This is a genomic window from Nocardia terpenica, from assembly GCF_013186535.1.
In the GTDB taxonomy this organism is placed as follows: Bacteria; Actinomycetota; Actinomycetes; order Mycobacteriales; family Mycobacteriaceae; genus Nocardia; species Nocardia terpenica.
Genome location: NZ_JABMCZ010000005.1, coordinates 458082 through 919454, shown reverse-complemented (window position 1 = coordinate 919454; position 461373 = coordinate 458082). Strand labels below are relative to the sequence as shown.

At 69.1% G+C, this 461373-nt stretch carries 378 protein-coding genes and 8 pseudogenes (2 of these 386 running past the window's edge); 215 read left to right on the top strand and 171 right to left on the bottom strand.

All coding sequences use genetic code 11. The features are described from left to right. The 4 genes from HPY32_RS39915 to HPY32_RS39900 all read left to right on the top strand — a co-directional run. Positions 1-1260: the final stretch of a Pls/PosA family non-ribosomal peptide synthetase gene (locus HPY32_RS39915; RefSeq protein WP_231951617.1), read on the top strand. It extends 2676 nt beyond the left edge of the window; the window shows 1260 of its 3936 coding nt (coding positions 2677-3936); its start codon lies beyond the left edge, outside the window; it ends in the stop codon at positions 1258-1260. Between the two features lie 229 nt (positions 1261-1489). Beyond that, the gene (locus tag HPY32_RS39910; protein ID WP_067587539.1) at positions 1490-2290 is read left to right on the top strand and encodes an ABC transporter ATP-binding protein; all 801 of its coding nucleotides are present in this window, start codon (positions 1490-1492) and stop codon (positions 2288-2290) included. Then, positions 2287-3141, top strand: coding sequence for an ABC transporter permease (locus HPY32_RS39905; protein WP_067587542.1), 855 nt, complete (start codon positions 2287-2289; stop codon positions 3139-3141). The genes HPY32_RS39910 and HPY32_RS39905 overlap by 4 nt, the downstream gene beginning before the upstream one ends. Before the next feature lie 46 nt (positions 3142-3187). Further along, positions 3188-4186 carry an ABC transporter substrate-binding protein gene (locus HPY32_RS39900; RefSeq protein ID WP_067587544.1) on the top strand — a complete coding sequence of 333 codons (999 nt, stop codon included), beginning with the start codon at positions 3188-3190 and terminating at the stop codon, positions 4184-4186. 9 nt (positions 4187-4195) lie between these two features. On the opposite strand, the gene HPY32_RS39895 is transcribed toward HPY32_RS39900, so the two are convergent. The 3 genes from HPY32_RS39895 to HPY32_RS39885 all read right to left on the bottom strand — a co-directional run bounded on the left by HPY32_RS39895 (position 4196) and on the right by HPY32_RS39885 (position 7224). Continuing rightward, a complete protein-coding gene (locus tag HPY32_RS39895) occupies positions 4196-6109 on the bottom strand; it encodes a beta-galactosidase (protein WP_197696484.1) in 1914 nt (637 codons plus the stop codon). A 66-nt stretch (positions 6110-6175) separates the two neighbouring features. Further along, entirely contained in the window at positions 6176-6637 is a 462-nt protein-coding gene (locus HPY32_RS39890; protein WP_067587547.1) for a VOC family protein, read from the bottom strand. Continuing rightward, positions 6634-7224, bottom strand: a complete 591-nt coding sequence (locus HPY32_RS39885) for a DinB family protein (protein WP_067587550.1) — start codon at positions 7222-7224, stop codon at positions 6634-6636. Before HPY32_RS39885 ends, HPY32_RS39890 begins: the two co-directional genes overlap by 4 nt. 68 nt (positions 7225-7292) lie before the next feature. Here HPY32_RS39885 and HPY32_RS39880 point away from each other — a divergent pair, with 68 nt between their 5' ends. Then, positions 7293-8246, top strand: a complete 954-nt coding sequence (locus tag HPY32_RS39880; RefSeq protein WP_067587553.1) for a helix-turn-helix transcriptional regulator — start codon at positions 7293-7295, stop codon at positions 8244-8246. Between the two features lie 10 nt (positions 8247-8256). On the opposite strand, the gene HPY32_RS39875 is transcribed toward HPY32_RS39880, so the two are convergent. The 3 genes from HPY32_RS39875 to secY all read right to left on the bottom strand — a co-directional run bounded on the left by HPY32_RS39875 (position 8257) and on the right by secY (position 12311). After that, positions 8257-10092 carry an acyl-CoA dehydrogenase gene (locus tag HPY32_RS39875; RefSeq protein WP_067587556.1) on the bottom strand — a complete coding sequence of 612 codons (1836 nt, stop codon included), beginning with the start codon at positions 10090-10092 and terminating at the stop codon, positions 8257-8259. An 84-nt stretch (positions 10093-10176) separates the two neighbouring features. Continuing rightward, a complete protein-coding gene (locus tag HPY32_RS39870; protein WP_231951618.1) occupies positions 10177-10977 on the bottom strand; it encodes a LuxR C-terminal-related transcriptional regulator in 801 nt (266 codons plus the stop codon). 2 nt (positions 10978-10979) lie between these two features. After that, entirely contained in the window at positions 10980-12311 is a 1332-nt protein-coding gene (gene secY, locus HPY32_RS39865; protein ID WP_067587559.1) for a preprotein translocase subunit SecY, read from the bottom strand. Positions 12312-12476: 165 nt separating this feature from the next. Here secY and HPY32_RS39860 point away from each other — a divergent pair, with 165 nt between their 5' ends. The 5 genes from HPY32_RS39860 to HPY32_RS39840 all read left to right on the top strand — a co-directional run bounded on the left by HPY32_RS39860 (position 12477) and on the right by HPY32_RS39840 (position 16545). After that, a complete protein-coding gene (locus HPY32_RS39860) occupies positions 12477-13163 on the top strand; it encodes a response regulator transcription factor (RefSeq protein ID WP_067587562.1) in 687 nt (228 codons plus the stop codon). Positions 13164-13333: 170 nt separating this feature from the next. Further along, positions 13334-14200, top strand: coding sequence for an isocitrate lyase/PEP mutase family protein (locus tag HPY32_RS39855; RefSeq protein ID WP_171983276.1), 867 nt, complete (start codon positions 13334-13336; stop codon positions 14198-14200). A 69-nt stretch (positions 14201-14269) separates the two neighbouring features. Then, positions 14270-14692 carry a nuclear transport factor 2 family protein gene (locus HPY32_RS39850; RefSeq protein ID WP_067587568.1) on the top strand — a complete coding sequence of 141 codons (423 nt, stop codon included), beginning with the start codon at positions 14270-14272 and terminating at the stop codon, positions 14690-14692. 13 nt (positions 14693-14705) lie between these two features. Further along, positions 14706-15158 (top strand): hypothetical protein, encoded by a 453-nt coding sequence (locus HPY32_RS39845; RefSeq protein ID WP_067587577.1) that lies wholly within the window; start codon positions 14706-14708, stop codon positions 15156-15158. Between the two features lie 58 nt (positions 15159-15216). Then, positions 15217-16545 (top strand): sensor histidine kinase, encoded by a 1329-nt coding sequence (locus HPY32_RS39840; protein ID WP_067587580.1) that lies wholly within the window; start codon positions 15217-15219, stop codon positions 16543-16545. Positions 16546-16564: 19 nt separating this feature from the next. On the opposite strand, the gene HPY32_RS39835 is transcribed toward HPY32_RS39840, so the two are convergent. Genes HPY32_RS39835 through hpnC form a run of 9 tightly spaced genes read right to left on the bottom strand, consistent with a single transcriptional unit; the run spans position 16565 to position 27816 of the window. After that, positions 16565-17995, bottom strand: a complete 1431-nt coding sequence (locus tag HPY32_RS39835; RefSeq protein ID WP_067587583.1) for an aspartate aminotransferase family protein — start codon at positions 17993-17995, stop codon at positions 16565-16567. Further along, positions 17992-19794: a 1-deoxy-D-xylulose-5-phosphate synthase gene (locus tag HPY32_RS39830; RefSeq protein WP_067587586.1), complete on the bottom strand. Its 1803-nt coding sequence runs from the start codon at positions 19792-19794 to the stop codon at positions 17992-17994. Before HPY32_RS39830 ends, HPY32_RS39835 begins: the two co-directional genes overlap by 4 nt. Before the next feature lie 14 nt (positions 19795-19808). Continuing rightward, positions 19809-20810, bottom strand: coding sequence for an adenosyl-hopene transferase HpnH (gene hpnH / locus HPY32_RS39825; RefSeq protein ID WP_067587589.1), 1002 nt, complete (start codon positions 20808-20810; stop codon positions 19809-19811). Then, positions 20811-21659 (bottom strand): phosphorylase family protein, encoded by an 849-nt coding sequence (locus tag HPY32_RS39820; RefSeq protein ID WP_156674423.1) that lies wholly within the window; start codon positions 21657-21659, stop codon positions 20811-20813. It abuts the gene before it with no gap. Continuing rightward, positions 21656-23572, bottom strand: coding sequence for a squalene--hopene cyclase (shc, locus tag HPY32_RS39815; RefSeq protein WP_067587595.1), 1917 nt, complete (start codon positions 23570-23572; stop codon positions 21656-21658). Before shc ends, HPY32_RS39820 begins: the two co-directional genes overlap by 4 nt. Positions 23573-23574: 2 nt before the next feature. Further along, positions 23575-24591 (bottom strand): polyprenyl synthetase family protein, encoded by a 1017-nt coding sequence (locus HPY32_RS39810; RefSeq protein WP_067587598.1) that lies wholly within the window; start codon positions 24589-24591, stop codon positions 23575-23577. After that, entirely contained in the window at positions 24588-25979 is a 1392-nt protein-coding gene (gene hpnE / locus HPY32_RS39805; RefSeq protein ID WP_216676720.1) for a hydroxysqualene dehydroxylase HpnE, read from the bottom strand. Before hpnE ends, HPY32_RS39810 begins: the two co-directional genes overlap by 4 nt. Further along, on the bottom strand, positions 25976-26971 hold the full coding sequence (hpnD, locus tag HPY32_RS39800; RefSeq protein WP_067587600.1) for a presqualene diphosphate synthase HpnD: 996 nt from the start codon (positions 26969-26971) through the stop codon (positions 25976-25978). The genes hpnE and hpnD overlap by 4 nt, the downstream gene beginning before the upstream one ends. Then, positions 26968-27816 carry a squalene synthase HpnC gene (hpnC, locus tag HPY32_RS39795; RefSeq protein WP_067587602.1) on the bottom strand — a complete coding sequence of 283 codons (849 nt, stop codon included), beginning with the start codon at positions 27814-27816 and terminating at the stop codon, positions 26968-26970. Before hpnC ends, hpnD begins: the two co-directional genes overlap by 4 nt. A gap of 104 nt (positions 27817-27920) precedes the next feature. On the opposite strand from hpnC, the gene HPY32_RS39790 reads away from it, so the two are divergent. Next, positions 27921-29177 (top strand): PucR family transcriptional regulator, encoded by a 1257-nt coding sequence (locus HPY32_RS39790; RefSeq protein WP_082871329.1) that lies wholly within the window; start codon positions 27921-27923, stop codon positions 29175-29177. On the opposite strand, the gene HPY32_RS39785 is transcribed toward HPY32_RS39790, so the two are convergent. Further along, entirely contained in the window at positions 29174-33625 is a 4452-nt protein-coding gene (locus HPY32_RS39785) for a cation-translocating P-type ATPase (RefSeq protein WP_082871330.1), read from the bottom strand. The two genes, HPY32_RS39790 and HPY32_RS39785, sit on opposite strands and share 4 nt — an antisense overlap. 199 nt (positions 33626-33824) lie before the next feature. On the opposite strand from HPY32_RS39785, the gene HPY32_RS39780 reads away from it, so the two are divergent. Beyond that, a complete protein-coding gene (locus HPY32_RS39780; protein WP_067587607.1) occupies positions 33825-34679 on the top strand; it encodes an LLM class flavin-dependent oxidoreductase in 855 nt (284 codons plus the stop codon). 20 nt (positions 34680-34699) lie between these two features. Beyond that, entirely contained in the window at positions 34700-36001 is a 1302-nt protein-coding gene (locus HPY32_RS39775; RefSeq protein ID WP_067587610.1) for a hypothetical protein, read from the top strand. Positions 36002-36051: 50 nt separating this feature from the next. Here the strand turns inward: HPY32_RS39775 and HPY32_RS45360 are convergent, their stop codons facing one another. Beyond that, a complete protein-coding gene (locus HPY32_RS45360) occupies positions 36052-36543 on the bottom strand; it encodes a hypothetical protein (protein WP_156674425.1) in 492 nt (163 codons plus the stop codon). A gap of 1482 nt (positions 36544-38025) precedes the next feature. Here HPY32_RS45360 and HPY32_RS39765 point away from each other — a divergent pair. From HPY32_RS39765 to HPY32_RS39755, 3 genes are read left to right on the top strand one after another with little or no spacing between them, the layout of a single operon-like run. Then, the gene (locus HPY32_RS39765; RefSeq protein ID WP_067595739.1) at positions 38026-39714 is read left to right on the top strand and encodes a fatty acyl-AMP ligase; all 1689 of its coding nucleotides are present in this window, start codon (positions 38026-38028) and stop codon (positions 39712-39714) included. Beyond that, positions 39711-41042 carry a MupA/Atu3671 family FMN-dependent luciferase-like monooxygenase gene (locus HPY32_RS39760; protein ID WP_082871333.1) on the top strand — a complete coding sequence of 444 codons (1332 nt, stop codon included), beginning with the start codon at positions 39711-39713 and terminating at the stop codon, positions 41040-41042. The genes HPY32_RS39765 and HPY32_RS39760 overlap by 4 nt, the downstream gene beginning before the upstream one ends. Positions 41043-41063: 21 nt before the next feature. Continuing rightward, positions 41064-71219 carry a non-ribosomal peptide synthetase gene (locus tag HPY32_RS39755; protein ID WP_067587617.1) on the top strand — a complete coding sequence of 10052 codons (30156 nt, stop codon included), beginning with the start codon at positions 41064-41066 and terminating at the stop codon, positions 71217-71219. On the opposite strand, the gene HPY32_RS39750 is transcribed toward HPY32_RS39755, so the two are convergent. The 5 genes from HPY32_RS39750 to HPY32_RS39730 all read right to left on the bottom strand — a co-directional run bounded on the left by HPY32_RS39750 (position 71188) and on the right by HPY32_RS39730 (position 76290). Further along, complete coding sequence (locus HPY32_RS39750; protein WP_156674426.1) at positions 71188-72423, bottom strand: RNA polymerase sigma factor; 1236 nt, start codon at positions 72421-72423, stop codon at positions 71188-71190. The genes HPY32_RS39755 and HPY32_RS39750 overlap by 32 nt on opposite strands. Beyond that, on the bottom strand, positions 72420-72812 hold the full coding sequence (locus HPY32_RS39745; RefSeq protein WP_067587619.1) for a YciI family protein: 393 nt from the start codon (positions 72810-72812) through the stop codon (positions 72420-72422). Before HPY32_RS39745 ends, HPY32_RS39750 begins: the two co-directional genes overlap by 4 nt. Positions 72813-72886: 74 nt before the next feature. Next, positions 72887-73687: an SAM-dependent methyltransferase gene (locus tag HPY32_RS39740; protein ID WP_231951619.1), complete on the bottom strand. Its 801-nt coding sequence runs from the start codon at positions 73685-73687 to the stop codon at positions 72887-72889. A gap of 766 nt (positions 73688-74453) precedes the next feature. After that, complete coding sequence (locus HPY32_RS39735) at positions 74454-75014, bottom strand: MerR family transcriptional regulator (RefSeq protein WP_231951620.1); 561 nt, start codon at positions 75012-75014, stop codon at positions 74454-74456. Positions 75015-75159: 145 nt separating this feature from the next. Further along, positions 75160-76290, bottom strand: a complete 1131-nt coding sequence (locus HPY32_RS39730) for a DmpA family aminopeptidase (RefSeq protein ID WP_067587632.1) — start codon at positions 76288-76290, stop codon at positions 75160-75162. A 143-nt stretch (positions 76291-76433) separates the two neighbouring features. Here HPY32_RS39730 and HPY32_RS39725 point away from each other — a divergent pair, with 143 nt between their 5' ends. Further along, on the top strand, positions 76434-77846 hold the full coding sequence (locus HPY32_RS39725) for an amidase (protein WP_067587635.1): 1413 nt from the start codon (positions 76434-76436) through the stop codon (positions 77844-77846). Between the two features lie 39 nt (positions 77847-77885). On the opposite strand, the gene HPY32_RS39720 is transcribed toward HPY32_RS39725, so the two are convergent. Beyond that, a complete protein-coding gene (locus HPY32_RS39720; protein ID WP_197696485.1) occupies positions 77886-78644 on the bottom strand; it encodes an aminoglycoside 3'-phosphotransferase in 759 nt (252 codons plus the stop codon). 209 nt (positions 78645-78853) lie between these two features. Between HPY32_RS39720 and HPY32_RS39715 the strand changes: the two genes are divergently transcribed. After that, on the top strand, positions 78854-79636 hold the full coding sequence (locus HPY32_RS39715; RefSeq protein WP_067587643.1) for a DUF899 family protein: 783 nt from the start codon (positions 78854-78856) through the stop codon (positions 79634-79636). A gap of 104 nt (positions 79637-79740) precedes the next feature. Further along, a complete protein-coding gene (locus tag HPY32_RS39710) occupies positions 79741-81411 on the top strand; it encodes a DUF885 domain-containing protein (protein ID WP_067587646.1) in 1671 nt (556 codons plus the stop codon). Positions 81412-81450: 39 nt separating this feature from the next. On the opposite strand, the gene HPY32_RS39705 is transcribed toward HPY32_RS39710, so the two are convergent. The 4 genes from HPY32_RS39705 to HPY32_RS39690 all read right to left on the bottom strand — a co-directional run bounded on the left by HPY32_RS39705 (position 81451) and on the right by HPY32_RS39690 (position 84275). Next, a complete protein-coding gene (locus tag HPY32_RS39705; RefSeq protein WP_082871334.1) occupies positions 81451-81708 on the bottom strand; it encodes a hypothetical protein in 258 nt (85 codons plus the stop codon). 146 nt (positions 81709-81854) lie between these two features. Further along, positions 81855-82109, bottom strand: a complete 255-nt coding sequence (locus HPY32_RS39700; RefSeq protein WP_156674427.1) for a hypothetical protein — start codon at positions 82107-82109, stop codon at positions 81855-81857. 265 nt (positions 82110-82374) lie between these two features. Next, positions 82375-82857 (bottom strand): helix-turn-helix domain-containing protein, encoded by a 483-nt coding sequence (locus HPY32_RS39695; protein WP_067587654.1) that lies wholly within the window; start codon positions 82855-82857, stop codon positions 82375-82377. A 197-nt stretch (positions 82858-83054) separates the two neighbouring features. Next, complete coding sequence (locus HPY32_RS39690; protein ID WP_067587657.1) at positions 83055-84275, bottom strand: helix-turn-helix domain-containing protein; 1221 nt, start codon at positions 84273-84275, stop codon at positions 83055-83057. A 327-nt stretch (positions 84276-84602) separates the two neighbouring features. On the opposite strand from HPY32_RS39690, the gene HPY32_RS39685 reads away from it, so the two are divergent. From HPY32_RS39685 to HPY32_RS39680, 3 genes and pseudogenes are all read left to right on the top strand, one after another. Further along, positions 84603-85652 carry a polyprenyl synthetase family protein gene (locus HPY32_RS39685; protein ID WP_067595746.1) on the top strand — a complete coding sequence of 350 codons (1050 nt, stop codon included), beginning with the start codon at positions 84603-84605 and terminating at the stop codon, positions 85650-85652. Positions 85653-85737: 85 nt separating this feature from the next. Continuing rightward, a pseudogene (locus HPY32_RS46695) lies at positions 85738-86064 on the top strand (ATP-binding protein); the annotation flags it as partial. Between the two features lie 39 nt (positions 86065-86103). Next, positions 86104-87066, top strand: a complete 963-nt coding sequence (locus tag HPY32_RS39680; RefSeq protein WP_231951622.1) for a helix-turn-helix domain-containing protein — start codon at positions 86104-86106, stop codon at positions 87064-87066. Between the two features lie 43 nt (positions 87067-87109). On the opposite strand, the gene HPY32_RS39675 is transcribed toward HPY32_RS39680, so the two are convergent. From HPY32_RS39675 to HPY32_RS39665, 3 genes are all read right to left on the bottom strand, one after another. Continuing rightward, a complete protein-coding gene (locus tag HPY32_RS39675; RefSeq protein ID WP_067587664.1) occupies positions 87110-87505 on the bottom strand; it encodes a EutQ-related cupin domain-containing protein in 396 nt (131 codons plus the stop codon). Between the two features lie 41 nt (positions 87506-87546). After that, complete coding sequence (locus HPY32_RS39670; protein WP_082871336.1) at positions 87547-88755, bottom strand: acyl-CoA dehydrogenase family protein; 1209 nt, start codon at positions 88753-88755, stop codon at positions 87547-87549. A 127-nt stretch (positions 88756-88882) separates the two neighbouring features. After that, on the bottom strand, positions 88883-91603 hold the full coding sequence (locus tag HPY32_RS39665; protein WP_067587666.1) for an ATP-binding protein: 2721 nt from the start codon (positions 91601-91603) through the stop codon (positions 88883-88885). A 64-nt stretch (positions 91604-91667) separates the two neighbouring features. On the opposite strand from HPY32_RS39665, the gene HPY32_RS39660 reads away from it, so the two are divergent. From HPY32_RS39660 to HPY32_RS39630, 9 genes and pseudogenes are all read left to right on the top strand, one after another. Continuing rightward, complete coding sequence (locus tag HPY32_RS39660; RefSeq protein WP_067587668.1) at positions 91668-93209, top strand: MFS transporter; 1542 nt, start codon at positions 91668-91670, stop codon at positions 93207-93209. A gap of 137 nt (positions 93210-93346) precedes the next feature. After that, positions 93347-96379, top strand: a pseudogene (locus HPY32_RS46690) (non-ribosomal peptide synthetase); the annotation flags it as partial. 115 nt (positions 96380-96494) lie between these two features. Further along, positions 96495-100538, top strand: coding sequence for a non-ribosomal peptide synthetase (locus HPY32_RS44185; protein ID WP_197696486.1), 4044 nt, complete (start codon positions 96495-96497; stop codon positions 100536-100538). Positions 100539-100540: 2 nt separating this feature from the next. After that, entirely contained in the window at positions 100541-101707 is a 1167-nt protein-coding gene (locus HPY32_RS39650) for an FAD-dependent oxidoreductase (RefSeq protein ID WP_067587672.1), read from the top strand. After that, positions 101704-102570, top strand: a complete 867-nt coding sequence (locus HPY32_RS39645) for an SDR family oxidoreductase (protein ID WP_067587675.1) — start codon at positions 101704-101706, stop codon at positions 102568-102570. Before HPY32_RS39650 ends, HPY32_RS39645 begins: the two co-directional genes overlap by 4 nt. Next, complete coding sequence (locus HPY32_RS44180) at positions 102560-103960, top strand: phthiocerol/phthiodiolone dimycocerosyl transferase family protein (protein ID WP_067587678.1); 1401 nt, start codon at positions 102560-102562, stop codon at positions 103958-103960. Before HPY32_RS39645 ends, HPY32_RS44180 begins: the two co-directional genes overlap by 11 nt. Beyond that, a complete protein-coding gene (locus tag HPY32_RS39640; RefSeq protein ID WP_067587681.1) occupies positions 103957-105369 on the top strand; it encodes an amidase in 1413 nt (470 codons plus the stop codon). Before HPY32_RS44180 ends, HPY32_RS39640 begins: the two co-directional genes overlap by 4 nt. A 5-nt stretch (positions 105370-105374) precedes the next feature. Then, on the top strand, positions 105375-106598 hold the full coding sequence (locus HPY32_RS39635; RefSeq protein WP_067587683.1) for an MFS transporter: 1224 nt from the start codon (positions 105375-105377) through the stop codon (positions 106596-106598). Positions 106599-106645: 47 nt separating this feature from the next. Continuing rightward, positions 106646-107086 (top strand): MarR family winged helix-turn-helix transcriptional regulator, encoded by a 441-nt coding sequence (locus HPY32_RS39630; protein WP_067587687.1) that lies wholly within the window; start codon positions 106646-106648, stop codon positions 107084-107086. Here HPY32_RS39630 and HPY32_RS39625 read toward each other — a convergent pair. The 5 genes from HPY32_RS39625 to HPY32_RS39605 all read right to left on the bottom strand — a co-directional run bounded on the left by HPY32_RS39625 (position 107074) and on the right by HPY32_RS39605 (position 112220). Beyond that, on the bottom strand, positions 107074-107760 hold the full coding sequence (locus HPY32_RS39625; RefSeq protein WP_067595749.1) for a class I SAM-dependent methyltransferase: 687 nt from the start codon (positions 107758-107760) through the stop codon (positions 107074-107076). The two genes, HPY32_RS39630 and HPY32_RS39625, sit on opposite strands and share 13 nt — an antisense overlap. 101 nt (positions 107761-107861) lie before the next feature. Continuing rightward, positions 107862-110024, bottom strand: a complete 2163-nt coding sequence (locus HPY32_RS39620) for a hypothetical protein (RefSeq protein ID WP_156674429.1) — start codon at positions 110022-110024, stop codon at positions 107862-107864. Next, complete coding sequence (locus HPY32_RS39615; protein ID WP_156674430.1) at positions 110021-110248, bottom strand: hypothetical protein; 228 nt, start codon at positions 110246-110248, stop codon at positions 110021-110023. The genes HPY32_RS39620 and HPY32_RS39615 overlap by 4 nt, the downstream gene beginning before the upstream one ends. 552 nt (positions 110249-110800) lie before the next feature. Next, the gene (locus HPY32_RS39610; RefSeq protein WP_156674431.1) at positions 110801-111145 is read right to left on the bottom strand and encodes a hypothetical protein; all 345 of its coding nucleotides are present in this window, start codon (positions 111143-111145) and stop codon (positions 110801-110803) included. Between the two features lie 61 nt (positions 111146-111206). After that, the gene (locus HPY32_RS39605; protein ID WP_171983275.1) at positions 111207-112220 is read right to left on the bottom strand and encodes an alpha/beta hydrolase; all 1014 of its coding nucleotides are present in this window, start codon (positions 112218-112220) and stop codon (positions 111207-111209) included. 199 nt (positions 112221-112419) lie between these two features. Here HPY32_RS39605 and HPY32_RS39600 point away from each other — a divergent pair, with 199 nt between their 5' ends. The 6 genes from HPY32_RS39600 to HPY32_RS39575 all read left to right on the top strand — a co-directional run bounded on the left by HPY32_RS39600 (position 112420) and on the right by HPY32_RS39575 (position 116892). Further along, on the top strand, positions 112420-113427 hold the full coding sequence (locus tag HPY32_RS39600) for a methyltransferase (RefSeq protein ID WP_067587699.1): 1008 nt from the start codon (positions 112420-112422) through the stop codon (positions 113425-113427). A gap of 308 nt (positions 113428-113735) precedes the next feature. Then, positions 113736-114668, top strand: a complete 933-nt coding sequence (locus tag HPY32_RS39595; RefSeq protein WP_231951625.1) for a chitinase — start codon at positions 113736-113738, stop codon at positions 114666-114668. A 68-nt stretch (positions 114669-114736) separates the two neighbouring features. After that, positions 114737-115186, top strand: coding sequence for a hypothetical protein (locus tag HPY32_RS39590; RefSeq protein WP_067587705.1), 450 nt, complete (start codon positions 114737-114739; stop codon positions 115184-115186). Further along, on the top strand, positions 115174-115491 hold the full coding sequence (locus HPY32_RS39585) for a transcriptional regulator (protein ID WP_067587708.1): 318 nt from the start codon (positions 115174-115176) through the stop codon (positions 115489-115491). The genes HPY32_RS39590 and HPY32_RS39585 overlap by 13 nt, the downstream gene beginning before the upstream one ends. A 59-nt stretch (positions 115492-115550) precedes the next feature. Continuing rightward, positions 115551-116486 carry an alpha/beta fold hydrolase gene (locus tag HPY32_RS39580; protein WP_171983274.1) on the top strand — a complete coding sequence of 312 codons (936 nt, stop codon included), beginning with the start codon at positions 115551-115553 and terminating at the stop codon, positions 116484-116486. 67 nt (positions 116487-116553) lie between these two features. Then, complete coding sequence (locus tag HPY32_RS39575; protein ID WP_067587711.1) at positions 116554-116892, top strand: DUF1801 domain-containing protein; 339 nt, start codon at positions 116554-116556, stop codon at positions 116890-116892. A gap of 15 nt (positions 116893-116907) precedes the next feature. Here the strand turns inward: HPY32_RS39575 and HPY32_RS39570 are convergent, their stop codons facing one another. After that, a complete protein-coding gene (locus HPY32_RS39570; RefSeq protein ID WP_156674432.1) occupies positions 116908-117078 on the bottom strand; it encodes a hypothetical protein in 171 nt (56 codons plus the stop codon). A gap of 145 nt (positions 117079-117223) precedes the next feature. On the opposite strand from HPY32_RS39570, the gene HPY32_RS39565 reads away from it, so the two are divergent. From HPY32_RS39565 to HPY32_RS39550, 4 genes are read left to right on the top strand one after another with little or no spacing between them, the layout of a single operon-like run. Then, entirely contained in the window at positions 117224-117676 is a 453-nt protein-coding gene (locus tag HPY32_RS39565; RefSeq protein ID WP_228785807.1) for a hypothetical protein, read from the top strand. Further along, positions 117654-118172, top strand: coding sequence for a DUF6879 family protein (locus tag HPY32_RS39560; protein ID WP_231951626.1), 519 nt, complete (start codon positions 117654-117656; stop codon positions 118170-118172). The genes HPY32_RS39565 and HPY32_RS39560 overlap by 23 nt, the downstream gene beginning before the upstream one ends. Next, positions 118172-119008 carry a helix-turn-helix domain-containing protein gene (locus HPY32_RS39555; protein ID WP_082871341.1) on the top strand — a complete coding sequence of 279 codons (837 nt, stop codon included), beginning with the start codon at positions 118172-118174 and terminating at the stop codon, positions 119006-119008. Before HPY32_RS39560 ends, HPY32_RS39555 begins: the two co-directional genes overlap by 1 nt. A gap of 47 nt (positions 119009-119055) precedes the next feature. Beyond that, positions 119056-119586 (top strand): DUF6879 family protein, encoded by a 531-nt coding sequence (locus HPY32_RS39550; RefSeq protein ID WP_197696488.1) that lies wholly within the window; start codon positions 119056-119058, stop codon positions 119584-119586. Between the two features lie 66 nt (positions 119587-119652). Here the strand turns inward: HPY32_RS39550 and HPY32_RS39545 are convergent, their stop codons facing one another. The 4 genes and pseudogenes from HPY32_RS39545 to HPY32_RS39535 form a co-directional block, all read right to left on the bottom strand. Then, entirely contained in the window at positions 119653-120264 is a 612-nt protein-coding gene (locus HPY32_RS39545; RefSeq protein WP_067587721.1) for a GNAT family N-acetyltransferase, read from the bottom strand. Between the two features lie 9 nt (positions 120265-120273). Next, positions 120274-122721 (bottom strand): WD40 repeat domain-containing protein, encoded by a 2448-nt coding sequence (locus HPY32_RS39540; RefSeq protein ID WP_231951627.1) that lies wholly within the window; start codon positions 122719-122721, stop codon positions 120274-120276. A 51-nt stretch (positions 122722-122772) separates the two neighbouring features. Then, positions 122773-123003 (bottom strand): annotated as a pseudogene (locus HPY32_RS46685) (TIR domain-containing protein); the annotation flags it as partial. A gap of 143 nt (positions 123004-123146) precedes the next feature. After that, entirely contained in the window at positions 123147-123899 is a 753-nt protein-coding gene (locus HPY32_RS39535) for a copper homeostasis protein CutC (protein WP_067587727.1), read from the bottom strand. Positions 123900-124079: 180 nt separating this feature from the next. Between HPY32_RS39535 and HPY32_RS39530 the strand changes: the two genes are divergently transcribed. From HPY32_RS39530 to HPY32_RS45945, 6 genes and pseudogenes are all read left to right on the top strand, one after another. Further along, complete coding sequence (locus HPY32_RS39530) at positions 124080-125153, top strand: ABC transporter substrate-binding protein (RefSeq protein ID WP_067587730.1); 1074 nt, start codon at positions 124080-124082, stop codon at positions 125151-125153. Between the two features lie 14 nt (positions 125154-125167). Beyond that, entirely contained in the window at positions 125168-126688 is a 1521-nt protein-coding gene (locus HPY32_RS39525) for a sugar ABC transporter ATP-binding protein (protein WP_067587733.1), read from the top strand. Beyond that, a complete protein-coding gene (locus HPY32_RS39520) occupies positions 126681-127637 on the top strand; it encodes an ABC transporter permease (RefSeq protein ID WP_067587736.1) in 957 nt (318 codons plus the stop codon). Before HPY32_RS39525 ends, HPY32_RS39520 begins: the two co-directional genes overlap by 8 nt. Next, entirely contained in the window at positions 127634-128572 is a 939-nt protein-coding gene (locus HPY32_RS39515; RefSeq protein WP_067587739.1) for an ABC transporter permease, read from the top strand. Before HPY32_RS39520 ends, HPY32_RS39515 begins: the two co-directional genes overlap by 4 nt. Before the next feature lie 30 nt (positions 128573-128602). Then, a pseudogene (locus HPY32_RS45950) lies at positions 128603-129133 on the top strand (NAD(P)-dependent oxidoreductase); the annotation flags it as partial. Positions 129134-129154: 21 nt separating this feature from the next. Then, positions 129155-129577, top strand: coding sequence for an NAD-binding protein (locus HPY32_RS45945; RefSeq protein WP_309247585.1), 423 nt, complete (start codon positions 129155-129157; stop codon positions 129575-129577). On the opposite strand, the gene HPY32_RS39505 is transcribed toward HPY32_RS45945, so the two are convergent. The 7 genes from HPY32_RS39505 to HPY32_RS39475 all read right to left on the bottom strand — a co-directional run bounded on the left by HPY32_RS39505 (position 129578) and on the right by HPY32_RS39475 (position 137178). Then, positions 129578-130651: an ABC transporter ATP-binding protein gene (locus HPY32_RS39505; RefSeq protein ID WP_067587745.1), complete on the bottom strand. Its 1074-nt coding sequence runs from the start codon at positions 130649-130651 to the stop codon at positions 129578-129580. Then, positions 130651-131472, bottom strand: a complete 822-nt coding sequence (locus tag HPY32_RS39500) for a carbohydrate ABC transporter permease (protein ID WP_067587748.1) — start codon at positions 131470-131472, stop codon at positions 130651-130653. The genes HPY32_RS39505 and HPY32_RS39500 overlap by 1 nt, the downstream gene beginning before the upstream one ends. Next, positions 131469-132383, bottom strand: coding sequence for a carbohydrate ABC transporter permease (locus HPY32_RS39495; RefSeq protein WP_216676719.1), 915 nt, complete (start codon positions 132381-132383; stop codon positions 131469-131471). Before HPY32_RS39495 ends, HPY32_RS39500 begins: the two co-directional genes overlap by 4 nt. Next, a complete protein-coding gene (locus HPY32_RS39490; protein WP_171983273.1) occupies positions 132370-133785 on the bottom strand; it encodes an ABC transporter substrate-binding protein in 1416 nt (471 codons plus the stop codon). Before HPY32_RS39490 ends, HPY32_RS39495 begins: the two co-directional genes overlap by 14 nt. Before the next feature lie 148 nt (positions 133786-133933). Further along, a complete protein-coding gene (locus HPY32_RS39485; protein ID WP_067587752.1) occupies positions 133934-135433 on the bottom strand; it encodes a type IV secretory system conjugative DNA transfer family protein in 1500 nt (499 codons plus the stop codon). An 80-nt stretch (positions 135434-135513) separates the two neighbouring features. Then, complete coding sequence (locus HPY32_RS39480) at positions 135514-135846, bottom strand: histone-like nucleoid-structuring protein Lsr2 (protein WP_067587754.1); 333 nt, start codon at positions 135844-135846, stop codon at positions 135514-135516. Positions 135847-135912: 66 nt separating this feature from the next. Beyond that, positions 135913-137178: a hypothetical protein gene (locus HPY32_RS39475; RefSeq protein ID WP_067587756.1), complete on the bottom strand. Its 1266-nt coding sequence runs from the start codon at positions 137176-137178 to the stop codon at positions 135913-135915. Between the two features lie 692 nt (positions 137179-137870). Here HPY32_RS39475 and HPY32_RS39470 point away from each other — a divergent pair. The 5 genes from HPY32_RS39470 to HPY32_RS39450 all read left to right on the top strand — a co-directional run bounded on the left by HPY32_RS39470 (position 137871) and on the right by HPY32_RS39450 (position 145434). Then, positions 137871-139034 (top strand): pyridoxal-phosphate-dependent aminotransferase family protein, encoded by a 1164-nt coding sequence (locus HPY32_RS39470; RefSeq protein WP_067587758.1) that lies wholly within the window; start codon positions 137871-137873, stop codon positions 139032-139034. Beyond that, on the top strand, positions 139031-141937 hold the full coding sequence (locus tag HPY32_RS39465) for an FAD-binding and (Fe-S)-binding domain-containing protein (RefSeq protein ID WP_067595755.1): 2907 nt from the start codon (positions 139031-139033) through the stop codon (positions 141935-141937). The genes HPY32_RS39470 and HPY32_RS39465 overlap by 4 nt, the downstream gene beginning before the upstream one ends. 2 nt (positions 141938-141939) lie before the next feature. Then, positions 141940-143460, top strand: a complete 1521-nt coding sequence (locus HPY32_RS39460) for an L-lactate permease (RefSeq protein WP_067587761.1) — start codon at positions 141940-141942, stop codon at positions 143458-143460. 63 nt (positions 143461-143523) lie between these two features. After that, positions 143524-144096, top strand: a complete 573-nt coding sequence (locus tag HPY32_RS39455) for a DEAD/DEAH box helicase family protein (protein ID WP_067587764.1) — start codon at positions 143524-143526, stop codon at positions 144094-144096. A gap of 222 nt (positions 144097-144318) precedes the next feature. Beyond that, a complete protein-coding gene (locus HPY32_RS39450) occupies positions 144319-145434 on the top strand; it encodes an NsdA family TPR-like regulatory protein (RefSeq protein ID WP_156674433.1) in 1116 nt (371 codons plus the stop codon). An 11-nt stretch (positions 145435-145445) separates the two neighbouring features. Here HPY32_RS39450 and HPY32_RS39445 read toward each other — a convergent pair whose 3' ends face one another. Genes HPY32_RS39445 through HPY32_RS39435 form a run of 3 tightly spaced genes read right to left on the bottom strand, consistent with a single transcriptional unit; the run spans position 145446 to position 149000 of the window. Beyond that, positions 145446-146807 (bottom strand): sensor histidine kinase, encoded by a 1362-nt coding sequence (locus tag HPY32_RS39445; protein ID WP_067587770.1) that lies wholly within the window; start codon positions 146805-146807, stop codon positions 145446-145448. Then, positions 146804-147490, bottom strand: coding sequence for a response regulator transcription factor (locus tag HPY32_RS39440; protein WP_269456508.1), 687 nt, complete (start codon positions 147488-147490; stop codon positions 146804-146806). Before HPY32_RS39440 ends, HPY32_RS39445 begins: the two co-directional genes overlap by 4 nt. A gap of 34 nt (positions 147491-147524) precedes the next feature. Continuing rightward, positions 147525-149000, bottom strand: coding sequence for an alpha/beta fold hydrolase (locus HPY32_RS39435; RefSeq protein ID WP_067587776.1), 1476 nt, complete (start codon positions 148998-149000; stop codon positions 147525-147527). Positions 149001-149351: 351 nt separating this feature from the next. Between HPY32_RS39435 and HPY32_RS39430 the strand changes: the two genes are divergently transcribed. Continuing rightward, a complete protein-coding gene (locus HPY32_RS39430) occupies positions 149352-154829 on the top strand; it encodes an ATP-binding protein (RefSeq protein WP_067587778.1) in 5478 nt (1825 codons plus the stop codon). A 347-nt stretch (positions 154830-155176) separates the two neighbouring features. Here the strand turns inward: HPY32_RS39430 and HPY32_RS39425 are convergent, their stop codons facing one another. Genes HPY32_RS39425 through HPY32_RS39400 form a run of 6 tightly spaced genes read right to left on the bottom strand, consistent with a single transcriptional unit; the run spans position 155177 to position 161949 of the window. After that, complete coding sequence (locus tag HPY32_RS39425) at positions 155177-156220, bottom strand: N-acetylglucosamine kinase (RefSeq protein WP_231951628.1); 1044 nt, start codon at positions 156218-156220, stop codon at positions 155177-155179. Beyond that, positions 156217-157503 (bottom strand): 6-phospho-beta-glucosidase, encoded by a 1287-nt coding sequence (locus HPY32_RS39420; protein ID WP_067587781.1) that lies wholly within the window; start codon positions 157501-157503, stop codon positions 156217-156219. Before HPY32_RS39420 ends, HPY32_RS39425 begins: the two co-directional genes overlap by 4 nt. Next, positions 157503-158393, bottom strand: a complete 891-nt coding sequence (locus HPY32_RS39415) for a carbohydrate ABC transporter permease (RefSeq protein ID WP_197696490.1) — start codon at positions 158391-158393, stop codon at positions 157503-157505. Before HPY32_RS39415 ends, HPY32_RS39420 begins: the two co-directional genes overlap by 1 nt. Positions 158394-158396: 3 nt before the next feature. Continuing rightward, positions 158397-159353: a carbohydrate ABC transporter permease gene (locus HPY32_RS39410; protein WP_067587784.1), complete on the bottom strand. Its 957-nt coding sequence runs from the start codon at positions 159351-159353 to the stop codon at positions 158397-158399. A gap of 8 nt (positions 159354-159361) precedes the next feature. Beyond that, positions 159362-160705, bottom strand: a complete 1344-nt coding sequence (locus HPY32_RS39405; protein ID WP_067587787.1) for an extracellular solute-binding protein — start codon at positions 160703-160705, stop codon at positions 159362-159364. A gap of 59 nt (positions 160706-160764) precedes the next feature. Then, a complete protein-coding gene (locus HPY32_RS39400) occupies positions 160765-161949 on the bottom strand; it encodes an ROK family transcriptional regulator (RefSeq protein WP_067587790.1) in 1185 nt (394 codons plus the stop codon). 223 nt (positions 161950-162172) lie between these two features. Here HPY32_RS39400 and HPY32_RS39395 point away from each other — a divergent pair, with 223 nt between their 5' ends. Further along, positions 162173-162610: a GNAT family N-acetyltransferase gene (locus tag HPY32_RS39395; protein WP_067587793.1), complete on the top strand. Its 438-nt coding sequence runs from the start codon at positions 162173-162175 to the stop codon at positions 162608-162610. Here HPY32_RS39395 and HPY32_RS39390 read toward each other — a convergent pair. After that, positions 162607-162915 (bottom strand): IclR family transcriptional regulator domain-containing protein, encoded by a 309-nt coding sequence (locus tag HPY32_RS39390; protein WP_082871342.1) that lies wholly within the window; start codon positions 162913-162915, stop codon positions 162607-162609. The two genes, HPY32_RS39395 and HPY32_RS39390, sit on opposite strands and share 4 nt — an antisense overlap. On the opposite strand from HPY32_RS39390, the gene HPY32_RS46880 reads away from it, so the two are divergent. Next, entirely contained in the window at positions 162836-163372 is a 537-nt protein-coding gene (locus HPY32_RS46880; protein WP_082871343.1) for an iron-containing alcohol dehydrogenase, read from the top strand. The two genes, HPY32_RS39390 and HPY32_RS46880, sit on opposite strands and share 80 nt — an antisense overlap. A gap of 185 nt (positions 163373-163557) precedes the next feature. Here HPY32_RS46880 and HPY32_RS39375 read toward each other — a convergent pair whose 3' ends face one another. Continuing rightward, the gene (locus tag HPY32_RS39375) at positions 163558-164400 is read right to left on the bottom strand and encodes a helix-turn-helix transcriptional regulator (protein WP_067587798.1); all 843 of its coding nucleotides are present in this window, start codon (positions 164398-164400) and stop codon (positions 163558-163560) included. A 1225-nt stretch (positions 164401-165625) separates the two neighbouring features. On the opposite strand from HPY32_RS39375, the gene HPY32_RS39370 reads away from it, so the two are divergent. From HPY32_RS39370 to HPY32_RS39355, 4 genes are all read left to right on the top strand, one after another. After that, entirely contained in the window at positions 165626-166699 is a 1074-nt protein-coding gene (locus HPY32_RS39370) for a carbonic anhydrase (RefSeq protein ID WP_309247573.1), read from the top strand. A gap of 281 nt (positions 166700-166980) precedes the next feature. Next, positions 166981-169197, top strand: a complete 2217-nt coding sequence (locus HPY32_RS39365; protein WP_067587800.1) for a SulP family inorganic anion transporter — start codon at positions 166981-166983, stop codon at positions 169195-169197. A gap of 436 nt (positions 169198-169633) precedes the next feature. Further along, positions 169634-170527: a class A beta-lactamase gene (gene bla / locus HPY32_RS39360; RefSeq protein WP_171983332.1), complete on the top strand. Its 894-nt coding sequence runs from the start codon at positions 169634-169636 to the stop codon at positions 170525-170527. 276 nt (positions 170528-170803) lie between these two features. Continuing rightward, positions 170804-171250 carry a nitroreductase family deazaflavin-dependent oxidoreductase gene (locus HPY32_RS39355; protein ID WP_231951629.1) on the top strand — a complete coding sequence of 149 codons (447 nt, stop codon included), beginning with the start codon at positions 170804-170806 and terminating at the stop codon, positions 171248-171250. Positions 171251-171880: 630 nt separating this feature from the next. Here the strand turns inward: HPY32_RS39355 and HPY32_RS39350 are convergent. Further along, on the bottom strand, positions 171881-172210 hold the full coding sequence (locus HPY32_RS39350; RefSeq protein ID WP_067587805.1) for a MerR family transcriptional regulator: 330 nt from the start codon (positions 172208-172210) through the stop codon (positions 171881-171883). 132 nt (positions 172211-172342) lie between these two features. Between HPY32_RS39350 and HPY32_RS39345 the strand changes: the two genes are divergently transcribed. Next, positions 172343-172780 (top strand): Hsp20/alpha crystallin family protein, encoded by a 438-nt coding sequence (locus HPY32_RS39345; protein WP_082871345.1) that lies wholly within the window; start codon positions 172343-172345, stop codon positions 172778-172780. 679 nt (positions 172781-173459) lie between these two features. Here HPY32_RS39345 and HPY32_RS39340 read toward each other — a convergent pair. Continuing rightward, a complete protein-coding gene (locus HPY32_RS39340) occupies positions 173460-174035 on the bottom strand; it encodes a class I SAM-dependent methyltransferase (protein WP_231951630.1) in 576 nt (191 codons plus the stop codon). A 333-nt stretch (positions 174036-174368) separates the two neighbouring features. After that, a complete protein-coding gene (locus HPY32_RS39335) occupies positions 174369-175325 on the bottom strand; it encodes an Lrp/AsnC family transcriptional regulator (protein ID WP_067595770.1) in 957 nt (318 codons plus the stop codon). An 83-nt stretch (positions 175326-175408) separates the two neighbouring features. Between HPY32_RS39335 and HPY32_RS39330 the strand changes: the two genes are divergently transcribed. Next, positions 175409-176053: a class I SAM-dependent methyltransferase gene (locus HPY32_RS39330; RefSeq protein ID WP_067587811.1), complete on the top strand. Its 645-nt coding sequence runs from the start codon at positions 175409-175411 to the stop codon at positions 176051-176053. 59 nt (positions 176054-176112) lie between these two features. On the opposite strand, the gene HPY32_RS39325 is transcribed toward HPY32_RS39330, so the two are convergent. The 3 genes from HPY32_RS39325 to HPY32_RS39315 are packed head-to-tail and all read right to left on the bottom strand — an operon-like array spanning position 176113 to position 180058. Then, on the bottom strand, positions 176113-176754 hold the full coding sequence (locus HPY32_RS39325) for a DJ-1/PfpI family protein (protein WP_067587814.1): 642 nt from the start codon (positions 176752-176754) through the stop codon (positions 176113-176115). Between the two features lie 20 nt (positions 176755-176774). Continuing rightward, complete coding sequence (locus HPY32_RS39320) at positions 176775-178568, bottom strand: pyridoxal-dependent decarboxylase (RefSeq protein WP_067587817.1); 1794 nt, start codon at positions 178566-178568, stop codon at positions 176775-176777. Next, complete coding sequence (locus HPY32_RS39315) at positions 178565-180058, bottom strand: M20/M25/M40 family metallo-hydrolase (RefSeq protein ID WP_082871346.1); 1494 nt, start codon at positions 180056-180058, stop codon at positions 178565-178567. The genes HPY32_RS39320 and HPY32_RS39315 overlap by 4 nt, the downstream gene beginning before the upstream one ends. A 524-nt stretch (positions 180059-180582) precedes the next feature. On the opposite strand from HPY32_RS39315, the gene pip reads away from it, so the two are divergent. Beyond that, positions 180583-181569 (top strand): prolyl aminopeptidase, encoded by a 987-nt coding sequence (gene pip / locus HPY32_RS39310; RefSeq protein ID WP_197696491.1) that lies wholly within the window; start codon positions 180583-180585, stop codon positions 181567-181569. Positions 181570-181751: 182 nt separating this feature from the next. Further along, positions 181752-182957: an FAD-dependent monooxygenase gene (locus tag HPY32_RS39305; protein WP_067587826.1), complete on the top strand. Its 1206-nt coding sequence runs from the start codon at positions 181752-181754 to the stop codon at positions 182955-182957. 111 nt (positions 182958-183068) lie between these two features. Here the strand turns inward: HPY32_RS39305 and HPY32_RS39300 are convergent, their stop codons facing one another. Then, entirely contained in the window at positions 183069-183641 is a 573-nt protein-coding gene (locus HPY32_RS39300) for a dihydrofolate reductase family protein (RefSeq protein WP_067587829.1), read from the bottom strand. A 433-nt stretch (positions 183642-184074) separates the two neighbouring features. Beyond that, on the bottom strand, positions 184075-184467 hold the full coding sequence (locus HPY32_RS39295; protein WP_067595775.1) for a nuclear transport factor 2 family protein: 393 nt from the start codon (positions 184465-184467) through the stop codon (positions 184075-184077). A gap of 330 nt (positions 184468-184797) precedes the next feature. On the opposite strand from HPY32_RS39295, the gene HPY32_RS39290 reads away from it, so the two are divergent. The 4 genes from HPY32_RS39290 to HPY32_RS39275 all read left to right on the top strand — a co-directional run bounded on the left by HPY32_RS39290 (position 184798) and on the right by HPY32_RS39275 (position 188300). Next, a complete protein-coding gene (locus HPY32_RS39290) occupies positions 184798-185589 on the top strand; it encodes a helix-turn-helix domain-containing protein (protein ID WP_082871829.1) in 792 nt (263 codons plus the stop codon). A gap of 216 nt (positions 185590-185805) precedes the next feature. Continuing rightward, the gene (locus tag HPY32_RS39285) at positions 185806-186597 is read left to right on the top strand and encodes an SDR family NAD(P)-dependent oxidoreductase (RefSeq protein ID WP_067587837.1); all 792 of its coding nucleotides are present in this window, start codon (positions 185806-185808) and stop codon (positions 186595-186597) included. 212 nt (positions 186598-186809) lie between these two features. Beyond that, on the top strand, positions 186810-188111 hold the full coding sequence (locus HPY32_RS46375) for an inositol monophosphatase family protein (protein WP_156674434.1): 1302 nt from the start codon (positions 186810-186812) through the stop codon (positions 188109-188111). A 21-nt stretch (positions 188112-188132) separates the two neighbouring features. Next, entirely contained in the window at positions 188133-188300 is a 168-nt protein-coding gene (locus tag HPY32_RS39275; protein WP_156674435.1) for a hypothetical protein, read from the top strand. Here the strand turns inward: HPY32_RS39275 and HPY32_RS39270 are convergent. Beyond that, positions 188281-188769: an FBP domain-containing protein gene (locus HPY32_RS39270; RefSeq protein WP_067587840.1), complete on the bottom strand. Its 489-nt coding sequence runs from the start codon at positions 188767-188769 to the stop codon at positions 188281-188283. The genes HPY32_RS39275 and HPY32_RS39270 overlap by 20 nt on opposite strands. Positions 188770-188984: 215 nt before the next feature. Here HPY32_RS39270 and HPY32_RS39265 point away from each other — a divergent pair, with 215 nt between their 5' ends. Continuing rightward, positions 188985-189200, top strand: a complete 216-nt coding sequence (locus HPY32_RS39265; protein WP_067587842.1) for a hypothetical protein — start codon at positions 188985-188987, stop codon at positions 189198-189200. 81 nt (positions 189201-189281) lie between these two features. On the opposite strand, the gene HPY32_RS39260 is transcribed toward HPY32_RS39265, so the two are convergent. Then, complete coding sequence (locus HPY32_RS39260) at positions 189282-189965, bottom strand: TetR/AcrR family transcriptional regulator (RefSeq protein ID WP_067587845.1); 684 nt, start codon at positions 189963-189965, stop codon at positions 189282-189284. A 140-nt stretch (positions 189966-190105) separates the two neighbouring features. Between HPY32_RS39260 and HPY32_RS39255 the strand changes: the two genes are divergently transcribed. After that, positions 190106-190636, top strand: coding sequence for a CcdC protein domain-containing protein (locus tag HPY32_RS39255; protein ID WP_067587848.1), 531 nt, complete (start codon positions 190106-190108; stop codon positions 190634-190636). A 38-nt stretch (positions 190637-190674) separates the two neighbouring features. On the opposite strand, the gene HPY32_RS39250 is transcribed toward HPY32_RS39255, so the two are convergent. After that, a complete protein-coding gene (locus tag HPY32_RS39250) occupies positions 190675-192240 on the bottom strand; it encodes an FAD-dependent monooxygenase (protein ID WP_067587851.1) in 1566 nt (521 codons plus the stop codon). 67 nt (positions 192241-192307) lie between these two features. On the opposite strand from HPY32_RS39250, the gene HPY32_RS39245 reads away from it, so the two are divergent. The 4 genes from HPY32_RS39245 (at position 192308) to HPY32_RS39230 (ending at position 196200) form a co-directional block, all read left to right on the top strand. Next, positions 192308-193021: a TetR/AcrR family transcriptional regulator gene (locus HPY32_RS39245; RefSeq protein ID WP_067587854.1), complete on the top strand. Its 714-nt coding sequence runs from the start codon at positions 192308-192310 to the stop codon at positions 193019-193021. 49 nt (positions 193022-193070) lie between these two features. Beyond that, positions 193071-194633: an adenylate/guanylate cyclase domain-containing protein gene (locus HPY32_RS39240; protein ID WP_067587857.1), complete on the top strand. Its 1563-nt coding sequence runs from the start codon at positions 193071-193073 to the stop codon at positions 194631-194633. Between the two features lie 98 nt (positions 194634-194731). After that, a complete protein-coding gene (locus tag HPY32_RS39235) occupies positions 194732-195595 on the top strand; it encodes an oxygenase MpaB family protein (protein ID WP_067587860.1) in 864 nt (287 codons plus the stop codon). 20 nt (positions 195596-195615) lie between these two features. Beyond that, complete coding sequence (locus HPY32_RS39230) at positions 195616-196200, top strand: TetR/AcrR family transcriptional regulator (protein WP_067587862.1); 585 nt, start codon at positions 195616-195618, stop codon at positions 196198-196200. 243 nt (positions 196201-196443) lie between these two features. Here HPY32_RS39230 and HPY32_RS39225 read toward each other — a convergent pair whose 3' ends face one another. Further along, positions 196444-197694 (bottom strand): MFS transporter, encoded by a 1251-nt coding sequence (locus tag HPY32_RS39225; protein WP_067587864.1) that lies wholly within the window; start codon positions 197692-197694, stop codon positions 196444-196446. Continuing rightward, on the bottom strand, positions 197685-198185 hold the full coding sequence (locus HPY32_RS39220) for a MarR family winged helix-turn-helix transcriptional regulator (protein ID WP_067587867.1): 501 nt from the start codon (positions 198183-198185) through the stop codon (positions 197685-197687). Before HPY32_RS39220 ends, HPY32_RS39225 begins: the two co-directional genes overlap by 10 nt. 397 nt (positions 198186-198582) lie before the next feature. On the opposite strand from HPY32_RS39220, the gene HPY32_RS39215 reads away from it, so the two are divergent. Beyond that, positions 198583-199314 (top strand): CPBP family glutamic-type intramembrane protease, encoded by a 732-nt coding sequence (locus HPY32_RS39215; RefSeq protein WP_156674436.1) that lies wholly within the window; start codon positions 198583-198585, stop codon positions 199312-199314. Between the two features lie 530 nt (positions 199315-199844). Here the strand turns inward: HPY32_RS39215 and HPY32_RS39210 are convergent. Next, a complete protein-coding gene (locus HPY32_RS39210) occupies positions 199845-200357 on the bottom strand; it encodes a nitroreductase/quinone reductase family protein (RefSeq protein WP_082871348.1) in 513 nt (170 codons plus the stop codon). Between the two features lie 510 nt (positions 200358-200867). Between HPY32_RS39210 and HPY32_RS39205 the strand changes: the two genes are divergently transcribed. Then, positions 200868-201284 carry a hypothetical protein gene (locus HPY32_RS39205; RefSeq protein ID WP_156674437.1) on the top strand — a complete coding sequence of 139 codons (417 nt, stop codon included), beginning with the start codon at positions 200868-200870 and terminating at the stop codon, positions 201282-201284. 18 nt (positions 201285-201302) lie between these two features. Here HPY32_RS39205 and HPY32_RS39200 read toward each other — a convergent pair whose 3' ends face one another. After that, on the bottom strand, positions 201303-202028 hold the full coding sequence (locus tag HPY32_RS39200) for a nucleotidyltransferase domain-containing protein (RefSeq protein ID WP_067587875.1): 726 nt from the start codon (positions 202026-202028) through the stop codon (positions 201303-201305). 206 nt (positions 202029-202234) lie between these two features. Here HPY32_RS39200 and HPY32_RS39195 point away from each other — a divergent pair, with 206 nt between their 5' ends. Beyond that, positions 202235-202882, top strand: coding sequence for a hypothetical protein (locus tag HPY32_RS39195; RefSeq protein WP_067587877.1), 648 nt, complete (start codon positions 202235-202237; stop codon positions 202880-202882). 83 nt (positions 202883-202965) lie between these two features. Here HPY32_RS39195 and HPY32_RS39190 read toward each other — a convergent pair whose 3' ends face one another. Further along, entirely contained in the window at positions 202966-203631 is a 666-nt protein-coding gene (locus HPY32_RS39190) for an FAD-dependent oxidoreductase (RefSeq protein ID WP_156674438.1), read from the bottom strand. Positions 203632-203694: 63 nt separating this feature from the next. Then, on the bottom strand, positions 203695-204051 hold the full coding sequence (locus HPY32_RS39185) for a hypothetical protein (protein WP_067587883.1): 357 nt from the start codon (positions 204049-204051) through the stop codon (positions 203695-203697). Between the two features lie 933 nt (positions 204052-204984). Here HPY32_RS39185 and HPY32_RS39180 point away from each other — a divergent pair. The 3 genes and pseudogenes from HPY32_RS39180 to HPY32_RS46675 all read left to right on the top strand — a co-directional run. Beyond that, positions 204985-205683, top strand: a complete 699-nt coding sequence (locus tag HPY32_RS39180) for a nucleoside/nucleotide kinase family protein (RefSeq protein ID WP_067587885.1) — start codon at positions 204985-204987, stop codon at positions 205681-205683. A 231-nt stretch (positions 205684-205914) separates the two neighbouring features. Continuing rightward, positions 205915-206607: a class I SAM-dependent methyltransferase gene (locus HPY32_RS39175; RefSeq protein WP_197696492.1), complete on the top strand. Its 693-nt coding sequence runs from the start codon at positions 205915-205917 to the stop codon at positions 206605-206607. A 196-nt stretch (positions 206608-206803) separates the two neighbouring features. Next, a pseudogene (locus tag HPY32_RS46675) lies at positions 206804-206920 on the top strand (hypothetical protein); the annotation flags it as partial. 157 nt (positions 206921-207077) lie between these two features. On the opposite strand, the gene HPY32_RS39165 reads toward HPY32_RS46675, so the two are convergent. Together HPY32_RS39165 and HPY32_RS39160 are read right to left on the bottom strand one after the other, a co-directional pair. Beyond that, positions 207078-207950, bottom strand: a complete 873-nt coding sequence (locus tag HPY32_RS39165) for a GNAT family N-acetyltransferase (RefSeq protein ID WP_067587892.1) — start codon at positions 207948-207950, stop codon at positions 207078-207080. Between the two features lie 225 nt (positions 207951-208175). Next, on the bottom strand, positions 208176-208649 hold the full coding sequence (locus HPY32_RS39160) for an ATP-binding protein (protein WP_231951633.1): 474 nt from the start codon (positions 208647-208649) through the stop codon (positions 208176-208178). Positions 208650-208768: 119 nt separating this feature from the next. Here HPY32_RS39160 and HPY32_RS39155 point away from each other — a divergent pair, with 119 nt between their 5' ends. After that, on the top strand, positions 208769-209530 hold the full coding sequence (locus HPY32_RS39155) for a metallophosphoesterase family protein (RefSeq protein WP_067587896.1): 762 nt from the start codon (positions 208769-208771) through the stop codon (positions 209528-209530). Positions 209531-209633: 103 nt separating this feature from the next. Here the strand turns inward: HPY32_RS39155 and HPY32_RS46875 are convergent. Next, positions 209634-210200: pseudogene (locus HPY32_RS46875) on the bottom strand (transposase family protein); the annotation flags it as partial. Positions 210201-210248: 48 nt separating this feature from the next. On the opposite strand from HPY32_RS46875, the gene HPY32_RS39150 reads away from it, so the two are divergent. Both HPY32_RS39150 and HPY32_RS39145 read left to right on the top strand, forming a co-directional pair. Next, positions 210249-210935, top strand: a complete 687-nt coding sequence (locus HPY32_RS39150) for a hypothetical protein (protein ID WP_156674440.1) — start codon at positions 210249-210251, stop codon at positions 210933-210935. 270 nt (positions 210936-211205) lie between these two features. Further along, positions 211206-211682, top strand: a complete 477-nt coding sequence (locus HPY32_RS39145; protein ID WP_067587902.1) for a GNAT family N-acetyltransferase — start codon at positions 211206-211208, stop codon at positions 211680-211682. Positions 211683-211842: 160 nt separating this feature from the next. Here the strand turns inward: HPY32_RS39145 and HPY32_RS39140 are convergent, their stop codons facing one another. Both HPY32_RS39140 and HPY32_RS39135 read right to left on the bottom strand, forming a co-directional pair. Continuing rightward, positions 211843-212019 (bottom strand): VOC family protein, encoded by a 177-nt coding sequence (locus tag HPY32_RS39140; protein ID WP_156674441.1) that lies wholly within the window; start codon positions 212017-212019, stop codon positions 211843-211845. A 90-nt stretch (positions 212020-212109) separates the two neighbouring features. Continuing rightward, the gene (locus HPY32_RS39135) at positions 212110-212370 is read right to left on the bottom strand and encodes a hypothetical protein (RefSeq protein WP_156674442.1); all 261 of its coding nucleotides are present in this window, start codon (positions 212368-212370) and stop codon (positions 212110-212112) included. Between the two features lie 420 nt (positions 212371-212790). Between HPY32_RS39135 and HPY32_RS39130 the strand changes: the two genes are divergently transcribed. From HPY32_RS39130 to HPY32_RS39120, 3 genes are all read left to right on the top strand, one after another. After that, positions 212791-213693, top strand: a complete 903-nt coding sequence (locus tag HPY32_RS39130; RefSeq protein WP_067587908.1) for a helix-turn-helix domain-containing protein — start codon at positions 212791-212793, stop codon at positions 213691-213693. Beyond that, the gene (locus HPY32_RS39125) at positions 213690-213899 is read left to right on the top strand and encodes a DUF397 domain-containing protein (protein WP_082871354.1); all 210 of its coding nucleotides are present in this window, start codon (positions 213690-213692) and stop codon (positions 213897-213899) included. The genes HPY32_RS39130 and HPY32_RS39125 overlap by 4 nt, the downstream gene beginning before the upstream one ends. An 86-nt stretch (positions 213900-213985) precedes the next feature. Next, positions 213986-215224 (top strand): glycosyltransferase, encoded by a 1239-nt coding sequence (locus tag HPY32_RS39120; RefSeq protein ID WP_067595782.1) that lies wholly within the window; start codon positions 213986-213988, stop codon positions 215222-215224. Positions 215225-215500: 276 nt separating this feature from the next. Here HPY32_RS39120 and HPY32_RS39115 read toward each other — a convergent pair whose 3' ends face one another. Then, the gene (locus HPY32_RS39115) at positions 215501-216793 is read right to left on the bottom strand and encodes an MFS transporter (protein WP_197696493.1); all 1293 of its coding nucleotides are present in this window, start codon (positions 216791-216793) and stop codon (positions 215501-215503) included. A gap of 113 nt (positions 216794-216906) precedes the next feature. On the opposite strand from HPY32_RS39115, the gene HPY32_RS39110 reads away from it, so the two are divergent. The 3 genes from HPY32_RS39110 to xylB are packed head-to-tail and all read left to right on the top strand — an operon-like array spanning position 216907 to position 220136. Continuing rightward, a complete protein-coding gene (locus tag HPY32_RS39110) occupies positions 216907-217704 on the top strand; it encodes a DeoR/GlpR family DNA-binding transcription regulator (RefSeq protein ID WP_067587911.1) in 798 nt (265 codons plus the stop codon). Between the two features lie 16 nt (positions 217705-217720). After that, positions 217721-218719 (top strand): zinc-dependent alcohol dehydrogenase family protein, encoded by a 999-nt coding sequence (locus HPY32_RS39105; RefSeq protein ID WP_067587914.1) that lies wholly within the window; start codon positions 217721-217723, stop codon positions 218717-218719. Between the two features lie 22 nt (positions 218720-218741). Beyond that, on the top strand, positions 218742-220136 hold the full coding sequence (xylB, locus tag HPY32_RS39100; RefSeq protein ID WP_309247572.1) for a xylulokinase: 1395 nt from the start codon (positions 218742-218744) through the stop codon (positions 220134-220136). A 423-nt stretch (positions 220137-220559) separates the two neighbouring features. Here the strand turns inward: xylB and HPY32_RS39095 are convergent, their stop codons facing one another. Then, entirely contained in the window at positions 220560-221810 is a 1251-nt protein-coding gene (locus HPY32_RS39095) for a helix-turn-helix domain-containing protein (RefSeq protein WP_507236521.1), read from the bottom strand. Positions 221811-221923: 113 nt separating this feature from the next. Here HPY32_RS39095 and HPY32_RS39090 point away from each other — a divergent pair, with 113 nt between their 5' ends. From HPY32_RS39090 to HPY32_RS39040, 11 genes are all read left to right on the top strand, one after another. After that, entirely contained in the window at positions 221924-222160 is a 237-nt protein-coding gene (locus HPY32_RS39090; RefSeq protein WP_231951634.1) for a hypothetical protein, read from the top strand. Positions 222161-222802: 642 nt separating this feature from the next. Continuing rightward, positions 222803-223735 carry a hypothetical protein gene (locus HPY32_RS39085; RefSeq protein WP_156674443.1) on the top strand — a complete coding sequence of 311 codons (933 nt, stop codon included), beginning with the start codon at positions 222803-222805 and terminating at the stop codon, positions 223733-223735. Positions 223736-223889: 154 nt separating this feature from the next. Then, positions 223890-227708: an nSTAND1 domain-containing NTPase gene (locus HPY32_RS46370; RefSeq protein ID WP_156674444.1), complete on the top strand. Its 3819-nt coding sequence runs from the start codon at positions 223890-223892 to the stop codon at positions 227706-227708. A gap of 131 nt (positions 227709-227839) precedes the next feature. Then, entirely contained in the window at positions 227840-228502 is a 663-nt protein-coding gene (locus HPY32_RS39075; protein ID WP_231951635.1) for a (2Fe-2S)-binding protein, read from the top strand. A gap of 109 nt (positions 228503-228611) precedes the next feature. Next, a complete protein-coding gene (thrS, locus tag HPY32_RS39070; RefSeq protein WP_067587931.1) occupies positions 228612-230669 on the top strand; it encodes a threonine--tRNA ligase in 2058 nt (685 codons plus the stop codon). Continuing rightward, positions 230666-231268, top strand: a complete 603-nt coding sequence (locus HPY32_RS39065) for an ATP adenylyltransferase (RefSeq protein WP_067587934.1) — start codon at positions 230666-230668, stop codon at positions 231266-231268. The genes thrS and HPY32_RS39065 overlap by 4 nt, the downstream gene beginning before the upstream one ends. Positions 231269-231270: 2 nt before the next feature. Then, positions 231271-231942 carry a phosphatidylinositol phosphate synthase gene (gene pgsA, locus HPY32_RS39060; protein ID WP_067587937.1) on the top strand — a complete coding sequence of 224 codons (672 nt, stop codon included), beginning with the start codon at positions 231271-231273 and terminating at the stop codon, positions 231940-231942. A gap of 9 nt (positions 231943-231951) precedes the next feature. Next, on the top strand, positions 231952-232944 hold the full coding sequence (locus HPY32_RS39055; protein ID WP_067587940.1) for a phosphatidylinositol mannoside acyltransferase: 993 nt from the start codon (positions 231952-231954) through the stop codon (positions 232942-232944). Further along, positions 232941-234065: a glycosyltransferase family 4 protein gene (locus HPY32_RS39050; RefSeq protein ID WP_067587944.1), complete on the top strand. Its 1125-nt coding sequence runs from the start codon at positions 232941-232943 to the stop codon at positions 234063-234065. The genes HPY32_RS39055 and HPY32_RS39050 overlap by 4 nt, the downstream gene beginning before the upstream one ends. Continuing rightward, on the top strand, positions 234065-235108 hold the full coding sequence (locus HPY32_RS39045; protein ID WP_067595787.1) for an NUDIX hydrolase: 1044 nt from the start codon (positions 234065-234067) through the stop codon (positions 235106-235108). The genes HPY32_RS39050 and HPY32_RS39045 overlap by 1 nt, the downstream gene beginning before the upstream one ends. Positions 235109-235133: 25 nt before the next feature. After that, positions 235134-235739: a hypothetical protein gene (locus HPY32_RS39040; protein ID WP_067587947.1), complete on the top strand. Its 606-nt coding sequence runs from the start codon at positions 235134-235136 to the stop codon at positions 235737-235739. Between the two features lie 32 nt (positions 235740-235771). Here HPY32_RS39040 and HPY32_RS39035 read toward each other — a convergent pair whose 3' ends face one another. Continuing rightward, complete coding sequence (locus HPY32_RS39035; RefSeq protein WP_067595789.1) at positions 235772-236233, bottom strand: hypothetical protein; 462 nt, start codon at positions 236231-236233, stop codon at positions 235772-235774. 114 nt (positions 236234-236347) lie between these two features. Between HPY32_RS39035 and HPY32_RS39030 the strand changes: the two genes are divergently transcribed. Beyond that, the gene (locus tag HPY32_RS39030; protein WP_171983270.1) at positions 236348-237298 is read left to right on the top strand and encodes a helix-turn-helix domain-containing protein; all 951 of its coding nucleotides are present in this window, start codon (positions 236348-236350) and stop codon (positions 237296-237298) included. Here the strand turns inward: HPY32_RS39030 and HPY32_RS45935 are convergent, their stop codons facing one another. After that, on the bottom strand, positions 237299-238429 hold the full coding sequence (locus HPY32_RS45935) for a helix-turn-helix domain-containing protein (protein ID WP_082871356.1): 1131 nt from the start codon (positions 238427-238429) through the stop codon (positions 237299-237301). 191 nt (positions 238430-238620) lie between these two features. On the opposite strand from HPY32_RS45935, the gene HPY32_RS39020 reads away from it, so the two are divergent. From HPY32_RS39020 to HPY32_RS39010, 3 genes are read left to right on the top strand one after another with little or no spacing between them, the layout of a single operon-like run. Then, on the top strand, positions 238621-240027 hold the full coding sequence (locus tag HPY32_RS39020; protein ID WP_067587953.1) for an amidase: 1407 nt from the start codon (positions 238621-238623) through the stop codon (positions 240025-240027). Next, positions 240024-241286: an alpha/beta hydrolase gene (locus HPY32_RS39015; protein WP_082871357.1), complete on the top strand. Its 1263-nt coding sequence runs from the start codon at positions 240024-240026 to the stop codon at positions 241284-241286. The genes HPY32_RS39020 and HPY32_RS39015 overlap by 4 nt, the downstream gene beginning before the upstream one ends. Beyond that, positions 241283-242071 carry a class II aldolase/adducin family protein gene (locus tag HPY32_RS39010; protein ID WP_156674446.1) on the top strand — a complete coding sequence of 263 codons (789 nt, stop codon included), beginning with the start codon at positions 241283-241285 and terminating at the stop codon, positions 242069-242071. Before HPY32_RS39015 ends, HPY32_RS39010 begins: the two co-directional genes overlap by 4 nt. Before the next feature lie 11 nt (positions 242072-242082). On the opposite strand, the gene HPY32_RS39005 is transcribed toward HPY32_RS39010, so the two are convergent. Together HPY32_RS39005 and pdxS are read right to left on the bottom strand one after the other, a co-directional pair. Then, a complete protein-coding gene (locus tag HPY32_RS39005) occupies positions 242083-242604 on the bottom strand; it encodes a hypothetical protein (RefSeq protein ID WP_067587959.1) in 522 nt (173 codons plus the stop codon). A 69-nt stretch (positions 242605-242673) separates the two neighbouring features. Continuing rightward, entirely contained in the window at positions 242674-243576 is a 903-nt protein-coding gene (gene pdxS, locus HPY32_RS39000; RefSeq protein ID WP_067595794.1) for a pyridoxal 5'-phosphate synthase lyase subunit PdxS, read from the bottom strand. 617 nt (positions 243577-244193) lie between these two features. On the opposite strand from pdxS, the gene HPY32_RS38995 reads away from it, so the two are divergent. Next, on the top strand, positions 244194-244622 hold the full coding sequence (locus tag HPY32_RS38995) for an OsmC family protein (protein WP_067587963.1): 429 nt from the start codon (positions 244194-244196) through the stop codon (positions 244620-244622). On the opposite strand, the gene HPY32_RS38990 is transcribed toward HPY32_RS38995, so the two are convergent. Next, on the bottom strand, positions 244619-245620 hold the full coding sequence (locus HPY32_RS38990; protein WP_067595796.1) for a Gfo/Idh/MocA family protein: 1002 nt from the start codon (positions 245618-245620) through the stop codon (positions 244619-244621). The two genes, HPY32_RS38995 and HPY32_RS38990, sit on opposite strands and share 4 nt — an antisense overlap. A 29-nt stretch (positions 245621-245649) precedes the next feature. On the opposite strand from HPY32_RS38990, the gene HPY32_RS38985 reads away from it, so the two are divergent. Both HPY32_RS38985 and HPY32_RS38980 read left to right on the top strand, forming a co-directional pair. Continuing rightward, positions 245650-246543 carry an alpha/beta fold hydrolase gene (locus HPY32_RS38985; RefSeq protein WP_082871358.1) on the top strand — a complete coding sequence of 298 codons (894 nt, stop codon included), beginning with the start codon at positions 245650-245652 and terminating at the stop codon, positions 246541-246543. Between the two features lie 138 nt (positions 246544-246681). Further along, on the top strand, positions 246682-247629 hold the full coding sequence (locus tag HPY32_RS38980) for a hypothetical protein (RefSeq protein ID WP_197696495.1): 948 nt from the start codon (positions 246682-246684) through the stop codon (positions 247627-247629). A gap of 6 nt (positions 247630-247635) precedes the next feature. Here the strand turns inward: HPY32_RS38980 and HPY32_RS38975 are convergent, their stop codons facing one another. Next, positions 247636-248172, bottom strand: coding sequence for a GNAT family N-acetyltransferase (locus HPY32_RS38975; protein WP_231951636.1), 537 nt, complete (start codon positions 248170-248172; stop codon positions 247636-247638). A 173-nt stretch (positions 248173-248345) separates the two neighbouring features. On the opposite strand from HPY32_RS38975, the gene HPY32_RS38970 reads away from it, so the two are divergent. The 3 genes from HPY32_RS38970 (at position 248346) to HPY32_RS38960 (ending at position 251488) form a co-directional block, all read left to right on the top strand. Next, positions 248346-249029 carry a pyridoxamine 5'-phosphate oxidase family protein gene (locus HPY32_RS38970; protein WP_067587966.1) on the top strand — a complete coding sequence of 228 codons (684 nt, stop codon included), beginning with the start codon at positions 248346-248348 and terminating at the stop codon, positions 249027-249029. Between the two features lie 182 nt (positions 249030-249211). Then, positions 249212-250492: an aspartate--tRNA(Asn) ligase gene (gene aspS / locus HPY32_RS38965; RefSeq protein ID WP_067587969.1), complete on the top strand. Its 1281-nt coding sequence runs from the start codon at positions 249212-249214 to the stop codon at positions 250490-250492. Positions 250493-250540: 48 nt separating this feature from the next. After that, the gene (locus HPY32_RS38960; protein WP_171983269.1) at positions 250541-251488 is read left to right on the top strand and encodes a LysR family transcriptional regulator; all 948 of its coding nucleotides are present in this window, start codon (positions 250541-250543) and stop codon (positions 251486-251488) included. A 3-nt stretch (positions 251489-251491) separates the two neighbouring features. On the opposite strand, the gene HPY32_RS38955 is transcribed toward HPY32_RS38960, so the two are convergent. Next, positions 251492-252109 (bottom strand): TetR/AcrR family transcriptional regulator, encoded by a 618-nt coding sequence (locus HPY32_RS38955; protein ID WP_067587972.1) that lies wholly within the window; start codon positions 252107-252109, stop codon positions 251492-251494. Positions 252110-252207: 98 nt separating this feature from the next. On the opposite strand from HPY32_RS38955, the gene HPY32_RS38950 reads away from it, so the two are divergent. Then, entirely contained in the window at positions 252208-253197 is a 990-nt protein-coding gene (locus HPY32_RS38950) for a hypothetical protein (protein ID WP_197696496.1), read from the top strand. On the opposite strand, the gene HPY32_RS38945 is transcribed toward HPY32_RS38950, so the two are convergent. Next, positions 253194-253796 carry a nucleoside/nucleotide kinase family protein gene (locus HPY32_RS38945; RefSeq protein WP_067587978.1) on the bottom strand — a complete coding sequence of 201 codons (603 nt, stop codon included), beginning with the start codon at positions 253794-253796 and terminating at the stop codon, positions 253194-253196. The genes HPY32_RS38950 and HPY32_RS38945 overlap by 4 nt on opposite strands. A 50-nt stretch (positions 253797-253846) precedes the next feature. Here HPY32_RS38945 and HPY32_RS38940 point away from each other — a divergent pair, with 50 nt between their 5' ends. Then, a complete protein-coding gene (locus tag HPY32_RS38940) occupies positions 253847-254671 on the top strand; it encodes an acyl-CoA thioesterase (protein WP_067587981.1) in 825 nt (274 codons plus the stop codon). A 91-nt stretch (positions 254672-254762) separates the two neighbouring features. Beyond that, entirely contained in the window at positions 254763-255326 is a 564-nt protein-coding gene (locus HPY32_RS38935; RefSeq protein WP_067587984.1) for a phosphatase PAP2 family protein, read from the top strand. Positions 255327-255579: 253 nt separating this feature from the next. Here the strand turns inward: HPY32_RS38935 and HPY32_RS38930 are convergent, their stop codons facing one another. Further along, on the bottom strand, positions 255580-257007 hold the full coding sequence (locus HPY32_RS38930; RefSeq protein WP_067587986.1) for an alkaline phosphatase family protein: 1428 nt from the start codon (positions 257005-257007) through the stop codon (positions 255580-255582). 252 nt (positions 257008-257259) lie between these two features. Next, positions 257260-258945, bottom strand: coding sequence for an APC family permease (locus HPY32_RS38925; RefSeq protein WP_156674836.1), 1686 nt, complete (start codon positions 258943-258945; stop codon positions 257260-257262). A 245-nt stretch (positions 258946-259190) separates the two neighbouring features. On the opposite strand from HPY32_RS38925, the gene pdxT reads away from it, so the two are divergent. Both pdxT and HPY32_RS38915 read left to right on the top strand, forming a co-directional pair. Beyond that, positions 259191-259808: a pyridoxal 5'-phosphate synthase glutaminase subunit PdxT gene (pdxT, locus tag HPY32_RS38920; RefSeq protein WP_067587988.1), complete on the top strand. Its 618-nt coding sequence runs from the start codon at positions 259191-259193 to the stop codon at positions 259806-259808. Between the two features lie 76 nt (positions 259809-259884). Continuing rightward, positions 259885-260637, top strand: a complete 753-nt coding sequence (locus tag HPY32_RS38915) for a YebC/PmpR family DNA-binding transcriptional regulator (RefSeq protein WP_067587990.1) — start codon at positions 259885-259887, stop codon at positions 260635-260637. A 195-nt stretch (positions 260638-260832) separates the two neighbouring features. Here the strand turns inward: HPY32_RS38915 and HPY32_RS38910 are convergent, their stop codons facing one another. After that, positions 260833-261360 carry a hypothetical protein gene (locus tag HPY32_RS38910; RefSeq protein WP_156674448.1) on the bottom strand — a complete coding sequence of 176 codons (528 nt, stop codon included), beginning with the start codon at positions 261358-261360 and terminating at the stop codon, positions 260833-260835. Positions 261361-261648: 288 nt separating this feature from the next. Beyond that, positions 261649-262005: an MDR/zinc-dependent alcohol dehydrogenase-like family protein gene (locus HPY32_RS46670; RefSeq protein WP_067587996.1), complete on the bottom strand. Its 357-nt coding sequence runs from the start codon at positions 262003-262005 to the stop codon at positions 261649-261651. Between HPY32_RS46670 and HPY32_RS45330 the strand changes: the two are divergent. Further along, positions 262006-262253: pseudogene (locus HPY32_RS45330) on the top strand (helix-turn-helix domain-containing protein); the annotation flags it as partial. A gap of 32 nt (positions 262254-262285) precedes the next feature. On the opposite strand, the gene HPY32_RS45325 reads toward HPY32_RS45330, so the two are convergent. Next, entirely contained in the window at positions 262286-262930 is a 645-nt protein-coding gene (locus HPY32_RS45325; RefSeq protein WP_231951637.1) for a hypothetical protein, read from the bottom strand. A 57-nt stretch (positions 262931-262987) separates the two neighbouring features. On the opposite strand from HPY32_RS45325, the gene HPY32_RS38895 reads away from it, so the two are divergent. Then, positions 262988-263665 carry a DUF6461 domain-containing protein gene (locus HPY32_RS38895; RefSeq protein WP_171983268.1) on the top strand — a complete coding sequence of 226 codons (678 nt, stop codon included), beginning with the start codon at positions 262988-262990 and terminating at the stop codon, positions 263663-263665. Between the two features lie 372 nt (positions 263666-264037). Here the strand turns inward: HPY32_RS38895 and HPY32_RS38890 are convergent, their stop codons facing one another. The 3 genes from HPY32_RS38890 to HPY32_RS38880 all read right to left on the bottom strand — a co-directional run bounded on the left by HPY32_RS38890 (position 264038) and on the right by HPY32_RS38880 (position 269964). Further along, entirely contained in the window at positions 264038-265423 is a 1386-nt protein-coding gene (locus HPY32_RS38890; RefSeq protein WP_082871362.1) for a serine hydrolase domain-containing protein, read from the bottom strand. Further along, a complete protein-coding gene (locus HPY32_RS38885; protein ID WP_156674449.1) occupies positions 265420-267309 on the bottom strand; it encodes a hypothetical protein in 1890 nt (629 codons plus the stop codon). Before HPY32_RS38885 ends, HPY32_RS38890 begins: the two co-directional genes overlap by 4 nt. A gap of 252 nt (positions 267310-267561) precedes the next feature. Further along, positions 267562-269964, bottom strand: a complete 2403-nt coding sequence (locus HPY32_RS38880; RefSeq protein ID WP_082871363.1) for a CoA transferase — start codon at positions 269962-269964, stop codon at positions 267562-267564. Between the two features lie 87 nt (positions 269965-270051). Here HPY32_RS38880 and HPY32_RS38875 point away from each other — a divergent pair, with 87 nt between their 5' ends. After that, positions 270052-271395 (top strand): DUF2254 domain-containing protein, encoded by a 1344-nt coding sequence (locus HPY32_RS38875; protein ID WP_171983267.1) that lies wholly within the window; start codon positions 270052-270054, stop codon positions 271393-271395. Here the strand turns inward: HPY32_RS38875 and HPY32_RS38870 are convergent. From HPY32_RS38870 to HPY32_RS38840, 7 genes are all read right to left on the bottom strand, one after another. Next, entirely contained in the window at positions 271386-272849 is a 1464-nt protein-coding gene (locus tag HPY32_RS38870; RefSeq protein ID WP_082871365.1) for an alpha/beta hydrolase, read from the bottom strand. The genes HPY32_RS38875 and HPY32_RS38870 overlap by 10 nt on opposite strands. A gap of 97 nt (positions 272850-272946) precedes the next feature. Continuing rightward, positions 272947-274260 (bottom strand): DUF2254 domain-containing protein, encoded by a 1314-nt coding sequence (locus HPY32_RS38865; RefSeq protein WP_067588014.1) that lies wholly within the window; start codon positions 274258-274260, stop codon positions 272947-272949. Positions 274261-274315: 55 nt separating this feature from the next. Then, positions 274316-275428 (bottom strand): ABC transporter ATP-binding protein, encoded by a 1113-nt coding sequence (locus tag HPY32_RS38860; RefSeq protein ID WP_067588017.1) that lies wholly within the window; start codon positions 275426-275428, stop codon positions 274316-274318. A gap of 9 nt (positions 275429-275437) precedes the next feature. After that, entirely contained in the window at positions 275438-276310 is an 873-nt protein-coding gene (locus HPY32_RS38855; protein WP_067588020.1) for a carbohydrate ABC transporter permease, read from the bottom strand. Beyond that, a complete protein-coding gene (locus HPY32_RS38850) occupies positions 276310-277269 on the bottom strand; it encodes a carbohydrate ABC transporter permease (RefSeq protein ID WP_373686724.1) in 960 nt (319 codons plus the stop codon). The genes HPY32_RS38855 and HPY32_RS38850 overlap by 1 nt, the downstream gene beginning before the upstream one ends. 8 nt (positions 277270-277277) lie before the next feature. Beyond that, positions 277278-278639: an ABC transporter substrate-binding protein gene (locus tag HPY32_RS38845; protein WP_067588023.1), complete on the bottom strand. Its 1362-nt coding sequence runs from the start codon at positions 278637-278639 to the stop codon at positions 277278-277280. A 5-nt stretch (positions 278640-278644) separates the two neighbouring features. Beyond that, on the bottom strand, positions 278645-279622 hold the full coding sequence (locus tag HPY32_RS38840; protein WP_067588026.1) for a sugar-binding transcriptional regulator: 978 nt from the start codon (positions 279620-279622) through the stop codon (positions 278645-278647). 73 nt (positions 279623-279695) lie between these two features. Between HPY32_RS38840 and HPY32_RS38835 the strand changes: the two genes are divergently transcribed. The 5 genes from HPY32_RS38835 to ruvB all read left to right on the top strand — a co-directional run bounded on the left by HPY32_RS38835 (position 279696) and on the right by ruvB (position 284085). After that, entirely contained in the window at positions 279696-281162 is a 1467-nt protein-coding gene (locus tag HPY32_RS38835) for a mannitol dehydrogenase family protein (protein ID WP_067588029.1), read from the top strand. 63 nt (positions 281163-281225) lie between these two features. After that, the gene (locus HPY32_RS38830) at positions 281226-281687 is read left to right on the top strand and encodes an acyl-CoA thioesterase (protein ID WP_067588032.1); all 462 of its coding nucleotides are present in this window, start codon (positions 281226-281228) and stop codon (positions 281685-281687) included. 120 nt (positions 281688-281807) lie between these two features. Beyond that, positions 281808-282377, top strand: a complete 570-nt coding sequence (gene ruvC, locus HPY32_RS38825; protein ID WP_067595804.1) for a crossover junction endodeoxyribonuclease RuvC — start codon at positions 281808-281810, stop codon at positions 282375-282377. Continuing rightward, positions 282374-282979 (top strand): Holliday junction branch migration protein RuvA, encoded by a 606-nt coding sequence (gene ruvA / locus HPY32_RS38820; protein WP_067588035.1) that lies wholly within the window; start codon positions 282374-282376, stop codon positions 282977-282979. The genes ruvC and ruvA overlap by 4 nt, the downstream gene beginning before the upstream one ends. A 14-nt stretch (positions 282980-282993) precedes the next feature. Next, positions 282994-284085, top strand: coding sequence for a Holliday junction branch migration DNA helicase RuvB (ruvB, locus tag HPY32_RS38815; protein WP_067588038.1), 1092 nt, complete (start codon positions 282994-282996; stop codon positions 284083-284085). Here ruvB and HPY32_RS38810 read toward each other — a convergent pair whose 3' ends face one another. The 3 genes from HPY32_RS38810 to HPY32_RS38800 form a co-directional block, all read right to left on the bottom strand. Further along, the gene (locus HPY32_RS38810) at positions 284086-284748 is read right to left on the bottom strand and encodes a VC0807 family protein (RefSeq protein ID WP_156674450.1); all 663 of its coding nucleotides are present in this window, start codon (positions 284746-284748) and stop codon (positions 284086-284088) included. Between the two features lie 126 nt (positions 284749-284874). Further along, positions 284875-285441 carry a DivIVA domain-containing protein gene (locus HPY32_RS46365; protein WP_067588044.1) on the bottom strand — a complete coding sequence of 189 codons (567 nt, stop codon included), beginning with the start codon at positions 285439-285441 and terminating at the stop codon, positions 284875-284877. A gap of 71 nt (positions 285442-285512) precedes the next feature. Then, the gene (locus HPY32_RS38800; protein WP_373686723.1) at positions 285513-286145 is read right to left on the bottom strand and encodes a TetR/AcrR family transcriptional regulator; all 633 of its coding nucleotides are present in this window, start codon (positions 286143-286145) and stop codon (positions 285513-285515) included. Between the two features lie 70 nt (positions 286146-286215). Here HPY32_RS38800 and HPY32_RS38795 point away from each other — a divergent pair, with 70 nt between their 5' ends. The 7 genes from HPY32_RS38795 to HPY32_RS38765 all read left to right on the top strand — a co-directional run bounded on the left by HPY32_RS38795 (position 286216) and on the right by HPY32_RS38765 (position 294293). Beyond that, positions 286216-287709: a flavin-containing monooxygenase gene (locus tag HPY32_RS38795; RefSeq protein WP_067588047.1), complete on the top strand. Its 1494-nt coding sequence runs from the start codon at positions 286216-286218 to the stop codon at positions 287707-287709. A gap of 174 nt (positions 287710-287883) precedes the next feature. Beyond that, positions 287884-288252 (top strand): preprotein translocase subunit YajC, encoded by a 369-nt coding sequence (gene yajC, locus HPY32_RS38790; RefSeq protein ID WP_067588052.1) that lies wholly within the window; start codon positions 287884-287886, stop codon positions 288250-288252. A gap of 92 nt (positions 288253-288344) precedes the next feature. Then, the gene (secD, locus tag HPY32_RS38785; protein ID WP_067588054.1) at positions 288345-290156 is read left to right on the top strand and encodes a protein translocase subunit SecD; all 1812 of its coding nucleotides are present in this window, start codon (positions 288345-288347) and stop codon (positions 290154-290156) included. After that, entirely contained in the window at positions 290156-291346 is a 1191-nt protein-coding gene (gene secF / locus HPY32_RS38780) for a protein translocase subunit SecF (RefSeq protein ID WP_067588057.1), read from the top strand. The genes secD and secF overlap by 1 nt, the downstream gene beginning before the upstream one ends. Positions 291347-291396: 50 nt before the next feature. After that, positions 291397-293073 (top strand): ABC transporter substrate-binding protein, encoded by a 1677-nt coding sequence (locus HPY32_RS38775; RefSeq protein WP_082871368.1) that lies wholly within the window; start codon positions 291397-291399, stop codon positions 293071-293073. 34 nt (positions 293074-293107) lie between these two features. Next, on the top strand, positions 293108-293680 hold the full coding sequence (locus HPY32_RS38770) for an adenine phosphoribosyltransferase (RefSeq protein ID WP_373686712.1): 573 nt from the start codon (positions 293108-293110) through the stop codon (positions 293678-293680). Positions 293681-293879: 199 nt separating this feature from the next. Further along, complete coding sequence (locus HPY32_RS38765; protein WP_067588065.1) at positions 293880-294293, top strand: hypothetical protein; 414 nt, start codon at positions 293880-293882, stop codon at positions 294291-294293. Here the strand turns inward: HPY32_RS38765 and HPY32_RS38760 are convergent, their stop codons facing one another. Both HPY32_RS38760 and HPY32_RS38755 read right to left on the bottom strand, forming a co-directional pair. Next, on the bottom strand, positions 294294-294593 hold the full coding sequence (locus HPY32_RS38760) for a hypothetical protein (protein ID WP_067588067.1): 300 nt from the start codon (positions 294591-294593) through the stop codon (positions 294294-294296). It abuts the gene before it with no gap. Positions 294594-294833: 240 nt separating this feature from the next. Continuing rightward, positions 294834-296078: an integrase catalytic domain-containing protein gene (locus HPY32_RS38755; protein ID WP_171983266.1), complete on the bottom strand. Its 1245-nt coding sequence runs from the start codon at positions 296076-296078 to the stop codon at positions 294834-294836. A gap of 261 nt (positions 296079-296339) precedes the next feature. Here HPY32_RS38755 and HPY32_RS38750 point away from each other — a divergent pair, with 261 nt between their 5' ends. Beyond that, a complete protein-coding gene (locus HPY32_RS38750) occupies positions 296340-297935 on the top strand; it encodes an ABC-F family ATP-binding cassette domain-containing protein (protein WP_067588069.1) in 1596 nt (531 codons plus the stop codon). A gap of 27 nt (positions 297936-297962) precedes the next feature. Here the strand turns inward: HPY32_RS38750 and HPY32_RS38745 are convergent, their stop codons facing one another. From HPY32_RS38745 to HPY32_RS38670, 16 genes are all read right to left on the bottom strand, one after another. Then, complete coding sequence (locus HPY32_RS38745) at positions 297963-298967, bottom strand: saccharopine dehydrogenase NADP-binding domain-containing protein (protein WP_171983265.1); 1005 nt, start codon at positions 298965-298967, stop codon at positions 297963-297965. A 58-nt stretch (positions 298968-299025) separates the two neighbouring features. Continuing rightward, positions 299026-300213: an acyl-CoA dehydrogenase family protein gene (locus HPY32_RS38740; RefSeq protein ID WP_067588074.1), complete on the bottom strand. Its 1188-nt coding sequence runs from the start codon at positions 300211-300213 to the stop codon at positions 299026-299028. Then, the gene (locus HPY32_RS44175; protein WP_197696497.1) at positions 300210-301025 is read right to left on the bottom strand and encodes a flavin reductase family protein; all 816 of its coding nucleotides are present in this window, start codon (positions 301023-301025) and stop codon (positions 300210-300212) included. The genes HPY32_RS38740 and HPY32_RS44175 overlap by 4 nt, the downstream gene beginning before the upstream one ends. Position 301026: 1 nt before the next feature. Next, a complete protein-coding gene (locus tag HPY32_RS38730; protein WP_067588076.1) occupies positions 301027-302373 on the bottom strand; it encodes an FAD-binding oxidoreductase in 1347 nt (448 codons plus the stop codon). Then, positions 302370-302693: an avidin-fold protein gene (locus HPY32_RS38725; protein WP_067588077.1), complete on the bottom strand. Its 324-nt coding sequence runs from the start codon at positions 302691-302693 to the stop codon at positions 302370-302372. The genes HPY32_RS38730 and HPY32_RS38725 overlap by 4 nt, the downstream gene beginning before the upstream one ends. Next, positions 302690-303985 (bottom strand): ATP-grasp domain-containing protein, encoded by a 1296-nt coding sequence (locus HPY32_RS38720; RefSeq protein ID WP_067588079.1) that lies wholly within the window; start codon positions 303983-303985, stop codon positions 302690-302692. The genes HPY32_RS38725 and HPY32_RS38720 overlap by 4 nt, the downstream gene beginning before the upstream one ends. Positions 303986-304002: 17 nt before the next feature. Then, positions 304003-305040: an NAD(P)/FAD-dependent oxidoreductase gene (locus HPY32_RS38715; protein ID WP_067588080.1), complete on the bottom strand. Its 1038-nt coding sequence runs from the start codon at positions 305038-305040 to the stop codon at positions 304003-304005. Between the two features lies 1 nt (position 305041). Further along, a complete protein-coding gene (locus HPY32_RS38710) occupies positions 305042-306565 on the bottom strand; it encodes a class I tRNA ligase family protein (RefSeq protein ID WP_067588082.1) in 1524 nt (507 codons plus the stop codon). Further along, positions 306562-306963, bottom strand: a complete 402-nt coding sequence (locus HPY32_RS38705; protein ID WP_067588084.1) for a cupin domain-containing protein — start codon at positions 306961-306963, stop codon at positions 306562-306564. The genes HPY32_RS38710 and HPY32_RS38705 overlap by 4 nt, the downstream gene beginning before the upstream one ends. Next, positions 306960-308249, bottom strand: coding sequence for a lysine N(6)-hydroxylase/L-ornithine N(5)-oxygenase family protein (locus tag HPY32_RS38700; protein ID WP_067588086.1), 1290 nt, complete (start codon positions 308247-308249; stop codon positions 306960-306962). The genes HPY32_RS38705 and HPY32_RS38700 overlap by 4 nt, the downstream gene beginning before the upstream one ends. Before the next feature lie 186 nt (positions 308250-308435). Next, positions 308436-310085: a peptide ABC transporter substrate-binding protein gene (locus tag HPY32_RS38695; RefSeq protein WP_197696498.1), complete on the bottom strand. Its 1650-nt coding sequence runs from the start codon at positions 310083-310085 to the stop codon at positions 308436-308438. Between the two features lie 126 nt (positions 310086-310211). Beyond that, positions 310212-310790, bottom strand: a complete 579-nt coding sequence (locus tag HPY32_RS38690; protein WP_156674452.1) for a hypothetical protein — start codon at positions 310788-310790, stop codon at positions 310212-310214. Positions 310791-310968: 178 nt separating this feature from the next. After that, entirely contained in the window at positions 310969-312597 is a 1629-nt protein-coding gene (locus HPY32_RS38685; protein ID WP_197696499.1) for a peptide ABC transporter substrate-binding protein, read from the bottom strand. Next, a complete protein-coding gene (locus HPY32_RS38680) occupies positions 312594-313820 on the bottom strand; it encodes an MFS transporter (protein WP_067588090.1) in 1227 nt (408 codons plus the stop codon). Before HPY32_RS38680 ends, HPY32_RS38685 begins: the two co-directional genes overlap by 4 nt. A gap of 19 nt (positions 313821-313839) precedes the next feature. Next, the gene (locus tag HPY32_RS38675) at positions 313840-314670 is read right to left on the bottom strand and encodes an isocitrate lyase/PEP mutase family protein (RefSeq protein ID WP_067588092.1); all 831 of its coding nucleotides are present in this window, start codon (positions 314668-314670) and stop codon (positions 313840-313842) included. 170 nt (positions 314671-314840) lie between these two features. Continuing rightward, on the bottom strand, positions 314841-316103 hold the full coding sequence (locus HPY32_RS38670; protein WP_171983264.1) for an NB-ARC domain-containing protein: 1263 nt from the start codon (positions 316101-316103) through the stop codon (positions 314841-314843). Positions 316104-316973: 870 nt separating this feature from the next. On the opposite strand from HPY32_RS38670, the gene HPY32_RS38665 reads away from it, so the two are divergent. After that, complete coding sequence (locus HPY32_RS38665; RefSeq protein ID WP_228785899.1) at positions 316974-319265, top strand: RelA/SpoT family protein; 2292 nt, start codon at positions 316974-316976, stop codon at positions 319263-319265. Here HPY32_RS38665 and HPY32_RS38660 read toward each other — a convergent pair. Beyond that, complete coding sequence (locus HPY32_RS38660) at positions 319241-320119, bottom strand: DMT family transporter (RefSeq protein ID WP_067588098.1); 879 nt, start codon at positions 320117-320119, stop codon at positions 319241-319243. The two genes, HPY32_RS38665 and HPY32_RS38660, sit on opposite strands and share 25 nt — an antisense overlap. An 871-nt stretch (positions 320120-320990) precedes the next feature. On the opposite strand from HPY32_RS38660, the gene HPY32_RS38655 reads away from it, so the two are divergent. From HPY32_RS38655 to HPY32_RS38620, 8 genes are all read left to right on the top strand, one after another. Then, positions 320991-321923, top strand: coding sequence for a DUF8176 domain-containing protein (locus tag HPY32_RS38655; RefSeq protein ID WP_067588100.1), 933 nt, complete (start codon positions 320991-320993; stop codon positions 321921-321923). A gap of 15 nt (positions 321924-321938) precedes the next feature. Next, complete coding sequence (locus tag HPY32_RS38650) at positions 321939-322796, top strand: hypothetical protein (protein ID WP_067588102.1); 858 nt, start codon at positions 321939-321941, stop codon at positions 322794-322796. 98 nt (positions 322797-322894) lie between these two features. Further along, entirely contained in the window at positions 322895-323443 is a 549-nt protein-coding gene (locus HPY32_RS38645) for a hypothetical protein (protein ID WP_428846767.1), read from the top strand. Continuing rightward, the gene (locus HPY32_RS38640; protein WP_067588106.1) at positions 323440-323733 is read left to right on the top strand and encodes a hypothetical protein; all 294 of its coding nucleotides are present in this window, start codon (positions 323440-323442) and stop codon (positions 323731-323733) included. Before HPY32_RS38645 ends, HPY32_RS38640 begins: the two co-directional genes overlap by 4 nt. 30 nt (positions 323734-323763) lie before the next feature. After that, entirely contained in the window at positions 323764-323991 is a 228-nt protein-coding gene (locus HPY32_RS38635; protein WP_067588108.1) for a hypothetical protein, read from the top strand. A 428-nt stretch (positions 323992-324419) separates the two neighbouring features. Next, positions 324420-325256: a DUF8175 domain-containg protein gene (locus tag HPY32_RS38630; protein WP_067588110.1), complete on the top strand. Its 837-nt coding sequence runs from the start codon at positions 324420-324422 to the stop codon at positions 325254-325256. 113 nt (positions 325257-325369) lie between these two features. Continuing rightward, positions 325370-326875, top strand: a complete 1506-nt coding sequence (locus tag HPY32_RS38625; protein ID WP_067595810.1) for a hypothetical protein — start codon at positions 325370-325372, stop codon at positions 326873-326875. Continuing rightward, positions 326872-328362, top strand: coding sequence for an SCO6880 family protein (locus tag HPY32_RS38620; protein ID WP_067588112.1), 1491 nt, complete (start codon positions 326872-326874; stop codon positions 328360-328362). Before HPY32_RS38625 ends, HPY32_RS38620 begins: the two co-directional genes overlap by 4 nt. A 501-nt stretch (positions 328363-328863) precedes the next feature. Here HPY32_RS38620 and HPY32_RS38615 read toward each other — a convergent pair. Then, on the bottom strand, positions 328864-329619 hold the full coding sequence (locus tag HPY32_RS38615; RefSeq protein WP_171983263.1) for a hypothetical protein: 756 nt from the start codon (positions 329617-329619) through the stop codon (positions 328864-328866). Between the two features lie 834 nt (positions 329620-330453). On the opposite strand from HPY32_RS38615, the gene HPY32_RS38610 reads away from it, so the two are divergent. From HPY32_RS38610 to HPY32_RS38585, 6 genes are all read left to right on the top strand, one after another. Continuing rightward, entirely contained in the window at positions 330454-332469 is a 2016-nt protein-coding gene (locus HPY32_RS38610; RefSeq protein WP_231951638.1) for a putative type IV secretion/conjugal transfer ATPase, read from the top strand. Next, positions 332469-332774, top strand: a complete 306-nt coding sequence (locus HPY32_RS38605) for a transposase (RefSeq protein WP_216676801.1) — start codon at positions 332469-332471, stop codon at positions 332772-332774. Before HPY32_RS38610 ends, HPY32_RS38605 begins: the two co-directional genes overlap by 1 nt. A 67-nt stretch (positions 332775-332841) precedes the next feature. Next, the gene (locus HPY32_RS38600) at positions 332842-334533 is read left to right on the top strand and encodes a M23 family metallopeptidase (protein ID WP_067588120.1); all 1692 of its coding nucleotides are present in this window, start codon (positions 332842-332844) and stop codon (positions 334531-334533) included. Between the two features lie 77 nt (positions 334534-334610). Beyond that, positions 334611-335165: a hypothetical protein gene (locus HPY32_RS38595; protein WP_231951639.1), complete on the top strand. Its 555-nt coding sequence runs from the start codon at positions 334611-334613 to the stop codon at positions 335163-335165. 39 nt (positions 335166-335204) lie between these two features. Next, on the top strand, positions 335205-337028 hold the full coding sequence (locus tag HPY32_RS38590) for a type IV secretory system conjugative DNA transfer family protein (RefSeq protein WP_067588122.1): 1824 nt from the start codon (positions 335205-335207) through the stop codon (positions 337026-337028). Next, on the top strand, positions 337025-337426 hold the full coding sequence (locus HPY32_RS38585) for a DUF4913 domain-containing protein (protein WP_231951640.1): 402 nt from the start codon (positions 337025-337027) through the stop codon (positions 337424-337426). The genes HPY32_RS38590 and HPY32_RS38585 overlap by 4 nt, the downstream gene beginning before the upstream one ends. Positions 337427-337938: 512 nt before the next feature. Here the strand turns inward: HPY32_RS38585 and HPY32_RS38580 are convergent. After that, on the bottom strand, positions 337939-338433 hold the full coding sequence (locus tag HPY32_RS38580) for a hypothetical protein (protein WP_228785828.1): 495 nt from the start codon (positions 338431-338433) through the stop codon (positions 337939-337941). Between the two features lie 459 nt (positions 338434-338892). Further along, positions 338893-339759, bottom strand: coding sequence for a peptidylprolyl isomerase (locus HPY32_RS38575; RefSeq protein ID WP_067588126.1), 867 nt, complete (start codon positions 339757-339759; stop codon positions 338893-338895). 163 nt (positions 339760-339922) lie between these two features. Between HPY32_RS38575 and hisS the strand changes: the two genes are divergently transcribed. The 3 genes from hisS to HPY32_RS38560 all read left to right on the top strand — a co-directional run bounded on the left by hisS (position 339923) and on the right by HPY32_RS38560 (position 343065). Continuing rightward, positions 339923-341200 carry a histidine--tRNA ligase gene (gene hisS, locus HPY32_RS38570; RefSeq protein ID WP_067595814.1) on the top strand — a complete coding sequence of 426 codons (1278 nt, stop codon included), beginning with the start codon at positions 339923-339925 and terminating at the stop codon, positions 341198-341200. Positions 341201-341296: 96 nt separating this feature from the next. After that, positions 341297-341941, top strand: a complete 645-nt coding sequence (locus tag HPY32_RS38565) for a hypothetical protein (RefSeq protein ID WP_082871372.1) — start codon at positions 341297-341299, stop codon at positions 341939-341941. Positions 341942-342057: 116 nt separating this feature from the next. Next, positions 342058-343065 carry a malate dehydrogenase gene (locus HPY32_RS38560; RefSeq protein ID WP_067588128.1) on the top strand — a complete coding sequence of 336 codons (1008 nt, stop codon included), beginning with the start codon at positions 342058-342060 and terminating at the stop codon, positions 343063-343065. A gap of 10 nt (positions 343066-343075) precedes the next feature. Here the strand turns inward: HPY32_RS38560 and HPY32_RS38555 are convergent, their stop codons facing one another. Then, the gene (locus HPY32_RS38555; RefSeq protein WP_067588130.1) at positions 343076-343945 is read right to left on the bottom strand and encodes a TIGR03619 family F420-dependent LLM class oxidoreductase; all 870 of its coding nucleotides are present in this window, start codon (positions 343943-343945) and stop codon (positions 343076-343078) included. 84 nt (positions 343946-344029) lie between these two features. Between HPY32_RS38555 and HPY32_RS38550 the strand changes: the two genes are divergently transcribed. After that, complete coding sequence (locus tag HPY32_RS38550; protein ID WP_067588132.1) at positions 344030-344779, top strand: SDR family oxidoreductase; 750 nt, start codon at positions 344030-344032, stop codon at positions 344777-344779. A gap of 12 nt (positions 344780-344791) precedes the next feature. Here HPY32_RS38550 and HPY32_RS38545 read toward each other — a convergent pair whose 3' ends face one another. Beyond that, positions 344792-346429 (bottom strand): hypothetical protein, encoded by a 1638-nt coding sequence (locus HPY32_RS38545; RefSeq protein ID WP_067588134.1) that lies wholly within the window; start codon positions 346427-346429, stop codon positions 344792-344794. Positions 346430-346432: 3 nt separating this feature from the next. Beyond that, positions 346433-346756, bottom strand: a complete 324-nt coding sequence (locus tag HPY32_RS38540; protein WP_067588136.1) for a type VII secretion target — start codon at positions 346754-346756, stop codon at positions 346433-346435. Between the two features lie 202 nt (positions 346757-346958). Between HPY32_RS38540 and HPY32_RS38535 the strand changes: the two genes are divergently transcribed. The 4 genes from HPY32_RS38535 to HPY32_RS38520 all read left to right on the top strand — a co-directional run bounded on the left by HPY32_RS38535 (position 346959) and on the right by HPY32_RS38520 (position 352211). Next, entirely contained in the window at positions 346959-347951 is a 993-nt protein-coding gene (locus tag HPY32_RS38535) for an NAD-dependent epimerase/dehydratase family protein (protein ID WP_067588137.1), read from the top strand. A 31-nt stretch (positions 347952-347982) separates the two neighbouring features. Next, complete coding sequence (locus tag HPY32_RS38530; RefSeq protein ID WP_067588139.1) at positions 347983-349023, top strand: Rv2578c family radical SAM protein; 1041 nt, start codon at positions 347983-347985, stop codon at positions 349021-349023. A 174-nt stretch (positions 349024-349197) separates the two neighbouring features. Then, positions 349198-351135: a 2-oxoacid:acceptor oxidoreductase subunit alpha gene (locus HPY32_RS38525; RefSeq protein ID WP_067588141.1), complete on the top strand. Its 1938-nt coding sequence runs from the start codon at positions 349198-349200 to the stop codon at positions 351133-351135. Further along, entirely contained in the window at positions 351132-352211 is a 1080-nt protein-coding gene (locus tag HPY32_RS38520) for a 2-oxoacid:ferredoxin oxidoreductase subunit beta (protein ID WP_067588143.1), read from the top strand. Before HPY32_RS38525 ends, HPY32_RS38520 begins: the two co-directional genes overlap by 4 nt. 9 nt (positions 352212-352220) lie before the next feature. On the opposite strand, the gene HPY32_RS38515 is transcribed toward HPY32_RS38520, so the two are convergent. The 3 genes from HPY32_RS38515 to ypfJ form a co-directional block, all read right to left on the bottom strand. Then, complete coding sequence (locus HPY32_RS38515; protein ID WP_156674454.1) at positions 352221-352544, bottom strand: hypothetical protein; 324 nt, start codon at positions 352542-352544, stop codon at positions 352221-352223. A 40-nt stretch (positions 352545-352584) separates the two neighbouring features. Beyond that, positions 352585-353022: a hypothetical protein gene (locus HPY32_RS44170; RefSeq protein WP_067588147.1), complete on the bottom strand. Its 438-nt coding sequence runs from the start codon at positions 353020-353022 to the stop codon at positions 352585-352587. A 349-nt stretch (positions 353023-353371) separates the two neighbouring features. Continuing rightward, positions 353372-354280 (bottom strand): KPN_02809 family neutral zinc metallopeptidase, encoded by a 909-nt coding sequence (ypfJ, locus tag HPY32_RS38505; RefSeq protein WP_067588149.1) that lies wholly within the window; start codon positions 354278-354280, stop codon positions 353372-353374. Positions 354281-354483: 203 nt separating this feature from the next. Between ypfJ and aspS (HPY32_RS38500) the strand changes: the two genes are divergently transcribed. After that, positions 354484-356274 (top strand): aspartate--tRNA ligase, encoded by a 1791-nt coding sequence (gene aspS, locus HPY32_RS38500; protein ID WP_067588150.1) that lies wholly within the window; start codon positions 354484-354486, stop codon positions 356272-356274. A 67-nt stretch (positions 356275-356341) separates the two neighbouring features. On the opposite strand, the gene HPY32_RS38495 is transcribed toward aspS (HPY32_RS38500), so the two are convergent. Beyond that, positions 356342-357607 (bottom strand): DUF2189 domain-containing protein, encoded by a 1266-nt coding sequence (locus tag HPY32_RS38495; RefSeq protein WP_067588152.1) that lies wholly within the window; start codon positions 357605-357607, stop codon positions 356342-356344. Positions 357608-357857: 250 nt separating this feature from the next. Between HPY32_RS38495 and HPY32_RS38490 the strand changes: the two genes are divergently transcribed. From HPY32_RS38490 to HPY32_RS38460, 7 genes are all read left to right on the top strand, one after another. Continuing rightward, a complete protein-coding gene (locus tag HPY32_RS38490; RefSeq protein ID WP_067588154.1) occupies positions 357858-359027 on the top strand; it encodes a phosphotransferase family protein in 1170 nt (389 codons plus the stop codon). 37 nt (positions 359028-359064) lie between these two features. Next, positions 359065-360417 (top strand): replication-associated recombination protein A, encoded by a 1353-nt coding sequence (locus HPY32_RS38485; RefSeq protein ID WP_067588156.1) that lies wholly within the window; start codon positions 359065-359067, stop codon positions 360415-360417. Between the two features lie 72 nt (positions 360418-360489). Beyond that, a complete protein-coding gene (alaS, locus tag HPY32_RS38480; RefSeq protein ID WP_067595816.1) occupies positions 360490-363156 on the top strand; it encodes an alanine--tRNA ligase in 2667 nt (888 codons plus the stop codon). After that, entirely contained in the window at positions 363156-363710 is a 555-nt protein-coding gene (gene ruvX, locus HPY32_RS38475; protein ID WP_067588158.1) for a Holliday junction resolvase RuvX, read from the top strand. Before alaS ends, ruvX begins: the two co-directional genes overlap by 1 nt. Next, positions 363707-365245: an endolytic transglycosylase MltG gene (gene mltG / locus HPY32_RS38470; protein WP_067588160.1), complete on the top strand. Its 1539-nt coding sequence runs from the start codon at positions 363707-363709 to the stop codon at positions 365243-365245. The genes ruvX and mltG overlap by 4 nt, the downstream gene beginning before the upstream one ends. Next, the gene (locus HPY32_RS38465; RefSeq protein ID WP_067588162.1) at positions 365223-366068 is read left to right on the top strand and encodes a shikimate dehydrogenase; all 846 of its coding nucleotides are present in this window, start codon (positions 365223-365225) and stop codon (positions 366066-366068) included. The genes mltG and HPY32_RS38465 overlap by 23 nt, the downstream gene beginning before the upstream one ends. Positions 366069-366282: 214 nt before the next feature. Continuing rightward, the gene (locus tag HPY32_RS38460) at positions 366283-366756 is read left to right on the top strand and encodes a B-4DMT family transporter (protein ID WP_067588164.1); all 474 of its coding nucleotides are present in this window, start codon (positions 366283-366285) and stop codon (positions 366754-366756) included. A gap of 645 nt (positions 366757-367401) precedes the next feature. On the opposite strand, the gene aroB is transcribed toward HPY32_RS38460, so the two are convergent. The 4 genes and pseudogenes from aroB to HPY32_RS38440 form a co-directional block, all read right to left on the bottom strand. Further along, positions 367402-368520 carry a 3-dehydroquinate synthase gene (gene aroB / locus HPY32_RS38455; RefSeq protein ID WP_067595817.1) on the bottom strand — a complete coding sequence of 373 codons (1119 nt, stop codon included), beginning with the start codon at positions 368518-368520 and terminating at the stop codon, positions 367402-367404. Between the two features lie 752 nt (positions 368521-369272). Continuing rightward, a pseudogene (locus tag HPY32_RS45310) lies at positions 369273-369794 on the bottom strand (shikimate kinase); the annotation flags it as partial. After that, the gene (gene aroC, locus HPY32_RS38445) at positions 369791-371005 is read right to left on the bottom strand and encodes a chorismate synthase (RefSeq protein WP_067588166.1); all 1215 of its coding nucleotides are present in this window, start codon (positions 371003-371005) and stop codon (positions 369791-369793) included. The gene aroC and the pseudogene HPY32_RS45310, both read right to left, overlap by 4 nt. Before the next feature lie 99 nt (positions 371006-371104). Next, entirely contained in the window at positions 371105-371719 is a 615-nt protein-coding gene (locus tag HPY32_RS38440) for a prepilin peptidase (protein ID WP_228785833.1), read from the bottom strand. On the opposite strand from HPY32_RS38440, the gene HPY32_RS38435 reads away from it, so the two are divergent. The 3 genes from HPY32_RS38435 to nusB are packed head-to-tail and all read left to right on the top strand — an operon-like array spanning position 371718 to position 373960. After that, the gene (locus HPY32_RS38435; RefSeq protein ID WP_067595819.1) at positions 371718-372839 is read left to right on the top strand and encodes a M24 family metallopeptidase; all 1122 of its coding nucleotides are present in this window, start codon (positions 371718-371720) and stop codon (positions 372837-372839) included. The genes HPY32_RS38440 and HPY32_RS38435 overlap by 2 nt on opposite strands. 34 nt (positions 372840-372873) lie before the next feature. Then, positions 372874-373437, top strand: coding sequence for an elongation factor P (gene efp / locus HPY32_RS38430; RefSeq protein WP_067588168.1), 564 nt, complete (start codon positions 372874-372876; stop codon positions 373435-373437). 10 nt (positions 373438-373447) lie between these two features. Next, complete coding sequence (gene nusB / locus HPY32_RS38425) at positions 373448-373960, top strand: transcription antitermination factor NusB (protein ID WP_067595820.1); 513 nt, start codon at positions 373448-373450, stop codon at positions 373958-373960. A 52-nt stretch (positions 373961-374012) separates the two neighbouring features. Here the strand turns inward: nusB and HPY32_RS38420 are convergent, their stop codons facing one another. Together HPY32_RS38420 and HPY32_RS38415 are read right to left on the bottom strand one after the other, a co-directional pair. Then, the gene (locus tag HPY32_RS38420; protein ID WP_067588169.1) at positions 374013-375257 is read right to left on the bottom strand and encodes an ArsB/NhaD family transporter; all 1245 of its coding nucleotides are present in this window, start codon (positions 375255-375257) and stop codon (positions 374013-374015) included. A gap of 110 nt (positions 375258-375367) precedes the next feature. Further along, a complete protein-coding gene (locus HPY32_RS38415) occupies positions 375368-376498 on the bottom strand; it encodes a serpin family protein (RefSeq protein WP_067588171.1) in 1131 nt (376 codons plus the stop codon). Positions 376499-376749: 251 nt separating this feature from the next. Between HPY32_RS38415 and HPY32_RS38410 the strand changes: the two genes are divergently transcribed. Together HPY32_RS38410 and HPY32_RS38405 are read left to right on the top strand one after the other, a co-directional pair. Next, a complete protein-coding gene (locus HPY32_RS38410; RefSeq protein ID WP_067588173.1) occupies positions 376750-377307 on the top strand; it encodes a DUF4334 domain-containing protein in 558 nt (185 codons plus the stop codon). Between the two features lie 78 nt (positions 377308-377385). Beyond that, the gene (locus HPY32_RS38405) at positions 377386-378615 is read left to right on the top strand and encodes an FAD-dependent oxidoreductase (protein WP_067588175.1); all 1230 of its coding nucleotides are present in this window, start codon (positions 377386-377388) and stop codon (positions 378613-378615) included. Here HPY32_RS38405 and HPY32_RS38400 read toward each other — a convergent pair. The 5 genes from HPY32_RS38400 to HPY32_RS38380 form a co-directional block, all read right to left on the bottom strand. Continuing rightward, the gene (locus HPY32_RS38400; protein WP_067595821.1) at positions 378612-379430 is read right to left on the bottom strand and encodes a CPBP family intramembrane glutamic endopeptidase; all 819 of its coding nucleotides are present in this window, start codon (positions 379428-379430) and stop codon (positions 378612-378614) included. The genes HPY32_RS38405 and HPY32_RS38400 overlap by 4 nt on opposite strands. Before the next feature lie 496 nt (positions 379431-379926). Further along, entirely contained in the window at positions 379927-380556 is a 630-nt protein-coding gene (locus HPY32_RS38395) for an alpha-ketoglutarate-dependent dioxygenase AlkB (protein ID WP_067588177.1), read from the bottom strand. 32 nt (positions 380557-380588) lie between these two features. Further along, complete coding sequence (locus tag HPY32_RS38390; RefSeq protein WP_067588178.1) at positions 380589-381992, bottom strand: MFS transporter; 1404 nt, start codon at positions 381990-381992, stop codon at positions 380589-380591. Further along, positions 381989-382429, bottom strand: a complete 441-nt coding sequence (locus HPY32_RS38385; protein ID WP_067588180.1) for a MarR family winged helix-turn-helix transcriptional regulator — start codon at positions 382427-382429, stop codon at positions 381989-381991. Before HPY32_RS38385 ends, HPY32_RS38390 begins: the two co-directional genes overlap by 4 nt. Before the next feature lie 187 nt (positions 382430-382616). Then, positions 382617-383444, bottom strand: coding sequence for an alpha/beta fold hydrolase (locus HPY32_RS38380; protein WP_067595822.1), 828 nt, complete (start codon positions 383442-383444; stop codon positions 382617-382619). A gap of 396 nt (positions 383445-383840) precedes the next feature. Between HPY32_RS38380 and pyrR the strand changes: the two genes are divergently transcribed. From pyrR to HPY32_RS38310, 14 genes are all read left to right on the top strand, one after another. Next, on the top strand, positions 383841-384476 hold the full coding sequence (gene pyrR / locus HPY32_RS38375; protein ID WP_067588182.1) for a bifunctional pyr operon transcriptional regulator/uracil phosphoribosyltransferase PyrR: 636 nt from the start codon (positions 383841-383843) through the stop codon (positions 384474-384476). Next, positions 384473-385438, top strand: coding sequence for an aspartate carbamoyltransferase catalytic subunit (locus HPY32_RS38370; protein WP_067588184.1), 966 nt, complete (start codon positions 384473-384475; stop codon positions 385436-385438). Before pyrR ends, HPY32_RS38370 begins: the two co-directional genes overlap by 4 nt. Then, positions 385435-386736 (top strand): dihydroorotase, encoded by a 1302-nt coding sequence (locus tag HPY32_RS38365; RefSeq protein WP_067588186.1) that lies wholly within the window; start codon positions 385435-385437, stop codon positions 386734-386736. The genes HPY32_RS38370 and HPY32_RS38365 overlap by 4 nt, the downstream gene beginning before the upstream one ends. Next, the gene (locus HPY32_RS38360) at positions 386736-387236 is read left to right on the top strand and encodes a PH-like domain-containing protein (protein WP_067588188.1); all 501 of its coding nucleotides are present in this window, start codon (positions 386736-386738) and stop codon (positions 387234-387236) included. Before HPY32_RS38365 ends, HPY32_RS38360 begins: the two co-directional genes overlap by 1 nt. Then, positions 387233-388351, top strand: a complete 1119-nt coding sequence (carA, locus tag HPY32_RS38355) for a glutamine-hydrolyzing carbamoyl-phosphate synthase small subunit (RefSeq protein ID WP_067588190.1) — start codon at positions 387233-387235, stop codon at positions 388349-388351. Before HPY32_RS38360 ends, carA begins: the two co-directional genes overlap by 4 nt. Continuing rightward, complete coding sequence (gene carB / locus HPY32_RS38350) at positions 388351-391680, top strand: carbamoyl-phosphate synthase large subunit (protein ID WP_067588193.1); 3330 nt, start codon at positions 388351-388353, stop codon at positions 391678-391680. The genes carA and carB overlap by 1 nt, the downstream gene beginning before the upstream one ends. 67 nt (positions 391681-391747) lie before the next feature. Continuing rightward, positions 391748-391966: a hypothetical protein gene (locus tag HPY32_RS38345; protein ID WP_067588195.1), complete on the top strand. Its 219-nt coding sequence runs from the start codon at positions 391748-391750 to the stop codon at positions 391964-391966. An 11-nt stretch (positions 391967-391977) separates the two neighbouring features. Then, complete coding sequence (gene pyrF / locus HPY32_RS38340; protein WP_067588197.1) at positions 391978-392805, top strand: orotidine-5'-phosphate decarboxylase; 828 nt, start codon at positions 391978-391980, stop codon at positions 392803-392805. A 562-nt stretch (positions 392806-393367) separates the two neighbouring features. Further along, entirely contained in the window at positions 393368-393688 is a 321-nt protein-coding gene (mihF, locus tag HPY32_RS38335; protein ID WP_030513994.1) for an integration host factor, actinobacterial type, read from the top strand. Positions 393689-393695: 7 nt separating this feature from the next. After that, on the top strand, positions 393696-394277 hold the full coding sequence (gene gmk / locus HPY32_RS38330) for a guanylate kinase (protein ID WP_067588199.1): 582 nt from the start codon (positions 393696-393698) through the stop codon (positions 394275-394277). 61 nt (positions 394278-394338) lie between these two features. Further along, positions 394339-394617 (top strand): DNA-directed RNA polymerase subunit omega, encoded by a 279-nt coding sequence (gene rpoZ, locus HPY32_RS38325; RefSeq protein WP_067588201.1) that lies wholly within the window; start codon positions 394339-394341, stop codon positions 394615-394617. A gap of 61 nt (positions 394618-394678) precedes the next feature. Then, positions 394679-395896: a bifunctional phosphopantothenoylcysteine decarboxylase/phosphopantothenate--cysteine ligase CoaBC gene (coaBC, locus tag HPY32_RS38320; RefSeq protein WP_067588203.1), complete on the top strand. Its 1218-nt coding sequence runs from the start codon at positions 394679-394681 to the stop codon at positions 395894-395896. Positions 395897-396115: 219 nt separating this feature from the next. Continuing rightward, positions 396116-397357, top strand: a complete 1242-nt coding sequence (gene metK / locus HPY32_RS38315; RefSeq protein ID WP_067588205.1) for a methionine adenosyltransferase — start codon at positions 396116-396118, stop codon at positions 397355-397357. 30 nt (positions 397358-397387) lie between these two features. Then, the gene (locus HPY32_RS38310; protein ID WP_156674456.1) at positions 397388-399577 is read left to right on the top strand and encodes a primosomal protein N'; all 2190 of its coding nucleotides are present in this window, start codon (positions 397388-397390) and stop codon (positions 399575-399577) included. Between the two features lie 3 nt (positions 399578-399580). Here the strand turns inward: HPY32_RS38310 and HPY32_RS38305 are convergent, their stop codons facing one another. Further along, complete coding sequence (locus HPY32_RS38305; protein ID WP_067588206.1) at positions 399581-400228, bottom strand: TetR/AcrR family transcriptional regulator; 648 nt, start codon at positions 400226-400228, stop codon at positions 399581-399583. Positions 400229-400340: 112 nt separating this feature from the next. On the opposite strand from HPY32_RS38305, the gene HPY32_RS38300 reads away from it, so the two are divergent. The 7 genes from HPY32_RS38300 (at position 400341) to HPY32_RS38270 (ending at position 407792) form a co-directional block, all read left to right on the top strand. Then, a complete protein-coding gene (locus HPY32_RS38300) occupies positions 400341-401777 on the top strand; it encodes a carotenoid oxygenase family protein (RefSeq protein WP_067588208.1) in 1437 nt (478 codons plus the stop codon). Positions 401778-401889: 112 nt separating this feature from the next. Then, the gene (locus HPY32_RS38295) at positions 401890-402540 is read left to right on the top strand and encodes a PadR family transcriptional regulator (RefSeq protein ID WP_082871376.1); all 651 of its coding nucleotides are present in this window, start codon (positions 401890-401892) and stop codon (positions 402538-402540) included. Positions 402541-402651: 111 nt separating this feature from the next. Beyond that, complete coding sequence (locus HPY32_RS38290) at positions 402652-403614, top strand: esterase/lipase family protein (RefSeq protein WP_171983260.1); 963 nt, start codon at positions 402652-402654, stop codon at positions 403612-403614. A 63-nt stretch (positions 403615-403677) separates the two neighbouring features. Continuing rightward, positions 403678-404241 carry a peptide deformylase gene (def, locus tag HPY32_RS38285; RefSeq protein WP_067588214.1) on the top strand — a complete coding sequence of 188 codons (564 nt, stop codon included), beginning with the start codon at positions 403678-403680 and terminating at the stop codon, positions 404239-404241. Then, positions 404241-405164: a methionyl-tRNA formyltransferase gene (fmt, locus tag HPY32_RS38280; protein WP_067588216.1), complete on the top strand. Its 924-nt coding sequence runs from the start codon at positions 404241-404243 to the stop codon at positions 405162-405164. Before def ends, fmt begins: the two co-directional genes overlap by 1 nt. A gap of 350 nt (positions 405165-405514) precedes the next feature. Further along, positions 405515-406975, top strand: coding sequence for an RsmB/NOP family class I SAM-dependent RNA methyltransferase (locus HPY32_RS38275; protein WP_067588218.1), 1461 nt, complete (start codon positions 405515-405517; stop codon positions 406973-406975). Between the two features lie 601 nt (positions 406976-407576). Next, positions 407577-407792, top strand: coding sequence for a heavy-metal-associated domain-containing protein (locus HPY32_RS38270; RefSeq protein ID WP_067588220.1), 216 nt, complete (start codon positions 407577-407579; stop codon positions 407790-407792). Here the strand turns inward: HPY32_RS38270 and HPY32_RS38265 are convergent. Beyond that, on the bottom strand, positions 407789-408487 hold the full coding sequence (locus HPY32_RS38265) for an FCD domain-containing protein (protein ID WP_067588222.1): 699 nt from the start codon (positions 408485-408487) through the stop codon (positions 407789-407791). The two genes, HPY32_RS38270 and HPY32_RS38265, sit on opposite strands and share 4 nt — an antisense overlap. 129 nt (positions 408488-408616) lie before the next feature. On the opposite strand from HPY32_RS38265, the gene HPY32_RS38260 reads away from it, so the two are divergent. Genes HPY32_RS38260 through HPY32_RS38250 form a run of 3 tightly spaced genes read left to right on the top strand, consistent with a single transcriptional unit; the run spans position 408617 to position 412283 of the window. Then, positions 408617-409732: a mandelate racemase/muconate lactonizing enzyme family protein gene (locus HPY32_RS38260; RefSeq protein WP_067588224.1), complete on the top strand. Its 1116-nt coding sequence runs from the start codon at positions 408617-408619 to the stop codon at positions 409730-409732. Between the two features lie 18 nt (positions 409733-409750). Further along, positions 409751-411100: a cation:dicarboxylate symporter family transporter gene (locus tag HPY32_RS38255; RefSeq protein WP_082871379.1), complete on the top strand. Its 1350-nt coding sequence runs from the start codon at positions 409751-409753 to the stop codon at positions 411098-411100. A gap of 10 nt (positions 411101-411110) precedes the next feature. Further along, complete coding sequence (locus tag HPY32_RS38250; RefSeq protein ID WP_067588225.1) at positions 411111-412283, top strand: mandelate racemase/muconate lactonizing enzyme family protein; 1173 nt, start codon at positions 411111-411113, stop codon at positions 412281-412283. A 16-nt stretch (positions 412284-412299) separates the two neighbouring features. Here the strand turns inward: HPY32_RS38250 and HPY32_RS38245 are convergent, their stop codons facing one another. Genes HPY32_RS38245 through HPY32_RS38235 form a run of 3 tightly spaced genes read right to left on the bottom strand, consistent with a single transcriptional unit; the run spans position 412300 to position 415746 of the window. Next, entirely contained in the window at positions 412300-414390 is a 2091-nt protein-coding gene (locus tag HPY32_RS38245; RefSeq protein ID WP_082871380.1) for an NAD(+) synthase, read from the bottom strand. A gap of 22 nt (positions 414391-414412) precedes the next feature. Next, on the bottom strand, positions 414413-415324 hold the full coding sequence (locus HPY32_RS38240; RefSeq protein ID WP_067588227.1) for an RNA polymerase sigma factor SigF: 912 nt from the start codon (positions 415322-415324) through the stop codon (positions 414413-414415). Next, the gene (locus tag HPY32_RS38235) at positions 415324-415746 is read right to left on the bottom strand and encodes an ATP-binding protein (RefSeq protein ID WP_067595825.1); all 423 of its coding nucleotides are present in this window, start codon (positions 415744-415746) and stop codon (positions 415324-415326) included. Before HPY32_RS38235 ends, HPY32_RS38240 begins: the two co-directional genes overlap by 1 nt. Before the next feature lie 130 nt (positions 415747-415876). On the opposite strand from HPY32_RS38235, the gene rpe reads away from it, so the two are divergent. Further along, positions 415877-416539 (top strand): ribulose-phosphate 3-epimerase, encoded by a 663-nt coding sequence (gene rpe / locus HPY32_RS38230; RefSeq protein WP_067588229.1) that lies wholly within the window; start codon positions 415877-415879, stop codon positions 416537-416539. Positions 416540-416555: 16 nt separating this feature from the next. Here the strand turns inward: rpe and HPY32_RS38225 are convergent, their stop codons facing one another. After that, on the bottom strand, positions 416556-417026 hold the full coding sequence (locus tag HPY32_RS38225; protein WP_067588231.1) for a hypothetical protein: 471 nt from the start codon (positions 417024-417026) through the stop codon (positions 416556-416558). 497 nt (positions 417027-417523) lie between these two features. On the opposite strand from HPY32_RS38225, the gene HPY32_RS38220 reads away from it, so the two are divergent. From HPY32_RS38220 to HPY32_RS38200, 5 genes are all read left to right on the top strand, one after another. Next, positions 417524-418144 carry a riboflavin synthase gene (locus tag HPY32_RS38220; protein WP_067588233.1) on the top strand — a complete coding sequence of 207 codons (621 nt, stop codon included), beginning with the start codon at positions 417524-417526 and terminating at the stop codon, positions 418142-418144. A 102-nt stretch (positions 418145-418246) separates the two neighbouring features. Continuing rightward, positions 418247-419497, top strand: coding sequence for a bifunctional 3,4-dihydroxy-2-butanone-4-phosphate synthase/GTP cyclohydrolase II (locus HPY32_RS38215; protein WP_067588235.1), 1251 nt, complete (start codon positions 418247-418249; stop codon positions 419495-419497). Positions 419498-419524: 27 nt separating this feature from the next. Further along, a complete protein-coding gene (gene ribH / locus HPY32_RS38210) occupies positions 419525-420004 on the top strand; it encodes a 6,7-dimethyl-8-ribityllumazine synthase (RefSeq protein ID WP_067588236.1) in 480 nt (159 codons plus the stop codon). 147 nt (positions 420005-420151) lie between these two features. Then, positions 420152-420637 carry a PH domain-containing protein gene (locus HPY32_RS38205; RefSeq protein ID WP_067588238.1) on the top strand — a complete coding sequence of 162 codons (486 nt, stop codon included), beginning with the start codon at positions 420152-420154 and terminating at the stop codon, positions 420635-420637. Positions 420638-420879: 242 nt separating this feature from the next. After that, positions 420880-421398, top strand: a complete 519-nt coding sequence (locus tag HPY32_RS38200) for a DUF4333 domain-containing protein (protein WP_082871381.1) — start codon at positions 420880-420882, stop codon at positions 421396-421398. Positions 421399-421404: 6 nt separating this feature from the next. On the opposite strand, the gene ggt is transcribed toward HPY32_RS38200, so the two are convergent. Continuing rightward, on the bottom strand, positions 421405-423345 hold the full coding sequence (gene ggt, locus HPY32_RS38195; protein ID WP_067588242.1) for a gamma-glutamyltransferase: 1941 nt from the start codon (positions 423343-423345) through the stop codon (positions 421405-421407). 251 nt (positions 423346-423596) lie between these two features. On the opposite strand from ggt, the gene HPY32_RS38190 reads away from it, so the two are divergent. Continuing rightward, a complete protein-coding gene (locus HPY32_RS38190) occupies positions 423597-425063 on the top strand; it encodes an amino acid permease (protein WP_067588246.1) in 1467 nt (488 codons plus the stop codon). Here the strand turns inward: HPY32_RS38190 and HPY32_RS38185 are convergent, their stop codons facing one another. Continuing rightward, the gene (locus HPY32_RS38185) at positions 425064-425864 is read right to left on the bottom strand and encodes an ABC transporter ATP-binding protein (RefSeq protein ID WP_067588248.1); all 801 of its coding nucleotides are present in this window, start codon (positions 425862-425864) and stop codon (positions 425064-425066) included. It lies immediately after the preceding gene. Between the two features lie 76 nt (positions 425865-425940). Here HPY32_RS38185 and HPY32_RS38180 point away from each other — a divergent pair, with 76 nt between their 5' ends. Further along, complete coding sequence (locus HPY32_RS38180; protein ID WP_067588249.1) at positions 425941-426627, top strand: HAD family hydrolase; 687 nt, start codon at positions 425941-425943, stop codon at positions 426625-426627. A gap of 1 nt (position 426628) precedes the next feature. On the opposite strand, the gene HPY32_RS38175 is transcribed toward HPY32_RS38180, so the two are convergent. Together HPY32_RS38175 and HPY32_RS38170 are read right to left on the bottom strand one after the other, a co-directional pair. Continuing rightward, entirely contained in the window at positions 426629-427336 is a 708-nt protein-coding gene (locus tag HPY32_RS38175) for a haloacid dehalogenase type II (RefSeq protein WP_067588251.1), read from the bottom strand. A gap of 14 nt (positions 427337-427350) precedes the next feature. After that, positions 427351-429021: an FAD-binding dehydrogenase gene (locus HPY32_RS38170; protein ID WP_067588252.1), complete on the bottom strand. Its 1671-nt coding sequence runs from the start codon at positions 429019-429021 to the stop codon at positions 427351-427353. A 378-nt stretch (positions 429022-429399) separates the two neighbouring features. Between HPY32_RS38170 and HPY32_RS38165 the strand changes: the two genes are divergently transcribed. From HPY32_RS38165 to HPY32_RS38155, 3 genes are read left to right on the top strand one after another with little or no spacing between them, the layout of a single operon-like run. After that, positions 429400-430617, top strand: coding sequence for a winged helix-turn-helix domain-containing protein (locus HPY32_RS38165; RefSeq protein ID WP_067588254.1), 1218 nt, complete (start codon positions 429400-429402; stop codon positions 430615-430617). A 56-nt stretch (positions 430618-430673) separates the two neighbouring features. Beyond that, positions 430674-432167 carry an FAD-dependent monooxygenase gene (locus HPY32_RS38160; RefSeq protein ID WP_067588256.1) on the top strand — a complete coding sequence of 498 codons (1494 nt, stop codon included), beginning with the start codon at positions 430674-430676 and terminating at the stop codon, positions 432165-432167. A 35-nt stretch (positions 432168-432202) separates the two neighbouring features. Beyond that, positions 432203-434143, top strand: a complete 1941-nt coding sequence (locus tag HPY32_RS38155) for a CocE/NonD family hydrolase (RefSeq protein ID WP_156674457.1) — start codon at positions 432203-432205, stop codon at positions 434141-434143. 6 nt (positions 434144-434149) lie between these two features. Here the strand turns inward: HPY32_RS38155 and HPY32_RS38150 are convergent, their stop codons facing one another. Both HPY32_RS38150 and HPY32_RS38145 read right to left on the bottom strand, forming a co-directional pair. Further along, positions 434150-435700, bottom strand: a complete 1551-nt coding sequence (locus HPY32_RS38150) for an APC family permease (protein WP_231951641.1) — start codon at positions 435698-435700, stop codon at positions 434150-434152. Positions 435701-435788: 88 nt separating this feature from the next. Beyond that, positions 435789-436811: a bile acid:sodium symporter family protein gene (locus tag HPY32_RS38145; protein ID WP_067588259.1), complete on the bottom strand. Its 1023-nt coding sequence runs from the start codon at positions 436809-436811 to the stop codon at positions 435789-435791. A gap of 77 nt (positions 436812-436888) precedes the next feature. Here HPY32_RS38145 and HPY32_RS38140 point away from each other — a divergent pair, with 77 nt between their 5' ends. The 9 genes from HPY32_RS38140 (at position 436889) to tpiA (ending at position 446819) form a co-directional block, all read left to right on the top strand. Beyond that, entirely contained in the window at positions 436889-437761 is an 873-nt protein-coding gene (locus HPY32_RS38140) for a LysR substrate-binding domain-containing protein (protein ID WP_156674459.1), read from the top strand. A gap of 10 nt (positions 437762-437771) precedes the next feature. Beyond that, positions 437772-439781 carry an excinuclease ABC subunit UvrC gene (gene uvrC, locus HPY32_RS38135; RefSeq protein WP_067588261.1) on the top strand — a complete coding sequence of 670 codons (2010 nt, stop codon included), beginning with the start codon at positions 437772-437774 and terminating at the stop codon, positions 439779-439781. A gap of 170 nt (positions 439782-439951) precedes the next feature. After that, positions 439952-440944, top strand: a complete 993-nt coding sequence (rapZ, locus tag HPY32_RS38130) for an RNase adapter RapZ (protein WP_082871382.1) — start codon at positions 439952-439954, stop codon at positions 440942-440944. Next, positions 440941-441987 (top strand): gluconeogenesis factor YvcK family protein, encoded by a 1047-nt coding sequence (locus tag HPY32_RS38125; RefSeq protein WP_067588262.1) that lies wholly within the window; start codon positions 440941-440943, stop codon positions 441985-441987. Before rapZ ends, HPY32_RS38125 begins: the two co-directional genes overlap by 4 nt. Beyond that, positions 441978-442961 carry a DNA-binding protein WhiA gene (gene whiA, locus HPY32_RS38120; RefSeq protein ID WP_067588264.1) on the top strand — a complete coding sequence of 328 codons (984 nt, stop codon included), beginning with the start codon at positions 441978-441980 and terminating at the stop codon, positions 442959-442961. The genes HPY32_RS38125 and whiA overlap by 10 nt, the downstream gene beginning before the upstream one ends. A gap of 196 nt (positions 442962-443157) precedes the next feature. Further along, entirely contained in the window at positions 443158-443619 is a 462-nt protein-coding gene (locus tag HPY32_RS38115; RefSeq protein WP_156674460.1) for a hypothetical protein, read from the top strand. Between the two features lie 175 nt (positions 443620-443794). Then, positions 443795-444814 carry a type I glyceraldehyde-3-phosphate dehydrogenase gene (gap, locus tag HPY32_RS38110; protein WP_067588268.1) on the top strand — a complete coding sequence of 340 codons (1020 nt, stop codon included), beginning with the start codon at positions 443795-443797 and terminating at the stop codon, positions 444812-444814. A gap of 4 nt (positions 444815-444818) precedes the next feature. Then, positions 444819-446030, top strand: coding sequence for a phosphoglycerate kinase (locus HPY32_RS45305; RefSeq protein WP_067588270.1), 1212 nt, complete (start codon positions 444819-444821; stop codon positions 446028-446030). Positions 446031-446033: 3 nt separating this feature from the next. Next, positions 446034-446819, top strand: a complete 786-nt coding sequence (tpiA, locus tag HPY32_RS45300) for a triose-phosphate isomerase (RefSeq protein ID WP_067588271.1) — start codon at positions 446034-446036, stop codon at positions 446817-446819. A 66-nt stretch (positions 446820-446885) separates the two neighbouring features. On the opposite strand, the gene HPY32_RS38095 is transcribed toward tpiA, so the two are convergent. After that, the gene (locus tag HPY32_RS38095) at positions 446886-447698 is read right to left on the bottom strand and encodes an SAM-dependent methyltransferase (protein WP_067588272.1); all 813 of its coding nucleotides are present in this window, start codon (positions 447696-447698) and stop codon (positions 446886-446888) included. Between the two features lie 165 nt (positions 447699-447863). Here HPY32_RS38095 and HPY32_RS38090 point away from each other — a divergent pair, with 165 nt between their 5' ends. Beyond that, positions 447864-449009: a cytochrome P450 gene (locus HPY32_RS38090; protein ID WP_231951642.1), complete on the top strand. Its 1146-nt coding sequence runs from the start codon at positions 447864-447866 to the stop codon at positions 449007-449009. Between the two features lie 88 nt (positions 449010-449097). On the opposite strand, the gene HPY32_RS38085 is transcribed toward HPY32_RS38090, so the two are convergent. Both HPY32_RS38085 and HPY32_RS38080 read right to left on the bottom strand, forming a co-directional pair. Continuing rightward, complete coding sequence (locus HPY32_RS38085) at positions 449098-451296, bottom strand: thiamine pyrophosphate-dependent enzyme (protein ID WP_373686710.1); 2199 nt, start codon at positions 451294-451296, stop codon at positions 449098-449100. A 41-nt stretch (positions 451297-451337) separates the two neighbouring features. Further along, positions 451338-452120 carry an META domain-containing protein gene (locus HPY32_RS38080; protein WP_067588275.1) on the bottom strand — a complete coding sequence of 261 codons (783 nt, stop codon included), beginning with the start codon at positions 452118-452120 and terminating at the stop codon, positions 451338-451340. A 113-nt stretch (positions 452121-452233) separates the two neighbouring features. On the opposite strand from HPY32_RS38080, the gene secG reads away from it, so the two are divergent. Beyond that, the gene (gene secG, locus HPY32_RS38075) at positions 452234-452467 is read left to right on the top strand and encodes a preprotein translocase subunit SecG (protein ID WP_067588276.1); all 234 of its coding nucleotides are present in this window, start codon (positions 452234-452236) and stop codon (positions 452465-452467) included. A 14-nt stretch (positions 452468-452481) separates the two neighbouring features. Then, positions 452482-453309, top strand: coding sequence for a LysR family transcriptional regulator (locus HPY32_RS38070; RefSeq protein ID WP_231951643.1), 828 nt, complete (start codon positions 452482-452484; stop codon positions 453307-453309). 4 nt (positions 453310-453313) lie between these two features. Here HPY32_RS38070 and HPY32_RS38065 read toward each other — a convergent pair whose 3' ends face one another. Further along, positions 453314-453910 (bottom strand): ArsR/SmtB family transcription factor, encoded by a 597-nt coding sequence (locus tag HPY32_RS38065; RefSeq protein ID WP_171983259.1) that lies wholly within the window; start codon positions 453908-453910, stop codon positions 453314-453316. Positions 453911-453984: 74 nt separating this feature from the next. Here HPY32_RS38065 and HPY32_RS38060 point away from each other — a divergent pair, with 74 nt between their 5' ends. Further along, the gene (locus HPY32_RS38060) at positions 453985-454359 is read left to right on the top strand and encodes a hypothetical protein (RefSeq protein ID WP_067588282.1); all 375 of its coding nucleotides are present in this window, start codon (positions 453985-453987) and stop codon (positions 454357-454359) included. Between the two features lie 28 nt (positions 454360-454387). On the opposite strand, the gene HPY32_RS38055 is transcribed toward HPY32_RS38060, so the two are convergent. Next, positions 454388-455239 (bottom strand): SDR family NAD(P)-dependent oxidoreductase, encoded by an 852-nt coding sequence (locus HPY32_RS38055; protein ID WP_067588284.1) that lies wholly within the window; start codon positions 455237-455239, stop codon positions 454388-454390. A 54-nt stretch (positions 455240-455293) separates the two neighbouring features. Between HPY32_RS38055 and HPY32_RS38050 the strand changes: the two genes are divergently transcribed. Then, positions 455294-456253: an alpha/beta fold hydrolase gene (locus HPY32_RS38050; RefSeq protein WP_156674461.1), complete on the top strand. Its 960-nt coding sequence runs from the start codon at positions 455294-455296 to the stop codon at positions 456251-456253. Here the strand turns inward: HPY32_RS38050 and HPY32_RS38045 are convergent. From HPY32_RS38045 to tal, 6 genes are all read right to left on the bottom strand, one after another. Next, complete coding sequence (locus HPY32_RS38045) at positions 456250-456795, bottom strand: nitroreductase family protein (RefSeq protein WP_067588286.1); 546 nt, start codon at positions 456793-456795, stop codon at positions 456250-456252. The two genes, HPY32_RS38050 and HPY32_RS38045, sit on opposite strands and share 4 nt — an antisense overlap. A gap of 68 nt (positions 456796-456863) precedes the next feature. Next, positions 456864-457214: a hypothetical protein gene (locus HPY32_RS38040; protein ID WP_067588288.1), complete on the bottom strand. Its 351-nt coding sequence runs from the start codon at positions 457212-457214 to the stop codon at positions 456864-456866. Between the two features lie 41 nt (positions 457215-457255). Beyond that, entirely contained in the window at positions 457256-457990 is a 735-nt protein-coding gene (gene pgl / locus HPY32_RS38035) for a 6-phosphogluconolactonase (protein WP_067588291.1), read from the bottom strand. Then, positions 457983-458891 (bottom strand): glucose-6-phosphate dehydrogenase assembly protein OpcA, encoded by a 909-nt coding sequence (gene opcA / locus HPY32_RS38030; protein ID WP_195115438.1) that lies wholly within the window; start codon positions 458889-458891, stop codon positions 457983-457985. The genes pgl and opcA overlap by 8 nt, the downstream gene beginning before the upstream one ends. Then, positions 458888-460450 (bottom strand): glucose-6-phosphate dehydrogenase, encoded by a 1563-nt coding sequence (gene zwf, locus HPY32_RS38025; protein ID WP_067588294.1) that lies wholly within the window; start codon positions 460448-460450, stop codon positions 458888-458890. Before zwf ends, opcA begins: the two co-directional genes overlap by 4 nt. Positions 460451-460455: 5 nt before the next feature. Next, a protein-coding gene (gene tal / locus HPY32_RS38020; protein ID WP_067588295.1) for a transaldolase crosses the window boundary here: on the bottom strand, positions 460456-461373 show its 3' portion. Its footprint extends 213 nt past the window's final position; the window shows 918 of its 1131 coding nt (coding positions 214-1131); the start codon falls outside the window, past its right edge; it ends in the stop codon at positions 460456-460458.

The window sequence follows — 461373 nt, the reverse complement described above, 5'->3', positions numbered from 1 at the left end:
ACGCTGGCGTCCGGCCCGGTGTACGTGGCGACGGTCTGCGTGCTGGTGGCGGCCGGGAAACGGCTGGTGCTGCCGCGGCTGCCGAGCGGAATCCATCCCGCCCGCTCCGGTCTCGGCATCCGGAAGTTCGTGGCGGACAAGCTGTTCGACTACAGCCTGGGGTTCACCCACACCCTGTACGCCACCCTCTACACGGTGCCGTGGCTGCGGCTGCTCGGGGCGCGCATCGGCCGCGGCTCGGAGGTGTCGACCGCGGCCCACATCGATCCGGATCTGCTCGACCTCGCCGAGGGCACCTTCGTCGCCGATATGGCCAGCATCGGCGCGGCCACCTTCGGGCGCGGGTGGATCTCGTTGGCGCCCACCACGGTTGGGCGTAGGTCGTTCATCGGGAACGCCGCGGTCGTGTCCGCCGGGGCGTCGGTCGGCGCGGGCGCGCTGGTCGGGGTCGGGACATTGCCGCCGCACACCGGAGTTCCCGACGGCACCGCCTGGCTCGGCTCCCCGGCCATCGAACTGCCGACGCGGCAGGACTCCGGCGACTACCCGGAATCCACGACGTATCGGCCCCCGGCGCGGGTGGTGCGGCAGCGGCTGCTGATCGAATTCTTCCGCGCCACCCTGCCCGCCACCGTGCTCGCCGCAGGGGCGTATCTGTATGTGCGAGTGCTGTCGGTGCTGGCGCACGATCACGACATGCTCCGGACGGTGCTGCTGTCACCGCTGGTCGCCGGGGCCGTCGCGGTCGCGATCGTCGGGGTGTGCGCGGTGCTCAAACGTGTTGTCGTGGGCCGGTATCGGCCGCGGGTGGAACCGCTGTGGGATCTGTTCGTGCGCAGGACCGAATTCGTCACCGGTGTCTACGAGGCCGCGGCGGTGCCCGCGTGCCTGGGACTGGTGGCCGGAACCCCGTTCCTGCCGATGATGTTGCGCTGGTTCGGCACCGATATCGGGCGGCGGACCTGGATCGGCACCACCTTCATCACCGAATTCGATCTGGTCGTCATCGGCGACGACGCCGCGGTCGGGCCCGAAGCCTCGCTGCAGACCCATCTGTTCGAGGACCGCGTGATGAAGATGTCCACCGTCACCATCCGGCCCGGAGCCACCGTCGGCACCCGCGCCATCGTGCTCTACGACTCCGTCGTCGGCGACGGCGTGGTCCTCGACCCGCTGTCCCTGCTGATGAAGGGCGAACACCTCACCGCCGACACCCGCTGGGGCGGAATCCCCGCTCAGCCACGGCAACTCGTGTCGTAACGCCCCACCGATGAGATGACGACGGTCCGGCCGTGGCGGCTGCGGCGAATTCGCTGTGCCGCCACACCGGACCGTCGATCGGTTGTTGGCGGGGCATGACAGGTGATTGAAATCGGAATCTGTTGGAACTATTGCGCGGTGCATCATTTGCTGTATGGTGGCCACGTCCCATCGGCTGGCCGATTTGTCGCGGTCGATGTAATGCAGGGTCCACGGGATTGGACGGTTGATGCGGAGTACCGACGCGGCCTCGGGAATGAGGACGGCCTTTGCTGCGCGGGATGTCTCGAAGCTGTTCTTCGGCGCGGAGGGGCCGCTGTGGGCATTGCGGGAGATGTCGCTGACCGTGGCGGCGGGTACGTTCACCGCCGTGGTGGGGCCGTCGGGGTGCGGTAAGTCGACGCTGCTGCGGATGCTCGGCGGCCTGGAGGAGCCGAGTTCGGGGGCGGTGGCCGGGCCCGATGACGAGGGTGGTGTACCGGCTGTCGCGTTCGTGTTCCAGGACTCCGGCGTGCTGCCGTGGCTGTCCGTGCTCGACAATGTGTTGTTCGGGCTTCCGGTGTCTCGCCGTCGGAACGACCGTGTGGCGACGGCGCGGGAATGGATCGGGCGCACGGGGCTTTCCGGGTTCGAGAAGGCTTATCCCGCTCAGCTGTCGGGTGGAATGCGGCAGCGGGTGGGAATTGCGCGTGCCTTTGCCACCGGTTCGCCGTGCCTGCTGATGGACGAACCGTTGGGGGCGCTGGACGCGCAGACTCGGCTGCTGATGCAGGAGGAGTTGCTGGCCCTGTGCGAAACGGAACGTAAAACCATTGTGCTGGTGACACATTCGCTGGATGAAGCGCTGTTGCTCGGGGACCGGGTGGTGCTGATGTCGGCGCGGCCGGGGCGGGTGCGCGCCGAGGTCGAGGTGCCGTTCGGTCGGCCCCGCAGCCCGGATGTGCAGCACGCCAAGGAGTTCGCCGAACTGCGCGCCGATCTGTGGGATCTGCTGCGCGGCGAGGTCGAGGCGATGCGGGCCGACCGATGAACCAGGCCGTGGACCACGCCCCGCAGGCTCGGGCCGTCGTGCTCGCCGAGATACGCCGTCGCCGCTGGCTTCGCCGTCGAGACATCGCCTTGGCCGTGCTGACTCCGGTACTGGCGCTGGCGATCTGGCAGTGGGCGGCGCAGGCGAATGCGATCGACGCCCGGGTCTTTCCGCCACCGAGCCGCACCCTCGCCCGAGCGGTCGACATGATCGCCTCCGGTGAGCTCCCGCACGACTCGGCCGCGACCCTGATCCGGCTGCTCGGCGGCTACCTTCCGGCCGCCGTCGCCGGAACAATGGTCGGATTGGCCATGGGGGCCTGGCGTCCGCTGGGCGCCGCGCTCGCCCCGTTCTTCACCGCGCTGTACGCATTGCCGAAGATCGCCGTATTGCCGTTGCTGCTCTTGATATTCGGGCTGGGTGATACGCCGAGGATTCTGGCCGTGGCGATCACGGTCTTCTTCGTCACCCAGATCAATGCGCAGGCGGCGATGCGGCAGCTCGACCCCGGCGCGCTGGAGCTGGCCAGGGCCTACCGGGTGCGCGGCTGGCGCCGGTTGCGGCTGGTCGTCGGGCCCGCGTGCCTTCCGCAGATCTTCACCGGGCTTCGGGTGGCCGTCGGGCTCGGTGTGGTGGTCGCGATCGCCGTCGAATTCGTGGCCTCCGACGAGGGAATCGGCTATCTGATCTGGAACTCCTGGCAGCTGTTCCAACCGGAACGCATGTACGTCGGACTGCTGGCCGCCGCGCTTCTGGGTGCGGGGCTGACCGCCATCGTCTCGCTGTGCGGGTGGCTCGCCATGCCGTGGCGGCGACAGGCCCCGGCCAAAAGCATGCCGGGAACAGTGTGAGAGCCATGCCGGGATCAATATGAGAGCGGAGAACATCACTGTGAGAATGCATTCTCGGCGCCGTGCCCTCGGCATTGTCGCCGTGTCCATGGTCGGCGCGGCTCTGGCCCTCACCGGGTGTGGGGGTCGCGGCGCCAGCGCGGAGAACGGCACGGTGACCGTCGCCCATGTGCCGTCGACCCTGTTCGCGCCGCTGTATGTGGCGCGGGCGAAGGGCTACTTCGATGCCGAGGGCATCGCCGTCGATCTGCAGAAGGTGAAGTCCGGTCAGGATGCGGTCGGGCCCGCCGCGAACGGCAAACTGGATGTCGTCGTGGCGGGATTCTCGGCGGGGATGTTCAGCGCCGTCGCCAGCGGTCTGGACCTGAAGGTCGTCGGCTCGATGGGCATCGCCCCGGGCGATCCGAACGCGTCCCCGACCGCCCTGGAGGTGTCGGCCGCCTCGACCGGCACGCTCGCCGATCTGCGCGGGAAGAGGGTGGCCGTCGCGGGCGGCCCGGGTTCGGCGGGCGGCTTCCAGCTCGCGACGGTCCTGCAACCGGCCGGACTCTCGCTCGGCGACGTCCAGGTGGTGAACCTCGGCATCCCGGATATGCAGCCCGCGCTGGCCAACGGCAGCGTCGACGCCGCGCTCGTCGCCGCGCCGTTCACCACGAAGATGGAAAAGGCCGGTGTGGCACGGCCGTTGGCGGTCCCGCCGAAGGGCGCCTCGGCCACCGGCGTGATCTACGGCGGCTCCTTCGCCCGCGGCGCGGCGGCCCAGCGTTTCTTCGACGCACTGGTCCGCGCCTCCCGCGACCTCCAGGGCGAGGGAGCGAAATCCGAAGAGGTCCTGAAGATTCTGGCCGATGCGACCGGGCAGGACATCGCCGTCCTTCGCGAGGTCCCGTCCTACACCTGGTTACCCGATCTCGCCCCGCTGCCCGACCAGCTCGACAAGCAGCAGCGGGTGTACCGGGACGCGGGGCTGATGACCGATGCCGCGCCGCTGAAGACGGAGTCCTTCGTGGACACCGCGTTTGCCCGGAAGGCGGCGGGAAAGTGATGCCGCGCGTCAGGTGAGCGTCGGTACACAGGTTATCGGTGCGGGTCGGGTTCGGTGTAGGTCGAACACGAGGATTCGGTTGTCGCCCCGGCGAAGACAGGGGGCGGGGCAGTACAGGCGTTGCTGGGGGCCGATTTCCCAGTATCTGCCCAGGTTGTGATCGTTGACGTAGACGAAACCCTTTGTCCAGCCGGACATGTCGAGGTAGGTGTCGGCGGGGGTGGTCAGGCTGATCGTTGCCTCGAAGAAGATTCCCGGCCGGTTCGGGTCGGAGATTGTCGGGGCGAGCGATGCCACGAAGGCGTCATCCATCGGCAGGAGGAAGACCTGCCACCCCGTCAGATCCCCGGTCAGGGGACCGGCGTCGCGGAGTGCGACCGTCTCCAGGATGCCCTTTCGGTCGACGAGGGCTTGGCCGAAGTTGGTGCGGCCCATGCCTTCCACCAGGATGTCCAGCACCGGCGAGGGGCCGAGGCCGCCGGGGTCCGGAAGTCCGAGCGGGGCATTGTTATTGGTGACGTTCAAGGTCGTGGAGACCTGGTCGGGGATCAGGGGCCGGGAGAGGCCGCCCGCGTAGGCGCCGTTCAGGAATACCGTGGCGTAGTCGTGGACCCAGTGGATGTCCAGTCGGCCGCCCGTGTAACCGGGCAACGGTCGGCGGTAGAGGGCGAAACCGAAGTTCTGGCCGTACATTTCGAACGGCCGCGGGTTGACGGTCCGGTCGGGTGGCAGCGCGGCGGGGAGGTTGTCCCAGACCGAGGCGAACGGGGCCGGGGTGAATGTCCGGCCGTCGAGTGTCGGTAGGGGAGCGGGGATGTCGGGGAGCGGTGCGGGGAGATGACCGGCGAGCAGGTCGCGGTAGGTGTGATAGCGCGGGGTGGCGACGCCCTGTTCGGTAATGGGGGCACAGTAGTCGTAGCTGGTGATGTCGGGCTGATAGTGGCCGGACAGGTCGTCGGCATTGGCTCCGGCCCAGAAGCCGAAGCTGGTGCCGCCGTGGATCATATAGATATTGAACGACAGGCCCTGCTCCATGAAGGCCCGCAGGCGGTCGGAGATGTCGGAGCCGCCGCCCTGGAAGGTGGGGTCGCCCCAGTGCGTCAGCCAGCCGGGATACACCTCGCCCGCCATCGCGGGAACGTCCGCAAACGCCTTGCGCGCCTGCGCGATCGACGACGCGGAGCCGTCGCTGAGCGCGATCGCGCCGCCGGGCACATTGGAGTGGTTGGCCCGCACCTGGTCCAGACCGTCCTCGGTATAGAACGGGCCGGAGACGCCGCCGTCGATCCACAGCTGCCGCAGCCGCGCCGGGTAGCCGGAATCAGTGCCGTAGGAGCCGTACTCGTTCTCGATCTGGATCATCAGGATCGGGCCGCCGTTCTCGACCAGCAGCGGCTTCACGCGGGGGATCAGTTGCTCGACATAGCCACGCACGGCGGACATGTAGTGCGCGTCGGCGCCCGTTCGCAGCCTGATGTCGGGGTTGCCCAGCAGATAGGACGGGATGCCCCCGAGATCCCACTCCCCGCACACGTACGGGCCCGGCCGCAGCAGCACCCACATGTCCTCCGCCTGGCACAGCCGCACGAAGGCCGCGAAATCGCGTCGGCCGGTGGTGAAGTCGAAGACGCCCGGCCGTTCCTCGACGTAGTTCCACATGACATACAGCGAGATCGTGTTCATCCCCATGGCCTTCGCCATCCGAATCCGATGCCGCCAGTACGGCACCGGAATCCGCGCCGGATGCATCTCGCCGCTACGAATCTGGAAGGGCTGTCCGTCGAGCAGGAAAGCGCTTCCGTCGGAAGCGAATCCGAACGAATGCCCCGCCGCCCGCGCGGGCGCCACCGACGCGGTCCCGGTGACGGCCATCGCGGCAAGGGGACTCAGGGCGCTGATCGCCAGAAACCGGCGTCGATCCACGACTTCTCCCATCGTGCAAGCCATCTCGATACGTCCATCGTGACGGCCCGCGCGAGCGAGCGGGGGTCAATCGAGGCAGAACTCGTTGCCCTCCGGGTCGGTCATCACGATGAAACCGGCGCTCATCGGGGGAGCGGGTTCGGTTCGGCGCACGCGTGTCGCGCCCAGGGCGACCAGGCGGGCACACTCGGTTTCCAGGGCCGCCATGCGCTGCTCGCCCTGGAGGCCGGGGGCCGCGCGGATGTCGAGATGGACCCGGTTCTTGGCGGCCTTGTGCTCCGGAACCTGCTGGAAGAACAGGCGCGGGCCGTGGCCGTCCGGGTCTTCGATGGCGGATTTCGTATTGCGCTCGTGCTCGGGAACGCCGATGCGGGCTAGGAAGTCGTCCCAGGCGGCGAGCGGGTCGGCGTCGGCGGGGAGGTCGACTCCGGGTGGGCCGGGGTGGATGTAGCCGAGGGCGTCGCGCCAGAAGGTCGACAGCGCCCGCGGGTCGTGGGCGTCGAAGGTGATCTGGACGTGGCGGCTCATCGGGTCGCGGCTCCGTTCGTGGCGGTTTCGGTGTACAGGTAGAGGTCGCGCAGCAGGCAGACCTCGGACAGATGGTGGATCAGTTCGCGGTGAATGTGCAAAACCAGGTCGGCCATCGGCGATTCGGGGTAGGGCTCCTTCTCGCCGACCGGGACCCGCAGCCCGGCCTCGCCGAGGCCGCGCACCCCGGTCACCCAGGCGTCGAGCTGGGTCTCGAGCTGTTCCAGAGCGGTGGCCGCGTCTCCGGCGTACTCCCAGGTGTCGTACGACGCCGCCGGTCCGCCGAAGTGCGACGCGGTGCGGGCGGCGAGCACGCCGACGATGACGTGACCGAGCCGCCAGGCGATCGTGCTGAACGGCGCGGGGACCGGCGTGGGGTACGCGTAGTCGATGGTGAAGTCCCCGGCACCGGCCTGTATGGGTGCGGTCGAGGTGCCGCGCGGCCGCACGCTCCACGCCTCGGGCACCGGCGACCAGAAGTACTCGTCGTCGGTGAGGCCCGCGAGCCGGGCCCTGATCTGATGGTTCCAGTGGAACTCCCACTGGTCGAGCAGTGACCGATTCCAGTCCAGTCCGTTCGTGTCCATGCGATCACCCTGGCACCCCTAGCGGACAGAATCGGTCCGCTATTGTCGGACGGGGAGGCGGTGCGGGCATGGACGAGCGGGATACCACCGAGCGGGTACTGACCCTGCTCGGGCTGTTGCAGCAGCGACAGGTGTGGACCGGACCCGAACTCGCCGACCGGCTCGGGGTCACCCCGCGCACGGTGCGGCGCGATATCGATCGGCTGCGCACGCTCGGCTATCAGGTACACGCCGCCCAGGGGGTCGGCGGCGGCTATCGGCTCGGCCCCGGGCCGGATCTGCCGCCGCTGCTGCTCGACGACGAGGAGGCCATCGCCACCGCGGTCGCGCTGCTGGTCGGCGCGGGCGACGCGGCCACCGGGGCCGCCGCGCTGCGCGCGCTGACCAAGCTCGACCGGGTGCTGCCCACCCGGTTGCGGCACGAGGTGCGGGCGCTGTCGGATGCGGTGGAGTCCTTTGCCGGGGGCCGGGCGCCGGTCGATTCGGAGGCGCTCATGACGCTGGCGCGGGCCTGCCGCGACGAGGTCGAGGCCGGATTCGACTATCCGTCCGCGGCCGGGCCCCGGCGGCGGCGGGTCGAGCCCTATCGCCTGGTCGCCTCCGAAAAGCGTTGGTACCTCCTGGCTTTCGACCTCGATCGGGACGACTGGCGTACCTTCCGCGTCGACCGGATGACCGAGGTGTCGGCGCGGACCTGGCGCTTCCGCCCGCGCGCCGCGCCCGATGCGGTGACCTACGTGCAGGAGGGTGTCACGAGCCGCGTCTACTCGCGGCAGGCGCGCTTCCTCGTGCATGCGGCCGCGGATCGGGTGCGCGCGCAGATTCCGGCGTCGGCGGCGGTGGTGCGGCCGCGCGGCGGCGAACTGTGCGAAATATCCAGCGGCGCGGACAATCTCGATGCCGTGCTCATGCACGTCCTGCTGCTGGGGCATCGGTTCGAGGTCTTGGAGCCGCCCGAGCTCGCGAGACGCTGTCACGTCCTGGGGCGGCAATTGCTGGCGGCCGGTGAACGATCGCAGTGATCGGTAGAGGTCAGAATGCGGCTTCGTCGAGATTCATGAGGGTGGCATCGAGTCCGGACAGTGCCGCGCGATCGGCGCTCAGGCGGGGGAGGACGGTCCTGGCGAAGAACGACGCGGCCGCGATCTTGCCTCGGTAGAAGGCGCGATCCTGGTCGTCGGGAGCGGAATCCAGTGCGGTGCGGGCGATATCGGCGGCGACGAGCAGGCGCCAGCCGATGAGCAGATCGCCGACGGACAGCAGCAGCGGGACCGCGGCCAAGCCGATCCTGTACAGCTCGGTGGGGCGTTGCTCGGCGGCGGCCAGGTGCCCGGTCAGGGTGCCCACCATGGCCTGCACATCGTCCAGAGCCGTTGCGAGAAGGGACTTCTCGAACGCGAGTCGGCCGCCGTCGGTGGGGGCGGCGATGAACGCGCCGATCTGCCGGATGAGGTGTCCCAGCGCCACACCGCGATCGCGGGCGATCTTGCGAAAGAAGAAGTCCTGGGCCTGGATGGCGGTGGTGCCCTCGTACAGCGAATCGATCTTCGAATCGCGGATGTACTGCTCGATCGGATAGTCCTGGAGAAAGCCCGAGCCGCCGAAACATTGGAGAGATTCGGTCAAATACTGGTAGGCGCGCTCGGAGCCGACGCCCTTCACCACCGGCAGCAGCAGATCGTTCACCCGAGCCGCCAGCTCGGCGTCCGCGCCGGAAACCCGCTGGGCGGCAACGGCATCCTGATGGGCAGCCGTGTAGAGGTACACCGCGCGCAGGCCCTCGGCGTAGGACTTCTGCAGCATCAGCGAACGGCGCACGTCGGGATGGTGGGCGATGGTCACCTTGGGCGCGGTCTTGTCGGCCATGCGCGTCAGGTCGCTGCCCTGCACGCGGGTCCTGGCGTAGTCGAGTGCGTTGAGGTATCCGCTCGACAGGGTCGAGATCGCCTTGGTGCCCACCATCATTCGCGCGTGCTCGATGACCAGGAACATCTGCGCGATGCCGTCGTGCACCTCGCCGACCAGATAACCCACGGCCGGGGTGCCGTGCGCCCCGAAGGTCAGCTCGCAGGTGGCCGACGCCTTCAGCCCCATCTTGTGCTCGACCCCCGTGACGAAAACGCCGTTGCGCTCGCCGATGTCGCCGGTGACGGTGTCGAAGCGGAACTTGGGCACCAGGAACAGGCTCAGCCCCTTGGTGCCCGCCGCCGCGCCCTCCGGCCGGGCGAGCACCTGGTGGACGATGTTCTCGAACAGATCGTCGGACTCGCCGGAGGTGATGAACCGCTTCACCCCCTCGATGTGCCAGGAACCGTCCTGCTGCGCAACGGCCTTCGTGCGTCCCGCGCCGACGTCGGAGCCCGCGTCGGGTTCGGTGAGCGCCATGGTCGTGCCCCAGTTGCGCTGCATCGCCAGCCGTGCCCAGCGCCGCTGCTCCGCGGTGCCGAGGCCGTCGACGACGTCGGCCATGATCGGACCGGTCAGGTACAGGTAGGCGGCGGGCTGCGCGCCGAGCACGAATTCGCTGATCGCCCAGGCCACCATGCGCGGCGCGGGCACCCCGCCGATGGCCTCGGACTTGCCCACCCGCCACCACTCGCCGTCGCGCCAGGCGCGCACCGATCGCTTGACCGACTCCGGCAGCCGCACCGAATGCGTCACCGGATCGAACACCGGCGGATGCCGGTCGCCGTCGGCGAACGACTCCGCCACCGGCCCCTCGGCCAGCGCCGCCGCCTCGGCCAGCATCGACCGCACGGTCGGTTCGTCGAGATCGCCGAACGCGCCGGAGTCCAGGATCGCGGCCAGCCCGAGCACCTCGACCAGGGTGAACTCGAGGTCGCGCACATTGCTCTTGTAGTGGCCCACCGGAACTCGCTTTCTCACGGGCCCGGCCAGTGTCGCACCCGACGCGGCGACCGGTCCAGGTACGCACTCGAGCGGTGCGCCGGGTTATCGGGGGACGATGCGACGGGTGTGGGCGTACACCGCGGCGTGCACGCGGTCGCGGACACCGAGTTTGGCGAGCACGTTGGAGACGTGCGTCTTCACCGTCTGCTCGCCGACGCCGAGGGTGCGGGCGATCTCCGGATTGGTGTACGCCTTGGCGATCAGGAGCAGGACCTGATGTTCGCGGGCGGTGAGCGTCTCGACTTCCGGTGCGGTGGGGAACGGTTCGGTTCCGCCGGTCAGCCGGGTGATCAGGCGGCGGGTTCGGCGCGGGTCGATGAGGGCGGTGTCGCGGGTGGCCGTCCGGACGGCCGCGACCAGGTCCCGGGCCGGTAGCGATTTGGTGAGGAACCCGCTCGCGCCCAGACGTAGTGCGCGGTAGAGGTTCTCGTCGGTCCCGGCGGTGGTGAGGGTGAGGATGCGGGTCGTATCGCCCAGCGCCGCAACCCGTTCGACGGTCGCGTCGTCGAGGCCGGGCATATCGAGGTCCACAATGGCGACATCGGGTCGCAGCCGGTGCATCTCCCGGACGGCCGCGGCGCCGTCGCCGACCTCCGCGACGCACCGAAGGTCGGGCTGGGCGCCGATCACCGCGCGCAGCCCCGAGCGGAACACGATGTGATCGCCCGCGAGCAGCACGGAGATCGCCGCCTGCCGCGCGGCGGCGGGCTCCGCGGTGTCGCCGCGGGCGGGGAGCTGCGTGTCGGCGGCGGCGGAGCCCATCGACAGCATCACGGCGGCGATCGCGAGCACCAGCGACGACACCACCCGAAGCAGCGGGCGCGGCGATGGAGTCGTGGTCATGGTCACCGATCGTATGGGGTCCGGCGCAGGAATCCCGAGTAGTTTCTGTGCAGCAGTTGGCTTTCGAGCTGTTTCAGCGTGTCCAGGCCGACGCTCACCACGATCAGCACCGAGGTACCGCCGAAGGCGAGGCTCTGCGACGCGCCCGTGCCGCCGACGGGCAGCAGGTTCGGCAGCACGGCGACGACGCCGAGATACACGGCCCCCGGCAAGGTGATCCGGCTGAGCACAAAGGCCAGGTGGTCCGAGGTCGCCGTGCCGGGCCGATAGCCGGGCAGGAACCCGCCGAACTTCTTCATCTCCTCCGCGCGCTCGTCCGGAGCGAAGGTGATCGCGACATAGAAGTACGTGAAGAACACGATCAGCACGAAATAGACCGCGACATGAACCGGATTGCCCGGATTGACCAGATATGTCTGGAGTATCTCCTGCCACCGGGACGGAGCGCTCGACCCCGGGACCGACTTCGCGATCAGACCGGGCACCGACAGCAGCGAGGAGGCGAAGATGACCGGCACGACACCGGCCTGATTGACCTTCAGCGGCAGATACGTCGACGCGCCGCCGTACATCCGGCGGCCCACCACGCGCCTGGCGTACTGCACCGGAATCCGGCGCTGGCCCTGCTCGACGAACACCACGCCCACGATCACCAGCACCACCGCGACGCAGACCGCCGCGAAGACCACCCCGCCCTCGGCATCCAGAATCGCCTTGCCCTGACCCGGGATTCGCGCCGCGATACCCGCGAAGATCAACAGCGACATGCCGTTGCCGATCCCGCGCTCGCTGATCAACTCCCCGAACCACATGACCAGCGCCGCACCGGCGGTCAGCACCAGCACGGCGACGATCATCCCGAACGGCGAACGATCGGCCAGCACCTCCCGGTGGCATCCGCGCGGCAACAGGCCCCGCCCGGCCAGCGCCACCACCGTCGACGCCTGCAACACCGCCAGCGCGACCGACAGATACCGGGTGTACTGGGTGATCCGGGCCTGCCCGGGCTCGCCCTCCTTGCGCAGCCGCTCGAACCGCGGGATCACCACCGTCAGCAACTGGGTGATGATGCTCGCGGTGATGTACGGCGCGACACCGATCGCGAACACCGACAATTGCAGCAGCGCCCCGCCGGAGAGCATGCCGATGAGCTGGTAGATCCCGGCCGAATCGCCCCCGGCGGCGGTGTCGAGACAGGCACGCAGCGCGGCGTGGTCGACCCCGGGCGCGGGGACCGCCGCCCCGAGCCGCGACAGCGCGAGCACACCCAGCGTCAGGAGAATCTTCCGCCGTAGGTCGGGGGTCCGCAGGGCCACTACGAGGGCGGAGAGCACGCATCCTCCTGATGAACAATGCTGGGAGACAGGCGAATCACGCCTCGACGCTACGGAGTGTCCACGGCGGCACACGTCGGTCGCGAGTCGGATTTCGATCTCCCCCGATGGAGGGAAACCCGCTGTTCGGATGGCATAAGCCCGGCCCTCGCCTACTATTTGGGAGTGGAGTCGACGCAATTGCTGGTCGTCGAGGACGATCCGGACATAGGTGTCGAACTGCGCGACGCGCTGGTCGGTCACGGGTATGTCGTGGAGTGGGTGCAGACGGCCGCGGAGGCCGAGGCGGCGGTGGCACGGTGTCGGCCCGACCTGATCCTGCTCGATCTCGGCCTGCCCGACCGCGACGGCGTGGAACTGTGCCGCAGGCTGCGCACCGAGCTGGTCACCAGCGTGATCGTCGTACTCACCGCCCGCACGCAGGAATTCGAGATCGTGGTCGCCCTCGACGCGGGCGCCGACGACTACCTGACCAAGCCGATCCGGCTCACCGAACTGTTCGCCCGCCTGCGCGCGCACCTGCGGCGCCGCTCGGCCGTCGCCAATCCCGAACCGCTCGAGGCGGGCGATCTGCGCGTCGACCCGTACGCCCGGCGCGCCTGGGTCGGCGACGGCGAGCTGGCCCTGCGACCCAAGGAATTCGACCTGCTGTATCTTCTGGTCGAGCACATCGGCGAGGTGGTCACCCGCGACACCCTCATGACGATGATCTGGGACCAGCACTGGCACGGCTCGACCAAGACGCTGGATGTGCACGTCTCCGCATTGCGCCGCAAGCTCGCCGAACACGGCGAGGATCCGTATCGCATATCGACCGTGCGCAGCCGCGGATACCGGCTCGAACGCGGCTGAATTCACGAAACCCGGCCCCGCGCCGAAGGGTAAGCGCGAGTTTTGCCTTGGGCTAGCCTTCCGATAACCATCCAGCTCTTAGCCTTGAAGTGGGACGTCACACAACGAGGTGGGACCTCCCGATCGCCGAATCATCGGCAGCAGGTGGAAGAATGCCAAGGAGCTGCACAATGGGCTATGGAAACGCGCTTCGTACCGATATCAACCACGACAATATCACTCCCCTCATCGGTATCTACGACATGTACTCGGCGTCGCTGGCCGCGGAACACTACGACGGAATGTTCGTGTCGGGCTTCGGCTTTGCCGCCTCCTACTACGGGCTGCCCGATATCGGCTTCATCGCCTGGCCGGACATCGTCGGCTTCGTGCAGCGGCTGCGGCTGGCATTCCCGAAGCAGCATCTGCTGGTCGACATCGACGACGGCTATGTCGACCCCGAGGTGGCCTGCCATGTGGTGACGCACCTGGAGGCCATCGGCGCCTCCGGTGTCATTCTCGAGGATCAGAAGCGGCCGCGGCGCTGCGGGCACGTATCCGGTAAGCAGATCCTGCCGCTGGACGAGTATCTGGAGAAGCTGAACCTGGTGTTGCAGAGCCGCTCGGATCTGGTGGTCGTGGCGCGCACCGATGCCACCGAGGAGTCGGAGATCCTCTACCGCGCCGCCGCCCTGGCCGACACCGACGCGGATGTGCTGCTGGTGGACGGGGTGCGCAGCGTCGAGTGGATTCGCAAAGTGCGCGGCGTCATCGGGGACAAGCCGCTGCTGTTCAACCAGATCGCGGGCGGCCTGTCGCCGCGGCTGTCGCTGCCGGAACTGCAGGACCTCGGCGTGAATGTGGCGATCTACTCCACGCCGTGCCTGTTCGCGGCGCACACCGCCATCACCGACGCGCTGATCAACCTGCGCGTCAACGACGGCCGGCTGCCCGAGCACAGCGCCGACAGCGTCGGTGTGGCCAGTTCACTGGCCCTGGTGGAGCGCAACCTCGCCCGGCACCACGTGCCGGACCGGCTCACGGCGTCGCGGATCTGACCCACCCGCTCCCCGGCCCGGCCCGGCCCCGCGCCGGGCCGGGTCGGTGGCGCCGATACGGAGGTTTTCATGAATACCCCACTCGAAAGCCCGTTCACCGCAACCCTGGACATCAAGGATCTGCTCGAGGATTACTTCGATGTGCTCTATTTTCACGATCTGACGCTGTTCGATCACGTATTCCACCCCGCCGCCGTGGTGTACACCGTGCAGGACGGTGTGGTCGCGATGCGGTCGGCGGACGAATATCGGCAGGTATTGCAGAGCCGCCGGTCGCCGTCCTCGGTGCGGGCCGACCGCGACGACGTGATCCTGTCGATCGAATTGCTGTCGCCCGAATCGGCCACGGCGAGAACGCGGGTGTGTTTGTTCGGCGTTTTCGTCGAGGAGTATCTGACCGTGCTGCTGACCGGCGGTCGGTGGACCGTCATGACCAAGTTGTACCATCCGTGCCGCGGCGTGTACGACCCCAAATTCGCGGCCACCGGATAGCGATCGGAGTCCCATGTCTCACGATGCCCTCGCCCGCACGATCGATGACGACACTTTCGCTTCCCGCCTCAATCGCCTGTTCGACACCGCAGGTTTGCCGGGAATTCAACTGCGCACCAAGGAGGTCGGCCGCGCATTGCGCGCGAACGGCCTGCCCATCTCGGATCTATATCTGTTACAGTTACGCACCGGCACTCGCACCGATCCGTCGCCCGCGACAGTGTCGGCATTGGCTCGGTACTTCGGCGTCGCTCCGGAGTACTTCCCGGCAATCGAGCCGGACCCCATCACCGACAGCAAGAATATCGATCGACATACCGTCACACTGCTGGGATGTGCGGAACTACAGCGGCTGCTGCTCGCGGCCTGCGATTTGTCGGGTGCCGCACAGGAATTGCTCGCCGCGATGGCCGCGGACCTGCACAACTTCGAGTACGCGCGCACTGCCGAGGTAGCTCCGGTGTGATCGCACGGCGGATTCCGCCGCCCGATCGCGTGCGGTCGAAGGAGTGGAGGAGACGCACATGGCTGAGGTCACGACATCGGCTGTGCCGCAGGGCCGCTCGCTTCGGGCCCGGATTCAGACCGCCATCGTCGCGGTCACTGTGCTGTCGGTGGCGCTGTTCGTCGGTCCGCTGGCCACCTCCATCCAGCGCGTGCATCGCACCAACGCGGTCACCGAGTTGCAGCGCGACGCCTTCCGGGTCGCCTCGGTCGTGCCCGATACCGTGGGGTCGGATGTGACCGTCGGGTATCTGCTGCCGGATCTGCCGGAGGATCGCACGGTCGGCATCTACAGCACCGACGGCCAGCTGCTGCGGGAGCGGGGTCCGATGATGTCCACGGTGGCCGCCGCCGCGGCCGACGGCCGCACCCACGCCCGGGAGGAGGGTGCGGATCTGGCGGTCTCGGCTCCGGTGCCGTCGGAACGTTCGGTGGCGGCCACGGTGCGGGTGTCCATCCCCTACGACCAGGTGCTGGGCAATACCCGGCGGGCGTGGATGCTCATGGCGCTGCTGGGGGTGGCCGCGATCGGCCTGGCCGTGCTGCTGGCGCGGTACGAGGGGCGGCGGATCGCCGAACCGCTGGAGCGGCTGACCGAGTCGGCGCGGGCGCTCGGGGACGGTGATTTCACCATTCACCCCGAGAGTTCCCGCATCATCGAGGCCGACGCCCTCGGGCGGACGCTCGAGGGCGCGGCCGGGCGGCTGAAGCGGTTGCTGGACCGCGAGCGCGCCTTCAGCACGCAGGTCTCCCATCAACTGCGCACCCCGCTCACCGCGCTGCTGCTCGGCCTGGAGTCGGCGCTGATGCGCACCGACGCCGATATGCGCAAGGCCGCCTCGGTCGCGCTGCGCCGCGGCGAACGCCTGGAGTCGACCATCGAGGACCTGTTGCGCCTGGCCCGCGAAACCGACAGTGCCACAAGGCCACCGCTGGCGGTCGCCGACCTGCTCGAGACCGTCGTCTACCACTGGCAGCCCGCCTTCGCCGAACACGGCCGCTTCCTGCGCATCGTGTGCGCCCCCGACCTCCCCCGCGTCGATGCCTCGGCCACCGCGATCCAGCACGTGGTGGAGGTCCTCATCGAAAACGCACTGGTCCACGGTGACGGCCCCACCACCGTCCACGCCCACACCGTCGCGGGCAACCTCCTCATCGAGGTCTCCGACCAGGGCCCCGGCGTCGCCGACCCCGACCGCGCCTTCGCCGCCCGCTCCCCCGACACCAACACCACCCACGGCATCGGCCTGTCCCTGGCCCGAGCCCTCGCCGAAAGCGAAGGCTGCCGCCTCATGCTCCGCCAGGCCGCACCCCCGATCTTCACCCTGCAACTGCCGCCGCGGCGTTGAGCCCGCGCCCGCCGGTGAGTTACGCGCCTGTTCCGACCCCGCCCCGCGCCCGAACCGCCTGTTTGATAAGGATTCGCCCGAAATCGGACATCAGGCCGGTTCCTCGGTGGGCGTCGTCGAGGACGTCGGTGAAGGCCGTTACGAAGCGGTCCGCGTCGCGTTCGGTGATGATCAGCGGTGGGATCAGTTTGATCACCTCCAGGTTGTCGCCCGAGACCTGGGTGAGGATGCGGTGGCGGTGGAGGAGGGCGACGACGACCATTTGGGCGAACAGGCCGACGCGGGCGGCTTGCAGTGCGGCCCAACCGGTTCGGAGTTTGAGGGAGTGCGGGCGGCCGAATTCGATGCCGATCATGAGGCCCCGGCCGCGGACGTCGGACAGCATGTCGTAGCGGGGGATGAGCGCGGACAGGCGTTCTCGCAGCGAGTCGCCGACGGCGCGGGCGTTGGCGACCACGTTTTCCTCGCGCAGCACCCGCAGGGTGGCCAGGGCCGCGGTCATGGCCTGGGCATTGGATCCGAAGCTGGCCGAGTGCACCAGCACCCGGTCCATGGACGAGTACACCTTGGCGAAGATCCAGTCCTTGCCGAGGGTGGCGCCGATCGGGATGTACCCGCCCGACAGCGCTTTGGCGGCACACACCAGATCCGGTTCCACCTCCGGTTCGTGCTGATAGGCGAAGAAGGCGCCGGTGCGGCCGATACCGGTCTGCACCTCGTCGACGATCAGCAGCGCCTTGTGCTTGTGCAGCAACCGTTGTGCGGCGGCCAGATAACCGGGTGGGGTGCCGTGCACCGTCTTGCCCTGAATGGGTTCGACGATCAGCGCGGCCACATCACCCCGGCGCAACTCGCGCTCCAGCGCCTCCAGATCGCCCAGCGGCACGGCGGTATCGGGGAGCAGCGGACCGAATCCGGACCGAAAGCTGTTCTCGCCGTTGACCGACAGCGAGCCGATCGTCAGCCCGTGGAAGGCGTGCTCGCAGTACAGAATTCGCTGCCTGCCCGTGGCGTGGCGGGCGAATTTGAGGGCGGTTTCGACGGCTTCGGTGCCGCTGTTACCGAAGAAGACCCGATCCAGATGCGGGGTGTGCGACAGCAATTGCTCGGCGGCCAGGCCGGGCAGCGGCTGGCAGTCGAACCGAACCAGGTCGGCCAGCTCGAGATCCAGCACATCGTGCAGCGCCCGCCGGACCACCGGATGATGCCGACCGAGCGCGAAGATGCCGAATCCGGCGAGCATATCCAGATATTCGCCGCCCTCGGCGTCGTACAGGTACGGCCCGCTCGCCCGCTCGTACACCCGGTCGAACCCGATGGTGTGCAGCATCCGATGCAACTGCGGATTGAGGTGGCGCTCGTGCAGCGTGTACCGTTCGTCGCCGCGCTGCTTCACCAGCGCGGCGACATCGAAATCGGCAGTGTCGTACGGTGATTCGGCAGAGGTCATGATGCGGGTAGTTCCGATTCCTCGACGAGATCGCCGGGGTCGAGGGACCGCGCGGCGGCGGGCAGCCGATCCAGGCAGGCGGCGGCGATGCCGTCGCCGGTGAGGCCGTGATCGGACAGGATGTGGTCGCGGGAGGCGTGCGGGATGAACGCGGTCGGCAGGCCGAGCGCGTGGACCCGAGCGGGCGTGCCGGTGCGGGCCGCGGCCGTGATCAGGTGGGCGCCGATGCCGTTGTCGGCGATACCGTCCTCGGCGCTGACGGCGAGCCGATGCCGCGCGGCGAGCGCGAGCAGCGCCGGTGCCAGGGGCCACACCCAGCGGGGATCCACCACCGTCACGCCGATACCGCGCTCGGTGAGCAGGTCCGCGGCCGCCAGGCACGGCGCCGCCATCGGGCCGACGGCGACCAGCAGCACATCCAGCGGAAGATGGCGACTGCGGTGCAGAATATCCATGCCGTCCATCCGCGCCAGGGCCGGAATGTCGCGTCCCGCCGTGCTTTTCGGGTAGCGCAGGAGGGTGGGCCCGGCATGGGCGACGGATTCGCGCAGCAGTTCGCGCAACCGGTCCGGGTCGCGGGGGCAGGCGATCCGCAGCTGGGGCACGCATGTCGACAGCGCCAGATCCCACATGCCGTGGTGGCTGGGCCCGTCCGGCCCGGTGATGCCCGCGCGATCCAGGACCAGCGTCACCGGAAGCTCGTGCAGGGCGATATCGAACAGCAGTTGATCGACGGCACGATTCAGGAACGTCGAATACACCGCGACGACCGGATGCATGCCCGCGGACGCGAGCCCCGCGGCGGAGGCGAGCGCGTGCTGTTCGGCGATCCCCGAATCGAACACCCGGTGCGGGGCCTGCCGCGACAGCGTGCCGAGCCCGGTCGGCAGCCGCATCGCCGCGGTCAGCGCGACCACCTCCGCACGCTCGCGGGCCAGCTCGGCGAGTTCGCGCTCGAAGACGTCGGTCCAGGTGGGCGCGGGCGGTTTCCGGGGCCGCCCGGTGGCGGGATCGATGACCCCGCACGCGTGCATGCGGTCGGCCTCGTCGGCCTCCGCGGGCGGATAACCCCGGCCCTTGGCGGTGACCGCGTGCACCAGCACCGGCCGCCGCAGCCCCGCGGCATCGCGCAGCGCGGCGCAGGCGGCCGGGATGTCGTGCCCGTCGACCGGGCCGACATAGGTGAAACCCAGTGTCTCGAACAGGTTCTCGCCGACCCGGTCGCGGCGGCGCAACCGGTCCAGATGGGTGGCGAGCGCCCCGGCGGTGGGATCGTAGGAGCGCCCGTTGTCGTTGAGCACCACCACGATCGGCCGCCGCGCGGCGCCGATATTGTTCAGCCCCTCCCACGCCACACCGCCGGTCAGGGCGCCGTCGCCGATCACGGCGACCACCGACCGATCGTGCTCGCCGCGCAGCTCGAACGCCTTCGCCACCCCGTCGGCCCAGGCGAGGCCGACCGAGGCGTGCGAGTTCTCCACCCGATCGTGCGGTGACTCCGCGCGACTCGGATATCCGGACACCCCACCGGCCTGGCGCAGCGTGCCGAATGTCGCTGCGCGCCCGGTGATCAGCTTGTGCGGATAGGTCTGATGCCCGGTGTCGAACACCACCGCGTCGTGCGGCGAACGGAACACGCGATGGATGGCGATGGTCAACTCGACCATTCCCAGCGCCGCTCCGAGATGCCCACCCGTCGCGGTGACGGTGTCGATCAGTTGTGCGCGCAGCCGCGCCGCCAGCGCGGGCAGCCGGTCGTCGGGCAGGGCGGCCAGTTCCTCGGGGCCGGAGATCGTCATCGCCTCGCCTCTCGCTAGGTGACCGCGGCCCGAATGGTTTCCCGCAGGGAGGACATCGTGGCGACCACGGCCGTCGGTTCGTACCCGCAGTGGGCCATGCAGTTGGCGCAGCGCGGATCGTTGCCGCGGCCGAACGCATCCCAGTCGGTGTCCTCGATGAGTTCCCGATACGTCGCCGCGTACCCGTCGGCGAGCAGATAGCACGGGCGCTGCCAGCCTTTCAGCGAGTAGGACGGGATCGCCCATGCCGTGCAACGGAAGTCGATCTTGCCCTCGAGGAAGTCCAGATACAGCGGAGAGTGGTTGAGCCGCCAGCGTTTCCGGCGGCCGTCGGCGAACGCCTTGGCGAACAGCTCGCGGGTCTGCTCCACACCCAGCCAGTGATCCTGGTCGGGCGCCTTCTCGTAGGCGTAGCCGGGCGAGATCTGCATGTGGTCGACCTCGAGCTCGTCGTTGAGGAAGTCGAGCACGCCGATCACGTCCTGCGGCGAATCCACGTCGAAGAAGGTGGTATTCGTCATCACCCGGAACCCGGCGGCCTTGGCCGCGCGAATGGCCGCCACCGCGGTGTCGAAGACGCCGTCCTTGCAGACCGAGGCGTCGTGCCGCTCGCGCAGCCCGTCGATGTGCACCATCCACGCGAAATTGCGGTGCGGGGCGAACTTGTGCATGTGCTTGGGCAGCAGCACGGCGTTCGTGCACAGGAACACGATCTTGTTGCGCCGCAACAGCTGTCGCACGATCTCGTCGATCTGCGGGTGCATCAGGGGCTCACCGCCCGCGATGGACACCATGGGCGCGCCGCACTCCTCGATCGCGGCGACCGCCTGCGCCACCGGCATGCGCTGGCGCAGCACGGTGTGCGGGTGCTGAATCTTGCCGCAGCCCGCGCATTTCAGGTTGCAGGCGAACAGCGGCTCCAATTCGACGATGATGGGGAACTTCTGCCGTCGCAGGAGCTTCTGTCTGGCGAGATAGGCTCCCAGACGCAGGGATTGACGGAACGGCATGGCCATTCAACTCACCTCCCGGGGCAAGTCGCGAAGCTGTACCGGGCCCAGCCCGGACAGCGCTGTCAACAGGTTGTTCATCAGATCGCCCGGCGCCGAGATGTCGGCGACGACACCGATGCGCCGGACCCCGCGCAGCCAGCGCAACTCGACCGCGCCGACGTCGTCGACCACGTGCACGCACACACCCTCGGCCGCACGGTTTTCGGCCGATCGCCGCACGTCGGGGGAGTCCGGCGCGCCGAGCACCAGCACGAGATCGGCATTATCTGCCACCTCCGGTCCGCCGAGGGTCACCTCATGATCCCCCGCGGCGGCGGACCACTGGTCCAGAACGGGCGCCGCGGCCCGCAGCGCCCGCAGCGCGAGCACGCCGCGCCACGGCGTTCCCGGGCGCAGCAGCGGTGCGTCGGGAGTGTCGACGATGGCCCGCAGCGCCACGGCCCGACCGTCGGCGGCGTCGGCCAGGAACGCCGACTCGGTGTCCACGGCGACAGCGCCGGTGTCGGCCAGGCGGGTTCGGGCCGGACCGTCGACCACGCGCTCGGCGGAGTAGATCGGGCCCAGCGTCGCCCGGAGCCCGCGCCGACGCAGCGCGGCGTGCAGCAGGGGAGCGGCCGGGCTCGGCACTACCGTTGCGGCACTGCGAATCTCGTCGGCCACGACCAGATCGCCGGGGCGCAGCGCGCGGTCCAGGGCACCGGCCACCCCCGCGATCGCGATCGGGCCCCCGGCGGGCCAGGACGGTCGCCGCGTCGGCCCGCGCCCGGTGCGCACCACCGGTGCCGATACCGTGCCCCGCAGCGCGGCGCGCTCGGAACGCAAAGGGGTGCAGACGATTCCGGGTCCGGTCATGGGGTCGGCCGCTGTCGCGCGCGGGTGTATCGGCCCAGCGCCCAGATCGGGAAGACCAGCCGGTACAGGTGGTAGTTGATGTAGAAGTCGCCCGGGAAGCCGGTGCCGGTGTAGTGGTCCTCGTCCCAGGTGCCGTCGGGGCGCTGGGTGTCGATCAGCCAGGCGACGCCGCGGTCGACGGCGGGGGAGTCCGGGTCGGCGGCCAGCAGCGCCAGCAGCGCCCACGCGGTCTGCGACGCGGTGGAAGTGCCGCGGCCGATCCACGCCGGATCGCGATAGGACCGCAGATCCTCACCCCAGCCGCCGTCGGGATTCTGATGTTCCGCCAGCCAGGCGAGGGCGGCCCGGATCGGTGTCGACCGCGGATTCATGCCGGTGGCGACGAGTGCGGGCACCGCCGCGCCGGTGCCGTAGACGTAGTTCGCGCCCCACCGCCCGAACCAGGAGCCGTCGGACTCCTGATGGTCGAGCAGCCAGCGGACCCCGCGGCGGCAGGCGGGCTCGGCGCCGCGGCCCAGCGCCGCCATCATCTCCACCACGTGCGCGGTCACATCGGCCGAGGGCGGGTCGGTGACCGCGCCGAAATCGCAGAACGGCAGCTTCATCGGCAGCGTCGAGGTGTTGTCGGCGTCGAAGGCGCCCCAGCCGCCGTCGCGGGACTGCATGCCGACCGTCCACTCCGCGGCACGGTCCACGGCGGCCGCCAGCCGCGCCGGGTCCGGATGCGACACCCGGTGCAGCGCCAGGACGATCTCGGCGGTGTCGTCGGTGTCCGGGTAGACGTCGTTGGCGAATTCGAAGGCCCAGCCGCCGGATTCGAGCCGTGGCCGCCGCACCTGCCAGTCGCCGCCGCCGGTGATCTGTTCGCCCAGCAGCCAATCGGTGGCGCGCAGCACCGCCGGGTCGTCGCCCGGCACCCCGGCGTCCAGCAGCGCGGCCACCGCCAGACCGGTGTCCCACACCGGTGACTGGCACGCCTCCAGGCGGCGCACCTCGCCGTCGGGGGTGTGCTCGCGGACGGTGAAGCCGTCCAGCCCCTCGATTCCCGCGCGGATCGCCGGATGGTCCAGCGGATAACCCAGAAGGTGCAGTGCCAGCAGCGAATACACCCACGGCGGCTGGATGCCGCCCCAGCCGCCGTCGGCCTCCTGGCGCGCCAGGATCCATTCCGCCGCGCGCCGCATCGCCAGAGTGCGCACCGGCGCAACCGGATAGCGGGCGTAGCCGTGCAGCACCGAATCCAGACGCTGGAACAGCCCGGCGAGACCGAGGATGGACTGCCGCTTCGGTCGCGGTGCGCCGCTGCGCAATTCGTTGATCCCGAACGGCAGCGGCCGGGACGGCCGCAGGGTGGAAACCACGGTCAAGGGCACGACCGTCTGGCGGGCCCAGCAGCCCCAGTCGTAGATGTTGAGCGGAAACCACGACGGCAGGAAGACGAGTTCCGGTGGCAGGTTGGGGAGTTCGTCCCAGGACCACAAACCGAACAGCGCCAACCATATTCGGGTGAACACGCGGCTGTTCTCGACACCGCCGCTGGCGCGCACGAACTCGGCGGCGGCCCGCAGGTGCGGCGCGTCGGCGGCGTCTCCGGCCAGCCGCAGCGCCACCCACGCCTCGACGGTGGTGGACAGGTCGCCGGGCCCGTCGTGGAAGGTCGCCCACGTGCCGTCGGGCCGCTGCTGGGATCGGATCCAGCGGGCCGCCGGTTCGGTCACCGCCGGGGTCGAGATGCCCAGGAACTCGCGCAGCAGCAGATCCTCGGCGTCCATGGTGACATTGGTGGCGAGTTCGCCCTTCCACCACCCCGTTTCGTGTTGCAGCGCGCGCAGGTGGCCGACCGCCGCCCCCAGGGCGTCGGTGGCCGCCGCGGCCGTGCTCTGGGTGGTGAGGTCCGGGTCTGTCGCGGTCATGCTCAAGCACTCCGTTCGATGATGAAATTCGCCAGATCGGCCAGCTCCCGGTGCGGTTCGGCGCACAGCGGGACGCTGTCGAGCGCGCGTTCGGCCGCGTGCACCCGCCGCCGCGCCTCGGCCCGCGCCCACTGCCGCCCGCCGCCGGACTCGATGAGGTCGGCGGCGGCCTGTAATTCGTCGTCGGTCGGTTCGCCGGGACCGGTCAGCAGGCGGGCCAGCTCCCGCCCGGTATCCCCACCGGCCCGCACGGTCCAGGTGACCGGCAGCGTCTTCTTGCGCGAGCGCAGATCGGAGAAGACCGGCTTGCCCGTCACCTCCGGGCGGCCCCAGATGCCGAGCAGATCGTCGACCAGCTGGAAGGCGAGCCCGATATTGCGGCCGTAGCAGCCCAGCGCCGTCACCGTGGCGGGCGGCGCGGCGGCCAGCACGCCGCCGACGACCACGCTGGCCGCCAGCAGCGCGGCGGTCTTGTTCTCCGCCATCCGCACGCATTCGTCCAGGCCGACATCGTCGCGGTGCTCGAAACCGACATCGGCGGACTGCCCGTAGATCAGGTCCCGGGTGGCGGCGCCGACCACCCGGGCCGCCGAAACCGCATGGGGGGAACCGGAATCCAGTAGCACCTCGTGGGCGAGGGAAAGCATGGCGTCGCCCGCCAGGATCGCGATCGCGTCGCCCCACACCGCCCACACCGTCGGCCGGTGCCGGCGGGTGGCGTCGCGGTCCATCAGGTCGTCGTGCACCAGCGAGAAGTTGTGCACCAGTTCGACCGCGACCGCGCCCGGCACCGCGCACGCCTCGTCGCCACCGGCCGCGGCCGCGGCGAGCAGCGCCAGCCGGGAGCGAATGGACTTGCCCCCGTTGGCCGAGACGGGATTGCCGTGCTCGTCGCACCAGCCGAGGTGATAGGCGACCACCGGGCGGATGGTGTCGTCGAGCTGGGTCACCGCCCGATGTAGCGCGGAACGCACCGCGTTGTGGCCGGAATCGACTCCCGAAAGGGCAGTGACCGTCATCGGAACACCTCCGAGATGGGTGTGCTGGAGTTGTCGGAAATAGCCGGGACATCCGAAACCAGGTGGGCCGCCGCGGATTCGCCGCTGCGCACCGCGCCCTCCATGGTCGCGGGCCAGCCGGTGTCGGTCCAGGCGCCCGCGAGATACAGACCGGGCAGCGCGGTCCGGGGGCCGGGACGCAGGCGGGCCGTCCCCGGGGCCGGGCGGAACGTGGCGTGGCGTTCGCGGGTGACGAAGAACTCGCGCACCCGGGCCGCGCGGGCGGCGGGCAGCAGGCGGTGCAGCGCGGGCAGGAACCGTTCCCGCAGTTCGGCGGTCGGGCGATCGATGAACTCGTCGGCGGCCGACACCGAGATCGCCAGGTATTGCCCGTCGTCCAGGCCCGACGCGGGCGTGCGGTCGAACACCCACTGCGCGGCGGTGCCGACGCCCGCGCGGAACGGCTCGGGCAGCACCGGCCGGTCGTAGACCACGTGCACATTGACGATCGGTGAGTGCCCCAGCGCGGCAGCCCAATCCGGCGGCAGGTCGACCGCGCCCGCCGGGAGCAGCGCGGCCGCCGCCTCGTGCGGGACGGCCAGCACCACGGCGTCCACCTCGGTCGCTATGCCGTCGGCGACCACCGTCCACCCGGTCGGCGTCCGCTCCAGCGCGGTGACCTTGGCGCCCGTGCGCACGGTGGCGCCCGCCGCCGTCAGCGCCGACCGGGCGGCGTCGCCGTGCAACCGGCGCAGCGGAATTCGCGACCAGCCGATGTCGGCGGCATCGGCCCGGGTGAGCAGGCCGATCTGAAAGACCGTGGCGGCCAACGCGAGCGACGCGTCGTCGGCGTGGGCGTTGAGGGTCGCGATGCCGACCAGATCCCACAGGCTGTCGATGGTGGCCCGCCGCTGCCCGTGCGCGCGCAGCCAGTCGCCGAAACTCACGGTGTCGGTGCGCGGGTCGGTGACATCGACCGCGCGCAGGGCCAGCGCGGCCCGCACGAAGCGCGCCCGGTCCGCGGCGGACAGCCACGGATAGCGCAGCAGGGCCCAGCCCAGATGCAGGGGAGCGGGCAGCGGCAGTCGGCGCAGCCGCCCCGCCGTGTCCGCGTCGTGCACCGGAATGTCCAGCCGCCGTTGCAGATGCACGTCGTTCTCGACGCCGAGCCGGGCCAGCAGCGCCCGATATCGGGTGCAGCAGCGCAGGAAGACGTGCTGGCCGTTGTCCACCCACAGCCCGTCGCGGCTGAACGAGTAGGTCAATCCGCCCAGCCACGACCGCGATTCGAAGAGCGTGACCGGACAGCGCGCGTCCGCGCAGCCGAGGGCGGCGGTGATACCGGCGAGTCCGCCACCGATCACCGCTACCCGAGGCCCGAGGGCGGGCGTGCCCGTGCCCGCAATCACGGCTTGCGCCCCCGTGTCGAGCGGGACCGGCCCGCGGACGGTTTCAGCAGCAGGGCGGCGCTGGCGAGCGCCGCCACCGAGCGCCGCACGCCCGCCGGGAGTCTGCGCAGCGCCGCCGGGTCGGCCACCGCCGCCGAACTCCGCAGCAGCGCACCGGAAGCCACGCCGGTCTTGGCCCACCCGGACAGCGACAGCCGCCGGTCGTACACGGCCACCGGATTCGCCAGGATGCGCGCGTTCAGCTGCCGATAGATGCCCGCCATCGCCGCGCAGCACGCGGCGCTGCGGGAGTCCAGCTCCGGAATGAGCCGCAGCCCCAGGCAATACCAGTTCTCGGCCCGCTCGGCGGCATGGCGGATCAGCGCGGCCAGCCGCCCGTCCGGATCGTGCAGCGCCCCACCGGCATCCAGCTTCAGCTCGACCCCGAACCGTTCCAGCTCGGCGCGCGGCAGATACACCCGGCCGTTCATCAGGTCCTCCCGGATGTCGCGCAGAATATTGGTCTGCTGCAACGCGATTCCGAGCTGGTCGGCGAACAGCGGGGCCCGCGGGTCGGTGCCGGCGCCGAACACCGACAGGCACAGCCGCCCGACCGTGCCCGCGACACACCGGCAGTAGCTGGTGAGTTCGGCGAAATCCTGGTATTCGACGCCGTCGAGATCCATCTGCACGCCGTCGATCAGCTCGTCGAACGCCGAGATCGGCACCGGATAGCGGCGCGCGGCGTCGGCCAGCGCCGTGCGGACCGGGTCGTCGGCGGTATCGGGGTCGTGCAGTGACTTGCGCACCGCCGCAAGCGCTTCGGTCTTGGCGCCCGGCGCCAGGTCGCCGTCGCCGATATCGTCGATCCGCCGGGCCATCGCGTACAGCGCGCACAGCGCCGCCCGCTTGTCGGGGGGCAGCAGCCGGATGCCGTAGTAGAAGTTCTTCGCCGCGGTACGCGTGATCTCCTCGCAGGCGACGTAGGCGTCGCGCACGGTGGTGTTGTTCATCGAGTTGTCACCCTCCTGTGGTGGGCGAGCAGGGACACCATCGACCGGACGAGATCGGCCCGGCGCGGCGCGGTCGGCTCGTGCCACACATCGCCGCCCGCGGCCCGCAGCGCCCGGACCGTCGCGTAGCCACCCGCCACATATCCGGCGACGGCGACCCTCGCCCAGCCGGTCAGCCGCCCCACCAGCTCCGATCCCTCGTCCAGCAGCGCCGCGGACCGATCCACCTGCCGCAGCACCGCGGCCCGGCTGCCGTGACCGGTTCCGGACACCAGATCGGCTGCGGTGACACCGAATTCGGCGAGATCGTCCTGCGGCAGATAGACGCGCCCGGCGGCGAGATCCTCGGCGACGTCCTGACAGTGCTCGAGCACCTGCAATGCCGAACACACCCGATCCGACAGGGCCTCGTTGCGCGGGGTGGACTGATCGAACACCTCGAGCACGAGGCGTCCGATCGGGTCGGCGGACAGTCGGCAGTAGCCCAGCAGATCCTCGAACGTCGCGTAGCGGCGCACGCGCTGATCCATCAGGTTGGCCTCGATCAGCCGCCGGAACGGCTCCTGCGCCAGATCGCAGTCGGCGACCGTCGAGGTCAACGCCCGCAGTACCGGATGCCGCGGCTCGTCTCCTGCCCAGACCCGCGCCAGATCGGCGCGGAACTCGAGCAGCCGCGCCGTGCGATCGCCCGGCGCGCGGTCGCCGATGTCATCGATCGTGCGCACCACCGCATACACTGCGTGCAGGTGGCGGCGGGGTTCGCGCGGCAGCCATCGCAGCGCTACCGGGAAGTTCTCACCGTGTTCTCGGGCCCGCAACTCACGGGTCCCGACTGGGGCGCCCATCTCTCGATGATGACCGGGAACCCGGGGTCAAATCTTCAACCGGTCGAGTGATTTTGAACGTCCGTTTTTATCACGAGGTGATAATGGGGACCGGAGGAATTCGGATGAACGACTCTCAGGTTGCATCCCCGGAGACAAGGGCGGCCCTCGAGTGCCTCGCGCGGGAACTCGAGGCCACGATGCCGAATCTGCTCGACGAGGTGCGCGATCTCCTCGCCCACGAGTGGCAGGACTTCGCCCAGTTCCTCGACGAGCACCACCCCGAGGTCGACGAGGCGGCCGTGCTGTTCGTGCACCGGCTGCTCGATATGGCCGAGCGCCGTCCCGCGTGCGGCCGCGAACATCGGCAGACCCGGCTGGTGTTCGAACAGATCGGGCGGCAACAGTTCGAGGACGGCGGCGAGCTGTCGGATCTGCTCAGCGCCTATCAGGTCGGTGCGCGCGCCGCGTGGCGGCACGTGGCCGAGAGCGCGCTGCGGATCGGGCTCGGCCCGCACCTGCTGGCCGCGCTGGCCGAGGCGGTGTTCGCCTTCGTCGACGAGTTCTCCACCGCCTCGGCGCACGGCTATGTGTTGGAGCAGGCGTCCTCCAGCGCGGCGCGGGCGCATCGCCGCGAGGAACTGGCCGAGCTGCTGCTGTCGGGCCGCTCCGACAAGGTCGGCCTGGACTCGGCGGCCGAACGCGCGGGCTGGCCGCTACCGGCCACCGCGGCCGTGGTGCTGGCCGATCCCGCCGACACCGCGGCGAGCGCGGCGGTCGAGGGGCTGGACATGAACACCCTGCCCATCCGCCTGCCCAATCTGACCGGTGTCATCGTGCCGGGCCTGGTCACCGGGGAGCGCGGCCGCCGCCTCACCGCCGCCCTGGACGGCCACGCCGTGGTGATCGGAAAATCGCTGACGCTGGATCTGCTACCCGCCGGACTCCACATCGCCCGCACCGCACTGGATCTGCGTCGGGCCGGGGTCCTCGTCGACAGCCCCGTCCACGTCGGCGAGCACCTGGACACCGTGATCGCCAACCGCGACCAGCGCCTGCTCTCCCTGCTGCGCGACGACGTTCTGCAACCGCTGCAATCGATTCCGCCGGGCACGCGGGACCGGCTCGTCGAGACCCTGCGCTGCTGGCTGTGGAATATGGGGGATCGACAGGCGATGGCCCACGAGTTGCACATCCACCCGCAGACCGTCCGCTACCGCCTGGGTCGCCTCCAGGAACTGTTCGGTGGCCGCCTCGACGAGCCCCACGAGCGCGCCCGCCTGTTCCTGGTGCTGGCCTGGAGCATGCCCCACGCCCGGCCGAAAACGCCGCTGGCGCAACGAACGAACGGCCACAACGGTACCGACCTGTATCGGCGCTAGCCGTCGCCTCGGATGCTGTACAGCGCACCGACTCCGGTCGCCAGCGCCGACGATGTTCCGGCGATGGTCCACCCCACCGGGCCGAGCGGGCGGCAGCCGAAGTAGGTGCACACGCCCGGCGTCATGACCACGGCGGCGAGGACCGCGCCGCTGGCCGCGGTCGTCACCCACACCAGCGGGCTGCGGTATCCGGCCAGCAGGGTCTGGCCCAGCTGGGTGCCGATCAGCGCGACCAGTCCGATGGTGGCGGCGCGCCGTGTGGTTCCGGTGTAGCGGCCGATCGTCCAGGCGGTGGTCGCACCGATCGTGGTGACCGTCGCGCGGACCGCGATCGCCCGGAACAGGTCCGCGCCGAGATCGGCGGGTGGCCGGGCGGCGAGTTCGGTGGCCAGCTCCGCCACCCGGCGATCGTGATCGTCGGCGCCGGTGGCGCCGGACCGATCGTCGGGCGACAGCGCGACCGCCATCGCCGGGAACATGTCGGTGAGCATATTGACCAGCAGGAATTGCCGGGTTCCCAGCGGCGCCCGGCCCGACAGCGCGGTGCCGAGGACGGTGAAGGCGACCTCCCCCGCATTGCCGCCGACCAGCACGCCGACCGCGTCGGTGATGCGCTGCCACATGCCGCGGCCCTCGGTCAGCGCCGCCAGCAGCGCGATCGGATCCGGATCGGTGAGGACCAGATCGGCGGCATTGCGGGCGGCGGTGGATCCGCGTGCGGCGATGCCGATTCCGATGTCCGCGGTGCGGATGGCCGCGGCGTCGTTGCCGCCGTCACCGGCCATGGCCACCACCCGGCCCGCCCGCTGCAAGGCGGTGACTATCCGCACCTTCTGGCGCGGGCCGACGCGGGCGAAAACCCTGCTGCGGGCGATGAGTTCGGTCTGCGCGGTATCGTCGAGGCCGTCGAGATCGCTTCCGGTGGTGACCGTTTCGGCATCGATACCGAGCTGCCGGGCGACGGCGGCGGCGGTCACCGGATGGTCGCCGGTGATGATGCGGACGTCGATATTGTTGTGGCGCAGGGCATTCACCAAGGGAGCGGCCTGCGGCCGCGGGGTATCGGCGAGACCGATGAAGCCCACCAGCGTCAGGTGCTCCACGGCGTCCTCGATGTCCTCCGGTGGTTGCCGCAGCTCCCGCCGGGCCACCACCAGCACCCGCAAACCCTGGTCGGCGAGGTCGTGGACCACCCGTTCGGCGCGGTCGCGGTCGTTGTCGGACATCGGGATACCGGACTCGTCGGCGCGCTGGCGCCGGGTGCAGCGGGCCAGCACCACCTCCGGCGCGCCCTTGACCACCAGGCGCAGCCGGCGCGGCACCCGGCCGAGCGCGGCGGCGTATCCGCGGTCGGATTCGAACGGGATCTCCTCGACGGTCGACCATCGCTCGTCGTCGGGCAGCGTGCTGTGGGCCGCGTCGAGCACGGCGCGGTCGGTGGCGTGCACGACCGGCCCGTCGGGGTCGGGGCAGGCTCGGGCCGCCTCCCGCAGCAGATGCCGGGCGTGCGGATCGTCGTCGTGCGGCGACCACTGCCGGGTGAGGTCGGCCAGGGCGGTCAATTGCAGGCGGCCCCGGGTCAGGGTGCCCGTCTTGTCGAAGCAGATGGTGTCGACCCGGCCCAGGGCCTCGACGGTGCGGCTGGAGCGGACCAGCACGCCGCGGCGCGACAGCCGGCGCGCGGCGGCGAGCTGGGCGACCGTGGCGACGAGCGGAAGCCCTTCGGGCACAGCCGCTGTCGCCACCGCCACGCCGCCCGCGATCGCGTCGCGCAGGCGCCGGCTGCGCAGCCAGGACAGGGCGGTGACGGCCGACCCGCCCGCCACCGTCAACGGCAGCGCCCGCTCGGTCAGATGCCGCAGCTGCGCCTGCACGCCCCCGAGCGACGGCGGGACGGCGGATGCCGCGGCGCGCTGGATCTCGGTCTCGCCGCCGACCGCGACCACGACCGCCAGGGCGCACCCGTTGACGACGGTGCTGCCCTCGAAAACCATGCAGTGCCGGTCGCCCAGGTCGGCCCCCGGCGCGGGGGCCGGATGCTTGTCGACGGTCACCGACTCGCCGGTGAGGGCCGACTCGTCCATCTCCAGATCCTCGACATGCAGCAGCCGGGCGTCGACGGGCACGACATCACCGGCGCGCAGCACGATCAGGTCGCCGACGCGAAGCCGATCGGCGGGCACGCGTTCCTCGTCATCCTCCTCGATGACGCCCGCCCGCGCCGCCCGATCGACGCGACGGCCGGTGATCACCTCGGCGCGCAACAGCCGTCCCAGTGCCGTTTCCGCGCGTTGCCGCTGTAGCGCCGAGGCCGTGGCGTTCACGGTCATGACCGAGCCGACGAGGATGGCGTCGGTGGGTGATCCGAGGATGGCCGAGGCGGCGGCCCCGACGGCCAGCACCGGGGTGAGCGGATCGGTCAACTCCTGCCGCAGTTGCGCGGCGAAGTGGGCGGTCGGCGCGAGCGTGTGCGCGAGCCGGTCGAGCACGGTGCCGGGGCGATGGTCCGGGGGAGGGGCGGGTGGACCCGGGTCCGGTAGCAGTGCCAGCACATCCTCGGATTCCATGGCATGCCAGGGCAACAGCGGAGTCCGGGTGGTTTCGAGTTCGGTGCGCCCGGCCTGCCACGCCGACGCCGCGCCGGAGAACAGCCCGGCGAATTGCGCCGCGGTGACCGGCCATCGGCCGCGCCGCCGCGGCGCCGTGACGAACAGCAGACCGCCCAGCGCGCACGCCGACAGGGCCAGCACCCGGCCGCGTTCGCTGGCCCGGCGGGCGGGTTCGATCATGGCGAGCAGGCGGTGCACCTGGTCGAGATCGCGGCAGAGCGCGTCGGCGCTCCACGGGATGTGCCGGGTGCTCGGCCCGATCAGCCCGATCCCGGCATCGGCGGCGGCGAGCGCCCGGTGCGCGCGCGTGGACAGCATCGCCACGGTGTGGCCCTCGCGCTGTAGGCCTCGCACCAGGTGCCGCACCGAGCGGCCGCTCTGCACGAATTCGTCGGCGAGCGACCGCAATTGGGTGCTGTTGTCCCTGCCGAGCAGCACCACCCGCAGCCCGGCCCGCCGGGCCGCGGTCAGCACCGCCGGTGTGCGCGAATCGAGTTCGTGCCCGACCAGCACCCGGCCGACGACCTGTCCGGATACGCTCACCTTCCGCCACGACGGGGCCCGCTGCTGCTTCCCCGGCGCGGGATGCAACCTGATCTGCGCCGAATCATCGCTGTCTGCACCGGGATTCGAGGCATACCAGGACAGGGCGTGCTGCCCCGCGCTCCAGACCCGGGCCACCGGCCAGCCGCCCTCGACGGTGTCGGCATCCAGCACCAGTCGGCGCTCGCCCAGCAGGGTTTCCTCGTCGGCCACGAGGACGTCGAGCCGGTCCAGGCGGCGCCATACCGACGGATCCAGCGTCACCACACCGGCATTCGACAACTGGATGGCCGCGACCGCGGCGTAGCACTCCCGGCTGGTCCGTGCCGCCTTCGGCGCGCCGAGCGCCAATGCGGAGGCGGCGTCGTCGAATCCGCGCCCGATCACCGCCGTGATCATGCCCGCCAGCGCGCCCGTGGTCGCCTCGTCGGCGCTGCGTTCGACCGGACCGGGCGGCAGCTCCAGCGGACGCGCCTCGACGGGCAGCGGCTCGACGATCTGCCGGTCGCGCCGGTGCACGAGCTCGGCCTCCCAGCGCCGCCAGCCCAGATGCCGCGCACCGGCCTCGGCCAGGATCAGCGTGCGCAGCGCCGCGTCGGCGAGCAGGCTGCCGACATCCTCGCCCGCGGTCTGCCCGATCGCGTTGGCCGCGGTCAACAGCAGGTCGGTGCGCGGCCGCCCGATCCGGGCCTCCAGCAGGTCCCGCACCCGCGGCTGGGTATCGGCCAATGCCGCTGCGGCAGCGACGAATTCCAGCGGGCCGCGCTGCTTGGGCACCATCGCGCCCGCGGCGGCCAGCATCGCACCGGCCACGTCCGCGGTCAGCGAAATCGCCGCGGACAGCACCGGTTCCAGGTCCGCCGGATGCGTCGCGGCCGGATCCCAGTCGAGCTCGTCGACGCCGATGTCGCGCTCGGCCTCCTCGACGGCGGTGATCGCGCATTCGGAATCGGCGCCCTCGTCCAGGGCGACCGTCACGTGACCGGTCACCGCGTTGATCTGCCAGTCGCGCACCCCGTCGCACCGCCCCAGCTGCTGCTGCACGGCCATGGCCACATCGGTGCCGCGCGCGGACGCCAGCCCGTGCACCTCGATCAGCGTATGTTCCCCCACGGTGGCGACCCGGCGCTCGCGGTGCAACTGCGGATCGGCCAGGGCGCCCAGCTCCCGCCGCAACTGCTCGACGGTCACCGAGGCCGCGTCCCACCGGGACCGGGCCGACCGGACCCCGGCCTCGGCGGCCCGCACCGGCAGCGCGGCCGAATCGACGACCAGCGATACCGCTGCATCGGCCATCAGCCCTGCCCCGGAACGCACCACCCGCGATGCCGCTCCGACCATCTCCCCGAGCACCTGTCACCTCCATGCGCCGTCGTCCCCCGTCTGAGGGCGCACTACCCGCCGACGCGGGGTTCAACCGGATCTTCGGCGGCTCGGTGCCCATACACTTTGACCTGTTGACGATTTCGCCCTGCGATCCGAGGAGATCAACACAATGAGAATTGGTATCGGACTGCCGAATCAGGTTCGCGACGTGCGCTCGTCGGTCATCCCGGCGTGGGCGGAACGGGCCGAGAAGGCGGGGTTCGTCAGCCTGGGCACCGTCGGCCGCCACGCGTATCCGGGTGTCGCGGACACCGTGGCCCTCGCCGCGGCCGCCGCCGTGACCAGCAGGGCCGAACTGATCACCGGCGTGCTGCTCGGCCCCACGTGGCCCGCCCCGCTGCTGGCCAAGGAGCTCGCCGGTATCGACGGCGTCTCCGGTGGCCGGTTGACCGTCGGGCTGGGTGTCGGCGGGCGCGAGGACGACTTCGTCGCCGACGGGTACGGCCCGCGCGGCCGGGGCGCGCGATTCGATCGCGACCTCGAGGTGTATCGCTCGGTCTGGCAGGGCGAACCGGTCGGCGGCGGCCCGAATGCGGCTGTGCCGCAAGGCACTCGGCAGATTCCCATGCTGTTCGGTGGCTTCGCACCGGCCGCGCTGGACCGCATGGCGCGCTGGGGCGAGGGCTACGTGGGCGGCTCCATGCCCGCGCAGTTCGTGAGCCCGACCTACGACGCGGCGCGGGACGCATGGCAGCGGGCGGGCCGCGACGGCGAACCGCGACTGGTCGCCCTGGTCTACTTCGCCCTCGCCGACGGCGACGCGGGCAAGCGGAACGTCCACGACTACTACACCGCCACCGGTGAGGAGATGGCCACCCAGATCTCCGCCGCGGTGTGCGACTCGCCCGCGAAGCTCGAGGAGGCCCGGTCGTCGTTCGCCGACATCGGCGCCACCGACATCGTCTTCAACCCCGCCACCGACGACATCGACGACATCGCTCGCCTCGCCGACGTCGTCCTCTGACCGACCCGAAGGGAGAGCGCATGCTACCACCGGTCTCACTGTCGGAGGCGGAACGCGCCGCGGTGCGCGAGCTCGCGCGATTCCCCTTGCTGGACGCGGTTTTCGGGCGGCGGTCGCGCCGATTCCCGCTGGGCGGTCGGATTCCGGGCGGGCCGCTGGCATACACCAGCCGGCACGAGGCGCAGCCGCTCAGCGATGTCGAGCGTGCGCTGGTGCTGAATATCGTTGCGGGAGTGACGGGTTGGCATCACGCGATCAGCCATCATCCGGGGTACGCGCCCGCGCTGCCCAACTACAGCGGATCGGCGGCGGGGCGGACGTTTCCCTCCGCCGCCGGTTTCCACACCGCCGAATTCTTCTTCACCGATGACTCGGGCACCTATTTCCTGCCGACCCGCGACGCGACCCCGGACACCGCGGGCGTGGCGCACGAGCCGGAAACCGTGGAGGCCGAGCTCAATACGCTGCTGCGCCGGGTGCGGAAGCTGAGCGACGAGCGGATTCACATTCCGCGGCGCGAGCCCTACCTCGAGGGCCACAACACCTGGATCGCCAACCATCCCGGCTCGCTGCTGGTGATCCCGGTCGCCGACATCGCCCAGCACACCCTGCTGAACCTGATGTTCTTCGCCCAGAACGGCTATGTCGTCTACGACGACATCAACGACCGCCCGATTCCCGGCATCGAGCGCTATCGGGACCTGGCCCGCGTCGACGATCCGCTTCCGCTGTCGTTCCTCGACCAGTACTCGCTGACCGAGGCCACCGCCGAGCTCATGACCGCCGCCTACAACGGCCATCTGCTGCTGGGCGCAATGGGTTTGGGCGGCTGGACCTTCGACGGCATCGACCGCCTCACCGTCCTCGGCGCCTCCGGCGACCCCGAGGTCGGGGGCCTCGGCTTCCGCTACGACACCGATCCGCGCTGGGCGCTGCCGAATCCCACCGGGCTACCCGGCGTTTTCGAGGCATTCTGCCGCCCGCACCACGCCTCGATGGCCGACGCCGTCGCCGCCCTGACCGACCGAAAATTCGGCCTCGGCGGCCCCTTCCACCCCGCGACCCCCGGCCCCTGGGCGGATTCGCCCGCGGTCCGTTCCGCCGCGGCCCCGCACACCCCGCGCTTCCAGGAACTACTGACCCTCCAGGCAACCTACATCGACGACACGTTCGGCAAGTTCCCCGCCACCGTCCCGACCGTCTGGATCATGAACTACCTCCAGGCCCAGCACCTCGATCTGGACTACTACGACACGGTATTGACCACCGCGGCCTACCTCCCGACCCACCGCGACCACCACGACACCTGGCATCGCCACTGACCCTCGCGAATCCGGTTGGGCCGGACCGCCTTCGGCCCGGCCCGTGGGCATCAGCCGCCGATGGTCGTGGTCGTGAATGTCGGCGCGGGGCTTGGATAGCAGGAGATCGGAACATCCAGCGGGCCCAGCGGCCCCTGCACGTTGGACGTGAGGGTCATACCCGGGTCGCTGTAGCTCGTTCCGGCATAGGTGGTGGTGATCGAGCCCGAGGTCCCGGCGGTCGTGTTGATCGTCTCCGCGGGCAGCGTGAACGTGGAACCACCCGCGATCGGCCCGGGAACACTCATGGTGACAACGCCTCCCGAGGTGTCGACGGTCCCGGCCACGGTCCCACCCGACAGGCTGGCCGAGGTGACGGTGGCATTGGTCGGATCCGGCGTGACCACCTTCAAGTCGTGAATATTGTTGACGGTGAACCCGTTCGAGCTCCCCGGCACCGATTCCTGAGCCGGCGTCAGAGTGATCGCCACGGCCGAACCACTCGCGGCCGAGCCAGGCGCATCCCCGGCTACCTGCACGGTCATCGTCGACGTCTGCGACACGCCGAAAACAGTCCCCTGACACTGCCAGTCGACCGTGGTCGTCCCCTGCGGAACCGCACCGGCCGGCCCGGCCGGACACCACGACGCCGCCAACACCACCGGTGCAACGGCAGCGACCCGAACAAGCAGGGATGGAACAGATTTCATGATCTTCTCCAGAACTTCACTGCGGGCGGCCCCGGCTTCGGGGAAACCGCACCACCTCCCATCGAGGACGGAACTGTAACTCGTTACAACTTTGATTCGTGACTGTTTACGAAGTTTTCGGTCCGTCGCCGCCTATCGGGCGATTGGTTTCCTTGTGCTGAAAAATGCTGCCACGCAGATAATTTCGTCGAATTGTGACTCGAGGCACGCTGATGTCAGTGGGTCAATACAAACTTCTGATCGAGAAAAACCAATCCAGGTGAACAAGTATAATTGGAACACGTTACGATTGGCGAATCGTTCTGTTCGGACCCGCCCGCTACCGTAGCGCCAACCCGGCAAGCGTCGCTGCGAAGATTTCGTCACGGTTTCCGGTTTCCTCCGGACCTCCGAGCTGCCGGTAACGGTCGAGGCTGGGCGGATGCTCCTGTCGAAGATCGGTACCTCGATATGAAGCCGGGTGCGGACGCCTCGGGTGTGGTGGTCGGCGGCGTGGATTGTCTGCCTATCGGGAATTGAATTGGACGGGTGCGTACCCGCGGCTCGGTTCCGATAATTGAACGGGAAATCATCGGGCCGTTGTCTGTCCCCCGCCAACGGTTATTGTTACCGCGTGTCGCGGTCACGGATCGGGGAAAGTCGATGCCCGCGCGGCCCGGAGGAGCCGGGCGTCCGCAACCGGGTAGCGGTGCGGCACAAGGATACACGCGCCCGACGGCTGCGGGTAGGGGTGCGACGATGACAGTGTCATTGAATCTTTAAGTACGTAATTGCGACCGCTTGGTTCGATGGACCGTTTGGTTTAATACCACCGTCGGTACCCGGGTGCGGGGCGACACGCCGGGAAGTAGCCCAAACGTCGGTCGGATTGGATTACTCTGTACCAAGACCCATCGTCTGTGTCTGCTGTATCCGATAGCATTCGTGAATTGAGACTGAGCGGTTGATTTTAACTTTTTCGGGGTCTCGGGCTCGGCCGAGGACCCGTTAGGCCGATAACAAAGGTGCTTGTTGACAGCATGATCTGGCGTGCTTCAAGCTGAAGGGGACGAGTCGTAGGACGTGTCATCTAGGGTGCCCGATGGCCGCGCGGTGTGCGCATTGACCTCGGGTTGATGCCGCATAGGCATAGGGATATCGGGCGACCGAGACACTTTGGAAGTATGGTGTCGAACGCCTATCGGTCGACCGGTTTTTGTGCGACGATGTTTTCGAACGAAGTAAGCCCGCCACGTGCTACCGGGGATGCGGTAGGCGGCGGTGTGAGCTGAAAAAATACTTTCGGAGACCGAACGTCGTTGTTCTCGTGCACTGTAGCTGATTAGAGGAATGCCGATGAACCGCGAAAAACAAGACCCGCCAACTCTGATTGATATCTTATTGCAACGTGCCGCCGAACAACCCGGAAGGGTCGGTTATACATTTCTGGATGCCCGTGGCGGCCGAGCGGACGAGGATTATGCGCTCCTGCTGAGCCGGGTCTTCGCATTGGCGACCCGGGTGCAGGAAGTCAGCGCGCCGGGCGATCGAATCCTGCTGCTGTGCCCGCCGGGCCTGGACATGATTCACGCATTGTTTGCCTGCCTGCTGATCCGGCGCATCGCCGTGCCGCTGTACGTGCCGACATCGCGGCGGCACTCCGATACGGTCGCGGCCATCGCTCGCGATAGCGGCGCCATTGCCGTCATCGCACCGAAGTCGGTCGCCGCGGTGGCCCGCGATCTGCTGGGCTGGACCGGCGCGCAGGTGATCGACAGCGCGCCGCCCGCCCTCGACGCCACCCGGCACGTGCTGGAAATGCCGCCCGAACCGGACGACATCGCGTACCTGCAATACACCTCGGGCTCCACCGGCAGCCCGAAGGGAGTCGTGGTGCGCCACCGCAATCTCGCGCACAATATCGAGTGCCATCGGCTCGCCTTCGGGCAGACCGCGGACAGTTCGGCCGTGTACTGGCTGCCGCCGTCCCACGATATGGGCCTCATCCTGGGGATTCTCACCCCGCTGTTCGTCGGGTATCCCGTGACGCTCATGGCTCCGCTGACCTTCCTGCGCAATCCGCTGCTCTGGTTGCGCGCGATCTCGGAGAACCCGCACACCACCGCGGGCGGCCCGAACCTGGCGTACGGAATCTGCGCCGAGCGGGTGTCCCGGGCGGAGGCCGCGCGGCTGGACCTGGCCCGGTGGGACATCGCCGTCGTCGGCGCCGAACCGGTCAATCCGACTGTGCTGCGGGGCTTCTCGGAGCGGTTCGCGGTCAGCGGATTCCGTCCGCAGAGCATCTTCCCGGCCTACGGGCTGGCCGAGGCCACCCTGTACGTGAGCGGGGGACCGCCGGGCTCGGGCATGCGCACGCGGTCGTTCTCGACCGAGGCGCTCGAGCAGGGGACGGTCACCCAGACGCCCGACGGCCGGGAACTGGTCGATCTGGGCCCGGTCCTGGCCGGGGACGTGGCCGTGGTCGATCCCGGGACGTGCCGGCGGTCGGATCCCGGGCGGGTGGGGGAAATCTGGCTGCGCGGCGAGAGCGTCACCTCGGGCTATTGGGACAAACCCGAGGAGAGCGCGCGCACATTCGGCGCCCGGATCGCGGGCGAGGACGGGGCGGCCTACCTGCGCACCGGCGATCTCGGATTCGTCGTCGACGGGAATCTGTTCATTTGCGGGCGCAGCAAAGAGGTCATGATCATCAATGGGCGGAACCTGTTTCCGCAGGACATCGAGTGGAGCATCGAGTCCAATCATCCGGGGCTGCGGCGCGGTGGCTGCGCCGCATTCTCGACCGAGATCGAGGGCGAAGAACGCCTGATCGTGGTCCAGGAACTCGACGGCGGCACGCCCGACGATCCGGTCGCCGGACTCGAGGATTCGATCCGATCGGCGGTCAGCCGGGAACACGCCGTTTCGCTGTATCGGGTGATATTCGTCGACAAGGGGCAGGTGCCGAAGACGACGAGCGGCAAGATTCGCCGCTCGCATCTGCGCCACGTCTATGCGCATCAGTTGGAAACGAGGTCGATATGAGCGAGCCCCCGGGTGATACGGGAACCACCGCATTCTTTCTGGAATGGGTGCGGCAGCGTCTGGGCCGTGACTCGGTCGACCCCCGGACGCCGCTCACCGCCCTCGGCCTGGATTCGGTGAAGGCCGCCGAATTGTTGACGATGCTGGAGGATCGTTTCGGAACGGAAATATCGGTCGAAGATATCTATGCCGATATGTCCGTCGCGGATCTGGCGGAGCAGGTTCTCATACAATGGCATTCGGAAACCGATATCGCGGATTCCGCCGCCGCCGGGTCCGCCGGCGGCGACGGTGGCCTGGAATTCGGTTTGTTCTTCTTCGCCAGCGACGCCCAGCAATACAGTGCGCAGCGCTACCGGCTGCTGCTCGACAGCGCCCGCTTCGCCGACGAGCACGGCTTCACCGCGATCTGGGTGCCGGAGCGGCACTTCCACAAGTTCGGCGGACTGTACCCGAACCCCGCCGTCCTGGGGGCGGCCCTGGCAACGACCACGCAACGGGTTCGCATCCGGGCGGGCAGTGTGGTTCTGCCGCTGCACAATCCGGTTCGGGTCGCGGAGGACTGGTCGGTTGTCGACAACCTGTCGCACGGCCGGGTCGACGTCGCGTTCGCGACGGGCTGGAATCCCGACGACTTCGTGCTGGCGGCGGACGGCTACCGCACGCGGGTGGAGGTCACCCGGTCGGGTATGGACAGCGTGCAGCAACTGTGGCGCGGCGAGTCGATCTCGCTGCCGAACGGCGTGGGCGACACCCGGTCGGTGCGCATCTTCCCCCCGCCGATCCAGCCGCAGCTGCCCACCTGGGTGACCTGTAGCGGGAGCGTGGAGCGTTTCGAGATGGCGGGCGAGCTCGGCGCGAATGTGTTGACCGCCTTGCTGTTCCAGAGCGTCGACGAACTGGGGGAGAAGATCGCCGCCTACCGCAAGGCGCGCGCCCGGCACGGCCACGACGCCGACGGCGGCACGGTCACGGTCATGCTGCACACCTTCGTGGGGGACCAGGACGCCATGGTGCGTCAGACGGTCCGCGGACCGTTCCGCAGCTACCTCGAGGATTCGGTGGACCTGTGGCGGCGGGGCCTGGCGGCCCTGGACAGCCTGGACGACCGGGCGCGAAACAAGGTGCTGGACTTCGCCTTCGAGCGCTACTACCGCACGAGCGGGCTGTTCGGCACCCCCGATTCGGCGCTGTCGATGGTCGGGAATCTGCGCGCGGCCGGGGCCGACGAGATCGCCTGCCTCATCGACTTCGGGGTGGCCGAGTCGACCGTGCTGTCCGGGCTGGAGTCGCTGGCCGTTCTCAAAGACAAAGCACTGTCTCTCTAACCGTCGGATTCAGGAGGCGGGATGCCCGACCGTCCGCATACCTTTCCACTGACCGCCGCGCAGCGTGCGATTGCGTTGATGCAGCAGCTGGCCGGTGCCACGCCCATGTCGAACGCGCTGTATGTCGACCTGGCCGGGGACATCGACACGGGGCTGCTGATCGAGTCGTACCGGCGCGCGCTCGACGAGTTCGAGATCGGGCGCATGCGGGTGTTCGAGGCGAACGGGCAGTCGCGGCAGGCGCTGGACGCGACCTCGAACGATCCGGTGCGCTGGCTGGACTTCCGCGCCGAGCCCGATCCCGTTGCGGCGGCGCGGGATTGGATGCGCGCCGATTACCGCCGACCGATCGACGTGCGGCACGATCCGCTGGTGTCGGGCGTGCTGGCGTGTGTCGGCGAGCGGCGCTGGTTCTGGTATCTGCGCGCCCACCACATCGCGCTGGACGGTATCGCCGCGATGAACATCCTGGCCCGCAGCGCGGACCTCTACGCCGCCGCGGCCGACGGGAGAGAGCCCGGGGGGCAACGGATTCGGGGGCTGGGCGAGATCGTCGCCGCGGACGAACAGTACCGCGCGTCGGAGCGCTTCGACTCCGACCGCGCGTTCTGGGCGAAGTACCTGGCCGAGCTGCCCGAGCCGGTTATCCTGGCCGACCGGACCGCACTGGCCGACGAGCATCCCCGCTCGGTCAGCGGCGTGCTGTCGGCCGAGAGCAACGGTGCGCTGCGCGCCGTGGCCGACGCGCGGTCGATCGGCCCCGCGGTGCTGATCCTCGCCGCGTTCGGCCTGTTCCTGGGGCGGATGACCGGCTCCGACGAGGTCGTGCTGAGTCTGCCGGTGTCCGCGCGGGTGACGGCGTCCATGCGCCGCTCCGGCGGAATGGTGGCCAATATCGTGCCGCTGCGGATCACCCTGACACCCGACGGCACGATCGGCTCGCTGATCGAGGCGATCCAGGGCGAGCTGGCCGATGTCCTTCGCCGCCAGCGCTATCGGCACGAGGATATGCTCGCGGACTCGGAATCGGTTGCCCGCCATCCGCATCAGGCCTTCGGGCCGATGGTGGATCTGATGATCCTCGATACCAAGCTGACGCTCGGCGCCGTCACGGGGCGGCTGGAGGTGCTGAGCCCGGGGCTGATCTCGGACCTGTCGGTGAACGTCTATCCGGCCGTCGGCGTCGACAGCACCCGCGTCGATTTCTTCGCCAACCCGAGCGTCTACACCGCCGAGAGTCTCGTCGGCCATCACCGGCGTTTCCTCCGCTTCCTCGACGACTTCCTGCGCATCGTCGACACCGACACCGGCACCGGGATTCGGGTCGGCGCCGTCGATCTGCTCGAGCCCGACGAGCGGCGGTTGCTGCGGAGCTGGGGCGACGGCGGCCCCGGACCGGTGCGAATCACGCTGGCCGACATGCTCTCCCGGTCCGCGGCCACCCATCCCGATCGGCCCGCCGTCGTCGATTCCGCGCACGAGTGGACCTACCGGGACCTCGATGAGTGGTCGAACCGGTGCGCGCGGGCGCTGATCGAGGGCGGCGCGGGACCGGAAACCGTGGTGGCGATCGCCGTTGCGCGGTCCGGGGCATGGGTGCGGGCGGTGTGGGCCGTCGCGAAGACCGGCGCCGCGTTCGTGTCGATCGATCCCGGACATCCGGTCGAGCGGAATCGGTTCATCCTCACCGACTGCGCCGCCTCCCTCCTGCTCGTCGACGGCGAAACCGGCATGGACGCAGCACAATTGGATACCGGGATTCGGATGGTCGATCCGAACCGGCTCGACCTTTCCCGATACGACCCCGCCCCCGTGACCGATGCCGATCGGCGCGGCGCGGTGCGGCCGGGTAATACCGCCTACGTCGTGTACACCTCGGGAACCACCGGCACCCCCAAGGGGGTGGCGGTCACCCACGCCGGACTCTCGGCGATCGCCACCGCCCAGCGTCGGCGTTACCGGCCGACCGCGCGGTCGCGGGTATTGGCCGTGGCCGCACGCACATTCGATGCGGCGATCCTGGAATTTCTGCTGGCGGTGCCCGCGGGCGCCGCGCTGATCGTGGCTCCCGGCGATGTGTACGCCGGTCCGCCGCTGGCCGAATTCCTTCGGGCGCAGCATGTTACGCACGCCTTCCTGTCGCCGACGGTGGGCCTGTCGATCGAACCGGACGGGCTCGACGAGCTCCAGGTCGTGCTGACCGGCGCCGAGGCGTGCCCCCCGGCCCTGGTGACGCGATGGGCCGGAACCGACACCGCCGGGGTGCGCAGGCTCTACAACATGTACGGGCCCAGCGAGACCACCATCTGGGTCACCGACGCCGGATTGCATGCGGGCGAATCGATTTCGCTCGGCGCGCCGGTCGCGGGGGCGCGGCTGATGGTGCTGGACGCCTGGTTGCGGCCCACACCGCCGGGCGTGGCCGGTGAGCTGTACGTGGCCGGTCCCGGCGTGGCGCGCGGATACCTCAACCGGGTGGCGTTGACGGCGGCGTCGTTCGTGGCCGATCCGTACGGCCCGGCGGGGTCGCGCATGTACCGCACCGGGGATCTGGTGCGCTGGGCGCCCGACCGCGGAGTGTTGATGTTCGTGGGCCGCGCGGATTTTCAGGTCAAGATTCGCGGGCAGCGCCTCGAACTCGGCGAAATCGAGTCCGCCCTGGTCGATCTCGACGAGGTGCGGCACGCCGTCGCCACCACCCACACCGACGCGCACGGCGTCCGGCTGGCCGCCTATGTCACCGCCGCGCCCGGGCCCGGCCTCGATCCCCTCGCGGTGCGGCACGCGGTGGCGCGTCGGCTGCCGTCGTACATGGTGCCCGACACCGTGACCGTCCTCGACGAATTGCCGATGACCCCCACCGGGAAGGTGGACCGCCGGGCGCTGCCCGCGCCGCCGGTCGCGACCTCGGACTACCGGGCCCCCGCCACACCGGTCGAGGAGATCGTGGCCGCGGTGTTCGCCGAGGCGCTGGGCATCGACCGCGTGGGTGTGGACGACGACTTCTTCGCGCGCGGTGGGCATTCCATCTCGGCGACGCGGGTGTCGGCGCGGCTGGCCGCGGTGACCGGCAGCGAGGTGGGGGTGCGCGATGTGTTCGACGCGCCCACCGCCGCCCGGCTGGCCCGGGTGCTCGCCGACCGCTCGACCGGCCCGGCGCGGTCGCGGTTGACCGTGCGGGAGCGGCCGGAGCGGGTGCCGTTGTCGTTCGCGCAGTTGCGGATGTGGTTCATCAACCGGTTCGAGCCCGACTCGCCGACCTACAACATCCCCCTGGTGCTCCGGTTGACCGGGCCGCTGGATATCGCGGCCCTGACGGCCGCGCTCGGCGATGTGGTGGCGCGCCACGAGACGCTGCGCACCCGCTTCCCCGACCTGGACGGGGAGCCGTACCAGGACGTCGTCTCGTCCGCGCCGGAGATCGAGGTGCGGGACGCCGATCCGGCGGAGCTGAGCGATGCGGTGACGGCGCTGGTCCGGCGCGGGTTCGATCTGGCGGTGGAGATGCCGCTGCGGGCCACGCTGGTGCGCTGCGCCGAGCACGAGCACGTCCTGGTGCTGGTGGTGCATCACATTGCCGCCGACGGCTGGTCGATGGCGCCGCTGGTGCGGGACCTGTCGCTGGCGTATGTGGCGCGGCGGTCGGGCCGGGCGCCCGAGCTGGGCGCGCTGCCGGTGCAGTACGCGGATTTCACGCTGTGGCAGCGCGAGGTGCTGGGCGAGGAGTCCGCCGCCGACAGCGTGCTGGCCGCCCAATTCCGGTACTGGGAGCGGGAATTGGTGGGTGCGCCGCAGCCGATCCGGTTGCCCGCCGATCGGCCGCGCCCACCGGCGGTGAGCTACCGCGGCGATGTGGTGGTGTTCACCGTCGACGCGTCCCTGCGGGAGGCGGTGTACCGGCTCGCCCGGGAGCGCCAGGTGACGGTGTCGATGGTGTTGCAGGCGGCGCTGGCGGTATTGCTGTCGCGCCTGGGGGCCGGTGCGGACGTGTCGATCGGCGGCCCGATCGCCGGGCGCACCGACGAGGCGCTGCACGAGCTGGTGGGGTTCTTTGTCAATACCTGGGTGCTGCGGGTGGATCTGTCCGGTAATCCGCCGTTCGAGCGGGTGCTCGACCAGGTGCGCCGGAAGGCGTTGACCGCCTACGAGAATCAGGACGCGCCCTTCGAGCGGCTGGTCGAGCTGATCAACCCGGCCCGGTCGACGGCCTATCACCCGCTGTTCCAGGTGTCGCTGGCGTTGCAGAACAATATCGTGCCGACCCTGGACCTGCCCGATCTGCACGTCGAGTACGTGCCTACCCCCACCGGCACCGCCAAGGACGATCTGCACTTCGACCTGATCGAGATTCCGGCCACCGCCGGAACGCCCGCGGTGATGGCGGGCCGGATCGAGTACGCCACCGACCTGTTCGATCGAAACACCGTGGCGGACATGGCCGATCGCTTCCTGCACGTGCTGCGCACGGTGAACGCCGACCCGTCGCGCGCCATCGCCGATATCGACCTGCTGACCGATGTCGAGCGGAAACAGCTACTGACACAGTGGGACTCGTCCTCTACCACCGTCGTGCGCGACACGACGGTCGTCGAACTGTTCCGCGGCTGTGTCGAAACCTCTCCGGCCGCGGTCGCACTGGAGTTCGGGGACGAGCGGGTGACCTACGCGGAGCTGGACGCGCGGGCGAATCGACTGGCGCGCATGCTGATCGACCGGGGCGCCGGGCACGAGACGGTGGTGGCCGTCGCCCTGCCACGCTCGGTGGATCTGGTGGCCGCGGTGCTGGCCGTGCTGAAGGCCGGTGCCGCCTACCTGCCGATCGATCCCGACTATCCCAGCGGCCGTATCGAATTCATTCTCACCGACGCCGCCCCGCTGCTGGTGCTCACCACGACGTCGATCGCCGTGACACTGCCACTGGGCGAGACGGCGCACCTGTGCCTGGACACGGTGGAATCCGATGGCGGCCAAGGGCTGTCGAGCGACGCCGAGCAGGCCACGGTGTCCCCGGGCGACGCGGCGTATGTGATCTACACGTCGGGGTCGACGGGGCGGCCGAAGGGCGTGGTGGTCGAGCATCGCGGCGTGGTGAATCTGGCCGCGCACGGTTGGCCCGGCGGCGCCGGGGATCGGGTGCTGCTGCACTCGTCGATGGCCTTCGACGCGTCCGCGTACGAGCTGTGGCCCGCCCTGCTGGCCGGGTCGACGCTCGTCATCGCGGCACCCGGCCGACCCGATATCGCCGACTTGTGCCGCACCGTGATTCGGCATCACGTGACGACCCTGTTCCTGGCGACCCCGCTGTTCGAGGTCCTGGCGACCTCCGAACGAGAGTCGAGCCTCGATTCGGTGCGCCGGATCGTCACCGCGGGCGATGCCCTGAGTCCCGTTGCGGCGGCGCGGTTCCGGCAGCGCTGGCCCGCGATCGCGCTGGCCAATGCGTACGGGCCGACCGAGAACACGGTGTGCGTGTCGACCTACGAGATCACCGACACGCAGGACCGGACGGGCGGGGGAAGCGTGCCGATCGGCACCCCCGTCGGGAATATGCGCGTGTTCGTGCTGGATTCCCGGTTGCGGCCGGTGCCGGTGGGGGTCGTCGGCGAACTGTATGTGGCCGGAGTGCAAGTGGCGCGCGGGTATCGGGGCCGACCGGGATTGACCGCCGAACGGTTCGTGGCCTGCCCGTTCGCGGCCGGTGAGCGCATGTACCGGACGGGGGACGTGGTGCGATGGACCCGCGCCGGGGTGCTGGAATTCGTGGTCCGCGCCGACGAGCAGGTCAAGATTCGCGGATACCGGATCGAACCGGGCGAGGTCGAGGCGGTACTGGCCGCCCACCCGCTGGTATCGCAGGCGGCGGTGGTCGCGCGCGAGATCGGTTCCGGGACCGCGGATTCCGCGAGCGCGGCGGACAAGCAGCTGGTGGGGTACGTCGTCCTGGATCGCGCCGCGGCATTGCGGCGCGACGACGAACGCGAGCGAGAGCTGGTGGGCCACTGGCATCGCATCTACGAGGAGCTGTATGCCCAACGCCGCAACGGGCACCGGGCCGGGCTGGACGACGATTTCGGCGGATGGAACAGCAGCTACACCGGGCGGCCGATCCCGGTCGAGGATATGCGGCGATGGCGCGACGCCGTGGTGGAGCGGGTCCGGGAGCTGCGCCCGTCCCGGATGCTGGAAATCGGTGTCGGCGCGGGATTGCTGCTGTCGCGGTTGGCCCCGGAGTGCGAGGAGTATTGGGGCACCGACTTTTCCGGCGCGACCATCGACAACCTCCGCTCGCGGCTGGCCGAATCCGCTGCCGCGTGGGCGGATCGGGTCCGGTTGCGGGTGCAGGCCGCCGACGATGTGTCGGAGTTGCCGGGCGACCGGTTCGATGTGATCCTGCTGAATTCCGTGGCGCAGTACTTCCCCAATGCCGCCTACCTGATCGATGTGATCGACAAGGCCGTGCGGCTGTTGCGGCCCGGCGGCGCACTGTTCCTCGGCGATATTCGTAACCTCGCGCTGCTGCGCGAGTTCGCCACCGGCACCCGGCTGGCCGCCGCCGACGGCGCGGACACGGTGGCCGAGCTGCGGGATCGGGTGCGGCGCACGGTGATCGGCGAGCAGGAACTGCTCGTGGCCCCGGAGTTCTTCCTCGCCCTGCGAGACAAGGTCGCCGAGATCGCGGCGGTGGACATCGAATTGAAATACGCGGCGGTCGACAACGAGCTGACCCGCTACCGCTATGACGTGGTGCTGCGTAAGGCGCCGGTGGCGGTGCGGTCGCTGGCGGAGGTGCCGCGGCACGCGTGGGCCGGATTCGGCGACATCTCCCGGCTGCGGGCCCATCTCGTCGCCGAGCGGCCCGAGAGCGTGCGAATCACCGGCATACCGCAGGCCGGGACGATCGTGGATGTCGCCGCCACCCGGGCGGTCGATGCCGCGGCCGAACACGACCGTGCGGGCGATCTGGCTCCCGACCACCCGACCGATGCCGTGCTGCCGCGCGAATGCCGTTCGCTCGGTGCGGAATTGGGCTATCGGGTCGCCGTCACCTGGTCCACGGTGGCCGGGCGGATGGATGCCGTCTTCACGCGGAGCGCCGACCGGGTGTTCGACGAGGTGTATTCGACTGCCGCTCCGGTGGATTCGTTCGCCCCCTATGCGAACGATCCCGGGACCGCGGGGCGGGTGGGGGAGATCCGGCGGTTCGCGTCGGATCGGTTGCCGGAGTTCATGATGCCCGCCGTGATCGTGGTTCTCGACGGGCTGCCGCTGACACCGAGCGGCAAGGTGGATCGCCGGGCCCTGCCCGCGCCGCGGTTTTCGGGCTCGGACTACCGGGCCGCGTCGACACCCGCGGAGCGGATCGTCGTCACCGTCTTCGCCGAGGTGCTGGGCGTGGACCGGGTGGGTGTCGACGACGATTTCTTCGCCCTGGGCGGGCATTCGCTGTCGGCGACGCGGGTGGCGTCGCGGGTCGCCGCGGCGACGGGGATCGAGGTGGGGGTGCGCGACGTGTTCGAGGCACCCACGCCCGCCCGGCTGGCGCGGGCGCTCACCGAACGCACCGCCGAGGTCGATCCGCGTCCAGCGCTGGCGGTGTGGGAGCGGCCGGAGCGGGTGCCGCTGTCGTTCGCGCAGTGGCGGATGTGGTTCATCAACCAGCTCGAGGACGCGTCGGCGGCCTACAACATGCCGATGGTGCTGCGGCTGACCGGCCCGGTCGACGCCGATGCCCTGGCCGCCGCCCTCGCCGATGTGGTGGCGCGGCACGAGAGCCTGCGCACGGTGTTCCCGGACGAGGACGGCGTGCCCTATCAGCGGATCCTGCCCGCCGCGGAGGCGGCGCCGGTGCTCGAGGCGTGCACGGTCGAACCCGGCGAGCTCGAGCACGCGGTGACCGACCTCGTGCGCGGCGGGTTCGATCTGGCCGCGCGGCCGCCGCTGCGAGTTGCGTTGCTGCGCACCGCTTCCGGTGACCAGGTCTTGGCGTTGGTGGTGCATCACATCGCCGCCGACGGCTGGTCGGTGGCGCCGCTGCTGCGGGACCTGTCGACCGCGTATGCGGCGCGACGGTCGGGGCAGACACCGCGATGGACGCCGTTGCCGGTGCAGTACGCGGACTACACCCTGTGGCAGCGTGCGGTATTGGGCGCGGAGTCCGATCCCGGTAGCGTGCTGGCGGCCCAATTCCGGTATTGGGAACGGGAATTGGCGGGCGCGCCGCAGCCGATCCGGTTGCCGCTCGATCATCCGCGTCCGCCGGTGGCCAGCAATCGCGGCGATACCGTCGACTTCACCGTCGACGCTTCGTTGCGCGATGCCGTATACCGGCTCGCCCACGACCGCAGCATGACGGTGTCGATGGTGATGCAGTCCGCGCTGGCGGTGCTGTTGTCGCACTTGGGCGCCGGGCCGGATATCTGCATCGGCGGCCCGATCGCCGGGCGCACCGACGAGGCATTGCACGATCTGGTGGGCTTTTTCGTCAATACCTGGGTGCTGCGGGTGGATCTGTCCGGGAATCCGCGCTTCGAGCAGGTGCTCGACCAGGTGCGCGGCAAGGCCCTGACCGGCTACGAGAACCAGGACGCCCCGTTCGAGCGGTTGGTCGAGCTGCTGCACCCCACCCGCTCGCGCGCCTACCACCCGCTGTTCCAGGTGTCGTTCGCCCTGCAGAACAATCTGCTGCCCGAACTGCGCCTGGCCGATCTGGGCGTGGAACACATTCCGACCGCCACCGGTAGCGCCAAATTCGATCTGCACATCGACCTGATCGAAATGCCCGTCACCGACGACGCACCCCGGGAGATGGCAGGCCGGATCGAATACGCCACCGATCTGTTCGAGCGCGCCACCGTCGCCGATATCGCCGCCCGCTATCTGCGCCTGTTGCGCGCGATCACCGCCGACCCGTCGCGCCGGATCGCCGGTATCGACCTGTTGAGTGACGACGAGCGCAAACAGCTTCTCACACAGGGCGACTCGTCGGAGCATGCGCGCGATATCGCGTCGATCACGGAGATGTTCGCCCGGCAGGTCGCGGCCTCGCCGGAGTCGGTCGCGGTGGTTTGCGACGATGCGCAGCTGACCTACCGGGAGCTGGATGCGCGGGCCGATCGGCTGGCACGGGTGCTGATCGATCGGGGCGTGGGCCCCGACACCGTGGTGGCGATCGCGATGCGGCGTTCCCCCGATCTGATCGTCGCCCTGCTGGCGACATTGCGGGCGGGCGGCGCGTATCTGCCCATCGACCCGGACTATCCGGCCCACCGCATCGAATTCATTCTCACCGATGCCGCGCCGCGGCTGATCCTCACCACCACCGACACGACGCTGCCCACCGGCGGCCGCGCCGTGGACGTACTCGAACTCGACACCCCGGACACCGCAAGGCTTTCGGCCCGCCCCCTGCCGGACCCGCTTTACATCCCAGGCCCCGCCGATGCGGCGTATCTCATCTACACCTCGGGATCCACGGGACGGCCGAAAGGTGTTGTGGTCCAACACGGCAGCGTCGTGAATATGGCCAGGCACGGGTGGCCCGGCGGGCACGGCGAGCGGGCGCTGCTGCGTTCGTCGATGGCATTCGACGCGTCCGCGTACGAGCTGTGGCCGGTGCTGCTGGCCGGGGCGGCGATCGTCATCGCGCCGCCCGACCGGCTCGATATCGCGGCCCTGCTGAATACCGTGTCGCGCCACCGGGTTACGACGATATTCGCGGCCACCGCCCTGTTCGAGGTGCTGGCGACCGCCGAGCCCGAGCTGTCGGCCGATTCGCTGCGCCAGGTCGTCACCGGGGGCGATGCGCTGGGTCCGGTCGCGGTGGCGCGGTTCCGCGATCGGTGGCCCGGGGTGGGTGTGGCGAATGCGTATGGGCCGACCGAGAACACGGTGTGCGTCACGACGTATGTGATTCCCGAGGCGCGACACTGGGATACCGGCGAGCGGGTGCCGATCGGCGCCCCGGTGGCGAATGTGCGGGCATTCGTGCTCGGGTCCGGTCTGGCACCGGTGCCGCCCGGCGCGGCCGGCGAATTGTATGTGGCCGGAGCGCAACTGGCGCGCGGCTACCGGGGACGGGCGTCGCTGACCGCGGAGCGGTTCGTGGCGTGCCCGTTCGGGACCGGTGACCGCATGTACCGGACCGGGGACCTGGTGCGCTGGACCCGCGAGGGCGTGCTGGAATTCCTCGGCCGCACCGACGATCAGGTCAAGGTGCGCGGATACCGGATCGAGCCCGCGGAAATCGAGGCCGCCCTGCTGTCGTATCCGGCGGTGTCGCGGGCGGTGGTCGTCGCCCGCGACACCGGCACCGAATCCGCCCGCGGCACCGCCGCATCCGACAAACACATCGTCGCCTACGTCGTCCTCGACCGCGAGGCGCCACCGACCGGCGACGCGGCGAGCGACACCCGGCCGATCCGGGAATTCGTGGCGGGTCGGCTGCCGGAGTTCATGGTGCCCGCGGCGATCGTGGTGCTCGACGAGATGCCGTTGACGCCGAGCGGGAAGGTGGATCGCCGCGCATTGCCCGCACCGCAGGCGATGACGGCGACCTATCGGGCCCCCTCGACACCGCTGGAGGAGATCGTCGCCTCCGTCTTCGCCGAGTTGCTGGGCGTCGACGGCATCGGCGCCGACGACGACTTCTTCGCCCTGGGCGGGCATTCGCTGTCGGCGACGCGGGTGGCGTCGCGCCTGGCCACGGTGGCGGGCGTCGAGGTGCGGGTGCGGGATGTGTTCGAGGCGCCCACCGCGGTGCGCATGGCGCGCGTGCTGGCCGAGCGGCTGGCCGAAACCGGAGAACATCCGGGCACCGCGCCGGGGCCGCGGGAGCGTCCGGCGCGAATTCCGTTGTCGTTCGCGCAATTGCGGATGTGGTTCATCAACCGCTTCGAACCCGACTCCCCGATCTACAACGTTCCCCTGGTCCTGCGTTTGAGCGGGCCGCTGGATACGGCGGCGCTGTCCGCGGCGCTGGCGGACGTGGTGGCGCGGCACGAGAGCCTGCGCACGGTGTTCCCGGACGAGGACGGCGTGCCGTACCAGCGGATCCTGCCCGCCGACCAGGCGGCACCGCGCATCGAGGCCCACACGGTCGAACCCGGCGACCTCGAGCACGCCGTAACGAGCGCGGTGCGACGGGGATTCGACGTGTCGGCGGAGCCGCCGCTGCGAGTCACGCTGCTGCGCACCGGTTCCGACGAACACGTCATGGCGCTGGTGCTGCATCACATTGCCGCGGACGGCTGGTCGATGGCGCCGCTGGTGCGGGATCTGTCGCTCGCCTACATCGCGCGCCGGGCGGGCCGCGCACCGCGATGGACGCCGCTGCCGGTGCAGTATGCCGACTTCACCCTGTGGCAGCGCGAGGCATTGGGTGCGGAGTCCGATCCCGGCAGCGTGCTGGCGTCCCAATTCCGGTACTGGGAACAGGAATTGGCGGGCGCGCCGCAGCCGATGGCGTTGCCGACCGATCGCCCGCGCCCGCCGGTGGCCGGTAATCGCGGCGATCTGGTCCAATTCCCCATCGACGCGGCGCTGGGGGAGGCGCTGCATCGGCTCGCCCACGACCATCAGGTGACGGTGTCGATGGTGTTGCAGTCGGCGCTGGCGGTGCTGCTGTCGCACCTCGGCGCCGGGACGGATATCTCCATCGGCGGCCCGATCGCCGGGCGCACGCACGAGGCGCTGCACGAGCTGGTGGGCTTCTTCGTCAATACCTGGGTGCTGCGGGTGGATCTGTCCGGCGACCCGAGCTTCGAGCGGGTGCTCGGCCAGGTGCGCCGGAAGGCGTTGACCGCCTACGAGAATCAGGACGCGCCCTTCGAGCGACTGGTCGAACTGCTGCATCCGACCCGCTCTCCGGCGTATCACCCGCTGTTCCAGGTGTCGTTCGCCCTACAGAACAATGTGCTGCCCGATCTGCGGCTGGCCGATCTGGACGTGAGCCTCGTGCCGACGGCCCTCGGAACCGCCAAATTCGACCTGCACCTCGATGTGCTCGAACGCGCCGACAGCCCGGACATGGCGGGCAGGTTCGAATACGCCACCGATCTGTTCGACCGCGCCACCGTCGACGACATCGTCTCCCGCTACCTGCAACTGCTGCACACCATTGCCGCCGAGCCACGAATATCCCTCGGCCGCATCGACATTCTGGCCCCCGGCGAACGCGAGCGGCTGCTCCGGGTCTGGAACGACACCGCGGCCCCGCTGCCGGACGAGGCAACGGTGCCTCGACTGTTCGAACGACGGGCGGCGGCCACCCCGGACGCGGTCGCCGTCGCGCACGAGGACGGCGCCGTCACCTATCGTGACCTGGACGCGCGGGCGAATCGGTTGGCGCACACCCTGATCGGCCGGGGCGTGGGACGCGAGTCGGTGGTGGCCGTGGCGCTGCCGCGGTCGGTGGATCTGGTGGTGGCCGTGCTGGCCGTGCTGAAGGCCGGTGCCGCGTACCTGCCGATCGATCCCGACTATCCCGGCGGCCGTATCGAATTCATCCTCACCGACGCCGCCCCACGGCTGGTGCTGACCACGGCCCCCACCGCCGCGAAGCTGCCGCTGGGCGACCGGGAATCGCTGCGCCTGGACGCCGTGGAACACGACGGGGCGGCGGGCGAGCTGCCGACGCTGGCGCCGAACGACGCCGCGTACGTGATCTACACGTCGGGGTCGACCGGTCGGCCGAAAGGCGTTGTGGTCGAACACCGCAGCGTCGTGAACATGGCGACGCACGGATGGCCCGGCGGTCACGGCGAACGGGTGCTGCTGCACTCGTCGATGGCGTTCGACGCGTCCGCGTACGAGCTGTGGCCGGTGCTGCTCGCCGGTGCCGCAATCGTTGTCGCGCCGCCCGAACGGCTCGATCTGTCCGCCCTGACGAAAACCGTGACCCGCCACCGGGTTACGACGATATTCGCGGCGACCGCCCTGTTCGAGGTGCTGGCGACCGCCGGGGCCGAACTGAAGGCCGAGACACTGCGCCAGGTCGTCACCGGCGGCGATGCGCTCGGCCCGGTCGCGGTGGCACGGTTCCGCGATCGGTGGCCGGGGGTCGGGGTGGCCAATGCGTATGGGCCGACCGAGAACACGGTGTGCGTGTCGACCTATACGATTCCCGACTCGCGGCGGTGGGACACCGGCGAGCGGGTGCCGATCGGTGCTCCGGTGCCGAATGTGCGTGTGTTCGTGCTGGATTCGTGGCTGCGGCCGGTACCGGTGGGCGTGGCGGGCGAATTGTATGTGGCCGGAACGCAGGTGGCGCGCGGATATCTGGGGCGGATGGGGTTGACCGCGCAGCGATTCGTGGCGTGCCCGTTCGGGGCGGGCGAACGGATGTATCGCACCGGGGATCTGGTGCGGTGGACCCGGGACGGAATCCTGGAGTTCGCGGGCCGCGCCGACGATCAGGTCAAGATCCGCGGGTATCGGATCGAGCCCGGCGAGGTCGAGGCGGCGCTGGCATCGCATCCGGCGGTGTCGCAGGCCGTCGTCGTGGCCCGCGATCTCGCCTCCGCACCCGGCGACGGCATGGGCGCGGCCGACAAACAGCTCGTCGCCTATGTCGTTCTCGATCGCGAGACGGTGACCGTGCGCGACGGCGAACGCGAGCGGGAATTGGTGGACCACTGGCGGCAGGTGTACGACAACCTGTACGCCGGAAAGGAAACCTATATCGACACCGTCCGCGACGCCGGTGCGGCCATACCGCTGGGCGAGGACTTCGGCGGGTGGAACAGCAGCTACACCGGACGGCCGATCCCGGTCGAGGACATGCGGGTGTGGCGGGACGCGGTCGTCGACAGGATTCTGGAATTCGGCCCCTCCCGGGTGCTGGAGATCGGCGTCGGGTCGGGCCTGGTGATGGCCCGGCTGGCCCCCGAGTGTGTGGAGTACTGGGGCACCGACTTCTCGGGCGCGACCATCGCGAATCTCCAGGAGAGACTGGCGGATTCGGCCCCCGCATGGGCCGATCGGGTGCGGTTGCGGGCGCAGGCCGCCGACGATCTGTCCGGGCTGCCGCGCGACCGGTTCGATGTGGTGGTGCTGAACTCGGTGGTGCAGTACTTCCCCAGCGCCGCCTACCTGACCGATGTGATCGACAAGGCCCTGCGGGTGCTGGTTCCCGGTGGCACGCTGTTCCTCGGCGACGTCCGCAACCTGTCGCTGCTGCACGAGTTCGCCACCGGTACCCACCTGGCGGGCGTCGGGGCCGAGGACACCGTGGCCGTGGTGCGGGACCGGGTGCGCCGCACGGTGGCGGGCGAGCAGGAACTGCTGATGGCCCCCGAGTTCTTCCTCGCCCTGCGGGACAAGGTCCCCGGGGTGGCCGCGGTGGACATCGAGCTGAAATACGCGCCGGTCGACAACGAGTTGACCCGGTACCGCTACGACGTGGTCCTGCGGAAGGCGCCCGCGACGGTACGGTCGCTGGCCACGGTGCCGCAGCGGGCGTGGACCGAACTCGGCGATGTGCCGCGACTGCGCGCCCACCTGGCCGCGGAATGCCCCGAGGCCGTGCGGATCACCGAAATCCCGTGCGCCGGAACGGTTGCCGACGTCGCCGCCACCAGGATCGTCGCCGCCGCGGCCGACCACGATCGGGTGGCGGATCTCGACCTCAACCATGCGGCCGAGACCGTTGCGCCGCACGAGATTCGGGCGCTCGGCGTGGAACTGGGCTACGCGGTCGCGGTGACCTGGGCGCCGGTGGCGGGGCGAATGGACGCCGTCTTCACCCGGAACACCGGCGGGGACACGGTCTTCGACGAGGTGTATCAGGTCGCCGGTCCGGTGAGCTCGGCCGCCGCCTATGTCAACGACCCCGGGGTGGCCGGTCGGGTCGCCGAGATCCGCGGTTTCGTGGCCGATCGCCTGCCGGAGTTCATGATTCCGGCCGTGATCGTGGCGCTGGACGGGCTGCCGCTGACGCCCGGCGGCAAGGTCGACCGGCGCGCGCTGCCCGCCCCGCAGGCCACGACCGCGACCTATCGAGCGCCCTCGACGCCGCTGGAGGAGATCGTCGTCTCGGTATTCGCGGAGGTGCTCGGGACCGACGGGGTGGGCGTCGACGACGACTTCTTCGCCCTGGGCGGGCATTCCCTGTCGGCCACCCGGGTGGCGTCGCGGGTGGCCACCGCGGCGGGCGTCGAGGTGGCCGTGCGGGATGTGTTCGACGCGCCCACCGCCGCTCGCATGGCGCGGATCCTGGCCGACCGGTCGGCCGCCGCGGAGCGTCCGGGCGCGATACCGGCGCCGCGGCAGCGCCCGGCACGCATACCGCTGTCGTACGCGCAGTTGCGGATGTGGTTCATCAACCGGTTCGAACCGGACTCGGCGGCCTACAACATTCCGATGGTGCTGCGCCTGGCCGGAGCGCTGGATGCGGCGGCACTGGCCGCCGCGTTCGGCGATGTGGTGGCGCGCCACGAAAGCCTGCGCACGATATTCCCCGACGCGGACGGGGTCCCGTTCCAGCGGATTCTGCCCGCGACACAGGCCGTGGCCGTCGAGACGATCGCGGTCGAACCCGGCGACCTCGCGGACACCATGGCGGCCACGGCGCGGCGCGGATTCGACCTGTCGGTGCAGCCGCCGCTGCGAATCACCGTGCTGCGCACCGGTTCCCAGGAGCATGTGCTGGTCGCGGTGGTGCATCACATTGCCTCGGACGGCTGGTCGGTGGCTCCGCTCATGCGGGATCTGTCGCTGGCGTACGCCGCACGGTGCGCGGGCCGGGAGCCGCGGTGGGAACCGCTGCCGGTGCAGTATGCGGATTACACGCTGTGGCAGCGGGAACTGCTGGGCGCGGAATCCGACGCCGACAGCGTGCTGGCCGCCCAACTCGGTTACTGGACAGGACAATTGGCGGGACTGCCGGATCGGCTGGAGCTGCCGACCGATCGGCCGCGGCCGCTGGTGGCGTCGCAGCGCGGCGGGACGTACACGTTCACGCTCGACGCCGACACGATGGCCGGGCTCGGCGCGGCGGCGCGCAGACGGCAGGTGACGCTGTTCATGGTGGTGCACGCGGCGGTGGCGGTGCTGCTGTCGCGGCTGTCGGGAACCGGGGACATCGCGGTCGGCACCCCCATCGCCGGGCGCGGGGCCGCGGCGCTGGACGGGTTGGTCGGCATGTTCGTCAATACCCTTGTATTGCGCACGCGCATCGAGGAATCCGCGTCCTTCGCCGACCTGGTGGACCACTGCCGCCGGGTGGACCTGGATGCGTTCGCGCACGCCGACATTCCGTTCGAGCGCGTGGTGGAGGCGGTCGATCCGGCCCGCAGCCAGGCGCATCATCCGCTGTTCCAGGTGATGCTGGCCTTCCAGAACATCGATCTGGACCCGACCCTGCTGCATCTGCCCGGCATCGAGGTCACGCCCCTGAGCCTCGATGTGGGGATCGAACGATTCGACCTCACCATCAATGTCGTCGACACCCCGTACCCCGGGGAGGAGACGCTGATCAGCATCGGCTACGCCCTGGACCTGTTCGACCGGTCCACGATCGCGGCGTTCGCGCGGCGGCTGGAGCGCATCCTGCGCGCGGTGGTGGCCGATTCCGCGATCGGGCTGCGTGACATCGATGTACTCGGCGCCGACGAGCGATTGGCGTTGCGGCAGTGGGGCGATGGGGGACCGGGCCTGGGCCAGGTGCTGCTGCCCGACATGCTCGCCCTGGCCGGTGCGGCCCATGCGGACCGGCCCGCGGTCGTCGAGGCGGGACGCGAATGGACGTACCGGGAGCTGGGCGAATGGTCGAACCGGTGCGCGCGGGCGCTGATCGAGTACGGCGTCGGCCCGGAAACCGTGGTGGCGATCGCGATTCCGCGATCGGCCGCCTGGATGCGGGCGGTGTGGGCGATCGGCAAGACCGGCGCCGCGTTCGTGTCCATCGATCCCGCGCATCCGGGCGAGCGGAATCTGTTCATGCTCCTCGACTGCGCCGCCACCGTCGTGCTGACCTGTGGCGAACCGCTCGACGCGACCGGGGCGCGGGTGTTCGATATCGACCGGATCGACCTGTCCCCGCACAGCGCGGCGCCGGTCGGCGACGCGGATCGACACGGCCCGGTGCGGCCACACAATACCGCCTATATCGTCTACACCTCCGGCTCGACCGGTAGGCCGAAGGGGGTGGCCGTCACCCACGCCGGTCTCCTCGCGGTCTCCACCGCCCGTGACCGGCACTACGGGCTCGGCAGCGAGTCCCGGATATTGGCCCTTGCCGCACGGACTTTCGACGCGGCGGTGCACGAATTCCTGTTGGCGGTACCGGCCGGTGCGGCATTGGTCATCGCCGCGAGCGATGTCGTCGCGGGTGCGCCCCTGGCGGAGTTGCTGCGTGCCGAGCGGGTCACGCATGCGTTCCTGTCGCCCATGGTGGGAATGTCGGTCGATCCCGAGGGACTCGACGCGCTGCGCATCGTCATGACCGGCGCCGACGTCTGCCCGCCCGCGCTGGTGGAACGGTGGCTGGGTGCGGATACCACCGGGGAGCGGCAGGTGCACAACCTGTACGGGCCCAGCGAGACCACCATCTGGGTGACCGACGCCGGGTTGCGGATCGGTGAGCCGGTATCGCTGGGCGTGCCCATCCCGGGCGTCCGGGTGATGGTGCTGGATACGTCGCTGCGGCCGGTACCGGCGGGCGTGGTGGGCGAATTGTATGTGGCCGGTGCCGGTGTGGCGCGCGGCTACCTCAACCGGGTCGCCCTGACGGCCTCCTCGTTCGTGGCCGACCCGTACGGCCCGGCCGGGTCGCGGATGTATCGCACGGGCGATCTGGTGCGGTGGACGTCCACGGGCGACGGCGGGGCGCTGATGTTCGTGGGCCGCGCCGACTTCCAGGTCAAGATTCGCGGCCAGCGGCTCGAACTCGGCGAAATCGAGGCCGTGCTGGCCGATCTCGACGAGGTGCGGTACGCGGCCGTCACCACCCGCACCGCGGAATCGGTGCGGCTGGCCGCCTATGTCACCCCCGCACCGGGGTGCGTCCCCGATCCCGCCGCGATCCGGCGGGCGGCGGCACTGCGGTTGCCGCCGTTCATGATTCCCGACACCGTCACCGTGCTGGAGGAGTTGCCGCTGACGTCGAGCGGGAAGGTGGATCGGCGCGCCCTGCCCGCCCCACGGGTCACGCCGTCGGAGTATCACGCTCCGTCCACCCCCCTCGAAGAGCTGGTGGCCGCGGTGTTCTCCGAGGTGCTGGGGAAGGACCGGGTCGGGGTGGACGACGACTTCTTCGCCCTGGGCGGGGACAGCATTCTGTCGATTCAATTGGTGGCCAGGGCCAAAGACCGCGGCGCGCTGTTCACGCCGCGGCAGGTATTCGAGGCCCGGACCGTGGCCGGGCTGGCGCGCGTCGCCGAATCCGTCGCACCGGCAACGGTTCTGGCGGAGCTGCCCGGCGGCGGCGTCGGTGAGCTGCCGCTGACACCGATCGTCCGATGGATGGTGGAGCACGGTGAATTCCGGCGGTTGAACCAGACCCTGGTGCTCACGACGCCCGCCGGACTGGATCGTGCCGGGCTGGTGGCGGCGGTGGCGGCGGTGATCGACCGGCACGACATGCTGCGGGCTCGGCTGTGGCGCGACGAGCAGGGCTGGCGGCTGGAAGCACGGCCGCCGGGGACCGTGGAGGTCGAGTCGCTGGTGCATCGGGTCGCGGTGGATCCGGATGCCGACCGGGCGCACCTCGCGGCCGCGGCGGCCGCTGCCGCGCTGGATCGTCTAGATCCCGCCGAGGGCATTGTCCTACAGGCGATCTGGCTGGCTCCCACCGACGCCGCGGCCGCCGGTCATCTGATCGTCGTCGCGCATCACCTGGTGGTGGACGGTGTGTCGTGGCGCATCCTCATCCCCGAACTGACGATGGCCTGGCGGCGGCACCGCGCCGGAGACGATGCGGCGCCGCCCCCGGCGGGAACGTCGATGCGGCGGTGGGCACACGGTCTGGTGGAGGCGGCCCGATCACCGGGTCGGGTGGCGGAACTGCCGCTGTGGCAACGCATTATCGACGGCCCGGACCCGCTGCTGGGATCGCGCGCCCTCGATGCCGGTGGGGCGGTGCGCGTGCGGCACGCGCAGGTGCCGCCCGAGATCACCGAGGCATTGCTGACGCGGGTGCCCGCGGCGTTCCACGGTGACGTGCAGGACGCGCTGGTGGCCGCGCTGGCGCTGGCGGTCGTCCGGTGGCGGGCGGCGCGCGGGGTGCGGGAGTCGTCGGCGCTGCTGCGCCTGGAGGGGCACGGCCGCGAGGAACAGGCGGTGCCGGGCGCGGACCTGACCGCGACGGTGGGATGGTTCACCACCGTGTATCCGGTCCGGATCGACCTGGCGGAGATCGATCTCGAGGACGCCTTCGCGGGCGGCTCGGTGATCGGGGCCGCGATCAAGGATGCGAAGGAACGGCTGCGCGCCATTCCGGACCACGGCATCGGCTACGGGCTGCTGCGTTACCTCAATCCCGAGACGGCGCGGGCGCTGCCCGCCCGGCTGCCCGGGCAGGTCGCCTTCAACTACCTCGGTCGGCTGTCGCCGAGCCGATCGGCCAGTGGGACAGCATCATCGGAGTTCGCGCTGACCAATGAGCTCGGTGCGCCGACGGCCGGGGACCAGCCCCTCGCGGCGACCGCCGCCGTCGATATCAATGCCGTGGTCGCGGACGGGTGCCTGTCGGCCACCTTCGGCTACCCCGAGGCGGTGCTCGACGCCGCGGCGGTGGACGATCTCGCGCGGCTCTGGGTCGATGCGCTGCGGGCCGTCGTCACCCACCTGGACCGCCCGGATTCGGGCGGGCACACCCCATCCGACTTCCCGCTGGTGCGGGCGACACAGGCCGACATCACCGCGTGGGAGGCGCGATATCCGGGCCTGCTCGATGTCTGGCCACCGTCGCCGTTGCAGTCCGGGCTGCTGTTTCATGCGCGGCTGGCCGAGTCGGCGGTGGACGTGTACGCGGTGCAGCTCGCGATCACGCTGTCCGGGTTCGTGCATGCCGGACGGCTGCGTGCCGCGGCCCAGACCCTGCTGGAGCGGTATCCGAATCTGCGAGTGGCCTTCGGCGCCACCGGGACCGGCGAGACCGTCCAGATCGTCGCCGACGAGGTGGCGGTGCCGTGGCGCGAGGTCGACCTGCGCGCGGTGCCGGACGCGGCGCGGGAGGCGGCGCTGGCGGAGGTGCTGGACCGGGATCAGGCCGAGCCGTTCGATATCGAATCCGCACCGCTGCTGCGTTTCACCCTGGTCACCGTGACCGACGAGCGATACACGCTGCTGATCTCGCATCATCACGTGCTGTTCGACGGCTGGTCCATGCCCTCGGTCATGACCACCCTGCTGGCGGCGTATGCGGAACCCGGTGATCCGGCGATCACGGAGCCTACGGACTCGTACCGGTCCTATCTCGCCTGGCTGAGCCGACAGGATTCGGCTGCGTCGCTGAATGTTTGGCGGCGGGCGCTGGACGGGGCGGAGGCGACGCTGGTGGCCCCGCATGCCGCGCGCCGGGAACAGACCTCGCGAATGAGCCGTGTCGCAGTGGATTTCGACCCGGAGATCACCGACCGGCTGACGGCGACGGCCGCGGCCGCCGGGGTCACGGTGAACACGCTGATCCAGGTGGCGTGGGCGATTGTCGCCGGATATCTGACCGGGCGCGACGATGTCGTCTTCGGCGCGACCGTGTCCGGGCGTCCGGCGCACCTGCCGGGTATCGAATCGGCGGTCGGCCTGTTCATCAACACCATCCCGGTGCGGGTCCGCTACACCCCGGGCGAGCCGATCACCGGCGTGCTGGCGCGGGTGCAGGCCGAGCAGGCGGAGCTGATGGGTCACCACCACACCGGCCTGACGGATATTCATGCCGCACTGGGCGTGTCGTCCCTGTTCGATACCGTCGTCGTCTTCGAGTCCTATCCCGTCGACGGGGCCGCGCTGGCGGCACGGGCCGCGGCCGTCGACGGCATGAGCATCGACGATCTGCGGTCGAACGACTCCTCGCACTATCCGCTCACGGTGGTGGTCGCCAAGGGCGAACCCCTGCGCGCCCAAATGCAGTACCAGCCCGAGGTATTCACCCACGAATGGGTCGAGGCATGCGCGGATCGGCTTGTGCGCGTGCTGGATACGATCACCACCGACCCATCGCCGCGCGTGGAGTCCATCGATCTGCTGTCGGCGGCCGAGCGGGCGCGGCTGGTCCCGGCGCGGGGCGCGCGGGCGCAGGAGCCGCGACCGCTGCCCGATCTGCTCGCCGACGGGGCCGCCGCGAATCCGGCCGCGCCCGCGGTGATCTCGGGCACGACGACGATCGCCTATCGGGAACTGGACGAGCACTCGAACCGGTTGGCGCGGTGGCTGATCGGCCGCGGTGTCGGGCCGGGCGACACGGTCGCGCTGGTGCTGCCGCGCGGCGTGGAGCTCCTGACCGGACTGTGGGCGGTGGCGAAGTCCGGTGCCGCCTTCGTGCCGGTCGACCCGCGCTACCCGGCGGAGCGCATCACCGGAATGATCGCCGATTCCGGTGCGCGCCTGGCCTTGTCGGTCGCGGACACCGCGATCCTGGTGCCCGACACCGTGTACCGGCTGGTCCTCGACGAACCCGAGCTGGCGGAACGGCTCGAGGCGTATTCCGCGACCACGGTGGGCGACGCCGACCGGGTCCGCACGCTGCGGGTCGACCACGCCGCGTACATCCTCTACACCTCCGGGTCGACGGGCACCCCGAAGGGTGTCGTGGTCACGCACGAGGGGCTGGCGAACTTCACGGCCGAGCAGCGGGAGCGCTACGACGTGGACGAGAGCGCCCGCGTACTGGCCGTCTCCGCACCCGGATTCGACGCGGTGATGATGGAGATGCTGATGGCCCATCCGAACGGGGCCGCGCTGGTGGTGTCGCCGCCGGATGTCTTCGCCGGTGACTCGCTGACGGATATCATTCGGCGGCAGCGTGTTTCGCATGCCTTCCTGACGCCGAGCGTGCTGGCGACCATGTCGCCCGCCGGGCTGGAGTCCTTGCGTGTGCTCGTGATCGGCGGTGAGCCGGTGCCCGGCGACCTGGTGGCGGCTTGGGCGCCGGATCGGCGACTGTACACCGCGTACGGGCCGACCGAGACGGTCATCGTCACCACCCTCAGCGATCCGATGGAGCCCGACGCGCCTGTGACCATGGGCGGGCCGATCCGTGGTGTCGAGGCGGTCGTACTGGATGCGCGACTGCGGCCGGTGCCGGTGGGCGTGCCGGGTGAACTGTACCTCGGCGGCATCCAGCAGGCTCGGTGCTACCTGAACCGGCCGGTGCCGACCGCTGCCGCGTTCATCGCGAATCCGTTCGGGCGCAGCGGTTCCCGATTGTATCGAACCGGCGACCTGGTGTGTTGGACCGAGCAGGGCGCCCTGGAGTTCCTGGGACGCATCGACTTCCAGATCAAGGTTCGGGGCCAGCGCGTCGAGTTGGGGGAGATCGAGGCAGTGCTCCTCGAGCAGGCCGGGGTGGCGCGGGCCGTCGTCGTCCATCATCCGGACACCGAGCGGCTCACCTGCTACCTCGTCGGTGCCGATCTCGACCCGGCGGCGGTGCTGGCCGCCGCCCGGCGTCGACTGCCCGCGCACATGGTGCCCGACGCCTGCTCGATACTGCCCGAACTGCCGCTCACCGCGAGCGGCAAGCTGGATCGCGCGGCCCTGCCCGAACCCGTCGTGGTCGCGCGCGCCTATGTCGAGCCGTCGACGCCGACCGAGCGCGCGGTGGCGCAGGTGTTCGCCGAACTGCTCGCGGTGGACCGGGTCGGCGCCGACGACGACTTCTTCGCCCTCGGCGGGCATTCGCTGTCGGCCATGCGGGTGGCGTCGCGGGTATCGGCGGCGGTCGGGGTCCGGATCGGGGTGCGGGAGGTCTTCGAGGCATCGACGCCCGCGCGCCTGGCCCGGGTGGTGGACGCCGCGACCGATTCGTCCCTGCCCGCCCTGGTGGTTCGGGAGCGTCCGGCGCGGGTGCCGCTGTCGTTCGCGCAGTGGCGGATGTGGTTCGTCAACCGGTTCGACGGGGCGTCGGGGACCTACAACATTCCGCTGGTGCTGCGATTGACCGGGGTGCTGGATGTGGCGGCGTTGACGGCCGCGATCGGCGATGTCGTTGCGCGGCACGAGAGTCTGCGCACGGTGTTCCCCGACGAGGACGGGACGCCGTACCAGCAGATCCTGCCCGTCGGCCTGGCCCGGGCGATCGTCGATGTGCGGCCCGTCGACCCGGAGCAGCTCGACGATGTGGTGGCCGAATCCACGCGGTGCGGATTCGACCTGTCCAGCGAGCCGCCGGTGCGAGTGACATTGCTGCAGATCGGTTCCGGCGAGCATGTGCTGGTGCTGGTGGTGCACCACATCGCCGCCGACGGATGGTCGATCGCGCCGCTGGCGCGCGACCTGTCCGCGGCGTATCTGGCGCGCCGGGCGGGGCGCGCGCCGGGGTGGGATCCGCTGCCGGTGCAGTACGCGGATTACACGCTGTGGCAGCGCGAGGTGCTGGGTGCGGAATCCGAGCCGGGCAGCGTGCTGGCGCGTCAGCTCGGCTACTGGGCCGAGCGGCTGGCGGGACTGCCCGACCGGCTGGAGCTGCCGACCGACCGTCCCCGGCCACCGGTCGCCTCGCACCACGGTGCCGCATATTCGTTCGTCCTGGACGCCGGGCTGATCGCCACGCTGCGCGAGGTGGCGAATGCCCACGGGGCGACGGTGTTCATGGTCGTGCACGCGGCATTGTCGGTGCTGCTGTCGCGGCTGGCGGGCGCCACGGATATCGCGGTCGGCACGCCGATCGCCGGACGCGGCGCGGCGGTATTGGACGATCTGGTCGGCATGTTCGTCAACACGCTCGTCCTGCGCACGCAGGTCGACGAGGCCGGATCGTTCGCCGACCTGCTGGATCGGGTCCGGCGGGTGGACCTGGATGCGTTCGCGCATGCCGATGTGCCGTTCGAGCGGGTGGTGGAGGCGCTCGATCCGCCGCGCAGCCAGGCGCATCATCCGCTGTTCCAGGTCATGCTGGCCTTCCAGAACGTCGACCTCGACCGTGCGGCCACGCATCTGCCCGGAATCCGGGTCACACCCGTGGATCTCGACACCGGGATCGAACGATTCGACCTCACCCTCACCGTCGCCGACATCGCGAACGCGGACGGTGACATCCCGGTCACCCTCGGCTATGCCGTCGACCTGTTCGACCGGTCGACGATCGCGGCCTTCGCGCAGCGGCTCCGGCGCATCCTGCACGCGGTGGCGGCCGATCCCACGGTCGGGCTGCGCGCGATCGATCCGCTCGAACCGGGTGAGCGAGAGATATTGCGGGAGTGGGAGAACGGTGGCGCCGGTCCGGCGCAAGCCACCCTCGCCGAACTGCTGTCCCGCGCCGCCACCGAGTTCTCGGATCGGCTCGCGGTCGTCGACGCCGCCTACCGGTGGACCTACCGAGACCTGGATGGCTGGTCGAACCGGTGCGCGCGGGCGCTGATCGGCATTGGCGTCGGACCGGAAACGGTAGTGGCCATTGCGATTCCACGATCGCTGGCCTGGGTGCGGGCGGTGTGGACCGTCGCCAAGACCGGTGCCGCCTTCGTCTCCGTCGATCCGGCGCATCCGTGGGAACGCAACCGGTTCGTCCTCACCGACGCGGCCGCCACGGTCGTGCTGATCGACGGTGAAATCACCACGGGCACACTCGGATCGGATGCGCAGGGCGAGACCGGGATTCGGGTGCTCGATCCCGACCGGCTCGATCTCGGCGACCACAGCGATGCCCCGGTGACCGATGGCGATCGGCGCGGCACGGTGCGGACGGCGAATACCGCCTACCTCGTGTACACCTCGGGATCGACCGGTGCGCCGAAGGGCGTGGCCGTCACCCACGCCGGATTGACCGCGGTCGCGACCGCCCAGCACCGCATGTACGGGGTGCGCGGCGATTCCCGCGTATTGTCCGTCGCCGCACGGACTTTCGATGCGGCGATCCTGGAGCTGCTGTTGGCGGTGACGGCCGGTGCCGCGCTGATCACCGCCCCGAGCGATGTTTTCGCCGGTCCGGCGCTGGCCGAGCTGATCCGTGCCGAGGAGGTCACGCACGCCTGCCTGACCCCGACCGTGGTGGCCACCCTGGATCCACGGCAGGTCGACGGATTGCGGGCGCTGCTGGCCGCGGGCGAGGCATGCCCGCCCGAATTGGTGGCGCGGTGGTCGGGAACCGATACCGCCGGTGCCCGAACGGTGTACAACCTCTACGGGCCGAGCGAGGCCACCATCTGGGTCACCGGAGCCGAGCTGCGCGTCGGCGAGCCCGTCGCGCTGGGCGCGCCGATCCCCGGAATCCGGCTGATGGTGCTGGACGCGTGGCTGCGCCCGGTCCCGCGCGGCGTGGTGGGGGAGTTGTACGCGGCCGGTGCGGGAGTGGCGCGCGGATACCTGCACCGAATCGGGCTGACCGCAGCGACTTTCGTGGCCGATCCGTACGGTCCGGCCGGATCGCGAATGTATCGGACCGGGGATCTGGTGCGGTGGCTGCCCGCGGGCGACCGGGGGGCGCTGATGTTCGTGGGGCGCGCCGATTTCCAGGTCAAGATCCGTGGCCAGCGGCTGGAACTCGGCGAGATCGAGGCGGTGCTGTCGGGCCTGGACGAGGTCGAGCACGCCGTCGTCGTCGCCCGCGCCGTCGACGGCGGGGTGCGGCTGGCCGCCTACGTCACGGCCGCGTCCGGGCGCCTCCCCGATCCCACCGCCGTCCGGCAGTCGGCGGCGAAACGCCTGCCCGCCTTCATGGTTCCCGACACCGTCACCGTCCTGGACGAGCTGCCGCTGACCTCGAGCGGCAAGGTGGACCGCCGCGCCCTGCCCGCACCGCAGTCGGCGGTGGCGGCGTACCGGGCACCGTCCACACCCGTCGAGGAGATCGTCGCCGCGGTCTTCGCGCAGGTACTCGATGTCGATCGGGTCGGCGTCGACGACGACTTCTTTGCCCTCGGCGGACATTCGCTGTCGGCCACGCGGGTGGCGTCGCGGGTGGCGACGGCGGTCGGCGCCGAGGTGGGGGTGCGGGACATCTTCCAGGCGCCCACCGCCGCCCGCCTGGCGCAGGCACTGACCGAACACGCCGCCACGCTCGACCCGGTGCGATCGAAACCGATTGTGCGGGAACGTCCGGCGCGGGTGCCGCTGTCGTTCGCGCAGTGGCGGATGTGGTTCATCAACCGGCTCGAAGGGGCGTCGGCGACCTACAACATTCCCTTGGTGCTGCGGTTGACCGGCGATCTGGATGTGGCGGCGTTGACGGCCGCGATCGGCGATGTCGTTGCGCGGCACGAGAGTCTGCGCACGGTGTTCCCCGATGAGGGCGGGACGCCGTACCAGCGGATCCTGCCCGCCGATCGCGCTTCGGCGGCCGTCGCGGTGCGCACCGCCGACCCGGCCGAACTCGACCGGCTCGTGATCGCCTCGGCGCGACGCGGTTTCGACGTCTCGCAGGAACCGCCGCTGCGAGCCACGGTGCTGCGCAACGGTTCCGACGAGCACGTGCTGGTGCTGGTGGTGCATCACATTGCGGCGGACGGCTGGTCGATGGCGCCGCTGGCGCAGGACCTGACGCTGGCCTACACCGCCCGCCGGGAAGGCCGGGCGCCGCAGTGGGCGCCGCTGCCGGTGCAATACGCCGATTACACGCTCTGGCAGCGGGAAATCCTCGGCGCGGACACCGACCCGGACAGCGTGCTCGCGCGCCAACTCGGGTACTGGACGGGGCAATTGGCGGGTCTGGCGGATCGGCTCGAGCTGCCCGCCGACCGGCCGCGACCGGCGGTGGCGTCCCAGCGCGGCGGGACATACTGGTTCGCGCTGGACGCGGACACGGCGGCCGGGATCCGCCGGATCGCCCGCACCCACCAGGTGACGATGTTCATGGTGCTGCACGCGGCGATCGCGGTGCTGCTGTCGCGGCTGGCCGACACCGGGGACATCGCGATCGGCACCCCGATCGCCGGGCGCGGCGCGGCGGCATTGGACGGTCTGGTCGGCATGTTCGTCAACACCCTGGTGCTGCGGACCCGCATCGACGAAACCGGTTCGTTCGCCGACCTGTTGGACCAGGTCCGGCGGGTGGACCTGGATGCGTTCGCGCATGCCGATGTGCCGTTCGAGCGGGTGGTGGAGGCGCTCGATCCGCCGCGCAGCCAGGCGCATCATCCGCTGTTCCAGGTCATGCTGGCCTTCCAGAATCTCGGTCTGGACCGTGCGGCCGCGCACCTGCCGGGTGTGCGGGTCACGGCCGTGGAGCTCGACGTCGAGGTCGAACGCTTCGATCTCACCGTCACCGTGTCCGATACACCGGATGCGAACGGCGGCATGCCGATCGGCATGAGCTTCGCCCTCGACCTGTTCGACCGGCCGACCGTCGCGGCCTTCGCACAGCGGTTGCGGCGAATCCTGGGCGCGGTGACGGCCGATCCGACGGTCGGGCTGCGCGAGGTCGATGTGCTCGAGGCGCGAGAGCGGCAGCTGCTGCGGGAGTGGGGCGATGGCGGTGCCGGGCCGACGCGGAACACCCTGGCCGACATGCTCTCTCGGGCGGCCGGTGCACACGGGGATCGGCTCGCGATCGTCGCCGCCGGTCGGGAGTGGACGTATCGGGATCTGGATGAGCGATCGAATCGGTATGCGCGGGCACTGATCGAGTGCGGCGCCGGTCCGGAAACGGTTGTGGCGATTGCCATTCCACGATCGCCCGCCTGGATGCACGCGGTATGGGCGGTGGCCAAGACCGGTGCCGCGTTCGTCTCGATCGACCCCTCGCACCCGGACGAGCGGAATCGGCTCATCCGCACCGATTGCGGGGCGACGATCGTGCTCGTCAGCGGTGAAACCGACATGGGCACACTGCGATCGGAGGCGGCCGATGCCGGGACCCGGGTGATCGACCTCGACCGGCTCGACGTTTCCGCGCACAGCGCGGCTCCCGTCACCGACGCCGAGCGGGGTGGCGCGGTGCGGCCCGGCAACACCGCCTACCTGGTCTACACCTCCGGGTCGACCGGTGCGCCGAAGGGCGTCGCCGTCACCCACGCCGGACTGTCCGCGGTGGCGGCGGCCCAGCAACGGTACTACCGGGTCACCGCCGACTCTCGCGTATTGTCCGTTGCCGCACGCACTTTCGATGCGGCGATCCTGGAACTGCTGCTGGCGATACCGGCCGGTGCGGCATCGATCATCGCGCCCGGCGACGCCTTCGCCGGGCCGCCGCTGGCCGAGGTGCTGCGCACCGAGCGGGTCACCCACGCGTTCCTGTCCCCGGCGGTGGGCCTGTCGGTCGACCCCGCCGGGCTCGACGACCTCCAGGTCGTCCTGACCGGTGCCGAGGCGTGCCCGCCCGCGCTGGTGGACCGGTGGTCGGGCACCGACGCCGCGGGAGCGCGCGGCCTGTACAACCTGTACGGGCCCAGCGAGACCACGATCTGGATCGCCGGTGCGGAACTGCATGCCGGTGAGGCGGTGTCGGTGGGCGGGCCGATTCCGGGAGTGCGGCTGATGGTGCTGGACGCGTGCCTGCGTCCGACGCCGCCCGGCGTGGTGGGCGAATTGTATGTGGCCGGTGCGGGTGTGGCGCGCGGGTACGTGGGCCGACCCGCGACGACCGCGTCCTCGTTCGTGGCCGATCCGTTCGGTTCGGCGGGGTCGCGGATGTATCGCACGGGCGACCTGGTGCGGTGGACGCTCGACGGCGGGGTGCTGATGTTCGTGGGGCGCGCCGACTTCCAGGTCAAGATTCGCGGGCAGCGCCTCGAGCTCGGCGAAATCGAGGCCGTGCTGGCCGATGTGGAGGAGGTGCGGCACGCCGTTGTCATCGCGCACGGTGATGAGGACGTGCGCCTGGCCGCCTATGTCACCCCCGTACCCGGGCACGACATCGATCCGGACGGCATCCGGCGGGCGGTGTCGAAACGGTTGCCCGCCTTCATGATTCCCGACACCGTCACCGTGCTGGACGAGTTGCCGTTGACCGCGAGCGGGAAGGTGGATCGCCGCGCGCTGCCCGCCCCGCGGCGGCCGGTGACGACCTACCGGGCGCCCTCGACCCCCCTGGAGGAGATCGTGACCGCGGTGTTCTCCGAGGTGCTGGAGGTCGAGCGGGTCGGGGTCGACGACAACTTCTTCGCCCTGGGCGGAAACTCCATGGTCGCCATGAGATTGGTGTCCCAGCTGCGGTCGCGCACCGGGGCGCGGGTGCCGTACCAGTTGCTGTTCTCCGACTCCACGCCCGCCTCGCTGGCGCGGTACCTGGAGCAGCCGCAGGCGGATATGCGCGTCTCGCTCGGGGTGCTGTCGCCGCTGCGTTCCACCGGTGCCAAGCCCCCGCTGTTCTGCGTCCATCCGGGCGGCGGCCTGGCCTGGGTGTACGGGACCCTGGTGGGCCGCCTGGACCCGGATCGGCCCGTCTACGGCCTGCAGGACCCCTACATTGTCGAGGACTCGGCCCGCTGCGAGTCGGTGGACGCGTACGCCGAGCGATACGTCGAGGAGATCCTGAAGGCGTTCCCCGACACCGACTACTACCTGCTGGGCTGGTCGCTGGGCGGGAAGATCGCGCACACGATGGCGGCCCGGCTGCAACAGCTCGGCCACACCGTGGGCCTGCTCGTGCTCGTCGACGCCGGTATCGACACCGACCTGGACCAGGCCCCCGAACCCGACCCCGACGACCCCCAGGGTCTGGTGGCCCTGACCGAATTCCTCGGCGGCTGGCGAGAATTCCTCGGCCTCACCGACACCCAGCGGATCGAGGACCCCGAACAACTGCTCACCCTGCTCACCGACCGGCTCGGGCAGGAGGACATCCTGACGCGGCAGCAGGTGGAGCGGGTCCGGGAGAACTTCAAGACCCCGGTCCCGCACACCCCGAGACGATTCGACGGCGACGCGGTCCTGTTCCTGTCCGCCCACGAATCCCACCGAGACCGCCTGTCGCGCAGCTGGCACGGCCACATCACCGGCCACATCCAGGAATTCCCCATCGACGAACGCCACGCGGGCATGCTCAACCCGAAGGGCGCCGCCCAGATAGGCCCGATCCTGAACACCCTGCTCGAGGCCGCCGACGGAAAGGAGATCACGGGCCGAGGCGAGCCACACGATCGTTGAGGTAGCGCTGTTCCGGGACGCTGGCGGTGAGTTGTGCCGCGCGCCGGTAGCTTTCGACGGCACCGGCCGCGTCGCCACACATCTCCAGCAGATGGGCCCGCACCGCGTGGGTGCGGTGATGACGGCGCATCGACGGGTCGTCCAGCAGCGGCGCGATCAGGGCCAGCCCCTGCTCCGGGCCGAATGCCATCCCGACGGCGACCGCGCGATTGAGGGTCACCACCGGACCCGGCGCGATCCGATCGAGCATGGCGTACAGCACGGCGATCTGCCGCCAGTCGGTGTCCGCCCAGGTCGCGGCCTCCGCGTGCACGGCGGCGATCGCCGCCTGCACCTGAAACCGTCCCACATGCCCGCGCGGCAGCACCCGCTCCAGCAGTGCGACGCCCTCCGCGATCGCCGCACGATCCCAGCGCGAACGATCCTGCTCGGCCAGCGGCACCAGGGTGCCGTCCGCGGTACGGGCCGCCGCGCGAGCATGGGTGACCAGCATGAGAGCCAGCGCGCCCGCGATCTCGTCGTGCTCGGGTATCGCCGCGTGCAATTGCCGAGTGAGGCGGATGGCCTCGCCGGTCAGGCTCGAATCCAGCAGCGCGCCACCGTCGGAACGGGTATGCCCGGCGGTGAACAAGAGGTGGCAGACATCGAGCACGGCGGCGATGCGGGCGGGCAGATCGGCGTCGCCGGGAAGCTCGAACACCGCACCCGCCGCCCGCAGCGTCGCCCGCGCACGGGTAAGGCGTTGCGCCATAGTGCGTTCCGGAACGAGATAGGCGGCGGCGATCTGACCGGTCCTCACACCACACACGGCGTGCAGGGTCAATGCGACCTGCGAGGAGCGGCTCAGGCTCGGATGACAGCACAGCAGCAGCAATCGCAGGGTGTCATCGCCCTCGTCGACCCCCTGATCCGCGGGCGGCGCGAGATGCGCGTCTCCCGGCCGGACAGCGGCGACCGCCACCTCCCGCCCGGCGCGGGCACGATCGGCCCGCACCCGATCGATCAATCGACGCGACGCCACCGTAATCAGCCACCCACGCGGATTGTCCGGGACACCATCGCGATACCACCGCACCGCCGCCGCCTCGGCCGCCTCCTGCGCGGCATCCTCGCAATCCCCGAGATCGCCATGCCTGCGCAGCAGAGCGGCGAGAACATGCGGCGACTCCCGCCGCCACACATCCTCCACCACCCCGGTTTTCACTCGTCCCCGCCACCCGGCCACATGGTCGGCCGCAACTCGACCGTCTCACCCGGCCCCGCGAACCGCGCGGCGATCTCCTCCGCTCGCACACGATCCTCGACATCGATGAGGAACAACCCCGCCAAATGCTCCTTGGCCTCCGAATACGGCCCATCGGTAACCAGCGGCTCCCCATCACCCCACCGATACAGCCGCGCCGACTCGGGCGCCCCCAGCGCCTCGCCCGTCACCAACTCCCCCTTCTCCCGCATCTCCTCGAGCAACGCCTCGAAATCCGCCCCCATCCGCGCCCGCTCCGCTTCCGGCAATGCCTGGAACTCGGGCAGATAATCACCGGTCGGGTGCCCCCACGGCTGCGGGTTGGAGTGAATCAAGATCACGTACTTCATCTCTGCTCCTTCGCTCCCGGATGCGCCCGGCTGACCCATCCTTACCCGAGACGTCGGAGCCGAGGGGATCACGTCTACATGGTTGGGGGTTTGCGGCAGATGCCGCCCAGCCAGGTCGGGTGGGTGACGAGGGTGTTGTTGTCGAGCCAGTGTTGGATGGGGATCACGCCGCGGCCGATGAAGTCGAATCCGTCGAACCAGCGGGTCACCTCGGCCGGGGAGCGGCAGACGAATTGGCATGAGCTGCCCGCGGTGTAGTGGGACAGCTGCTGGTAGTCGGCGGGGGCGATGTCGGTGGACGGGTGGGTGAAGACCAGATAGCTTCCGGTCGCCATCGCGTCCCGGAAGCGTGTGATGATCTCGGCCGGGTGTTCGTCGTCCATGACGTGGTGGAGGACGCCGACGAGCAGAGCCGCGACCGGTTCGGTGAAGTCGATCAGTGCGTCGGCGCGCAGTCGATCGATGATGTCGTGCGGGCGGCGGATATCGGCCAGCATCGGTGTCACGCCGGGTACACCGTCGAGGTAGGCGTTGGCGTGGGCGTGCACGACCGGGTCGTAGTCGATGTAGACCGCTCGCGCCGCGGGGTCGACCTTCTGCGCCACCTCGTGCACATTGGGTGAGGTCGGCAGGCCCGCACCGAGATCGATGAATTGGCGCACGCCCGCTTCGGCGGCAAGCCGCACGGCATGCAGCAGAAACAGGCGGCCGAGCCGGGCAATGATCCAGCTGTGCTGCGCGACCGCGAGCATGCGCTCGGCGAAGGCCCGGTCCACCTCGTAGTTGTCTCTGCCGCCCAACAGATAGTTGTATACCCGGGCAGCATTCGGTTTGGACGGCTCGATTCCTTCAGGTACGCGGCCGAGCTTCGGCACGGCATCTCCTCGAGATCCTCGCTGATCCTGACAAGCCATTCATTGGTACCGCTACACACCGTTCACTGTCTGCGAATCGGCAACATCGGATGCCCGAGCCGTCCCGCAGAATACGTTGTCGGACAAACGATCAGATGGCGCGGTCGACGTTTCTCGGGCTACGGGTGGTGCGCTTCCGCCGGCGGCCGCCGATGGTGGTCGAGTAGCTCCCGTTCTTCGGCGGAGGTCAACCCGGCTTTGCGGGGTCGGTCGAGGCCACGGGCGCGTTCGTGGGCCAAGGTGGCGTGCAGGGTGTCGGCCACGGCGCGGGGCGTCGGCCCGGCCGTGCGGGCGGGCGTGGGGTCGTGCGCGACGAGCCCGTAGCCGTCGACGGGTAGCCAGAGCGGCAGTGACCTCGGTCCGGCCCACGGATCGACCCCCGCCGCGGTACCTCGACAGCACCGACACAATCCCGATCAACACGAACAAAACGAGCACCCTCCGGCACCGACCCGGACAAACCACGCGCCGCACAGACCACCTCATGCCCACGCGCCACCGCCTCACGGGCTATCTGTGCGGAAAGAAACGACGTCCCACCGAAAACGAGAACCCGCATGGGCTTCATTGTGTCGATCATTAGTTGCCGACCGAGGTGAGTTCGCCACCGGCGAAAGCAATTCCGATAACCATTACCAAGCGATAGCCGAGTATGTCCGAACGGGTTCAATCCCACGCCGCACAACCGAACGAGCAGTCACTTGCCCGGGACTGGTGAAGGCATCGGTCAGCGGTCTCCGCCAGCGGTCTCGGCGCCGGGCGGAATCATCTGTGCGCGTTCGGCTCGCAGCCGCTCACGTTCGGCCGGGGTCATCGCCGCGAAGGCATCCGCACGCCGTTTCGCCAGTGCCGCAAGCTCTTCCGCACTCGACTGCCGTGCGTATTCTTCGCGTTGCCGCGTCAGCCGAGCGAATTCCGCTGGAGTCAATGGTCGACTCATAGTAATGGTCTCCTCTATCAATCGTAGGAACTCCGACGTCGACGGTTCGGCCGCGCGGTCGAGGCCGTCGAGCACACCGAGCAGGCGGTCCCGCAGTCCGGTCGCCCGCGTGATGCGTTCATCGACGAGCGCCAGCTGCTGCTGTATGAGGTCGCGTGGGTCCTGGTCGGGTTCGGCGTGCAGGACAGCCGCGATGTCCTCGAGCGGAAACCCGAAGCCCCGCAAGGCCACAATGCGATGCAGCCGCCGGACATCGGCCTGGGTATAGCACCGATGTCCGCCCGATGTCCGCGACGACGGCACCAACAGCCCGATCCGGTCGTAATGGTGCAACGCCCGCACCGTCACACCCGTTTCCCGGGCCAGCTCCCCGACCCGCCATACCCGCTCGGCCAACGCGCCCTCCTACCGATGTGCACCACCCACGCTAAGACCTGACGTCACGTCAGGTTCAAGAGGAGGGGCCGAGCGGTGTGCATGAGTTCTGGGACGGTTATCGGGATCCGTTCGTCAGCAACGTCTTCAGCTGGTTGTGGGGAAGTGCGGGGGCGTAGTGTCCGTCTCTGCCGGTCATGCTCGTGTTCACGATCAGGGCGTTCAGTACGGCCTCTTCGACCGCCTCCGCTACCGCGGTGTACATCGGGTCCATGCGGTTCCACGGCAGTCTGGTGGTGGTTACGAGGTCGGTGGGGGCGCCGGATGGGAAGACCGTGTCGGAGGGGCGGTCGTTGGCGGTGGAGAAGGTAAGGAACAGGTCGCCGGAGAAGTGGCTGCCGGTGGCGCCGGTTCGGGCCAGGCCGAAGGGGACTCGGCGGGACATGGCGGTGCACTGGAGGGGGTCGAGGGGGGCGTCGGTCGCGACGATGACGATGACCGAACCCGCTCCGGCCGGTGCGGTGGATTCTTGCGTGTTGCTCACCTCGAGTCGGTTGCCGATGTGGCGGCCGCGGATTGTCAGCTCGCGTCGGGAGCCGAAATTCGCCTGGAGGAATACGCCGACCGTGTAGGTGCGCGAGCCGAATTCGACCAGCCGGGACGCGGTGCCGTTGCCGCCCTTGAAGCCATAGCACATCATTCCGGTGCCGCCGCCGACCGAGCCCTCCTCCACCGGCCCGGAGCGAGCCGAATTCAACGCCGCGACAACGTGTTCCGGGACGACGTGCCCACCGTTGATGTCGTTGAGGTAACCGTCGAAGGTCTCCGCGCAGACCGGCAGCATCCACTCCGGGGCCGGGTCGGTCTCGTTGATCCACCGCACCGTGCCGGTGTGGCAGGCGCCGACGGCGTGGGTGTTGGAGATGGTGATGGGCGTCGTCAGCTGGCCGACCTCGTCTATCCATGCGGTGCCGGTCATTTCGCCGTTTCCGTTGAGCGTGTAGCGGCCCGCCGCGCAGGGCCGCCCGCGCCCGGACCGGCCGCGCGGCAGGATCGCGGTCACCCCGGTGCGGACCGGCCCGGCGCCCACCCGCAACGGCCCGTCCCCCTCGATCAGCGTCCGGTACCCCACCTCGACCCCGGCCACATCGGTGATGGCGTTCCACGGGCCGGGAGTGCCGTCGGGGGCGATGCCGAGGGCGCGCGCCCTGGGCCGTCCATCGGGGGCGAACGAGTGCGGTTCGGTCATGATGTCATCCTTTCAGTCGGCCGACGCGCAAAGTCAAGCATTCGCACGGCATTCGGTCCGTTCGTTGATCTCCGAGAAATTCAAGATCGGAGGGACCTCGAGGCAGGCATGATCGGAGGATGTTCGAGGAAGGAAGGTAGCGGATGTCCTCCGAAATCTGTTTCATGTCAGCGCGAGAGCTGGCTCGGCTGATCGGGGTCGGGGAGCTGTCGGCACGTGAGGTCGTGTCGGCGCACCTCGATCGGATCGAGCGCGTCAATCCGACGGTGAATGCCATTGTCACCGTGCTCGGTGAGCAGGCATTGGATCGGGCCCGCAAGGCCGATGAGCAGTTCGCCGCGGGCCGGGCGGTCGGGCCGCTGCACGGACTTCCCATCGCGCACAAGGATTTACACGATGTGGCCGGAGTGCGCACGACTTACGGCTCTCGGCTGCTGGCGGACAATGTGCCCGACCAGGACTCGCTGATCGTCGAGCGCATGCACGCGGCCGGGGCGATCACGATCGGGATGACGAATGTGCCCGAATTCGGTGCCGGGTCACACACTTTCAACGAGGTGTTCGGCGTCACCCGCAATCCGTACGATCTCGGCAGGTCGGCGGGCGGCAGCAGCGGTGGCGCGGCGGCCGCGCTGGCCTGCGGAATGCATCCGCTCGCCGACGGCAGCGATATGGGTGGCTCGCTGCGCAACCCCGCCTCGTTCTGCAATGTCGTCGGCTTCCGCCCGTCCCCCGGCCGGGTCCCGTCCTGGCCGAATCAGGCGGCCTGGCAGACGATGTCGGTCGGCGGCCCGATGGCCCGCAGCGTCGCCGACGCCGCCCTGCTCCTGTCGGCCATCGCCGGTCCCGACCCGCGCGACCCCATCTCCCTCGAGACCCCGGGCGCCGCCTTCGACGTCCCACTCGATCGCGACCCGACCGGCCTGCGCCTGGCCTGGTCCCCGGACCTCGGCGGAACGGTTCCGGTCGACCCGCAGGTGACCGCGGTCCTCGAACCGGCGGTCGCGGTCTTCACCGACCTCGGCGCCACCGTCGACCGGGACTGCCCCGACCTGTCCGGCGCCGAAGAGATCTTCCGCACCCTCCGAGCCTGGCAGTTCAACCTGGCGCTGGGCACCTGGCTGGACCAGCGGCCCGACCTGTTCAAACCCGCACTGGCCGCCAATATCGAAGCCGGACGAACCCTGACCGAGGCAGACCTCGCCACGGCAGAACTGTTGCACACCAACCTGTTTCACCGGGTACGAGAGTTCTTCGACCATTACGACGCCCTCCTGCTGCCCGTGAGTCAGGTACCGCCTTTCGATATCGACCTCGAATACCCCACCGAAATCGCCAGCACCCCAATGCATCACTACCTGGACTGGATGCGCTCGTCCTACTTCATCTCCGCGACCGGCTGCCCATCCCTGTCCGTCCCAGCCGGATTCACGCCCACCGGGCTTCCGATCGGCCTCCAAATAGTCGGCCCGCACCGCGCCGATCTCTCGGTTCTCCAGATAGGCAACATATTCGAATCGGCCACGCGGTACGCGGAGACGCGACCGGCACTCTGATTTGCCGAAACGTATTGTCTCGCTGGCAATCTCGGATCGTCAGAAGAACTCGTCGAGCAGGCGGTAGTACTCGATGCGCCAGGGGTCGGCGTTCGTCTGTTCGCGGACCCACGCCGACAACTCAGGCCCGTAGCCCGGATTGAGATCGATGGCGGACATCGAGCGGGTCAGAAGCGCTACATCGAGGTGGCGATCGGCGATACCCAGGCGGCCGACATCGAGAATCCCTGTCACCGTGAGGGTGTCGGGATCGAGCAGCACATTGGGCAGGCAGAAGTCGCCGTGGCAGACCGCCAGATCGCTGTGCTCCAGAGCCTCGGCCCGACCCCGGTCGGCCAGCAGCCGGATCAGGAGCTGATCCGCGGTATCGCCACGCCGCTCCTCATCGAAGTCGTCCTCGTCGACCAGACCTGCCGTCACATTCGCCGCCGCCAACGCGGTCGTCACCTCGAGCCGCCGGTCGAACGGACACTCGCGCACCGCAATCGCGTGCAGCGACCCGAGAAACGCCACGATCCCCTGAACCGCTGTGCGCGCTTCGGCCGACGAGACCGCACTCGCCGGTATCCCATGCAATGCCGACGTAACCATCGTCGCCGAGCCATCGCACTCACCCCAATCGAGCACCCGCGGCGCACCAACCGACATCGTGCTCAGCCACATCAGCCGGTCACACTCGTCTTCGAGCTCGGCCAGCGCCGCGGGCCGGGAGGCGGTCTTCGCATAACTTCGGCCGTCGGGGCTGCGACGCACCATCGCATCGCTGTGTCCCGTGGTAATCAAATCCCAGTCGCGCACGCACCTCAGTGTGTCAGGCGCTCACACCCGCGGTGGATGCCCCGCCATCCACCGGATTCCCGCCTGCCGCCGCCCAGGTTGATCTGGTCCGTGCAACAGTTGTGGGCGTACCCGCTGCGATGAGTCTCGGCTGATTCGCACGTCTTTTCTTGTGACCGCCAAAGCACGTCGTACGACGCTGCCCGGCACCGGACATCACGGAGGACATCATGACAACCACGCCGAACGACCCGCACTCCACATTGCCCGGCCGCCCACCCATCGTCGACCTCGCCACCTGGCAAGCCGCCCGTGCCGAGCTGCTGATTCGCGAGAAGGCCCACACCCACGCGGGCGATGCCCTCGCCGCGGCCCGGCGCCGACTGCCGATGGTGGAGTTCGATGGAAAGGTCGAGGTCGTCGGAGCCGACGGTCCGGTCCCATTCCTGGATCTGTTTCAGGGCCGTGACGAACTCATGGTCTACAAGCACATGTGGTTCGACGGCGCACCGCATCAGGGCCAGTGCGAGGGCTGCACCACCACGGCCTGGCACCTGCGAGATGCCGCCTACCTCAATGCCCGCGGCGTCTCGTTCGCCATCCTGACCACCGGTCGCTGGCACGAGGTCGCCCCGTACCTCGAGTTCATGGGCTACACCCAGCCGTGGTACTCGGTGCGCGACGTGCCCGAACCGGTCGGCGGCAACATGGGTTATCTCACCTGCTACCTGCGCATCGGCGACCGCGCGTTCCTCACCTATTCCACGACGGGTCGCGGAAACGAGCGCGTCAATGCCTCCCTCGGCCTGCTCGACATGACGCCCTACGGTCGCGGCGAGACCTGGGAGGACAACCCGGACGGCTGGCCCGAGGGCCGCGGCGCGTGCTGGTCCTGGCGCTCGGACGCGGACGGGAACCCGACCGGTGGTCCGACCGGCCGCCCCGTGCCGCAGTGGACCCGCCCCGGCGCGACCCCGGTGCACACCCTCGGCCGACACGGCCACCACCACTGACGCGCCTTCGCCGACACCGGCGGTGGAAGGTTTTGGCGGCCAGAGGATCTGGGGAATTGGTTAAGTTGATGCTCGGAGAGGGGAATGGGCGGTAGCGTGCGCGCATGGGTCTCGAAGGCGTGCATCGGATTTGTGAGCGGTATGTCGATGAGTATGCGGTGGCCGATCCGGTGATGGCCAGCATGTTCGGCATCGGTGGGCAGCAGGGGCGGCTGACCGATTATTCGCCTGTGGGGCATGGGGTGCGCGCGGAGATCGCCAGGCGGGCGCTGCGGGCGGTCCAGGACACGGAGCCCGCGGATGAGGCGGAGCGGGTGGCGAAGGCGGTGTTCTGTGAGCGGGTCGGGCTGGAGGTCGAGATTCACGAGGCGGGATTGCCGCCCGCCTCGCTCAATGTGACTTCCAGTCCGGTGCAGGACATTCGGATGGTATTCGATCTGATGGACACCGAATCCGCCGACGACTGGGCGGTGGTTGCCACGCGGCTCGCGAAGGTGCCGGAGGCGCTCGACAGCGTGCGGGCCTCGCTGCTGTTCGCCGCCGGGCACGGGCGGATCTCGGCGGTCCGGCAGCTCGAGAAGACCGCGGACCAGGCCGAAACCTGGGCCGGGCGGGACGGAAAGGACGGATTCTTCACGACTTTCGTGGCCGCAGCGGAGAGTGTCGACGGTGCGCCGATGGGCGAATTGCGGCGAGCCGCGCGGACCGCCGAGCAGGCGTACGGGGACTTCGCCCGATTCCTGCGCGTCGATCTCGCGCCACGCGCTCCGGTGCGCGACGCCGTCGGGGAGGATGTCTATCGACTCTGGTCGCGCTATCACATCGGGGCCGAGTTGGATCTCCGGGAAGCCTATGCATGGGGCTGGGACGAGTTCCGGCGCATCGAATCCGAGATGCTGACCGTCGCGGGTCGAATCAAGCCGGGCGCGACACTGGCCGAGACCGCGGCCGCGCTCGACGCCGACCCGCGATACCAGGTGCGCGGGCAGGCCGCGTTCGAGGCGTGGATGCAGCGACTGTCCGACGCGGCGCTGGAATCCCTGCGCGGCAAGCACTTCGACATCCCCGACCAACTCATGACCCTGGAATGCCGGATCGCGCCACCCGGCGGCGGCGTCGGCGCGTACTACACCGGACCCAGCGAGGACTTCGCCCGTCCCGGCCGCATGTGGTGGTCGGTGCCCGCCGACAGGCAGGACTTCGCCACCTGGCGCGAACTCACCACCGTGTACCACGAGGGCGTCCCGGGCCACCACCTCCAGATCGCCACCGCCGTCCACGAGGCCGCCGCACTGAACAAATACCAGCGAATGATGTCCTTCACCTCCGGTCACGGCGAAGGCTGGGCCCTCTACGCCGAACGCCTCATGCGAGAACTCGGCTACCTCGACGACGACGGCAACCTCCTCGGCATGCTCGCCGAACAACTGTTCCGCACCGCCCGCGTCATCGTAGACATCGGCATGCACCTCGAACTCGAAATCCCCTCGAACACAGCCTTCCACGAACACGAACGATGGACACCCGCCCTCGGCCTCGAATTCCTGCTGACCCGCACAATCACCGACCCCGTCCACGTGCACGACGAGATCGACCGCTACCTCGGCTGGCCCGGCCAGGCCCCCGCTTACAAACTCGGCGAACGCCTTTGGCTCTCCGCCCGCGACGACGCCCGCACACGCGCCGGAAATTCCTTCAACCTGAAGGACTTTCACACCCGCGCCCTGAAACTTGGTGGTATGGGATTGGATACGCTGCGCGCCGAACTTGGTTGACGGACGGGTGTGACCATGACCTGGACGGTGGGCAATTGATCACAGGGCACGATGGTGCAGCAGGGCGCGGCGCAGCGGCACCGCGGTCACGAGCACGAACGCGCCGAAGGCCGTGAGCTGGATCAGCCCGCCCTCGTTGCCGACCAGCCAGTCCAGATCGTCGCGATAGTGCGGCCAGTCGGCGACCCAGTTGCCGAGCAGATCCACCATCATCACCAGGGCCGCAACGATCGGTGTCATCGGCCGCCGCAATGCAATCAACACAATGACCGCCGGGTCGATGACCGCGAGAGACACGAAGAATATTCGAAATGGTTGCGGTGCTTCAGGATACGCACCCAGACCAGATACCGCGAGAACGGTGACATGAGACCAGGTCCCCACCGCGAATCCGATCGCATAAACCGCGAGCATCACATACACCCAGCCGCGCAGGCATGGAGTCACCGCGTGTCCCCGGATCCGCACCCTTCGGCGGCGCGGGCGACCAGGGCTCCTACGAGTCGTAGTGCGGTGGTTTCGTCCATTGCGTCGTCACGTAATGCGGCTGTCAGTTGGCGGGTGAGGCGGACGATGTGATCGGAGTCGATCAGCTCACCGTCCGCGCCCGACCCTCGCAGTTCGTATTCGATGGTGTCTGCCGCCAAATGGTTACCCGCGGCGTGCAGCTCGTGGATTCGCGCTGCTATGGCATCCATGCCGTGTGTGGCCGCGATCTCGCGCAGGTCGTGAGGGTTCGATCGGTGTCCGGTTGACCGTCTTTTGATAGGACCGACGTTCGTAGGCATTGTCGAAACCTTCTTCCCCTGTACCGTCATGCAATTCAGCGGGGTAACCGCGCTGCCACTTCGGCCGCGGTAGGTGCCACATGATCAGACGGGTCGAACCGGATTGCTCACTCTCGCACAAGGTTGCGCTAGCCGCCTGTACCCCCCGCGTCACCATGGTGGCATTTGGGTCATCTCACCTCGATGTCGGCCCGAAGGACGTATCGCCGCGCTCCGCTTGTTCGAGTCGGTAGACCACGTCCAGTAGGTCCATGACTTGTTGGCGGCGTTTGCGGGATAGTTCCCCGGCGCGGAGGGCCATCATTTGTGCATCGCTGCTCTCGGCGATTTCGGCCAAGCGGCGCTGCTCGGCTTTCAACTCCGCCAATCGGCGGTCTACCTGGTCGGTGACCTTTTCGTCGAAGAAGTAGGCGGGCGGCACTCCGAAGAAATCCGCCAGTGCCTGAACATGTTTCAAGGTCGGGTTGTCCTTGATGCCCTTGCGTAGCTGCCAGATATAACTCTGCGAGATCGGAACCCCGTCCGCGGTGATCGCCGAGGCTACCTGCTCGTTGCTGTACTCCCGCCCCTCGCTCGGGCTCACCGTGCTGAACAGGTAATTCAGCTTCTCAGCGAAAAGACCGCCCCCACGCCGACTCCCACCGGCACCCTTACGCATCCTAACCTCCGAACAGTCGGCTTCCCTACTCTCATCAAAAAATATCTGCTTAATGATGTAGATAAGAGTCGAGGCACTACGGTATGAGAGTAACTACCGCTTCGAGTGGAGTCAACCAACGCCGATCCGCATTGATCGACATCAGTGAATACGGATGAGTCGGTCCGACGAGGCGGATACCCAACCCGTATCGAGGCTCAGACCACCTCTGCCAGTGCGGCCAGCCTGGCGACATCGCGCCGGGGTTTCCCATTGCTGTGTCGGAGGAGTTTTTGCAGGGTGTGGTGGGCGTTGTGGTCGTAGCGGAGGTCTTCGGGGCAGGCGGTGGCGGCTTTTTCCAGGGCCAGGGCGGCGGCTACGTCTTCGCCTTTGTGGACGAAGGCGTGGGCCAGGGCGATGTGGTAGCGGGCCTGGGAGGTGATCGAGTGGTCGTCGGCGAATTCCACGGTGGCGGCGGTGCGGATGACCTCGTCGAAATCGTTCTCGCCCAGGGCGACTTCCATGCGGGCGATGCCGACCTCGGAGGGGCCGAAGGTGATGCCCAGACAGCTGCGGTCGGCGCCGAGGCGGTTGGCGACCTCGTGGGCGCGGGCCATCAGGCGGCTGGCCTGCTGCACATTATGTTGGCACACAGCGCTTTTCGCCGCGGTCAGCTGGAGTGCGCCCCACAGCACGGCCTCGTCGGCGGTGTCGGGAATGGTCGGGGACAGCTCGGCCGCCGCGGTTTCGGCGTGTTCGCGGCACAGGGTGAACTGCTCCAGATGCAGCAGTGCGTCGGCATACTGTTCCGCGGCGGCCGCGATCGATCCGGGCCGGTCCAGGCGTCCGGCGATCTCCATGCTCCGGTCGGCGACGGTCAGCGCCAGCGTGTGTGCCCCGAGCCGGGTCAGCACCTGGCGGGCGAGCTGGGCGGCGGTCAGCGCCAGGTCGCCGACGCCGTCGCTGTAGTCGCGCCACAGCAGCATGCGGGTCATCGCGAGCACCGGCGGCAGGCGCTGGCCGAGCTCGGAGTATCGCGTCGGCGACGACGCCCAGATGCGCTGGCAGGTCTGAAGCTGTTCGCGCAGTTGCGGTATCGACACGGTGGCGGCCGGGTCCACCCTGGCCGGGTAGCCGATGACGCTCGGGGCGAACAGCCCGATCAGCATCTCCGCGCCTTCGGTCCGCGGCTGGGGCGGAGCCGGTGGGATATCGATCAGCTGCCGGAAGTCGCCGATGTGCAGCACCTCCGCCAAACGGACGATCAGATAGACGTTTTCCAGTCGCTGCTGGCCCGATTCGATCAGTCGCAGCCACTCGTCGCTGCGGCCGACGATATTGGCGACCGTGCGCCGGGACAGCCCGAGTTGCCGCCGCCGCATCTCGATCCGGTTGCCGACCGTCAGATGGCGCTGCTGCGCCCATGCCACGCTCTGCATAGCCATCCTCGAGGCCAGCCGCTTCGCCGCCCTTGTCTCGAGGCGACCGACGCTGTCGTGCCGAACCGGATACCGGTCGGCAAGCGGTCCACTCGTGCCACGTTGTCGGCGTCGCGGTGCCGAATCAACGGCTGGCTCCACTGAGGATACCCGGTCGGCGAATCACCCCGATCGCCTTGACCGCCGGGAATTTGGCGCCAAGTTCGCCGGGCGTGTCGCCGTCATGTCCGGTCGGCGATCGGCGCCAATTCCGCTTGGTCGTACCGGTCGGCTTCCGGCTTACGTTGTGGCCCTGTCACGCCGACTCGGAGATCGAAGGGGATGGCCATGTCGTCGACGCCTATCCGAGCGACCGGTATCTCCGCGGATCGGGTGCCCGCCCTCCGGCGGGCGCGCGCCGAGTGCGATCCGATCATGCGCCGCTGGGTGGCGACGCTGCCCGACACCCGGCCGGATTCGTTGCGGCGCATGGCGGGCTATCACCTCGGCTGGTTCAACCGCGCCGGGCAACCGTCGAAACGGGTGGGCGGCAAGGGTTTTCGGGCCGCCCTGACGCTCGCGGCGGCCGCGGCGTGCTCCGGCGACGGTGGTGCGGCGCTCGCGGCGGCGGCCGCGGTCGAGTTCCTGCACAATTTCACGCTGGTGCACGACGACATCATGAGCGGCGACCGCATTCGCCGCGCCCGCCCGGCGGCCTGGTGCGTGTGGGGTGTCCCGAAGGCGATCCTGCTCGGGGATGCGTTGCACGGGTTGGCATTTCGATGCGCGGTGACCGACTGCCCGGATGCCACGGTGCTCGGCGTGGTGTCCCGCCTGGCCACCGCGGTCACCGAACTGTGCCAGGGGCAGTACGAGGACTGCGCCCTCGGCAGCGGCACGCCCATCGGTGTGGATCGGTACCTGCACACGGTGAGCGGGAAGACCGGCGCGCTCATGGGCTGCGCGTGCGCGGCCGGGGCATGGTGTGCGGGCGCGGATTCCGCGACCGTCGACGCGCTCGACCTGTTCGGCCGCCGGGTGGGCCTGGCGTTTCGGATCACCGACGATCTGCTCGGCCTCTGGGGCGATCCGCGGGCCACCGGCAAACCGGTGGGCGCGGATGTGCGCCGCCGCAAGCATTCCCTGCCGGTCGTCGCCGCGCTCGGCTCGCCGACCCAGGCGGGCCGAGAACTGCGGCGGCTCTACGGCTCCACCGCCCCGCTGAGCGGCGCCGAGGTGCGGGCGGCCACCGGGTTGATCGAGGCCGCCGGTGGGCGCCGCGTCGCGGTGCAGCAGGCGCGGCGGGAGCTGCGCCGGGCCGTCGTCGGCCTGCCCGACGAACTCGCCGCCGACGACCTGGTATCGCTCGCCGCCGCGATCGAGCATCGGGAGGGATGAGGCACTACGAGACCAACCGAATGGTTTCTTTACCATCTCTTGACAGTTTAGTTCCACTTGGTACGATTCGGTACGAGCGGAGGGAGTGCGAAGGGGATTGCCACACACTGTGTCGGCGAGTCGTGTCATTTCTTTCAGAGTTGCCCGCATTGTTTGTGCGTATTCGGCCGGGGCTGTCCGAATCCAAAGATCTCGCTCCCTCCTGCTCGTGAGAAAGTCTCGTCGAAGATTGTGCAGGGAGATACAATTGAAATCGACGGTTTTGCGCAGCCCATTGCGTGGGCGAGCGCAGGAGATGGACCGGATTCACCGGGCTTTGGAGTTCGGCCGTCGTGGCGGATGTTCTCTCGTGGTGGTGGAGGGTGTTCCCGGATCGGGAAAGACGCGACTTCTCGACGATTGTGTTGCGGCGGCCGCGCCGCAGGGATTCGATATCAGTCCCGGTCTGGTCATGACCGAACCGGACCTGCCGACGCTGGTCGTCATCGACGACGCCCACAATTACGGTGAGCGGTCCCGGGATACGATCCTGTCCCAGCGGTACGGCCGCTACCACTCGCAGACCGTGTGGCTGCTGGCGCGCCGATCCTATTCGGGGGCACGGGATCTCGATGCGCTCGTCGCGAGCTCGACCGGATACAGCGACACGATCGTGCTGGACTCACTGGCCCCGGCGGCGACGACGGAACTGGCGGGCGACCTGCTGGGCGCGCCGCCCTCGCCCGCGCTGGCCGAGGTGATCGCCCGCGCCGAGGGCAATCCGGGCCTGGTCACCGAGCTGCTGGTCGGCATGCAGGAGGAAAACAGCCTCATCGTGGGCGAGTTCGAGGCCGAGCTGGTGGCGGATCGGTTGCCGCGCAGGCTCGTCGATCATGTCGAATCCCTGCTGCTCGGCTACTCCGACCAGTGCCGCCAGCTGCTGCGCGTCGCCGCCGTCCTGGGCAGGCAGGTCTCGGTCGGCACCCTCGCGCCCATGCTGGCCATCTCGCCCTCGGCGCTGCTGTCGCTGCTGGACGAGGCGGTCGCCACCGGCGCGCTGGAATGCGGTGGCGGCGACAGGGTCCAGTTCCGCAACGAACTGCTCTGGCGCATCATCGTCACATCCATCCCCACCCCGCTGCGCCGGGCCCTGCGTCGGCAGGCCACCGACATCACCGAATCCGCCGGAGACGACGGCGCACACGACCCCGCGAATACCGTTGCCACACCGGAGTTCTCGACCATCCGCGGTTTCAACGAACAGGAATCGGCGATCATCCGCCTGGTCCAGCAGGGCCTGACCAACCGCCAGATCGCGCGCAGCCTGCTGATCTCGCCCCACACCGTGAACTACCACCTGAAGAAACTCTTCCGGAAGGTCGGCGTCAACTCGCGGGTGGCGCTGCTGGCCGCGGTGCGGCACCGGGGCGCGTAGCGCGGAGACCGCCGAGCGCCGGGGCGCTCGGCGGTCGATGACGTCAGGCAGGCAGCGGACCGGAGACCGGCCGCAATACCGAAGCGCTGGCCTTGGTTTCGTCGGTGCCGCCCCACACCGGATAGGTCGCGAAGGCGAGGACCACCTTCTCCGTGCCCGCCCGGAAGGTGACCTCGGCGTCGGAGTCCACCCGGACGATCTCGCCCGGGCCCGCGGTCACCGAACCCGACGCGGACTCGACGGTGAAGGCGCCGCTGAGCACGACGATGATCTCGTCGTAGCTCGGTGTCCAGGTCATCGCCGTCCCGGGGTGGAAATGGGCGAAGCCGCCACCCAGCGACGTCGAATTGCCTTCGTGCAACACGTCGCCGATGAAGATGTCGGATTCCCCGAACTGGATCCACTTCGCGTCGTCGGCGGTGTACTTCTGCAATGCCATGATTGGATATCCTTCGAAGATTCGTGCCCGGACGGATCGCGTCAGAGCAGCGGTGAAACCTGCTCGTCGACGCCGAGCAGGGCCTTGCCGTAGATTTCCTTACCGATGAGCGGCTGCACGACGGCATGCCGTGCACCGACATTGGCGTCGCGCCAGATGCGTTGCAGGTCGTTGCCCGCGGCGAAACTCGAGGAACCGTGAATGTAGAGCAGCGTGTTGATCGCCTCCACGACGTTCTCCACGACATGCCCCAGATCCGCGCGCACCCGGGCGCGCAGCGGCAGTTCGGGGAATATCGCCCCGGCCGCCGATTCGTCGACGACCTCCGCCGCGCGATACGCGTGCAGATGTGCGGTATCGATCTTCAGCGCCGCGTCCGCGACGGCGACCTGGAACGCCGTCGAATCCCGCTGCTTCTCGTACACGGTGAAGGCGATCGACTTCTCGGCGGCCTTGGCCGTCACCAGATCCAGTGCGGCCCTGCCGAGCCCGAGCAGCGGACCCACGATCACCGTCGCGACGAACGGCCCGAACGCCGAGCGGTACAGCACCTCATCGGTGTGTTCGGTCGGATAGCTGCCCCCGAGCACCGGCGCCAGCGCCATCACCCGATGCTCGGGAATGAAAACGTCCTCCGCCACCAGGCAATTGCTGCCTGTCGCCGCCATCCCGGCCATGAACCAGGTGTCCTCGACGGTGTAGTCGGCGGCCGGAACCAATGCCAGGGCGCTATCGACCACCGTGCCGTCCGAATCGACGAGCGGAATACCGAGCACGGCCCAATCCGCATGCCAGGAACCGGAATTGTAATGCCAGCGACCGGACACCCGGAATCCGCCGTAGACCCGGACGGCGGTGGCGGTCGGCGCGGTCACGCCGGAGACGATGACATCCCGCCCCGCGCCGAAGACATCGTGCTGCGCCCGCTCCGGGAACAGGCTGGCCATCCACGCGCAGGAATTGCAGACGGCGGCGAGCCACGAGGCGGCGCCTTCGCCCTCGGCGAGCGTGGCGGTGATATCCAGGAAATTCCGGAGGGGAACCTGATAGCCGCCGAAACGTTTCGGAACCAGAAGTTTGAACATGCCGGAATCGGTCAGCGCGGCAATGGTTTCGCCGGACAGCCGTCGCTCGCTCTCGTTTCGAGCGGCATGGGCTCGGAGCACGGGAACGAGTCGACGCGCGGTATCCACGAGATCCGAAATATCCGGTGCGGGGTGCAGGGAAGCGCGCGGCTCCGCAATTGTCATGATTCTCCTTCGGCAGAATGTCGACGAGCTGGCCGCCGGTGACGGGTGCCGACTCTATCGCCGCATTGCGCCGGATATCCAGAGAAATCGGCGCCGACTACCCGAACGAGTAGTCGGCGCGGAGTGCCTACAGTGCCACCGGAATACGGTGTAATGCGGCGCGGGCCCGGGTCTCGCCGCGGTGGTAGGAGCGTTCGGCGGAAATGGTCAGGGCCCGGTGATAGTGCCGCTCGGCCTGTTCGGTATCGCCGTCGGTCGCGGCGGTGCGGCCGAGCCAGAGCAGGGCCTCGACGGCCTCGGTCCACAGCGACAGCTCCTGCGCCGCGTGCAGGGCCTCGTGATGCATCCGAATCGCCTGCCCCCGACGGCCGTCGGACTCCGCCAGCGTGGCCATGGCGCGCGCCGCCCGCAATTGGCCCCACCGGTCGCCGAGCTCCCGGAATGTCGCCGCCGCCCGTTCCGCGTCGGCGTGCGCCGCCGGGGTGCGGCTGGCGCATTCGACCAGGGCGATCGCCTCGGTCCATCGGTCGCCGTGTGCGCGGGATTCGACCAGGCTGTGCTCGATCAGCCGCCGCCCCGCGACCTCGTGCCCGTCGTCGAGCATCGCCGAGCCGAGGAACCAGCGCAACCGCGCGCGCAGCCGCGGATCGCCGACGCTGTCGACCGAATCCGGTGTGGCAGTAGCGAATCGGCCCTCGGGTGCGGTGCGGGCCTCGACACCGGCGAGCCACCCCTGTGCCACGGCGCGGGCCGCGGGGGACCCGCCCTCGAGCGCCAGCGCCGCGCGCAGGGAGCGCCGGGCCTCCACCAGGCGGCCGCGCAGGAACCAGTACCACGCCAGCGCGCCGACCATGCGCAGCGCGTCCTCGGCATGCCGCTCCCGCAGCGAGATGTCCAGGGCCCGGCGCAGATTCACCGTCTCGGCGTCGAGCTGCCGCAGTCGGTGGCCCTGGTCGGGGCCGCGCAGGCTCCGGTCGGCGTGTTCGGCGAGGTCGAGGTAGCAGCGGACGAAGCGGCCGCGCACCGCCGCCGATTCGCCCGCCTCGTCCAGCCGCTCCGCGCCGTAGGCCGCGACCGATTCCAGCAGCCGGAACCGATCGCGGTCACGGACCACCAGGGAGCGATCGGCCAGCCGAAACAGCAACCCCGGCACCCGATCCGGGAGAAGGTGCTCGTCGGCGCAGACCGTCGTCGCGTCGCGCACCGTAGACCCGTCGGCGTGGATCGACAGCCGTCGCAGCACCGCCCGCTCGGCGTCGTCGAGCAGCTCCCAGCTCCAGTCGATCATCGCCCGCAGCGTCCGATGTCGTTGCGTGCGTCCGCGTCTGGGCCCGATCGGCAGATTGAACCGGTCGTCGAGCCGCTCGGCGACCTCGTGCGGGGTCAGGGTGCGCAGCACCGGCGCCACCAGTTCGAGCGCGAGCGGGATGCCATCGAGGCGTCGGCAGATCGCCGCCACCGCACCGGCATTCGTGTCGTCCAGCGCGAAATCCGGTGCGGCCGCGGCCACGCGCTCCACGAACAGGCGCACCGCGCCGTACCGGGCCGCCACGCCGGGATCGTCCACACCGTCTCCCGGCGAGGCCAGGGGCCGCACCGACACCAGCGATTCGCCCGGAATCTCCACCGGCTCACGGCTGGTCAGCAGCAGGCGGACACCGGCCGCGCCGGACAGCAGCAGCTCGGCGACGGCCGCGACGGGTTCGAGCACATGCTCGCAGTTGTCCAGGAGCAGCAGCATGCGCTTGTCGGCCACCGTTTTTCGGAGCCACCCCGTCAGATCCGACGAATCGGGTTCCACCGCGGCGGTTTCGCACAGGCCCAGCGACACCACGATCCGCTCGGAGACGTCGTCGGCGGTGCACGCGCCACCGAGACCGGCCAGCTCGACGAACCACACCCCGTCGGGGAACCGGTCGCGGAGCCGATCCGCGGCGGCCAGCGCGAGCCGGGTCTTGCCGACGCCGCCGGGACCGGTCAGCGTCACCATGCGGGTGGGCGAATCGTCGCGCAGCGCCGCGACCATCCGCTCCGTCGCCTCTTCCCGTCCGACCAGGGAGGTCGCCGGTGTGGGCAGATTGGTCCGCGCCAGCGGCGGCGAAATCGGCTGTGGCACGGTGAGGTCCGGGTCGTGGTGCAGCATCGCCTCGTACAGCGCGGTCGATTCCGGTCCCGGGCGCACCCCCAGCTCGTCGGCCAGCCGCCGCCGCAGGTCGTGGAAGCTGTTCATCGCCTCGGTGGTCAGGCCCGCACCGTAGAGCGCCCGAATGTGCGCCGCGCGCAGCCGTTCCCGCAGCGGGTGGCGCGCGACGAGGTCGGTGAGTTCGGCGGCCACCGCGGCATGCTGTCCCAGCTCCAGGCGGGCCGCGGCCCGGTCCTCGATCGCGACCATCCGCTCCTCGGTCAGGCGCGCGATCTCCCCGTCCGCGAACGGCCACGCGGCGAACTCGCTGTAGGCCGGTCCGCGCCACAGCGCCAGTGCCTCGGTGAGCAGGTCCGCTCGCTGCCGGGGCGTGGGCGCGGCGCGGGCCCGGTCCACCAGGTCGCGGAACCGGATCGCGTCGACGTCCGCGTCGTCGAGGTGCAGCCGGTAACCGCACTGCCGATAGGTCACCCGGTCGCGTCCCAAGGCCCCGCGGAGCTGGGAAACCTTGCGCTGCAACGTATTGAGCGCCGTCCTGGGCGGGCGGCCCGCCCACAGGTGGTCGACGAGCCGGTCCGCGGGCACCAGGCCGCCGCGGTGGACGAGCAGAATCGCCAGCAGCGCGCGCACCTTCGGCTCCAGCACGCTGATCTCCTGTCCACCCGCGGCGCGAACGGTCAGCGGGCCGAGTACCTCGAAGCGCATGCACCAACCCTATCGCCAGCATTTCGTCAGCGGTTCACCTGCGCGGACCGACAGTCTGGACGGTATGAACACCTCCTCGGTCGTACATCGCGCCGGTCCCCGGGAATGGGCGGGGCTGGCGATCCTGGCGCTGCCGACGGCGCTGCTCGGGCTCGACGTCACCATCCTGTACCTGGCGCTGCCCGCCCTGTCGGTGGATCTGCGGCCGAGCAGCACCGAGGCGCTGTGGATCATGGACGCGTACGGATTTCTCGTCGCCGGATTCCTCATCACCATGGGCACCCTCGGTGATCGGGTGGGCCGCCGCCGGGTGCTGATGATCGGCGCCGCCGCCTTCGGGGCGGTGTCGGTCGTCGCGGCGTTCGCCCCCAATCCGGAGATCCTGATCGCGAGCCGCGCCGCGCTCGGCGTCGCCGGGGCCACGCTCATGCCGTCCACGCTGTCGCTGATCAGCACCATGTTCACCGACGCCCGGCAGCGCGCCGTCGCGGTCGGCATCTGGGCGATGATGTTCGCGCTGGGCATGGCCGCGGGGCCGCTGGTCGGGGGCGTGCTGCTGGACCGGTTCTGGTGGGGTTCGGCGTTTCTGATCGCGGTGCCGCTGGTGGCGATCCTGCTGGCGCTGGCGCCGGTGCTGCTGCCCGAATACCGCGCCCCCGACAGCGGCCGGATCGATCTGGTGAGTGTGGCGCTGTCGCTGGCTGCGATCCTGCCCGTGATCTACGTCGTGAAGCGGGTGGCCAAGGACGGCCTGGACGTGGGTGGCGGCGTAATCCTGGTCGCCGGAATCGTTTTCGGGTGGGTGTTCGTGCGGCGGCAGCGCCGCATCGCCGACCCGCTGCTGGACATGACGCTGTTCGCGAGCCGGACGTTCACCGCCGCGCTCGGTGTGCTGCTGTTCGGGCTGATCGGCGTCGGTGGCGTGATGTTCCTGGTGACGCAGTACGTTCAGCTCGTCGCGCAGGTCTCGCCGATCGCGGCCGGGCTGTGGATGGGGCCGCCCGCGCTGATGATGTTCGTGGCCGCGCTCGCGGCGCCGCTCGTCGCCCGCCGGATCCGTCCCGGCCTGATCGTGGCGGGCACGCTGGCCGTCTCCACCGTCGGCTATCTGCTCATCCTGCGGGCGGGCAGCACGGGCGGAATCACGCTCGTGGTCGCGGGATTCGCGCTGGTGTATCTCGGCCTCGGCGCGATCGCCGCGCTCGGAACCGATCTGGTCGTCGGGGCCGCGCCCGCCGCCAAATCCGGTTCCGCGGCCGGGATGTCGGAAACCGTGCAGGAGATGGGACTGGCGCTGGGGGTCGCCGTGCTCGGCAGCCTCACCACCGCCGTATACCGGCACCACATCGACGGGCACCTGCCCGCTGGGTTCGGCTCCCGGGGCGCGGACGCGGTCCGCGACAGCCTCGCGGGCGCGGTCTCCGCCGAAGCCGATCTCGCGCCGGGCGTGCTGGATACGGCCAAGGACGCGTTCACCGCGGGCATGCACACCTCGGCCCTGGTCGCCGGGATCGGTGTCCTCGCGCTGACCCTGGTGTCGGTGGTCGTGCTCCGCCACGTCGGAACCATCGATAGCGACGGCTATTCGTCCGGCGAAAAACCCTGACCGACGACGTTTTTCGATCCTTCCCCTACGCATTCCGGTCGTATTCGACTACTCGATCGCGCAGTGTTCGCCGCGGCGTCGGCTCCCTAGCCTGAATGCGAACGGCCGAATAATGCTTCGAAGGGGGCTGGATCGCTATGGTGCCGACGGATCGATCGGAAGTATTTCTACTCAACGGTTATCAGCGGGATATCTGGGCGGCCGAATTGCGGAATCCCGGTGGACCGCAATTCAATGTGGTGGTGCACGAGTCGCTCGCGGGGCGGGTGGATATCGGGCGGCTCGGGGAGTGTGTGCGGCGCGCGGTCGGGCGGCGCGACGCGTTCGGGTTGCGGTTCGAGGAGGACGAGGCGGGAAATCCGCAGGCGCGCCGCGTATCCGGCGCGGACGCCGCGCCCGTGGTCGTCGACCTGTCCGGGGACGCCGATCCCGGCGCCGCCGTGCGGCAGTGGTGCGCGGATCGGCTCGGCGAAGGATTCGATCTGCGGAGCGGGCAGCCGCTGTACCGGGCGGCGATTCTCGTCGAGAGCGCGACCGTGACCCATCTGTTCGTCGAAACTCACCACCTGGTCTCGGATTCATGGGGACTCAATGTATTGACATCGGAGATCCTCACCAACTATGAGACCGGGGCGGCCGCGGCGGCGGATGCGCCGTCGTATGCCGAATCCGTCGACGATTACGAGAAGTACCGGAATTCGCCCGAATACCAGCGGGATCGGGATTTCTACCGGGACTATCTCGACGGGGTGGCGCCCGCCCTGTTCTCGCGCACCGGCGTCGGGCGCGCGGACCGCGGGCGCTGCTCGTTCGTGATCGAGGACAAGTTCGTGCGGCGGATCCTCGAGGACGACATGTCCCCGTTCGCGTATCTCGCCGCCGCCCTGGCGATCTGCCTCGGCCGCGTCCACCGCGCCGAGGAGATCGTGGTGGGTGTCCCGTTCCTGAACCGCCGCGGGGACCGGCAGCGCGACCTCGTCGCCCAGTTCGCCAACAACCTTCCGCTGCGGGTGCCCACCACGGAGGAGGTGTCGCTGAACGAGCTCGCCGGACGGATCGGCACGACGGTCCGCGCGCTCCGCGAGCACGAGCGGCTGCCGTTCGGCGAGATCCTGCGGGCGCTGCCCGCCTCGGGCGCCGACCGGCGCCAGCTGTTCGACGTGACGCTGTCGTATCTGCATTTCCCTCGGCCGCAGGCGATTTCGGATGTCGCGGTGACGACGACCATGATGGCGCCCGTGCACGACGCGCACGCGCTGTCGATCATGGTGCAGGCGTTCGACGGCGAACAGCAGCTGCGGGTGGACCTGGACTACGCCCGCGACGTGTTCGACGGCGACTTCTCCGCGGAGGCGCTGGGTGTGCACGTCACCGAGCTGATCCGGCAGGGGCTGGAGGTCGGCGAACTGCCGACGAAGTACCTGTCCATGCTCACCGACGACGAGTACGAGAACGCGGTCCGCGGCAATCAGGGTGCGCTGGTGGAGTATTCGTCGGAGAAGACGCTGCACCGCAGCTTCGCCGAGCAGGCCGCCCGGACACCCGAGGCGGCGGCGGTCGTGGACGACGCGTCCGGGGACACCGTCACCTACCGGCAGCTGGAGCGGCGGTCCAATCAGGTGGCGCGGGCGTTGCGCGCGGCCGGTGTCGGCCCCGGCGAGCGGGTCGCGATCATGGCCCGGCGCGGCCCGGAACTGCTGCCCGGCCTGCTCGGCATTCTCAAGGCGGGCGGCGCGTATGTGCCCGTCGACCCGTCCTATCCGCCCGACCGAATCCGGATGCTGCTGGCCGACTGCGCCCCCGCGGCCGTGCTGACCTCGGCGGGGGTCGACCCGGGCGCGGAGCTGCCCGCCGTGCTGCGCGTCGCCGATCTGTGGCACGGCTCCGACGCCGCGCTCACCCCCACCGGGACCGCCGAGGACGTCGCCTACGTCATCTACACCTCGGGCTCGACCGGCCGCCCGAAGGGTGTCATGGTCGAACACCACGCGGTGGCCAATCGGCTGATGTGGATGCAGCGCCGGTACCCGATCGGGCCCGGCGACACGCTCCTGCAGAAGACGCCGACCTCGTTCGATGTCTCGGTGTGGGAGCTGTTCTGGTGGGGGCAGACCGGTGCGCGGGTGGCGCTGCTGCCGCCGGGCGCGGAGAAGGATCCGCGCGAGATCGTGCGCGCGGTGGGGGAGCACGCGGTCACCGCGGTGCATTTCGTGCCGTCCATGCTCGGCCCGTTCCTCCAGACGCTCGCGGAGGACCCCGCGCTGCACCGGTCGGTGGCGTCGCTGCGCTACGTGTTCTGCAGCGGCGAGGCGCTGCCCGCGGAACGCGTCAACCAGTTCCACCGGATCTTCGACGAGCGGACCGCGCTGGTGAACCTGTACGGCCCGACGGAGGCGGCGGTCGATGTCACCGCGTTCGAATGCCCCTCCGCGGCAACGGGTCCGGTGACCCGGGTGCCGATCGGGACGCCGGTGGACAACACCGCGGTCTATGTGCTCGGCAAGCACGATCGGCCGCAGCCCGTCGGCGTGCCCGGGGAGCTGTGCATCGGCGGCGTGCAGGTGGCCCGCGGATACCTCGATCGGCCGGACCTGACCGCCCAGCGCTTCGGCGCCGACCCGTTCCGGCCCGCCGGGCGGCTCTACCGCACCGGTGATCTGGGACGATTCCTCGCCGACGGCACCATCGAGTATCTGGGCCGCATCGACGATCAGGTGAAGATCCGCGGCAACCGGGTCGAGCTCGGCGAGGTGCAGAACGCCCTGGTCGCCCTGCCCGATATTCGCGACGCGGTGGTGATCGATCGCGAATCCGCCGACCGCGGCAGGGTGCTCGTCGCCTACTATGTCGCCGACCGCGAGCGTGATCACCTCGATCTGCGGTCCCGGCTGGCGGAATCCCTGCCGGACTACATGATTCCGTCGCACCTCGTCCGAATCGACCGGGTGCCACTGACTCCCAACGGCAAGGCCGACCGGCGGCGGCTGCCGGAGCTGTCCGTCGAGGCGGTCGGCGGCGACGACGAACCGCGCGACGAGCGCGAGGCCACCCTGGCCCGGATCTGGGCGCAGGTGCTGGGCGTGCAGCGGGTGGGCATCCACTCCGACTACTTCGCCGTGGGCGGCGACTCGATCACCATGCTGCGGGTGCGGGCGCTGGCCGAGCGCGCCGGAATCCGTTTCGGCCTGGACGAATTCGTGGCCAACCCCACCGTGGCCGCGCTGGCCGCGCGGCGATGCGGCGGCCGAGCCCGAGCCGCGCCCGGCGCTCGCGCCGTTCGCGCTGGTGTCGCACGTGGACCGGGCGCGGCTGGGCGCCTACGAGGACGCCTACCCGGTGACCCGGCTGCAACTGGGGCTGCTGTTCCACAGCCGGGAACGCCAGGGATCGGCCACCTACCGCGACGTCTTCCGCTACAGCCTCGAATTGCCCTGGAACGACGAGGTTTTCCGCACCTGCTTCGACGCGCTCGTCGCCCGCCACCCCGCGCTGCGGTCGTCGTTCGACCTCGGCGGCTACTCCGAGCCGCTGCAGATCGTGCACCGCGCCATCGACCCGGCAGTCGACGTGGTCGATCTGCGCGACGCCCCGCCGGAGTCGGCCGAGGCCCGCATCCACGACCACATCGAGCGGCGGCGGCGCTACGACTACCGGTTCGAACGGCCGGGGCTGCACCACCTCCGGGCGTTCCTGCTGCCCGGCACCGTCGAACTGGTGCTGAGCTTCCACCACGCGATCCTCGACGGCGGCAGCGTCGCCAATCTCGTCTCGGAGTTGTTGCGGGACTACACCTATGCGCTGGGCCTGCACACCGACCCGGTGCGGCGCAAGCAATTGCCCTCTCCGGCACTGTATGTCGTCGAGGAGCGCCGCGCGGAGGCGTCGCGGCGCAGCCGCGACCACTGGCGGGCGGAACTGCGCGACGCGGATCCGGTGCGGCTGGAAGGGTTTCGGCCGCACGAGCCCGCCGACGCACGGCAGGCGCTCGTCGTCCGCGATCTGACGCTCGACGCCGACCTCACCGCGGCCGTGCACGCCGTCGCCCGCGACCGCCGGGTGCCGGTGAAGTCGGTGTTGTTCGCGGCGCACGTCACCCTGCTGCGGGTGTTCGGCGGACGCGACGATGTCACGACGGGCCTGGTGACGCACGGACGCCCGGAAGTCGAAGACGCCGAACACCTCTGCGGCCTGTTCCTCAATACCGTGCCGGTGCGGGCGCGCATCGCGCCGCGCACCTGGTTCGACACCGTGCACGAGGTGCTGGCGCGCGAACGCGACGCCTACCCGCACCGGCGGGTGCCGCTGGCGGTGATCCAGGGCGATACGGGCCACTCCCAGCTGGTCGACACCGCGTTCAACTTCATTCACTTCCGCCAACTCGGCGACGTGTTCCGGCTACCCGGTATCGCCGATCGCGGCTTCCTCGCCTGGGAGGAAACGAATTTCGCGCTGCTGATCAATGCCATGCTCGGTCCCGCCGACGACGGCATCCGGATACGGATCGACGGCAGCCCCCGCCTGTTCACCGAGGCCCAGGGAGATCTCTACGCCGACACCTTCGTCCGGATCCTGCGCGCCATCGCCGAACGACCCGACGAACCCGCCGACCGATCGGTGTTCGCGCCCGCGATCGCCGGTCCGCGCCCGGCGCGGCCGCACGCGGATGTGGTGCGGGCCTTCCTGTCTCATGCCCGGCACACTCCGGCCGTCGAGGCGCTCGTCGCGGCGGACGAGGTGTGGACCTACGCCGACGTGGAGCTGCGCTCCGCGCGCATCGCCCGCAGCCTGGTGCGGTCCGGGGCGCGGCCGGGCGATCGGATCGGCATCGCCATGGCCCGCTCGCCGCGCAGCGTGGTCGCGCGGCTGGCGGTGGCGCGGGCGGGCTGTTCGGCGGTACCGCTGGACGTGTCCTATCCGCCGGAACGGCTGCGGTACATGATCGAGCAGAGCGCGCCGTCGCACGTCGTCGCGGAGGACGAGCACGCACACCTGTTCGGCGACGCCACCGTGACGTCCTACGATGCGCTGCTGGATCTTTCGCACGACCGCGACGACGACACGGCGACGCTGCCGGAGATCTCCCCCGACGACGAGGCGTACCTGCTGTTCACCTCGGGCTCCACCGGGCAGCCGAAAGCCGTTGCCATGCCGCATCGTTCGCTCGCCAACCTGGTGGCGTGGCAGAACGGCATCGCCAGCGGCGCGGTCGGCGGCCGGACACTGCATTACGCCCCACTGAGTTTCGACGTCTCCTTCCAGGAGATGTACTCGACGCTGTGCGGCGGCGGCGCACTGGTCATCGCGCCCGACGACCTGCGCCGCGATATGCCGGAGCTGCTGCGGTTCATCGACCGCGAGGCCGTGGAGCGGGTGTACATGCCGTTCGTGGCGCTGCAACGGCTGGCGGAGGCCGCCGACACCCTCGGCATCACGCCGCGCGGCCTGCGGATCGTCTGCTCCTCCGGCGAACAGCTGCGGCTGACCGAGGAACTGCGCCGCTTCTGCGCGGCGCTCGGCCCGGACCTGGTGCTCGAAAACCAGTACGGGCCCACCGAAACCCACGTGGCGGCGGCCCACGCCATGACCGGCGAGGCTGCGGCGTTCCCGGACCTGCCGCCGATCGGCCACCCGATCGACGGCGCCCAGGTGCTGGTGCTGGACGACCGCGGACGGCCGGTGCCGGTGGGGGCCAAGGGCGAGATCTTCCTCGGCGGCGCGGTGCTCGCCGACGGCTACGCCGGACGCCCGGCCCTGACCGAGGAGCGATTCGTCCCGAATCCGCACGGGCGGCCGGGGGAGCGGCTGTACCGGACCGGTGATATCGGCATACTCCTGTCCGATGGCGCGGTGGTCACCCTGGGCCGGGCCGACCGGCAGGTGAAGATTCGCGGCTACCGCGTCGAACCGGCCGAGGCCGAACTCGCGATCGCCGAGGCCGCGGCGGCGACGGCGGCCGCGATCGATGAGATCGCCGTCGTGGCGCGGCGCGATCGTGCGGGCGACGCCTTCCTGGCGGCGTTCCTCGTCGGCGACGCCGAGCGCACCGACCTGACCGCCCTCGGGCGCCGACTACGCGAACGACTGCCCGACTACCTGGCGCCGACCCACTACGAGTGGATCTCCGCAATCCCGTTGACCCCCAGCGGAAAACGCGACGACGCCGCGCTGCGGGACGCGCCGCTCACCCGGATCGCCGCCGCCGACCGGGTGCCGCCCCGCGACGACTACGAGCGGGCGCTCGCCGAGATCCTGATCGAACTGCTGGGCGTGCCCGATATCGGCGTGCACGACAACCTTTTCGACCTGGGCGCCACCTCGGTGACCGCGATGCGGACGGTCGTGCTCGTCGAGCACCGGTTCGGCGTCGGCCTCCCGCTGTCGCGGTTCATCACCTCCCCGACGATCGCCGACCTGGCGATCGGCCTGCGGGACAGCGATGTTCGGGCCGCCGAGGGGCATTCCGGATTCGACCCGCTGGTGACGATCAAGGCCGACGGCGACCGGACGCCGCTGTTCTACGTGCATCCGATGGGCGGAAACGTGCTGTGCTACGTGCCTTTCACCCGGCACCTGCCCGCCGACCGCCCGTTCTACGCCTTCCAGGCGGCCGGATCCGATTCCGGCACCCAGCCGGTCCGCGGCGTCGAGCGGCTGGCCGCCGACTACATCGCCGCCATGCGCCGGGTGCAGCCCGCGGGCCCGTACCACATCGGCGGTTGGTCCTTCGGCGGGTTCGTGGCCTTCGAGATGGCCCGCCAGCTGCGCGCCGCGGGCGAGAGCATCGGCTCGCTGGTCCTGTTAGACACCACCGCGCTCAATCCCGACCGCAGCTCCTGGACCGACGACGAGGCCCTGCTCGGCTGGTTCTTCTGGGAACTGCTGTGGTTGCGGCGCGGCGGCAACTCGCCCGAGATCCGGATCCCGGCCGAATTGCGGTCGCTGGAGGAGAAATTCGAGTTCATGACCGAACTGGCGGTCGCCGAGGGGGTGCTGCCGAAGGACAGCAGCGGCGCGGTCGTCCGGCGACTGTTCCGGCTCTACGAGGCGAACTGGCGGGCCGCCTTCGACTACCACCCGGAGGTCGTCGACCAGGACATGGTCCTGGTGCGGGCGAAGGAGCCGCTGCCGGGCGTGCTGCGGTCCATGCACACGGCCATCGACAGCCTGCACGCCGATCCGGCCAACGGGTGGGGGCAGCGCACGTCCGGCCGCCTCACGGTGCTCGAGGTGGAGGGTGACCACCTCACCCTCATGGAGGAGCCCTACGTCGCGGCCACCGTCGACGCCATTATCACCACCGCCAATTCCGAACAGGCAGAGGAGATCTGAGTATGTCCGCGAACAAGTCGGCCATCGTCGTCGGCGCGGGGATCGGTGGCCTGACCGCGGCGATCGCCCTGCGGCAGGTCGGCATCGACGTCCACGTCTACGAGCGGGCCGCGCAGATCCGCTCCGGCGGATTCGGGCTCTCGGTGATGAGCAACGCCATCGCCGCGCTCGAATCGCTCGGCATCGACCTGCGCCTGGAACGGCACGGGCGGGTGCTGGAGCGCTACTACGTCAAGGATCGCCACGGCAGGCTGCTGCGGGAGTTCCCGTTCCCGGAGATCATCGAGCGCGTGGGCGCGCCCAGCGTCTGCGTCGGCCGCGCCGATCTGCTTGCCGCCCTGCGCGAGTACGCCGCGGACCTGCCCGTCACCGTCGGCGCCGCCGTCGAACGCTTCGAGCCGATCGGCGACCGGGTCCGGGTGCACTTCGACGACGGCCGATCCGCCGACGCGGACATGCTGATCGGCGCGGACGGATTCCATTCGGCCGTGCGCAAACAGATCGCCGGTCCGGGCGAGCGGTGGCACGACAGCGGATACATCGTGTGGCTCGGCATCACCGACTACGAGCATCCCCGGTTCGCGCCCGGCTCGGTCGTGCACCACTGGGGCGACGGCATGCGGTTCGGGCTGGTCGACATCGGCCACGGCCGCCTGTACTGGTGGGGCACCAAGAACATGCCGCTGGATCGGTCCATGTCCTGGAACGGCGGCAAAGCCGAACTGCTCGAGGAGTATTCGGGCTGGCCGGACGAGGTGCTGACCGCGATCCGGGTCACCGCCGAGGAGAACCTGATCAGCACCAACACCCGGGACCGGCCGTTCCTCGAGCGCTGGGGCGCCGGGCCGGTGACCTTGCTCGGCGACGCCGCGCACCCGATGCTCACCAGCCTCGGCCAGGGCGCGGCCATGGCGATCGAGGACGCGGTGGTGCTGGCCCGGCACCTCGAGCACGCCACCGATATCGACGACGGGCTGCGCGGCTACGAGGACGCCCGGCGCGAGCGGACCCGCGCGATCGTGGAGTCGACCCGGGCGATCAGCGATTTCGAACAGTCGCAGGGACCGATCCGCCGCCGCATCCGCGACGGGTACTTCCGGTTCATGCCGCACCGCACGCTGGTGCGAAAACTGGAGCCCGCGTTGACCTTTCCGGGGGTGACCGCATGACAGCGCGGGACCGTACCGGCAAGGTCGTGGTCGTCACCGGGGCCGCCACCGGATTGGGCCGCGACTGCGTCCTCGATCTGGAAGACCGCGGCTTCCGGGTGGTGGCCGGGGTGCGCCGGACCGAGGACGGCGAGAAACTGGTGGCGGCCGCGCGGCACGGCCGCCTCCGGTACGCCCTCGTCGACGTCACCGACGACGACTCCATCCGGGCCTGCGCCGAATTCGTCGACAGCGAATACGGCGAGCTGTGGGGACTGGTCAACAATGCGGGAATCTGCATCGCGGGACCGCTGGAATGCATCGGCACACCGCAGTTGCGCCGCCAACTGGACACCAATCTCGTCGGCCAGCTGTCGATGATCCGCGCCCACCTGCCGCTGCTGCGCCGCTCGCGCGGCCGGATCGTCAACATCACCTCCGGCCTCGGCACGGTCGCCTTCCCGCACTTCGGCGCCTATGCCGCAGCGCAATTCGCGAAGGAGGCGCTCAGCGACGCCCTGCGCCGCGAGCTCGCGCCCAGCGGTGTCGAGGTGTCCGTCGTCGCACCGGGCGCGATATTCACACCCATCTGGGACAAGGTGCCGCGGACGGCGGGGCAGGTGCTCGACGAGGCCCCGGCCGAGGTCGCGCAGATCTACCGGGCCGGATTCGAGGCGACGATGAGCGCGAGCGTCCAGCAGGCGCGGGACAGTCACACCACCGGCGAGCAGGTCGCCGCGGTGGTGGCCCGCGCCCTGACCGCGACCCGGCCGCGCACGCGCTATCGCGTCGGACCGGACTCGCGCCGCGTCGCCGTCCTGGCGCGGCTGCTGCCCGATCGGCTCCTCGACCGTTACCTGCGGGGAGGCGCGGATGCGCGCTAGTCCCGTCGCCGAGGCCGCGGCGCCCGCCCGTGAGCTGGGACCCCTCGAACGCTGGTACTGGATCGCCGACCAACTCGCGCCGCTCACGGTGATCGGGCGGGTGCGGGTGCACGGTGCGCTGCCGCATACGCTGCTGCGGACCTCGCTGACCGCACTTCAAGTGCGCCACCCCCTGTTACGGGTCGCCATCGAACCGGACCCGACCGGGAGCAGGCCGCGGTTCGTGCCGATCATCGGTCGCGGCATTCCGCTGGATCACCAGGTGTTCGGCCCGCGCGCGGCGCGGCGGCCACGCTGGGCCGAGGTCGTCGACGACCGGGTGCTCAACGACCGGATCGATTGGCGCGGTGGGCCGTTGGCGAAGGCGACGGTGCTGACCCACCAGTCCGAGTCCGGCGACCCCGGCGGCGACGCGCACGATCTGATCCTGTCCGTCTCGCACGTCGTCTCCGACGGGACGACGGCCCTGTCGCTGGTGCGGCAGTGGCTGGCGCTCGCCGCACACCGGCGGCTGCGCGGCGCGGACATCCAGTTCGCCAGGTCGCCGATGCCCGCCGCCGAGGCGCTGTTCCCGACCGAGCACACCGGCAGGCGCGGCCGGGATCGGGCGCGCGCCAAGCAGACTCGCGACGATCGCGACCTCCGAGCCCTGCGGCCCCGGCGGATCGATCCCGAGACGCCGGTGCCGCCCACCGAGCGGCGCAGCCGCCTGCTGCACCGGTCGCTGCCGCCGGAGGTGCTGGATGCGCTCGTGCGGGCATGCCGCGCACACGGTGTCAGCGTGCACGGCGTTCTCGCCGCCGCCATGATCGCCGCCCTGGCCGAGGACTGCGGCGATACCGTCGGCGGCCATTACTCCATCGGCTCGCCGATCAACTTCCGCGCCGAGCTCGACCCGCCGGTCACCGACGTCGACATGGGCAGCTACGTGGCGACCGTGCCCACCCACGTCGACTACCGGCCCGGCCGCTCGCTGTGGGCGATGGCCCGCGAGGTCAACAACGATCTGCGCGCCCGCAAGCAACTGGGCGAACACTTTTCGATGATCCACGGATTCACCGCGGCGGGACCGGAACGACTCGTCGACAGCGAGCCGTTCGTCCGCTACCTGGACGAGCGGGGGCCGATCAACTACTGCCTGTCCAATATCGGGCGGTTCGACTTTCCCGACGACATCGGGCCGTGGCGGGTGGAGGGCGCGCAGTTCCTCGCCTCGCTGTCGGTGACCGGCGCCATGGTCGCCACCGTCAATTCCTGCCACGGCCACCTGTTCTGGAACTTCACCTACGTCTCCGACGTGCTGTCGCACACCCGCGCCGTGCGCATCGCCGACGGCTGCGTCGCCAAGGTGACGGCCGCCGTCCCGACTTCCCGAGGAGCACACCCGTGACGACACCGCCGATCTTCTCCACCGCGCTGGAGATCCGCGATCTCATTGCCGCCGATCGGCTCGGCGCCGTGGAATCCACGCGCGCCGTGCTCGAATACATCGAACAGACCAATCCCTACCTGAACGCCATTACCGCGATGCGGGCGGCGAAGGCGCTCGACGACGCGCGCGCCGCGGACCGGGTTCCGGCCGCGGAGCGCGGACCGCTGCACGGGGTGCCGTTCGTGATCAAGGCGGTCAACGAGTCGGAAGACCTTCCGGCCGACTACGGTTCGCGCGCCTTCGCCGACTACGTTCCCGGCTTCGATACCGAGGTCGTCGCCCGGCTGCGCGCGGCCGGGGCGATCCTCATCGGCACCACGAACATGCCGGAATTCGGTCTGCGCGTCACCACCGACAATCGGCTCTGGCCCGCGACGCGCAATCCCTGGGACACCGACCACAGCCCGGCCGGTTCCAGCGGCGGGGCGGCGGCCGCGGTGGCCGCGGGCATGGTCCCGCTCGCCCAGGCCGCGGACGGCGGGGGATCGGGGCGGGTGCCCGCCTCCGCCTGCGGCATCGTGGGTCTCAAGCCCAGCCGTGGCCGAACACCATGGGCCCCTTCCGCATACGAGCAGTGGTCGGGTTACGCGGTGAACACTCAGATGGCGCGCACGGTGCGCGATGTCGCGCTGATGCTGGACGTCACGGCCGGGCCGGTGCCGGGCGAACCGTACGGGCTGCCCGCACCGACCGAATCGTTCCTCGCGGCCTGCGATCGCGGGCCCGAGCGGCTGCGGGTCGCCTACCTCGGCACCCCGCCGCACGGTGCGGTCGACGCGGAGGTCGCCTCCGCGTGCCGGGAGGCGGTGGGCGCCTTCGCCGACCAGGGGCACGAGGTGGTGGAGGCCGAGCTGTCTCTGGACGGACTGCTCGATGCGTTCCTCACGGTCATGGCCGGAAACGTGGCGGCCCTGGTGGCGAACGTGCCGGCGGCGCGGCTGTCGGAGCTGGAGCCCTCGACGGTGGAGATCGCCCTGCACGGGCAGCGGCTGACAGCGGCCGACTACTGCGCCGCCGTCGCGGCCGCGCAGCACCGGGCCGCCGAGATCGTCCGGGGCTGGGCCGATTTCGATCTGCTGGTCACCCCGACGCTCACCGTGCAGCCGCCGAAGGTGGACTCGGCGCCGCCCGGGACCGGCTTCCGCGAGCAGTGGCACGAATACGCGAGCTGGCTCGCGTTCACCTATCCGTTCAGCATTACGGGCCAACCGGCCATCAGCGTCCCGGCCGGGCGGACCGCGCAGCACCTGCCGGTGGGGATTCAGCTGGTCGGCGCGCCGGGCGCGGAGGACCGAATCCTGGCCGCCGCGGCCGCATTCGAACAGGCCCGGCCGTGGGTCGCGGAGCGACCGGGAGGGCTGGGCTGACTTTCATGGCCAATGCCTACCGCGAGCTGTTCTCGGCGCCCGGGTCGGTGGCGTTCTCCGCCGCCGGTTTCCTCGCCCGGCTGCCGATCTCCATGACCGGGATCGGCCTCATCACGATGCTGTCCCAGCTGCGCGGGCAGTACGCCCTCGCCGGTGCCGTCTCGGCGGTCTTCACGTTTTCCATGGCCCTGTTCGGGCCGCAGGTCTCGCGCCTGGTGGACCGGCACGGGCAGGGCCGAGTGTTGGTGCCCGCCATGGGAATCAGCGTGCTGGCCATGGGAGCGCTGCTGCTGTGCACCCGCTACGACGCGCCGGTGTGGACGCTGTTCGTCTTCGCGATCCCGGCGGGGTGCATGCCGAATATGGCGGCGATGGTGCGGGCGCGGTGGTCGCAGCTCTACCGCGACTCGCCGCGGCTGCACACGGCCTTTTCGCTGGAATCGGTCGTCGACGAGCTGACCTTCGTGGTCGGTCCGGCCCTGTCGGTGACGGTGTGCACCCTGGTCTTCCCGGAGGCCGGACCGTTGATCGCGACCGTGCTGCTGGCGGTGGGCGTGGCGCTGTTCGTCGCCCAGCGCGGCACCGAGCCGCCGGTGCACGCCCCGACCGGCGACGGCGGCGGGTCGGCGCTGCGATCCGGCCCGCTGGTATTCCTGGTCCTGGTGCTCGTCGCCGGGGGCACCATCGTCGGAACCGTCGACGTGGTCAGCGTCAATTTCGCCGAGCACCAAGGGAATACGGCCGCGGCCGGGATCGTGGTGTCGATCTACGCGGTGGGCTCGGCGCTGGCCGGGCTGGCCTTCGGCGCCCTGAAACCGAAGACCCCGCTGCCGCGCCTGCTGCTGCTGTTCGTGACGGGCACCGCCGCGACCACGGTGCCGCTGCTGGTCGTCGGCACCATCGCGGGCCTGTCGGCGACGGTGTTCGTCGCCGGAGTGTTCTTCGCCCCCGGCATGATCGTCATTATGAGCCTGGTCGAGCGGATCGTGCCCTCCGACAAGCTCACCGAGGGGATGACGTGGGCCCTGACCGGGCTCAGCATGGGCGTGGCCCTCGGGGCGAGCGTCTCGGGCAAGGCGGTGGACACCTTCGGTCCCCGGGGCGGTTTCGCCGTCGCCGTCGCCGCCGGTGCCGTCGCGCTGCTCGTCGCTCTGCTGGGCTACCGTCCGCTGACCACCTACGACACCGATCGGGCGCTTCCGCAGCAGGACACCGTGATTCACCGATAGCGGCTTACCGCATATCAGCAACCCTGACATATGTCAGCATTGCTGATATGTCCGAGTTCGACGATCTGCCCCTGGGGTACCTGCTGTATCGGGCGACCACCGCCCTGCACCCGAGGGTGAATGCGCGGTTGCGGCCGTTGGGGCTGACGGTGCCCGCGTTCGTGTGCATGAAGCTGCTGGCCGTGCGGCCGGGGTTGTCCAATGCGGAACTCGCTCGGACGGTGAATGTTTCGCCGCAGACGATGAATACCGTGCTGCGGGGATTGCAGGAGCGGGGGGCGGTGGTCCGGCCCGCGACGGTGGCATCGGGGCGGGCGCTGCCCGCGCAGCTGACCGCCGAGGGCCGGAAACTGATGCGGCGGGCGCAGGCCGCGGTGCAGGCCGCCGACGAGGAGGTGCTGGCCGCGCTCACCCCGGCCCGGCGCCGAGAGCTCAAGCGGCTGCTCGGCGCGATCGGGGAGGCGGAGATCGTCGATCAGCCCAGGTGAGCCGACAGTAGCCAGGCGGGCACCGAGGTGTAGCCGGACGGCTCCTTGCGCATGCCCTGGAACCGGAATCCCGGGGCATCGGGCAGCTCGGTCGGCAGGTTGCCGTGGATGCGGGCCGGGGCGATGGAGTCCACCACCCAGTACTTCGAAACGACCTGCCGCAGTTCGTCTTCGGTGACCGGGTTGGGGCCGGGTCCGGGAGTCTCCGGCAGCGCCGCGCGGTCGAAGACCAGCGCGAAATAGGACGCGCCGGGCGCGGCCGCGCGGACGATGGACTGCTGGTAGCCCTCGCGCAGCTCCACCGGGATGGAATGGAACAGCGTGCTGTCGACGATGGTGCCGAAGCGGCCGTCGTAGCCGGTGAACGCGGAGATGTCGGCGACCTCGAACGAGGCGTTGGTGAGACCGCGGCGGGCGGCCTCGGCGCGGGCCAGTTCGATGGCGGTGGGCGCGCTGTCCAGGCCGACCGTGGTGTGCCCGCGCTCGGCCAGGTACAGCGAGATGGCCGCCTCGCCACAGCCGACATCGAGGATGTCGCCGTGGAACTTGCCCTGCTCGATCAGGGCCGCCAGCTCCGGCTGCGGCTCACCGATACTCCACGGCGCCTTGCCCGGCCCGGTCGGGCCCTCGCCGCGATACACATTCTCGAACGTGAACTCACTTGGTGTGGTCATGTCCTCCTGGATATCAGCCATGCTGATATGTGTCAACGATCCTGATATAGCTCCCGGATAGCATTGCGCTGCCGCATATTTCGTGCACAGACGGGGCGGTGTCACCGGGTGGTGTCCGGGCCGATGGTGACGACGGGAATCGCGGTGCCGACCGGGTTCCCGTTGCTGGTGGTGGTGAAGGAGACGGTGCCCGAGCACCCGGGAATGGTGTAGGCGCCGTTGATGTTCCGCAACTGGCTGCGGACATCGCCCGGGGTGGGCAGCAGCGTGCCGGGGGAGGCCATGCGGGCGGCGCGGGTGGCGGTGAGCACGGCGTCGTGGGTCAGGCAGGTGTAGGCGTCGACCAGGTCGGGCGGATACCCGGCCTGCGCGACCGCGGTCAGATAGTCGCGGTATCCCGGCGGCGGATTGCCCTCGCCGCGCGGCCAGGTGTGCGGGTCGGTGACCCCGGCGTAGACGACGGACATGTCCGCCTGCCGCAGGCGCTGGGTCTCGGTGCGGTCGATGGCGGTCAGCGCGGTCACCCCGGTCATGATCGTCAGCGGCCGGTCGCGGCAGGCGCGCCGGGACAGCGAATCGATGAACGGCGGCAGATCGGTGATGCGCCCCGCGAACAGGACCGTGCGCGCCCCGGCCTGGCACACATTGATGGTGACGGTGTCGAACATGTCGGGCCGGTCGTCGCTCGGGATGCTCTTGCCCACGAACCCCTGGTCGGGCAGGTCGCCGATCCACCGGGCGAGCTGGGCGTGGAAATCGTCGCGCAGCGAGGCGGCGTAGATGTCGCCGCGATTCTCCGCGTTCTGATCCCACACGACGATCGCGGGCCCCAACTTGGGCCGGTCGGTGAGGAATCCGGCCAGCGCGGACACGAACGCGCCGGTGGACGGCGTCACCCGCAGCATGCCGGGCACGTGCTCGTAGTCCAGATCGTCCGCGGTGGTGATGGTGCCGATGATCGGAATCCCGGCCCGGCTCAACGCCTGCACCGCGTCCCGCGTCCCGGCCACGCTGGTGCCCAGCGCGACCACACCGATCAGATGCCGGTGCGGGTCCGCGGCGATCGCGGTCAACTCCCGCACCGGAGTCCGCCAAAGATCCTGATGGGACCCCTGATTGGCGAGCAACAGCCGCACCCGCGGCCGCGGATCACCCACCAGCGGCCCGGTATTCACCCGCTGCTGCGCCACCGCGGCACCGATCAACATCTGCCGCACCTGATCCCGATCCAGCTGACCGGGCTCGGCGGTCTGCGTCAACGGCCCCATCACCGCCAAGTCGACGTAATCGTCCCCCACCGCCCGATTCTGATCACGAATCCGATCGACCACATCGGAATACGCGGGATCGAACCCATCGAACCCCCCATCCGACACCCCCGTGCACTCACCCGAATCCACCGTCAAACCCGCTGCAACACAGCCATTCTCACCCCGAGAACGAAGCACGAAGACCACCACGGCCACGGCCACCACCGCAACAACCACCGCCGCACCCGCCACCCACCAAACCCGCCGCGCCCGCGAGCGACGCGAACCATCGGGCATCCGGGACGCCGCCGATCCTCCATCGGGATGCGCCGGTGCCCGTCCACCGACCGCAATCCCGCCCGGCGGGAGGGCACTGCCACCAGCGGCAGCTTGCTGCGCCGGGAGCGTCGCTCCTACCTCGGCCTGTTGCACAGAAACTGTCGCCTCTGCCGCGGCTTGCTGTGTGGAAGCTGCCATCCCTGCTGCCGCTTGCTGTGCGGGAGGTGCTGTCCCGGCTTCGGCCTGTTGTGTGGGAGCTGTCGCCCCTGTCGCCGCTTGCTGTGTGGAAGGTGTCACCCCGGCCGTGGCTTGTTGTGCGGGAGGGGCTGTTCCGGCTGCGGACTGTTGTGCGGGAGGTGTTGCTCTGGCTGTGGCTTGCTGTGTAGCTGGTGGCCCGGCCGCGGGCCGGGGCGTGCCAGCGGCCTGGTCGCGGGCCTCGCGGGCGTTGTCCCACTGGTGTTTCCAGTCGGCGAGGCGGGACTGTAGGGCCGGGGCGGGCAGGTCCGGGAAGCGGCGGCGTAGGCAGGTGCGGACGATCGGTTCGGTGACCTGCCAGGTGGGCAGGCCGTAGTTGTCGCGGAGGGCGCGGGACAGGGTGCCGGGGACGACCGGCACCCGTTCGGCGAGCTCGCCGTGGCTGAAGCCGCTGGCGGCCACCTCCTCGCGCAGCCGCTGCTTGAAGGCGAGCACCTCCGCGACCGGCGGCACCTCGGCCGCCGGTTGCGGGGTGGTCACTGCGCTCGCCCCCGAATCGGCGTCGGGGCGAGGAGTTTCGCGGCGATCTCGACCGCGGCCAACCCGGCCGCGCTCACCACCGCGACCGCCGTCGCCGGGGCGATCCCGCACCCGGCCAGCGTCACCGTCGCCACCACCACGATCACCAGCACCAGCACCCGCACACCCCATCCCCACACCGGAGACGGCACACACGGACGCTGCGAGAACGATTTCTCGATCACGACCCCCACCTCTTTTCGATTGTCTCCCTGGCCCGGACGAACCGGCTGATACCACGAGGCGACACCCCCGGTGCGGGCTCCGCTCGAAACCGGACCGCCTGCAAGCAGTCCCGCGGAGCCACTCGTGATGGCGGCGCCGAGCCCCAGAGTCGCACCGCCGCCACCGCGGTTCAAGGAAACCCACCGAGTCCGAAAACTTTCGTCGGCCCCCACCGACCCGAAACGCATGTGGCTCAGCTCACGCCCGGCCGTTTCCGATCCCGGCCCGCTTTTCCCGTTTCACACAGGTCGCGGCGTCGGAAACACGGCAAGTCGGACGGAAACGTTTCCGGACCCGCGACAGTACTGGACGCGTCGGCCGAAACCCCCCGACACTGGAATGCGGGCCATCCCGCCCAGTGCCGGACGGGATGCCCGCACGGCCGCCCCCCTCTCCCTGGGCCCGGACGCGCCGTTCACGTCCGGGAGTGGGCCCACCGCTGCAACGGCGGGCTCACTCCCAACCAACCGGCCTGTTCTTGTAGATGGTCATGTCCCGGAAGGAAGTTCGATTTACCTGGCCGCCACGGCCGACCAGCCGTAATACGTCGCGGTCGCGCCCGGGGCCACGGTCGCGGTGGGTTCGCCCGTGCAGTCCTTGGATCCGTACACCAGGAAGGTGCGCCTGCTGCGGTTCTCGAAGCGGATGTCACGCGGGAAACCGCTGGCCCAGCACGAGTCCAGATCGCTCAGCAGGACCGTACCGTCGATGATCACCTCATCCCGGCCGTCGCCGCTCCCCGCCGAACCGGAGGGTAGGGACGAACCGGTGGGGAAGGCCGAGGCGGTGGGAGTGGCGAAGGCCATCGCGGTGACGGCGAGAATGCTTGCGGCAGAACACAATCCAAACTTCAGCATGGAAATACCCTAGAATTCATGATCAACTCCGCCAACACCCCAGAACTGGGGGTGCCGATCCCTATGCGGCCAGTCCCATGCCCTGCGCCAGCAGCGGCCACGAATCGTGCAGCGCCTGTTCCCAATACGGCCAGTAATGCGTTCCCACCGGGGTGAACTGGTAGGTAGCCGGAATGTTCAGCGAATCGAGCCGGGTCTTCAGATTGTGCGTGCAGCCGTCGACGGCCGACTCGATGATCATGCCGAGCGCGAGGTTGACCGCGCCCGTCGGCCCGGGGGCGTCGTTCAGGTACCACTGGACATCGCTCATCACCGGAATGCCGCTGCCCGCCGAGACATAGAGCAGGGTGCCGCGCAGCTTCTCCGCATTGACGACCGGATCGTTCTCCCGCCACAGCGGGCTGTCCGGCGGGCCATACATATTCACGGTGTTCCCACCGGCCCACGCCTCGGTGGCGAGCTTGACGTACTGCTGGCCGATCGGGTCGGAGATCTGCGCGCATCCGCTGTAGGCGGCCACGGACTTCCACAGACCCGGCTTGGCCTCGGCCAGTTGCAGCACCGAGGTGCCGGATGTCGACAGTCCGGCCAGCGCGTTGCGGCCCGTGGAGTGCAGGGTCTCGTCCAGCAGCGGGGGTAGCTCCTCGGTGAGGAAGGTCTTCCACTTGTTCACGCCGAGGACCGGGTCCGGCTGCTGCCAGTCGGTGTAGTAGCTGCCGCGGCCGCCGATCGGCTCGACGACATTGACCTGCTTGTCCGCCAGCCACGGCAGCACGTGGGTCTGGTCCTGCCAGCTCGCGGTGCCCTCGCCGCCGTCCAGGCCGTTGAGCAGGTACAGGTTCGGCGCGGGGGCGGATTCGTCGACGGGACGCTGCACATCGACCGGGATCTCCCGATCCATCGCCGCCGAGTACACCTTCAGATGCCAGGTGCGCCCCTGCTTGTCGACCGAGGTGACCGCCGGGGGCTTCGCCGGGTCCGCGGAGGCGGTGCCGCCGAGCAACGTCACCGACAGCGTGGCGCTGAGCGCTACGGCGAGCGCGGACAGCGTCCGCCGCCGAATCCGGCAATTCATCCAAAACTCCCTTACTGGCTGTGCTTGCATCGGTCTCGGGCCGATGCACCCTCGACGCTATGTCTTTGCTCGGGGTGAAATTGTTACTGCCCGGTTGTCTTTCCGTAGGACGCGCATTGGGGCCGAGCGCGGCCGGAAGCGGGGATACATTGAGCAGCGGTGGGGTCGAATCGAGCAATCGTCGAGCAGGGAGGTGCTCATGACCGAGGAAGCGACCGGGTGGGGTGGGGGACTGTGGGCGGCCGCCGATCTGGTGACGCCGATGGCGATTCGGGTGGCCGCGACGCTGCGGCTGGCCGACCATATCGGCGCGGGTGTCCGCACCGCCGAGGAACTGGCCGCGACGGTGCACGCCGACCGGGACGCGCTGCGGCGAGTGCTGGACCACCTGGTGACCGCCGGTGTGCTGGTCCGCGCGGCGGACGGCTACGACCTGACGCCCCTGGGCGAGCACCTGCGCGACGACGATCCATCCGGGGTACGCCCCTGGCTGGACCTGGACGGCGCGATCGGCCGTGCCGACCTGTCCTTCATCCACCTGCTGCACACCGTCCGCACCGGCGAGCCCGCCTTCCCGCTCCAGTTCGGCGTCCCGTTCTGGGACGACCTCGCGGCCGACGCCGGGCGCTCGGCATCGTTCGACGCCCTCATGGGCTCCCGGCTGACCGCGGACCTGCCCGCGGTCGCCGCCGCCTACCCCTGGGGCGCACTCGGTCACGTCGTGGACGTCGGCGGTGGCAACGGCGCCCTCCTGATCGCGATCCTGCGCGCCCATCCGGAACTCCGCGGCACGGTCATCGACCTCCCCGCCCCGGCCGCCAACGCCCAAAAGGCTTTCACCGCAGCCGGTCTCGGCGATCGAGCCGATGCCGTGCCGGGGAGCTTCTTCGACCCTCTCCCGGTCGGAGCGGGCGGCTACGTACTCTCCGGCGTGATCCACGACTGGGACGACGAGGACGCCGCCCGCATCCTGCGCCGGTGCGCCGACGCGGTCGCCCGAAGGGGAGTGGTACTGATCGTCGACCACATCGGCGATCGCGAACAGAGCCTCGACACCGAGGGCGACCTCCGGATGCTCTGCTACGTCCGAGGCCGGGAGCGGACCTTGCCCCAACTCGGTGAACTGGCGAAATCGGTTGGGCTACGGGTGAATGTGGTGATGTCGGCGGGCTCGCGTTCCATTGTCGAGTTGGCATCGTCGCGCTGAACGTTGGGCGACGGACCCCCTATGTCTGGATCGGTCCCTTGCCCAATGCCCTGGTAGGCCAACGGATTATACCCCTATTCGGTCGCGAATTCCCCTGTCGTCGTGCGGGTTCGGGCATCGGTCGATACCGACCGGACGCATCATGACTGTGTCCGATTCGGCGACGGGAGCGGGACATGAGGGGTCTACGAGCGCGTCTGGCGGGAATTGTGCTGGGGCTGGTATTAGGCGGTGCGGCACTGGTTCCGGCCGCCGCGGCCCCGGGGGACACGACCACGTGTGCGACCAAACCCAGGCCGAGTGGGCAAGTGCTGCAAGGGTATTGGGAGAACTGGGACGGCGCGGTCAATGGCGTTCATCCGGGGATGGGGTGGATTCCGATCACCGATGCCCGCATTGCCGCGAACGGATACAACGTCATCAATGCGGCGTTCCCGGTCATCCAGTCCGACGGCACCGCGCTGTGGCAGGACGGGATGGACGCGACCGTGAAGGTCGCGACCCCGGCGGAGATGTGCCAGGCCAAGGCGGCGGGGGCCACCATCCTCCTGTCCATCGGCGGCGCGGCGGCCGGGATCGATCTCAGCAACACCGCGGTGGCCGACCGGTTCGTGGCGACCATCGTGCCGATCCTGCAGCAGTACAACTTCGATGGCATCGATATCGATCTGGAGACCGGGCTCACCGGCAGCGGTGACATCAATACGCTGTCGGCCTCGCAGTCCAATCTCGAGCGGATCATCGACGGCGTTCTCGCGCGGATGCCCGCCGGTTTCGGCCTGACCATGGCGCCGGAGACCGCGTACGTCACCGGCGGCAGCGTCACCTACGGGTCGATCTGGGGCGCCTATCTGCCGATCATCAAGAAGTACGCGGACAACGGGCAGCTCTGGTGGCTCAACATGCAGTACTACAACGGCAGCATGTACGGCTGCGCGGGCGACTCCTACGAGGCCGGAACGGTTCAGGGGTTCACGGTCCAAACAGATTGCCTGGCAAAGGGTTTGACCGTGGGCGGCACCACGATCACCGTTCCCTACGACAAGCAGGTCCCCGGCCTTCCGGCCCAGCCCGGCGCGGGCGGCGGCTACATGTCCCCGGATCTGGTCGCGCAGGCGTGGAACAACTACGGCAGCGGCTCCGCGAACTCCCTGAAGGGCCTGATGACCTGGTCCATCAACTGGGACGGCTCCCGCGGCTGGAGCTTCGGCGACAATGTGAAATCGCTTCAGGGGCGCTGACATCCGGCTCGCGGACGCCATCGGAAACAGGTTGATGAGTGGAAACTAGATGGCGTACGGTAGAGCTCGTGAACGATGTACCGACGCCACAGGATGCGCTGGATATTGCCTCGGCCGCGACCAGACAGGCGCGCACCGCGCCCGCCATGCCGCGCTGGGTTCCGCCCGTGGGAGGGTTGCTGGCCGGTGGCGGAGTCTTCATGGTCAACTTGGCGCTGCATTCCGGCGGTGACCGTAATCCGTATCTCCTGGCTGCCGGAGCCGCTGCGATAGTCGGGTTTTACGTCATCACGAGGCTGCTGTACCGGCAATGGCTGAACGGTGGTGTCATGCCTCGATCGGCGACCGAGGAACCCGTGCAGCCGTGGAAGCAGTGGGCCATGTACTGGCTACCGATGTTCTTCATCTGTTTCGTGGGCCAATTGATGACGGGATGGCTGGTCATTCCCTTCGGCCTGATCGTGGGCGGCTGGATGTGGTTTCAGCTGGCGCGGCGGCGGATGCCATGGCTGCGCTGAGCGAACTGCTCGCCTCGCTGCCGCGCCTGAAACTGGTTGCGTTCCTGGACGGTTGCCTCGAGGCCGAATTCGGGACCATCACCGAGCTGTGCGAACTGAACAAATCCACCCTGTCCAAGGCGATGACCGTGCTCGAGGAGGCCGGATACATCACGATCTACAAGGGGCACGTCGGTCGTCGGCCGAAAACCTGGCTCGGACTGACCGACAGCGGCCGAAGGGCCTACCGCGAACACCTGGACGCGCTCACCGCTCTGGCGCGGAAGGCGCGGGAGAACGGGACGCAATCGCACCCGCGCGACTGAACTCGATCGTGTCGCCGTGCCCGGAGGCCTACACTCTGGGCAACTCACGGGAGGAACGCATGATCGCATCGGACGTAACCTTCGACGGCACTTGGCCTTTCCCCGCCTTGTACACCGAGGCGGCCGGATTCCGGCAGCACTATATCGATGTCGGCCCGCGCGGCGGCGAGCCGATCGTGCTGCTGCACGGCGAACCGACCTGGGGATACCTGTGGCGGCACCTGATCGAGCCGCTGTCGCGGACCCATCGCGTGGTGGTGCCCGACCACATGGGCTTCGGCAAGAGCGAGACGCCCGCCGACCGCGGCTATCTGGCCGCCGAGCACGTCGACAATCTCGAGGCCCTGCTGGTCGGCGAGCTCGACCTCACCGGCATCACCCTGGTCATGCACGACTGGGGCGGCCCGATCGGCACCGGATTCGCGCTGCGCCACCCCGACCGCACGGCTCGCCTCTTCGCCACCAACACCGTTGTGCCCCTACCGGTTCCCGGATACGGCGAACTCATGCTCGCCAATATGAAGGAGAGCTACTGGTTCGGGTGGGCCGCCGCCGCGCAGGCCGACGGCACCCTGGAGGAGGTCCTCGGCAATGCGGGCGCCAGCATCTGCCACCTCATGCTCGCCCTGCAAACCATCACCCACCCCGAAATCATCAACCACACCTGGATGCACGCCTACGCCGACCATTTCCGCACCCGAGCCGACTGCCGAGGCGTAATCCGCTTCCCCCAACAACTGGTAGCCCCCGACCCCAACGACCCCGTCCCCCCACCCCCCGACCCCGAAGCCATAGCCACCCTCCGCGCCAAACCCGCAATCCTGGTGGAAGGCATGCACGACACCGCCCTCCTACCCCGCTACATAATCCCCGCCTTCCGCCTGATCTACCCGGAAGCACCCGTTATTGAGCTTCCCGACGCGGGGCATTTCACGCCGGAAGATGCGCCCGCCGAACTACTCGCCACCCTCCAACTCTTCCTACACACCACCTGAGGTCTCGAGCGCCACGCCGACCACGACTTCGCTTGAACTACGGGCATCGACCGGCAACAGTGGCGCAATGGACGAAGCCGTACGCCGCTACCGCGACGAAATCGCCGGTCCCCACCAACCACTGTTCGACCGCCTCCATCGCCTGATCCTCACCACCTGCCCCGATGCCGAGGTGGCACTGTCCTACGGCATGCCGACCTACCGAGTCGGAACCCGCCGCCTCAATCTCGGCGCATGGAAACACGGCCTGTCGCTTTATGTTTCACCCCACCGTGACGGCGGCTTCTCCACGCGCCACCCCGAACTGGCCGCAGGAAAAGGCACCATCAAGCTGACGACCGAAGCTGCGGCTGACATCTCCGACAAGGAATTCCAGGACTTGATCCGTGCCGCGCTCGGCAACTGAGCGGGGCAGCGTGCATCACACCACCTCCGAATCGGCACCGGCACCGCCTTCTTCGCCTTCGCCCGTAGCGTCGACGTCGTTGTAGAGCTGAAGGTAGACCCCTGGATCGTCCTCACTGTCATCGTCGTACGCGGCGACTTGCAGCATCCCTCCGGGGAAGATGAACGTCCTCGAACGTGCGGTCATGACGATCCTTTGCGTAGTGGCTGGTTGGCGGGCAGCTCGGGGCCGGGAGATCGGTGCCGTCGCCCGGACCGCGCTCTACCGGCGCCGAGCGCCATGGCTGACGCTAGGAAGGACCATCGGGGTCAGTCCATGAGTATGCAAAAGTATGCAGAAGACACCGGATTCAGCTATCACAATGGCCGTTGGAGCGGGACCATATGACTGCAACACTGCAAGATTCTGCATAGGAGAGACAGGAGAGGACGTCATGCCAGGAAAAGGCGTCATGCGCTTGCGGTTCCTCGGGAGTGGTGGATCGAACCACGATGGCTGTCCGACGCTTTTCGCCAATGATCAAGGCAGCTATGTAGTCCTCGGGTGGAAGACCGACCGCCCGGATACGGTAGAGGTACCCCACCTACTAACGGGATTCGCCGAACCTGGGACGTACATTGGAACCATGCTCCGGGACAGCGGAAGAGGTACGTTTCTACTTACAGGCTGTCCGGTCGCCTCGCCCGAGGTACTGGGCCAGATGACTATGGAGGCATACGAAACCGCCATCGAGGTACCGAAGGCAGAAAGGACCTATTTCGGTGCAATTTCGACCGAATCTTGAAATTCTGGCAGAGTCGCAGCACGAGGCATTTCATCTGGAGGTTCGAGACTCGTACGGAGTGCCATCCGAGGACGAGCCGTTCCAGCGGTTTCTGAACAACGAACCGTTCGACTACCGGGAATGGTTCCGAGGCTGGTCCGGGTTCGTGCAGGAGTTGACGGCTCGTGGCGTGTCTTTCAAGCGGGTTCGGGTGATAACTGTTCCGCACAGCGACTATCAGCGCTGGTCTCTCGTTATGGCAGCGTTCAATGTGGAGGCTGGAGAGGATATCCGATACCTGCCTCGGCATCTCGCCGGAGATACGCCACCGGATGATTGGTGGCTGATCGACAATAAGACGGTTGTCTTCAACCTGGCGGATAAGGATGGTCGCTCGGTTGGCGGTTCGGCAGTAACGACAGATCATGAGATCGTGTCGTACTGCCAGAGCGTCAGAGATCGCCTCTGGGTGCTGGCAACGCCGTATCCGGACTATATACGGGTGACATCACAATAGTGGCCAGCTCGGTTCAGGAGGCCAGAGGAGCTCTCGGAAAACGACTCCGCGAAATACGGCGACGTAGCGGAATGACCGGCCGAGAGCTCGCCCGGCGGGCGGGATGGCATGAAACAAAGGTGTCGAAGATCGAATACGGGGTGATCCGACCGTCCGATGCCGATATACGAGCCTACTGTCTTCACTCCGGCGCGAATGATCAGCTGGAAGACCTGCTAGCGACCCTGCACAACATCGACTCCGCCTATATAGAATGGCGGCAAGCTCTCGGCGCGGGAATGAAACATCGGCAGCAACAAACGCTGCGACTGGAATCGCGAGCAAGCGTTATCCGAAACTGGGAGCCATCGATAGTATCCGGATTACTTCAAACGGCCGATTATGCCACTGCCATTATGAAGAACGTGATCTCCTTCTATGGGATTCCCGACGACTTGGACGATGCGGTTGCGAAGCGCATGGAGCGGCAGCGCATTCTTTATAAGCGCGGAAAGCGATTTCATATTCTGCTGGGCGAGCAATCGCTGTACACGACCTTGGGTGACGATCAGATTATGCTGGGCCAGCTGGACAGATTGTATTCGGTTATTGGAATGGCCAGTGTAATGTTGGGCATTGTGCCGCGTACCGCCGAAGGCTTGGTTGTGGTCGAGAACTTCTTTATGTTCGACAACCGTATGGTTAAAGTTGAAGGTCATACTGCGGGAATCACTATTACTCAGCCGCGAGAGATAGCCCTCTACGGCCGAGCATTCGATACGTTGGCACGTCAGTCCGTCACCGGCGAGGCCGCCCGAGGTCTGATCCGGAAGGCCATCGATGCAAGGGCTGGGTAGCGATCACCCGAGATTTCCAGTGTGCCCATGGAAGGAGACTCGCCGCAGTGCTTCATGTGATCGGTGATGAGTTCAGGGATATGTTCCGCTCGTGCCAGCGGTCGGCATTTCACCTCGAGGTGCAGGACATCTACGAAACCCCGGAGGAATCCGAACCGTTCCGTAGATTCTTGGTCGGCGAACCGGACGACTTCGCCTGGCTGCAATCCTGGTTGGATCTGGTGCGTGAGGCGACTGATCGAGGCGTGCTGTTCACTCGCGTCAGAGTCGTCACCGAGCCGCATGTCGACTACGTCCGCTGGAGTCTGGCCGTGTCGCCGCTGAATATTCGAGCAGGAGAGGACATTCGGTACCTGCCGCGGCGTCTGGTGGACCTGGATGAGCTTCCGGCGGACGACTACTGGTTGTTCGATGGCAACGTGGTCGCCTACACCCTGTTCCGTCCGGACGGAACAGCCTCGGGTGCGGCCGTGACAGCCGACCCGACGCAGGTGGAGCATTGCGCAGCGACCCGAGACATGGTGTGGCGGAAGGCGGTTCCGTATTCCGACTACCATCGGACCGATGGCGCTCCGTGACCGTTACCAGTAGCCGCCGGACCAGACTTCACACCGCTGCCACTCGGTTTCCCCGGCCGCTGACGCTCAGTCCTGGGGCGGCCGCCACATCGGCCACATGGGCGGTCCGCCCCCTGTGACATCGACCTCGCGGGTGAGTTCGAAGCCGTAGCGGGCGTAGTACGGAACGTTCGAGGGTTTGCTCGATTCCAGGTAGGTGGGTGCGCCGAGTTCGTCGCAGCGGGTGAGTCGTGCTGCGAGCAAGGCATGTCCGACTCCCTGGCCACGCACCTTGGGCAGGGTGCCGATGAATCCCAGGTACCAGTGTGGTTCTGTCGGATGTGCTTGTGCCATACGCTCCGACATGCGGGCGCTCGCGAGCAGCCGGGAGCGGAGGGACAGGGTTAGGCCGGGCAGCATGCGGCCCAATTCGGAGAGGGGAATGTCCCAGTGGCCGGGGGGAGACCATAGGGCGGCGCCGACGATTTCGCCTGTTTCGTCGCATGCCACATCTGCGCCGCCGTGTCGGAGGTAGTGGTGTCGGGCCATTGTTGTGAACATGATTGCTGCGCGCCGGGCTCGGTTGGTCTCGGAAGGTATGAGCCACCCGATGATCGGGTCGTCGGCGAAGGCGCGGCCCAGGACCTGGCCGAGCTTTCCCGTCTCGCATGCCTCGGCCGCGCGCACGGTTGTTTGCACGCTGTGACGCTACGCCGCTGCGCTGCTGGCACAGGGGTCGGTGTACGGAATGGTTGCCGGGGCGGTCCAGGAATTCCATTCCTGGCGGCTGATGGGGGAGGTCAGTTTTCGGCACAGGAGTTCGGGTTGGGGCGGAAAGTAGATGGGCCATAGGAAGATCGCGTGGTCGTCGCCGCCCGATACGATGCGTGTTCCGGCGGTGTCGACGGCCACGCTGCGCACACCCAGATCGTGTCCGACCAGTGGCGAGGCGATCTCCTGACCGGTTGCCGCGTCCCAGAGTCGAATCGTTCCCTCCTTGCCTCCGGAAATGATGTACCGTCCGTTCGGCGTGTAGGTGACGCTGGTTACCGGTGCCACATGCCCGGTTATGACCGGCTGAATCAATGCTCCTATCGTGACATCCCACTGATGGATCCTGGAACCGGAGTCGCCGGACACGATGTGTCTGCTGTCGGGACTGAACGCGACGCTCAGGACATCGCCGCTGGTGAGTGCGTAGTGTGTATCGGTGAGAGCCGGACCTCTTTGCTGTCCAGTCATGGCGTCCCACATGCGTATTCCACCGCCGCCACCCGAGGCCAGCAGTCTTCCGTCCGGGCTGAAGGCGACGGACCACACCGACCCGGTGTGCCCGGCCATCGGGGCACCAATTTCGGTGTGGGAAGCGACATCCCACAGTCGGACCGTCGCATCCACGCCGCCCGTGGCGATACGACGTCCGTCACGGCTGAACGCAACGGCAAAGATCGCGCTCTGGCACGGGATCGGTTCGCCCACTTCGACTCCCGATCCGGCATCCCATAGTCGAACGGTCTGATCGACGCCGCCGGTCGCGAGATAGCGGCCGTCCGGGCTGAAAGCGACACTCGTGACAACTCCCGAATGTCCGGTGAAGGGCGCGCTGATCCGAGTGCGAGTACCCGTGTCCCACAGGCGAATTCCATCGGGGCCAACCGATGCGATTCGCTTTCCGTCCGGACTGAATGCCACTGCGATAGTCTCACCCTGGTGCCCGAGTAGCGGAAGCCTCGACATGGTCCAGAAGCGCAATGTCTTGTCGTCGCCGCCGGATGCGAGGTTTTGCCCGTCCGGGCTGAGGGCGATGCTGTTCACGGGTTTGTTGTGCCCGGTGAAGGGCAGGCCGATCGGCTGCCCGGTCGATGCGTCCCACACGACGACGGCGTCATCGGCCGCGGCGGTGATGATGCGGCGTCCGTCCGGAGTGAAACGGACCGCCCGCACCGAGTTCTGGGCCACGGCGAACGACGCCGTCTCACGCCCGCTGGAAACTTCCCACACACGAACCTGATGAGCCTCGTCGCCCGCGGCGATATGGGTTCCGTCCGGACTGAACGTGACACTCTCGGCCGGTCTGTCCACCTGTAGCGGCTGGATGGTCTGCGTGAGCGTAGTCGCGTCGAACACATGAACAAAGCTGTCGGAGCTGGCGAATGCGATGGTCCTCCCATCCGGGCTGTACGCGACGGATCCTGTTCCGGTACCGCTCGTATCGACCAGTTCGGCGGTCGGCTTTCCTGAGTCGATGTCCCAGAACTTCACCACGCCACTGTTTTCCGCTTTGTCGAATTCGCTCGCCATGATCAGCTTGCCGTCGGGACTCAGCGCCAGTGCGGCCACAGGCCCGCCCGCTTGAATCGCGGCTCCCACTTGCAGTCTCGTATCGAGATCCCAGATCCGAATGGTCCCATCGCCGCTACCCGACACGAGTCGCCTGCCGTCGCCCGTGATTGCCAACGCGCCCACGGTATCGGTGTGCCCCTTCAGTTCTCCGACCTGCCGCCCCGTGCCGACATCCCACATCCTGACGCTGTTGTCATCGGCCCCGCTGGTCACCACCATCTTCCCATCGGGCCGATACACCACCTGAAGGATCGTGGTGGGCGTCTCCACGACGGATTCGAGTGCCGATCTCTTATACAGCGCATCGATCAGCGCATAGTCCGTACTACCCCCGCTCATCGACCGCGACATGAGCAATTCCTTGAACGCCCGAACATCACCCCCCGGCCGCGCACTCCCAATCATCGCCTGACTCTCGGCGAGCAGACGCTGAGCCACGGCCTCCCGTGTCCGGGCGTCGGCCAGGTTCCGCGCCTGCACGGCCTGCCACAGCCCGACCGCGGCGACGAGGGCGAGGGTCAGGATCACGGCGAACGCACCATTGCGCAGGCGCGCCAGAATCCGTTGCTGGCGAACGTCTTCGCTATCGATATCTCGCTTGGACCGCCCGTGCACCGGCGCGGCGAGTGAGGCCGTGCACGAGCGGAATTCGCTGTTTCGCAGCGACAGCTGAGTGCTGTTGCGGGCCCAGCTCAGATCCACCCAGATCGGTTCGGCGGTGAAGTATCCGGACAGACTGCGCGGGACCGCGTCGGTGACCGTCCAATCGAAATCGACCGCCTGCTCGTCCCATTGGACCGTGCCGTCGGTCACCGCGATGAGGAAGGAATCGGCGGTCCGCTGGGACTTCCAGAAGTCGATCTCCTTGCCGACCCATTTCGATACGGCGGCATCCGGAGACGCCAGGAGCAGGAAGTACCGCGATCTGGTGAGCGCGTCCTGGATGGCGCCGCCCAGGTCGGCGGCCGCGGACAGGTCCGTGGTGTCGCGGAAGACGGTAAGGCTGCGGGGCCGATTCCAGGGTTTGGCCAGCCGTGCCAGTCCACGCTGTAGCGCGGGCGCGAACCGGCTGTCCCGGCGATGGCTGTAGGACATGAAGATATCGATGCTGCGGTCATCCGTGGACAATGGTCCCGTGGCGCTGTGTGCGAGCTCGTCGGTCGACATGCGCTCCCCCTGCGGGTCGGATGCGGGGGATTGTAGCGCTCGAAGAACCTGGTAGGGGGCTTGTCTCGGCGTCACTCGCGCCGACCCCGGCGTGTCCTGTCCGCGATGGAGCACAGGGCGGACACTTCGGCCTCGTCCGTGTCGAAGTGGTCGAAACCATCGGGCACACCGACGCCCGTGAACGACACCGCGCCCGCCTCGGCACCGCAGACCGGGGAGCGCACCGCCGCGTGAATGTCGCGGACTCCGGTTGCGGTGATTATCTGCATGGCATTCGAGGCGCGAATGCCGCCGCAGGCCATGATGGTGATCCGGTCGGATGCCTGTGCCACCAGCGCGGCGATCGTGGGTGCGCCGTCCAGGGCGCGGCGGTGGCCGCCGGAGGTCAGGACTCGGGCGAAGCCCAATTCCATTGCCTGGTCGAGGATTCGAGCGGGCGAGGAGCTGGCGTCAATGGCGCGGTGGAGGGTGACCGGTTTGTGTTCGGCGGCGTCGAGGAGGGCGGCGCAGGCTTCGGTGTCGAGTAGGCCGTCGTGAGTCAGTGCGCCGACGACGAATCCGTGTGCTCCGGCACGATCGGCCGCGCGAATATCGCGCACCATGACCGCGAGTTCGCTTCGCGTGTAACGGAAGTCGCCCGGGCGGGGGCGGATCAGGGCATGCACCTCGGTGGTCTTCGAGTGCGCCACGGCAAGTTCCAGCAATCCCTGACTCGGAGTCAGGCCGCCGTCCGCCAGAGCGCCGCACAATTCCACCCGGTCCGCGCCGCAGCGCGCCGCGATATCAACACCGTGGATCGTCTCGACGCTGATCTCCACGCGCATGCCGTCACCTTTCCGATCACCGGGCGAGAGGCCAAGGTATCCAATCGAAGTCGGGCCGACGCATCCGGCCGCGTCATGGCCCATTGACGGTGGTGAAGTGCCCAAATCGCGGACAACGCTCGCGCTCCATTGTCAAACTCGACTAACGCCCTGCGGGCGACCTGCTGAAGGAGCTGTCCCATGTCGGTGCACAAGACCGCGGCCGGTGTCGCGATGGCCGCGGCCCTCGCCGCCGCGGTATCCGGGTGTTCGAAGTCGGAGTCCGGGTCGACCGCGGCCAGTGGGACCGGCCCCGCCGCGTCGGCGGCCGCGGTGCAGCCGGGCGGCCAGCAGACCTGCACGATCGAGCAGACCGGATACCCGAGGATCGATCCGAAGACGGCGAAAATCGGCTTCTCCCAATCGGAGAAAGAGGCCAACCCGTTCCGGATCACCGAGACCGACTCGATCCGCGACCAGGCCGCCAAGCTCGGCATTCCGGCGGGCAATCTCTTGATCACCAATGCCCAGAGCGATCTCGACAAACAGGTCGGCGATATCAAGTCCATGCTCGATCAGGGCGTGCAGGCGCTGATCGTCGCGCCGTTGAATTCCGATGGGCTGCAACCGGCCCTCGACGCCGCCCGGGCGAAGAAGGTCCCGGTCATTACCATCGACCGCCAGGTCACCTCCCGGCCCTGCACGGACTACGTGACCTTCATCGGCTCCGACTTCGTCCACCAGGGCGAGCGGGCGGCCGACCAGATGGTCCGGGTGACCGGCGGGCGAGGCAAGATCGCGATCCTGCTCGGCTCCTCCGGAAACAATGTGACCACCGACCGCACCAAGGGCTTCAAAGACAAGCTCACCGCCACCCCCGGACTCGCCGTCGTCGCCGAGCAGACCGGCGACTTCGACCGCTCCAAGGGACAGTCGGTGATGGAACAACTGCTACAGAGCCATCCCGACATTACGGCCGTCTACGCCGAGAACGACGAAATGGGCATCGGGGCGGTCAATGCGATCAGGGGCGCGGGCAAGCAGCCGGGCAAAGATATCAAGATCGTCTCGGTCGACGGCACCCGTAATGCGGTGCAGCTGATCGTCTCCGGCGACTACAACGCCGATATCGAATCGAATCCGCGCTTCGGCCCGCTGGCCTTCCAGACCCTGCAGCAGTTCGAGGACGGCCGCCCGGTCCCGGCCACCGTGATCATCTCCGACAACGAATACGACGAGACCACTGCCGCGGCGAAGATCGGCGACGCGTACTGACCGGGGACCGGGAGATGACCGAGCCGATCCTCGAGGTCGTGGCGGCGCACAAGGAATTCGGCGGCATCCGCGCCCTCGACGACGTGTCGTTCGCGGTGCGCCCCGGGGAGATTCACGCCCTGGTCGGCGAGAACGGCGCGGGAAAGTCCACGCTGGTCAAGGTGCTCACCGGCGTTCACCGGCTCGACGGCGGCCACCTGCGCTACCGCGGCGAACCGGCCGCGTTCGCCACCCCGGCGCAGGCGCAGCGGGCCGGGATCTCCACCATCTACCAGGAGCTCGACCTCGTCCCGCGGATGAGCATCGCGCACAACGTCTTCCTGGGCCGCGAGCCGCGCAATCGGTTGGGCCTCATCGACCAACGCCGCATGATCGCGCAAGCCGCCGAACTCCTCGCCGACTACGGCATCGCCGCCGACGCGCGCCGCCCGCTGGACAGCCTCGGCGTCGGCGCGCAGCAGATGGTCGCGCTGGCCCGCGCCGTGTCGGTGGACGCGCGTGTGGTCGTCATGGACGAGCCGACCTCGTCGCTGGAGCCACGCGAGGTGGAGCGGCTGTTCGCGGTGATCGAGCGGCTGCACCGGCAGGACATCGCGGTCGTCTACGTCAGCCACAGGCTCGACGAGCTGTACCGGATCTGCGACCGCGTCACCGTGCTGCGCGACGGCCGCGTCGTGCACACCGGCCCGCTCGCCGATATCGACCGGCTCGCGCTCATCGCCCTGATGCTCGGCCGCGATATCGGGGAGGTGCGGGCGCACGGCGCCACCAGCTTCGGCGAGGACCACCACGCCGCGGCCGAGCAGGTGCTGCGCGCCGAGGATCTGGTCAGCCGCCCCCGGCTGGCGGGGGTCTCGGTCACCGCCCGCGCGGGCGAGATCGTCGGCCTGGCAGGGCTTTTGGGCTCGGGACGCAGCGAGACCGTGCGCGCGATCTTCGGCGCGCTGCCCCTGGACCGCGGCACGGTCGCGATCGCGGGACGCCGCGTCCGGTCCGGCAGCACGCCCGCGGCGATCGCGGCGGGCATTGCCATGCTGGCCGAGGACCGCCGCGCGGACGGCATCATCCCCGCGCTGTCGGTGCGGGAGAACATCGTCCTGGCCGCGCTGCCGCGCCTGTCCCGGTTCGGCGTGGTGAGCCGCGCCCGGCAGGACCGGATCGTCGACACCTTCGTCACCCGCCTGCGCATCAAGATTTCCGGCCCGGAGCAGCCGGTGTCCGAGCTGTCCGGCGGCAACCAGCAGAAGGTGCTGCTGGCCCGCTGGCTGTGCCTGCAACCCCGGGTGCTGCTGCTGGACGAGCCGACCCGCGGCATCGATGTCGGCGCCAAGGCCGAGGTGCAGGCGCTCATCGACGAACTCGCCGCCGAGGGGCTGGCCGTGGTGCTGATCAGTGCCGAACTGGAGGAACTGCTCGACGGCGCCGACCGCCTGCTGCTGCTGCGCGACGGCGCGATCGTCGGCGAACTGGTCGGCAATCAGGTCACCGAGCGGAATGTGCTGAGCGCCTTGGCCGAAGGGGGTCCCGATGGCTGATCGGCTAGTCACCCGGCGATTGCCCGCGGCGGCGGGATGGCTGTCGGAGTACGGCGTCTATGTCGCGATCGGCGCGCTGCTGCTGTTCAATCTGATCGCCACCCCGAACTTCCTGTCGCTCACCAACCTTCGCACCCAGCTGCTGCAGGCGTCGCCCGTTGTCATTGTGGCGCTGGGGATGGCGCTGGTCATCGGGACCGAGGGCATCGACCTGTCCGTCGGCGCGGTGATGGCGCTGGCCGCCGCGGTGCTGCCGCTCTACCTCGGCTACGGGCCGGTGGTGGCGGTCGGGGTGGCGCTGGTCGTGGGGCTGGCGGCCGGGACGCTCAATGGCATACTCGTTGCGCGCCTGGGGATAGCGCCGATCGTGGCGACGCTGGCGCTGCTGGTGGGCGGGCGCGGCCTCGCCCTCGTCATCGCGCACGGCCGCCTGGTCGACATCCGCAATCCGGCCGTGCTCTCGCTCGGATCCGCTGCGCCGCTGGGCATTCCGATCAGTGTGCTGGTCGCCGCGGTGCTGGCGATCGGGACCGGATTGCTGATTCACGCAACCACATTCGGGCGGCAGCTGGTGGCGATCGGCGGAAACCGTTCGGCGAGTGCGCTGTCGGGGCTGCCGGTGCGCCGCGTGCTCGTCACCGTCTACGTCGTCTGCGGGATCTTCGCCGCGCTGGCCGGGGTGCTGGCCACCGCCCGGCTGCGGGCCAGCGACCCCGCGGATGTCGGTCTGCTGATGGAGCTTTCGGCCATCACCGCGGTCGTGGTCGGCGGGACACCGCTGACCGGCGGCCGGGTGCGGGTCGCCGGAACCGTGGCCGGTGCGCTGCTCATGCAGCTGATCGTGTCCACCCTGATCACCCACGATCTGCCGTCCTCGACCGCGCAGATGGTGCAGGCGGCGGTCATCGTCGTGGCCGTGTACGTCGCGCGGGAGCGGGGCGGTCGATGAGTGCCGATGTGCTCCGGAAGCAGCCTGCCGCACCGGTTTTCCTCGCCGTCATGGTCGTCTCCTGGCTCACGCTGCCGAACTTCGGGACCGCCGACAATATGCGCAACCTGGCGTTGCAGAGCTCGTTTCTCGCCGTGATCGCGCTCGGTATGACCTTCGTGATCATCTCGGGCGGAATAGATCTGTCGGTCGGCTCGGTGTACGCGCTGGGCGGCGTGCTGGCGGCCTACGGATCGCGATGGGGGTTCGCGGCGGCGCTGCTGCTGCCGCTGGCGGTGTGCGGGCTGCTCGGGCTGATCAACGGAATCCTGGTGGCCCGCACCGGAATGGCGCCGTTCATCGTCACCCTGGCGAGCCTGCTGTTCGCGCGCGGGCTGCTGCTGGCCCTCACCGACGAGGGCGCGACCACCTACCGCATCGCGAGCGGGCAGCCGTTCCTGGAGATCGGGCGCGGCACGCTGCTGGGCATCGGCTACCCGGTCTACCTCACGCTCGTGCTGTTCGCGGCCGGGGGAGTGCTGTTGCGGCGCACCGCCTTCGGCCTCACCCTGTTCGCCACCGGCGGCCGCGAGAGCTCCGCGATCCTCATGGGCCTGCCCGTCGCCCGCACCAAGATCATCGTCTACGCCCTGAGCGGACTGCTCGCCGGATTCTCCGGCGCGATGACCGCGGCCTACCTGGAATCCGGTGTGACCGTCATCGGGGTCGGCACCGAACTCGACGCCATCGCCGCGGTGGTCATCGGGGGCACGCTGCTCACCGGCGGCGTGGGCACGGTGCTCGGCACCGTCTTCGGGGTGTTGCTGCGCAGCGTGATTCAGAACATCATCAACCAGATCGGCGGCCTGGACAGCAATTACCAGTCCGTGGTCGGCGGTGCGTTCCTGCTGGCGGTGGTGGTGTTACAGCGCCTGCTCACGCGCACCCGCCGGTGACACCGCCGCGGTCGAGCCGCGGACGACGAGGGTCGTACGTTGAATGCAAACGTTCGCAGAAGGAGGATGGTCATGAGCTCGAACGACAAGCTCGCCGTGGGCTGGATCGGCGCGGGGCGCATGGGCGCGGCGATGGTGACCCGCCTCGCCGCCGCGGGTGTCGCCCCCATGGTGTGGAACCGCACCCGCGCCAAGGCGGAGGCGCTGGTCGAGCGCGGCTGCACGGTCGCCGATCAGATCGCGCAGCTGCGCGCCCGCGACGTGGTGTTCACGATGGTGTCCACCGACGAGGACCTGCGTCAGGTCCTGTTCGGCGGGGGCGGCCTGCTGGCCGACCCCGCCACCGCTCCCGCCATCGTGGTCGACTGCTCGACGGTGTCCACGGCGACGTCGGCGAAGATCCGCGAGATCTGCGCGGGCCGCGGCGTCGGCTTCCTCGCGGCCCCCGTCAGCGGCAACGCGAAAGTGGTTCGCGCGGGCGGACTCTCGTTCGCCGTCTCCGGCCCCCGCGAGACCTACGAGCGGGTCGTCCCCCTGCTGCGCCACATCGGCGGCTCGGTCGCCTACGTCGGCGACGACGACGTGGCCCGCCTGGTGAAGATCTGCCACAACCTGTTCCTGGGCGTGGTGACCCAATCCCTCGCCGAAATCACCGTCCTCGCCGAAAAAGGCGGCGTCCCCCGCGCCGCCTTCCTCGACTTCCTCAACAACAGCGTCCTCGGCTCGACCTTCACCCGCTACAAGACCCCCGCCTTCGTCCACCTCGACTACACCCCCACCTTCACCCCCCTCCTCCTCCGCAAGGACTTCGACCTGGGCCTCGCCGCGGCCCGCGACCACGACGTCCCCATGCCCCTGGCCGCCCTCACCGCCACCCTGATCCAGTCGACAATCGGAACCGGCCGAGTAGACGAGGATTTCGCCATCCTCCTGGACCTCCAGGCCCGAGCCTCGGGGGTGGAACTGAAGCCGGAACATACGCCGGTAGACGACGGGCTGGAGTAGTCACCTTCCCAGTAGCAGGCCCGAGTCCGGGTCGAAGAGCAGGGTGCGGCCCGGTTGGGGGATGGCGGTCAGGGTGTCGCCGAGGGAGGGTTCGTCGGATTCGGCGACGGTGGCGCCGAGGAGGGCGTTGCCGGGGCAGTCCAGGACGACAAGGGTTGTGACGCCCAGGTTTTCGATTACGGAGACGTGGCCGCGGAAGGCGCCGGGTTGGGGGCCTCGGTCGGGGTGGAGGGTGAGGTATTCGGGGCGGATGCCTACCGTGATGGCGCTGTTGTCGGGGCGGGTGAAGGGTAGGGGGAGGGTGGTGCCCGCTACCTCGATGCCGGAATCGGTGATGCGGCCGGGGAGTTGGTTCATCGGGGTCGAGCCGATGAAGTTGGCGACGAATGTGTCTGCGGGGCACTGGAATACCTCGCGGGGGGTGCCTACCTGGCGGAGGCGGCCGGACTCCAGGACGGCGATGCGGTCGGCGACGGCCAGGGCCTCGGCCTGGTCGTGGGTGACGAAGACCGTGGTTACCGCGAGTTCGCGTTGGAGGCGTTTGAGGAAGGTGCGGGCGTCGAGGCGGAGGCGGGCATCGAGGTTGGACAGGGGCTCGTCGAGGAGCAGGACGTCGGCGCCCATGGCGATCGCGCGCGCCAGGGCCACCCGCTGCTGCTGGCCGCCCGACAGCTGGCCGGGGCGGCGGTCCAGCAGATCGGACAGGCCGAGTTCGGCCCCGGTGTCCTCGGCCACCGTGCGGCGGCGGGCGCGGGGAGCGCGGCGCACGCGCAGGGGGTAGGCGATGTTCTCCGCGACCGTCATGTGCGGGAACAGCGCGTAGTCCTGGAACACCATGGCCACATTGCGGCGGCCGGGTTCGACCGCCGTCACGTCCCGGTCGCCGAGCGTGATGCTGCCGCCGGTGGCCTGCTCCAGCCCGGCGAGGGTGCGCAGCAGCGTCGTCTTGCCGCAGCCGGAAGGGCCCAGCAGGGCGAAGAATTCGCCGTCGGCGATGGTCAGCGCCAGCTCGTCCACCGCGCGCACCCCATTCGGGTACACCACCGACAGCGCCCGGATATCGATGCCTGCCATCAGCCCTTGATCCCTCCGTGGAAGCGGAATCCGTAGCGGCGGTTGACGAATAGATAGAGCACCACGACGGGAATCGAATACAGCAGCGAGAACACCGGCAGCGCACGCAGATCGGTGCTGCCGCCCTCGTTCTGCAGGGTGTGGATGATGACCGCCGCGGGCTGCTTGTCGGTGTCCTGCAACAGCAGGAACGGCAGCAGGAAGTTGCCCCACGCGTTGACGAACGACCAGACCACAATGGTGGCGATGCCCGGCCGGGTGATCGGCAGCACCACCTGGGTGAGCACCTGCCGCGACGACGCGCCGAAGACCCGGGCGGACTCCTCGTAGGAGGGCGGCACCGCGTCGATGAAGTCCTTCAACATGAAGATGGCCGCGGGCAGCAGTCCGCCCGACAGCACGACCGCGGTGCTGAGCCGCGAATTGATCAGTCCCAGTTCGTACATCATGAGGAAGATCGGCACCATCGCCGCCGTCCCGGTGACCACGCTGGACAGCAACAGCAGCACATAGAGCAGCGCGCCGCGTCCCGGAATCCGCACGCGGGACAGCACATACGCGGCCGCGACCGCCAGCGCCACCGTGATCGCGGTGGCGACCCCGCACAGGATCAGCGAATTGATCAGCGACGGAGCCACATTCGGATTGTGGAAGGCGGACCGAAGATTGGCGGTGGTCCAGCGCGGCCAGTGCGCCGACAGTCCGGGGTTCCGGTCGAACGGCTCGGAGGCCAGCCACAGCATCGGCAGCGCGAAGAACACCATGAGCACCGCGATCAGCGTGTAGAAGCCGATCCGGCCCAGCACCCAGCGGGGTGTCATGCGCGCCTCCTGAGCAGTCGCAGATACAGCACCGCGATCGCCAGATTGACCACCAGCAGCAGCACCGAGATGGCGGCGGCGTAACCGAGCTGATCGCCGACCAGGGCCTGGTCGTAGATGAAGACCGGCAGCACCTCCGACGCGTGGTCGGGACCGCCGCCGGTGAGCAGATACGGGGTGAAATCGTTCGCGGTCCACAGCGTGATCAGCAGCGTATTGGTGAGCACATGGCCCCGGATATGCGGGAACACAACGTCTTTCAGCAGCCGCAGGCCGCGGGACCCGCACAGGCGCGCCATCTCCAGCTGCGCGGGCGGGACCGTGGTGAGCGCGGAACTGTAGAGCATCATCGAGAAGGCGCTGCCCCGCCAGACATTGAACACGATCAGCGCGATCATGGGGTAGCGGATGAGCCAGGCGGTGGAGTGGTTGCCCAGCAAGGCATTCAGCGTGCCGGAGTTCTGATCGAGCAGGGCGAACCAGAGGAACGCCACCACGGTGCTGGGCAGAATCCAGGCCAGCAGCACGAGACCCTGTGCGCCGCCGCGGATCACCTTCGATGCGCGCGGCAACGCCCAGGCCAGCAGGAAGCCGAGCAGGTTCTGCCCGATGACAGCGGATCCGGCAACGTAGAGGACCGTCAGCAACAGGGCGTTGCGGAAATCGCTGTCGTGTAACGCATTGCGAACATTCCCGAGGCCGACGTTCTGCGGGCTGACCGAATTCGGCCCGGCCAGTTCGTAATTCGTCGTGCCGATGTACAGCGTCCACAGCGCCGGGAAGACGAGGAACAGGCCGATGACGACGATGGCGGGTACGAGCAGGGCCAGCGCCCGGGTTACGCCCAGCCCGGCGACATCGATCCGGCGGCGCGGCGCGGGATCCGGCGGGTGGGCCTCAATTGTCGACAACGTTGTTCCTGCCTACGATGTCGGCCAGTTTGCGGGTGTAGGCCGCGGCCGCGGCGTCGGGGGATCGCCCGGCGATCACATCCGAGGTCGCCTGCCGGATCAGCGCCGATACCCGGGTGTACGCGCCCTCGGAAGGCCGGAACAGGGTGTGCGGCAACACGTTCGTGGCGATGTAGTTCATCAGCGGCTCACCCCTGAGCAAGGCATTGTTGACGTCTGTGCGCGGCATGATCTGAGTGGCGGAGCCGAGATACTTCTGCTCGTAAGCTTCCTGTGCCGCAGCGGAATTCATGAAGGTGAGCAGCTCCCATGCCTGCTGCGGGTAGGCGGTGTTCGGGTTGATCAGCCGGACGGCCCCGCCGGAGTAGCTGACGTAGTCCTGGCCGTTCACCCCCGAGCCGGGATTCATCGCGGGGATCTGCGCGTAGCCGACGGTCGAATTGCGGTCGGGCATCGGATCATTGCCGACGGTAGGGGACAGGATGCCCCGCCACATGTAGTCGCTTTCCAGGTAGATGCCGATCCGACCGGCGGCGAACTCGGCGAAGGACTGGTCCCGGCCCTGCGTCTCCTCGTCCAGGACCGGATCGGCCAGGCGCCGGGCGAAGATCTGCTGATAGAAACCGAGCGCGGCACGCACGGCGGCCGTATTTCCCTGCCACTTGCCGTCGGCGTAGATCGACGTGCCCGCGCCCGCCAGCAGTGGCAGGAAGCCGTTGATGGTGGTGGTCTCGGCCATGGCGGTGCCGCCCGCGATCTGCAGCGGCGTGACACCCGGCAGCGTCGCGAGTCGGGTTGCCGCGTCGAGAATGTCGGCCCAGCTGTGCGGCTGCCAGTCGGTGGGCAGCCCGGCCCGGGCGAACAATGTCTTGTTGTAGAACAGCACCCGGCCGTCGGTGCCGACCGGGATGCCGTAGTCCTGCCCGCGGAATCGGTCGAGCTGGCGCACGGTCGGATAGATCTGTGACCAGCCGTCCCACGCGGCGACCGTGCTCGCGCCGACCACCTCGTCGAGCGGCCGGATCAGCCAGCTCTCCGCGAAATTACCGACATCGGTGCCGTCGATGTCGAAAATGTCACCGCCACCACCGGTCCGCAACTGCAAAATCTGCTTCTGCAAATACGACCCGTCATCGGACCCGTCCCCGAGAAAACGAAGATGGACGGTGACCCCCTCGGCCTTCTCCCTCTCGGTGAACCGAGGAATCACATACTCGGTGATCCACGCCGCGATCGAGGCATTCTTACCGCCCACAATCGCATTGGACGCGATGGTCAGGTTCACGGTCCTGGCATCGGCATTGAGCCGCGGATCGCTGACCCGCGCCGGACGCCCCAGACACCCGGTCAGCAGCAGACACACCGCCACCGCGACGGCCACCAGCGCGGTCGACCTCCGCACCGCCCGATCATCCATCCACGACTCCGAAGCTCAGCGGCCCACCGCCGAACCGACGCGGCGTCGACCGGCTGACACTCCGCCAAACTATGGAACCACAGGTTGTCCGGGTTCGAAGGGAAACGGGTGCGCTGTTGCGGAGCCGCCGATTTCAGGCGGACGGGTGGGTCTCCTCGGCGGGAATTTTTGTGACCGTACCGGACGACTCGGAACGGGAAAAGATGAGCGCGTCGAAGAGGGGCCTTCTACGAGGATCGTGGCGGTTCAGCGATCGTTCCACCTCGGCGGCGTAGGGACCGTTCCACCAGGGCTGGGTTTCGATCAGGACGGGCGGAGCGCCCGAGGGGAAGACGATGGCACGGCCGCGAGGGAGGGAGCGGAGATCTGCGGCGGTGAGAGTGCCGGGACCGAGGACCTCCGCCCGATCCCGGAGGAAGGGCATATCGTCGACGCCACTGCCGAGCACCCGGACGGTCGCGGCCGACCACAGCTCGCTCATGCCGTCCGCGCCCCAGCAGCGAACGCCCTGCGACCAGGACTGCAGCATGGTCATCATGACGATGCCGCGGGAGCCGTAATAGCCGTATCGCTGTGGAAAGTCGCGCCACCGAGCGAGATTCGCGGCATCATCGACAACCATCAGCAGGGGTGACGCCGTCGGCTGATCCTGAGCTGCCGCGACGGTCAGCACCGCTTCGAGGAGCGCGCCCACCAGGGGTGCGACCGAACTCGGGCCCCCGACCGAGAGCGCATACAGCGTGTCGTTCCGTTCAACGAACTCGTGTTCGTCGAATCGCGTCCGCTCGGCCGATGGAGTGATCCAGTCGAGCACGTTGGGAAGGCGCAGGCACTGGACCATCTGCTTGGCCGTGTTGAAGACGCGGGTCTGCTCGTACACGGAGCTGTTGTAGATTGCGGCGAGGCCCGACCCGGCGCTGGAATGATGTGCCGCCCGCAGGATTTCGATCGGCTCGGTATCCTGCGAATACGTTACCCAACCCCAGACCTCGGCGATCCGGCGCTCACCCACCGACGCGGCCAGGAACAGCAGCGCCAGCAATTCCTCGGCCCCGATCTCGAAGTGGTCTTCGGTATCGGCGCACGGGTACGCCTCGGCGAAGTGCCCCGCCAGCAGCGCGGCTCGGTGCTCGTCGCCGCCGACCCAGGCGAGCGGATCCCAGAACCAGGTCGGCGCCTCGCCTGCGATCGCCTCCGGGTCGAACACCCAAATCCGGCGGCGGTTCTCCGCCCGCACATCCCGCGTCGCGTCGACGACGTCCCGCTTGGCCGACGTGGCGATCACCGGACCGTTAGCGGCAAGGATCGCCGGTATCGTCCGGCAGGTTGTCTTTCCCTGCCGCGTGCCCCAGATGTCCACGTGCAGGTCCTCGTACGAGCCGTACAGCCGCCGCCTGCCCGCGACGGCCGTGCCGACGACGACACCGGGCGGCTCGTCCATCCCGAGCCGCCTACCGCAGTCCTCCGCCTTCTGTCGCGCACCGGATTCCGTCAATGGTTCGAGAGCCTTACCGGTCCCCAGCAGCCGGGCCTTGCGGTCGACCGGCACCCGCCCGCGGGTGCGGATCCTCATCGCCACCACCGCGATCAGACCCAGCACGACCACGATGCCGACGACCACCACAACCGCCATTGCCCCCGCCCCTTCTCGAACTTCGTTCCGAACCACAGAGTGTGTCAGCGAAGCTCGCGTACCACCACTCGAAGGTCAGCTCAGGCGTTGGCCTTCTGGTAGGCCGAGATGACCTCCGACTGGATGCGGCCGCGGGTGGAGACGTCGAAGCCGTTCTTGCGGGCCCAGGTTCGGATGGCGGCGGACTGTTCGCGGTCGACGGCGGGTTTGGCGAGGGGTTTGGCGGTGGTGGTGCGGCCTACCTTGCGGGCGTGGGGGGTCCACTGTTCGAAGAAGGTGCGCAGTTCACCGGCGTTGCTGACGGATAGATCCATTTCGTACTGGGCGCCGTCGAGGGCGAAGGTGACCGTCTCCTCCGCCTCGGATCTGCCGTCGTAATCATCGATCAGGGTGACGACAACCTTGCGTGCCATTGGGTTCCCTTCGCAGTCAACGGGATTGATGTCGATGGCATCATATCCGCAGCTCTGCGCGGCTGTTCAGGCACCGCCCGGGGACGGCCCGACGCGCCCGCCGCCGGCGCCCGCGCCGTGCACCTCCCACACGCTCGTCGAGTGCCGCAGCGCCGGGCCGCCGACCGAAACCTGCTGCCAGGCGGCGTCGATATCGCTGTCCGCGCCGAAGGCGGCCACCATCGCGTCGCGGCTGAGGTCGCCGCGGCGCACCGCGCACAGCAGCCGGGCCGCCGCGGGACGGGAGGTGGCGGGGGAGCGCGGCGAGGTCAGCCGGGCGATGGTCTCGACGACGGTCTCGGCCGCCCAGATATCGGGCAGCGCCGCGCCGCATTGCAGCACCGACGGCGACTCCCCGCGATACCAGCGCTCACCGTCCCACCAGAAGCAGAACGACAGCAGGCCCGTCGACGCGCGCTGGTTCAGCACCTCGTCGGTCACCCAATCCGGCGCTCCCGCATACAGATTCGGGAGCTCCAGGCCGCCGGTGTAGGCCGCGTTCAGCGCGGGCGCGTTCCAGACGCCGCCGGACAGCACGGCCGTGCCGTCGGGCCGCACGAACAGCGTCGAGCCGCTGGCGGTGTCGCCGCCGCTCTCGAACCAGGCCACCGCGTCGTCCAGCCGCGGCCCCCGCGCGGACCCCACCGCCACGTGGGCGGCGGCCAGCGTCACCCATCGGGCCCACAGCTGCGGCAGCCCGGGGAGCTCGCTGTCGGCGACGGCCGCGCGTAATCCGGCGGCGCGGTCGGCGCGCACCGCGGCCGCGGCCCGCTCCGGTGTCCGCTGCTGGCGGCCGTCGTGGAACATGTACGCGGCCAGCCACATCGGTAACAGCGGGCGCGGATAGGCGGCCACGTCGGCCCGGTACGCCTCGGGCGGGAACAGCGGGCCGTCGGGAAAGGGCTCGTCGCCGTAGTCGTATTCGACCTCGATGCTGCCGGCGGCCTCCGCCCGCACCAGCAGCCGCCACCACGGTCCGGCCTCGGAGGTCGCCGCCTGCGATCGCAGCCGCCGCACCCGCGCCACCACCAGCGGGGGCACCTCGACCTGCACCGCCCGCCCGCGGACGGTGAACATCGCGCGCGCGGACTCGGTCATGATCGTCAGCGCGAAGGTGGCCTCCATGCGCTGCCAGCCGGGCGGTGCGACCGCCAGTAGCTCCGCCAGCGCCCCCCGGGCCAGATCGGAATCGACGTGGGGGGTGCCGCTCCACTGTTCGATCTGAAATCGGCCGAGGCCGGCTGCGGCACAGCGAATCGGCCCGGGGCGGTGGCCACGCTTACGGTCGCTCATCCCTGCTCGCGGTTCCTGTCCTGGCTAGGCGGACACGGGTGCCCAGACGGCTTTCCCGTGTCCGGAACACCCGACTTCTCGTGCTGATTCTGACATCTCCGCGCAAATGGGAGGAATGATTGCGACGAGTGGATTCTCAAGGGATTGTTAAGGATTCGAATCACCGCCCCGTCGGTACCGCCGGTCCCGGGATCTGTCCGGTTCGCGGGCGCGGATTTCGGGCGGTTTGCGAGGAACCTCCCGACCTTGCCGGGGCGGGAGGGGTTGGCCTCGTCGGCGTGGCGTCCATGGGCGCGTCGGAACCCCTATCGTCGTCGGCGGGCGCGGCCCGGGGCGGTCACCGCATCGGCTCGCGAGTCGATCGTCGGGCACCCGGCGGTCGGCGCCGCCGCGACCATCGTGCTCCGCGTTAGGATTAAACGCTCCCAACCACTTCCGCGATTATCGATGTCGATCTAACTTCATTGATGTCGTTTCCGTCATTCGGATTTCGACGGATCGGTGTGGCGTCGCCGCCGGTCCACCACATTTCGTCATCCCGGCGTTTCGTGACGCCCGTCATCCGGCGTGGGTCCCCTCGTCATCCGGCGTGGGTCCCCTCGTCATCCCGGCGTGCTTTTGGCCGGGATCTCTCGTTGGATTCCGGCCAAAAGCACGCCGGAATGACGAAGAAGTAAGGAGAGGAGCTCTCGATGAGCTATTCCACTGGTCGTCATTTTCTCCAGATTCCGGGGCCGACGAATGTCCCGGATCGGGTGCTGCGCGCGATCGCGGCGCCGACCATCGACCATCGGGGCCCTCGACTCCCAACGCTGGTCCTGGAGCTATTCGACCGGCTACGACCGGTTTTCGGCACCGAGGGGCCGGTGGTGATCTTCCCGGCGTCGGGCACCGGGGCGTGGGAGGCGGCGCTGGTGAACACCCTGAGCCCGGGCGACACCGTCCTCGCTTTCGAGACGGGGCAATTCGCGACGCTGTGGCAGGAGATGGCGCAGCGGCTGGGATTGGTGGTGGATTTCGTGCCGGGTGATTGGCGGCACGGCGCGGATCCGGTGGCGGCCCACGAGAAATTGGCCGCGGACGCCGATCATGCGATCAAAGCGGTCTGCGTGGTGCACAACGAAACGTCGACGGGCGTGACCAGCCGGGTGCCGGAGATTCGCGCGGCCATGGACGCGGCCGAACATCCGGCGCTGCTGCTGGTCGACACCATCTCGTCGCTGGCGTCCATCGACTATCGGCACGACGAATGGGGCGTGGACGTCACGGTGGCGGGCTCGCAGAAGGGGCTCATGCTCCCGCCGGGACTGAGCTTCAACGCCGTCGGCGACAAGGCCCTGGCCGCGAGCGAGCACGCGACACTCGCCCGCTCCTACTGGGATTGGCGGCCGATCCTGCGGGCCAACCGCAACGGCTCGTTCCCCTACACCCCGGCCACCAACCTGCTCTACGGCCTGCGTGAGGCGCTGATCATGCTGGAGGAGGAGGGTTTGCCCGCGGTGTTCGCCCGGCATGCCCGCCACGCCGCGGCCACCCGGGCGGCGGTGCGCGGCTGGGGGCTCGAGGTGCTGTGCGCCGACGAACGCGAATACTCCGGCTCGCTCACCGCGGTGCTGCTGCCCGACGACTACGACGCCGACAAGGTGCGCCAGGTGATCCTGGACCGCTACGACATGTCGCTCGGCGCGGGACTCGGCAGGCTCGCCGGAAAGGTGTTCCGCATCGGGCACCTCGGGCATTTCAACGATCTGATGCTCGCGGGCACGCTGGTCGGCGTCCAACTCGGGCTGCGTTCGGCCGGGGTGCCGATCGACCCGCGCGGGCTGGCGCAGGCGTGGGAGGTGCTGGGGGCATGAGCAATTCGGATATCGCGGCGCTGCGGTCGGCGCTCGCCGCGGAACTCGACGGGGAGATCGGCTTCGACGATTACACGCGGGCGCTGTTCGCGCGCGACGCGAGCATGTATGCCATCGAGCCGGTCGGCGTAGTCTTCCCCGCGCATTCCGACGATGTGGCGGCCGCCGTGCGGCTGGCGGGCGAGCACGGGGTCACGGTGACCGCGCGCGGCGCGGGCACCAGTCTCGCGGGGCAGACCGTGGGAGCCGGTCTGGTGCTGGACCTTTCACGGCACATGAACCGCATCCTCGCGATCGATCCGGTGGGCCGCACCGCGGTGGTGCAGGCGGGAGTCGTCCAGGATCAGCTGAATCATGCTGCGGCGCAGCATAAGCTGATGTTCGGTGCGGACACCTCCACCGGGAATCGGGCCACCATCGGCGGCATGCTGGGCAACAACTCCTGCGGCAGCCGGTCGCTGGTGTACGGCTCCACCGTCGATCAGGTGCTGGCCATGGATGTGGTGCTCGCCGACGGCAGCCGAGCCCATTTCGAACCGGTCGACGAGTCGCGCCGGGCCGAACTGGCCGCGGAGCCGACGCTGGCGGGCAGCCTGTATCGAGAGTTGCCGGTGCTGGTCGCGGCGCACGCCGACGCCATCGCCACGCACTACCCGAAGTTCTGGCGGCAGTCCTGCGGGTATCAGCTCGGGCGGCTCACCGGCGACGGGCCGTTTGATCTCGCGAAATTCGTTGTGGGAAGCGAGGGTACGCTGGCGGTGGCGACGCAGGCGGTGGTGCGGCTGGTGCCGAAACCGGCGCGCACCGTCATCGCCGTCGGTCACTTCGCCTCGGTCCCGGCGGCCATCGCCGCCACCACCGACGCGCTCACCCTCGGCCCGGAGCAGGTCGAGCTGATGGACAGGACCATCCTCGATCTGGCGCGCCGCAAGCACGAGTATGCGGGGCTGTCGGCGATTCTCGACGGCGACCCGGAAGCCCTGCTGTTCGTGAGTTTTTCGGGCGACGACGAGGGCGAGCTCAGCGCGAAGCTGGACGAGCTGGAGCAGCTGTGGCGGGCGCACGGCCACGGATATCACCTGCTGCGGGCCGTCACTCCGCGGCAGCAGGGCCTGCTGCTGAAGGTGCGCAAATCCGGTCTGGGTCTGCTGATGGCGGCCGGGCGCGGCACCAACCGCCCGCTGGCCTTCGTCGAGGACACCGCGGTGGATCCGATCCACCTGGTGGAGTACACGACTCGGTTCCGGGAGATCCTCGACGAGCACGGTCTCGAGGCCGGGTTCTACGGGCACTGCTCGGTGGGCTGCCTGCATGTGCGGCCGTTCGTGGACGTCACCGATCCGGCGCAGGTGCGCGCGATGCGCGCGGTGGCCGAGCGGGTCAAGGATCTGGTGGCCGAATACGGCGGGGTGAACTCCAGCGAGCACGGCGACGGCCTGGCGCGCAGCGAGTTCAACCGGGAGATCTTCGGTGACGAGCTGTACGGGGCCATGCGAAAGGTCAAGGGGCTCTTCGACCCTCACAATATCCTCAACCCCGGGAAGATCGTGGACGCGCCCGCCATGACCGACAATCTGCGCGACCGCGCGCTGCCGCCGGCCGTCGAGATCACTACTCGGCTGTCCTTCGAGGTGGTCGGTGGCATGCGGGCGGCGGCGGACCGCTGCATGAATATCGGCCTGTGCCGCAAGACCGACGCCGGTGTCATGTGCCCGTCCTACCAGGCCACCCGCAACGAGCAGGATTCCGTGCGCGGCCGGGCCAATGCACTGGTGAAGGCGCTGTCGGAGCCGGATCCCGCGGCGGCGCTGGGCGACGAGCGGCTGCACGAGATCCTGGATCTGTGCCTGATGTGCAATGCGTGTAAGAGCGAATGCCCGCTGTCGGTGGATATGGCCACGCTCAAGGCGGAAACCCTTGCCCGCCATCATGATCGGCACGGGGTGCCGGTGCGGTCGCGGATCTTCGGTGCGGTGCGGCGACTGAATCGGCTCGGGTCGGCCACCGCGCCGGTCGCCAATCTGCCGCTGCGATTCGACCCGGTGCGGCGGCTCATGGCGCGGGCGGTCGGGCTGGCTCCCGAACGTCCGCTGCCGATCTTCGAGCGGGACAATCTGATTCGCTGGTTCCGGCGTCGTGGCGCGTGGGACGAGACGGCATCGGCAGGCACGGCGGTGTTCCTGGCCGATTCCTTCGTGACCTTCACCGAACCGCGAATCGGCAAGGCGGCCATCGAATTACTGGAACTCGCCGGGTGGCGGGTGCGGCTGGAGTCCGGTGGCTGCTGTGGTCGGGCGGCCATGTCGAAGGGTCTGCTGGATCAGGCGGCGGCATCGGCCGCCGGGCTGGTGTCGGCGCTGTCGCAGGGGCCGGATCGGGATGCGCCGATCGTCGGTATCGAACCGTCGTGCCTGATGATGCTGCGCGACGACCATGACAGGCTGCTGCCCGGTGACGAGGCGGCCGCACGCGTGGGCGGACGGGTGCGGCAGGTCGAGGAGCTGCTGGCGGAGGCGATCGACGCCGGTCGCCTGCGGCTGCGCGCGGATTCGCCGCTGGCCGGGAAATCGCTGCTGTACCACGGGCATTGCCATCTCAAGGCCGCGGTCGGCACCGGCGCGACCGTGGCGCTGCTGCGGAAGATCCCCGGGGTGACGGTGCGGGAGCTGGACGCGGGCTGCTGCGGTATGGCCGGGTCGTTCGGTTTCGAGGCCGAACACTACGACGTCTCGATGACCATCGGCGGCAACCGGTTGTTCCCCGCGATCGACGCGGCGTCGGACGATACGGTGATCGTGGCCTCCGGGGTGTCGTGTCGGCAGCAGATCGCCCACGGCACAGGGCGTTCCGCCGCCCATCCGGTGGAACTGGTGTTGCGGGCGCTCGACCGGTCCGGAGTGTAGTCATGGGTCGTGCACTCCTGGCGGCGATTCCGCTGCTGGCGCTGTTGGTTCTGCTCGGCGGGCTGCGCATGCGGTCCTACCGGGCCGCGCTCATCGGCCTCGCGATCGCGCTGCTGCTCGCCGTGACCGTCTTCGGTCTGCCCGCCGGGCAGGCATTCAGCAGCGCGGCCGAGGGCGCCGCGTTCGGCCTGTTCCCGATCGTGTGGATCATTCTGAATGCGGTGTGGCTCAACAAGTTACAACGCGCCACCAGATATTTCGATGTCATCGGGCGGACATTCTGCGCGGTGTCGGGCGATGTGCGGATTCAGGCGCTGCTGGTCGCGTTCAGTTTCGGGGCGCTGATCGAATCGGTCTCCGGCTTCGGCACCCCGATCGCGGTCACCTCGGTCATGCTCACCGCGCTCGGCTTCACCCCCGTGCGCGCCGCGGTCATCGCGCTGTTCGCGAATACCGCTCCGGCATCGTTCGGTTCGGTGGGCAACCCCATCCAGACCCTGGCGAAGGTGACCGCCTACCCGGCCGATGAACTGGGTGCCACGGCGGCGCGAGAATCCGCGGTGCTGGCTGTGCTCGTCCCGTTCGTGCTTCTCCTACTGCTGGACGGGCGCAAGGGTTTACGGGAGCTGTGGCCCGCGGCGCTGGTGGCGGGCATCGGGTTCGGCGGCGGACAGCTGCTGTTCTCGAACTTCTTCACCTATCAGCTCACCAACCTGGGCGCGGCACTCGGGTCGACCGTGGCGCTGATGCTGTTGCTGCACTTCTGGAGCCCGTCGGGGGAGCGGGAATCGACGGTGCCGGTGCGGGATTCGCGACGTGACATCGTGCTTGCCTTCGCGCCCTACGCGATTCTGGTGGGGTTGTTCGCGGTGGTGACCTTCGTGGGACCGGCGAAATGGTTGGCGAACGAGGTGGGTTTCTCCTTCCGATGGCCAGGGTTGTCCGAATCTGCCGGTCGGCTGGCGGTTTTCGACTTCGAGTGGTTGAACTCCAGCGGGACGATCCTGCTCGTCACCGGTGTCCTCACGGCTGCGCCGCTGCGGGTATCGGCCCGGACGGCGATCCGATCCTACGGGCAAGCGGTGCTCCAGATCCGTTGGGCCATGGTCGCTATCGCAGCCGTACTCGCGCTGGCCTACGTCATGAACGTATCCGGCATGGCGCTGGCGCTCGGTGAATGGGCGGCCGGTGCAGGACCCTGGTACGCCCTGTTCTCCGGCGCCATAGGCTGGTTCGGCGTCGCACTCACCGGCTCGGACACCTCATCCAACGCCCTCTTCGGCGCCATGCAGATCGCCGCAGCCCACAGCGTCGGCGTCTCCCCCCACCTGATGGCCGTCACCAACAGCGTGGCGGGCGTACTGGGAAAGGCTGTCGCCGTACAGAATCTGGCTTTGGCTTCGAGTGCGGTGGGGCTACCCGACAATGAGGGCGAACTGCTTCGGAAAGTACTCGGCTGGAGTTTGCTGCTGCTGGCGATCCTGTGTGCGATGGTGTGGGTGTTGGCGACTGTGATGACGTGAGTGCGGTTTCTGGGGGTCTCGGTCGTTGACAGCCAGCCGAAGTGGTCGTTGAATGATCCAGCCATGACAGAACCCGACCCGATCGAATTGGAACTCAACGCACCACCCGCGGTGCCGGTCCTGCTTTTCACCGGTCCGTGCGGGGTTGGGAAGACGACCGTTGCGTTGGAGGCGGACAGGCTGCTGGAGGAGGCTGGTGTTCCGCATGCGATGGTGGATCTCGCGGTGATCGGGGCGTGTTCGCCTCGGCCCGCAGATGATCGGTGGAACGAGCGGTTGGTGCATGCCAATTTGGCCTGTATGTGGGAGAACTTCCGGCGGGCGGGTGCCGAGCGGCTCGTTCTCAGCCGGACTCTGGAACACCGCAGTCTACTGGGCTCCATTGCGGAGGCGGTGCCCGGTGCCGAGATCACGGTGATCAGGCTCACCGCCGACCTCGGTGAAGTGCAGTCACGAATCCGATCCCGCGAATCCGGCCGTGACCCACAGTGGTACCTGGACATGGCCGAATACCTTGTCGATAAGCTGGCTACTGCCGCTGTCGAAGACCACGTGGTGAACAACCAGAACCGCTCGGCCGCAGACACCGCCCGAGAAGCCATGCGTCTCGCCGGTTGGCCCGGCATCGAACGCTGAATCACCTTTCGTCCGGTACGCCGGGTTCAAATTAACTGACGATCAATACATTTCACTGAACAAGGTGCTCACCACCGCGATCGGCGAGGGCACTCACCGGCATCGGGGGCTGTCGGAACCCTCCTATGACCGAGGGATGCGCGGTACCGTTGCACCGTGGCCACGGGGCCAGCATTCGGGTGTTGCTGCAACGCTGCTCAGCAAGGGTTGGGGAAGGGCTGGATGGAAGAGTGGGAGGCGTTTGGAGCCGAGCTGCCCTCGATCGACATTGTTCGCGAACTTGATCGCATTCTCGGCTCGGAGGGCTCACTCTTGGCGAATTTCGAGAATGTGATCAGCGGCAAGATCGACGCCGATCGATCGACTGAACTGCATCTGCGGGAGAAATCTGCTCTGACGGAACGGCGCTACATCGATAGTGCGCTGGCCCGGGATCTGGAAGGGCTGTTGTCGGATACCCGACGGCTGGAGGATCGTGTCGGGTCGAAACGTGTTCTGCCGTTGGCGATTCGACAGACTCGTATTGCCGCTGCGCTCGCTGTTGATGCGCGCGGATCGGTACGCACCGAAATCGTGAATGCCGCTGCTGGTTGGCAACAGTTCTCGGGGTGGCTCAATGCCAACCTCGGAAACCACAGTGCCGCGGTCCATCACTATCGAGGTGCGCTCGAACTGGCTACCGAGGGTGGGGACCGGGATATGGTCTCCACCGCGCTTTCGATGCGCGGGCATGTCGCTTGGATGGTGGGCGAGATCGGCCCCATGATCGGGTTGTCTCGTGCCGCGCAGCGCGACGGTAGCGGACTCAGTAATACCGTTCTCGCGCTGGCTGTTCAGCAGGAAGCCCGTGGACTTGCCATCGAAGGCGACCTGGACGCGATGGAAGCCAAACTTGACCGAGCCGCCGAATTGATAGCGAGGGGCGACCCGGACCGACCGGACGCGCAGTACTTCTACTCCGATTCGTTCATCGAGATGCAGCGCGGCTTGGCCTATCGCTTGGCCCGGCAATGGGATAAGGCCGTCGTATCACTCGGTCGAGGCATAGCCGGCTTCGATCCCGACACTCTCACCTCCGAGTGGGCGACGTGGTACGTCGCAGAGTTGGGTTGCGCCCTCGCTGGTACCGGAGAACCCGAAGCCGCTGCCCGACAAGCATCGGCCGCCCTCCGAGTCGGAGTCGCAACCCAAGCCTCCAGATTGGTCGAGTTCGTCCGAACGCTTCATCGTGAGATGTCGCTCAAATGGTCCACGAACAATGCCATCTCAGCGCTCGGCGAGGAACTGCGTCAGGCCCGATCGAAGGCCGCTACACGAAACCCCTGGGTGCCGGAATGACGGATGTGCACCTACCTCGGGTGAGTGGTGATATGGCGGCGTTTCCACGGAAGCCTGTGCGCCGATGGCTTTTCCCCGCTCGGCAACTGGAACCCCACCTCCGCTCCGCCGTCTGGATGATTCCTGGCGAAGACCAGACCGCCGTGGGCGGACACGATGTCCGCGACTATCGCCAGCCCGAGGCCCGTGCCCGGGGTGGTGCGGGTGGGGTTGGCGCGGTAGAAGCGGTTGAAGACGAGGGGTTGGTCGGCGGGTGCGATGCCGGGGCCGTGGTCGCGGACGGTGACGGTGGTGCCGGTGAGATCGATATGGACGGATGTGTTGTCGGGGCTGTATTTGGTGGCGTTGTCGAGCAAATTATCGATGCAGCGGGCCAGGGCGCGGGGGCGGGCTTCGATGGTGAGTGGGGCGGCGGTGACGGTTATCGGGCGGCCGGTGCGGCGGCGGGAGCGTTGGGCGCATTCCTCGAGCAGGTCGGTCACGTCGACGGCGGCGGTGTCCTCGGCGGTGTGCTGGTCGGTGGCCAGGTCCACGAGTTCGCGGACGAGGGCGTCCAGGGCGGTGGCCTCGCCGACGAGGGTGGCCAGGACTCGGTTTTCGTCGTTGGGGGCGAGGCGGCCGTGGGCGCGCTGTAATAGTTCGGCGCTGCCGCGGACCGAGGTCAGCGGGGTGCGCAGTTCGTGGCTGGCGTCCTGGATCAGGCGTTGCTGCTGGGCGCGCGAAAATCGCAGTGCGGCAAGCATGGTCGCGAAGCTTCGGGTCAGTCGGCCGACCTCGTCGCGGCCCGCGGGCGGCAGCGGTGCGGCCAGATCCTGGGTGGTGGCGATGTGTTCGCCGACGGTGACCAGGCGACGGATCGGGCGCAGCACACCCCCGGCCGCCAGCCAGCTGAACACCGCCGCCGCGCAGATCGCCGCAGCGGTGATTGCCGCTGTGCGCCAGACGAATTCGTGATCGACGCGATTCACGTCGGCATAGCTCTGGCTCACCATCACCGCGCCGCCGCCCGGCCGAGCCCGGGTCAGCAGCCCGTACTCGTGGCCGTCGATCACGATATCGCGCTCCGCGCTGGCCTGGCCGCCGCGGGCGACGGCGCGCTCGGTCTCGGTGACGGGCAACGGTTTCCGGCCCGGATCGAGGGGCCGCACCGTGCCGTCCGGCAGCAGCAGCTGCTCGATCATGTCCGGCCGCACCGGAATCGGATGGTCGGTGTCCAGCAGGGCGAGCACGGCGTCGGCGCGGTCGGACAGGCCGCGGTCGAACTGGGTGCCGACCAGCGGGCTCACCGTGCGGTACGAGGTCACCACCGTCACCAGGATCGCGATGATCGCCGCGCCCACCGCGACCAGGGTCAGCTTGGCGCGCAACATCATTGCGACTTGATGGTGTAGCCGACATTGCGGACGGTGTGGATCAGGCGCGGCGCGCCGCCCACCTCGGTCTTGCGGCGCAGATACCCGATGTACACATCCAGCGACCGCGATTCGGTGTCGAAGTCGTAGCCCCAGATGTGTTCGTAGATACGGCTTCTGGTGAGCACCACCCGCTGATTGCGGATCAGCAGCTCCAGCACGTCGAACTCGGTGCGGGTCAGATCCAGTGGGGTACCCCCGCGACGCACCTCGCGCGTCGCGGGGTCCAGCGTCAGATCGCCGACCGTGAGCAGCGGCCCGTCCTCGGGCGCGCTGCGCCGCAGCAGGGCCCGCAGGCGAGCCAGCAACTCCTCGGTGGCGAACGGTTTGGCCAGATAGTCGTCCGCCCCGGCGTCGAGCCCGGCAACCCGGTCGCCGACCTGATGCCGGGCCGTGAGCACCAGAATCGGCAGCCGATCGCCGCGGCGGCGCAGCATCCGGCACAGTGACAGCCCGTCCAGTCGCGGCATCACCACATCCACCACCGCCAGATCCGGGCGCTCCTCGGCCAGGATCTCCAGGGCATGCTGGCCGTCGTCGGCCAGCCGCACCCGATAGCCCTCGAAACGCAGCAGCTGGTCCAGGGTGCTGCGCACACCGGCGTCGTCCTCGACGACCAGCACCGTCGCGGATTGATCTGTCACCGCGCCATTCTCACCGGACATTTCGGTCAACCATTCAGTTCGTGACCGGAGTCACGGCGATCGGCGGCAGGGCGGCCACGCACTCGGTGGGCCCGGGCGTGCCGGTCCGCACGAATCGCTCGATCATGCCGACCACGCAACCGCTGGGCTCCAGGTCGGGCACGTGCCCGGTGTTCGGGACCGAGACGAAGCGCGCGTGCCGGAAGCGAGCCGCGGCCCGCTCACCATTGGCGTCCGGGGTGATGGCGTCGAGATCGCCGGACAGCACCAGCACCGGGACATCGGGCAGCGGCGCGGTGAGCTGATCGGGCCGCGGATGCGAGGCCGAGCGCCAGCGCACACACACCTCCCCGCCGTCCCGCTGCGCCGCGCCGAAACCCTCCCCGCTGAACGCGCCGAGTTCGACGCCGCTCACCGCCCGCCGGTACTGCCGCTCGCGCTCGGCGAGCGACGCCTGCGGCGCCCACAGGGTCGGATAGTCGTTGCACGCCACGGTGATATAGAGATCGATGTTCTCGTAGGCCGGTTCGCTCGCGGCCCGCTCGGTGAATTCCCGTAGCGGACCATCGTTTCCGCGTGCCGCCTCGTGCAGGGCGGCGGGCAGCATGCCCAGTGGCGTCATGGCCTGCGGGTCGGCACCGACGTTCGTGCTGCCGGTCTCGAACACCAGATTCCCGAATTCGCCCTCGGTCAACAGGATCGGATGCGGACCCGCCACGCGGATCGGCTCGGCGCGCAGCCGCGCGGCCACGGCGCGCAGGTCGGCCACCGCGGTGTCGCCGTCGCACGCCCTGCTGCGCTCGCAGATCCTGTGCAGGGCAAGCGATACCGCCTCGGCATTGGGGCGCTGCAGGCGATCGAAGTCCGGCGGGTAGGCCCCGGACAACACGATCGACCGCACGTGCTCGGGATGGCGCTGCGCATACACCGGCAGCAGGTAGGTGCCGTAGGAGATCCCGTACAGCACCAGCTTTCGGATCCCGAGCCGCTCGCGGACGGCGTCGAAGTCGTCGACCGTGGCGGCGGAGGTGTAGCCCGCGGCGCGCGGCCCCAGCTGTGCACCACACCGCCCGACCGCCTCGATCTGCTGTTCCCTGGTGCCGTACTGGAATTCGTCATTGCCGACCCCACAGTTCAGCGGGCTCGACACCCCGGTTCCGCGCGGATCGATCAGCAGCAGATCGTGATCGCCGAGCAGCGCCCCCGCCACCTGCACCGCCTCGGCCGCCCGCGAGATCAGCGGCACCCCGGGCCCGCCGGGATTCGGCAGCACCGTCCCCGCCGCCGCCCCGGTCCCGGCGTGTCGCACCATCGCATACCCGACCTCGACCGACCCCAACTCCGGCTTCCCGTCCACCAGCGGCCGCGCCATCACCCCGCACTCGACCCGATGCCCCGCCACCTCCGGGCACCACCGCGGCCCCCGCGCGGCGTCCTCCCCGCACCCGACCAGCCCCGCGGCCAGCAACACCGCCAGCCCGACCCCGACCGTCTTCGTCCACATCCGCATACCGACTCCCTTCGCCACGCCCGGCCCCTGCCGGACGCTCCCGACGATCGTCGGAGGGCGATGTCAGAGGCTCGCGAGAGCGGAGGCAAAGGGAAGTAAGAAGAGTGTCGGACCGGTCGGTTCGGTGTCTGGGCTCGGCAAGAGTGGTATGTATCTCTTGGGGGATTATCCAATCCGCACGCTCCGAGGGGCGAAACCGGCCGAATGGGTTCATCGTAGAGCTATGAGCAGGGGTCATCGGACTTACCGTCGAGGCAACTAGCCTCGGGGTGGCGTTCGCGTGCCACTGGGAGATAAGAAGCTTCTAGTCGTCGAAGACGCTTCCCAGAAAGGGCGTCGGTAGGAGTATCAATGTTCACGCGTATCGCGATCGTCAACCGCGGTGAGGCCGCGCGCCGGCTCATCCACGCGGTCCGGGAGTTCAATGCCGAACACCGGAACCGGGAGCCGTTGCGCACCATCGCGCTGTACACCGATGGCGAGCGGCACGCGAGCTTCGTGCGGGAGGCCGACGACGGCTACTGCCTGGGCCCGGCGTCCGCGCGGCCCTACCTGGATCCGGTCGTGCTGGAACGGGCGCTGGTGGCGACCCGGGCCGACGCGGCCTGGGCCGGATGGGGTTTCGTGGCCGAGGATCCGGCGTTCGTCGAGCTGTGCGACCGGCTGGGGGTGACCTTCATCGGCCCGAGCGCCGCGGCCATGCGCGCGCTCGGCGACAAGATCGGCGCGAAGCTGCTGGCCGAGCAGGTCGGCGTGCCGGTCGCCCCGTGGAGCCGCGGCCCGGTCGACACCCTGGAGGACGCGCTCGCCCAGGCCGACGCCATCGGCTACCCGCTGATGCTGAAGGCGACCGCCGGCGGCGGCGGTCGCGGCATCCGGATCGTCGCCTCGCCCGACGAGCTGCGCGAGGCCTACACCCGCACCAGCGAAGAGGCCGCTCGCGCCTTCGGCAGCGGCGTCGTCTTCCTGGAGCGCCTGGTCACCGGCGGCCGCCACATCGAGGTGCAGGTGATCGCGGACGCGCACGGCACCGCCTGGGCGCTGGGCGTGCGCGACTGCACCGTGCAGCGGCGCAACCAGAAGATCATCGAGGAATCCGCGTCGCCGCTGCTGAGCCCGGAACAGATTGCCGAGGTGAAGGATTCGGCCGAGCGGCTGGCGGTGGCGGTCGGCTACTGCGGCGCGGCCACCGTGGAATTCCTGTACCAGCCGCAGGAGCGGCTGTTCGCCTTCCTGGAGGTGAACACCCGGCTGCAGGTCGAGCATCCGGTGACCGAGCTGACCTGCGGCATCGATCTGGTCCGGGCCCAGCTGCAGGTGGCGTCCGGGCAGCCGCTGACCGGCGAGCGCCCGATCGAGCGCGGCCACGCCGTGGAGGCCCGGCTCAATGCCGAGGACGCCGACCGCGACTTCGCGCCCGCGCCCGGCCGTATCGAGCTGCTGCGCTGGCCCGCCGGGCCGGGCGTGCGCATCGACACCGGCGTGGTCGAGGGCGACGAGATCCCCCCGGATTTCGACTCGATGATCGCGAAGATCATTGCCTACGGCCGGGATCGGGCTGAGGCCCTGGCGCGCCTGCGCCGCGCGGTCGCCGAGACCACCGTGGTCATCGAGGGCGGCGCCACCAACAAGAGCCTGCTGATGTCGCTGCTGGAGGCGCCGGAGGTCATCGACGCGACCGCCGACACCCGCTGGGTGGACCGCGCCCGCGCCGCGGGCGGGCTGGCCGCCGCCCAGCAGTCCGGCATCGCCCTGGCCGCCGCCGCCATCGCCGGATACGAGGAAGACGAACAGGTGCGCCGGACCCGGCTGTGGGAGACCGGCCGCGGCGGCCGCCCGCAGGCCCTGGACGAGCCGGTGCGCGCGGTCGAGGTGAAGCTGTCCGGCCGCACCCACCGGGTGACCGCGGCCCGCATCGGCGCGTCGGCCTACCGGATCGGCGTCGACGACACCGCCTTCGACGCGACCGTCGAACGCCGCGACCGGTATTCGAGCCGGTTGACGGTGGGGGAGCGGACCTATCGGATCATCACCGCCGTGCACGGCACCGTGCACCTGGTCGAGGTCGACGGTGTCGCGCACCGGGTCAGCCGCGACGAGGGCGGCGCGGTGCGCGCGCCCGCACCGGCGCTGGTGGTCGCGACCCCGGTCGCCGAGGGCGCCGAGATCGCCGCCGGGGCACCGGTTCTCGTGCTGGAGAGCATGAAGATGGAGACCGTGCTGCCCGCCCCGTTCGACGGGCGGGTGCGCAAGCTGCTGGTGTCGGTGGGCAGCCAGGTCGCTACGGGAACCCTGCTGGCGCAACTGGAACCGATCGGCGAGGCGGCCGAGGCCGCACCCGCGGAGCCGGTCGACCTGAAGCTCCCGGACGCGGGCGCGGAGGAGACGGCGGCCGCGCGGGCGTCGCGGGCCTGGCGCGAACTGTCCAGCGCCGTCCTGGGTTTCGATCACACCGAGGCCGCCGACCCGGCGCTGCCGCGCTACCTGCGCGACCGCGGCGGCCTGGTCGCCGAGACCGGCATCCCCGTCGTCGAGGAGGCCGCGCTGCTCGAATCCTTCTGCGACATCGCGGAATTGTCCGCCCCGCAGCCGGAGGAGTCCTCGCACCGCAGCCGCCACGAACAGCTGCACACCTACCTGCACAGCCTGGACGTGAATCGCGGTGCGCTGTCGGCCGGATTCCGGCAGGCGCTGTCGGGCGCGCTGCGCCGCTACGGCGTGCAGGGCGTCGACCGCACCCCGGAGCTGGAGCAGGCGGTGTATCGAATCGTGCTGGCCTGCCGCCGATTCGACGACAGCGCCAAGGCGGTGCAGGAGCTGCTGAAGGTGTGGCTGGGCGAGCCGCGGCCGGAGGAGCCCGGGGTCCGCGCGAGCCTGGAGCGGCTGACCGCCGTGATCGGCACCCGCGTGCCGCTGCTGGCCGACCTCGCCCGCAGCGTCGTATTCCGCTGGTACGTGCAGCCGGAGGCCGAGGCGGTGCGCACCGCGATGCTGGCCGAGGTGCCGGGTGAGCTGCGCGCGATCGCCGAGATGCCGGAATCGCCCGAGCGTACCCGCCGGATCACCGCCATCGCCGAGATTCCGGAATCGCTGGACGAGATCGTCGTGGCGCGGCTGAGCAGAGACGAACTGGCGCCGGTCGATCCGCTGCTGGACGTGCTGCTGTACCGGCACTACGGCCAGCAGCAGCTCGGCCAGGTCCGCGACCACACCATCGCCGGGCGCGCCTTCGCCGTCGCCGACTACCGCCTGGAACTGCGGCCGCGCTACACCGTGCCGACCGTCTCGGTCAGCACCGTCGGCCGCATCTCGGATCTGCGGGAGGGTTCCGGCGGCGAGCTGGTGACCGCGCTGCGCGAGCTGCTCGACGCCACCCCCGCCGACCACGTGCCCGTCATGGACCTGCTGCTGGCCTGGCCCGACGCGCCCGCCTCGGTCGAGGAGCGGTCGGCGGCCCTGCTGGAGGCGCTGCAGAACACCGGGCTGGCCGAGCACGCCCGCCGCATCACCATCGCGCTGGCGCCGCCGGACGGCGGGCCGCTCGAGCACCTCACCTTCCGTCGCCGCGCGGCGGGGCTGGTGGAGGACACCGTGATTCGCGGCGTGCACCCGTTGATCGGGCGCCGCCTGCACCTGTGGCGGCTGCGCAACTTCCATCTCGAGCGGCTGGTCGCCCCGCCGGACATGCTGCTGTATCACACCGTGGCCAAGGACAATTCGGCCGATCAGCGGCTGGTCGTGCTGGCGCAGGTGCGGCGCTTCGAACCGGTCCGCGACGGCGAGGGCGCCATCACCGCGGTGCGCGGCGCGGAAACCGTGCTGACCGCGTGCACCGAGGCGCTGTCGCGGGCCCGCCGCGAGCTGGACCCGGCGGGCACCCGGCTCGACCTCAACCACGTGTGGCTCGATATCCGCCCGCTCATCGACGTCGATCCCGCGCAGCTGGCGGACTGGCTGCACGCGACCGCGCCGCAGATCGTGCGCGCCGGTATCGAGGAGGTGCTGGTGCACGGCAGCGTCCGCCGCCCGGACGGCTCGCGCGAGTTCCAGGTCACCCGCTTCCGCTACGACCTGACCGGCGGCACCCAGGTGACCGTCGACTCGCCGCCCGCGGAACCGCTTGCGCCGCTGGACGATTACGACCAGAAGGTGCTGCGGGTGCGCCGCCGCGGCGCGGTGTATCCCTACGAGCTCACCGAGCTGGTGCGCGGGCCGGGCGGCACCTTCACCGAGCTGGACCTCGAGGGCGACGCCCTGGTCGCGGTGGACCGGCCGCGCGGGCACAACAGCGCCGGGATCGTGGTGGGCCTGGTGTCCACGCCGACCGAGCTGTATCCGGAGGGCGTGCGCCGCATCGCGCTGTTCGGCGACCCGTACAAGGCGCTGGGCGCGCTGGCCGAGCCGGAGTGCGCGCGGATCATCGCCGCGCTGGAGGAGGCACGGCGGCAACGGATTCCGGTGGAATGGTACGCGGTGTCCGCGGGCGCGCGGATCTCCATGGACTCCGGCACCGAGAACATGGACTGGGTGGCGCGGGCGCTGCGCAGTATCGTGCAGTTCACCCAGGACGGCGGCGAGATCAACATCATCGTCGCGGGCATCAATGTCGGCGCCCAGCCGTACTGGAACGCCGAGGCCACCATGCTCATGCACACCAAGGGCATCCTGATCATGACCCCGGCCGGGGCCATGGTGCTGACCGGTAAGCAGTCGCTGGACTTCTCCGGCGGTGTGTCGGCGGAGGACAACTTCGGCATCGGCGGTTACGCACGGGTGATGGGCCCGAACGCGCAGGCCCAGTACTACGCGCCGAATCTCGCTGCCGCGCACGACATTCTGCTGAACCACTACGCGCACACCTACGTCGCGCCGGGGGAGCCGGGGCCGCGCCGCGCGGCGACCACCGACCCGGTGTCCCGCGACGTGACGGTGTTCCCGCATCACCATCCCGACAGCGATTTCACCACCGTCGGCGATATCTTCTCGGCGACGGCGAATCCCGATCGGAAGAAGCCGTTCTCGATCCGGCCCGTGCTGCGCGCGGTCTCCGACCAGGACCATCTGCTGATCGAGCGGTGGGCCGACATGGCCGAGGCCGAAACGGCGGTGGTGACCGACGCCCGCATCGACGGGCGGCCGGTGTGCCTGATCGGCATCGAGTCCGGGCCGGTCGCGCGGCACGGTTTCCCGCCCGCAGACGGACCCGAATCATTCACCGCCGGAACGCTTTTCCCGCTGTCGTCGAAGAAGGTGGCGCGAGCCATCAACGCGGCCAGCGGCAACCGGCCGGTGGTGGTGCTGGCGAACCTGTCCGGCTTCGACGGCTCCCCGGAGTCCATGCGCCGGTTGCAGCTCGAGTACGGCGCCGAGATCGGCAGGGCCATCGTCAATTTCGAGGGCCCGGTGGTGTTCTGCGTGATCTCCCGGTACCACGGCGGCGCGTTCGTGGTGTTCTCCAAGGCGCTGAACCCGAACATGACGGTGCTCGCCGTGGAGGGTTCGTTCGCGTCGGTCATCGGCGGCGCTCCCGCCGCCGCGGTCGTGTTCGCCCGCACGGTCGACGCCCGCACCGCCGACGATCCGCGCATCAAGCGCCTGGAGCAGAGCATCGCCGCCAGCGACGACGCCGAAAAACGCGCCGAGCTGGCGACCGAACTGGCGGAACTGCGCACCTCGGTCCGCGCCGAGCAGATTTCCGCCCTGGCCGCCGAATTCGACCAGGTGCACAGCATCGAGCGCGCGGTCCGAGTCGGTTCGGTAGACGCGGTCATCGCCGCCTCGGAACTCCGCCCCCGCATCGCGGCGGTCATCGAGTCCGCACTGTCGTAGGACCGGGCCCGGGGCTGGCACCCCGGGCCCACCCGGCACGGCTCATCATCTTGTTCCCGGCACGCCTCAACGTGTTGTCCGGGCGTGCCCTGAGCCTGTTGTCCGGGTGCGCCCTCACGCGTTGTCCCGGCGTGCTTCAACGTGTTGTCCCGGCGTGCCTCGTCATCTTGTTCCCGGCGTGCTTTTGGCCGGGAACAAGACGGTTGGGTCCCGGCCAAAAGCACGCCGGGACCTGGGTGGGCTCGCCGGGGCGGATGGGATGGGCTTGCTGTGGGACTGGGTGGGCCTTGCTGCGGAGCTGAGTGGGCTTGCCGTGGAGCTGATGGGCTCGCCGTGGCTGGCGGCTGTCAGCCCGCTGCTCGGTCCTCGTGCACCTCATCACCTTCGGTGGTTTGTGGGGCCGTCACCGTCGGATACGCGGCGCGGAGGCGGTGGTGGGCGGTTGGGGGTGCGTCGAGGTGGTCCAAGCCGAGGAGGGCTGCGCCGAGAACCGGTGGGGCTACGACTATTCGGGGGTTGGCGAGGGGGGCTGCCGTTGCCAGGCGGGTGGTGAGGTTGTTGATGAGGAGGGGTTGGCGGGCGGCGAGGACGCCGCCGCCGAGGATCAGGGGGGTGGGTTCGTTCAGGAGGTCGAGGCGGCGTAGGGCTACTACGGCCAGGCGGGTGATTTCGTCGGCTTGGCGGTCGATCAGATGGAGGGCGGTGGGGTCGCCTGCTTCGGCGGTGGTGAACAGGACCTTGACCAGTTCGTGCAGGCGGTGTCTCGGTATGTGGCCCAGGTGGATTGCTTCGGCTACCGCGTTGGCGCCGGGGAGGGCGAAGTGGGCGCCGATGGTGGCGGAGAGGGCCGTCGGGTCGCCGCGGCCGTCCTCGGCGCGGGCGGCGTGCCACATGGCCTCGGCCGCCATGCCGCCGCCTCCGCCCCAGTCGCCGGTGAGCTTGCCCAGGGCGGGGAAGCGCGCGGTGCGGCCGTCGGGAAGCAGTCCGACGCAATTGATTCCGGCGCCGCACACCACCGCGACTCCGCGCGGGCCGTCGGTTCCGGCGCGCAGCAGACCGAAGGTGTCGTTGGCGACGGCGCAGGTCACGCCCCAGGGGCGGGCCGCGATCGCGGCATGCAGCCGCTGTTCCTCGACGGGTAGGTCGGCATTGGCCATGCAGGCGCTCACCCGGGAGGCGAGCACCCGCCCGGGCGTCAGCCCGGCCTGCGCGGCCACCGCCTCGACCAGCGGCGCGAGCCGTTCGATGGCCGCCTCCGCGCCGTCGCGATGCGGCCGGAACCCATCGCCGCGCGCACTGCCGAGCACCGTCCCGTCGATCGCCACCAGCGCCACATCCGTTTTGCTGTTCCCGCCATCGATGGCCAGAACACCCGCGACCTGTTCGTTCACGCCCAGCTCAGATACGCGCGATTGTGGGCGATCAGCCGGTCGGTGAGCTGCTCGGCACGATCGAACTGCCCGACCAGCGGATGCGCCAGCAGCGCATCGAACACCCGATCGCGACTGCCGTCGACCGCCGCGCGCAGCGCCAGTTCCTCGTACGCGGAGACGTGCGCGATCAGGCCCTCGAACAGCGGCTCGACCGGGCGCTGCGGCAGCGGCTGCACCACGCCGCCCTCCACCCGCGCGGGCACCTCGATCACCGCGTCCTCCGGCAGGAACGGGAGGATGTCGTCGTTGCGGGTGTTCACCACCTGGATGCCGGTGCTCGACCCGGTGCCGAGCAGCGCGGCGAGAAGCTGCACGGCGGCCTCGGAATAGTAGGCGCCGCCGCGCTTTTCGAGCAGTTCCGGCTTGCTGTCCAGCCGCGGATCGGCATACAGGTCCAGCAGCCGCCGCTCGATGGCCGCCACCTCCGCCGCGCGAGATCCCTTGGCGCGCAACTCGTCCACCACCACATCGTGCTGATAGAAGTACCGCAGATAGTAGGACGGGACGACGCCGAGATGCTGCACCAGCGACAGCGGCAGGCGAATGTCCTCGGCGATCTCCGCGCCGAAGTCGGCGAGCAGCTTGGGCAGCACCTCCTGCCCGTCCGTCGCGTCCGGCCGGTCGAGCAGCGTGACCCCGCGCTCCCACGTCAGGTGATTGAGGCCGAGGTGGTCGAGGCGGATCAGCTCGGGCTCGACACCCAAGTGCCGCGCGAACTTTCGCTGAAATCCGATCGCCACATTGCACAGGCCGACGGCCCGGTGCCCGGCGTTCAGCAGGGCGCGGGTGACGATGCCGACCGGATTGGTGAAGTCGATGATCCAGGCGTCCGGATTGGCCCGCCGGACCGCCTCCGCGATGTCGAGCACCACCGGCACGGTCCGCAGCGCCTTGGCCAGACCGCCCGCGCCGGTGGTCTCCTGGCCGACGCAGCCGCAGTCCAGCGGCCAGGTCTCGTCCTCGTTGCGGGCGGCCTGCCCGCCGACCCGCAGCTGCAGCAGCACCGCGTCGGCGTCCTCGACGCCGGAAACCGAAGCGGCCGTGGTGATCCGGGCCGGATGGCCCTGCCGGGCGAGGATGCGCCGGGCCAGCCCGGCGATCAGCTCCAGCCGGTCGGCGGCCGGATCGACCAGCACCAGCTCCCGGACGGGGAGGGTGTCGCGGAGCCGGGCGAATCCGTCGATCAGCTCGGGTGTGTAGGTGGAGCCACCGCCGACGATGGCCAGTTTGAGTGCGGGCATCAGCCTTTCACCCCTGTCAGTGTCACGCCTTCGATGAAGGCTCGCTGGGCGAAGAAGAACACGATCATCACCGGCGCCATCACCAGCAGGGTGGCGGCCATGGTGAGATTCCAATCGGTGTGGTGGGCGCTCTTGAACGACTCCAGCCCGTAGCTGAGCGTCCACGCGGCCGGATTGTCGCTGGCATAGATCTGCGGCCCGAAATAGTCGTTCCAGCAATAGAAGAACTGGAACAGCGCCACCGCCGCGATGCCCGGCTTGGACATCGGCAGCACCACCCGGATCAGCGTCCGCAGATGACCGCAGCCGTCGATGCGGGCCGCCTCCACGTACTCGTCGGGAATGGTCAGCAGGAACTGCCGCAGCAGGAAGATCGAGAACGCGTCCCCGAAGGCCAGCGGAACGATCAGCGGCCACAGCGACCCGGTGAGATGAAACTGGTTGGCCCACACCAGATACATGGGGATCACGGTGACCTGCGGCGGCAGCATCATCATCGACACGACCGCCATCAGCGCCAGATTGCGGCCCCGGAACCGGAATTTCGCGAGCGCGTAGGCGACCGGAACGCTGGACAGCAGCGTCAGCGCGGTACCGGCCCCGGCGTACAGCAGGGTATTCCGCCACCAGGTGAGGAATCCCGGTGTGCGCCAGACGTGGACATAGTTGTCCCACTGCCAGTTCGCGGGCCACAGGTCCGAGGTCAGTGCCTGCCGGTCCGACATCACCGAGGTGAGGAACACGAACGCGAACGGCATCAGGAACAGCAGCGCGCCCGCGATCGCCAAGGCGTGCACCGCGACCCACTCCAGCAGCGCCTTGCGCCGGGCGCCGCGAACGGGAACCACGGTGTCGGGCATCGAGATCGGGGGCGCGGAGGTGATGGTCACGGCTCAGTCCTCCTGTAGGAAGCCGGATCTGCGCCGCAGCAGCAGCGAGGTGAAGGCCATCGAGAGCGCGAACAGGATCACCGCGACCACGCACGCCGAACCGGTGTCGAAGCGCTGGAAGCCGAGGTTGTAGATCATCTGCGGCAGCGTCCAGGTGGAGCCGTGCGGGTAGCCGGGCTCGAATTGCTCACCCGCACCGGCGATCTTGCCGCTGGCGACCTTCCCGGCGACGATGGCCTGGGTGTAGTACTGCATGGTCTGGATGACGCCGGTCACCACCGCGAACAGCACGATCGGGGTGATGTTCGGCAGCGTGATGTACCGGAACCGCTGCCACCCCCCGGCCCCGTCCAGCTCGGCCGCCTCGTACTGCTCGCGGGACACGTCCAGCAGCGCGGCCATGAAGATGACCATCAGATCGCCGATGCCCCACACCGCCAGCATCGTCAGCGCGGGCTTGGACCAGGACGGGTCGGTGAACCAACCCGGTTGCGGCAGACCGAGATTCCCCAGCAGGTGATTCACCGGCCCGGTGCCCGGATTCAGCAGGAAGGCGAAGGCCATGGTGGCCGCCACCGGCGGGGCCAGATACGGGAGATAGAACACGGTGCGGAAGAACCCGACCCCGGTCTTGATTCGGGTGACCAGCAACCCGATTCCGAGCCCGAAGATCACCCGCAGCAGCACCATCACCACGACCAGCCACAGGGTGTTGCCCAGCCCCTGCCAGAAGGGCGGATACTTGCCGAGGACGTAGCTCCAGTTCCGCAGGCCGGTGAAGGTCGGCGCGGTGAACCCGTCGTACTTCATGAACGAGAAGTAGACGGTCGAGACCAGCGGGTAGGCGAAGAAGGCGGTGAACCCGATCAGCCACGGCGACAGGAACGCCAGCGTGCGCAGCGTCCGCCGACGGCGCCTGCGCCGCAGCGCCGCCGGTTGAGCCGAAATCGATAGTGCCATGGGGTGATTCACTTCGCCTGGGCGACGGCCTCGTCGATTTCCTTGGCGGTGGCGACCAGGCCCGCGTGCAGATCCGGCACCTTCCCGGCCTCGAAGTCGTAACCGAAGTTGCGCATCGAGATCTGGTACGCGCCGCCGTTGATGCTGGCCGGGGTGGTCGAGGAGTCCGGGTTCTTCGCGATGTCGAGGAAGGTCTTGAAGTTGGCGTCGGCCACCAGCTTCGGCGAATGCAGGGCGGCGTTGGTGCTCGGCACGTTGTGAATGGCGTTGGCGAAGTTCACCACCGCGTCGGTGTCGGTGGTCAGGAACTTCACCAGCTCCCAGGCCGCGGTCTGCTTGCGGCTGGACTTGGCGATGCCGACGATGGTGCCGGTCTGGTAGCCGCGGCCGTAGCTGGCGGCCTGATCGTCGGGCACGGGGAAAGGCGCTGTGGCCCAGTCGAATCCGACCTTGTCGTCGGCCAGTGAGGCGGTGCGCCACTCGCCGTCCAGCGACATGGCCACCTGGCCGGTCTCGAACGGGTTCTTGGCGCTGTACTCGTCGCCGAAGGTGGTGCGGTACTTCTCCAGCTTGTCGAAGCCGCCCAGCTTGCCGACCAGATTCTTCTGCCAGGTGTACATGGCGGCGACCCTCGGGTCGTCGGCGATGTTCGACTTGCCGTCGGGGCCGAAATACGTTGCGCCGTACTGGCCGAGATAGTGGGCGGGGGTGGTCTCGTAGCCGTGGTAGTTCGGCATGAAGCCGAGCTGCTTGAAGCCGTCGCCCTCGGGAATGGTCAATTTGACCGCGTCGGCCTCGAATTCGCTGAAGGTCTTGGGCGGCGCGGTGATTCCGGCGGCGGCGAAGGCGGACTTGTTGTAGTACAGGCCGTAGGCGTCGCCCAGCAGCGGCAGCGAGCACTGATTGCCCTCGAACGCACTGTATTTCAGCATGGCGGCCGGGAACGTCGCGGCCGGATCGATGTGGTCCTTCCTCAGGTTCGGCGTCAGATCGGTCCACACGCCCGCCGAGCAGAACTTGCCGACGGAATCGGTCGAGAAGGAGGAGACCACATCCGGCCCGTCCGCGCCACCGGCCCGCAACGCCTGCTCGATCTTGTCGTCGGAGACATTGCCGACCAGCTTGACGTGAATATTGGGATGCAGCTTCTCGAATGCGTTCACATTGTCGGTAATGCCCTTGACCTCGTTGTCCTGACTCCACCCGTGCCAGAACGTAATGGTGACATCCTTACCGGCATCCGAACCGTCCGCCCCGCCCCCGGAACTCTGCCCGGTGCAGGCGGTCGCCAACAGAGCGACGGTGGCGGTAGCCGCGAGGACGGCGAAGGTACGAGATGTGGATCTGCGCATGTGATGGTTCTCCTGAGCGCGTTGAACTAGTCGATCCCGGCGTGCTTTTGGCCGGGATCTCAGTGAGTAGAGAAAACACCGTCCCTCGCGGTGGCCAACGCCCTTTCCAGCGCGCCATGCAGGACCGCCGATCCGGGCACCGTGCTCGACCGCACCTCCGGCCGCGGAATCGCCAACTCCGCCAACGCATCCTGCACCAGCGACCGCAGCCGTTCCCCGCCCGCGCGGGGCACATCCCCGCCCAGAATCAGCAGCTCCGGGTCGATCACCGTGACGATCGCCGCCAACCCGACGGCCAGCCGATCGGCGAACACGGTGAGGAAGGTGTCACCGGCCCCCGGCGTTTCCAGGGCCTCGGCCACGGCCAATGCCGCCGTCGGCGCGGTCAGCCCGTGCCGACGGGCGAGCGCGAGAACCGCCGGGGCCCCGGCCAATTGCTGGAAGCCACCGGAATTCTTGCGGCGCACATCGTGCACGACCGGCGCGCCCGGCAGCGGCATATAGCCGACTTCGCCTGCGCCGCCGTTGAATCCGCGGTGGAGGCGACCCTCGATGACGATGGCCGCCCCCACCCCCGCACCGGTCCACAGCAGAACGAAATCCTCACACCCCTGCGCCGAGCCGTGCGCTTGCTCGGCGATGGCGGCGAGGTTCACGTCGTTCTCGATGGAAACCGTTGCGCCGATGTCGGATTCCAGCTCGGCGATCAGGCGCGGCGAATGCCAGCCGGGCAGATGGGTGGCGTAGCGGAGACGGCCGGTGGCCGGTTCCGGCGACCCACCGATGCCGATCACCACCTCGCGCAGCGCGCCCTCGGCGAGCCCGGCCAGCTCGACGGTCTCCAGCACCCCCGCGGCGACGTTGCCGATGGTGTCGGCGGCGGGCCAGCCCTTGGTGGCGACCCGGTGCTCGGCGAGCATGCCGCCGGTGATGTCGGCGACGGCGATGCGGATCTCGGTATTGGTGACATCGAGCCCGGCGACGAACGCCGCACCCGGATTCACGTGGTACAGCTGCGCATTCGGCCCGGGGCCACCGGCGGTGGTGCCCACCGGAACGACCAGCCCGGCGGCCTCCAGCCGCGCCAGCAGCTGGGAGGCGGTCGGCTTGGACAGGCCGGTGAGCGCGCCGAGCTGGGTGCGCGACAGCGGGCCGTGCGCCAGCAGCAGCTCCAGCGCCGCGCGATCGTTGATGGCCCGCAGTAGGCTGGGCGGACCGGCGAGGGTGGGTCGCGTCGAAGCCACCTGCCACCCCTCCCTTTCAGCTCCGCAATCGTACGCGGAGTGAACTAGAAGGAAAGTTTCCAATTACTTGGGCAGGGACAGTATGCGCGGTCCGGCCCGGTGTCAATGGCTCGTCGGCGGACCGGATGCCGAAGTGTTACATACGCATTGACCCGGTGGCCTCCGGGAATCGCCGTGAAGTGGACCTTCGGGTGACGCCGGGTGATCGTTAGCCTCGGGTGCCATGACCGATATTCGTGAACTTCACCGGGGCGAGACCGAACTCGCCGCACCGGCCATGCTGGCACTGCGGCCGCGCTGGGAAACCGCCGGGGCCATCGTCGATCTGATCGATACCCGGCTGCGTCCGGCCGGGTATCGGCTGGCCGGGCTGTTCGACGGGGAGCACGAATCCGCGGTCTGCGTCCTCGGTTTCCGGGAGATCACCACCTCCGGCTGGGGTCACGTGGTCTATGTCGACGACCTGTCCACCCTCCCCGACGCCCGCGGCCACGGCCACGCCGACCGGCTCCTGAGCTGGGTGGAGGCCGAGGCCCGCCGCCTCGGCTGCGAAGCGCTGCACCTGGATTCGGGCGTCGGGCCGGACCGCTTCGCCGCGCACCGGCTGTACATGCGCCATCACCTGGCCATCGGTGCGCACCACTTCCACCTGGATCTCTAGCGTCGACCCCGCGCCGCGTCGAGCGCCGCCGACCTCTGATCGGCGACGGTGCGGGTGAATTCCCCCGCGACCCGTAAGCGGTTGCCCAGCCGCTGTTTCGGGGCGGACACATTGATCGCGGCCAGCACGCCGTCGCGGAACCCGTAGACGGGAGCGGAGACGCCGACCAGGCCCGTCTCGAATTCCTCGTCCGCCGTCGCATAGCCGATCTCGCGGACCTCGGCGATGCGCTCGAGCACCCGCTCCAGGGCGAGCGCGGGCGGGGCCTGCTCGCGCCCGGCCGGAATGGCGGTCGGCACCGGCATGGTCGCGCACTCCGGCGGGAAACAGCGACCATCGGCGGTGCACAGTGAGATACCCGCCAATCCCTCGACCGCCGCAGCGGACGTGGGGACCGCCGTCGCACGCGACTGTCGAGTCGATCTCGTGCTCGCCCTCGGTGGCGGGTCGGTGCTGGACGCGGCGAAAGCCGTGGCGCTGCCGTGTCATACCGATCTGAGTGCGGAGAGCCTGGATGGCTCCGAATGCATTCTCGCGCCTGCGCTGCCGATTGCCGCAGCGCCCACTACCGCCGGAACCGGCACGGAGACCAATGGTTTCGGCGTTCTGAAGAGCGCCGACCGCCGCATCCGGCTTCGATGCCGTCATCCATGGCGCGGAATCGCTGCTGTCCGAGGGGGCTATGGCCATATCGCGGGCCTATGCCGCCGAATCCTTGCGACCGACCACCTCCGCCCTGCCCGCCGCCGTCGCCGACGGTAGTGACCTCGAGGCCCGCAGTCGCATGCTGACGTGGCCGCCCCGGCCCTGCGCTTCGGCCTGGACGCCGCTTGGTCGGCACTCTGGTCGCCGAGACCCTTGCCGATGCCGTTACCCGGAACGCACCCGGAATTCCGGATCACGCCGAGCTGACTGTTCTGCTCCGCGAAAGCCTGTGTGCCGGACGGCTACCGGTGGGGCGCGGCGTTCCAGGACTGTAGGAACTGGAGGGCCTGCTCGGTCGGCGAACCCGGTACCGCGGTGTAGACGATCAGCGTCTGATCCGCGCGATTGGTGAATCGCAATGCCTGCCAATCGAGTTCGAGGTCGCCCGCCGTCGGGTGTGCGAAGACCTTGCGTCCGGACTCTGCGGACCTCACGGCCCGGCCGCCCCACCAGCGCCGGAAATCGGCGTCGCGTATGGACAATTCGCCGATCAGGGTGGTGAGCCGGGTATCGTCGGGATATTCGGCGGCGGCCGTGCGGACCCGCGCCACCGCGTCGGCGGCCACCGCGGCCCAATCCCGGTACCGCGACCGCACGCGGGGGTCGAGGAACAGCAGGCGGACCATATTGCGTTCGGCCGCAGGCAATTCGGCGAAGTTCACGAACAACTCCGTCGCCAGCTGATTCCATGCCAGGATGTCCATCCGCCGATCCATCACCAGCGCGGGCATCCCGGTGAGGCCGTCGAGCAGGATGCGGGTCGGCGCCGCGACCCGGGCGGCGGACGGCCGCCGGGCCGTGCGGCGAGGTGAGACCTGCGGATTGGCCAAGGCGAGCAGATAGGCGCGCTCATCGGCGGTCAGTTGCAGCGCCCGGGCGATCCCGGCCACCACTGCCTCGGAAACCCCGTTGGCGCGGCCCTGTTCGAGCCGGGTGTAATGATCGACTCCCACTTCGGCCAACAGCGCCACCTCATCGCGCCGCAGCCCCGGCACCCGCCGCACCCGCCCCGCGGTATCGATCCCGGCTCGCTCCGGCGACAACGCGGCCCGCTTCGCGCGCAGGAACTCTCCCAGCTCGGTCATTCGCCCAGTATTCCCGCGCGCCCACCCCCCATCCTGGGCCTACCCTTCCTGGGCCCCGCATTCCTGGGCACGGGCCGCCCCGGCTACGTCGGCAAGCAGGCCACCGCGGTCGCCGAGCTGGTGCGCCCCGACGGCAGCTCCCACTGCGCGCACCGTGTGACGTATGTCACGATTCGGTTGCGGTACACATTTCCGGCTACAAAAGCTTTCCAAGCCCTTTGCGTCTTCTTTACGATCAAATCGCTCCCCAACCCCAATGCGCCACTCGCTCCCCCGATCCCGATGTGCCGCTTGCCGTTGTGACTCCGGCGCGCTACTCACCCTCGTGATTCCGGCGCGCTTTTGGCCGGAATCACGCGGTTCCCGGCCAAAAGCACGCCGGGAACAACGGGAGCGCCATACCGGGAACGATCGAAGTGCCGCGCCGGAGCGACGGGAGTGCCACACCGGAGCGCTGGGAGTGTCAGGCCCGGAGCGACGGAAGTGCTACGCCGGGAACGACGGAAGTGTCACGCCGGGAACGACGGCAGCGCTATGCCAGGAACGACCGGAGTGTCACGCCGGGAGCGACGGGAGTGCTACGCCGGGAACGACCGGAGTGTCACGCCGGGAGCGACGGGAGTGCTACGCCGGGAACGACCGGAGTGTCACGCCGGGAGCGACGGGAGTGCTACGCCGGGAGCGACGGGAGTGTCACGCCGGGAGCGACGGGAGTGCTACGCCGGGAACGACGGGAGTGTCACGCCGGGAGCGACGGGAGTGCTACGCCGGGAGCGACGGGAGTGTCACGCCGGGAGCGACGGGAGTGTCACGCCGGGAGCGACGGGAGTGCTACGCCGGGAGCGACGGGAGTGTCACGCCGGGAGCGACGGGAGTGCTACGCCGGGAGCGACGGGAGTGTCACGCCGGGAGCGACGGGAGTGCTACGCCGGGAACGATGGAAGTGTCACGCCAGGAACGACCGGAGTGTCACGCCGGGAGCGACGGGAGTGCTACGCCGGGAACGATGGAAGTGTCACGCCAGGAACGACCGGAGTGCTTCGCCAGGAGCGGCGGGAGTGCCACGCCGGAGTGATGGGAGTACTACGCCGGGCGCGGCGGAAGTGTCACGCCGCAGGAGTGCCACGCCGGGAACGGCGGGAAGCGTCACGTTCGAATGTTCGATGCCAGTAGATGTTTTCGACCGATGAACCGACCGGGGGATCCGGATCGGCGAAGGAGAAATATGTCCACCGACACCGACTCGGTTCGTCGCACATTGCTGTTCGGCCTATTCGCTGCGCTACGCCACAATCTGTTGGGTGGCATGGTGATTGGTCTGGTGCTGGCGTTTGTGCTGCTGTTGTGGCGGGTGGTGCGGGTGGCGATCTCCGTGCGGCCGGTCGGCGGCGGTCGATGGTTGGTTACCGTGGACGGGACCTGTACGTTTCTGGCGTTGCCGCGGCTGGTGGGTGAGCTTGCGGCGGTGCCCCCGGGTGTCCCGGTGATTGTGGAGTTGACCGTCGACTTTCTCGACCATGCCGCCCACGACGCCCTGCGCGACTGGGCCGATGGGCATGAGAAGTCCGGTGGCACCGTGGAATTCGTCGAGATGGGGGCGGCGCGGTGCCTGCTCGACGATGTGCTCGGGCCCTGGCGGCGCACCGCGCAGGGGGATCCGGTCGTCGCGGGCGTGGCCGCCTACCACCGCCGTCACGCCCACCTCGTGCGGCCGCACCTGGGTCGGCCGCGCGATGTGCAGCATCCGGATTCGCTCTTTCTCACCTGCGCGGATTCGCGGATCGTGCCCAATGTCATCACCAACAGCGGGCCGGGCGACCTGTTCACCGTGCGCAATATCGGCAATCTGGTGCCCGCCGACGGTCGCGACAGCTCGGTGGAGGCCGCCCTGGTCTACGCGCTGGACACGCTGCGGGTCCGGTCGGTGGTCGTCTGCGGTCACTCCGGCTGCGGCGCGATGGACGCGCTGTTCCACCACAGGGTGACCGGACCCGGGCTCGGCGACTGGCTCGCCCACGGGCGGCCCGCCCTGGACCGCTACCGCGCCGGGCATCCCGTCGCCGCGGCCGCGGCCGAGGCCGGATTCGGCGAGATCGATCGGCTCGGCATGGTCAATGTCGCCGTGCAGCTCGAGGCGCTGGCCCGGCACCCGGTGGTGCGGCGCGCGGTGCTGGCGCGCGGCGTCGTGCTGTCCGGACTGTTCTTCGACATCTCCACCGCCCGCGTCCTCGAGATCACCATCGACGGCGTCGACGAGATCGAGGACACCGCAGAGCCAACAACGGCACTGCCGGTATAAGGGGGCCCCGGCCGTGGGCGACGGCCGGAATGGCGGCAGGTCGGGCAACGCCCCGGGGTGAGCACCCGGGGCGTTGTTGTGACTGGAATCACACACCTGCGCCGTAGTGACCGGCATTAAACGCTCTTCTCTCAGCCTTTGCTAAGTCTTTACTATTAGCGTGACCTTGCCTTCCGGGTGACGGCGCGGACAACGGTGTCCGCGCCGCGCTTTTCTCGATGCCTGGAGAACATGTTCCGAACCGACCGGACCGGCCCCACCCGCTCCGGTGAAGGAGAAATATGTCCACCGACACCGACACGACATCGCGTCCGGTCGCTCCGCCGGGGCGGTCCTGGTCCGAACGGCTGTCCTCGATTTCCCGCCACGATCTGCCCGCCTCGATCGTGGTGTTCCTGGTCGCGCTGCCCCTGTCGTTGGGCATCGCGGTAGCCTCCGGCGCCCCCGTCGCCGCCGGACTGATCGCCGCCGCCGTCGGTGGCATCGTGGTCGGCATCTTCGGCGGATCCCCCCTGCAGGTCAGCGGCCCCGCGGCCGGACTGACCGTGGTCGTCGCCGAGACCATCAACCAATTCGGCTGGAAGACAACCTGTTTCATCACCGTCGCGGCCGGGCTGCTGCAGATCGTGTTCGGCCTCAGCCGAATCGCGCGCGCGGCGCTGGCCATCGCGCCGGTCGTGGTGCACGCCATGCTGGCCGGTATCGGCGTCACCATCGCGCTGCAGCAGGTGCATGTGCTGCTGGGTGGTTCGTCGCGCAGCTCGGCCCTGAAGAACCTCGAGGACCTGCCCGAGCAGCTGCTGAATCTGCACGGCGCCTCCGTCGTGATCGGCCTCGCGGTGATCGCCATCATGCTGGGCTGGCGCTACGTGCCCGGTAAGGCGCGCCTGATTCCGGGCCCGCTGGTCGCGGTGCTCGTCGGCACCGTGCTGTCGCTGGTTCTGCCGGGCGATCCGGAGCGCATCGCCATCAACGGCTCGCTCTTCGACGCCATCGGACTGCCCGAGATGCCCAGCGGCAGTTGGGGTGCGGTCGCGCTGGCGGTGCTGACCATCGCCCTGATCGCCAGCGTGGAGAGCCTGCTGTCGGCGGTCGCGGTGGACAAGATGCACTCCGGCGAGCGCACGAACTTCGACCGGGAACTCATGGCGCAGGGCGCGGCCAATATGACCTCCGGCCTGCTCGGCGGCCTGCCGGTCACCGGTGTCATCGTGCGCAGCGCCACCAATGTGCAGGCGGGCGCGCGCACCCGCGCCTCGGCCCTGCTGCACGGCGTCTGGATTCTGGTGTTCTCCATCGCGCTGGTCGGCGTGGTGCAGCAGATTCCGAAGGCGGCGCTGGCCGGTCTGCTCATCGTGATCGGTATCCAGCTGGTCAAGCTGGCGCACATCCGGATGGCAAGGCGCACCGGCGATCTCGTCGTCTACCTCGCGACCATCCTGGGCGTGGTGTTCATGAACCTGCTCGAGGGTGTGCTCATCGGCCTGGTGCTGGCGTTCGCGCTGCTGCTGTGGCGCGTGGTCAAGGTCTCGGTGCAGGCGGCCCCGGTGGCCGGTACCGAGCGCTGGATCGTGAGCATCGACGGCACCTGCACCTTCCTGGCGCTGCCCAAGCTGTCCTCGGAGTTCGCGAAGGTCCCGACCGGCGCCGATGTGCTGGTGGAGCTGACCGTCGACTTCCTCGACCACGCCGCCTACGAGGCCATCCACGACTGGGCGCGTCAGCACGAGAATACCGGTGGCACAGTAGAATTCGTGGAGATCGGCACCGCGCGCATGGAGCACGCCACCGCCGGTCCGCCGCGGCGCGGCCGCACCCGCGGCATGCTGGACGCGGCCATCGGCCCGTGGCCGGAGCGCAACGGCAATGCCGTCGCCGCCGGTATCGCGGCCTACCATCGCGGCCACGCCCACGTGATGCGCCCGCACCTGGACGACCTGCATCACAGCCAGGACCCGGATTCGTTCTTCCTCACCTGCGCGGATTCCCGGATCGTGCCGAACGTGATCACCAACAGCGGCCCCGGCGACCTGTTCACGGTCCGCAATGTCGGCAACCTGGTGCCCGCCGATGGCTCGGACTCCTCGGTGGAGGCGGCCTTGGCCTTCGCGCTGGGCAACCTGTCGGTGCGAAATGTGGTGGTGTGCGGCCATTCCGGGTGCGGCGCCATGCATGGGCTGCTGAGCGGAGTCCCCGCGGGCCCCGGCCTCGGCGACTGGCTCGCCAAGGGCGGACCGAGCGTGCAGCGCTACCGGGCGGGGCATCCCGTCGCCGCCGCGGCGGCCGCCGCGGGCTTCGGCGAGGCCGACCAGCTGAGCATGGTCAATGTGGCCGTCCAGTTGGATACCTTGTACGCCCATCCGGTGGTGCGACAGGCCATGGCGGAACGCGGGATTCGGGTGTCGGGGTTGTTCTTCGATATTCCGACGGCCCGTGTTCTGGAGATCACGACCGATGGGATCGCGGAGATCAGCGAGGCGCACGTGGCTCGGGTCTGAGTCTTCTACGGCTTCGGGTGACGAATTATTAACGGCCCCAGCTGCTTCGGCGGCTGGGGCCCGTTCGTTCTTTGTCGGGGGATGCTGGGTGGGGACCGTGACGCCAGTGTGCGCCGAGTAGGGGGACGAGAGTTTTTGCCACAGTTGGGTTATCGCCGATGGCACCGTCGATGCGCTGTTCACGAGACATCCCATGCTGTTTCGGCATGGGGTGAACCGTTTCCGTCTTCGACAGTCCGCGAATGAAGTGTCAGGCTCGGCGGCGCATGGTGGCTGCACGGTGCGGCGGCATGAGACGAGAAAGGGTGCCGATGGTGTCGCGTTCGGTTCAGGACCTCGAAGTTCGGTCGGCGGGAACGGTTGACGGCTGGGCCGTGGTGTCGATGGTGGTGACACGGTGACCTGGCCGGATCGACGGGTTTACGATCGGCGGCGAATGCTCGCCGCGGCGTTGCTGGTTCCCGCGGCGGGGTATCTCGCCACGGCCGCAGGTTCGGCGGCGGCGCCGGATACGGGTTCGGCGGCGCCGCCGCGGCCGGATCCTGTTGCGTCGCTGGCCGAACTGGAGCGTCGGTACGGTGCGCGGCTCGGCGTGTTCGCGGTGGCGACCGGCACGGGCGCCACCCTCGCGTACCGGGCCGACGACCGGTTCGCCATGTGTTCGACGTTCAAAGGGCTCGCCGCCGCGGCGGTCCTGTCCCGAAACCCGTTGTCGCACCTGGATACTCGGGTGTCATTCACCCGGGACGAGATCCGCTCGATCTCCCCGGTCACCGAGCGGCACGTCGACACCGGCATGACGATCGGGCAGTTGTGCGATGCGGCGATCCGCTACAGCGACGGCACCGCGGGCAATCTGCTGCTCGACGATATCGGTGGCCCGGCCGCGCTGACCGCCTATCTGCGCACCCTGGGTGACCCCTGGAGCCCCATGGACAACTATGAGCCCGAGCTCAATCGAGACGCTCCCGGCGACGAACGCGACACCAGCACACCCCGCGCACTCGCCACCGATTACCGCACCCTTGTGCTCGGCACCGCTCTGTCGCCCGAGAAGCGTGGCCTGCTTACCGATTGGCTGCTGCGCAGCACCACCGGCACCGGCCGCATCCGCGGCGCAGTTCCCGCGAGCTGGCCGGTCGCCCACAAGACCGGCACTGGCGATTACGGGCGAGCCAACGACGTCGCCATCATCTACCCACCGTCGACTCCGCCGCTGGTCCTGGCGATCATGTCCGACATATCCAACGACTACAACGCCCAGCCCAGCGACCAACTCATCGCCGAAGCCGCCACACGAACACTCACCACACTGTGCGCCTGGCCGTGAGCCGACAGCGGCTGTCACGCGGGGGAGGAGAAAACTGCTGTCGGTACCGAGTGCCAGGGTCTCGCCCGGTCGTTTGCCGGTATTCGCCTTATCGGGAATAGCTGAATCCGAATAGGCGCCGTCGGGCATCGACGCAACCGCAGAGTAATGCTGGGACAAGCTTCTTCGCCGACGTGGATACACTCCCGGTCGAGTTAGCCATTCAGTCGCCATATCGCACTACTAATTGGTAAGTGCAATTTTCAATTGTGGGCGGATGGGCGTATCGTCGCGATCATGGCGAAACAGAGTGCGGTACTCCGGACGATGATGCGCGCATCCGCGGCGGTCCATCGGTTCGTCTTCTCGGCGAGTAAGGGCAGGCTCCTGGGCTCGAATCGCTTCGGCGGCATGCCGGTGCTGATGCTGACCACGACCGGGCGAAAGAGCGGCAAGCAACGAACGACAATGCTGACCGCACCCGTTCAGGAAAACGGAACCTTCGTCGTCGTCGCCTCCGGGGGCGGCAGCGACACCACCCCGGCCTGGTTCCTGAACCTACGAGACAACCCGATGGTCGAGGTCAGCGACGGCGCCCAGGCCCGACCGATGCGAGCTCGCATCGCCTCGGCGCAGGAACGAGCGGAACTGTGGCCCAAGGTCGTAGCGGAGTACCAGGGATACGAGGAGTATCAGAAGAAAACCACCCGCGAAATCCCGCTGGTAATCCTCGAACCCGCGTAAGGGTACGCCGTTGGCACAGTTGCGCGTTGGGTCAACGCCCGGAAATGCCGCCGAGAGGGCAGCCTGCGTAGCGAGAGCGACTGTGGCACAGAATATTCGGCAAGGAGACGAATGCGACGTCGGCGATAAGAGCCTCCCGCTCGAACTGGCAGGGCTTGCTCACCGAGAAGCGTCGCCCGGCCCGGATCGGTCGTAGAAAAGGCGCTCGATTACCTGTCGGTGCGGTTGACCCAGTGGCTTTCCGTCGGTGCCGAGGCCCAGACCTCGGTATCCGCTGGTCGCCAGATAACGACCGCATCCGGGTAGTGGGCCAGCTCGGCCAACATCGCATCGGGTCCGTGGAACGATAGGACGATTTTGCCTTCCCTCGGGAACTCGTAGCGCATTGCCTCAGGTTCGACATGATGACGAAACGGTGGCTGTCGGACGGGGCCGACACCGCCGGTTGGAACTCCATCGGCCAATCATGCCGTGGTTCATGGGCACTCGGCCGTGTGCTTCCAATGTGGGCCGCAACAACGATGTTTCGAGGGATGCGCTGATGCGCGCGTTTGTGGGTCGTCCTGTCATTCCGAGTGGCGCTCGTTGATCGAACATGCAGATTGGTTGTGCGACAGGGCCTTCCAACGCCTAACCGCCGTGCAGCCCGTCTCGTTCTGCCTCCAGTGCGGTGTTGGCGTTCCGTAAGGCGGTGTTGGCGTCTTCGAGGTCGAGGATGCGGCCGATGCCTGCGAGGTTGATTCCGTGTTCGGCCAGGGTGGTGATGCGGTGTAGGCGGGCCAGGTCGTTGCCGCTGTAGCGGCGGGTGCCGCCGGGGCTTCGGGCGGGGGTGATCAGGCCGCGCTGCTCGTAGAGGCGCAGGGTCTGGATCGCGATTCCGGACAGCTCGGCCGCCACCGAGATTGCGTATACCGCCCGGTCCGATCCGGGTAGGTGGTGGTCGTGTCCGTCCGTGCCCATCTCAACTCCTCGCCGTCTCCGCTCCGGGGTACCTCAGCCTAGTTCTTGCACTCTCCTGTGGTGAGTGCTAAAAAATATCTGTGTCAGGTGACATAGGTTATCTGGTTTCTCTTCGAGCGAGAACGGAGTGAACTGGAGGTGGCGACCATGTTGATGCGCACCGATCCCTTCCGCGATCTGGATCGTCTGACCCAGCAGGTATTCGGGACACCGGCCCGTCCGGTCACGATGCCGATGGATGCCTGGCGCGAGGGGGACGAGTTCGTCGCGGAGTTCGATCTGCCCGGCATCGACCCGGGCTCGCTGGATCTGGATGTGGAACGCAACGTGGTGACCGTGCGTGCCTCGCGCCCGGAGCTGGAATCCGGCCGGTCGATGGTCGCGGCGGAACGCACTCGCGGTGTGTTCGGCCGTCAACTGTTCCTGGGGGACAACCTCGACACCGACGCCATCCGCGCCGACTACCGCGACGGAGTGCTGCGGTTGACGATCCCGATCGCGGAGAAGGCCAAGCCCCGCAAGATCGAGATCACCCGCCACGACCAGGAACGTCAGGCGATCAACGCCTGATCCGCGAAGTCGACGCGACCTGCCCCTCGCGTCGGCCGCCGCCGGTGCGTCGAGCCCGAAATCAGTCCCCGCGGGCACTCGCATACGCACTGGGCTCTTCCCGGTAACCGGATACGCGAGAGCGAGGTGATGCCCTTCTCACGCAACGCATTACATTCCCCGCGGTCGGCGGTAATGCCGCCTGTGTATCGGGCACGCCCGTGCAGACGTCGGCTCGTCCTCCCAGGATCCCGACGGGCACCGTGCACTCACAGGTCGGGCATCCGCCGCCGCGCGGGAGGTACATCGCTGCATGGGCGGGCCCGGTCGATACCGCGCCGGGCCCGTCCGGATGCCATACCCGTAACTCATGGTGCCGAAGGACAACGCTTTGATGAACACTTCCGCCGCTTCGAGTCCGGTGCCGCCGACCGGTGAGGAACCCCCGGTCTTGTACTGGCCCGATCCCAGCCCCTTACAGCACTGGTGGACCGAGATCATGGACGACGCTGTCACACCCGCTTCCCCCGCGCCGACAAGAGTAGGACCCAAGTCGTGACACCGCTGCTGGTCGCCGCCGTAACCGCACTGACCGCCCTGACCGGATGGGCTTGTGTCGTCGGCACGTACCGGCGCGAAGTTCACCGACACTTCCGCACCCATCAGCATTGAGCGGAGGCCGACCGTCGGTACGAGAGCCCTACCGGGATTCACGGCGCGCGAATAGAAAGGCTTGTGGCGCTTGACCTTTCGGGGTGAGCAGCAGCTCAGCCTCGACGTCGAATCCGGCGTTGCGGAGCCAGATGGTGATTCGGTCCGGCTGGCGGCGGTGGATGTGGACCTTCATTGGATGGCCGCCATAGCCCTCGGTCTTCCACTGCGACTCGGTGCCGGTGTGGAACAGGAGTTGCAGCGGTGCGCCTGGGCGCAATGCTCGATGGAAGTGTCCGAGTACGGTCGGTATCTCGTTGTCGGGGATGTGAATCAACGACTGCCAGGCGAGTAGGCCGGTCAGCGAAGCGGGCGGTAGGTTCAGATCGGTCATCGAACCTACCTCGAACCATACGTCCGGGTGATCGCGTCGTGCTATCTCGATCATTCCGGGAGAGAGGTCGATTCCGAAGGCGTCGATGCCCAGCTTGTGTAGGTAGGCGGTGATATGGCCGGGGCCGCAACCGATACTCGATCGGCGTAGCTGGCTGCGACCGTGTCGTAGGAGGCTCGGGTGTTGGTCAACCAGTCTTGGTCCGTGCTCACCGTCCGCACGGTAGTCCATGGGCGTGAGTAGACATGCGGCATACGGGTCCAACGGCAGGGCCAGATCTGTTGTGGCGCGGGACATTCACTATGTCGGAACGCCGGACAGCCATAGAGTGGTAGCGCTGTGCAGCGTCGGGTTGCCGCGCAGCACGATATCCGTCCCTCGTGGCCGCTGCGGCAGCTGGCGGCGTTGGTGCCGCATGGCAGGTTCGAGGAAGTTCCCGGGGTTGCCCACAGTCTGTGGTCGACCGACCCGGAGATGTGGGTCGATCTGGTCACGAGATTGTGTGCGACACCGGGTGAATCAGCGGTCGTGGTGCCGAAATCCTAAGCGACGAGGGGCTTTACGTCACGACGGGAGGAGGGTTCCGGTGCGTTTGAGGGTGCGTACCACCGGTGCCGTTTCCAGGTGGCCGACGGCGTCCAGTGGGCCGATTCGGTCGGTCAGGTATCGGTAGAGGTCGCGAGAGTCGCGGCAGACGACGCCGACGAGCATATTGGTCGGGCCGGTGGTGACGGCGGCGAATTGGACCTCGGGGTGTCCGGCGAGCGTCTGTCCGACCGTGGTCAGGGCTGAGGTCCGTACCGACAGCCACAGTCGGGCCGACGCGTGATAACCCAATGCCTCGGGCACGACGTCGACCTGAAACCCGAGGATGCCGGTGCGCCGCAGCTGCTCGATGCGCCGCCGCACAGTCGATTCCGACCATCCCGTGTGGGCCGCCAACGCCGCGTAACCGGCGCGGCCGTCGATGGATAGTGCCGACAGCAATGCCTGGTCGGTCTCGTCCACCGCGCACGCCCGGGTGTCCGGCTCGGGTGGCTCCGGCCGCAGGCGGTCGGCCTGGTGCGGGGTCAGGCAGGACAGTGCGCCCCAGCCTTGCGGGTTGACGAACCCGTGCAGCAGCCAGTGCCCGGACACGGCCAGAATCCGGTTGGCGCGCGGCAGCTTGTCCACCAGCGCCTCGGGCGTCGCGGCGGAGGTGGCGCAGGAAATCTCGGTGCCGCCGGACAGGACGTGCACCCAGTGGGTGTCGGCGCGGCGGGCCAATGCCTCGCTGATGGTCCGGGTCGCGTCGGGTGTGCACCGCATCCGCAGGACCCACGTCGGGTGACCCGTCGGGGTGTTGTCCACCGCGCCGACCACCCGCAGCACTCCGGCCGCCCGCAATCGCCGGTATCGGCGGGCCACGGTGTTTTCGGAACTGCCGAGCACCTCGGCGATCCGGCTGAACGGTGCCCGGCCATCGATCTGCAATGCATGCACCAGTCCACGATCCAGCTCATCGAGGGTGACGGATTCCATCATCCGATCTTATTTCGTGACGGAATCCGGGAGAAAGAGCTTGCTTCCTGGCGGTGCACCGTCCGACCGGATGAGCTGGACTCATGACCTTGGATTTCGATGACTGGTACACGACCACCACGGTGCCCTGGGATATCGGCGAGCCACAATCGGCCGTCGTGGCGTTCGAGCGGGCCGGACGAGTATCCGGCGCGGTGCTCGATGTCGGCTGCGGCCTCGGCGACAACGCGATCTACCTCGCCCAGCGGGGATACCGGGTGACCGCGATCGACGCCGCCGCGCCCGCCATCGAACAGGCACGCCGACGGGCGGCGGCGCGCGGGGTGGATGTCGGATTCACCGTCGCGGACGCCACCAGCCTCACCGGCTTCGACGACCGGTTCGATACGGTGCTCGACAGCGCGCTCTACCACTGCCTCACCGATGAGCAACGCGCGCAGTACATTACGGCCCTGCATCGAGCCACGAAACCCGGTGCACGGCTGAACATGCTGTGTTTCTCCGACCAGACCGTCGGCGGGCTACCCGCACCGATTCCCGTGCCGGAGAACACTATTCGCGATACCCTGACTACCGGCGGCTGGACGATCACCGACCTGCATCATGGTGAGCTGGCAGCGGTGACCGAGTCCGCCCGCGAGTTCGTGACGCACTACCCGGATGTGGTGACCGATCCCAAGGGGCGGGTGCTCATGCCGGTATGGATCGTTCAGGCACAGCGGTTGTAAGACAATTCGGGCCGCTCGACCCTCTCGCGGGCCGAGCGGCATTCTTGCGTCCATGGATGTTAGACAGTTGCCGAACCGAGGAGCTCGAGGGCGCGTTGCTGTACGTCCTCGGTGGCCTTGTCCGGGGAACCGCAGTCGAACGGCGGCTGCGGGTCGTACTGGATCGCGAGTTGAATTGCCTCGGCGGTCATTTGGGCTGTGAGCCGGGCGGCCAAATCGAGTGCCATGTCGATTCCGGCCGAGACACCGGCCGAGGTGACGATCCGGTGCTCTTCGTTGACGACAACGCGGTCCGGGACATACCGCGCGCCGAGTTCTTTCAAGCGCTCCACCACTTTCGGGTTCCAGTGCGTCGCCGCGTCGATTCCGTTGAGCAAACCGGCCGAGCCGAGCACAAGGGCACCCGTGCACACCGAAGTGGTCCACCGGGTTTTCGGGTGGATCATTTTCAGCCAGTCAACCAACCGCTTATTCTCTGCTCGGCTACCCGGACCTCCCGGGACAACCACGATGTCACAGGTTTCGATCTCGTCGAGCGGGGTGGTGTCGGTAATCGCCAGGGCACCACTATCAGCGGGGACCGGGTCGGTTTCCACTGCGGCGAAAGTGATCTCGGCATCGGGGATGAAGCGGAGGACCTCATACGGGCCGATCGCGTCGAGTGTGGTGTACCGGGGGAAGAGGGGAATGACGACGTGCATATCTGCTCCCTGGTTCGGGCTCAGGCGAATCCGCCTTGATCGGCCGGTTGGTATGCGATCGGGACGATGCCGGACGGCGGCTCCGCCGCCGCGGGAGGTGCCCCGAGAATCGGTTCGGTCTCCGGGAAGGCATCCGGGGCGTGCAGATCCTTGATCAGCCGGTCGATCACCTCGCGCTCGGTGCCGATCATCGTGAACACGTGCGCGTAATCCTGTCGGCTCGCCGGGTTTCCGGGCTCGAGCAGTAATGACTCGGTGGACAACGAGTACCGCGCGATGATTCGATCATTGGGTTTGCGGAACCGCACGGTGAGAGCCAATGGAGTACGCGCCACCAACAGGTCCCGCTCGAGGTGGCTCGCCAGCTTCCGGAGCTGGTCTTCGAGGTAGACCGCGAGGTCCTGGGCCTCGCGGGCCAGCGAGATCTGCGCATCATAGGAATGCTTGGCCAGGAAGTCCCACAGGATCAGCGGGGAGAACCCGTTGCGGGAACCGGCGAACGTCGTATCCAGCGAGCCGATGTACACGGGGGAATCCGGTGGCTGCAGTTGGTATTTCACCTTGGTCATATAGATACCGCACGGCCACGGCGCGCCGATCCACTTGTGCCCGCTCATCGCGATCGACGCCACCATCTTCATGCCGTGGACCGTGAGGGAGAAGTCGAACTCCGGAATCGGGGCCTCGGGGACGTATTGATATTCCGGGCTGTTCGCGGCTATCCGCAGGAACGGCATGTAGGCGGCGCCCAGCGCGCCGTCCACGTGAATCCAGAAGCCGTGCCGCCTGCTGTGCTGTCCCGGGGCGTATTCGACGTCCCGCTCCAGCAGACCGTATCGCTCGAAGACGGGATACAGCTTCTCGCAGACCAGTTGGACATTGTCGTACGCGCCCTTGAAGGTGCTGCCGTAGTTGAGGCTGACCATGATCGGATGCCCGCGCTCGGCGAAGAATTCGACCAGCACGACGAGCTTGGCCACGTCGATCGCGCCGCTGTCATGGGAGGGGACCTCGGCAGGCCACGCGCCGTCGGAGGTGATCGGGCATTCGCCGGGGTAGTCGCGCTGACCGGCTGCCGAGAAGGTGTCCACCGCCAGCACCCGCACCGCCTTGGTGAACGAATAGTGGGTGTCCTCGGAGAAGAACGCGATCGGCTTGTAATAGTTCGGTGAGTGCTCCGGTGTCTTCGCCTGGACATAGACGAGATCGGGAACGACCTCGTTCTTCGAGTTCACGGTTGTCGAGTGGCTCGGATCGGCGATCAATGCCTTGCCGCCGAGGTAGTCTCGCGCATTCCACAGCGCATACATATTGCCCTCGGTGGACCCCATGGACAGCATGTAGCCCCAGTAGCTGTTCCCTTCGTCCGGACGATGCGGCCACTCGGCCCGCCACAGAGCGGCGAAGTAGTCGAGTACGGCCTGCTCGACCGCTTTGCTGTTGACCTTCAGGCCGCCCGAGGTATAAGGGTCGCCGACATTGTTGATGGGGTGGTCCATGAACCGCGCGAGATCGGTTCGATAGTCCAGTGCGCAGTTGACCTGATAGCCCAGGAAATGGTCGCGCTTGGTCTCGAGGTAGTCGTCCAAAGTGTCGAGCGCCCTACGCCGTTGCTTCTCGGTCAGCCCGGTGGCGGGCAGCTGGAACTGCGCGGGGTCGGGGCCGTCACCGGTCTGATAGACCTCGACCGGGTTCAATCGCGGATCGGTGACCAGGTCGGGGCGGTCGACCAGACCGGCCGAGGTCAGCAGCTCCGACCAGGGTGTGCCGTCCGGCCCGTAAGGGAAATTCGGACGGGTCTGTGCCTGCGTCATCGGGTTCCTCCTCGATTCGGTGAATCAGCGATCTTCTGCAGCAGCAGTGCCTCGGCGAGCGTCATGTGCTCGAACTCGGCGTAGCTGACGCTTTCGTCGACCCCGTGGATGGCGGCCCGGGGCTCCTCGCAGCCCCACAGCACGATGCCCGCGTTCGGGTTGACCTTGTGGAAGGCGTGCACCAGCGGGATCGAGCCGCCCTGACCGGTTCGGACGGTGTCGGATTCGTACGCCTCGGCGATCGCCTCGCTCGCGAGCCGGTAGTAGGCGCCGCCCTCGTCGGCCAGGAAACCCGCACCATCGGTGACGAAGGTGACCTTGGGCCGCACGCCCCACGGCATCCTGCTCTCCAGGTGCTGCCGGAGGGCCTTGCGGGCCTGCTCCGGATCCTGCGACGGTGCCAGCCGCACGCTGATCCGGGCGGTTGCCTTGGGGCGCAACGCGTTCGACGCCTCGGACATCGAATTCACGCCGTCCAAGCCGACGACATTGATCGCCGGTTTGCCGAACAGTCGCTGAGCGAGCGTCCCACTGCCCACGAGGGGCACCTCGGGCAGCAGCCGAGCATCCTGACGAAACTGCTTCTCGTCCACGGGCGTCCACGAGACGTCGGCGGTATCCAGACCCGCCACAGCGACATTGCCCGAGTCGTCGTGCAGGGACGCGAGCAGGCGCACCAGCACCATGAAGGCGTCCGGCGCCGGTCCGCCGTACATGCCGTTGTGGACCGGGGCGTCGAGTGTGGCGACTTCGACGTCGAAGACGGAGATCCCACGCAGGGTGGAGGTCAGCGTCGGGACGCCGAGGCGCACATTGCCGGTGTCGGCGACCACCACCAGATCGGCGGTGAACCGGTCGTCGTGTGTGTCGGGATCGTTGAGGTAGTCCTCCAAAACCCCGCGCCCCAGCTCCTCTTCGCCCTCGAAGACGAATTTGAGATGCACCGGCGGACGGCCCGCGAACGCGCGCACAACGCCCAGGTGCATGCAGATCCCGGACTTGTCGTCGGCCGCGCCGCGCCCGTAGAGCCGAGTGTCGGCGCCGTCGGGCTGCTCCCACGGCTGGAACGGGTCACCGCCCCAGCCGTCGGACTGCTTCGCAGGTTGCACGTCGTAGTGGGAGTAGATCAGCACGGTCGGGGCATCGTCGGTGGCGGCGGAGTGATCCGCGAACATCAGGGGAGCGGTCTGATTGCCGTTGTAGGTGATGGTGTCTCGCCGCGCCGAGGCGATCCCCGCCTCCTGGAATACCGAGACGACGGCATCGCAGCAGTCGACCACGTCCTGCGGCGGCGGGTCCGCGCTGACCGACTTGATGCGGACCAGGTCCGCGAGCACCTCGTGCAGGCCGGACATCAACTCGTGCACCCGTTTTCGGAGATCAGTCGGCTCCGGACGATCCTTGCGGGTGCTGGCGGTCTGCTTCATCTGCTCGTCCCCTTCCCCGCGCCCCAGAACGAAATCGGCGTGCGTCGCGGGATCTCGATGCACATCGGATACCGTCTGGTGGGCACTTTCGCTGTGTTCCAACGGTTTACGACTTGATCATGCATCGTCGTCCGGAACGACATCAAGAGGTCACATAGGGGCTGTACGGTGCCTCGGATTCGGTGGTAACGTGCGGCATTGGGTAGAGCGATAGTATGACGGAATCGGCTGTGGGCGTTACGATTTAGAGATCGTCGCCATTGTGGCCCAGGATGCTGCGGCCGGTGCTTATCGAAACATGTTGCTGGCCAACGCCATCGACTGCGCGACAGGGCCGAATCGCTACGCCTGCCGTGTCGATTCGACGGTCGTATGCATCGGGGCGGGGGACAGAATGCTGTGCATGACGCCTCCGGCTTCGCTGCGCAATCTCAATGTGAATCTGCTGTCGATCTCGGGGTGGACTGAGCAGGAGGATCGAGGGGACGCGGTGACACAGGTTTTCGCGTGACGGGCGGCGTTACGACGGCAAGGAGGGACGGCCGTGACCTGTACGTTGGGAGTTGTGTTCGGTAGCGTCGCCATCCGTGGTTGACAACGGAGAAGTCCGGGACGCTGGGCTGTTGGCGGTCGGGGACGGTCACGAGATTTATTGGGAAGAGTCGGGAAGTCCCGACGGGATCCCCGCCGTGTATCTGCATGGGGGTCCGGGGGGTGGGCTCGGTGCCGGTGGGTACCGAAACAAGTTCGCTCCCACGAGGTTTCGTATTATCGGCTTCGATCAGCGGGGTTGTGGGCGGTCGACGCCGCTCGCCACGACTGCGGGCTACGACCTGGGTCAGAACACGACGGCTCACCTCATCGAGGACATGGAGCGGCTTCGCGAATACCTTCAGGTCGATCGGTGGCTGGTCAACGGGGCCTCGTGGGGTACGACGCTGGCGCTGGCCTACGCGCAGGCTCACCCCGAGCGGGTGCGCGGCATCGTGCTGGTGGCGGTCACCACCACCGACCGCTTCGCCGTGGACTGGATCACCGAGACGGTGGGCGCGATCTATCCCGAAGCCTGGGATCGCCTGGCCACCCATGCCGAGCAGGCTGGCATCGGCTATCGCCGCGGTAACGGGCGTCTCATCGCGGCCTATGCGCAGTTGACGACGCATGCGGACCCGGCGATCCGCAGTGCCGCGGCACGCGCCTGGGTGGAGTGGGAAGACCACCACATCTCGATCGGAACCGGTGGCGTGCAACGGAATCCCCGCTGGGAAGACGACGAGTTCCGGGAACTGTTCGCGACGCTGGTCACCCACTACTGGGCCCATGACGCCTTCCTGACGCCGCCGATCCTCGAGCGCACGGACCGCCTGCACGGCATCCCGGGCACACTGATCCACGGCCGCCACGACGTCAGCAGTCCCGCGGTCATCGCCTGGCGACTGCACCGCGCCTGGCCCGGCAGCGAGCTCATCCTCGAGGAGGGCGAAGGCCACGGCGGCACGGCAATGGTCGAGTCCTGGCGTGCCGCCAACACCCGCCACGCCGACAGGATCGAGAACGAACCGGACATTCGATAACGGCCGCCGAGCATGGCGCGCGTTGGCCCATGGCCCGAATTGGTTGGGCGACAGGTCTTCCGACGCACGCTAGCGCTGAGTTCAGGTTGTTCGCGTGGGATATCCTCGGCGGCACCGATGAATTTTTCGTGGATCGGCCGTCGATACCTCTGGATACACCGGATGGGGGAGTAGGAGACGTAATGAGCGGTATCAGGGTGTTGGTGGCGGGAGCGAGCATTGCGGGGCCTGCGCTGGCTCACTGGCTGCGGCGGTGGGGGGCCGAGGTGACCGTGGTGGAGCGGGCCTCCGGGCTGCGGCCGGGCGGGCAGGCGGTGGATGCGCGCGGGGTTACCAGGGAGGTCATCCGGCGAATGGGGTTGGACGCGGCGGTGCGCGCGGCGCGCACCGAGACTGCGGGCGCGCACATCGTGGACGCGGACGGGAACGTGCTGGAGACCTATCGTGCGGACGACGACGGCGGCGACGGGTTCATCTCGGAGATCGAGATCTTGCGCGGGGATCTGTCGCGGGTGCTCTACGACCACACCCGCGACGGTGTCGACTACCTCTTCGGCGACCGGATCGCCGAACTCACCCAGGACCCGGACGGTGTCGACGTGATCTTCGCGAGTGGCGACCGGCGGCGCTTCGATCTGGTGATCGGGGCGGACGGACTGCATTCGGCATTGCGCGCAATGGTTTTCGGGCCGCGGGAGCGGTTCGTCCGCCACCTCGGACTGGTGCTGGCCTTCTACAGTGTGCCCAACGAGTTCGGGCTGGACCGCTGGCTGCTCGACTACCAGGAGTCCGGTCGCTCGGCCGGTCTGCGCCCCATCCGGGACGCCACCCGGGCAATGGCCATGTTCACTTTCCCCGCAGCGGATTTCGATGTCGACTACCGCGACATCGAGGCCCAGAAGAGCCTGCTGCGCGAGCGGATGGCCGGAATGGGCTGGATGGCCCCGCGTATCCTCGCGCACCTGGACGATTCCCCGGACTTCTACCTCGACCAGGTCGCCCAGGTGGTGATGGACCGTTGGTCGAGCGGGCGGGTGGCGCTGCTCGGGGACGCGGCATTCAGCTCGTCGCCGATGTCCGGGCAGGGCACCGGGCTGGCTTTGGTCGGTGCTTATCTGCTGGCCGGGGAGCTGGCCGCCGCCGGATGGGACCCGGAGGCGGGATTCGCGGGCTACGAGGCGCGGATGCGCTCGTTCGTCGAGGCCAACCAGGAGATCGGGCGGCTGCACGCGCGCATGCTTGTCGGCACAGGGACGAGCACGGAGCCCGAGTGGTCCCCCGAGTTGATCGAGCGCGCGATCAACGGCCTCGATCTGCCCGACTATCCAGGGATGCCGGACTCCAGGACCACGGCCGGATCGCCGATCACCTCGTCGGCCAAGTCGTAGACCGACGCAGGACCTGTGGACTGCCATCGCGATTGACCGTGACCACCGTCGCGGGTGTGGAACCGACAAGCTTGCGTGCGGTGTCGTCGAGTTTCATGGCTGTTGGAGTGGTCAGTGGATGACGTCGAAGATGTTTTTCTGCACGCCGTTGGCGTAGGCCTGGGATTCGACGAGCTTCAGTTTCCGGGTGTCTTTGTCGGCGGTGCTGAACAGGCGCTTGCCCGCGCCGAGCAGCACCGGGAAGACGAGCAGGTGGTAGCGGTCGATCAGGCCCGCGTCCGAGAGGCTCCGGTTGAGGGCGGCGCTGCCGTGGATGATGATCGGGCCGCCGTCGGTCTCCTTCAGGGTGGCGACCTGGTCGATCGAACGCAGGATCGTGGTCTCGCCCCAATCGGCGACCAGGTCCTCGTCGGTGAGGGTGGTGGAGACGACGTACTTCGGCATCGTCTTGTAGTCGGCGAACTCCTCCATATCCGGCCACACCGGGCTGAATGCCTGGTAGCTGACCCGTCCCATCAGGATCGCGGTGGATTCCTTCTGCTCGCGTCCTTTGATTTCGTATGCCTCGGGCAGGAATTGGACGTCTTTGAAGGTCCATCCCGAGTTGCGATAGCCGGGTTCGCCACCGGGACCCTCCACGACGCCGTCGACGGAAATGAAAGCGGTGCTGATCAGGGTACGCATGCGGGTCTCCTCGAAAGGTGTCGTCGGGTTCGTTTCTCGATACTGTCTCGGTCAGGAGTGAGGCGGCAGCGTCTCAGTAGTCTGCTATGGACTAAATTTTTGTCAAGACAAGGATTATCGTCGGGAGCGCCTGCGCGCTGTTGTGGCAGTGACGACGTCGCCGAGGCCCGATCCACGGACCGTGCGCAATCTTTCTGCCCCATGGCGTGCGTCAGTCGATCGTCGAGATTACTTGGGCGGCATGGTTTTCCAAGGCGCACACTTGTCGATTTCGAGAGGTCGCGATCAAACCCGTTGGAGGCGCGCCGGTGAGTTTCCGCTGATCGGTCCGCCGCTGTTCCCCCGGGCGGCGGCATCGTCGAGCGGTCGCTCGATGTGCTTCGCCCGGGCGGTCACCTGGTGACGGCGGTCGCGGAGCAGAAACCGTTGGCCGTCAGTCGATCTCGCGAACCTCCGTCGACTTCGGGGTGGGATGCATGGCGAGCAGCCGCCAGTCCGCGCCGTCGCGCGACCATACCGCCAAAGTGACATTGTCCAAGCGCTTCTCGTCTCCGCCGGACGTGAAGTCGGCCGTCATTTCGCCGAGCACGACCGCGGTATCTCCCACCACCTCGATTCGATGGATCGGGTGGTCGATGCGATGGAAGTCCCACGCACCCGCACGGCATTTACGCAGATAGGACTCATAGGTGTCGGTCGCGCCGTTGGTGTGGGTGTAGCTCAACCGCGGATGACACAGCACCGCCAGCTTGTCGGCATCACCGGCGAGTACCGCATCGAAGCGCTCACTCTCCAGCCGAGCGATTGTCTCCACATCTTTCCTCATGTCGGTCACCAACGCCACTGTATGCGCGTGCATGCAATCGTGTCGAATCGGTGACGTGTGTGGTGGTGATGGCCGCACACCCTGCCCGAAGACCAACCAGCCGAGAGCGTTTCGCGCAGCTGGGCGTTGGCCAACACCCCCCTGGTAGTGCCGATATTTGTGTATTGCGTTGTCGATCAGCGGGTCTCGGAATGAGCTCCGGTTGGGTGCTGCTCGTAGCATGGGACGATGCGATCGACCGGACACGAGTGTGAGGTTGCGACTGTTCGGGCTGCTGAAGCCTGGGATATCGCCCGTCCGACGCGGCCGAGCCGAGTGGCTGGCGTCAGGATGGCCGGATTTCGCGATCGGAGTACGGACTCGATCGAGTTGCGGGTGATCCCGCATCCATCGGTCACGCTGGTTCTCGAGTTCGGGGACGGTTCGCTCGTGATGTACGGTGCTACCGATCGACAGCAGCGAGGCAGTTTCGTTGGGGGGCTTGCGCCCGGCTCGGTTCATATGCGGGGCAAGAACATCGAGTGCGTGGAGGTGCGCTTGTCTCCGGTGGTCGCGCGCGCCGTGCTGGGTGCCCACCCAGCGGAGTCGGATCACAGTGTGGTCGCCCTCGACGACCTGTGGGGCCGGGATGCGGCACGGATACGAGAGCAACTGAGCGAGATAGCTTCCTGGGACGCCCGTTTCGCGGTAGTGGAGGCATCGCTCACCCGCCGGGTCGCGGCGGGGCCGCTTGTGGACCCTGAGGTGGTGTGGGCCTGGGATCGGATCGTCGTCAGCCGCGGCTCGGTCCGGGTCGAGGATCTGGCGGTCGAGCTCGGATGGAGCCGTCGACGCCTGTGGACCCGGTTCCGGTCGCAGATGGGACTGCCTCCTAAGCGTGCTGCAAAGCTGGTGCGCTTCAACCATGCTGCTCACCGCTTGGCCGCAGGCGACAGTGCGGCCCGAGTCGCCGCGGAGTGTGGCTACGCCGACCAGTCTCATCTGCATCGTGACGTCTGGGCGTTCACTGAAATGACTCCGGCAGCCTTGGCCGGTGACCCTGGGTTCGCCGCAAACCAGATCGCGTACCCGAGTCGAGGAACATTCGTACAAGACCGGCGACCTCGAGCAACCTCAAGGTGAGGTCATGCGAAGTCACGATCCCATCGACCTTGCCAGGCATCTTTCGCTGTTCGATTTCCGGACCGACCGCCACGTCGTACCACTCACCGCACGCGACGCCATCGAGATGTATCGCACGCCGGGTGCCAGCGGGAATTCCACCGCCGACGACCCTCGCGTTCGATGTTCAGATCCACAGATCGGCACCCCGAGTACCCGAGACCTGGAGCAGATGAGATGAACCTGCGCGACGCACGAGTGTTGTTGACCGGGGCCACCGGCGGAATCGGGCACGCGCTGGCGATCGACCTGGCCGCTCGCAGCGGGGAAGTGGTACTCACCGGACGCCGGACCGAACTGCTCGAGCCGCTGGCCGAGAAGCTGCATGGACGGGCCATCCCCGCCGACCTGACCGACCGCGACGCGATCGAGGACCTTCTGAAAGTGGCGGGCGAGATCGATGTGCTTGTGGCCAATGCCGCGCTGCCGGCAACGGGCCTGCTGACCGACTACTCCATCGGCGAGATCGACCGCGCGCTCGATGTCAACCTCCGCGCTCCCATCGTGATGGCGAAGCTAGCCGGGCAGCGCATGGCTGCTCGGCGCCACGGTCACCTGGTCTTCATTTCCTCCCTGTCCGGAAAGACCGCCTCCGGGCAGGCATCCCTATACAACGCCACCAAGTTCGGAATGCGCGGCTTCGCCCTCGCGCTCCGCGAGGACATGCGGCCGCACAACGTCGGCGTCTCTACCGTGTTCCCCGGCTACATCAGCGACGCGGGCATGTTCGCCGACTCCGGCGCCACCCTGCCCCGCGGAATCGGCACCCGTACGCCCCGGGATGTGGCACGCGCGACCATACGAGCTATCGAGAAAGATCTCGCCGAGGTGGACGTGGCGCCGCTGAGCCTGCGCCTGATTGCCCTGTTCGGCGGCGTTGCCCCCGGCTCGTCCGCCGCCACCCAGCGTCTGCTCGGAGCCAGCAAGATCACCGAACAACTCGCCGAAGGCCAGCGCTACAAACGCTGACAGCTCACTCGCATCCCCACGTCACCGTGACTCGTAATCACTTGTGCGGCAATACATCTGCTTGAGCATTCGCAATTTCGCTGGACGAGTGGTTGCCGGGGCGAGATGCTCTGCGGCACAGAACTCCATCTCTCTCTATGCCGCGTTGTGGTCGTCCCAGTGCGTGGTAGCCGTTGGCCACCAGTCGGTCTCGTGGACATTCGATTCTGCGAGTGGATATTCAGCGGATCTGTCGAACGCCGGATGCGGGCGGGACTGAGATCCGGTGCGAGGGGCAAGGTTTGGGGTTGGTCGACGGAGGAAGCGGTGAGTTGGGGGGCGAATCCGGCGATCAGGGCCATCAGCCAGCGGGCGGTTCGTTGGGCGGACAGGTCGGTGGGGATGGTGCCTTGGCGGCGGGGGCGTCGGACCCAGGTTGTGAGGTTGTCCAGGATCTGCCGTTGATGGGTGGCGACGGCTATGGCGATTTGGTCGTGATGGAGTGCTGCGCCGACGGTGCGGATGAACCCGGGGGCGCGAACCCGATGCCGGTGGTCCGGCAGATCGCCGCGGTGGTGGTGCCGTCGAATCCGTCGGCGGCGAACCTGGTCAGGGCGGCATCGATGATCTGCAATCTGCGCTGCTGGTGCCACTTCTCGTCGACTGTCCTTGCCGTGGGCCCATTCGTCGCGGCCCTCCGCGAACTCATGGCGGCTAACGTGCGGAAGATGCGCTCACCCGCCGTGGATCCGGATCTCCTGGACTTCGCCATCGCCCTTGCCGACAGGGCCGGACGTCTGGCCGCCGATCGATTCTTCACCACGGACCTTGCCGTTGCGACAAAGCCCGACGGCTCTGCGGTGACCGATGCCGACCGTGCCGTCGAGAACCTCATTCGCACCGAACTTCGGCAACGGTTCGCCGACGACGAGATCTACGGCGAAGAGGACGGAACCACGCCGGGGACGTCCGGGCGGAGTTGGGTCATCGATCCGATCGACGGGACCACTTACTTCGCCCACCGCATCCCGCTGTTCAGTACCAGGCTGGCCTGCTATGACGAGCACGGCCCGGCCATCGGCGTCATCAACGAGCCGATCGCGCAGCGGATGGTCTTCGCGGGCAGGGGATTAGGCTGTCGGATCAGGACCGGCGGCCGAGAGACCGCGCCGATTCTGCGGCACACCAACGACCTTGCCGACGCCCGCGTCGAGATCGTCAACCCCAGCCGCTGGCCCGGTGACCTGCTGATGACCCTGCATCGGAACGTGAAGATCACCGGCTACCTCGGTGGGGTCGCGGGTGGGCTTCTCACCGGCCTGATCGATGCGATCGTGATCGGCGGAACCGAGCAGGGTTACGAAGACCTCGCGCCCCTGCCGGTGATCGTCGAAGAGGCGGGCTGCGTGGTCACCGACCTCGACGGCGGCCCCCTCCTGTCCGGGCCGGGCTCAGCCGTGATCAGCACCCGCCCTCTGCACGGCCGATTGCTGGAAATCATCCGCCCAACCCGGCCTGCTCGCCGGGGGGTTTGATCGGGTCGTGGGCGTTGGTCGGTGAGCGGCGACGACGGCAACCGAGATCAGCGCCGGTTGCTGGCCGCCTGCCCCGACATGAAGCTGGCCGTTCCCTTCGGCCAAATCCGCTGGCGTAACAGCATTCTCATGCGTGGGGTCGAGCGGCTGCTCGTCATGCCCCTCGGTGTCAACCGCCGAGTCTGGTGAGGAAGGCGTTGATCTTGGCGTGGATTCGTTGCGCCTTCTGCTCGGCGGTGAGGTCCTCGCGGTAGCGGGCGCCCAGGGCGGGGCGTTTCTTGTTGCGTGCGTAGAGGGAACAGGCCAGGTCGGTGCACATGTAGGTGCCGATCGAGTTGCCCGCGCGGCCGGACTCGCCGGTCTTGGACGCGGTCATGAGTGATACGCCGTGGCCGGTGTGGGTGGTGGCGCAGATGGTGCACATCTGTGTGCGGCCGGAACCGCCGCCCTGGTAACGCATGGCCACTCCGACGAGCCGATCATGCTGGGGGACAACGAGATAGCAGCGTCCGGGCAGCGTCGGGTCGCTCCAGCCGAGGAAATCGAGGTCGTCCCAGGGCTGCTCGGCCAGATTCCGCGGAACATGCAGCCGCTTGGCATCTCCCTTGGAGCAGTTGACGAATGAGGATCTGATCTCGCGTTCGGTCACGGGATCCATGATGGGGTTGTCGTTCCTTCCGTGGAGTGAGCAGCCGCGACTCGGCGGCGAATGCCGTGGGGTAGTGGGCTCCTTCCTACTCTCATTAAGTTAGAACCTAATGTCAATAGGTTAACTGATGACGGCGAGCCCCCGATGCGGGGGTCTTCCGGAGTCCGTGGAGTCGGCCTACGGTTGGACAGATTTCACACCTCGAACGATGGGAACGGCTCTGTATGAACAAGTTTGGCGCATTCCTGCTGATTGCTGCCGCTGCCTGCGGCATCGCGACGGCCGAGGCCGGAGCGGCTGCCGCGGCCGAGAGTGTGAGCGCGAACACTGTGGTGGCTCCCGGAGGGTCGGCCCCCACCGGCACCGGTTCGGCAGCGAGCCTGGCGGACTTCCTCCGGGGCATCATGACCGGCAGCGCCGGACTTCCCGAGCACAACTGAGCGGTGCTGAAACGGCCGGAGTGCTTGGCCGACACTACTTTCCGGCAACCGCTCGTGAGATCTAGTTCGCCACAGCCGATTTCATCCGTTGTCGCGGGTCGGTGCACCAGCGCGTGGCACCGGCCGCGGCGCGCTGTTCGTCAAACTCGCCAAGTGCAGGTGGAGGACGGCGCGCATGGTTTCTGGATTGCGGCGGTCCGGGTCCACCACCGCGGCCAGGGAGAGACCGTCCAGAACTGCGGCGAGACGGTCTGTTTCGAGTTCGAGGTCGTCGGTGTGCAGCACTTCGGCGGCGGCCATCGCGGACAGCACGCGGTGCACCAGCGATCGCGCACCGGCCAGTGGGGCCGCCGCCAGCGACGACAGTTCGGGGCGCGCGCGAGCGGCGGTGGTGAAGGCCAGCCATACCGCCGCCTCCTCGAAGCGGGCCTGGTCCAGGGGTAGCAGTTCGACCAGGATCTGTTCGGCGTAGCTGCCGGGGATGTGATCGTCCGGCAGCGCGCGGGATTCGACCTCGCCGCCGGGGAACAGTGCGGCCAGATGGCGCTCCACCCGCTCGGTCACCCGGTCGTTGAGTTCGGTCAGGGTGAAACTCAGCAGTTCGGCGTGGCTGGCGAAGTAGTGGCGCACCGAGCCGACGACCAGCCCCGCCTCCTCGGCCACTCGACGCAGCGACGCCTTCTCGACGCCATCGCGAGCCACCACGCGAAATACCGCGTCGGCCACCGTTTTCCGGCGCTGAACCGGATCCACGACCTTGGGCATGAGTGGCGATCCTCCGTTTCGGAACGACCCGAGTCGTCTCGGCTCTTGTTTTTATAGCACAGGCTAGCTATTTTAATTAGCATGCTTGTGCTACCAAAGCGGGTCGGCATCACGGCACCGCACCGTCCAGGAACTTCCGCATGACCCCCGCGCTGATCGTCGCCGCTGTCGCCATTGTCGTGATCGTGGTGATCATTCGCCGGTTCGCCGGGGAACCGCTCAATGCCAAGGACCTGTTCGTTCCGCCGATCGTGCTCCTGGGCATCGGCGTCTACATCCTGATGAAGCAGGATCCGACCGGCATCGATATCGCCTGGATCTGTGTGGGCCTGCTCGCCGGGTTCTGTTGCGGCGCACTGCGCGGCACCACGATCCGGCTGCTGACTCGCGATGGCGTGCTGTGGCAGCGATATACGCCGCGGACCCTCGCGGTGTGGGTGCTGTCCGTGGCCGTGACCGCGGGCGTGAGCATCCTCGGCGCCCGTCTGTGCGCGCACGCCGACATGCGCCCCACCCAGCTCTCGATCGGCGTGAGCCTGCTCGGCGAAGCACTCGTCATCGGCCTGCGCGCCCTGTCCACCGGCCACCCCTTCGCACCGGAAAAGGTAGCTAAGACCCGGTCTCCGCTCGTACCCATCTCCAGGGAAAACGCACGGCCCAGGCACCGATGACCTGTCCTGTCGATGCGGACACGATGGCGGATCGTTCCCTACGCGTCGTCTCTCGAAGGCCGAGGATCGGACGAATTCCGAGCGAAGGTGACCTTCGCGATCACCTCTTGCAGCACTGCGGGATCGGCCTCCCCGCGGGTACGCCAGGCGATGAAGCCGTCCGGGCGGACGAGAATGGCACCGTTGCGACCGATGTCGACCGCCGCTGCCGACTCTTCGTTCAACTGCACGGCGCGTAAATCGAGTTCTTGTGCGGCGGAGACTTTTCGGGCCGCCGCGCACCAGTCGTCGCCGTCCGGCCCGGCCAGTACCGCGAAGCGGGATTCGTTGAGGTCCAGGGTGGATACGCCGGGGGCGATCCAGCGATGCGGGACTCGTGAACCCGGTGCGCCGTCGAGGCTGACGGCGAGGTCCTCGGTGGAGGGGACCTGCCCGACCGGATCGATCACCCCCGCGGAATCGTATCGGTAGCCCATGGTCACCAGGGGTGCGTTCCATGCTCCCGCGGCCGCCCGTTCGGCCGTTGCCGTCGGATCCCAGTGCAGGCGTGGGTTTTCCCAGCGCAGCAGCGCCTGCCGGGTGACCAGCTCGGCGACGCCGTGGCGTTCGGCGTGATAGGTGTCCAGCAATCCGTCGCCGGACCGTCCGGCCAGCACCGCGGCCAGCTTCCAGGCCAGGTTGTGCGCGTCGGCCATGCCGGTGTTCAGGCCGAATGCGCCGAGCGGGGAGACGGAGCGAGCCGCGTCGCCGACGAGAAAGACTCGCCCACAACGGAATTGGTCGGCCATCCGCACGGTCGCCCGCCACGGGATGGTGCTGAGGATCCGGACCGGCACGTCCGCCCCGAGCGCGGTGCGAACGACGTCGGCGCACTGCTGCTCGGACATCGTGCCCTCCGGAGGCAACGCGACGTGCAGCACCCAGCGTCGTTCCCCGACGGCGAGCAGTATGCCCGTCGCCGCCGGATGGTCGATCTGCGTCATCACCGGCATCGAGCCGAAACGGCCGATCAGGTCGGCATCGAACAGGATGTTCATATTGATGTCACCGATCTCGCCCGGCCCCGTCGTGGTGACGCCCAGTTCGCTTCGCACCGTGGTGTTCACCCCGTCCGCGCCGACCAGATAGTCGGCCCGGACCACCCGCCCGTCGGACAGTGTCACCGCGACCGCGTCGGCGTCCTGCTCGACTCCGACGACACCGACGCCGAATTCGACGGTCGCACCGCGTTCGCGCGCGGCCGGACCCAGGACCGTGTCGAGCCGGTCCTGCGGATAGTGACCGCGTGGCGATTCCGGTGAAAGATCGAGCCCCGCAGGAAGATTCGGCACACCCGCTCGGCTCCGGTCGAGCTCGGCGACCGTGTACGCCGTTGCCCGCCACAACTGCGCCGAGCGCACGGCGACCCGGTCCACCTTCTCCCGCAGCCCGACCTCGCGGAAGAACTCCAGCGTGCGCGGGCTCACCCCGAGCGCGCGCGGGTGGTTCGACGGGGCTGCGCGTCGCTCGACCACCAGCGACCGCACGCCATGGTGGCCGAGAAACACGGCCGTGGACAGGCCGACGGTGCCGCCACCGGCGATGACAACGGGGATGTGAGACAAGGGAACTCCTATCTGGGAACGATGTACCCAATATGGGAACAGTGTATCCGATGCGTACACTGTGCCCATGCCGTCTTCGTCACAGCCCGCGACACTGGTCTGGATGCGCGACCGCCCGCGTGGCGGCCGCCCGGTCATCTCCGAGGAGAAGATCGTGGGCACCGCGATCCGAATAGCCGACGCCGAGGGCCTGGACGCGCTGTCGATGCGGCGCATCGCGGCGGAGATGGGATCGGGCACCACCTCGCTCTACCGTCACATCGCCAACAAGGACGAACTGATCGAGCTCATGGTCGACGCGGTGTACGCGGAGGCTCCGTTCCTCGGTCCCGCCGCCGACTGGCAGGCCGAAATGGCCGCTCACGCCCGCGAGTTCCGCGCTCTGCTGCTGCGGCACCCGTGGCTGGGGCAGCAGGCGTCCCGGCGTCCGGCGCTCGGCCCCAATGTCATCCGGCACGCCGATCACGCGCTCGGACTGGTGGGCGCGGCGACCGATGACCCCACCCGCGTCGCGCTGATGGTCGATGCCGTCAACACCTACGTACTCGGCTCGGTCGCCACCGAACTGGCCGAACTCGAGGCGCAGCGCAGCACCGGCATGACCGAGGACGAATGGCGGAATTCGGTGGGGGAGTACGTGCAACAGGTGGTTGAGTCCGGTAAGTATCCGCACTTCAACCGGCGCATCATCGAAGCCGAAGACCCGGACGCCGATGAGCGTTTCGAGTTCGGCCTCACCAGCCTGCTCGCCGGACTTGCCATCACTCTCGGTCACGAATAGCGCGGTGGCCTGACGGCCTTCCGGTGTGAGCGCCGCTTACGCTGCACACATGGTCGACGATGACGTGACACCCGCGGCGTTCGGCCCGGCCCCCTGGGGTTCCCGGCTGCTGGGCCCCGCCGAGGAGGGGATGCTGCGGCGGCGGATCCGGATCCAGGCGCTGCTGACCGTGCCGTTGATCCTGGCCAATCTGGTCGGGATCGCCGTCGCGATCGTGCTGACCGTGTTCGTGCTGCCCGGACCGCCGCTGCTGACCTGGTCGCTGGTGCTGTTGAATTTCGTTGTCGTCCCGGTCTATATCGTCGTGGCGCTGGTGGGCGGGCTGGTGTGGGGGACCGTGTGGGGCGTGCGCACCCTGCGCTGGGCGATCGATCCGGATCGGATTCCCACCGAACGCGAACAGATCGAGGCCGCCGCGGTGCCCCGGCGGCTGGTCGTGGTGCAGCTGGTGTTCTGGCTCGGCGGTTTGCTGCTGTTGGTGCCGCTGTACGGAATCGCCGATCCGGCCTTCGTGCCGAAGTTCATCCTGGGCGGGGCGTTCAGCGCGATCGTGGTGTGCGCCAGCAGCTATCTGTTCGCGGAGTTCGCGCTGCGGATGGTGACCGCGCGGGTGCTCGATGCCGCGCCGACCCGACGCCGGCGCGGCATCGGCGTGTTCGGTCGTTCGGTGCTGATGTGGATGGTCGGGTCCGCGACACCGGTGATGCTGCTGATGGTGGTGGCCGTGCTGGCCCTGTCGGGCGTGTCGGTGAGCACCCAGCGGCTCGCGGTCTGTGTGCTGTCGCTGGGCGGGGCGACGCTGGTGTTCGGTCTGCTCCTGATGGCGCAGACCCTCGCGGCCGCGGTCGCGCCGATCCGCGGTGTCCGCACCGCGCTGCGGCGAGTCGAGGACGGCGATCTCGATGTCGCGGTCACGGTGTACGACGGCACCGAACTGGGCGAGTTGCAGAGCGGATTCAACCGCATGGTGCGCGGCCTGCGGGAACGCGAACGCCTGCGGGACCTGTTCGGGCGGCACGTCGGTCACGATGTCGCCGCCGCGGCCCTGGCCCGCAATCCGGAACTCGGGGGACAGGAGCTGGAGGCGGCGGCGCTGTTCGTGGACATCATCGGATCGACCACGATGGCGGCCACCCGCCCCGCGCCCGAGATCGTGACCATCCTCAACCGGTTCTTCGAGATCGTGGTCGACGAGGTCGAACGACACGGCGGACTGGTCAACAAGTTCGAGGGCGATGCCGCCCTGGCCGTCTTCGGCACGCCCGCACCGATTTCCGACGCCCCCGGCGCCGCGCTCGCCGCCGCCCGCGCGATCCGGGACCGAATATCCGGTGCCGCAACAGAATTCGACGCCGGAATCGGGGTCGCCGCGGGCCGGGTCGTGGCCGGAAACGTCGGAGCCCACCGCCGCTACGAGTTCACCGTCATCGGCGACGCCGTCAACGAGGCCGCCCGCCTGTGCGAACTCGCCAAATCCGACCCGACCCGAGTCCTGGCCTCCGCCGGTACCGTTCGCGCCGCCGACGCGTCCGAGCAAGGCCACTGGGCGCTCGGGGAGTCGATCACCCTCCGCGGCCGTGTCAGCCCGACCGGGCTGGCCAGGCCGCGGTAGTGGCTGGTTCGGGTAGGTACGGCCACACCCTCGACAGCCCGCGACTATGCGACTAATCTAACGTTCTGTCGCAATGGTGCACAAGCGAGGAGTGATCGATGGCCGAGCTCTCGACGGCGTTGTCCCCCGAGCCGACCCGGCTCGGGCCCGACTCATTGTTGTGGAAGGCGGCGGGCGACTGGCGCATCTACCTGATGACACCGGCGACCAGCCTGATGCTGAACATGCTGCCCGGCGTGTCCGCGGGTGTGGAACAGCACTCCACCACCGTGTTCGTCGAGCCGTGGGCGCGGCTGCTGCGGTCGGTGCCGCAGATCCAGGAAGGCGTGTTCGATCCGCGCATGGCCGAACGCATCCGCGATTACCACGGACAGATCAAGGGCACGGACGCGCACGGCGAGCGGTATCACGCGCTGAGCCCGGAGCTGTACTACGCCTCGCACGCGGTGTTCACCTACACCGCGATGACGATGATCGACCTGTTCGATCACCGGCTCAGCGACGCCGAAAAGGCCGACTGCTACGAGGAATCCAAGATCTGGTACCGCAACTACGGTGTCAGCGATCGCGTGATGCCGCCGACGTGGCCCGAATTCCAGGACTATTTCGGGAAACTGATCGCCGAGGGCATGGAGAACACGGCGGTGACGGCGTACCTGCTCGATCTCTACCACCGTCCGGGTGCGTACCGGCCCGCGCAGATGCCTCCGATCGTGTGGCGGCTGCTCGCCCCCGTGGTCGGCTCGCATGCACGCCTGCTCGCTGCGGCGGCCGTTCCCGAGATCTGTCGCGAGCGGGCCGGGCTACGATTCTCCCGGGTCGACCGCGCCCGATTCGCCGCCCTGTCCGCTACCGTGCGCACGATCTGGCCGCGCCTGCCCGAACGGGTCCGGATCACGCCGCGGGCTTGGTACGCCAAGCAAGCCGTGCTTCGCGAACGCCACGGCCTGACCGGACACTGACACTCGAAGGAGCACTCGCGATGCTGGCCGCACTGCTGGCGACCAACCCCGAGCAGGACGCCACCGGCGAACAGATCATCGACGCGGCGCTCGCCGAATTCACCGAATTCGGGTTCCGCCGCGTCAGCATCGCCGACGTCGCGCGCCGCGCCGGCCTGCATCGCGCCACCGTCCACCGGCGCTTCCCCACCAAGGACGACCTCGTCACCGCCGCCTCGATCGTCTGGGCCCGCCGATTCTTCGAGACCGTCACCGCCGCGGTCGCCGACCTGACCACCTTCGAGGACCGCTTGGTCGAGGGATTCACGTTGTCGCTGAAGGGGTTACGCGCCGACCCGCTGGTGACCCGCATCCTCGTCACCGACGCGGACACCGTCCTGCCGTTCCTCACCACCCAGGGTGGCCCCGTCCTCGCCTCGGTCACCGAATTCTTCGCCGAGCAATACCGCCTTGCCCGGCCCGACGCCCCCGACGTCGACATCGCCGCCGAACTCGCCGCCCGCATCGGCCTATCCCTGCTGCTCACCCCGGCAAGCCGCGCCGCCCTCGACACCGACGACGACATCCGAGCCTTCGCCCGCCGCTACCTACTAGCCCTCACCTGAACCACACCGCCCGAAAACTCGCCGATACCAACGTCTTTTCCGTGAGGATCGTTGACGACAGCGCTAGCTGCGCCATCAGGAAATCGGCGGGAAGCGTGTGGACATGCTCTTGTATGCCGCGATCAGACCGACGGGCTAGGTCTTCGCCGAACGTCCGACTTTGCCGCTGATCGGGCGGTCGACAGGACGAGAGCCGTTGCGGCGCAGAACGTCGGTGTTGCCCGTCCAGCGGATGTCGCGTTGTTATACGTCGTTCGTGGTTGGTGGGATGTCGTGGGTGGTTAGGCGTAGTTGGGGAGTGGTTGTAGCAATGGCGGCGATGGTGGCCAAGCACAGTAGTGCGCCGCTGAGGAGTGCGGTTGTCCCGGATGTCAGGCCCGCGACGATGCCCGCCCGCAGGTTGCCGATATCGGGTCCGGCTCGACCGACGATCTGCTCAGCTGCGGCGAGTCTGCCGAGCATGGCGTTCGGCGTGTTCAGCTGCACGATCGTGCTGCGTGACACGACCGCGACGGTGTCTGCGGCACCGGCCACGACCAGGAAACCGAGTCCCAGCCACGGATTGCCCACGAGACCGAACAGCCCCAGTGCACCGCCCCAGACCGCGCAACCGCACAACATCACCAGACCAGGGCGCGGCAGCCGGGTAAAAGTCCCGGACAGGACGGAGGCGATCGCGCCGCCGACCGCGACGGCCGACAGAAACAACCCGAGGGTGCGCGGGTTGTCCCCGAAGCGTTCGGCGTTGATCAAGGGGAACAGGCTGATCGGCATGGACAGCACGGTGGTGGCCAGATCAGCGAGCAAAACGCCGCGGACGGCAGGGTTTCCGATCAGAAACGCCAAACCGTCTCGCACTCCGCCCAGACCCGCCCGGGCCTGTCCGCCCTCGGGCGGCATCGACGGTAGCCCGAACGCGCCGTAGAACGCTGAGCCGAAGGTGATCGCGTCGATCAGATAGCACCCACCGATCCCCAGCGATCCCAGTACCACCCCACCCAACGCCGGGCCGACCAACATCGCGGCCTGCCAAGCGATCCGGTTCAACGCCAGCCCGGCGGCCAGCTGCGTGCGCGGCAGCAGATGCGGAATGAACGCGCGGAACGCCGGGCCGCCACCGGCCACGAAGCAGGACTGTACTGCTACCAACAACAGCACCCCGGTCACCGGCAGTTGTCCGAGAAACCCTTGCGCGGCGAGAAGCAGCGAGCACACTGTCTGACCAGTAGTGGTGGCCAGGTAGAACTTTCGCCGGTCGGTGCGGTCGGCCATCGATCCGGCGAACAGACCGAAGGCGATGATCGGCACCGCCTGGGCGACGCCGACCATGCCGGTCCATACGGTGCTGTGGGTGCTCCGCCAGACCTGAAACATCACCGCGACCAGCGTCATCCGACTACCCAGCCCGGACAACGCCGCACCGGCCCACAGCCGCCGGAACTGCGGTGACCCTCGCAGCGGAGCCACGTCCACCAGGGCGTCCCTTATTGCCATGCAGGGTCCTCGGCCAGTTTCTCGGCGATCCTGTCGTGGAAACTCTTGCGGTGCAGCGCGTTCTCGATGTCGGTGACAACCGTGCTGAGCGGGTACGGGATCTCCGCCTCGATCTCGGCGATGGCAGCCTCGGTGGCACGCCACTCGGCCGCCAACCGCCCCACGATGCGCCGGGCCCGGGCCGTCAGGGTGATCTTCTTGCTGCGCGCATCGACTCCGGTCGTGGTGCGGACCAACCCGGCGGCCCGCATCGCCGCCACCTTCTGACTCATCGCCGAATGTGAACGTTGCACCGATTCGGCCAGCTCCGCGATCGTCATCGGGCCCCGCGCCTGCAACCGGATCAGTTCCATCACGAAGCTCGGCTTGAGGCCCTCGATGTGTGCCTCGGTGTAGATCCGGGCGATTTCGGTGTCCATCGCGGCCTGCAACAACCGCAATGGGCGCCAGCGGCTGTGCTCGGTCGGGTCCTGCGCAAGCTCCTCGCTCATCCGGCAATTATAACAGCGCTTATATAAGTGCCGTTAGATATAGGACATATGGCTCCCATCGAAACGTCCTGACATGCCGCGCGATGTGCAACCGCTCAGATCGGTTGGCCAGCAGTTGATCTCGTGAACACGGGCTCCTGCCGATTTCCCGCGCGGCGGTGTCCGCGGTGGACGTGGCGCGTCGATGTGCTGGTCGTGTCAGCGGCTCGGGACGCGGCGTTCCCGTGCCAGCACGGTGCCCGCAGGCCGCGGTCAGTGCGTACTGGCTACACTTTGGTTATCGCAATGTCGATGGCGTGCCGATCCCTGTCCGTTCATGCAGCGGGAGGATGGTGTGATGTCGAGAGCATGGCTCCGCCGCGCGTTTGTCCTGCAAATTACCGCCTTTGTCGCATGCTTGGGCGCTAGCTCCGCGGTGGCGGTCGCGGTGCTGGTAACCAGGCAGCCGCCGAACTGGACGCCCGGTCTCGCCGCGGCTTATCGGTGGGCGCAATGGATGGGCTATCCCTTGGCGGCGGTGGCGCTGTGGTCGGCGCACCGGCTGCTCGGGCTGGGGGCCGACGAGCTCGGGCTGCGTGTATCGCACCGCACGGCAAGCGAATTCGCCAAGGCGATGGGTGCGGGTTACCTGTCGATGTGGCTGGGTATGGTCGTGGTGCTGGGCTTCATGCCGAGTTGGCTCGACGACAGTGTGATCGCGGCGCTCGGCGAGCGCCCGGTGTGGGATCGGGTGCAGGGGAGCGTGCGCGCGGGCTGGGTCGAGGAGACGGTGCTGCTGGCGCTGCCGATGGCGATCGCGTCCCGGCTGCGGTGGCCGTGGTGGGCACAGCTGATCGTGCTGGTGGTGCTGCGCCTGCCGTTCCACCTGTACTACGGGCCGGGCGCGCTCGCGGCGGTTCTGGCGTGGGTCGCCCTGCTGCGCTTCGCGTATGCGAGAACGGTTCTGGTGTGGCCGTTCATGGCTGCCCACATCCTGTACGACCTCAACGTCTGGCTGTTCACGGGCCTCGTGCGGCCGCTGCTCACCCTCGTGCTGCTGGGGCTGGGCGTCTGGGCGTCGGTGACCTGGTGGCGCAGCGGCGCCGCGCCCGACCGCCGGAAGCTACCGAGCCGGTGGCGCGGCCAGTGACACGGTTCGCGTCGGAGTACAGCGCCTCGGGGCGGCGGGCACCGTTGCGGGAGGTGTTCGCCGGACCGTGGCCGATCCCGTGGTCGGCTGGTCGACGTCCACACATGCCGCATGGCGCACGTTGGCCGATCGCTCAGACCGGTTGGGCGACATGGCTTCCTGAGCGGCGGTAGCGTCTTGTTATCGCTGGGGGTCCAGTGCGGTCGAGGGAAGTGGTGTGGGTGGGACTCGATTACAGCTATCTGATCTATGTGCCCGCGGGCGTTGTCCACGCTCACCGACATGGCGCCCCGGGACCATCGGCCCCCGCTGGAGCTGACAATGCCCGGCGGGCAGAAACTCCTGGTGCCGTTCACATCCCGGTTCGACAGCGCGCCGGTGGACTGCTCCACGAGCGAGGACCTCGAGCTGGAATTCACTGCCGCGACGACGCGCATGAGCATGCTTTTCGAGCGTTCCGCGAGTGTGCAGGCGCTGGCCCGACCCAGGCTGATGTCCTCTCGGGTGCCGAACTCGTGCACCAGGAGCGCTCAGCCTTCGCCGTCGAGGGTCAGTACGACCAGCGGGATCGGCCGGTCCACCCTGGACTGGAAATCCGCCAGCAGCGAGTTGTTGGCCAGCACCCAGGCCGCGAACTCGTCGTAGTCCCCGGCGTGGAGCACCTTGCCGGTCCCCTGGTAGGTCTTGTCCCGGAGCTCGATGGTGACCTGCGGATTCGCCGTGATGTTGTGCCACCAGGCCGGGTACCTGTCCTCGAGGAACGAGCTCACGTACAGGGTGTCGTCCCGGTACAGGGCTCCCAGCGGAGTCGTGTGCGGCTTGCCGCTCTTGGCTCCGAGGGTGGTGAGCAGGATGAGCTCCCCGCCCGCGTAAGCGCCGCCCACCGTGCCCGCGTTCTCCCGGAACTCCCGTATCACGTCATCGTTCCAGTTGGCGATGCCGCCCTGCTGGTCCCACGCCTGGTTCCACGGCGCGTCCGGATCGGTGTAGTCGGTGAAGTTGGCCTGATCCGACTGTCCCGCAGTCGATTCGATCTCGCTCATGAGCCGAGTATGCCGAAGAGATAGGACAGATCCGGTCCTAAGCTCACCGAGAAAACTGAACGCATCTCGCAAGCCAACGCCCTGTCATGCCGCGTGGCGCGCGTTGGCCGATCGTTCAGATCGGTTGGGCGGCACGATCTGCCAACGTACTAACATGCCGGTTAGCTGGCGAATATTCAGGTCTTCCCGTAGGCCAGCGGCTTCCGCGAGTCACTGTCAGGCCCGTCCGGTCCGGCCATTCGCGATCAGCGGATGCGCTGTCGAGCCGCCAGGTGGCCCGTGACGAGATCCGCTGCCGCTCAGGACATCCCAGCATGCCGGTCGCCGACCGCCAATGTTGTTCGGGCGACTCGAGGCTTCGATCGGTGCCGCAGGACGACGTTGACGGCGGGTTCGTCGTAGGGTGCCCGGGGATCTTCGAGACGGGGTGGGGCGACAATGTTGTGGCTGATGTGCGTCAGGTCGGCGGCAGTCAGGCAATTCCGCCGGATGGCGGGGTGGCGGTTGCCGGTGGCATGGTTCACGGTGTCGCTGCTGGCCACCGTCGGTTTGTGGCGACTGCTACTCGCGCGACAGGAGAAGCCGCCGGAGGTGCCGTTGTTCGGTGGTCTGATGCTGACGCAGCTGGGTCTGGTCCTGCTGGTCGTTCCGGTTGTACTGTCCGATGCCGCCCGCTCACCGAGTGTGCGCGGCACCTCGCGGTATCCAACCGATCCGCTCGGCAGCATCTCCCGGTGGATCCGCACTGCCCGATACCCGTTGACCGAGGCCGACTTTCGTCCCGACCGGCATGACCCACCCGGCTACGCGGAGTCCTGGTATCCGGGCGCACCGATCTGGCCCGGCGGGCTGGCCTTCGACCTGTTGCTCGCGGCCCTCGCCTTCGGAATCACCGCCCGCCAGACGGCACGTGGCCGACGGCGTTGATGGCGGCGTCCGATCGGCTCAGGTGCCGGTGTGTGCGCGGGCGACGGTTCGGCGGGCGTCGCGCCAGGCGATCAGGGCTGTTCGCAGGCGGGGTGAGGGGAGGTTCTCGCCCCGGCGTCTCGCGCGTAGTTGATCGACCAGCCAGCGGGGAGCGTCGGCCTGTTCGACTGCCTGGCTCTTGGTCAGAAGTGCACCGTTGCGCAGCGCATAGCGGCCGCGAGCCATCGATGTCAGGCCGAGGTCGGCGATGATGGGATCCAGCCACAGCCATGGGCGCCGGGCCGCCCACGCCCAGTATCCGGTCAGCTCGGCACGGGCTGCTTCGCGGACATCGTCGTCACCCATCGCAGGCAACACGGCGCGCGGCGGGCGACCGAAGACGGCATATCCATGACACACGAGCTCGGCCCTGGTGATTCCGGAAAGGATGCGCTCGACCAGCAAGCCGTGGGTCCACGTCGGATGCCTCATCCGAACATCGGAGACCTTCTCGGCCTCGACGTAGACGCATCCGAGGTTGAGGCCACAGCCCGCACCTTCGTCGACACAACGATGCACCGCCGTGAGAGTGGCCTGCCGGTGCGTGTCGACCGGGCCGTCGACAAGCGCGACCAAGTCGATATCGCTGACCCCGGGAACATAGTCCCCGGTCGCCAGCGATCCCGCGACGAACAAATCATCGACCCACCCGAGCCCCGCCAGTCGCCTGCCGAACTCCGCCACGACAGGCACCGAGGTCACCATGGACGCAGTCTACGAACCGACGGTGACATCATCCATGAGATTGCCGAGACGGTCGGCACGTTCAGGCCGCTGAGCGCGTTGGGCGCTCGTGCGATCAAATAGCCACGCCGCTTCGGCCGGTGCGTCCTGGTCCGGATATCCGGCAAAGCGGCTGCGGCACTGAGGAACTCGCTACACTGTGAACGTCTCGATCGAAGGAGTGCCCGGTGTTCGGTAAAAGGTTTTTCACGCGGGTGGCGGTCGCCGCGGTCGGTAGTACGGCGGCTGTGGTTGCGCTGGGCAGCGGTCCCGCACTGGCGCAGGGGTCCACGACGGTCACCCCGGCGGGCGCTGCCATCCTCGCCGTCAACCGGGGGCCGGTGACCTTCACGGCAGACCAGTGGACCATCACGTGCACCTTCTCCAGAGCAGGCGGGAGTGTGCCGGAAACGCCTGGCAACCATAACGACAACGGACCGGTGGCGTTGGGGTTCGGATCGTTTTCCGGTGCGGACTGTTCGACCAATCAGCCCGACATCAGCAGCGTCGAGTGGTTCGACAATGGCGATTGGACGCTCGCGGTACAGAATGGTTCGCCGATCGCGGCAACCCTGACGATCCCCCAAAACGGACTGTTGATCTCGACGAAAGGGGCGAGGTGCTACATAGAACTCGCCCCGGACGGACCCGCTTCGGTGCCGGGAACCTTGACCAGCGCCAATCCGACGACACTGACATTCGACCACGCATCGGTGCCGGTCACCACAAGCACCCGCAACCCGGGCTGCCCGGCGGCCACGTCGGGAATGCTGTCGGCCACCTATGAACTGACCAACAGTCTCAGTCCGTCGCAGCCGATCACCGTCGGCCCGTAGGGAATTGCCGATACACGGCGTTCAAGTCGCGGCTTCGGCCACCGAAGCTGTACATTCCCGACCCGTTGATGGGGCGTGACCGGTTACAAGGTGGCGAGTGTTTCGCGGGCGGCGCGTTCGCCGCCGCGAACAGCTCCTTCCATATTGTCGGGCCAGCTGCTGCGGGCCACCCGGCGAAGCTGACCAGGCCGTGCGGTGCGGTCAGCGGGACCCATGCCGCAGACCTCGTTCGGCGCGAAGATCGCGTCGCACCCTTGGATGTATTGCTGTTCGCCCCAACGGAATACGGTGGTGGATCGCAGTTCGATCGCCGCGCTGACGTCGAAGGCCGCGGCCGGGTCGGCGATGAGGTCGCGGTCGGGAACCGCCCCGGCCATCGGCGGAACGAATCCGGTCAGTCGGTCACCGTGTCGCCAGGCCGCCCACAGGTACTGTCCGCCCAGAACGGAATTGTGCCCGACCGTGTGACTCTGAGGAAGACGCGCGATGACTTTCGTTCCGGCGCCGACGTTGATCCGGGACAGCCGCGCGAGCGCGGGCGGCAACTGCGGGTCGAAGTCGATCTTGACGACCTGGGGGATCGGGGTGGCGATGATGGCGCGCAGGCCGTGCACTGTCGCGTCGTCGGTCTCGACGACCACGCCGTTTCCGGTCTGGCCGATTCTGCGGACCGGGGCGTCGAGGTGGATGTGGTCGGCTCCGAGTTGGGCGGCCAGCCGGAACAACCACAGCAGGTGCAGCAGCGACATCGAATCCAGCGACCGGCATGCGCCGCTGTTCACACGGGCCTTGCGCCAGAACGGATTTCATCGTCACCTCGGGATCGGTGGGCCGGGGTCTAGGCCCATGGCTTCGCGAGCCTTGCGGATGAAATAGAGGCCGCTGCGGGCGGTTTCGCGGGCGATACGGACCTGGCCGAGTGTGGTGGCGGAGGCCAGTTGGGTGCGGGCGGTGTTCATGCGGTCGGAGGCTTCGCCGAGCGCGGCCAGGGCGGTGTCGTTGTCGGGGTCCAGCAGGATCAGTTCGCTGCCCATGTGGTCCAGATAGCGGCGGACCTCGGCTTTATGGTTGGCCACGCGTTCGGCGTTGCCGGACCACTCCCGCGAGATCCACCACACGGCCAGCGCCACAACGACTACGAAGAAGGCGAGGAACAGTAGGCGACCCACACCCTCAGCCTACGGCGGTGACTCGGTAGCCCGCGAAGCTCGAGAAACGCCGAAGGGTCTATCGCCGGTAAAGTGGCGACCGATGCCGGAATTTCGCCACTCTGCCGCACCCCTTCCGACTTTCCCGACAGAGGTATCGCACGGTGCGGGCTGGCTGGCGCACGGTGTCCACATCGACGCTCACTTCCACGCCGACGGTCTGCTCGTCTACGCGGTTGGTCGTGTGATGTCGGGCAGACTCGGATGATCAAGGCAGCGTCGTCGGAGATGCAGATCCGGGTCGGCATGCTCGGGCCGCCTCGTACGGCACCCCCACGAGATATTGGCGGCTTGGTCCTCATATGGGACCCAGTGGTCGGAGTCGCCGCAGCCTGGCGTCCGCCGACGATGTCAGCGGGACCGGCCGCTTGGTGCTGACCCTTGCGACAGTGTGGCCGCGGCTCGCTCACCGGCCACAACAGTGGCCCGCCGATCGAACTGTCCTGGGGCGCCGGGACTCCCGGACGCGGGTGCGGTCGAGTCGTGGTGCGGGCCTGCGGTGCCAGCTCAGGAAAGGTGGCCACGAGATCGACCGGACGTGGCGGGTGGTGCGAGTCATGCAACGATCTCTGGAAAGGGAACGCGGGAACGTTCGATTCGATGATGGTGAGACCGGCGCGGTCTCGTCCCGAGGCTAGGGTTCTACGTCTTTCCTCACCCGGACCTCGTGGAGGGTACGACCTCGGGACATGGCGTTTCGATCTGCACCGACATCGCTGGGCAGGCGGCGTGGCGAGATCGACTGAGCCGCAGAACATCCGATATTGCCGCATGACGGCGCGGTAGACAAGGCGAGATGCGGTGCCGGGCATGACATCCCGCTTCAACGAGCCGAACGGCTCTCGAAGGGTGAGGGCTCGGCTGGAATGCGCGCGTCTTCCCTATGCTTGGGGCATGAGGTCTCGGGGGCGTGTGTATCGTTCGGTTTCGACATGGCAGCAACCGGTTCCTGATCCGGCGTCGGCTGAACGGGCGGCGCTGATCGGCCATGTCGCCGAGCGTGTGCTGGCGTTGCGCGGCGATCGGGTGAGGGTTGGTATCGACGGATTGACTGCCTCGGGAAAGACGAGCTTCGGGCACGAACTTGCGGAGCGGATCGCCCGGGCCGGACGGCCTGTCTTGCGGGCCAGTCTGGATGACTTCAAGAAGCCGTGGCGCGACCGGCACCTCTACGATCGCGAGTCCGGAGAAGGCTACTACCGCAACGCCTTCGACTACCCTCTGGTCCGCGCGCTGCTGCTCGAGCCGTTCGGTCCCAACGGGTCCGGTGACTGTGCGTTGTGTGCGATCGACCCGTTGACCCAACTCGACCACTCCTCGGTGCTGACTACGGCCGACGACGATGCCGTGTTGATCGTCGACGGGGTGTTCGCGTTCCGGCCGGAAATCAACGACTACTGGGACTTCCGAGTCTGGCTGCACGTACCGCCGGAGGTTTCGATACGCCGCGGCACGGAACGGGACAACGACGAGCAGATCCATCGTGAACGGTATCTGACGGCAGAACAGATCTACCTCGCCGAGGTCCAACCGCTGCGGTATGTGGACGTCGTCATCGACAACTCGATCTACGCCCGACCCGCGCTGCTGTAGCGGGAGCGGCGGCCACGGCCTGGCATGAACTGCCCGCTGGACAACCATTCCCAACCGGCCTGAGCCAGGCTGACGAACGCACTGATATGCCCGGCGGCGTAAAAGAGGTGGCCCGCTGTCGGTAATTCTGGTTGGTTCGACTGCATGGATTGGGTGCGGGAATTCTATTCGGTGACGGGCAGATGGTGGGCCGAGGCCGATGCGAAGGTGGCCGATCGGGATCGTCGCCGAGTGACCCTGCTTCGCGAACACGGTGGATCTTCGGGCAGAGTGCTGGAACTCGGATCGGGATACGGTGCGACAGCGGTAGCCCTCGCACAGGCCGGATACGAGGTGACCGCGGTCGAGATCAGCGATCGGATCGACCATTTCAGCGGGTCGGACGCAGACGTCGCTCCGGGATCGGTGACCGTGCACAAGGCGAACTTCTACGAGGTCTGCCTGCCTGGGCAATTCGATATCGTCTGTTACTGGAATGGGTTTGGTGTCGGCTCCGATGCCGACCAACGGCGACTGCTCGCTCGCATCGAATGCGATTGGCTGCGGCCCGGCGGCGCCGCCTTGATCGATGTCGCGAACCCATTTGTCTGGGCCGGGTGGGACGGCGACGAGGAACTACTGCCCGCCGATCCCGACGCCGGGTACGACTACGAGCTTGTCCAGCGGATTCACTTCGACCCCATCACTTGCACCGCGATCGACACCTGGTGGGAGCCGAGCAGTCCGGATAAGGCGGTCACCCAGTTCCTGCGCTGCTACACCCCGGCGGACCTGACGCTGCTGCTATCCGGAACCGGACTTACGCTGACCGGGATCGTCGCTGGAGCGCAGGTCCTGCCACCGTCACCACATCCGAGCCTCGACGCACTCCTGCGCGACCGGCACGAGTACCTCGCAATCATCCGCCGCACGGCCGACATCTGAGCGACGTCCACTCATGCCGCGATGGCGCGCGTTGATTTAACCGCCCAGATCAGCTGAGCGACATGATCTTCCAACGCGCGCACATGTCGCGTTCATTCGACGTTGCCGAGCGCCCCGACCGTCACTGGCGTGGACGCCGACGAGCCTCCGGTGACGCCATTAGAGCTCGGTCTGGGAAACCCAACGCCAGTTCGGCGATGTCACCGGTGATCGAACCCCACTGCACGTGGACCAGGAATTCGCGCAGCAGACGCTGTTCGGTTCGATGCATACGGCGTCATTCGCTTCCGCTTCCCGACACCGCTGCCAGTAGGTGTGCGATTTCGAATGCGGTTGGCGATCAAGGCAGTCGACGAAATCGGTGGAGGTGCGATGATCGGACTGGGCACCACCTTGGCTCTCACCGGCCGAAAAGATTGAAGGGCAGCGATAATGCCGCCGGGTGGGGGCTACTACGCCGATGTCCTGTCCTATCGCACGGTGTCGCAGTATTGGTCTCGGATTTCCGGGAGTTGTTGGAAGCCAGCCGATTTGTAGGTCGTGACGGCACCGATATTGGCGCTCGGTGTGCAGACGATCGCGCTCGAGGAGCCGAGCTTCTGGAGCGCGGCCGCTGCGGCGATGGTGATCGCGGTGCCGTAGCCGTGACCGCGATGGCCTCGGTGTACGCCCATCGGCTCGAGCAACCCGGGTTTGCCGGGACCGGCCGACCATATCGTCACCCCTGCCACCGCATTATCCTGCTCGTCGTAGGCGACCAGACACCGGGCGTCGGCGTACGGCAATCCGGCGGCCATTGTGTGCCAGCGCTCGTCGGTGAACGTCGACCCGTCGAACGATGCCCGCTGCACGGCGGTCCGCACCGACGCGTGTTCCGGCCCGATCACCTCGATCCGCATCCCCGGGTCCTGCACTGGCTCCGTGAGATCACGACGCAGCGGCGTCCACGCCTCGCCCGCGTTCCAGCCGTTGCAGGACAACAGATCTCGGACCAGCGCACCTCGTGGCGCGTCGACGCACATCTTCCCCTTCTCCAAGATGCCGTGCTCCTGGTCGGTCACGTCCTCGACCAGCTGGTGCGCCAGCTCCTCGTCCCGCTGAGCGTCCGGCGCGATCGCCAGCCGCAACAACTCGGGTCCGTCCAACAGCCCGACGGCGAGAATCTGTTGGTCCCGGCGCCAGGTGCGGACCGCCGCGGCCGTCGCTTCCGCACCGAACCGCCAGAACCAACCCAGATCTCCCGGATGCAGTTGTGGCTGTACCCCGTCGCACTGCCACTCCCGCAGCACGCTTACAGCTTCGCCCAGCCCGTCGACTCCCGGCGTGCGCAACATGATCGCCATACCTGCGATCACACACCACCGTCCCGACCGTCCGCACTGGGTTTTCGCCGACTGACGTAGCAGAGGCTCGAGGTTCGGGAAGGGGCGCGAGGCGAGCTCGAGGATATCTGTGCCGCCAACCCTCGAACACCGAATGATCAACGCGCACAGAATGAAAGCATATTGATATACCTCTGCGCCGACGTTTGGCGGCCCACAGCCGTTGGCCGCCAGTCGATCTCGTGATCAGTCGGCGAGTGCTGCCAGTTGGGCGATCACGTCCGGGAGCGGTCTGCTGGTGTCGATCTCCAGTGTGGCCGCGTCGCGGAGCAGCGGTACGACCTCGATTGTGTCCGCCACGATCCGCTCGCGCTCTTCGATGGTTTTACCGAAGGGGTTGGTTTCGCGGGCGGCGATACGTTCGAGCATCACCTCGACGGGTGCGCTGAGCAGAACGACATGGTCGAACCGTGAATAGAATTTATGCTGGTTCCATACCGTTCCCGCGATGAACAGCGGTTCGCCCGAACGCTCATGCTCGGTGAGGAGAGCGTCGATCCGGTCTTCTCGCCACTGCCGCTCGAGTCCGGCGGGCACAGGCACTTCTTCGATCCAGCCGCCGACGTCGGTATCGACCACCCGATATCCCTGCTCCGACAACAGTTTCAACGCGGTGGATTTCCCCGTGCCGGACATACCTGTCACCAAGATCACCGTCACTTGCTCATCGTAAGTGAATGGCCTCCCTCCGGTCCCACCGGGATCGAATTCATCCGGAGGCACCATGGCCCCTCCAGCTCCGGAGGTGAAATCACTTGCGGCAGGCCAGGATAAGGGGCATGAAGTATTCGCGGGTCGCTGTGGTGTCGGATGTGCATGGAGTACTCCCGGCGTTGGAGGCTGTGCTGGCCGAGCGGGATGTGTTGCGGGCGGAGCGGATTGTGGTCGCGGGAGACATCGCCGCCGGTCCACAACCGCGAGAAACGCTCGACCGGTTGACGGCGCTGGGTGAGCGGGCGATTGTGCTGCGCGGCAACGCCGATCGGGAACTGGTGGAGTATCGGCGAGGTGCAAGGAGCACGATCCCGGATCCGATCGCGTCCTGGGCGGCTGAGCAATTGCGCGAGGACGAGGTGGAGTTGCTGGCCGGATTACCGGAATCGGTGACACTGGAGATCGACGGTCTCGGCGAGGTCTTCTTCTGCCACGCCACACCACGAGACGATGAAGAAGTGGTGCTTGTCGACACCCGCTTGGAGCGCTGGGCGCAGGTGCTGGCCGGACTGCCCGACACCATCCAGACGGTGGTGTGCGGGCATACGCATATGCCTTTCGCCCGTCTGGCACACGGGCTGCTGGTGGTGAATCCGGGCAGTGTGGGTATGCCGTATGGCCGACCGGGTGCGCATTGGGCGCTGCTCGGGCCCGGCGTGGAACTGCGCCGCACACCCTTCGACGTGGTTGCCGCGTGTGCCACAGTGGTTGCGGCGTCAGGATATCCGGAGGTGGCGCAATGGTGCGACTACTTCCTTCACGCGAGAGCGTCGGATGCCGAGGCGCTGACCGCGTTCGGCCCACGAGACGGCCGCGAAGAGTCGTAGCACGGCGATGGGTTGGCGCTATCGGGCCCAGCATGTAGTACTGCGACGACACTCGGTAGTCAGCTTTTGCGGCAATGGTTTTCGATGCCTCGAGCCAGGACGAGGCGAGCTGTTCGGGGTCAGCCCTCGCCCGCGCCAACAGCCAGTGTCCTCGCCCGCGATCCCGGGTGCCGTCGATCGGGCGGTGTGCCCAGTCGTACTCACGGGTCCGTGCGCGCCCGTGCCGACCGACAGTCGCTGCCACGAGGTGGCGCGCAGTTCGGTGATCAGCAGGCCATCACATAGAACGCATCGCGTTCTTCCAGCCAGTCGCGCAGGTAGCGGGCCTGGTCATAGGCTTCGCGATCGCGGTCGCCGGTCCAGGAGAGCGGGACGTAGAGTTCGCGGTCGATCAACGCGCGCAATTCTCGACACGACCAGCCTTGTCCGAGTATTGCCGTTGCGCCCCAACGGGTTTCACGTCCTTCTTCGGGAAACCGGTTTCGTCACCGGCCTCCTGTCCGGGCGCACCTCCCGGCCCGCTCCGCCGACGTCCACCGTTTTTACGCTCCAGCCCCGATACGTACTCTCGCGCCCGAGCCCGTGGCTTCGAACGCGTGAACCGCGCACCGATTCTCGGTATCAACGAATCCAACTTGGCCACAGGACGATCCAATAGCGCATGCCGCATCTGCCGAACGATCGGCGGCGCTGTATCGCGTGGGTCAGACTGTCGGGTGTGGACGACGATGTGATCACCGCAGCCCGATCCTGGCTGGAGGAATGCAGGCGCAAGCGCGAGAAGCTGGATGCCGAGGGAGGCCGTTGGACAGATGGTGGCAGGAAGGCTTATGACGCAATTGAACTGGAGATATTGGCTGCCGAGCGAAAACTTGCCCACGTTTTGGGCCAGCAATACGCCGTTGTCCTCGATCTCGATATCGTGTGGGATACCGGTGCGCCGATGCCGTTTGTGGTCTGTGACGGCTGCCGTGCCGCTGTGGTCTTCTACCTCCCGGCAGTCGATTCCGGCTGGGATGGAACTTGCGTCACCATTGTCGACCCCACCAGCGGCTCGCCCAAACCGTTCGGGGTCATCGAGTTCGAGGGCGTTTACGAGATCAAGTTCGGCGGGCTCAACGACGAGGCCATCGGAGGCCATCCCCTCGACGGAAACGGGCTCGTCGCCTACGCCGCCCATGAGGTGATCAATTCGCAGTGGATAGCCGAGGCCGAACGACGGAACTCGATCCATCCCAGACACGTAGGCGGCTGGCACACGCGTATGAAGCATTACGTCCTGTGCTTCCACGACGAGACCCTGGAATGCCTTGCATCAGGACTGCGGACCCGGCAAATGAATTGCAGCTACCGCGACGCCGTCCATGCGGTGACGACAACTCTGCTCGGCGGACCAGCCCGATGACGAGATGACAGCATCCGGATCTGACGAGTTCCGTTGCAGCACTATGTGTGCAATCCATAGCACTGTGGCTCACAGGACAATAACGTGACTCGACCGAGGAGGATCGGTGCCACCATTGATTGGTGCCGACATGTGTTCGGGCGCGAAGTGAGCGCGTGTCATCGGAGTTTGGTAGAACACCTCTCGGAAGTGTCGGCACGCCTTGAGAGTTGGAGGGTGCCGTGCGATCTAGGTGACCGTTTACGCGGCGACTACCGGGGAGGCTCTGAATTGGATGTATCGCTACGGGAGGTGCGGGACGGTGACCTGCCCGTTTTCTTCGACCACTGGAATGACCCCGAGGGGATTCGGGTGGCGGCGTTCACCACCAAGGATCCCTCGGATCGTGCGCATTTCGAGGGGCACTGGGTGCGGGTTCGCCGGGATCCGTTGGTTATTGTGCGTACCGTTGTTGGGGGCGGTGGTGAGATTCTTGGGCACGCTGCTGTTTTCGGGCCGGTTGAGGAGCGTGAGGTTACGTACTGGATCGGTCGGGAGTACTGGGGGCGGGGAGTGGCTACCGCCGCCTTGCGGGGGCTGCTCGGGATTGTGCCCGAGCGTCCGCTGTATGCCCGTGCGGCTGCGGACAATAGCCGCTCCGTTCGGGTGTTGGAGAAGTGTGGATTTGTAGTGACCGGTGGCGGACGGGGTTTTGCGAATGCGCGGGGCGAGGAGGTCGACGAGGTGGTGCTTACGCTGACTCACTGAAATGAACGTCCGCTTGAGCCGGTGACGAGCAGAACCCGTTGTGCTGCAAAATGATCAGGCATCACCCGATAAGCTGTGAGCTCGTTTTCTCATGCCGGGCAAGACATTTGGACCGGCACGTTGGATCACCCCTGGATTGCTTCGAGGTCGATGTGGGGTGTCAGGGTGAGTTTGCCGTGGTGGTTGGGGAGTTCGATGTGAGAGTCAGTCGGCTGGTGCCGATGTCGATCCGAACCCGATCGGGGGTCGCGTTCACCGGTAGCTCCAGCACGTCCCGGTAGAAGTCGGCGGCAGCGTCGAGATTCGTTGCGGTGATGAATACTTCGCGGATCTTCACGTGGTACCTCCGGTGTGCTCGATGATCGTTACCGACACTAGAATCTCAATATATGTTGAGGTCAAATCCGGCGTCGGCGCGGGGCCATAGCTACGTTCGCGCGGGTCGATTTCGCGGCACCAGTTCGCACCACAGGTCGCGGCGGACGGCGTCCCACAGCTTTGTCAGCTCCGGATGCAGGGTGCGGGCTTGTGCCAGGTCCGGATACTGACCGGACGGAAACTCTACTGCGAGAAGGTTGTTGGATGCGTCGGTAACGGTGAGGATTCGGATTCGAGTTGGGCAGCGGTCCAGGGTCCAGGTTGCCTGGAGGCCGTCGATCTGGGTCCGGTGTGTGTCAGTCTCGGCCATGGTGGACATTCACCCCGCCGTAGTCGGATGCATACGCGGCCAACGTGTTTCGGCCTAGCTGAGTGATCTCGTATCGGTTCTGTCGGGCACCGGTCACGATCAGGTTGCGGGTGGTGAGATCTGAAACGGCTTGTCGCGTTTTCCAAGTCGTGAGGCTCGCTGAGATCTTGATCTGGTGTTCGGTGAGCATCCCTCCGTAGCTCAGTGCACGGAGGATACGGGCTTGGGCTACCGAGAGGCGTCCGTCTTGGTGGTTCATGCCGGATAGAGTGCGGCCGATCGCGCGATCGGGAAGCCCGAATCGGGCAATCCGAATCAAGTCTTTCAAAGTCCCAGGAACGCGGCCGATCTGGACGTACTATCGGCCCGAAAAGGGCTGATGCCTGGGCCGTTTCGGACCGAGTAGGGGACAGGGGAGCTATGACGAAGGACAAGGATGACGACGAAGCCGACTCGACGCTGCCGCGGCGACAGCTGGGCCGGGCACTCGAGGCTGCGCGACAGGGGGCCGGGTTCTCACTGGAGCGGGCGGTGGAGCTCATGGAGATGGGTAAAACGTCGCTCGGCCGGATCGAGAACGGGCAGAACCAGAAGGTCCCCAAACGGATCGTGGAGGGATACGGCCGTCTGTACGGGCTCGACGAGGATGAGATCGATGAGCTGAAAGACCTTGCCGGGCAGACAGCTTCGAAGTCGTGGTACCTGGGAACTCGTCACCTGGTCAAACCTGGCTTCACCACCTATCTAGGGCTCGAATCCGCTGCGGACCGGTTGTCCATCTATCAGCCATTCCTGGTGCCGGGCCTTCTCCAGACAGTCGGCTATGCAAGAGCTGTTGAGCGGCCGTACTTCCCCAGCGAAACACCGGAAGACATAGAACGCCGCGTCGAACTGCGCATGAAACGAGCGGCGATAATTACTCGATCGCGTATGCCGGTGAAAGCAGATTTTGTGATACATGAGAGTGCTCTGCATACGATAGCCGGGTCTCGAGCGATCATGGCTGCACAGCTTCGGCACTTGGCCGACCGCAGTACCCTGCCCAATGTCACCATACGGATACTGCCGTTCACGGCGGGATTTCCGAGTGACCGAATTCTGGTGCTGCCGTATACCATTGTGGACTTTCCTCCGGACAGCCGCGCATTCCGATCCGAACCACCTGTCGTATACACTGAATGCACCATCAGCGCAACGTTTTTCGAGGAAGAGGACGACGTGCAGCTCTATCGCGACATTCATGAAACCAACCGACGCGCCACACTGGAGGAGCAAGCATCGAGAGACCTGCTAAGGCAGGTAGCAGGGAGATACGAACAGTGACTGTCGACCTAGCTGGGGCACTATGGTTCAAGTCATCTCGGAGCTCGACAGGTGGTGAATGCGTCGAGGTCGCGCATCTCAGCAGCGGCCGGGTCGGCGTCCGCGACTCCAAGAATCCCACTGGCCCGGCGTTGGTCTTCGCGCCCGCAGAGTGGGATGCCTTCGCCGCAGAGGTCAAGGACGGCGAGTTCGACCGGCCTGCCTGAGCCCCAACCCCGCCGACCGAGCGAAGATCACCATCCGCACATAGCATGGCGCACACAGTGTTCGGACAATGTATCGGGGCGTGGCGATGGCCAAGGTAGTGATTGTGGGGTTCGGCACGCGGGGGGATGTGGCGCCCTTGATCGGGGTGGGTGTGCGGTTGCGGGAGGCGGGGCATGAGGTGGTGTTGACCGCGCCGTCGGAGTTTGCCGAGTTGGTGGCGGCCTGTGGGTTGCGGTGGTTGCCGTTCGATATCTATGTTGCTCCGAGCAATGAGCTCGACGGTAAGGGGCGGGTTCAGCTCGGGATGGAGTTGCTTACTCCGGCAGGGCTGCTCGCTACCGGGCGGGGGCTGCTGGATACGTTGCGGGACGAGGACGCCGATATTCTGTTGCTCTCCCCGTACGGGGAGTTCGCGGGGCATGCGCTGGCCGAGGCCAGGGGCATTCCCAGTATGGGGGTGCGGTTGCAGCCGGTGTCGACCACCGCGGATCATGCGCCCGCCATGCTCACCTCGTTGTCGGCGGGGCGGCTGGGGAACCGTGCGATCGGATATCTCACCGCGGCGGCAATCGATCGGATATATGCGAGTACCGTTGCGGGGCTTCGCGATCATCTGGGACTGCCGCGGGTGTCCGCGGCGGACCTGCGGCGTCGCCGTACTGCCGCGGAATGGCCTATCCTGCACGGATATTCGCATCACATCGCGCCGCGGCCTGCGGACTGGCGGCCCGGTCTGGAGGTGGTGGGCTATTGGTGGCCGCCGCGTCCGGAGGGGTGGCAGCCGCCGCCGGAGGTGGTGTCGTTCCTCGAGGCCGGTCCGCCGCCGGTGTTCGTCGGATTCGGCAGTCTCAATATGTCCAAGGCCGAGGCCGCCAGGTTGTCGGAATTGGTGCCCCGAGCATTGCGGATTGCCGGGGTGCGCGGTGTGGTGCAGGCGGGGTGGGCCGGGTTGAATGTCGAGTCCGACAGCGTTATCACCCTCGGCGACATTCCGCACGACTGGCTGTTCGAGAGGGTTTCGGCGGTAATTCACGCGTGCGGCGCGGGGATCGCGGCGGCGGGCCTGCGGGCCGGAGTACCGGCGATCACTATTCCGGCATCCGGTACCGATCAACCATTCTGGGCAAAACGCCTGCGCGTCTTGGGTGTCAGCGCGGCGACCCTGTCTCGTCGTCGGCTCACCGCCGAGCGTCTCGCCGAGGCGATCGATTCGGCGCTCACCGACCCCACCTACCGCGCAGCCGCCGAACGTCTCGCCGCCGAGATCGCGGCGGAAGACGGTGCCGCAGAGGTGGTGGCCGCGGTCGAACGGCTCACGCAGTGAACAACCGGGAAACGAAACGAGCCGTGTAGGTCAATGTCCGGGAAATTCGGTGGGAGGCATGGATTGTCTGCGCGGTAGCTGATACGTTTCCAGCTGGAAGTTCCAGAGGAGGGAAGACATGGATATCGTCAGCGCTGGCTTTGCACTCGCTCAGGCCATCATCAATGTTGTTTCCACATCGTTCGGCCTGGCCCAGGCCATCGTCACCGGGTCCGCGGGCTAGACCACCGAATCGTCCACGGCCCCGGCTGCTTCGGTAGCCGGGGCCGTTCGGTTTCACCGGGCGGGTTCCGGCAGCAGCAGGACCAGAACGGTGCTGAGCAGGTGCAGGCCCGCGTAGACCCACATGACTCCGGCGACGCCTATCGGGCCGATGAACACGGTGCCGATGAGCGGGCCGAGGGCGACGCTGGCTCCCGCGCCGAGGCTGTAGGCGGACATGACCTGACCCTTGCGGTCGGGGGCCTGGGCCGTCAGCAGCGGCGGGAGCGGGACGTAACCGGCCAGGCCCGCGCCCAGGGATCCGGCCGCGATGGCGGCGACGAGGAAGTTGTGCCCGGCCGCCACGGGCAGGTAGTAGAACGCGAGACATGCTGCGGCGGCCAGTGATCCGCCGAACCAGGCCACGGTGCGGCGCCAGCTCCAGCGGTCGCCGAGCGCGCCGAAGACCACCACGAAGGCCAGGTTGGTGCCCATCATCACGGTGAGCAGATGCAGCCATTCCGAGAGGGTGAAACCCAGTTCCCGGATGAAGAACAGCGGCATGAACACCCAGATGCCGAACTGGGACGTGGTGTTGATCAGCCGCACCGTCGCGCCCACGGCCACTCGCGGTTTCTCGGCCAGAATGGTGAAACTGCCCAGCAGCGTGCGCTTTACGTCACGCTGCTGCGGTGGCAGCAGGCCCTGGAATCCGGTGCGGTCGCGCAGCAGGGTCAGCGCGATGACGGCACCGAGGACAATGAGGCCGAGCGCCAGCCAGAGTGTGCGGTATGCGCCGATCGCGGGAATGAGCCCGGCGGCCAGGGCCGAACCGAGCGTGGGCAGGCCGAGGGTGAACGAGAACCAGAACCAGCCCAGCGCCCGCCCGATCTGCCGCGTCGGGGCCGCCGCCATGATCCACACCATGAAGCTGTAGGCGAAGAGGGGATAGCCGAGACCGCGAATGCCGTAGCTGATCAGGATCAGCCAGTAGTTCTGAGCCGGAATCGCCACCGCGAGCAACAGGATCTGGAAGACGACCCAGATGACCGCGCCGACCGCCATCACCCGGCGCGGACCCCAGGCGTCCGAGAGCGCCCCGGAGGCGAACGCGCCGACGGCCGCGGCCACCCCGTAGACGGTGAAGATCACCCCGACCGAGCTCTCGCGAAAACCCAGTCCGGCCAGGTACGGCGAGAGGTATCCGGCCTCCACCCCGTCCCCGATCATGAACAGCAGCAACCCCAGATACCCCCAGGCCAGCGCCGCCGGGATGCCCAATCGATCGAGGAGGGAGCGCATCGGCGCGGGGGAGCGGGTGTCGCATTCCGCGCTGGGCGTCGCGACGGGTGTGGTGCGGTAGGCCACCAGATACCTCCTGCTGGTCCGGCGAAGTTCTTGCCAGCATATTGCCAAAACATCACAGAAAATGTGAGATATTGGTACGAAGTAGTGAGATGCCGCCGTCGAGGAGGACCGGGATGAGGCATGGCCGGGCGACCGAAGCCGAGGTCGAGCAGCGTCGTCGGCAGCTGTTGGCGCAGGTCGTGGCCGAGGGGTCGGTGCGGATCGAGACCCTGGCCGAGAACCTGCGGGTCAGCACCATGACCGTGCATCGCGATCTGGACAGCCTCGAATCCCGGCAGTTGCTGCGCAAGCAGCGGGGGATGGCGGTGGCGCTGCCGAATATCACCATCGAGACCGCCACCCGGTTCCGCGAGTACAGCGAACTCGAGGCGAAGGAGGCGTTCGCCGAGGTGCTGGTCCGGCACGTGGCGCCCGGGCAGACGGTGCTGATGGACTGCGGCAGTACGCTTTTCCCGCTCGCCCGCAGGCTCGCGGCGGTCGAGCAGCTGACCGTGATCACCAATTCGCTGCGGATCGCGGGCATGGTCGGCGGGCCCGAGTCCGCGCCCGGCACGCGGGTGATGCTGCTCGGCGGCGTCTACCGCGGCGACTTCGAGGCGTGCGCGGGCTCGGACACGCTGCGCCAGCTGTCCCGGATCCGCGCCGACGTGATGTTCTCCTCCGCCACCGCCGTGCAGGACGGTCGCCTCTACCACCCGGACCAGGCGTGGGCGGATCTGAAGGAGGCCATGCAGACCGCGGCGCGGCGGCGGGTGCTGCCCGTCGACCACAGCAAGTTCGGCCGCACGGCCACCCACCGCTACGGCGACGTCGCCGATTACGACCTCGTCGTCACCGATGCGGGCACCCCCCAGGAAGAGATCCAGGCGATCGAGGCGCGCGACGTGCCGGTCGAGATCGTCACCGTGTGAAAGGCAGGCGGCAACGATGCGCGCTGTTGTGATCCAGACCCCGGGCTCGTATTCCGTTGAGACGGTGGACGATCCGACACCCGAGCCGGACGAGGTGGTGGTGGCGGTGGCCGCCGTCGGCATCTGCGGCACCGACATCCATATCGTGGACGGCGAATTCGCGCCGACCCCGTATCCGATCATTCCCGGGCACGAGTTCACCGGCGAGGTCGTGGCGTGCGGGTCCGGGGTGACCGGGGTCGTCGTGGGCGATCGGGTGGCGGTCGATCCGTCGCTGTTCTGCGGGGCCTGCCACTACTGCTCGATCGGTCGCGGCAATCTGTGCGAGCGGTGGGGCGCGGTCGGCGATACGGTGAATGGTGCTATGGCCGAGTATGTTTCGGTGCCTGCCGCCAACTGTCATCGGCTGCCGGACAGTGTCGATCTCGCCGAGGGCACCTTGATCGAACCGCTGTCGTGCGCGGTGCACGGGTTCGACATGCTGCCGCGTGATCTCGGTGCGCACTATCTGATTTATGGTGCGGGGACCATGGGGTTGATGATGTTGCAGTTGGCCCTGCGCGCCGGAGCCGCATCCGTGTCGATGGTCGACCTGAACTCGGATCGCCTGGCGGTGGCGCGTAAGCTGGGTGCGGCCGGGGTTGCTTGTGCCGCAGACGATTTCGATCGGGCGCAGGGGTGGGAGATCGTGATCGACTGCACCGGAGCGATTCCGGCTATCGAGGACGGGCTCACCCGCGTTCGTCGGGGCGGAACGTTTCAGCAATTCGGGGTGTCTGCGACCCGGGCGCAGGCGCGGTTCTCGCCGTTCCGGGTCTACAACGACGAGATCACCATTGTCGGATCGATGGCCGTGGTGCACAGCTTCGGCCGCGCGGTCGAGCTCATGGGCGCGGGTGTGCTCGACGCCAATACCATGATTACGCATAGTTTTCCGCTGGCGGAGTTCGGGCAGGCGTTACAGACGTTCCGCGATGGTGTCGGCCGCAAGATCCAGATTCACCCGGGGGCCTGACGCCGTGGCCATTGTCGCCGGGGTGGACAGCTCCACCCAATCTTGCAAGATCGTCGTCTGCGACGCCGGGACCGGTGCGGTGCTGGCGCGGGGACGTGCCGCGCATCCCGAGGGGACGGCCGTCGATCCGGAGGCGTGGTGGCGGGCGCTGCGCGAGGCCGCCGACGGGCTGCTCGACACGGTCGACGCGATTGCCGTCGCGGGGCAGCAGCACGGTCTGGTGGCGCTGGGTGCGGACGGTCTGCCGGTGCGGGAAGCGTTGCTGTGGAACGATACTCGCTCGGCGGCGGCCGCCGCCGACCTGATCGAGGAGCTCGGCGGGCCGGAGAAGTGGGCGCACGCGGTCGGCACCGTGCCGGTCGCCTCGCTCACCGCCAGCAAGCTGCGCTGGCTCGCCGACACCGAGCCGGATCTCGCGGATCGGACGAAAATGGTTGTGCTGCCGCATGATTGGCTGACCTGGCGGTTGTGCGGCGGTCCGGGTAGCGGGGCGGTCCCGGTCACCGATCGCGGCGACGCCTCCGGGACCGGATACTGGTCCCCGGCCGAGGATCGTTATCGCGAGGATCTGCTCCGCCTCGCTTTCCGCGGCCGCGCACCGGAATTGCCGCGTGTGCTGCCTCCGGCCGGGATCGCCGGGCGCACTCCCGAGGGTATTCTCGTCGCCGCGGGCACCGGGGACAATATGGCCGCCGCGCTCGGTCTCGGCATTGCCGACGGCGATGTGGTCGTCTCGCTCGGCACCAGCGGCACCGCCTTCGCCCGCTGCCCGCATCCCACCGCCGATCCGTCCGGCGCGGTTGCCGGATTCGCCGATGCCACAGGGCAATTCCTGCCGCTGGTGTGCACCCTCAATGCCGCCCGGGTGCTCAGCTCCACGGCCCGCATGCTCGGCACCGACCTCGAGGAGATCGATACGCTCGCTCGCAGCGCCGGGCCGGGTGCGGGCGGCCTGGTCCTGCTGCCGTACCTCGGCGGGGAACGCACCCCGAACCTGCCCGACGCCTCCGGCACCCTGCTCGGCATGCGCAAGGCCAATATGTACCCGCACAACCTCGCCCGCGCCGCCGTCGAAGGCATGCTGTGCGGCATGGCCGCCGCGCTGGATGCCCTGCGCGAGCGCGGAATTCGAATCGAACGGGTGCTACTCATCGGCGGCGCGGCCAAGGCCCCGATCGTCGGCGAGGTCGCCGCCCACATCTTCGGCACCGCCGTAACCGTCCCGGAGCCAGACGAATACGCGGCCCTCGGCGCGGCGCGGCAGGCGGCCTGGGCACTCGCCGGTACGGCCGAACCGCCGGTGTGGGCGCCGCGACCCGGTGCAGTTGAGGTGGGGCGGCCCGACGATGGGGGAGCAGCCGGGCAGGGTGTTCGAGCGGCTTATGATCGGGCGTGGAAGTCTATGTACGGTCGGTGAATGTGCTTGCACGGCAGGCGGATTGTTGAGGTTCGTGACGCGATGTCGCCACGGGCGTCCGTGATTCCGGCGTGCTTTTGGCCGGAATCTACTGGTACGCTGCGGGTTTCGGTGGATCCCGGCCAAAAGCGTGCCGGGATCGCGGGGTGGTGTCTGCCGGGATCGTGGGGTGGTGTCTGGCGGGATGACGGGGTGGTGTCTGCCGGGATCGCGGGGTGGCGTCTGGCGGGATCGCGGGGTGGCGTCTGGCGGGATCGCGGGGTGGTGTCTGACGGGATGACGGGGTGGCGTCTGACGGGATGACGGGGTGGAGTCTGGGCGGACGCGAGTTCATATGGGCCGGTGATCTGATGGTATGCACTTCAGCGATAATCAGCGGACGCCAGTTCGGCCCTGGTGCCCGGCACTTCGCGCGGTCATGCGTCAGCCGCTCGAGGTTACGGGATATGTATCGCGGAATGCCTCTCGGACGGTCGCGGCATCTGCCGCGTCGCGGCCCTCGATACCGGTAATGATCTCGGAGACACGCCAAAAGTTCGACGGCACCAATCGCCCGGACGTGACTGCGGCGAGTGCAGCATGCGCGGCCTCATCCGGCTTGCCAGCGCCGACGAGCGCCAGGCCCAAGTCCAGGTTCGCCGACGCAGCGCGACGCGGACGTACCGATGCCGCCTCGGTGAGATCGGCGAGCACGTGGCGCGCGTACGGCACGGCGGCCGGGTCGCCGAGCCACGAAAGCGTTGTCGCCACATAGGCGTCGGCTTTCGCCGGGTCGTAACGGAAGTGGTGTTCGGGCCGGTCGGGGAGAGGCAGCGGGGACACGATCCGAGCGACCCGCCGCAGGGCGTTGTAGGTGCCCTTGGTATCACCGAGCCGCGCCAGCGCGCGCCCCTCCTGGGCGGTCGCCTGTATGAATGCTGAGCTTCCCGGTGGGGCGATGTCCTGCGCGGCGCGGGACAGCTTGGCCGCCTGCGCATAATCGCCGTCCGTCAGTCGCTGCCAGGCTCGGGTTTCGAGGCACCACGCCGAGATCTCCGAATGCTCGGCTTCATCGGCAAGCTTCCACGCCAGGTGCCCGCGTGCCGCTGCGGCCGACAGTTCACCAAGGTCGATATGGCAGGTGCTCGCCAACAAAGAGAGCCAGCCTGCCGTCACGAGTAGCCGCCGATGCTGAGTCAAGGTCATCGTGGAATCCATCAGACGCCCGGCATAGCCCAGATGCTGCCGGATGCGCATGAGCAGATCGGCGGGCGGCGTCGTCGGATAAGCCGATGCCAAGTCGTCTACCGCCAACTCCAGCCGATCGAGGGTGTCACCGCCGATGTCCGAAGCCGCGATCCGCTGCATCCACTCGGCCGCCGCTCGCTCACCGTCGGCCGGTTCGACGAACAATTCAGACCCAATTCCGAGCGCATCGGCGTAGGCGCTTTCGTGCTCGGGCCTGACTCGCCTCCGACCGGTTTCGAGTTGTCCCAGTAGGGATTTCGAAAAATGAGTTCGGGCAGACATCGCGGAAAGGCTGATACCGAGCGCCTCACGCGCAGCTCGCAGGCGCGCACCCGTAACCACGGTCTCGCCCGGCTGCGCGTCGTCCATGTGGTCATCGTAGGGCGGTTGTGGACGCCGAAGTCGCAGTCCGCAACTACTGCCTCGGCGTCGGGTTTCCAGGGGCACAACGACGCTGAGGAGCGGGAAATCGCTGAGGAGCGGGAAATGAGGGCCAACCGACCGCGCTGGGGTGGATCGACACCGCGGTCTCGATCGCGCCGGAATGGGAAGCCGCGCAGGTGCGGCGGCTCGCGCGGCTGTTGGGCTACGTGCTGATCTGGTCGCCGGAAGACACGTCGCTGCCGCTTGTCGATCAGGTACGTGCGGCCGATGTCGATGCTGTGATCACTCCTGCGTCGGCGCATCTCGACGCGATCATGCTGCACTCGGTGATGTGCATTGCTGATGTCGAAACGGCTTGCCCGCGAATGAGTTTCTCGCGTTGGGCGGCGATGCCGCCGGGGCGGCTGGGATGAGTGGGCCGATTGCGCTGGGCCTGGTATTCGCGGTCGGGCTGCCGCTGGCCGTGCTGGTGTGGGCGTGTTGGCCGCGCCGGTGACGGTCGTCGGTCCGGCGGGCGGACCGGCGAGAAGCGATCGGCGGGACGCTGGGGCTTGGTGCGTGGGTCCATTCGATGGCCTTATCTACCTCCGTCGCATTCGCCTCGTTCGAGTGGAGGAGGGGCTGTGTGAGGTGGTATTCGCGCTCGGCCGGGCTATTGGCTGATCGGGTCTATCGGCCGGATTCTTTCTCTACAGCAAACCCGCGGCTGAGTCCTATGCGTGGCTAACCACAGCATCGGGTGTTCCGCAGGTGTGCTATTCCAATGCCGGAATCGCATTCGCCGACGAGGAAAATCCGCTGCGGATTTTTTGCCCGCAGGGTTTGACCTGTGGATTCGGGTTCTGCAGGAGGTTGAGGCTTTGACGGGTGGGTGCGGATTTTCGCATCCTTGGGTCGCATCGACAGCAAATGTTCGGCTACCTGAATGAAATGTGGAAATCACGTCGGTAGTCCGAAAGGGAAGGCGGAACTCAGCTGAATCGTTGGCGATCGGTCGTATGTATGTCGGCGGCCGACGCTGGGACTGATCTTGCATCTAGGAAAGGACAATCATCATGAAACTCTCCACTTCCAAGCTGACCGCCACTGTGACTCTGGCTGCGGCCGTTCCCGTTATCGTCGCCGCCACCATGGGTGCCGCCGATGCGGGCACCATTGTCGCGCCCTCGCCGCAGGCGGTGGACTCGCCGCTGCTGGCTATTACCCAGGTCTCGACCCCGGAGGCCGCGACGGCGGAGTACTACCTGCCGCTGGCCCCGGTGGCCGCTGCGGCCGATCCGGTCGAGGTGCGGGATGTGGCCGGGACGCAGGTGAAGGTGCCGACCATCGACAATGCGGCTCGGGCCGGGGCCGCGCGTGGGGCGGCGGTCGGCGGCACGGTCGGTGCGGCGACCGGTGCGGTGGTCGGGAGCGCGGCTTCGACGCTGCCGGGGGCCATTACCGGCGGGACGGTGCTCGGTATCGGTGGTATGGCGCTCGGCGGCGTGGCCGGTGCGGCCATCGGTGCGGGGGTGGGCTGTCTGGTCGGCCTGCCGTACGCGGGTGTCGGGTGCATTGTCGGTGCTCCGATCGGTGCGGCCCTTGGGTTTCCGATCGGTGTGGCCATCGGTGGCGTGAGTGGCACGGTGCTGGGCGCCGCGTCCGGTGCCGCGTTGACCGCGCCGATTACGGCTCCGCTCGGTGCCGCGGTCGGCGGTGTGGTCGGTGGTGGCATCGGCGCCGCCGTCGGTGCGCTCGCCGGAACCGCACTCGGGTCGGCCGACTTCTTCGGCACCGACGAGATGACGCCGAAGGTGGAGCCCGACGCGTCCCCGGCCGCGGCTGTTGCGGCTCCGGACCCGGTGAGTCAGGTAGCGGCATCGCTCGCCGCCGTGGCCCCCGCCCCGGCCCCTGCTGCCGCTCCGGCTCCGGTGGCCGACCCGGTCGCGGCGGGCGTCGATACCGTCCGCACTGTCGCCGGTCAGTTCGGCATCGCACTGCCCTTCTGATTCGACGGTCCGGAGACGGGCGGGTCCCTCAGCGCGGGCCCGCCCGTTCCGGCTGGAAATTAGCTGAATACTCGCCGCCAGCTGTTACCTTCGAACGATCGCGGTGCCGAGTGCCAGTTCGAGCCCTGTCATCGGATCCTCGAGGAGTCTGCCCGTGGTAGCAGCAGGTGCGCGTCAGCGCTTCGCCGAGCGGTTGACCGCGCTGTTCCGCATCGCGGGCTCACCGACGATCAAATCGGTTGTGCGCAGGGCGAATACGCGCAGCATTCCGGGTGCGAGCCCGGTGACCGTGCAGCGGATCAGCGACTGGCGCCGCGGCAATCGCGTCCCCGCCACCTTCGAATCCGTGCTGCCCGCCCTCTCGGTGCTCATTGCCGACGCGAAGGAGCGGGCGCAGGCCGAGACGGTCGACACCACCCTGCTCGATCTGGGTCGCTGGCGAATTGCCTGGCAGCAGGCGAAGAACGATCAAGGGGTGCTCGCGCTGCGCGTGCGGGAACCGGACCATCCGCCGTACCGGGGCCTGTCGTCCTACCGCGCCGAGGACGCGGACCTGTACTTCGGCCGCGATACCGCCCGCGAGGCCGTGCTCGAGGCGATCGCCACGGTCGAGCGGGACGGTGAGATCCCCAGGCTGGTCCTGGTGGTGGGTGTGTCGGGCGCGGGTAAGTCGTCGCTGCTCGCGGCGGGCCTGCAGGCGAATCCGCAGGCGCGTGCCCCGATTCTGCTCAGCCCCGGCGCGCGGCCGAGCGACACGCTGCGCGCCGCACTCGGCCGGGTCCGCGGCGACCGCGACACCCTGCTGCTCATCGATCAGGGCGAGGAGCTGTTCACGCTCTGCGAGAACGGCGCGGACCGCCGGGCCTTCGTCGACGAATTGCGGCACCGCACCGCGCCCGATGCCGCGCGGCCGGTCACCGCGGTGCTCGCGATCCGCTCCGACTTCTTCAACGACCTCATCCAATATCCGCTGCTGGCCAGGGCGATGAAGGACGCCTCGGTCATCGTGGGCGCGATGACCGAGGCGGAGCTGCGCGATGCGGTGGTCGGCCCGGCCCTGGCCTGCGGTCTGAAGGCCGAGCCCGCGCTCGTCGACGTCATTCTGCGCGACCTGGACGCCGCGACCTCCGACGACGGCAAGGCCGCCCTGCTGCCGCTGCTGTCGCACGTGCTCGAGGCGACATGGTCGCGCCGCCAGGGGCGGACCCTGACCTTGCAGGCGTACCGGGACGCGGGCGGCATGGCGGGATCGGTCGCGGCCACGGCCGAGCGCGCCTGGTCCGGGCTCACCGACGACGAAAAGCGTTTCGCGCGAGCGATTCTGATGACGCTCACGGTCGTCGGACCGCGATCGGTCACCCGAAACCGCGTGTCGCACCGGGCCATTGTCGACGAATCCACCGATCCGGCACTGACCGAGACGGTGATCGCCCGCCTGGTCGACGCCCGGCTCGTCATGGTGCACGACGGCGAGCTCGAGCTGCTGCACGACGCGGTGCCCCGCGTATGGCCGCGCATGGCCGAATGGGTTTCGGAGGAAAAGGAATTCGGCCCGGCCCGGCACCGGATCGAGGAGGACGCCCGCGCCTGGTCCGCCGAAGGCCAACCGGCGGAGCTGCTCTACGACGCCAAGCGGCTGGAGACGGTCGACGTGGTGACCGGCAGCGGCGGCTCGATCAACCGCATCGCACGGGAGTTCGTCGCCGAATCGGCTCGGCGGCAACGGGAATTGTCCACGCGCCGCCGGATGACGCGGGCCGCGGCGGCACTGCTGGTCGTCGCCGTGCTGGTGGCGGCCGTGCTGGTGATCATCCAGCGCCACACCGTCCTGCGCGAGCGCACCGACGCCGAGGTGACCGCGCTGATCCGCGAATCACAGCGTACGGAGAGTTTCGACCCCGTGGTATCGACACGAATGGCGCTGGCGGCCTACCGGATTCGACCGAACGACCCGGAGACCCAGGCTCGCCTGCTGTCCACCCAGTCCGGGCCCGTGATCCACGCCTCGGCCGAACGGCATGCGGGAAAGATCTCCGGCCTCGCCTACCACGCGGCACATCGGTTGCTCGCCAGCGCCGGTGACGATGCGCGGGTGCGCCTGTGGTCGCTCACCGGCGATGTCTTCGCCGCCGTGGGCGACGGGCTGCGCGGGCACAGCCGGTCGGTGACCTCGGTCGCCTTCGCCCCGGACGGCGGCGTGCTGGCCAGCGCGAGCTACGACGACACCGTCCGGCTCTGGGACGTCCGCGATCCGAAACATCCTCGCGCACTGGGCGTTCTGAATGTGTCCGCGCCCGCGCTGTCGATCGTGTACGCCACCGACGGGCGATCGATCATCGTCGGGTGTGAGGACGGCGGGCTGACGCTGATCGATGTCGCCGACCCCGCGGCCCCGCGCCCGATCGAACGAATTCCCGCACACGCCGACGCGATTCGGGCGCTGGCGGTGAGCCTCGACGGCACCATGGTCGCCAGCGGCGGCGACGACCACACCATCCGAATATGGTCCATCGCCGAACCGGGACGGATCGGCCCGCTCGGTGCGCCGCTGACGACCGGTAATGCCGTGCATGCCCTCGCCTTCGGCGAGGACGATCACCTCGCGGTGGGAACCGCGAGCGGGACCGTGCGCATGTGGACGCTCGCCGATCGCGCCGCGCCACGGGAATTCGGCCTGCCGCAGACGCTGCACTATGCCGCCGTCGACGCGCTGCTGTTCGGCCCCGGTGGGCAGATGGCCTCCGGCAGCGCCGACGGGACCGTGTGCCTGTGGCAGCAGACGGCCGCCGGGTTCCAGCCGTTCGGCCGCCCGGTCGGCGGTAATCGCGGCGCGGTGTCGGCACTGCAACTCGCCGTCCTGGCCGACGACGCGCATCTGATCTCCGCGGGCGCCGACGGCCGGGTCCGGTTCTGGACCCGGCCCAGCGCCGACATCCCCGTGGCCACCGACACGCCGTTCACCTCGATGGATCTCGACCATTCCGGAACCCACATGGTCACCGGGGGTGCGGACGGCCGGTTCCAGGTGTGGACCGTGACCCGCGACCGGATCGCGCCCGCGGGCGAAGCCCGCGCCGATCTGCCGCCGTATCACGGTGCGCGCGTGGAGATCCGGCCCGACGGCGCGGTGCTCGCCGCGGCCGATACCGAGGGCGGCGGCGTGCAACTGTGGGGATTGCGCGACCCTGCCCGGCCGGTTCCGCTCGGTGGGCCGCTGCCGCTGCGCACCCGATACTTCGCCGGAACCGGGTTCACACCGGACGGGAAGGTGCTCGTCACCGGTGACGACGATTTCTCGATCCGGCTGTGGGATATCGCCGACCCGGCCCACCCGCGCCCGCTCGGCACCGCCGCGGCCGACACCACTCGATCGTTCCGGTCCCTCGCCATCTCGCCGGACGGGACCCTCGTCGCCGCCGGGGCCGGTGACGCCGCGATCTATCTGTGGGACATCGGCGATCCGCATCGGCCGGTATTGCGGGCGCGGCTCACCGGGCACGAGGGGCCGGTCTCGGCCCTGGTCTTCGCCGCCGACGGACGGCACCTGTTCAGCGGCGGAGACGACGAATCCATCCGCTCCTGGGACGTCGGCGACCTCTCCGGCGGCCGAGCGCCGAGCACGGTGGTGCGCACCGCGTCGGCGACCGATCTGTCCATCGACGGGTCCGGTCGCCGACTGGTCTCGGCGGGGGTGGACCAGACCGTCCGGCTGTGGGACATCGGCGATCCCGCCCGGCCGATTCCGCTGGGCAGCTCGATCTCCACCGATATCGGCTCGCGCTGGTTCGTGCGCTTCGACCGGACCGGCGGCCACCGCGTCCTCGGCATCGCGGACTGGGCCTCGGAGCGCTGGATCACCGATCCCGCGGAGGTCGCCGCCCAGCTGTGCCGCACCTCGGTCGTGGGCCCGGATCCCGGCTCCGCGGCGGACTCGGCGGTCTCGCTCGCCGATATCGACCTGTGTCCCAAGTGATTCCGAGGAGGCCGGGCGTGGCGGACGACCGGGCGCCGGAACAACGCCTAGGCTGAGTGAAAATCCTTCGCCCGCAGGTGGTGGGCGTGCCAAGGTGGACTGTGGAGCGGCCGGATCGGAGTCGGATGGACATGGTTGCGGAAGCGGTGGTGACGGTGAGCGAGACCGGTCCGGGGGCGATGGTGTCCGCTACCGTGCTGACGAGCCCGCGATGGCTGGCCGAACGCATCGCCGATATGGGAATCTCGTGGGGGACCGGCGATTCGCGGGTCTCGGGAACCCTGTGGTGGTGCATGGCCGCGTCCTCACTGATCGACCCGATCGTCACCGCCTACGCCACGCGGCGGCGCGCGCCGAGCCCGGAGCTCGACCACCTGCTGTGCGAAATCCGCCCCGACGGGGGAGTGGAGCGCGTGCTGCCGCTGCCCGGCGACGCGCCACAGGACCCCGCCGAGGTCGGCCGTGCCCTGCGAAAGTCGTTGGCGCGCATCATCCCCGCGGTCGCCGAGGTATCCGGTGCGAGTGTGGCGTCGCTGTGGGCGGTCGTCGCCGATGCGATCGGCAATCGCGCCCTGGACGCGGGGGACGCCGAGGCCGGGTCGCGGCTGGCGGGTGAGGTCGCGGGGCGGCTGCCGGTGCCGCGATTCACCGATGTCGGCGGGCGCACGTTCGTGCGGCGCATCTCCTGCTGCCTGGTGTTCGAGGCGCCGGGGTGCCAGATGTGCACGAGCTGCCCGAAACGCCCGCCCGCCCAGCGGCACGCGATGCTCACCGAGCTGGCGGCCCGGGGCTGACCTCCGTCACCGCCACGCTCCCGATAGCATGGTCGCGCCGGAGCGAACCATCATCCGGCCTGGAACGACAGAGTTCCGGTCCCCAGAGAATGTCAAGGAGAGCGCAGCCGTGACCACCTCAGCCCGCAGCACCCCCGCCGCCCTCGTTCGGGTGCCGGCCGGGACGACGGCGGGCGCCGCGCTGCGCGAGGCCGGCCTGCCGAACAAGGGCCCCGACGCGGTGATCGTCGTTCGCGATCCGGAGGGCAACCTCAAGGATCTGTCCTGGACCCCCGACACCGACGCCGAGGTCGAGCCGGTGAACGCCGCCTCCGCCGACGGCCGCAACGTGATCCGGCACTCCGCCGCGCACGTGCTGGCCCAGGCCGTGCAGCAGGAATTCCCCGACGCCAAGCTGGGCATCGGCCCGTTCATCAAGGACGGCTTCTACTACGACTTCCAGGTCGAGCGCCCCTTCACCCCCGAGGACCTGGCCAAGCTGGAATCCCGGATGAAGAAGATCATCAAAGGCGCGCAGCGGTTTTCGCGCCGGGTGGTCGACATCGACGAGGCCCGCGTCGAACTGGCCAAGGAGCCGTTCAAGCTGGAGCTGATCGACGACAAGTCCGGCATCGACGACCCGGAGGTCATGGAGGTCGGCGGCAACGAGCTCACCGTCTACGACAACCTCGACCCGCGCACCGGCGAGAAGGTGTGGGGCGACCTGTGCCGCGGCCCGCACTGCCCGACCACCAAATACATCCCGGCGTTCAAGCTGACCCGCAGCTCCGCCGCGTACTGGCGGGGCGACCAGAACCGCGAGGACCTGCAACGCATCTACGGCACCGCGTGGGAATCGCAGGAGGCGCAGGACGCGTACCTGCACCTGCTGGCCGAGGCCGAGAAGCGCGACCACCGCAAGCTCGGCCTGGAGCTGGACCTGTTCTCCTTCCCCGACGAATTGGGCTCGGGCCTACCGGTGTTCCACCCCAGGGGCGGCATCATCCGCAAGGAGCTCGAGGAGTACTCGCGCCGCCGCCACGTCGACGCGGGCTACGAATTCGTCAACACCCCGCACATCACCAAGGGCCACCTGTTCGAGGTGTCCGGGCACCTGGACTGGTACCGCGACGGCATGTTCCCCGCGATGCACCTGGACGCGGAGTACAACGAGGACGGCACCGTCCGCAAGCCGGGCCAGGACTACTACGTCAAGCCGATGAACTGCCCGATGCACAACCTGATCTTCCGGGCCCGCGGCCGGTCGTATCGGGAACTGCCGCTGCGGCTGTTCGAATTCGGCTCGGTGTACCGCTACGAGAAGTCGGGCGTGGTGCACGGCCTGACCCGGGTGCGGGGCATGACCCAGGACGACGCGCACATCTACTGCACCAAGGAGCAGATGCACGCGGAGCTCACCGACACGCTGAACTTCGTGCTGTCGCTGCTCAAGGACTACGGCCTGGAGGACTTCTACCTGGAGCTGTCCACCAAGGACCCGGACAAGTTCGTCGGCTCGGACGAGATCTGGGAGGAGGCCACCGCCACGCTCGAGAAGGTGGCCCACGCGTCCGGCCTGGAGCTGGTGCCGGATCCGGGCGGTGCCGCGTTCTACGGCCCGAAGATCTCCGTGCAGGCCAAGGACGCCCTGGGCCGGACCTGGCAGATGTCGACCATTCAGCTCGACTTCAACCTGCCCGAGCGGTTCGAGCTGGAGTACACCGCCTCCGACGGCACCAAGCAGCGCCCGGTCATGATCCACCGGGCCCTGTTCGGTTCCATCGAGCGGTTCTTCGGCGTGCTCACCGAGCATTACGCCGGTGCGTTCCCGGCCTGGCTGTCGCCGGTGCAGGCGGTGGGCATCCCGGTCGCCGACGCCTTCGCCCCGCACCTGGACGGGGTGATCGAGCGGCTGCGCGACGCCGGGGTGCGCGCCGAGGTCGACCGCAGCGACGACCGCATGCAGAAGAAGATCTTCAACCACACCGCGCAGAAGGTGCCGTTCATGCTGCTGGCCGGTGAGCGCGACGTGACCGCGGGCGCGGTGAGCTTCCGCTTCCGCGACGGCACCCAGGTCAACGGCGTGCCGGTCGCCGACGCGGTGGCCACCGTGGTGGACTGGATCCGGCGGCGCCGCAACGCCTCGCCGACGGCCGAGGGTTTCGCGATCGTGGCCGGTGGGGCATGAGCGAGGGCACCGTGGAAGACACCGTGGCACACGAGGATTCGGGGCAGATCGTGGACAGGGGCGCGGGCGAACCGGACCGGCTGCAGCGACTGTGGACGCCGTACCGGATGTCCTACATCACCGGCGCGGTCTCCGACCGGGACGCGCGCAAGAACGACGCGCCCACCTCGTCCGGGCACCCGTTCACCGACATCCCCAAGATGTCCGACGAGGACGGCCTGGTCGTCGCGCGCGGGCAGTGGGTGTACGCGGTGCTGAACCTGTACCCGTACAACCCCGGTCACATGATGGTGGTCCCGTACCGCCGGGTCGCCAACCTGGAGGACCTCACCGCGGAGGAGAGCGCCGAGCTGATGGCGTTCACACAGCGCGCGATCCGGGTGATGAAGCGGGTGTCGCGGCCGGAGGGCTTCAATGTCGGCCTGAATCTCGGTGGGGTGGCGGGCGGTTCGCTCGCCGACCATTTACACCAGCACATCGTGCCGCGCTGGGGCGGCGACGCGAACTTCATCACCGTCGTCGGCGGGGTGAAGGTCATGCCGCAACTGCTGCGGGAGACCCGGGCACTGCTGGCGGATGCCTGGAAGGACAACGAGTAGCCGTGCTGAGCTTCTTCGGTCGTGAGACGTTCGCCAAAGCGACTGCGCCACTGGGCAAAGCGCTGGTGCGTACCGGGCTCACGCCCGACGCGGTGACGCTGATCGGCACGACGGCCTCGATCGTGGCCGCGGTGACGCTGTTCCCCACCGATCACCTGTTCTGGGGAACGATGGTGATCTGGCTGTTCGTCATGTTCGACATGCTCGACGGCGCCATGGCGCGCGCCCGCGGCGGCGGCACCAAATACGGTGCGGTGCTGGACGCCACCTGCGACCGGGTCGCCGACGGCGCGATCTTCGGCGCGCTCGCCTGGTGGGCGGTCTATCACGAGCAGAGCAGGCATCTGTTCGTGGCGACGCTGATCGTGCTGGTGACCTCCCAGGTCATCTCCTACGCCAAGGCGCGCGCCGAGGCGAGCGGGCTGTCGGCCGACGGCGGCATCATCGAGCGCCCGGACCGGCTGGTGATCGTGCTCGTCGGCGCCGGATTCACCGGCATCGGCGGCTACTGGGGGATCGGCTGGCTCACCTACGCGGTCTACGCCGCGATGTACATCCTCGCCGTGCTCAGTATTGTCACGGTGTTCCAGCGCGTGCTGGAGGTACGCAACTCGGCCGGCGCCCGCGACGTGATCACACCCGCGGGCAAGGTCGAGCCCGGCACAACGACATAGGGGGCGCGCGTGACGGAATGGAAATCCGCGCTGACCGATACGGCGTACGCGGCGGGCTGGCGGCTGGTCCGCGCCCTGCCGGAGCGCACCGCACGGCGGCTGTTCGACCTCGGCGGTGATCGGGCCGGGCGGCGGGCCAACCGCGCCGCGCATCGGACCGGCGTGCCGAATCAGTTGCGCCGCAATCTCGCCCGGGTGCTGGGCGTCGAACCGCTGGCGGTGCCCGACGATCTGGTGCGGGCGTCGATGCGGTCCTACGCGCGCTACTGGCGCGAGGCGTTCCGGCTGCCGACCATGGACCATGCGGCACTGGCGAATTCGTCGCTGATGCCCGCACCGGTCGGGATCGAGAATCTGGATGTCGCGCTGGCGGCGGGCCGCGGCGCGATCTTCGTGCTGCCGCATTCGGGGAACTGGGATATGGCCGGAGTGTGGCTGGTGCAGCACTACGGCGGCCTGACCACCGTCGCCGAGCGGCTGAAACCGGAATCGCTGTTCGAGCGGTTCGTCGCCTACCGCGAGAGCCTCGGCTTCGAGGTGTTCCCGCTGACCGGCGGCGAGCAGCCGCCGTTTCCCCAACTGGCCGAGCGACTGCGGGAGAATCGAGTCGTGTGCCTGATGGGTGAGCGCGACCTGACCGGTAAGGGGGTGCCGGTGACCATGTTCGGGGAACGGACCTGGATGCCCGCGGGCGCGGCCAAACTCGCGATCGAGACCGGCGCGGCGCTGATGCCGGTGCACGCCTGGTACACCGTCGACGACGCGGGCCGGGAGGGCTGGGGCCTGAAAGTCGAACCGCCGCTGGATGTCTCGGTGGGGGTGGCGGCGGCGACCCAGGAGCTGGCCACCCGGTTCGCGGCCAATATCGCCGAGCATCCGGCCGACTGGCACATGCTGCAACCGCTGTGGGAGTCGGATCTGTCGCAGGCGCGCCGCGACCGGATCGCGGCGGCGCAGGCCGGGCTGGGCGAGCGCGACCCGGCGCGGGACGAGGCGTCATGAAGATCGGCATGGTCTGCCCGTACTCGTTCGACGTGCCGGGCGGGGTGCAGTCCCATGTCGTCGAGCTGGCGCAGGTGCTGACCGAGCGCGGGCACCGGGTGAGCGTGCTGGCCCCGGCCTCCGAGGGCACCGACCTGCCCGACTTCGTGGTGTCGGCGGGCAAGGCGGTGGCGATCCCGTACAACGGGTCGGTGGCGCGGCTGTCGTTCGGCCCGACCGCCTACACCCGGATCCGGCGCTGGATCACCGACAACGACTTCGACGTGCTGCACATCCACGAGCCGAACGCCCCGAGCCTGTCGATGCTGGCGCTGAAGATCGCCGAGGGGCCGATCGTGGCCACCTTCCACACCTCGACCACGAAATCGTTGGTGCTGAGCACGTTTCAGGGGGTGCTGCGGCCGTATCACGAGAAGATCAGCGGCCGCATCGCGGTGTCGGAGCTGGCGCGGCGCTGGCAGGTGGAGGCGCTGGGCGGCGACGCGGTGGAGATCCCGAACGGGGTCGACGTGCCCGCGTTCGCGCACGCGCCGCTGCTGGACGGCTATCCGCGCGCGGGCGGCACGGTGCTGTTCCTGGGCCGCTACGACGAGCCGCGCAAGGGGATGGCGGTGCTGCTGGGCGCGCTGCCGACGCTGGTGCGGCGGCATCCGGACGTGCAGATCCTGATCGTGGGCCGCGGCGACGAGGACCGGCTGCGCCGCGAGGCCGGTGAGCACGCCGGGCACCTGCGGTTCCTGGGGCAGGTGTCGGATGCGGAGAAGGCGTCGGCCATGCGCAGCGCGGACGTGTACTGCGCGCCCAATATCGGCGGCGAAAGCTTCGGCATCGTGCTGGTGGAGGCGATGGCCGCCGGAACCGCCGTGGTGGCAGCGGAATTGGACGCCTTCCGCCGGGTGCTGCGCGACGGCGCCGCGGGAGTGCTGGTGCCCGTGGGTGATTCGGCCCGGCTGGCGGAGGCGCTGACCGGGCTGCTCGCCGATCCAGGCCGCCGCGAGAGCCTGGTGAAGGCCGCGAACCAGGTTGTCGGCGAATACGATTGGCCCGTGGTGGCCGAACAGATTCTGCGGGTGTACGAGACGGTCACCGTCGGCGACACCCGGGTGAGGACCGCCGGATGATCACCTTCTCCGCGACCACCATACTCGTTCTCGCCCTGGTCGCGGCGCTGCTCATCACGGTGGGCGTGTGGGCGTACTCCACGGCCAACCGGCTGGACCGCCTGCACGTGCGCAGCGACCAGGCCCGCCACGCGCTGGAGGCGGCGCTGGCCCGCCGCGCGGTGGTGGCCCGCGCGCTGGCGCTGTCGATCGTCGGACCCGGCGCGGATGCCGCGGTCGCCGAGCAGGCCCGACGCCTGCACACCCTGGCGGACCGGGCCGAGCGCGTCGACTGGGCCGACCGCGAGACCGCCGAAAACCAGCTCGCCACCGCGCTTTCCGCGATCGATATCGCCCTGCTGCCCACCCAGCTGGTCGCCGAACTGGCCGACGCCGAGGCCCGGGTGCTGATCGCCCGCCGCTTCCACAACGACGCCGTCCGCGACACCCTCGCCCTGCGCACCCGCCGCCCCGTGCGCCTGCTGCACCTCGGCGGCACCGCCCCGCTGCCGACCTACTTCGAGATCGCCGAACGCGTAACCCCCGCCGCCACAACGGGTCTGGACGTCGATACCGTCCGAACCTCCGCCCGCGTGATCCTGCTCGACGAGAACGATCGCGTCCTGCTCATGCGCGGCCACGACCCCCGCACCCCCGACATCCCCTTCTGGTTCACCGTCGGCGGCGGCATCGAACCCGGAGAAGCGCTGCGCGAGGCCGCGATCCGCGAACTCTGGGAGGAAACCGGCTGCGCCCTGGACTCTTCCGCCCTGTACGGCCCCATCTGGCGCCGAGTAGCGGTGTTCCCCTTCGACGGCGAACTCATCCGCTCCGAGGAGCTGTTCTTCGTAGCCCGCACCCGCTGTTTCGACCCGAAACCGGCTCAACCGACGGTGTGGGAGAAGCGGTGCGTCACGGACAACAAGTGGTGCGCGCCGAGCGATATCGTCGATCTGGATGGCAAGGGGGAGACGGTGTATCCGTACCATCTAGACCAGTTGCTTTCGGAGGCGGTCGCGGTGATGGCGAACGACACCGAGCCGGAAGTCCGTTCCATCCGCTGATCGAATTGGGGGGCAGGCAGTCTCGATGGGCAGTATCCGAAAACACGGCGCGGTCCCCGCATTGGTCCTGGTCCCCGCGGTAGCCGGTTACCTGGTCACGGGTTGCGCCTCGCCCACACCGGCGGAACCGTTCGTCCCGGTCACGAAACCGGCGACACCCACGACCCGTGCGACGACGCCGCAACCCACGACCACAACGCCGACACCGTCCCCGACCCCCACGACGGCAGACTCCTTCTCGACCGGCGACCGCTCCGAGGACGTCGACTACGCCGCCGTCTGCGCCAATGTCCTCACCGGAGAACGCCTGGCCGACACCGACTGCGACGACGCCGACGAAACCTTCGTCGGCGACGACAACAGCGCCCTCCGCTACGCCACCGCAGGCATCGCCGCCGGAACAGCAACCGCGGCAATGTGGTACTACCTGTCGGCCCGCAACCGAACCGTGGCCCCACCCATCGGCGCCCACGTCTCCAACGGCACCTACGTCACCCCTACCTCGAACTCGCCGGGCAGAAACCCCGTGATCTACCGCACCGGCAGCGTCGACGTTGGCGGCGGGACCGTGACCAGCGGCAGTGTCAGACGTGGCGGGCTCGGATCGGGGGAGCACAGCGGTCGTTCCTGACCGCATTCGGCTCCGGCAGCTGACTTCTTTCGTTATTCCGGGCCTATGGCCTCAGCCCGCTGCGCAGTCTCGGCCAGCGCGGTGGAGACCACGGTCGACAGCAGTGGAAGCAGCTGGTCCCGAGTGGGGCGGATTGCCCAGAACGCACCTTCAGGGGTGTAGCGGTCGAAACGGGTCGGGATCATCAGTGCGCTACCCACGACGGGTACACAGATGTCGTTGCGGGCCAATCGGTCCAGCATTTCGTATCCGGGCAGGCGGTCGATGGATGCGACCATCGTCCAGCGGATCTGGCGGGCCAGTAGTGGGCCGGGGGTGTCACGCTCTCGAAGAGAGTGGAGGACTCGTTCGGCGAGTTGCTTCGGCATGTGAACGATGCCGATGTGGTCGGTTACCAGCAACATGGCGTACCCGCCTCGCTCGGCTACCGGCAGATGGAACTCGCCGCGGTAGTAGTCGACCCAGTCGACGACGGTCTGGAGCTCCTTGTTCACGATCGTTCCCTTCATCCGCACTGTTGTCCTCGGTCGAATACGAGGGTCGCGCAGTGAGGCGTGGCAACGACATAGCACTGTTCGTCATCGCGGTTGACGAGTAGCGTCAACCGGGTGACCTCCGGAGACTCGGTGCGGCGCTCGGATATTGGGCGTGTGGTCGAGGAAGTGCGGGCCGTTGGTAGGCGGGCTGGTTTGCATCCGCACGAGATTGCGGCGCGGATAGGTGAGAAGATTCCAATGGTTTCGGCGTTGGAGGCGCAGCGGTTGGCGCGGGAGTGGTCTCGTCGGGAGTTGTCGCAGCGACTGGATGAGCTTTACGAGTCGGATGGTCTGGCGCCGCCGGGACTGGCGGAAGAGACCTTGTGTCGGTGGGAGCACGGTGATCGCATTCCTTCGGCCGAGCGGATCGACTATCTGTGCCGTCTTTACCGGACGCGGCCCGATCGGTTGGGCTTCGGTGTCGATCATTCGCATCCGATGCGGGGTAGGGATGTCGCCGGTCTCGTCGGATTGTGGCCTTACACCTCACAGGAATCCGAGAAAGATCTGATATCGCGGATCGAATCGGTTGGTCGCGAGCTGACGATGTTCGGCCTCACTCGCAATGCTTATGCGCGTGATGACATCTTGGGAGCATTGCGTGATGCGGCCGCGCGCGGCGTCACCATCTCGATGTTTGTGATGGATCCGTGGTGTGATTCTCGCCGTGACAGATATCGGGTCGAGCCCGCGGAAGCGGCTATGGAGGACCCGAAACGGTATGTGCGCGAATGTCTTCGTCCATTGGCCGGGGCCGCGTCCGCGTTCACCAACTGGCGCATCTGGACCTTCGATTTTCCGATCAGTATGGCGGTCGAGCGTTTCGATGATGTCATCCGCGTCATGTTCTACGTGCCAGGTCGCCGCGGCACCGAATCTCCCATTCTGGCACTGACTCCCGACTTCGAGGCGTACGACTTCTTCTGTGGGCAACTGGAGTGGCTACACGCGCGGGCCGCCGATCCTGAGGGCGAGCCGTGGAAGTCGCGAGGCGTCCACGTTCGCCCTCTGCTGCTGCCGTAATCAGGAATGGGTGAGCCAGTGTTGTAGCGCCCACCAGTGCCGGGTGGTGTCGGCGACGGTGGTGGTGTCGGCGCCGGTCAGGGTGTGGCCGGTGAGTTCGGTGAAGCGCCGGAGCCGGTATTTGACGGTGTTGGTGTGGATGTGGAGAGCGGCGGCGGTGGGTTCGATCCGGCCGCGATGATCGAGGTAGGCCTGTGCGGTCTCGGCGAGATCGCGGTGGAAGGGGTCGCCGGGGTCGAGGCCGCCGAGCAGGTGTGCGGCGAGGAGTGTGCCCAGTTCCGGTTCGGCGTGGGTCGCGGTGAGTAGTGCGAGGTCGGTGAGCCGATGCAGTCCGGTCAGCTCTGCCGCACGGCCCGCCTGTAATGCCCGGCGGGCGAGCCGGTACAGCGAGGCCACCCGGGCGGGAGTGGCCGGGGGAGTGGCGACGAGCAGTGGCGGGTCGTCGTCGAGTCGGGGTAGCCGGGTCACCAGTGCGGCCAGCCGCCCGTCGACCAGCCCGCACAGTCCGGAACCCGGTGCGGTGAGCGCGGTCGCCAGCTGCTGAGCGAGCGTCGGATCGCTGATGTCGCTGACCACGCAGTGGTAGGCGGCCGACGCGGTGAGGGGTGCGCACGACGCGGGCTGCTCGCCGTGCAGAAGCTGTCGCAGCGTTTGGGTTTCGCGCTCGGTGCGCGTGCGCGCCATGCCCAGTTCGGTCTCGCGGTGGGTGTGCACGGTGCGGTGCAGTACCACGGTGGTGATCCGGTCGAGGTGTACGACGGCGTCGAGCACCGCCTGCAGGGGCACCGCCAGCTGCCGTCCCTGGTCGATGATCATCTGGATCAGGCAGGAACGGCTGGCCTGAATCGCGTCGAGCAGCGCCTCCACCGGCACGCCCTGCCGCGCACGCTCCGAGCCCAGGCGCTCGGCCGCGGCCAGGACCTGCGCCCCGGGCGCGCGGTCGGTGGTGACGACACCGTCCACCAGGACCTGGACGTGCCGATGAACTTCCTCCTCGGGCAGCGCGGCCACCGCCGCCGACGCCGCCCGAGAGGCCCGCACCAGGGCTTGGACGATGGTGTTGGCCACGGCCGGGTCGCGGGCATGTTCGATCAGCCGGATCCGGGCGCGGTCGATCTCCGGCTCTGCCATGGCCACTCCCTGTCGGTCACTGTCGATTGTGGACAACCGACAGCCTCACCACTGTCCCGAAGCAGCCTAGATGAACCCCCGTGCCACGTGTTTCAGTTGCTCATCGCTGAAAAGCTGGTGGACAAGGAGTTCCCGATGTCGGAAACAGACAGTGTCCCGCCGACCCGTTCGACCGAGACCGGCGGAATCATATGACCGGCAACGAGATCGTGTCGGAGGGCGTGGTCGGGCAGCGCGCGGCGCTGGCGTCCGGGCGACTGTCCGCGATGGAACTGGTCGACGCGACCCTGGACGCCATCGATCGAGCGTCCGCACTGGGTGCGTTCACCTCGGTGCTGCGGGACTCCGCCCGGCGTGCGGCCGCCGACTGTGACCGGCAGCGGATGTCGGGCGAGCCGGTGGGACCGCTGCACGGGATCCCGGTCGCGGTGAAGGACGAAATCGACGTGGCCGGTGTGACAACGACTTTCGGCACCCGCGCCAACAGCACACCGGCGCGCACCGATGCCGAGGTGGTGCGCCGATTGCGGGCGGCCGGGGCGGTGATCGTGGGGAAGACCGCCATGAACGAGTTCGGGCAGTGGCCCTATACGGAGTCGAGCACCTTCGGTGTCACCCGCAACCCGTGGGATACCTCCCGCTCGGCCGGAGGGTCGAGCGGGGGCTCGGCGGCCGCGGTGGCCGCCGGGTTGGTGCCGGTGGCGTTGGGCGGCGACGGCGGTGGGTCGATCCGCATTCCGGCGGCATGTTGCGGATTGTTCGGGCTGAAACCGCAGCGGGGTCGGGTGTCGGCCGCGCCGCTGGAATCGCTGTGGTGGGCGCTGGGGACGACCGGGCCGCTCACCCGCACCGTGCTCGACAGCGCCCTCGTGTACGACGTCATCCGCGGCGCGGTGCCCGGCGACCGGTTCCGCGCGCCCGAGCCGGAGATGTCGTTCGTGGACGCTGCCCGAAAGACGCCGCGCCCGTTGCGGATCGGGTTCTCCGCGAAGACCACGACTCCGCTGCTGACAGCGCATCCGGAGCAGGTGCGGGCGATGGAGGCGACCGCCGTGCTGCTGGCCGACCTCGGACATCATGTGGACGAGATCGATCCGCACTACCCCAGCTCGATGCCCGCGCTGCTGCCCCAATTCTTCGGTGCGATCCGCGCCGAGGCCGCCGCCGTGGAGCATCCGGAATTGCTGGAACGCCGGACCCGGCAAACGCTCCGGCTGGGACTGTGGGCACGTCGTCCGGTGGTGGAGTGGGCCATCCGGGCCGGAGAGTCGTTGGCGGGCACGGTCAATCGCGTCTTCGCTCGCCACGACCTGCTCCTGACGCCGACCACCGCGATCCGGCCCCCGCACCTCGGGGTCCTGGACGGGAAGGGCAGCGCGGCCGCGATTCTCGCATCGCTCCCGATGGTCACCTACACCGCGATCTGGAACGTCACCGGCAACCCGGCCGCCTCGATCCCCGTCGGCATTGCCGACGACGGACTGCCGCTGGCCGTGCAACTGGTCGGGCCACCGGGCGGCGAGACCGCGATCCTCCCGGTGGCCGCCCAGCTCGAGCAGGCCCGTCCACAACCTCGCGCCGAAGGTCGTTGGTCATGAACACAATTCGCTCGGCGACCAAACCGATCGTCGCGGATACGCCTGGGGCCGACGGTCGGGATCGGTGGCCGCGCAGTCGCTGGGGCCGTCGGTTGCTGGCCGGTCTGGCCTGCGTGTGGGCCCTGATCGTCGTCCTCGCGATGGCGGTCGTGGTGTCGCCCATCGTGCCTACCGACAGGGCCTGGACGGTGTCGCTACTGGTGACCTCGTTCTCGCTGTATCTGGTGATTCCGGCAATCATCGGAGCGGTGCTGGCGCTGCTGATGCGGCGGATGCGGTGGCGCCGGGCGGCCGCGGGTGTGGCGCTGCTCAGCGTCCTGGCATTGGCCGGTGCGGTCGTGCCGTGGGTGAGTGCCGCCGAAGTGGCTGCCGCCAACCAGGTTCCGCTGTCGCTGTCGGCCTACTTCGGCTCCGGTCCCGCGCTGCGACCGCCGACCGCGACCGAGGTGTATGCCACCGTGGACGGTCAGCCGCTGCGACTGGATGTGCGCGAGCCCGACAAGCCCGCGCCGGGTGCGCCCGCGCTGGTCTTCGTGCACGGCGGTTCCTGGACCGGCGGCGGACGCAATCAGGCTCCCGGACAGATCCAGTGGTTCGTCGACCGCGGATACACGGTATTCGACATCGAGTACCGGCTGTCCCCGCCGCCGCGCTGGGATCAGCAGACCTCCGATGTGAAGTGCGCGATCGGCTGGGTCGCCCAGCACGCCGACCGCTATCGCATCGACCCGAACGACATCACCGTCGCCGGTGTCTCCGCGGGCGCGAACCTGTCGCTGCTGGCCGCGTACACCGTCGGAATCGGGAAGTTCCCACCGTCGTGCCCGGTCGCGGAACACCCTGTGCGCGCCGTGATTTCGTTCTACGGCCCGACCGACACCGCCCGCCTGATGGCCGACGGCGGCAGCCCCGCCGTCGCCGGTCCGACGGAGTCCCGCGTGTTCGGCGGCGCCCCGGCCACGGCACCCGGGGCCTACCTCGCCACGTCCCCGCTCACCTACGTCCGGCCCGGTCTGCCCCCGACCCTGCAACTACAGGGCACCACCGACCACGTCGTGCCGCACAACCAGGCCACCATGCTCGACGAGCGGCTCACCGCCGCCGGCGTACCCCATCACACGGTTCTGCTGCCCTTCGCCGAACACGGCTACAACGTCGTCTACGGCAGCTGGCCCAGCCAGATCAGCTACGGGGTCCTCGATCAGTTCCTGACCACCTGGACAAGGGAAAACAATTGCTGCACAAGGAGTCTCCGATGACGGACGAAATGGCCTTCTTCGCAAGAACTCTCGCGGGCACGCCGATGCCGCCTTCCTTCGACACCGTGGAGGAAGAACGTCGGCACCGCAAGGAACGGCTGGCCGCCGCGTTCCGGCTGTTCGGCAAATTCGGTTTCGAGGAAGGCGTGGCGGGGCACATCACCGCCCGCGATCCGGAACGCACCGATCACTTCTGGGTCAACCCGTTCGGCTTGTCGTTCAAGCACATTCGGGTCAGCGACCTGATTCTGGTCAACCATCACGGTGAGGTGGTCGAGGGCGAGCGTCCGGTCAACGAAGCCGCCTTCGTCATCCATTCCCGAGTGCACCAGGCCCGCCCGGACGTCGTCGCCGCCTGCCACACCCACTCCACCTACGGGCGGGCGCTGTCGGCACTCGGCCGCAAGCTGGAGCCGCTCACCCAGGACGCCTGCGCGTTCTACCGGGACCACGGGCTGCTCGACGACTACACCGGCGTGGTCACCGATCTGGAGGAGGGCAAACGCATCGGCGTCGCCCTCGGCGATTACAAGGCGGTGATCCTGCGTAACCACGGACTGCTCACCGTCGGCGACACCGTCGATGCCGCCGCGTGGTGGTACATCACCATGGAACGTTCCTGCCAGGTCCAGCTACTGGCCACCGCGGCCGGGCGGCCGATACCCATCGACCCCGACAGCGCGGCACTGGCCTACCGCCAGGTCGGCAGCAATCTCGCCGGGTGGCTGCAATTCCAGCCTCTGTATCAGCAGATCACCCGCGAACAACCCGACCTGTTCGACTGACACCGGCGCTTTCACGCGGTGAGCTCGAGGACCGCGGCGCTGGGGCTGCGGTCACGGCGTACGACCACCTTGGTCACCCCGAATCCGCGGGCCAGGTCTCCGGCTGCGGCGGTGAGGTGGTCGAGGTACAGGCCCTGGGGGAGGCCCACTCGCAGTGCCGCGCCGCCGGTTTCGGTGGGCCAGACACCCGGATCGAGGGGGGAGGGCAGGACCCGGAGCGGGGGGAGACCCGCGGAGAGGAACGGCTGCACGGCGATGTGCAGTTCGGCCATGGCCACCTGGACGGCGGGGCGGACGGGTGGGGCGAAGCCGTTGAGGAAGGCGGTGCGGGCGGCGTCGCGGCGGGTGCGGGTCCGGGTGGCCAGGGCCAGCACTCCCGCTACGGCGCAGGCGAGGACCACGGCCGCGCCCGCGGTGCCCGCGATGTGTTTGGCGGCGTACAGGACGAACCAGGCCACGACTATGACGACGATCGTCAGGGAGACGGTCCCCGCGGGGACGCGGCGAGGGCGACGGAACAGTCCGAACGGCATGGTCAGCTCGCCGCGAAGTCGATGTGCCGGGTTCGATTGCCTGCCATGACCGCAATCATCCCACCCGGATTACCAGCCGCGCTCGGCCAGCCGGTGCGGCTCCGGGATCTCCTCGACATTGATGCCGACCATGGCCTCGCCCAGGCCGCGCGACACCTTGGCCAGCACGTCCGGGTCGTCGTAGAAGGTGGTGGCCTTGACGATGGCGGCGGCGCGCTCGGCGGGGTTGCCCGACTTGAAGATGCCCGAGCCGACGAACACGCCCTCGGCGCCCAGCTGCATCATCATGGCGGCGTCGGCCGGGGTGGCGATGCCGCCCGCGGTGAACAGCACCACCGGCAGCTTGCCGTTCTCGGCGATCTCGCGGACCAGCTCGTAGGGGGCCTGTAGCTCCTTGGCGGCCACATACAGCTCGTCCTCCGGCAGCGACTGCAACCGGCGGATCTCCTGGCGGATCTTGCGCATGTGGGTGGTGGCATTGGAGACGTCGCCGGTGCCGGCCTCGCCCTTGGAGCGAATCATGGCCGCGCCCTCGGTGATTCGGCGCAGCGCCTCGCCCAGGTTGGTGGCGCCGCACACGAACGGCACCGTGAACTGGAACTTGTCGATGTGGTGCGCGTAGTCGGCGGGGGTCAGCACCTCGGACTCGTCGATGTAGTCGACGCCGAGGCTCTGCAGGATCTGCGCCTCCACGAAGTGGCCGATGCGGGCCTTGGCCATGACCGGGATGGAGACGGCGTTGATGATGCCGTCGATCAGATCCGGGTCGCTCATGCGGGCCACGCCGCCCTGCGCGCGGATATCGGCGGGCACCCGCTCCAGCGCCATGACGGCGACCGCGCCGGCATCCTCGGCGATCTTGGCCTGCTCGGCGGTGACGACGTCCATGATCACACCACCCTTGAGCATCTCGGCCATGCCGCGCTTCACGCGAGCGGTGCCGGTCGTCGGGGTGGTTTCGGGCGTAGTCACGAGCAAACTCCTGCGGATCGGATGAATCGGGCCGTTCGTCATCGAACGACCCGATTCTAGGCGTCCGGATCAGGCCACTTGATAGCCAGTCGAGGGGCACTGGCCTGCTTCGGGGAGGAATGCTGGCAGTCGGCCCGCCATTGCCCGAACTGGCCGATGGGTGCGAGCAATCTCGCCGCTATGAGGTCCCGGCCAAAAGCATGCCGGGATCGACGAGACGAAGGCCGTGCCGGGATCGACTGGACGAAGGCCGTGCCGGGATCGACTAGGTGAAGGCCGTGTCGGGAGCGACGAGGTCAAGGCATCGTCAGAGCGGGTCGATCACGAAGATCTGGGCCCAGTAGGTCGCGGCCTGCTCGCCCAGGTAGGGCAGGAGAAAGTCGTGCAGCAGATACGACATCGGGATCGTCATCGGTTACCTCACCTCCATGCGTCGGGTTTCACCCCGGGGGGCGAGTGATAAACCCGGATTCGACGATATCTGATCATGAGTCATGTCACATCCGGTTCGGGCGAAGCGCGCGGGCGGGGTCGAAACCCGATGGCGGTCAAGGTATTTCCCGGGAGCGGGCGTGATTGCCGCGGACCGGCCGGGCGATCGCCTAGGGTTTGTGAGCATGACTGATGACAGCCTGCGCTCGGTGCGGATCGAGCGGACCGAGTCGCAGCGGTACCGGGCACGCAATCCGCGGGGCGGGGAGATCGCCTTCGGCTCCGGTGACGACGCCGATTTCACCCCGGTGGAACTGCTGCTGGCGGCGCTGGGCGGGTGCACCGCCATCGATGTGGACATCGCGACCACCCGGCACGCCGAGCCGACCGAATTCACCGTCGCGGTCTCGGGCAACAAGATCGCCGACGAGCTCGGCAGCCGCCTGATCGACCTGGAGGTCCGCTTCGCGGTCACCTTCCCGGAGGGCGCGGAGGGCGACAAGGCACGCGCCATCCTGCCCCGCGCGGCCAAGGCTTCTCACGACAAGCTCTGCACCGTGAGCCGGACCATCGAGATCGGCACGCCGGTGCGATCGACCGTCGAATCCGACTAGTTGCCGAATGGTTGGCGCAGCGGAAGGCCCGCCGCCCGGTAGATCGCATCGATCACGGTCATATTCGCCACCGCCTGCTCGGCCGGGGTGAGCACCGGCTCCCCACGCAGGACGGCCGCGGCGAAGGCGTCGAGCTGGTAGGCGTAGGACGGTCGGCGCGAAAACCGTTCCACCCGGGTGCCTTCCGGGGTGCGGACGCGGACGCGGTGGAATGCCTGCGGGACAATCGGATTGAGCACCCGCACCTCGCCGCGATCGCCGATCACCCGCGCGGACATCCGGAATATGTCCGACGACCACATCGAGCAGCGCACCCGGCCGGTGGCGCCGCCCGGGAAGCGCAGCTCGGCGGTCATCGCCCGATCGGTCCGCGGGCCGCGCAGCTTCGCCTGCGCGGCAACGACTTCGGGCTCCTCGCCGGAGAAGGTGCGCACGATGTGGACCGCGTAGCAGCCCGCGTCCATCGTCGCGCCGCCGGCCAGCTCGTAGTCGTAGCGGATATCGTCGAACTTGGGCAGCGGGAAGGACAGTGCCGCCTCGACGTACGAGAGCGTGCCCAATTCCCCTGCGGCGATGATCTGTTCGACCCGCCGCGCCAGCGGATGGTAGCGGTAGTGGAACGCCTCCATCACCACCCGGTCCGATTTCGCGGCCAGGTCGGCGATCTCGCGGGCCTCGTCGGCATTCGCGGTGAACGGTTTCTCGCACAGCACATGCTTGCCCGCGTCCAGCGCCGCCCGAATCCACCGGCCGTGCAGCCCGTTGGGCAGCGGAATGTACACCGCGTCGACCGCCGGATCGGCGAGCAGCGCCTCGTAGCTGTCGTGCACCGTCGCAATGCCGTGCTTGCTCGCGAACTTCCGCGCCCGCTCCCCGTCCCGCGCCGCCACCGCCGCGACGGTGACCTCGGGATGGTCCCGGGCCGGGCGGACGAGGGCCGCCGGTGCGATACGCGCCGCGCCGAGAATTCCCATCCGAACTGGAGCGACTCCATTCATGCGCGCCACAATACGCCTAGTGTGGTCTCGTGGACTTCACCGAGATCGTGGTCGAAACCGATCGCGGGTCCTTTCCCGCGCTGACCGCCGGTACCGGCCCGATTGTGGTGTGCTGGCACGGATTTCCCGATCACCCGGCCACCTTCGGCCCGGTGGCCGAGCATCTGGTGGCCGCCGGTCGGCGGGTGATCGCCCCGTATCTGCGCGGCCACCACCCGGCCACCGCCGACGCGCTGCGCTACGCCGACGGCATCAGCTTCGCCGCCGATGCCGCCGCCGTGGCCCGCGCCCTGGACCCCGCGGGCGTGGACATGATCGGCCACGATCTCGGCGCGGGCATGGTCGCCCGAGTCGCCGCGGCCTGGCCGGAGACGCTGCGCCGCGGCGTCACGATGGCGGTGCCGCCCCCGGCCGTCCTGCGGCCGCTGTTCGCCGATCCCGCTCAGTCGCAACGGTTCTTCTACATCTGGCTGTTCCAGGTGCACGGCCTCGCGGAGACGATACTGGGCGCGAACCGCGATCTCGTCGACTACCTGTGGGCGACCTGGTCGCCGGGGCTGGACCCGGGCGAACACCGGGAGCGAGTACACGCGCTCTACGGCGATCCGGCGCTGCTGGCCAACGCCTTACGGACCTACCGCTCGATCTTCGACACCACCCTGCACGATCCCGAACTGACCCCGCTGGCCGTGAAAACCGAAGCGCCCGCACAGGTTCCGCTGCTGGCCCTGCACGGGGCCGATGACGGTGTCATACCTGCCTCCGCCTATGACGACGCCGCGGCCGGGCTGGCCGCGGGCTCGCGGGTGGAGATCGTCGCCGACGCCGGGCATTTCCTGCATCTGGAGCGGCCCGCGGAGATCGCCCGGCTGGCGCTGGCGTGGTTCGCGGGCGGCGACAACGATCGCGCGCCCGGACGATAGCCCCTACCAGCGGCCCGGATTCCATTCCGTCCGAAAGGGTTTCGGGGCGTCGCGCTGGCTACCATCGAAGTGTAGTAACCGGTTCGTACGACCTGGCCGATCGATACCCCTGCACGCCTCCTCCCGAGCGAGGTCCCCATGAACCGTCGTCTGCCCGTGGTCATCGCCTGCCTGATCCTCTCGCTGGGACCCGGGTCCGCCGTTGTCGCGGCACCCGCCTCCGGCACGCCGATCGCCCTCGGCCACACCGCCGACCCGCCCTACTGTTACGAGGAACCCTCCCAACCGCAGGCCGATATCAGCGATCTCGCCGCGAACTTCAGTGCCTCGAATTGGATGCCGACCCTGCAGGGTATGTATCAGCGGCGCTGGCCCAGCGGCCAGCAGCTGGCCATCGCGCAGGCGCAGGACCCGAATTGGAATCAATTCGTGGACACCAGCAGTTTCGACGCCTTCGCCGAGTCGATGATGGTCGCCATGCACGAGGAAACGCACATGTGGGACCTCGACGCGTCCCGCACCCAATGGGACACCTACACCGCCGCATGGATCAATGCCACCCAGCAGATCACGAATATCCCGCTGCACGACGGGTTTCCGCGCAGCGAGATCCTGCCGCTGATCGATGACGACTACAGCTCCGATATGGACAATATCTATCTGCGCGACCAGCAGCAGGGCGGCTACCACCTGCAGGGCGTGACCGCGGAACTGAACGCGGGCCTAATCGGCCTGCCCGCGGTGACCGTGCTACAGGAGTTCGTCAAGGGCATCGGGGCCAGCAATGCCCGCGATATCGCGGCGACCAACCTCCGGTATCTGCTGCTGTATCTGCGCGTGGCCAAGGCCCAGCATCCCGACTACTGGGCGCAGATTAAGAACGAGCCGACACTGCGTCAATTCGTGCTGATCGAATTCCTGCGTACCGCCTACTGGTTGGACAAATCCGCGCCCTACAGCCAGCTCGGCAGCCCGAACGCGGACAAGATCACCGAGAAGAACTACTCGCCCGAGAACATTGCCATCGTCGAGGAGTTCACCGGGCAGAAGGTACGGGTGGACTCGCAGCGCAACTGCACGGCCTGACGAGAGTCAGCGCACCGGTTTGTGGAAGATGAGGAAATCGCACGGGGTGGCCAGCAGCGGCACCAGGTGCGGGTAGTCCTCCTCCAACTCGCCCTTGCGCTCGAGGACATACCCGAGCCGCAGATACCAGCCGCGCAGGAACTCCTTCACCGGATGCGCCCAGCCGCGCGGCACCAGGAGCTCCAGCTGCACCGTCCGCGCACCCTGCTCGACACAGTGCCGCTCGGCGAAATCGACCAGGGCCCGGCCGATTCCGGTGCCGCGCTGCTCGGGCGCGCACACCAGCATGCCGAATTCGCCGATGCCGTCGGCCAACTGCTGTATGCGGGCGGCGCCGATGATCCGGTCGTCATCGTCGCGGGCGACGGCGACGGTACCGGCCGCGATCATGCCCGCCAGCTCGGATGTCGTTGTGCGGCTGGCGCCGTCGCGCCACAGGCCCTCCTCGGCCACCTCGTACACCCGGTTCACCAGGTCGGTCAGCTCCGCGACCAGCGCGGTATCACCCGCCGCCGCCGGCGGCAGCATCTCGATGGACACCATCGACACTCCTTCTCCGATCGTGATGCTTCTCGCATCCCACCCCGCGCCCATGATCACATCCATGTATACCCGTGGCACATGCGGTGGTGCGTGGGATGCATTTCCCGCGGCAACGAGTTGTTCGTACCGTGAGGGTGACACCCCTACCGACCAGCCCCGCAGTGAGGATTGCCATGCCCAATCGCTACCCCGAGATCGCCTTCGGCCCGGCCGCGCGGGAACGGCAGCGGCGCGCGGGCAGCTACCGGGACTACGGCGCCCGGCTGGAGACCGGCGGCGGGGACGATCGCGATCCGGTGCTCGACACCCGGCGCGCGGCGTTCGTGCGGGAGTCCGACTCCTTCTTCCTGGCGACCGTCACTCCCGGCGGGTGGCCCTACATCCAGCATCGGGGCGGCCCGCAGGGCTTTGTGCACGTCCTGGATTCGGGCACCCTCGGATTCGCCGATTTCTCCGGCAATCAGCAGTACGTCACCGCGGGCAATCTCGAGGCCGACGACCGGGTGGCCCTGTTCTTCGTGAATTATCCGCTGCGGCAACGGCTCAAGCTGTTCGGCCGGGCGCGGACGGTGGAGCGCGACCAGGACCCGGACCTGCTCGCGCGGCTGCTGACCGTCGGCACGTCCACCATCCGCGGCGCCGTCGAACGCTCCATCGTCATCACCGTCGAGGGCTACGACTGGAATTGCAGCCGCCACATTCACCCGCGCTACGACAAGAAGCGCCTCGACGAGGCCCTCGCCCTCGAACGCGCCGACGCCGCCCGCCTCACCGAGACCATCGAGGTCCTGCGCGCCGAAAACGAGGCGCTGCGCGCACAATTGGCCGCGGCCACCGAAAATCGCGTGACGACCTGACCCGGCCCGGCTATTCTCGCCACACGCGGCGCCGACGAGCGTGACGACCTCCGAGCCGCGTCGGCCGGTCACCGGACACGACCGCATGAGGCGGCAGATCCTGCTGCGAAGGTGTGGTGGCACCGCGACCGACCCGATCGCCCGCACCTCCTCGGGGAACGACTCCAGGAGGTGAGAAGGCGTTGCGCACACTGTGTTCCGACCTACCCGCGGCGACCGGCAGGGTCGCCCTCGAAGGCTGGATTCATCGGCGGCGCAGGCTCGCGGCCGTCACGTTCGTCGTGCTGCGCGACCGATCCGGTCTGGCGCAAGCCGTGGTGACCGATCCGGTTGCCCGCGACCAGGTCTCGGAACTGCCGGAAGAAACCGCGGTCCGTATCACGGGAATCGCGACCGCCAATGCGAAGGCGCCGGGTGGGGTGGAACTCACCGAGCCCGCGATCGAACCGCTCGGCGCACCGGCGCAGCCCCCGCCGGTGGAGCTGTGGCGGCCGACCCTGGCCGCCGGACTGCCGACACTGCTCGACCACGCCGCCGTGACCTGGCGGCATCCCGCCCGGCAGGCCGTGTGGCGGCTCGCCGCGGCCTCGCTGGCTGGGTTCCGCTCGCATCTCGACGGTGCGGGATTCACCGAGATCGCGACGCCGAAGATCGTCGGCGGGTCCACCGAATCGGGTGCGACCGTGTTCGCGCTGGACTACTTCGGCGATACCGCCTATCTCGCGCAGTCGCCGCAGCTGTACAAGCAGATGCTCACCGGGGTGTTCGAGCGAGTGTACGAGGTGGGTCCGGTGTTCCGCGCCGAACCGCACGACACCGCACGCCATCTCGCGCAGTACACCTCCCTCGACGCCGAACTCGGATTCATCGCCGACCATCGCGACGTGCTGGGCGTGCTGCGGGACACGCTCGCCGCCATGCTCGACCGCATCCGCGAAAGCTGCGGTGCGGCACTGGAATTGCTCGATATCGCGCTGCCCGTCGTGCCCGAGCGGATACCGGTGGTGCATTTCCGCCGCGCCCTCGAACTCGTCGGCGCCGCACCGGAGGAACCCGATCTCGCCCCCGAACACGAACGTGCCCTGGGCCGCTGGGCCGAGGCCACGTTCGGCTCGGAATTCCTTGCGGTGGAGGGGTATCCGTCCGCCAAGCGGCCCTTCTACACCCATCCGCAGCCCGGCGACCCACGCTGGACCAACTCCTTCGACCTGCTGTTCCGCGGCCTGGAACTGGTCACCGGCGGGCAGCGCCTGCACCGGCATGCCGACTACCTGGCGGCGCTCACCGCGCGCGAGGACGATCCGGCCGACTACGGGCCGTATCTCGCGGCGATGGCGCACGGGATGCCGCCGCACGGCGGATTCGCCATCGGGCTGGAGCGCTGGGTGGCCCGACTGCTCGGGGCCGACAACATTCGCTGCGCGGCGCTGTTCCCGCGGGATGTGCACCGGTTGCGGCCGTAGCGGCCCTCGGACGCTAGGTTGGACGATCGGCTGTTCAACGGAGGTGTGATGACCGATCTCGATCTCGCGGCGATCCGCTCCTTCGTCGCCACCGTCGACGAGGGGCAGTTCAGCCACGCGGCCGTCGTGCTGGGCCTCACCCAGCAGGCGGTGTCCAAGCGCATCGCCAAACTGGAGAACCAGCTCGGGGTGTCGCTGTTTCATCGGGTGCCGACCGGGGTGATCGTCACCCCGGCCGGGCGGCGGCTGCTGCCGCACGCGCGGTCGCTGCTCGCGCTGGCCGACGAGGCGATCACAACCGTGCGGGACGAGCCGCGCCCGCTGCAGGTGGCCTCGCAGGGGGCGCGGCAGGCGGAGACGCAGTCGATGCGGTTCTATCTGCAACGCCACCCCGACCGCGATGTCGAGCTGGTCATGTCGAACCTCTCGGTCACCGCGCGGGATTCGCTGGCGAGCGGCCGCGTCGATGCCGCCCTCGCCCGCGCGCACGGCGGCCCGCAGGCCATGCCCGCCGAAACCGACGCGGCCGCAGCATATCTGGAGCCGCTGCACATATTCGTCGGCAGGGACCATCCGCTGGCCGCGCACACCGTCGTCCGGCTGGCCGAGCTGACCGCCTACCCGGCGTGGGTGCCCGGCGCGTGCGTCCCCTCCGAATGGGCCGACTACTACCGCTGCCTGAGCGAATTCAGCGGTATCACAGTCGAAACCGGCGATCGACCGGACCCGATGGAAAACATTATGGAGACCCTCGTCGCCTCCCGCAGCTACTACACCTTCAGCGGCGAAGGCTATCTCGCCCCCTGGCACCCCCATATCCGCCGCATCCCCGTCGTCGACCCCACCCCCGCCTACCCCCACGCCCTCCTCTGGTCCACCGCCAACCCCCACCCCGGCCTCCCACATCTCATCGATTACGTTCGCGCCCACTACAATCGGGATATCGCCGTCGACCACTGGTTCCCGGACGTCGACCGCCCCTTGTTCGGCTGCTGACCGTTACCCGAGGTCATCCGGCGGGGGCGGACCGAGGACCCGGGTCAGGTGGTGGTCCATGAGGGCGCGGGCCTGCTCGGATGTGGTTTGGCCGCAGGCGATTTCGATGGCCAGGCCGTTGGCCAGGGACCAGACGATGTGTGCCTCGTGCTCGGCATCGGTGGCGGAGCGGGCGGGGTGGGCATCGCGGACGACCTGCGCGGTCAGTGTCCGCAGTATGCGATCGTCGGCGAACAGCAGTTCGGAGATCGCCGGATCGTCCAGGGCGCGACCGAGATAGGCGACGGAGACGCGGACCGCCTGGCGGGTGTCGGGGTCGTCGCCGAACAGTTCGTCGAGGGCCGCGTACAGAATGTCCCTGCCGCGCACCGTCTTTCGGGATGCCAGGCGTTGCTCGATGCGCTGATCCATGCGTTGCGACGCCAGGTGCAGGCCGTAGCGCAGCATGTCGTCCTTGGTATCGAAATAATGCTGCACCCGGCCCATGGAGATCCCGGCCTCGGCGGCGACCTCGCGCAGGCTCACCGACTCCAGCCCGGAGCGGGCGGCGAGCCGCCAGACCGCCGCGGCGATATCGGCCTTCTGCCGCTCCTGCTGGGCGATGTCGACTGTCCGAGCCATCCGCCGAGCGTAACCCGGCAATGCGGGCGCATTGACAATCGACCCCGCCGGTTTTTACGATGCGAGCGCATTGTCAATTCGTTCGGGGAGGGGTGGGCGTGGCGCCGGTGTTCGGGTTGTTCCTGCTCGCTCCGTTCGTGGGGGAGTTCCTGCTCGGCAATATCACGATCGCGGCGCTGCCGCTCGGTATCCTGCTCGCGCCGCTGTACGGGTGCGGGGCGATTCTGGTGCGGGAATCGGGTCGGCGCAGCGGCGGTGGGTGGCCGACCATGCTGCTGCTCGCGGCCGCGTACGCGTTGATCGAGGAGGGGCCGGTCGACCAATTGCTGTGGAACAGTGCGTATGCGGGCCAGGATCAGGTGCACACCGCGTCCTACGTCCCGGTGCTCGGCACCAGCGTGGCGTTGATCCAGTCGGTGCTGGCGCTGCACACGGTGTGGAGCATCGCGGTGCCGATCGCGCTGGTGGAGACGCTGACGCCCGCCCGGCGGACCACCCCGTGGCTGGGCCGCACGGGACTGATCGCGGTCGCGGTCGGGTACGTGGCGGGTGCGGTGTTCGTCTGGTACGGCAACTACACCGAGGAGCACTTCGTCGCGCCGCCGCTGCGACTCGTCCAGGTCGGCGTGGTCATAGCCGGACTTGTCGTGGCGGCCTTCGCCATTCGCGCGCATCGACTGCCGCGGCTGGCCGGGAAGGCCCCGGGTCCGGGGGTCGTCGGGGCGGCCTCGCTGGTCGCCACCAGCGCCTACTGGGGGCCGTCGGTGCTGGTCACGGCCGCCTGGTACGAGTGGGTCGGGGTGATCGTGTGGTTGCTGGTCGCGGGCGGCGGGGCGATCGTGGTGTCGCGCTGGTCCCGCCGCGAGGGGTGGGACCAGCGGCACCGATTCGCCCTGGCGGCCGGTGCGGTGCTGACCTACGTGTGGGCCGCCTTCCCGCTGCGGCCGGAGCAACCCGGGGATCCGACCGTCGACCTGATCGGCAATGCGGTGTTCGGCGCGGTGGGAATCGTGCTGCTGGTGTCGGCCGCCCGGGCTGCGCGCCGGGATGACGAGCTGGGCTGCCGCCGACGTGGTCAGGTGCGCTAGGCGTTTCGCACCGCCGGGCGATCCGGATGATCCCAAGCGACGAGCACATCGGGGTCCTCGGCCTGGTCTCGGCCGTGCCGCAGGAGGGCATCGATGACGAAGGGTTCCTCGCCCGCTCGCCGTAATGCGCCCTCCGACAGATGCAGTTCGACGGTGAGGTCGAAGTCGAGCCCGCGGCCCAGGAGCATGGGACCGGCCACGATCACCACCGTGTCGGCGACGGCGGAACGCCGTGTGGCGCGGGCGGATCGGTCGGCGCGCTCGTCCCACAGGGCGGGCAGCCAGCGGCCGTGCTCGCGCAAGCCCTGGAGCACTTCGCGTTTCACCGCCGCGTAGTCGAACCAGGCGGTGCGATAGGACATTTCGTCGCGACCGAACTCCAGCCGCAGCGATGCGGGCCGCACATAGTCGTGCAGCGACACCACCTCGCAGGGGCGGCCCAAGGCGCGCACCCGGTCGGCCACCGCACGGGCGAAGGCGACCGGATCGGCCGCGTCCGCGCCGTCGACCGCCGCCACGGCCCGCCCGCGCAACCCGCGCACCCGCTCGGCGATGGTTTCGGTGAGCGTCGCGGCGGAAACGGGCGTGAATGCAGGCACCCGACCATCATCTACTAGCCTGAGCTGGACGATTGCAGGAAGGACGGTTCATGGCGACCATCGAAGAGGCCCTCGAGATCGAACGGCTCGAGCGGGACATCTTCCGCGGCGCGTCCACCAAGACCCAGCTGCCGCGCACGTTCGGCGGTCAGGTCGCCGGGCAGGCGCTGGTGTCGGCGGTGCGGACCGTGGAGCCGCGGTTTCAGGTGCACTCCCTGCACGGGTACTTCCTGCGGTCGGGCAATCCGTCGCAGCCGACCGTCTACCTGGTCGAGCGCATTCGCGACGGCCGCTCCTTCTGCACCCGCCGGGTCACCGGAGTGCAGGACGGGCAGGCCATCTTCACCATGTCGGCCTCCTTCCACATCGGCGACATCGGCCCCGAACACCAGGACCGGATGCCGAATGTGCCGCCGCCGTATGATCTTCCGGACGCCGCCACCACCCTCAGCCCCGAACGGCTGTGGGCCATGCGGGAATGGGAGCACTGGGACATCCGTACCATTCCGCAGGATCAGGTGGCCCGCCTCGAGGGCCTGGCCTCCCAGCAGCAGGTCTGGTTCCGCTACCGGCACCCGCTGCCCGACGACCCGCTGTTCCACGTCTGCACCCTCGCCTACATGAGCGATATGACCCTGCTCGGCTCGTCCAAGGTCACCCACCCCGACGACCACACCCAGAACGCCTCCCTCGACCACGCCATGTGGTTCCTGCGCCCCTTCCGCGCCGACGAATGGCTGCTCTACGACCAGAATTCGCCATCGGCAGGCTTCGGCCGGGCCCTCACCGGCGGCCGAATCTTCAACGAGCGGGGCGAAATGGTGGCGTCGGTCATGCAGGAAGGACTGGCCCGCACCTTACGAGACACGCCGTAATCCTTCAGGCGTCGGCCGGGTGTAGCGCGCCAGGGTGAACGCGCGGAAGCGTTGCCGGTTTCGCGAGCTTGGGGCCGGTAATGTCGCGTCGGTGAGCGAGTGGTTGCGCCGGAAGTTCCACCGGGTCGGCCGATTCGACCGGGCCCTCACCGCATCGGTGGCTCGGCTGCCCGCGTCGGGGATCGATCGCGGCATGCGGGGGGTGACGCGGTCCGCCGATCACGGCGGGCTGTGGTTGGCGGTGGCCGCGGTGCTCGCGAGCCGGGAGGGCGCGCCCCGGCGGGCCGCCGCGCGCGGGATCGTGGCGCTGGGCGCGGCCAGTTTCGTCGCCAATGTGGTGCTGAAGTCGCTCGTCGCGCGCCGCCGCCCGGCCGCGGAACTGCTTCCGCCGCAGCGTCGATTGATGCGGCGACCGACCTCCTCGTCGTTCCCGTCCGGGCACAGCGCCTCGGCGATCGCCTTCACCGCGGCGGTAGCGCTGGAAAGCCCGCGCGCCGCCCTGGCGGTCCTCCCACTCGCCGCAACCGTCGCCTATTCACGCGTACACACCGGAGTGCACTGGGGCTCAGACGTTCTCGCCGGTGCCGCGGTCGGCGCGGGGGTGGCCTATGTAATACGCCGGTGGCCGGTGCCGTCCATTCCCGCCTGGAGCTGAACCTGTCGGCAGCGGCCCTACTCGTGATCCCGGCGTGCTTTTGGCCGGGATCTCCCGCAGCAGAGTGGATTCCGACCAAAAGCAGGCCGGAATCGCGAGGGGTAGGTCGGAATGGCGAGGGGTAGGCCGGAATCGCGAGGGGCAGGCCGGAATCGCGAGGGGCAGGCCGGAATCGCGAGGGGCAGGCCGGAATCGCGAGGGGCAGGCCGGAATCATGAGGGGCAGGCCGGAATGACGAGGAGCTTTTCAGCGGTTAGGGGCGGTGTGGTTTGGTTCCCGGTTCCTGGGCGGGTTCGGACTGGGGGCTGGCCGGGACCGTGGGTGGGGGGAGTTGGTCGGTGGCGTCGGCGCGGGTGACTTCCTGGTCGACGCCCGGGAATTGGACGGGGCGGGTGCTCGGCGGCTGGTCCAGGCGTAGGGCGGAGGTGAGGTCGCCGAAGGTGTGGCGGCGCCAGTCGGAGATATTGGGTTCGCGGACGCCGGTGAACCATTCGAGCAGGCGCAGGCAGGAGGTGTGGTCGAAGCGCTCGGTGGCGACCCAGCCGCCCGCGGTCCAGGGGGAGACGATGATGCACGGCACCCGGTAGCCGCCGCCGATCGGCGCGCCCTTGACGAATTCGTGCGGCTCGCCGTCCGGCGGCAGCGGCGGGACCACATGGTCGAACAGGCCGTCGTTCTCGTCGTAGGTGACGAGGAAGACCGTCTTGGCCCACAGGTCCGGATTCGACGCGACCGCATTGATCCGATCGGCGATGAACAGCGCGCCGTCGGCGGGCCGGTAGTCGGGGTGCTCACAGGTCTTGGCGCTGGGCATGGTCCACGACACCGTGGGGAGTGTGCCTGCGCGCGCATCGTTTTCGAACTGGCCGATCGGGGACAGGGCGATGCCCCGGGTGTAGAGGCCGGAATCGTGCGGCGCCTGCCGGTACTGCCTGAACTGTTCCATCACGTTCAGGCCGTAGTCGTCGATCTCGTTGTAGATCTTCCAGTCCACCCCGGCCCTGTCCAGCCGCTCCGGGTAGGTGGTCCAGGTGTAGCCGCCCGGCGGGGCGGTATTGCGGATGATGGGGCCGCCGTGCTTACCCTCCGGATCGATGGTGCCGGTCATCCACATCATGCGGTTCGGCCAGGTGGGTCCGAGCACCGAGCAGTGGTAGGCGTCGCACACGGTGAAGGCGTCGGCGAGGGCGAAGTGGAACGGGATGTCGGCCCGCTCGTAGTAGCCCATCACGTACGGGCCGTTCTCGCCGTCCGCCTTGCGATGCGCGGGCAGCCAGCGGTCCATCTTCCCGCCGTTGAGCGCCTCGTGCTGCACCGACCAGGCGTGCGAGGTGGAGGGGATGCGCTGCACGCTGTTCTGATAGGTGTCCAGGTGGAACGGCAGCGTGTAGCCGTCGGGGTTGGCGGAGTCGGGCTGCCGGAACACCGGCGAGCCGTCGGGCAGCCGCACCGCGTCCGGATCGCCGAAGCCGCGCACCCCCGGCATGGTGCCGAAATAGTGGTCGAACGAGCGATTTTCCTGCATCAGCAGCACGATGTGCTCGATCGGCTGCGGCGCAACGGGTTCGGCGAGCACCCGCCGCACATTCGGCGGCATGGCCGCGATCGCCGCCGCCAGCGCCGCCCCGCCCAAGAGCCGCCGCCGCGTGAGACCGTTTCCGGGGGCGCGTGATTCGCTCATCGACCTTCCCTTTCGCCCGACACGTACCTTTCTCCGTTGAACCGGCGACGCTACGGCGCAATCGTGAACGGTTCGTTTCCAGACGGTGGCGTTCGGAGGTGGTTGGCGGATACAGCGCCCGACCGGTCCGGCAATGTGTCCGGACACATGGGAAAATGGTTGTGCAGCAGCCTAATTCGCGCGTCGGGAATTTCGCTCACTCAGTCGGGACAATGCCGCACCGATTAGGGGTACGGCATTGTCGCTCCGGCGTCAGGCCGCTTGAACTCGCAAGTGGCACACCACCGTATCGGGCAGCCGCCGCAGTTGACGTTCCAACTCGTCGCTGCGGTGGCTGGGCAGGACGCGGTCCCAGCCGGTGGGCGGGTCGACCTCGGCGATGAGCACCACCTTGCGGCGGCCGTCGAAGTTGTCGCGGACGAAGCGGGCCACGGGACCGCCGACCGTGCAGTCGCCCGCGTCGATCATTTCCAGCGGGACCTCGGGATGCCAGGCGGCCCATGCCTTGGTGAACAGCGTGGTGTTCTCGCCGGGCAGGCAGACGTGCACCGCGACCACGTCGTGGCCCAGCGACAGCGCCGCCGACAGCGCCTCGCGGCTCAGCTCGGACACCTCCGACACCGGCACCACGATCACCGTGCCGGTGGCCTGCGGCTGCGCGGGCACGCAGCCGATGCCGCGGCGAGTGTCGATGCGGCCGTAGGTCCGGCGGACGCGCTCCATGGCGAGCACCAGCAGCGGCAGCACCAGCACGATCAGCCACGCGCCCGCGGTGAACTTCATCGCCGTCGTCACCACCGCCGCCCCGAAGGTCAGTACCGCGCCGAAACCGTTGAGCGCCAACCGCCAGCCGCCCACCCCGGCGAGCAGCCAATGCCGCACCATGCCCACCTGGGCGATGGTGAACCCGACGAACACGCCGATCGCGAACAGCGGCACCAGCGCGTTCATATTGCCGCCGGACGCCACCAGCAGCACCGCCGCGCACACGCCCAGCGCCAGCACGCCGTAGCGATACACCTGGCGCGGGGTGGCGACGGCGAACCGGTGCGGCAGGCAGTTGTCGTCGGCAAGGATCTTGGTCAGCGTCGGCAGGCCGCCGTAGGAGGTGTTGGCGGCCAGCGCCAGCAGCGCCACCGTCGCGAATTGCACCACGTAGTAGGCGATTCCGTGCCCCAGCGCGGCCTCGGTCAGCTGCGACAGCACGGTGGTGCCGTCGATCGGGTGCACGGAGAACTTGCCGATCAGCGTGGCCAGGCCGATGAGCATGATGCCCAGCAGCACGCCCAGCGCCACCTCCGCCCGCTGCGCGCGCCGCACCTTCGGCCGCTCGAAGCTGGGCACCGCGTTCGCGATCGCCTCCACACCGGTCAGCGCCGCGCAACCACTGGAGAACGCCTTGAGCAGCAACAGGATTCCGATGGTGCGGGACTCGGTGGCCACGGCGGCACCGGTTTCCACGACCTCCGGCGCCGACCGCAGCAGCCCGGCCACGATCACCACCAGGATGCCCGCCACGAACACCACGGTCGGCGCCATGAACGCCCGCGCGCTCTCTCGGATACCGGCCAGATTCAGCGCGGTGATACCGACCAGCACCACCAGGCAGATCCACATGGTGTACGGCAGCAGCGCCGGGAACGCCGAGGTCAGCGCCGCCACACCGGCCGCGATCGACACCGCGACATTGAGCACGTAATCCACGATCAGCGAGGCCGCCGCCACCAGGCTGGTCCGCCGCCCCAGATGCTTCTTCGCCACCGCGTACGCGCCGCCGCCGTCCGGGAACGCCGCGATCACCTGCCGATAGGAGGCGATCAGCACCGCCAGCAGCACCACGATGGCCAGCGTCACCGGCAGCGTCAGCCCGAGTCCCGCGCTGCCCGCGGCCGCCAGCACCAGCACGATCGCCTCGGGCCCGTAGGCGACCGAGGCCATGGCATCCAGCGACAGACCGGCCAGGCCGGTGGAGACGGTCAGACCCCGGTGAGCTGACGGGGGTTCCTCCGGCCCGCCGGTCGCGGGCTCGATTTCTGGCAGAACGTCGGTCACTTGCGCGAGTGTTCCGCACGTTCACCCCGCTGAATCCTCTCCTTGCGAACTCTTGACGCCCGGGTGACCAGAACAACAGCGCGCACCGGGCCGGGGGAGGACGCGGCGGCCCCGCTCTTTATGCTCGTTGCGTGAGACCGACGATTGGTGTGCTGGCACTGCAGGGCGATGTGCGCGAGCACTTCTCCGCCCTGCGCGAATGCGGCGCCGACCCGGTGAGCGTGCGCCGCGAATCCGAGCTGGCGGCCGTGGACGGGTTGGTGCTGCCGGGTGGGGAATCGACCGCGATCAGCAAGTTGCTGGAGGTGTTCGGGCTGCTCGAGCCGCTGCGGCAGCGGCTGCGCGACGGCCTGCCCGCCTTCGGTTCCTGCGCCGGAATGATCCTGCTGGCCCGCGAGGTGCTCGACACCCGCCCGGACGCGCAGTCGCTGTCCGGCATCGATATGACGGTGCGCCGCAATGCCTTCGGGCGGCAGGTCGACTCGTTCGAGACCGACCTCGACCTCACCGGCCTCGACGACGGCCCGGTGCGCGCGGTGTTCATCCGCGCGCCGTGGGTGGAGCGTGTCGGGGACGGCGTCGATGTTCTCGCCCGGGTACCGTCGGGTCCGGCGGAGGGCAAGATCGTCGCGGTGCGCCAGGGAAACGTCCTGGCGACCTCGTTCCACCCGGAGGTGACCGGCGATCTGCGCGTGCACCGGATGTTCGTGGACTCGGTCCGCGAGCGCGCGGTCAGCTCCGCCCGATAGAGACCCAGGTGAGGGCTAGTAGACTGGCACAGTTGTCTGCCCGAACTCGAGCAACGGACGTGAAGGAAGTAGGGGAATGAGCGGCCACTCCAAATGGGCCACCACCAAGCACAAGAAGGCCGTGATCGATGCCAAGCGGGGCAAGATGTTTGCCAAGCTGATCAAGAACATCGAGGTCGCGGCGCGGACGGGTGGTGGTGACCCTGGAGGAAACCCGACGCTCTGGGACGCCATTCAGAAGGCGAAGAAGAACTCCGTCCCCAACGACAACATCGAGCGCGCCCGCAAGCGCGGCGGTGGTGAAGAGGCCGGCGGCGCCGACTGGCAGACGATCATGTACGAGGGCTACGGCCCCAACGGCGTCGCCGTGCTGATCGAATGCCTCACCGACAACCGCAACCGCGCCGCCGGTGAGGTGCGCGTGGCCATGACCCGCAACGGCGGCAATATGGCCGACCCGGGTTCGGTGGCGTACCTGTTCCACCGCAAGGGCATCGTGACGCTGGAGAAGAACGGCCTGTCCGAGGACGACGTGCTCACCGCGGTCCTCGACGCCGGCGCCGAGGAGGTCAACGACCTCGGCGACTCGTTCGAAATCGTCAGCGAGCCCGGCGATCTGGTCGCGGTGCGCGACGCGCTGCGGGAGGCGGGCATCGAGTACGACTCCGCCGAGTCCGGATTCCAGCCGTCGGTGAGCGTCGCGGTCGACGCCGACGGCGCGCGCAAGGTGTTCAAGCTCGTCGACGCGCTGGAGGACAGCGACGACGTGCAGAACGTGTACACCAATGTCGATGTGTCGGACGAGATTCTGGCAGAGTTGGACGCGTAGGTCCCGGCCAAAAGCATGCCGGGACCAGTGGTGGGTGTGCATGGCCCGGGACCACTGGTGCGTATGCATGCCGGGATGACGTAGTGCCTGGCACACGGGGATGACGTAGTGAAGGCCGCCCGCACCCTCGCGTGCGGGCGGCCTTCGGCGTCAGGCGGCGAGTACTGCCCGGTCACCCGCCGGTCGACGCGTTATTCAGGCGAAGCTCACGTTCGCGGCTACCGACACGGCGGACATGCCTCCGGTGGTCGAATCGCAGGTGGCCTGCGGTAAGCCGTTGAGCGAGGCGGTGATCGCGTCGCCGCTGAGCTGACCGTCGGTCACCGTCGCGGTGAACGAGGTGCCCTGTACCTGCCACGAGACGGTGCTGGTGGCGCCCGTCGACCAGGTGATCGTCCCGGTGCCGCTGCCGTTGGGCGACACGCCGCACGGGAAGATGGGATTCGAGGCCCCGGTCCCGGAACCGCTGCCGGAGAGGGGGCCGGAGGTCAGGTCGGAGTGCTGGCCGTTGGACGACGTGCATCCGCTGACATTGCCGCCGATCTGGGCGGTGGAACTACCGCCGACGACCAGCGCCGGGCTGAAGGACAGATTGAGCGTTGCCGAGCAGCTCAGATCCCCGCTGGCGGCCTGGGCGGGCGCCGCCGGTAGCGCGATCAGTGCCAGGCCGAGCGGCGCCGCCGCGGCCATGAGAGCCATGGCTCGGAAATGCCTCGATGCCATTTCGACGTACCTCCTGCTGTGTTGTTTTCCGGAGGACTCACACCACGCTCGGCGATAGAGATCCTCCGAGGGGGATCTCAAAATACAACGCTCCAACCTACCTGCGAGTAGCAAATGGAAAAGTTGTGGCCAACGCGCGCTGTGGATTTCGCGAACAGCATCCGAACTGCAAACCAAATATGTTGCTGCCCAATGCTTCACGGACACGATAATTGTGGCGCCGAGGAATAGGGGCTCGCCGTGGTCTATCGCACGGTGAGCGCCAATTTTCCTGCGGTGCGGCCGGTTTCACCCAGCGCGTGCGCCCCGGCGGGCGGGAAAGTGTCGGCGATCACCGGGCGCGGCGAGCGGATGGCGTTCTCGCCGGTGAGCGGCGGAACTCGCGGTACCGATCACGTGCGCGCCGCGGTGCTTGGCGATCTGCACCGCGAAATGGCCCACCCCGCCCGCGGCCGCGTGGATCAGAACCCGCTGTCCCGCTTGAATATTCGCGGTATCGACGAGGGCCTGCCAGGCGGTGAGGGCGGCCAGCGTGACGGCGGAGGCTTCGATATGGCTCAGGTGGCGTACTTGCGGGCGAAGGCGCGGGGTGGGGCCCGGTGCCTCTTCGGCTGCGGTGCCGTGCCCGTGGGGATTAGGAAGCACTCTGCGGGTGCGGCCTCGGGAATCGACCTGTGCCTGCACCTGATTCGCAACGATGACGGCAGCGAGGTGGCCAATGCGGCCGCCCCTTCGCCCGCCGCTTCCGCGACGAGGTCGGCACCAGACCCGGCCGCTGGCTCATCCAGCAGCGCCTGTTCCGCGCCCGAGAGTTGTTGGAGTCCACCGATCTTCCCATCGACCGCATTGCCACCGAGGTCGGCTTCGCCACGGGCGCGTCGCTGCGCCAGCACCCGTGCCGACTCGGAATCGCCGGAACGGGCTGCTACGACGGGGGCAGCGGCGGATCGGAGAGCGGGGTCATGCCCGGGAAGTCCGGGATCGGGCCGGAAAAGGGTGGCAGGGCGGCGAATCGCGGATCGATGCGCACGGTTCGGGACAGCTCGCCGAACCATCGACGGGCGCGGGTCAGAGCGTGACCGGGGAACTCCTGGTCCCACTGTGCGTCGTCGCCCACGCTGTAGGGCAGGTCGCCGCGAACGTGCGGGGCGTAGGGGTGCGGTGGGTTCATGCGGTCGATCCCCACCCTCGTTGCGATCGCGGCGTCGCGCAGACCGGCGAAATCATTGTCGGCGCACAGCACGAGCAGCGCTGCGGCACCGGTCGCCCTCGGCACGATGATCGACGCGGTGTAGATCAGGCCGCCGGGCTGATTCCAATGCCGCATCTTCTCGAACCGCAACAGCGCCGGAAGACCCGCAAAGGAGACGACATGCGCCTCGATCAAACAGCCGCTTTCGGCACTGGCTTCGGCCAGGGAGCGCCGCAGGGTCGGTAAGTCTTCCAGCGCGGCGGGAATCGTCGGGACACCAGGGGTGTACTGGCGAAGCACCCGATCACCGGTGAGCGGGTAGTCCCACACGTCCTCGTTTATCTGCCGGAACCCGCTGGTATCGAACATAATCGGCACTCGCGAAACCCTACCGGGAGCCGCCGATTGTCGGTAACGCCTGCCATCATGCACGCTATGACGTCTTCCGACCCCTTGGCCCCATTCCGGTGGCTCCACGACGGTGACTGCCTGTTGGGCGAGATCTTCACCGTGGCCTTCTTCCGCGGGCTCGACCCGTCGGAGGTGGTGCGCCGTTTCAGCCGCGGCGAGGATCACGGCCAGGAATCGGGCTTCGCCAGGCTGATGGAGCAGGCCACCGAGTTCTCCATCGAAACCGGCGGCGGATCCGGGGGAGGCGCCGTCGGTGTCGTGCAGGTCGGTGAGTGGAGCGTGGCCATCGAGCCGATCGGGTGGATGGCCACGCTCCCCGAGGTTCTGGCCGAATTGTCGCGTGATGGTGAGGTATTGGCCATCACTCGGCACGACTACGCCGAGGACAGCCTCGCGTACGCGATCGACGGCACGATTGTCACGGGCTACCACCCCTTGGACTGCCCCTACCTTCGACACGGCTCCGAGCCCGACCGGCTCAACGGGTTCATGCGGGAACTCGGCATGACGGTGGACAGGCGGGACGACGAGAACGATCGCGACGACGCGGACGACTGGGACGACGAGGACGACAGGGCCGAGAGCGACTACTTCTCTGCCCTGCCGAGTGCTTTCGCCTTGGCCGCGAAGCTCACCCAAGTGCGGTTCATCCCGGAAATCCTCGATCGCGCGATGCTCGTCGGACCCGTCGCGTACAGGTGATCGCCCAGTAGCCGCAGGTAGGTGAGGGTGGTCCCGTCGGCGGCGTGAAGACTGACTTCTCCCGAAGCGTGGTGTTCGATCGCGGGCAGACCGCGTCGGCTCGCGCCTTCGAAACCTCTTGCGGCATCGAGGAACGCGGGCCAGTCGTCGGTGCGGAGGGAGATGAATGGTTGCGCGGCATCAGGTCAGGTCCGATGATTCCCGAGTAGCGAGCCCACCACCCGCGTTCCTTTGCGGCGGTTCGCAATTGAAGAAGCTCTCGCCTCTCGTGGTCATCGAATTCCAACAGTTCCAGTAGTGTGGGGCGCGGTTGGGGGTCGTGGTGGATCGGCTGGCGGTGCGCTGCAGGCGGATACGGTGAAGTGATCGTTGTCATCGTGGGAGGGCGGCGATGGCCTGGCCGACCTGATCGAAGGTGTGGGTGGCCAGGGTGAGGGCGTCGGCGGCGATATTGCTGTTGTTGCAGAAGATGATTCCGCAGCCGGGGATGGATTCGGGGCCGTAGCCGAGGAGTAGTTGGGCGACGAGGGCGGGGTCGGTCCATTCGATGAGGTCGCCGAGGTTGCCGATGACCGGGCCGAAGGTGTCGCCGTAGCGGTAGGGGTCGTCGTAGGGCGTGGGCGGGGCGTCGGTGACCGCGGCGGTGATGCGGCGGAGCAGTTCCTTGTTGTCGGGATTGCTTTCGGCGGCCAGGCTGAGCTGGAGATTGCCGGGGTCGATGGACCGGGGGATGCCGGTGCGCACGACGACCAGGTCCAGGCTCGGGACGACGGTGATGAATTGGCCCAGGGCTCCGACGAACGAGTACAGGTCGCGGGGCGTGCCGGGGAACATGGGGTGGGCGAAGACCTTCGGTTCGGGCACCGACGCGGTCTTGTAGGTGTCGCCCGCGTTGAGCCAGAACAGGAATCCGTAACCGCCGTTGGCGGCGGTGGGTTGGACGGCCTGCCGGAGGTAATCCGCGTCGATCAGCCGCTGCCCGTTCCAGACGCCGTGTTGCAGCATGAGCTGGCCGAGCCGGGCGTCGGAGTCGGGCCGCATGGCCAGACCGCCTGCGCCGGACGGCTTTCCGCTGCGGTCGGTCAGCCAGACCCAGTAATCGCGCGGGATTCCCAAGGGGGTGAACAGGTTCGGTTGCACCCAGTCCAGGAAGTCCTGGCCGCTGGTGCGTTCGATGGTTTCCACGAGGATGTTCAGCACGGCCTGGGCGTAGTCGAAGGTGGTGCCCGGCGCGGTGACGAACGGCGCATGCAGCACCTGTTGCACCTGCTCGGTGGCCAGGCCCGCCCCGGTACCGGCCCAGGTGAACTTCAGTCCGGTGGTCTGGTTGAGCACCTGCCGGATGGTGAGGGCGGCGTGCGCGGCGTCGGCCTCGGGGAAGTAGCGGCCGATGGGGTCGTCCAGGCCGAACAGGCCGAGGGTGATCGCGCGGCCGACCGCCAGCGACAGCACGCCCTTGCTGGAACTGGCCAGCGGGGTGGGCAGCTTGTCGGCGGCTCGGGCGTCGTAATCGATTCGGTCGGCTAGACATCCGTGCCGGTAGATGCGAACCGCCCAGGCGCCCTTGGCTTTTCCGAAGTCCAGGGCGTCTCGCAGTCGTGCCGTGTCGAAGCCGAGGGCGGCCGGATCGGCGGCGGCGAACATCGCGGGGGAGTCCGGATTCGCGCAGGATGGGGATGCGGTGGCGGGCGGCGCGACGGCGGTGAGCCCCGCCGCCAGCAGTGAGACCACGACTGTCGTGGCGATCCGCCGCATCATCGGACGGTGTTCTGGATGACCCAGTCGGCCATGGCTTGGCTGCCGATTTCGGGTTTGCCGTCGTTCTGTTTCTCGGCGGCGAAGATGACGTCGAAGTGGTGGCGGTTGGGGGCGTATACGGTGTTGGTGGGTATCAGGGGTCCGCTGACGGGGAACAGGGCGGTGAGGGGGCTGAGGGCGTGGATGCCGTCGTTGATCTCGCCGACCGAGCCGAGGGTGGTGAGCATCGGCCGGTGATACACGTCCTCGCGGTGGGGGGCCTGAGCGTATTCCCACCATTTCATGTTGGCCATGAACGTATTTCCGGGGGCTTGGACGTAGGGGAAGTACATCTCGATGTAGTTGCCGGGCCCCTCGAACCAGGTGCGGGCGAAGTCGTGCTGGTCGACGACCTGCTGGGCCTTGGTCGTGTACGGGGTGCCGTCGGCGGCGGGCAGTGGGTCCTGGTCGTAGTTGCGCCAGGTGCACAGGATGGCCGGGTCGGTCGGTGCGACTCGCCGGGCGCCGGGGGCGATCTCGTGCGAGATGAGGTCGCCCAGGTCGGGGAAATTGGCGAACTGCGGGATCTTGCGCAGCTCCTCGAGGCCGGGCAGGTGCAGGTCGGCCAGCTGGTTGGGCACGGGGAAGTCCTTGTCGGCCACCGGACATCCGCCGTAGGAGCCCATGCTGCTGCCGAGAATGGACACCGGCGACCCGGCGCTGCCCAGCAGCGCGCCGAACAGCGCGGCATTGGTGTAGCGGAAGCTACGGACATCGGGGGTGTTGGTGATCGCCTGTAAGTAGGTGCGCGAAAGGAAGATGCGCAGCGCCGCATCGACATTCGGGGTGTGCGGTATCAGCCGCAGCAGATCGGTCTCCGTATCGGGCTCGAAATACGCTGCCATGGCGGCGATTTCGATGAAGTAGTAGGTCTCCGGCGTAAGGACCAGCGCGGAATCGATGTACGGGTACAGCGACGACAGTCCGCCGGTCACCCCGGGGATGCCGCGGTTGTAGGTGTAGGCCAGTCCGGCCGCCAGCTCGACCAGGCTGCCCAGAATCGGTGTGTTGCCCATGCCCGCCGGGTCGGGAGTCACCAGCGAGTCGTCGGCGAAGAAGCCCGCGCACTGCGCGTATCCGGGACCGTCGTGTACCGCGCTGGCCCGGTCGAGGGTGAAATCCCAAGCGCTGTAGAGGCCCGCGAGCAGACCGCCGTAGGAATGGCCGCCGCAGAACACCTTTCGGCCCCGGGCCGCCGTATCGGGGATGGCCTGGGCCATGATCTGGTGCCAGTCGCGCATCTCCTGCTCCTGGCGCATGTCCCGCAGCCAGGAGGCGCTGCCGTGTGTCGAGCCCGGAACATCCCACCAGTCCAGCGTTCCCGCGTACTTCCGCCCGTCGACGGTCGCGCCGCCGAAGTAGTAGTTCAGCGCGATGTGATAGTCGTGCGCGGCCGCGGCGGCGTCGATTCCGGTGCGATCGACCAGGCAGGTCGGACGGCGCTCCATGCTCCAGAATTCGATGTGCCTGCCCTGCTCGGCCGCCTTGTGTACCACTTGGCGGGCCTTGACGTCGTAGGTGCTCGCCCCGCCCTGCAATCCGGCCTCCGCGGTCACGACGGCGTCCGCGTCGCGCGAGTCGGCGGGGCCGTTCTTGTCCCGGTAGCGCAGATAGTGGATCCAGTCGCAGGCCGGGGGATGGGGTGCGAAACCGGTCGTCAGCGGGGAATACACACTGACCCAGGAGATTTCGACCGACGGATCCGGCGCGAGCGAGTGCACGATCTCTTCGGTGCGGGTGTTGTAGACCGGCTCGGCCCGGGTGGCCGGCGCGACCACGACGGTCGCGACGACGGCCGTGACCACGGCACATCCGCCGACCGCTGCCGCTCGCATCGTGTCCCGCATCGATCGCGACGGTATTGCCGCCGGGGCGGTCGGCCGAGGCGCCGCGCCGGAGGAACGGCGAGCTGGTGTACGTCGTGCCATGGTTCGTGTCCTTTGCGCCGGCCGAGGGGCCGCCCGACTCGGCTCGGCGTCGCGCTTCGCGCGTCTTCGGGCCGAGGTCCGATTATCTGGTAACTGTGATTACCAGAAATTAAGTCCGCTGTCGCGGCCTGTCAAGGACCGAATTTCGGCCACAGGCCGCCGGTCCGCCGCTCAGTCGGGTAGGTAGGCGTCGCCGTCGAACCATCGGTCGGTGACGATGCCGTGGCAATGCAGGTCGGCGATGGCGGTGTCGGAATAGCCGAGGGCGGTGAGGATTTCGTCGGTGTGCTGGCCGGGATGCGGTGCCGGAGCGAGTTCGTGGCGGGGTGTGAGGTCGCTGCGCACCCAGGAGGCGACCGGAACCCAGTAGCGTAATCCGCTGGGGTGGGCGGCAATTCGGACCTGTCCCGAGCGGAGCGGCGCGGACGGGTCGGGTGGGCTGACGGTGGTAGCCAGGCGTCGCATGGTTCGAGCGTTGACCACACGGTGAGCGGCCCAGCCGCGCGAACGGGCATGGTCGATGGCGTCGGTCACGGTCATTTTTTCGATCATGGCGGCCAGGTCGGCGGGAGTCGGGGCGTCGGGTCGGCCCGCGCTGAGGAACAGCCAGCCGTCGCGGGCGCGGTAGATCCGGTCGGTGGGTCCGGTGCCGCGGGCGTCGAGGCCGGACGGTTGCGGCCCGTGCGCGTTGAGGAATGGGAGTTGCACCCAGGTTGCCAGGCGGGCGAGCGAGGTTCGGGCGTGGATGTGGCGGGCGCCGCGGGCGCGGGCGATCAATCCGAGAATTGCCGCGTAGGCGCCGGAGTAGCCGGTGACGTAGTCGACGCACGATGCCAGGCCGTGGAGGGCGGGCGTGTGGGTGCCGCCGTAGCGTGTCATGATGCCCGTGGCCGCCTGCAAGGTCGGGTCGTAGCCGGGGAGATCGTCATGGATGTCGGTGGCCGGGCCGCCGAATGCGGTGACGGCGACGGTGATCAGCCGATCGTTGATCCCATGCGCCGTAACGGGATCGAAGCCCAGGCGCGCGGCCTGCCGCGGCAGGCAGTTGTGCGCGAGCACGTCGGACCGGGCCGTCAGCTCGTGCAGGATTCGCCGCCCGGCGTCGGTGGTGAGATCGACGGCGATGCCGCGCTTGCCCGCATTGACCTCGAGACCGAAATGCAGGGTCTGGCGCGGACCCATGCGGGGCGCGGTCGGTGCGACCTGGATGATGTCGGCACCGAATTCGGCGAGGGTGCGGGCGCAGGAGGGGCCCGCGATCACATTGGACAGATCCAGCACCGTGATCCCGTGCAGCCACGGAGTCCGCGGGTGCGGGCGGGGCGGGCCGGGCGCGAAGGCGGGCAAGCCCCGGGCAGCCGCCGAAAGGTCCACGGTGACACCGGGTTCCGCACGATCGTCGATGTGGCGGACGATCCCCGACGCCGTGGCGAGGGTGTGTTCGATCCACTCGGTCGTGCTGCGCTGCACCGCGGCGGGCACTCCGGCCTCGGTCAAGCGCCGCTCCCACTCCATCGCCGGGCGGGTGGCGAAGACGCGAGACAGGGCCCGGCGCAGCCGCATCCACCGCGGCGAAGTGCCCCGGTAGGCATTGATATTGCGGTGCGACGGCGGCACATCGAGGCAATTGCCCTGGACGAAACCGAGATCGGCGGCCGTGGCGGCCAGGCCCGTCACGTCGAGCAGCCGGGCGATGTGTTTCTCGTTGTCCATGGCGCACAGGAACAGATACCGGTCGTCGGCGCAGCGATAGTTGGCGAACAGCGGCGGCGACAACCGATCGGTCAGCTCCCCGAGCCAGGCGGTACTGCGGGCGGACCACCGGCCCGGCGGCGTGCGGGAAAGGCTGCGCGGCAACCGAATATCCGACAGCAGGTCGAGCAGCCGCCGGGGCGCCGGTGGCATGTTGTACCGATCGGGCTGATCCCGGACCCGATACACCAGCCCCGCGGCGGCCGACATCGCCGCGTCCAGCAGCGGCACCTCGATCCGGTCGCCCGCCCCGTGGCGCAGGCGCGCGAATACCGCCGCCGCGACGGCGATCGCGCCGTGCACCCCCGCATAGATCGACGGGAGCGGCAGCGCCGTGTAGGTCGGCGGGGCGTCGAGCACCGCGCCCGGCAGCGACAGGTCGGTGTAGAAGCCACACGCCGCCGCGATCACGCCCTCCCAGCCGGGCATGGCGGCCCGGTCGTCGTGGCGGGAGAACCCGGGCAGCGACAGGTAGATCACCGCCGGGTTGGTCGCGGCTACCTGCTCGTAACCGAAACCCAGCCGGTCCATGACCCCGGGCCGGAAGTTCTCGATCACCACGTCGGCCCGTTCGACCCGGTCCCGCACCGCGGCGCGGGCGTCCCGGTCGCGCAGGTCCGCCGACCGAACCCGCTTGCCCCGCCGCAGGATTGCCGTGGTCGCCGGATCGAGGCCGCTACCGGTCGGCGGCACGACGGTCAGCACGTCGGCACCCTGATCGGCGAGGAGGACGCCGGTCAGGGGTCCGGCCAGGTAATGACCGAACTCCACCACCCGCAGCCCGGCCAAGGGCGAGATCGTCCCGCGCTCTCGTTCGACCATGGGTGTCCTCCTCCGGGTTCCGGCTAGAACTTACCAAGAAGTAAGGTCCGCTCCTACGGCTCGATGGGGGTGGTGGCCGATAGGGTCGTGAGCATTCTCCTGGCAAATGGGGTGATGGGCATGCGGCTGTGGTTCGGTCAGGTGCGGTGGGTCTATCGGCAGCGGCGGGTGTGGGTGCTGCCCGCCGTGATCGTGCTCGGTGCGGTGGCGCTGTCGTGGCTGGTGCCGTATCTGGATCGGCGCTGGGCCGAGGAGCTGACCAGGCTGCCGACCGGGGAGTTCGCGGGGACCTTCGATGCCGCGGTGATGGCGACGGTGCTGTCGGCGGTGGCGTCGGGCACGATCGCGTTCTCCGGATTCGTCTTCTCCGTGGTGCTGTTGGTGATTCAGTTCGGCACCGGGACGCTCTCGGCCCGGATGGCGCCGCGGCTGACCCAGGACTGGGTGGTCGGCGCGGCGCTGGGCACATTCATGGCGACCTTCGTGTACACGCTGCTGGTGTCGCTGCGGCTCGGGGCCCGGGTGGAGGACTACCAGCCGGTGCTGTCGTCGCTGCTGGCCATCGGGCTCGCGCTCGCCAGCGTCGCCCTGTTCTTCACCCTGCTCACTCGGGTGATCAACTTCCTGCGGCTGGTGAAGGTGCTGGAATCGGTCTCCCGGGCCGGGGCGCGCAGGGCGGCCGAGGTGCACCCGTATCCCCTTGGTAGCCAGGGGGATACGGAGGTCGATCTCGGCCCGCCCGACCGTGTGGTCCGGCATGCCGGGCGCGCGGGGGTGCTGCTCGGCTTCGACGAGGAGGTGATCGCCGAACTCGCGGCGCGCGCCGGATGCGTGGTCGTCGCGGTCCCGGCGATCGGCGATTTCGTGCTGCCCGGCGCGCCGCTGTTCGAAATCCACGGCGCCACAAGCCTCGGCGAGCGGCGGCTGCGGCGGCACGTCGTGTTCGGCATCGAACGCGTCGTCGACGCCGACCCCGCCTTCGCGCTGCGCGTCATGGTCGACATCGCCATCAAGGCGCTGTCCCCGGCGGTCAACGACCCGACGACGGCGGTGCAGGCCCTCGACCACATCGGCGCGCTGCTGCTGAACCTGTCCGGCCGCGAACTGGGCATCACCCACATCCGCGACCGCGCCGGAGCGGTGCGCCTGATCCACCGCTGCTCCGACTGGACCGACTACCTGTCCCTCGGCGTCGACGAAATCCGTTACTACGGCCGCGATTCCATTCAGGTAGTCCGCCGCCTCCGCGCCCTCTACCTGGACCTGCTCCGCGGCTGCCCGCCCGAACGCCTCGCGCCCGTCCGCGACCGGATCACCGCCGTCGACGACGACTCGGCCGCCTTCTCCACCACCTTCGACCGCGCCGTCGCCACCTCTCCGGACTGGCAGGGTCTGGGCGGCCCGGCCCCGGCCGACGACCGTCAGTGCTGAGCGGGCACCGGTAGCCCGACCCGGGCCGTCGCCCACGGCAGCGAGGAATCGAATGCGGCCGAGGCGAATTGCCAGGTGTGGCCGCCCTGGGTGGTGTGGATGGTGCAGTCGATGCCCTCCCTGTGGCCCTCGGCGCAGAGCTTTTCGGCGGCGCCCACCTCGCCGGTGTCCATGACGCCGTCCTGGCCGCCGAAGCCGACCTGGCCCTCGTCGACCTTCGGCGGATGGAAGTTGCCGGGGTGTTTGCCGGTGCGCTGCGGGGGCGTGAGGTCGTCGAACAGGCCCGCCACGCCGGAGTAGGGGCCGTGGGCGGCCATGACGGTCTGCGGGTCGAAGGCGTTCCACTGTGCGGCGTTGCCGCCGTAGAGGCGGGCGATGGTCTGGTCCTTGTTGCCGGAGGTGGGGCCCGCGTCACCGGCGATGTCGACGAAGGTGTGGAACAGCTCCGGGTGCATGACGGTCAGGTCGATGGCGCAGGTGCCGCCCATGGACCAGCCGACCACCGCCCAGTTCGCCGGGTTCGAGGACACGCCGAACTTCGACTCCACATAGGGCACAACGTCTTTGGTGAGATGGTCGGCGGCGTCGCCGCGCGGGCCGTTCACGCATTCGGTGTCGTTGTTGAAGCTGCCGCTGGAGTCGACGAACACCAGGATCGGGGCCTGGCCGCCATTGGCGGCGGTGAATTTGTCGATGTCGGGCATGATCTGGCCGCTGCGCAACCAGTCGCCCGGGGTGTTGAACTCGCCGCCGATCATCATCACCGCGGGCAGGGTCGGGGGAGTGGGCCCGGCGAACCAGGCCGGGGGCAGGTAGACGTATTCGGTGCGGTGCTTGAACCCGCTGGCGGTATCCGGAATATCCACCGGCACAACGACTCCGGTGGTCATCCTGGTGCCGCGCAGGCCGGGCAGCGCGTCGAGGTCGGTCTGATGCGGCAGCGGTCCGGCGGTCAGCGCGCTCCACGCCGACTGCACCGTCGGGTAGTAGCCCACCCACTGGTTGAGCACCACCGCGGTGCTGGCGATCGCGAACGGCACCGCCACGATCGCCGACGCCCGCTGCCACCAGCGCGCCCCGGGCCAGCCGACGACGGCCAGCGCCAGCGCCGCCACCATCGCGCCGACACAGATCCACAGCAGCATCGGCGCGGGATCCGACGCCAGCCCCTGGTTGTTCATGAAGGTCCACCCGGCCAGCGCCGCGAGCGCGCCCACCGCCACGCAGATCGGCACCCGGATCAGCCACCAGCGCCTGGTGAACCGCGCGAGCGCGAGCAGCAGCAACGCCACCGCTATGAGCTCGATGGTCAGGGGTAGCCAGCCGTGCAGCAGCGACAGCCCGCGGTGAAAACCACCGTACGGGTTGATATTCGCCGACAGCAGATGTGGCGCTGGCGGCGGTGCCACCGCGGGGCTCGGTGGCGTCGGGGGCGGGGTCGTGGGCACGTCCATCGGCGCAGGAAACACGGCTGTAATTCTTGGCGGCCTAGCTCGAGGTTCCCTGTGAGCCGCCTTCGAGTCAGGTTGAGGGAGGGGCCGATATCGCAGGTCAGGTCAGCGCGAGCGCGGTGCGGAAGATCAGGCAGCGGCGCAGGACGTCCTCGCGGTCGGCCTGTTCCAAAACCGATTCGGCGACCTGCCGTTCGATCATCGCCGCCTGTTCGTAGACGACGCGGCGGCGCTCGGGATCGGTGGCGCGGTCGGCGATCTGGGCCAGGGCGTCGAGCTCGCGGATCATGACCGCGGGCTGCCCGACCCCGGCCTGCCGGATCTTCTCGAAGGCGCGCTGCACCAGCCGTTCGTAGCTGACCTGCGCGGCGATCACCCGGATGTACCCGTCCCGGCAGCGGCGCACCGGAGTGGGGTTCCAGGACACCGCGATTCGCGACAGGCAATCGCCCAGCCAATCGATACAGGTCAGCGCGGTGAAGGTGTCGTTGATCGCGGAGGACAGGGCGCGCAGGGCGATCTCCACGATCTGGTCGATGCCGAACGACACGTCCTGCACCAGGGTGCGGGTCGCGCCGGTGACGTGCCCGCGCGCGAAGTTCTCCGCCACCCGCTCGGCGGCCTCGGCGGGCCAGACCGTGGCCACCACCTGCCCCTCGGTGAGGAAATGCCCAGGCCGATACGGCAATTCGATGACCGCGTTCTCCTGGGCGGCCAGCCGCACCAGCCGGTCGTAGCGGATGTACCGCAGATAGCCGGGACTGGTCGTGCGGACCTCACCGCCGGATTCGGCCAGCAGTTCGAGCAGTTCGGTCACCCCGGGCCCCTGCGGGGTGGCCTCGGGGGTGGTGTCGCGATTGGCCTCGACCGCGGTGTTCACCTCGCGAGCGATATCGGCGATGACGTTCGGCAGCTGGATCTGCCCCGCGATGTGATTGATGAAGTAGATGAGCACGGCCAGATCCACCACCATCGACGCGATCGACACCGTGGTACTGATGTGCGGCACGAAGTCCGGCCCGATGACCACCAGCGCCGCGATCGCATACACGAAGGTCGCCACGAAGGTGCCCAGCGTGAGCTGGGTGCCGCGATCGCGAATGAAGTTGCGCAGCATGCGCGGACCGAACTGGGTGGACGCCAGCGTCAGCGCCACGATGGTGATCGAGAAGACCACCCCCACCACGGTGATGATGGCGGCCGCGATGGCGGTGAGCACCTGCCGCGCGGCATCCGGTGTCCCCCCGATCACCCAGCTCGGAATCGCGAACGCCCCGTGATAGGCGGCCCGATCCAGCCCGTAGGTGACCGCGAACAAGCCGACGGCCCCGACCACCTCCAGCGTCGGCACGAACCACAGATTGGTCCGCAGCGTCTCCCGCCGTCTGTCCGTCTCGAGATGTATACCGGCCATGGCGAGCTCCTAACACTCTGCCGACCAGACTTTCCGGCTCGCCTCGAGGGAAAATTTACCCGTTTGCGGCGAGGCGGGCTCCCGTCTTCGGGTGGAAGAGGTGGATGGTGGCCGGGTCGGGGATGGTGAGGGTGACGGATTCGGCCAGGCGGGCGGGGGCGCGGTGCGGGGAGCGGGCCACGAAGGCGGGAGAGTCGCCCTCGAGAGGCGTGCGGGAGGTGCTGGAGATGCGGGTGTAGACGTAGGATTCGCTGCCGAGTTCTTCGACGAGTTCCACCGTGGCGGTGAAACCGGTTGTGCCGCCGTTCAAGACGAGGTGTTCGGGGCGGATGCCGACCGTCACGGTTTCCAGGCCGTTCAGGGCGGCGATGCGGTCGCGGGGGAGTTCCACGGTGGTGCCCGCGATATCGATGCCGCCGGGGACGACGGGCGCGGTGATCAGGTTCATCGAGGGGGAGCCGATGAAACCGGCGACGAAGGCGTTGGCGGGGTGGTCGTAGAGGTCGGCGGGGGTGCTGAACTGCTGCAGGCTGCCGTCGCGCAGCACCGCCACCCGGTCGCCCATGGTCATGGCCTCGACCTGGTCGTGGGTGACGTAGACGGTGGTGGTGCCCAGGCGTCGTTGCAGGGCGGCGATCTGGGTGCGGGTCTGCACGCGCAGCTTGGCGTCGAGATTGCTCAGCGGCTCGTCCATGCAGAACACCCGCGGCTCGCGGACGATGGCGCGGCCCATGGCCACCCGCTGGCGTTGCCCGCCCGACAGTTTCGCGGGCTTGCGGTCCAGGTACGGGGTGAGGCCGAGCAGCTCGGCGGCCTCGGCGACGCGCCGTTTACGCTCGGCCACCGGCACCTTCATCATCTTGAGCGCGAAACCCATGTTCTCGCCGACGGTTTTGTTCGGATACAGCGCATAGTTCTGGAACACCATGGCGATATCGCGGTCCTTGGACGGCACCCCCACCATGTCGCGGCCGTCGATGCGGATGGAGCCGCCGTCGATCTCCTCCAGGCCCGCGAGCATGCGCAGCGCGGTGGACTTGCCGGAGCCGGACGGCCCGACCAGCACGACGAATTCGCCGTCGGCGATATCGAGGTCGAGCGCGTCGACCGCGAGGGTGTCCGCGCCCGGATAGACGCAGGAAGCATGGTCGTAATGAATGGTGGCCATGGGATTTCCTTACTTGATGGCGCCGAAGGACAGGCCGCGCACCAGCTTGTTCTGGGCGAGCCAGCCGGCGAGCACGACGGGCAGGGCGGCGAGGGTGGCGGCCGCGGACAGCCGGGCCCAGTACAGGCCCTCGCCGGTGATGAAACCGACCAGGAACACCGGAATCGTCTGCGCCCGAACGGCGGTCAGATTCACGGCGAAGAAGAATTCGTTCCAGGAGAAGATCAGGCAGATCAGCGCGGTGGCCGCGATACCGGGGGAGACCAGCGGCAGGATCACCTCGCGCATGGCCGTGGGCAGGCTCGCGCCGTCCATGCCCGCGGCCTCGAGCAGCTCGCCCGGCACCTCCAGGAAGAACGAGCGCATCATCCAGATCGCGATGGGCAGGTTCATGGCGGTGTAGAGGATGACCAGCGCCCAGACATTGTCCAGCAGCCCGAGGTCGCCGACGATCACGTACAGCGGCACGATGGCCGCCACGATCGGCAGCATCTTGGTGCCGATGAAGAACATCATCGCGTCGCGGGTGCGGCGCACCGGGCGCAGCGACAGCGCGAACGCGGCCGGAATGCCCAGGACCAGAACGAGAATCGTGGACACGATGGTGGCGAACGCGGAATTGAGCAGGCTGGTGCCGATGCCGCTGTCGAGCACCGACGCGAACTGGTGCAGGGTGGGGGTGAACCACAGCTTGGGCGGATCGGTGTAGGCGTCGGCCTCCTGTTTGAAGGCGGTCAGCACCATCCACAGCACCGGGAAGAACATGCCGATGCCCACGATCCAAGCCAGCACGCCCCACGGCCCGGTGCCGCGCGAACGCCTGCGGCGAATCGGGACCGATTGTGCCGCAGCGGTTTTCTCGATGGGAGCGGTGGTGGTCATCAGGCTCCCTCCTGGGTGCCGGAGAAGGATTTGAACAGCAGTCGCAGCGCGAGCGTCGACACGATGGTGGTGGCGACGACGGTGATGACGCCCATCGCCGCGGCCTGGCCGATATCGAAACCGAGGAAGGCGCGCTGATAGATATAGAAGGGCAGATTCGAGCTGGCGATGCCGGGGCCGCCGGAGGTCATCATGTACACCGCGTCGAAGGTGTTGACCAGGTAGATGGCCCCCAGCACCGCGCCGAGCTCGATGAACCGGCGCAGGTGCGGCAGCGTCAGCTCGCGGAAGATCGACAGCGCGCCCGCCCCGTCGACGCGGGCGGCCTCCACGATGTCGCGCGGCATGGACTGCAGCCCCGCCAGGATGAGCAGCATCATGAACGGCGTCCACTGCCACACCAGATCGGCCATGACGGCGGGCAGCGGATACCTGCTGACCCAGTCGATCCGGCCCACCCCGAACGGTTTCAGCACGAAGTTGACCAGACCGAACACCGGGTCGAGCATGGTGGTCTTCCAGATCAGCGCCGCGGCGACGGGGGTGACCAGGAAGGGCGTGATCAGCAGGGTGCGCACGATGCCGCGGCCCAGGAACGCGCGGTCGAGCAGCAGCGCCAGCAGCAGCCCGAGCACCACCGACACCAGCACGGTGCCGACGATCATGATCACGGTATTGAGCGCCACCTCGCGGAACTGGCTGTCGGCGAACACATCCGCGTAGTTCCGCAGGCCGATGAAGTGCCGGGAGCCGGGCCGGACCAGGTTCCAGGACTGGGTGGAGTAGTACAGCGTGAACACGAACGGCACCTGGGTGACCACGATCGTGAACAGCAGCGCCGGTAGCAGCGGCCCGCGCCGCCGCCACCCCTCGGCGCGCGAGACCCGGTGCGCGCGTTCGACAATGGCGGCGCGGGGTGCGGGGGCGGCCGCGACCGGGCCGGGCGCGGCCGTGGTGATGTCGGACATTACTGATTCCCTCGATACGACCTGCCGACGGTGTCGGCGTACTGCTGGGCTTGGTCGAGCGCGGCCGCGACGCTGGTGCGCCCGGCCACGGCGGCGCTGATCTGCTGGCTCACCCGGGTGCCCAGGTCCTGGAACTCGGGAATGGTGAGGAACTGGATGCCGGTGTACGGAACCGGTTGCACGGTGGGATGTTCCGGGTCGACGCCCTCCATGGCCTGCAGCGTGAGCGGGCCGTACGCCTGGGCCGCGGCCGCGTACTCGGGGATCCGGTAGGTCGACAGTCGGCTGCCGGGCGGCACGTGCGACCAGCCCAGTTTCTCCCCCACCCGGTGGATGTAGGGCTTACCGGTCATCCAGGAGATGAACTTCCAGGCGGCGTCGGTCTGGTGGCTCGAGGTCGGGATGCCCAGCGCCCAGGTGTAGAGCCACCCCGAGTTCGGTTTCTGCGCGACCGGCGCGAGCGCGTACCCGATCTTGCCGACCACCTTGCTGGAGGCGGGATCCTCGAGCACCGAGACCGCGGAGGTGGCGTCGTACCACATGGCCGTGTTGCCCTGCGACAGCTGCGTGGCGCATTCGCCGAAACCGCTGGTGGCCGCGCCCGGTTCGCCGTGCGCGCGCACCAGGTCGATGTAGAACCGCACGGCGCGAGCGACTTCCGGGCTGGTGAGCTGGGCGTGCCACTGCTGGTCGTACCAGCGGCCGCCGAAGGTGTTGATCACCGTGTCGAGCGGGGCGAGCGATTCGCCCCAGCCGGGCTTGCCGCGCAGGCAGATTCCGGAGCGGCCGTGCGCAGGGTCGTCCAGCTCGGCCGCGAACTGCGCCACCTGGTCCCAGGTCGGTTCGGCGGGCATGGTGAGCCCCGCCTGAGCGAACAGATCTTTGCGGTACATCAGGAACGACGACTCGCCGTAGAACGGCATCGAGTACATGTCGCCGCGGTAGGACAGCGAACTACGCAGGGAGGGAATGAAATCCTGCTCGTCGTAGCCGGGGGTCCGCTGTGCGTATTTGGACAGGTCGACCAGCCAGCCGTTGGCCGCCCACTGCGGGGTCTCGTAGTTGCTGATCATGACGACGTCGAATTCGCCGCCGCCGGTGGCGACCGATGCGGTGATCTTGGCGCGGGCCTCGTTCTCCGACAGCGAGACGAACTTCAGCTTGATGCCGGGATTCTCCCGCTCGAACTCGCCGGACAGCGAGATGGCGTCCTGCATCTGCGAATTGGAGACCATGGCGATGGTGACCGTCTGCCCGCCGCCGGTGAACGACCCGGCCCCGGCGCACCCGGCGAGCGTGAGCACCGACGTGACGGCCAGCGCCGCGGCGGATTTCACGCGGGTGGCGAATGAGGAGTGCATGGGCCTCAGCCCTCCTTCTGTTCCAGCAGCCACCGCGCGCACTCGATGTCGGTGACGATGATCTTGGCGAGGCCGCCGCGCAGCACGCCCAGGATGGCCTGGTGTTTGGCGGCGCCGCCGGAGATGAGGACGGTCGCGGGGCAGGCGCGGATGGCGTCCAGGCCGACCGAGACCGTCCGTGCCGCAAGCGATCCCGCGACGTCGGTGCCGTCGGCACGGAAGAACCGGCCGCCGATCTCGCCGACCGCGCCGAGGGCGCGCAGCTCGTCGAGGATGGTGGTGTCGAGGTAGCTGCCTTCGAACAGGGTGGTGGCGGTGGAGACCGCGCCGACGCCGAACATCATCGCGTCGGCGTTGCGGCCCACCGCCATCGCCCGGCCGAGGACCGAATCCTGTTCCAGCGCGGTGACCGTCGCGGCGTCGGCGTACAGCGGGGCGTGCAGCCGGACCGGGGTGGCCCGCAGCCGGGTGGCGCAGCGGCCGAGGGTGAAGTCGACGCCGGTCTCGTAGTCGGAGGAGGTGAGGGAGCCGTCGAGCTGGACGACGGTGGCGCAGCGCACGAAGCGCAGTTCGCGTGCGACGGCGACGGTTTCGGGACCCCAGGTGAAGCCGAGGGTGTCGGTGGATTGTAATCGGCGGCCGAGCACGCCGACCGCGGCCTGCGCCAGCGGTTGCAGCGCGGAGGCCGAGCCGTCCGGGGCCTCGCCGAGCACGACCGCCTCGGTGAGACCGAAGGCGGCCTCCAGCTCTCGTTCGACGTCGGTGTGCACGGCGTCGAGTAGGTCGTCGGGGAGGGCGATCTCGATGCGCACCAGGCCCTGAGCGCGGGCCCGGGCGATGAGCCGCCCCGCCGTGGGGCGCGAAACACCCAGGATGGCAGCGATTTCCGCCTGGGTGGCGCCCTCGAGGTGATATAGCCGCGCGGCCCGCAGCGCGAGCCGGACTTCGTCCGGGGTGGTCGACCGCGGTTGTTCGGAGGCCACGACGCTCCTTGTGCGAGTATGGGGTTGAACATTTGCTCAGCTTGTGAGCTGTTGCTCAGATCACGGTAGCATCATGGATGTGACACAGACAACGTTTTCGCAACCCCCCTACGACCGCCGCGGGTTGTCCACCGGCATCGTTCATTTCGGCGTCGGTGGGTTTCACCGTGCCCATCAGGCGATGTACGTCGATCGACTGCTCGGGCGCGGCGGCGCGCGGGAGTGGGGGATCTGCGGGGTGGGCGTGCTCCCCGGCGACCGCCGCATGCGCGACGTACTCACCGCCCAGGACGGGGAGTACACGCTGTCGGCGATCGGGCCCGACGGCGGCTGGGACACCCGCACGATCGGCTCGATCGTCGAATACCTGTACGCGCCCGACGATCCCGAGGCGGTGCTGGCCAAGCTCGCCGATCCCGGCACCCGCATCGTGTCGCTCACCATCACCGAGGGCGGCTACGGCGTCGCCCCGGCCACCGGCGAGGTCGACGCCGACCATCCGGCGCTCGCCGCCGACGCGGCCCCGAATACCGGGCCCACCACGGTATTCGACTACATCGTGGAATCGCTGGCGCGGCGGCGGGCGCGCGGGCTGGTCCCGTTCACGGTCATGTCGTGCGACAACGTGCAGGGCAATGGTGAGGTCGCGCGCACCGCGGTCGCCTCCGTCGCGCGCCGCCGCGCCCCCGAGTTCGCCGACTGGATCGCCGCGCACGTGTGCTTCCCCAACTCCATGGTCGACCGCATCACGCCGGTGACCCCGCCGGAGGCGGAGGCGGAGGTGCTGCGCCGCTACGGTATTCGCGATCGCTGGCCGGTGCTGACCGAGCCGTTCACCCAGTGGGTGCTAGAGGACTCGTTCTCGCTCGGCCGCCCGGCCTTCGAGGAGGTCGGGGTGCAGATCGTCGACGACGTCGCCCCCTACGAGCTGATGAAGCTGCGGTTGCTCAACGCGAGCCACCAGGGGCTGGCCTACTTCGCCTACCTGTGCGGCTACCGGCTGGTCGACGAGGCCGCCCGCGACCCGCTGTTCGAGCGATTCCTGTTGCGCTACATGCGCTCCGAGGCCGCGCCGACGCTGCGCCCGGTGCCCGGCGTCGACCTGGACCGCTACCAGCGCACCCTGATCGAGCGGTTCGCCAACCCCGCCATCGGCGACACCGTCGCCCGCCTGTGCGCCGAATCCTCCGACCGCATCCCCAAGTTCGTGCTGCCGGTCGTCCGCGAGCGCCTCGCCGCGGACGGCGAGATCGACTGTGCCGCGGCCATTGTCGCCAGCTGGGCGCGCTACGCCGAGGGCGTCGACGAGCAGGGCGCCCCGATCGAGGTCGTCGACCCGCTGCGCGACCGCCTCATGCCGCTGGCCCGCCGCCAGCGCGAGGACCCCACCGCATTCCTCACCGACCGCACCGTCTTCGGCGACCTCGTCGACCAGCCCCGCTTCGTCGCGGCCTACACAGCGGTCCTGAAGTCGTTGCACACCAGGGGCGCCCGCGCCACCCTGTCCGACCTGCTGGGGGACGGCCCACGGCTCGAGTAGGTCCGGGGGTCGCGCAGCAAAATTCAAGCGAAACCTGTCGGTACCTTCTGCCAGGGTGGTGGGGTGGCGACTTCACCCCAACCCTTTTCCATCCGCCTCGACGCGCGTGTGTCCGATGTCGATCCGCAGCTGCATGTGACCGGGTCTGCCTATCAGCAGTACGCCGATCACGCTCGGTTCGAGTGTGTGCAGGCCGCGGGTATCGCGGTCGACGAGTTGCTGCGTGACGGTCTGGGGCCGGTGAATCTGGAGACCACCATTCGGTATCACCGTGAGTTGCGCGCGGGTGACTGTGTCGACGTGACCTGCGTCTGGCTCTGGTCGCAGGGAAAGACCTATCGGGTCGAACACGCGCTCACCCGGGCCGATGGCGAATTGTCGGCTACCGTCAGCCATCTCAGCGGACTGCTCGACCTGCGGACTCGTCGGCTGATCGCCGACCCGGCCCGGGAATGGGCCCGCCGCGCCGCCGATCCCACGCTGCTCTGCCTCCCCGCCGCCATGCGGATGCACGAGGAGGTGTGATGTCGGCTGTGGGACCCGCGCTTGCTCGGCGGGATTCGGCCGTGTCGATGACGGGACCGATGCCCCCGCTCGGCTAAACTTCGAACAACTGTTCGCGGACTCGGAGGGGTGCTGGTTGCTGTGCGGGTGATGGGCGTCGACCCCGGGCTCACCCGGTGCGGTCTGAGCATCGTCGACGGCGGGCTCGGGCGGCAGGTCACGGCGCTGGACGTCGACGTGGTGCGCACGCCCGCGGATATGGAACTGGCCGAACGACTGCTGTGCGTCTCCGACGCCGCCGAGCACTGGATGGACACCCACCAACCGGAGGCCGTGGCCATCGAGCGGGTGTTCTCCCAGCACAATGTGCGCACCGCCATGGGCACGGCCCAGGCGGGCGGGGTGATCGCGCTGGCCGCGGCCCGGCGCGGCATCCCGGTGGCCTTCCACACGCCCAGCCAGGTGAAGGCCGCCGTCACCGGCAACGGCTCGGCGGACAAGGCTCAGGTGACCGCGATGGTCACCCGCATCCTAGGCTTGCAGGCGGCCCCCAAACCGGCCGACGCCGCGGACGCGCTGGCCCTGGCGATCTGCCACTGCTGGCGCGCGCCCATGCTGGACCGGATGGCGAAGGCCCGCGCGATGGCGGCCGACCAGCAGCGCCGCTACGCGGAACGACTTGCCCAGCAACGAAAGGCGGTAACCCGGTGATCGCGTCGGTGCGCGGAGAGGTGCTCGAGATCGGCCTCGACCACGCGGTGCTCGAGGCCGCCGGGGTCGGCTACCGGCTCAATGCCACCCCCGCCACGCTCGCCACCCTCACCCGCGGCGACGAGGCACGGCTGTACACCGCGATGATCGTCCGCGAGGACTCGATGACGCTGTTCGGCTTCGCCGACACCGAGGCCCGCGACCTGTTCGGACTGCTGCAAACGGTGTCCGGCGTCGGCCCCCGGCTGGCCATGGCCGTGCTGGCCGTGCTGGAGCCGGAGGCGCTGCGCAAGGCGCTCGCCGAGAGCAATGTCGCCGCCCTCACCCGGGTGCCCGGCATCGGCAAGCGCGGCGCCGAACGCATGGTCGTGGAGCTGCGCGACAAGGTGAATCTCGTTCCGGTGCAATCGGGTCCGCCCGGCAGCGCGCCCGCCCCCGTCGTCACGCCGGTGCGCGAGCAGGTGGTGGAGGCGCTCACCGGGCTCGGCTTCCCGCTCAAACAGGCTGAACCGGCGGTCGACGCCATCCTCGCCGACCAGCCCGACCTCGACACCTCCCGGGCGCTGCGGGCCGCGCTCGGACTGCTCGGTAAGAACCGGTAGCGCAGGACGGACCCATGGCAGACGAGACCTTCCCCGGCGACGAGCCCGAATCCCCGGTCACCGCAAGCTATCTGACATCCGACGGCGAGGTCGAGGCCAGCCTGCGCCCGAAGTCGCTGGAAGACTTCATCGGCCAGCCGCGGGTGCGCGAGCAGCTGGCGCTGGTGCTGCGCGGCGCGAAACAGCGCGGCGGCACACCCGATCACGTGCTGCTGTCCGGCCCGCCCGGCCTCGGCAAGACCAGCATGGCCATGATCATCGCCGCGGAACTCGGCACGGCCCTGCGCATCACGTCCGGCCCGGCGCTCGAGCGCGCGGGCGACCTGGCCGCCATGCTGAGCAATCTGGTCGAGGGCGACGTGCTGTTCATCGACGAGATCCACCGCATGGCCCGCCCCGCCGAGGAAATGCTGTACCTGGCGATGGAGGACTTCCGCGTCGACGTCGTGGTCGGCAAGGGCCCGGGCGCCACCTCCATCCCGCTCGACATCGCGCCGTTCACCCTCGTCGGCGCCACCACCCGCTCGGGCGCGCTCACCGGGCCGCTGCGCGACCGGTTCGGCTTCACCGGGCACATGGACTTCTACGAACCCGAGGAGCTGCAACGCATTCTGCAGCGCTCGGCGCACATTCTCGGCGTGCGGATGGAGGCCGACGCGGCCACCGAGATCGCCGGGCGCTCCCGCGGCACGCCGCGCATCGCCAACCGGCTGCTGCGCCGGGTCCGCGACTACGCCGAGGTGCGGGCCGACGGCCTGGTCACCCGCGAGATCGCCGGGGCCGCCCTGGCCGTCTACGACGTCGACGGGCTCGGCCTGGACCGGCTCGACCGCGCCGTGCTGGGTGCGCTGGTGCGCAGCTTCGGCGGTGGGCCCGTGGGCGTTTCGACGCTCGCGGTCGCGGTGGGGGAGGAGGCCGCCACCGTGGAGGAGGTGTGCGAGCCGTTCCTGGTGCGGGCGGGCATGATCGCCCGCACCCCGCGCGGCCGCGTCGCCACCGCCGCCGCCTGGGAGCATCTGGGCCTGGTGCCGCCGCCGGATCTGGTCTTCGGGTCGATCGAGGTCCGGGGCCGCGAATCACATCCGACGCTGGACCTTTTCGACTGATCAGCGTCGCCGATTGCGCTTGCCGATGGCGATGCTGATCGGAATCAGCACCACGAGTACCGCAACCATCAGCACATTCGACAGCCAGACCATGGTGTGCACCGGCAGCTGATAGGCCAGCACCACCCGCACCGCGGACTCGGCCCAGAACCCCACGCCCCACAGCACACTCAGCAGGGCGAACGACCGGCGCACCGCCGGAATCGTGCGCACCCGCTCCTCGAAGCCCGCCAAGGCGTCGGCGCCGCGGGCCGCGATCGTCTTGCGTGCCGCGTAATAGATCAGCGGCTTGCCGATCAGCGCACTGATCAGCAGCGCGAGGCCGATCGCGGCGGTGCCCACCGAATCCTTGACGATCATCATCCGGGGATCGCCGGAGATCAGCGAGCTCGCCAGGCCGAAACCGAAGAGCGCCAGCATGATCGCCGGGAACGCCTCGACGCGGCGCGCCCGGATCATGTCGTAGACCAGGATCGAGCCCGACAGCACCGTCCCGGCCAGCAGCGCGGCGAAATCGGAATATCCGAGCGCGTGCAGGCCGTAGTAGCCGATCAGGGGCAGCGCGATATCGCGCGCGATCGGGGCCAGCGTCGTGCGGAGCTCCGGGCGGCGCGGCGTCTGCTCGGCGGTCGGGCCGGATTTGGACGAGGTGGTGGTGGTCATCGACATGCGCTCCTGGACTGCGTATTCGGTGTCGTCTGCTGTCCCGGACGACGCTACGGACGCGGACCCGCCACCGCCTCGGCCGACCGTCACGATCCGGCCGTGACAACTGTCATGACGTGCGGATCAGTGCTGGGTTTCCAGGTGCTCGCGCTCCTGGGCGCGCAGGGTGTGTTCCACCACGTCGAGGAAGGCGTCGACCTCCTCGCGGTGATAGGCCGACATACCCGCATGGGCCAGGCCGAAATTCGCGGTCCGGACCTCCGCGCTGGTGAGGCCGATCGGCCCGACGTGGGCCAGGGTCGCGATCACCCGGTCCAGGTAGGCGTCGACCTCGTCCGCGGCGTAACCCGCCTGCCCGGTCGGCGGGGCCGAGAATCGCAGGCGCCGCACATCTTCCGAGGTCAGTGTCTGCGAACCCGCCGGGTCGCGGCGGATGCCCAGCCGCGCGAATTCCAGCTCCACGCACACCCGGTCGAGGAATTCGTCCACCTCGTCGCGGTCGTAGCCGCGCAGGCCCAGGTGCGCGGTCGCGAATTCCTGACCGCGGATCTGGGCGGCGGTCAGCGTCACGCGGCCGAGAAAGGCATCGGCGATACGCAGGCAGAAGGCATCCACCTCGATGGTGTCGTATCCGCGGTGCCCGATCGGCGCCCGGCCGAATCGGACCCGCCGCACATCGTCGGGAGTCACCCGCCCATTCTCGCAAGCCCCACCCCGAATCCGTTCCTCCGACGTGCAATTGGCCGGAAGGAATGGGGTGGTCACTCCTTGCGGACGCCGTCGATGAGGAGGCGGCGGATGGCCTCGGTGAGGTCGGTGGCGACCGTTTCGTCGGGGGTGCGCAGGCCGTGCAGGATGGCGGCCAGGATCATGCCGGTCACCGCCTTGGCGGTATTGGCGGTGTCCAGGTCGGCGCGCAGGTAGCCCAGTTCCACGCCGTGTTCGAGGTACCCGGCGGTGAGCGCGTCGGCGGTGTCGAGCAGGCCGTAGAGGCGCAGCGTGAGCTCGGCGTCGATGCCGGTGGCCTGGAACAGCAGCAGCCGCGCGACCCGGCGATCCTCCAGGAAGATGCGGTTCAGCGCGGACCCGATGCGGCCGACCTGCGCGCGGTACTCCTCCAGCGTGGTGGCCGCGTCGGGGGCGTTCTCGGTGCCCAGCGAGTCGATGATGCGGGCGGCCAGATCGTCGATGACGTGATCGATGATGTCGCGCTTGTTCTCGAAGTACCGGTAGAAGGTGCCGTGCCCGATCCCGAGCCGCGTCGCGATGTCGGCGATTCCCGTTGCGTGGTAACCCTTTTCGGCAAAACAGTCGAACGCGGTCTCGATGATCTCCTGCCGGAGCTCGGCCTTGCGGCGTTCGATATGGGACGAGGGCTTCGGCACGGCACCGATGATACGTTGTTCCGGAACGGAATGATGTGTCATTCTGTACCTGATACTTCGAGTAACAGGGAGGTTCGGCGTGGCACCTCAGTTGGACGCCGTCGTGGTCGGCGCGGGATTCGGCGGGATGGGAGCGGCCATCCAGCTGGACCGCCTCGGCCTGGGCAACTATGTGATTCTCGAGCGCGAGAACGATCTGGGCGGGACCTGGCACGTGAACCGGTACCCGGGCCTGGCCGTGGACATCGCCTCGGTCACCTACTCGTACTCGTTCGAGCCGAATCCGTACTGGTCGCGGCTGTTCGCGCCGGGCGCCGAATTGAAGAAATACGCCGAGCACGTGGCCGACAAGTACGACCTGCGGCGGCGCATGCGCTTCGGCCAGGTCGTCGGCGGCGCCCGCTGGGACGACGAGGAGCGGCAGTGGGTCGTCTCGGTGGACAACGGCGACACCCTCACCGCCCGCTATCTGCTCACCGCGACCGGCTTCCTCTCCCAGCCGTACACGCCGCCGTTCCCGGGCATCGAGAACTTCGCGGGCAAGATCGTGCACACCACGGCCTGGGACGACGACTACGACCTGACCGGGCGTAAGGCGGCGATCATCGGCACCGGCGCGACCGCGGTGCAGCTGGTGCCCGAGGTGGGACGGAAGGCGGCCGAGCTGACGGTCTTCCAGCGCACCCCGATCTGGGTGGTGCCGAAGGTCGATATGCCGATCCCGCGGCCGGTGCAGGAGCTGTTCGCGCGGGTGCCGCTGACCCAGAAGGTCGCGCGGCTGGCCAATACCGGTGCGCTGGAACTGCTCATGGTGGTCGGCGTGCTGCACTACAAGCAGGCCAAGCTCACCAACAAGGGCGCGGCGCTGCTGGCCAAGGCGCACCTGCGGGCCCAGGTGCGCGACAAGGAGACCCGCCGCAAGCTCACCCCCGACTACGACTTCGGCTGCAAGCGGCCCACGTTCTCCAACACCTATTTCAAGACCTTCAACGAGCCGCACGTGCGCTTGGAGACGAACGCGATCGATCATCTCGAGGCGGACGCCATCGTGACCGCCGACGGCCACCGCACCGAGATCGATACGCTGATCCTGGCCACCGGCTTCAACCTGTGGGACGTCAACTTCCCGGCCATCGAGATCATCGGCCGCGACGGGGTGAATCTCGGAAAGTTCTGGCGTGACAATCGCTTCCAGGCATACGAGGGCATCACGGTGCCGAAGTTCCCGAATTTCCTCAGCCTCAACAGCCCCTACTCCTACAGCGGCCTGTCCTACTTCACCACCATCGAGGGCCAGATGAAGCACATGGGCCGCCTGTTCGGCGAGATGTTCCGCCGCGGCGAGCAGGTCTTCGAGATCACCGAGCAGGCCAACGCCCGATTCCTGGACTACGTCACCCAGAAATTGGAGTCCTCGGTCTTCTACGGCGGCAGCTGCGCCACCGCCCGCAGCTACTACTTCAACCAGCACGGCGAAGCCGCCCTGCTCCGCCCCAACAGCACCCTCACCACTCACCGCGAAGCGGTCTCCTTCCCCCTGGACGACTACTCCTACGGCGAGCACGCCGCCTGAAACGACGCGGCGATTTCGTGCGAGTGTGTGAAACGGGCGAATTTCGGCGGTGCGATGTGCCAAGCTCTGGTTGCTCGTGTCCGCAATGGGATGCGGGTGTGTCAGCAATCGAAACAACTGGCAGACTGTGTGGGTAAATACCCACCTCAACCAGACTAGGGACCGACTACAACGATGGCGCAACTGCTGTTTCCGCTGCTGCTGGTAGCTCTGCTCGTGCCGATGTTCCTCGGTGTCCGCCGCCAGAAGCGGGAGGCGCAGAAGGTCACGGAGATGCAGGAGGGCGTGAAGGTCGGTGACCGCGTCACCACCACGTCGGGCCTGTACGGGACCGTCGTCGATCTCGACGAGACCACCGTCGACCTGGAGATCGCCGAGGATGTCGTGACGACGTGGCTGCGTGCCGCGATCCGCGAGGTCCGCACCGAGGACACCCACGCCGCCGAGCCCGCCGCCACGGACTCGACCCCCGCGGAGCCGACCGACGGCGCCGCCGCGGAGGAATCGGTCGAGGAAACCAACACCCGGCTGACCAAGGACTGAGTCACCGACGCCGCCGCGCCCCCGCCCCGGGCGGTGCGGTGGCGTTGTAGCGTGTCCGCACCCCCCTCGACACCGCCTAGGAGATAACGACAGTGCCACCTTCCAAGGGAACGGGGCATCCGTGGCGGCTGCTCGGCGCGTATGCCGCGCTGCTGGCCGTCATCTACGCGCTGGTGTTCTTCACCGGTGACAAGTCCCCGGCCGCCAAGCTCGGCATCGACCTGCAGGGCGGCACCCGCGTCACGCTGACCGCCCGCACCCCCGATGGCAGCAGGCCCAGCCAGGACAGTCTCAAGCAGGCACAGAGCATCATCCAGAGCCGCGTCAACGGTCTCGGTGTCGCGGGGTCCGAGGTTGTCATCGATGGCGACAACCTGGTGATCACCGTTCCGGGGGAGAACGGGCAGCAGGCCAAGTCGCTGGCCACGACCGCCAAGCTCTACATCCGCCCGGTGCTGAATGCGTCGCAGCCCCTGAACAAGGGTGGCGCGCCGCAGCCGCCCGCTCCGGGCCAGCCCGCCCCGCCGCCGGGTCAGTCCGCGCCCCCGCCGGGCGCGCCTGCGCCGAGCGGGGCCGCCGAGCCGACCCCGGGTGCGGCCACCCCGCCCGGCGCCGAGTCCTCGAACGGTGCTGGGGCACAGGGTGGTTCCGGAGCGCAGAGCACCGGCGAGAACGGTGGTGCGGCGCAGAACCGGGTCTTCCCGCAGCAGGCGCCCAGCGCTCCCGAGTCGCCCGCGCCGCCCACGTCGGAGCCGAATCAGCCTGCCCCGCCGCCGAATCCGAACGAGACCCCGGCGCAGAAGACGCAGCAGGAGATCGCGGCCGCCAAGGCGCAGCGGCAGAGCACCGATCCGCAGACGCTACAGCAGGCCATGGCGACGCTGGACTGCAGCAAGCCGGATCCGCTGGCGGGCAACGACGATCCGAATCTGCCGCTGGTCACCTGCGCGACCGACGGCAACGAGGTGTACCTGCTGGACAAGAGCCGCATCGACGGCCAGGAGATCAAGAACGCCACGGCGCAGTTCGATCAGCGCAACGCGCGCTGGGTCGTCGATCTCGAGTTCAAGACCAGCGACGCCTGGGCGAAGCTGACCGGTGAGTACGTCCAGAAGCGCGTCGCCTTCGCGCTGGACTCCCGGGTCGTGAGCGCCCCGGTGGTGCAGGAGGGCCCGCAGCAGGGCGGCACCACCCAGATCTCCGGCTCCTTCAACGCCACCACCGCCAAGGAACTGGCCAACCAGCTCAAGTACGGCTCCCTCCCGCTGTCCTTCGCCACCTCCGAGGCCGAGACCGTCTCGGCCACCCTCGGCCTGTCCTCGCTGCACGCGGGCCTGATGGCCGGTGCGATCGGCCTGGTGGCGGTGCTGCTGTACTGCCTGCTCTACTACCGGATGCTCGGCTTCCTGGCCGGATTCTCGCTGGTGGCTTCGGGTTTCGCGGTGTACGGCATCATCGTGCTGCTGGGGCAGTGGATCAATTTCACGCTGGACCTGTCGGGTATCGCCGGTCTGATCATCGGTATCGGTATGACCGCCGACTCGTTCGTGGTGTTCTTCGAACGCATCAAGGACGAGATGCGCGAGGGCCGCAGCTTCCGCTCGGCGGTGCCGCGCGGCTGGGCCCGCGCCCAGCGCACCAACCTGTCGGGTAAGACGGTCAGCCTGATCGCCTCCGCCGTGCTGTACCTGCTGGCGGCCGGGCAGGTGCGCGGCTTCGCGTTCACCCTGGGCCTGACCACCGTCCTCGACGTGATCGTGCTCTACCTGGTCACCTCGCCGCTGATGATGCTGGCCTCCCGGTCGCCGTTCTGGGCGAAGCCGTCGGTCAACGGCCTCGGCGCCGTGCAGCAGATCGCTCGTGAACGCAAGGCCGCCGCCGGCGTACTGGTGGGGAAGGAGTGATGACGGTGAGCAGCAACTCCAGCGACGTCCTGGACACGGCCGTGCACGAGCCGATCGAACCCGCACCGCAGCACGGCTTCTTCGAACGCCTCTACACCGGCACCGGCGGTTTCCCGATCGTCGGCCGCCGCAGGCTCTTCTACGCGCTGAGCGCCCTGCTGGTGCTGATCTCGGTGCTGAGCATGGGCATCAAGGGCTTCACCCTCGGCATCGACTTCGCCGGTGGCACCCGCATCCAGGTCCCGGCCTCGGCGGGGATGACCACGACCGGGGTGCAGGACATCTACGCCCGGGCGCTCGGCCACCAGCCGGTCACCGTGCAGAAGATCGGCTCCGGCGCCGCGTCCTCGTTCGAGATCCGTTCCGACACACTGGATTCCGCGCAGCAGGACAAGGTGCAGGGCGCCCTGTTCGACGCCTTCCACCCGAAGGACTCCAGCGGCACGGTCAGCCGCAACGCGATCAGCGTCGCCGCGATCAGCGAGACCTGGGGCGGGCAGGTGACCCGCAAGGCGGTCATCGCGCTGATCGTGTTCGTGGTGCTGACGATGATCTACATCGCGATCCGCTTCGAACGCGACATGTCCATCGCCGCCATCGCGTCGCTGTTCTTCAACCTGGTGGTCACCGGCGGGCTCTACTCGCTGGTCGGCTTCGAGGTGACCCCGGCGGCGGTGATCGGCCTGCTCACCATCCTCGGCTACGTGCTCTACGACAACGTCGTGGTGTTCGACAAGGTCGAGGAGAACACCCGCGGCGTGCTGCATCTGACCCGGCGCACCTACGGCGAACAGGCCAACCTGGCGGCCAACCAGACCCTGATGCGGTCGATCAACACCACCGTCATCGGCATCCTGCCGATCATCGGCATGCTGGTGGTCGCGGTGTGGCTGCTGGGCGTGGGCACGCTCAAGGACCTGGCGCTGGTGCAGCTGGTCGGCATGATCGTCGGCGGGTACTCCTCGATCTTCTTCGCGGTGCCGCTGCTGGTGTCGATCAAGGAACGCTTCGGACCCGTTGCGGCGCACACGAAGAAGGTGCTCGCCAAGCGGTCCGGGGCGAAGAACGCGCGTGTCGGCGCGGTGGCGTCGGAGCGGGCCGGTGCGGTGACCCGGCCCCGCGACGGCGGTTCCGCCGCACCGAGACCCGGTGCGCGCCCGAGTGGAAAACGACACAAGAAAAGGCACTGATCGTGCGGCGTGGAGGGTTGCGGGCGGGAGCCCTGCGGGCAGTCGGGGCGATGGCGGTCGGTGCGCTGACCGCGGCCGCGGTGGCGGGGTGTTCCGGCAGAAATCAGGTGCCCTCCATCGGGTACGCCGTCGACGCGGTGATCGCCAGTTACAACGGCGGTAGCACGCTGGGCGCGAACAGCGGTGCGGCGGCGGTGTTTCCGCGGGTGCTGACCGGGTTCTTCTACACCGGTCCGCAGGGGCAGCCGGTCGCCGACACCGACTACGGCACCGCCAAGGAGGTGCCGGGCGAGGCCCAGACCATCCAGTACCGGCTCAACCCGGACGGGGTGTACTCCGACGGCGTGCCGACCTCCTGCGACGACCTGGTGCTGGAATGGGCCGCGCGCAGCGGCCGGTTCACCAAACCCGGTCCGGGCGGCCCGATTCCGCTGTTCGACGCCGCCGACACCACCGGGTACTCCGATATCGAGCGGGTGGAATGCCAGCCCGGGTCCAAGGACGCGACGGTGGTGTTCCGGCCCGATCGGCACTTCCTGCAGTGGAAGACGCTGTTCAACGCCGCCGACCTGATGCCCGCGCACGTGGCCGCGCAGGCGGCCGGGGTGGCGAACGTGGTGGGGGCGGTGCAGTCCGGCGATCCGGCGGCCATGGACAAGCTGTCGCAGTTCTGGAATACCGGCTGGAACCTGAAGCCGGGCAACCTGGATACCAAGCTGTTCCCGTCGTCCGGGCCATACAAGATCGAATCGTTCAGCGACGGCGACGGTCTGGTCCTGGTCAAGAACGACAAGTGGTGGGGCAACCAGCCCCGCACCCCGCGAGTCGTGGTGTGGCCGAAGAACACCGACCTGAAGAAGAAGGTCGGCGACAAGGCCGTCGGCGTGATCGACATCGGCGCGGGCTCGGTGAAGGACCTGAGCCTGAACGGGTTCGACGTCCAGCAGCAGCCCGGCCGCGGCGCCGAGCAACTGGTGCTGTCCACCGCCGGGGTGTTCGCCTCGCCCGACGCGCGCCGCGCCTTCGCGCTGTGTGTGCCGCGGCAGGCGCTGTTCGACAAGCTCGGGCATCCGGGCTACGACGCGAAGTCGGGGCTGGGCTCCGGGCCGCTGAATTCCCGGACCGTGCAAGCCGACTCGATCTATTACCCGGCGATCGTCGGCCCCGCCGACAAGTATCGCGGCGGCGATGCGGGCGCGGCCCAGCAGGCGCTGGGCGCGGCCAAGATCGCCAACCCCACGGTGCGCATCGGCTACCGGGCACCCGACGACCGTCGTGCCCAGACGGTCGCGATGATCGCCGACTCCTGCAAGCAGGCCGGGATCACGGTGGTCGACGCGGGCGCACCCGACTTCATCCCCACCCAACTGGGCGACAAGGTGGATGCCGTGCTCGGCGGCACCGCGGCCGCGCCGGGACCGTCCGGATCGCTGTCCGGAGTGGAGGCCACCGCCGCGCTGCACGGCGGGCAGGGCCTGAATTTCGGTCACTACGGCAACGGCCGTTACGATGCGATCGCGGATCAGCTTGCGGCGGACGACAATTCCGCGACGGTGTTGAACCTCGACACCGAAGCGGAGAACCTGCTGTGGAGCGAGATGCCGTCGATCCCGCTGTTCGACACGCCGCGGACCATCGCGTTCGGCGACGGCATGGAGGACGGGATCGCGAACCCCACCAAGGCCGGTGCGGGTTGGAACATGGACCGGTGGGTGTTGAAGCGGTGAGCGTCCCCGGGCACGGGATGAGGAGTGGGTGCAGATGAGTAAGCATGGAATCGTGGAAACGGAGCAGTCGGCGGGGGAGCGGATGGCGCGGGCGGCCGAGGCGGTGCGGCGGCTGACCCGCTGGCACGACGACTTCCCCAGCCCCGGGGTGCGATTCGCCGATCTGACGCCCGTCTTCGCGAACGCCGAGGGCTTCCACGCGGTCATCGATTGCCTCGGCTCCTGCGCGCCCGACGCCGATCTGGTGGCGGGCGTGGATGCGCGCGGATTCCTGCTGGGCGCGGGCGTGGCGGCGGTGCTCGGCACCGGCGTGGTGGCCGTGCGCAAGGCGGGCAAGCTGCCCCCGCCCGTGCTGTCGCGCGAATACACCCTCGAATACGGCTCGGCCGCACTGGAAATCCCCGCCGACGGCGTCGATCTGGCCGGGCGGCGGGTGCTGCTGCTCGACGACGTGCTCGCCACCGGCGGCACCCTGGCCGCGGCCGCGGAACTGTTCCGATCGGCGGGCGCCGAGGTGGTCGCCGCCGCGGTGGTCCTGGAGCTCGATTTCCTCGGCGGCCGTGCGCGACAGGGGGACTACCCGCTGACCTCGATCGTTCGGCAATAATCCGCGTGTTTCGGTTGTGGCCGCGAGTGGCCCTCACTATGCTCGGATCTCGGCGACGCGGCCCTGCGGTTGCGTCGCGCGGACCAGTGTTCACGAACAACTCACGGACCCGGATCCACTATCACCCTATGAGCGAGCGCAGCGAGCGAATCATTCGGACAGCGGCCACGATCGGCTCCCACGGGATGGAGGCGGCGGCATGACTCGGGCTCGGCACACTCGTCTGACCGCGGCCGTCGCGGGCGCGGTCGGGGTCGTTTTCGTCGTCGGCGCGGCCACCGCTTCGGCCAATCCGTCCGCCGCGGTGCGGGGCGGCACCACCATCACCGCCCATGTCTCCGGCGAGAAGCCCGGCCAGGTGTGCCGCATCGCCGCGCCGGGGCTCCCGATGCGTTGGCAGCCGGTCGATTCCGGCGGCGCCGTCGATCTCGACAGCGGGCCGGTCGAAAGCGGGCGCCACGAGGCCCGGGTGGTGTGCGAGAACCCGAAGGTCGGCGACGCGTCGGCACACGAGGTCGGCAAGGAGGAGGACGTGTTCACCGGGCACTGGGCCCCGGCGTACGAATTCCTCCACCATCACCGGCTGGAATTCCTCACCCCGCGCGAGCGCTGATCAGACCCGCGCGAGCACACGCGCGATGAAACCGGTGACGACGAGCCAGAATATGGCCGCCAGACCGTAGGTGATCACCACATCGAGGTCGTGATTGCCGGTATTGAACAGGCCCGGGAAGAACAGCGCCAGCGGTTCGGCGAGGGACTTGACGAAGGTGAAGGCGCGGTTGACCGGATTCGCGTTGAGCAGCTGCATCACGATGTAGATGCCCTCGAGAAGCGCGAAGATTCCACCGACGGCGCTGACGATCGCCGCGGCCGTGCCGGGACCACCGCGGGTGGTGCGATATCTGTACATGCTTCGGGCTTGCCCGTTCCGGACGGGCGGAAAACGGCGAGCATGCGACATCCAGCCTGCTTGACGGCATGACGCGCCGGGAAAAGAGGGGCTCTCGCAAAAGAGAGCGCTGCTCTTGACGGGTGCTGGGGCGGCCACTCTGCTGCCGAAGCTGGGCATCGGCATTGCCGGATCGACTGAGCCGCAACGGCTTTCGAGCCTCTCCGCGCAAGGGCGAAAATGTCTCCCTGTTGCCTCGAGTCAAGATGCGCGCATCCGCCGGTTCGTTGCCGCAGCCGAGAATGCGCGCGCAGCGGTGTTCTGGGCGAGGGTGCGATGGTGGGTCGGCATGGCCTTGCCGATGACCAGGGCGAGTAGCTCGGTGGTCAACGCCTGGATGTGGCGCTGCACCGCAGCCGGGTTGGTCTCGGTGTGGGTCTTGCTCATTCGGGTCTTGGCGGCGCGAGTGACCGTCGGTGCGGCCTCGGCGCGCCGGTGCGGGGTGGCCGCGGTGTCGTATCTCTTGGACACCTTCGCGCCGGTGCGGACCTTGGACACGAGTTTCTGCTGCGGGTAGAAGTAGTTGGTCAGCAGCGACTGCTGTACCCAGATCCTGTTGAGCAGCACCAACTCCGGCTCGGTGTCGTAGCGGTGATAACCGACGATGGTGCGCACCACCGCCCAGTTCTTCTGCTCGACGTAGGAGCCGTCGTTGCTGCGGCCCGGCCGCGACCGGGTGAAGGTCAGCTGCCGTTTCTCACACCAGGTCAGCAGGTTGTGGTTGATGAACTCGCTGCCGTTGTCGGAATCGACACCCAGGATCGGGAACGGCATCGCCGCCGCGATCTCCTCCAACGCGGCGAGCACCCATTTCTGGGCCTTGTTGGCCACGCTGCGGTTCTCGGTCCACCCGGTAGCGATATCGGTGACAGTGAGCGTGAACGCATGCTGTCCCAACACATTTCCGCCGTCGTGACCGACCAGGTCGATCTCCACGAACCCCGGCACCGCGTCGTCCCAGTCCGCCCACGTGCGCACCGGGATCTGCGACTTCAGCAACGACCCCGGCTTGGTATGCGAACGCCCCTTGAGCTCCCGGCGTTTGCGCTCCGGCGCCAGCCTGCGGTCGATCGTGGCCGCCGACATCCCAGCCAGCAAATCCGCTGCCCCGTCACCGATTTCGAGTTCCCCGAACCGCCGCAACGTCATCACCAGCTCACCCAGCACCGGCGCCAACCGCTTCCCCGCCGGCATACCCAGCACCGCCCAGCAAAACACAAGACCCGCAACAACATCGGGCCCGTACTTCGGCGGCCGCGGCGGGCGCGGGGTGACCACTCTCGGTTTCCCCGCCTGCGCCAACGCTTTTCGCGCATGATTGCGATGCCAGCCCGTCATCGCGCACAACTCGTCGAGAATACGACCCTTACCGGCCTTGTCCGCCCGCCGATACCGCGTCGCGATCGCCCTCGTCACCGCCCTACGTTGACCCACGGTCAGCTCCATATCGCCCAGGGCCTACCGGACCAGCAGCCACCGGCCCCGCAGGCACGCCGACGCGCGCATTCTCAATTGAGGCAACGACCCCATCGATGCGCGCATTTTTGATGAGTCAACTCGGTCTCTTGCGCGGATTCGTTTTCCCCGCTAACTTGTACTGCGTCGTTGTCCCCGTTGATCGGAGTCGTGCCGTTGCTCTTCTGAGGTAGCACTCGAGTGGCCCGCAGTCGCGCGCCATATCTGTCTCGCCACCCTCAGGAGCCGCGCATGTCAATTACGACTGTTTCCATTTCGGATCTCACCTTCGCCTGGCCCGACGGCACACCCGTCTTCGACGGGCTCGACGCCGTGCTCGGACCCGGCCACGTCGGCCTGGTCGGCAGCAATGGCGCCGGAAAGTCCACGCTGCTGCGGCTCGTCACCGGCGAGCTGCACCCGGTGCGCGGATCCATCACCGTGGCGGGGCGGCTCGGCTACCTGCGCCAGGACCTCGGGCTGGCCACCGGACAGCGGGTGGACGCCGTGCTCGGCATCGCCGAGGTGCGAGATGCCCTGCACCGCATCGAATCCGGGGCGGGCACGGAGGCGGACTTCGAGATCGTCGGCAGCCGTTGGGATGTCGAGGAACACGCCGTGGCGCTGCTCGGCAGGCTCGGGTTGCACTACCTGGCCGACGATGTGGCGCAACTGGATCGGCGCCTGGACACCCTGTCCGGCGGCGAGACCGTGCTGCTCGGCCTGGTCGCCGAGCTGCTGCGCGAACCCGACGTGCTGCTGCTCGACGAACCCACCAACAACCTGGATTCGGTTGCCCGCCAACGCCTCTACGAGGTGGTGGGGCAGTTCACCGGTACCGTGCTGACCGTCAGCCACGACCGGGAACTGCTGGACCGCGTCGGCACCGTCGCGGAGCTGCGGCAGGGCGAGATCCGGTTGTTCGGCGGTAATTTCGCCGACTACGAGGCGATCGTCGAGGCCGAGCAGGAGGCCGCCCGCGCCGCCGTCCGCGACGCCCGCAGCGATGTCCGCAAACAGGCCCGCGAACTGGTGGAGGCCCGCATCAAACTCGACCGCCGCAAGCGGTACGGGCAGAAGATGTGGGACCAGAAGCGGGAGCCGAAAATCGTGATGGCCGAACGCAAACGGCAGGCACAGGTGTCGGCGGGCAAGCTGCGCAACAACCACATCGCCAAGGTGGAACAGGCCAGGGATCACCTGGACCGGGCGCAGGAACTGCTGCGCGACGACCGGGAGATCCGGGTCGAATTGCCCGGCACCCGGCTGTATCCGGGGCAGGACGTGATCGACCTGACGGAGGTGACGCTGGCCAACGGGCCCGTCGTCAGCCTGAAGGTGACCGGGCCGGAACGGATCGCGCTGACCGGCCGCAATGGCGTGGGCAAGACCACGCTGCTGCGGCGCATCGCGGCCGAACCGCCGAAGGTGCCGTGGCGGATGCTGCCGCAGCGGCTCGACGTGTTCGACGAGGGGCGTTCGGTGTTCGACAATGTCGCCGCCGCCACCCCGCACGCCTCCGCCGAACAGGTGCGAGCCCAGTTGGCGCGCTTCCTGTTTCGCGGCGCCGACGCCGATGTGGCGGCGGGCGCGCTGTCCGGCGGCGAACGGCTGCGCGCCGCGCTGGCGATGCTGCTGCTGTCGGACCCGGCCCCGCGGCTGGTGCTGCTCGACGAGCCCACCAACAACCTCGACCTGCCCAGCCTGCGCCACCTCACCGAGGCGCTGGCCGGGTTCGAGGGCGCGCTGATCGTGGTCAGCCACGACCCGCGCTTCCTCGACGAGATCGGGGTGACGCGGCGGGTGGAACTCACCGCGGAAGGATTGGTCGAGGACCCGACCGGGTAGCCCGGCGATCCGTCCGCTACAGCCAAGTCAGTCCGGCAGTTCCAGCTGCTCGAGGTGGGATGGGTGCAGGTCGGTGAGCAGGGCGCGGGGGGTGGGGATCTGGCCTGCGGTCAGAACGCCGGTGGTGGGGGTGGTGACGATGCGGTGCAGGGCCGCGGCGACGATGGGGGCCGTGACGGCGTAGATGTCTTGGCCTCCGGCTCGGGCGCGGCGTTCGGTGGCGCCGGAGCGGACGACGACTTCGACCAGGAAGCGCTGGGCCGAGCGGCCGCGGTCATCCACGGCCGGGGGTGGGGAGAGGTCGGGGTCGGAGAGGTCGGCCAGGGGGGCGGTGGTCATATAGGTGTGCAGGGCGGCGGTTTTCAGGTGGTGCGGGATGGTGACGCTGTCGGCGGTGGTGAATTCGCCTACCACCTCCTGGGTTCCGAACGGTTCCGGGAAGTCCCAGCGGGAGATCGGCTCGGAATCGGTGCGCAGCACCAGCTTTCGGCCGTCGTACACCAGGCGCTTGCCCTCGCGGCGGCCCCGGGAGGTGTCGGAGGTGCGCCGGGTGCCCATGGTCGGCTTCCAGCTGGTGAGCGCGTAGGCCAGGTGGATCTCGTCGGCGGCGGGCAGGTCGCCGAGGGCGGCCGAGGCGAGCAGATCGCCCAGGCCGCCGTAGAACGCGACCGAGGGGGCGATGGTGACGCCCGCGGCCTGCGCCCGCTCCTGGTAGCGGCGCGTCACCTCGTCGGCCACCTCCACCTCGGCGGCGACATCGACGTAGTGGATGCCCGCGCGCAGGGCGGCCTCGATCAGCGGGTGGGCGGTGCGCGCGAACGGGCCCGCGGCGTTCACCACGGCCGCCGCCCCCGCCAGCGCCCGATCCAGCGCCGCGGGATCGTCGGCCGCCGCCGGGCGCGCCTCACCGTCCAGCGCGGCCAGCCGGTCGGCGTCCCGGCCGGAAACCACGACGTCCCAGCCTCTTTCGCGAAGCTCCCGGATGATGAACCGCCCGGTATGCCCGGACGCGCCGTACACCACGACCTGCATTGCTACCCCTCGCTCTCGCCGATGCCCGCGCGCAGCTCGAGCGGGGCACGGTCGGACTCTAGCCGGTAATTCCCAGGCATAGTCTGAAACTCGGTGTGCCGCCGGTCAAATGGGCGCCCGCGGACTGGAGGATGCGGTCCTGGGCGACGACGTGCTGGCACATCGTCGTCGTGTCGCGCAGCCAGCGGTCCAGCGGGTTCGGCCGGTAGATGGCCGCGGTCTGGCGCAGATCGTAGAGGCGCTGCACGATCGAGCGCGCGGTGCGGAACGCGTGCAGGCGCGAAAGGGGAAGCGCGGCACGCTCTTCCGGGGTGAGATCGTCGAGCGTGCCGCCGCCGGACAGCACCTCCCACTCCCGGCGCATCGCGGTGTACACCCCGGCGCGGGTGGCGTGCAGGTCGGCCTCGCAGTCGGCCAGGGTGACCTGTAGGCGGTAGTCGTCGGCCCGGGCGGCCGACTCCGCGCGCACGTGATCCAGGGCGGCGCGTGCCACGCCGAGCGGGACACCCGGCATATTGCGCATGTGCACCTCCGGCTGCGCCAGCGGGCCGGTGGGGCCGTGCACCGTCGAGAACACCAGCGTGTGCTCCTCGGGCACGAACACGTCGGTGATGGTGTAATCGCAACTGCCGCTGCCGGACAGGCCGGTGGTGTGCCAGGTGTCGATCACCTCGACCTCGGCCCGCGGCACCATCATCAGCCGCGAGTCGTGTGGGTCGCCGTCCGCGCCGGGTTCGGGCTTGCCGTCGCGGTAGAGGAACGCGCCCGACACCACCCAGTCGGCGTGGGTGATGCCGCTGCCGAACTGCCAGCGGCCGGTGAGCCGGTACCCGCCCGGCACGATCTCGGCGCGCCCGACCGGGAACAGCAGGCCCGCCGTCGCCATGTCCAGGCTCGGGAACATCTCGCGCGCAACGGGTTCGGCGAGGAAGTTGGCGTACAGGCCGGTGTCGGAACCGATCATGGCGCACCAGCCCGCCGAGGCGTCGCCGTAGGCCAGCGCCTCGATCACCTCGGTCTGTTCGATCGAGGTCAATTCCGGTCCGCCCCAATGCTTTCCGAAACCCATTCGGAAGACGCCGGTGTCGCGCAGCAGTTCCACCACATCGGCGGGCAGCCGCCGCTGCCGCTCGATCTCCTCGGCGCGCTCGCGCAGCAGCGGGGCCACCGCCTGGGCGCGGGCCAGGATCTCCGCGGCGTCGGGGCTGCGGGTCTCGGTGGTGCGGGGTTCGTCGACGATGGTCATGCGATGCCTCCTGGGCGATGGTCGGGAATGTGGTCGACGACGTGGAATCGGCCCTGCAGGAAGACGAGCCGGTCGCCCACGTCGTGCGCACCGGCCGCCACCACCTCCCCGACGAACAGCGTGTGGTCACCCACCTCGACGCTGCGCTCGAGGACGCATTCCAGCCAGCCCGGCGCGTCCAGCAGCAGCGCACCGGTCCGCGGCCCGGGCCGGGTGGGCAGCGCCGCCAACGCCTCGGCCCGCGCCGCGTGCGGCTTGGCGAACACCCCCGCGGTCCGCAATGCCGCGCCCCCGAGAATCGACACCGCCCACACCCGGCTCTCGGCCAGCCCCGCCCCGAACCGCGACCCGCGCTTCATCGAGATCGCGATCAGCGGCGGATCCAGCGACAACGAGGTCAGGGAGTTGATGGTGACCGCATCATGGACGCGACCCTCCGGCCGGTCGGCGTAGGTGGTGGCAATCGCCACGCCCGTCGCGAAATTCCGCATGACCGCCCGCAGGTCGGCCCCCGGCCCGGGGTGTGTGGTCGTGCGGGGTGAGGCCCCGGCCAAAAGCACGCCGGGGCCGATGAGAGGAGTGTGGCCGGGGCCGACGGGGGGAGCGTCGCCGGGGCTGCCGGAGTGCTCGTCGCTGGGGCCGACAGTGTCCCCGGCGTGCCGGTTCTCTATGTCCCCGGCGTGCTTTTGGCCGGGGGCCGCGACCGGTATGGCGAGAGGGATGGGGGGCACCGTGAAAGGGGTGAGGTCCCAGTCGAATTCGGCCCAGGTTACTGCGGGTTCGGCTATTTGGCTGCCTGCGGGGATGGGCATGTCATACCGCCTGGGGGAAGTCGAAGACGCGGTGGGGGTCGTAGCGGCGTTTGATTTGGGCCAGGCGGGTGTGGTTGGGGCCGTAGTAGGCGGTGCGCCAGTCGGTGAGGGAGGGGTCGGTGAAGTTGAGGTAGGAGGAGGGGGTGGCGTGGGCGGCCATCTCCTCGTGCAGGCCGTCCAGCCATTCCAGGTTGGACCAGACCGTGTGGGCGGGGTCGGTGGTGCTCCACGAGGTGTCCATGGAGATCAGGAACAGCACGTCGCGGTGCGGGAACGCGGTGTCGGAGACCGGGATTCGGTTGATCGCGCCGCCCCAGGTGAACAGGGCCACGCCGCCGCCGTCGGGGTTGCCGCTGCCGGGCCAGCGGTCCACCGCGGCGACGATGGCCTCGACTCCCGCCTCCGCCAACGGTTTCGGCGTGGTGCGGGTGCGCACCGCGAACGGGTCGCCGGAGGTCTCGTGGTGCAGGAAATCCTTGGCCTCCCAGTAGGTGGCGTCCTCGATGGCGCAGCGCAGCGGCGGCGCGGTCGCCAGCGCCGGGGCCAGCAGCTCGCGCAATTCCGTTGCGGGACCGAGGTGCTGGCCCACCACCGACACCAGGGCGGGGTCGTTGCCCGCGCGGGCCGCGCCGATGCGAGCGGCGAACTCGTCCGGCGCGGCCGCCATCACCTCCTGCATCGCCGCCAGCACCTCGCGGGCATACCGCCACTCCCACAGCAGCAGCACCGTCGAACTCGGCCGCGGCTCGACGGCCTGGAAGGTGAACGAGGTGTTGACGCCGAAATTGCCGCCACCACCACCCCGGCACGCCCAGAACAGATCCGCGTTCTCGGTCGCGTTGCACACCCGGATGCTGCCGTCGGCGAGCACGATCTCGGTCTCGACGAGCGTGTCGCAGGTCAGCCCGAACGCGCGCGACACCGCCGCCACGCCGCCGCCCAGGGTCAGCCCGCCGATCCCGACCTCGTCCGAATTGCCCAGCGGGAACGCCAGATTGCTGCGCTCCAGCGCCGCGTACATCGCGCCGCCGCGGGCCCCGCCGCCCACCGTCACCAGCCCGGCGTCGGCGTCGACGCGGATCCGGTCGAGCGCCCGCAGATCCAGCACCAGGCCGGTGCCGGTGGAGTAGCCCGCATAGCTGTGGCCACCGCCGCGCGGCACGATCGACACCCCGCACTCCCGCGCCCAGACCAGGGCGCGCGACACGTCGGCGGCATCGCGCACCGACAGCGCCGCGGCCGGGCGGACATCGGCGTAGCGCTTGTTGAACGGCGCGGTGGCCGCCGCGAATCCGGCGTCACCCGGATAGTGCAGGCGGCCCGCGACGAGCTCCTGCAGCCCGTTCACGGCACCTCCTCGAGGTAGGAGGTGCCGCGAGAACTGTTGGGCCCGTACCGCTCCCATTCCTCGCGCAACCGCAGCGGCCCGCCGCCGTCGGTCTCCGGCGTGCTGTGGGTGAAGCCGGTGACGATCTCGCCGTCGGCCAGCACCATCGTGTAGGCCATCCGCAGCGCCCCGGCGTCGTCGACGAGCCCGGTGATGCTGCCGCGGCGCACGTGGCCGCCGGAGAAGTGCGCCCACACCAGATCACCGGCCTGGTGGTAGCGGGCGATCACGCCGTCGTCGGAGGCGGGATTGCGGAAGCGCCTGCCCTCGTAATTGATCATTTGTCGGCGTCCAGGAGTCCGGCCGGGAGCGTGAACGTCGCACCGGCGGCGAGTGGTTCGAGCGGTTCGCCGTCCACCTCGACCAGGGCGGCGGCGGCATCGAGCAGGGCGTCGCAGCGCTGCGGGTCCGACGCCTCGCACACCACGAACGAGTGCCGGGCGATGTAACCGCCGGGGGGAAGCCGCAATTCGGCGCCCGGCTCCACCATGGCGGCGGCGGTGACCAGGCCCGGGGCGTGCTCGGGCACCCGCACCGCGCGCGCCACGCAGTCGCGCTCCGGATAGCCGAATCGGATGCCCGCCACCGCATTCCGGGTCGGGGTGAGGGTGGGGCGGCGGCCGGTGGCGATGTCGACCAGCACCTCGCCCGGGTCGATGCCGGTGGCGATCTTGCCGAGGAACGGGATCAGGTCGCCGCCCAGGCGACCGTTGATCTCGATGATCAGCGGGCCGCGATCGGTGAGCTTGACCTCGCTGTGCGTGATGCCGTTCTCCACGCCGAGTTCCCGGTGCGCGCGGGCCAGCGTGTCGAGCAGGGCGGCGTGCCGCAGCAGCGGATCGGCGGCGTCGACGATGTGGCCGACCTCCTCGAAGTACGGTTCCAGCCCGGTTCGCTTGCGCGCCACGAACATCGGCAGATACTCGCCCTTGTACACCGCGGCGTCGATGCTGATCTCCGGGCCCGCCGCGTACTCCTCCACGATGGCGGTGCCGCGGTAGGGCTCGTCGCCGATGGCGCTGGCGCCCGCCGCCACCCCGAAGGCCGCGTCCAGCTCGTCCGCGTCGGCGGCCAGGATCACGCCCATGCTGGCGCCCAGCGCCTGCGGCTTCACCACGACCGGGTATCCGATCCGCGCGGCGGCGGCCCGGGCCTGTTCGACGGTGTGGGTCAGCTCGAATCGCGGCTGCAGCTGCCCGGCCGCGGTGAGCACCGAGCGGGTGCGGTTCTTGTCGCGGCAGCCGCGCACGCCGTCGGCGCTCAGGCCCGGCACGCCGAACTCCTCGGCCAGATCGGCGGCGGGCTGCACCAGCGGCTCGTCCCAGCACATCACCCCGACGATGGTGCGGCGGGCCGCGATCTCGCGCGCCCGCTCGGCGAGGATGGCGTGATCGAACAGGTTGGCGACGGTGATGTCGTCGAAGTAGTCGCGCTGCCAGGTCGGTTCGATGTTGTTGAGCAGCACCAGATCCAGGCCCAGCGCGCGGGCCCGCGCATGCGCGGAGCGCACCAGGTACTCCCGATACAGATGCAGCCCGCTGCCGATCGCGAGCAACGCGTCGTTGGTGGTCATTGCGAGTCCTTTCGAGGTCAGGCCGCGAGGGGGGTGGCGGCCAGTTCGGCGATGCGGTCGGCTATCAGCGGGGCGGTACGGAAGCCGTCGCCGCCGACGGCCGCGCGTGCCCACACGGCCGGGCCGACCCGTTCCAGGGCGGCGCCGCCGGTGCGGGCGTCGACGGTGTAGTGGCAGTGTTTGATCGCGACGATCGGGTAGCGCCGGGGCCCGGCGAGCAGGCGTTCCCGGCAGTGGTCGGCGGTGGCGCGGTCGAGGTCGTCGGGCTCGGCCAGGGTGGACACGGTCCGGCACATGGTGGTGGAGCTCAGCTTGAGCAGCGTGCCGTCGCCGGGCGGCAGCAGCCAGCCGGTGCCGTCGTCGCCGACCCCGCCCGCGGTCGGCGCGTGCTGCCACCAGCGCTCCAGCTCGGCGGGCGGGCGCACGTAGACGATGGTCTGCCGGTGCACCTCGGTATCGGTGCGCACCAGGTCGCGGGTCCACGCCCCCGCGGCCACGAGCACGAGATCGCCTGCGAGACAACCACCGTCGGCCAGATCCAGGCGGGCGGCGGCGGTGTCCACGCCGACCACCTCCGTCCACGGCCGCAGCGTGACCGCCGGATGCCCGCGCAGCCAGCGCACGGCCGCGTGCAGCACCCGTTCGGCCAGCAGCACCCCGGCGTCCAGCTCCCGCACGCCGAGATACCCTTCCGGGAACACGATGTGCGGCAACCGATCCGGCTCCAGCACGGCGATCCGCACCCCGGCCCGGTCGGCGGCGTCGCGGGCCGCGTCGGCGTGCTCGGCGGGCCACCCGGAGACCACCCCGACACGGCGGTAGAAGCGGCCGCCGAGCAGCGCCTGCAGGCCCAGCCAGCGGCGGTGCAATGCCGCTGCCGCGCCGGTGTTCTCGGCCGTCAACGCGCGCAGCACCCGATGCTGGTCGAACGAGCTCGACCCCTGGTTCGGGATGGGGCCGCGGTCCACGACCGTGACCCGATGCCCGGCGCGGGCGCACCGGACCGCCGTGATCAGCCCGGTGATCCCGGCCCCCGCGATGACGACCGCGCTCATCTCAGACCTCCGCCGGGGCGAGCCTCGGCAGCCGGAACGGACGGACGATGTCGCGGACGGCGACGCCGTCGATCCGGGTGTCCGGCAGCGCGGCGGCCAGATCGATGAGAATCGGTGCGGCGCACCGCAACAGCACCTCCGCCTCGTGGCAGAGATCGCCCCCGGTCAGGGTGGACCGGTCCAGCCGGCCCAGCTGCTGGGTGAGCGTGGTGGCCGCCCGGGTGACGCTGAAGCGCGGCAGCTCGTAGGCCGAGCGGAAGCGCTGCACGATGCGGACCGCGGAGTTGCGCGAACCGCCCGACACCGGCAGCGGGCCCTTCCCGGCCCAGGCGTCGACCCGTTCGGCGACCCGATTCCACGGCTCCACCAGGCGGATTCGGGTCAGTTCGGCCAGTTCGGCGCGATTGAAGCTGGTCCGCTGGAACTCCGGGCTGTCGGAGGCCAGATGGAACCGGATCAGATCGCGCGGCACCTGCGAGGCCAGCTCGCGGCCCCACACCAGATGCCCGCGGCTGGTGGAGAACTTGGACCGGTCCAGCTCGTAGAACTCGTTGGTGAGGAACATGGTCGGCAGCGGGTAGCCGTCCCCGAAGGCGAGCAGCATCGCCAGGCCGGAGATCGCGAACGGGTGAACGTTGTCCACGCCGAGGAAGTACACGATCTCGGTCCCGGCCTCGCGCCGCCACAGCGCGTCCTCGGACCCGGGATTGAGCCCCGCCCGCTCGGCGGCCAGCATCGAGCAGTACATGGTCCACGCCACCGGCTCGGCGTTCGGGTTCACCACCTGCCCGGGCATCCCCGGGGCCGGGATGCCCCAGCCCAGGGGATAGCTGACCGGGAAGTCCGGCAGCGGACGCGACAGGATCTCCTCGATCACCTGGGCCGCGTGCGGGCGCAGCGATCCGGCGATGCGATCGAAGTGCGCGCGCAGCTTGCCGCGGTACTCCTCCGCGGGCAGCACCAGCACCTCGACGTCGCGGAACTCCAGCGGCTCGTCCGGGTCGCGGGTCGAACGCGGTTCCAGCAGTTCCGATCCCGCGACCTGATGCCCGCAGCTCTCGCACAGGCCGCCGCAGCTCTCGGCCAGGCACACCGGGCAGATGCCCGCCACGTGGCCGTCCACCAGGTACTCCCCGGTGCGGGGCGCGTACGGAAAACGCATGGGGCGCAACCGCAGCCGCCCGGCCTCGCGCAGCCCGCCGATGACCCGGGTGACGAACGAGGTGAACCGCTCCTCCCAGCCGGTGAAGCCGTCCACGGCGATGCCCAGCGCGTCGAGGGTGGCCTCGACCTCCTTGGCCGACTGCCGCACCAGCGCCTCGGGCGTGGTGCCGAGCCGGCGGGCGGTGGTCACCACGAAGGTGGAGGTGTCCTGAACGCCGGTGCCGAACACCACCTTTCGGCCCGTCGCCCGCGCGTAACGGGAGTAGACGTCGGCGGCCAGGAACGGGCCCGCGATATGCCCCAGGTGCAGATCGCCGTTGGCGGTGGGGGCGGGGGAGATGACGATGGTCGGACCGGTCATGGCTGCCCCGGACCGGTCTGCGCCGCTTCGGTATTCGCGCGGTGCCGGGCGGCGAACCGTTCCGTCATCTCCGAATCCCACCAGACCGCATACCATTCGAAGTCGGTGTCGGCGTCGTTGTGGATGTAGTGGATCGACCCCGGCAGCAGATGCGCCACGTCGCCCGCGGCGAAATCCCGCTTCTCCCCGTCCACGTCGATGACCGCGCGCCCGGTCATCGCGATGAACAGCTCGTACTCGTGGTGGGAGTGCGCGGTGGATGTCCCGCCCGGCGGGAGCGCGCACCAGGCGCCCTCGAACGGGGCGTTGAGCACGTCCCAGGGCAGCAGCCGCTGCGAGGCCACACCGTAGGCCTCGGTCAGCTTGTCCCGCTCCAGCTTTCGGATCTCCGCGTTCATGCCGACCGCACCTCCGCCACGGCTCGGCGGTCCACCATGTCGTCCACGATGTCCTGGGAGCGGTGCGCCAGCACGCTGATCAGGGTGTCGGCGATGCCGTGCGTGGCCTCGTTCATGCCCTGCAGATAGATTGCGCCCCAGGCGGAGTCGTCGAGTTCCAGCCGATATCGGCGGCTCACCTCGATGCCGTCCAGGCCCACCCGCTCGGCCAGATCGCGCACCAGGGCGGGCATCTGCGGGTCGAAACCGGTGCCGAGCAGCACCAGATCGCAGCGCTGCGGCTCGATCTTGCCGCTGCGGCGGTCGCGCAGCTCCAGCACCACCTCGTCGCCGTCCATGCGGGCGCCGGTCACCTCGGTCATCGCCCGGATCTGCGAGACCGGCTGGCCCATCATGCGCTGCCGGTACAGCAGGTAGTACAGCTCGTCCAGAAACGGCGGCGCCAGACCGGCGTAGTTGGTCAGGTGCACCTCGTCGAGGATGCGGCGGCGGGTCTCGGCGTCGCAGTTGTAGAACTCGTCGATGAACGACGGGTAGAACAGCTCGTTGATGAACTTGCTGGTCTGGTAGTTCTGCAGCCCGATCGAGCGCATCACCATGGCGGGCGTGCTGTTCGGCAGATCGGTGTGCACCGCCATGAACATCTCGGCCGCGCTCTGTGCGCCGCCGACCACCACCGGCCGCAGCGCGCGCTCGCCGCGGGTGGCCGCGACCTCGGCGATGCGGGTGTTGTACTGGGTGCTGTGAATGACCCGGTCACCCGGTAGCGCGGCGAACACGTCCGGGATGTGCGGATCGCGGCCGGTGCCGAAAACCAGGTCCCGGCAGGTGATCCGGTCGCCGTCGGTCAGGACCACGGTCCAGCCGTCGATGTGGCCGCCCCGGGTGCGCCGCGGCTCGATCCGCTCGACCCGGGCGTTGTACCGCAGGCCCACGTGCTCGAGGTGGTGGGCCACCCACTGCTGATACTCCGACAGCTCCCAGCGGTAGGGATTGAACGTGGCGAGGTTGACGAAGTCGTCGAGCCGCCCGCGCTCGTGCAGGAAGTTCAGAAAGGAGAAGCGGCTGCGCGGATTGCGCAGTGTCACCAGGTCTTTGAGGAACGACACCTGGCTGCGCGCCCACGGCAGCAGCAGGTTGCGCTGCCACTTGATGTCCGGATGCTGCTCCAGGATCAGGGTATTGCGGGCCAGGTCCGGCGAGCCCGATTCCTCCAGCGCGACGGCGAGGGCCAGATTCGCGGGCCCGGCGCCGATGGCGAGGACGTCGACGTCGTGTTCGGTCACTATCTTCCACCTCAGTCTCGAGGATCTCGAATAACGCTGGGTAACAGTCAATGTGAGGGCGATATTGGTCGACAGCGTTCGCGCGGACCGAACATCAACCGACCGCCCGTTTCTCCGCCTTGACAGCGAAAAACCCTGGGTGGCACCGGAACTCGGCGCCACCCAGGGTTGATCGGCGGAATACGGTCAGCCCGCCGCCCGGTCGGTCGTCGGGGCCACGGTGACCGACTCCAGATCCAGATCGCGGAACGGCGTCACCGTCACCGTGCGCAGCCGCTGCGACCAGCCGGTCTGCACGCCCGGGACCAGCAGCGGCACCGCGGGCATGTCCTGCAGCACGAGCTTTTCGGCCTGCTGGTAGAGCGGCCACGACTCCTGATCGGTCCGGGCCGCGTCCGCCCGGGCGAGCAGGGCGTCGACCTGCGGATTGGAGTACAGGCCGGTGTTGGACGAGCCTCCGGTGCGGTAGAGCGGGTTGAGGAAGTTCTCGATCGACGGGTAGTCGGCCACCCAGCCGGTGCGGTAGATCGCCGACATCTGGTGCGCGTTGATCTGCCGCCGGATCTCGCCGAGGGTGGGCACGCCGTGGAAGGTGCACGCACGCCCCAGCGCCGCGGTGATGGACGCGCACACCGCGGTCAGCCACTTCTCGTTGGCGGTGTCGGTGTTGGACGCGATCTCGATCGGGCCCTGGAATCCGGTGCTGTCGAACAGGGCCTTGGCCTGCTGCGGCCGGTACCGGCACAGCTCGCCGCACTGGCCCGTCGCGGTGGCCCCGCGCGCGGTCGGCGGCACCAGGCCGTCGGCGGGGGTGCGGTCGCCGGTGAACACCTTGTCGATCACCCCCTGCCGATCGACCGCCATCGAGATCGCCTGCCGGACACGGGGATCGGCGAAGCGGGGATCGTAGAGCGGGAAGGTGAGCGACTGCAGCCCGGTGTCGGCCCGGGTGAAGTTGCGGCCCGCGAGATCGCGCTTGTACCGGCCGTCGACCAGCGCCTCGCCCGGCAGCACCTCCAGGAAGTCCAGCTTGTTGGCCACGACGTCGGCGTACGCGTGCTCCAGGCTCGGGTCGAACCGGAACTGTGCCCGCCGGATCGACGGCTTGTGCGGGCCCGCGTACCGGTCGTAGCGCTCGATCACCAGGTCCGAGCCCTTGGTGTGCGAGACGAATCGGAACGGCCCGTCCCCGATGGGGTGTGCCTCGAAGCCCGCCCGGTCGGTGAAGAACGACTGCGGCAGTGGGTAATACGCGACGTAGCCGAGCCGGGTCGGGAACGAGGGCATCGGCTGGGTGAGCGTGACGGTGAACCTGTAGTCGTCGATCACGTGCAGCCCGCTGAGCTCCTTCGCGGTCGGGGCGGGGGCGGTCTGGTCCGCACCGGCAGGAGCGGGCGGGTCGACCTTGTCGAAACCGTCGATGACCGAGAGGAATCCGGCGCCCTGTTGATGATCGGGCTGGTAGGCGGTGTAGTTCCAGGCGTCGACGAAGCTGTGCGCCGTCACCGGGGTACCGTCGTGGAAGGTCCAGCCGTGCCGGACGGTGATCGTGAACACCCGGGAGTCGGTGGTGTCGATCGACTCCGCGACCGCATTGCGCGGGGCCGCGGTCTTCGGGTCGTAGTCCACCAGCCCTTTGAACAGGGTGCGGAGGATCTTCGAGCCACCGGCGTCGGTGGTGTTGCCGGGGATCAGCGAGTTCTCCGGCTCGGTCGAGTTCAGGCTGATCGAATCATCCTGAGTGTTCGGGGTTTTCGTGCCGCTGCCACAACCGGCGGCCATACCGGCCGCCAGAAGTAGGGCCAGAGCGCCGGGCACGAGGCGAGATGTTCGCATCGGGTGTTGCCTTCCTGCATGATGCCGGATCCCCCCGGCGACCCCGCGGGCGACATCGTCCGGGTGGATCCGAATTCAGTTCAGCAGAGCCGCGAATTGGTCGAAATATGCTGGTGGGCCTGGCAATCAAAGCCGACCAATGGCGGATCGAGCCTGCGCGGCCGCGAATCCGATCCACACCGCTCCCCACCAACACGACTGCGACACAACCGATGTCAGCACGCCGCGGACGAGTAGTCCGGTGCCGACCGCGGTTCCGGCGGCGGCCATGCGTCCGCCCAGTGCCCGGGCGTACAAACCGTTGAGCAGCAAGGCGAACACGAACGCGAGCTTGAGCCGGGTCGTGTCGGCGGACAGATCGGGGCTCAGCAGCATGCCGCTGCTCACCAGCCCGATCATTCCCAGCCAGATCGGCAGGTGCAGCCGCTGCGTGCCCGCGATCACCTCGGCGAGGGTGCCCAGGCGCAGCACCCACAGCGCCGCGAAATAGTCCGCGACCAGGACCGCGCCCAGCCCCACCACCACCGAGGCGAGATGGACGAACAGGGCGGCCTCGAGCCAGCCCGGCCCCACGTGGACCCGGGTGGACACCCAGATCGCCACCCCGAGCGCGACGGGCGCGCCGATCCAGGCGAGCGCGGACAGGGGGAACTGACGGGCGTGGGATCGGCCGGTACGCGGCATCCTCCCGATGTCGGCGGACATGGAACTTCGTCCCTTCGATCAGGCACATGCCGTGAAACTCTGTAGCCAGTGAAGGGCCGGAATACATTGTCCGACAGTGTGAAACGAGTCCGAACATCAATCACGGTCGGCGGCGTTCCCGGCGCATACGCCAGGGCCCCGGTGAAATCCACCGGGGCCCTATGGTTTTCGGATCGTACTACTTCTTGTCGGCGGTCACGCTGAACAGGTCCAGTTCCCGGAACGGGGTCACCGTGACATTGTGCAGTCGAGACGACCACCCGGCCTGCACCGTCTGGAACCAGAACGGGATGGCGGGCATGTCCTGCAGGATCTGGCGTTCGGCCTGCTGATAGAGGGCGTGCACCTGGTCCTGGGTGGGTGCGGCGGCGGCCTGGTCGAACAGCGCGTCCACCTTCGGGTCGGAGTAGGTGGTGCCGTTGACCGCCGCGTTGGTGCGGTAGATCGGCTCCAGGAAGTCCTCCATCGCCGGGTAGTCGGCCACCCAGCCGGACCGGTAGATGCCCGTGATCTTGCGATCGTCGATCATGGTGCGGAACTCACCGAGCGTCGGCACCGGCGCGAAGTGGCACTCTCGGCCGAGCGCCGCGGTGATGGTCTTGCAGGTGGCCTCCATCCAATCCTGGTTGGCCGAGTCGTTGTTCGAGGTCAGCTCGATCGGGCCCTGGAACCCGGTGGCGTCGAACAGCTGCTTGGCCTTCTGCGGCTGATAGGTGCACAGCTCGCCGCACTGGTTGGGGATCCGTCCCGGCACCGACGGCGGCACCAGGCCGTCCGCGATCTGCTTGTCGCCGTCGAAGACCGTGTTGATCACGTACTGCCGGTCGATCGCCATCGACAGCGCCTGCCGCAGTTGCGGATTCCGATACCGCGGATCGTAGAGCGGGAACGAGATGGACTGCACGCCCAGGTAGGTCTGGGTCAGCGAGCGCCCGGCCAGCTCCTTCTTGTACAGCTCGCCCTTCAGCGCGGAGTCCGGGATGATCTCCAGATAGTCCAGCTTGTTCGCCTTCACCGCGGCGTAGGCGTCCTCCAGGGTGGGATAGAACCGGAATTCGACGCCGTCGATCTTCGGTTTCACCGCGCCGCCGAACTTCTCGTACCGCGACATCATGATGTTGTGCCCGACCTGGCGGGACACGAACTGGAACGGCCCGTCGCCGATCGGATGTGCCTCGTACCCTTTGCGATCGGTGAAGAAGCTCTTCGGCAGCGGGAAGAACGCCGCGTACCCGAGCTGGGTGGTGAAGGTCGAGAACGGCGCCGACAGCGTCACGGTGAAGGTGTGGTCGTCGACGACCCGCAGCCCCGACATCGTCGTCGCGGGCGGCTGCGGCGCCGTATCGCTGGGATGGACATCGGTGTAGCCCTGGATATGGTTCAGGAAGCTGGCCCCGGCCATGTGATTCGGCGCGTAGGCGGTGAAATTCCAGGCGTCGACGAAGCTCTGCGACGTCACCGGGGTGCCGTCGTGGAAGGTCCAGCCGGGCGCCACGGTGATCGTGAAGACCTTGTTGTCGGTGGTCCGAATCGACTGTGCCACCGCGTTGTGCGGTTCGCCGGTCTTCGGGTCGTACTCCACCAGCCCGCGGAACAGCGCGCCGATCACCTTCACGCCGCCGCTCTCGGTGGTGTCGCCGGGAATGAGCGGATTCTCCGGCTCGGTGCCGTTGTAGCTGATGTAATTCTTGCCCGCCTCGGGATCCGAGGCCGGGGCCGAGTTCGAGGTCGAGGAGCAGCCGGACATCAGGCCGGCGGCCAGCGCGGTGACGGCCAGCGCCACCGCGAGTCGAGTTCGGCGAATCATGCGGTCACCTCTTCTTTTTCGGGCATGCCGACGTAGGCGCACCAGGCCGCGAACAGCCCCAGCACCCCGCACAGCGGCCAGATTCCGATGCCGAGCCGCTCCCACGCGAGCACGCCCAGCGTCGGCCCGATCGCCATGCCGAGACCGAAGACGGCCTGGTGGGTCGCGATGTAGCGGGCCTTCACCGGTCCCGGGAAGGTGCTCGGATAGGCGAACATGGTGGGCCCGTTGACCATCACGCCGAGCACGAACAGCGCCGTGCACACCAGCACCAGGACGATGGCGTGCCCGGCCAGCGCGTAACCCGCCACGCCGAGCCCCATGATCGCGGTGCCGGCCGCGCCCACCAGCCCGCCGCGCCACTGCGTGACATACGTGGTGATCTTGAGCTCGAACAGGATCAGCACCACCGACGCGGTCACCAGCACGCCGCTGTACCACGCGGTCGGATACCCGTCGCGGGCCAGATTCAGCGGCAGCGCCACCGTGTACTGGATGTAGATCAGGGTGCCGATCAGCACCGACGCCAGGAACAGGTGATAGCGGTAGTCGCGCAGCAGCACCGCGTAACCCGAACGTACCTGCGGCGCAGGCGATTCCGCTTCCTCGGCCGCCGGTGCGTGCACCGCGGGCAGCAGGGTCAGCGCCAGCACGCCGTAGGTCAGCGCGGTCACCGCGTTCACCCAGTACAGCAGGTTCCAGTCCAGCAGGATCAGGCCCGCCGCGAGCAGCGGGGCCAGTGCCGCACCGGTATTCAGCGCGATCCGCATCATCGAGAACGCCATCACCCGGTGCTGGGCGGGCATGAGATCGCTCAGCATCAGCGCGGCGGCGGGCCGGTACGCCTGCGAGATCAGTCCCGCGGCGGCGACGACCACGACCAGCGCCGGGAACAGATTCTGGTGCGCCAGCGCCGGAATCAGCGCCAGGAACACCGCCGAGCCGGTCATGGCCGTCACGATCGTGGTGCGCGGTCCGAGTCGCTGGGTCAGCTCACCGCCGAGCATGGTGCCGAAGACGGCCCCGGCGCTGTAGGCGGTCAGCGCCAGACCGGCCCGCCCGACGGTGAAGTCGCGATGCGTCAGATACAGGACCAGGAAGGTCTGCACGAACGCGCCGAGCTGATTGACCAGCACGCCGGACAGCAGATAGCGGACCGGGCGCGGAGTGTCCCGCAGGGTTTCCAGCACCCCGGCACGCTGTGTGGTGGTACGTGTGTTCATCGGAGCCGATCCCCTCGGGTCATTGCGCGAAAAGTGCTTCGACCTCGCCGAAGTCGAGGCCGCCGCCGAGCGCGGCGTAGCCGCCCTCGGCGAGCAGTTCGGTCGCGGCCGCCCGCACCGTGGCGTAGGCGGCCTGGGCCAGCGCCGGGCCGAGGCTGATCCGGCGCACGCCGGTCGCGGCCAGTTCGGGCACGGTCGGCGCGCCCGGGCCGACCATGACGTTGATCGGCAGCGGCGACTTCCCGGCCAGCTCGCGCAGGGCGTCGAGATCCAGCAGGCCCGGCACGAACAGGGCGTCCGCCCCGGCCTCGGCGTACGCCTCGGCCCGGACCAGCACCTCCGCCTGGCGGCCCTCGGGTTCGCCGATGCCGAACAGGTACACGTCGGTGCGCGCGTTGATCACCAGTGCGGGCAGACCGGCGCGCCCGGCGGCGGCCCGGCCCGCCCGCAACCGGGTGGCCTGCTCGGCGATCGAGAACAGCGGCCCGCCGGGCTCGGTGGAATCCTCCAGGTTCACCCCGACCGCACCGGCCGCGATCACCGCCTCGACGGTGGCGGCGACGTCGGCGGGGGCGGGGCCGTAGCCGCCCTCCACGTCGGCGGTCACCGGGACCGGCACGGTCGCGGCGATCCGGCGCACCTGCTCGATCATTTCCGCTCGGGTCAGCCGCTGCCCGTCACCGCGGCCGAGCGCCCACGACACCGCGGCGCTGGTGGTGGCGACCGCCGGCGCGCCCGCCTGCGCGACCAGCGCCGCGCTCACCGCGTCCCAGGCATTGGGCAGCACGAAGGCGCCGGCCGCGTGCAGTTCCCGAAATTTTTCCGCATTGCTGCGCTGACTGTCGTTCACTCTGCGACTCCTCGCGGGGGCATGATTTCCGTGGTCATCGAACGCGAGGAAGGCTACCGGTGAAAATGGTCGAATCTACTGCGCCCTAACCGATTCCGAACAATCGAACGCCAACGGCGGCGGTCCGCCGGGGTATTCTGCGGTGTTCGCCGGGCGCAGCGGACAACCGATCAAACGCGAAAGGGGGAGTCGGCGGCGCTGCGGACCACCGGAAGTTCACCGGTGTCCGGCTCGCGTCGGATCGCGAACCGGCCGGTCTCCTGCGCCACCAGCAGGCCGATCAACGCGGGCAGCGTGTACCGCTCGGGGCCCGAGACCCGGTGCAGCAGGCCGGTATCGATCAGGCTGTCCATCGCGTATTCGGCGGTATCGATCGAAATGTGCAGGTCGTGCGCCAGTCCCGCGGGGGTCACCTCGTCGCAGCCCTCGGCGAGCATGTGCACCACGTGCTTGGCCAGCGGCGGCAGCGACAGGTAGGCCGGGAGCACGGAATCGGCCAGGCAGATGTCGCCGATCCGCAGCCAGTTCGCCACGGTCACCCCGGCCGCCAGCCGGTCGGCCACCTCGCCGAGCCGCCGCCCGGGCTGGGCGGCGATCTTGCGTCCGGCGATGGTGACGGCCAGCGGCAGATTCGCGCAGAAGTCCGCGATCCTCAGTGCCGCAGCGTGTTCCGACCGCACCCGGTCGCTGCCGACGAGCAGCCGCAGCAGATCCAGCGACTCCGAGCGCGCCAGCGGGGCCAGGGTGAGCCGGCGCACCCCGTCCAGGCCGAGCAGCCGCGAGCGGCTGGTGATCAGGATCTGGCTGGTGAGCGAGCGCGCCAGCAGCGGCCTGACCTGCGGTTCGTCGCGCACGTCGTCCAGCAGCACCACCACGCGGCGTTCGGCCAGCATGGAGCGGTACAGGCCGATCCGGTGCATCTCGTCCGACGGCACTCGGTCGGGCGGCACGCCGAGCGCATGCAGGAAACCGGCCATGACCTCCAGCGGCGTGGCCTCCGGAGCGCTCATATCCGCCCACAGCTGACCGTCGGGGAACTCGTCGACCAGCCGGTGCGCGAACCGAAGGGCGAAGGCGGTCTTGCCGATTCCGGCCGGACCGCGGATCGCCAGCGGCACCCGGGAGTCGCCGGAGCGGGCGGTGGCCGCGCGTGCGCCCTCGAATTCCGCTGCGCGACCGACGAAGTCGTGCGGTCCGATGGGTAGCTGGGACGGGCGCGGGTGGCCCGCGCCGTCCGGGTGGCGGTCCTCGGAGTTTTCCTCCGGCTGATCGAATCCCTTGTCCCCCCGTACTTCCCGCCATCGATGCTCCCATTCGGCGGGGTCGCCGCCGCAGGCCCGCACGAATGCCTGGGTCACCTGCAGGGTGGGTAGCCGGTAGCCGCTGGCCGCCTCGGACAGCACGGAGGGCGAGTACATGGCCACGCTCGCCATCTGCCGATAGGACGGATTCCCCGCTGCCGCACGGAGTTTACGAAGATCGCCGGCGAACGCGGCGAGAGGTCCGGACCGACCGTCGAGTGGTTTTTCGCGTCTACCCATGAGTCGGCTTCCCCTTGAATCACGTTGTGGCATCATGCCTGTCCCCAATTCACGGCCCGTTGCCACCAGCCAGTATGGCTCGTTCTCGCACATCGTGGAATGTCGATGCCGAACCACACCCCGGGTCCATCGTTCGTCTCGAGGATGAACGAACGGGGGCGCGGCGGCGTTCAGGAGACAACGGCGTGTCTAAACCCTGCATAGTGTCCGGAACCCGCTACGTAAGCGGACTTCGCATGAAACGCAAAGATTTTCGGTCCAACCTCCCGCGCCGACGCATACCGCGTAGATCCGACGGTTCCGGGCGATCCCCGCAGAGGAAACATTGCGGACCCCCACGCCGCCCCCGGAGCGGCCGAATCCGACCGTGCTCCCTTGCATGCATGGAGCCAAGGAGGCCACACGGTTGGAGCTCTGTCAAACCGAAACCGGGCGATATCGATGGCCGATTTCCGATCGGCATCACGGATCGGCACCGTCCGGAATGCCCGACCCGGGTGCGCTGGCGACGGTCCGGACAACCCGCCCGGCGCGACCGGGCGACGGCACTCGGCGACCCGGATTAAAGTTGGTGGTCTGAGCCGTTGGACCGGTCGGATAGGGTATGCCGATCGAGCCCGGAGAGGTGGTGGCATGACTCAGCATCTGGAGAAAGCGAATGCCGAGCAATCGGCAGCCGGGGACGACGTCCCCCCCGCCTCGCCCACCTCAGCGAATCCCGGCGTGTCGTCTCCCGGCGTGTCGGCCCCGACCCCGCGGAACATGCCGATGCGGCAGCCCGGCAGCCCGGCCGCCGTGCCCACCTCGGCCTCGCGCCGGGTGCGCGCCCGGCTGGCCCGCCGGATGACCGGCCAGCGCGGCATCGCCGCGGTCAAGCCCGTGCTCGAGCCGCTGGCCACCGTGCATCGTGAGCTGTACCCGAAGGCCAATCTGCAATTGCTGCAGCGTGCCTTCGACGTCGCCGACGAGAAGCACGCCCACCAGTTCCGCAAGTCCGGCGATCCCTACATCACCCATCCGCTCGCGGTCGCCAATATCCTGGCCGAGCTCGGCATGGACACCACCACCCTGGTGGCGGCGCTGCTGCACGACACCGTGGAGGACACCGGCTACTCGCTCGACGAGCTCACCGCCGAGTTCGGCCAGGAGGTCGCGCACCTGGTCGACGGCGTCACCAAACTGGACAAGGTCAACCTGGGCGCCGCCGCCGAGGCCGAGACCATCCGCAAGATGATCATCGCCATGGCCCGCGATCCGCGCGTGCTGGTGATCAAGGTCGCCGACCGGCTGCACAACATGCGCACCATGCGTTTCCTGCCGCCGGAGAAGCAGGCCAAGAAGGCCCGCGAGACGCTGGAAGTCATTGCGCCGCTTGCCCATCGGCTCGGCATGGCCACGGTCAAGTGGGAGCTCGAGGATCTGGCCTTCGCGATCCTGCACCCGAAGAAGTACGACGAGATCGTGCGCCTGGTCGCCGACCGCGCGCCCTCGCGCGACACCTATCTGGCCAAGGTGCGCGCCGAGATCGTGAACACGCTCGCCGCCAGCCGGATCAACGCCATCGTCGAGGGCCGCCCCAAGCACTACTGGTCGATCTATCAGAAGATGATCGTCAAGGGCAAGGACTTCGACGACATCCACGACCTGGTCGGCATCCGCATTCTCTGCGACGAGGTGCGCGACTGCTACGCCGCGGTCGGCGTGGTGCACTCGCTGTGGCAGCCGATGGCCGGGCGGTTCAAGGACTACATCGCCCAGCCCCGCTACGGCGTCTACCAGTCGCTGCACACCACGGTCGTGGGCCCGGACGGCAAACCGCTCGAGGTGCAGATCCGCACCCAGGACATGCACCGCACCGCCGAGTTCGGCATCGCCGCGCACTGGCGCTACAAGGAGACCAAGGGCCGCCACTCCGGCGACGCCGCCGAGGTCGACGACATGGCGTGGATGCGTCAGCTGCTCGACTGGCAGCGCGAGGCCGCGGACCCGGCGGAGTTCCTGGAGTCGCTGCGCTTCGACCTGAAGTCGCCGGAGATCTTCGTGTTCACCCCGAAGGGCGACGTCATCACGCTGCCGCAGAAGTCCACCCCGGTCGACTTCGCCTATGCGGTGCACACCGAGGTGGGCCACAAGTGCATCGGCGCCCGGGTCAACGGGCGGCTGGTCGCGCTGGAGCGGCAGCTGGAGAACGGCGAGGTCGTCGAGATCTTCACCTCCAAGGCGCAGAACGCCGGACCCAGCCGGGACTGGCAGAACTTCGTGGTCTCGCCGCGGGCGAAGGCCAAGATCCGGCAGTGGTTCGCGAAGGAGCGCCGCGAGGAGGCGCTGGAGGCCGGTAAGGAGCAGATCTCCAAGGAGGTCCGCCGGTCCGGCCTGCCGCTGCAGCGGCTGATGAGCGTGGACGCGATGACCGCGCTCGCCCACGAACTGCACTACACCGACATCTCGGCGCTCTACGCCGCGGTCGGCGAGAACCAGGTGTCGGCGCACCACGTCGTGCAGCGGCTCATGGCCCAGCTCGGCGGCGTCGGCGACGTGGAGAACGAACTCGCCGAGCGCAGTACGCCGTCCACGCTGCCGCTGCGCCAGCGCACCACCGGCGACGCGGGGGTCGAGATCCCGGGCGCGCCGGGCACCGTCGCCAAGCTCGCCAAGTGCTGCACCCCGGTCCCCGGCGACGAGATCATGGGCTTCGTGACCCGCGGCGGCGCGGTCAGCGTGCACCGCACCGACTGCACCAACGCCGATTCGCTACAGGCCCAGCAGGAGCGCATCATCGAGGTGAAGTGGGCGCCCTCGCCGTCGTCGGTGTTCCTGGTCGCCATCCAGATCGAGGCGCTGGACCGCACCCGCCTGCTATCGGACGTGACCAAGGTGCTGGCCGACGAGAAGGTCAATATCCTGTCGGCCTCGGTCATGACCTCCGGCGACCGGGTGGCCATCAGCAAGTTCACCTTCGAGATGGGCGACCCGAAGCATCTGGGCCACCTGCTCAATGTGGTGCGCAATGTCGAGGGCGTCTACGACGTCTACCGGGTGACCTCCGCGGCCTGAGCGGCCGCGTCGTCGTGCGCCTGGGCCTGCGAAAGCTGTACGGCCGCAACGCACATCACCACCGCGGCGACGATCACGACGGCGGTGCCGACCGGGCCGCTGCGCAGGCGCTCGTCCAGCACGGTCATGCCGAGGACGGCGGCGGCGATCGGCTCGGTGACGGTGAACGCGGGGAGCGACGCCGACAGCGGCCCCGCCTGGTAGCCGCGCTGCTGGACGTACAGGCCGCCGAGGCCGGTGACGGCGAGGGCGTAGATCTCCCAGCCGCGCAGCACCGCCCCCACCCCGTGCTCGAACAGATGCATGACGTGATCGGTGAGCGCGGCCGAGATGCCGAACAGCAGCCCCGCGGCGGTGCCCAGCAGCAGCGCCCGCACCGACGGCGCCGACAGGGTGAGCCCGGCCGCGATGCACACCGCGACCACCGCCAGCACCGCGCCCAGCGGCCACAGCCAGCGATGCCCGGGGGCGTCCACCACCCCCTCGGTCGGATCGCCCACGACCAGGAAGCACGCCAGCGCGATCGACAGCGCCGCCGCCTGCGCCCACATCCGCCCGGTCACCCGCCGCCCGCTGTAGCGGGCCGCCAGCGGCAGCGCGAACACCAGCGCGCTCACCAGGATCGGCTGCACGACCAGCACCGAGCCCAGCGCCAGCGCCGCCACCTGCAGGCCGAAACCGCCCGCGTCGCCGAGCAACCCGGCCCACCAGCGCGGGCTGCGCACCAGCCGCGCCAGCAGGGCCTCGCCCTCGGGAACGTCGGATGCCGCGCTCTGCTGCGCCACCGCGCCCACCGCGAACAGCGCCGCGCCGAGGAACGCGCAGGCAACGGCGGCTATCGGAAGATCGGCCATGCGCCCAGTCTGCCCGCCCCGGCCGGGGTCGCGGCCGGGGACCCCGGGGCGAGTCGGGCCGCCGCGGCCGAGAATCTGGTATTTCCCCCGATGACACAATGCCGGAGACGAGCGATTCCGGTTCGCGGCGTACACTATTCATTCTTCGGTCGCTCGGCGGTTGCTCCGCACGCCCCGTAATCGACTCCGCGCAGCTGGAATTCATCCGGTCGGTTTTGCCACGGTTGCGGTGGAACATCCCCTTCCGCGCTCGCATTTTGCAGGATGCAGTGCGGCGTTCGCTGGATTCTGTTACGGTCGATGACGTTTCGGAGCTCGCGCGACCGGCGGCACACCCCCGACCACCCGAAGTTTGCCGGACGGGTCGCCCTGCTCTCGACCCTCCGAACTATCGCAGACGGCTGGCTAGGGGGTCAGGATGGTGCTGACCGCACGTACAACCCGGGGCATGCTGAGCCCGACCGCATTCGCCGTCGCGGCGCTCGCCCCCGGTGTCACCCGCCCTCCTCTCGACATTTGTCCGGCACTGTACGCCTTGGGGATTCGGGGCACCGGCGAATTCCGCGGACTGCTTCCGTCCGAGAAGACCGCCCCCGCCGCCGACGCCGAGAGTGCCGCGGCCACGAAGGGCGGCCCGAGCAGCCCGGTTACCGGATTCTCAGGGTTACCTTCCGGCGCGTCGAGTTCGCCGAATTCGTCGGGTACGGGACAATTTCCGTTCGGGACAGGACCGGGCGCCAGCACACCCGGCGCTGTGACGACGGTTCCGTCCGCAGGTACCGCTGACCACAACTACCCGTTCTCCACGAACTGATCGCCGAGAGGGTCCGACGATGCTGCACGACGTGCCCGGCTCCGCGGGGATGGGGGAATGTTGAAGTCGTACAAAGACCTGGCTCGCTGGTACCCGGCCGTGGAGCCGGAGGGATTGGCCCCGCCGCCCGCCCCGGCGGTGGCCGTGCCCGCCTTCGACGACGCCGGCGCGGCCCGGTTCCCGCACTACATCCGCGACATCGAACCCGAACCGTTCGACATCCCGTTCACCGACGAACCCGCCGCCTCGCGAGCGGAATTCGTGGGCGGCTGGTCGGACTGGGTGGCCGACCACGCGCCCGGCCCGGACGACGACTACCCGGTGCCCGACGCGGAATCGGTGCGATTCCCCTGGGACGACGAGGACGGCGAGCCGCACCTCGGCCTGCCGCGGCTGGGCCGCGACGGGCCGGGCGCGGCCGCCTCGTTCGGCACGCTGCGCGAGCGGGCCCACCCGAATCGGTGGCGCGTCGCCGTCGTCCTGGCGGTTGCCGTGCTATTGCTGGTCGCCGCAGCATGTTTCGCTCTGTATTTGCTGTACGCCCGCGGCGGCGCCAGGCACGCCGCGGGCCCGCCCGCGCCCCCGGTCCGCCTCACCGCCGCGACCGGCGAGGCCGCCCCCGGCAGCTGCCCGACCGAGCGCTCCGACCGGGTGCTGCGCGGCGCGGAGCCCGGTGGCACCGACTCCGGCCCCGACGCCATCATGTGGTTCCAGCACTCCTACTACGTGGAGCGGTCCGCCGAACGCGCGCGCGAGGTCGTCGCCCCGGACGCGGCGGTGTCCCCGGCGCCGCTGATCCAGCGCGGCATCGACTCGATCCCCCCGGGCACCGGCTACTGCGTCCGCGTGATCACGCTGGAGGACGGCAAATACGCGGTGGAGGTCACCGAGCGCCGCCCGAACCGCGCCCCGACGACCTACGACAGGCAGACCGTCACCACCGCGGTGATCGGCGACCGCACGCTCATCACGGGCATCACGGCCGGGTAAGAGGAGAGCAGACGCATGGGTCAGGAATGGAGCCGATGGCTCGACGAGGCGCCCGAGACGGGTGACCCGCGGGGCCGGGACGCCGAGGCTCCCGTGGTACGAATCCGCCAGGGGCGCGGCGACGGTGGCGACCCGCGGCCGATCCTCGTCGTCGGCGGTTGCGGCGGCGCCGGGACCACGACCACCGCGCTCGGCATCGCGGGCGAGCTGGCCGCGGCGAGCGTGGCGACCGTGGCCGTCGACGCCACCGCCGCCGGCAGCGATCTGGCCCTGCGCGGCGCCGACGAGCACCTGTCCCCGATCAGCCTGCAGCAGTGGCTGTACGGCCGCGGCGACGACGAGCCCGCCCCCCTCAAGGAGTGCCTGTCGCGCGCCACCTCCGGCATCGGCCTGCTCTGGCGCGACGCCGCCCCGCTGCGCCGCCGGGCCACCTACCTGACCGTCGGGCGCGCGATCGCGGACGCCGGGTACACCCCGGTCTACGACGGCGGCAACCCCATCGCCAGCCGCCAGCTGCGCCCGCTGCTCGAGGACTCCGATATCGCGCTGGTCCTGGCCATTCCGGCCCGCGCCGACGCCGCCAACCGGCTGCGCGTGACCCTGGAGTGGCTCGACGACGAGTTCGGCGGCCGGACCGAGGGCCAGGGCGGCGGCATCGTCGGCGACACCACCATCGTGGTGTCACATCAGCTGCCCGGCAACGACTCCGCGATCGCCGGACATTTGCGGGAACACCTCACCGGCTGGGTTCGTGACATTCGCGAGGTTCCGTACGACCCCCAGCTGGCGCGCGGAGAACTGGTGCGTCACAACACACTTGCCGCCGACACCCGCAGGGCCTATCGCGCGCTGCTGACCGGGGTGGCATCATGACCGCGGCCATGAAGGAACGTCACTCATCCGAAAACTCGCCTGCGGCAGGCGTTGTCGCACCGGCGGAGTCTCGTCGCGCCCCCATCTGGGATCGCCCCGTGCCCGGGGCCGGGCGTGCGCCGCTGGTGTGGCTGTTGGGTGTGCACGGCGGCGCCGGGGCCAGTACCCTCGCGCATGTGCTTGCGCCCGCCGCGGATTCACATCGCCGCTGGCCCGGCGTCTTCGAGCGCGAATCCCCCTTCGTCGTCCTGGTGGCGCGGGAGACCATCGCGGGGCTGACACGCGCCCACGACCTGCTGCGGCAGTATCACGCCGGGCTGGCCGGGCGGAGCCGGGTGCTGGGGCTGATCACGGTGGCCGCCCGCCCGGGCCGCATCCCCGTCGAGATCCGGCGCTACCGCGACGTGGTGGGCTCGCTCGCCGGCCAGGTCTGGCAGGTGCCGTGGTACGAGGAATGGACCCTGGTCGAACCCGACCAGTTGCCGGTGTGGTCGCCCGGCGACCCGCCTCCGCAGCAGAAGAAGCGCAAGCTCGATCCGCTGCGGGAGATTCCGCACGACGTCGACGAGCTCGGATCGGGCATCGTCGCGATGATTCGGGAAAAGGTAAGTACCGGTTCGCAATTGGAAGACGAGGACGAACAATGAGTACCCTCTTGGTCGCTGTGCACGAGACGTACAGCGCTGTGCTGGCTCAGGTCGGGAACCCGACGCCCGAGGCGCCACCGGCCTCGGACAAATTGCTCAAGTTGGTTCGCTACTTCACCTGGTTCGTGCTGCTGTCCGGGGTCATGGGCATCACCTACGCGGGCGGCAGGTTCGCCTGGGAGAAGTGGACCGGCGGCGGTCTGGAGTCACCGAAGATGGTGGCCGGGGCGATGATCGGCGGCATCGTGGCCACCAGCGCGGGAACCATCATGAATGCCGTGATCGGATAAGGGCCGGGAACCGTGCTTGCCTACAGGCAGATGCCGTCCGACGTCATCGCACCCGTCATGCAGCTCATCGACTGGCTGCTGTGGCTGGTGCTGTTGTTCTGCTTGGCCTGGATGATCCTGTCGGCCGGCCGCCTGTGGTCCGCCATGCGCGACGACATGGCCTACAACGACGCCTCGCACGGCATCGTGATGAGCCTGATCGGCGCGATCGTGGCAAGTTCGGCGAGCGCGATCGCCCTGGCCCTGCTGCCGACGTGAGCGGGTGAGGCCATGACCTGTGTCGAGATCGGGGCACCAGCGCACCCCCTTCGCATCCGCCGGGCCGCCACGGGCGTGCTCGGCCTCGCCGTGCACGCGGCCGGATGCGGTGGCAGTGACCGTGGCGCACCGACTCTCGCCCCCGCCCACCCGCTCACCCCCGACTCCCAGGACAGCCCCACCGTGGACGGCTACACCTGCCACCCCGACGCCACCATGTCCCCGAGCGCGACTGTGTCCCTGAGCGCGACTGTGTCCCCGAGCGCCACCATGTCCCCGAGCGCGACTGTGTCCCCGAGCGCGACTATGTCCCCGAGCGCCACCATGTCCCCGAGCGCGACTATGTCCCCGAGCGTCCCTACGTCCCCGAGCGTTCCTTTGTCCCCGAGCGTTCCTATGTCCCCGAGCGCCAGCGAGGGGGCCCCGGCATGAGTACCAAGGATGCGGTGGGGGAGGATCGCAGCTTCTCGTTCGGGGTCATCGCGTCGGCGGCGGTGATCGCGCTGATCGTGGTGGTCGGGGTGTTCATGTTCGTCACCCGGGGGAATTCCGGTGGCGGGCAGGTGCATCCGGCGACGCCCCCGGCCGCCGCCGCGGCGGCGGGGACGGATGCGACCGGCTTCGCCGATCCGACCGTCGATCTGTTCGGCCGCCGCGTGGACATTCCGAACAATCCTGCGGGGCAACCGCTTCCGCAGGACCCGAGCAGGGAGCACCGGCCGTCCGACCAGGACTGGCTGACCGCCGCCCCGGCCGGGACCACCGATCCGCACGGCTGGCAGCGGGTGTACGGCGCGTCGGTGCCGTTCTCCACCAGCGACGGACCCACGCGCATCGAAGACGGCCTGGCCGTGGGGTATTCGCACACCCCGCAGGGCGCGGCACTGGCGGCGGCGCAGATCACCTACCGGCTCAACGCCCGTCCCGCCGACCGGGACCTGTACGTGCAGCAGGTGCGGGCCTCCGCGCAGCAGATCGCCGCCTACGACAAGGCCCGCTCCGACGGCGCGCTCCCGCAGCAGCAGCCGGAGCGGATCACGCGATACCTGGTGGCGCCGGACGCCTTTCAGGTGGAGAACTACGCCGACGATATGGCCATCGTGCGGCTCGCCGCGCGCGGCCCGGTCAACGACGGCGCGCAGACATGGGCGGCGATCCGCCTGATCATGGTGTGGGACGGCGGCGATTGGCGGCTCAAGCCGACCGACGCCGGCACCGCCCGCACCGATTACGTCACCTCGCTCGGGGGGTGGACCAAATGGTGAGCTACACGGGCGATCTCACGATCGCCGCCGCCGCGAGAAAGAGTAGGAGAGGCCGTGGACGTCCCGCCACAGCTCCCGATCGACTCCCAGCGACGCACGGAGGGGTGAACGATATGATGAGGCGCCTGATCACGATCCTCGCGGTCGTGTTCACCGTCATGATCGCCACACCGACGGTGGCCTACGGCCAGACCTACGGATTCGATCAGACCTGCAACGAGATTCACGACGATCTCGACAAGCTCGGACTACCGGGCATCTCGCTGGGCGACGCCGCCTCGGCGGCCTGCAAGGCGGGCAACGCCGCCACCCACCCGGGCGACGCCGCGGCCGCGGTGCGCGACAAGGCGTGGGACTCCACCTTCGGCAAGGTGGTCGACTCGCTGATGAACGGCCTCGGGCAGGCCCTGATCCTGGCGCTGACCTTCTGGATGAAGGTGCCCAACGAGCGGATCAGCGATTCCGGGGCGCTGTTCACCAAGATCAACGACTACACCTATCAGGCGCAGGTGCTACTGCTCATCGTGTCGGTGATCCTGTCCGGCGCCAGACTCGCGGAGGCCAGACGCGGTGCGGCACTGAACGAAGCGGCCGAATCGTTCCGCATGTTCGCCCGCGTGGTGTTCAGTTCCTGGATGCTGGGCGCGGTGGTCGTCGCCGGGACTCAGGCCGCGGATCGCTTCTCCGCGTGGGTGATCTCGGACTCCACCAACGGCAATGCCAAGAACATCGCCGAACTGCTGGTGAAAACCTCGAAGCTGCAGGCGTTCTCGCCGGGTCTGGTGCTGATCATCGCGATCGTCGGCCTGCTCGGCGCGCTGGCGCAGATCGTGCTGGCCATCGTGCGGCAGGGACTGCTGGTGGTGGCGGCGGGCATGCTGCCGCTGGCCGCGGCGGGCTCGGGCACCAGCACCGGGCGGCAGTCGTATCCGAAGCTGATCAGCTGGATCATCGCGTTCATGCTGTGGAAACCGGTCGCGGCGATCGTCTACATGATCGCGTTCATCGCCGTCGGCAACACCGACAACTCCACCTCGACCGGTGGGCTGCCGGACGCCGATCAGGCCCAGCGCATGCTGGTCGCGATCGTGCTGCTGTGCAGCGTGGCGTTCGTGCTGCCGGCGCTGATGCGCCTGGTGGCGCCGTCGGTGGCGATGATCGGCACGGGCGGTTCGGGTCTGGGCGCGACCGGCGGCGTGCTGCTGGGCGCGGCGGCGCTGGGCGCGGTCGGCACCAAGGCCGTCGGCGTGCGCGGCGCGGCGGCGGTCGGCGCTCCCGGCTATGTGGGCCGCGGCGGCGGGCGACCGCCGGGCGGCGCGGGTCCGCGCGGCGGTGGCCCGCGCGGTGGCGGTGGCGGCGGTGGTCCGCGCCCGACCCAGCCGCGCGGTGGTGGCGGTAACGGCGGCGCGGCAACCGGTGCGGCGGCGGCCGCGCGTCCTGCCGCTCCCCCCGGCTCGGGCGCAGTACCATCCGCCGCGACGCGGGCGATGGGGCGCATCGCAACCGCCCGCGCCGCCGGCGCCGGACTCAACCGAGCCGACGCCGCGATGGGCGATCTCGCCGGTGACCGCTGGGCCAACCGCGCACCCGACCTCGGCAGGAGCACCATTCCGCGATGACGACGACCGAAACCTACGAGCGGCGCTCGTACGGCTTGTGGCAGAAGCCCCGCAGCGCAGGTCTTTTCGGCCTGCGCTGGGGGGAGACCGTGCTCGGCTTCGTGGTCGTGATCACGGCGCTGCTGACGGCGCTGGTGGCCGGGCCCAAACCGGCGTTCTTCGTGGCGGGCGCCGGTGCGGTCGTGATGGTTCCACTGGTCTGGCGGTCGGGGGGCCGCTCCGGTTACGAGACGGGATTGATGATGTTCCATTGGTTGCGCGGCCGGAACCGGGGCGAGCACGTCTACCGCGGCGGTCGCTTCTCCCGGATTCCGGGTGGCGTCTCCCGGCTACCCGGGCTGATGGCGCCCTCGAAGCTGTACGAGGGCATCGACGCCGGCGGCTACAGCTTCGGCATGATTCACCTACCGCAGTTCGCCCAGTACACGGTCGTGCTGCGGGCCTGGCCGCAGGGGCACGAGGCGGTCGACCAGCCGGTGATCGACCGCTGGGTGGCGGCGTGGGGCACCTTCCTGGCCTCGCTCGGCCAGACCTCCGACATTGTGGCGGTGGTGCCGGTCATCGACACCGTGCCCGAGACCGGAAACCGTTTGCTCACCGAGGTTTCCACCATCACGCACCCGTCCGCGCCGGAGCTGGCGCAGCAGGTGATGTTCGAGCTTGCGACCGAATTGCCGCAGGAGCGAGTGCAATTGCTGCCGCGGGTGGCGATCACGTTCAAGGCGACCACCGCCGAGCGGCGCAAGAATCCGGCCGAGGAGGCGGTGGAGATCGGCCGCCGGTTGCCGGGCATCTGCGCGGCGCTGGCCGAGGCGGGCGTGCGCGCCCAGCCGATGTCCGCGGACGAGGTCATCTCGTTCATCCGCCGCTCGTACGACCCTGCGGCACAGGCGGATCTGGAGGTGGCCTCCAGCGAGCCGGGCGGGCACGGCCTGGATTGGGCCGACGCGGGCCCGATTTCGCACGAGGAGCGCTGGGATCACTTCATCCACGACGGCGGCCGCTCGGTCACCTGGGAGATGGACACGGCGCCCGAGGGCGCGGTCGACGAGCGCGTGTTGCAGCGGCTGCTCGCGCCGAATCCCGAAGTGCCGCGTAAACGTATCGCGATCGTGTACCGTCCTCACTCGGCGGCCGACGCCGCCGAGATCGTCGACGACGACTACAAGAACGCGCTGGTGGCACAGCAGAGCGAACGCGGCGTCGTCTCCGCGGCCGCGACGCTGCGCGTCGGCGCCACTCAGCAAGCCCGTGAGGAGCAGGCCCGGGGTCACGGTGTGACCCGCTTCGGGGCCCTGGTGACGATCACCGAGCCCCTGCGCGGCGATCTGCCGCGTATCGAAGCCATCACGCGCGACCTGTCCACGCAGGCGCGCTTGAAGATCCGGCGGTGCTACCGCTACCAGGCGGCGGCCTTCGCGGCCTCGCTCGGTTGCGGGGTGATTCTGCCGGAGCACGCGAGCATTCCGAAAGCATTGGCGGGGTGAACGATCATGGCAGGTGATCACGAGCCGCCGGTTCGGCACCGGGGCGAACCGCCGCGATACCGCGAGCGCGTGGTGGACCCGGAGAACCCGGTCCCCATGCGCCGCGGTACCCGGCGCGGCAACGACGGCTGGGACATCGAGCCCTACGCCCCCGGCGAACCACGCTCGGCTCACGTCCTACCCGCCGACTGGGACGACGCCCCCCTGCGCCCCTCCCGTCGCCGCGACACCCCCGGCGCCCGCGCCGCCGCCCGCCCCGACGACGCCTGGATCGGCGACCCTCCACGCGAAAAATCCCGCCTCGACCCCGATCCCACTCACCCCCACCGCAATTCCCCCCTCAAACCCCCCGAACACCGCACCGCCCCCAAACCCCCTCCCCCCGAGGAACATTCACCAAACGACCAGTCCGAGAACCATCCGAACCGCAACCACACCGAGCCCCCTTCCACACCCGACCAACCCGACGAACATCCGACCAGCGATCGAGCACAACCACATTCACCCCACAACCGACCGGCCCCCCGCCCCACACGCAACCAGTCCGCACCACATCCAGCCGACGGCCGGACAGAGCCGACCCCTGCCACCGACAGCCGGGGCACGGAGCACCCGACGCATGGCCAGGCCGATGCGTTCCCGACCGATGGTCGGATAGCAGCGCACCCCCTCGCCGATGGCCAGCCAGAAGTACGTCCCGCCGAGGACAGGGCCGCGGAGCGTTCGGTGCGTGGTCGGGCTGGTGTGCGTTCGGCTGAAGGTCGGGGCGCGGAGCGCCTGGCGAGTGATCAGGCTGACGTGAGTTCGGCTGGCGGTCAGGTGGAAGTGCGTCCCGTCGAGGGCCGGGCCGCGGAGCGTTCGGTGCGTGGTCGGGCCGGTGTGCGTTCGGCTGATGGTCGGGGTGCGGAGCGTTCGGCGAGTGATCAAGCCGCCGCGCGTTCGGCTGGCGGTGAGGCGGAAGTGCGTCCCGTCGACGGCGGGGGTGCGGAGCGTTCGGTGCGTGGTCGGGGTGGTGTGCGTCCGGCCGAGGGGCGGGGGCTGGAGCGTTCGGTGCGTGGTCAGGCCGAGGCGGGTTCGGTTGATGGAGGGGCGGCTACGCATTCGGCGGATGGGGTTCGGGTCGAGGCGGATTCGGTCGATGGTCGGGCCGATGTGCGTCCGGCTCGGGGTCGGGCGGAGGTATCGGCGCGTGGGCGGGATGGTGAGCATTCCGCGCTCGGCCGGTCCGATGGACACGCGGCTGCTGGGCAGGCGCATTCGGCCGGTGGTGAGGGGGCGGCGAGTTCGGCCGGTGATGTTCGGGCGGAGGCTCGTTCGGGTCGGTCCGCAACGCGTTCGACCCGCGACCGGGTCGGAGAGCGTCCGGCTCGTGGTCAGGGCGGGGACGGCCCGTCTCGTGGCCAGGGCGGGGACAGGCCGTCTCGTGGTCAGGGCGAGGACGGCCCGACTCGTGATCAGGCCGAGGCGCGTCCGATTCGTGGCCAGGGTGAGGAGCGTTCAGCCTCTGGTCCGGTCGGGGAGCGTCCGATGCGTGGTCCGGAGCCCTCGATACCTGGGCAGACTGAAAGTCGTCCGAATCGTGGTGGGGCAGTAGAGCATTCGGCGGACGGCCGGGTTGAGGTGTCTTCGGCTCGTGATGGGGTGGCCGAGTCGTCGGTGAGCGGTCGGGCTGACGGGCGGCCGGATCGTGGTGGGGCAGAGGGGAGTTCGGCTGAGGGTGTGGCGCGTTCGGGCGATGGTCGGTATTCGGCGCGCGGTGGGGGTGTGCGTTCGTCCGGTGAGCAGGTCGACCAGCGGGCGAGGAGTGGGAAGCGGCGGGTTATCCGTCGGGGGGAGGAGTTGGCTGCCGGTGAGGGTGTGGCCGATGGTGAGCCCGGGAAGCGGGGGCGGGGTGGACGTGCGGGCGATGCAGGGCGGTCCGGCGCTGGGGATTCCGGTGACCGGGCGGGGCGGCCCGGGCTCGAAGGGGAGCCGGGTGCGGTGGGGCCGCGCGACGGGCGCGGACAGGCCGAGGGCCGGGGGCATGGTGAATCCCGGTCCGGCGGTGAGCGATTGCGGGCCGACGAAGCGGCCGGAACTGGAGATGCGGCCATGGGGGATTTGGATGAACGTCCGCGCCGTCGGGCCAGGCGGCCCGAGGCGCCCGAGCCGGAATTAGGTGCGGGACACGATAATTCGAGTCGGCGGCGGCGCGCCGCACCGGAAACGCCGGAGCGGCAACGGGTCCGGCAGCCCGGCAACGCCGACACCACACGTGCTCGGGTCCAGGCCCAGCGCGGCGATGGGGGACGGCGCTCCCGACGCAACGTCTCGGATCTCGCACCGCGCGAACGCATTCCGGGGGGCGAACGCCACGGCTCCGGACGTCCGGACCGCAAGCGCGGGTCCTCGGCGCGCGGCACCGCCCGCAAGAAGCAGAAGCAGGGCCCGCCGCTGCTCGACGACGTCACCCGGGCACGCTACGAGGCCATCGCCCGCGAGCGTTCCGGCCTGCGCGCGGCCTGGGCGGCCTTCCGCATCCGCACCGACGATCTGCGCCGCGCCAATGCCGCGGCCCGCGTCGAGGCGGTCGTGGAGGACGGATTCGACCGCGAGACACTGCCGCTCACCGATCGCGGCTACGCGGGCGCGGGCGGCGGGCGGATGAACGTGGTCGGCCGCCCGGTCGAATACCGTGCCACCACCGCGCAGGTCGCGGGCCTGTGGCCGTGGTCGGTCGGCGCGGGCGCGCCGCTCATCGGCACCCCGCTCGGCTCGCACCTGCACACCGGCGCGCCGGTCTGCTTCGACCCGATGAACTGGTTCATGCGCGGCAGCTTCATCACCGCGCCGAGCCTGTTCGTGCTGGGGCTCAACGGTTTCGGTAAATCCTCGCTGGTGCGGCGGATCGTGCTGGGCGGCATCGCCCAGGGCATCACCCCGCTCATCCTCGCCGACGTCAAACCCGACTACCGCAAGATGGTGGAGCTGGTCGGCGGTCAGGTCATCGACCTGGGTTACGGCCACGGCAAACTGAACCCGCTCGCCGCCGGTGTGCTCGGCACGATCGTGCCCCGGCTCGATCAGGTGCCCGCCCTGCAGATCCAGGTCACCCAGGAACTGCGGGCCCGCCAGGTCACCCTGATCGCCGGTCTGATCGAACTGGTGCGCGGCGCCCGGGTGCGCGACTACGAGGAGACGCTGATCTCCACCGCGCTGCGCATCCTCTACACCGAGGGCGGCTACACCCCCGACTGCCCGCCGATCATGGAGAACCTGCTGGAAGTGATCGTCGGGGGCGGCGAGCAACTGATGCTCGACGCCGGCGCCGACGCGCTCGAGGAATACCACGAGGCGACCAAGGGCCTGCGCCGCTCGCTGCGCGCGCTGACCCAGGGCCCGTTCGGCGCGGTGTTCAACGGCCAGACCAGCACCCCGATCGACACCTCCGCGGTCGCGGTCTGCATCGACGTCTCCCATATTCCCAACGGGGACAAGAAGCTCAAGGCCGCGGTCATGCTGGCCTGCTGGGCCGACGGCTTCGCCTCCGTCGAGGCCGCGCACGTGCTCGCCGACGCGGAACTGGGCCCGCAGCGCTACTTCCAGGTGGTCATGGACGAGCTGTGGCAGGTGCTCGGCCTCGGCGACTTCATGGTCGACCGGGTGGACGAGCTGACCCGTCTGCAGCGCGGCCTGGCCACCTCGCTGATCATGATCAGCCACACCATCAAGGACCTGCAGTCGCTGGGCACGGAGGCCGCCATCGCCAAGGCGCTCGGCTTCCTGGAACGCGCCCGCGCGAAGATCTTCGGCGCGCTGCCGCCGGAGGAGATCAAGCGGCTCGACACGACGATCCCGTTCACCGCCGCCGAGGAGGAGATGGTGACCGGATGGTCCGCGCCGCAGGCCCTCACGGGCGAGGCGCTCAAACCCGGACAGGCCCGGCCACCCGCACCGGGCACCGGCAAGTTCCTGCTCAAGATCGGTGAGGATCGCCGCCCCGGCATCCCGTTCCACATGGAATTCACCATCTCGGAGAAGGAAAGCGGAATTCACGAAACCAACCAGCGTTTCAGCGAGTTCACCGAATCCACCGCCCGGCGCGGTGACGAGGGGAGTGCCGCGTGATGCCGCACCGGTCGTATCGAAGAGTCTCGCCCGAGGTGCGACGGGCAGCTGTGGAACAGGTCATGGCGTTGACCGGGAAGTTACGCAGCGAATCGGAGGCGTGCCGGGTGGTGGCCGAACAGATCGGCGTGCACACCAACTCGGTGCGCAACTGGGTCCGCGCCGCCGAGGGCCCCAGCCTCGAGCGCATGGACGCCGTCGCCCTGCGCCGCAAGGTGGCGGTGCTGCAGCAGCAGCTGGCCGCCGCCGCCGAGATGAACCGCACCCTGGTCGAAACCCTGAACGAGACCAAACGAGCCACATGACCGCAGTCCCCGATCCCGCGACCGAATCACCGTGCCCGGCAGGGGTTCTCACCGGGGCGAGGATGCGGTGAACCCGAAGGCCGTGGCGTGGGGGGCACTGGCGGGCGTGATCGGACTGGTCACCCTGGTGTTGGTGATCGTGCTGCCGTCCTCCGAGGACCAGTGCGCCGATCAGCCGACCGCGCCGAGCTCCGTCGCCCCGCCCAGCGAGACACCGTCGGCCGATCCGCGGGCCGCGCAATCGTCGTCCGGCGCGACGAACACACCGGTGCAGGCCCAGGGCTCGACGAGCCCGACGAATCAGCCTGCGGCGCTGGTGAATCCGTCCACCTCCGGTGCCCCCTCGCTGGTGTCGGGCGTCGCCCCGATCCGGCGCACCTGGCCGCTGCCGCCGAACAGCTTCACCATCTCCGACCCCTTCGGCGCCCGGGGCGGCACCCATCTGGGCGTGGACCTGGCCGCCCCCGACGGCACCCCGATCTTCTCCGTCGCCGATGGCATGGTCGTCGCGGCGGGCCCGGCCTCCGGCTTCGGCAACTGGATCGTGATCGATTCCGTGGACGTCAACGGCCGCCCGTTCTCCGCGGTGTACGGCCACGAGTGGGCCAGCGGGTTGCGGGTGCACGTCGGGCAGACCGTGCGCGCCGGGCAGCCGATCGGCGCGGTCGGCTCGGCGGGCGAATCCTCCGGGCCGCACCTGCATTTCGAGATCGTGCCCGGCGGCCGCTTCACCGGCGGCCACCAGATCGACCCGCTGCCCTGGCTGGACGGCGCGGCGACCCCGAATGCCGGTGGGGCGTGGCCGTTCTCGCTCAACCCGAACTGCAGCCTCGGCTTCGGCACCGCCGGTGGCGCGCTCGCCGACGGCAAGGTCCCGCCGGAACTGGAGGTCTGGTACCGCCGGGCCGGTTCGCTGTGCCCGGAGATCACCCCCTCGGTGCTGGCCGCCCAGGGCCGCCAGGAGTCCGGCTTCCGGCGCGGGCTGACCTCGCCCGCGGGCGCGCAGGGCCTGGCCCAGTTCCTGCCCGGCACAGCACAGTCCATCGATCCCGACGACGGCAAGCCGTACCTGATCGACGCGTCCGGCAACGGCAGCCCCAGCCTCTGGGACGACGGCGACGCGATCATCGCGCAGGGCCGCTACATGTGCTCGCTGGCGCATCGGATCGAGGGCTGGATCGGCGAGGGCAAGGTGCACGGTGACGTCGTCCCGCTCGCCCTGGCCGCCTACAACGCGGGCGAGGGCGCGGTGCTGGCCTCGGGCGGCATGCCCAACCAGGTGGCCGCGCACTTCTCCGAAACCCGGCCCTACGTCGCCAATATCCTGGCGATGGAACCGCAGTACCGCGCGCCCGGCTCGCTGGGCCGGTTCCAGCCGGACGGACAGTCGGGCGGGGCGCAGATCGTGGAGGCCGCCCGGCAGTGGCTCGGCACCCCGTACGTGTGGGGCGGCGGCGGGCCGCAGGGACCGACCGGTGGCGGACTGGACGGTCCGGGCCTCACCTCGGCGGCGGTGTTCGCGGCGTCCGGAGGGGCGATCACCCTGCCGCGCACCGCCGAACAGCAGTGGGAATCCGGCGCGGAGGTGCCCGTGAACCGGGCGCGGCCGGGCGATCTGGTCTTCTTCCGATTCGGCCTGCGCGGCCCGTCGGACGTGGGCGTCTATCTCGGCAACGGCCGGATGATCCGGGCCGACGACGCGTCCGGCGTCGGCGAGGCCCCGATCCCCGGCGACGGGCGGCTGCGGAGGGTGCTGTGACGCAACGACAGCGAATCGGACACGCCGTCGGGCGATCCGCGCGGAAGGTGCCGAACGGTCGGCCCGGACGGATAGCCTTGAGGTCAACGGCGAAACGCGCGAATGTGGTGGTGATGCTGGTGATGGGCGTCGCGATGCTGGCGAGTGCGTGTAGCGGCGGGAGCGGCACGGACCGGGACGCCGTGCACCCGCCGACCACCACCGTGCGCCAGCTGGAGGCGGTGCCCGCGCCCGACCCGTCCACCCCCGACGGCGTGGCGGTGGCGGCGCTGAAGGAGATCTTCACCTGGTACCCCGCCACCGAATCGCCGGGCGCCTCGCTGGCGCGGGCGCGGAAATGGCTGGGCCCCAGCCTGGTTCGCACGGTGGACAGCCCGCCCACCGGCGTCGAGACGCCGAACCCGTCGCTGCAGTGGTCGGAGTGGGGCCGGGCGGGCGCGAAGATCGAGGCGTTCGCGTTCGCGTCCGGGGAGAAGGCGCCCGCCGCCGACCCGGACCATCAGCAGTTCAAAATCGGTATCGAGCAGACGGTCGTCCATGCCGACGGCCGGCGCGAACCGCTCGCACCCACGACGGTCATCGCGACCGTCGTGCGCACCCCGGACGGCTGGTTGCTGGACGGATTCCGTTGAGCGGCAACACACGTATACGGTGACCTCAGGAGGCTCGAGATGGCGAAGAAGGTGAGGGATCCGGCCGATCCCGGCCCCGATCTCACCCTGTATCTGATCTACATCGGCTTCGGGCTGGTCGGAACCCTCTGGGTGGCATTGCATCTGGGCAACCAGCTGGCCGTGACCAAGCAGCGGATTCCGATCAACCCGATCGCGATCGTGGTGGGCCTGGTCCGCGGCCAGCTGCAGTGGCCGCGCGCGTCCACGGTGATCGTGCTGCTCGTGGTGGCGGCCGGGGTCGTGTTCCTGTACATGCGGCGGGAGCTGCACAAGCGCGCCGGTAAGGGCCGCCTCGCCGTCGACGACAAGGCGCAGTACATGGGCAGCGGCAGCGCCATCGCCGCGCTCACCGAGGCCGGTGCCCGGGAGAAGGCCGAACAGCTCGGCGTGCGACTGGGTTTCGACGATCCGCCCGGTGTGCCGATCGGCATGTCGGTGGCCGACGACGTCATGCTCTACGGCTCCTACGAGGATCTGCACCTGGACATCTGGGGCCCGCGCCAGGGCAAGTCGACCTCCCGGGTGATCCCGGCGATCCTGTCGGCCATCGGCCCGGTGCTGGCCACCTCCAACAAGCGCGACGTGGTCGACGCGACCCGAGACGTGCGCGAGGCCAAGGGATCTCGCACCTACGTCTTCGACCCGCAGAGCGTCGCGGGCGAGCCGCCGACCTGGTACTGGGATCCGCTGGCCTGGGTCAACGCCCGGCAGGAGGGCTGTGAGATGCGGGCGGCGCGGCTGGCCGGGCACTTCGCCGACAGCGACAACGGCTCCGACGCCAAGGGCGACTCGTTCTTCGATCCGGAGGCCGAGGACCTGCTGGCCGGGTTGTTCCTGGCCGCCGCCGTGGGCGGGCGGCCGATCGTGCAGGTGTGGGACTGGGTGACCAATCCGCAGGACACCGAGCCGATCGAGCTGCTGCGCGGCGCGCAACACCACTACACCGCGTCCGGCCTGTCGTCGCAGTACAACACCGACCCGCGCACGCTGAGCGGCATCTTCGGCACCGCCAAGAAGATGATCCGCTGCCTGAAGCTGGGCAATGTGCATCCGTGGGTCACCCCGGGCAGCGACCGCCGCGAATTCGACGAGCTGGACTTCATCGAGCACAACGGCACCCTGTACTGCCTGTCGCTGGAGGGCCGCGGTTCGGCCGCCCCGCTGGTGAGCGCCCTGACCGAGGCGGTGATCGATGTGGCCATGCGCAAGGCGTCGCAGTCGCACGGCGGCCGCCTGGACATCCCGCTGCTGGCCGTGCTGGACGAGGCCGCCAACGTGGTGCGCTGGAAGGATCTGCCCAAGCAGTACAGCCACTTCGGCTCGCGCGGCATCGTCGTCATGACCGTGCTGCAGTCCTGGGCGCAGGGCGCGCGCTGCTGGGGCGAGGACGGCATGGAGGCGCTGTGGTCTGCCGCCAATGTGAAGGTGCTGGGCAGCGGCATCGACGACACGAAGTTCCTCGCCGAGCGCTCCGAGGCCATCGGCGACTACGACGCGGTCTCCTCGTCGGTCTCGGAATCCAAGGGCGGCAAGAGCTATTCGCGGTCGCTGGGCTCCTCGCGGACGTTCAACGTGCACGCGCTGGTCACGCTGCCGCGCGGCCGGGTCATCGTGTTCACCTCGGGTGTGCCCGCGGTGCTGGTACGCACGGTGCCGTGGTGGGAGGGCGAGTACGCTGACGCGGTGCGCCGCTCGATCGAACGCCACGATCCGCAGCGCAGGACGCAGATGAGTGACCTCGTCGACGAGCGCACCAGACTGACCGACGACTCCACTCCGCCACAAACATACGGGCAGCCCGAGGAGGTTCGGCCGCTGTGAACGACCAGCAGCAAGACATGATCTACTCGAACGTGGTCGAGTTCGTGGAGAACTATCTGAGCCTCGTCTACCGGCGGCAGGTCACCGATCTCACCGATACCGTGTGGTGCCCGGAGTGGTGGAAGCACGCGGAGGCGGCGATGCGCCTCGAAGCACTGTGGCGCGCATGGGAATATCTACGCCAAGACCCCAAAACGGGCATGAGCGTATGGTTTCTCGACCACGCCGACCCACACATGACGCGCCTGTTCGACCCGAAGGGCCCGTTCAAGTACTGCAGCGTCCGCAACGGCCACAAGGACATGCTCAGCCCCCTCCCCCTGAAGTCCCCCCAGCAGGGCCTGTTCGGCGACCCGACCGGTGACCCCGCCGTGGACTTCCAGTTCCCGGACCGCTGACGCCGACGGAGAGCGTGCCGTATCCCATCCTGTGATGGCGACCGCCAAAAACTGCCATTACGGTCGCTTTCGGCCGCCTCGTCTCGGCAGTTCTTGTCCCCGCCATTCCGGGAAGACTTTGTCCCGCCGACTTTGTCAAGCCTTGTCCCACTATTCGGACAGGGTTTGGCCGGTTATCCCGGGACGGTTTGTTCCGTCGGCCCGGCGCAGCTTGGCAAATTATCCCAGCATGACTTGCCTTGTCGCCCAGGCAACCTTTGACCCGCCGCTTCGGGGACAACTTGTTTCCTCACCCTGGGAATGACTTGCTCCGCCGGTCGAGGGGGAACAGTTCACCGCTTCGGCAGGTATTGGGCCACGTTTCGGCAGGATTGGTTCATCATTCCGGCAGGGATCGATCCGTCACTTCGGCAGGGACCGACGGTCGTTCCGGCGGGGGTCCCGGCCGGTTGTTCCGTTGTCCCGGAGGGGTGCCGGTTGTTCCGTTGTCCCGGAGGGTTTTCGGGCCGGGGTCAGCGGACGCGGGAGAGGCCGCGGGCGTCGATTTCCCGGGCGCGGGTGACCCGGGGGGCCTCCTCGGGGCGGGTGCGGACGGCCTCCTGCGGGGGCTGCGCCTGGCTGACCTCCATGAGCATGCGGACCGCCGCCAGTTCGGGGGCGATGCCGATGCGTGCGAGGTGGGCGGCGAGGGCGGTGCGGCGCTCGACGGAGTCGTAGCGCGACAGCGTCTTGGATGCCTGGGCCGCCTGGGCGGCGCTGCGAGCGGCGCTCGCCTGCGCGGCGAAGCGGTCCTTCTCCAGCGAAACGCCCTTCTCCAGTGGGGGTTTCTCGAGCATCCGGGCCAGTTCGAGGTTTCGCGGATCCTTGGCCTTGGACTCGCGCGCCTCGCGCAGGACGAGTTCCTTGGCCTCTTTCATGCGCGCCTCGGTGACTTTGACGCGGGCCTCGGCTTCCTTCTGGCCGCGTTCCCGGGTGCGCAGCGCGACGAGCGTCGCAAGCTGCAACATTTGCCTCATCAATGCCGCTGTCTCGCGGCCGATGTCGTCGAGTTCCTCGGCCATTGCCTGCTCCCCGATGCTGCAGAGATCACTATGGATGATTGTGGTGCTTCGTCACGGACGCCGCCACAGGAACGGTGGTTCCCGCCACGATGCCCCGCCTGCAAAACCTGGACACCGGGAGCACTGAGGTGCGAATACCACCCGGTCGGGGCCGTACTCCGCCACTTTTGTACTCCGTCTTACGAGATTACCAGCGGTAAAGCAGGTAAACCTTACCGGCGTCATGCATCAACAGCATATAACGTGCATTTCCGGCAGGCAGCCGTTCGCGCCGGATCTTCTTCACCCTAAGGATGCCCTAACCGGAGGTCCTGTGGCCAGAGCGACACGGCCCGCCACCGCCGGGCGGTGGCGGGCCGAGAGTCACGGGGGCCCAGCCGATTTTGGACCGGCGCCCGATTGGACTCAGGCCAGCTTCACCGAATCGAAGGTGACCGGCAGCTTCGGCTTGCCGCCGCCGGGGCCCTGATCCATCGAGCCGTCGTCGCCCGCGGCCGCGATCTTGTCGAGGGTCTGCAGCCCGGCGTCGTCGACCGTGCCGAAGATGGTGTACTGCGGCGGCAGCTGGGAGTCGCCGTACATCAGGAAGAACTGGCTGCCATTGGTGTTCGGGCCGCTGTTGGCCATGGCCACCACGCCGCGCTTGTAGAGCACGGGTAGCTGGGCGTTCGGATCACCCTGTGCGTACTGGTCGGTCGGGTACTCGTTGTCGAAAGCGTATCCGGGACCGCCGGTTCCGGTGCCGGTCGGATCGCCGCACTGCAGCATCTTCAGGCCCTTGGTGCTGAGCCGGTGGCACGGCGCCTTGTCGTAGAAGCCCTGCTGCACCAGATTCACGAAACTGTTGACCGTGCACGGGGACTCGCCCGCGTTCAGCGTGATCCCGATGGGCCCCTGACTGGTCTGGATCTGGACGGTCTTCGAATCGTGGGTGGAGACCTCGCCGTTGGCCGGGGGATTGACCTCCTTGGCGGCCTTCCCGCCCGGCTTGTAGGTGCAGTTGACGGTCGCGGCCAGCGCCTTGGGCGCGGGCGGCGGGGCGGCCTGCGGTGTCGTCTGTGAGGCGTCCGAGGACTGGGAGGCGGTGTTCTTGGTGTCGTCGCCCTTGGTGAGGTAGTAGATGCCGACCCCGGCCGCGACCGCCACGACCACGCCGAGCACGGACCCGGCGATGGTGAGCTGCTTGCGCCTGCGCGCGCGCTCGGCCTGGCGTTCCAGTCGTCGCTCCAGCTTGCGTTTGGCCGCCGCTCGCCGCTGTTCGTTGCTCGGCACTCCCAAGTCCTCCCGTGTGCTGTGTCCTGTTTCCGCGAGCACGTCGGTGACATGCCCCCGGCCTCGGCCTAAGAGTGTGCCATCACTTCCTGAGTAGTTTCGGTGAAGGCGCGACCGCAACCGGTTGGACTTGCCGCCGGGGGGTTTGAAAGACTGGACGATCGTGACCAAGACCAGCAGCTTCACCGCCCCCAAGGGCATCCCGGATTACGTGCCGCCGGCGTCGGCGGAGTTCGTCGCCGTGCGCGACGCGCTCGTGCGTTCCGCCCGTTCGGCCGGGTACGGGCATGTGGAGCTGCCGATCTTCGAGGACACCGCCCTGTTCGCCCGCGGCGTCGGCGAGTCGACCGACGTGGTGAGCAAGGAGATGTACACCTTCGCCGACCGCGGCGACCGCAGCGTCACGCTGCGCCCCGAGGGCACCGCCGGGGTCATGCGCGCGGTGATCGAGCACGGCCTCGACCGCGGTCAACTGCCGGTCAAGCTGTACTACGCGGGCCCGTTCTTCCGCTACGAGCGGCCGCAGGCCGGGCGCTACCGGCAGTTGCAGCAGGTGGGCGTGGAGGCGGTCGGCGTCGACGATCCGGCGCTGGACGCCGAGGTCGTCGCCATCGCCGACGCCGGGTTCCGCTCGGTCGGGCTGACGGGCTTCCGGCTGGAGATCACCTCGCTCGGCGACGACACCTGCCGCCCGCAGTACCGGGAGCTGCTGCAGGAGTTCCTGTTCCAGTTGCCCCTGGACGAGGAGACCCGCCGCCGCGCCGAGCTCAACCCGCTGCGGGTGCTCGACGACAAGCGGCCCGAGGTGCGGGAGCTGACCGTCGGCGCGCCGCTCATGATCGACCACCTGTCCGAATCGGCCAAGGCGCACTTCGAGCAGGTGCTCGGTCACCTGGACGCGCTGGGCGTGCCGTACACGGTGAACCCGCGCATGGTCCGCGGCCTGGACTACTACACCAAGACCACCTTCGAATTCGTGCACGACGGCCTGGGCGCGCAGTCGGGCATCGGCGGCGGCGGCCGCTACGACGGGCTGATGGCGCAGCTGGGCGGGCAGCCGCTGTCGGGCATCGGCTTCGGCCTCGGCGTGGACCGCACCGTGCTGGCGCTGCAGGCCGAGGGCAAGACCGCGGGCGATCCGGCCCGCGTGGACGTGTTCGGGGTGCCGCTAGGCGACGCCGCCAAGCAGCGCCTGGTGGTGCTGGCCGCGCAGCTGCGGGCCGCGGGCATCCGGGTCGACCTCGCCTACGGCGGCCGCGGCGTGAAGGGCGCGATGAAGGCCGCCGACCGCTCCGGCGCGAAATACGCACTGGTACTGGGCGATCGGGACCTCGCCGAGGGGGAGATCGGCCTGAAGGATCTGGCCGGTGGCGAGCAGCGCCAGATTCCGATCGATACGGCCGTCGCCGCCGTGTCGGCCGCCCTGGCCCAGGATCGGTAGTACCGTCACGGTGGTGTCGGCTGCCGTGCGGCGCACCGTGATTCGGGTGCCGGACGGCGAGGTCCGGCGCGGAGGCACCCCGACGGATGTGGACCCGTGACTGAGCAACCGAATCCCGAACGGCCGCAACCGGTCGGCCTGGACCTGATCGCCCCCGAGGTGTACGCCCCGATGCTGCGGCGGCTCACCCTCGGCGCCGTCGCGGTGGGCATCGTCGCCGGACTGCTGCTGGCGCTGCTGGTGAGCTGGCCGGTGGCGGTGGTGGCCGGTATCGCGCTCGGCGCGCCCACCGCGCTGTACGCGCTGTCGGTGCAGCGGCGGCGGATGTGGCTGGCGGGCACCGTGATTCGGGCCCGCACGCTGACCGGGCGGCACGAACTCGACGTCGCCGACGCCACCGGGGCGGAGATCCTGGTGTATCCGAACCGGCTCAGCCGGGTGGTGCTGCGCATTACCGCGGGTCGCGGCATCCGGCTGGTGCCGCTGGCCATGTACACCGACTCCGGCAGCGGCCGCGAGCTGCACGTGCTGGGGCTGCGGAAACTGGCCGACGCGCTGGCCGCCAGCAAACTCGCTGCGGCGCTGGCGGTTTCGGATCTGCTGGTGGCGCAGCTGCGCGCGGAGGCGCGCGACGCGGTGCTGGAGGAGCGACCGCTGTATCGGGCCGTGCAGCTGGTGCGGGCCCAGGACATCGTGCAGCCGGTGGTGCTGGGCGACGCCGATATCGCCGGGCTCGGGTGAAAGATACTGCCGGTCAACGGCTTCGGCGGCCGGTGTCTACTTGCTCACGCTCGGTTCTTCGGGACGGTGCGGCTCGTTAGGGTTGGGGGAGAGGTCCTCGATCGCTAGGAGTTGTGATGAGCAGTGCCGCTCGGACGCCCGTGACCGTCACCGTGACCGGTGGCGCCGGGCAGATCGCCTACGGGTTGCTGTTCCGCATCGCCTCCGGCGCGATGCTCGGCCCGGACACGCCGGTCCGGTTGCGGCTGCTCGAGATTCCGGCCGCGGTCGGCGCGCTCGAGGGCGTGGCGATGGAGCTCGAGGACGGCGCCTTCCCGCTGCTGTCGTCCATCGACATCAGCGACGATCCCTGGGTCGGCTTCGACGGCGCGAATATCGCGGTACTGGTCGGCGCGCGGCCGCGCACGACGGGCATGGAACGGTCGGACCTGCTGGCCGCCAACGGGCCCATCTTCACCGATCAGGGCGCGGCCATCAACGCCAGCGCCGCCGAGGACGTAAAGGTGCTGGTGGTCGGCAATCCCGCCAATACCAACGCCTTCATCGCCATGAGCAACGCCCCCGACGTGCCCGCCGCCCGATTCACCGCGCTGACCCGGCTCGACCACAATCGGGCCATCGCCCAGCTGGCTGCCAAGACCGGCGCCCCGGCCGCGGCCATCGCCCGGGTGAGCATCTGGGGTAACCACTCCGCGACCCAGTACCCGGACATCACCCACGCCACCATTGCCGGGCGGCCCGCGCCGATGGTCGTCGGCGACCCGGAATGGGTGCGGGCACAGTTCATTCCGACCGTGCAGCAGCGCGGCACCGCCATCATCGCGGCCCGCGGCGCGTCCTCGGCCGCCAGCGCGGCCAGCGCCGCCATCGACCACATCCGCGACTGGGTGCTGGGCACGCCGGCCGGGGACTGGGTGTCGATGGCGGTGCCCTCGGACGGGTCCTACGGCGTGCCGGAGGGGCTGATCAGCTCGTTCCCGGTGACCTGCGCCGACGGCGAGTACACCGTGGTGCCGGGCCTCGCGATCGACGAATTCTCCCGGGAGCGGATCGATCTCAGCGTCGCCGAGCTGCGGTCCGAGCGCGACGCCGTCATCGATCTGGGCTTCGCCAAGCGCCGCTGACCGCCGCCTCTCACACCTTGGCGATGACCGATTCCGCGTAGCGCTCCAGGTGGGCGATCTTGTCCGCCAGCGGCTCGGTGTCCGGTCCGGTCACGTACGGATAGCGGAAGCCGACGATCACGTCGGTGATGCCCCGGTCCTCCAGCCGCTTGACGCCGTCCGGCGTGTAGGCGTCCAGGGAGGCGACATGAATCTCGAACGGGCCGGAATCGTCGCGCTCGGAACGCAATTCGGCGATTCGGGCGAGCATGCGGTCCAGTTCGGCCGGATCGCCGCCCGCGTGCATCCAGCCGTCGCACAGCCGCACGGCGCGGCGCAGGGCGGCGTCGCTGTGCCCGCCGACCAGGATCGGCAGCGGCGCGGTCGGGGCGGGGGTGAGCTTGATCCGCGGGATGTCGTAGAACTCGCCGTGGAACTCGAAATAGTCACCGCCGCACAGCCCCCGGACGATCTGGATGCATTCGTCCATCCGCTTACCGCGCCGGTCGAACGAGACGCCCATGATCTCGAAGTCCTCCGGCCACGGGCTGATTCCGACGCCCAGGGCGAAACGGTTGCCGCTCAGCGCCGCCAGCGAACTCGCCTGCTTGGCGACCAGCACCGGCGGGCGGATCGGCAGCTTGATCACGAACGGGGTGAAGCGCAGCGTGGTGGTGGCCGCCGCCAGCGCGGCCGACAGCACGAACGCCTCGATGAACGGCTTGCCGTCCAGGAACTCCCGGTTGCCGTCGGGCGTGTACGGGTACTTCGAGTCCGATTCCGCCGGGTAGGCGATGCTGTCCGGCACCGTCATGCCGTGGAAACCGGCGGCCTCCGCGGCCCGGGCCAGCGGGATGTAGTACGCCGGATCGGTCATCGCCTCCGCGTAGGTGAAGCGCATCGGACCATCCTCTCGGGAGTGCGAAAATTAGAACAGATTCTAGTTTATGGTCTAATCGCCTCGGGTGCGGGAGAAGGAGGAGTCATGACGATCGCCATCACCGGGTCGGCGTCCGGAATCGGGGCCGCGGCGGCGCGAACACTGTCCGAGGCCGGACACGGCATCGTCGGTGTCGACCTGCGCGACGCCGAGGTGCTCGCCGATCTGTCCACCCCGCAGGGGCGGGTGGCGGCCGTCGACGGGGTGCTCGACCGCTGCGGCGGGGTGCTGGACGGGGTGGTGTTGTGCGCGGGCATCGGACCGCACACGCCCGATCCGCTGCGGGTGATCGAACTCAACTACCGCGGCTCGGTCGCCGTGCTGGACGGGCTGCTCCCGGCGCTGCGCAAGGGGGAATCGCCTGCGGCCGTGGTGGTTTCGTCGGTCGCCTCCACCCAGGTGACGTGGGCGGAGAATCCGATCGCGGACGGTTCGCAGGCGCGGGCACTGGCGCGGGCGGGGGAGTACGCGGGGCATCTGGCGTACGCGTACTCGAAGAACGCGCTGACCGTCGCGGTGCGCCAGCGCGCCGCGGAGTGGGGCGCGGCCGGGGTGCGGCTCAATACCGTCGCCCCCGGCACCGTCGACACGCCGCTGCTGCGGGCCGGGCTCGACGATCCGCGCTACGGCGACCTGATCCGCGCGTTCGCCGCGCCCATACCGCGCACCGCCGAACCCGCGGAGATCGCCGCGCTCATCGCCTATCTGCTCGGCCCGCAGGCGGGCTACATCCACGGCGCGCAGTTCGTCATCGACGGCGGCGTCGACGCCCTGATCCGGCCGACGGCGTTCTGACGGCCGACCGCCCTACAGCTGGTCGATCTCGTAGTCGTTGATGATCTCGTCGGAGTGGGTCTGGCCGATGACCTCCGGGGCGCTCTCGCCGAGCGCGCCGGTGAGATCGGTGTTGCCCGTGGGGCTCTGGTACGGCTGCACCTGACGCGAGTGTTCCTCGTCGTTGTTGCGCTGTGCCGCGCCGGGCGCGCCCATGAAGCCGCTCCCGCCGCCCATGGCCGAACCGGGCGCGCCGGGCATGCCGGGGCCGAACGGAATACCGGGCATGCCCGCGCCGGGACGGCCGGGCATCGAGGCGCCCGGGACCGGCTTCGCCGCACCGGCAGTCGCTCCGGAGCCGAGGCCGCCCACCAAGCCGCCGAGGCCGCCGCCGCCGTAACCGCCACCGCCGCCGTAGGAGCCGGGATGCGCGCCGTTGCCGCCGAAGGAGGCCGCGTTGGTCGCGGTGCCGCCGAGCCCGGCGGGCAGGTCGCCGCCGAGCCCGGCCGCCTGGGTGGCCGTGTCGCCGCCACCGGACAGCAGCTGCTGGGCCTGCTCCATGATGGGCTGGCCGATGTTCTGCGCCACCGCCTGTGCGACATCGCCCGGATTCGGGCCGCCGCCCGAGCCCATGATCTGCTGCACCACGCCCGCCAATTGCCCGGTGTAGCCGGACAATTCGCCGCGGGTGGCGTTGACGATGGCCACCGCCTGGCCGAGATGCTCGGTGGCCGATGCCATCAGCGTGGCCTGCGCGGGCGGGGTGAGGATGACCGGCGCGAGCGCGGTGGCCTGCGCCGCGAACGACTGCGCGACGGCGGTGAGCTGCACATTGCCGCGCTGCACGACCTGCGCGGCCTCGTCGGTGAGCTTGGAGATGTCGAAGCCGCGCTGGCTGGTGTCGGCGCCGTGCGACTGGGCCTGCTGCCCGGCGGCCTGCGCGCTGCGCGCCGCCTGACCCTGCCAGACCTGCTCGACGGTTTTCAGCGCGCCCGAGCCGACCTGCATGGCGCTCTGGATGACCTGCGACGACTGGCTGAGGATGGTGGCCGGATTGAGCGCGCCCATGACGCCGGTGCCGAAGCTGGACAGCATGTCGAGGAACGGCTTGAACAGCATGTCGATGCCCGGAATCGCGGGCAGGGCCATGCCGTTCATGAGCGCGCCGACGGGGTCGGCCGGTAACGGGGGTAGCGCCGGAAGTCCGCCCGCCGCCGGACTCGCGGCCGCGGCCGGGGCGGTGGCTGCCGCGCCGCCGAACGCCGCCGGGGCGTGGTCGATGGCCGACCGGGCGTTGTCGAGCAGGCCCTGCGCGGCGGTGTGCGTGGTGTCGAGGACGCCCTGGGCGCCGTTGAGCGCCCCGTGCGCCGCGCCGAGCAGCGGCGAGGCGGGATCGCCGAACGCGGCCGCGTGGGCCGAGGGATCGGCGGGGTTGCCGCCGCCCAGGCCCGGAACATGCGGCGTGACCGCGGATGCCGAGCCGTTGTCGTCGAATTCCTTACGCGCGGTATGGAATGCGGGCGGCTCGATGGGCGGCAGGTCGGCCGGCAGCTGCGGCAGCGGCAGGTCCTGGATCGGGCCCGGCTGCGCCACCGGCGCCGCGGCGGGCGCGGTTCCCGCGATCGGCTCCGCGCCGATGACGCCGCCGTGTCTGGAATCGATGGTTGTCACGCGTCATCCCCCGATCTGTGTGCCGATGTTCCCGAGTGTTCCGGCCGACGATTGGTCGGTGTCGTCGAAGACTGCGGCCGAGCCGAACGCGGCCTTGCCCAGGTGATCGCACTTGGCGGACAGATCGTTGATGTCCTTGGCGTGCAACAGTTGCGCGGCGGCGAACATGGCGAGGTAGTCGGCGCCGATGATGCCGAACACCGGCGTCATCGCGGCGACGTGGGTCACCGTGTCGAAATTGCCGGCCCCGGCGATGTCGGCCGCGACCCCCTCGTGCGTTGCGGCGAACGCGCGGACGGCGTCGGTCTCCACCGAGAGATCGCTCATCGAGTCTGCCCCCCAATCGTCGTGAACATCGGCCTTCGTGAACGTGTGTGGTCTTGAATTGCTTTGTCCGAGCCGGTGAAACCGGCGTCTTGCGACTGGGCCTCAATATAGCCGACCGGCTGCGCGCGTTTCGAGTCCACGCATCCATTCGGAAATATCGGGAACCGCTTGCAAACTAGAACAGGTTCTATATTCTCGTCTCATGAAGGTCGCAGTCACCGGCGCCGCCGGCTTTCTCGGGACGAATCTGCTCCACCGGTTGGTGGCTCGCGGTCACGAGGTCACCGCCATCGACCGGGTCCGCCCCACCGGCGCGCCGCAATCCGGGGTGAGATGGGTGACCGGCGACGTACTCGATCCCGCGTCGATGCGCTCGGCGCTCGACGGCGCGGAGATCGTCTATCACCTGGTCGCGTTGATCACCCTGGCGCAGCGGCACGACGTGGCCTGGCGGGTGAACACCGAGGGCGTGCGGGTGGTGGCCGAGGCCGCGCGGGCGGTGGGCGCGCGAAGGATGGTGCACGCCAGCTCGATTCACGCCTTCGACCAGTACCGCTGCGGCGGCCGCATCGACGAGCGCTCGGCGCGGTCGACCGATCCCGGGCTGCCGGTCTACGACCGCTCCAAGTGGCAGGGCGAGGTCGAGCTGCGCAAGGTCGTCGACGCCGGACTGGACGCGGTCATCTGCAATCCCACCGGGGTCTACGGCCCGGTCGACCACACCTCCTCCCGCATCAACTGCACGCTGTGGGACGCCGCGCGCGGGCGGGTGCCGGTCATGATCGGGGGCGGATTCGACCTGGTCGACGTGCGCGACGTGGCCGAGGGGCTGCTGCTGGCGGGCGAGCGCGGCCGCACGGGGGAGAACTATCTGCTGCCCGGCGCGATGGTGTCCATGCTCGAGGTGACCCGGCTGTCCGCGGCGGTGAACGGTAAACGCGGGCCGCGCTTCGCCATTCCGGTGCGGGTGATCTCGGCGGCGCTGCCGGTGCTGGAGCCGGTCGGCAAGCTGCTCGGCAGCGACCGGATCTCGCGCGCGGCCATGGGCGCGCTGCTGTCGGCGCCCGAGGTGGACGGCGCCAAGGCGCGCACCGAGCTCGGCTACCGGCCGCGGCCGACCGAGGAGACCGTCCGCGACCTGGTCGCCTTCTACAACGGCGCGACGCCACGCCGGGACGCGCGGAGCATTGCTTGACGGCGATTAGAACAGATGTTCGAATGAGGGCATGCGATGGCAGAGCCAGACCCTCGGCGCCGATGACGGGGCACTCCCCGGCCTCGAGCGGGCCGGTTTCGTGCGCAGCGTCCGGACTCCCGAGTTCGAGGGCGTCACATTCCACGAGGTGCTGTGCAAGAGCGCGCTGAACAAGCTGCCCCCGGGCGTGGGCTTCGGCTTTCAGTGGACCGTGAATCCGATTCGCGGCTGCTCGCACGCCTGCCGGTACTGCTTCGCCCGCCCCTCGCACGAATACCTGGACCTGAACCCCGGGCGCGACTTCGAGACCCAGCTCGTGGTCAAAACCAATGTCGCCGCGGTACTTCGGCGGGAGCTGCGGCGCGGCTCGTGGCGGCGCGACTCGGTGGCGCTGGGCACCAACACCGATCCGTATCAGCGCGCCGAGGGCCGCTATCGGCTCATGCCGGGCATCATCGGCGCGCTGGCCGAATCCGGCACGCCCTTCTCCATTCTCACCAAGGGCACGCTGCTGCGCCGCGACCTGCCGCTGCTCACCCAGGCCGCGCGGCAGGTCCCGGTCAGCCTGGCGGTGTCCATCGCGATCCTCGACCCGGAGCTGCACCACGGCCTGGAGCCGGGCACCCCGTCGCCGCGGGCGCGGCTGGACATGGTGCGCGCGCTGTCCGATGCCGGATTCGAGGTGGGCGTGCTGGTGGCCCCGGTCCTTCCGTATCTCACCGACGGCACCGCCCATCTGGAGGCGCTGTTCGCCGCCATCGCCGAGGCGGGCGCCGCGCGGGCCACCGCCTTCGCGCTGCACCTGCGCGGCAGCACCCGCGGCTGGTTCCTGGAATGGCTCGCCGGGCACCACCCTGCGCTGCTGCGAAAATACCGGCAGCTGTACGGTCGTGGGGCGTACGTCACACCGGAGTACGCTGCGTGGCTACGGAGCCGGGTAGACCCCCTGCTCGAACGATACGGGCTACACCGCGACCGGTCCTCGGAGGACGAGCCTCCGCAGCCACGCGGCACCGAGCGCGATCGCGCGGCCGCCCCGCCGCCGGATCCGCAGCTCGCACTGTTCGCCTGACCGCAGTACCCGAGCACCACCTCGAGGATTCACCTCGACATCGGCATCGGGGGCTTGACCGGGCCCCGATCGGCGCGAGTGAATCTTGTTGGACCGCATGCATCCCGCGTGTGTCGGGTTGCGGCGGAGTAATTTGGCGAGTGGACGTCATACCGACTAGGAAGTGATGGGCCCATGGTCGATGTGGTGCGCCGAAACGGCGGTGGCACAGAGAAGTTGGAGAAGGTCGTCATCCGTTTCGCCGGTGACTCCGGCGACGGTATGCAGCTGACCGGTGACCGCTTCACCCACGAGGCGGCGGCGTTCGGCAACGACCTCGCGACCCAGCCGAACTTCCCGGCCGAGATCCGCGCCCCGCAGGGCACGCTGCCCGGCGTGTCGTCGTTCCAGATCCAGATCGCCGACTACGACATCCTCACCGCGGGCGATCAGCCCGACGTGCTGGTGGCGATGAATCCCGCTGCGCTGAAGGCGAATCTGGAGGATCTGGCCCGCGGCGCCACCGTCATCGTCAACACCGACGAGTTCACCAAGCGCACTCTCGCCAAGGTCGGCTACGCCGGCGACCCGCTCGCCGACGACACCCTCTCCGATTTCGTGGTGCACCGGGTCCCGATGACGTCGCTGACCCTGGCCGCCACCGAGCCGACCGGCGTGGGCAAGAAGGACGGCCAGCGCGCCAAGAACATGTTCGCGCTGGGCCTGCTGTCCTGGATGTACGGCCGCCCGATCGGCGGCACCGAGCAGTTCATGCGCGAGAAGTTCGCCGCCCGCCCGGAGATCGCCGAGGCCAACGTGCTGGCCTTCCGCGCGGGCTGGAACTACGGCGAGACCACCGAAACCTTCGCCACCACCTACGAGGTCGCGCCCGCGGCACTGCCGCCGGGTACCTACCGGCAGATCACCGGCAATACCGCGCTGGCCTACGGCCTGGTGGCGGCCGGGCAGCTGTCGGGCCTGCAGGTGTTCCTGGGCACCTACCCGATCACCCCGGCCTCCGACATCCTGCACGAGCTGAGCAAGCACAAGAACTTCGGCGTCACCACCTTCCAGGCCGAGGACGAGATCGCGGGAATCGGTGCGGCCCTGGGTGCTTCGCTGGGCGGCTCGCTGGGCGTCACCAGCACCTCCGGGCCGGGCCTGGCGCTCAAGAGCGAGACCATCGGCCTGGCCGTCATGACCGAGCTGCCGCTGGTCGTCATCGACGTGCAGCGCGGCGGCCCCTCCACCGGCCTGCCCACCAAGACCGAACAGGCCGACCTGCTGCAGGCGCTCTACGGTCGCAACGGCGAATCCCCGGTCGCGGTGGTCGCGCCCCGCTCGCCCGCCGACTGTTTCGCGACGGCGGTGGAGGCGGCGCGCATCGCGCTGACCTACCGCACGCCGGTGCTGCTGCTGTCCGACGGCGCGATCGCCAATGGCTCGGAGCCGTGGTCGATTCCGTCCGTCGCCGACCTCCCGCCGATCGACCCGGGCTTCGAACCCGAGGCGGGCGAGGACGATTCGTTCCAGCCCTACGCCCGCGACCCGGAGACGCTGGCCCGGCCGCTGGCGGTGCCGGGCACCAAGGGCCGCGCGCATCGCATCGGCGGCCTGGAGAAGGCCGACGGCAGCGGCAACATCTCCTACGACCCGGCCAATCACGAGCTCATGGTCCGGTTGCGCCGGGCCAAGATCGACGGCATCGCGGTGCCCGACCTCGAGGTCGACGATCCCGACGGCCGCGCCGACCTGCTGCTGATCGGCTGGGGCAGCTCCTACGGCCCGATCGGCGAGGCGTGTCGGCGCGCACGGCGGCGGGGTGTGTCGGTCGCGCAGGCGCATCTGCGGCATCTGAATCCGTTGCCGCCCAATACCGGTGAGGTACTGCGCCGCTATCGCACGGTGGTCTGCCCGGAGATGAACGGCGGTCAGCTCGCGCTGCTGCTGCGCGCCCGCTACCTGGTCGACGTGCAGCCGTGGACGAAGGTCGCCGGAACCGCGTTCTCGGCGCAGGAACTGGTCGGCGTCATCGATGCCGCGCTGGACGGCTCCATCTCGGAAATGGAACAGGACAAGGGCTTCGCGGCACGCGCCCGGGCCACCTACCGCACGACAGGGGGACAGGGATGACGATCATGGATGCGTCGCTGGTGGGTACCGACCTCGGCCTGACCGGGCTGAGCGGGGTCCCCGGCGCCGAGGGCCCGCAGAAGGTCAAGGACTTCACCTCCGACCAGGAGGTGCGCTGGTGCCCCGGGTGCGGCGACTACGTCATTCTCGCCACCGTGCGCGGCTTCCTCGCCGAGCTCGGCCTGCGCCGCGAGAACCTGATGTTCGTGTCCGGTATCGGATGCTCCAGCCGGTTCCCGTACTACCTGGACGCCTACGGCATCCATTCCATCCACGGCCGCGCGCCCGCCATCGCCACCGGGCTCGCCGTCACCCGCCCGGACCTGTCGGTGTGGGTGGTGACCGGCGACGGCGACGCGCTGTCCATCGGCGGCAATCACCTCATCCATGCGTTGCGCCGCAATGTGAATCTCACGATCCTGCTGTTCAACAACCGGATCTACGGGCTCACCAAGGGCCAGTACTCGCCGACCTCCGAGCGCGGCAAGATCACCAAGTCCACGCCGATGGGCTCGGTGGACCATCCGTTCAACACGCTGTCGGTGGCGCTGGGCGCCGAGGCCACCTTCGCGGCGCGGGCCCTGGACTCCGACCGCGCCGGGCTCACCGAGGTGCTGCGCGCGGCGGCCGAACATCGCGGCACGTCGTTCGTGGAGATCCTGCAGGACTGCCCCATCTTCAACGACGGCTCGTTCGACGCGCTGCGCCGCGACAATGCCGAGTCGCACCTGATCCGGCTGCGCCACGGCGAGCCGATCCGCTTCGGCGCCGAGGGCGAATTCGCCGTGGTGCGCAGCGGTTTCGGCCTGGAGGTGGCCCGAGCGGACGGCGTCGCCGAGGCCGATATCGTCGTGCACGACGCCTACCGCGACGACCCCGAATACGCCTTCGCGCTGTCGCGGCTGTCCTCCCAGGACCTGTCGCACGTGCCGGTCGGCATCTTCCGCAGCGTCGCCCGCCCCACCTACGACGACGGCGTGCGCGCCCAGACCGCCATGGCCCGCGAACGCAAGCCCGTCGGACCGGACGCCCTGCAGCAGCTGCTCACCGGAAAGGAAACCTGGACCGTCGGCTGACGGCCCCGCTCAGCGATCCTGCACGAAGGCATCGAGCAGCCTCGTGCACAGATCGGTGAAGCGCTTCCGATTGGCCTTCTGGTCGTCCGACAGCCCCTCGGCATAGGCCGGGCCGTAGACGACCAGATGAACGTCCCGATCCGGACTCGCCCCCAGAAAGTCGAGCAGCGCGGTCCCATGGTCCCCCTCCTTGGGAGTCCCCATATCCACCGCGACCAACGCCCGCGCCTCGGCCATCCCCGCCGCCAGCACATCCGCCGCCACCCGCCCCGCCACCCGCTGCGGAGCCGTCCCCGGCTTCCGATCGGCACTGGCGGCATCCGCACTCTTCACGGCCTTCCCATCCCGCTCCACCTGCAACGTGGGCCCGAGATCACTCCGCCCCGCCCACCCCTCCGGAATAGTCGTCAACGTCACCCCCACCGGAACCGAGTTGGGCACCGGCGCTGAATTGGGCGCTGGCGCCGCACCATTCGGTGCGGGAGCCGCGTTCGGCGCTGGCGCCGAATTGGGTGCCGGTGCCGCACCATTCGGTGCGGGAGCCGCGTTCGGCGCTGGCGCCGAATTGGGTGCCGGTGCCGCGGCATTCGGTGCGGGGGCCGGATTCGGCGCTGATGCAGGTGCCGCTGTATCCGTTCCCGGAGCTGGAGCGGCGATATCGCGTGGCTGCGCCGGTGTGGGTGCTGCGCCGCTCGGCGTGGGGGACGGGTTCGGTGCGGGAGCAGAGTTCTGCGCCGGAGCTGTAGCGTTCGCTGCCGCAAGTGGGGCTGGCGCTGCGGTATTCGGTGCGGGAGCTGCGGTATTCGTCCACGGAGCTGGGGCCGGAGCGGCGGCGTTGGGTGCGGGCACCGCCGGATCCTGGCCTGCGGCCAGTGCGGAGCCGCTCAGTAGTCCGGCGGTCACCAGCACCGCCGCGGCTGTCGCTCGCACTGCTACGAATCGTCTTGTCGCCCCGCGTGTTCCCATGCGTTCTCCTTTGGTCCGGGCGACAGCGACACCGCCGCTCGTGATTGTGTCCCGCGTAACCGGCGGGGTCGGTGCGACGCGCCCGAGCGGTCTGCGATCGCGTCGTCTATCCCTACAGACCTCGCATACAGGAGCACGAACGGCCCGAATGGTGCTGGGGTACAGCCGAAGCGGGAGACCGGACGATGGGTGGGTCAGCGCAGGGCGGGTGGGTTGGTCAGGTCCTGGACGGAGAAGGTGTCGCAGGCGCGGACCTGGCCGGTGCGGTATCCGGCGAGGAACCATTTCTGGCGTTCGGCGGAGGAGCCGTGGGTCCAGCCTTCCGGGCTGACGCGGCCGGTGGCGGCCTTCTGGATGCGGTCGTCGCCGACGGCGGCCGCGGCGGAGAGGGCGTCGCGGATGTCGTTGTCGCTCAGGGGTTTGAGCAGCGGTTGGGTGCCGCCGGGGGCGGGGGTCTTGTCGGCGTAGCTGGCCCACAGTCCGGCGTAGCAGTCGGCCTGCAGCTCGAGCCGCACCGAACCGGACTGGGGGCCCTTCGGGTCGCGCTGCGCGCGGCCGCTGTCGCCCAGCAGGTTCTGGATGTGATGGCCGAACTCGTGGGCCACCACGTACTCCTCGGCGAGCGGACCGCCGCTGGCGCCGAACTTGTCGCGCAGTTCCTGGAAGAATCCGGTGTCGAAGTACGCGGTCTTGTCGGCGGGGCAGTAGAACGGGCCGACCGCGCTGGTCGCGTTGCCGCATCCGGTCCCGACGGCGCCGGTGAACAGCTTCACCTGCGGCGGTCGGTACTGGCGGCTGGTCTGCCGCACCAGCTGATTGCCCCACACCCCGTCGAGGCTCTGCGCGGTGAGGATGACGCGGCATTGGGCGTACCGGTTGGCGTCGCCGTTGGTCTTGCACATGGAGACGTCGACGCCGCCGCCCTGGCCGCCGTGATTGCCGCTCCCGGTCAGGCTGTCCATCACATGTCCCGGATTGACGCCGAACAGCACCGCGAGAACCAGCACCAGCAGCCCGCCGCCGCCTCCCAGCGCGAGCTTGGGTCCCATCCCGCCGGTCGACACTCGATTCGGATCGATGTCGCTGCCTTCGTTGAAGGTCATCGCTGCTGCTCTCTCCTGGTCGTGAGGGTCGGGCCGTCCGACCCGCGTCGCGGCGCGGGCGCATAAAGCTTGACACGATCTCGCGCCGACGGCGCCACCGCTGCCCCCGCCGCGGATACGGTTTCCGGTCACCGAAGCCGTCTCACTACCATGGGAGCGCACCGGGTCCTCTCCGGTGCACTCGAGTCGTCGAAAGGAATCCCGTGCTGCGCACCCACTTGGCTGGTTCGCTGCGAAGCGAGCACGCCGGTCTGACCGTCACCCTGACCGGCTGGGTGGCCCGGCGGCGAGACCACGGTGGCGTGATCTTCATCGATCTGCGCGATGCGTCGGGTGTGGCCCAGGCCGTGTTCCGCGAGGCCGAGCCGGCCGAGCAGGCGCACCGGCTGCGCGCCGAGTTCTGTGTGCAGGTCACCGGCGTGGTGGAGCAGCGGCCCGCGGGCAGCGAGAACCCGAACCTGCCGACCGGCGCCATCGAGGTGAACGTCACCGAGCTCGTGGTGCTCAACGAGGCCGCGCCGCTGCCGTTCCAGCTCGACGAGCAGCCCGGCGAGGAGACCCGGCTCAAGTACCGCTACCTGGACCTGCGCCGCGAGGGCCCGGCACACGCCATCCGGCTGCGGTCGAAGGTCAACGCCGCCGCCCGCGAGGTGCTGGCCGCGCACGCCTTCGTCGAGGTCGAGACCCCGACCATGACCCGCTCCACGCCGGAGGGCGCCCGCGACTTCCTGGTGCCCGCGCGCCTGCAGCCGGGCAAGTTCTACGCGCTGCCGCAGAGCCCGCAGCTGTTCAAGCAGCTGCTCATGGTGTCGGGCATCGAGCGCTACTACCAGATCGCGCGCTGCTACCGCGACGAGGACTTCCGCGCCGACCGCCAGCCCGAGTTCACCCAGCTCGACATCGAGATGAGCTTCGTGAACCAGGAGGACGTGATCCTGCTGGCCGAGGACATCCTGGCCGCGCTGTGGAAGCTGATCGGCCACCACATCTCCGCGCCGATCCCGCACCTGACCTACGCCGACGCCATGCGCCGCTACGGCAGCGACAAGCCGGACCTGCGCTTCGGCGTCGAGATCACCGAGTGCGCCGAGTATTTCGCCGAGACCCCGTTCCGGGTCTTCCAGTCGCCCTACGTCGGCGCGGTCGTGATGCCGGGCGGCGCGAGCCAGCCCCGCCGCGAGCTGGACAGGTGGCAGGAGTGGGCCAAGCAGCGCGGCGCCAAGGGTCTGGCCTATGTGCTGGTGAACGAGGACGGCACGCTGGGCGGCCCGGTCGCCAAGAACCTGAGCGAGGCCGAGCGCGAGGGCCTGGCCAAGCACGTCGGCGCGGTGCCCGGCGACTGCGTCTTCTTCGCCGCCGGTGAGGTGCGGTCCAGCCGGGCCCTGCTGGGCGCGGCCCGCGCCGAGATCGCCCGCAAGTGCGGCCTGATCGACGAGAACGCCTGGGCGTTCGTCTGGATCGTGGACGCGCCGCTGTTCGAGCCCGCGGCCGACGCCACCGCGAGCGGCGATGTGGCGCTGGGCCATTCGGCCTGGACCGCGGTCCACCACGCGTTCACCTCGCCCAAGCCAGAGTCGCTGGACACCTTCGACACCGATCCGGGTTCGGCGCTGGCCTACGCCTACGACATCGTCTGCAACGGGCACGAGATCGGCGGCGGCAGCATCCGCATCCACCGCCGCGACGTGCAGGAGCGGGTGTTCAAGGTGATGGGCATCGGTCACGACGAGGCGCAGGAGAAGTTCGGCTTCCTGCTGGACGCCTTCGCCTTCGGCGCACCCCCGCACGGCGGCATCGCCTTCGGCTGGGATCGCATCACCGCGCTGCTGGCCGGTGTCGATTCGATCCGCGACGTGATCGCGTTCCCGAAGTCCGGCGGCGGCGTGGACCCGCTGACCGACGCGCCGACCCCGATCACCCCGCAGCAGCGCAGGGAGGCGGGGCTGGACGTGGTGCTCGGCGCCGACGGCAAGCCGGTCGAGAAGAAGAGCTGATATCCGGCAGGCATCGGGGCGACACCGAAGTCGGTGTCGCCCCGATGTTCTCGATCGGCTCGGTGAATCAGGCGGCCAGTCCGCCGGTGAGCGTGCGGTAGGCGTAGGTCACCGCGATGGCCGTCACCGGGCCCGCGACCAGCAGCCCGATCCCGCACGGCAGCACGGCCAGGAAGGTCAGCACGGCCACCGCCAGCGCCAGCAGCACCAGCTGCGCGGCATTGGCGATCACCAGCTGCACACTGGCCTTGATCGCCGCGAACGGCCCGAGGTCCTGATCGATCGCGAAGTGCAGCGAGAACATGCCCAGGAACAGCACGACGATCGCGGGCACGACGCACAGCGCCGCCGCCACGACCGCGACGAGGAATACGGCCAGCGCCGTGAGCAGCACGTTGCCCGCGTTGACGAAGCCGAAGAACCCCTGTAGGTCCGGCGGGGTGCCGTCGGTCTCGTAGAGCGCGCCGCGCAGCATGGCCGCCTGTAGCAGCCACACCACGACCGCCACCACCAGCGCCAGCAGCAGCAGTGCGGGCAGCGACTGGACGTGCCCGACATTGACCACCAGCACCACCGCCAGGTAGGCCACGAAACCGACCAGCGTAATGCCGATCCACGGAATCGGGTTGGCGCGGAACCGATCCCAGCCGTACCCGAGCGCGCGCCCGATCCCGAGCCCGCCCGGCCCGCCGGGCGGCACACCATACGGCGTGTACCCGTATCCGGGCGGAGGCGCCGTATCGCCGGTCGGCGCCCAGCCCTGCGGCGGGACCGTGCCCTGCGGCGGGTAGCCGCCTTGTGGCGGGTAGGTGCCTGGCGGCGGATAGGTACCTTGCGGCGGGACGGCGCCTTGCGATGGAACCGTGCCCTGCGGTGGAACCGCGCCCGGCGGAACCGCGCCGTGCGGTTGGACGCCTTGCGGGGGAACAGCGCCATGGGGCGGAACCGATCCCGGCGGCGGTGCGGCGCCCGGTGGGACCTCCTGCGGTCCGTAGCCGTATTGCGGGCCACCGTGACTCGGCGGCGGGACCGGCGCGCCGCCGGGTGGCGGCACCGGGACGCCCGACACCGGCGGGGGCGGCGGCACGGCCCCGCCGGACGTCGACACGGGCGGTGGCGGCTCGACCGGCTCGCTGCCGTACTGCGGCGCGCCCGGCCCTTCGAACTGCGGATACCCGGCGGCCCCGGGCATCTCGTGCCGCCCGTGCTCCGCGCCGGGTTCGTCGTCGGCGGGGGGTTGCGGATTCAGATGTTGCCCGGGCTGGGCGGCGAACCGCTCGGCTCCGCCCTCCGCGGGAGTGTCGCCGGGCGCGGAGCGCGGGGTGTCGGTCATCGTCGGGACCTTTCGAATCACCTGGGTTACGGTGTGGCGCACAGCAGTTGACGTCGAGACAACCGGACCGGCCAGCAGGTGTCAAGCAAGCTCGGCCGGTGTCCGTTCCGGACATACCAGGTGGTCGGACGCGTCGATTACCGAGCATCGTTGGCGATAGCAAACCCTTCACATAGACACGCCGAGCGACGCGCGAAAGGTTGCGCAACCGCTCGCTGAAAGTGACCTGGAGCGAGTAACTTGAGAGGCGATGACCGCACTATTGGCCGAACGCGCCGCCGAAGTCGTGTCCGCGGCACAACAGCTGCTCACCAAACGAATGGGTGCTCCGGTAAAGCTGAGCGATCCAATCGAACTCAGCGGCAGTGGCAGGACGACGGTACTACGCGTGCGTGTGGCGGAGAACGCGTTTTCACTTCCTCGGACCCTGATCGTGAAGCAGGTTGCCGGGGGCGCGTACGATCGCCGTTTCAGTGGTCTGGCACCGGGGGTGGCCAGTATCGATTCCGCCTTTCTCCGCGAGGCGGTGTCGTATCAATTCACCACCGCACTCAGCAGTGAGCACCGTCCCGGCGCCTACCTGCTGGCACACAGCCTGCCCGACCGATTACTCATCCTCAGCGACCTCGGTGAGAACATGTCGCTGACCTCGGTGCTGCACACCGGCGCCGAACCGGCCAGCCGCAATGCGCTCATGGCGTTCGCGCAGGCCATGGGCCGCATGCACGCGGCGACCGTGGGCCGCGAGGCCGATTTCGTGGCGCTGCTGCGCCGGGTCGACGTGGTGCATCGCATCGACGGCATCGCCCAGCAGGCCGAGTCCGCGATCAGCGAGGTGCCCGGGCTGCTCGGGCGCGAGCTGGGCATCGAGGTGCCCGGCGAGATCGCCGAACGCATCGTGCGGGGCAATCGGTTGTTCTCCGCGGGTCGTTTCCGCGCGTTCAGTCCGTCGGACCTGTGCCCGGACAACGTCATCCTCAACGACGAGGGTGCGCGCTTCCTCGACTACGAGTGGGGCGGATTCCGTGACGCCACACTGGATATCGCCTACGCGCTGGTCTCCTTCCCCGGCTGCCTCTGCGATTTCGAGCTGTCCCGGGAGCGGGCGCGGCAGATGGTGGAGGCGTGGCGCTCGGAGGTGGTGGGCGTGTGGCCCGCCCTGGCCGACGACACCCTGCTGGCCGAGCGCATTCTCGAGGCCCGATTGATCTGGGTGTGGCTCACCACGTACTGGTTCCTGCCCGCCGACCACACCCGCATCGCCGCCGCCCGCGAGCACGGCCTGTCCGTACCCCGATCGGCCGCACTGATCAACCGCTGGGCCGCCCTCGCCGAGGACGCCCGCATCACCGGCGACGACACCCTCGGCGATTTCGCCGAGCATGTGTCGGCGACGCTCGAGGAGTACTGGGAAGAGTAGGTCCCGACATGTCGGACCGGCTCGGTACGGTTGACCGGTGAGTGAAGGACTGTTCGATGCCCCGGTAGCGGAGTCCTCGTCGAACGGTGCCGGGGAATTCGGGATGGGAGACGCGGCCGGGCGCTTGGCCCCGCTGGCGGTGCGGATGCGGCCCGAGAGCCTGGACGAGGTGGTCGGGCAGCAGCATCTGCTGGGGCCCGGCTCGCCGCTGCGGCGTCTGGTCGAGGGCTCGGGTGCGGCGTCGGTGCTGCTGTACGGTCCGCCCGGCACCGGGAAGACCACCCTCGCCTCGCTCATCTCGCATGCCACCGGCCGCCGGTTCGAGGCGCTGTCGGCGCTGTCGGCGGGGGTGAAGGAGGTGCGCGCGGTCATCGACATCGCGCGGCGGCGGCTGCTGGCGGGGGAGCAGACGGTCCTGTTCATCGACGAGGTGCACCGTTTCTCCAAGACCCAGCAGGACGCGCTGCTGGCCGCGGTGGAGAACCGGGTGGTGCTGCTGGTCGGCGCCACCACGGAGAATCCGTCGTTCTCGGTGGTGTCGCCGCTGCTGTCGCGGTCGCTGGTGCTGCAACTGCAATCGCTGTCCGACGACGACATCCGCACGGTGCTGCGGCGCGCCATCGCCGACCCGCGCGGGCTGGCGGGCCACTACACGGTCACCGACGCGGCGCTCGACCACATCGTGCGCATCGCGGGCGGCGACGCGCGCCGGTCGCTGACCGCGCTGGAGGCGTCGGCCGAGTCCTCGCTGGACGGCACGGTCGACGTCGACCTGGTCGAGGCCAGCGTCGACAAGGCCGCCGTGCGCTACGACCGCGCGGGCGACCAGCACTACGACGTGATCAGCGCGTTCATCAAGTCGCTGCGCGGCTCCGACGTGGACGCCGCGCTGCACTACCTGGCCCGGATGATCAGCGCGGGCGAGGACCCGCGATTCATCGCCCGCCGCTTGATGATCCAGGCCAGCGAGGACGTCGGCATGGCCGATCCGACCGCGCTGCAGACCGCCGTGGCCGCCGCCCAGGTGGTCCAGCTGGTCGGCCTGCCCGAGGCGCAACTGGCCTTGGCGCACGCCACCATTCACGTCGCCACCGCGCCGAAGTCCGGCGCGGTGGCCGCCGCCATCGGGGCGGCCCTGGCCGACATCGGCAAGGGTAAGGCGGGGGCGGTGCCGCCGCACCTGCGTGACGGCCATTACTCCGGCGCGGCCCGCCTGGGCAACGCCCAGGGGTACCGATACCCGCACGACCACCCCGATGGCGTTCTGGCCCAGCAGTATCCGCCCGACGACCTGGTCGGTACCGACTACTACGACCCCACCGATCACGGCTACGAACGCGAGGTCGGCCCCCGGGTGACCAAGCTGCGCCGCATCGTTCGCGGCCGCTGACCGGCCCGGCCCCGCGCGCTAGGGGCAACCACCGGAAAACTCGATGGATCGTTCCCGGTAGGCTGGATGGTTGTGCAGACCCACGAGATTCGACGGCGCTTCCTGGAGCATTTCGTACGTGCCGGGCATACCGAGGTCCCCAGTGCCTCGCTGATCCTGCCCGACCCCAACCTGCTGTTCGTCAACGCAGGCATGGTCCAGTTCAAGCCGTATTTCCTGGGCCAGGAGGCGGCGCCGTTCCCGCGGGCGACCAGCGTCCAGAAGTGCGTCCGCACCGGCGATATCGAAGAGGTCGGCGTCACCACCCGGCACAACACGTTCTTCCAGATGGCGGGCAACTTCTCCTTCGGCGACTACTTCAAGGAGGGGGCCATCACCTTCGCCTGGGAGCTGATCACCAAGTCCCAGGAGGAGGGCGGCTACGGCTTCGATCCCGAACGCATCTGGGTCACCGCCTACGAAAGCGACCCGGAGGCCGCCGAGATCTGGCACCGGGTCGCGGGAATTCCCAAGGAGCGCATCCAGTTCCGCGACGGCAAGGACAACTACTGGGACATGGGCGTGCCCGGTCCCGGCGGTCCGTGCTCGGAGATCTACTTCGACCGCGGCCCGGAGTACGGCCGCGAGGGCGGCCCGGTCGCCGACGAGGACCGCTACCTCGAGATCTGGAACCTGGTGTTCATGCAGGACGTCCGCGGCGAGCTGAGCCCGAAGGAGGGCCACCCGCCGGTCGGATCGCTGCCGAAGAAGAACATCGACACCGGCATGGGCGTCGAACGCGTCGCCATGCTGCTGCAGGGCGTGGACAACGTCTACGAGACCGACCTGCTGCGCCCGATCATCGCCCGCGCCGAGGAGCTGACGGGCAAGGCGTACGGCGTCGAGCACGCCGACGACGTGCGCTTCCGCGTCATCGCCGATCACGCCCGCACCGCGGCCATGCTGATCGCCGACGGCGTGAACCCGGGCAACGACGGCCGCGGCTACGTGCTGCGCCGCCTGCTGCGCCGCATCGTGCGCTCGGCCCGCCTGCTCGGCGCGCAGCGGCCGGTCATGAGCGAGTTCATGACGGTCGTCAGCGACCTCATGGCCCCCTCCTACCCGGAACTCGCCACCGACTTCAAACGCATCGAAACCGTTGCGGTGGGCGAGGAATCGGCCTTCCTCAAGACGCTGACCACCGGCTCGAAGCTGTTCGACGACACCGTCGCCGAGGTGAAGTCCCACGGCGGCAAGCGGATTGCCGGTTCGGACGCGTTCACCCTGCACGACACCTACGGCTTCCCGATCGACCTGACCCTGGAGATGGCCGCCGAGGCCGGGCTCGAGGTCGACGAGGCGGGCTTCCGGTCGCTGATGGCCGAGCAGCGCCGCCGCGCCAAGGAGGATGCGCAGGCCCGCAAGCACGCCCACGCCGACCTGTCGATCTACAAGGAGCTCGTCGACCGCGGCGCCACCGAGTTCACCGGCTTCGACGAGCTGATCACGGAGGCCAGGGTGCTGGCGTTGATCTCCGACGGCGTGCGGGTCCCGACCGCGGTCGCCGGTCAGGACGTCGAGGTGATCCTGGACCGCAGCCCGCTCTACGCCGAATCCGGCGGCCAGATCGCCGACCACGGCACGCTCACCGCGAGCGGGGTGCGGCTGCGCGTCGACGACGTGCAGAAGATCGCCAAGAAGCTGTGGGTGCACAAGACCACCGTCGAACAGGGGCAGATCACCGAGGGCGACACCGTGCTAGCCCAGGTCGATCCGGCCTGGCGGCGCGGCGCCACCCAGGGCCACTCCGGCACGCACATGGTGCACGCCGCGCTGCGGCAGGTGCTCGGCCCCAACGCCGTCCAGGCCGGTTCGCTGAACAAGCCCGGCTACCTGCGCTTCGACTTCAACTGGCAGGGCCAGCTGTCGGAGGCGCAGAAGGCCGATATCGAGGCCGTGTCCAACGACGCGGTCGGCTCCGACTTCCCGGTCAACACCTTCGTCACCGATCTGCCCAAGGCCAAGGCCATGGGCGCGCTGGCGCTGTTCGGCGAGAACTACGGCGATCAGGTGCGCGTGGTGGAGATCGGCGGACCGTTCTCGATGGAGCTGTGCGGCGGCACCCACGTCCGGCACTCCTCGGAGATCGGCCCGATCACCCTGCTCGGCGAGTCGTCGGTGGGTTCGGGTGTGCGGCGCGTGGAGGCGTTCGTCGGCCTGGACTCCTATCGGTATCTGGCCAAGGAGCGCGCGCTACTCGCCGGTGTCGCCGCATCGCTGAAGGTGCCCACCGAGGAGGTGCCCGGGCGCGTCGAGCAGCTGGTCGAGCGGCTCAAGGTCGCCGAGAAGGAGCTCGAGCGCACCAAACTCGCCGCGGTGCTGTCGTCGGCGGGCACGTTCGTGGACGAGGCGCAGCGCGTCGGCGCGGTGCTGCTGGTCGCGGCCGCGGCGCCCGAGGGCGTCGGCGCGGGCGATCTGCGCACCCTGGCCACCGACATTCGCGGCCGCTTCGGTAGCCAACCCGCCGTGGTGGTGCTGCTCGGCAACGCCGACGGCAAGGTGCCGTTCGTGGTCACCGTGAACAAGGCCGCGCAGGAGCTCGGTTTCAAGGCCGGTGATCTGGTCGGCGCCTTCGGCCCGAGCATTGCCGGGCGTGGCGGCGGGAAGCCGGAGATGGCGCAGGGCGCCGGGTCGGACCCGTCGGGGATCGCGGCCGGGCTGGCCGCGGTGCGGGCACGGGTGGCCGAGCTCGCCGGGTGATGGGCAATTCCGAGCATTCGGAGTCGTCGGAGCCGGTCGCACACGCCGACCGGCCCACCAGAACCAGCGATCCGGGGCGGGGCCGCCGCATCGCCATCGATGTGGGGACCGTCCGGATCGGGGTCGCATCCTGTGATCCGGACGGAATTCTCGCCACACCGGTGGAGACCGTGCCGCGCGCCAAGGGCGGAAAGGGGCGTCCGGCAACCGATCTGAATCGGATTGCCGAGATTGTGCGGGAGTACGAGGCCGTCGAGGTCATCGTCGGCCTGCCTCGCACGTTGCGCGGGGAGAACGGCGCCTCCGCCCGGCTGGCGACCACCTTCGCGAATCGTTTGCGGCCCTTGATTCCTGGTGTGCCGATACGACTTTCCGACGAACGTTTGACTACCGTGTCAGCTGCACGTGCATTGCGGGACAGCGGAGTTCGCGCGCGTGGCCAGCGGCAGATGATCGACCAGGCGGCGGCCGTGTCGATACTGCAGGGATGGTTGGACGAACGGAGTGCGGTGTTGAGGTCGGCCGATGACGCAGGCGACGAGGTGGTCGGATGAACGACCGCTGGGCGCGCGCCGAGGAACGTTATCGGCAGCAGTCCGAGCAACGCCGCTACCGCCGGTCCGACCACGACTGGGGCGACTACGACGACGATCCCGAGGACTACCCGCCGCCGCGCGGCCGGGCCGCCCATCGCGCCGCACCGGCCGACGACTGGGACGATTACGAGGACGACACCACCGTCATCCCGCGCTACTCCGACGACGACCCGCCGCCGGACCTGCCGCCCCGGCGGCCGCAGCGCGGCGGCCGCGCCGATCAGCGGCGAGGCCGCGGTGACGAACGCGGGCGGGGCGAGGAGCGCGGCGGCCGGAGCCAGCCGACGCGCAGCCGCCGCTCCCGGGTCGCGTCCCGCAAGGCGGCCGAGCGCCGTCGCCGCCGCCGGAATCTGCTGATCCTCGGCGGCGTGTTCCTGGTGCTGTTCGTCGCGGCCGGTGGGTACGCGGGCTACAAGTTCATCGGCAGACTGGGTGGTCCGGCGGATTTCTCCGGGCCGACCGGTCCGCTGGCGGTGGTCCAGGTGCAGCGCGGCGACACCTCCGAGGACATCGCCAAGACCATGGTCGCCAAGGGCGTGGTCGAAAGCACCGGCGCCTTCTACGAAGCGGCCGTGCGTAATTCGTCCATCCAGTCGGTGCAGCCCGGCTACTACGCGGTGCCCACGCACAGCAAGGGCGCGGATGCGGTGGCGGCGCTGGTCGGTAAGCAGGCGCGGGTGGGCAATGTGGTGGTCGCCGAGGGCAAACGCCTGCACGATTCCACCGATGCGAACACCCATGCCCGCAACGACGGCATATACCGCAAGATCGCCGAAGCCAGCTGCGTCGGCACCGGAACCGACAAGAAGTGCGTCACCTACGAGCAGTTGGACGCCGCGGGCGGGAGCACCGATCTGGCGTCGCTGGGCGTGCCCGCCTGGGCGATGGACGCGGTCAGCAAGGTACCCGATCGCAGCAGGCAGCTCGAGGGCCTGATCGCCGCGGGCAGCTGGGATTTCGATCCCACCGGCACGCCGCAGCAGATCCTCAAGCAGCTGGTCTCCGCCAGCGCGCGCTCCTACGAGTCGACGGGCATCGTGCAGTCCGGCGGGTCGAACGGGCTCACGCCCTATCAGACCATTATCGGGGCCTCGCTGGTGGAGCGTGAGGTGCAGGTCAGCGACATGCCGAAGGTGGCGCGGGTGATCCTGAACCGGTTGCGGGACAACCAGAAACTGGAATTCGACTCGACGGTGAACTACACGCTGGACCAGACCGCGGTCGCCACCACCGATCAGGCCCGCACCACGCAGACGCCGTGGAACACCTACGCCATGACCGGTCTCCCGGCGACACCGATCTCCTCGCCGTCGCTGGATGCCTTGCGCGCGATGGAGAAACCCGCCGAGGGCTCGTGGCTGTACTTCGTGACGGTCAACAAGAACGGGGAGACCCTGTTCACCGACAACTACACGGAGCATCAGAAGAATGTGAAGCTCGCCCAGCAGAGCGGAATCCTGGACAACGAACATGGACAGGGCACCCCGCGGTAGCGGCGCGGCCGTGCCCGGCGACCATCGCCGGGCGGCCGTGCTGGGCAGCCCGATCTCCCACTCCCGCTCACCCCGGTTGCACCTGGCCGCGTATCGCGCGCTGGGGCTGGACTGGAGCTACGAGCGCATCGAGTGCACCGCCGAGCAGCTGCCCGGACTGGTCGACGGCCTCGGCCCCGAATGGGTCGGCCTGTCGGTGACCATGCCCGGGAAGGTCGCGGCGCTCGAGTACGCGGACGAGCGCACCGAGCGCGCGGAGCTGGTCGGTTCCGCGAACACCCTGGTGCGCACGGCCACCGGCTGGCGCGCGGACTGCACCGATATCGACGGTGTGCGCGGGGCGCTACAGGGCGGCGGGGTCGAGAAGGTCGGGCATGCGGTGGTGATCGGGGCGGGCGGCACCGCCCGGCCCGCCCTGCTCGCGCTGGCGGAGCTGGGCGCGACCGGGGTGACCGTGGTGGCGCGCGATGCGGAGCGGGCCGCGAGTACCCGGGAGCTGGCCGAGCGGCTCGGCATGACCGTCACGGTGACCGGCTTCGATCCCGCAGGGGTGCGCTCGGCGTGCGCGCGGGCCGAGGCCGCGGTGAGCACCGTACCCGCGAACGGCGCTGCGGCCGTGGCCGATTCGATCGCCGCCGCACCGGTGGTCCTAGACGCCATCTACGACCCGTGGCCAACCCCGCTGGCCCAAGCCGTGACCCGCGCCGGACACACGGTGATCGACGGGCTACAGATGCTGCTGAACCAAGCATACGGCCAGGTGGAGCAGTTCACCGGACACCCCGCCCCACGCGCAGAGATGGCCGCCGCCCTGGCCGGGTAACCCGCGATTCCGGCACTGTCACTCTTGGTCCCGGGTGCTTTCGCCCTTGGTTCCGGCATGCTTTCGCCTTAGATCCCGGCGTGTTTCCGCTCTTGGTGTGGTGGGCTGTCGCCCTTGGTCCCGGCGGGCTTTCACCTTGGTCCCGGCGTGCTTTTGGCCGGGATCAACACGGTTGCTGTCTGTCCCGGCCGAAGGTCGGGTTAAGGTGTTCGGCATGAATGCGTGGGTGTTGCGCGCCACAGTGCTCGGGGCGCTGACCGTGATCCTGCGAACCGTCCTCGGCTTCGCAATGATCTACTGGCCGACCAACGGCTCCTGGATGCGGGTGCTCTGCCTGATCGTCCTGCTCGCCGCCGTCGTGACCTGGGGCCTGCTGGACGGCCGCACCGACCGCCGCGCCAACCCCGACCCCGAACGCGGCAGCACCGACCTCACCATGCGCTGGCTCAAAGCCGCCATAGCAGGCGGCCTCGGCGCAGGCATCCTCGCCTGGCTCCTCGACTTCATCCCCACCTTCGATCTCGGCGACAACGGCCTGGGCTTCGAACTGACCGCAGGCGCCTCCTTCATAATCCTGCTCGTCTTCATCCCCGCCATGCTCGGCGTCACCATAGGCCGCTTCCTGGTAACCCGCGAAGCCAAGAAAACCGCCGAAGCTCCCCTCGAACCCGCCCCCACCCCAGCCTGACCACCTCCGCCCACACGGCTCGCGCTCACAAGTCGACCGCCCGCGCCCAGGTTATTCGTATCGGGCACAACGGGTTTCGTCGGCCCGACTTCCGTCGAGATAGTTACTGCGGTTCAAGATGCGATGTCGCCACCGGCCGCCATCATTCGACCACCGTCATTCCGGCACGCTCTAGGCCGCCGCCGTCATTCCGGCATGCTCTGTCCGGAATCTACTGATACGCAGCAGGTTCCGATGGACCCCGGCCAAAAGCGCGCCGGGGTGACGGTTGATGCGGGCAGGCCGGGCTTGAAGGGTTGGCGCGGGCAAGTTGGGCTGATGGGGTTGGTGCGGGCAAGTTGGGCTGGCGGGTTAGAGCGGGCACGCTGAGGTGGCGGGGTTGGAGCGGACGCGCCGGGGTGGCGGGGTTGGAGCGGACGCGCCGGGGTGGCGGGGTTGGAGCGGACGCGCCGGGGTGGCGGGGTTGGAGCGGACGCGCCGGGGTGGCGAGGTTGGAGCGGGCACGCCGGGGGCGCGGTTGGTGCGGCACGCTGGGATGATCGGGTTGGCGCGCCGGGATGGGGTGTCGATCTCGGTGGGCGCGGGTTTGGGTGCGGCCGGGGGGAATTGGTTCCGGCCGCGGTGTATTTCGTTGGGTTGTTTTGTCTACAGGAGGATTGCGCCGCTGGTGGGGGTGTCTTCGCGGGCGATGGTGGCGTAGGCGGCGGCTAGGAGGGAGGGGTCGGGGCCTTCCAGGCGGCCGGGTTTGGCCAGGCCGTCGAGGACGACGAAGCGGAGGACGCCGGAGCGGGTTTTCTTGTCGGTTTGCATGGTGTCTAGGAGTTGGGGGAGGGCGTCGGCGTCGTAGGTGGTGGGGAGGCCGACGCTGTCGAGGATGGTGCGGTGGCGGTCGGCGGTGGCGTCGTCGAGGCGGCCCGCCAGGCGGCCGAGTTCGGCGGCGAAGACCAGGCCCACGGAGACCGCGGCGCCGTGCCGCCAGCGGTAGCGTTCGCGGCGCTCGATGGCGTGGCCCAGGGTGTGGCCGTAGTTGAGGATTTCGCGCAGGGCCGCCTCCTTGAGGTCGGCGGCCACCACGTCGGCCTTCACCCGGATGGCGCGGCGGACCAGTTCGGGAAGCACCGCACCGGCCGGGTCCAGCGCGGCCTGCGGATCGCGCTCGATGAGGTCCAGGATCACCGGGTCGGCGATGAAACCGGCCTTGATGATCTCGGCCATTCCGGCCACGATCTCGTTGCGCGGCACCGTTTCCAACGTCGCCAGGTCCACCAGCACCGCGGCGGGCTCGTGGAAGCAGCCGACCAGATTCTTCCCGGCCTCGGTATTGATCCCGGTCTTGCCGCCGACCGCCGCGTCGACCATGGCCAGCAGCGTGGTCGGCACGTGCACGATCCGCACCCCGCGCATCCAGGTGGCGGCGACGAATCCGGCGAGATCGGTGGCGGCCCCACCGCCGAGGCTCACGATCACGTCGCGGCGGGTGAGCCCGATCCGGCCCAGCACCTCCCAGCAGAACCCGGCCACCGGCAGATCCTTCCCGGCCTCGGCGTCGGGAATCTCGATGCGATGCGCGTCGATGTCCCGATCGGCCAGCGCCTGCCGGACCACCTCGGCGGTCTCGGTGAGCGGCGGCTGATGGAAGATGGCGACGGTGCGCACGCCGGACTGTCCGGTCACCTGCTCGACCAGATCGCCGAGCAGGCCCCGCCCGATGATCACCGGATACGGGTCGGCGGTGCGGACCTCGATGCGGCTCGGCTCGGTCATGTGATCTGCTCCGATTCTTCTCGTGCTCGTAGGGTGCGGGTGCGCGCCCGGCGCGCCCGCGCGCGGCGGGAGCGTCCGGTGCCGGGCGCGGGCTCGCCGGGCGAATCCGGCTGTGCCGGAGGGGGAGTGGGGTTGGAGTCGGGATGCCGCCCATTGGCGGGGGAACCCGCCGTGGTCGTCGCCGGAGCGGCGACCGGCGGCCCGGCCGGTCGGGACGCGGTGCGACGAGACCGGCCGTCCGTCGCCTCCGCCCGCGAATCCGATTGTGCCGCGCCATCCGACGCTGTCACCACTCCAGCGCCGGGTGCGCCCGCGGCGCGGACGGCCGCTCGGCGGCGTCGGGAACGACGAGACGACGACCTGGTCGGGCCGTCACCATCGGAGGTCGGTCGGCCCGTGCCCGGCTGGGACGACTTCGCGTCCGTTGAATCCTGTTGATCGCCAGCATCATCGGCGAGCGAAGCCGGTCCGGAGACCGCAGTGTCCACGCCCGCGACGGCGCTTCGAGGTCGGCGACGCCCACCCCGCCGGGATCGCCGGGACCGGCGCTTGGGCGCGGCCTCGCCACCGTCGTCGGTGCCCGCGCCGTCCGCACCGCTCGATGTCTGCGAATTCGCCTCCGCCGCACCATTGTCGGCCCCTTTGCCCCGGCGTCGTCGGCGCCGCCGGGCGCGGGCCCGGCGGCTGGTGCCCTCACCTTCGGGCCGCTGCGGCGTCTGCGGTTCCGGACGCGGTTCGGTCGGTTCCAGTCCCAGCCTGGCCAGGATGTTGCGCACCACCCGGCCCGGGCTGCGGCCGTCGGTGCGCACGCGCACGCTCGCCACCTCGCGGTAGAGCGGCCGTCGCCGACGCATCAGCTCCCGGTACTTCGCGGCCGGGTCGTCGCCGACCAGCAGCGGCCGGTGCGTGGCGGCGCCGGTGCGCCGAAGCCCCTCCGCCACACTGATTTCCAGATACACGACCGTGCGCCCGCGCAGCAGGTCCCGGGTCGCTTCGGACAGTACCGCGCCGCCGCCGAGCGACACCACGCCGCGCTCGGCGAGGATCGCGCGGCGCACCACCTGTTCCTCGATGCGCCGGAACTCCGGCTCGCCGTCGGTGGCGAAGATCTCCGGGATGGTGCGCCCGGTCTCCTCCTCGATCCCGGCATCGGTGTCGAACAGTTCGACGCCGAGTTCCTTGGCGAGCTTGCGGCCGATCGTCGACTTGCCCGCGCCCGGCGGCCCGACCAGCACCACCACACACGGCGGGCGCGGGTCGGTCGGCACGATCATGAGGTGACGGTGCCCGGAATGTGCGGGCGCGCGTTGATCCGTTTCAGGTAGCTGGTGATGTTGTCGGCCGTCTCCGGCAGCGAATCGCCGCCGAACTTCTCCAGCGTCGCCTGCGCGACCACCAGGGCCACCATCGCCTCGGCGACCACCCCGGCGGCGGGCACCGCGCACACGTCCGACCGTTGATGGATGGCGACGGCCTCGTCGCCGGTGGCCATATCGACCGTCGACAGCGCCCGCGGCACCGTCGAGATCGGCTTCATGGCGGCTCGCACCCGCAGCGGCTCGCCGTTGGTCATGCCGCCCTCGAGGCCCCCGGCCCGATTGGTGGAGCGCAGCACCCCGTCGGGGCCGGGGCGCATCTCGTCGTGGGCCTGGCTGCCGCGGCGGCGCGCGGTCTCGAAACCGTCGCCGACCTCGACGCCCTTGATGGCCTGAATGCCCATGAGTGCCCCCGCGAGCCGGGAGTCGAGGCGATTCTCACCGCTGGTGAACGAGCCCAGGCCGACCGGCAGGCCCTCGATCACGACCTCCACCACGCCGCCGAGGGTGTCGCCGTCCTTCTTGGCGGCCTCGATCTCGGCGATCATCGCCGCCTCGGCCTCGGAGTCGAAGGCGCGCACCGGGCTGTCGTCCACGGCGGGCAGATCCGCGGCCGTCGGCACCAGACCCGCTGCGGCGCGGGCGGTTCCGATCGAGATCACGTGCGAGACCACCTCCACGCCCAGCGCCTGGCGCAGGAAGTTGCGTGCCACCGTGCCCACCGCGACGCGTGCGGCCGTCTCGCGGGCGCTGGCGCGCTCGAGCACCGGGCGGGCGTCGTCGAAGCCGTACTTGAGCATGCCCGAGTAGTCGGCGTGCCCGGGGCGCGGCCGGGTGAGCGGGGCATTGCGGGCCATCTCGGCGAGCTCGGCCTCGTCGACCGGATCGGCGGACATGACCTCGGTCCACTTGGGCCACTCCGAGTTTGCGATCTGGATGGCGACCGGACCGCCCATGGTGCGGCCGTGCCGGACCCCGCCGAGCACGGTCACCTGGTCGGCCTCGAACTTCATGCGCGCGCCGCGCCCGTATCCGAGCCGGCGGCGCGCCAGCTGCGCACCGATATCGGCGGAGGTCACCTCGACTCCGGCCACCATCCCCTCGAGGATCGCGACGAGGGCGGGACCATGGGACTCTCCGGCAGTAATCCAGCGCAGCACGGCATCCATCTTTCCACGTCAGCAGGGGTACTCGGACATGCGGTCCACCATGAGGGTGCCACGACCGCCGATTTCGCGCGCGACCACGGACGACGCCGCGACCGGCGGTCATCGCGCCACCAGCAGGGCCACCAGGGTCGACAGACACATCGACGGCCCGTGCGGCAGCGGGCTCGGGCCGGGCGCGGCGCGGATCCGGCAGGTGCGCACCAGGATCGCGACGACACCGAGCAGCGCGGTGAGCGCCGGGGCCGCCAGCGCCGCCCACACCCACGCCCCGCCGCCCCCGCACGCCGCCGCCGCGCCCAGGCCGACGGCCAGCTTCACATCGCCCGCCCCGCACGCGGCCGGGGCGGCCAGATGCACGACCAGGTACGGCCCCGCCAGCAGTAACGCGCCCGCCGCGGCCGCTACCCCCTGCCCGTGCGCGAGCGCGTAGCCGAGGATCGCCACCGCCCCGCCGAGGGTGAGCGGATTCGGCAGCCGCCGCCACCGCAGATCGGCCACGCTCAGCGCGGCACACCAGCCGAACAGCACGAGCAGGGCGAGGACCGTCATGTCGACCATGGTGATGCCCGCGCGGCCGCCGTGGGAGTCTCGATCACGAAATGTGGACAACTCCAACAGGTGTGAACAGGCAGTGGGTAGCAATCCCGCCACCAGGTCGACATCTTCGAGACGGATGGACATGGTGCGGCCCCGCAGCGGTAGCGTGGAATCCATGTCTGGTGATCACGGCGCCCCGCGCCCCGATTACGCGGCCCGGCGTGCCGCGCTGCGGAACCTGTTGGTGGAGAACGGGGTCGACGCCCTGCTGGTAACCGATCTGGTCAACATCAGGTACCTGACCGGCTTCACCGGGTCCAACGCGGCGCTGCTGGTGTACTCGTGGGACACCGCCGAGGACCGCACCGTGATCTGCACCGACGGCCGCTACATCACCCAGGTCGGCGAGCAGGTGCCGGACCTGCGCGCTGAGATCGCCCGCGCCAGCGCGCGCCGCATCGTCGAACTGGCCGGGGAGTGGCAGACCGGGCGGGTCGGCTTCGAGAGCCACGTCGTCACCGTCGAGGAGCACCACGCCTTCGTCGAACAGGGCACCGGCCTGGAACTGGTCCCGGCGCCGCATCTGGTCGAACAGCTGCGGCTGGTCAAGGACGCCTACGAGGTCGAACGGCTGCGGGCCGCCTGCGCCGCCGCCGACGCCGCCCTGGCCACCCTGCTCGAGCGCGGCGGGTTACGCCCGGGTCGCACCGAGCGGCAGGTCGCGCGCGAGCTGGAATGGTTGATGTTCGAGCACGGCGCCGAGGCGGTCGCCTTCGAGACCATCGTCGCCACCGGCGCGAACTCCGCGGTCCCGCACCACCGCCCCACCGACGCGGTGCTGGCCGCGGGCGACTTCGTCAAACTGGACTTCGGCGCGAAGATCGGCGGCTACCACTCCGACATGACCCGCACCCTGGTGCTCGGCGAGCCCAGCGACTGGCAGCGGGAGGTGTACGAGCTGGTGTATGCCGCGCAGAAGGCCGGTCGCGAGGCCCTGAAACCGGGTGTGGCCTGCGCGGATGTCGATGCCGCCGCGCGCTCGGTGATCGAGGCCGCGGGCCACGGGGAGTTGTTCGTGCACGGGCTCGGCCACGGCGTCGGCCTTCGTATCCACGAAGCGCCCGGGCTCGCCAAGACGGGCACGGGTACACTCCTCGGAGGCGTGGCGTTAACCGTCGAGCCAGGTGTGTATTTCCCCGGCCGCGGCGGAGTCCGAATCGAGGATACGCTCGTGGTTCGCGACGGGGGGCCCGAACTGCTTACGCTTACCAGCAAAGAGTTGACCGTCGTCGACTGACGCCGGTCGCCCGAGAACAGGAGACCCGAGGACAGTGGCGGACACGAGTGACTTCAAGAACGGCCTCGTGCTGAAGATCGACGGCAATCTCCAGCAGATCGTCGAGTTCCAGCATGTGAAGCCGGGTAAGGGTCCCGCCTTCGTGCGCACCAAGCTGAAGAACGTGCTGTCCGGCAAGGTGGTCGACAAGACGTTCAACGCGGGCGTCAAGGTCGAGACCGCGACCGTCGACCGCCGGGACATGACCTACCTGTACCACGACGGGTCGGACTACATCTTCATGGACGGCGACACCTTCGACCAGATCCACATCAGCGGCCAGGTGCTGGGCGGCGCCGAGAAGTTCCTGCTGGAGAACATGTCGGTGCAGGTGGCGACGCACGAGGGTGAGGTGCTCTACGTGGAGCTCCCGGTCACCGTCGAGCTCGAGGTCACCCACACCGAGCCGGGCCTGCAGGGCGACCGCTCCAGCGCCGGCACCAAGCCGGCCACCCTGGAGACCGGCGCCGAGGTGCAGGTTCCGCTGTTCATCAACCAGGGTGACAAGCTGAAGATCGACTCGCGCGACGGCAGCTACCTCGGCCGTGTCAGCGCCTAATCTGGTGACTGTGGCGGATCAGCCTGCGGACAAGAAGTCCCAGTACAAGAAGCTCGGAGCCCGGCACAAGGCCCGCCGCCGCGCGGTGGACCTGCTGTTCGAGGCCGAGGCCCGCGATATCGACCCGGCCGAGCTGCTCGCCGAGCGCGTGCAGCTGTCGGTCCGCGACGAGCAGGTCGCGCCGGTGAACCCCTACACCGGCACCCTGGTCGAGGGCGTCGCCGACGATCTGGACCGGGTCGACGCCACCATCGAGTCCTACCTGCAGGACTGGACGCTGCCCCGGCTGCCCGCCGTGGACCGCGCCATTCTGCGGGTGGCGGTGTGGGAGCTGTTCCACGCCACCGACGTGCCGCCGGTGGTGGCCGTCGACGAGGCGGTGGAGCTGGCCAAGGAGCTGTCCACCGACGACTCCCCGGGTTTCGTGAACGGCGTGCTCGGCCGCGTGGTCGAGGTGGCCCCGCAGGTCCGGGCCGCGGCCGCGGCCACCCGCGTCGCCGACCGCTCCGACCCCGAGGCGTAAGCGCACAGGACGTCCGCCCGCTCCGACCATCGTCGGGGCGGGCGGATGTCGTTTATCCGGTGAGTAGAAGCGCGCCGACCGCGGCCGCCGTGGCGGTCACCGCGAGCGCGAATCCGGTCGCGACGAAGCGGCGCATGGGCACCCGGACGCCGTGGGTGCGACAGAACTCCAGGCACAGCAGCGTGGCGAGCGACGCCCACGGCGTGACCACCGATCCCACATTGGTGCCGATCAGCAACGCCAGCAACTGATTCCGATTCGCCACGGGGACGACGGCCTCTCCGGCGGTGTAGGCGGGCAGATTGTTGGCGACATCGGCCAGCCCGGCTCCCGCGGCCGCGGCCCGGAATGCCCCGGCCGCACCGGGATCGGTGCCGATCAGCGCGTGCATCAGATCCGACAGGCCCCACCGGCCCAGCGTCGGCACCACCAGGAACAGGCCGATCACGAAGATCAGCAGCTGCCACGGAATCAGCGACCAGCGCAGCGCCGCGCGATCGAGAATCGCGAAGGCCGCCACGGCGACCGCCGCGGCGACGGTGGCGGCGAGCCCGATCCGGTCGCCGACGACCGGAATCGCGGCAATGAACAGCAGGCAGGCCGCCGCGGTCGTGTACAGCAGCGCCCGCTCACGTCCGTTCGCGGGCCGCACCGGCCGCGGGGGCAGGTACCGGTCCGCGCCGCGTCGGCGTCGCCGCCAGTACCACACCCACAGGCAAGCCATGGTCACCACGATCGACGCCAGCTGCGGCAGCCACAGGCGCGCCGCGAATCCGGTGCCGTCCAGCCCGACCCGATTCGCCGCCAGCAGGTTGGTGAGATTGGACACCGGCAGCAGCAGGCTCGCGGTATTGGCCAGCCACAGCGTCGTCATCGCCAGCGGCAGCGGGGCGATGCGCGCGGGCCCGGCCAGCGCCAGCATGACCGGGGTGAGCAGCACCGCGGTCGTATCCAGATTGAGCACCGCCGTGGTCGCCGCGGCGAACAGCACGCACAGCACGAACAGTGCCGCATAGTTGCCGCGCCCCACGATGGCCACCCGATGCGCGATGACGTCGAACACCCGCGCCCGCCGGGCCAGATGCGCCAGCACGATCACACTGCCCAGAAACAGCAGCAGCGGCCCGATCCGCCGCATATTCGCCGCGGCCTCCGCCCGCGGCAGCAATCCGGTTGCCACACACAGCAACCCACCGACCAGCAACCCCACCCGAACCCAATCCAGCAGGCTCGGCCGCCACGCCGGTTTCGGGCCCGCGTCACCGACTTCCGGCTGCTCCTCGACCTGCTCGACCACGCCACCATCATGTCAGCAGACCGATCCGTAGCTGCTCGGTCGCCGCGGACCCGTCCGGAAGTCCGATATGCGACCACCCGCCGGGCCGCGATCTCACCGGACGCGATCTTTCACAGCGGAGGTGTCGCCACCCATCCCGCGACGATCACCAGGCCGGTCGGTCGATGGACGGCGAGGAAGCCGAAGGGGCGGTCGAAGGTTGCCGAGATTTCCACGGCCGGGCGGGGGTGGGCCAGGGCGGCTCGGACCATCTGGACGGCCGTGACCGCGGCGGCTTCGAAACCCTCGCGGGTGAAGCGGGCCAGGGCCTGCTGGGCCGCTCGATCCACGCGCAGGGGCGTGTCGGAGATGGCCGGGAAGCCGCCGGAGCGCGCCGTGTCGGACAGACCGAAGACGGCGGGCAGGCTCAGGAGGTCGTGTGAGCTGCGAATGGCGAACGGCGGCACCGCGAGTCGTACCGTGTCGGCGACGGCCCGGGTCTCCCGGACGATCAGGCCCGGCCCCCGGGTGCCGATGGGCAGATCGGTCCTGGCCTCCACCGAACCGTCGAGCGCGCCCAGCCCGATGCCGAGCACCTCGCCCGGGTCCGCCTCGCCGAGTAGCAGATGGACATCCAGATCGCCGCCGCCGCGGACATCGATGCGCGTCACCGGCACGCCACCGCGCAGGATCGAGGCGTCGCCGAGGCCGCGCGAGTGCCGGAACAGCCCCGGTCCGCGATGCCCGCGCCAGGGGCCGTCCTGCGGTTCGAGGACATCGTCGTGGAACGGCTCGCGCCACGCGGTCTTGGCGACGACGGCGGTGGCCAGGGTGAGCAGCGTGTCGGGGGTGACGGTCAGCGGGAAGCGGTCGATGAGCCCGCCGGTGTGCCCGCTCGCCCACGCATCGAGATCCGCCTGCCCGGTGAGGGTGCCCACGGTGTCGGCGGGCAGCGCGCGCACCCACCGCTCGCGCAGCGCGATATCGCGGCGTACCCACACGCCCAGCGCGGCGGCGACGGTGTCGGCCGCCTCGATATCGGTGAGCAGGCGCACGGCCGCGGCGCGCGCCTCGTCGGCCGGGAGTCCCACGGCCGCAGCCAGTTCCGCGCGGCCCGGCCCGGCCGCGGCGTCGGCGAGCAGGGCCAGCAGCGGCCACGCGCCACATCCGGACAGGACGAAATCGCCGCTGCCCGCCGCGGCGCACCAGCGCCCGGTGAGAGCGTTGGCGGCCACCACATGTGCCTGCAGGCTGGTCTGCACGACTCCCAGCCTAATGACGCGAATCGAACTGTATGCGCCCCCGCCGGGGGTGTACGGAAACCGGCGGGGGCGCACCCGGACCTCCTGCGGCCCGGGGGATCGGGTGTCACGGCGTGACGGTAACCATCCTGCTTCCTCAACTGCAGTTCAGGTCTAGCGCCGAGCGAAGTGGCGTGGATCACGTCGAGGCGGCCCGGGGTGAGATATCGTCACGGAAATATGTCTTTCGTTCGCATGTCGAGGAGGACGGGATGACCGGCACCGATACGCCCACGGCACGGTTGCGCGAACTGCGGTTCGGCGGTTGCACCCCGGGGCAGGCGTGGGAGCTGTTCGACAGCCTGCCCGCGGTCCGCGTCGACGAGATCACCACCGGGCGCTGGGGCGGCGACGAACTCGACACCGGACATCCGTGGGCCGGGGTGCTGGTCGAATCCGGTTGGTACGGAAAGCAGTTCGACTCGGCCGAGGTCGTGCAGCCGCTGCTGTTCGCGGGCGCGGACGGCGCGGTGTTCCCGATCGATCCCCGCCGCGTCCCGCTGGTCCTGGCGGGCCGCGTCCCGCAGTCGGGCGTGCGGCTGGCCCGCACCCTGCTGCCGGTGCTGCGCCCGATCCTGCGCACCCGCGCGCCGCGGGCCCGCCTGCGCAACCTGGAGTTCCGCGGAAAGGTCGGCGCGGCAATGATTTACGACCACCTGCCCATCATCGACGTGTTCCGCCTGGTCGATGACGAGACCCTGCTCGGCGTGATGGACATGCGCGGCATGCGGGACCCGTACTTCTTCGTGCTGCGCCGCGACCGCTCCTGAAAGGCCCCTCCGGGCCGGGTCGGCGGCCTAGCATCGATGGCGTCCGGTGGTTTCCCGATCCGGCCTCGGAGGTGTCCGATGGAGCGTACGACCTGTCTCGTCGCCGGCGGTGGTCCGGCCGGAATCGTGTTGGGGCTGTTGCTGGCCCGCGCGGGCGTCGAAGTGACGGTGCTGGAGAAACACGGCGACTTCCTGCGCGACTTCCGCGGCGACACCGTGCATCCCACCACCATCGACCTGCTCGACGAGCTCGGCCTGGGGGAGCAGTTCGCGAAACTGCCGCAGCGCAAGGTGACCTCGGTGCAGCTGCCGTTGCGCGGCGGCATGTTCACCTTCGCGAACCTGGATCACCTGCCCGGCCCGCACAAGTACGTCGCGATGGTGCCCCAGTGGGATCTGCTCGACCTGCTGGTCCGCGCCGCCGATGCCGAACCCACCTTCCGGGTGCTGATGAACACCGAGGCGACCGACCTGGTGCGCGAGTCCGGCCGCGTGGTCGGTGTCCGTTACCGGACGAAAGATGGTGAGACGGGCGAGATTCGGGCCGAGCTCACGGTCGCGTGCGACGGCCGCGCCTCCACCTTGCGGGCGGCGGCCGGGCTGAGCTCGCACAGCTGGGCGACGCCGTTCGACGTGTGGTGGTTCCGGATTCCCCGCAACGACACCGATCCCGCCGGGATACTCGGCGCGGTGGCCGCGCGGCGGGTGGCGATCATGTTCGACCGCGGCGACTACTGGCAGTCCGCGACGCTGATCGGCAAGGGCACCGATGCGGAGCTGCGGCAGCAGCCGGTCGGCGTGATCATGGCGAGCCTGGCCGAGATCGTGCCGTGGCTGGCCGACCGCGCCGACGCCGTGCGCGACTGGGGCGACGTGAAGCTGCTCGACGTGAAGCTCGATCGCCTCGACCGCTGGTATGTCGACGGGCTGCTGTGCATCGGCGACGCCGCGCACGCCATGTCGCCGGTCGGCGGGGTCGGCATCAATCTCGCCGTGCAGGACGCGGTCGCCGCCGCGCGCATTCTCGCCCCGGCGCTGCTGGCCGCCCGGGTGACCACCGCCGATCTGGCTCGCGTGCAACGCCGCCGGATCGTGCCGACGATGGTCATCCAGGGCATGCAGCGAGTTCTGCACGCGCGGTTCGTCGCTCCGGCGGTGGCGGGCGAGCTGGACGTCGCCTCCGTCGAGGATCCGCCGCTGGGGCTGCGGGTGTTCCGGCGGCTGCCGCTCATCCGCGACCTGCCGCCGTACCTGGTGGCGCGCGGCGTATTGCCCGAGCACGCACCGGAATTCGCGCGCCGCCGCTAGCGCGATCCCAGCAGCATCCCGATCGGCGCGTTGACGAATCCGTGGACCGCCAGCAGGATCCACGGGTTGCGGTAGCGCGACCAGAGGTAGCCGAGGAACAGTCCGGTCCCGCCCTTGCCCGCGATCGCGGCGGCTAGGTCGATGCCCAGCCCGTCGCCGCCCTGGATCGCCGCGTGCCAGACCGACCACAGCAGGGCGCTGACCACGATGGCGGGCCAGCGGCCGTACCGGATCTCCAGCCGTGTCTGCAGCCAGAATCGGTAGAAGATCTCCTCGATCACCGCGTTCATGACGAAACCGACCAGCAGGACCGTGACGTTCGCGGCTCCACCGTGCCACGGCCACAGCAGATTCGTGACCGCCAGGAACCCGATCGCCCCCGGCAGCGGCCGCAGCCATCGCCCCCGCAGCCCGAGCCCGGCCCATTCCCGCACCGTCGCCCAGCGCAGCACCAGCGGGCCGAGCAACAGCACGAGTTTGAGCCCGATGAACCAGTCGTTCGCGCCGTGCACAAGATTGATCGCCACCGCGAACGCCACCGCCAGCCCCGCCAGATACCAGCCCTGCCGCGCCGCCCTCCGCGGCTCGAGCCCCGACAGCGGTTGGGGCACAGCCCGTTTCGGCGGCACGAGCAACGCCAGCCCCACCCCGACCAGCCCCGGGAGCCACAGCCCGACCAGCGGCCGGGTGGCCGCGGTGTCGCTGGAGTACCGCAGCCCGGTGTGCTCGGTGCAGACCAGTACCAGCAGAGCGGCGAGATACACCGCGGCTCCGCCGATCAGAATGATCCGATCCGGTCGCGTAGTGAGAGACATCGGGCCCACGCTACCGTCGCGTCCCGAGCCCACAGTCGAAGGTTCTCCTCTCCATTCCGCCGTTCTTGTGTCCGGAACCCGCCCTGCCGCAGGAGATCCCGGCCAAAAGCATGCCGGGATGACGAGTGAGCGCGCCGGGATGACGAGTGAGCGTGCAGGGGTAACGAGTGAGCGCGCAGGGGTAACGAGTGAGCATGCCGGGATGACGAGTGAGCGCGCAGAGTTGACGGGCGGGCGTGCCGGAACGACGAGGGAACATGCCCAAGATGATGAGCGGGTGTGCCGGGAAGGAGAGCGGCGTACCGGGAGGGCGAGCGGGTGTGCCGGGAAGAAGAGCGGGGTACCGGGAGGACGAGCGGTTGTGCCGAGATGACGGGCGGGCGTGCCTGGGCGGGCGTGCCGGGAGGACGGGCAGGCGCATGTGTGGGGGACGGGCAGGCGTGTGGGGAGGGCGAGCGGGCGTGTGGGGAGGGCGTGTGGGAATTCCGCTGTTGGCTCAGTGGACGCCGTGGGGGCGGAATTGGATGCTGATGCGGGGGCCGACCGGGCGGCGGGTTTTGGGTATTGCGTGTTCCCAGGTGCGTTGGCAGGAGCCGCCCATGACGAGTAGGTCGCCGTGGCCGAGGTGGTGGCGGATGCTGGATGTTCCGCCGCCGCGTGGGCGTAGCAGCAGGGCTCGGGGTGCGCCCACCGAGACGATGGCGATCATGGTGTCGACGGTGGCTCCGCGGCCGCCGGTGTCGCCGTGCCAGGCGACGCTGTCGTTGCCGTCGCGGTAGTAGCACAGGCCCGCGGTGCGGAACGGCTCGCCGAGTTCGGGGCGGTAATGCTCGGTCAGTGCCTGGCGGGCCTCGGCGAGGATCGGATCGGGTAGCGGCTCGTGCGCGCCGTAATACCGCAGCAGCCGTGGCACATTCACCATGCGGTCGTACATCTGCCGCCGGTCGGCCTGCCACGGCACCCGCGCGGCGAGCCGCTCGAACAGCAGATCCGCGCCGGTGAGCCAGCCGGGCAGCACGTCGACCCAGGCGCCGTCGCTCAGTATGGTCCGGCGTACCCGGCTCAGCGGGCCGAGCGCGAGCTCGCCGAAGCCGTCGAGCAGCGATCCCTGCAGCGGTGTCGACATGGGCTCGAATCTACGATCTTTCGAACATATGTTCAAGCATCGCGCGCCGGAGCGTGGCCGACACGAGCCAGCGAGCGGTCGGCCAGCGTCAGAACCATCAGCAGTACGGCGGCGACCAGCATGAACACCGCCAGGTGATGCAGCCCGGTCACACCCGGACCGTGCGACAGAAAGGCGCCGCTGGCCGCCGCGGACCCGATCGCGCCCAGGTACATGAAGGTGCGCAGCAGCCCGGCCGACGAGCCGATGCGGGCCGGGTCGGCCTGGTAGTAGACGGCGTTCTGATTGGCGAGATTGTTCAGGCCCTGCGGCAGCCCCATCACGATCGCGGTCACCACCAGCAACCACATCGGCACCCCCGCGTGCATGGTCAGCAGCAGGGCGCAGGCGATGATCTGGCCGATCGCGCCCACAATGAGCTTGCCGCGAATCTCCTTGCGGCGCCCGGTGAGTGCCGAGACCCCGATGGCCGTGAGCGACATCGGCAGCAGCACCAGGCCCGCCGCCGTCGCGCTCAGCCCGCGCCCCTCCTCGGTCCACTGCGTGAACCCGTACAGGAAGCAGTACCCCACCAGGGCGGTCAGCAGATTGCGCAGGTAGGTGGCCAGCAGCGGGAGATTGCCGCCCAGCACCCGGACATCGAGAAACGGCTGATCGACCCGCGACTCGCGCACCACCAGCGCACCGGCGGCGGCGACCGCGAGCACCGGCAGATACCAGCGCGCCACCCCCGGATGCATCACGAACAGCAGCAGCGCCACCAGCATCGCGGTGAACAGCGCGATGCCCGGCACATCCAGCCCGGTGCGGTTACCGCGTTGCGGCGCAATGGTTCTCGGCAGCCGGATCCAGCCGACGACGAGGCAGGCCAGCGCCAGCGGGATGTTCACCGCGAACGTCGTCCGCCAGCCGCCGAGGTGAATCAGCAAGCCGCCCAGGGTCGGACCGATGACGGCGATGGTCTGACTGGCGACGGCCAGCGCGGTCAACACCCCGGCCGGACTGTCGCGCCCGGTGCGCTCGGATTCGCTGCGGATGAGATACATCGACGCGGGATAGCCCGCGCAGGTACCGAATCCGAGGATCACCCGGGCCAGCACCAGCACCCACAGCGCGGGTGCGACGACGCCCAACACGCCCGCGATCCCGGTGAGAACGGCCCCGGCCAGATACAGCCGCCGCGGCCCGTAGAGATCGACGAGGCGGCCCACCACCGGCTGTCCCACGGCCGTCGCCAGATACAGCGCCGATACCAGCCAGGCCGTCTCCGCGGGTGGCGCCCAGAACGCGATGCCGATCGGCACCAGCGAGACGGCGATGATGGAGGAATTGACCGGGTTGAGCACCGACCCGAGGATCATCGGGACGATCAGCCGCCGGTCGAAGCCGGTCGATGCCCGTCCGGACCCGGCGAGCCGGGACGGCGCCGACGTCATTCGCGGACCAGCCTCTCCAACAGGGTGAGCGCGTGCAGCAGTTGCTGCCGCTCGGCCTCGGTGTACTGCTCCTCGAGGGTGGCGGCGAGCCACTCGTGCCCCGCCTGGCGGCGGCCGTCGAGGAACTCGCGACCCTCCCTGCTGAGCGAGACCACCTGGCGGCGGCGGTCGTTCGGGTCCGGGTGGCGCTCGATGAGCCCGGTCTCGTCCAGCGCGGCGAGCTGGCTGGCCACAGCCTGCGGGCGCACGCGCTCGGCCGCGGCGAGTTCGCTGGCCGACGCATCACCCGCCTTCAGTCGGCTCAGCAGCGACGCCTGCGACGGGGTGATGCCCTGATTGTCGGTGGCCTCCAGGAACCGCCGCCGCAACCGGCCGGTCAGGACCCGGAGCTCCTGGGCCGCGCGGGTGGCGGAGGGGGAGACGGTGGAATCGGTCATGCCCCTACTCTAAATAGTCAACCTAGGTTGCGCAATTTAGATTGACTATCCACCCTCTGATCCCGGCGTGCTTTTGGCCGGGATCTCACCGCAAGGTCCCGGCCAAAAGCACGCCGGGACCAAATGGGGGGCACGCCGGGACCATATGAGGGGACACGCCCGGACCAAACGGGACTTCAGCTGGTTTTCAGGCGTGGGCGCGCACGAAATCGACGACGGCGTCGGAGAATTCGTCGTTCACATCGCTGGCGGCGGTGTGTGCGGCCCCGCCGATCTCGACGTACTCCAGGTGCGGGACCAGGCGGCGGAAGTCGGCGACGCCCTGCTCGCTGACCACGTCCGACAGTCGCCCGCGCACCAGCAGCACCGGCATCGTCAATGCGCGGGCCGCCGCCTCCAGCGCCTCGGTGTGCTGTTCGATGTCCTCGCCGCGGCCGAGCAGCATGGCCGGATCCCAGTGCCAGTACCAGCGGCCGTCCTCGCGCAACCGCAGATTGCGCCGCAGGCCCTCGGTGCTGCGCGGGCGCTCGCGATGCGGCAGATACCCCGCCACTGCGTCGGCGGCCTCGTCGAGGGTGGCGAAACCCTCCCGGTGCGCGCCCAGGAAGCCCAGCACCCGCTCGACGCCGCGATGTTCCGGCCGCGGCACCACATCCACCAGCACCAGCCCCGCGATGAGTTCGCTGCCCGGTCGGGCGGTGGCCAGCAGGCCGGTGAGCCCGCCCATGCTCGCCCCCACCAGAATCGCGGGCCGCCCCAACTCGGCGAGGATCCCCAGCAGATCCGAGGTCATCGCCTCCCGGCCGTAATCCCCATCGGCCGCCCACTCGCTCTCCCCGTGCCCGCGCGCATCCAGCAACACGGCCCGCAGCCCCGCCTTGGCCAGCGCCGCCCCCGACTCCTTCCACGAATGCCGAGTCTGCCCACCCCCGTGCAGAAACACCGCCAGCGGCCCATCCTCGGGCCCCCAACTCTCCCCGGCCAGCGCAAGCCCGCCATAGCCGCGAAAGGTCATCGGACGTGGTTCGGTGAAGTCGGCATCATTGCTCACACCACGAGCATGGCACATTTCGATTTACGGCGTAAGAACCCGGCGAAAAGCGCGCCGGGTAAACAAGGTCGGGAGCGCGCCGGGTGGACAAGGTGGGGAGCGCGCCGGGTGGACGAGGTGGGGTGCCGGGGAGGCGAGTGGGGAGTGCCGGGTGGGCGGGGGTGTCGGGTAGGCGAGGTGGGGGTCGGATAGGCGGGCTGGGGAGCGCTGGGTAGGTGGGGCTATTGGTGTGCATCCGCCCAGGTGGTGGCGCTCACATGCGGACCCCCTGATACCCGGTGGGGGCGGGGCGCTGCTAGGCTCTGCGACCGAAAGACATCCTTTAACGGACCGTCCGGTGAGGCGGGGAAGGAGGTCGGCATGGCTGTGCCCGAGGAGCGGGCCGCCAGGTCGAGCGCTGCCGAATATTCGCAGCGGCACGATCCCGAGTGGGTCCAGGCCGGGCGTGAGCTGTTGTCGGCGCAGGATGTCGGCCGCACCGTCGCGCGCATGGCGCATCAGATCATCGAGAAGACCGCCCTCGATTCCGCGGATCCGGACGCGGCCCGCGTGGTGCTGATCGGAATCCCCACGCGCGGAACGACATTGGCGGCGCGGCTGGCCGATCGGATCGAGGAGTTCGCCGGTGTGCGGCCGGATCTGGGCTCGCTGGACATCACCCTGTATCGCGACGATCTGCGCAATCGCCCGCACCGCCCGCTCGAGCGCACCTCGGTGCCGGAGGGCGGCGTCGACGACGCGCTCGTGGTGCTGGTCGACGACGTGCTGTTCTCCGGCCGCAGCGTGCGCGCCGCGCTGGACGGCCTGCGCGATCTGGGCCGCCCGCGCGCGGTGCAGCTGGCGGTGCTCGTCGACCGCGGCCACCGCGAACTGCCCATCCGCGCCGACTACGTCGGCAAGAACGTCCCCACCTCCCGGAGCGAGGACATCTCGGTGCTGCTGACCGAACACGACGGCCGCGACGGCGTGTACCTGCATCAGGGTGGTGGCAAGTGAGGCATCTTCTCTCCGTCACTGATCTGGATCGGGCCGCCGCGAACGAATTGCTGGACGACGCACAGCGTTTCGAGCAGGCGCTGCTCGGGCGCGAGGTGCGTAAGCTGCCGACCCTGCGCGGCCGCACCGTCATGACCGTGTTCTTCGAGAACTCCACCCGCACCCGGGTGTCGTTCGAGGTGGCCGGGAAGTGGATGAGCGCCGACGTGATCAACGTGAGCGCGTCGAGTTCGTCGGTGTCCAAGGGTGAGTCGCTGCGCGATACCGCCCTCACCCTGCACGCCGCCGGGGCCGACGCGCTGATCGTGCGGCACCCGGCCTCCGGCGCGGCCCATCAGATCGCCCGCTGGTTCGGCGAGATGGCAAGCGGCGCGGGCGGTTACGCGGGCACCGGCCCGGCCGTGATCAACGCCGGTGACGGCATGCACGAGCACCCCACCCAGGCCCTGCTGGACGCGCTCACGCTGCGGCAGCGGCTGGGCACGCTGGACGGCAGGCGCATCGTGCTGGTCGGCGACATCCTGCACAGCCGGGTCGCGCGCTCGAACGCCTTCCTGCTGCACATCCTCGGCGCCGAGGTGGTGCTGGTCGCGCCGCGCACCCTGCTGCCGGTCGGCGTGGACGCCTGGCCGGTGCGGGTGTCGCACTCGCTCGACGCCGAACTGCCCGGCGCGGACGCGGTCATGATGCTGCGCGTGCAGGCCGAGCGGATGAACGGCGGCTTCTTCCCGTCGGCCCGCGAATACTCGATCAACTACGGACTCAACGAGCGCCGCATGGCGCTGCTCGACGAGCACGCGGTGGTACTGCACCCGGGCCCGATGCTGCGCGGCATGGAGATCGCGTCCTCGGTGGCCGATTCGCCGAAAACCGCGGTGCTGCAACAGGTGACGAATGGAGTGCACATGCGGATGGCGGTGCTGTTCCGGCTGCTGATCGGAACCGGGGAGGCGGCGGCGTGACCGTCCTGATCAAGAACGTCCGCCGCTACGGCGAGGGCGACCCGATCGACGTCCTGCTCGGCGACGGTGAGATCCGCGCGATCGGCGCCGAGCTGAGCGCCGACGACGCCGAGGTGATCGACGGCACCGGCCGGATCCTGCTGCCCGGCTTCGTGGACCTGCACACCCATCTGCGCGAGCCCGGCCGCGAGGACACCGAGACCATCGAATCCGGTTCCGCCGCCGCCGCTCTCGGCGGTTACACCGCGGTCTTCGCGATGGCCAACACCAGCCCGGTCGCCGACAGCGTGGTGGTCACCGATCATGTGTGGCGGCGCGGGCGCGAGGTCGGCCTGGTCGACGTGTACCCGGTCGGCGCGGTCACCGTGGGCCTGGCGGGCAAGCAGCTCGCCGAGATGGGCACCATGGCCGCGGGCGAGGCCCGGGTCCGGATGTTCTCCGACGACGGCCACTGCGTGCACGACCCGCTGATCATGCGCCGGGCGCTGGAGTACGCGAACTCGCTCGGCGTGCTCATCGCCCAGCACGCGGAGGAGCCGCGGCTGACGCAGGGCGCCGTCGCGCACGAGGGTCCGACCGCGTCGCGGCTCGGCCTGGCCGGGTGGCCGCGCGCGGCCGAGGAGTCCATCGTGGCCCGCGACGCGCTGCTGGCCCGCGACGCCGGGGCCCGCGTGCACATCTGCCACGCCTCCACCGCGGGCACCGTCGAACTGCTGAAATGGGCCAAGGGCCAGGGCATTTCGATCACCGCCGAGGTCACCCCGCACCACCTGCTGCTCGACGATTCGCGGCTGGAGACCTACGACGCGGTGAACAAGGTGAACCCGCCGCTGCGCGAGGCGTCCGACGCCGCCGCGCTGCGGCAGGCGCTCGCCGAGGGCATCGTCGACTGCGTGGCCACCGACCACGCCCCGCACGCCGAACAGGACAAGTGCTGCGAGTTCGCCGCGGCCCGCCCCGGCATGCTCGGCCTGGAGACCGCGCTGTCGATCATCGTGCAGACCATGGTGCGGCCGGGCCTGCTGGACTGGCGCGGCGTCGCCCGGGTGATGAGCGAGAATCCGGCGCGCATCGCCGGACTCGACGACCAGGGCCGCCCGCTCGAGGTCGGCGAACCGGCCAACCTGGTGCTGATCGACCCCGAGGCCACGTGGACGGTGCGGGCGACCGAGCTCGCGAGCATCTCCGAGAACACGCCGTACGAGGCGATGACGCTGCCCGCCCGGGTCACGGCGACATTCCTGCGCGGCACGGTGACCGCTCGCGACGGCAGAACGGCCGGGAGAGTAGGGCGGTAATGGAACGCACACTGTGGGTGATCGGGCTGCTGGCGCTGTTCGCGCCCTGCCTGTGGCTGATGTACCGGGCCTGGCGGGCCAAGGCCCGGCGGCAGGCCGCCTCGGTCGGTGAGCTGCCCGCGGTGCCCGCCGAGCTGGGCGCGCAACTGCTGGAGCCGACCACCGGCCTGTACACGGGCACCACCCTGGCGCCCAGCTGGCAGCAGCGGATCGCGGTGGGCGACCTGGGTTTCCGGGCCACGGCCGAGCTCACCCGCTTCGAGCGCGGCATCCTGCTGGAACGCCGCGGCGCGGCCGCGATCTGGATTCCGCAGGAGTCCATCACCGCGGTGCGCACCGAGCGCGGGCACGCGGGCAAGGTGATGACGGAAAATGGTGTGCTGGTAATTCGCTGGAAGCTGCCGACCGGGACCGAGGTGGACACCGGTTTCCGCGGCGACGACAAGACGGTGTATCCGGCGTGGACGACCGGTGCGATGACGGGAGAAGAGAACTCATGAGCGGCGGAACCGCGCTGATGGTGCTGGAGGACGGCCGGGTGTTCCGCGGCGCGCCCTTCGGCGCCGAGGGTGAGACGCTGGGCGAGGCGGTGTTCTGCACCGCGATGACGGGCTACCAGGAGACCCTGACCGACCCGAGCTACCACCGCCAGATCGTGGTGGCCACGGCCCCGCAGATCGGCAACACGGGCTGGAACGACGAGGACGACGAGTCGCAGCGGATCTGGGTCGCCGGGTACGCCGTGCGCGACCCCGCGCGCCGCGCCTCCAACTGGCGCGCCACCACCACCCTGCGCGACGAGCTGGACCGTCAGCGCGTGGTCGGCATCGCGGGCATCGACACCCGCGCCCTGGTCCGCCACCTGCGCACCCGCGGCTCGATGAAGGCGGGCATCTTCTCCGGCCCCGCCGCCGACGCCCCCGTCGACGAACTGCTGTCCCGGGTCACCGGGCAGTCGGCGATGCTGGGCGCGGACCTGGCCGGGGAGGTCAGCACCGACGACCTGTACACCATCGAGCCGGTCGGGGAGCGCCGGTTCACCGTGGTCGCGGTGGACCTCGGCATCAAGACCAACACCCCGCGCATGTTCGCCGAGCGCGGCATGCGGGTGCACGTGGTGCCCTCCGACGTCACCTTCGACCGGATCCGGGAGCTGAATCCGGACGGCGTGTTCCTGTCCAACGGCCCCGGCGACCCGGCCACCCAGGACGGCGCCGTCGAGCTCACCGAAAACGTGCTGAGCGCGGGAGTTCCGCTGTTCGGCATCTGCTTCGGCAACCAGATCCTCGGCCGCGCACTGGGATTGCGGACCTACAAGATGAAGTTCGGCCACCGCGGCATCAATGTGCCGGTCGTCGACCACACCACCGGCCGGATCTCGATCACCGCGCAGAACCACGGTTTCGCGCTCGAGGGCGAGGCCGGGCAGCGCTTCGACACCCCGTTCGGGACCGCCGAGGTCAGCCACACCTGCGCCAACGACGGCACCGTCGAGGGCGTGCGGCTGGTCGACGGCCGCGCCTTCTCGGTGCAGTACCACCCGGAGGCGGCCGCCGGACCGCACGACGCCGCGTATCTCTTCGACCGCTTCGCCGGTCTCATGGAAGGAGCCTGATGCCCCGCCGCGAGGATCTGCACCACATCCTGGTGATCGGCTCGGGCCCGATCGTCATCGGACAGGCGTGCGAGTTCGACTACTCCGGCACCCAGGCGTGCCGGGTGCTGCGGTCCGAGGGACTGCGCGTGTCGCTGGTGAACTCCAACCCGGCGACCATCATGACCGACCCGGAGTTCGCCGATTCCACCTACGTGGAACCGATCACGCCGGAGTTCGTCGAGAAGGTGATCGCCAAGGAGCGCCCCGACGCCATCCTGGCGACCCTCGGCGGCCAGACCGCGCTCAACACCGCGGTCGCGCTGCACGAGCGCGGCGTGCTGGCCAAGTACGACGTCGAGCTGATCGGCGCGGACTTCGAGGCCATCCAGCGCGGCGAGGACCGGCAGAAGTTCAAGGACATCGTCGCCAAGGTCGGTGGCGAGTCCGCCCGCTCCAAGGTCTGCTACACCATGGACGAGGTCCGCGAAACCGTTGCGGAACTGGGCTTTCCGGTGGTCGTGCGCCCGTCGTTCACGATGGGCGGCCTGGGTTCGGGCATGGCCTACAACGACGACGACCTCGACCGCATCGCCGGCGGCGGCCTGGCCGCCTCGCCCACCGCGAACGTGCTCATCGAGGAATCCATCCTGGGCTGGAAGGAATTCGAGCTCGAGCTCATGCGCGACGGCCGCGACAACGTGGTCATCGTCTGCTCGATCGAGAACGTCGACCCGATGGGCGTGCACACCGGCGACTCGGTCACCGTCGCCCCGGCCATGACCCTCACCGACCGCGAGTACCAGAAGATGCGCGATCTCGGCATCGCCATCCTGCGCGAGGTCGGCGTCGACACCGGCGGCTGCAACATCCAGTTCGCGGTGGACCCGCGCGACGGCCGCCTGATCGTCATCGAGATGAACCCGCGCGTGTCGCGCTCGTCCGCATTGGCCTCCAAGGCAACGGGTTTCCCGATCGCCAAGATCGCCGCCAAGCTGGCCATCGGCTACACCCTCGACGAGATCGTCAACGACATCACCAAGGAGACCCCGGCCTGCTTCGAGCCCACGCTCGACTACGTGGTCGTGAAGGCGCCGCGGTTCGCGTTCGAGAAGTTCGTCGGCGCCGACGAGACCCTGACCACCACCATGAAATCGGTCGGTGAGGCGATGTCGCTGGGCCGCAACTTCACCGAGGCCCTGGGCAAGGTGCTGCGCTCGCTGGAGACCAAGGCCGCGGGCTTCTGGACCCGGCCCGACGGCGAGTGGACCGACGTGCAGTCGATCCTGGACGACCTGAGGGTGCCCACCGAGGGCCGCATCTACCAGGTGGAGCGCGCGCTGCGCCTGGGCGCGAGCATCGAGGACGTGGCCGCCGCCTCCGGCATCGACCCCTGGTTCGTGGCCGAGGTGGCCGGTCTGGTGGAGCTGCGCCGGGAGATCCTGGACGCGCCGGTGCTGGACGAGCCGCTGCTGCGCACCGCCAAGCACTACGGCCTGTCCGACCGCCAGATCGCCGCGCTGCGACCGGAATTGGCGGGCGAGAACGGCGTGCGCGAGCTACGCCACCGGCTCGGCGTCCGCCCGGTCTTCAAGACCGTCGACACCTGTGCCGCCGAATTCGAGGCCCGCACCCCGTACCACTACTCGTCCTACGAACTCGATCCGGCCGCCGAGTCGGAGGTCGCGCCGCAGCGCGAGCGCGAGAAGGTGATCATCCTCGGTTCCGGCCCCAACCGCATCGGCCAGGGCATCGAATTCGACTACTCCTGCGTGCACGCCGCGCAGACGCTGTCGGCCGCCGGGTACGAGACGGTGATGGTCAACTGCAACCCGGAGACCGTCTCCACCGACTACGACACCGCCGACCGCCTCTACTTCGAGCCGCTCACCTTCGAGGACGTGCTCGAGGTGTACCAGGCCGAGTGCGAATCCGGTTCCGTCGCGGGCGTGATCGTGCAGCTGGGCGGCCAGACCCCGCTCGGCCTGGCGCAGCGGCTCACCGATGCGGGCGTGCCCGTGGTCGGCACCTCCGCGGCCGCCATCGACCTGGCCGAGGACCGCGGCGAATTCGGTCAGGTGCTGGTCGCGGCCGGGCTGCCCGCGCCGAAGTACGGCACCGCCACCACCTTCGAGCAGGCCCGCAAGATCGCCGCCGGGATCGGCTACCCGGTGCTGGTGCGGCCGTCCTATGTGCTCGGCGGGCGCGGCATGGAGATCGTCTACGACGAGCAGTCCCTGGAGGGCTACATCTCCCGCGCCACCGAGCTCTCGCCCGAGCATCCGGTGCTGGTGGACCGCTTCCTGGAGGACGCCATCGAGATCGACGTCGACGCCCTGTGCGACGGCGACGAGGTGTTCCTGGGCGGCGTGATGGAGCACATCGAGGAGGCCGGTATCCACTCCGGCGACTCGGCCTGCGCGCTGCCGCCGATCACCCTGGGCCGCAGCGATATCGACGCGGTGCGGCGCTCCACCGCGGCGCTGGCCAAGGGCATCGGCGTGCGCGGCCTGCTCAACGTGCAGTACGCGCTCAAGGACGACGTGCTCTACGTGCTGGAGGCGAATCCGCGCGCCAGCCGCACGGTGCCGTTCGTGTCCAAGGCGACCGCGGTGCCGCTGGCCAAGGCCGCGGCGCGGATCATGCTGGGCGCCAGCATCGCCGAGCTACGCAAGGAGGGCATGCTCCCGCCGGAGGGCGACGGCGGCCACGCCCCGCTGGACGCGCCGGTCGCGGTCAAGGAGGCCGTGCTGCCGTTCCACCGGTTCCGCCGCCCCGACGGCAGCGGCATCGACTCGCTGCTGTCGCCGGAGATGAAGTCCACCGGCGAGGTGATGGGCATCGACGCCGACTTCGGCACCGCCTTCGCCAAGAGCCAGACCGCGGCCTACGGCTCGCTGCCCACCGCGGGCACGGTGTTCGTGTCCATCGCCAACCGGGACAAGCGCGCCATGGTCTTCCCGGTCAAGCGCCTGCACGACCTGGGCTTCCGCATCCTGGCCACCGAGGGCACCGCGGAGATGTTGCGGCGCAACGGCATTCCGTGCGAGACGGCGCGCAAGCACTCCGACCCGGAGCTCCCCATGTCAGGCCCTGAGCTTGCGAAGGGTCCGACGATCGTCGATCAGATCAAGGATGGTGAGATCGACATCGTGTTCAACACCCCCTACGGTAACTCCGGCCCCCGGGTCGACGGATACGAGATCCGGACCGCCGCGGTGGGTGCCGATATTCCGTGCATCACGACGGTGCAGGGCGCGGCCGCGGCCGTGCAGGGCATCGAGGCAACTATCAACGGCGGCATCGGGGTGCGCTCCCTGCAGGAGCTGCACGCCGTGCTGCGAGGCTGACAGGAGAAAACGAACCGTGGGAGCCATCGGGTTTGGTGCGGGAGCTCGGCCGGTCGGTGCCGGCCGGGTGACGCCGCGACGGGTACGCCGGGGCGAGTCCGCCGACGCGGCCCCGCACGGCGGCGGTGACATCCGGCCCATGCGCAAGGCCGGTGGTTTCGGCAGCTACAGCGCGGTCGGCTTCCGGGCGGTGCCGCCCATCGGCAGCGCGCCGATGCCGAGCGCGCCGGAACCGGACACGGCCGAGCGCGAGCTGGCCGCGGCCGGCGTCCCGGAGCCGCGGTGAAGCCGTTCGGGATGCGGCTGCGGCGGGCGATGGCCGAGCACGGTCCGCTGTGCGTGGGCATCGATCCCCATCCCGGGCTGCTGCGCGCCTGGGGGCTGCCGGAGGACGTCGACGGGCTGAAGCGGTTCGCCGACCTGTGCGTCGAGGCGCTGGGCGGCCGTGTGGCGTTGGTGAAGCCGCAGGTGGCGTTCTTCGAGGCGTACGGCTCCGGCGGTTTCGCGGTGCTCGAGTCGGTCATCGCCGGGCTGCGCTCGCTGGACACGCTGGTGCTCGCCGACGCCAAGCGCGGCGACATCGGCTCCACCATGGCCGCCTACGCGCGGGCCTGGCTCGGTGACGGCCCGCTGGGCGCCGACGCCCTGACCGCCTCGCCCTACCTCGGATTCGGTGCGCTGACACCGGCTCTGGAGCTCGCGCGCGACAACCACCGGGGCGTGTTCGTGCTGGCCGCGACCTCGAATCCGGAGGCGGTGGCGGTGCAGGGCGGCACCACCGCCGATGGGCGCGGCATCGCCCAGGCCATGGTCGACGCGGCGGCCGAGCTCAATGCCGAGGAGCTGCGCGCGGCCGGTGCCGAGCTCGGCTCGGTCGGCGTGGTGGTGGGCGCGACCCTGGCCGCCGCCCCGGACCTGACGCGGCTCGCCGGGCCGATCCTCATGCCGGGCGTCGGCGCCCAGGGCGGGGGACCGGAGTCCGTCCGGGCGCTGATTCCGGCCGAATGCTTCCCGATGGCGGTGCCGACGGTATCGCGCGAGGTGCTGGGCGCCGGGCCGTCGGTGTCGGCGCTGCGGCAGCGCGTGCAGCGGCTCACCGACGAGTTCGCCTTCCTGCAGGGCTGATCCGGGGTTTCCCGGCCACGGACCGGTCTCGAAAGAGACCGGTCCGTTCTGTTTCTCCGGCCCGCTGCGCTCTCGAACCCCGGGGCGGGTCCCCGAACCACATTCTTGTGTTTTTCCGCGTCAGCGGGTCTTTCAGGCCGTATTGCGTGCCCACTGGGCTCGACTGCACGTTCGAACGACGGGGTCCGGGTGCGGTCGCGGTGCCCGCGTGGCGCGACACGCGGAAGCGAAATTGCGCGACACGCGGAGGAATTCCAGAAAATTCCAGGTCGCGCGATAACGGCCCGGTTACAGCCGTCGCCGGTTCGCCGCCGGTCTCCGCGAAGCCCCCGGTCGCGGGCCGAAAACCCGGGCTCACCAGGACATTCTCGATTTCGGCTGTAGGATTTGCGCTACCGGGTCGAGCAGGCCGAATGCCGTGTCCGACCGCCCGTTACCGTAGCCCGAATCACGCGCTGACCTGGGGGGTGGGTTCGCAATCGGCTCGCGGCGTGGGTACGGTCGCACAGACCGCCGGGTTACCGGCGGGAGATCAAGCAATGAACGATGAGACGGAGGAACCGTGGCCCTTCCCCAGCTGACTGACGAGCAGCGCGCCGCTGCTTTGGAGAAGGCGGCTGCCGCTCGCCGCGCTCGGGCAGAGCTCAAGGAGCGCTTGAAGCGTGGCGGCACCGACCTGAAGACGGTCCTGAAGGATGCCGAGACCGACGAGGTCCTCGGCAAGATGAAGGTGTCGGCTCTGCTGGAGGCCCTGCCCAAGGTCGGCAAGGTCAAGGCGGCGGAGATCATGAGCGAGCTCGAGATCGCGCCGACCCGACGCCTGCGGGGCCTGGGCGACCGTCAGCGCAAGGCGCTGTTGGCGAAGTTCGACTTCGAAGCCTGATCCGAGGGTGGTCGAACACACGCGGAAGGGTCGGCTGGTAGTACTGGTCGGCCCCTCGGCCGTCGGCAAGTCGACGGTGGTCCGTTGCGTCCGCGAACGGCTGCCGGAGCTGGTGTTCAGTGTGTCGGCCACCACCCGGGCCCCCCGGCCCGGGGAGGTCGACGGCCGGGACTACCGGTTCGTGACCCGGGCCGAGTTCGACACCATGATCGAACAGGGGGAACTGCTCGAGTGGGCCGATATTCACGGCGGCCTGCAGCGGTCGGGAACCCCGGCCGGGCCGGTCCGCGACGCCATCGCGGCCGGCAAACCGGTCCTGGTCGAGGTGGATCTGGAGGGCGCCCGCTCGATCCGCAAGGAGATCCCGGCGGCACTGCTGGTGTTTCTGGCCCCGCCCAGCTGGGACGAGCTGGTGGCCCGGCTGACCGCCCGCGGGACCGAATCGCCCGAGGTGATCGAACGCCGGCTGCAGACCGCGAAAACCGAACTCGCGGCCTGTGACGAGTTCGACATCACCATCGTGAACGACGAGGTGACCAGCGCCTGTGAGCAGTTGGTATCGTTGTTCATTAGCACAAAATCGAGATAAGGGCGTTCGAATCGTCGATTCCGCCCCGCTTTTCCACCAACGACCCGCAGGAGCCTCACCAGTGAGCGACATCAAGACCGCCGCGCCCGCGTACGACACCCCGGTCGGCCTCACCAACCCGCCGATCGACGAGTTGCTCGAGCGCACGTCGTCCAAGTACGCACTGGTCATCTACGCGGCCAAGCGGGCGCGCCAGATCAACGACTACTACAACCAGCTCGGCGACGGCATCCTCGAGTACGTGGGCCCGCTGGTCGAGCCCGGCCTGCAGGAGAAGCCGCTGTCGGTGGCGATGCGCGAGATCCATTCCGACCTGCTCGAGCATTCCGAAGGCGAGTGACCTGCGGGCGGCGCGGACCTAGCCTCGCCGCTCACCACCCGGACCGAAGAGGCGTAGACAGATGCGGATCGTTGTCGGTGTGGGCGGCGGAATCGCCGCCTACAAGGCGTGCTCGCTCGTTCGCAAGTTCACCGAGACCGGGCACGACGTCCGGGTGATTCCCACCGAGTCGGCGCTGCAGTTCGTCGGGAAGGCGACCTTCGAGGCGCTGTCGGGCAATCCGGTGCACACCGGCGTGTTCGCCGATGTGCCCGAGGTGCCGCACGTGCGGCTCGGCCAGGAGGCCGACCTCGTGGTGATCGCCCCCGCGACCGCCGACCTGATGGCGCGCGCCGCGATGGGCCGCGCCGACGACCTGCTCACCGCCACCCTGCTCACGGCCCGATGTCCGGTGCTGTTCGCCCCGGCCATGCACACCGAGATGTGGGAGCACGCGGCCACCGTCGCCAACGTGGCGACGCTGCGCGCGCACGGGTCCATCGTGATGGAACCGGCCGCGGGCAGGCTGACCGGCGCCGACACCGGCCCGGGGCGGCTGCCCGAGCCGGAGGAGATCTTCGCGCTGGCCTCGCTGCTGCTCGAGCGCGCCGACGCGGTGCCGCGCGATCTCGAGGGCCGTCGCATCGTGGTCTCCGCGGGCGGCACCCGCGAGCCGCTGGACCCGGTGCGCTTCCTCGGCAACCGCAGCTCCGGCAAGCAGGGCTACGCGATGGCCCGGCTGGCCGCCCAGCGCGGCGCCCATGTGACCTTGATCGCAGGCAACACCATCGGCCTCGAGCCCCCGGCCGCGGTCGAGGTGGTACACGTCACCACCGCCGAGCAGATGGGCACCGCGGTCGACAAGCACGCCGTCGGCGCCGACGCGGTGATCATGGCCGCCGCGGTGGCCGACTTCCGTCCCGCCAACGTCGCCGCCGCGAAGATCAAAAAGGGTGCGGGCGAACCGGATTCGATCGATCTCACCAAGAACCGCGACATCCTCGCCGGGCTGGTGCAGGCGCGCCGCGACGGTCGGCTGCCCGATCTGGCGATCGTCGGATTCGCCGCGGAGACCGGCGACGAACGCGGCGACGTGCTGTCCTACGCCCGGGCCAAACTCAAGCGGAAGGGCTGTGACCTGCTGGTGGTCAACGCCGTCGGCGAGGGTCGGGCCTTCGAGGTGGACAACAACGACGGCTGGCTACTGGGGGCCGACGGCGCCGAACAGGCCCTCGATCACGGATCGAAGGCGCTGCTGGCCAGCCGGGTGCTGGATGCGCTGGGGCCGCTGCTGCGCTGAGCGACAATCGGTTTCGGCCTAGCATGCACGTACGCGGACAGTGCACAATTGCATTGCACGCTAGTTTGCACCGACTGCCAAAACGGAGCCCTGTGGAGGCGGTAGTGGCTGGTGGCGGCCCTTTCGGGTCGTTGCTGCGACCGCACCGCGTCGGTGGTTTGGAATAGTCTGAGACAAAGGGTTGTGCGGTGGCGTGCACTCGCTACTGTCGCAATCCTGATGAGACCCGTTGAGGGAGAGGGAAGAACTGTGCGCACTGGTAGCCGCCTATTCACTAGTGAGTCCGTGACCGAGGGTCATCCGGACAAGATCTGTGATGCGATCAGCGATTCCATTCTCGACGCATTGCTCACGCAGGACCCGCGCAGCCGGGTCGCGGTGGAGACCATGGTGACCACCGGTCAGGTGCACGTCGCGGGCGAGGTCACCACCTCGGCCTACGCGGACATCCCCACCATCGTGCGTGAGAAGGTGCTCGAGATCGGTTACGACTCGTCGGCCAAGGGCTTCGACGGCGCGTCGTGTGGTGTGAACGTGGCCATCGGCGCCCAGTCGCCGGACATCGCGCAGGGTGTCGACCACTCGCACGAGGCCCGCGTCGGCGGCTCCGACGACGAGATCGCCCGCCAGGGCGCCGGCGACCAGGGCCTGATGTTCGGCTACGCCACCCGGGAGACCCCGGAGCTCATGCCGCTGCCCATCGCGCTGGCGCACCGGCTGTCGCGGCGGCTGACCGAGGTCCGCAAGTCCGGGGTGCTGCCCTACCTGCGTCCGGACGGCAAGACCCAGGTCACCATCGAGTACGAGGGCGACCGCCCGGTCCGGCTGGACACCGTGGTGCTGTCCACCCAGCACGCCGCCGACATCGACCTGGACAACCTGCTCGCCCCCGACATCCGCGAGAAGGTCGTGGACGCGGTGCTGGCCGATCTGGAACTGCCCGACCCGCTGGACACCTCCGATATCCGCCTGCTGGTCAATCCGACCGGCAAGTTCGTGCTCGGCGGCCCGATGGGTGACGCGGGCCTGACCGGCCGCAAGATCATCGTCGACACCTACGGCGGCATGGCCCGCCACGGTGGCGGCGCGTTCTCCGGCAAGGATCCGTCGAAGGTCGACCGCTCGGCCGCCTACGCCATGCGCTGGGTCGCCAAGAACGTGGTCGCCGCCGAGCTGGCGGACCGGGTCGAGGTGCAGGTGGCCTACGCCATCGGCAAGGCGGCCCCGGTCGGCCTGTTCGTGGAGACCTTCGGCACCGAGAAGATCGATCCGACCAAGATCTCCGCGGCCCTCGGCGAGGTGTTCGACCTGCGTCCGGGCGCGATCATCCGCGACCTGGATCTGCTGCGCCCGATCTACGGGCCGACCGCCGCCTACGGGCACTTCGGCCGCACCGATGTCGATCTGCCCTGGGAGCGTACCGACCGCGCCGAGAAGCTGCGCGCGGCCGCCGGGCTGTAATTGGCCGACACCGCTGCGGTCCCGGCGGCGGTGGCACTCCCCATCGCGAGAGTGCTGCCGCTGCTGGAACCGGCCCACCTCGACCGGGACTTCGACTACCTCGTCCCCGCGGAACTGGACGCGATCGCCCAACCGGGCGTTCGCGTCCGCGTTCGTTTCTCGGGCCGCCTCGTCGACGGCTTCGTCCTGGACCGCCTCGAGAAGTCCGACCACACCGGTAAACTCATGCGGCTCGAGCGCGTGGTCTCCGCCGAGCGCGTCCTCACCCCCGAAATCCTGCGCCTCGCCACCGCCGTAGCCACCCGTTACGCGGGCACCCGCGCCGACGTCCTCCGGCTGGCCATCCCGCCACGCCATGCGAAAACCGAAGCAGAACAACCCGGTTCGACGAAGAGCCCGGCAGAGACCGCCTCGGCAGTGCCGGATTCCGCTGGCGCCGAGGTGGTTTCGCGGTTTCTGGAGTGGGAGCGGCGGTATCGGCACGGGGCGTCGTTCCTCGAGGCGCTGGCGGCGGGCCGGGGGCCGCGGGCGGCCTGGCAGGCGGTGCCGGGGGAGCAGTGGGCGCGGCGGCTGGCGGAGCTGGCGGCGGTGACGGTGGGGGGCGGGCGCAGTGCGGTGATCATGGTGCCGGATCAGCGGGATCTGGATCGGGTGCTGGGGGCCTGTGTGGACTTGGTGGGGGAGCGGGCGGTCGGGCTGTCGGCGGGATTGGGGCCCGCGGCGCGGTATCGGCGATGGCTGGCGGCATTGCGGGGGAGCGCGCGGATCGTCGTGGGCACGCGGAGCGCGATCTTCGCGCCCGCAACGGATCTCGGGTTGATCGCGATCTGGGACGATGGGGACGATACCTACGCCGAGCCGCGGGCGCCGTATCCGCATGCGCGCGAGGTGGCGATGCTGCGGGCGCACGAGACCGGGGCGGCGTTCGTCGCCGGGGGGTTCGCGCGGACGGCGGAGATTCAGGCCGTCGTGGACTCGGGATGGGCCCATGACCTGGTCGCCGACCGGGCGGTGGTGCGAGAATACGCGCCTCGGATCAGTGCGCCGGGCGACAGTGATGTTGCGCTGGAACGGGATCCGGTGGCGCGGGCCGTGCGCATTCCGGCCGTTGCCTTCACCGCGGCGCGCAAGGCGCTCGCCGCGGGCGAGTCGGTGCTCGTCCAGGTGCCCCGCCGCGGTTACGTTCCCGCCCTCGCCTGCGCCAAATGCCGCACCCCCGCCCGCTGCCGCCACTGCAACGGCCCACTGTCCTTGCCGGACAACACCATCGGCGGTACCGGGACCGCTCGGCGTCAGCGCTCCGACCCGGCTGCCGTGGCCGCGACCGGATCGGGTTCCGATGCGGCAGTGAGAGATTCGCGCGGCTCGCGGGCGGGCGAATGGCAGACTCGCCGGGCCTCGGCGCGGGAGGTCGGGGTCGCGTGGTCGCGCAGCGGTTCCGGGGACGTGGCGCACAGTCCGAGTTGCCGGTGGTGCGGGAAGACCGAGGCGGCGTTTCGGTGCGGGTCGTGTGGGTCGCGGGCACTGCGGGCGGTGGTGATCGGCGCGGCGCGGACGGCGGAGGAACTGGGCCGGGCCTTTCCGGGCGTGCCGATTCGCGGGTCCGGGGGCGCGGCCGTGCTCGATGCCGTGCCGGAGGGGCCGCAGGTGGTGGTCGCGACGATCGGGGCGGAACCGGTGGCCCCGAGCGGATACGCGGTGGCGCTGCTGCTGGACGGCTGGGCGCTGCTGAGCCGCGCCGACCTGCGCGCCGCCGAGGACACCCTGCGGCGCTGGATGTCCGCGGCGGCCCTGGTCCGCCCGACCGGGCAGGTGATCGTGATGGCCGAACCGTCGCTGCCCACCGTGCAGGCCCTGGTGCGCTGGGATCCGGTGGGCCACGCCGGTTTCGAGCTCGCCGCTCGCACCGAGGTGCGCTTCCCGCCCGCCGTCCGCCTCGCCGCGGTCGACGGCACCACCGACTCCATCGCCGAATTGCTCGGCGAGGCAAAGCTTCCCGCCGATATCGAGATCCTCGGCCCGGTCCCGCTACCCCCGGGCGCCCGAAAGCCCTTCTCCTCCGGCGATTCTCCCGCCGTGGTCGAGCGCATGATCCTGCGCGCCGACCGGGCCTGCGGCGCCGCCCTGTCCCGCGCCCTCGCCGCCGCCCAGGCCGTCCGCAGCACGCACCGCTCCGACGCCCCGCTGCGGGTTCAGATCGATCCCGTCGACATCGGCTGAGCCTCAGCGATTTCCGACCGCCTTGCGCACCCGCGCCATCGACCGCTCGGCGCGCTTGCGCGGGCAGCCCATGCCCACCAGGAAGTCGATGGTCGCCGGGCCGAGAATCACCGGCAGACTGCTGTGCTCCGCGGAGCCGAGGAATCCGGCGATCTCCAGCAGCACCGTTCCGTGCACCAGCGCCCACAGGCGCGTCGCCACCTCGCGCGGCGGATCCGGCCGCACGTGCCCGCTCTCGATGAGGCGCTCGATCGCCGCGACGAGCGGCTCGAAGGTCGCCGCGCCGATCGCCGAACCGGGGTCGCCGATGGCGAAGTCGCTGTGCGGGGACAGTGCGGTGCGCGGACCGGTGAGGCCGAACATCAACCGGTAGCGCTGCGGGCTCGCCAGCGCGTAGCCGCGGTAGGCGTAGCCCAGCAGCAGGACGTCCGCGATCGGATCGTCGCTCGGCCGCACGGCCTCCAGCGCCGTTCCGAAGCGCGCGAACGCCTCGGCCGCAATCGCTTCCATCAGCCCGGTCATGCCGTCGAAGTGCGTGTAGACCGCCATTGTCGAGGCGCCCACCGCGGCGGCGACCCGGCGGGTCTGTAGCGCCTCGGGCCCGTCCTCCTCCAGCAGCCGCAGCCCGGCATCCACCAGTTGCTCGCGCATAGCCGGTCCGGGACGCCGATTCGGTTGGCGCGCGGGGGAACTCACTGTTGAATCACCTCCATAACAGCGTTATTGTAGTCCCATAACATCGTTATTCACTGGGGAGCCTGCCATGGGCAATCGCTATCTCGAGGGTGTCTTCGCCCCGATCGAGCACGAATACACGCTGACCGACCTCGCGGTCACCGGTTCCATCCCGGACTACCTCGACGGCCGCTACCTGCGCAACGGCCCGAATCCGGTGGGTGAGCTGGATCCCGCGCTCTACCACCTGTTCTCCGGTGACGGCATGGTGCACGGCATCCGCCTGCGCGACGGCCGGGCCGAGTGGTATCGCAATCGGTGGGTCCGCGGCGCCACCACCTCGCGCGCCCTCGGCGAACGGCCCGTGGTGAAGATGCTCGACATCAGGGGAGTCGGCGCCAACACCAATGTCATCGGGCACGCCGGGCGCACCCTGGCCCTGGTGGAGGGCGGCCTGACGAATTACGAGCTGAGCGAGGAACTCGACACCGTCGGGGTATGCGATTTCGACGGCACCCTCACCGGCGGCTACACCGCCCACCCCAAGCGCGACCCGAATACCGGTGAGCTGCACGCGGTCTCGTACTCGTTCCGGCGCGGCAACATCGTGCAGTACTCGGTGATCGGCGTCGACGGCCGGGCGCGGCGCACCGTCGACATCGAGGTCACCGGTGCGCCGATGATGCACGACTTCTCGCTCACCGAGAAGTACGTGGTGCTCTACGACCTGCCGGTGGTGTTCGACGCCCAGCAGGCCGCGCAGATGAGTGTGCCGCGCGGGCTGCGGTTGCCGGTGCGGCTGCTGCTGTCGGCCCTGCTCGGCCGCATCCGCATACCGAATCCGCCTGCGCTGCACCGCAATCAGCCGCAGACCGACCGGCGGTTGCCCTTCGCCTGGAATCCGAACTATCCGGCCCGGGTGGGTGTCATGCCGCGCACCGGGACCAATGCCGATGTCTGCTGGTTCGATATCGAGCCCTGCTACGTCTTCCATCCGATGAACGCCTACGACGACGGCGACACCATCGTGCTCGATGTGGTCCGGTATCCGAAGATGTTCGACACCGACCGCCTCGGCCCCGGCGACGGCGCGCCCGCCCTGGACCGCTGGGAGGTCGACCTGAACGCGGGCAAGGTCCGGCAGTCCCGCCTCGACGATCGCCCGCAGGAATTCCCCCGGGTCGACGAGCGCCTGGTGGGCAAGCGGCACCGGTACGGGTACGCGCCGTCGATCGGGCCGGGCCTGAATCCGGAGGGCGTGCTGCTCAAGCACGACATGGTCGGCGGCGGCGCGGCCACCCGGTCGTTCGGGCCCGGAAAACGGCTGGGGGAGTTCGTCTTCGAGCCCGCCTCGGCCGATGCGGGGGAGGACGAGGGGGTGCTGATGGGCTTCGTCTACGACGCCCACACCGATCGCAGCGAACTCGCGATCCTCGACGCCGAGACGCTCGAGACCGTGGCGAGCGTGCATCTGCCGCACCGGGTGCCCGCCGGTTTCCACGGCAACTGGGTGCCGACCGCCTAGCCCGCTGCTGGACGGGCCGGTCGGTTCGTGTCGTGCTTCATGCTTGTCGAAGATGCATTGTCGATATATCGTCGATGGTGTGGATGTGCGAACACGCCTGAGGAGGCACGTCATGGAATACGGACACGACAAAGACATGCACGGCCGTGGCCGTCGGCGGGGCGAGTTCCCCGGCGGTCGCGAGCAGTTCCGTCGCCACCCGCGCGGCGGACACGGTTTCGGCCGCGAATTCGGCCCGTTCGGACCGGAGTTCGGCCCCGGCTTCGGCCCGGGTCCCTTCGGTCGGGGCCGCGGCCGGGGTGGTCGCGGTCGGCGCGGCGATGTGCGCGCGGCGATCCTGCTGTTGCTGCAGGAACGCCCGATGCACGGCTACGAACTGATCCAGCAGATCCGCGAGCGCAGCGAGGACGTCTGGCGTCCCAGCCCGGGCTCGATCTACCCGGCGCTGTCGCAGCTCGAGGACGAGGGCCTGGTGCTCATCGAGAAGGTGAGCGGCCGCAAGACCGCCAAGCTCACCGAGGACGGCGCCGGCTACGTCGAGGAGCATCGCGACGAGCTCGGCGATCCCTGGCAGGAGGTCCGCGACGGCGTCGGCGATCAGGCGCTGGATATGCGCGAGCTGGTGGGCCAGCTGATGGGCGCGGTCGCCCAGGTGGCCCGGGCCGGAACGCCGGAGCAGGCGGCCAAGGCGGCCGAGGTGCTCACCGAGGCGCGCCGGTCGCTCTACCGGATCCTCGCCGACGACGACACACCCGAAAAGTAACGGCGGCCGAAACGCGGGGCCCGACATGGTATTCCGGCTTCGGTGCGGAATGATTGTGACATGGGACAGGGATGGGTTCGCAGACTTTGGGGTCGATCACAACGGAGAGCGATGGCGCTGGCGGGCACGGTGTGCGCGCTGGCGTTCGGCGCCGGCGTACCGGCGTGGGGCGATCCCGTGCCGGGGCTCCGCCCGGCCATGGTGCCCTCCGAGCAGGCGCCGGTCCAGACCGAACATCTGGCGGCATCGCACTACCTGCTGACCCATCCCGCCGCCACCCCGATGGGCACCAACGATTTCGGCTGCAAACCCAGCGCCGAGCACCCGCGCCCGGTGATTCTGGCGCACGGCACCGACGCCTCGGCCTACTCGGACTATTCGGCCATCGGCCCGCAGCTGGTGCAGGCCGGGTACTGCGTTTTCGCGCCGAACTACGGCGGTAGGCCGGGCGCGGCCACCTACGGCACCGAGGACATCTGGCTGTCCTCGCGCCAGATCGGGGAATTCGTCGACCGGGTGCTCGCCGCCACGGGGGCGAGGCAGGTGGATCTCGTCGGATTCTCCCAGGGCGCCAATGTGACTCGGTTCTATGTCAACAAGCTCGGCGGCGCCGGAAAGGTGCACCGGTGGGTGGGCCTGGCCTCGCCGAGCTACGGCGGCATCATGTATGGGCTGGTGCCGCTCGCGGACGCGGTGCCGGCGCTGTGGGGCGCGTATCAGAAGGTCACCTCGGTGGCGGCGGTGCAGCAGGCGCAGGGCGCGCCGTTCATGCGCGAGCTGAACGCGGGCGGCGACACGGTGCCCGGTGTGGAATACACCACGGTCGGCAGCCGGGTCGACGAGATGATCCAGCCGTTCGCCAATATCGCCCTGCACGGCCCGAACGCCACCAACATCGTGCTGCAGGACCGCTGCCCGACCGACCTGACCGGGCACTTCCATCTCGTCTACGATCCGTACGTGCAGCAGCTGCTGCGCAATGTGCTCGATCCCGAACACGCCCGTGAGCCCGTCTGCACACCGGTCGCGCTGGGCACCGGCATCCCCGAGGTGATCCTGGGCGCGCATTCGTGATCGAGTGACTCGGAGCGGTCCGTAAAATAAGACGTCCGTATCCGATCACCAGGGGAGTTGCTTGTGACCGTCCAGCCCGTTCGCCTGTTCGGCGACCCCGTTCTGCGCGCCCGCGCGGACGAGGTCACCACCTTCGACAGGGAACTGCGCCAGCTGGTGGCCGACCTGACCGACACCATGCGGGCCAGTGGTGGTGTCGGGATGGCGGCGCCGCAGATCGGGGTCGGTCTGCGGGTGTTCGTCTACGACACGGGCGAGCTGGCCGGGCACCTGGTGAACCCGGTCTTCGAGGTGCTCGGCGACCAGGAGCAGACCGGCCCGGAGGGCTGCCTGTCGATTCCGGGCCTGCGCTACGAGGTGACCCGGGCGCTGCGGGTGCGGGCGCGCGGCGTCGACATGGACGGCGCCGCGGTCGAATTCGAGGCCGAGGGGCTGCCCGCGCGCTGCGTTCAGCACGAGACCGACCACCTCGACGGCGTGCTCTATCTGGACTGGCTGGATCCGGCCGCTCGCAAGGAAGCCATGCGGGCGGTGCGCGAATCCGGCTGGTTCACCACGGGACAGACGGTGATGTCCGCCGCGGACGTGTCGTCCGCGCGGTCCGAGGCAACGGGACGGGGTCGCTGATGCGCGTGATCTTCGCCGGAACACCCGAGCCCGCGGTGCCGTCGCTGCGGCGGCTGATCGACTCCCCGCGCCACGAGGTCGTCGCGGTTGTCACCCGGCCCGACGCCGTCGCCGGGCGCGGGCGCAAGGTCACCCGCTCGCCGATCGGCCTGCTCGCCGACGAGCACGGCATCCCGGTGCTGACGCCGGGCAAACCCTCCGAGCCCGACTTCATCGACGCGCTCACCGAACTCGCCCCGGACTGCTGCCCGGTGGTGGCCTACGGCGCGCTGCTGCCGCAGCGGGTGCTCGACATTCCGCGGCACGGCTGGGTGAACCTGCACTTCTCGCTGCTGCCCGCGTGGCGCGGGGCCGCGCCGGTGCAGGCCGCGATCCTCGCCGGTGACGAGATCACCGGCGCCTCCACCTTCCGCATCGAGGCCGGGCTCGACACCGGGCCGGTGTTCGGCGTCGTCACCGACAAGATCGGCGTCGCCGACACCGCCGGAACCCTGCTGGGCCGACTCTCGGAATCCGGTGCGCACCTGCTGGAAACGACCCTGAACGGGATCGAGGACGGCACCCTGCAGGCCGTGCCGCAGGCCGCCGACGGCGTCTCCTACGCGCCGAAGGTGGACGCCGACGCCGGGCACATCCGCTGGGACCAGCCCGCGCTGGCGATCAGCCGCCGCATCCGCGCCGTCACCCCAGCCCCCGGCGCCTGGACCGAAATCGACGGCAAGCGCCTCAAACTCGGCCCCGTCGAACTGGTCGAAGAGGTCCTGCCGCACCGGGCCGTCGAGGTCCGCAAGAGCGGCGTCTACATCGGCACCGCCACCACCGCCGTCCGCCTCAATCAGGTCCAGCCCCAAGGCAAACGCCCCATGCCCGCCCTGGACTGGGCCCGCGGCGCCCGCCTGGAGCCCGGCGCGGTGGTCGGATGACCCGCCCGGAGCGAGGCAACCAGCACGAATCACACCAGCCGTCGAATCCGGGTGCGGCGCGCGGCCCGAGGGGCCCGCTCGGCCGCCGGGGGCGTGACGCGACGGATGATGCCGATCGCGAGGCCACCGGCGCGGCAGGGCGACATGTGAAGTCGGGCAAGCCTGCCGCCGGTCGTCGTGCCGAGTCCGGGCAGCGAAGGGGCGAGCGAGGGCAATCCGATGCTCGGAACCGGAGAGATGGTGCGGCGCAGGGGGATTCGCGGGCACGCAGGGCAGACTCCGGTGATACGGGCCGTGGCCGGTCCGGTGGGGCTGGCGGGCAACGCGGTTCGGGCGATACAGGACGCGGGGTGTCGGCCGGTTCCGGGAAGCGGTCGGGTTCGCGGAGCAATGACGGGGGTCGTGGGCGACCGGCCGGGCAGCGGGATTCTCGTTCGCGCGGTGGCGATTCCGGTGATGCGCGGCGTAGCAAGGGGGCCGCTGTCGATATGCCGCGGATGGTGGCTCGGGATGTGTTGCGGGCGGTGCGGGAGCGGGACGCCTACGCGAATCTCGTGCTGCCGGGGCTGCTTCGGGAGCGGCGGGTATCGGGGCGGGATGCGGCGTTCGCTACCGAATTGGCGTACGGGGCGTGCCGGTCGCTCGGGATGCTGGATGTGGTGATCGCCGAGTGCGCGGGTCGCGCGGTCGACGAGATCGACGGGGCGCTGCTGGATGTGTTGCGGCTGGGCGTGTATCAGCTGCTGCGCACCCGGGTCGGGGCGCATGCCGCGGTGGATACCTCGGTGGATCTGGTGCGTTCGGAATTCGGTACCGGCCGTGCGGGTTTCGTCAATGCCGTGCTGCGGCGGGCGGGAGAGCGGACCGTCGAGGAGTGGGTGGACCGGCTCGCGCCGCGAGATCCGGTGGGGCGCCTGGCATTCGAGTACGCGCATCCGACCTGGATCGCGCAGGCGTTCGCGGACGCGCTCGGTGCCCGCGCCGGTGAACTGCGTGACCTGCTGGCCGCCGACGACGATCGCCCGGCCGTGCATCTGGTGGCCCGGCCCGGCGACATCACGGCCGAGGAACTGGCCCTGGTGACCGGCGGCGAACAGGGCCGCTGGTCGCCGTACGCGGTCTACCTCGACGGCGGCGATCCCGGCAAGCTGGAACCGGTGCGCGAGGGCATGGCCGCCGTCCAGGACGAGGGCAGCCAGCTGGTGGCGCTGGCGCTGACCCGCGCGCCGCTGCACGGTCCCGACACCGGCCGCTGGCTCGATCTGTGCGCCGGACCCGGCGGCAAGGCGGCCCTGCTGGGTGCGCTCGCCGATATCGATGGCTTCCACATCGACGCCGTGGAACAGTCCGAGCACCGGGCCGAGCTGGTGCGCAAGGCCACCGCGAACCTGCCGGTCACGGTGCACGTCGTGGACGGTCGCGACAGCGGGCTCGCCCCCGGCTACGACCGCATTCTGGTCGACGCGCCCTGCACCGGCCTGGGCGCGCTGCGCCGCCGCCCGGAGGCCCGCTGGCGGCGCACCCCCGCCGATGTGCGCGACCTCGTCCCCCTACAGCGCGAATTGCTCACCGCCGCATGGGATCTGCTGCGGCCCGGCGGCGTGGTGGTGTACTCGACCTGCTCGCCGCACCTGCCGGAGACGGTGTCCGTGGTCGCCGATCTGGTCCGGCGCACCGACGCCGAACAGCTCGACACCCGCGACCTGCTGCCGGGCGTCACCGACGTCGGCGACGGTCCCGGCGCGCAGCTGTGGCCGCACCGGCACGGGACCGACGCCATGTTCATGGCCGCGCTCCGCAAACCGGAGTAGGGCGAGGTCGATTATTCGACGAGCCGATGACCGGGGGCGGTCGCGTATTTGTCCGTCCTCGGTCATCTTGTCGAGTGGGCCGGAATTATCGAGCGGCGATGATGGGTCTGTTCGGAAATATCGGTCGGCGAAAAATTCGCGTTCCAACAAACTCATACGGTCGTCGCCATGATGCTGACGAGCTCTTCAAGAAATTGACAATCACTTTCACGGCTTGCTTGAAGAATTCGCTCAGCAAATTCGAAGTGCAGCTGCGTCAAGGGGTTTGGTGGCGCGACTGCGCTGATCGTCGATGGATGACGGTCACAGGAGCGCGCCGATCCCTCCCACGAGAAGAGTGGCCAGGACGCCGATTGCGGTGAGGATAGCCATGAGTACCATCGTTCTTTCCTTTCTTGCGTACCGCAATTTCTGCGGATACCAGTTAATTGTAAGCAACTCGCCGAAGATTTCGGGGAATTTTTCTGTTTTCCGAAAAATACCGTTCCGACGGTGGGTTCTTTCGGACGCTCCCGCTCGCGGACCCGCAGTAGAATCGGCACAGGCCGATTCGAGCGGTCGAAGGCGACCGCGACTCAACCCCACGACACCGGGAGCGATCATGTCGACAGCCACATTCTCCGTTGACGGTCTGCACTGCGAGGGCTGCGTCAACACCGTCGAGCAGAGCATCTCCGCCATCCCCGACGTCCGCTCCGTGCGGGTGGACCTCGACATCAAGGGCACCTCGACGGTCACGGTCGATGCCGACCACGACATGAAGCCCGACGAGATTCAGCGCGCGCTGGACTCCGGCGGCAATTTCACCGTCGTCTAGCCGCGCGCGGCGGCGAGCATCCGTTCCTTACCCGCCAGGATGTGCGCCTCCATCAGACGCCCGGCCGTCGCGGGGTCCGCGGCGGCCAGGGCGTCCAGGATCTCCCCGTGCTGCGCATTCGACATGCCGCGTGCCGCAGCGGTTTCCAGGCCGTGGCGGCGGAACAGGTGGAGCTCCTTGGACACACCGTCGTAGAGTTCGACGAGCCGCGGATTGCCCGACAGCGCGACCAGTCGGCGGTGTAGATCCACATTGAGCGGGTAGTAGTCGTTCATCTGCGCGACCGCCCCGGCGAGGCGTCGCACCAGCGCCCGTGGTTGTTCGAGCCCGGCGGCGTCGGTGTGGGCGGCCGCGAGCCGACCGGCGAGCCCGAACAGGCTGGCGCGGATGTCGTAGAGCTGCGCGGCCTCGTCGACGGAGATCTCGCGCACGAACATGCCACGGTTGGTGCGGAATTCGACCAGGCGGGTGCGCTCGAGGTGTCGGCACGCCTCGCGCACGGGCCCGCGGCTCACGCCCAGCCGCAGCGCGAGCGCGGATTCGTTGATCCGATCGCCGCCGCGCAGCGTGCCGTTGATGATCATCCGCTCCAGGTCCTCGACGATGAGATGCGGCAGGGAGGTGGACTGCCGCTCGGCGACCCGGCGCTGCAGCGCCGAGATCTCGCTGTCCCCCTGGGGTTCGGACGGGGCCATGGCTCCTCTTCGGATCGCGGACGACCCCGTATTCTCGCCCGCCGAACCATAAATCGCAAATCGTTGACAGTTGACGATTATCGGTCGCACACTCGGTGCACCCGATGAAGGTGCCGAGGAGGCGATCCGATGAGGATCAAGGACATCCGCGCGAGCGTGCACACCACGTCGATCGAGGTCCCACTGCTGACGGAACGAGTCGACGGCTACGGCCGGGCCGAGCAGCGGGAGTTCGTCTTCTGCGAGGTCGAAACCGACGAGGGACCGACCGGGGTCGCGGTCACCGGTCACTTCCTGGCGCACGCGGTGGTGGCGGCGCTGCACCACCACGTGCTCCCCGCCGTGCAGGATCTCGATCCGCGCGCGACGGAGGCCGTGCACCAACGGGTTTGGCAGCGGCTGAACCCACGCGCCATGACCGGCGTGGTGTCGAGCGCGCTGTCGCTGCTGGATATCGCGCTGTGGGATATCGCCGGTAAGGCGGCCGGGCGATCGGTGGCGAGCCTGCTGGGCGGCGCCCGCACCTCGGTGCCGGTCTACGTGACGTTCGGATTCCCGCAGTACGACCGCGACACCCTCGCCGCCGCGGCCCGGCTGCACCTGGAGCAGGGCTTCACGGCGCTGAAAATGGTTGTGGGCGTGGACGAACGCGGCTGGCGCGAGGACGCCGCCCGCATTCACACGGTGCGCGCAGCGATCGGCGACGAGCACGATCTGATGATCGACGCCAACTATCTCTACACCCCCGTGCAGGCCGCGCTGCTGTGCCGGGCGGTCGAGGACGCGGGGCTCACCTGGTTCGAGGAACCGTTGCAGCAGAACGACGCTCGCGCCCTCGCCGATCTGCGCGCGCACACCCGGATTCCGCTGGCGGCCGGGCAGATGGAGGGGCATCGGTGGCGACTGCGGGAACTGGTCGAGCACCGGGCGGTGGATGTGCTGCAACCGAACGTCTGCTACTGCGGCGGCTTCACCGAGGCCCGCAAGGCCGCGCACCTGGCGCAGATCTACAACCTGCCGCTGGCGCACGGCGGCGGCTGGCCGCTGTTCAACCTGCACACCCTGGCCGGGATGATGAACGGCTGGATCCTGGAGTGGCACCTGGGCATGGCACAGGTCGGGCAGTTGCTGTTCCCCGACGCGCCACGACCGGAGAACGGTCGCATCACGGTGCCGGACCGGCCCGGATTGGGACTCACGGTGGACCGGGATGCCTTGCGCGACACTCGTATTCGGGAGCCGTGAGGGCCGGGGAGTGGTCTCGTGGGCACCATCGATTCGACAGTCGATGCGGCGCAACCGCATCCGGTTCGCATCCCACGCTGGCGGCGTGTGCTGGGCGACACCAGCCTGCAGGTGTTCGTCGCCGCGGCGGCGGCCGCGGTCCTCGGCACCGTCGCCCCGCATGCCGCGGCGGCGCTGCAACCGCTGGCGACGGTCTTCGTCGCGCTGATCCAGATGGTGGTGGCGCCCATCGTCTTTCTGGTGCTGGTCACCGGGATCGTGGCGGCCGGTGGGATGCGGGCGGTCGGGCGGATCGCGGTGAAGGCGCTGCTGTATTTCGAGATCGTCAGCACGGTCGCGATGCTGCTGGGGATCGCGGTCGCGGACCTGCTGCGGCCGGGTGCGGGAGTGCCGCCGCCCGCACACGCCTCCGATCAGCTGTCGGCCTATCTGCCCACCGCGGCGCGCACTACGTCGTTCGGCTCGTTCCTGTCGGCGATCGTGCCCAACAGCGCGGTCGGCGCGTTCACCACCGGGAATGTGGTGCAGGTGCTGATCGTCGCCATCGTGTTCGCCGTGGCGCTGCTGCGGCTCCCGGCGACCGTGGTCGATCCGATCATGCGCGGCGCCACCGCGCTGTCGGCGGTGCTGTTCCGGATGGTGCGGCTGATCATGCTGCTGGCGCCGATCGGCGCGTTCGGCGCGGTGGCGGCCACGGTGGGCCGGTACGGCCCCGAAACCCTCACGGCCCTGGTGAAACTGGTCGCGGTGGCGGTGCTGGCGCTGCTGGTGTTCGTGACGGTGGTCCTCGGGACCGTGGCGCGCGCCGCCGGGGTCTCACTGCTGCGGCTGATGCACCGGTTGCGGCGGGAGCTGCTGGTCGTCTTCGGTACCGCCGCGTCGGAATCGGTGCTGCCGCAACTGATGCAGCGGCTGGAGGAGGTCGGTTGCCGACGCAGCGTGATCGGCCTCGTGGTTCCCGCCGGATTCTCCTTCAATCTGGACGGGGTCGCGGTGGTGGTGCCGATCTGTGTGCTGTTCATCGGGCAGGTGTACGGCGTTCCGCTGACGGCCGGGCACCAGCTGACGCTGCTGCTGATCTTCCTGGTGCTGTCCAAAGGCACTGCGGGCGTGTCGGGTTCGGCGTTCGTCACGCTCGCCAACACCGTGGCCGCCACCGCGTTCGTGCCGGTCGCCGGGCTGGCGCTGGTGCTGTCGGTGGACCGGTTCCTGTCGATGGCCCGCGCGGCCACCAATGTCCTGGGCAATGCGGTCGCCACCGTGGTGGTGGCGCGCTGGGAGCCGGGCGGACTCGACCGTGACCTCGCCGCCCGCACCATCGGCGCATCCCGCGCGAAAACGCCTGTCGCCCAGACGGAAACACTGTGAGGAGAATCTCATGCCCCGTATCGTCGCGATTCACGAAGGCACCGTGCCGATCGGTTCGTCGATCAGCAATGCGTTCATCGACTTCAGCGCCATGGACTGCTCCATCGTCGCGGTCGTCAGCGATGTGGTCCGCGACGGCGCGCCCGTCGTCGGTTACGGATTCAACTCCAACGGCCGCTACAGTGCCGGAGAAATACTGCGCCGCAGGATGATTCCCCGCCTGCTGGCCGCGCGGCCCGATGAGCTGGAGACCGCGGACGGGACGGCCGTCGATCCGCACCGGGCGTGGGATGTCATGATGCGCAACGAGAAACCCGGCGGGCACGGGGAGCGATCGGTCGCGGTGGGCGTGCTCGATATGGCGCTGTTCGACCTCGCGGCCAAGCTGGCCGGGCTGCCGCTGCACCGCTGGCTGGCCCGCCACTACGACCTCGGCGAGCCCGATCCCGAGGTATTCGTCTATGCCGCAGGCGGTTATTACGCGCCCGGGAAGGGACCCGCGCAACTGCGGGAGGAGATGGAGGGGTTCCTCGCGCAGGGCTACGACGTGGTGAAGATGAAGATCGGCGGCGCGAGCCTGAGCGAGGACGTGCGGCGCGTCGAGACCGTGCTGGAGGTGCTCGGCGGCGACGGCTCGCGGCTCGCGGTCGACGCCAACGGCCGCTTCGACCTCGAGACCGCGCTCGCCTACGGCCGGGCGCTGGAACCGTACCGGCTGCGCTGGTACGAGGAGCCCGGTGATCCGCTCGACTACGCGCTGCACGCCACCCTCGCCGAGCGCTATCCGGGCGCGCTGGCCACCGGCGAGAATCTGTTCTCCACCACCGACGCCCGCAATCTGATCCGCTACGCCGGGATGCGGCCGGACCGCGACATTCTGCAATTCGATCCGGTGCTCGGCTACGGGCTGGTCGAATACCTGCGCACCCAGGACATGCTGCGCCAGCACGGCTGGTCCTCCCGGCGCTGCATCCCGCACGGCGGCCACCAGTTCGCCCTGCACATCGCCGCCGCGCTTCGCCTGGGCGGCAACGAGTCCTACCCCGGCGAGTTCCAGCCGACCGGCGGATTCGCCGACTCGGCCGTCATCGCCCACGGCCGACTCCGGCTGTCGGAGACCCCGGGCATCGGCTTCGAGGACAAGGCGGCGCTGTACCGCGTGTTCCGGGCCCTGCATCCCTGAAGCCTTCGGTTCAGCGTCAGGGCACGTTGCGTTCGAGTTCGTCGAGCCAGGCGGTGGCGACGGCGTCGCTGGGGGCGCGCCAGTCGCCGCGCGGGGACAGGGAGCCGCCGGAGCCCACCTTCGGGGCGTTGGGGAGGGTGGAGCGTTTGAACTGGCTGGTCTGGACGAAGCGGCGGAGGAATTCGGCCAGCCATCGCTTGATGGTCGGGAGGTCGTATTCGTGGCGGTCGGTGACCGGGATCAGGTCGGGCCAGTGGCCGCGGGTGCGGTCGGACCAGGCGTGGTGGGCGAGGTAGGCGATGCGGCTGGGCAGGTATCCGAAGCGGAGCAGGTAGTACAGGTGCAGGTCCTGGAGCTCGTAGGGGCCGACGGTGGCCTCCGAGCTCTGCCCGGGCTGGGCCGAATCCCCTTCGGCGCCGGTCTCATCCGTCGGCACCAGCTCGGGGGAGATCTCGGTGGCCAGGATCGAGGTCAGCACCGCACCGGCCTCCGGGCCCAGGTCGCCGGTGTCGACGGCCCAGGCGATGAGGTATTTGATCAGCGTCTTGGGCACCGAGGCGTTCACGCTGTAGTGCGCCATGTGATCGCCGACGCCGAAAGTGCACCAGCCCAGGGCCAATTCGCTGAGGTCGCCGGTGCCGACGACCAGCGCGCGGTGCCGGTTGGCCAGCCGGAACAGGTGCGAGGTCCGCTCACCGGCCTGCACATTCTCGTAGGTCACGTCGTACTGCGGAACCCCCTCGGCCGCAGGATGATTCAGGTCGCGCAGCATCTGTGTCGCCGACGGCCGGATATCGATCTCGTGCGCGGACACCCCCAGCGCCGCCATCAACCGGTGCGCGTCGGTGCGCGTGCGGCTGCCCGTGGCGAAGCCGGGCATGGTGTAGGCCAGCACATTCGAGCGCGGCAGGCCGAGCCGGTCCATCGTCTTGGCCGCCACGATCAGCGCCACCGTCGAATCCAGCCCGCCCGACACACCGATGACCACGTGCTGCGAGCCGGTCGCCGCCAGCCGCGTGCTCAACCCCTCGACCTGGATGTGATGCACCTCGGCGCAGCGCTCGTTGCGCACCGCCGGATCGGCGGGAACATAAGGGAAGCGCGGGATGTCGCGGCGCAGCGGCACCGCCTCCGTGGGCACCGGCAGTTCGATCTCGACGCGCCGGAATCGGGCCAGGCGCTCGCGATGATCGTGCACGGTATCGGCGAAACTGGTCGTGCGCAGCCGGTCGGCGGCCAACCGGCGCAGATCGATATCGGCGGTGACCAATTGGGGATGGTCGGCGAAACGTTCACCCTCGGCGAGCAATTCGCCGTTCTCACACACCAGCGCCTGCCCGTCGAAGGCCATATCGGTGGTCGACTCGCCGTGTCCCGCAGCCGAATACAGGTACGCGGCCACATATTGCGCCGAATGCGAGGCGCACAGCTGCCGCCGGTAATCCGCCTTACCGACCACGATATTGCTGGCCGACAGATTCACCAGCACGGTCGCCCCGGCCAGCGCGGCAAAACCGCTGGGCGGCAACGGCACCCAGCCGTCCTCGCAGACCTCGAGGTGAAAGACGAAGTCGGACAGATTGGTTGCCGCGAACAGCAGTTCGGCGCCGAACGGCACCCGCTGCCCGGCGATCGTCACCCGATCGTCGAGGGCCTCCCGCGCCGCCGCGAACTGCCGCTTCTCGTAGAACTCCCGATAGTTGGGCAGATAACTCTTGGGCGCCGCACCCAGCACCCGCCCCCGATGGATCACGATGCCGCAATTGAACAGCCGCCCCTGCGCCCGAATCGGCGCACCCACCACCAGCACCGACGCGATCGCGGCGCTCTCGTCCACCACCCGCCGCAGCGCCTTGTCGACCGCGTGATCGAGCGCATCGGAATGAAACAGATCATCGGCGGTGTAACTGGACAACCCGAGCTCCGGAAACACGGTGAGCACCGCCCCCGCCGCCGCGGCCTGCCGGGCCGATCCCAGGGTCTGCTCGGCGTTGTAGGCCGGATCGGCCACCCGCACCGACGGCACGGCCACCGCGACGCGCGCGAACCCGTGCCGATACAGCGATTCGAACGGCAGCACACCAGCCCCCTCGCGGTCGGTGATCATGGTCGCTGCGAAATCTACCAAGTCACTCGCGTGCGGACTGCTCCCGTAAGCGGGCGAGAGTCTTGGCGAGAATGCGCGAGACATGCATCTGGGAGATCCCCATGCGCTGGGCGATCTGGGTTTGGGTCATGGATTCGAAGAAGCGCATGGTCAGGATGCGGCGCTCGCGCTCGGGCAGGCCCGCCAGCAGCGGGCGGATGGCGACATACTCCTCGACCCGGTCGAATTGGGATTCCTCTTCGCCGAGGGTGTCCAGCAGCGATGCCTCGGTGTCGCGGCCGACCGTGACGGCGTCGATGGAACTGGGCTGGTAGGCGTTGCCCGCGATGACGGCCTGGGTGACCTCGTCGGGGGAGAGGTCGAGCTCGGCGGCGATCTCCTTGGCGGTGGGCGAGCGGCCCAGCGATTGCGACAGCGCGTCGATGGCGGCGCCGATGCGCAGGTGAGTTTCCTTGACCCGCCGGGGAACTCGCATCGCCCAGGTGTTGTCGCGGAAGTACCGGCGGACCTCGCCCATGATGGTGGGCACCGCGAAGGACAGGAAGTTGGAGCCGCGGGTGATGTCGAAACGGTCCACCGCGTGGACCAGCCCGACCCGGGCGACCTGGGTCAGGTCGTCGAAGGGTTCGCCGCGGCCGCTGAACTTGCGGGCGATGTGGTCGGCCAGCGGGATGCAGCGGCTGATCAGTTCGTCGCGCACCTCGGTGCGCCGCTCGGCGTCCTCACCGGCGGCGGCCAACCGCTCGAACAGCAGTGTGACGTCGTCGTATCCGCTGACCGACTGGGCGACCTCGGCGACGGCCTCGGTGTCGTCGTCCTCGGTGTCCTCGACCTCCTCGGGCGCGGGCGGCGCGGTCGCCGAGCCGTCGGGTGTGCGGTCTCGTTCGGGTTCGCTGGCATCACGAGATTCGAACACGGTGTCCTCGCCGGTCACTACGCCTTCCCCCGGACCCGCCGGAATTCCACGGACGACGGGTAGCCGGATACCTTCGGATCATAGGAGCCCTGCGCGGCGTCGACCTCGTCGGTCAGCGTGCGCAGCACGTGCCAGCCGAAGCTGCGCTGATCGGGCAGCCCCTCCGTGGCCGCGACGCCGGAGATCCGCACCACCAGATCCTTGTCACCGACGGTGAATCGGCACTGCAACGTGGTGCCGGGCGCGGCGACGGCGATGAGCGTCGAGCACGCCTCGTCGACCGCGAGCCGGATGTCGGCCACCTCGTCCAGCGTGAAATCGTTGAGTAGGACGAGGGTTTCGGCGAGCCCGCGCACGATCGGCAATTGTGACACGGTCGCGGCAACGCCGATCTCCACGGGGGTGCTGCGCAGTCCCTGTTCCGCCGAAATGTTGATCACCTGTAAAAGGCTACCCAAATCGGCGATGACCAATCCGCCCGGTCCCGGCGCCGATCGCGGTGGAGGTGGCGAAATGTGGCCCGCTACACTTCGCGCTGTGTCGACCTCCTCCTTCCACCGGCCGTCGCCGATGATCGCCCCGTCCATTCTGTCCGCCGACTTCGCCCATCTGGCGGCCGAGGCGCAGGCCGTCGAGGGCTCGGACTGGTTGCACGTGGACGTGATGGACAACCACTTCGTGCCGAACCTGACCCTCGGCCTGCCGGTGGTGCAGAGCCTGTTGCGGGCCACCGACATTCCGCTGGACTGCCACCTGATGATCGACGACCCGGGCCGCTGGGCGCCGCCGTACGCGGAGGCGGGCGCGTACAACGTCACCTTCCACGCCGAGGCGACCGACGATCCGGTCGCGGTGGCGCGCGACATCCGCGCCGCGGGCGCGAAGGCGGGCCTGTCGGTGAAGCCGAACACCCCGATCGAGCCCTACCTCGAGATCCTGCGCCACTTCGACACCCTGCTCGTGATGAGCGTGGAGCCGGGCTTCGGCGGTCAGTCGTTCATCGCGCACGTGCTCGACAAGGCCCGCACCGTGCGCCGCCTGGTCGATTCCGGGGAACTGCGCCTGATCGTCGAGATCGACGGCGGCATCAATATGGACACCATCGAGCAGGCCGCCGAGGCGGGCGTGGACTGCTTCGTCGCGGGCTCGGCGGTGTACGGCACCGACGATCCGGGTGCGACGGTGGAGACGCTGCGCCGCAAGGCCGCCGAGATCGCGGCCGCCGCCCGGTGATCGTGCGGCGAAAGCCTCAGCTCGCCTGGGCTTTCGGCTGCGCGAGCGCGCGGGTGGCGTCGATGACGGCCGCCAGCGGCGGAATGGCGCCGGAGTTCTCCGGCGACTGCGCCCAGGTGCGGTAGCCGGTGCGCTCGTCGTCGGCGGAGGGCAGTACCACCTGGCAGCCGGTGCAGGCGACGGTGACGTAGCGGCGGAACAGATCGGCCGACACCGCGGCGGTGAGCGTGCCGGGATGGGCGGGGCCGGTGATGAAGGTCCAGCGGCGGGCCCGCGGGTGATGCACCACCGGGCCCGCGAGCCCGGCCTGCGCCAGCTGCCGCTGGACGCGCTCGCCGAGCTCGGCGGGCATGGTGACCGCACCGTAGTGTTTACCGGTTTCGAGCAGAATGTGGCGGGATGCCTGGTCGACCGACGCCGACAGGTGGAATTCCCGACGGTATCGGCCGCAGCGAACCTCGAGTGTCGGATCGAGAAACGTTGTCATGCCCGTACCCCCATCTGCGTTGGTGTCCAACCACGATGTCGGAAGTTGAACAGCGGGGATCAACTTCATAACAATACTGCTTCGGATCGGGCGTCGACGCAAGCGTTGTGTGTAAGCAAGTTGCAATTCGGGTACCACCTCAGCGTCCGATGATTACGGCTCGGATAATTCCCGTCATGGGGTGCGATAACACCCGCGGAAATGGGTGTGCGGCATCATTTGTCTTAATTTTTCTGATCAATTTCGTGAACGCGCCGAGAATTGCGGGAATGTATTTGAGTTCGGCGCGCGCGAACGGGACAGCAGTCTGCTTTCGTCGGCGTTTGCCGGGCGGTCGTCGCCCGCGTGCCCGACGGACCGGCGGGTATCGCTCTCGTATAGCGCCCTCGTTAGGCTGAGGACACACTGGTCCGGGCGGGGAATGCACCCGCGGCCCGGCCTGTTGGCGCAGACACGGAGGCAGCCCGACCGGCGGGCACCGGGTGACAGGAGAAGGCATGTTCACAGGCATCGTCGAGGAACTGGGCGAGATCGTCGCGGCCGAGCGGCTGGCCGACGCGGCCCGGCTGACCATCCGCGGCACGCTGGTCACCTCCGATGCCGGCCACGGCGACTCGATCGCGGTGAACGGTGTGTGCCTGACCGTCGTGGACGTCGTCGACGGCGACAAGTTCACCACCGACGTGATGGGCGAGACGCTCAGCCGCTCCGGCCTCGGCAAGCTCGACATCGGCGCCAAGGTGAACCTGGAGCGCGCGGCCGCGGTCGACAGCCGGCTCGGCGGGCACATCGTGCAGGGCCACGTGGACGGCACCGGCACCATCGTCTCCCGCGACCCCCAGGAGAACTGGGAGGTGGTGCGAATCTCGTTGCCGGAGAACCTGGCTCGCTACGTGGTGGAGAAGGGGTCGATCACCGTCGACGGCATCTCCCTGACCGTGTCCGGGCTCGGCGAGGCCGCCGCCGGCGAACCCGGCCACCGCGACTGGTTCGAGGTCTCGCTCATCCCGACCACTCGGCAGCTCACCACGCTCGGCGCGGCGCCCGTCGGCGCCACGGTGAACCTCGAGGTCGACATCATCGCCAAGTACGTGGAGCGGCTGCAGCAGCGCGGGTAGGCGCACGGCCGCCGTGCCAGCAGGGCACGGGCGGAGCAGGACTCGCCCGGCTTACGCCGTACTGTAAGAGGGGCACCTATTTCGAGATGGAGCACAGTAGACGTGACCAGGTTCGACACCATCGAGCGCGCAGTCGCCGATATTGCCGCGGGTAAGGCGGTTGTCGTCGTCGACGACGAGGGCCGGGAGAACGAGGGCGATCTGATCTTCGCCGCGGAGAAGGCCACCCCGGAGTTGGTGGCCTTCATGATTCGCTACACCTCCGGCTACATCTGTGTGCCGCTCACCGGTGCCGACTGCGATCGGCTGGGTCTGCCGCCGATGTATGCGATCAATCAGGACAAGCACGGCACCGCCTATACCGTGTCGGTGGATGCTCGCGAGGGTGTCAGTACCGGGATCTCGGCGGCGGATCGGGCGACCACGATGCGGTTGCTGGCCGACCGGGACGCGCACGCGGCCGATTTCACCCGGCCTGGGCATGTGGTTCCGTTGCGCGCCAAGGATGGTGGGGTGTTGCGGCGGCCGGGGCATACCGAGGCCGCGGTGGATCTGGCGCGGATGGCGGGGCTGGGTCCGGCGGGGGTGATCTGTGAGATCGTCAGTCAGAAGAACGAGGGCGATATGGCTCGCACCGAGGAGTTGCGGGTCTTCGCCGACGAGCACGAGTTGGCGTTGATCTCGATCGCGGACATGATCGCGTGGCGGCGTAAGAACGAGAAGCAGGTCGAGCGGATCGCCGAGGCGCGGATCCCGACCCGGTACGGGGAGTTCCGGGCGGTCGGCTACAAGAGCATCTACGACGAGGTCGAGCACGTGGCGCTGGTGCTGGGTGATCTCGCGGTCGACGGTGGGGAGGATGTGCTGGTGCGGGTGCATTCGGAGTGCCTGACCGGGGATGTGTTCGGGTCGCTGCGCTGCGACTGCGGCCCGCAACTGGACGCGGCGATGGAGATGGTGGCCAAGGAGGGCCGCGGTGTGGTGTTGTACATGCGCGGGCACGAGGGCCGCGGGATCGGGCTGCTGCACAAGTTGCAGGCGTATCAGTTGCAGGATTCCGGGCACGACACCGTCGACGCCAATATCGAACTCGGCCTGCCCGCCGACGCCCGCGACTACGGCACCGGCGCGCAGATCCTGGTCGACCTGGGCATCAAATCCATGCGACTACTCACCAACAACCCGACCAAGCGCGCCGGGCTCGACGGATACGGGCTCAGCATTACCGAGCGGGTGCCGATGCCGGTGCGCGCCACGGCGGAGAATCTGCGCTATCTGCGCACCAAGCGCGACCGGATGGGGCACGATCTGGTCGGGCTCGACGATCTCGATCTCGGCGAAACCGCGCAGTAATTCACCTGGCAGAGAGGGACTTTCACAATGAGCGGTACGGGCGTACCGGAATTCGCGCTCGAGGATGCCAAGGATCTCCGCCTCGGCATCGTCGCGTCGCGGTGGCACACCACGATCTGCGACACGCTGGTCGCCAATGCCGAGCAGACGGCGCGCGCGGCCGGGGTCCGGGAGGTCACCGTGGTCCGCTGCGCGGGCGCCATGGAACTGCCCGTGGTGGCGCAGGCGCTGGCCCGCACCCACGATGCCGTCGTCGCCCTCGGCGTCGTGATCCGCGGCGAGACACCGCATTTCGAGTACGTGTGCGACGCCGTGACCGCCGGACTGACCCGCGTGTCGCTGGACGAGAGCACGCCCGTGACCAATGGCGTCCTCACCGTCAATACCGAGGCCCAGGCCCTGGCCCGCGCCGGTCTCCCCGACTCGGTGGAGAACAAGGGCGAGCAGGCCAGCGCCGCCGCCCTCGATGCCGCCCTGACGCTGCGGGCCCTACGCGAAACGGTCTGATCCGTGCCTCCCGTCATCCGGATCTGGAAGCGGGGTGCCCGACCTGCGGCCGGGCAGACGGAGAGCGGTGGTCGGCAGACGGCGGGCGGTGGTCGGGAGGCGGAAAGTGCTGGTGGGCAGGAACGGACGGAAGGTGCTGGTGGGCGGATGACGAGTGCTGCCGGTGAGCGGGTCGGGACGGGCGCGGGCGAGTGGGAGCTCGAGGTGCGGCCGCGGCATGCGGTGCGGACCGCGCGGATCGTGGCGGCGGTGATCGGGGTCGCGTTCACCGCGGCGGGGATCGCGTCGGCGCACAGCTCGACCGGTGTGAACTTCCGGGGGGCCGATCAGGTGGCCATCATCGTCTTCGGCTGGCTGCTGGCGGCCGGGGTGCTGGTGCTGACCCGGCCCCGGGTGCGGGTCGGAGCGCGGGGCGTGGTGGTGCGCAATATCGTCGGCGACACCGAATTCGCCTGGCGCGACATCCGCGGCGTCTCGATTCCGGACAAGAAGGCATGGGCCCGTTTGGAACTCGTCGGCGACGAGTACGTGCCCATGCTCGCCATCCGCCTCAATGACAAGGACTATGCGGCGCGGGCTATGGACCGGTTCCGTGAGTTGGGTGCGAGGTATACGGCGGCGCAGGGGGATTGACCGAAAGCCTTCCGGTTGGTTTGTGACTGAGGTCATTTCGGATGCTGGGGGTTCGCTGCGTGGGGGTGGGGGTGGGTTTGCCTGTGCTGGGCGGGGGTTCGGGGAAGTGGGTGCAATCTTTCGGCTATGGGGTGGGGCGGGGGTTTTGTCGGTTCGTGTGGCCGATGCGCGGGATGCCGTGATAGTGCTTCTCAGCACGGTGATGGGGATGTTGCCCGTCACGAAGTTCGAAGGGTTCCGTAATGCGTCGTTTGCTGCTTCTGCTGCCGGTCTTGGTCGCCGCCGCGTGTTCGTCCGGGTCGGGGCACGGGGGTGTCGATGACAAGGACACGCGGGCGGCGGTCGCCGATCTGTTCCAGCGGAATGCGGCCGAGGCACCGGCGAATTCGTCCTGCCCGGGGTCGCTGGAGTGGAAGGTCGGCGCGACCGAGAAGTGCACGGTGAGCGACGGTGCCGGGAAGGCATGGCCGGTGACGGCGAAGGTCGCCAAGATCACCGGCGACAAGGCCGATGTCGAGGCGAGCTTCGACGATCGCGTGGTGGGTGTCGACGATGCCAAGGCCAATATCACCACCATGTACCGGCAGATCGCCGACAACGACGTGGCCTCGGTGGACTGCAAGGGCCTGCAACCCTTGGCGGCCAACAGCTCTCGCACGTGCACGGTCACCGAGGTCGGCGGCAGGACCGTGGGCGTGACCTACGTGGTCTCCGCCGTGCGGGGCGACGGCTACTCCTACGAGGTCAACCTCGGCGGCTGAGCCCGGCTACCGGGTGTCGCCCATGACGGCCCCCTCGCGCCGGGGATCGGCGCCACCGATCCACCCGTCGCTCTGGCGCTGCAGCGCGCTGAGCCCGCTGGACTGCTGGTCGACCGAGACCTGATGTCCCATGGCGCGCAGCTGCTGCACCAGCGGGTCGTGATTACCGTTGTCGGTGGCGTCGATCGCGGGATGCTCGCCGCCGATCCCGGTGACCGGCGAATTGGTCGCGCCGAACGCCACCTGCGAGACCGCCTGCTGCGGGTCCAGCCCCCAATCCAGCATGCCCACCAGGGTTTTCACGACGAACTGGATGATCACCGAGCCGCCCGGCGAACCGGTGACATACGACAGCTGCCCGCGGGAGCCGTCGGGCGCGCGGTCGAACACCAGCGTCGGGCTCATCGAGCTGCGCGGCCGCTTACCGGCCTGCACCCGGTTGGCCAGCGGCAGGCCGTCGGTGCCGGTGGGATCGGCGCTGAAGTCGGTGAGCTGATTGTTGAGCACGAACCCGTCGACGATGTGGAACGAGCCGAACGCCGACTCGACCGTGGTGGTCATGGCGGCGGCATTGCCGTACTTGTCCACGACCGAGATGTGGCTGGTGCCGTGCTCGGGCGGCTGCGGGCCGACGCCGACCGGCACCGGGCCGAAGTCGCCGGGCTGCGCGGTGCCCATGCTGTGGGCGGGATCGATGAGCGCGGCACGCTGCTTCAGATAATCCTTGTTCAGCAGCGTATTCGGCGAATTGCCGGGCAGCGGAACGAAATCGGTGTCGGCGACGTACTTGTCGCGGTCGGCGTAGGCGAGCCGCTCGGCCTCCGAGATCAGGTGCACCGCTTGCGCTTTCGGCTTGCCGCCATTGCGGTCGAGCGAATCCGGCGGCAGCTTCGACAGATCGAAGTTCGCCAGGATGCCGAGCGTGGACGCCACCGTGATACCGCCCGAGGACGGGCTCGGCATGCCGCAGATCTCGTGGTCGCGGTAGTCGGTGCACAGGGCCGTGCGCTTCTTGGCCTGATAGCCCGCGAGATCGGCGAGGGTGATCTGCCCGGGGGTGCGGCCGCCGGAGGTGGTGGCGGTGGCGTCGACGATGTCGCGGGCGATGGCGCCGGTGTAGAAGGCGTTCGGGCCGTCGGAGGCGATGGCGCTCAACGTCTTCGACATGGCCGGGTTGGTGAGGTTGAAGCCCGCGGGCTTGGGTGAGCCGTCCGGCTGCAGGAAGTACGCCCGGGCATTGTCGTCGCGGGCGAGATCGGCGCGGGAGTCGGCGATCTGGCTGGCCATCCGCGGGCTGATGGCGAAGCCGTGGTCGGCCAGAGAGATGGCGGGGGTGAACAGGTCGCGCCAGGGCTGCCTGCCGTGGTCGTTGTGGGCGAGCTCGAGCAGCCGCAGCACGCCGGGCACGCCGATGGAGCGGCCGCTGGCGCGCGTATTCGGTTGCGGCACGGTGTGATCGGTGTCGCCGACCCAGCGCAGATAGTTCTCGGTGGCCGCGGCGGGGGCGACCTCGCGGCCGTCGTAGGCGTCGACCGATTTCGTCTTCGCGTCGTAGTACAGCAGAAACGCGCCGCCGCCGATACCGGAGGCCTGCGGCTCCACCAGGCCGAGCACCATCTGCGCGGCCACCAGCGCGTCGGCCGCGGTGCCGCCGCCCGCGAGCACCCGGCACGCCGCCTGTGTCGCAATCGGATTCGCGGCCGAGACCGCGTAGGTGTGGGTGCGCACCGGTGTCATGCCGCTGCGGTAGCCGGTGGCGATCTCGGGGTTGGTGGCGATGTTCGCCCCCGAGGCGGTGGGGCCGGGCGAGGTGACGTGGGTGCCGTTGGGGACGTCCGCGCACGCCTGCGCCGCGGCGGGAGAACTCGACGAGCACCCGGTGAGTAATCCGGCGGTGAGGAGCAGGACCGCGGTGATACCGGTCCACAGGTGAGGCAGGCGCGTCATGATCGGGACTGTATCGCCCGAGGCTGACGCGGATACCACTTTCGACGCGTCGAGCGGGCGGTTAGGTGTAGGGACGGTCCGGCTGGCTACTACTATTCAGACGATTTACTACTGTTCGCAGTATTTGCTCGACCGGAGATCGCAGTCGGAGGTGTGATCGGGCCGACACCGAAGGCCACCATTCGACCCCTGGCTATGACCAGGTAACGTTCAGGCTTCACGAAAACGATTGCGAAGGATCAAACCGGCAGATGACGGATGTGCGGGGCAAGGCTTTCCTCGGCGCGGAGGACAGCGGCTACCACAAGAGCCTCAAACCGCGCCAGCTGCAGATGATCGCCATCGGCGGCGCGATCGGCACCGGGCTGTTCCTCGGCGCCGGCGGGCGCCTGGCGAGCGCGGGGCCGGGCCTGTTCCTGGTCTACGCGATCTGCGGCGTATTCGTCTTCTTCATTCTGCGGGCGCTGGGTGAGCTGGTGCTGCACCGCCCGTCGTCGGGATCGTTCGTGTCCTACGCGCGCGAGTTCTTCGGGGAGAAGGCCGCGTTCGTCGCGGGCTGGATGTACTTTCTGAACTGGTCCATGACCGGCATCGTGGACACCACCGCGATCGCCACCTATCTGCACTTCTGGGGTCCGTTCAAGCCGATCGCCCAGTGGCTGCTGGCGCTGATCGCGCTGTGCATCGTGCTGACCGTCAATCTGATCTCGGTGAAGTGGTTCGGCGAGCTGGAGTTCTGGGCCGCGCTGGTGAAGGTGGTCGCGCTGGTCGCGTTCCTGATCATCGGCGCCGTCTTCCTGGGCGGCCGGTTCACCATCGAGGGCCAGCACACGGGGTTCAGCGTCATCGGCCATACCGGCGGCCTGTTCCCGACCGGCATCCTGCCGCTGGTCACCGTCACCTCCGGCGTCGTATTCGCCTATGCGGCAGTGGAAATGGTGGGCACCGCGGCGGGTGAGACGGAGAATCCGGAGAAGATCATGCCGCGGGCGATCAACTCGGTGATCTTCCGCATCGCGGTGTTCTACATCGGTTCGCTGGTGCTGCTGGCGCTGCTGCTGCCCTATACCGCGTACTCGGCCGCGGAGAGCCCGTTCGTCACGTTCTTCTCCAAACTCGGTGTGGCGCATGCCGGTTCGGTGATGAACTTCGTGGTGCTCACCGCCGCGTTCTCCAGCCTGAACGCCGGGTTGTACTCCACCGGGCGGATTCTGCGCTCGATGTCGATGAACGGCAGCGCGCCCAAGTTCACCGGGCGGATGAGCGGCCGCGGCGTGCCGTACGGCGGCATCCTGCTGACCAGCGTGATCGCGCTGTTCGGTATCGGCCTCAACTACGTGGTTCCGGCGCGCGCGTTCGAGATCGTGCTGAACGTGGCCTCGCTGGGCATCCTCGCCTCCTGGGCGACGATCGTGCTGTGCCAGCTGCAGCTGTGGCGCTGGTGGAAACAGGGCCGGGCAGAGCGCTCCTCGTTCCGCATGTTCGGCGCGCCCTACACCGGCCTCATCACGCTGGTGTTCCTGTTCGGGGTGCTGGTGCTGACGGCCTTCGACTACCCGGTCGGCACCTGGACCGTCGCCAGCCTCGTGGTGATCGTCCCCGCCCTCGTCATCGGCTGGTACGCCGCCCGCAACCGCGTCCTCAGCATCGCCCGCGAGCGCCAGGGCTACACGGGCGAGTTCCCGGTGGTGGCGAATATTCCGGTCGACGGGGAATGATCACGCGCGGACGGTGTGGTCGGTGCGGACCTGCCAGCGGCCGTCGGTGCGGGTGAGGAGGACCGGGTGATCGAAGCAGGTGCTGACGTTTTCGCTGGTCAGTACCTGCTCGATGGGGCCGGTGGCGATGGTGCGGCCCGCGCGCAGGAGCATCGCGTGGGTGATGCCGGGCGGGAGTTCCTCGAGGTGGTGGGTCACCAGGACCGAGGCGAGGTCGGGGTCGGCCACGCGCAGGCCGTCGAGGCGGTCGAGTAGTTGTTCGCGGCCCGCCAGGTCCAGGCCGGTGGCGGGCTCGTCGAGCAGCAGCAGGCGCGGGTTGGGCATGAGGGCGCGGGCTATCAGGGCCCGGCCGCGCTCGCCCTGGGAGAGCGTGGGCCAGCGGGCATCTCGGCGATGCGACAGGCCGAGCAGGTCGATGAGGCGGTCGGCCTCCGCGATGTCGGCCGCGGTCGGATTCCACCGCTGCTTCAGGTCGGCGGTATTGGTCAGGCCGGTGAGTACCACCTCGTGGGCGCGCAGCGGATACGGCGGGGCGTGCCGCGGGTCGACATGACCGATGGCGGTACGCAATTCGCGCATATCGACCCGGCCGAGGCGGTGTCCGAGCACCTCGACCGAGCCGCGGGTGGGGTGCTCGAACGCGCCCAGCATCTTCAGCAGCGTGGTCTTGCCCGCGCCGTTGGGTCCCAGCAGCGCCCAGTGCTCGCCGGAGCGCACCGTGAGGGACGCCTCGGACAGGATCGGATTGCCGTTGCGCACGAAATCCACGGCGTCGACCTGAAGGAGGGGAGAGTCGGCCATACGCCCACGGTAGCAACTCCTCAGACAAGCTGATGTGTGAGCATTCTCATCCGGAACCGTTCGGTACGCTGGCGCCGTGACGATCGAGGCTGCGCTGTTCGACTATTCCGGCACCCTGTTCCGGCTCGAGGCCGACGAGACCTGGGCGGAGGATCTGGTCGCCGCGGACGGGCGCCCGTTCGACGCCGCCGAATCCGCCGAGATCCTGCACCGGATGACGGTGCCCTCGGGAGAGGTGGTGCGGTTCGACGAGCGCGGCCGATACGCCTGGGAGCGCAGGGATTTGGATCCGCTGCTGCACCGGGAGGCGTATCTGCAGGTGCTGGGGCGCTCCGGTGTCGGCCCGGAGCAGGCGGCGCGGCTGTATGGGCGGATGGTGGATCCGACCTCGTGGACGCCGTACCCGGATACCGGCCTGGTGTTGAAATCGCTGCACGCCCAGGGCATTCCGGTGGCGGTGGTCAGCAATATCCCGTTCGATGTGCGCCCGGCCTTCGCCGCGCACGGCTGGGACCGCTACGTCGCGGTGTACGCGCTGTCGTTCGAGGTCGGTGCGGTGAAACCGGATCCGCGGCTGTTCGAGTGGACGGTGGAGCGGCTCGGCGTGGCGGCGTCGGCGGCGCTCATGGTCGGCGACAGCGTCGAGAACGACGGTGCGGCAACGCGAGTGGGCTGCCGCTTCGCCTGGGTCGACCCGCTGCCGACCGACCGGCGGCCGGTCGGGTTGGTGTCGGCGCTGCGGGAGCATGGGCTGACGGTGTGAGTCAGCAGTCGAGTTGTTCGGCCAGATCCAGGAAATCGGTGGCGTTGATGTCGAATTCGTCGGAGAACTCGATGTCGGCGAGGCTGGGGTCGCCGAATTCGCGGGGGCGGGCGACGAATGCGGTGCGGAAGCCGAGGGCGGCCGCGGCCCGGATGTCGTACTTGTGGCTCGCCACCATCATGATCTCGGCCGGGGCGAGCCCGAGGTAGCCCGCCGCCAGGTGGTAGGTGCGCGGGTCGGGTTTGAACGCCCCGGCCATCTCCGCGGCGAAGACCGCGTGCCAGGGAAAGTCGCAGTGCCGGGAGATGCTGACCACCGCGTTCACATCGGCATTGGACAGCGTGGCGAGGGTGTACGCGCCGCGCAGCCGGGTGAGCCCGGCGACCGCATCGGGCCACGGGTCCAGGCGTTTCCACGCGCCGGTGAGCTCGTGCCGCTCGGACTCGGACAGGTCCATCCCGTGCCGGTCGAGCAGGTCGTCGAGCGCGGTGCGGTAGACCGATTCGACGCTGGTCCATTTTTCCGCCGAGGTGCCGATCGACCGCAGCCCGCTGGAATACGCGGCGCGCCAGTCGTTCACGAATGCCGCCCAGTCCCGGTCCGGATAGCGGCTACCGGCGATGCGGTGCGCCTCGCGGGTGATGGTGGAATGGAAATCCGTTGCGGTGCCCTGCACGTCGAACAACAGCGCTTGCGGTCCGTGACTCATGATCACGATCGTAGTCAGCGCAGCGCGCGCACCAGGGCACGGCCGGCGGCCCGGCCGGAGAAGATGCATCCGCCGAGGAAGGTGCCCTCCAGCGCGTTGTAGCCGTGCACGCCGCCGCCGCCGAACCCGGCCACCTCACCGGCCGCGTACAGGCCCGGGAACGGGTCGCCGTCGGCCCGCAGCACCCGCGAATCCAGGTCGGTCTGCAAGCCGCCCAGCGTTTTTCGGGTGAGGATGTTGAGGCGGACCGCGATGAGCGGGCCGTGCGCGGGGTCCAGGATGCGGTGCGGTGCGGCGACCCGGCCGAGCTTGTCGCCGAGCGAATGGCGTGCGTTCGACACCGCCATGAGTTGTGCGTCCTTGCCGTATTTGTTGGCCAGTTCCCGGTCCCGCGCGACGATCTGGCGCTCCAGGTCGGCGAGGTCCAGCCGCGGTCCCCGAGTGATCTTGTTCATACCGGCCACCAGTTCGCCCAGCGTGTCGGCGACCACGAAGTCGACGCCGTGCCGCTTGAACGCCTCCACCGGACCCGGCGCGCCCTTGGCCACTCGGCTGCGCAGCGTCAGTGCCAGATCCTTGCCGGTGATGTCCGGGTTCTGCTCGGAGCCCGACAGCGCGAACTCCTTCTCGATGATGGACTGGGTGAGCACGAACCAGGAGTAGTCGTACCCGGTGGACAGGATCGCCTTCATGGTGGCGTTGGTATCGAAACCCGGGAAACACGGTGCGGGCAAACGCTTTCCGGTGGCGTCGAACCACAGCGACGAGGGCCCGGGGATGATGCGGATGGCGTGGTCGGGCCAGATCGGGTCCCAGTTGTTGATGCCTTCGGTGTAGTGCCACATGCGATCCCGGTTCACGATGCGGCCACCCGCCGCCTCGGTGATGCCGAGCATGCGGCCGTCCACGTGCGCGGGCACACCGCTGATCATCGTTCGCGGGCAGGGGCCCAGGCGCTCGGTGGGCCAGTTCGCGCGGATCAGCTCGTGATTGTGGCCGATGCCGCCCGAGGACACGATGACCGCGCGGGCGCGGAACTCGAACTCGCCCACCGCGGTTCGCGACGAGGTCACCCCGCGATCGAGATCGGTGGGCTCGAGCACGCTGCCGCGCACCCCGACCACCGCGCCGTCCTCGACGATCAGTTCGTTGACGCGGTGGCGGAAGGCGAACTCGACCAGGCCGTGCCGTTCGGCGGCCAGCACCGGCTCCCGGAACACCCGCACGACCTCCGGCCCGGTGCCCCAGGTCAGATGGAACCGGGGCACCGAATTGCCGTGGCCGTCGGCCAGCGCGCCGCCGCGCTCGGCCCACCCGACCACCGGCGTCACCCGCAGGCCGAGGTCGCGCAGGTACTGCCGTTTCTCGGTGGTGGCGAACTCGACATAGGCCCGGGCCCAGCGGCGCGCCCACAGATCCTCGTCGTCGCGATCGAATCCCGCCGACCCCTGCCAGTCCTGCCAGGCCAACTCGAAGGAGTCCTTCACCCCCATCCGCCGCTGCTCCGGACTGTCCACGAAGAACAGCCCGCCCAGCGACCAGTACGCCTGCCCGCCAAGATTATTGCGGTTCTCCTGATCCACGATCAGCACCCGCCGCCCGGCCCGCGTCAGCTCGTACGCGGCCACGAGCCCGGCCAGCCCGCCCCCCACCACGACAACATCCGGTTGCACTGACGGAGCCACGGAATCCTCCTCGCTCGACGCATCGGATACACGAATGTATCGTTTGACCAAACGTAGCAGATCCGAGCCGGGCGGGGGAGGAATCAATCCCGGGCGGCGGTTATGGAGTCGTGATCGCCGTCTCGCCGATCCGCTTGCCGATGGTTCTCAGCAGCTGTGCCGACAGGGTCGGTGGCGGTGTCGCGGTTCGTGTGGTCGGTCAGGGCGTGGATGGTGTGGAAGCCTGCTGTCTTCCATAGGGATCGGGGCGCTGCGGCTCGCGCCCAATCGCCGGATCGTCTGTGCCGCACCGCAAGACCTGGCGCGGGAGCTGCCGGGCAGGATCGAGCGTGCCCGGTGTTGATCGAAGGTGTCGGTGGGGCGTGGCATGGTGCAGGGGTGCGTACCATGACCGCCGCCGCGGCCCGCCGGACCGCGCTCGCCGCCCAGGGCTTCGCCGCGCCGCGGCCCACCGCCACGCCCGACCGCCGCGCCATCGGCCGGGTGCTGGAGAAAACGCAGCTGCTGCAGCTGGATTCGGTGTCGGCGGTGGTGCGCGCCCACTATGCCCCGGTGTTCAGCCGGATCGGCGGCTACGACCGCGACCTGCTCGACGAGGCGGCCTGGAGCCACAGCGCCCGGCGGCCGCGGCGGCTGGTCGAATACTGGGCGCACGAGGCGGCGCTGCTGCCGGTCGAGGACTGGCCGCTCATGCGCTGGCGGATGACCCGGTACCGGGACGGCCGCTGGGGCGGGGCGCGCTCGGTGCTGGAACGCAATCCGACCCTGCCCAAGGATGTGCTCGACGTGATCGGCGAGTTCGGGGCGTGCACGGCGGGCGAGGTGGAGAAGCATCTGGAGCTGGATCGGCCGCGCAGCAAGGATCACTGGGGCTGGAACTACAGCGACACCAAGGTGGTGTGCGAGGTGCTGTTCGCCACCGGCGAGCTCTCGGTCGCCCAGCGGGTCGGCTTCCAGCGCCACTACGACCTCGCCGAACGGGTGCTGCCGCCGGAGGTGCTCGCCCGCGAGGTCGAGGAGGCCGACGCCGTGCGCGAACTCGTGCGCCGCGCCGCCGACGCGCTGGGCATCGCCACCGAACCCGACCTGCGCGACTACTACCGGCTGCACCGCCGCCAGACCGAACCGGCCATCGCCGACCTGGTCGACGCGGGGGAGCTGGAACCGGTGCTGGTCGACGGCTGGGACCGCCCCGCCTATCTGCGCGCGGGCGCACGCATCCCGCGCCGCGTGCAGGGGGCGGCGCTGCTGTGCCCGTTCGATCCGCTGATCTTCTTCCGCCCGCGCACCGAGCGCCTCTTCGACTTCCACTACCGCATCGAGATCTACACGCCCGAACCCAAGCGCGTGCACGGCTACTACGTGTTCCCGTTCCTGCTCGACGGCGAGCTGGTCGCGCGGGTCGATCTGCGCGCCGAGCGCGGCTCCGGCCGCCTGCTCGTTCCGGGCGCCTTCGCCGAAACCGGCAGGGACGGTGGATATATCGCGGCCGAGCTGGCCCGCTCGCTGCGGGAGATGGCGGACTGGCTGGGGCTCGACACCGTCGAGGTGGGCGACCGCGGCGACCTCGCGGGTGCGTTGCGGCGCGCGGTCTGACCAACCGGCCGGACAAATTGGTGGTTCACCGGTCGCGCGGCGGGCATGGTGGAGGGATGGCTGAATACGATGCCGAGGTCGTCGTGGTCGGGGGCGGCCCGACGGGACTGTTCCTCGCCTGTGAACTGGGCCTGGCCGGGGTGGACACCGTCGTTCTGGAGCGCGACCTCGATCGCGGCAGGCAGACCAAAGCGCTGAATCTGCAACCGCGTTCGGCCGAGGTGCTGCAGTGGCGCGGACTGCTCGATGCCATGGGCGAGTCGATGTACCCGCCGCTGCCGGGCGGCCACTACGCCGGACTGCTGCTGGACTATTCGGTGCTCGACACCCGCTTCCCGTATCAGATCGGCATCGTGCAGGCCGACGTGGAGCGCGCGCTCGAGGCCGCCCTCGCCCGGCACGGCGTCGAGGTGCGCCGCGGTCACACCCTGGTCGGCCTGGAATCCGGGCTCGACGCCGCCGACGATCGGGTCACGGCGGTCGTCGCCGCCGAGGGCGGTGAATACCGGTGCACCGCACGGTATCTGGTGGGCTCCGACGGCGGGCGCAGCACCGTGCGGCGGGCCACCGGCGTCGACTTCCCGGGGACCGAGGGCCGGATGCCCGCCGTGGTCTGCGATATCACCCTCGCCCGCAAGCCGGACGGGGTCGCCGAGGAGTGGGCGCTGCCGGTGTTCGACCCGACCCGGCCCGACTTCACCTTCCTGCTGCCGCTGCGAAACGGCGTGTACCGCTTGGTCTTCGGCGGCGAATATCTGCGCGATGTCGACCGGGACACGCCGGTTACCGCCGCGGATGTGCAGAAGGCGCTGATCGATGCCTTCGGGCCGGAGATCGAGGTCGGCGAGGTGCGGTCCGGGTCGCGGTTCATCGATGCCGCCCGGCAGGTGAGCGCCTACCGGACCGGCCGCGTCTTCCTCGCGGGCGATGCCGCGCACATTCACGCCCCACTCGGCGGGCAGGGCATGAACCTCGGCCTGCAGGACGCCTTCAATCTCGGCTGGAAGCTGGCCGCCGCCGTTCAGGGCTGGGCCGCGCCGGACCTGCTCGACAGCTATCACCGCGAACGACACCCGGTCGCGGCCGCGGTGCTGGAGAACACCCGCGCCCAGGGCGTGCTGACCTGGAAGGACCCGGACGTGCTCGCGCTGCGGGGCGCGGTGGGCGAGATGCTGGCGATCCCGGAGACCAATCGGATGCTCTCGGAGAAGATCTCGGGCCTGGCGGTGCGCTACGACCTCGGGCCGGGGGCCGGGCACCGCATGCCCGATCTGGATCTCGGCGACGGCACCCGGGTGGCCGACCTGGCCCGCGACGGCCGCGGCCTGCTGCTGGACGCCACGCCCGGGCATCGTTTCGCCTCGATCGCCGCGGACTGGGGGCGGCGGGTGCGCTACCACGCCACCGACACCGCCCACCTGTCCGCCGCCGCGATACTGGTGCGCCCGGACGGATACGTGTGCGCGACCGGCGACGACGCGGAACGGATGACGGCGGCGCTGACGGCCTGGTTCGGTCCGCGCGCGGCGGCGAGTGTGCCGGAAAACTAGATCACGAACGACATGATCGGTGCTACCGTCGGATGATGTCGTCGAACCGTAAGCGGCGCAATCGAATTGTCCGCGCGGGCGCGATCGCGGCCGCCGTGGCGCTGATCGCGGGCGGCTGCGGCGGTTCGAGCACCTCCTCCGGCGGTGGCGGACAGCCCGTCGCCGAGAAGTGGCCGCCCGCCACCGGCCGCGGACCGTGCGCGGTCACCAAGCAGGAGAACGTGCCCGCGACCATGCGCGACGGCGTGGTGCTGCAGGCCGACGTGTACCGGCCGCAGACCTCGGATCCGGTGCCGGTCATCCTCATGCGCACCCAGTACGGCAAGTCCGAGGCGCAGGTCGAGCCTTATCGCTATCAGTCGCCGGACTGGTTCGCCTCGCACTGCTACCTCGTCGTCGTCCAGGACATCCGGGGGCAGGGCAAATCCGGTGGCACGTTCACCGAATTCGCCGACGACCGCAACGACGGCTACGACTCGGTGGAGTGGGCCGCGGCGCTGCCCGGATCCGACGGCAAGGTCGGCATGTACGGCTCGTCCTACGTCGGGGCCACCCAGTGGCTGGCCGCCACCGCCGCACCGCCGCACCTGACCACGATCGTCCCGGCCAACACCGCCTCCGACTACTACGACGGCTGGACCTACGACGGCGGCGAATTCCGGCTGGCCTTCATCGAGCCGTGGGCCATGGGAACCATCGGCGCAACGGCCGCGCAGAATCGCGGCGACACCGCCACCGCCAAACAGCTGCGGGCCGACAGCGCCGACTACACGAAATGGCTGGCATACCGGCCGTATCAGCAGTTCCCGCCCATGCATCCGGGCGATCCGGCGGTCGCGCCGTGGTTCTTCGACTGGATGCGGCACTCCTCCCGCGACGACTACTGGAAGCAGTGGAGCATCCGCGACCGGTACGCGAGCGTGAAGGTGCCGGTGCTGGACTTCGAGGGCTGGTACGACGCGTTCCTCGCGGGCGGGGTGGAGAACTTCGCGGGCATGGTGAAAGACGGCGGCAGCGACGACGCGCGCCGCAATCAGCGCCTGGTCATCGGCCCGTGGGATCACGTGGGGTGGGGGCGGCCGGGCAGCCATGTGTCCGCGCCGATGCTCGCCGCCGCGGGCGCGCCCGGCGACAGCCCGATCAACGACCTCATGCTGTCCTGGTACGACCACTTCCTGAAGGGCAAGGACACCAAGGTCGCCGGGAAGCCCACGGTCGACTATTTCCTCATGGGCGCCAACCGCTGGAAGACCGCCACCGCCTGGCCGCTGCCGAACACCCGGTGGACCACGTACTACCTGTCCGGCAACGGCGGCGGCGGAGTCGCCGGGCGCGCAGGCAAACTCGTCACCGGCGAGCCGAAAGATCCGCAGCAGCCCGACCATTACTACTACGACCCGTTGAATCCGGTGCCCAGTGCTGGCGGCCACTCCTGCTGCGGCGCCTCCACCGGACCGCAGGGGCCCTACGACCAGTACACCGTGGAACAGCGCTCCGACGTGCTGACCTACACCACCGACCCGCTGCCGTCCGACACCGAGATCACCGGCCCGATCCAGCTGAAGCTGTGGGCCGCCTCCAGCGCGACCGATACCGACTTCACCGCGAAACTGGTGGCGGTCGCGCCCGACGGATCCTCGGTCAACCTCAACAACGGCATCCTGCGGACCGCGTTCCGGGACTCGCTCGACCATCCGACGCCGATGGTGCCGGGGCAGCCGTACCCGCTCACCATCAAGATCTGGCCCACCAGCTACCTGGTGAAGGCCGGATACCGGATCCGCGTGGAGGTCTCCAGCAGCGACTACCCACAGTACGCGCCCAACCCGAACACCGGAGAACCGTTCGGGCAGAGCGCGAATGCCCAGGGCGCGAACCAGACGATCTTCCACGACGCCGACCACCCGTCGGCGGTGGTGCTGCCGATCATCCCGTCCGGTGACGCCGGGAGCGCCACCTTCCCGATGACGAACTGAGCGAATTCAGCGGCGCGACAACGCATCCTCGGACACGACCGCCTCGGTCGGCGATGGCAGCCGGCGGGCCAGCACCTGCCCGCGGAAGAACCGCGGCATCACCCGCGCCAGCACCAGGTACAGCGGGACGCCGATCAGCAGCGTGCCCACGCCGAGCAGGAAGGTGCCGCCGATGCGCCAGTGCGGCGGAATTGGCAGCTGCCAGGCCGGATCGCCGGGCTTGGGCGTCCACGAGGTGACCGCCGTCCACCCGGCCGCGAACAGCAGCGCCAGCCCGCCCAGCGCGGGCAGCACCCCCTTGATCACGAAAGCCCGTGCGTCGGAAGCGAATTCGTGACGGTAGAGCCACGCGCAGCTGAGCCCGGTGAGGCCGTAGTACAGGCCGATGGAGATGCCGATGGCCGTCACCGCCTCCGCGATCAACCGGCCGCCGGAGACGAAGTTCAGCGCCACGTACAGCGCGATCGACAGCCCGCCGAACACCATCGTCGAGAACGACGGGGTCAGCCAGCGCGGATCGATCCGGCCGAACGACTTCGGCAGCGCGTGGTGCAGCGCCATCGAATAGGTGGTGCGGGCCGTGGGCAGGATCGTGGTCTGGGTCGAGGCCGCCGCCGAGGTGAGCACCATCAGAAACAGCAGATGCACCAGCACGGTGCCGACCGGACCCGACCCGAACACCGCGCCGCCCAGCGCGCCCAGCACGTCGTCGACATGCTCCGGATTCGCCAGCCCCAGCCCCTCGGTGCCCGCCCCCGCGAACGCCTGGCCCGCCACGGTGACCAGCAGATACAGCGCGACCAACGTGATCGTCGACAGCACCGCCGACCGGCCCGGCGTATGCCGCGGATCGACCGTCTCCTGATTCACCGAGACCGCCGAATCCCAGCCCCAGTAGATGAACACCATCAGCAGCACCGCGGTGACGAAATCGGAGAACGAGCCGATCGCGAACGGATCGAACCACGACAGGTGCGGCAGGCTCGACCCCGGCGGCCCGTGCCCGGTCAGCACCCGGCCCAGCGCGATCAGCGAGAACACCGTCAGCATCCCGAATTCCACCGCCAGCAGCGCCGACTGCAGCCGCGCCGACACATCGATGCCGCACACCGCGACCAGCGTCATGACCACCAGATACGCGGTGCCCAGCAGCAGCACCCAGCCGCTGGTCGGATTCGAGCCGATGCCGTGCGCGCCGAGCAGCAGGAAGGTGTACTGCGCGCTGATCTGCGCCAGGCTGGCCATCACCAGCAGATCCGAGACCACGATCGCCCAGCCCGACATCCAGCCGGTGAACGGGCCGAACGCCCGGGTGGCCCAGACGAAGGTGGTGCCCGGGTCCGGCTCCACCCGGTTCAGTTCGCGATAGCCGAGCGCCACCAGCAGCATCGGCACGAACGCCACCAGCACGATGACCGGCGCATGCAATCCGACGGCGGCGGCGACCAGGCCGAGGGTGGCGGTGATGCTGTACGCCGGACCGGCCGACGCCACCCCGATCACCACGCTGGATGCCAGGGAGAGCGCACCGGACCGCAGGGTGCTGGGGGAACTCACCGGGTAAGAGTACGGGCTATCTGCGGGCAACAAAGAATCGTCGTCGCCCGGCCCGGCGCGACCCGCCGGACCGGACGACGGGTACCGGTCAGGCCCCGGCGACGGGGGCCGGTTCGCCCGCCGAAACCTCCTGTGCCGCTTCGGCTGCCGCGGCTTGGCGACCCCAGCGACCGGCCAGGGCCGCGCAGGTGAACAGCTGAATCTGATGGAACAGCATGAGCGGCAGCACGATCAGGCCCACCTCATGCCCGGCGAACAGGACGGTCGCCATGGGCAGGCCGCTGGCGAGGCTCTTCTTCGACCCGCAGAAGATCATCACGATGCGGTCGCCGCGGTCGAAGCCGAACAGCTTGCTCATCAGCGTGGTGAACCCCAGCACCACCGCCAGCAGCCCAATGCACACCCCGACCAGCGCGATCAGCGACAGCGGCCGGATCCCGCTCCAGATGTGTTCGACCATGCCCGCGCTGAACGCCGCGTACACCACCAGATACACCGAGCCGCGATCGACCACGCGAGTCACCGTGGCGTGCTTCATCAGCCACTGCATCCGGGTGCGCAACAACTGCCCGGCCAGGAACGGCAGCAGCAACTGCACCACGATGGCCAGCACCGAGCCGGTGGAGACGGTCGCGCCGCCCGCGGTGTTCAGCATCAGCATGACCAGCAGCGGGGTGACGAACACGCCGATCAGATTGGACAGCGAGGCGCTGACCACCGCACCGGCCACGTTGCCGCGCGCGATCGAGGTGAACGCGATCGAGGACTGCACCGTCGAGGGCAGCAGGCACAGATACAGCAGACCGGTGTAGAGCTCCTGGCTCAGCACCGAGGGCACCAGCACCCGCAGCGCGAGCCCGAGCACCGGGAACACCACGAAGGTGACGGCCAGCACGCTGGTGTGCAACCGCCAGTGCTTGAGACCCGCCAGCGCCTCCCGCGGATGCAGGCGGGCGCCGTACAGCAGGAACAGCACACCGATGGCGACCTTGGTGGCCCAGTCGAGTACCTCGGCGGCCTCGCCGCGAGCGGGCAGCAGGGCAGCCACCGCCACGCTGGCCAGGATGCCGAGCATGAACGCGTCGATACGGAGCTTCGCCAGTAGCTTCACCCTCCGTACGGTACGTCCGGCCAACTAATCGTGAAAGTTGGTAGTACCGATATCTCTGATCACGTACCGTGATCAATATGTTCGATCCGGAGCTGCTTCGCACCTTTCTCGCCGTGGAACGGGCCGGTGGCTTCACCGCCGCGGGCCGCATCCTGGGGCTGCGCCAATCCACCGTCAGCGGGCACATCGCGCGGCTGGAGCAGGCGGCCGGGCGGGAGCTGTTCCGTCGCGACACCCGCAATCTCGCGCTCACCGCCGACGGGGCCGCCATGGTCGGCTTCGCCCGCGCCATCCTCGACGCGCAGGGCCAGGCCGAGCGCTACTTCTCCGACTCCCGGCTGACCGGGCTGATCCGGCTCGGCGCCTCCGACGACGTCATGGCCCAGGAACTGCCCGACGTGCTGCTGGAATTCCAGCGCACCCACCCGGGTGTGGATCTGGAGCTGACCGTCGGGCTCAGCGAGACGCTCAAGACCCGGATGGCGGCGGGGGAGTTGGACCTCATGGTCGGCAAGCGGCTGCCCGGCGAACGACACGGCGAACTGCTGTGGCGCGACCGGCTGGTGTGGGCGGGGCGTTCCGGCGCAACGGGTTTCGACGATCCCATCCCGCTGGTCACCTATCCGCCGCCGAGCATCACCCGGCACATCGCGCTGCAGGCGCTCGAGCGCGAGGGCCGGACCTGGCGGGTGGCCTGCGTCAGCGACAGCCAACTCGGCCTGCGGGCGGCGGTGCTGGCCGGGCTCGGGGTCGTCGTGCACGCCGAAAGTCTGCTGCCCGCCGGGCTTTTCACCGTCGAGGACGCCCACCTGCCGGACCTGGGCGAGCTGGAATTCGTGCTGCTGCGCCGCCGCAGCCGCCTGTCGGAACCGGAGCGGGCCTTGTGCGAGGCGATCACCACTGGGGCGCGGCGGCTGCGCACCGTCACACCTGTCGGTGCAGGTCGTTAACCTGGTTGCCGTGGCAGATCCCGCGACCTACCGACCCGCACCGGGCACCATCCCCGTCGAACCCGGCGTCTACAAATTCCGGGACGCGCACGGGCGGGTCATCTACGTCGGCAAGGCCAAGAGCCTGCGCAGCCGGTTGAACTCCTACTTCGCCGACATCGCGTCGCTGCATCCGCGCACCCGCCAGATGGTCACCTCCGCCGCCTCCGTCGAGTGGACCGTGGTCTCCACCGAGGTGGAAGCCCTTCAGCTGGAATACAACTGGATCAAGGAATTCGATCCGCGATTCAACGTCCGCTACCGCGACGACAAGACCTACCCCATGCTCGCGGTCAGCATGAACGAGGAGTACCCGCGGGTATTCGTCTACCGCGGCGCGCGCAAGAAGGGGGTCCGATACTTCGGCCCCTACGCGCACGCGTGGGCCATCCGCGAGACGGTCGATCTGCTGCTGCGGGTGTTCCCGGTGCGCACCTGCTCGGCCGGAGTCTTCAAGCGGCACAGCCAGATCGGCCGCCCCTGCCTGCTCGGCTACATCGACAAGTGCTCGGCGCCGTGCATCGGGCGGGTCGACGCCGAGGAACACCGCCGCATCGCCGAGGACTTCTGCGACTTCCTGTCCGGCCGCACCGACCGCATGGTGCGCGAGCTGGAGCGCCGCATGCACGCCGCCGCCGAGGACCTGGACTTCGAGGCCGCCGCCCGGTTGCGCGACGACGTCTCGGCGCTGCGCCGCGCCCTGGAGAAGCAGGCGGTGGTGCTGGGCACCGGCACCGACGCCGACGTGATCGCCTTCGCCACCGACGAATTGGAGGCGGCGGTGCAGATCTTCCACGTCCGCGACGGCCGGGTGCGCGGCCAGCGCGGCTGGGTGGTCGACAAGTCCGGCGACGCGGTCGACGATATCGAGGCCGGTGGCGAACTGCCCGCGCTCGTCGAGCAGTTCCTCATGCAGTTCTACGGCGAGCAGGCCGCCTTCGCCGAGCACACCGACGCCGAGGCCCCGGCCGCGGTGGTCCCGCGCGAGGTGCTGGTGCCCGCCCTGCCCGACGACCACGAGCAGGTGCAGCGCTGGCTGTCGGAGCTGCGCGGCGCGGCGGTGCAGCTGCGGGTGCCGCAGCGCGGCGACAAGAAGGCGCTGATGGAGACCGTGCAGCGCAACGCGCAGGAGTCCTTCGCCCAGCACAAGCTCAAGCGCGCCGGCGACCTGACCGCGAGATCGGCCGCGCTGCAAGGCATTCAGGACGCCCTCGACCTGGACAGCGCCCCGCTGCGCATCGAATGCGTCGACATCAGCCACGTGCAGGGCACCGACGTCGTCGCCTCGCTGGTGGTGTTCGAGGACGGCCTCGCCCGCAAGTCCGAGTACCGGCACTACACCATCAAGGAGGCCGCGGGCGAGGGCCGCTCCGACGACGTGGGCAGCATCGCCGAGGTCACCCGGCGGCGGTTCCAGCGGCTGCGCCGCGAGCGCGACACGCCCGCCGAACCCGACACCACCACCGAGGCCGCCGAGACCGAGGACATGGCGGGCGATCTGCCCCCCGGCATCGACCCGCGCACCGGCAAGCCGCGCAAGTTCGCCTATCCGCCCAACCTCTACGTCGTCGACGGCGGCGCCCCGCAGGTGAACGCGGCCGCCGAGGTCCTCGACGAGCTCGGCATCACCGATGTGGCCGTCATCGGCCTGGCCAAGCGGCTGGAAGAGGTGTGGGTGCCGGGCGAGCCGGATCCGGTGATCATGCCGCGCAACAGCGAATCGCTGTATCTGCTGCAGCGGGTGCGCGACGAGGCGCACCGGTTCGCCATCACCTTCCACCGCAGCAAGCGCTCCCGGCGCATGACCGCCTCGGCGCTGGACTCGGTCCGCGGGCTCGGCGACTCGCGGCGCGCCGCGCTGGTCACGCACTTCGGTTCGGTCGCGCGGCTCAAGGACGCTACGGTGGAGGAGATCATCGAGGTGCCGGGAATCGGGGTGGCGACCGCGAAAGCGGTGCTCGCGGCCCTCAACGGTGAATAGGCCGGTCCGCGCGCGACATTCGTCGGACACGCCACGAACGAGCCCGATACATACCGTCGGGACAGGTTGAATCAGTCACGTCTCGGTTGCGCCTGCCGCGTGTATCCCCGATCGGGGGCGTCAGCAGGGCAGGATGATCGAGTGACAGGCAGACACGGATCCGGTAGGACATGACCAGCGTCGAATCGAACAGCAGCGCGGGAAACTCGTCGTCGGCAGCGCACACGCGGCCGGCGGCCGACGCGTCCCGACCCGGCCCCGCCCAGGGGAGCGGCAGCCAGGTCGAGGTCGTCATCGTGACCGGACTGTCCGGCGCCGGGCGCGGCACGGCGGCCCGGGTGCTCGAGGACCTCGGCTGGTACGTCGCCGACAACCTGCCGCCCGAGCTGATCGGCCGGCTGGTCGAGCTCGGCGCGTCGGCCGATCCGCCGATCCGCAGGCTCGCCCTGGTCATGGACGTGCGCAGCCGCTTTTTCACCGGCGACCTGTCGGCGGTGACCGAGGAGTTGCGCGCCGCGGGCGTCGGCACCCGGGTACTGTTCCTCGAGGCGTCCGACGATGTACTGATCCGCCGGTTCGGTTTCGCCCGTCGCCGGCACCCGTTACAGAGCGAGAGCGCCGACGGCACCCTGTCGGCGGGCATCGCCGCCGAGCGGTCCCGCCTGGCGTCGGTGAAGACCGCCGCCGACCTGGTCATCGACACCACCGCGCTGTCGGTGCACCAGCTGCACCGCAAGCTGGAGGAGGCCTACGGCGGCGGGGTGCGCACCGCCCTGCAAGTCACAATCCAATCGTTCGGTTTCAAGTACGGAGTACCGCTGGACGCCGACATGGTGTTTGATGTGCGTTTCCTGCCCAATCCGCATTGGGTACCGGAATTACGTGAGCACACAGGACAGGACGCGGTGGTCAGCGAATACGTGCTGTCCCGCCCGGGAGCCGAAGACTACCTGCGGACCTGCCGGCATCTGATCGACCTGACGACCAGCGGGTACCGCCAAGAGGGGAAGCGATACATGACCGTGGCAGTGGGCTGCACGGGAGGAAAACACCGCAGCGTGGCGATCGCCGAGGCGCTGGGTGAGGCGCTCGGCGAGGCCGGCGCGGGCACGTCCGCCGGGGACGTGGTGCGCGTGGTCCATCGGGACCTGGGGCGCGAATGACCGAACGCCAGACGACGCCCGCGATCGTCGCGCTGGGCGGTGGACACGGGCTGTACGCGACCCTGACCGCGGCGCGGCGGCTGACCCGCGCCATCACCGCGGTGGTGACCGTCGCCGACGACGGCGGTTCGTCCGGGCGGCTACGCGCCGAACTCGGCATGCTGCCGCCCGGCGACCTGCGCATGGCGCTGGCCGCGCTCGCCGAGGAGAACGACGGGCTGTGGGCGCGCACCGTGCAGCACCGCTTCGGCGGCACCGGGGCGCTGGCCGGGCATTCGGTCGGCAATCTGATCCTGGCGGGCCTGACCGAGGTGCTGGGCGATCCGGTGGCCGCGCTCGACGAGGCGGGCCGGATCCTGGGCTGCACCGGCCGGGTGCTGCCGATGTCGCCGACCGCGCTCACCATCGAGGCGGATGTGTCCGGCCTGGAGGCCGATCCGCGGGTGAGCCGGTGCATCCGGGGTCAGGTGGCGGTGGCGACCACGCCGGGCAAGGTGCGGCGGGTGCGGCTGATCCCGTCCGACCCGCCGGCCAGCCCGGAGGCGACCTCGGCCATCGAACACGCCGACGTGGTGGTGCTCGGCCCGGGGTCCTGGTTCACCAGCGTGATCCCGCACGTGCTCGTGCCGGGCCTGCGGGAGGCGCTGGTACACACCCGGGGCCGAAAGGTCCTGGTACTCAATCTGGCTGCCGAACCCGGCGAGACGGCGGGATTCTCCGCCGAACGGCACCTGCATGTATTGTCCCAGCACGCACCGGATTTCGCGGTCGACGACGTGCTGGTCGACTCCGGCTCCGTACCGGAGGGTAGGGAACGCGAACATGTGGCAAGAGCTGCCGAACAGCTGCGAGCGCGAGTAACCTTCGCTGATGTCGCCGAGGCGGGGACGGACCGGCACCACCCTGGAAAGCTTGCCGCCGCACTGGATCAGGTGATCCGGCAACCTCGGCCGGAATCAGCAGGGCTTCGAGTCGAAGGACGGCATCTGGGCCAGCAGGTGCGGTCCGCGTTGGGTGGAAAGGAGCGGGTCTCGTGGCGATGACAGCCGAGGTGAAGGACGAGCTGAGCCGTCTCTCCGTCTCGCAGGTGAGCTCACGCAAGGCGGAACTGTCGGCGCTACTCCGGTTCGCCGGCGGCCTGCACATCGTCGGCGGCAGAGTGATCGTCGAAGCCGAGGTCGACATGGGCTCGATCGCTCGGCGGTTGCGCCGGGAGATCTTCGAGCTGTACGGCTACGGGTCGGATGTGCACGTCCTCGGCGCGGGCGGGCTGCGCAAGACCTCCCGGTACGTGGTGCGGGTGTCCAAGGAGGGCGAGGCGTTGGCCCGCCAGACCGGTCTGCTCGATGTGCGCGGCCGCCCGGTGCGCGGGCTGCCCGCGCAGGTGGTCGGCGGCAGCATCGCCGACGCCGAGGCCGCCTGGCGCGGGGCGTTTCTCGCACACGGCTCGCTGACCGAGCCGGGGCGCTCCTCGGCGCTGGAGGTGAGCTGCCCGGGGCCCGAGGCGGCGCTGGCGCTGGTCGGCGCGGCGCGGCGGATGGGCATCTCGGCCAAGGCCCGCGAGGTGCGCGGCACCGATCGGGTGGTGGTGCGCGACGGCGAGGCCATCGGCGCGCTGCTCACCCGGATGGGCGCGCAGGACACCCGGCTCACCTGGGAGGAGCGGCGCATGCGCCGCGAGGTGCGCGCCACGGCCAACCGCCTGGCCAATTTCGACGACGCCAACCTGCGCCGCTCGGCCCGCGCCGCGGTCGCCGCGGCCGCCCGGGTGGAACGCGCGCTGGAGATCCTCGGCGACGACGTTCCCGACCACCTGGCCGCCGCCGGTCGCCTGCGCGTCCAGCACCGCCAGGCCTCCCTCGAGGAGCTGGGTCAGCTCGCCGACCCGCCCATGACGAAAGACGCTGTCGCGGGCCGCATCCGCCGCCTGCTGTCCATGGCCGACCGCCGCGCCAAGGAACTGGGCATCCCCGACACCGAATCCGCCGTCACCGCGGAACTACTCGAGGACGCCTGACGAATACCGACCACCCGGTAACCGCCGCCGCGCGAATCCCCTTGCGCGGCGGCGGTTTTCCGTTTCCGGATACCGAATCATCCACAGCCCCCGGGTTATCCACAGCCCACCCCCGCAAGCCCCATCGATGTCGCCCCCATGCGGTAGCTTCGACCCCGCCGAAGCAGTAGTTGCCGAACATCAAGGGGGATCGACGATGACGACATGGGCTCAGCTGGAGGCGAGGGTGGCGGCACTGGAAGCGGACCGAAGCGAGGGGCGGTCGGTGCTCGCGGCAGTCCACGCACTCAGCGCCAAGATGGACGCGAGATTGGGAAGCCTCGACGCGAAGGTCGACATGCACCACGAGGAGAACGGGCGGCGGTTCGACGCGTTGGAGACGAAGGTCGACGGACTGGGTACGAAGGTCGACACCTTGGAGGTGAAGGCCGAGGTGCAGCGGAATGTGACCAATGCGTTGGGGCAGCGGACCTGGGAGATGTCGAAGAAGCTGGACGAGCACATTGCCAAGTGCGACGCGACCAACGAGCGCCTGTTCGGCGAGATCGCGATACTGCGGGGCGGTCAGCGGTCGTTGGACGAGTCGAACGCCGAGCTGAAAGACCTTATGCTGCAGGTGCTCGATCGCGGTACCCGAACCGAATTCGGTGGCGAGTGAGGTCACCGAGGCCATAGTGCGCCGGTCCGGCCCGGGTATCCGCGGGCCGGACCGGACGGCTCGGGTCACACCGGGTACTCCATTGTGAGCAGGGGCATGCTCAGTGCCGTGACAGGCGGGCATTAGGGTGGACCTGCAACGGAACGAATCCGCTTGAAAGCTGAGGAGCGATAACGTGACTGTCCGGGTAGGCATCAACGGCTTCGGCCGCATCGGACGTAACTTCTTCAGGGCGGTCGAGGCGCAGAAGGCGCTCGGCACCACGGACATCGAGATCGTCGCGGTCAACGACCTCACCGACAATGCCACGCTGGCGACGCTGCTCAAGTACGACTCCATCCTGGGCCGCCTGCCGCAGGACGTCTCGCTCGACGGCGACGACACCATCGTGGTCGGTGACCAGCGGATCAAGGCGCTGGCCATCAAGGAGGGCCCGTCCGCGCTGCCGTGGGGCGACCTGGGCGTCGACGTGGTCGTCGAGTCGACCGGCATCTTCACCGACGCCACCAAGGCCAAGGGCCACCTCGCTTCGGGCGCCAAGAAGGTGATCATCTCCGCGCCCGCCAAGGGCGAGGACGTCACCATCGTGATGGGCGTCAACGACGACAAGTACGACGGCAGCCAGAACATCATCTCCAACGCGTCCTGCACCACCAACTGCCTCGGCCCGCTGGCCAAGGTGCTCAACGACGAATTCGGCATCGTCAAGGGCCTGATGACCACGATCCACGCCTACACCCAGGATCAGAATCTGCAGGACGGCCCGCACAAGGATCTGCGCCGCGCCCGCGCCGCCGCGCTGAACATCGTGCCGACCAGCACCGGTGCGGCCAAGGCCATCGGCCTGGTGCTGCCGGAGCTGAACGGCAAGCTGGACGGCTACTCGCTGCGCGTGCCGGTGCCCACCGGTTCGATCACCGACCTGACCGCGGACCTGGCCAAGAAGGCGACGGTCGAGGAGATCAACGCCGCGTTCAAGGCGGCGGCCGAGGGCCCGCTGAAGGGCATCCTGAAGTACAGCGTGGACCCGATCGTCTCCAGCGACATCGTCACCGACCCGCACTCGTCGATCTTCGACGCCCCGCTGACCAAGGTCATCGACGACCAGGTGAAGGTGTACGCCTGGTACGACAACGAGTGGGGCTACTCCAACCGCCTCGCCGATCTGGTCGGCCTCGTCGGCAAGTCGCTGTAAGTCCATGGCAGTCAAGACACTCCAGGATCTCCTGAACGAGGGTGTCGAGGGTCGGGGCGTGCTGGTGCGCTCCGACCTGAACGTCCCCCTCGACAACGGCACGATCACCGACCCGGGCCGCATCGTGGCATCGGTGCCGACCATCAGGGCGCTGGCCGAGGCGGGCGCGAAGGTGATCGTCACCGCGCACCTGGGCCGTCCGAAGGGCGAACCGGATCCGGCGCTGTCGCTGGCCCCCGTGGCGGCCCGGCTGTCGGAGGAGCTGGGCCGCAATGTCCAGCTCGCCGGTGACGTGGTCGGCCAGGACGCGCTGGCCCGCTCCGAGGGCCTCACCGACGGCGACGTGCTGCTGCTGGAGAACATCCGCTTCGACCCGCGCGAGACCAGTAAGGACGACGCCGCACGCGGCAAGCTGGCCCGCGCCCTGGTCGAATTGGTCGGCGAGGACGGCGCGTTCGTCTCCGACGGTTTCGGTGTGGTGCACCGCAAGCAGGCGTCGGTCTACGACGTGGCCAAGCTGCTGCCGCACTACGCGGGCACCCTGGTCGCGGCCGAGGTCGAGGTGCTGCGGAAGCTGACCGCCGACCCGGAGCGGCCCTACGCGGTCGTGCTCGGCGGCTCCAAGGTCTCCGACAAGCTGGCGGTCATCGAGGCGCTGGCCCCCAAGGTCGACACGCTCGTCATCGGCGGCGGCATGTGCTTCACCTTCCTTGCGGCCCAGGGCCTTCCGGTGGGCACCTCGCTGCTGCAGGCGGAGATGATCGACACCTGCAAGGACCTGCTGGACCGCTTCGCCGACGTCATCCACCTGCCGGTGGACATCGTGGCGGCCGACCGGTTCGCCGCCGACGCGGACTCGAAGGTCGTGCCCGCCAACGAGATTCCCGAGGGCTGGATGGGCCTGGACGTGGGTCCGGAGTCGGTCAAGCGGTTCGCGGCGCTGCTCACCGAGGCGAAGACGATCTTCTGGAACGGCCCGATGGGCGTGTTCGAGTTCGAGAACTTCGCCGCGGGCACCCGCGGCGTGGCCGAGGCCATCGTGGCCGCCACCGGTAAGGGCGCGTTCACGGTGGTCGGCGGCGGCGATTCGGCCGCGGCCGTGCGCACCCTGGGTCTGCCGGAGGACGGTTTCTCGCACATCTCCACCGGCGGCGGCGCGTCGCTGGAGTTCCTGGAGGGCAAGGAACTTCCCGGCATCAGCATTCTGGAGGATTGATCCGTGGCTCGGAAACCGTTGATCGCCGGCAACTGGAAGATGAACCTCAACCACCTCGAGGCCATCGCCCTGGTGCAGAAGATCGCCTTCGCGTTGCCGGACAAGTACTTCGACAAGGTCGACGTCACGGTGATCCCGCCGTTCACCGACATCCGCAGCGTGCAGACGCTGGTGGAGGGCGACCGGCTGCTGGTCACCTTCGGCGCGCAGGACGTCTCGGTGCACGACGCGGGCGCCTACACCGGCGAGATCAGCGCCTCCATGCTGGCCAAGCTGGGCTGCACCTTCGTGGTGGTGGGTCACTCGGAACGGCGTCAGTACCACAACGAGGACGACGCCACCGTGCTGGCCAAGACCAGGCAGGCGCTGAAGAACGGCATCACCCCGATCGTGTGCATCGGTGAGGGCCTCAACATCCGCGAGTCGCAGACCCATGTGCAGTACAACCTCGAGCAGCTGCGGGGTTCGCTGAAGGGCCTGAGCGCGGAGGAGATCGCGAAGGTCGTCATCGCCTACGAACCGGTGTGGGCCATCGGCACCGGCCGGGTCGCCACCCCCGCCGACGCGCAGGAGGTGTGCGGGGCGCTGCGCGCCGAACTGGCCGAGCTGGCCTCCCCGGAGGTCGCGGCCACCGTCCGCGTGCTGTACGGCGGTTCGGTGAACGCCAAGAACGTCGGCGAGCTGGTCGCGCAGACCGATATCGACGGCGCTCTCGTCGGCGGCGCATCGCTCAAGGGCGACGAGTTCGCCACCCTGTCCGCGATCGCCGCGGGCGGCCCACTGCCCTGATGGCGTAATGCGCTGAGGCACAGGCAAAGTCGGCCCGGTACCGCACTGCGGTACCGGGCCGACTGATCACGGAATCCGCGCCACCGCCCCCAGCATCGACACCGCCTCGGGCCGGGGATGGGCCTTCCAGCCCTCCGGCCGCCAGGTCATGATCGAGCCGATGCCCGGTGGCACCAGCTCGTAGCCGTCGAAGAAGCGGCTGAACTCCGCGGTGGAGCGGAGCTGGAACGGGATGCCGCTGCGCTGGTTGGCCTCTTCGCTCTCGACCAGTTCCTCCTCGGTGAGGTGGTCGCTGGTGGCGTGGCTCATGACCAGGTAGCTGCCGGAGGGCAGCGCGTCCGACAGCCGCCGGACCTTCTCGTACGGGCGCTCCTCGTCGACGACGAAATGCATGACCGCGGCCAGGATCAGGGCCACCGGCCGGGTGAAGTCGAGGGTCTCGATCACCTCGGGCCGGGACAGGATGTCCTCCGGATCGCGCACATCGGCCTCGACATAGGCCGTGCGGCCGTCGGCTGTGCTGTCGAGCAGGCTGCGGGCGTGGATGGCCACGATCGGATCGTTGTCGACGTACACGATGCGCGATGCGGGCGCGATGTCCTGGGCGATCTCGTGCACGTTCCCCACCGTCGGCAGGCCCGCGCCGATGTCGAGGTACTGCCGGATGCCCGCCTCACCGGCCAGGAAGGTCACCACCCGGCGCAGAAAGTTGCGATTCTCCAGGGCGGCGAACTGGACCGTCGGAAACGCCCCGGCCACCATGTCGGCCGACTCCCGGTCGGCCTCCCAATTGTCCTTGCCGCCCAGCCAGTAGTCGTAGCGGCGGGCCGGGTGCGGCTTGGTCACGTCGATGCCCGGCGGTGCGATCTCGGGGTCCATGATGTCCTCTTTCGTCTCGACTACCGGTTCGGCTCGGCTAATGTCATCCTGTCGGTTCGAAATGTGATCATCCTGTCAGCTCGCGTGGGGAGACCGGTAGCGACGCCGGTCACGCCGTTCGGAAGGCCCGATATGGAATTGCGGTACAGCCCTTACGATTTCGACGTGCACGCGGATCCGTATCCGTACTATGCACGGCTGCGGGAGCAGGCCCCGGTCTACCGGAACGAGACCGACGACTTCTGGGCGCTGTCGCGGCACGCCGATGTGCTGGCGGCGCTGCGCGATTCGGACCGCTTCTCCAGCGCCAACGGCATGCGGATGGAGCCGATGTTCTGGGGTCCGCAGGCCGCGCGGTTCTTCTCGTTCGTGGCCATGGATCCGCCCGAGCACACCCGGCTGCGCGGGCTGGTGCAGCGGGCGTTCACCCAGCCGCGGGTGCAGGCGCTGGAGCCGCGGCTGCGCGAGATCGCCCGCGGCCTGCTCGACCCGCTGATCGAGCGGGGCAGCTTCGATCTGATGTCGGAGTTCGCGGCCCCGTTCCCGACCGAGGTGATCTGTGAGCTGGTCGGGGTGCCGGAGACGGACCGGGAGCGAATCCGCAAGATCGGCATGCAGATCATGTACACCGAGGAGCAGTCCACCGATCTGCGCCCGGAGGCCGTGCAGGCGATCGGCGAACTGGTCGGCTACTACACCGAGCTGACCGTCGAACGCGCCCGCAATCGCGGGGACGACCTGCTGTCGGGCCTGCTCGATGCGGCCGACGGCGACGACCGGCTCACCCCCGAGGAGATCGTGGGCGTGCTGATCCTGCTGGTGGGCGCGGGTGTCGAGACCGTGATGCTGACCCTCGGCAACCTCTGGCACACCGCCTGGCACCATCCCGAGCAGCGGCGCGCGGCCTTCGGTGGGCGCGTCGATGACTGGATCGCGGAGGGCATGCGGTACGACCCGGCGACCCAGACCCACCTGCGCACCACCACCGAAGCGGTCGAGTTGCACGGGGTCACCATACCGTCCGGGGCCCGCATGCTGCTGGTCGCCGGTTCCGCCAACCGGGACCCGGAGGTGTTCGACCGCCCCGACGTATTCGACCTGGACCGCGACACCCGCGCCTCGCTGGTCTACGGCAGCGGCCGCCACCACTGCCTGGGCTCGAACCTCGGCGCCCTGGAACTCCGCATAGCCCTCGAGGAAATCACCACCCGCATCAGCGATTACGACATCGACCCCAACGCCCTCCGCCGCATCCACTCCTCCAACAACCGCGGCTTCGCAGCACTACCGACTACGGTCACCCCGCGGTGACAAACCCTGGCCCCGGCCAAAAGCGTGCCGGGGCCAGGGATGAACCGTGTGCCGGGGCAGGGATGAACCACGCCGGGACCGGGAATGGTCAGGGGGTGTGGTCTCCTTCTGCCAGGAGTTTTCCGGCGGCGGCTTCGATGGTGGGGTCGTCGAGGAGGACTGTGGCGGTGGCGGGGCCCAGGGGGACGAAGCTGTCGGCGCTGGTTACTCGGGTGATGGGGCCGTCGAAGCCGGCGTCGAGGAGGGCGGCGGTGATCGATTCGGAGACGCCGCCGCTGCGGCGGGTTTCGTCGGCGATCAGGACGCGGCCGGTGGCGCGGGCGTGGTGCAGGAGGTCGTCGACGGGGAGGGGGGCGAGCCAGCGGAGGTCGACGACGCGGGCATCGATGCCGCGGTCGGCGAGGCGGCGGGCGGCGCGCAGGCTCATCGGGACGCCGTTGGCGAAGGAGACGATGGTGAGGTCGCCGCCGTCGCCGTAGACCCGGGCGCGGCCGATGTCGACGGTGTCCCCGTCGGGTGCGGCGAGCCAGCCGTCGTCGCCGGGCGCGTACAGGTCGCGGGTGTGATACAGCGCGATCGGCTCCAGGAACACGCACACCCGCCCGTCCACCCGGGCCGCCGACACGCAGGTGCGCAGCAGGGCCGCGGCGTCGTCGGCGCGGGCGGGGGCGGCGACCACCACGCCCGGGATATCGCGCAGCGCCGCAACGGAATTGTCGTTGTGGAAGTGCCCGCCGAACCCCTTCTGATACGCGAAGCCCGCGATCCGCACCACCATCGGGTTGCGGTAGCGCCCCCCGGAGAAGAATTGCAGCGTGGCCGCCTCGCCCCGGATCTGGTCGATCGCATTGTGCACGTAGGCCAGATACTGGATCTCCGGAATCGGCACGAACCCGGCCAGCCCGGCCCCGAGGGCGGTCCCGAGCAGGCTCTGCTCGTCCAGCAGCGTGTCGAAAACCCGTCGGCGGCCGAAGGTTTTCTGTAACCCCTTGGTCACGCCGTACACCCCGCCCTTGCGCCCGACATCCTCGCCGAACACCAGCAGGTCGCCGTCGCGCTCCAGCAGCTCGCCCAGCGTGTGATTGACCGACTGCGCGAGCGTCATCGGAACCTGTTCGTGCGCACCGGGATTCGCCGCCGACCGGGTCGCATCGGCGCGCACCCGGTCCGGATGGTGCGGCGCGAGCGGCGCGGTGACCGCCGCGGCCGAGTCGAGTTTCGCCGCGCCGGAGACCTTTTCGGCGGTCTCGGCGACCTGTGCGCCGATCGCGTCGTAGTGGGCCAGCACCTCCTCCGGCGTGGCCACCCCGGCGGTGACCAGCAGCCGCGCCGTGGCCGCGACCGGATCGCGGCCCATCTCGCCGGTGATGTCGGTGGCGCGGCGATACGCCGACTCCACATCCGACCCGGCGTGGCCGAGCAGCCGCACGGTGCGCAGCCGCAGAAAGGCGGGCGCTCGATGTTCGCGCACCCAGGCCGCGGCCTCGGCCGCCACGGTCAGCGCCTCGAGCAGATCGGACCCGTCGGCGTCGAAGTAGCGCAGCCCCGGCCGCGACCCGTAGGCGTGCGCGATCCAGTCCGGGGGAGTGGGCACGCTGATGCCGATGCCGTTGTCCTCGCACACGAACAGCACCGGCATCGGCACCTTCTGATACGCGGTGTGCACGGCCGAGTTGATCGCGCCGGTGGCCGTCGAATGATTGGCCGAGGCGTCGCCGAAGGTGCACAGCACGATCGCGTCCGCGGGCCACTCGGTCTGTCGGCCCAGCCGGGCCGCGCGGTCGAGCGCGAAACCGAGCCCCACCGCGCGCGGCAGATGCGAGGCGATGGTGGAGGTCTGCGGGATCACCGCGGCCGGATGCGAGCCGAACACCTTGTGCCGCCCGCCGGAGATCGGGTCCTCGATCGCGGCCACCACCCCCAGCAGCACGTCACGGATCGGGTCGAGGCCGGGCACCTGCCCGCAGCGCCGCACGAAGAACGCGCCCGAACGATAGTGCAGCAGCGCGGGATCGGTGGGCCGGGTCGCCGCCGCCAGCACGACATTCCCCTCGTGGCCGGAGGACCCGATGCTGTAGTACCCGCGGCCCGCGGCCGTCAGCCGCCGCGCGGCCAGGTCGAGGTGTCGGCTGGTGGCCTGCGCCTCGAACAGCGCCAGGACGGTGGACCCGGTGTAGGGGCTGTCCGGGCGGAGGGGGCCGGTGCCGACGTGGCGCGGGCCGGGCGTCGCCGCCACCACCGCGTCCCGGAACCGGCGATCGAGTTCTGCTTCCCGTTCGTTGATCACGTCTCCAATAATGTTGCCTGGCACCGGCGCCCGTCTCGTTTTCACTCGGCGCGCAAGATCAGCCCGGTGTTGTTGCCGGTATTCCTGATGGTCAGGGTGTCGGAGTCGACGTCGAGCCGGGTCTCGCCGTCGAGCGCCTCGAGCACCTGCCGTTCCACATCCATCACCTCGGGCGCGCACAGCATCTTGGTGGTGGCCACGCGGAAGGTGGCGGTGCCGCCGTCGGCGGCCAGGTCGGCGGTGCCGGTCATGCGATTGCAGCCCGCGTCGCCGGTGACCGCGCCGTCCGGTGCGATGGTGAGGGTGGGCAGCACCTCGTCCAGCGTGGTCGTGCGGACCTGCCCGTTCGGGCGCAGCAGCGTGGTGACGACCCAGGTGGTGCGGGTGATCGGCCGGTCGGGCTGGGCGCGCTTCTTGTCCACCAGCGTGACGCTGGTGGTGGTCCCGATCAGGGTGAGCGTGTCGCCGTTCAGCTTCCAGACGGGTGCGGATTGCAGCAGGCCGACCTGCCAGCCGTCGGCGCCGCCGCGGTCGCCCGGACACGCCATCATCGTGGTCGCCAATCCCGTCACCCGCAGCACCGGGCCGTCGAAGGTGACCGGGCCGCTGCTGGCGTTGCAGCCCGCCTCGGCCGACACCCGCCCGTCGGCGAAGGTCAAGGTCAGCGGGCCGCCACCGGGAATCGGCGGCCCGATGACCCTGGTGGAGACGAAGGTTCGCCCCATCGGGGTCTGCGCCGCCGCCACGGGATGCTGGGTGGTGCAGGCGGCGGCCAATCCGGCCGCGGCCAGCATCCAAACCACGCGCAGCAGGTTTGCCGACATGTCGCGATCCTACCGACGACCGGCCTCGACGCCCGGTAGCTCGGACCGGCCTGCCCGGCGCGGCCGATCACCTGATGCGGGTCCGGGCGCGGGCACCGCTTAAACTGTCGCCCATGCGCATGTTCCTGGATATCCTCCTGGTCGTCACCAGCGTCCTGCTGGTGCTGCTCGTGCTGCTGCATCGGGCGAAGGGCGGGGGCCTGTCCAGCCTGTTCGGCGGTGGTGTGCAAGCCAGCCTGTCCGGTTCGACCGTGGTGGAGAAGAACCTCGACCGGATCACGATCTTCGTCGGCCTGATCTGGATCATCGCCATCCTCGGCATCGGCTTCGAGATCAAGTTCGCCTGATCGCCGCCGCGGATGTGGAACTGCGTCATCTGCGCGCCTACCTGGCGCTGTGCGAGGAGCGGAACTACACCCGCGCCGCGCATCGCCTGCATCTGACCCAGCCCTCGCTCACCCGCACCATCCAGCAGCTCGAGCGGCTGCTCGACTGCCGACTCGTGGAGCGCAGTTCCCGGCGGTTCGAGCTGACCGACGACGGTGCGCGGTTCCTGACGCACGCCCGCCGCATCGTCGGCGACCTCGATACCGTCGTCGCGGATCTGCACCTGCGGTCGGTGGTGGCGGTGGGTTTCTCCTGGCTGCTGCCGGACACCTGGTTCGCGACCGCACGCACCCGGTTCGAGGAGCTCGGCGGGCGGGTGCAGATCCACCGGGTGGACGATCCGGTCGCGGCGCTGCTCGGCGGGCGGGTGGATATCGCCCTGTACCGCAAGCGGATTCGGCTGCCGCGCACGCTGGCGGCGCGGCGGATCTGCACCGAGCGCCGGGTGCTGGCGGTCTCGACCCGATCGCGGCTGGCGGAGGCGGGCGTGCCGCGCTGGCAGGAGCTGGCGCGATATCCGTTGGTGGTCAACACCGTTTCCGGGACCACGGACGAAACCTCCTGGGAGTCGGCCGAATCCGGCCGCGAGATCGTCACCTGCACCAACTTCGACGAATGGATCGAGCTCATCGCGGCCGACCGCGGCATCGGCGTCGTGCCCGAACTCGCCCGCGCCCGCGCACCGCATCCGGGCGTGACCTACATCGACGTGCCCGATGCCCCGCCCTCGCACGTCTACCTGGCCTGGCGGGTCAAGCCCGTGCCCGCCCGCTCGGTGCAGCGTTTCCTCGAGGTGGCCTGAGCCGTTACTCCGTGTCCTCGGGCACCGCGAACAGGCGCACCGCCATCGGGCGCGCGTCCGATGGCGGCACCGCCATCGGGCGCGCGTCCGGCGGCGCGTCGGGGCGCTGGTGGCTGTGCTTGGCGACCAGATCCATGTACTCCTCCATGAACGCCAGCAGTTGTTCGTGGGTCATATAGCAGCCGTGCCGCTGCACCTGCGCCCATCCCTCCGGGCCGGACCACTCCCGAGTGGCGCGCACATAGCGCTGGACATCCGCGCCGATCTTGAGCGTCGCCAGATGTTCGGCGGCGGCGTACTCGGCGGGTTCCATGGTCGCCGGATCGGGGGTGGTGTGGTTGAACGGCAGTGCGCGCCACCAGCGTTCGCGGCCCTGCGACTTCTCCGGGATCTCCTCCACCAGCCGTGACTCGGCGAGCTTGCGGAGGTGGTAGCTGGTGGTCCCGGTGCTCTCGTTCAGCACCTCGGCCAGCGTCGTGGAGTTGGCCTCGCCGTGTGTGCCGAGATGCCGCAGGATCCGGCCGCGCAAGGGGTGGGCCAGGGTCCGGTACAGCGCGGTGCGCTCGGCGCTGGTCCTGTCGTCCGCGACGCGTTTCGCCATGTGCCCGAGGATAGCAGAACATCTTCTGCAAAATTTACTTTGCAGAATTTTGTCTGCAAACGTAGTGTGGCGGCATGCGAACGAAAGGAACCGGGACGCAGTGGATTTCATGGGCACTGGGTGCCTCGGCTGCGGTATTGATTCCCTGGATGGTGCTGCTGAGCTACACGCTGCCGGACCAGAAACGGGTGCGGAACTGGGCCACCGCCTGGGTCGGACTGGATGTGCTGCTCACGCTCGGCTGCCTGGCGACGGCGCTGCTGGCGCGGCGCGGCGACGAGCGCGCCCGGATCGCGGCCGCGGCAACGGCGGCCGTCGCGGTGCTCGACTGCTGGTTCGACGTGACCACGGCGTCCGCCGGGGCCGAATTCGCGCAGGCACTCGGCTCCGCCGCCGCGGAACTGCTACTCGCCGCCGCCTGCGGCTACCTCGCCCTGCGCCCCCGCTGACCGAGAGGGCGAGGGCATGGTGAATCGGTCAGGGGCTCACCGGATTGGCGCGGGGCACGCGGCCGTCGATATCGGTGAAGCCGTAGGCGTCGGCCAGATCGGCTACGCGCCAAGGTTTTCCGGTGCGGGTGTGGCGGTTCGGGTCGGTGGCGAGGGCGACGACGGCGCGGCCGGGGAATCGAGGGGTCTCGGCCTCGCTCAGGTCGAAGGTGCCCTCGCCGGGCAGGGTGATCAGGCGGCGGCCGTCGGGTCCGGGCGGGATCAGTTGCAGCAGTTCGGTGTTCACGATGCCGGGCCAGAGGGAGACGGCGGTCACCGCGGTGTCGCCGAGGTCGTGGGCGAGGTCGGCGGTGAGCCGGTCGAGGGCGGCCTTGGCGACCCCGTAGACGGCATTGTGCGTGTAGTGCGTCGCGCCGGGGGAGGAGACGTTCACGATCAGGCCGTCCGCGGCGATCAGCAGCGGCGCGGCGAAATGGCTTGCCACGTAATGCGATCGGACGCCGACATCGAAACCCTCGTCCCACGCGGCCGGTGGCACCTCCCAGAACGGCTTGCCCAGCCACCGGGCCGAGGCGGGGGAGTTGTAGACATTGTTGACCAGCACGTCGAGCCGCCCGTGCTCGGCGCGCACCTTGCCGAACAGGCCCTTGACCGCGGCATCGTCGCGATGATCGCAGACGTACGCGACGCCCCGACCGCCGAGCTCGCCGATCTGCGCCGCGGTCTCGGCGACCGTACCCGGCAGCCGCCCGGGCGTCGCGGAGCGCCCGGTCACGTAGACCGTCGCCCCGGCCGCGCCGAGCTCCAGCGCGATGCCCTTGCCGATACCCCGGCCCGCCCCGGTGACGACCGCGACCCGGCCGGACAGTATTCCGTTCACGACTCCGGGACATTACCGTGAACCAAGAACGTGTTCTAGTAGTTGGGAGCAGAGGTGGCGCCGACACACCGGTTCGTGGCGACCAACGGCATTCGCCTGCACATCGCCGAACAGGGCACCGGATACCCGGTGGTCTGCTGTCACGGCTTCCCGCACGGCTGGTACGTCTGGCACCGGCAGCTGTCGGCGCTGGCCGCGGCGGGCTACCGGGCCATCGCCCCCGACCTGCGCGGCTACGGCCGCACCGAGGCCCCCGTGGGAGTCGAGGCGCACACCAATCGAGCGGTGATCGGCGATCTGCTCGGCCTGCTCGACGACCTCGAGGCCGAGCGGGCGGCATTCGTCGGCCTCGACTTCGGCGCACAGCTGGTGTGGGAACTGGCATTACGGGCCCCGGAGCGGGTGGCCGCGGCGATCGTGCTGAACAATCCGTACGCGCCGCGCCCGCCGAAGCCGCCGTCGGCCTACTGGGTGAAGGCGGCGCAGCGGCACTTCCTGCACCTGTCGTATTTTCAGGAGCAGGGCGTGGCCGATGCCGAATTGGCCGCGCGCCCACGGGAATTCCTGGCCCGGGTGTTCCATTCGCTCAGCGGCGACTACCACTACCTCGACACCTGGAACAACCCGCCCGGACTCGGCTACCTCGAGGTGCTGCCGCAGGCCCCCACGCTGCCCTGGGCGTGGCTGAGCGAGCCCGAATTCGACACCCTGGCACGGGAATTCGAGCGCACCGGCTTCACCGGCGGCCTGGCCTGGTACCGCGCGCTGGACCGCAACTGGGAGCTGACCGCCGACCTGCCGACCACCGTGGCCGTGCCCACCTACTTCCTCTACGGCGAAAACGACCCGGACATGGAGGGTTTCAGCGGTCGCGACCCGCTGGCGACCCTGCGCGCCCACGTCACCGATCTGCGCGCCGTCGAAAAGGTCCCCGGCGCAGGGCATCTGGTGCAGCTGGAGCGAACGGACGCGGTGAACGACTTCCTGCTCCGCCATCTGCGGGACCTGGACTAGGGCACCCAGGTGAGCAGTTCCGACACCGGCAGCCGCCCGCGCGGCACCGCGGTGGGGGACCGGTGGTTGTCCGCGTCGGTGTAGCCCAGGGCGATGGCGTGGCGCGGCAGCCAGCCGTCGGGCACGCCGAGCAGTTCGGCGGCCTCGCGCACGTTCTCGTCCGGATGCAGGGTGGTCAGGCAGGTGCCCAGGCCGCGGTCGTGCACCACCAGGCAGATCGACTGCGCGATCCGGCCGAGGTCGAATTCGGTGTCGGTGTAGCCGTTGTCCTGCGACAGCAGCACCAGCACCAGCGGCGCCCGGCCCAGCAGCTGGGCGTAGTCGCCGAGCCGGGACAGCCCGGCCCGCAGCCGCGGATCGGTGACCGCCACGAACCGCCACGGCTGCCGATTGCGGGCCGACCCCGTCCAGCGGGCGACATCCACGGCCTGCTCGATGATCACCCGGGGCACCGGGTTCGGGAGGAAGTGCCGCACCGACCGTAGCGTCGCGACCGCCGCGTCCACCGCCGCGAAATCGTCGACCGCCTGTGAATCGCTCATAGCCCCACCGTCGTGTTCGGCCGAAACCTGTTGTCCACCATCATGATGCCGCTCGCCGGGCGCGCTGTTCACTCCGTCTGCGCCCACGCGGCGACCGGCAGTGAAAGATATACGCCGAATTCGCCGAGCCCGGTTGCCTTCTCGATATCGTGATGCAAACGATCCACCCGCTCCTGCCGATTGTCGGCCCGGCTGGCGAACCATTTCGACCGCACCTCGATCACCACGTCCAGCCCGCTGCGATCGAACGGTCCCAGCGCCCGGAACCGGACCTCCACGTCGCCCGGCTGCAGGTCCCCGTCGTACGGCTCCTCCGGGCACTCCACCGCCACCGACACCAGATGCGGTAGCTGCTCACTCAGCCGTCGCAGCATGGATTCCGGCACGGTCGGACTGTGGGTGACTTCGACGAGCGGCACCAAGCCAGTCTATAGATCCCCCCGAGGCAGGGGGCCGGGCCTCAGCGCGGCAGCTTCGCGGCGGCGGGCTCGTCCAGCAGCCAGGTGGTGGTCTCGGTGCCGCGCGCACCGGCCGCCGGAATCTCCGCGGCCGAGGCCCCGGCCAGCGCCGCGGCCACCGCGTCGGCCTTGGCCTCGCCGCCGACGACCAGCGCCACGTGCCGGGCGCGGCGCACGGCGGGCAGGGTCAGGGTGACCCGCACCGGCGGCGGTTTGGGCGAATCCGTCACCGCCACCACCAGTTCGTGCTCCTCGCGGACGGCGTCGGTGTGCGGGAACAGCGAATTGACATGTCCCTCACCGCCCATGCCGAGCAGGTGCAGATCGAACGCGCCGTGCTCGGCCAGGTGCGCGTGCACCGCGGCCGAGTACTCGGCGGCCGCCTCGATCGGATCCGGATACTCGCCGTCGGACGCCGCGACCGGGTGCACGCGGGACGGATCCACCGGCACATGGTCGAGCAGCGCCCGGCGGGCCTGCAACTCGTTGCGTTCGGCATCGCCCGCGGGCACGAAACGCTCGTCGCCCCAGAACACGTCGACTCGCGACCAGTCGATCCCGTCGTCGAACCTGCGGACCACCTCCAGCAGCCCGATACCGGTCCCGCCGCCGGTGAGCACGACCGACGCCGAGCCGCGCTCGGCCTGCGCCCGGGTCACCGCCGCGACGAACAGCGCCGCCGCGGCGGCCACCAGATCGTCTGTGCCCGAATGAACTTCGACCACAGGCTCACTCATAGATCACCCTTTCGATCCCGGCCAGCGCCTCGGCGTACACCTCGTCGGCGTCCAATCGGCGCAGCTCCTCGGCCAGACAGTCCTTGGTCTCCCGCCGCGCCAGCGCGAAGCGCTGCTCCGGCTCGCCGGTGCGGCTCAGCGTCGCGGTGCGGCCGGTCTGCGGCCGGGAGATCGCGATCGACACCGTCGGCCGGTGCAGCTCCACCTTCAGCGGGCCGACGCACCGCCGCACCGGGCAGTCCAACCGCGCGGCCAGCCACCCGGCCAGGATGTCGAGCGCCGGTTCCTCGTGCAGCCCGGACACCGTCACCGACTGCACCGGCTCGAACGGCGGCTCGTCCATCGCCGCGGCCAGCAGCGCCCGCCAGTAGGTGATGCGGCTCCACGCCAGATCGGTATTGCCGGGCGCGTAGGAGCCCAGCCGCTTCTTGATCGTCTCCTGCGGATCGGTCGCGAAGGTGGCGTCGGTGATGCGCCGTTTCGCCAAGCGCCCCACCGAATCCCGCGACGGATCCTCCGGCGCCCCGCGCGGCCACCACGCCACCACCGGGGTGTCGGGCAGCAGGAACGGGACGACCACACTGCTCTCGTGATTGACCAGCTCACCCTGCAGCCGGAGCACTATCACCTCGGCCGCGCCCGCATCCCCGCCGACCCGGATCTGCGCGTCCAGCTTGGTGTCGGCGAACCGGTCGCCGCGCGCGAGAACGATGACCCGGCAGGGGTGTTCGCGGCTGGCGTCGTTGGCGGCGTCGATGGCGTCCTCGGCCTCGGAGCTGTCCAGCGTGCACACCACCAGCGTGAGCACCCGGCCCGTGGTGATGACGCCGTTGCTCTCCCGCAGCTGCACCAGGCGCTTGGCGACGTCGGGAGTGCTGGTGTCGGGCATGTCCACTATCACGGCCGCCGCCATTCCCGGCCGGTGCGGGCCAGCATCTCGTCGGCCGAGTTCGGCCCCCACGTGCCCGCCTCGTACGGCTCGGGCTTCCCGTCCGCGGCCCAGTGCTCGAGCACGGGATCGAGGATGCGCCAGGACAATTCGACCTCCTCGTTGACCGGGAACAGCGACGGCACCCCGAGCAGCACGTCCAGGATGAGCCGCTCGTACGCCTCCGGCGAGGACTCGGTGAACGACTCGCCGTAGCTGAAATCCATATTGACGTCGCGCACCTCCATGCCCGACCCGGGCACCTTGGACCCGAACCGCAGCGTGATGCCCTCGTCCGGCTGCACCCGGATGACCAGCGCGTTCTGCCCGAGCTCCTCGGTCATGGTCTGGTCGAACGGCAGGTGCGGCGCCCGCTTGAACATCACCGCGATCTCGGTCACCCTGCGGCCCAGGCGTTTTCCGGTGCGCAGATAGAACGGCACCCCCGCCCAGCGCCGGGTGTCGACGTTGAGCGTGACCGCGGCGTAGGTCTCGGTGCGCGAGTTCGGGTCGAAGCCCTCCTCGTCCAGCAGGCCCACCACCCGGTCGCTGCCCTGCCAGCCGCCGGTGTACTGGCCGCGCGCGGTGGTCTCGTCCAGCGGCTCCACCAGCTTCGTGGCCGAGAGCACCTTGATCTTCTCGATCTGCAGCTGCCGCGGCTGGAAGCTGACCGGATCCTCCATCGCCGTCAGCGCCAGCAGCTGCAGCAGATGGTTCTGGATGACGTCGCGGGCGGCGCCGATGCCGTCGTAATAGCCTGCGCGCCCGCCCAATCCGATGTCCTCGGCCATCGTGATCTGCACGTGGTCGACGTAGTTGGAGTTCCAGGTCGGCTCGAACAGCTCGTTGGCGAAGCGCAGCGCCAGCAGGTTCTGCACCGTCTCCTTGCCGAGGTAGTGGTCGATGCGGAACACCGTCTCCTCGGGGAAGACCCGATTCACCAGGGCGTTGAGCGCCTGCGCGCTGGCCAGGTCGTGCCCGAACGGCTTCTCGATGACCACCCGCCGCCACGGCTGGGGCCGGCCCGGCTCGGGTTCCGGCGGCGCCGCCAGCCCGGTCCGCGAAAGCTGTTGCAGCACAACCGGAAACGCGTTCGGCGGAATGGACAGGTAGAAGGCGTGATTGCCGCCGGTGCCGCGGTCGTGGTCGAGCTGCTTCAGGGTGGCCGCCAGCTGGGAGAAAGCGGCGTCGTCGTCGAAGGTGCCCTGCACGAACCGGATTCCCTCGGAGAGCTGGTCCCAGACCTCCTGGCGGAACGGCGTCCGCGCGTGGTCCTTGACCGCCTCCAGCACCAGTTGCGCGAAGTCCTCGTCGGCGAAATCGCGACGCGCGAACCCGACCAGCGCGAACCCGGGCGGTAACAGCCCGCGGTTGGCCAGGTCGTAGATGGCCGGCATCAGTTTCTTGCGGGACAGATCTCCGGTCACACCGAAGATCACCATGCTGCACGGACCCGCGATCCGGGGCAGCCGCTTGTCGCGTTCCTCGCGTAGCGGATTCCCCGGTGCGGCCGTCGTTTCCTCGCCGGCCATCGCGGTCAGTTGCTCCCGGTGGTCTTCAGCTCGGCCGCGGTCGCGGTGAGCAGCTCGTCCCAGGACTTCTCGAACTTGTCCACGCCCTCGCGCTCGAGCACCGCGAACACGTCGTCGAGATCGATGCCGACGGCGGTGAGCCGGTCGAACACCTCCTGGGCCTGCGCGGCCGTGCCGGAGACGGTGTCGCCGCGCAGCTCGCCGTGGTCGGCGAACGCCTGCATGGTCTTCTCCGGCAGGGTGTTGACCGTATTCGGCGCCACCAGCTCGGTGATGTACATGGTGTCGGAGTAGTCCGGGTTCTTTACGCCGGTCGACGCCCACAGCGGGCGCTGCCGGTTGCCGCCATTCGACGCCAGCACCGAGAACGTCGAGGTGCGCGCGCCGCCGTCGAACACATCCTGGTAGGCGGCGTAGGCCAGGCGCGCGTTGGCGATGCCCGCCTTGCCGCGCAGCTCCAGCGCCTCCGGGGTGCCGATCGCCTCCAGCCGCTTGTCGATCTCGGAGTCCACCCGGGACACGAAGAACGAAGCGACGGAATGGATCCGGGCGATGTCGTGCCCGGCGATGCGGGCGTTGCGCAGCCCGTCCAGGTAGGCGCCCATGACGCTGCGGTAGCGCGCCACGGAGAAGATCAGCGTGACGTTCACGCTGATGCCCTCGGCGAGCACCTTGGTGATCGCGGGCAGGCCCTCCTCGGTGGCCGGGATCTTGATGAACAGGTTGGGCCGGTCGACGATCTTCCACAGCTCGACGGCCTGCGCGACCGTCTTGTCGGTGTCGAACGCGTAGCGCGGGTCGACCTCGATGGAGACCCGGCCGTCGACGCCGCCGGAGCGCTCGAACACCTCGGTGAACACGTCGCAGGCGGCGCGCACGTCGTCGGTGGTGATGGTGCGGACCGCCGCGTCGACGTCGGCGCC

Excerpts from the sequence above, each read along its gene's own strand:
- HPY32_RS38520 (WP_067588143.1), top strand. The coding sequence starts at position 351,132 with ATGACGATCATGGATGCGTCGCTGGTGGGTACCGACCTCGGCCTGACC.
- HPY32_RS38695 (WP_197696498.1), bottom strand. The coding sequence starts at position 310,085 with ATGCGAACATCTCGCCTCGTGCCCGGCGCTCTGGCCCTACTTCTGGCG.
- HPY32_RS38665 (WP_228785899.1), top strand. The coding sequence starts at position 316,974 with ATGCCGATGCGGCAGCCCGGCAGCCCGGCCGCCGTGCCCACCTCGGCC.
- HPY32_RS39855 (WP_171983276.1), top strand. The coding sequence starts at position 13,334 with ATGGGCTATGGAAACGCGCTTCGTACCGATATCAACCACGACAATATC.
- hpnH (WP_067587589.1), bottom strand. The coding sequence starts at position 20,810 with ATGGCCATGCCGTTCCGTCAATCCCTGCGTCTGGGAGCCTATCTCGCC.
- HPY32_RS39680 (WP_231951622.1), top strand. The coding sequence starts at position 86,104 with ATGACCGAACCGGACCTGCCGACGCTGGTCGTCATCGACGACGCCCAC.
- HPY32_RS39210 (WP_082871348.1), bottom strand. The coding sequence starts at position 200,357 with ATGAGCGAGATCGAATCGACTGCGGGACAGTCGGATCAGGCCAACTTC.
- aroB (WP_067595817.1), bottom strand. The coding sequence starts at position 368,520 with ATGACCGAGCCGAGCCGCATCGAGGTCCGCACCGCCGACCCGTATCCG.
- HPY32_RS38295 (WP_082871376.1), top strand. The coding sequence starts at position 401,890 with ATGGAATACGGACACGACAAAGACATGCACGGCCGTGGCCGTCGGCGG.
- HPY32_RS39515 (WP_067587739.1), top strand. The coding sequence starts at position 127,634 with ATGAGTGCCGATGTGCTCCGGAAGCAGCCTGCCGCACCGGTTTTCCTC.
- HPY32_RS38955 (WP_067587972.1), bottom strand. The coding sequence starts at position 252,109 with ATGGCTCGGACAGTCGACATCGCCCAGCAGGAGCGGCAGAAGGCCGAT.
- HPY32_RS38925 (WP_156674836.1), bottom strand. The coding sequence starts at position 258,945 with ATGGCCTCGGTCGCCTACGGGCCCGAGGCGATCGTGCTGGTGCTGGCG.
- HPY32_RS38630 (WP_067588110.1), top strand. The coding sequence starts at position 324,420 with ATGAGTACCAAGGATGCGGTGGGGGAGGATCGCAGCTTCTCGTTCGGG.
- HPY32_RS39285 (WP_067587837.1), top strand. The coding sequence starts at position 185,806 with ATGAACCTGCGCGACGCACGAGTGTTGTTGACCGGGGCCACCGGCGGA.
- secG (WP_067588276.1), top strand. The coding sequence starts at position 452,234 with ATGCGCATGTTCCTGGATATCCTCCTGGTCGTCACCAGCGTCCTGCTG.
- HPY32_RS39850 (WP_067587568.1), top strand. The coding sequence starts at position 14,270 with ATGAATACCCCACTCGAAAGCCCGTTCACCGCAACCCTGGACATCAAG.
- HPY32_RS38760 (WP_067588067.1), bottom strand. The coding sequence starts at position 294,593 with ATGTACAGATATCGCACCACCCGCGGTGGTCCCGGCACGGCCGCGGCG.
- HPY32_RS39725 (WP_067587635.1), top strand. The coding sequence starts at position 76,434 with ATGTCCTCCGAAATCTGTTTCATGTCAGCGCGAGAGCTGGCTCGGCTG.
- HPY32_RS38750 (WP_067588069.1), top strand. The coding sequence starts at position 296,340 with ATGTCAATTACGACTGTTTCCATTTCGGATCTCACCTTCGCCTGGCCC.
- HPY32_RS39605 (WP_171983275.1), bottom strand. The coding sequence starts at position 112,220 with ATGAATTGCCGGATTCGGCGGCGGACGCTGTCCGCGCTCGCCGTAGCG.
- HPY32_RS39335 (WP_067595770.1), bottom strand. The coding sequence starts at position 175,325 with ATGGAATCCGTCACCCTCGATGAGCTGGATCGTGGACTGGTGCATGCA.
- HPY32_RS39365 (WP_067587800.1), top strand. The coding sequence starts at position 166,981 with ATGTCCACCGACACCGACACGACATCGCGTCCGGTCGCTCCGCCGGGG.
- HPY32_RS39200 (WP_067587875.1), bottom strand. The coding sequence starts at position 202,028 with ATGGTGACCTCGGTGCCTGTCGTGGCGGAGTTCGGCAGGCGACTGGCG.
- HPY32_RS38740 (WP_067588074.1), bottom strand. The coding sequence starts at position 300,213 with ATGACCATCGTCGACGAACCCCGCACCACCGAGACCCGCAGCCCCGAC.
- ypfJ (WP_067588149.1), bottom strand. The coding sequence starts at position 354,280 with ATGACCTTCAACGAAGGCAGCGACATCGATCCGAATCGAGTGTCGACC.
- HPY32_RS38160 (WP_067588256.1), top strand. The coding sequence starts at position 430,674 with ATGGCTGAATACGATGCCGAGGTCGTCGTGGTCGGGGGCGGCCCGACG.
- HPY32_RS38610 (WP_231951638.1), top strand. The coding sequence starts at position 330,454 with ATGGGGGATTTGGATGAACGTCCGCGCCGTCGGGCCAGGCGGCCCGAG.
- HPY32_RS38190 (WP_067588246.1), top strand. The coding sequence starts at position 423,597 with ATGACGGATGTGCGGGGCAAGGCTTTCCTCGGCGCGGAGGACAGCGGC.
- HPY32_RS39255 (WP_067587848.1), top strand. The coding sequence starts at position 190,106 with ATGACCCCCGCGCTGATCGTCGCCGCTGTCGCCATTGTCGTGATCGTG.
- HPY32_RS38250 (WP_067588225.1), top strand. The coding sequence starts at position 411,111 with ATGCCCCGTATCGTCGCGATTCACGAAGGCACCGTGCCGATCGGTTCG.
- HPY32_RS39695 (WP_067587654.1), bottom strand. The coding sequence starts at position 82,857 with ATGCGTAAGGGTGCCGGTGGGAGTCGGCGTGGGGGCGGTCTTTTCGCT.
- HPY32_RS39470 (WP_067587758.1), top strand. The coding sequence starts at position 137,871 with ATGAGCTATTCCACTGGTCGTCATTTTCTCCAGATTCCGGGGCCGACG.
- HPY32_RS38680 (WP_067588090.1), bottom strand. The coding sequence starts at position 313,820 with ATGAACACACGTACCACCACACAGCGTGCCGGGGTGCTGGAAACCCTG.
- HPY32_RS38745 (WP_171983265.1), bottom strand. The coding sequence starts at position 298,967 with ATGCAGGTCGTGGTGTACGGCGCGTCCGGGCATACCGGGCGGTTCATC.
- HPY32_RS39110 (WP_067587911.1), top strand. The coding sequence starts at position 216,907 with ATGAGGCATGGCCGGGCGACCGAAGCCGAGGTCGAGCAGCGTCGTCGG.
- HPY32_RS38305 (WP_067588206.1), bottom strand. The coding sequence starts at position 400,228 with ATGCGCGAGCAACTGGTGGATGCCGGGCTGCGGCTGCTGGAGGAGGAC.
- HPY32_RS39165 (WP_067587892.1), bottom strand. The coding sequence starts at position 207,950 with ATGGCGATCATGTTGCGCACGCCGGGAGTCGACGGGCTGGGCGAAGCT.
- HPY32_RS39465 (WP_067595755.1), top strand. The coding sequence starts at position 139,031 with ATGAGCAATTCGGATATCGCGGCGCTGCGGTCGGCGCTCGCCGCGGAA.
- HPY32_RS39320 (WP_067587817.1), bottom strand. The coding sequence starts at position 178,568 with ATGACGCAGGCACAGACCCGTCCGAATTTCCCTTACGGGCCGGACGGC.
- HPY32_RS39650 (WP_067587672.1), top strand. The coding sequence starts at position 100,541 with ATGTCCGCGAACAAGTCGGCCATCGTCGTCGGCGCGGGGATCGGTGGC.
- shc (WP_067587595.1), bottom strand. The coding sequence starts at position 23,572 with ATGACCGCGACAGACCCGGACCTCACCACCCAGAGCACGGCCGCGGCG.
- HPY32_RS39085 (WP_156674443.1), top strand. The coding sequence starts at position 222,803 with ATGAAACTCTCCACTTCCAAGCTGACCGCCACTGTGACTCTGGCTGCG.
- HPY32_RS45935 (WP_082871356.1), bottom strand. The coding sequence starts at position 238,429 with ATGGCAGAGCCGGAGATCGACCGCGCCCGGATCCGGCTGATCGAACAT.
- HPY32_RS38290 (WP_171983260.1), top strand. The coding sequence starts at position 402,652 with ATGGCGCTGGCGGGCACGGTGTGCGCGCTGGCGTTCGGCGCCGGCGTA.
- HPY32_RS39050 (WP_067587944.1), top strand. The coding sequence starts at position 232,941 with ATGAAGATCGGCATGGTCTGCCCGTACTCGTTCGACGTGCCGGGCGGG.
- HPY32_RS39660 (WP_067587668.1), top strand. The coding sequence starts at position 91,668 with ATGAACACCTCCTCGGTCGTACATCGCGCCGGTCCCCGGGAATGGGCG.
- HPY32_RS38690 (WP_156674452.1), bottom strand. The coding sequence starts at position 310,790 with ATGTCCGCCGACATCGGGAGGATGCCGCGTACCGGCCGATCCCACGCC.
- HPY32_RS38860 (WP_067588017.1), bottom strand. The coding sequence starts at position 275,428 with ATGGCCACCATTCATTACGACCATGCTTCCTGCGTCTATCCGGGCGCG.
- HPY32_RS38870 (WP_082871365.1), bottom strand. The coding sequence starts at position 272,849 with ATGGACGTGCCCACGACCCCGCCCCCGACGCCACCGAGCCCCGCGGTG.
- HPY32_RS39890 (WP_067587547.1), bottom strand. The coding sequence starts at position 6,637 with ATGAGCCGCCACGTCCAGATCACCTTCGACGCCCACGACCCGCGGGCG.
- ruvX (WP_067588158.1), top strand. The coding sequence starts at position 363,156 with ATGGGCAATTCCGAGCATTCGGAGTCGTCGGAGCCGGTCGCACACGCC.
- HPY32_RS38865 (WP_067588014.1), bottom strand. The coding sequence starts at position 274,260 with ATGGCCGGTATACATCTCGAGACGGACAGACGGCGGGAGACGCTGCGG.
- HPY32_RS38185 (WP_067588248.1), bottom strand. The coding sequence starts at position 425,864 with ATGGCCGACTCTCCCCTCCTTCAGGTCGACGCCGTGGATTTCGTGCGC.
- HPY32_RS39355 (WP_231951629.1), top strand. The coding sequence starts at position 170,804 with ATGGCGAAACAGAGTGCGGTACTCCGGACGATGATGCGCGCATCCGCG.
- HPY32_RS38060 (WP_067588282.1), top strand. The coding sequence starts at position 453,985 with ATGCGAACGAAAGGAACCGGGACGCAGTGGATTTCATGGGCACTGGGT.
- HPY32_RS39745 (WP_067587619.1), bottom strand. The coding sequence starts at position 72,812 with ATGAAGTACGTGATCTTGATTCACTCCAACCCGCAGCCGTGGGGGCAC.
- HPY32_RS38490 (WP_067588154.1), top strand. The coding sequence starts at position 357,858 with ATGACCGCACTATTGGCCGAACGCGCCGCCGAAGTCGTGTCCGCGGCA.
- HPY32_RS38270 (WP_067588220.1), top strand. The coding sequence starts at position 407,577 with ATGTCGACAGCCACATTCTCCGTTGACGGTCTGCACTGCGAGGGCTGC.
- HPY32_RS38265 (WP_067588222.1), bottom strand. The coding sequence starts at position 408,487 with ATGGCCCCGTCCGAACCCCAGGGGGACAGCGAGATCTCGGCGCTGCAG.
- HPY32_RS39810 (WP_067587598.1), bottom strand. The coding sequence starts at position 24,591 with ATGACGGTCACTGCCCTTTCGGGAGTCGATTCCGGCCACAACGCGGTG.
- aroC (WP_067588166.1), bottom strand. The coding sequence starts at position 371,005 with ATGGATGCCGTGCTGCGCTGGATTACTGCCGGAGAGTCCCATGGTCCC.
- HPY32_RS39715 (WP_067587643.1), top strand. The coding sequence starts at position 78,854 with ATGACAACCACGCCGAACGACCCGCACTCCACATTGCCCGGCCGCCCA.
- HPY32_RS39830 (WP_067587586.1), bottom strand. The coding sequence starts at position 19,794 with ATGACGATCTCCGGCCCCGAGGAACTGGCCGCCCTGCCCGACGACCGG.
- HPY32_RS38960 (WP_171983269.1), top strand. The coding sequence starts at position 250,541 with ATGACCGATCTCGATCTCGCGGCGATCCGCTCCTTCGTCGCCACCGTC.
- HPY32_RS39290 (WP_082871829.1), top strand. The coding sequence starts at position 184,798 with ATGGCCGGATTTCGCGATCGGAGTACGGACTCGATCGAGTTGCGGGTG.
- HPY32_RS38380 (WP_067595822.1), bottom strand. The coding sequence starts at position 383,444 with ATGACCTTTCGCGGCTATGGCGGGCTTGCGCTGGCCGGGGAGAGTTGG.
- HPY32_RS38555 (WP_067588130.1), bottom strand. The coding sequence starts at position 343,945 with ATGCGCTTCACCTACGCGGAGGCGATGACCGATCCGGCGTACTACATC.
- HPY32_RS38260 (WP_067588224.1), top strand. The coding sequence starts at position 408,617 with ATGAGGATCAAGGACATCCGCGCGAGCGTGCACACCACGTCGATCGAG.
- HPY32_RS38940 (WP_067587981.1), top strand. The coding sequence starts at position 253,847 with ATGGCGACCATCGAAGAGGCCCTCGAGATCGAACGGCTCGAGCGGGAC.
- HPY32_RS38065 (WP_171983259.1), bottom strand. The coding sequence starts at position 453,910 with ATGGCGAAACGCGTCGCGGACGACAGGACCAGCGCCGAGCGCACCGCG.
- HPY32_RS38770 (WP_373686712.1), top strand. The coding sequence starts at position 293,108 with ATGAGTAAGCATGGAATCGTGGAAACGGAGCAGTCGGCGGGGGAGCGG.
- HPY32_RS38410 (WP_067588173.1), top strand. The coding sequence starts at position 376,750 with ATGACCGGCACCGATACGCCCACGGCACGGTTGCGCGAACTGCGGTTC.
- HPY32_RS39225 (WP_067587864.1), bottom strand. The coding sequence starts at position 197,694 with ATGGCAATAAGGGACGCCCTGGTGGACGTGGCTCCGCTGCGAGGGTCA.
- HPY32_RS39460 (WP_067587761.1), top strand. The coding sequence starts at position 141,940 with ATGGGTCGTGCACTCCTGGCGGCGATTCCGCTGCTGGCGCTGTTGGTT.
- zwf (WP_067588294.1), bottom strand. The coding sequence starts at position 460,450 with ATGGCCGGCGAGGAAACGACGGCCGCACCGGGGAATCCGCTACGCGAG.
- HPY32_RS39120 (WP_067595782.1), top strand. The coding sequence starts at position 213,986 with ATGGCCAAGGTAGTGATTGTGGGGTTCGGCACGCGGGGGGATGTGGCG.
- HPY32_RS38715 (WP_067588080.1), bottom strand. The coding sequence starts at position 305,040 with ATGAGCGCGGTCGTCATCGCGGGGGCCGGGATCACCGGGCTGATCACG.
- coaBC (WP_067588203.1), top strand. The coding sequence starts at position 394,679 with ATGCGGATCGTTGTCGGTGTGGGCGGCGGAATCGCCGCCTACAAGGCG.
- HPY32_RS38915 (WP_067587990.1), top strand. The coding sequence starts at position 259,885 with ATGAGCGGCCACTCCAAATGGGCCACCACCAAGCACAAGAAGGCCGTG.
- HPY32_RS39755 (WP_067587617.1), top strand. The coding sequence starts at position 41,064 with ATGCCCGACCGTCCGCATACCTTTCCACTGACCGCCGCGCAGCGTGCG.
- HPY32_RS39885 (WP_067587550.1), bottom strand. The coding sequence starts at position 7,224 with ATGGACACGAACGGACTGGACTGGAATCGGTCACTGCTCGACCAGTGG.
- HPY32_RS39015 (WP_082871357.1), top strand. The coding sequence starts at position 240,024 with ATGAACACAATTCGCTCGGCGACCAAACCGATCGTCGCGGATACGCCT.
- HPY32_RS39625 (WP_067595749.1), bottom strand. The coding sequence starts at position 107,760 with ATGACCACACCAAGTGAGTTCACGTTCGAGAATGTGTATCGCGGCGAG.
- HPY32_RS39395 (WP_067587793.1), top strand. The coding sequence starts at position 162,173 with ATGACCGATATTCGTGAACTTCACCGGGGCGAGACCGAACTCGCCGCA.
- HPY32_RS39580 (WP_171983274.1), top strand. The coding sequence starts at position 115,551 with ATGATCGCATCGGACGTAACCTTCGACGGCACTTGGCCTTTCCCCGCC.
- HPY32_RS39525 (WP_067587733.1), top strand. The coding sequence starts at position 125,168 with ATGACCGAGCCGATCCTCGAGGTCGTGGCGGCGCACAAGGAATTCGGC.
- HPY32_RS39610 (WP_156674431.1), bottom strand. The coding sequence starts at position 111,145 with ATGCTGAAGTTTGGATTGTGTTCTGCCGCAAGCATTCTCGCCGTCACC.
- HPY32_RS39730 (WP_067587632.1), bottom strand. The coding sequence starts at position 76,290 with ATGACCGAACCGCACTCGTTCGCCCCCGATGGACGGCCCAGGGCGCGC.
- HPY32_RS39575 (WP_067587711.1), top strand. The coding sequence starts at position 116,554 with ATGGACGAAGCCGTACGCCGCTACCGCGACGAAATCGCCGGTCCCCAC.
- HPY32_RS38300 (WP_067588208.1), top strand. The coding sequence starts at position 400,341 with ATGGGCAATCGCTATCTCGAGGGTGTCTTCGCCCCGATCGAGCACGAA.
- HPY32_RS38140 (WP_156674459.1), top strand. The coding sequence starts at position 436,889 with ATGTTCGATCCGGAGCTGCTTCGCACCTTTCTCGCCGTGGAACGGGCC.
- HPY32_RS38540 (WP_067588136.1), bottom strand. The coding sequence starts at position 346,756 with ATGAGCGATCTCTCGGTGGAGACCGACGCCGTCCGCGCGTTCGCCGCA.
- HPY32_RS39410 (WP_067587784.1), bottom strand. The coding sequence starts at position 159,353 with ATGGCACTATCGATTTCGGCTCAACCGGCGGCGCTGCGGCGCAGGCGC.
- HPY32_RS39005 (WP_067587959.1), bottom strand. The coding sequence starts at position 242,604 with ATGCCGTTCGGACTGTTCCGTCGCCCTCGCCGCGTCCCCGCGGGGACC.
- HPY32_RS39780 (WP_067587607.1), top strand. The coding sequence starts at position 33,825 with ATGAGAATTGGTATCGGACTGCCGAATCAGGTTCGCGACGTGCGCTCG.
- HPY32_RS38225 (WP_067588231.1), bottom strand. The coding sequence starts at position 417,026 with ATGACAACGTTTCTCGATCCGACACTCGAGGTTCGCTGCGGCCGATAC.
- HPY32_RS38460 (WP_067588164.1), top strand. The coding sequence starts at position 366,283 with ATGAATGCGTGGGTGTTGCGCGCCACAGTGCTCGGGGCGCTGACCGTG.
- HPY32_RS39020 (WP_067587953.1), top strand. The coding sequence starts at position 238,621 with ATGACCGGCAACGAGATCGTGTCGGAGGGCGTGGTCGGGCAGCGCGCG.
- HPY32_RS39785 (WP_082871330.1), bottom strand. The coding sequence starts at position 33,625 with ATGGCCGATGCAGCGGTATCGCTGGTCGTCGATTCGGCCGCGCTGCCG.
- HPY32_RS39535 (WP_067587727.1), bottom strand. The coding sequence starts at position 123,899 with ATGCGCGTGGAGATCAGCGTCGAGACGATCCACGGTGTTGATATCGCG.
- HPY32_RS38495 (WP_067588152.1), bottom strand. The coding sequence starts at position 357,607 with ATGACCGACACCCCGCGCTCCGCGCCCGGCGACACTCCCGCGGAGGGC.
- HPY32_RS38685 (WP_197696499.1), bottom strand. The coding sequence starts at position 312,597 with ATGATTCGCCGAACTCGACTCGCGGTGGCGCTGGCCGTCACCGCGCTG.
- HPY32_RS39260 (WP_067587845.1), bottom strand. The coding sequence starts at position 189,965 with ATGCCCAAGGTCGTGGATCCGGTTCAGCGCCGGAAAACGGTGGCCGAC.
- HPY32_RS39340 (WP_231951630.1), bottom strand. The coding sequence starts at position 174,035 with ATGGACTACCGTGCGGACGGTGAGCACGGACCAAGACTGGTTGACCAA.
- HPY32_RS39835 (WP_067587583.1), bottom strand. The coding sequence starts at position 17,995 with ATGACCTCTGCCGAATCACCGTACGACACTGCCGATTTCGATGTCGCC.
- HPY32_RS39670 (WP_082871336.1), bottom strand. The coding sequence starts at position 88,755 with ATGACAATTGCGGAGCCGCGCGCTTCCCTGCACCCCGCACCGGATATT.
- HPY32_RS38400 (WP_067595821.1), bottom strand. The coding sequence starts at position 379,430 with ATGTCTCTCACTACGCGACCGGATCGGATCATTCTGATCGGCGGAGCC.
- HPY32_RS39635 (WP_067587683.1), top strand. The coding sequence starts at position 105,375 with ATGGCCAATGCCTACCGCGAGCTGTTCTCGGCGCCCGGGTCGGTGGCG.
- HPY32_RS38200 (WP_082871381.1), top strand. The coding sequence starts at position 420,880 with ATGCGTCGTTTGCTGCTTCTGCTGCCGGTCTTGGTCGCCGCCGCGTGT.
- rpe (WP_067588229.1), top strand. The coding sequence starts at position 415,877 with ATGATCGCCCCGTCCATTCTGTCCGCCGACTTCGCCCATCTGGCGGCC.
- HPY32_RS39375 (WP_067587798.1), bottom strand. The coding sequence starts at position 164,400 with ATGACCGAGCTGGGAGAGTTCCTGCGCGCGAAGCGGGCCGCGTTGTCG.
- HPY32_RS39390 (WP_082871342.1), bottom strand. The coding sequence starts at position 162,915 with ATGCCGGTGCCGACCGCCATTCCGGCCGGGCGCGAGCAGGCCCCGCCC.
- hpnD (WP_067587600.1), bottom strand. The coding sequence starts at position 26,971 with ATGAACAACACCACCGTGCGCGACGCCTACGTCGCCTGCGAGGAGATC.
- HPY32_RS39645 (WP_067587675.1), top strand. The coding sequence starts at position 101,704 with ATGACAGCGCGGGACCGTACCGGCAAGGTCGTGGTCGTCACCGGGGCC.
- HPY32_RS39870 (WP_231951618.1), bottom strand. The coding sequence starts at position 10,977 with ATGACCACGACTCCATCGCCGCGCCCGCTGCTTCGGGTGGTGTCGTCG.
- HPY32_RS39480 (WP_067587754.1), bottom strand. The coding sequence starts at position 135,846 with ATGGCACGCAAGGTTGTCGTCACCCTGATCGATGATTACGACGGCAGA.
- HPY32_RS45305 (WP_067588270.1), top strand. The coding sequence starts at position 444,819 with ATGGCAGTCAAGACACTCCAGGATCTCCTGAACGAGGGTGTCGAGGGT.
- HPY32_RS39445 (WP_067587770.1), bottom strand. The coding sequence starts at position 146,807 with ATGATGTTGCGCGCCAAGCTGACCCTGGTCGCGGTGGGCGCGGCGATC.
- HPY32_RS38525 (WP_067588141.1), top strand. The coding sequence starts at position 349,198 with ATGGTCGATGTGGTGCGCCGAAACGGCGGTGGCACAGAGAAGTTGGAG.
- HPY32_RS39600 (WP_067587699.1), top strand. The coding sequence starts at position 112,420 with ATGACCGAGGAAGCGACCGGGTGGGGTGGGGGACTGTGGGCGGCCGCC.
- HPY32_RS39455 (WP_067587764.1), top strand. The coding sequence starts at position 143,524 with ATGACAGAACCCGACCCGATCGAATTGGAACTCAACGCACCACCCGCG.
- HPY32_RS38755 (WP_171983266.1), bottom strand. The coding sequence starts at position 296,078 with ATGGAGCTGACCGTGGGTCAACGTAGGGCGGTGACGAGGGCGATCGCG.
- HPY32_RS38775 (WP_082871368.1), top strand. The coding sequence starts at position 291,397 with ATGGCGGTCGGTGCGCTGACCGCGGCCGCGGTGGCGGGGTGTTCCGGC.
- HPY32_RS39710 (WP_067587646.1), top strand. The coding sequence starts at position 79,741 with ATGGGTCTCGAAGGCGTGCATCGGATTTGTGAGCGGTATGTCGATGAG.
- HPY32_RS39065 (WP_067587934.1), top strand. The coding sequence starts at position 230,666 with ATGAGCGAGGGCACCGTGGAAGACACCGTGGCACACGAGGATTCGGGG.
- HPY32_RS39075 (WP_231951635.1), top strand. The coding sequence starts at position 227,840 with ATGGTTGCGGAAGCGGTGGTGACGGTGAGCGAGACCGGTCCGGGGGCG.
- HPY32_RS39520 (WP_067587736.1), top strand. The coding sequence starts at position 126,681 with ATGGCTGATCGGCTAGTCACCCGGCGATTGCCCGCGGCGGCGGGATGG.
- HPY32_RS39420 (WP_067587781.1), bottom strand. The coding sequence starts at position 157,503 with ATGCCCGCACTCAAACTGGCCATCGTCGGCGGTGGCTCCACCTACACA.
- HPY32_RS38890 (WP_082871362.1), bottom strand. The coding sequence starts at position 265,423 with ATGATGCGGCGGATCGCCACGACAGTCGTGGTCTCACTGCTGGCGGCG.
- HPY32_RS38125 (WP_067588262.1), top strand. The coding sequence starts at position 440,941 with ATGACCGAACGCCAGACGACGCCCGCGATCGTCGCGCTGGGCGGTGGA.
- HPY32_RS38720 (WP_067588079.1), bottom strand. The coding sequence starts at position 303,985 with ATGACCACCAACGACGCGTTGCTCGCGATCGGCAGCGGGCTGCATCTG.
- HPY32_RS39230 (WP_067587862.1), top strand. The coding sequence starts at position 195,616 with ATGCTGGCCGCACTGCTGGCGACCAACCCCGAGCAGGACGCCACCGGC.
- fmt (WP_067588216.1), top strand. The coding sequence starts at position 404,241 with ATGCGCGTGATCTTCGCCGGAACACCCGAGCCCGCGGTGCCGTCGCTG.
- HPY32_RS38660 (WP_067588098.1), bottom strand. The coding sequence starts at position 320,119 with ATGGCCGATCTTCCGATAGCCGCCGTTGCCTGCGCGTTCCTCGGCGCG.
- HPY32_RS38080 (WP_067588275.1), bottom strand. The coding sequence starts at position 452,120 with ATGTCGGCAAACCTGCTGCGCGTGGTTTGGATGCTGGCCGCGGCCGGA.
- HPY32_RS39130 (WP_067587908.1), top strand. The coding sequence starts at position 212,791 with ATGACGAAGGACAAGGATGACGACGAAGCCGACTCGACGCTGCCGCGG.
- pyrF (WP_067588197.1), top strand. The coding sequence starts at position 391,978 with ATGCGGCTGCGGCGGGCGATGGCCGAGCACGGTCCGCTGTGCGTGGGC.
- HPY32_RS39040 (WP_067587947.1), top strand. The coding sequence starts at position 235,134 with ATGGGCAGTATCCGAAAACACGGCGCGGTCCCCGCATTGGTCCTGGTC.
- HPY32_RS39135 (WP_156674442.1), bottom strand. The coding sequence starts at position 212,370 with ATGGCCGAGACTGACACACACCGGACCCAGATCGACGGCCTCCAGGCA.
- HPY32_RS39845 (WP_067587577.1), top strand. The coding sequence starts at position 14,706 with ATGTCTCACGATGCCCTCGCCCGCACGATCGATGACGACACTTTCGCT.
- HPY32_RS39245 (WP_067587854.1), top strand. The coding sequence starts at position 192,308 with ATGCCGTCTTCGTCACAGCCCGCGACACTGGTCTGGATGCGCGACCGC.
- HPY32_RS38530 (WP_067588139.1), top strand. The coding sequence starts at position 347,983 with ATGCGATGGCAGAGCCAGACCCTCGGCGCCGATGACGGGGCACTCCCC.
- HPY32_RS38910 (WP_156674448.1), bottom strand. The coding sequence starts at position 261,360 with ATGGCATCGAGGCATTTCCGAGCCATGGCTCTCATGGCCGCGGCGGCG.
- HPY32_RS38635 (WP_067588108.1), top strand. The coding sequence starts at position 323,764 with ATGCCGTCCGACGTCATCGCACCCGTCATGCAGCTCATCGACTGGCTG.
- bla (WP_171983332.1), top strand. The coding sequence starts at position 169,634 with ATGCTCGCCGCGGCGTTGCTGGTTCCCGCGGCGGGGTATCTCGCCACG.
- ribH (WP_067588236.1), top strand. The coding sequence starts at position 419,525 with ATGAGCGGTACGGGCGTACCGGAATTCGCGCTCGAGGATGCCAAGGAT.
- HPY32_RS39630 (WP_067587687.1), top strand. The coding sequence starts at position 106,646 with ATGTCCGAGTTCGACGATCTGCCCCTGGGGTACCTGCTGTATCGGGCG.
- HPY32_RS39190 (WP_156674438.1), bottom strand. The coding sequence starts at position 203,631 with ATGTCGCTGCTGCACCTGCTGTGGTTGTTCCGGCTGGCCGCCCAACTC.
- HPY32_RS39760 (WP_082871333.1), top strand. The coding sequence starts at position 39,711 with ATGAGCGAGCCCCCGGGTGATACGGGAACCACCGCATTCTTTCTGGAA.
- HPY32_RS39155 (WP_067587896.1), top strand. The coding sequence starts at position 208,769 with ATGAAGTATTCGCGGGTCGCTGTGGTGTCGGATGTGCATGGAGTACTC.
- yajC (WP_067588052.1), top strand. The coding sequence starts at position 287,884 with ATGGCGCAACTGCTGTTTCCGCTGCTGCTGGTAGCTCTGCTCGTGCCG.
- HPY32_RS38220 (WP_067588233.1), top strand. The coding sequence starts at position 417,524 with ATGTTCACAGGCATCGTCGAGGAACTGGGCGAGATCGTCGCGGCCGAG.
- HPY32_RS38395 (WP_067588177.1), bottom strand. The coding sequence starts at position 380,556 with ATGTCGACACCGCTGCAGGGATCGCTGCTCGACGGCTTCGGCGAGCTC.
- HPY32_RS38155 (WP_156674457.1), top strand. The coding sequence starts at position 432,203 with ATGTCGTCGAACCGTAAGCGGCGCAATCGAATTGTCCGCGCGGGCGCG.
- HPY32_RS38360 (WP_067588188.1), top strand. The coding sequence starts at position 386,736 with ATGGAACGCACACTGTGGGTGATCGGGCTGCTGGCGCTGTTCGCGCCC.
- HPY32_RS39180 (WP_067587885.1), top strand. The coding sequence starts at position 204,985 with ATGAGGTCTCGGGGGCGTGTGTATCGTTCGGTTTCGACATGGCAGCAA.
- HPY32_RS39220 (WP_067587867.1), bottom strand. The coding sequence starts at position 198,185 with ATGAGCGAGGAGCTTGCGCAGGACCCGACCGAGCACAGCCGCTGGCGC.
- pyrR (WP_067588182.1), top strand. The coding sequence starts at position 383,841 with ATGGCTGTGCCCGAGGAGCGGGCCGCCAGGTCGAGCGCTGCCGAATAT.
- HPY32_RS38765 (WP_067588065.1), top strand. The coding sequence starts at position 293,880 with ATGACTCGGGCTCGGCACACTCGTCTGACCGCGGCCGTCGCGGGCGCG.
- HPY32_RS39500 (WP_067587748.1), bottom strand. The coding sequence starts at position 131,472 with ATGACACCCCGCTGGGTGCTGGGCCGGATCGGCTTCTACACGCTGATC.
- HPY32_RS39270 (WP_067587840.1), bottom strand. The coding sequence starts at position 188,769 with ATGGATCCCGTGACCGAACGCGAGATCAGATCCTCATTCGTCAACTGC.
- HPY32_RS39690 (WP_067587657.1), bottom strand. The coding sequence starts at position 84,275 with ATGCAGAGCGTGGCATGGGCGCAGCAGCGCCATCTGACGGTCGGCAAC.
- HPY32_RS38175 (WP_067588251.1), bottom strand. The coding sequence starts at position 427,336 with ATGAGTCACGGACCGCAAGCGCTGTTGTTCGACGTGCAGGGCACCGCA.
- HPY32_RS39450 (WP_156674433.1), top strand. The coding sequence starts at position 144,319 with ATGGAAGAGTGGGAGGCGTTTGGAGCCGAGCTGCCCTCGATCGACATT.
- HPY32_RS38245 (WP_082871380.1), bottom strand. The coding sequence starts at position 414,390 with ATGATCACCGACCGCGAGGGGGCTGGTGTGCTGCCGTTCGAATCGCTG.
- rapZ (WP_082871382.1), top strand. The coding sequence starts at position 439,952 with ATGACCAGCGTCGAATCGAACAGCAGCGCGGGAAACTCGTCGTCGGCA.
- HPY32_RS38995 (WP_067587963.1), top strand. The coding sequence starts at position 244,194 with ATGACTGATGACAGCCTGCGCTCGGTGCGGATCGAGCGGACCGAGTCG.
- HPY32_RS38655 (WP_067588100.1), top strand. The coding sequence starts at position 320,991 with ATGTTGAAGTCGTACAAAGACCTGGCTCGCTGGTACCCGGCCGTGGAG.
- secF (WP_067588057.1), top strand. The coding sequence starts at position 290,156 with ATGACGGTGAGCAGCAACTCCAGCGACGTCCTGGACACGGCCGTGCAC.
- HPY32_RS38810 (WP_156674450.1), bottom strand. The coding sequence starts at position 284,748 with ATGACCACCACCACCTCGTCCAAATCCGGCCCGACCGCCGAGCAGACG.
- HPY32_RS38885 (WP_156674449.1), bottom strand. The coding sequence starts at position 267,309 with ATGCGGGACACGATGCGAGCGGCAGCGGTCGGCGGATGTGCCGTGGTC.
- HPY32_RS38970 (WP_067587966.1), top strand. The coding sequence starts at position 248,346 with ATGCCCAATCGCTACCCCGAGATCGCCTTCGGCCCGGCCGCGCGGGAA.
- mltG (WP_067588160.1), top strand. The coding sequence starts at position 363,707 with ATGAACGACCGCTGGGCGCGCGCCGAGGAACGTTATCGGCAGCAGTCC.
- HPY32_RS39820 (WP_156674423.1), bottom strand. The coding sequence starts at position 21,659 with ATGACCGGACCCGGAATCGTCTGCACCCCTTTGCGTTCCGAGCGCGCC.
- HPY32_RS39790 (WP_082871329.1), top strand. The coding sequence starts at position 27,921 with ATGAACGACTCTCAGGTTGCATCCCCGGAGACAAGGGCGGCCCTCGAG.
- HPY32_RS39435 (WP_067587776.1), bottom strand. The coding sequence starts at position 149,000 with ATGCGGATGTGGACGAAGACGGTCGGGGTCGGGCTGGCGGTGTTGCTG.
- HPY32_RS46880 (WP_082871343.1), top strand. The coding sequence starts at position 162,836 with ATGCGCTCGAGCACCCGCTCCAGGGCGAGCGCGGGCGGGGCCTGCTCG.
- HPY32_RS38095 (WP_067588272.1), bottom strand. The coding sequence starts at position 447,698 with ATGGACCCCGAGATCGCACCGCCGGGCATCGACGTGACCAAGCCGCAC.
- HPY32_RS38855 (WP_067588020.1), bottom strand. The coding sequence starts at position 276,310 with ATGACCACCACCGCTCCCATCGAGAAAACCGCTGCGGCACAATCGGTC.
- HPY32_RS39880 (WP_067587553.1), top strand. The coding sequence starts at position 7,293 with ATGGACGAGCGGGATACCACCGAGCGGGTACTGACCCTGCTCGGGCTG.
- metK (WP_067588205.1), top strand. The coding sequence starts at position 396,116 with ATGAGACCCGTTGAGGGAGAGGGAAGAACTGTGCGCACTGGTAGCCGC.
- HPY32_RS39910 (WP_067587539.1), top strand. The coding sequence starts at position 1,490 with ATGCGGAGTACCGACGCGGCCTCGGGAATGAGGACGGCCTTTGCTGCG.
- HPY32_RS39105 (WP_067587914.1), top strand. The coding sequence starts at position 217,721 with ATGCGCGCTGTTGTGATCCAGACCCCGGGCTCGTATTCCGTTGAGACG.
- HPY32_RS39430 (WP_067587778.1), top strand. The coding sequence starts at position 149,352 with ATGTTCACGCGTATCGCGATCGTCAACCGCGGTGAGGCCGCGCGCCGG.
- HPY32_RS39675 (WP_067587664.1), bottom strand. The coding sequence starts at position 87,505 with ATGGCATTGCAGAAGTACACCGCCGACGACGCGAAGTGGATCCAGTTC.
- HPY32_RS39700 (WP_156674427.1), bottom strand. The coding sequence starts at position 82,109 with ATGGATGCCATAGCAGCGCGAATCCACGAGCTGCACGCCGCGGGTAAC.
- HPY32_RS38670 (WP_171983264.1), bottom strand. The coding sequence starts at position 316,103 with ATGGCGAGCGTGGCCATGTACTCGCCCTCCGTGCTGTCCGAGGCGGCC.
- HPY32_RS38045 (WP_067588286.1), bottom strand. The coding sequence starts at position 456,795 with ATGAGCGATTCACAGGCGGTCGACGATTTCGCGGCGGTGGACGCGGCG.
- HPY32_RS39775 (WP_067587610.1), top strand. The coding sequence starts at position 34,700 with ATGCTACCACCGGTCTCACTGTCGGAGGCGGAACGCGCCGCGGTGCGC.
- HPY32_RS38895 (WP_171983268.1), top strand. The coding sequence starts at position 262,988 with ATGACGTCTTCCGACCCCTTGGCCCCATTCCGGTGGCTCCACGACGGT.
- HPY32_RS39295 (WP_067595775.1), bottom strand. The coding sequence starts at position 184,467 with ATGAGGAAAGATGTGGAGACAATCGCTCGGCTGGAGAGTGAGCGCTTC.
- HPY32_RS38440 (WP_228785833.1), bottom strand. The coding sequence starts at position 371,719 with ATGGATTCCACGCTACCGCTGCGGGGCCGCACCATGTCCATCCGTCTC.
- HPY32_RS38405 (WP_067588175.1), top strand. The coding sequence starts at position 377,386 with ATGGAGCGTACGACCTGTCTCGTCGCCGGCGGTGGTCCGGCCGGAATC.
- hpnC (WP_067587602.1), bottom strand. The coding sequence starts at position 27,816 with ATGGGCGCCCCAGTCGGGACCCGTGAGTTGCGGGCCCGAGAACACGGT.
- HPY32_RS39905 (WP_067587542.1), top strand. The coding sequence starts at position 2,287 with ATGAACCAGGCCGTGGACCACGCCCCGCAGGCTCGGGCCGTCGTGCTC.
- HPY32_RS38115 (WP_156674460.1), top strand. The coding sequence starts at position 443,158 with ATGACGACATGGGCTCAGCTGGAGGCGAGGGTGGCGGCACTGGAAGCG.
- carA (WP_067588190.1), top strand. The coding sequence starts at position 387,233 with ATGAGCGGCGGAACCGCGCTGATGGTGCTGGAGGACGGCCGGGTGTTC.
- HPY32_RS39665 (WP_067587666.1), bottom strand. The coding sequence starts at position 91,603 with ATGCGCTTCGAGGTACTCGGCCCGCTGACCGTTCGCGCCGCGGGTGGA.
- HPY32_RS39765 (WP_067595739.1), top strand. The coding sequence starts at position 38,026 with ATGAACCGCGAAAAACAAGACCCGCCAACTCTGATTGATATCTTATTG.
- HPY32_RS39685 (WP_067595746.1), top strand. The coding sequence starts at position 84,603 with ATGTCGTCGACGCCTATCCGAGCGACCGGTATCTCCGCGGATCGGGTG.
- HPY32_RS39235 (WP_067587860.1), top strand. The coding sequence starts at position 194,732 with ATGGCCGAGCTCTCGACGGCGTTGTCCCCCGAGCCGACCCGGCTCGGG.
- HPY32_RS38465 (WP_067588162.1), top strand. The coding sequence starts at position 365,223 with ATGGACAGGGCACCCCGCGGTAGCGGCGCGGCCGTGCCCGGCGACCAT.
- HPY32_RS44180 (WP_067587678.1), top strand. The coding sequence starts at position 102,560 with ATGCGCGCTAGTCCCGTCGCCGAGGCCGCGGCGCCCGCCCGTGAGCTG.
- HPY32_RS39585 (WP_067587708.1), top strand. The coding sequence starts at position 115,174 with ATGGCTGCGCTGAGCGAACTGCTCGCCTCGCTGCCGCGCCTGAAACTG.
- HPY32_RS39570 (WP_156674432.1), bottom strand. The coding sequence starts at position 117,078 with ATGACCGCACGTTCGAGGACGTTCATCTTCCCCGGAGGGATGCTGCAA.
- HPY32_RS39900 (WP_067587544.1), top strand. The coding sequence starts at position 3,188 with ATGCATTCTCGGCGCCGTGCCCTCGGCATTGTCGCCGTGTCCATGGTC.
- HPY32_RS38980 (WP_197696495.1), top strand. The coding sequence starts at position 246,682 with ATGAACCGTCGTCTGCCCGTGGTCATCGCCTGCCTGATCCTCTCGCTG.
- HPY32_RS39330 (WP_067587811.1), top strand. The coding sequence starts at position 175,409 with ATGACCTTGGATTTCGATGACTGGTACACGACCACCACGGTGCCCTGG.
- HPY32_RS44175 (WP_197696497.1), bottom strand. The coding sequence starts at position 301,025 with ATGCCCATCCCCGCAGGCAGCCAAATAGCCGAACCCGCAGTAACCTGG.
- HPY32_RS39505 (WP_067587745.1), bottom strand. The coding sequence starts at position 130,651 with ATGGCAGGCATCGATATCCGGGCGCTGTCGGTGGTGTACCCGAATGGG.
- carB (WP_067588193.1), top strand. The coding sequence starts at position 388,351 with ATGCCCCGCCGCGAGGATCTGCACCACATCCTGGTGATCGGCTCGGGC.
- HPY32_RS38620 (WP_067588112.1), top strand. The coding sequence starts at position 326,872 with ATGACGACGACCGAAACCTACGAGCGGCGCTCGTACGGCTTGTGGCAG.
- HPY32_RS39485 (WP_067587752.1), bottom strand. The coding sequence starts at position 135,433 with ATGGCGGTTGTGGTGGTCGTCGGCATCGTGGTCGTGCTGGGTCTGATC.
- HPY32_RS38580 (WP_228785828.1), bottom strand. The coding sequence starts at position 338,433 with ATGTTGCAGCTTGCGACGCTCGTCGCGCTGCGCACCCGGGAACGCGGC.
- ggt (WP_067588242.1), bottom strand. The coding sequence starts at position 423,345 with ATGACGCGCCTGCCTCACCTGTGGACCGGTATCACCGCGGTCCTGCTC.
- HPY32_RS38390 (WP_067588178.1), bottom strand. The coding sequence starts at position 381,992 with ATGACGTCGGCGCCGTCCCGGCTCGCCGGGTCCGGACGGGCATCGACC.
- HPY32_RS38385 (WP_067588180.1), bottom strand. The coding sequence starts at position 382,429 with ATGACCGATTCCACCGTCTCCCCCTCCGCCACCCGCGCGGCCCAGGAG.
- HPY32_RS38650 (WP_067588102.1), top strand. The coding sequence starts at position 321,939 with ATGGGTCAGGAATGGAGCCGATGGCTCGACGAGGCGCCCGAGACGGGT.
- HPY32_RS39265 (WP_067587842.1), top strand. The coding sequence starts at position 188,985 with ATGAACAAGTTTGGCGCATTCCTGCTGATTGCTGCCGCTGCCTGCGGC.
- HPY32_RS39350 (WP_067587805.1), bottom strand. The coding sequence starts at position 172,210 with ATGGGCACGGACGGACACGACCACCACCTACCCGGATCGGACCGGGCG.
- HPY32_RS38990 (WP_067595796.1), bottom strand. The coding sequence starts at position 245,620 with ATGAATGGAGTCGCTCCAGTTCGGATGGGAATTCTCGGCGCGGCGCGT.
- HPY32_RS39325 (WP_067587814.1), bottom strand. The coding sequence starts at position 176,754 with ATGCACGTCGTCATTCCCCTCTTCCCCCGGTACACCACACTCGACGCG.
- HPY32_RS38725 (WP_067588077.1), bottom strand. The coding sequence starts at position 302,693 with ATGATCAATTACGAGGGCAGGCGCTTCCGCAATCCCGCCTCCGACGAC.
- HPY32_RS39300 (WP_067587829.1), bottom strand. The coding sequence starts at position 183,641 with ATGCGTACCCTGATCAGCACCGCTTTCATTTCCGTCGACGGCGTCGTG.
- HPY32_RS39405 (WP_067587787.1), bottom strand. The coding sequence starts at position 160,705 with ATGCGCAGATCCACATCTCGTACCTTCGCCGTCCTCGCGGCTACCGCC.
- HPY32_RS38590 (WP_067588122.1), top strand. The coding sequence starts at position 335,205 with ATGGCGAAGAAGGTGAGGGATCCGGCCGATCCCGGCCCCGATCTCACC.
- ruvB (WP_067588038.1), top strand. The coding sequence starts at position 282,994 with ATGGCAGACGAGACCTTCCCCGGCGACGAGCCCGAATCCCCGGTCACC.
- HPY32_RS39565 (WP_228785807.1), top strand. The coding sequence starts at position 117,224 with ATGCAGAAGACACCGGATTCAGCTATCACAATGGCCGTTGGAGCGGGA.
- HPY32_RS39530 (WP_067587730.1), top strand. The coding sequence starts at position 124,080 with ATGTCGGTGCACAAGACCGCGGCCGGTGTCGCGATGGCCGCGGCCCTC.
- HPY32_RS38640 (WP_067588106.1), top strand. The coding sequence starts at position 323,440 with ATGAGTACCCTCTTGGTCGCTGTGCACGAGACGTACAGCGCTGTGCTG.
- HPY32_RS38880 (WP_082871363.1), bottom strand. The coding sequence starts at position 269,964 with ATGGTCGAACGAGAGCGCGGGACGATCTCGCCCTTGGCCGGGCTGCGG.
- HPY32_RS38835 (WP_067588029.1), top strand. The coding sequence starts at position 279,696 with ATGGATGTGACACAGACAACGTTTTCGCAACCCCCCTACGACCGCCGC.
- HPY32_RS38560 (WP_067588128.1), top strand. The coding sequence starts at position 342,058 with ATGAGCAGTGCCGCTCGGACGCCCGTGACCGTCACCGTGACCGGTGGC.
- HPY32_RS39840 (WP_067587580.1), top strand. The coding sequence starts at position 15,217 with ATGGCTGAGGTCACGACATCGGCTGTGCCGCAGGGCCGCTCGCTTCGG.
- HPY32_RS38605 (WP_216676801.1), top strand. The coding sequence starts at position 332,469 with ATGCCGCACCGGTCGTATCGAAGAGTCTCGCCCGAGGTGCGACGGGCA.
- HPY32_RS38845 (WP_067588023.1), bottom strand. The coding sequence starts at position 278,639 with ATGCACTCCTCATTCGCCACCCGCGTGAAATCCGCCGCGGCGCTGGCC.
- HPY32_RS39240 (WP_067587857.1), top strand. The coding sequence starts at position 193,071 with ATGGTCGACGATGACGTGACACCCGCGGCGTTCGGCCCGGCCCCCTGG.
- HPY32_RS38435 (WP_067595819.1), top strand. The coding sequence starts at position 371,718 with ATGTCTGGTGATCACGGCGCCCCGCGCCCCGATTACGCGGCCCGGCGT.
- HPY32_RS39370 (WP_309247573.1), top strand. The coding sequence starts at position 165,626 with ATGTCCACCGACACCGACTCGGTTCGTCGCACATTGCTGTTCGGCCTA.
- HPY32_RS39475 (WP_067587756.1), bottom strand. The coding sequence starts at position 137,178 with ATGAGCGACCGTAAGCGTGGCCACCGCCCCGGGCCGATTCGCTGTGCC.
- HPY32_RS39305 (WP_067587826.1), top strand. The coding sequence starts at position 181,752 with ATGAGCGGTATCAGGGTGTTGGTGGCGGGAGCGAGCATTGCGGGGCCT.
- HPY32_RS38550 (WP_067588132.1), top strand. The coding sequence starts at position 344,030 with ATGACGATCGCCATCACCGGGTCGGCGTCCGGAATCGGGGCCGCGGCG.
- HPY32_RS38975 (WP_231951636.1), bottom strand. The coding sequence starts at position 248,172 with ATGGTGTCCATCGAGATGCTGCCGCCGGCGGCGGCGGGTGATACCGCG.
- HPY32_RS38205 (WP_067588238.1), top strand. The coding sequence starts at position 420,152 with ATGACGAGTGCTGCCGGTGAGCGGGTCGGGACGGGCGCGGGCGAGTGG.
- HPY32_RS38615 (WP_171983263.1), bottom strand. The coding sequence starts at position 329,619 with ATGCGCCTGCCCAGCAGCCGCGTGTCCATCGGACCGGCCGAGCGCGGA.
- HPY32_RS38710 (WP_067588082.1), bottom strand. The coding sequence starts at position 306,565 with ATGACCGGTCCGACCATCGTCATCTCCCCCGCCCCCACCGCCAACGGC.
- HPY32_RS38625 (WP_067595810.1), top strand. The coding sequence starts at position 325,370 with ATGATGAGGCGCCTGATCACGATCCTCGCGGTCGTGTTCACCGTCATG.
- HPY32_RS39010 (WP_156674446.1), top strand. The coding sequence starts at position 241,283 with ATGACGGACGAAATGGCCTTCTTCGCAAGAACTCTCGCGGGCACGCCG.
- HPY32_RS38705 (WP_067588084.1), bottom strand. The coding sequence starts at position 306,963 with ATGAACGCGGAGATCCGAAAGCTGGAGCGGGACAAGCTGACCGAGGCC.
- pgl (WP_067588291.1), bottom strand. The coding sequence starts at position 457,990 with ATGAGTGAGCCTGTGGTCGAAGTTCATTCGGGCACAGACGATCTGGTG.
- HPY32_RS38535 (WP_067588137.1), top strand. The coding sequence starts at position 346,959 with ATGAAGGTCGCAGTCACCGGCGCCGCCGGCTTTCTCGGGACGAATCTG.
- HPY32_RS38930 (WP_067587986.1), bottom strand. The coding sequence starts at position 257,007 with ATGAGCGAATCACGCGCCCCCGGAAACGGTCTCACGCGGCGGCGGCTC.